The organism is Leclercia sp. GLN_9 (assembly GCF_043105735.1).
GTDB lineage: Bacteria > Pseudomonadota > Gammaproteobacteria > Enterobacterales > Enterobacteriaceae > Enterobacter > Enterobacter adecarboxylatus.
Genome location: NZ_JBICLV010000026.1, coordinates 1 through 399598, shown reverse-complemented (window position 1 = coordinate 399598; position 399598 = coordinate 1). Strand labels below are relative to the sequence as shown.

Genomic DNA, 399598 nt, shown 5'->3' with positions numbered 1-399598 from the left:
GCGGTGACAAGCGGAAAAAGACAATTTTATTTCAACCGCTCACCTTTTGGCCATAACGCCTATTTTTGCTGCTTTTTGATGGTTTCCGGCAGTGCTGCAAGGCTATTAATCACCCAATCCGCTGCATTTTCTGCTTCTGGCGTAACGGGTTTGCCGGTACGCACCAGAATTTTATGACCGACACCTGCTGCGACAGCTGCCTGCATATCTTCCAGTTTGTCGCCCACCATATATGAAGCGCTCATATCTATATGAAGGAACTCTTGTGCCGAGATGAGCATGCCCGGATGCGGTTTACGGCAATCACAGGTCTGACGATATTCGTCCACGGTTCCTTGCGGGTGATGAGGACAATAATAGATACCGTCCAGGTCGACGCCACGATCGGCCAATGACCAGTCCATCCATTCAGTTAATGTCTCAAACTGTGCTTCGGTGAATTTACCGCGCGCGATACCTGACTGGTTGGTGACGACCACCAGCGCAAAACCCATCTCTTTTAATTCACGCATGGCATCAATAACGCCATCGATGAATTCAAATTCGTCTATCTCATGCACGTAGCCATGATCAACATTAATAGTGCCGTCACGATCGAGAAAAATTGCGGGTACTGATTTTGCCACCGGTTTGCTCCTGAAAAGGGATGTCCGGTTAGTATCTCATGAATCACCGCGCAATAAAGTGCTCATCACGCAGAGTTGGATTGATTTAGACGTCTGGATGCCTTAACATCCATTTTGTTGACGGTCATCGCCCGTATAAGGCAGCAGAAAATGCCACGGCTAACTTACATACGATAAAAATAATCTAATGATTAAACTTTCGAATATCACCAAAGTGTTCCAGCAAGGGAACCGAACCATTCAGGCGTTGAACAACGTTAGCCTGCATGTTCCGGCTGGACAGATTTATGGCGTCATTGGTGCCTCCGGTGCAGGTAAAAGTACGCTCATCCGTTGCGTTAACCTGCTCGAACGCCCGACTAAAGGTCAGGTTCAGGTTGATGGCCAGGAGCTGACAACCCTTTCCGAAACGGATTTAACCAAAGCTCGCCGCCAGATTGGCATGATCTTCCAGCACTTTAACCTGCTCTCCTCCCGCACCGTATTTGGTAACGTCGCCTTGCCGCTGGAGCTGGACAATACGCCAAAAGACGAAATCAAACGTCGCGTTACCGAGCTACTGGATCTGGTCGGTCTGAGCGATAAGCATGATATCTACCCTGCCAACTTATCCGGCGGGCAAAAACAGCGCGTGGCCATTGCACGTGCGCTGGCAAGCAATCCAAAAGTGTTGCTCTGTGACGAAGCCACCAGCGCCCTGGATCCTGCAACTACCCGCTCGATTCTGGAACTATTAAAAGACATTAACCGACGCCTGGGACTGACCATCCTCCTTATTACGCATGAGATGGACGTGGTTAAGCGTATTTGCGACTGCGTGGCGGTGATCAGTCAGGGTGAACTGATTGAGCAAGACAGCGTGAGCGAGGTGTTCTCGCATCCAAAAACCCCGCTGGCGCAGCAGTTTATTCAGGCCACATTACATCTGGATATCCCGGAAGATTATCAGGCGCGTTTAAAAAGCTCTCCAACAACCGACAGCGTGCCGATGCTGCGAATGGAATTTACGGGCAAATCAGTGGATGCCCCACTGCTGTCTGAAACCGCCCGTCGTTTCAACGTGAACAACAATATTATTAGCGCGCAGATGGATTACGCCGGTGGCGTGAAGTTCGGCATCATGCTGACCGAAATGCATGGCACGCAACAGGATACCCAGGCCGCTATCGCCTGGCTGCAAGAGCATCATGTAAAAGTAGAGGTACTGGGTTATGTCTGAGGCAATGATGTGGTTGCTGGCACGCGGCGTATGGGAAACGCTGGCGATGACCTTCGTATCCGGCTTTTTCGGCTTTGTCATTGGTCTGCCGGTGGGCGTACTGCTGTATGTCACCCGCCCGGGTCAAATTATCGAGAACGCAAAACTCTATCGCACGCTCTCTGCGCTGGTGAACATCTTCCGTTCTATTCCCTTCATTATTCTGTTGGTGTGGATGATTCCCTTCACCCGCGTTATTGTTGGAACTTCCATCGGCCTGCAGGCGGCTATCGTTCCTCTGACCGTAGGCGCGGCACCTTTTATCGCCCGTATGGTTGAGAACGCATTGTTAGAGATCCCGTCAGGTCTGATTGAAGCGTCACGCGCCATGGGTGCAACGCCGATGCAGATCGTTCGCAAAATCTTACTGCCAGAAGCCCTGCCGGGTCTGGTGAATGCGGCAACCATCACGCTGATTACTCTGGTGGGTTACTCTGCGATGGGCGGCGCTGTCGGTGCAGGCGGTCTGGGTCAGATCGGTTATCAGTACGGCTACATTGGCTACAATGCCACTGTTATGAATACCGTGCTGGTCCTGCTGGTTGTACTGGTTTATCTCATTCAATTCTCAGGCGATCGCATCGTCCGGGCAGTTACGCACAAATAACGTTACACAATACAAACTCGACGAGTTAAGGATAAGAACATGGCGTTTAAATTGAAGACCTTTGCTGCGGTAGGCGCGCTGATCGGTTCTCTGGCACTGGTAGGCTGCGGCCAGGATGAAAAAGATCCAAATCACATCAAAGTGGGCGTTATCGTCGGTGCAGAGCAGCAGGTTGCAGAGACGGCAGCCAAAGTGGCGAAAGAGAAGTATGGCCTCGACGTCGAGCTTGTAACTTTCAACGATTACGTTCTGCCGAACGAAGCGCTGAGCAAAGGCGATATCGACGCTAATGCCTTCCAGCACAAACCGTACCTGGATCAGCAGATCAAAGATCGCGGCTACAAGCTGGTTGCGGCAGGGAATACCTTCGTTTATCCAATCGCGGGCTACTCCAAGAAAATTAAATCGTTAGAAGAGCTGCAGGACGGTTCTCAGGTTGCGGTACCGAACGATCCAACTAACCTCGGTCGTTCCCTGCTGCTGCTGCAGAAAGTGGGCCTGATTACGCTGAAAGACGGTGTTGGCCTGCTGCCGACCGTTCTGGACGTTACCGGCAATCCAAAGAACCTGAAAATTGTTGAGCTGGAAGCACCACAGCTGCCACGTTCTCTGGACGATGCGCAGATTGCCCTGGCGGTTATCAACACGACTTACGCCAGCCAGATCAACCTGACGCCAGCCAAAGACGGTATCTTCGTTGAAGACAAAGATTCCCCGTACGTGAACCTGATCGTAACCCGTGAAGATAATAAAGACGCGGAGAACGTGAAGAAATTCGTACAGGCTTACCAGTCTGATGAAGTTTACCAGGAAGCCAACAAAGTCTTTAACGGCGGAGCAGTTAAAGGCTGGTAATCTGACCTTTGTGTAATATCATTCATGACGGGCGAAAGCCCGTCTTGTCATTTATGCAGGCAACTGATTCAATAACTGACGATTTGATTATTCATAGAGGAAATATTATGCGTGCTTTACCGATCTGTCTTTTAGCACTGATGCTGAGCGGCTGTTCTATGCTAAGCAGATCTCCTGTTGAACCTGTTAAAAGCACAGCAACCCCGCCAAAAGTGGAGCCTGAAAAACCAAAAGCGCCACGCCCTGCGCCAGTCAAAATCTATACCAGCGCTGAAGCGTTAATCGGTAAACCGTTCCGCGATCTGGGTGAAGTCTCCGGCGAATCTTGCCAGGCCAGCAATCAGGACTCTCCGCCGAATATCCCAACGGCACGTAAACGCATGCAGATCAATGCCTCAAAAATGAAGGCCAATGCGGTTCTGCTGCACAGCTGCGAAGTCACCAGCGGCACGCCAGGCTGCTACCGCCAGGCTGTTTGCGTAGGTACTGCTCTTAACGTCTCGGCAAAATGAGTGTGTTCCAGTTCGAGCAGATAGGCGTTATCCGCTCTCCTTATAAAGAGAAGTTTGCCGTACCCCGTCAGCCTGGGCTGGTAAAAAGCGGTGGCGGCGAACTTCACTTGCTCGCGCCGTATAATCAGGCCGATGCCGTGCGCGGACTGGAAGCCTTTAGCCACCTGTGGGTGCTGTTTATCTTTCATCAGACCATGGCTGGCGGCTGGCGGCCAACCGTGCGCCCGCCTCGTCTCGGCGGTAATGCCAGGATGGGGGTATTTGCCACGCGCTCGACCTTCCGCCCAAACCCCGTCGGTATGTCGCTCGTTGAACTGAAAGGCATCCGCTGTCAAAAAGACCAGGTGATCCTCGAACTGGGCAGTCTGGATCTGGTCGACGGCACGCCGGTAGTGGATATCAAACCCTATCTGCCCTTTGCCGAAGCCTTGCCGGATGCGCGTGCCAGCTATGCCCAGCAGGCCCCTCAGGCGGATATGCCGGTGTACTTTACCGACGAGCTGGTTCACACGTTAATCCAACTGGAAAAGCGTTACCCTCGCCTACGGGATTTTATCGTCGAGGTGCTGGCGCAAGATCCTCGCCCAGCCTATCGCAAGGAAGAAGAGGCCGGGAAAAGTTACGCCGTCTTGTTGCTGGACTTCAATGTTCGCTGGCGCGTTACGGCGGCGGGCTTTGAAGTGTTTGCCCTCGAGCCGCAGTAATTTTATTCTCTTCTCTTTTGGCATCATTGCCACACTGGTAAACTAAACCACTTTTTTTGTGTCAGGCTGCCCTGTCAGCCTGTTCCAATCGTCGAAATGGAACCGTAACAACATGCGTACTAGCCAATATCTGCTCTCCACACTGAAGGAGACACCTGCCGACGCCGAAGTTATCAGCCATCAGCTGATGCTGCGCGCCGGGATGATCCGCAAGCTGGCCTCCGGGTTGTATACCTGGCTGCCGACCGGCCTGCGCGTCCTGAGAAAAGTCGAGAACATCGTGCGTGAAGAGATGGATAACGCCGGTGCCATTGAGGTGTCCATGCCCGTGGTTCAGCCCGCAGACCTGTGGGCGGAGAGCGGTCGTTGGGAGCAGTACGGCCCGGAATTACTGCGCTTTGTTGACCGCGGCGAGCGCCCATTTGTTCTGGGTCCAACGCATGAAGAAGTGATCACCGACCTGATCCGTAACGAGCTCAGCTCTTACAAACAGCTGCCGCTGAATTTCTATCAGATCCAGACCAAATTCCGTGACGAAGTACGCCCGCGTTTTGGCGTGATGCGTTCCCGTGAATTCCTGATGAAGGATGCGTACTCCTTCCATACCTCACAGGAATCACTGCAAGAGACCTATGACAAGATGTACGACGCGTACAGCAAAATCTTCACCCGTATGGGTCTGGATTTCCGTGCTGTACAGGCCGATACCGGTTCCATCGGCGGTAGCGCATCCCATGAATTCCAGGTGCTGGCGCAGAGCGGCGAAGATGATGTGATCTTCTCTGACACCTCTGATTACGCGGCTAACATTGAGTTTGCTGAAGCCCTGGCACCCGCTACGCCACGCGCGGCAGCCACTGAAGCGATGACGCTGGTTGATACGCCGAACGCCAAAACCATTGCTGAGCTGGTTGAGCAGTTCAATCTGCCGGTTGAAAAAACCGTTAAGACGCTGCTGGTGAAAGCGGTTGAAGGCAGCAGCTACCCGCTGGTTGCCCTGCTGGTGCGTGGCGATCACGAACTGAACGAAGTTAAGGCAGAAAAACTGCCACAGGTTGCCAGCCCACTGACCTTCGCGACCGAAGCAGAAATCCGCGCGGTGGTGAATGCCGGTCCAGGCTCTCTCGGCCCGGTCAATATGCCGATCCCGGTAGTGATTGACCGTACCGTTGCGGCAATGAGCGATTTCTCTGCCGGTGCCAACGTTGATGGTAAACACTTCTTCGGCATCAACTGGGATCGCGACGTAGCGACCCCGGAAGTGGCTGACATTCGTAATGTGGTCGCAGGCGATCCAAGCCCGGATGGCCAGGGCGTGCTGCAGATCAAACGCGGTATCGAAGTGGGCCACATCTTCCAGCTGGGCAACAAGTATTCCCAGGCACTGAACGCATCCGTACAGGGCGAAGATGGCCGTAACCAGATCCTGACCATGGGTTGCTATGGTATCGGGGTAACGCGCGTGGTTGCCGCTGCAATTGAGCAGAACCACGACGAACGCGGTATCGTCTGGCCGGACAACATTGCACCGTTCCAGGTAGCAATCCTGCCGATGAACATGCATAAGTCTTATCGCGTCCAGGAGTTGGCCGAGAAGCTGTATAGCGAGCTGCGTGCGCAGGGTATCGAAGTGCTGATGGACGATCGTAAAGAGCGTCCGGGCGTGATGTTTGCCGATATGGAACTGATCGGTATTCCACACACTGTGATTATCGGTGATCGTAACCTCGACAATGACGAAATTGAGTACAAATACCGTCGTAACGGCGAGAAACAGATGATCAAGACCGATGAGGTGCTTGATTACCTGGTGAAAGCCATCAAGGCATAAGCCACAAAAAACCCCGCTTCGGCGGGGTTTTTTATTTCAGTTATTTGCTGTCGCAATTCTTACCGGCTTCAAACCTGGCGTCGCGGTCCGGCACCAGCGTTTTGATTTTTTCCCCGCTGTCCGGGTTAGCTTGCAGCGTAAAGTGACCGTCAACCGTGAGCAGCACCGGTTTAGTATCATTCCCACGCGCTGCTGCGTAATCCCGCTCCAGCTGAGCGTTATTTGCCACACTCACCTTTTTGCCGGTGGCACAGTCGGTGAAGATCGCTGCATCAGCCATATAGAAATACATGCCACGCATCGCCATTGGTGTCGCCGGCAGCGCGGCGGTTATGGGTGCCAGCGTGTAGTTAAACTGTGACACGATGGGGTTGCCCTGCATGTCGAGCATCTCCAGCCCTTCGCCTTTGGCACGGAAATAACGCTTTTCGCCCGCCGTATCGGTCAGCACCAGCTTATCGGCAGTTCTGGCCCATGTACCATAGCTGGCAAAGGTGGAAGGGGCTTTGGCGCCCTGATAGTGCTGGTTCATTACCCAGGTGCCATCTTTTTCCAGAAACAGCGAGGTTTCGATACCCTCGCAATCAGCGCAAGGCAAGACACCGCGCCAGCTCTGCTGCATGGGTTTTAACGCCTCTGCCTGTGTCGGTTCCAGCACTTCCATCTCAGCACGGTTATGACACCCCATCAGGACGAACAGCGCGCTTGCTGCCACCACGGAAAATATCGCTGATTTCACTTTTTATTCCTTATCGTATCTCAACTGTCGCCCGTTAATCCTGAGGACGGCGAACTTTGCCACGCAGCGCCTTGACGGATGATTTCTGTGACTTAGACGCCAGGCGGCGCTCTTTCGAGGCGCGGGTCGGACGGGTCGCCCGACGGCTTTTTTGCACTGCCGTGAGTTCCTGAATCACCGCCACCAGCCGGGCCAGCGCCGCTTCCCGGTTCATCTCCTGGCTGCGGTACTCCTGGGCTTTGATAATAATCACCCCTTCACTGGTGATCAGATGGTGGCTGGCGGCCAGCAGACGTTCTTTATAGTACTCTGGCAGGCTGGATGCCCGAATGTCAAAGCGCAGATGAATAGCCGTTGAGGTTTTATTCACATGCTGGCCCCCCGCTCCCTGAGCGCGGATCGCGGTGATCTCAACGTCATTATCAGGGAGGCTGACCGTTCGGGACACAACAATCATGAGCGGGACTGCCAGGCTACAAGATGAATTTCCAGATTATTCTCAGCATCCGATAACCAGATGGCACCATCCTGAATCGTCGCCTGTAGGATCATGGTTCGCCCGGCAAACGCACTCAGCTTAGCCAACTGTTCATCATCCAGATACCAGACAGACAGGTTATTGAATTGCGAGCATTTGTTCTTGTTCTGCTGCCACCAGATCTCCGCGGCGCGGCTGTTATAGGTGAAGAGCGCCACTTCGGCAGACTGGGTACAGGCTTTCTTAATACGGCGCTCGTCCGGCAGGCCAAGCTCAATCCACAGATCGATACCCATATGGTCGTTGCGCAGCCAGGCTTCTGGCTCCTCTTCCGCGCTTAAGCCGCGGGTAAACTGCAGTCGCTCGTTGGCATACTTAATCCATGCCAGCAGACGCAGCATCATGCGCTCCTGAGTTTCAGAGGGATGACGCGCCAGCGTTAATGTCGCATCCAGAAACTGATTGCGGTCTAAATCCGCCACATTGACCGCGGCTTTGTAAATTGTCGCTTTAAGCGCCATGAGAGAACTCCTTTCGAATCAGGTGCGCATTGTAGCGAAATCTCTGCCAAAAGGCTGTTACAGGCTCGCGAATGTCTGCTATATCAACCTGCTGATATTGCTTAAATGAGTATGGTATAGTCACCTTGCTAAACCGGGTTAATGCTCGTAGGCTTAATTGTATCTCACAGTAAAGTCAGTGCGCTGGCAGGAGGGGATGTGAATAATTATTGTGAGCTAATTCGCAAACGGTATGCGGAAATTGCCAGCGGCGATCTGGGGTATGTCCCCGATGCGTTGGGCTGTGTATTGAAAGTTCTGAATGAAATAGCGTCGGATGACACGCTTTCAGAATCGGTCAGAGAAAAGGCAGCCTATGCTGCTGCGAATTTACTGGTGAGCGATTATGTCAATGAATGAAACTTATCAACCCATCAACTGTGATGACTATGACAACCTCGAACTCGCCTGCCAGCATCATTTGGTTCTGACGCTGACGTTAAAAGATGGCGAAGTCCTGAAGGCAAAGGCGAACGATCTGGTATCCCGTAAAAATGTGGAGTACCTGGTGGTCGAGGACGGCGGCGCAACGCGTGAACTCCGTCTCGATAAAATCGCCAGCTTCAGTCATCCCGAAATCGGCACCGTCGTGGTGAGCGAGTCCTGATCCTTTGTAACGGGCAGCCTGCTGTCCGTTACGTATTCCACTCCAGTTGTACACCCTTATCCGTATTCGCCACGCCTTCCCGCGTCACAAACACGCCCGCAGCCGCCACCAGGGTTTCGCCGTAAAACAGCAGCGGTGTGGCATCCCGACGCCAGGGCGCAACATTAAGCTCCTGCCAGATTTTTTTGATCTTACGACCCCCGTTTCGCCCGACAATATGCAACGTTCCGCTGGCCCGGAAGCGCACCGTCACCGGCTCATCAGGCTGCGGCAGGCGCAAGTTACCGCCTGCGTTGAGATGCAGAGTGCCCAGCCCTTCCGGTAGCAACAGAGGCCGATCCAGACAGGGCCAGTCGATAACCCGATCGGCAAGCGATGCGTGGCTTTTTACCCACCACAGTTGCCCCTTAAAGCGCCTGATTTCTCCCTCACCTGAACGCAGCCGCGGTGCCGCATCTTCCCTGGCAAGCGCCACTTCATCCCAGAGCCGGGTAAGCATAGCGCGCGACGGCATTAACGCCCCGTGTGCCGCCAGCCATCTTCGCAGGAGTGCAGCCCGACGTACCGCGCTCATCGCCTCCAGCGGCGCGATCGCCAGCGCCCCGCCGTCAGAAACCAGGGACGACAGCTCATCAGCCAGCAGCTCATCAAGGAGCTGCTCCTGTTCCGCGCACAGCGTGGCGCTACGGGAGGTGGCTTGTGCGAAATGGGGCCAGCGTTGTGTCAACAGGGGCACTACACGCAGACGCAGGAAATTGCGGTCATAGCTGTCGTCCTGGTTACTTTCATCCTCAATCCAGCGAAGACCCCAATGCTGCGCCTCGGCAAGCAGCGATTCTCGCGTCTTGCCGAGCAGGGGACGGATCTGTTCGGTATCGGCAAAACGCGCCCGCACAGGCATGGCCGACAGTCCTGCCGGGCCGCTACCGCGCTTGAGCGCCAGCAAAAAGGTTTCACACTGATCGTCCAGGTGTTGCGCCGTGACCAGCGCTTCCCCGGGTAACAGCGCCTCGTGAAAAGCGGCATATCGCGCCTTGCGTGCCTGCGCTTCCAGTCCCAGCCCCTCTTCCGCCAGCGTCACCCGCGCCACGATCAGGGGAATATCCCATTCATGACAGAGGCGTTGGCAATGCGCCACCCAACTGTCAGCGTGTGGGCTGAGACCGTGGTGAATGTGGATAGCGCGCAGTTCGAGGTCGGGTGCCTGTTCACGCCAGCGCATCAACTGATGCAGCAAAACCGTGGAATCCAGGCCACCGCTAAATCCCACCAGCAGTCGGCGGTATGGGTGGAGGGCGTGCTGAAGATCGGCTGTGGTCATCGTCATCATCTGTGCAGGAAGATGCCCGGCACGTTACCGGGCAATTCCCAGGGAGGCAAGCGTTACTGCTGGTACAGCTCCAGCGGCAGGCCATCAGGATCGGTGAAGAAGGTGAAGCGTTTGCCAGTGAAGGGGTCGATGCGGATGGCTTCACACTTTACGCCATGCGCGTCGAGATGCTGCACGGCCTGGTCGATGTCATCCACGCTAAAGGCGAGATGACGTAAACCGCAGGCTTCCGGCCGGGACGGGCGCGCTGGCGGGAATGGGAACGAAAACAGCTCAATGACGTACTGGCCGTTCAGCGCCAGGTCTCCCTTCCAGGAGTCGCGCTCCTCGCGATAAAACTCACTTTGCAGGGTAAATCCCAGCGTATCGCAGTAAAACGCCTTACTCGCGGCGTAGTCGGTAGCAATAATGGCAATATGGTGAACCTGCTTTAAGCCCAGCATAGTTTCTCCTTTTTAATGTGCCTGAACGTTATATCCGAACCCCCGTGCCGTGCAAGGGGTCACTGCGCTTTTAGGACACGTACCCGATAGTTGCCATCTTCATCCCGTTTGGCACCATGGATATCGGTTTCGAAACCTGGATAATGACGACCAATCGAACAGAGCATAAGCAGGAAATCCAGCACCGCCCTGCTTTGCTCGGTGATCATCTCTCCCGGCATCAACAACGGCACGCCCGGCGGATAGGGCAGGATCATATTGGCCGAGATCCGTCCGACCAGATCCTCCAGATCGACCGTTTCCACCTCCCCTTTCACCTGACGCTGCCAGGCATGATGGGGAGTGAGCTTCATTTCCGGCAGAACGTCAAATGCCTGCAGCATCAGCCGCGGCAGATCGTGCTGGCGGATAAGCTTATGGATCCCCTGGGCCAGATCCTGAATGCGCATGTTGCGGTAAAAGTCAGGATCCTCGGCGTAGAGATCCGGCAGCATATTTTTGACCCGCAGATTCAGATCGTAGGCGCGTTTAAACTCCATCAACCCGCGCAGCAATCCCATCGCCCGGGTTTTATCGATACCAATGCTGAACAGGAACAGCAGGTTATATGGCCCGGTTTTCTCCACCACGACACCGCGCTCATCAAGGAACTTCGCCACCAGCGCAGCCGGGATCCCCTCCTCGCTCATCACGCCCTGCTCATCCATACCCGGTGTGAGAATGGTGACTTTAACCGGATCGAGGAACATATGATCCGCATCGGCATCGCGAAAGCCATGCCAGCTCTCCCCAGGTGCAACCGGCCAGCATTCGGCTTCGTCGATATCGTCCGGCTGCCAGATATCAAAGAACCAGCCGTCGGCTTCATCTTTAAGGCGCTGGACCTCTTTGCGAAAATGCAGGGCGCGTTCAACGGAGCGGTTGATCAGACGCTTACCGGGATTGCCGCGCAGCATTGCCGCCGCGGTTTCAATCGAGGCCACCAGCGGGTAACTCGGCGAGGTGGTGGTATGCATCATGAAGGCTTCGTTGAAGGTCTCTTCGTCGTATTCACCTTTAATGTGGATCAGCGAGGCCTGGGAAAACGCCGCCAGCATCTTATGCGTGGACTGGGTTTCGAAGAACACTTTTCCCGGTACCCGCTCGCCGCTCATCCCGCTTTTACCGGCATAAATCGGGTGGAAATTGGTATAGGGCACCCATGCAGAGTCAAAATGGATCGAGGGCACATCCAGGGTCTGTTTCACCCAGTTGGTGTTGTACAGCAGGCCGTCGTAAGTGGAGTTGGTGATCACCGCATGAACCGGCCAGCTTGCACCCGGAACGGTCGCCACTTTACTCTCAATTGCCGCATGGGAGAATTCCCGGCGCGGGATCCCGCCCAGAATACCCAGCGCGTTACGGGTGGGCGATAGCCAGATCGGCACCACGTCGCTCATCATCAGCAGATGCGCCAGCGATTTGTGGCAGTTGCGGTCAATCAGTAAGGTGCTGCCATCCGGCGCGGCGTACATGCCGACAATTTTGTTCGAGGTGGAAGTGCCGTTAGTCACCATATAGCTCTGCTCGGCACCGAAGGTGCGGGCGATATACTCTTCGGCTTCAAGATGTGGACCGGTATGATCCAGCAGCGATCCCAGCTCCGTCACCGAGATCGACACATCTGCCTTTAGCGTGTTCCCGCCAAAGAAATCATAAAACAGACAGCCCACCGGGCTTTTCTGGTACGCCGTTCCCGCCATATGGCCCGGGGTGCAGAAAGTGTATTTCCCCTCTTTCACATAGGTGAAGAGTGCACGGGTAAACGGCGGGGTGATGGTATCAAGGTACTCACCGGTATATTGCTGGATACGGGCGGCGATATCGTCTGCCACCCCAAGGGAATACTCAAAAAACCACAGCGCCATACGCATTTCTTGCGCGCTGATATCCATCGATGAATGCGTATTAATAAAGGCATACAACGGAAGATATTCATTAAGTTGATTGATATCGCTACACAGCTCGAGGTCGTACTCATCCCAGTCGAAGATAACGCCGCAAATACGCGGATTATGTTCGATAAATTTCAGTAGATCGGCGCTGTTTTGTGGCCAGATAAGTTGAAACCCGCGGGATGTTAACGCCTGCTCCAGCTCCTTGATGGGTTCGTCTTTATAAAAGACGCCGTGCGGCCCCATAATGGCAATGATGTTCACGGTTTACCTCCTTAAAAAACATTCACTAAGCATAGTTGAGGTAAACCGCAGGCATAAAAAAAGCCGCAACGATGTGCGGCTTTTCAGAGTATGGCCTGGCTTACGCGTAACCGTAGCTCATCAGACGCTGGTAACGACGGTTAAGCAAATCTTCTTTGCTCAGCACGTCGAGGTCTGCGAGATCGGCCAGCAGCTGTGCCTTCAGAGAGGCCGCCATCACTTCCGGCTTACGGTGCGCGCCACCCAGAGGTTCCGGGATAACGGTATCGATCAGCTTCAGCTCTTTCAGACGCGGGGCGATAATGCCCATCGCTTCAGCAGCCAGCGGCGCTTTGTCGGCGCTTTTCCACAGAATGGATGCGCAGCCTTCCGGGGAGATAACGGAATAGGTACTGTACTGCAGCATATTCACTTTATCGCCCACGCCAATAGCCAGCGCGCCACCGGAGCCACCTTCACCGATAACGGTACAGATGACTGGCACGGTCAGGCGTGACATTTCGCGCAGGTTGCGGGCAATCGCTTCAGACTGGCCGCGCTCTTCTGCACCGACGCCAGGGTATGCACCCGGGGTGTCGATAAAGGTGATGATCGGCATGTTGAAACGCTCGGCCATCTCCATCAGACGCAGGGCTTTACGGTAACCCTCCGGCGCTGGCATCCCGAAGTTGCGGCGAATTTTTTCTTTCGTTTCGCGCCCTTTCTGGTGGCCAATAATCATCACCGGACGACCGTCGAGGCGTGCGATACCACCAACGATAGCTTTATCGTCGGCATAAGCGCGATCGCCTGCCAGCTCGTCGAATTCATCGAACGCCAGGCGGACATAATCCAGGGTGTACGGACGCTGTGGATGGCGCGCCATCTGGGCTACCTGCCATGCGCCGAGATCGGCAAAGATTTTGCGCGTCAGTTCTACGCTCTTTTCACGCAGACGATGCACTTCTTCGTCGATGTTAATATCCAGTTTTTCATCCTGACGGCCAACGGCGGTCAGAGAATCGATTTTCGCTTCCAGCTCTGCAATCGGCTGTTCGAAATCAAGGAAATTCAGACTCATAGTATTCCTGTATTAGTCAAACTCCAGTTCCACCTGCTCCGAACCAATGAGGCCACGCAGATCGTTGAGTAAACGATCGCTCGGAGAGACACGCCACGACGCACCAAAGCGCAACCGTGCACGCGCATCCGCCCTCTGATAGTAGAGATGTACTGGAATGGTCCCCGAGCGGTGGGGTTCCAGAGACTGACGGAGTCGGTTTAAAAGCTGGTCATCAATTTGCCTGTCCGTCAGCGAGATAGCAAGCCCGCGAGCATATTTTTCCCGGGCTTCGTCAATGTCCATCACTTCGCGGGCGGTCATTTTAAGCCCCCCGCTGAAGTCATCAAAGCTGACCTGTCCGCTGACGATAAGTATGCGGTCTTTTTCCAGCAACTGCTGATATTTATCCAGTGCGTCGGTGAATAACATCACCTCCAGACGCCCGGAACGGTCATCCAGCGTACAGATGCCAATACGATTGCCGCGCTTGGTGACCATAACCCTCGCGGCAATGACGAGCCCCGCAGCCGTGGTAATCTTACCACGTTCTGTCGGATGCATGTCTTTCAGCCGATAGCCTCCGACATAGCGCTCAATTTCTTTAAGATACTGGTTGATCGGGTGCCCGGTCAGGTACAGGCCCAGCGTTTCACGCTCACCATCCAGAACCGTCTGTTCCGGCCACGGCTGACAGCTGGCATAGGATTGTTCAATCTGCTCTGGCTCTTCTGCCAGCACGCCAAACATATCCGCCTGACCAATAGCTTCCGCTTTTGAGTGCTGATCCGCGGCCTTCAGAGCATCGGCCAGCGAGTTCATCAGCGCGGCACGATGCGGCCCGAGACGGTCAAACGCCCCGGACATGATCAGCTTTTCCAGCACCCGGCGATTAAGCTTTTTAATATCGGTACGGGCGCACAGGTCGAACAGCTCGCGGAAATAACCGCCCTGATTACGGGCCTCGATGATCGCTTCGATCGGGCCTTCACCCACGCCTTTAATCGCGCCGATACCGTAAACAATCTCTCCGTCATCGTTAACGTGGAAATGGTACTGACCGGAGTTGATATCCGGCGGCAGGATCTTCAATCCCATTCGCCAGCACTCATCCACCAGGCCCACTACCTTCTCGGTGTTATCCATATCGGCGGTCATTACCGCGGCCATAAACTCTGCCGGGTAGTGCGCTTTGAGCCACAGGGTCTGATAGGAGACCAGCGCGTAGGCAGCGGAGTGCGATTTGTTAAACCCGTATCCGGCAAATTTCTCTACCAGATCGAAGATTTTCATCGCCAGTTCGCCTTCGATGCCGTTCTTTTTCGCCCCATCCTCAAAGACAGAACGCTGCTTGGCCATCTCTTCAGGCTTTTTCTTACCCATTGCACGACGCAGCATGTCCGCGCCGCCGAGGGTATAGCCAGAGAGAACCTGGGCAATCTGCATGACCTGTTCCTGATACAGGATAATGCCGTAGGTAGGCTCCAGCACTGGCTTCAGGCTTTCGTGCTGCCACTGCACATCAGGATAGGAAAGCTCTTCGCGACCGTGCTTACGGTCGATAAAGTTATCTACCATCCCCGACTGGAGCGGCCCCGGACGGAAAAGTGCCACCAGGGCGATCATGTCTTCGAAGCAGTCAGGCTGCAGGCGTTTGATCAGATCTTTCATGCCGCGGGATTCAAGCTGGAACACCGCTGTGGTTTCCGAACGCTGCAGCATGTCGAAGCTTTTCTTATCATCCAGCGGGATCGCGGCGATATCGATCGGCTCCAGGCCCTGTTTGGCCCGGCGCGGGTTGATCATCTTCAGCGCCCAGTCGATGATGGTGAGCGTACGCAAGCCGAGGAAGTCAAACTTCACCAGGCCAGCGTATTCTACGTCGTTCTTATCAAACTGGGTGACCGGGTGCGAACCGGTTTCATCGCAGTAGAGTGGCGCAAAATCGGTAATTTTGGTCGGAGCAATAACCACCCCACCGGCGTGTTTACCGGCGTTACGGGTGACGCCCTCCAGCTTACGCGCCATATCGATCAGCGCTTTGACCTCTTCGTCGGCCTCGTAGATTTCTGGCAGTTGCGGCTCTGCTTCGAAGGCTTTCGCCAGGGTCATGCCCGGATCGGGCGGTACCAGCTTCGAGATACGGTCAACAAAGCCGTACGGATGCCCCAGTACGCGGCCCACGTCGCGGATAACCGCTTTTGCGGCCATGGTACCGAAGGTAATAATCTGTGATACCGCATCGCGGCCGTACATGTCGGCCACGTGGTCGATAACCTGGTCGCGTTTCTCCATGCAGAAGTCGACGTCGAAGTCGGGCATCGAGACACGTTCCGGGTTGAGGAAACGTTCGAACAGCAGGTCAAACTCAAGCGGATCGAGGTCGGTGATTTTCAGCGCATAGGCCACCAGCGATCCGGCACCCGAACCACGGCCCGGCCCTACCGGTACGCCGTTATCCTTCGACCACTGGATAAACTCCATTACGATCAGGAAGTAGCCGGGGAACCCCATCTGGTTGATAACCTGAAGTTCAATATCCAGACGTTCGTCATATTCCGGGCGCTTTTCGGCGCGAACGGCCGGATCCGGGAAGAGAAACTCCAGACGCTCTTCCAGACCTTCTTTCGATTTCAGGACCAGGAAGTCTTCGGTGGTCATGTCGCCGGTCGGGAACTGCGGCAGGAAATACTCGCCCAGGCGAACGGTGACGTTGCAGCGTTTAGCAATCTCTACGCTGTTTTGTAGCGCTTCCGGGATATCGGAAAACAGCTCGCACATCTCCTCTTCGCTGCGCATGTACTGCTGCGGCGAATAGTTACGCGGGCGTTTCGGATCGTCGAGGGTAAACCCATCGTGGATGGCGACGCGAATTTCATGGGCGTCAAAGTCGTCGGCATTGATAAAGCGCACATCGTTGGATGCCACCACTGGCAATCCATGCTCTTCTGCCAGCGCCACCGCGGCGTGCAGATAACTCTCTTCATCAGGACGCCCGGTGCGGATCAGCTCCAGGTAGAAGCGATCCGGGAAATATTCTTTATAAAAATCGACACACTGCTCCACCAGCGCGCCATTGCCGCGCAACAGGCAGCGGCCAACATCGCCCATACGCCCGCCGGAGATCAGCAGCAGCCCTTCATTCAGCTCCGCCAGCCACTCCCGATCGATCCATGGACCCTGCGCGCCGTAGCCACGCTGATAGGCGCGGGAGATCAAAAGCGTCAGGTTCTGATAACCCGTGTTATTCAGCGCCAGCACGGTGATCTGCGTCATTTCATCGGCGAGCAGCTCGCTTTGAACGTGAAAATCGGCACCAATCACCGGCTTCATACCGGCACCGTGCGCCGTTCCGTAGAACTTCACCAGACCGCACAGGTTGGTGAAGTCGGTGATCGCCAGCGCAGGCATGCCAAGCGCGGCCGCCTTTTTCACCAGCGGCCCGGTCTTCGCCAGCCCATCAATCATGGAATAGTCGCTGTGCACCCGCAGGTGTACGAAACGTGGTTCAGCCATCTTCAGATTCCGCGTTACTTATTGGCGTCTTGATTCAGGACATCAGTCCCAGTGCGCGTTTCACCGGCCCAAAACTGCGGCGATGATGTTCAGTTGCGCCGTGTTCAGCCAGTCTTTCCAGATGGAAAGCGGTAGGATACCCCTTATGCTGGGCAAAGCCATACTGGGGAAAAGTGAGATCCAGCGCAGCCATTTCGGCATCGCGGGTGACTTTGGCAATAATCGAGGCGGCGCTGATTTCGGCTACCCGGCTGTCGCCTTTAACGACCGCCAGTGACGGCATGGGTAGCGCCGGACAACGATTCCCGTCGATCAGCACAAATTCGGGCACCACGCTCAGCCCGGCTACCGCACGCTGCATCGCCAACATTGTGGCATGCAGGATGTTCAGTTCGTCGATCTCATGCGGCTCCGCACGCCCCAGACTCCAGGCCAGCGCTTTTTCTTTAATTTCATCGTATAACGCCAGACGGCGCTTTTCGGATAATTTCTTCGAGTCATTCAGACCGATAATCGGACGAGCAGGATCGAGGATCACCGCGGCAGTGACAACGGCCCCCACCAGCGGCCCACGACCCACTTCATCTACACCCGCCACCAGATGGGTGTGAGGGTAAACAAATTCCATCATTGTGCTAACTCCAGCACCGCGTCAGCCGCCTGCTCATCGGCATTACAGCGGATCTGCTGATGCAGCTCCCGGAAGGTATTATGCATTTCATGGCTGGTTTTGCCGTTGGCTAGCAGCGGTAATAGCGCAGCGGCTAACGCCTGTGGCTGGCACTCATCCTGCAGCAACTCTTTCACCAGCTCGCGTCGGGCAAGCAGGTTTGGCAGGGAGACGTAATCGGTTTTCACGAGACGTTTCGCCAACCAAAAGGTGAACGGCTTCATACGATAGCCTACGACCATCGGGCATTTCGCCAGCATACACTCCAGCGCGGCAGTGCCGGATGCCAGCAGCGCGGCATCGCTGGCCACCATCGCCTCACGACCCTTGCCATCTAACAGATGAACATGCAGATCCGGGGCGACCTCGGCCTTAATGCGCTCGAACTGCTCCCGGCGTTTGGCGTTTACCAGCGGCACGACCACTTCGAGATCGGGGTAGGTCTGACGCAGGATCTGCGCCGTTTTAAGGAAATCTGCGCTGAGCATTTCCACTTCTGCCCCACGACTACCCGGCAGCAGGGCCAGACAGTGCACGTCATGCGGAATACCAAGCACGTCGCGCGCCGCATTTTTATCGGGATCCAGCGGCATGGCATCCGCCATCGTGTGACCGATAAAGCGGCAAGGCACGTTGAATTTATCGTAAAACGCTTTTTCGAAAGGCAGGAAGGCCAACACCAGATTCGTCGATCTGCCTATTTTGAAAACGCGTTTCTGTCGCCACGCCCAGACGGACGGACTGACGTAATGAATGGTTTTGATCCCCTGCTTTTTCAGATTCCCTTCGAGGGTAATATTGAAATCAGGCGCATCAATGCCGACGAAAACATCGGGCTGAAGTTCGGTAAAACGGCGTGTTAAATCGGCGCGGATGTGCAGCAAACGGCGCAAGCGCCCCAGCACCTCAACGATGCCCATCACCGCCAGCTCTTCCATCTCGTACCAGGCTTCACATCCTTCAGCCTGCATCAATGGACCGGCAACGCCGACAAAGCGCGCATTGGGAACGCGCGCCTTGAGCGCTCGAATAAGACCAGCACCAAGAATATCGCCGGAGGTTTCTCCGGCGACAAGGGCGATCGTCAGCGGGCGACTATCAACCATTAACGAATCAGACCACGGGTTGAGCGTGCGAAGAATTCCACGAACGCGTTCACCTCAGGGTGCTGTTTCGCCAGTTCAGCGATTTCCGGCTTCGCCTCTTCCAGCGTTTTACCGTTACGGTACAGCTGTTTGTAGGCGTTACGGATAGCCATAATCGCTTCACGGCTGAAGCCGCGGCGCTTGAGGCCTTCGATGTTGACACCAAACGGCGTCGCATGGTTACCCTGCGCAATCACATACGGCGGGACGTCCTGCGCCACGCCGGAGCAGCCGCCTACCATCACGTGCGCACCAATGATGCAGAACTGATGGACAGCGGTCATGCCGCCAATGATGGCATGATCGTCAACTGATACGTGTCCCGCCAGCGTTGCGTTGTTGGCGAGAATACAGCGGTTACCAACGGTACAGTCATGCGCGATGTGCGCGTTGACCATAAACAGGTTATCGCTGCCCACCTTCGTCAATTCACCACCCTGTACTGTGCCACGATGAATGGTTACGCTTTCGCGAATGCGGTTACGATCGCCAATTTCCACACGGGTCGGTTCGCCAGCATATTTCAGATCCTGGTTAACTTCACCGATGGAGGCGAACTGATAGATCACGTTATCGCGGCCAATGGTCGTATGACCATTCACCACAACGTGAGATTTCAGTACGGTACCCTCACCAATTTCAACATGGGGTCCAACAATACAAAATGGACCAATGTGAACGTTAGCACCGATAACGGCGCCTTCTTCCACAATGGCGGTTGGATGAATAAAGGCGGTTTTATCAATCACGTATCAGGCCTCCCGGCTACGCGCACACATCATGGTAGCTTCGCAAACAACTTTGCCGTCAACCAGAGCTACGCCTTTGAAGCGAGTCAGGCCGCGACGCGTTTTTTCAAAAGTCACTTCCATGATCATCTGATCACCAGGTACAACCGGGCGCTTAAAGCGCGCTTCGTCGATACCTGCGAAGTAATACAGCTCACCCGGCTCCAGTTTACCAACGCTTTTAAACGCCAGAATACCGGTAGCCTGAGCCATCGCTTCCAGGATCAATACGCCCGGGAAGATAGGCTTCCCAGGGAAATGCCCCTGGAAGAATGGCTCGTTTACAGAAACATTTTTCACTGCGCGCAGAAAACGACCTTCTTCAAAATCCAGCACACGGTCTACCAGCAAAAACGGGTAGCGGTGAGGCAGAAGTTCTAAAATCTCTTCAATATGCAGAGTATGAGTGTCAGTAGTCAAAATACTCTTCCTGTCAAAATATCTGAATGGCAATAATAACACGGCCTGCCGGTTTATAAGAAAGCCGACAGGCCGGGAAGTATGCGTTTAACGGGTGAACGCTTAGTCTTGTTGATCGATTTTGCGCTCAATGGCCTTGAGGCGCTTACTCATATCATCAATATTCATCACCAGGGCAGCAGTTTTACGCCACACCTTGTTAGGCTGCAACGGAATACCTGAGGAGTAAACGCCCGGTTCAGTGATAGGACGCATAACCATGCCCATCCCTGTAACCGTGACTTTATCGCATATTTCCATATGCCCGTTAATGACGCTGGCACCGCCAATCATACAGTAACGGCCGATCTTCAGGCTGCCCGCCATAATAACGCCACCGGCAACCGCCGTATTGTCGCCAATCACAACGTTATGTGCAATCTGGCACTGGTTATCGATGATAACACCATTACCGATAATCGTGTCATCAAGCGCGCCACGGTCAATAGTGGTGCATGCGCCGATTTCGACACGATCGCCGATGATCACCCGTCCCAGCTGCGGGATCTTGACCCAATTACCACGATCGTTGGCATAACCGAAACCATCTGCGCCAATAACGGTGCTGGAATGGATCAGGCATTGTTCACCAATTTCGATCTCATGATAAACGGAGACATTGGCCCACAGGCGAGAGCCTGCACCAATTTTTGTTTTTTTACCTACGAAGCAACCGGCACCAATGACAACGTTATCGCCCAGCACGACGTCTGATTCGATAACCGCATTTGCACCAATTGATACGTTATTACCCAGCTGCGCCGTCGAATCAATCACCGCACTGGGTGCGATGTTTTGTGCCGGCTGCGGCGTGGTATCCAGAATTTGTGCCATACGGGCGTATGTCAGGTAGGGATTCTTCACTACCAGCGCTGCACCTTTGGCAAACGGCAAATCGTCCTGCGTCAGTACGACAGCAGACGCCTGGCAAAGAGCCAGATGTTCACGGTACTTCGGGCTTACCATGAAGGTGATAGTGCCTGCTTTAGCAGACTGCATGGACGCAACAGCGGTGATGACGATATCGCCATCACCGTGTAATTCTGCATCCAACTGCTGAGCTAAATCAGCGAGTCGAATTGAAGGCATTACTTATTTAACCTGTTTCAGGACATCAGCGGTGATGTCTTTAACATCGCTGCTGTTGAATGCAACAGCGTTGCCATCAACAACCAGATCGATGTTCTGATCGGCGGCAACAGCTTTCACAGCGGACTGGATACGGGTAACCAGCTTGCCACGTTCTTCGTTAGAACGACGTTGACGATCCTGCTCAAAAGCTTGCGCTTTCTGAGAGAAAGTCTGACGCTGAGCCATTACGTCTTTTTCCAGTTTGCTGCGCTCGCTCGCTTTCATGGTAGAACCATCGCGCTGCAGACGCTGCATTTTGGATTGCAGATCTTTTTCCATACCTTGCAGTTCGCTTGCACGGCCTTTGAACTCGTTCTCCAGCGTGGCAGAAACACCCGTTTTCTGCGCAACCTGCTGGAACAAGTTACCCATATTGACGATTGCAATTTTGTCTGCAGCCTGAGCAGAAGTTGCCATCGCTAAACCGAGACCTGCAGCTAATAACCACTTTTTCACAATTAACTCCTTACCATCCCATTGGTACCCGAAGGTACCGTTCTTTGCGTGGCAAGGCGATCCTGCGATCGCCAGTTGTCAGCGCTACACTGCCAACGCATTCCTTTGCAACGGACAATTACCAGGTTTTACCAATGTTAAACTGGAACTGTTCCGCTTTGTCTCCTTCGTATTTCTTAAACGGCTGGGCGTAAGAGAAGACCAACGGCCCCAGCGGTGACATCCATTGTAGTGCGAGACCCGCAGACATACGAATATTGCTCGGATCGCTGTAGTCTGGAATACCGGCAGCCCGGGTCGCACTGGTATTTTCCCAGTTAGTATCCCATACGGTACCCGCGTCCAGGAAGAAGGACGTACGTACGGAATTGGCATACTTATCGCTGATAAACGGCGTAGGGGTAATAAACTCCAGGCTTGCAACACCCATTGCGTTACCGCCTACTGCGTCATCAGAGCTACATACTTCGCTTGATGAAGACTTATTGCAGTTATCTTCGTCATTACCGCCGTAATAGGCTGCTTTCGGACCAATGTTATTGGACTGGAAGCCACGTACGGTGCTTGAACCACCTGCATAGAAGTTCTCGTAGAATGGCAGTTCTTTGCCACCTAAGCCGTCGCCGTAACCCCAGCGCGTACGACCCAGAACCACCCATTTGTGATCTTCGTCGATCGGGAAGTATGACGCGGTATCGAGAGTAACTTTATAAAACTCATTGTCAGAGCCCGGGACCGTAACTTTACCGTTCAGGTTGACGCGTGAGCCTTCGGTCGGGAAGAAACCACGGTCGAGGCGGTTATACGTCCAGCCATAGTTGAAGGTGAAGTCATCTGCGGCAAAGCCGTTATCATCATTGGAGGTGCTTGCAGACTGTCCGATAGAGTCCAGATAACGCCACATGGCCACCTGCGGTTGCATGTTGGACAGGTCGTTATGCACGTAACCTAAGCCAGCACGCAGGGTGTTGTATTCGTTAATTGGGAAACCGAGCGTACCATCAACGCCGTAGCTCTTGTTGGTATACGAGGACAGGTCTGCATCATCCGCTTTAAAGTCGTTATAGAAAATACGACCGCCCAGACTCACACCATCAACGGTGAAGTAAGGGTTAGTAACAGAGAGCTCAGAGTAAGTCTGGTAGTCGTTTTTGGTACCGTTGATACCTACGGAATAGCCAGTACCTAACCAGTTATCCTGCTGCACGCCCACCTGGAAGCTGACGCCACTTTCAGTACCGTAACCGACACCAAAGTTAAAGCTACCGGTGTTACGCTCTTTGACCTTATAGACCACGTCAACCTGATCCGGTCTGCCTGGTACACGCTGGGTGTCTGTATCAACCGTTTCGAAATAGCCCAGACGGTTCAGACGCTCTTTACCCTGGTCAACCAGATCGCTGCCCAACCACGCCCCTTCCATCTGGCGCATTTCGCGGCGCAGTACGGAGTCTTTAGAGGTGTCGTTGCCTTCAAAACGGATCTTACGTACGTAGAAACGATTACCCGCATCGACGTTAACGTGGAGCTTAACGGTTTTATCCGTATCGTTGATTTCAGGCTGAGTTTGTACACGTGGATAAGCATAACCATAACGGCCGAGCAGCTTTTTAATGCCGTCTTCCATTTTGGTCACTTTCGCACCGCTATACAGCTCGCCCGGCTGAAGCTTGGTCAGACTCTCGATTTCAGCAGAGTGCCCTGCCAGGTTGCCACTCACTTCAACACCAGAAAGCTTGTACTGATCGCCTTCGGTAATGTTAACCGTGATGTAGATACCTTTCTTGTCAGGAGTCAGACTGACCTGAGTCGAATCGATGTTGAAGCGCGCATAGCCGCGATCCAGATAGTAGCTGCGCAGGGTCTCGAGATCGCCCGCCAGTTTCTGTTTCTGGTATTTACGGTCGCCCACTACGTTCCACCACGGCACTTCGTCACGCAGCTGGAAGGTTGAGATCAGCTCATCGGTGGTGAAAGCATGGTTACCGACGATGTTAATCTGCTGGATCTTCGCGGAGACGCCTTCCTGGAACACCAGTTTCAGGTCAACACGGTTACGCGGCAGCGGGGTGACAACGGCTTTTACGCTCGCGCTGTATTTACCGACGCTGTAGTAGAAATCTTCCAGCCCTTTCTCGATGTCAGACAGGGTAGTACGATCCAGAGATTCGCCGACACGGACGCCAGAGGCCTCAAGGTTTTGCTTGAGCATGTCGTCTTTCACCGACTTGTTGCCGGAGAAGGTGATGCTGGCAATAGTTGGACGCTCTTTTACCTGCACCAGCAGCGTATCACCATCGCGCAGAACGCGAACGTCCTCGAAGTTGCCAGTGGCAAACAGGGCGCGAATGGTATTACTAATGTCTTCATCATTAACCGTGTCGCCTGGGCGCACTGGCATACTGAGGAGGGCCGCACCAACGGCGACACGCTGAAGGCCTTCGAAATGAATATCTTTCACTACGAACCCGTCAGCACCGTATACGGTCGCGCTGCTAAACAGCAGCGACGCTATGAGCAACTTTTTCATCGCCATCGTTATTATGCGTTCTTCCTAACACTCTCTTACAACCGAGAGAAATCATTGAAAAGTGCAAGCCCCATTAACAGCACCAGTAATATCGAACCAATGCGATAACTAAAGTCTTGAACTCGCTCGGATACCGGCCCGCCTTTTAGCTTCTCGATCGCTAAAAACAGCAGATGACCCCCGTCTAAAACAGGCAGTGGGAACAGATTTATTATCCCGAGGTTCACGCTAATGAGCGCAAGGAACATGAGATAGTAAATCACCCCGAACTCTGCTGACATCCCAGCCCCCTGAGCGATCGAAATCGGCCCACTGAGGTTGTTCAGTTTTACGTCACCGGTAATCAATTTCCCCAGCATCTGCACGGTCAGCTTCATCAGTTGCCATGTTTTATCCGTGGCTTCAAGAATGGCGCTGAACGGCCCATACTGGCGTATTGTCTTGTACTCATCAGGCAGCGGGATGACTTTTGGCACCACGCCTGCAAAACCTTCAGCCTTTCCGCCACCCGGTTTCGTATCCGGGATAAGCGTTAAGGAGAGCGGGCTGCCCTGCCTTTCTATCTCCAGAGCCAGCGGCGTACCTGGATTATCACGCACCAGAGTAACAAAGGTCATCCACTGCGTTAAAGGTTGACCATCGACTTTAACGATCCTGTCGCCCGCTTGCAAACCTGCTTTACGCGCTGCGGAGTCAGACTGCACTTCTGCCAGCACCGGTTCAATCTGTGCGCTGCGTGGGCGAATGCCTAAAGCCGCTACAGGATCTTCTTTATCTGGCTCAAAGGTCCAGTTGCGTAAATTCAGGATTTTATCCTGACGCGTACTGGAACCGAAAGGTGACACGCTGACGGTGGTCTGCTCATCGCCAATTTTGGCAACCAGTTGTAACCGCACGGAATCCCAATCAGGGGTTTCGATACCATCAATCGCTTTAAGTTCCATCCCTGGGTTAATTTGCGCGCTTGCCGCGATGGAGTTGGGTGTTATTTCACCAACAACCGGACGAACGCCAGGGACACCGATGATAAACACCAGCCAGTAAGCAAAGATAGCGAAGATGAAGTTTGCCACCGGACCAGCAGCAATGATGGCGGCGCGCTGGCCGACGGTTTTGTTGTTGAACGCGTAGTGGCGCACTTCAGGCGCCACTGGCTCTACGCGCTCATCCAACATTTTGACGTAGCCGCCGAGCGGGATAAGGGCAATAACAAATTCTGTGCCGTGGCGGTCGTTACGACGCCAGAGCGCTTTCCCAAAACCAATAGAAAAGCGCTCTACACGCACGCCACAGCGCCGAGCAACCCAGAAATGGCCAAATTCATGCACCGTGATAAGCACACCCAGTGCAACAATGAACGCCGCCAGATTCCAGAGAATGCTAAGCATAAAACCTTCCGTTAAATCGTCCCAAATACCAGCAAAAACAGGCAGGCAAACACGGGAACCGCCGCCGTCAGGCTGTCTATACGATCCAGGATACCACCGTGCCCTGGAATAAGATTGCCACTGTCTTTGATCCCTGCTTCACGCTTAAACATACTTTCGGTCAAATCACCCAGCACGGAAGCCAGCGCTGCGACGATAGAACAGACCAGTAGGGTTGCCGGTGCCACCTCAAGGTTGGCCCACACGCCATAACCCCATGAGATAATCGCCGCCGTAAATAACCCGCCGATAAAGCCTTGCCAGGTTTTACCCGGAGAGACCTTTGGCGCCAGTTTATGTTTGCCAAACAGTTTACCAAACATATAGGCGCCAGAGTCAGCCCCCCAGACGAGAATCATGACATAAAGCAGCCATAAGGCGCCGCTGTAAGGATTGTCGTCGTAGTGCCAGGTACGGAGGGCAAGCATTCCCCAGAAGAAAGGAACGATGGTGAACAGCCCAAAGCAGAGACGCAGTAGTTTAGAATTGCGCCATAGCGAAGCAGAGCCGGGATAAAAGAGTACCAGCAGCAGGGCTGCAAGCCACCATCCCAGCGAAAGCCAGAGCGAACCTGCTATGATCGGCTGATGAATATTGTGATGGTACTCTGGCAGCATAAAGAGCATCAGCGCCAGCATCAGGCCGCACAGCACCGCCAGCCATACCCGCTGGGAACGCGAAGTAAAGCCGCTAAGCTGACCCCATTCCCACGCCGCCAGCATGCAAACGACCAGAGTGACAATAGCGAAGCCCACCGGTGGCAGTAAAAACAGCGCCGCGATGACAACAGGTATTAAAACAAACGCAGAAATCAGGCGATACTTCAGCAAAAGCTACCCCCATCAGGCGTTGTCGCCACCAGGCTCGGTACCACCAAAGCGACGCTCTCGATTGGCAAAGGCATGCAGCGCACCTTCAAAGTCTTGTTCATCAAAATCGGGCCAAAGAACATCTGTAAAGTAAAGTTCGGCGTAAGCAATCTGCCACAGCAAAAAGTTACTGATGCGATGTTCTCCCCCTGTCCTAATTACTAAATCCACGGGTGTCAGTTCACTCATGCAGATTTGCTGACTCAGCGCCTCTTCATCAATCTGGTCCGGCTGTAATAGCCCTTCCTGAACCTGTTCAGCCAAATGCCGTACACCCTGGACAATATCCCAACGTCCGCCATAATTCGCCGCGATATTGAGCGTTAAGCCGGTGTTTTTCCCGGTCAACGCTTCCGCTTTACGAATACGTTCCTGTAGACGTGAGTTAAAACGACTGGTATCCCCGATAATACGCAGACGAACGTTGTGGCGGTGCAGGCTTTTTACTTCGCTGTCGAGCGCCCACACAAACAATTCCATCAACGCACTAACTTCCTGCGCAGGTCGATTCCAGTTTTCACTGCTGAAAGCATAGAGCGTTAACGCATCAATGCCGTTATTAGCGGCAAAAGAAACGGCGCGGCGCACAGATTTCGCCCCAGCTTTATGCCCAAAGGCTCGGATCTTCCCTTGTCTTTTCGCCCAGCGGCCATTGCCATCCATGATGATCGCAACATGACGACAGCCATGTGCTGGCAAGTTCTCGCTTATTGGTTGATTCGCAGACAACATAACGCGTTTTTGGTCCCTGAAAGGATTTAACGGTACTCAGGAATACTGAAGCCTTTACGTAAAAAAGCCGTGTCATACCACGGCTTACCTGACCACGTAACGTCAACTACCCGCAATCAGGTGGCGCAGACTATATCACTGAAGCACAACGCTAACAAATAGCATGACCACCCGAGGCTGGATTATCACCAGCTTGCGAGGTGCGTCACCGCTTTTTGCGCCGCGAGCCTGGCTTTCGCATCGACGGTCAGCACATCATCCACACTTTGCGGCTCGCGTAAATCCATTGCCTCAAGAACAGACAGGTTCAGCGCAGCGATATCCGTAAAGCGGATCCGTTGTTCGAGGAAGGCGGCGACAGCAATTTCATTCGCCGCATTAAGGGCAGTTGTCGCTGCTTGCCCCTGCTCGAAGGCTTCCATTGCCAGTTTCAGGCATGGATAGCGCTGATAATCCGGCGCGCTGAACGTCAGCGCACTTAATTTGCAAAAGTCGAGCGGCTTCACGCCGGAGACGACGCGGTTTGGCCACGCCATCGTATGGGCGATAGGCGTACGCATATCTGGCTCGCCTAACTGCGCCACCACGCTGCCATCCCGATAACGGACCATGGAGTGGATCACGGACTGCGGGTGAATCAACACTTCCATCTGCGCTGCCGAGGCGTTAAACAACCAGCGGGCTTCAATGTATTCCAGACCTTTATTCATCATGGTGGCAGAGTCGACCGAGATTTTACGCCCCATCGACCAGTTCGGATGACGGCAGGCCTGATCCGGGGTCATTGAGACCAGGTCAGACAACGGCGTATCACGGAACGGGCCACCAGACCCGGTAAGCAGGATAGAAGAGACGCCATTCTGCTCGAGATCAGCGTACCCCAGGTTTTGCTGAAACGGTTGCGGTAAACTCTGAAAAATAGCGTTATGTTCGCTATCTACCGGCAAAAGACGCGCACCGCGTTGCTTTACCGCCTCCATAAACAGGCGTCCGCAGGTCACCAGCGACTCTTTATTGGCCAGCAACACCGTTTTCCCGGCATCGATCGCCGCCAGCGTCGGCAGCAGGCCCGCAGCTCCCACAATCGCTGCCATCACCTGGTCTACTTCATCCAGGGCCGCCATGTCGCAGGCAGCCTGTTGACCGCTTAATACTTCGGTCCGACTGCCATTTTCGGCCAGCAGCGCTTTTACCTGGCGAGCACTCTCCTCGTCGTCCATAACCGCATAGCGTGGCGAAAACTCAAGACACTGCTCGACCATCCGCTGAACGTTTTTTCCGGCGACAAGCGCGGTCACGGTGTAGTGTTCAGGGTTGTGGCGAACGACGTCGAGCGTGCTGCAACCAATCGAACCGGTTGAGCCGAGGAGTGTTAATTGCTTCATGAATTGTCCAGAAGTAGTGAAACCAGCAAAGCAAAACGCCGCCAGCAAAGCCCATCGGGCCTTCTGTACGGCGTTTTATCAGATTACGTCAGAAATCAGAACTGCATCAGTTCCGCTTCTTTTTCTGCCAGCGCCGCATCAAGCTTCTTGATGGCTGCATCGGTCAGTTTCTGTACGTCGTCCTGAGAGCGGCGATCGTCATCTTCGCTGATCTCTTTGTCTTTCAGCAGTGCTTTCACTTTGTCGTTCGCGTCACGGCGTACGTTACGCACGGCAACACGGCCCTGCTCTGCTTCACCACGTACCACTTTGATCAGATCTTTACGACGCTCTTCGGTCAGCGCTGGCAGTGGAACACGGATATCCGTGCCTGCAGAGCTTGGGTTCAGACCCAGATCGGATGCCATGATGGCTTTCTCAACAGCCGGGCCCATTGAACGATCAAAGACGTTAATTTTCAGCGTACGGGTATCTTCTACCGTAACCTGCGCCAGCTGACGCAGCGGCGTTGGCGTACCGTAGTATTCCACGACGATACCATCCAGCAGGCTTGGAGAAGCACGGCCAGTACGAATTTTGCTGATTTGGGTTTTGAACGCTTCAACGCATTTGTCCATGCGTACTTCAGCATCTTTTCTGATGTCGTTAATCACGTTACGAATCCTTGGAAACTTGTCTCAGGCAGACTATCCACCAGCACTACGCTACAGGTGTGCTAAGTATAGTCGCGTTTAATTCATGACAACGCCAAAGGCGCGTCCAGGTAAGATATCACTACAAAATAAAGCGGAATCTTACCTGTATTTATCGTCGACGGAAATTATTCCGTGATTAAAGTGCCTTCTTTTTCGCCCATCACCACGCGACGCAGCGCACCAGGCTTATTCATGTTGAAGACACGAATCGGCAGTTTGTGGTCGCGAGCAAGCGTAAAGGCGGCAAGATCCATCACTTTCAGCTCTTTATCCAGTACTTCGCTGTAGGTCAGCTGATCGTACATGGTGGCAGCAGGATCTTTTGCCGGATCGGCAGTAAACACGCCGTCCACTTTGGTCGCTTTCAGTACCACGTCGGCTTCGATCTCGATACCGCGCAGGCAGGCCGCGGAATCGGTAGTAAAGAATGGGTTACCCGTACCGGCAGAGAGGATCACCACACGGTTGTTGCGCAGCAGGCTGATAGCTTCGGCCCAGCTGTAGTTATCACAGACGCCATTCAGTGGAATAGCGGACATCAGGCGCGCATTCACATAGGCACGATGCAGTGCATCACGCATAGCCAGGCCATTCATGACCGTTGCCAGCATACCCATGTGGTCGCCCACCACGCGATTCATGCCTGCTTTTGCCAGACCCGCGCCACGGAAAAGGTTACCACCGCCAATGACTACGCCAACCTGGATGCCCAGTTCAACCAGTTCTTTGATTTCCTGCGCCATGCGGTCAAGGATGCTTGCGTCAATACCGAAGCCTTCCGACCCTTGCAGCGCTTCGCCGCTCAGCTTAAGCAGAATGCGTTTGTAAACGGGTTTTGCATTGGTAGCCATATTTCTTTCCTGGGACTGTCAACGATTAAGATGGGGGGTTAATTCTGGCGACATGATATATCGCATCTCAGCACAGAGACTATAGGCACTTGGCTGATTTACACGTAACGTACACAAAAAGAAGCCGCCCTCAGGCGGCTTCTTTTCGCTGATTAAGACTGTTTAGACATTGCAGCAACTTCTGCTGCGAAGTCAGTCTCAACTTTCTCGATGCCTTCGCCCACTTCGAAGCGGATGAAGCCAGTTACGTCAGCGTTGTGCTCTTTCAGCAGCTGAGCAACAGACTTGCTTGGATCCATTACGAAAGGCTGGCCAGTCAGAGAAACTTCGCCGGTGAATTTCTTCATGCGGCCTTCAACCATTTTCTCTGCGATTTCTTTTGGCTTGCCAGACTGCATGGCGATGTCCAGCTGAACCTGGTACTCTTTTTCTACAACTTCAGCAGACACGTCTTCTGGCTTAACGAATTCTGGCTTGCTTGCAGCGATGTGCATTGCCAGCTGCTTAACCAGCTCTTCGTCAGCGCCTTTAGCCGCCACCAGAACACCGATACGCGCACCGTGCTGGTATGAACCCAGAACGTCGCCTTCCAGGGAAGACACGCGACGGATGTTGATGTTCTCACCGATTTTAGCAACCAGCGCAACACGCTCTTCTTCGAACTGTGCTTTCAGAACTTCAACGTCAGTGATTTTGCCAGCAATAGCTGCGTCCAGAACTTTGTTAGCAAATGCCTGGAAACCGCCATCTTTAGCTACGAAGTCAGTCTGGCAGTTAACTTCCAGAATGATGCCGTAGGTGCCGTCGATCTTAGTGATGATCACGCCGTCAGCAGCAACGTTGCCTGCTTTCTTAGCTGCTTTGATCGCACCAGATTTACGCATGTTTTCGATTGCCAGCTCGATGTCGCCGTTCGCTTCAGTCAGCGCTTTTTTGCAATCCATCATGCCTGCGCCAGTACGCTCACGCAGCTCTTTTACCAGGGATGCGGTAATTTCAGCCATTCTTAAATCCTCGGGAGATGTGAACTGCCCGGCCAGAAGCCAAACAGTATAAATTGAAAAAAGGGGCCGATAATTGGCCCCTATTCATACACGGTACTAATAAGGGGTAGAACCTTATTATTCAGCTTCTACGAAGCTTTCTTCCGCCTGAGAAGCCAGATCCTGGGAACGGCCTTCACGAACGGTAGCAGCTACAGCGCTCAGGTACAGGCTAACAGCACGGATTGCATCGTCGTTACCCGGGATAACGAAGTCAACACCGTCCGGATCGGAGTTGGTATCAACGATTGCGAATACTGGGATACCCAGGTTGTTAGCTTCTTTGATTGCGATGTGCTCGTGGTCAGCATCGATAACGAACAGCGCGTCTGGCAGGCCGCCCATATCTTTGATACCGCCCAGGCTGTTTTCCAGCTTGTCCAGCTCACGAGTGCGCATCAGCGCTTCTTTTTTGGTCAGCTTTTCGAAAGTACCGTCCTGAGACTGGGTTTCCAGATCTTTCAGGCGCTTGATAGACTGACGAACGGTTTTCCAGTTGGTCAGCATACCGCCCAGCCAGCGATGGTTCACGAAGAACTGGTCGCAGCTGTTAGCAGCTTCTTTCACAGCTTCGCTTGCAGCGCGCTTAGTACCAACGAACAGAATCTTACCTTTACGGGAAGAGATCTTGTTCAGCTCAGCCAGGGCTTCGTTGAACATTGGTACAGTTTTCTCAAGGTTGATGATGTGAACTTTGTTACGTGCGCCGAAGATGAAAGGCTTCATTTTCGGGTTCCAGTAACGGGTCTGGTGACCGAAGTGAACACCAGCCTTGAGCATGTCGCGCATGGAAACAGTTGCCATGTTTTAAAACCTCTATTTAAAAGTTGGGGTTATGCCTCCACGTATCCCATATTACCGACCCCAAAGGGCACCCCGGAATATGTGCCGATACGTGTGTGTTGTTACACAAAGTGAGATTTGTCGCTCCCGTCCATTCTGTGTATCTGAAATGGATCGGAAGTCCGGCGCGCTTTATACCACAAAATGCTACCCGAAACCAACAATTGTTGGCGGTGTGTGCGGTGAGGGAATCTCAATTTGGCAGCATGTGCGCCAGACTGATACCATTGACAACACTTAGACTAGTATTGTCGAAAAAAACGACACTGATGGACAGATTACATGGCTATCTCTATTAAGAAACCTGAAGAAATTGAAAAGATGCGCGTCGCCGGTCGTCTGGCCGCTGAAGTGCTGGAAATGATCGAGCCGTTCGTAAAACCGGGCGTTAGCACCGGCGAACTGGACCGCATCTGTAATGATTACATCGTGAATGAGCAGCAGGCGGTCTCCGCTTGCCTTGGCTACCACGGCTTCCCGAAATCCGTGTGTATCTCTATTAATGAAGTGGTCTGTCACGGCATCCCGGATGACGAAAAACTGCTGAAAGACGGCGACATCGTTAACATCGACGTGACCGTTATTAAAGACGAGTACCACGGCGACACCTCCAAAATGTTCATCGTCGGCAAACCGACTATTCTGGGCGAGCGTCTGTGTAAAGTGACGCAGGATAGCCTTTATCTGGCGCTGAAGATGGTCAAGCCGGGTATTCGCCTGCGTACCATCGGTGCGGCGATCCAGAAATTTGTTGAAGCACAGGGTTTCTCTGTGGTCCGCGAATACTGCGGTCACGGTATTGGCCGTGTCTTCCATGAAGAGCCACAGGTTCTGCACTATGATGCGGATGACGGCGGCGTAGTGCTGCAGGCGGGCATGACCTTCACCATTGAGCCGATGGTCAACTCGGGTGATTACCGCATCCGTACCATGAAAGATGGCTGGACGGTGAAAACTAAAGACCGGAGCTTGTCTGCCCAGTACGAGCATACTATTGTGGTGACCGACAACGGCTGCGAAATTTTGACGTTACGCAAGGATGACACCATCCCGGCGATACTCTCGCAAGACGCATGATAAGAAGCCGGCAAATGCCGGCTTTTTTAATGGCTATCGTTTTTTCTTATGGGTGGCGCGCAATGAGTAACCTTTTACCCGAACAGTATGCCAATACGGCACTCCCCACCCTGCCTGGCCAGCCGGATAACCCCGGCGTCTGGCCGACGGCCGAGCTGACCTGCGCTGGCATCAAAGCGCATATCGATATCTTCCAGCGCTGGCTGGGGGAGGCCTTTGATAGCGGGATCTCCGCTGAAGCGCTTATTGAGGCGCGCACGGAATTTATCGATCAGCTCCTGCAACGCTTATGGATTGACTACGGTTTTGGTCAGTTGGGCGATGTGGCGCTGGTCGCGGTCGGCGGCTATGGCCGTGGCGAGCTGCACCCTCTTTCGGATATTGACCTTCTGATCCTGAGCCGGAAAAAGCTGCCTGATGAACAGGCGCAAAAAATCGGTGAGCTGCTGACCCTGCTGTGGGATGTCAAACTTGAAATCGGCCACAGCGTGCGAACCCTGGAAGAGTGTCTGCTGGAAGGGTTATCCGATCTCACCGTCGCCACCAACCTGATTGAAACCCGCATGCTGATTGGCGACGTGGCCCTGTTTCTGGAGCTGCAAAAGCACATTTTCAGCGACGGCTTCTGGCCATCAGAGAAGTTCTTCGCCGCGAAGGTCGATGAGCAGCAGGTGCGCCACCAGCGTTACCACGGCACCAGCTACAACCTGGAGCCGGATATCAAAAGCAGCCCGGGTGGCCTGCGCGATATCCATACCCTGCAATGGGTCGCCCGCCGCCATTTCGGCGCCACCTCGCTGGATGAGATGGTCGGGTTTGGTTTCCTCACCGAGGCCGAACGTACCGAGCTGAATGAGTGTCTGCATCTGCTGTGGCGCATCCGTTTCGCCCTGCATCTTGAAGTTACCCGCTACGACAACCGTCTGCTGTTTGACCGCCAGCTAAGCGTCGCCCAGCGCCTGCACTACAGCGGCGAAGGTAACGAACCGGTCGAGCAGATGATGAAGGACTTCTTCCGCGTGACCCGTCGCGTGGGTGAACTGAATCAGATGCTGTTGCAGCTTTTCGATGAGGCGATCCTGGCGCTTACCGCCGATGAAAAGCCGCGTCCAATTGATGATGAATTCCAGCTGCGCGGCACCCTGATCGACCTGCGTGACGAGACGCTGTTTATCCGTAAGCCGGAAGCGATTCTGCGGATGTTCTACACCATGGTGCGGAACAGCACCATCACCGGGATCTACTCCACTACGTTGCGCCACCTGCGTCACGCCCGCCGCCATCTTAACCAGCCGCTGTGCTATATCCCGGAAGCGCGTTCGCTGTTTCTGAGCATGTTGCGCCACCCTGGTGCGGTCAGCCGCGGGCTGCTGCCGATGCACCGTCACAGCGTACTTTGGGCCTATATGCCGCAGTGGTCACATATCGTCGGCCAGATGCAGTTTGACCTTTTCCATGCCTATACCGTTGATGAACACACCATCCGCGTAATGCTGAAGCTGGAAAGCTTCGCCAAAGAAGAGGTGCGCAGCCGCCACCCGCTTTGCGTCGAGCTTTGGCCACGCCTCACCAACCCGGAGCTGATTCTGATTGCCGCCCTGTTTCACGATATCGCCAAAGGGCGCGGCGGCGACCACTCAATACTGGGTGCAGAGGACGTGCTGAAATTCGCCGAGCTGCACGGGCTTAATTCGCGCGAAACCCAACTGGTTGCCTGGCTGGTACGCCATCACCTGCTGATGTCGGTTACCGCCCAGCGGCGCGATATTCAGGATCCCGAGGTGATCAAACAGTTTGCCGAAGAGGTGCAGACCGAGAATCGCCTGCGCTTCCTGGTCTGCCTGACGGTGGCTGACATCTGCGCCACCAACGAGACGCTGTGGAACAGCTGGAAGCAGAGCCTGCTGCGCGAACTCTATTTCGCCACCGAGAAGCAGCTGCGTCGCGGAATGCAGAGCACGCCGGACATGCGCGAACGCGTGCGCCATCACCAGATGCAGGCTCTGGCACTGTTGCGGATGGAGAGTATTAATGAAGAGGCACTGCATCTGATTTGGGCGCGCTGTCGCGCCAACTATTTTGTGCGTCATAGCCCGAATCAGCTGGCCTGGCACGCCCGTCATCTGCTGCAGCACGATCTGTCTAAGCCCCTGATCCTGCTTAGCCCGCAGGCGACCCGCGGGGGAACGGAGATCTTTATCTGGAGCCCCGACCGCGCTTACCTGTTTGCTGCGGTCTGTGCTGAACTCGACCGACGTAACCTCAGCGTTCACGACGCGCAGATCTTCACGACCCGCGACGGCATGGCGATGGATACCTTTATTGTGCTGGAGCCGGACGGAAGTCCGCTGTCGGCCGACCGTCACGAGCCGATTCGCTACGGGCTGGAACAGGCGATCACCCAACATAGCTGGCAGCCACCGCAGCCGCGGAGACAACCGGCCAAACTGCGCCACTTTACCGTCGATACCGAGGTCAATTTCCTGCCGACGCATACCGACCGGAAATCCTTCCTTGAGCTGATCGCGCTCGACCAGCCAGGCCTGCTTGCCAGGGTTGGACAGGTTTTTGCGGATCTGGGAATTTCGCTGCACGGCGCCAGAATTACAACCATTGGCGAGCGAGTAGAAGATTTATTTATAATCGCCACAGCCGACCGTCGTGGGCTTAATAATGCCCTGCAGAAGGAAGTGCAACAACGGTTGACAGCAGCCCTCAATCCAAACGATAAAGGGTGATGTTTTTTTTTTACCTGGAAAGAGTTGAACTATGCAGCAGTTACAGAACGTTATTGAGTCCGCTTTTGAGCGTCGCGCCGAAATTACTCCGGCAAATGTGGATACCGTGACCCGCGAGGCGGTTAATCAGGTTATTTCTCTGCTTGATTCCGGCGCGCTGCGTGTAGCCGAAAAAATCGACGGTCAGTGGGTCACTCATCAGTGGCTGAAGAAAGCGGTACTGCTCTCTTTCCGTATTAACGATAACCAGGTTATCGACGGTGCGGAAAGCCGCTACTTCGATAAAGTGCCAATGAAATTCGCTGATTACGACGAAGCGCGTTTCCAGAAAGAAGGTTTCCGTGTGGTGCCACCGGCGGCGGTTCGCCAGGGTGCATTTATCGCGCGTAACACCGTGCTGATGCCATCCTATGTGAACATTGGCGCATACGTTGATGAAGGCACCATGGTTGATACCTGGGCCACCGTTGGCTCCTGTGCGCAGATCGGTAAAAACGTTCACCTTTCTGGCGGTGTGGGTATCGGTGGTGTTCTGGAGCCACTGCAGGCGAACCCGACCATCATCGAAGACAATTGCTTCATCGGCGCACGCTCCGAAGTGGTTGAAGGCGTGATCGTGGAAGAAGGTTCGGTGATCTCTATGGGCGTTTACATCGGCCAGAGCACCCGTATTTACGATCGCGAAACCGGTGAAGTGCATTACGGTCGCGTACCGGCAGGTTCCGTGGTGGTATCCGGCAACCTGCCATCAAAAGATGGCAAATACAGCCTGTACTGTGCGGTTATCGTCAAAAAAGTCGATGCGAAAACCCGCGGCAAAGTTGGCATCAACGAACTGCTGCGCACCATCGATTAATCAGGTATAACAAAAAGCGGGGGCAACCCCGCTTTTTTTATATCTGAGGGTGGCGAAAATAGATTTTTTCGTGAATTATTCATGGGTTATGTTGAGATCAAGGGTACCGCTATGTACGATAATCTGAAAAGTCTGGGCATTACTAATCCTGATGAAATTGACCGTTACAGCCTCCGTCAGGAAGCCAACAACGATATCCTGAAAATCTATTTCCACAAGGATAAAGGCGAGTTCTTCGCCAAGAGCGTGAAGTTCAAGTACCCACGTCAGCGTAAGACTGTCGTTGCCGATGGCATCGGTCAGGGTTACAAAGAAGTGCAGGAGATCAGCCCTAATCTGCGTTATGTGATTGATGAGCTGGATCAGATTTGCCAGCGCGATCGCACTGAGGTGGATCTGAAGCGGAAGATCCTGGATGACCTGCGTCATCTGGAAAGCGTCGTTGCCCACAAGATCACGGAAATCGAAGCGGATCTTGAGAAGTTGACCCGTAACAAGTAATTCCCGGTGCGGCCTGATGTCCTCACCCGGCGATCTCCCACGTGGAGAGAGTGCAAACACTAAAAACGGCAACCTCTGGTTGCCGTTTTGCGTTTCCGTACAGGCCGGATCACCCGACAAACAACGTCATCTCTGCTCGTCTAACTGCAACGCTACATATAGCAACAGCCGATCGTCAAAATTCCCCAGATCCAGCCCCGTTAACTCTGAAATACGGTTCAGGCGATATTCCAGCGTATTGCGATGAATAAAGAGCGCCTTGGACGTCGCCAGTGGCTGCACGTTATGCCGGAACCAGGCCTGTAACGTGCGCCGCAGCAGGCCGTTGTTATCCATCGCTTTCAAACGTACCAGCGGGCGCGCCAGTTCGTTGGCCTGCCAGCCACCGCGCAGGCTGTCGAGCAGCACCGGCAACATCAGCTCCTGATAAAAATAGCTGCGGTTTTCCGGCATACGCTGCTTACCAACCATCATGGTCGTTCTGGCAGTACGCCAGGAGCGCGCAATACTGCCCGGGCCGGTAAAGTAGTTCCCTAACGCGACCCGAAAACGCAGTTGCCCATTCTCTTTCATCCGGGCAATCAGCTGTTCCACCCGCCGACGGTGATCTTCCGCATCCCACCGACCAAACTGGTTTAATGCCGGTTTGAGCACCACCATCTCGGTTAATGAAACGATCGCCACCAGGTTATTACGCTCTGGTGTCGCCAGCGCGTTTTGCAGCTGCTGCAGCTCGACCATTGCGCTGTCGACGCCCAGTTGGCCGCTGTCGACCTCAATGACCGCCACCACGCGGGGCTGGTTGAGGTCAATGCCCAGACGCTGCGCCCACTCCGTTAACGCCGGGGTATGCTCTTCCGCCTGGATCAGGTTCATCACCAGCTCTTCGCGCAGGCGGCTGTCCTGCGCCAGCAGATGCATCAGGCGGGATTGCTCCAGCATCATCTCTGCCGTCATACAGACCAGCTCGCCATATTTGCGTAAGGATTCCGGCTCACCGGTCAGACCGATAACCCCGACAATCTCGCCTTCCAGACGCAGCGGCAGGTTAATCCCCTGGCGCACGCCATGCAGATGCCGCGCGACCGCGTCATCGATATCTACCACGCGCCCCTGAGAGAGCACCAATAGCGCACCTTCGTGCAATTCCCCAATACGCTCACGATCGCCGCTGCCAATGATTCGGCCACGAGCATCCATTACGTTAATATTGGTGTCGATGATGCGCATTGTTCGCGCCACGATATCCTGCGCCATTTTGGTATCAAGATGCCAGCCAGCCATGTCACCCTCCTCTGAGCATCGCTCAAGCATAAGGAAGATTAATTCGCGCCGCATTGTGCAGATGCACAAACTGACAGGGAGAAGTATGGACTTGTGGAAGGGTTCACAGAAAGGGATGAAAACGCCCCTGTTTCCAGACAGAAACAGGGGCAGAACAACTTACTGCATCAGCAGATAGAGAGAGGTGTCGCCACGCTGGATGTTCAGCGCCAGCACCGATGGTTTGCTGTCGAGGATCTTGCGCAGTTCTTCGACATTTTTAATCGGCTGCTGGTTGGCACCGATAATGACGTCCCCTTTCTTCAGGCCGATACGGGCCGCCGGGCTATTGGCTTTGACATTATCTACCGACACGCCTTTATCCTGGCCCTTATTACTCATATCCGCACCTTCGATACCGCTGAAGACCGCGGTAGCAGTACCCGCCTGATTCTGGCTGCTCTGCTGCAGTTCCAGCGTCACCGTGACCGGTTTCCCTTCACGCAGCAGGCCCAGGGAGACTTTGCTGCCCACCGGCATGGAGCCGACTTCTGCGCGCAATGCCGCGAAGCTGCTCACCGGTTTGCCGTTCAGGGTGGTGATCACGTCACCGGCCTTGATGCCCGCTTTCGCCGCGGAGGAGTTTGGCATCACCTGGCTGACAAAGGCGCCGCGCTGGGCGTCAACCTTCATGGCTTTCGCCAGTTCGGAGTTCAGCTCGGTGCCGAGGATACCCAGCTCGCCGCGTTTCACCTGGCCAAACTCAACCATCTGACCGGTCAGGTTTTTCACCATGTTACTTGGGATCGCAAAGCCGATGCCGATGTTACCGCCGTCCGGGGCGAGGATCGCGGTGTTAATCCCGATCAGCTCCCCGTTCAGGTTGACCAGCGCACCACCGGAGTTACCGCGGTTGATCGCCGCATCGGTCTGGATAAAGTTTTCATAGTTTTCCGCATTCAGGCCGCTACGGCCAAGGGCAGAAACGATACCGGAGGTGACCGTCTCACCCAGACCAAACGGGTTACCGATCGCCACGGTGTAGTCTCCGACGCGCAGCGCGTCTGAGTCAGCCAGCTTAATCGCCGTCAGGTTTTTCGGATCCTGAATCTGAATCAGAGCGATATCAGAGCGCGGATCTTTTCCGACCATTTTGGCGTCAAGCTTACGCCCGTCGCTCAACTGAACTTTGATGCTGCTGGCGTTATCCACCACGTGGTTGTTGGTGACGACATAGCCTTTGGCCGCATCAATGATTACGCCGGAACCCAACGCCATAAACTTCTGCTGCTGGCCGCCGCCGTTGTCATCACCCGCCCCGCCCTGGCAGAACGGTGAGCTCTGGAATGGCGAACCTTCCTGGCAGAACGGCGAGTTGTCACCGAAGAACTGCTGGAAGTTACGCGGCATGCGCGGCGTGTTGACGGTGGTGCTCCCTTCGACATTGATACTCACCACCGAAGGCATCACTTTTTCCAGCATCGGTGCCAGGCTTGGCATCTGTTGCGCAGTGGCTGCGGAAGAGACAGTCTCTGCTGCGCTGGCAGACAGAGGGGATAACGCTAAACCTAAACTCAGAGCCAGTGCACTCATTGCTAAAGTGGTTTTTTTCATGTTTCTTAATCTCGATTTACAGGTCACGCACAATTGCTGTGTATATCAGATTCGTTTCGACGCGCTTAGTTCCGGCATTAAGTTTCTGGAAAAAGTAAAAATTTATTGTCCGTCTTTACAAAACTCAGCCTTATTCCACTGCCATCAACTTGCGGTATTCATCCCAGGCATATAAGTCTGTCATTCCACTGATATAGTCCTGAATCAGGCGGCAGCGATAATAAAACTCCAGCACCGGCCATTCCGGCTGCTGCCGATCAAATTTACTGACCGACTCAACATACGCCAGCCGATGGCGCGGGGAAAGTTTATGGAATAGCCGGGATTCAATCGGTAAGCGGCGGACCCGCTCCTTTTCTACCAGCTCGCTGAACTCCTCCGCGGATAATTGTAGCAGCGGACGGTAGATCTCCAGCAGGCCGGTGATCACCCGATATCCCTGTAATTCCAGCTGCTCGACCTCAGGGTGGCTGAAGACATGGCGCATGGCGACATTTTTATATAACTCAAGCAGTTGACTAAAGCTACTGTCGTCTTCCAGTAGCGCATGATTGAATTCACCGTGATAAATCTGATCGATATTGTCGATAAAACGCTCAGCCGCATAGGGCACCAGTTTATTTAATGTATTGACGCGTAAATACATAAAGAACTGATCCTCAGTGCTGCGACTGAGGGAATTGGAGCGTGATTTCTCCCAGGCATTTTCCACCACCTGGGAAAATAAAGACCCTTTCTCGTGGTTGCCCCAGGCATCATAAAGATGCTGATAAAGCCCCTCGACGCTGAATATTCTTTTCTCTACCGCATCTTCCAGATCGGCCACACAATAGGAAATATCGTCTGCCGCTTCCATAATCCAGGTCAATGGAAAACGGCCATAGGGCGTGAGAGAAAGTTCCTGCCGGAGCCGCTCGATATACGCCTCTTCCGAGAAATAGTAGCCCGGTTTTTTCATTAAGTAATTGTGCGTCTCGGGCGGGTCGCCCTGCCACCAGGCGGGGCGGGTATATTTCAGAATGCACCCCACCTGCGCCCAGGTGAGGTTCATGCGCATCAGAGAGTGCACCAGACGGATACCCTGAGCATTGCCTTCAAAATGACACAGATCCTGACGTACCTTGCGTCGCAATCCGTTCAGCGTCTCTTCGCCTTCACGCAACCGTAGAGCCTGCACACTGCAGCGATCGTCGCTCAGGGGCTGGCTGGCAGCATCGGAGGGGAACAGGCGCTGGCGGAACCAGTCATTGATGGCCGCTTCGCCAAAATGACCGAAGGGGGGATTACCGATATCGTGCATCAGGCACGCCATCTCAACGATGCTTTCAAACGGCCCGGTCAGCTCATCCAGCCCGTAGGCGTCCAGCAGGCGCTGCTCCTTGAGGCGGCTTAAGATCTCTTTGGCGATATAGCGCCCTACCTGCTGCACCTCCAGGGAGTGGGTCAGGCGGGTGCGCACGGCGGCGTTGCGTTCGAGGGGGAAAACCTGCGTTTTTTGCTGCAGGCGGCGGATTGCCGGCGAGTTGACGATGCGCCCGCGGTCACTTTCGAAGATCCGCAGGATCTCATGTTCGCTCTTTTTCCCCTGCGGAGAGCGGTACCGGCGGTGCCAGTTAATTTTGGTGCGAAAGTCGATTGATGCCATGTGCTCCCCCGCGTGAGAATGCGTTTCCCCTGAAGCGCATGATAGACTATGCATCTTAACAAGGCACATCGCGAGTAAATCTATGAAAATCGGTATTATTGGAGCAATGGAAGAAGAAGTTACGCTGCTGCGTGACAAAATTGAGAACCGTCAGACCCTCTCTCTGGGTGGCTGCGAGATCTACACCGGCACGCTGAACGGTACTGAAGTTGCTCTGCTGAAATCGGGTATCGGTAAAGTTTCCGCCGCGCTGGGCGCAACTCTGCTGCTGGAACGCTGCAAGCCAGACGTGATCATTAACACTGGCTCTGCGGGCGGCCTGGCCTCCACCCTGAAAGTGGGCGATATCGTGGTTTCTGACGAAGCGCGCTATCACGACGCCGATGTCACCGCCTTCGGGTACGAATACGGCCAGCTCCCGGGCTGCCCGGCCGGTTTCAAAGCCGATGATAAGCTGATTGCCGCCGCAGAAAGCTGCATCGCAGAATTGAACCTCAACGCCGTGCGTGGCCTGATTGTCAGCGGCGATGCCTTTATCAATGGTTCCGTGAACCTGGCGAAAATCCGCCATAACTTCCCGCAGGCGATTGCCGTTGAGATGGAAGCCACCGCCATTGCCCACGTCTGCCATAACTTCAGCGTACCCTTCGTGGTGGTTCGCGCCATCTCCGACGTCGCGGATCAGCAGTCTCACCTGAGCTTCGACGAGTTCCTCGTGGTCGCTGCCAAACAGTCCAGCCTGATGGTTGAGACGTTGGTGCAGAAACTGGCGCGTGGTTAAGCTGCTCGTCAGGGCGCTTCTGGCGCTATTTCTGCTGGCACCGGCGTGGCTACTGGCCGCGCCGCGTGTTATTACCCTCTCCCCCGCCAATACCGAACTGGCCTTTGCCGCCGGGATCACCCCCATCGGGGTCAGCAGCTTTTCCGATTATCCCCCCGAAGCGGCAAAGATTGAGCAGGTCGCCACCTGGCAAGGCATGAACGTTGAACGTATCGTCGCCCTGAAGCCCGATCTGGTGCTGGCCTGGCGCGGCGGCAACGCGGAACGGCAGGTAAACCAGCTGGCCTCGCTCGGGATAAAAGTACAGTGGATCGATGCCACCAGCATTGAACATATCGCGCAGGCCCTTGGCGATCTTGCGCCCTGGAGTCCGACGCCAGACCAGGCCCGACAGGCCGCACAAAAAATTTTGACCGATTATGCCTCCCTGAAAGCGACCTACGGCACCGTGCCGAAAAAGCGGGTATTTATTCAGTTCGGCCAACAGCCGCTGTTCACGACAAGCCGGGGATCGCTGCAACATCAGGTAGTTGAACTGTGTGGCGGAGAAAATATCTTCGCGTCCAGCCGTGTCCCCTGGCCCCAGGTGAGCCGCGAGCAGGTGCTGGCGCGCCAGCCCCAGGCGATTGTGGTGGCCGGTTCTGCGGGCGATATTCCTAAAATAGAACAATACTGGCACAGCCAACTAAAAATACCGGTGATTGCGCTGAACAGCGACTGGTTTGAGCGCGCAAGCCCGCGTATTATCCTCGCCGCAAAACAACTCTGCTCTGCGCTGTCGCAGAGCCACTAATTTTCTCGAGGATCACGATGCTCGTTTATTGGCTGGATATTCTCGGCACAGCCGTTTTTGCGATCTCCGGCGTTCTGCTGGCCGGTAAATTACGTATGGACCCGTTTGGCGTGCTGGTGTTAGGGGTCGTCACCGCCGTGGGTGGAGGAACGATCCGCGACATGGCGCTCGATCACGGCCCGGTTTTCTGGGTCAAAGATCCTACCGATCTGGTGGTGGCGATGGTCACCTGCATGTTAACCATTATCCTGGTCCGTCAGCCGCGCCGTTTGCCTAAATGGCTGCTACCGGTGCTGGATGCGGTAGGCCTCGCGGTCTTTGTCGGCATTGGGGTTAACAAAGCTTTTATGGCTGGCACCGGCCCGATGGTCGCGATCTGTATGGGGGTGGTCACCGGCGTGGGCGGCGGGATTATCCGCGATATTCTGGCACGCGAAGTGCCGATGATCCTGAGAACCGAGATTTACGCCACCGCCTGTATTCTGGGTGGGATCGTCCACGCCACAGCCTGGTACACATTTCAGGTTCCGCTGGAACAGGCGGCGATGCTGGGGATGGTGGTCACGCTGGGGATCCGGCTGGCGGCCATTCGCTGGCACCTGAAGCTACCCACCTTTGCGCTGGATGATAACGCCAGGTCATAAAAGCAAAACGGCAACCCAGGGTTGCCGTTTTTAATGTTTGCTCTCTCTCCGGTAAGGAGAGGGCCGGGGTGAGGGCACCCGGCCACACACTTTTAAATGCTGAACGACGAGCCACACCCGCAGGTGCTGGTTGCGTTCGGGTTGGTCACCACAAAGCGGGAACCTTCCAGACCTTCGGTGTAGTCCACCGCGCCGCCCACCAGATACTGCAGGCTCATCGGGTCAACGACCAGCGCAACGCCCTGCTTCTCGATGGTCATGTCACCGTCGTTAACCTGATCGTCAAAGGTGAAACCATACTGGAAGCCGCTGCAGCCGCCGCCAGTAATGTAAACACGCAATTTCAGCTCTGGGTTGTCTTCATCGGCAATCAGGTCTTTTACTTTTTTGGCTGCTGCTTCGGTAAACTGCAACGGCAGCGCTACGTCATCACTCATCTTATGCTCCCATGAATACTGCTAGTGGGTAAAAATCACCCAATTCTTGTTGCCATTATCTAATACCCTGGTAATTCATTCAAGTATTCTGCTTCGCCAGGGTACGGGCAAGAATGGTGGAGTATAGCGGTTTTCCGCCGAGGAACTGGGCTAATAGTGTGGCCCCCAGACAGGTAATGATCATTGGCAAAATGAGCTGGTAATTGTCGGTCATCTCCAGCACCAGCACGATCCCGGTCAGTGGCGCGCGCAACGATGCCGCCAGCAGCGCCCCCATTCCGGCGACGGCAAAGGTGCCAGCCTCAAGATGATACGCCGGGAAGCCTGCGGCGGCAGCCATGCCAAAGGCCGTTCCCAGCAACGTACCTAACGCCAGCATCGGGGCAAAAATGCCACCAGGCGCGCCGGAGGAGAAGCAGAGTACGGTGGTGATCACCCGGGAGATAAACATAAACAGCAACAGGCCGATGCTAAAATTACCCGCCGCCGCAATGGGGATCAGGCCAAAGCCACCGCCTGCCGCGTTAGGTTCGATAAAGCCCAGCACGCCGCACACGCCCCCCAGCAGGCCGCCCACCAGCACCCATTTGGTCGTGTTGCCGCCGTGGATCCGCTGGAACATATCCTGAGCGCGAATAATAAGGGCATTAAACAGCGGGCCTACAATGCCAAAAATCATGCCGAGGATCAGATACAACCACAGCGTATTGACCGGCGCGTTGGTCAATTTACCGACCTCAATAACCGCCCCTTCGCCATTGAAAAGCCGGAAGACAATGCTCGACATAATCACGCCGGTAAAGACCGCTTTAATCGAGATCAGGTTATAGCGAAACTGAGCCCGCATCTCTTCGATGATAAACAGGATCCCCGCCAGCGGGGCATTAAACGCGGCGGAAAGCCCCGCGGCGGCACCGGTTGCCAGCAGCGTATGGCGTGCTTCGGCGCTGCGCATCCTGAACAGATCGCTGACCATACGGCCAATATTACCGCCCAACTGTACGGTCGGCCCTTCTCGCCCAAGCACCATCCCCGCACCCAGCGTCCCCATTCCGCCAATAAACTTAACGGGAAGGACGCGCCACCAGCGAACCGGGCGCAGCTCTTCAAGCGCCCCTTCTATCTCAGGGATCCCCGAGCCGCCCGCTTCCGGGGCGAATTTACGCACCAGAAAATAACCGACCATCGCCAACACAGCGGATAAACCAAACGCCAGGATCCAGACCAGCCCTTCACGATCGGCATAACCCGCAACGGTGCCGATACGCCAGTTAAGCACGGCATTGACGGCTTTTTCGAATGCGACGCCTACCAGCCCCGCCAGCGTGCCGACCACCGCTGCGCCCAGCAAAATTGCCAGCGGGGTTTTATCGCGATTGAGCAGCCGCCGGATGCTGATACGGGATCGCGCACGCGCAAACTGTTGTTGTTCAAATGAGGGAGAATCTGCTTTCATGGCCTGTTAGTTTTCGTCATACAAATCGCCACAGGGAGTTTACCAGAGACCGCCCGGCCGTCTTCGGAAAATTGCTTAACAATTGTTAATGCATTAATGGGGCAAAAATTTCATAACCTTCCACGAATCACTTAGAATAGCGGGCTTAATCATTTTATACGAGCCAGGAACCACGCCATGAGCAAGTCTGAAAACCTCTACAGTGCAGCCCGCGAGCTTATCCCTGGCGGTGTTAACTCCCCGGTCCGTGCCTTTACCGGCGTGGGCGGGACACCGCTGTTTATCGAACGTGCCGATGGCGCCTATCTGTACGATGTGGATGGTAAAGCCTATATCGACTATGTCGGCTCATGGGGGCCGATGGTGCTGGGTCACAATCACCCGGCCATCCGCAACGCGGTGATCGAAGCGGCGCAGCGCGGGTTAAGCTTCGGGGCACCTACCGAGATGGAAGTAAAAATGGCGGCGCTGGTAACCGAGCTGGTGCCAACCATGGATATGGTGCGCATGGTGAACTCCGGTACCGAAGCGACCATGAGCGCCATCCGTCTGGCGCGTGGCTTTACTGGCCGCGACAAAATCATCAAATTCGAAGGCTGCTACCACGGCCACGCGGATTGCCTGCTGGTGAAAGCCGGTTCTGGCGCGCTGACCCTCGGCCAGCCGAACTCTCCGGGCGTGCCGGCAGACTTCGCCAAACACACCCTGACCTGCACCTATAACGATCTCGACTCGGTGCGCGCAGCCTTTGAACTGAACCCGCAGGCGATCGCCTGCATTATCGTCGAACCGGTGGCAGGCAACATGAACTGCATTCCACCGCAGCCTGGCTTCCTGCAGGGTCTGCGTGCGCTGTGCGACGAGTTCGGCGCGCTGCTGATTATCGACGAAGTGATGACCGGTTTCCGCGTAGCCCTCGCAGGCGCACAGGCGTACTACGACGTGGTGCCGGACCTGACCTGCCTGGGCAAAATCATCGGCGGCGGCATGCCGGTGGGGGCTTTTGGTGGTCGTAAAGAGGTGATGGACGCGTTGGCGCCAACTGGCCCGGTCTATCAGGCGGGTACGCTCTCCGGTAACCCGATTGCCATGGCGGCCGGTTTCGCCTGCTTAAACGAAGTGGCGCAGCCGGGTATTCATACTACCCTTACCGAGCGTACCACCCAGCTGGCAAACGGCCTGCTGGAGGCGGCTGAAGACGCGGGTATTCCACTGGTGGTGAACCATGTCGGCGGCATGTTCGGCATCTTCTTCACCGACGCGAAAACCGTGACCTGCTATCAGGATGTGGTGAAGTGCGACGTTGAGCGCTTCAAGCGTTTCTTCCATCTGATGCTGGAGGAAGGTGTTTATCTGGCACCATCAGCGTTTGAGGCAGGCTTTATGTCGGTTGCGCACAGCGAAGAGGATATCAATAACACCATCGACGCGGCGCGTCGGGTGTTTGCGAAGCTCTGATAAGGTTTGCGGGGTGCGGCCTGATGCCCTCACCCCACTCTTCTCCCACAGGAAGAGGCAGCAAATCAACCGCAGGCCGGGTGGGCGTTAGCGCCACCCGGCTTTTTTTATCGGCTCTGCTTGCGCAGCAGATAGATAAAGTACGGAGCCCCGATAAAGGTGGACAACAGCCCCGCCGGGATCTGATACGGGAACAACACCATCCGGCCACACCAGTCAGCGAACACCAGCAGTATTCCCCCCGTTAAGGCCGACATCACAATATGCGGCATCGTCCGGCGGAACCCCATCATCCGCGCAATGTGCGGTGCCATCAGCCCGATAAAGCTCAGCGGCCCAATGGTCAAAGTAGCGGTAGCCGTAAGCGACGCCGCCAGCAACAGCAGGCCGATACGCGAGGCGCTCAGCGCCATCCCCACTGAACGCGCAGTGTCGCCCCCCAGCGGCAGTACCGTCAGCCAGCGACGACACAGCGGCACCAGGGCCAGCAGAATAATCATCGCCACCCCCGTGCTCACCACCTGTTCGGTCGTGGCGTTATAGGTTGAACCGGAAATCCAGGTCAGGATCTGCGCCATCCGCGGATCGCCGCTCGCCTGCAGCATCATCAGCAGCATGGTGAAGGCGGTACTCAGCGCCATCCCCGCCAGCAGCATCCGGTGCGGCGAGAAGCCGCCCCTTCCGGCGGCAATCATGATGATCAGCAGCGTGACCGCTGCACCGATACTGCCCGCAGGCATCAGCCAGCCGAAGGCATTACCCGGCACGAAGAAGAGCATCAACACCACGCCGAACGCTGCACCGGAGCTGATCCCCAGCACTTCCGGGCTTGCCATCGGGTTGCCGGTCAAACGCTGGATAATGCAGCCCGCTACCGCCAGCATCACCCCGGCAATCAGCGCGGCGAAAATACGCGGCGCGCGCCACGGCAGCAGCTCATCGAGCATCGCCCCGCTCGCCCAGTGCCAGCCCTGGGCATCACGGCCAAACGCCAGCGCCGCAATCACCGCCAGCATCAGTACTGCGCCACCCGCCAGGGCAAACCACAAGACATGATGACGCTCGGCGCTCACTTTATCGCCCGCGTTCATCGCCGGGGCGCTCATGCTGCGCAGGCGTGGCAGCAGCCACAGCAGCAGCGGCGCGCCAATCAGCGCCGTGACCGAACCGGTCGAGACTTCCATCCATACCCGCGTCAGCCAGAGGATCACCTGGTCAGACAGCCAAAGGATCAGGGCACCAATCAGTGGGGCGAGGATCAGCCGGGAGAGCAAACGGCGCGCGCCGAGCATTTTTGCCAGCAGCGGCGCGAACAGGCCGATAAAACCGATGATGCCGACCGCATTCACCAGCAGGGCGCTGATGACAATCGCCAGCGTCAGCGCCGCCAGACGGGCCAGCGACAGCGCCAGACCGAGGTTGCGCGCCACGCCATCGTCCAGCCCCATCAGGGTAAGCGGACGCAGCAGCAGCAGGGTCAACAGCACGCCGCCGAGCAGCTGCGGCCACAGACGCTGAACGATGCTCCAGTCGGTTTGTGTCAGCGTCCCGGTGCTCCAGAGGAACATACTCTGCAGCTGGTCATGATGGAAGATCACCAGCAGCTGGTTGACCGCGCCGCAGTAGAGGCTCACCACCAGCCCGGCGAGGATCAGCGTCACCGGCGAGAGGCGTTTACCCCAGGCCACGCCAAAGACAATCGCGCCGACGACGCAAGCGCCCACCAGCGCGGCAAACTGCGCCGCCAGTACGCCCGGGAGCGCCCACAGCGTGATGATCGTCATCCCCAGTTGGGCACCCGTCGCCACGCCAAGGGTCGTCGGCTCTGCCAGCGGGTTACGTAATACCTGCTGGAAGAGCACGCCCACCAGCCCAAGCCCTGCGCCCACCAGCAGCGAGATCGCCAGCCGCGGCAGCAGGCTGTAGTGGAACAGCATCTGTTGAATATTGTCGATATCGGGGGCGATTAAGGCACTCCCCCACTGCGCGCGCGGCAGCGCCAGATTCAGGTTCCACCAGGTTAGGCCCAGCGCGACCACCAGTAGCAGCGCCATCAGCAGCGCCGGGAAAAGGGTTATCCGTGACTTCATGCCTGGCCTCCCAGCGCGCTGTCTAGCACACGGGCAAAGTGCATCGCCGACAGGGTAGCGCCGTAGAACCACACCGCGGGCACGCGCTTGACGCGCTGCTGGCGGACAAACGGCATCGCCTGCCACAGCGGCGTCGCCATTAATGTCTGCATCTCGCGCTCATTGCCATGATCGAAGCACAGCACATCCACATCACGGAACATGGCCAGACGGTCGATGCCCACGGTGGTACTGCCCCAGAAGGTCATCTCCCCTTCCCAGGCGTTTTTAATCCCATAGCGATCCAGCACTTCCTGGAACAGGCAGTTGTTGCCAAACACCAGCATATGGCGGGCATCGAGCAGGGTCACCATCAGCAGCGGTCGGTCGCCACGGCCAGCAAAACGCGGTTTGTAGCTGTCGATCACGCTGTCAAAATGATCCAGATGCGATCGGGCAGCCGCTTCCATGTTCAGCAGCTGTGCCATCTCGGTTAAGGATTTGCGGGCGTTGGCCAGGGGTTTTTTACCGTCGCTAAAGGCGAACCCGCGCCCCGGCGCAATCCGCGCCAGCTTCTCTTCTGATGGCCCATACCCTGCCGACCAGACCAGGTACGACGGTTTCATCTGCGTGAGCAGTTCGAGATTGGGTTCGGTACGCAGGCCAATGTCGATCACCGTTTCCGGCAGCCGAGGCTCGTTCACCCACAGGCTGTAGTTGGGAATGTCGGCCACGCCGTAGGGGGTGACGCCAAGCGCCAGCAGCAGCTCGACCGGCAACCACTCGAGGGCCACAATGCGATGAGGATCGACGGCCGCGGCGGCATGCGCCGTGCCCATTTTCCACAGCAGCGGCGAGAGGGCCATGGCCGTCAACAGACGACGACGGCTAATATGTGTTAACTCAGGCATCAATAGACAAAGCTCACCGGTGCCGCTCCGGCAGGATGCGGCAGGATCCCCATTGGGATCCCGTAAATGTGTTCCAGCGTTTCACTGCGCATCAGCTCGGCAGGCGTACCCTGGGCAATCATCTCGCCACCGCGCAGCGCCACCAGATAGTCGCAGTAACGCGCCGCCATGTTGATGTCGTGCAGCACCGCAATCACCGTCAGCCCACGCTGCTGGCTTAAGCGATGCACCAGCGCCAGCACGTCCACCTGATGGGCAATGTCGAGAGCCGAGGTCGGTTCATCCAGCAGTAAACAACGGCTGTCCTGCGCCACCAGCATGGCGATCCACGCGCGCTGGCGTTCGCCGCCGGACAGGCTATCCACCAGACGATGGGCCAGCGGCTTTAATCCTACCAGCGTAATCGCCTCTTCCACTTTCTCGCGGTCGGCCACGCCGAAGCGGCCTAATGCACCGTGCCAGGGATAACGGCCAATCGCCACCAGTTCGCGCACGGTCATACCTTCCGCCTGTGGCAGTTGCTGGGGCAGATAGGCGACCTTGCGGGCAAAGGCTTTGCTGTTCCAGCTCTCCAGCGGCTGTCCGTCGAGCAGAATATCGCCCTCAGACGGCGGCTGATGGCGGCCAAGCATTTTCAGTAAGGTGGATTTGCCGGAGCCGTTATGGCCGATCAGACCCGTCACCTGGCCTGCGGGAAAGGTCAGCGAAAGTGGATGCAGCAGCGTGCGTCCGGGAACGCGAAAGGAGATGCTATCGAGTGCAAAAGTGGTATCAGATTGCGGGTTGTTTTCCTGCATGTTAGCCAACTTAAGTAAAGAAAAGGGCACGAAAATCGTGCCCAAATTTAAAGATCAGAAGCGGAAGGTCGCGGTCGCAACAACCTGGCGCTCTGCACCCCAGTAGCATGCATATTCGCTATAGCAGCTGGAGACGTATTCGCGATCAAAGATGTTGTTCACATTGACACCGACTGATGAACCCGGCAGCCCAAAGCGCGCCAGATCGTATTTCACGGTCGCATCCGCCAGCGCATAGCCCGACACGTTAAATGACTGATACGCTTTTGGAGAGGCGGCGGAATAGTAGGAAACAGTGTTACCGATATAACGCGTACCTGCACCCACAGTCAGACCGCTCAGTGCCGTCTCGTGGAAGGTGTAATCCGCCCACAGAGAAGCCATGTTACGTGGCACTTCCGCCGGACGACGGCCTTCATACCAGGTATCGTGTGTGTATTCTGCATCGGTGTAGCTGTAGGACGCCGTCACATCAACGTTGGCTGATACCGCGGCTTTGGCTTCGAGTTCGAAACCACGTGAGCGGATTTCACCGCCCTGCACGCTAAAGCCACTGGTCGGGTTCGCCGGATCGGCAGTCAGGTTGTTGTTTTTGGTCAGCTGGTACACGGCAGCCGTCACAACAACAGGCAGATCTTTCGGTACGTATTTCACGCCCGCTTCATACTGCTTACCGCGCGCCGGATCGAAAGGCTTGCCGCCCTGCGTTCCGCCGGAGATTGGCTCAAAGGATTCGCTGTAGCTAAAGTACGGCGTGATACCGTTATCGAACAGATAGTTGATCCCACCACGCCAGGTGAACGCCTGATCGTTGATTTCGGCCGTAGTGTTAGAGGAACGTGTCAGCGTGGACGTTTTAGCGAAATCATAGCGTCCGCCGAGAGTCAGAACCCATTTATCCCATTCAGCCTGATCTTGTGCGTACAGGCCCGTTTGTTCCTGACGATTAAGCACGGCATACGGGAAGTTCACATTGATATTCGCGTTGTCATGCTGCGGATTGGTCATGCTGATAGGGTCAGCGGTGCCGTAGTCAGCATCAATGTCGTTACGCATGCGCAGGTAATCAACACCCGTTAACAGAGTATGATCGACGGCACCGGTGGCAAATTTGGACTGAAGCTGGGTATCTACCGTGAACGAGTTCAGATCTTCATCAGAACGTACATAGGCGCGGCTAATTTGTGCCGGGGCGATATATCCGTTGCCGTAGACCGAGCGGTAAAGCGTGTTGATTTTGGTGTAACGCAGGTTTTGACGCAGGGTAAAGGTATCGTCAAATTCATGCGCGAAGCTGTAACCCACCATCTTCTGACGACGGGAGATCTTATTGTCTTCTTCACCTTCGTTAAAATCGGTCGGCAGCTTGTGTGCCTTTCCGTTAGCGTCATAGTAAGGCACTACTGTACCTTCCCGCGGCAGCCAGCCGTAATAGCCCGCATCCGGATCGCTTTGGAAGTTGCTCAGGAAAGTGAAATCGGTTTTGTCGTCAGGACGCCAGCTAAAGGATGGAGCAATAGCGTAACGGGTAGACTTAACCATCTCCTGTTGCGCATTCTCACTGCGGCCCAGCCCGGTGAGGCGGTATGACCACACGCCGTCATCGTCGATCGCATCGCTGAAATCAAACCCGGTTTGCCACAGGTTATCGGTACCCATCTTGAACTGAACTTCTTTCAGCGGCTCGGTGGTCGGACGCTTGCTGACCATGCTTACCACGCCGCCTGGGTGGCTTTTGCCGTACAGGACGGATGTTGGGCCACGCAGTAATTCAACACGTTCAAGGAAATACGGATCCATGGACGCTTCAGAATAGTTATCACCCTGCAGCTTCATCCCATCCAGATACTGGTTAGTATTCACTGTGCTGGAAGTCGTGAAGCCACGAATAGAGACCACGTCGTAGGTCGTGGAGGCACCGCGTGTAGCAAAGACGCTTGGCGTGTAGGCCAGGGCTTGTTTAACCGTGCCCGGCTGCTTCATATCCATCTCTTCACGGGTTACCACTGAAATAGACTGCGGTGTCTTTTCAACAGGCGTATCTGTTTTGGTCGCCGTTGCGGTGCGTTTTGCCGCAATCGTCGGTGACGGACCCCAGGCACTTTCCTGCGCAGCAGGTGCTGCGGTTACGGTGATGGTTTCTTCTTTTTTAGGGGTGTCAGCAGCCTGAGCGTAAGCAGACATGCCGCTAACCGCTGTGGCTACAACGACTGCGATTTTACGCAGCGAAGATTGCATTGGCTGAGCAGTTTTTGAATGCGCCATTGGTATGTCTCTGATGGAAGCGTGAATGATAACGTAAACGAGAATTATTATTATGACCGCAGCATATTATGCGAAACATTCACGGCATAGCAAGTGATATGCGGCCCTACAGGAATTGAGGGTATAAGAATTAAACAATGGAAAATGCAGGGTTAATAAACGAGGGGTTTTACTGTTGAAGGGATGTTGAATTGAGGTGAAAAGTCCCTCTCCCGCAGGAGAGGGACTGATGATTAATTACCGCCGAACATATCCTTGATCCAGCCTGCGACACCGTCGCTGTCTTTCTTCTCATTCTGCTGCTGCGGCTGTTGTTGCTGCTGCTGCTGCGGCTGCTGAGGAGAAGACTGCTCAAACGGGTTGCCCGTCGGCTCCGGTACTGGCGCCTGGCACAGGGAGTCCGGGTTCGCGGTCCAGACCGGAACGCTACGCATTCCGCCACCACACACGAAGTTACCCGACTCATCCACGCCCATGTTCACGATATCTTCCGGTGGCGTCAGGGTTAACGGAACCGGCGACTGGTTAGCCAGATAGCGCTGGTAAATCGACATCGCCCCGCTGGCACCATACAGTTTCGTCGGCTGGTTGTTGTCGCGTCCTACCCAGGTGATCACCACTTCACGCCCGTCGATGCCCGCAAACCAGGTATCGACGTTGTTGTTGGTGGTCCCGGTTTTACCCGCCAGATGCAGACCCGGATACTTCGCGCCAAGCTGGCGACCGGTCCCGCGCTGCACTACCTGCTGCATGGTCCACAGCGTCATATACGCGGCCTGCGCCGGTACGGCACGCTCAGCCTGCGGGAAGCTCTGGTACAGCGGGGTGCCATCTTCGGCAATCACCGAACGCAGCGCAGAGAGCGGTGCACGGTTACCGCCGCTGGCGATGGTCTGGAACGCCTGCGCCACTTCGATCGGCGTCAGGTTCAACGCCCCTAACAGCATGGCCGGAACCGGATGCAGCTGATCTTTCGGCACACCCAGCTTCAGCCAGGTATCGGTAACGGCTGGCAGACCCAGCGCCATCCCGAGGTTGACCGTCGGCACGTTCATGGAACGCGTCAGGGCATCCACCAGCATGACCTGGCCGCTGTACTGTTTGTCGTCGTTCTGCGGCGACCACACCTGTCCGTTTGGCTGGCGCAGGGCAATCGGAGCATCGGCAATCCAGGTGTTCAGACGATACTGGTTCGGCTGGCTTAACGCGGTGAGATAGGTCGCCGGTTTTGCCAGGGAGCCGATCGAACGGCGTGCCTGCATCGCGCGGTTGTAGCCCGCAAACTGCGGCTCTGCCCCACCGACCATGGCCCGCACTTCACCGGTGGTACGATCGACCACCACCATCGCGGTTTCCAGATCGCTCAGCTTACGCTGCTTTTTCAGCGCCGGAATGCCTTCCACCGCCGCTTTCTCTGCAGCGTCCTGCGCCACTGAGTCAAAGGTGGTGAAGATCTTCACGCCGGAGAGATCTTTAACTTTGTCGCCCAGCTTGGTTTGTAGCTCCTGACGCACCATCTGCATAAAGGCAGGCTGCGGGGAGATCACGCCGCCGCGCGGCTGGACGCCTAACGGACGCGCGCTGAGCATGTCGTACAGCTCCTGGTCGATCACCTGCTGCTGTTGCAGCAGACGCAGCACCAGGTTACGACGCTCCAGCGCCAGTTTCGGGTTACGCCACGGGTTGTAGATCGACGCCCCTTTCACCATCCCCACCAGCAGTGCCTGTTGGTCGAGGCTCAGCTCTTCCACCGGACGACCAAAGTAGTAGAGGCTCGCCAGCGGGAAGCCGCGGATTTCATTATCGCCGCTCTGACCGAGGTAAACCTCGTTCATATACAGCTCAAGAATGCGATCTTTGCTGTAGCGGGCATCCATCAGCACCGCCATGTACGCTTCGTTGGCCTTACGCCAGTAGGAGCGTTCGCTGGAGAGGAACAGGTTTTTCACCAGCTGCTGGGTCAGGGTACTTGCCCCCTGCACCGTCCGTCCGGCAGTCAGGTTCGCCAGCACCGCACGGCCAATGGAGTACAGGCTGACACCATCATGTTCATAGAAGTGACGGTCTTCGGTCGCCAGCAGGGTATCCACCAGCAGATCCGGGAAACCGTTACGCGCGACAAACAGACGCTGCTCGCCGTTTGGCGAGGAGAGCATGGTGATCAGTCGCGGATCGAGACGGAAGAAACCGAACTGACGGTTGTTGTCCATGTTCTCGATGGTGTCGATATGATCGCCATCGAAGGTCAGACGCGCGCGCACCTGCCCCTCTTTGCTGTCCGGGAAGTCAAACGGACGGCGGATCATCTCGATGCTTTTCGCCTGCACCGTAAACTCGCCGGGACGCGTCATCTTCGTCACCTGGCGGTACTGGGTGGCCTCCAGCAGCTTGACCATCTCGTTCTTGCTGATGGTCATTTCCGGCTCGAGGTTGACCATCCGGCCATACACCGCCGCTGGCAGCTGCCAGACTTTACCGTCGATACGGCTACGGATCTTCTGGTCCAGATAGACGCCGTAGATCGCCAGCAGAACGATGAAAACAATAAATAGCTTCAGCAGCAGCCAGAACCAGCCGCGTTTGCCGCGAGGTTTACCTTTTTTGCCTTTTCCTTTACGTGGCACGGGCGCCTCATCCTCATACTCATTATCAACGTCGTCATACTCCTCATCACTGAGGCGACGACGGCCTGCTTTTTCTTTCGCCGGACGCGAAGGTTTTCCTTTACGTCCTATTGGCTCGCGGTCATTCCCCGCCATGCTCTCTCTCCGCAACTATCAGGCGCAAGGGCCCGATTCTCAGTTCTTCCCCCTGATGGAGGAAGAAGAAATCTCTCAAAATTTACGCCCTCTCCTTGCAGGAGAAGGCCGGGATGAAGGCCTTAGCGCGCACCCGCGCCGTTACGAATACTTTTTCGTGCGCCGGGTTGGCGCGGTATTCGCCGGATCGTCCGGCCAGACATGCTTCGGATAGCGTCCTTTCATCTCTTTTTGCACCTCGCGGTAGCTTCCAGCCCAGAAAGCCCCCAGATCGCGAGTGATCTGCAGCGGGCGCTGGGCCGGTGACAACAGCTCCAGCACCAGCGGCACACGACCCTGCGCAATGGCAGGCGTGGTCGCCTCGCCAAACATCTCCTGCATCCGTACCGCCAGCGCCGGTGGATTATCTTCATGATAACGAATGGCTATCCGGCTGCCGGTCGGCACAGTGTAATGCCCCGGAAGCTCAGTATCCAGACGCTGACGTAACGACCAGTCGGTTAAGTTCTGTAACGCCACCTTAACATCCAGCGCTTTCAACGCGCGCAGGGAGTGTACGCCATGCATTTGCGGCAGTAACCAGTTTTCAAGATTGGCCAGCAGCGACGCTTCATCTACTGCGGGCCAGTCAAATTCCGGCAGCCACTGCGCCGCGCAGTGCAGGCGGATCCGGTACTGCTCCGCCTCCGGGGTCCAGTTCAGCACGCTTAGCCCTTTATCACGGATGCCGTTGAGCATCGCCTGATGCAACTCCTCTTCCGACGGCTTCGCCAACGGCTTCACGTTCACCGTCAGGCGGCCAATCTGCGCCCGGCGAAAAGCCTTCAGCGTACCCTGGGCATCATCCCACTCGACGGTATCAGACTGCGTCACCAGGCCAGGGGACGAAGTTATCAGGGCATCAATATCCACGGCTAAGCCCAACAAAATGCGGGCGTCCGGCGACTGGCTGCCCTGCAGCAGTGACGGCGCAATCAACCACTCGTGACGGGTCATGGCGTCATCGCTCTGCAGCATGGCCCCCATGCCGTTCGCCAGCTGGTAGCGGCCATCAAGCCCGCGACGGCGGGCAATCCGGTCGGGAAACGCTTTTGCCAGCAGCGCGGGGACGTGGTCGCTGTCCGGGGTGCCGCCGCGGTTGTTGAGGCGCGCATTTAACTGCCGGGCGCGCTGCTGCCACTCCGGCTGATTGCGTGAGAACGCCTGGGCCAGATCGCTGTTGCTGCCTCGCGGCGGCTGTTCAAGGATAGCCGCCAGTTTTGCCGCCGTCGCAATTTCGTCTTCACCCACGGCGCTGGCCAGCATCGCCGCCAGCCGCGGATCGCTACCGAGCTTCGCCATCTTCTGCCCGTGAGCGGTAAGTTGCTCCCCCGCCAGCGCCCCAAGCTGGGTTAACAGGCGGCGGGCCGCAGCAAGGTTAGTCGCAGGCGGCAGATCCAGCCAGCTCAACTGCGCCGGATCCCGGCAACCCCACTGCAGCAACTCCATCAGCAACCCGCTGAGATCGCTTTGCAAAATTTCCGGCGTGCCCTGGGCTGCCGCGCGCTCGGCCTGCTCGAACGGCGTCAGGTGCAGGCAGATGCCCGGTTCCAGTCGCCCGGCACGCCCGGCGCGTTGGGTCATCGACGCCTGGCTGACGCGCTGGGTCACCAGCCGGGTAAGGCCGGTGCGCGGATCGAAATTCGCTACCCGCTCCTGGGCCGAATCCACCACCAGCCGGATGCCTTCAATAGTCAGACTGGTTTCCGCAATGTTGGTCGCCAGCACCACTTTGCGCTGTCCGGCCGGGGCGGGCAGGATCGCCTTACGCTGCTCGGTCAGCGATAGCGCGCCATACAGCGGACAGAGCACCACGTCACTGTCTACACGACGGGCGAGCTGCTCCTGCACGCGCTGGATCTCGCTAACGCCCGGTAAAAAGAGCAGCAGCGAGCCAGGCTCCTGACGCAGCAGCTCGGCGGTCGCCACCGCCACCGCTTCGTCGAAACGCAGCTGCGCCGGTAGCGACTGATAGCGTCGCTCAACGGGAAAGGTGCGCCCTTCAGAAACGAGGGTCGGCGCCTCAGGCAGCAGACGCTGGAGCCGATCGTTATCCAGGGTCGCGGACATGATAAGCAGTTTGAGATCTTCACGCAGCCCCTGCTGGACATCCAGCAGCAGCGCCAGGGCCAGATCCGCCTGCAGGCTGCGCTCGTGGAACTCATCGAGGATCACCAGCCCCACGCCGGTCAGCTCGGGATCGTGCTGCAACATCCGGGTCAGGATCCCCTCGGTGACCACCTCCAGCCGGGTATTCGCCCCCACGCAGGTTTCGGCGCGCATCCGGTAACCCACCGTCTCCCCCGGCTTTTCACCCAACAAATCTGCCAGCCGCTGCGCGACATTACGGGCGGCGATCCGGCGCGGTTCGAGCAGAATAATTTTGCCGTTAATTCCCCCCTGCGCCAGGAGTTGCAGCGGCAGCCACGTCGATTTCCCCGCACCGGTGGGCGCAGTAAGCAGAACCTGGGGGGCGTGTTGTAACGCGAGGAGAAGTTCAGGAAGGACAGCGGCGACCGGCAACAAGGACACGAATGGCTCCAGAGGGTTAACTTTAGACGGCGTACATTGTAGCATCGCCACAATTCATTACCGAGTGCCCCGTATGTCTGAGTCGAAAAGGCTGTTTTTTGCCATTGAAATGCCTGCCGCAATCCAGCGCCAGGTCGTGCGCTGGCGCGCCGACCATTTCGCGCCGGAAGCAGGCCGTCCGGTGGCGGCGGCCAACCTGCACCTGACGCTGGCGTTTTTAGGGGAGGTCAGCGACGAAAAACGTCAGGCGCTGGCGGCCATGGCCGGACGCATCCGCCAGCCGGGGTTTACCCTGACGCTGGACGATGCCGGACAGTGGCTGCGCTCCCGCGTGGTCTGGCTGGGTACGCGCCAGCCGCCGCGGGGATTATTGCAGTTAGCCAATATGCTGCGTGCCCAGGCGGCGCGCAGCGGTTGCTATCAAAGTCCGCAGCCATTTCACCCCCATATCACCCTGCTGCGCGATGCCAGCCACGCGGTTGCCATTCCGCCGCCGGGTTTTCATTGGGCGTTTCCGGTGAAGGAATTTGTCCTCTACGAGAGCCGTTTTGCTGGCGGGCGCACGCGCTATACGCCGCTCCAGCGCTGGACGCTTACCGAATAACAAGGAATCTGCATGCAGTTTACCCCTGCCCTACAACCCGCCACGCTGGTGCAGCGCTACAAGCGTTTTTTGGCCGACGTGGTAACGCCGGAGGGCGTTGCCCTCACCCTGCACTGCCCGAATACCGGGGCAATGACCGGCTGCGCGACCCCCGGGGATACCGTCTGGTACTCCACCTCTCCCAATATCAAACGTAAATATCCTCATACCTGGGAAATAACGCAAACCGCCGGGGGAGAATATATTTGTGTCAATACGCTGCGCGCCAACCAGTTGGTGAAAGAGGCGATTAGTCTGGATTTAATTCCTGAACTGCGCGGCTACAATTCCTTAAAAACTGAAGTGAAATATGGTGCTGAAAACAGCAGAATTGACTTTCTGTTGCAGGCAGAGGATCAACCCGAGTGCTATATTGAAGTGAAATCAGTAACGTTAGCTGACAGGGATAATGGCTACTTTCCGGATGCGGTAACGCTGCGAGGGCAGAAGCATCTCCGGGAGTTGATTAGTGTGGCGGCAGAAGGCAAGCGCGCCGTGCTGTTTTTTGCGGTATTGCACAGCGCAATTGGAAAATTCTCACCTGCCCGCCATATTGACCCTAAGTACGCGCAACTGTTGAATGAGGCACAAAAGCAGGGGGTAGAGGTTTTGGCTTATAAAGCGGAACTTTCTGCCGATAATATAACTCTGAGATCCGCTCTCCCCGTCACGTTATAAAAGGGGTTGAGCGTTGTTTATTAAGTGTTCTGGTCGTGTGCGCAAATACGCTTTTCCTCACAGGCTTGTCAAGTGTTACGTTTAGATAATTGCCTTACGGAAAAGCATCTGCTATTTATAGCGGCCTGATTTTTCCCCCAACACGGGGATCGATAGTGCGTGTTAAGGAGAAGCAACATGCAAGAAGGGCAAAACCGTAAAACATCGTCCCTGAGTATTCTCGCCATCGCTGGGGTGGAGCCGTATCAAGAGAAGCCGGGCGAAGAGTATATGAACGAAGCCCAGCTGTCGCACTTCAAGCGAATCCTTGAAGCATGGCGTAATCAACTTAGGGATGAAGTCGATCGCACCGTTACGCATATGCAGGACGAAGCCGCTAACTTCCCGGACCCGGTAGACCGTGCCGCCCAGGAAGAAGAGTTCAGCCTTGAACTGCGTAACCGTGACCGCGAACGCAAACTGATCAAGAAAATTGAAAAGACGCTGAAAAAAGTCGAAGACGAAGATTTCGGCTTCTGCGAGTCCTGCGGTGTCGAGATCGGCATTCGTCGTCTGGAAGCCCGTCCAACAGCCGACCTGTGTATCGACTGCAAAACGCTGGCAGAAATCCGCGAAAAACAGATGGCCGGTTAATTCCGACCCTGTCATAACGCTATCACAGGCGGGAGTCTTCTCCCGCCTGATTACTTTCTGCGCTGTGTAATTATGCCTGCTGACTATATTGGGCGCTTCGCGCCATCCCCCTCTGGCGAACTGCATTTTGGCTCGCTCATTGCCGCACTTGGCAGTTATCTGCAAGCCCGTGCCCGACTGGGTATCTGGCGTGTACGTATCGAAGATATTGACCCCCCGCGTGAAGTTCCCGGTGCAGCAGAGACTATTTTGCGTCAGCTGGAACATTACGGCCTGCACTGGGACGGCGACGTGCTGTGGCAGTCGCAGCGTCACGATGCCTATCGCGAACGCCTGGCCTGGCTGCACGCCCAGGGACTCTCTTATTACTGCACCTGCACCCGCGCGCGCATTCAGAGCGTCGGCGGCGTCTATGACGGCCATTGCCGCACCCTGCATCACAGCCCGGAAAACGCGGCGGTGCGCGTGGTGCAGCAGCACCCGGTGACCCGGTTTACCGACCAGCTACAGGGCGAACTCCATGCCGATCCCCGGCTGGCGGGCGAGGATTTCATTATCCATCGGCGCGACGGGCTGTTTGCGTATAACCTGGCGGTCGTAGTGGATGACCATTTCCAGGGAGTAAATGAAATTGTTCGCGGTGCCGATCTGATCGAACCCACCGTGCGGCAGATTTCGCTCTACCAGCTATTTGGCTGGCCGGTGCCGGACTATATCCATTTGCCGTTGGTGGTGAATGAAAAAGGGATGAAACTCTCGAAACAGAATCATGCCCCGGCATTACCGACAGGCGATCCTCGCCCTGTTCTTATCAATGCTTTACAATTTCTAAACCAGGATGTAACACATGAGTGGCAGGATCTGCGAACCGAGGAATTACTGGCAAAAGCGGTCTCCCGGTGGTCGCTAAACCGCGTGCCGAAAATCCAGCATTCTCAAATGCGTCTCGCTGAGCTATGATTAGCCGCTATTTTTTGTCCTGAATTCTGAAACACACACTACCGAGGTGTACTATTTTTACCCGAGTCGCTAATTTTTGCCGTAAGGTGCTGAGCCGCGATGAGAGCATGGCGGAAGACGTCATTGTTCAAAATACGATGTCGGTTATTCCGCGCGAGCAGCATGCTATTTCCCGCAAAGATATCAGTGAAAACGCCCTGAAGGTCCTTTATCGCCTGAATAAAGCCGGCTATGAGGCCTATCTTGTTGGTGGCGGGGTGCGTGACTTACTGCTGGGCAAAAAGCCAAAAGATTTTGACGTGACCACCAGCGCCACCCCTGAGCAGGTGCGTAAATTATTCCGTAACTGCCGCCTGGTCGGTCGTCGCTTCCGCCTTGCTCACGTCATGTTTGGCCCAGAAATCATCGAAGTCGCTACTTTCCGTGGTCATCACGAAGGCACCCCATCAGACCGCACGACCTCTCAGCAAGGTCAGAACGGTATGCTGCTGCGTGACAACATCTTTGGCTCTATCGAAGAAGATGCCCAGCGTCGTGATTTCACCATCAACAGCCTCTATTACAGCGTGGCTGACTTTACCGTTCGCGATTTCGTCGGCGGCGTGCCGGACCTGAACGCGGGTCTGATCCGCCTGATCGGCAACCCGGAAACGCGCTACCGTGAAGATCCGGTGCGTATGCTGCGCGCCGTGCGCTTTGCCGCCAAGCTCGATATGCGCATCAGCCCTGAAACCGCCGAGCCGATCCCGCGCCTGGCAACGCTTATCAACGATGTGCCACCGGCGCGTCTGTTTGAAGAGTCGCTGAAGCTGCTGCAGGCGGGCCACGGTTTTGCCACCTATCAGCTGCTGCGCGAATACAGCCTGTTCCAGCCTCTGTTCCCGACCATCACGCGCAACTTCACCGAAAAAGGTGATAGCGCCATGGAACGCATCATCGATCAGGTGCTGAAGAACACCGATAACCGCATTCAGAACGATATGCGCGTTAACCCGGCGTTCCTCTTCGCCGCGATGTTCTGGTATCCGCTGCTGGAAACCGCGCAGAAGATTGCCCAGGAAAGCGGCCTTGCCTATTACGATGCCTTTGCGCTGGCCGCCAACGATGTGCTGGATGAAGCCTGCCGCTCGCTGGCTATCCCGAAACGTATTACCACGCTGGTGCGTGATATCTGGCAGCTTCAGCTGCGGATGTCCCGCCGTCAGGGTAAACGTGCCTGGAAGTTAATGGAGCATCCAAAATTCCGCGCAGCTTACGATCTGATGGCCCTGCGTGCCGAAGCGGAAAACAACCGTGAACTGCAGCTTCTGGTGCAGTGGTGGGGTGAGTTCCAGGTCTCTGCACCACCGGCGCAGAAAGACATGCTGGGCGAGCTGGATGAAGAGCCAGCGCCGCGTCGCCGCCATCGTCGTCCGCGCAAACGCGCTCCACGCCGCGAAGGCGCAGCATGACGCTTGCGTACATCGCTATCGGCAGCAATCTGGCCTCTCCGCTGGAGCAGGTGAATGCTGCCGTTCTGGCGTTGGGCGACATCCCGCACACCCGCGTCGTCGCCCTCTCTTCGTTTTACCGCACTCCCCCGCTAGGCCCGCAGGATCAGCCCGACTACCTGAATGCCGCCATCGCGCTGGAAACCGCACTCAGCGCCGAAGCGCTGCTGGACAACACCCAGCGCATCGAGTTGCAGCAGGGGCGCGTGCGTAAAGAAGAACGCTGGGGACCGCGCACGCTCGACTTAGACATCATGCTGTTTGGTGATGCGCAGATCCACACCGAGCGTCTTACGGTGCCGCATTACGATATGAAACGCCGCGGCTTTATGCTCTGGCCACTGTTTGAAATCGCCCCTGACCTCACCTTTCCCGACGGCGAACATTTAAGCGCCCTGCTGGCGCAGTTGAACGCCGAAAAACCTGCCCACTGGTAACACGAAATTTTTAGTTATTAACCCTGAAATATTTGTGGTTAATCGGTTACCTAAAATCATTGTTCCCTCGAATGTTACTGTTAGAATGCGCAAAGATTCGCTTTGGGCTATCAGGAAACAGTATGAAACCAACCACCATCGCCACCTTGCAGAAATGCAAACAGGACAAGCAGCGCTTCGCCACTATTACCGCCTATGACTACAGCTTCGCCAAACTTTTTGCCGAAGAGGGCATTAACGTCATGCTGGTTGGCGACTCGTTAGGGATGACGGTCCAGGGACATGACTCCACCCTGCCGGTGACGGTAGACGATATTGCTTACCACACCCGGGCGGTGCGCCGCGGAGCGCCCGCCTGCCTGCTGCTCGCCGACCTGCCGTTTATGGCTTATGCCACACCGGAGCAGGCATTTGAAAATGCCGCCACGGTGATGCGCGCCGGGGCCAATATGGTCAAAGTGGAAGGCGGCGCCTGGCTGGTTGAGACCGTACGCATGCTCACCGAGCGCGCGGTGCCGGTCTGCGGCCATCTCGGATTAACCCCGCAGTCGGTGAATATCTTTGGCGGCTATAAGGTGCAGGGGCGCGGCGACGCCGCCCAGACACTGTTTGATGATGCGCTCGCCATCGAAGCTGCGGGAGCACAGCTTCTGGTGCTGGAGTGCGTGCCGGTCGCACTGGCAAAACGTATCACCGACGCGCTGACGATCCCGGTGATCGGCATTGGCGCCGGTAACGTTACCGACGGCCAGATCCTGGTGATGCATGATGCGTTTGGCATCACCGGTGGGCACATCCCGAAATTTGCGAAGAATTTCCTTAGCGGCGCCAGCGACATCCGCGGCGCGGTCAGGCAGTATATTGCCGACGTTGAATCGGGTGTTTACCCGGGTGAAGAACACAGTTTCCAGTAAGGAGTCTTGTCGTGCTAATCATTGAAACCCTGCCGCTGCTGCGCCAGCACATTCGCCGTTTGCGCCAGGAAGGTAAACGTATCGCGCTGGTGCCTACCATGGGCAACCTGCATGACGGCCACATGAAGCTGGTGGACGAAGCCAAAGCCCGCGCCGATGTGGTGGTGGTGAGTATTTTTGTTAACCCGATGCAGTTCGACCGTGCCGACGACCTGGCGCGCTACCCGCGCACGCTGCAGGAAGACTGCGAGAAGCTGAAAAAGCATAAGGTGGATTTCGTCTTCTCCCCGGCCCCGAACGATGTCTATCCGAAAGGCACGGAAGAGACCACTTTTGTCGACGTGCCGGGTATCTCTACCATGCTGGAAGGGGCCAGCCGTCCGGGTCACTTCCGCGGCGTCTCGACCATCGTCAGCAAGCTGTTTAACCTGGTGCAGCCGGATATTGCCTGCTTCGGTGAGAAAGATTTCCAGCAGCTGGCGCTGATCCGCAAAATGGTGGCCGACATGGGCTACGACATTGAGATCGTTGGCGTGCCGATCGTACGGGCCAAAGATGGCCTGGCGCTGAGTTCGCGCAACGGTTACCTCACCGCCGAACAACGTAAAATCGCCCCGGGCCTGTACCAGGTGATGAGCACCATGGCGACCCAGCTGAAAAGCAAAGAACTGAACAGCGAAGAGATCGTGGCTCTGGCGGAACAGGCGCTGAACGATCGGGGCCTTCGGGCTGACGATGTGCAGATCCGCGATGCTGACACCCTGCTGGCGCTCTCGTCTGACAGCAAGCGCGCGGTGATCCTGGTGGCCGCATGGCTCGGCCAGGCGCGCCTGATTGACAACACTGTAGTTGAACTGGCTCAGTAAGCACTGAGCATAACCATGCTAACGGATTAGTTTTCCTCCGCCCCTTCTTCGGGAGGGGATACGATAAAGAGTTAAGGTAACGTCATGATTCGCAAAATGCTGCAAGGTAAGCTTCACCGTGTGAAAGTCACGCAGGCCGATCTGCACTATGAAGGCTCCTGCGCGATCGACCAGGATTTTCTCGACGCAGCGGGTATTCTTGAAAACGAAGCCATTGATATCTGGAACGTGAGTAACGGCAATCGTTTCTCAACCTATGCTATCGCGGCTGAACGTGGTTCTAAAATTATCTCTGTCAACGGTGCAGCAGCGCATTGTGCCAACGTGGGTGATATCGTCATCATCGCCAGCTTTGTCATGATGTCCGATGAAGAAGCACGCCGCTGGCAGCCAAAAGTCGCCTACTTTGAAGGTGATAACGACATGAAACGTACCGCGAAAGCGATTCCGGTTCAGGTCGCCTGATCGTTATCCTTGCGGCTGATTACTGATCAGCCGCGACATCGTCTCTAACGAGTCCGTTCTGAGCACGTATAAGCGCTTCAGCAGGAATGGATTATCCCCCGGTTTCACCTTCCCCTTCACCGTCGTCACCGCCAGATGAAAGCCCGCGTCGTTGGCCGCTTTAACCGCGTTATCGTTATAGCCGCCGAACGGGTACGAGAGATACAGCACGTGCGGGTTGAATTGCGCCAGCGCGCGACGGGAGTGTTTAAAATCCATCAGCACGTTCTGGTAGCTGCGGCTCAGCAGGATAGGATGACGGTAGTTATCCACCCGATGCAGGAAATGGGTGTGTGACTGGACGTCAAACACATCCTGGATCTCGCGCAGCTCGGAAATGCTCATAAACTGCAGCGACCTGGGGTCCCACTTTAGTGGATGGGCTTTGATTCGCGAGGAGATGATAAACGCCGTGGCGTGAAAACCGTACTGCTTCAGGATCGGCCAGGCGTAGCGGCTGACCGACTTCAGGCCGTCGTCAAAGGTGATCACCACCGCGCGAGCCGGCAGGTTCATTTTGTTACGTACATAGCCTTCCAGCTGGTACATCGTCAGGGTGGTGTAACCCTGATCGCGCAGCCAGGCCATCTGGTTATTGAAGGCTCGCACGCTGGTGGTGGTTGAAGTATGGCGAAAACGGGTGTTCTCTTCGTCCCGCAGAATATGGTGATAAGTCAGTACCGGCAGACCGTTATCCTCCTGAGCGTCCAGGCTACTGACCCAGGCCAGGCGGTTGGCGATGCGGATCTGATACCAGGTCTGGTTGAGCCGGTCCTTCAGCTTGCTGAGGATCGGGTAACGCAGATTGTCTGCCAGGGTGCCGAACGGCGCGCTGCCGGCATTGGGCGCGTTATAGACCGGCGTATCCTTCCAGGTGATCAGGTTCTGGTTGCTGAGCGGCTTGTTCAAATCGCCCAGGCTGTCCTCCACGCGCTGTTTGCCCTGCACTTCGCCGAGATGACCTTTATCGATAAAGCCTGTGCCAAAGCCAAAACGGAACTCATAGTAATCCGCCGCGGTCGGCACCACTGCAATGATTTGTCCGGCACGCACGTTGCCGACGGTGACGACAGTGTTGCCCACCTGCGCCCAGATGGCGGCATCTTCGGTGGTTTGCATATAGCGCGGCGGGAGTCCTGGCTGGCTGAGCAGACTGGCATACACGCCGCCGGAAACCAGCAGCAAAAACAGGAGATAAATACGCGAGAACATAGGGGTTTATTCAATACGAAAATCGGACGCCATTGTAACAAAAGCGGCAACAAAACCCATGATTAATATTTCTACAGCTCGTGAAGCAGGACAAAGGGTGGGTTTTTCTGTTGCTGATGCCACAGGCTGCTCACTTCCGGCGCACCCCGGGCCACGATGGTCTCGCGAAAGCCAATGCTGTCGGTGGTCTCCCGCAGAGGGTACATCAACTCCAGCAGCGGATAGCTTATCCCGGAGATCACTTCGCAGTTGGCGTGCTTGTGGCTGAGCAGGGCCGCCGCGCGATAAGGGGCTGCGCCGGAGATATCGGTCAGGAAAATCACCCCGTCACCACTGTCGGCCCGATGCTGGGCATCGCACAGCATTCGGCTGAGCATATTGCAGCTTAATCCGCGCCAGAAATTGACCACCTGGCACTGTTCCAGCGGCCCAAACCGGACGGCGAGTTTATCCGCCATCTCCTGCGCATGTTCATCATGGCACGTGATTACCCAACCCAGCATCGTCACCTCTCATCAGAAAGAGGTAGTCTAACGGAGTCAGGGAAGTACAGGGGTGATAAGCGTCAATAAAGCGGCCCGGCAACAGAGTGCCGCCGGGCCAGAGGATCAGCTGCGCAGGCCGCGTCCGCGCTGGATCAGGTTCCAGCACAGCAGATAGAAGGCCACGATGAAGATCACCAGCACGCCGACGGTGGTTGCCAGCGGTACGTCGGAAATGCCAAGGAAGCCAAAGCGGAAACCGCTGATCATATAGACGATAGGGTTCAGGTGTGACAGCCCCTGCCAGAATGGCGGCAACAGCGTCAGGGAGTAGAACACCCCGCCGAGGTAGGTCAGCGGCGTCAGGACGAAGGTCGGGATCAGGCTGATATCGTCAAAGGTTTTGGCGAATACCGCATTCAGCAGACCGGCCAGCGAGAAGAGCACCGCTGTCAGCAGTAGCGTCAGGCCGACGAAGAGCCAGGAGTGCACCTGGAACGGCACAAAGAACAGCGAAATCGCCGTGACCAGCACGCCGACGCACAGGCCGCGCGCCACCCCACCGCCAACGTAGCCCGCGATGATAACGTGAGTCGGCACCGGTGCCACCAGCAGCTCTTCAATGTTGCGCTGGAACTTGGCGCTGAAGAACGACGAGGCCACGTTGGCGTAGGCGTTGGTGATCACTGCCATCATGATCAGGCCGGGCACGATAAACTGCATATAGGTGAAGCCGTGCATCTCACCGATCCGCGAGCCAATCAGGTTGCCGAAGATAATAAAGTAGAGGGTCATGGTGATCACCGGCGGCACCAGCGTCTGGATCCAGATGCGCATGAAGCGGTTGATCTCTTTGGCCCAAATACTTTTCAGCGCCACCCAGTAAAGCTGCATCATGCCTGATCTCCTTGTTTCTCATGGACCAGCGAGACGAACAGCTCTTCCAGTCGGTTTGCTTTGTTACGCATACTTAATACCTGAATACCCTGCTGGCTCAGTTGGCTAAAGACGCTGTTGATCCCCTGCTCGCGCAGAACTTCCACTTCCAGCGTTGACGTATCAACCAGCCGGTACTGATAGCCTTCCAGCTTCGGCAGCGCGCTTTTCGCCGCCAGATCAAGAATGAAGGTTTCTGATTTCAGCTTGGAGAGCAGGTTTTTCATCGAGGTGTTTTCCACCAGCTCGCCGTGCTGAATGATGCCGATGTTACGGCACAGCATCTCGGCCTCTTCCAGATAGTGGGTAGTGAGAATGATAGTGGTGCCTTTGTCGTTTAAATCCTTCAAAAAGCCCCACATCGAGCGGCGAAGTTCGATATCCACCCCTGCGGTGGGTTCATCGAGGATCAGCAGTTTTGGTTCGTGCATTAACGCACGGGCAATCATCAGACGACGCTTCATACCGCCTGACAGCATCCGCGCGCGTTCGTTGCGTTTTTCCCACAAATCGAGCTGTTTGAGATACTTTTCGCTGCGCTCAACCGCCTCTTTACGCTCCACGCCGTAATAACCCGCCTGGTTCACCACAATCTGCTGAACGGTCTCAAACGGATTGAAGTTGAACTCCTGCGGCACCAGCCCCAGCTGGCGCTTGGCGTTCACCACGTCTTTTTGCAGGTCGTAGCCAAACACGCTCACCCGACCGGAGGTTTTGTTCACCAGCGAGCTGATGATGCCGATGGTGGTGGATTTACCCGCCCCGTTAGGTCCCAGAAGCGCATAAAAATCACCGGCTTCTACTTTGAGATCTATCCCGCGCAGCGCCTGAACGCCGCCCGGGTAGGTTTTTTTAAGTTGCTCAAGCTCAAGTGCAATCGCCATGAATTAGACTACCTATAGTTCTGACACACGTTGTGTGGTTTCATAAAAAGTCGAGTTACCCTATATTAGCGCAACGCAATCACTCGGTTACAGGCCGTTAACCTCCATGAACGACATAGATACACTCATCAGCAATAACGCACTATGGTCAAAGATGCTGCTGGAAGAAGATTCCGGATTTTTTGAGAAACTGTCTCAAGCGCAGAAGCCACGCTTTCTGTGGATTGGATGTTCCGATAGCCGCGTTCCGGCTGAGCGTCTGACGGGCCTCGAACCGGGTGAACTCTTTGTGCACCGTAACGTCGCCAACCTGGTGATCCACACCGACCTGAACTGTCTGTCCGTGGTGCAGTATGCGGTTGATGTGCTGGAAGTCGAACACATCATTATTTGCGGCCACTACGGCTGCGGCGGCGTACAGGCGGCGGTAGAGAACACGGAACTGGGTCTGATCGACAACTGGCTGCTGCACATTCGTGATATCTGGTTCAAACATAGCTCACTGCTGGGGCAAATGCCGCAGGAGCGTCGCCTGGATACCCTGTGTGAACTGAACGTAATGGAACAGGTATACAACCTGGGCCACTCCACCATTATGCAGTCCGCCTGGAAGCGCGGGCAAAAAGTGACGATCCACGGCTGGGCGTACGGTATTCACGATGGCCTGCTGCGCGACCTGGAAGTAACCGCTACCAACCGGGAAACTCTCGAACAGCGCTACCGTCGGGGCATCTGTAACCTGACTCAGAAGCACGAAAACCACAAGTAAGCCTGCAAAAAAGCCGGGCGGTGCCGAGGTAAAAGCAAAACGGCAACCCGGTTGCCGTTTTTTGGCTTTGCTCCCTCTCCCTGTGGGAGAGGGCTGGGGTGAGGGTATCAAGCCGCACCCAACTCGTTTACTCGTCCAGCAACACCACTTTGCCGATATACGGCAGATGACGGTAGCGCTGCGCGTAGTCAATGCCGTAACCCACCACGAATTCGTCCGGGATTGAGAAGCCGACATACTCCACGGGAACCTGAACTTCACGACGGGTCGGTTTGTCCAGCAGGGTACAAATCGCCAGCGATTTAGGGCCACGCAGGCTGAGAATTTCGCGCACCTTCGACAGGGTGTTACCGGAGTCGATGATGTCTTCAACAATCAGAACATCTTTGCCGCGAATATCTTCATCCAGGTCTTTAAGGATTTTCACATCACGAGTCGTCGACATACCGCTGCCATAGCTGGAGGCGGTCATAAAATCGACTTCATGGGAGACCTGCACTTCGCGGCAGAGATCGGCCATAAACATGAAGGAACCGCGTAACAGACCCACCAACACCATCTCGCTGCCGCTGTCTTTATAGTGTTCGGTGATCTGACGACCGAGTTCGGCGATACGCGCTTTGATTTCCGCTTCCGGGATCATCACTTCAACAGTATGTTTCATTTTACTAACCGTATGTTTTTATAACGAATTTCTCAATGCCGATGGCTTCACGTCCGGCATCGCTACATAAGCCCTGAAGTATACCAGCAAATGGATCCGCCTGGCGCATCTGTTCATAAAAGCCAGATTTGTGATTCCGATCACACTTGTTAAGTCCTATAATTAATTGCTATCAAAAAATTAACAAACTTAAAGAGTACTTTTTATGGCGGAAACAAAAGTTCAACCTTCACGGTTACTCGTGAAGCTAACAGCGCTGTTCGCGGCCTTATGCGGGCTTTACCTGCTAATAGGTGGAGTCTGGCTGGTAGCCATTGGGGGTTCCTGGTACTACCCGATTGCTGGCGTAGTGATGCTGGGTGTCGCCCTGATGTTATGGCGCAGTAAACAATCGGCACTGTGGCTTTATGCCGCCCTGCTGCTTGCCACGATGATCTGGGGCGTCTGGGAGGTCGGCTTCGACTTCTGGGCCTTGACCCCGCGTAGCGATATTCTGGTCTTCTTCGGTATCTGGCTGATCCTGCCTTTCGTCTGGCGTCGACTGTTCGTGCGTTCCGGCGGGGCGGTGACTGCTCTGGTCGTGGCGCTGCTGATCAGCGGTGGCATCCTGACCTGGGCGGGTTTCAACGATCCGCAGGAAGTAAAAGGTACACTGAGTGCCGACGCTACCCCGGCGGCAGCCATCTCTGAGGTAGCAGATGGCGACTGGCCTGCCTACGGTCGTAACCAGGAAGGCCAACGTTACTCGCCACTGAAGCAGATCAATGCCGATAACGTACACAAGCTGAAAGAGGCCTGGGTATTCCGTACTGGCGATCTGAAGTTGCCGACCGATCCGGGCGAACTGACCAACGAAGTTACCCCGATTAAAGTCGGCAACATGCTATATCTCTGTACCGCTCACCAACGTCTGTTTGCACTGGATGCGGCTACCGGTAAAGAGAAATGGCACTACGATCCGCAGCTTAAACCTAACTCCTCGTTCCAGCACGTAACCTGTCGTGGCGTCTCTTACCACGAAGCGCGTGCCGATAATGCCAGCCCGGAAGTCATTGCTGATTGTCCGCGCCGCATTATGCTGCCAGTGAACGATGGTCGCCTGATTGCCCTCAACGCTGAGACCGGCAAGCTGTGCGAAACCTTCGCCAACAAAGGTATCCTGAATCTGCAGACCAACATGCCGGATCAAACTCCGGGTCTGTATGAGCCAACTTCTCCGCCGATCATCACCGATAAAACCATCGTGATCGCCGGGTCGGTAACGGATAACTTCTCTACCCGTGAAACCTCCGGTGTAATCCGTGGTTTTGACGTTAACACCGGTAAGCTGCTGTGGGCCTTTGACCCGGGTGCGAAAGATCCAAACTCTATCCCGTCGGATGAGCACACCTTTACCTTCAACTCACCGAACTCCTGGGCGCCAGCCGCCTATGACGCGAAGCTGGACCTGGTCTATCTGCCGATGGGCGTGACCACGCCAGATATCTGGGGCGGTAACCGCACACCGGAACAGGAACGTTATGCCAGCTCCGTACTGGCGCTGAACGCCACCACCGGGAAACTGGCATGGAGCTACCAGACCGTTCACCACGATCTGTGGGATATGGATCTGCCGTCCCAGCCGACGCTGGCTGACATCACCGTTAACGGCCAGACCGTACCGGTGATCTACGCCCCGGCAAAAACCGGTAATATCTTTGTACTGGATCGTCGTAACGGCCAGCTGGTCGTGCCGGCACCGGAAAAACCGGTTCCGCAGGGCGCAGCGAAAGGCGATTACGTTACTAAAACCCAGCCGTTCTCTGATCTGAGCTTCCGTCCGAAGAAAGATCTCAGCGGGGCAGACATGTGGGGTGCCACCATGTTTGACCAGCTGGTGTGCCGCGTGATGTTCCATCAGCTGCGCTATGAAGGCATCTTCACACCACCGTCCGAGCAGGGCACGCTGGTGTTCCCGGGTAACCTGGGGATGTTCGAATGGGGCGGTATCTCGGTGGATCCAAACCGTCAGGTGGCAATTGCTAACCCGATGGCGCTGCCGTTTGTGTCGAAGCTGATCCCACGTGGCCCAGGCAACCCGATGGAGCAGCCTAAAGACGCTCAGGGTACAGGTACAGAGTCCGGTATTCAGCCGCAGTACGGCGTGCCGTATGGCGTGACGCTGAACCCATTCCTCTCTCCGTTTGGCCTGCCGTGTAAACAGCCTGCATGGGGTTATATCGCAGCAACGGATCTGAAGACCAATCAGGTCGTCTGGAAAAAACGTATTGGTACGCCACAGGACAGCATGCCGTTCCCGATGCCGATTCCGGTGCCGTTCAATATGGGTATGCCGATGCTGGGTGGCCCAATCTCCACCGCCGGTAACGTGCTGTTCATTGGCGCGACTGCCGATAACTACCTGCGCGCATACAACATGAGCAACGGTGAGAAACTGTGGCAGGGTCGTCTGCCTGCGGGTGGACAAGCCACGCCAATGACCTATGAGGCCAATGGTAAGCAGTTTGTGGTGATTTCCGCAGGGGGTCACGGTTCGTTTGGTACGAAGATGGGCGACTACATTGTTGCCTACGCCTTGCCTGACGAGAAGTAAAAGCAAAACGGCAACCAGGGTTGCCGTTTAAAAGATCCAGGCCCGGTAGGCGTTAGCGCCACCGGGCTTTTTTATACGGTGAAGCCGAGCATCATCCCCGTATCTTCATGCTCTAACAGATGACAGTGCGCCATATAGGCAAACTCTTTCGGCGCAGCATGATCGAACTTCACTAACACCTCGCTCACTCCGCCCTCAACGCGCACCGTATCCTTCCAGCCCGCACGATGCACCGCTGGCGCTTTGCCGTTTTCTGCCAGGATGCGGAACTGGGTGCCGTGGATATGGAACGGGTGCAACATCATGTCGCCCTCCCCTGAGATCACCCAACGCTCATACTGCCCTTTGGTGGCCGCGAACTGCGGGGTATGCATGTCGAAGGCCTGGCCGTTAATGCGGTTGCCATTATGGAAATCAAACGCATGCATGCTGTGATCCATCCCGCCCATCTTGTCGTGATCCATCTTGCCGTGATCCATCTTGCCGTGGTCCATCTGACCATGCTCCATCTGGCCGTGGTCCATACCTGCCATTGCCTGGTGCCCGTACTTTTTCATTAATGCCTGCATGCCCATCATGTCCAGCATCGGATCCATCGACAGCAGCAGCTTCCGCTGGGTCAGCCCCTCAAGTGATGGCAGAGCCGGCAGGGTGGTCAGCGTATCCGGCAATGTGCCCGATGCGGTCACCAGCAGCGGCTGAATGCGCAGCACCGGGTGCGGTTTATCGAACGGCGCCACGGCCATCCCCATCTGGCTGACCGGCAGAGTCACCAGGTCAAATGCCTTGCCGTCGCTGATATCCACCAGCACCTCAAAACGTTCGCCCATCAGCATCGGCAACTCGGTCACTTTCACCGGCTCCGCCAGCAGCCCTCCGTCACTGGCGACCACATACAGCGGGCGTTTATCGCTGGCGGCAAAGTTAAGCGAGCGGGCGTTACAGCCGTTGAGCAGGCGCAGACGCAGCCAGCCTTTCGGGGCATTGTGCTGCGGGTAAATCGCGCCGTTGGTCAGCAGCGTGTCACCAAACCAGCCCACCGCGGCGCTCATCACATCCAGCTGATAGTCAATCTGCCCGTCGGCAGTAAATTTTTTATCCTGGACAATCACCGGTACATCGTCGATGCCCCACTGCTTTGGCAGACGCAGCAGGCGACTTTCGTCATCCTCAATCAGCACCAGCCCGGCGAGTCCCATCGCCACCTGATGCCCGGTTTTCCCATGCTGATGGGGATGGAACCAGCAGGTTGCCGCTTGCTGGTCCGGGGTAAAGGTCACCGTCCGCTGGCCGCCGGGTTTAATGATGCCATGCGGGCCACCGTCCACCTCGCCCGGCACTTCCAGACCATGCCAGTGGACGGTGGTCTCTTCATTGAGGGTGTTGTGGATAGTTACGGTCAGCGCTTTTCCCTTGTGTAGCTGAATGGCCGGGCCAAGCAGATTGCCGTTGTAGCCCCAGGTGGTGGCGTTGTGCGGACCAAAAGTGGTTTTACCCGCCTGCACCACCAGCTTCACCTGATTACGCGCATCGGGCGTCAGTAAATTGGGGATCGGCAGAACGGGACGCTCGGCCGCAAAAGCGGCGCGACTCCACAGCGGCAGGGCACTGGCGACACCCAGTGCAGCAGAATATTTTAAAAAATCACGGCGTTGCATGTTCATCTCCGTATTCGCAGCATTCGATGAGATGAGCATAAACCCTCCCCTTGCCGGAAGGTCAAGAAAAGCAGAGAGAATAAAGATCGTCGCACCGGCGGGAAGTGTGCTAACGTTGAATTTCCGTGACGTATTGGTAGAAGCAATGAAGACGTTTTTCCGAACAATTCTGTTCAGCACCCTGATGATGAGTTGCGCAAACAGCTATGCGCTGAGTGAAAATGAAGCCGAAGACATGGCGGATTTAACGGCGGTGTTTGTATTCCTGAAAAACGACTGTGGCTACCAGAATTTACCTAACGGCCAGATCCGTCGCGCGCTGGTCTTCTTTGCTCAACAGAACCAGTGGGATCTGAGCAACTACGACAGTTTTGATATGAAAACCCTCGGTGAAGACAGCTACCGCGATCTCAGCGGCATCGGCATTCCTACAGCAAAAAAATGTAAAGCTCTGGCTCGCGATTCACTGAGCCTGCTCGCCTACGTTAAGTAACTCCCCTCCCGATGCCCTTTTGCTGAATTGATGACCGTGCAACCACGGTCATTGTTAGCTATGATGTTGCGCCTGTTTTAAGCGGGTGTTAACAAAGGAGGTATCATCCCATGGCCGAAAAGAAAATGTGGCATGAAACGCTGCATGACCAGTTTGGACAGTACTTTGCCATTGATAACGTGCTCTATCATGAGAAAACCGATCATCAGGATCTGATCATTTTCGAAAACGCGGCTTTTGGCCGGGTGATGGCGCTGGATGGCGTGGTGCAAACCACCGAGCGTGATGAGTTCATCTATCATGAAATGATGACTCACGTACCGCTGCTGGCACACGGCAACGCAAAACATGTGCTGATCATCGGCGGTGGCGACGGCGCCATGCTGCGTGAAGTCTCCCGCCACAAAACCATTGAAAGCATTACCATGGTCGAGATTGACGCTGGCGTCGTCTCTTTCTGTCGCCAGTATCTGCCCAATCACAACGCCGGAAGCTACGACGATCCGCGCTTTACGCTGGTGATTGACGATGGCGTCAATTTTGTTAACCAGACGACGCGCACCTTTGATGTCATCATCTCTGATTGCACCGATCCGATTGGGCCAGGCGAAAGCCTGTTTACCTCGGCGTTCTATGAGGGCTGCAAACGCTGCCTGAACCCCGGCGGGGTCTTCGTCGCCCAGAACGGCGTCTGCTTCCTGCAGCAGGATGAGGCTATCGACAGCCACCGTAAGCTGAGCCATTACTTCACTGACGTCAGCTTCTACCAGGCGGCGATCCCCACCTATTACGGCGGCGTGATGACCTTTGCCTGGGCAACGGATAATGAAGCCCTGCGTCATCTCTCCACCGGTATTATTCAGGCGCGCTTCCAGCACGCAAATCTGACCTGCCGTTATTACAATCCGGCCGTCCATACCGCAGCCTTTGCCTTACCGCAATATTTGCAAGAGGCTCTGAGGGGGTGAATGAATTGAAAAAGCTAAAACTGCATGGCTTTAACAACCTGACCAAAAGCCTGAGTTTTTGTATTTACGATATCTGCTATGTCAAAACGGCGGAAGAGCGCGATGGTTATATCGCCTATATCGATGAACTTTATAACGCCAACCGACTGACCGAGATCCTGTCAGAGACCTGCTCCATCATCGGGGCCAATATCCTGAATATCGCGCGACAGGATTATGAACCCCAGGGTGCCAGCGTCACCATTCTGGTCAGTGAAGAGCCGGTTGACCCGACGCTTATCGACCACAGTGAGCATCCCGGCCCGCTGCCGGAAGCGGTCGTTGCCCATCTCGATAAGAGCCATATCTGCGTACATACCTACCCGGAGAGTCACCCGGAAGGCGGGTTATGTACTTTTCGTGCCGATATTGAAGTATCGACCTGCGGCGTCATCTCCCCACTCAATGCGTTGAACTACCTGATTCATCAGCTTGAGTCGGATATCGTTACCATCGACTATCGCGTGCGCGGCTTTACCCGTGATATCAACGGCATGAAGCACTTTATCGATCATGAAATTAACTCGATTCAGAACTTCATGTCTGAAGATATGAAATCGCTGTACGACATGATGGATGTGAACGTGTATCAGGAAAATATCTTCCATACCAAGATGCTGCTGAAGGAGTTCGACCTGAAGCACTACATGTTCCATACCCGGCCGGAAGATTTAAGCGAAGATGAGCGTAAGGTCATCACGGACCTGCTGTGGAAAGAGATGCGCGAAATTTACTACGGCCGCAACATTGCGACCGTATAAGGCATCGATGGAGCAAGGATGCTCCTGATTTTATTTCTGTTTCAGGAAGTCACGGTAGGCCGCTACCACCTGAAGGAAATCCTCTACGCCGCACAGCGACAGGCTCTCCTCATCGTAGTAGTTCATCCCCTCTTCCATCTCGTCGCCAGAAAACTCCAGCTGGTTGGCGCGAACCATGACCTCTTCGCCGTCCATCCATAACGTGTATTCATGTCCGGCGCGTTGCCAGGATCGTTCACTGCCTTTCACGGTGCGCGCAGCCTGTTCCACTTCATCGAGCAGGCTCAGGTTCTCTTTCACTTCCTCATTGAACCAGTGACCGACCACCTCATGGCCCATCGACATACGCACTTTCACCACACCGGTGATATCACGCAGAAATTCGTAATCCATAGTATTTTCCTCTGCAAAGCCCTTGATGTAATTATCGCAGCACAGGGGAAGAAAAAAAGCGTAACGCGTGAAGGAATGAAAATAAAAAACCCACCGCGGTTGCGATGGGTCTTGCAGGCCCGGTAAGCGTAGCGCCACCGGGCGATTGCGTCTCCAGAGAGACGGTTTTGCGGCTTATACTGCGGTCTGGAAGATCACTCCGTCAGCCTTCTCAGTGTACTGAGAGAGCTGATCGAAGTTCAGATAGCGATAAGTATCTACCGCGGTCTTATCTACCTGCGCCACAAAGGTCTGGTACTCTTCCGGCGTTGGCAGTTTACCAATCAGTGCCGCAACCGCCGCCAGCTCCGCAGAGGCCAGGTAGACGTTAGCACCGGTACCTAAACGATTCGGGAAGTTACGGGTCGAGGTAGACACAACGGTCGCACCGTCAGCCACGCGCGCCTGGTTACCCATACACAGGGAGCAACCCGGGATTTCAATACGCGCCCCGCTCTTACCAAACACGCTGTAGTAGCCCTCTTCGGTCAGCTGTGCCGCATCCATACGGGTTGGCGGAGCCACCCACAGACGGGTCGGCAGCTGGCCTTTGTGGGTATCCAGCAGTTTACCGGCAGCGCGGAAGTGACCGATGTTGGTCATACAGGAGCCGATGAACACTTCGTCGATCTTGTCGCCCTGTACGTCAGAGAGCAGACGTGCGTCATCAGGATCGTTCGGTGCACACAGAATCGGCTCTTTGATGTCGGCCAGATCGATGTCGATCACCGCCGCGTATTCTGCGTCAGCATCGGCTTCCAGCAGCTGTGGATCCGCCAGCCATTTCTCCATGCCCTGAATACGACGTTCCAGAGTACGACGGTCGCCGTAGCCTTCAGCAATCATCCACTTCAGCAGCACGATGTTAGAGGTCAGGTACTCTTCGATTGGCGCCTGGTTCAGCTTAATGGTACAGCCCGCAGCAGAACGCTCAGCGGAAGCATCGGTCAGTTCGAACGCCTGCTCCACTTTCAGATCCGGCAGACCTTCGATCTCGAGGATGCGGCCAGAGAAGATGTTTTTCTTACCTTTCTTCTCAACGGTCAGCAGGCCCTGTTTGATCGCGTACAGCGGGATCGCGTGAACCAGATCGCGCAGGGTGATGCCCGGCTGCATTTTGCCTTTGAAACGCACCAGAACGGATTCCGGCATGTCCAGCGGCATGACGCCGGTCGCAGCGGCAAAGGCCACCAGACCAGAACCCGCCGGGAAGGAGATCCCAATCGGGAAACGGGTATGGGAGTCACCGCCGGTACCGACGGTATCTGGCAGCAACATACGGTTCAGCCAGGAGTGGATCACGCCATCGCCCGGACGCAGGGAGACACCGCCACGGTTCATGATGAAGTCTGGCAGCGTGTGGTGCGTGGTGACATCAACCGGCTTCGGATAGGCCGCGGTGTGGCAGAAGGACTGCATCACCAGGTCAGAAGAGAAGCCCAGGCACGCCAGGTCTTTCAGTTCGTCACGGGTCATTGGACCGGTGGTGTCCTGGGAGCCAACGGAGGTCATCTTCGGCTCGCAGTAGGCACCCGGACGGATACCGGCTACGCCGCATGCACGGCCAACCATTTTCTGCGCCAGAGAGTAACCACGGTCGCTTTCGGCCACGTCTTTCGCCTGACGGAAGACATCGCTGTGCGGCAGGCCCAGGGCTTCACGCGCCTTGGTGGTAAGGCCACGACCGATGATCAGCGGGATACGACCACCAGCACGGACTTCGTCGATCAGTACGTCAGTTTTCAGCTCAAAGCTTGCCAGCAATTCGTTGGTTTCGTGGTTACGGACTTCGCCTTTGAACGGGTAAACGTCGATCACGTCGCCCATGTTCAGGTTGTTCACGTCCACTTCGATTGGCAGTGCGCCAGCATCTTCCATGGTGTTGAAGAAGATAGGGGCAATTTTGCCACCGAGGCACAGGCCGCCGCCGCGCTTGTTCGGCACGTGCGGGATGTCATCGCCCATAAACCACAGCACGGAGTTCGTTGCGGATTTACGGGAAGAACCGGTACCAACCACGTCACCGACGTAAGCCAGCGGGAAACCTTTCTGCTGCAGGGCTTCGATCTGTTTGATCGGGCCGACAACACCCGGCTGATCCGGGACAATACCTTCACGGGCGTTTTTCAGCATCGCCAGCGCGTGCAGTGGGATATCCGGGCGTGACCAGGCATCCGGGGCCGGAGAGAGGTCATCGGTGTTGGTTTCGCCTGTCACCTTAAAGACGGTAACGGTCATTTTTTCCGCCAGCGCAGGGCGGCTCAGGAACCATTCGGCATCTGCCCAGGACTGCATTACCTGCTTCGCGTAGCTGTTGCCCGCTTTCGCTTTCTCTTCTACGTCGTAGAAGTTATCGAACATCAGCAGCGTGTGGGACAGTGCTTTAGCGGCAATGGGGGCCAGCGTGTCGCTGTCCAGCGCATCAATCAGCGGATGAATGTTATAGCCACCCTGCATGGTGCCGAGCAGTTCAATCGCTTTTTCAGGGGTAACCAGTGGGGAGGTTGCTTCGCCTTTGGCAATCGCAGCAAGGAAACCGGCTTTAACGTAGGCGGCTTCATCGACGCCTGGCGGTACACGGTTGATCAACAGATCTAACAGGAATTCTTCTTCGCCTTTAGGCGGATTCTTCAGCAGCTCGACGAGCCCAGCCATTTGGGTAGCATCTAAGGGTTTGGGTACAATTCCCTCGGCGGCACGTTCTGCTACGTGCTTACGGTATTCTTCTAGCACGACGGTTCTCCTCGCTCTCATTGTCATATGCGGCCGGCGTTCTCTTCACGCTCCTGTGAGACAGCAGTTTGTAGGGTAAATGCCCGATACCGCGTCGGGCAGCATAGCAGGATTTTCACACAGTGTTAATCTGTTTACAAAAAAGCAACATTGAATTGTTTGCTGAATCGTTAAGCATGGTATAGCGGTCATTTAAACTCACGCAAACCCGTTAATCCGTTGTTACTGGCGGGGAAGTTTCATCTTTTCGGCACACCAAAGAATCTCCCCGTTGTCTTTTTTATCATCAGATATACTCTGTGTAATAAATACTCACACTCTTTTTCCGGCCATTCGGAACGGTTCCCAGTTTAAGTCAAAAAAGTCACAACCGGGTGCATATACTCGCGGCAACGTAAACGCCTTACGGCCTTGCTCTCCCCGGAGTCTTATTATGAAGTTGCCCATTAAGCCTCATCTGCTTGCTCTTATATGTAGCGCCGGGCTGTTTGCCGCCTCGGGTGTGGTCTACGTTAATAGCCGCACAACCGAGACCCTCACTCAGCCATCGCCCCCCGTGCAGCCCGCCCCGACAGCGCAAACCGCCCCGGCGGCTGTGGCGCAGGCGCCGGTGACCTACACCGCAGCACAAATCGATCAGTGGGTCGCCCCGGTCGCCCTCTACCCGGACGCCTTGCTGTCGCAAGTTTTAATGGCCGCAACCTATCCGGCGAACGTGATACAGGCGGCGCAGTGGTCGCGGGATAACCCCCGTATGCAGGGCGATGCCGCAGTTCAGGCCGTCGCGGGGCAGCCCTGGGATCCGAGCGTTAAATCGCTGGTCGCCTTCCCGCAGCTAATGTCGCTGATGGGGGAAAACCCGCCATGGGTACAGAATCTGGGGGATGCGTTTCTCAACCAGCCGAAGGATGTGATGGACTCTGTCCAGCGCTTACGCCTGCTGGCGCAGCAAACCGGCGCGCTGCAATCGATGCCGCAGCAGACGGTGACCACCGTGCAGAAAACGGCAACGGCGAAACCCGCTTCATCGACTGCGGCCGCCAGCTCAGCCCCGGCCTCAACGCCCGCGCCAACGGTGATCAAGATTGAATCAGCCGATCCGCAGGTCGTGTATGTTCCAACCTACAACCCCAGTACGGTTTATGGCACCTGGCCTAACAGCAGTTACCCGCCGGTCTATCTGCCGCCGCCTCCGGGGGAGCAGTTTACCGACAGCCTGGTCAAAGGGCTTGGCTTCAGCCTCGGGGTAGCCACCACCTACGCCATCTTCAGTAATATCGACTGGGATGATGACGACTGGGATCATCACCACCATGACGGGGATCACCACGATGGCTATTCACGGAACGGCGATAACAACATCAATATCAACGTCAATAACTTCAATAAAATCAGTGGAGAGCGTCTGGATCCCAACCACGGCTGGCAACATAATCCGGCCTATCGCGGCGGCGTGTCCTACGCCAACAGCCAGTTGAACAACCGTTACCAGCAGAACAATACCGCGGAGCGCCGGACCGTCAATCACAGCCTTACTACGCCGCAAGGAACTGTAAACCGCGACGCCCAGCGTCAGGCGGCTATGACGCAGATGGAGCGTTCAACGGGTAAAAACCTCTCCCGGACGGCGCATCCGGCCACCCGTGACGGCCAGCGCCAGGCAGCAAGCCAGCAGTTGAACCAGATCTCGCGGCGCAATAACTACCGGGGATACGACAATGATCGCCCACAAACGGTAAAACGGGCCAGCGATACCCAGCGCGATGCCCAACGTACGGCGGCACATCAACAAACCGTCCACAAGGTGCAGGCCCCGCAACGGGCGACGCAGACGCACCCGCGCGCCAACGCCCTCAGCGGCAACGACAGCCGTTCCGCCAACTGGCAGGCGCAGCAGCAGCGTGGGATGCAAAGCCGTCAGCAGTTGGGCCGCCATCTGGAACAACGCAGCGACGGCAGAGCACAGATATCTGAACGCCTGGGCGGCGGTGAGCACCGTGAATTACGGCATCGTTAAGGGAGAGGACAATGAAAAGTAAATTACTCAGCGGAATGATGTTGTTCATGGTATCGACCGGTGCTTTTGCCCAACACTATTTCAGCACGCCTGAACAGGCGACCGATGCGCTGGCGAAAGCTATCAACGAGCAGAATGACAACGCACTGAGCAACCTGCTCGGAGAGGACTGGCGTACCTTTTTACCGACTGATGGCATTGACCCGAAGGCCGTGGATCGCTTTAAGCGTGACTGGCAGGTGAACCATCAAACGGTGATCGACGGCGACATGGCCTGGCTCACCGTGGGAGAGTACCACTGGCAGTTGCCTGTCCCGGCGGTAAAACGCGCCGGAGGCTGGCAGTTCGACATGCAGGCGGCCAAAGAGGAGATCCTCACCCGCGAAGTGGGCCGTAACGAGCTGGCCGCCATCGAAGCCCTGCACGCCTACGTGGATGCGCAGGATAGCTATTACGCCCTCACCTCGAAGTATGCGCAGAAAATTGTCAGCAGTGAGGGCAAAAAAGATGGGCTTTACTGGCCGGTAAAACCCGGCGAAGCCCCCAGCCCGCTTGGTCCGGCCTTTAGCCCGAAAGCGCCAGGCCAGGGGTATCACGGCTACCATTTCCGTATCCTGCCGGACAGCAAATCAGGCTTTGCAATGATCGCCTGGCCGGTGAGCTACGGCGAAACCGGGGTGATGAGCTTTATGATTAACGGTGAGGATCGGGTCTGGCAGGCCAATCTGGGCGAGCAGTCAGCGGAGGAAGCAAAAGCGATACCGACCTTTAACCCGGACGATCGCTGGCAGCGGGTGGCGCAGTAGGGGTTTGCAGAATAAAAAAAAAGCGGCTCATGAGCCGCTTTTTTATTGCCGGAAGAAAATTACTTCTTCTTCGCTTTCGCGTTTGGCAGGTCGGTAATGCTGCCTTCAAACACTTCTGCCGCCAGGCCAACAGACTCGTGCAGAGTCGGGTGAGCGTGGATGGTCAGCGCGATGTCTTCAGCGTCACAGCCCATTTCGATCGCCAGACCGATCTCACCCAGCAGCTCGCCGCCGTTGGTGCCGACAATCGCACCACCGATCACACGGTGAGTCTCTTTGTCGAAGATCAGTTTGGTCATACCATCTGCGCAGTCGGAAGCGATAGCACGGCCAGAAGCAGCCCACGGGAAGGTGGCGGTTTCGTAGCTGATGCCTTTCTCTTTCGCTTCTTTCTCGGTCAGACCAACCCAGGCAACTTCTGGCTCGGTGTACGCGATAGATGGGATCACTTTCGGGTCGAAGTAGTGCTTCATACCGGCGATAACTTCTGCGGCAACGTGGCCTTCGTGAACACCTTTGTGCGCCAGCATTGGCTGACCGACGATATCGCCGATAGCAAAGATGTGCGGCACGTTGGTGCGCAGCTGCTTGTCAACGCGGATGAAACCACGGTCGTCAACTTCCACGCCCGCTGCACCTGCATCCAGGTTTTTACCGTTCGGTACACGACCGATCGCTACCAGCACCGCGTCGTAACGCTGTGGTTCTGCAGGGGCTTTTTTGCCTTCCATGGAAACGTAAATACCGTCTTCTTTCGCTTCAACGGCAGTCACTTTGGTTTCCAGCATCAGGTTGAATTTCTTGCTGATGCGTTTGGTGAAGACTTTAACGATGTCTTTGTCAGCAGCCGGGATAACCTGGTCGAACATTTCAACCACGTCAATCTGTGAACCCAGCGCATGGTATACGGTGCCCATTTCCAGACCGATGATACCGCCACCCATAACCAGCAGGCGTTCAGGAACGGTTTTCAGCTCCAGCGCATCGGTGGAGTCCCACACGCGTGGATCTTCATGTGGAATGAACGGCAGTTCGATCGGACGGGAACCCGCCGCGATGATTGCGTTGTCGAAGTTGATCACGGTTTTGCCGTTCTCACCTTCCACTTCCAGGGTGTTTGCCCCGGTAAATTTACCCAGACCGTTTACCACTTTCACTTTACGGCCTTTGGCCATACCTGCCAGACCACCGGTCAGCTGAGTGATAACTTTCTCTTTCCAGGTACGAATCTTGTCGATATCGGTTTTCGGCTCGCCGAAGACGATACCGTGTTCAGCCAGCGCTTTGGCTTCTTCGATAACTTTGGCTACGTGCAGCAGCGCTTTTGAAGGGATACAGCCGACGTTCAGACAAACACCACCGAGGGTGTTGTAACGTTCTACGATGACGGTTTCCAGACCTAAATCCGCGGCACGGAATGCTGCGGAATAACCTGCCGGGCCTGCCCCAAGTACTACGACCTGAGTTTTGATTTCTGTGCTCATCATGACCTCTTAATTTATACCCGTCGTCCACCGGGTCGTTCTATCCGCTCGCATTTTACAAAATTGTTAACAATTTTGAAACAACAAACGGCTCACGAATTTTTGCTTTCGCCAATAACCTCACGAACAGCATGAGGTTACCAGAAAAAAGCCGGCCGTCAGGCCGGCTTTTCTATTACATCACCAGGCGGCGAATGTCGCTCAGGGTGTTGTTGATGATGGTAATGAAGCGGGCACCATCAGCACCGTCGATCACGCGGTGGTCGAAGGAGAGAGAAATTGGCATCATCAGACGCGGCATAAACTCTTTACCATTCCACACAGGCTCCATCGCAGACTTGGAGACACCGAGGATCGCCACTTCCGGCGCGTTCACAATCGGCGCGAAGTGGGTAGTACCCAAGCCGCCGATGCTGGAGATAGTGAAGCAGCCGCCCTGCATTTCGCCGGCAGTCAGCTTACCATCACGCGCTTTCTTGGAGATGGTGGTCAGTTCGCGAGACAGCTCAGTGATGCTCTTCTTGTTCACGTCTTTGAAGACAGGAACAACCAGACCATTTGGCGTATCAACCGCAACACCGATGTTGATGTATTTCTTCAGCGTCAGCTTCTGGCCATCTTCAGACAGGGAGCTGTTGAAACGTGGCATCTGCTCAAGCGCAGCAGCAACGGCTTTCATGATGAAGACCACTGGGGTGAATTTCACGTCCAGTTTACGCTTCTCAGCTTCGGCGTTCTGCTGTTTACGGAACGCTTCCAGATCGGTGATATCCGTTTTGTCGAAGTGCGTAACGTGCGGGATCATCACCCAGTTACGGCTCAGGTTCGCACCAGAGATTTTCTGGATACGGCCCAGTTCCACTTCTTCGATTTCACCGAACTTGCTGAAGTCGACTTTCGGCCATGGCAGCATGCCCGGGATACCGCCACCGGTGGCAGCAGCAGGTGCCGCTTCAGCGCGTTTCACCGCGTCTTTCACGTACGCCTGAACGTCTTCGCGCAGGATACGACCTTTACGGCCAGTTCCTTTCACTTTCGCCAGGTTTACACCGAATTCGCGCGCCAGGCGACGAATCAGCGGGGTGGCGTGAACGTAGGCGTCGTTCTCAGCAAACTCAGATTTGCCTTCTGCTTTCGCAGCAGGGGCAGCAGCAGGTTTCGCAGCCTGAGCCGGTGCAGCAGCAGGTGCCGGAGCAGCAGCAGCCGGAGCCGCGGCAGGCGCAGCGCCTTCCACTTCGAAGACCATGATCAGAGAGCCAGTAGACACTTTGTCGCCGGTGCTGATTTTGATCTCTTTAACGGTACCGGCGAATGGCGCAGGAACTTCCATAGAAGCCTTGTCGCCTTCAACGGTGATCAGTGACTGTTCAGCAGCAACTTTGTCGCCCACTTTCACCATCACTTCGGTCACTTCAACTTCGTCACCGCCGATGTCCGGGACGTTAACGTCCTTCGCACCGCCAGCCGCAGCTGGAGCAGCAGCAGGTGCCGGAGCAGCCGCCTGAGCCGGGGCAGCAGCAGGTGCAGCACCCGCCACTTCGAAGACCATGATCAGAGAGCCAGTAGACACTTTGTCACCGGTGTTGATCTTGATCTCTTTAACAGTACCTGCGAACGGTGCCGGGACTTCCATAGAGGCTTTGTCGCCTTCTACGGTGATCAGGGACTGCTCAGCCGCAACGGTATCGCCCACTTTGACCAGGATCTCAGTAACTTCTACTTCGTCACCGCCGATGTCAGGCACGTTCACTTCTTTCGCTGCCGCGGCAGCTGCTGGAGCAGCGGCCGGAGCGGCTTCTTTCTTCTCTTCCTGCGCAGGTGCAGCAGCTGCTGCACCGTCGGCGGAATCGAAAATCATGATCAGTTTGCCAGTCTCGGTTTTATCGCCAACAGAGACTTTGATCTCTTTAACGATGCCAGCCTGAGGAGACGGGACTTCCATAGAGGCTTTGTCGCCCTCTACGGTGATCAGCGACTGTTCAGCTTCAACTTTGTCGCCCACTTTGACCAGGATCTCGGTGATTTCAACTTCATCAGCCCCGATGTCCGGTACATTGATTTCGATAGCCATTATTCTTTTACCTCTTATGCCAGACGCGGGTTAACTTTATCTGCATCGATGTTGAATTTGGTGATTGCTTCCGCCACCACTTTCTTGTCGATTTCGCCACGTTTAGCCAGTTCGCCCAGTGCTGCTACAACCACGTAAGAAGCATCAACTTCGAAGTGGTGACGCAGGTTTTCGCGGCTGTCAGAACGACCGAAGCCGTCAGTACCCAGTACGCGATAATCATCAGCTGGTACGTAAGTACGAACCTGCTCAGCGAACAGTTTCATATAGTCAGTTGAAGCTACAGCTGGCGCGTCGTTCATCACCTGAGCGATGTACGGAACACGTGGGGTTTCCAGCGGGTGCAGCATGTTCCAGCGCTCACAATCCTGGCCATCACGTGCCAGTTCGGTGAAGGAGGTCACGCTGTAGACGTCAGAACCTACGCCGTAGTCGTTCGCCAGGATCTGCGCTGCTTCACGAACGTGACGCAGGATAGAACCGGAGCCCAGCAGCTGAACTTTACCTTTGCTACCTGCAACAGTTTCGAGTTTGTAGATACCTTTACGGATACCTTCCTCGGCACCTGCTGGCATGGCCGGCATGTGGTAGTTTTCGTTCAGGGTGGTGATGTAGTAGTAAATGTTCTCTTGCGCTTCACCGTACATGCGCTGCAGGCCGTCATGCATGATGACTGCCACTTCGTACGCGTAAGACGGGTCATAAGAGATACAGTTAGGGATAGTCAGAGACTGAATGTGGCTGTGACCATCTTCGTGCTGCAGACCTTCACCGTTCAGCGTCGTACGACCGGAAGTACCACCGACCAGGAAGCCGCGAGCCTGTTGGTCGCCAGCCTGCCAGCACAGGTCACCGATACGCTGGAAACCGAACATGGAGTAGTAGATGTAGAACGGGATCATCGGCAGGTTGTTGGTGCTGTAAGAAGTCGCAGCAGCCAGCCAGGATGCGCCTGCGCCCAGCTCGTTAATACCTTCCTGCAGGATCTGACCTTTCTCGTCTTCTTTGTAGTATGCAACCTGCTCGCGGTCCTGCGGGGTGTACTGCTGACCGTTCGGGCTGTAGATACCGATCTGACGGAACAGACCTTCCATACCAAAGGTACGCGCTTCGTCAGCGATGATTGGAACCAGACGATCTTTGATCGACTTGTTCTTCAGCATCACGTTCAGGGCACGCACGAAGGCGATAGTGGTGGAGATCTCTTTGTTCTGCTCTTCCAGCAGCTGAGAGAAGTCTTCCAGCGCTGGCAGTTCCAGTTTCTCAGTGAAGTTCACCTGACGGGACGGCAGGTAGCCGTTCAGTTTCTGACGCTGTGCGTGCAGATAGGTGTGCTCTTCTGAACCTTCCGGGAAGGTGATGTAAGAGAGGTTTTCAACCTGCTCGTCGGTCACTGGAACGTTGAAACGGTCGCGGATGTAACGCACGCCGTCCATGTTCATTTTCTTCACCTGGTGCGCGATGTTTTTACCTTCGGCGGTATCACCCATGCCATAACCTTTAACGGTATGGGCCAGGATTACAGTCGCTTTGCCTTTGGTTTCTTGCGCTTTTTTCAGTGCAGCGTAGACTTTCTTCGGATCGTGACCACCACGGTTCAGTGCCCAGATCTGATCGTCAGTCCAGTCAGCAACCAGGGCTGCAGTCTCAGGATATTTACCGAAGAAGTGCTCACGAACGTAGGCACCATCTTTGGATTTGAAGGTCTGGTAGTCGCCGTCAACGGTTTCCTGCATCAGCTGGAGCAGTTTACCGCTGGTGTCTTTACGCAGCAGCTCATCCCAACGACCGCCCCACATGACTTTAATCACGTTCCAGCCTGCACCTGCGAAGATGCCTTCCAGTTCGTTGATGATCTTGCCGTTACCGGTTACCGGACCATCCAGACGCTGCAGGTTACAGTTGATGATGAAGCACAGGTTGTCCAGCTTCTCACGGGTCGCGATGGTGATCGCACCTTTAGATTCTGGCTCATCCATCTCACCGTCGCCCAGGAAGGCGTAAACGGTCTGCTGAGAGGTGTCTTTCAGGCCACGGTGTTCCAGATATTTCAGGAATTTAGCCTGGTAGATCGCACCGATTGGACCCAGACCCATAGATACGGTCGGGAACTGCCAGAATTCAGGCATCAGTTTCGGGTGCGGGTAAGAAGACAGGCCTTTACCGTGAACTTCCTGACGGAAGTTGTTCATCTGCTCTTCAGTCAGACGACCTTCCAGGAACGCACGTGCGTAAACGCCCGGAGAGATGTGGCCCTGGAAGTACACCAGGTCGCCGCCGTCTTTCTCGGTGCGTGCGCGGAAGAAGTGGTTGAAGCACACTTCATAAACGGTTGCAGAAGACTGGAAGGAAGCCATGTGGCCGCCCAGCTCCAGATCTTTTTTGGATGCGCGCAGAACGGTCATGATGGCGTTCCAGCGAATTGCAGAACGGATGCGGCGTTCCAGATCCAGATTGCCCGGATATTCCGGTTCGTCTTCGACGGCAATCGTGTTTACGTAGTTGTTAGCCCCTGCACCTGCAGCTACTTTCACGCCACCTTTGCGGGCTTCAGAAAGCATCTGTTCAATCAGATACTGAGCGCGCTCAACACCTTCTTCACGGATGACCGATTCGATCGCCTGTTGCCAGTCGCGAGTTTCGATCGGATCCACGTCATTTTGGAGACGTTCTGACATGGGGGTATTCCTTATCTATCTAATACGTTGATTTGTCTGGAACCTGTCCCATTGCACTTTCTTTTCGTTTCGGGCTGTCTCTTTGTTGGCTGTGCTTCTTCACTCCAGTCACAGCGTTAACTGTGCTCCTGGGGATGCGCGCACTTGCCGCCGCGATACAACCCAAACGATGTCGAAAACTAAAAGCGCAATAAGACAGGTTCTGCGTTTAGTTGCCGCGCTCTAAAAAACTGGCGCTTAATCCTTTCGTTGCTGTATGCGGCGAAGTGAACGTTCTCGACGACTCTGTTCACGGCTGCGGTCCAGCAAGATTTCCTCAATGAAAGCCAGGTGACGGTGCGACGCTTCACGCGCCTGCTCCGGCTCCCCGGCCATTATCGCCTCGAATACTCGAGTGCGATGGTTGCTGACCAGCGGGAGCATCTCCCGACGGGCATACAACAATTCAAAATTCTGACGAACGTTCTGGGCAAGCATTGGCTCCATGCAGCGTAGCAGATGGAGGAGCACCACGTTGTGGGCTGCTTCTGTGACGGCAATTTGATACTGGACGACGGCGTCGGACTCGGCGTCGAGATCGCCGGACTGTTGGGCCCGTTCAATGGCCTGATGGAGTTCGCGAATGCGGTCACGATCTTCATCGTTGCTGCGCAGCGCCGCGTAGTAAGCCGCGATGCCTTCAAGCGCGTGACGGGTCTCAAGCAGATCGAACTGGGATTCTGGGTGGTCGGAGAGCAGCTCCACTAACGGGTCGCTGAAGCTCTGCCACAGGCTGTTTTGCACAAAGGTTCCGCCACCCTGGCGACGAAGCAGTAGGCCCTTGGCTTCGAGACGTTGGATCGCCTCACGCAGCGAAGGACGGGAAACGTCGAACTGTTTAGCCAGTTCGCGTTCAGGTGGAAGTTTCTCACCGGGGCGCAGGGTCCCCTCGAGGATCAAAAACTCCAGCTGCTGCTCAATCACATCAGATAATTTTGGTTGGCGAATTTTGCTGTAGGCCATATTCCCTGTCTTACGCCTTTTTGCCCGGAGTCAATTGGTCTTACCAATTTCATGTTCGTATCGCTAAAGTAACAAAGTATTCACCTTCTGTCCATATTGGTTTTGACCGAAATCAGTAAACCCTGCTTATTTTAACAACCTTACAGAAATAACGTTTCAAAAATGTAACTCTGCACAAATGAAATGATTACTCCCAAAGAGGCAGTTTTAACTTTATCGAAACGAAGAAAAGTGCGATCTGAACCGATTTAGCGGAGTAAAAAATGAAAAGCTGCCCACTTATGGAGCATTTTTATTCTATAGGTTGATGAAGGGACATAAACGGAACGATTTACAAATGCTTTCTTTTTATTCGAACTCACTTTCTCCACGCATAAAGCAGGTGCATTCGCCGTCGCTTAACATTATTCTTCCAATTACGGAAGACACTTCCGATATTTTCAGCCAATTGAACCGTAAACTAATAAATACATGAAATGGAATTTCATAATTACACACGCCAGAGCGTGAACATAACAACCACACACGAGGTTTCATAATGGATGGTCAACAGCACGGCGATCAGCTGAAGCGCGGCCTTAAAAACCGCCATATTCAGCTTATCGCTCTCGGTGGCGCTATCGGTACAGGCCTGTTCCTTGGCAGCGCATCGGTTATTCAGTCTGCCGGTCCGGGTATTATTCTGGGTTATGCCATTGCCGGTTTTATCGCCTTTCTTATTATGCGCCAGCTCGGTGAAATGGTGGTCGAAGAGCCGGTAGCCGGTTCCTTTAGCCATTTTGCTTATAAATACTGGGGCAGCTTTGCCGGGTTCGCGTCCGGCTGGAACTACTGGGTGCTGTATGTGCTGGTGGCGATGGCGGAACTGACCGCGGTCGGTAAATATGTCCAGTTCTGGTGGCCTGAGATCCCAACCTGGGTCTCCGCGGCGGTCTTCTTTGTGGTCATCAACGCCATCAACCTGACCAACGTAAAAGTGTTCGGTGAGATGGAGTTCTGGTTCGCCATTATTAAAGTTATCGCGGTTGTGGCGATGATCCTGTTTGGCGGCTGGTTGCTGTTCAGCGGCAACGGCGGCCCGCAGGCAAGCGTGAGCAACCTCTGGGATCAGGGCGGTTTCCTGCCACACGGCATGACCGGTCTGGTGATGATGATGGCGATCATTATGTTCTCCTTCGGTGGGCTTGAGCTGGTGGGTATCACCGCCGCTGAAGCAGACAACCCGGAGCAGAGCATCCCGAAAGCGACCAACCAGGTTATCTACCGCATCCTGATCTTCTATGTAGGCTCGCTGGCCGTGCTGCTTTCCCTGCTGCCGTGGACCCGCGTCACCGCTGACACCAGCCCGTTTGTGCTGATCTTCCACGAGCTGGGCGACACCTTTGTGGCCAACGCCCTGAACGTGGTGGTACTGACCGCCGCGCTGTCGGTCTATAACAGCTGCGTTTACTGCAACAGCCGTATGCTGTTCGGCCTGGCTCAGCAGGGTAACGCCCCGAAAGCGCTGCTCAACGTGGATAAGCGTGGCGTGCCGGTTAACACCATTATCGTGTCGGCGGTTGTGACCGCGCTGTGCGTGCTGATCAACTACCTGGCCCCGGAATCCGCCTTCGGTCTGCTGATGGCGCTGGTGGTCTCCGCTCTGGTGATCAACTGGGCGATGATCAGCCTGGCGCACATGAAGTTCCGTCGTGCGAAACAGCAGCAGGGCGTGAAAACGCGCTTCCCTGCCCTGCTCTATCCGCTGGGTAACTGGGTCTGCCTGCTGTTTATGGCTGCCGTGCTGGTTATCATGCTGATGACGCCGGGTATGGCTATCTCGGTTTACCTGATCCCTGTCTGGATTGTTATCCTCGGGGTGGGTTACGCATGTAAGCAGAAAAATGCTAAAGCAGTAAAAGCGCATTAATCTTCTCCCCTCTGCGTCCCGGCGGATGCAGAGGGTTGTTACCTTCCTCACACTTTCTCGCCAACAGCCATTTTATCCATATCACCGACGGTATACTGCAACGCATATTTTGCTTCGGCAGCGAATAATTCTCTCCATAGTGCAACTCGGAGAATCGTCGATGGATAACAATAAACTTTCAGTAAAAGAAAAGATCGGCTATGGAATGGGGGATGCCGGATGCAACATCATCTTTGGCGCCATCATGCTGTTTGTAAACTATTTTTATACGGATATTTTCGGCCTTGCTCCGGCACTGGTGGGGGTATTACTGCTCTCTGTGCGCGTCATCGATGCCGTAACCGATCCCATTATGGGGGCCATTGCCGATCGTACCCGTAGTAAGTATGGGCGATTTCGTCCATGGCTTTTATGGATCGCCTTCCCCTATGCGCTGTTCAGCATCCTGATGTTTACCACCCCGGACTGGACCTATAACAGCAAAGTTATCTATGCCTTCGTCACCTACTTCCTGCTCTCCCTGACCTATACGGCTATTAACATTCCGTACTGCTCGCTGGGGGGTGTGATCACTAACGATCCTAAAGAGCGCGTGGCCTGTCAGTCTTATCGCTTTGTGATGGTTGGTATCGCCACGCTGCTGCTGTCGCTGACGCTGCTGCCGATGGCCGACTGGTTCGGCGGCGAAGACAAAGCCAAAGGCTACCAGATGGCCATGACCGTGCTGGCGCTGATTGGCACCTGCATGTTCCTGTTCAGCTTCTCTACCGTGCGCGAGCGTGTTCGCCCGGCGGTGCAAACCAATGATGAGCTTAAAAACGATCTGAAAGATGTGTGGAAGAACGACCAGTGGGTACGCATTCTGCTGCTGACGCTCTGCAACGTCTGCCCGGGCTTCATCCGCATGGCGGCAACCATGTATTACGTCACCTGGGTCATGGGTCAGAGCACTCACTTCGCCACCCTGTTTATCAGCCTGGGCGTGGTCGGCATGATGCTTGGCAGCGTGCTGGCAAAAGTGCTGACCGACCGCTGGTGTAAGCTGAAGGTCTTCTTCTGGACCAACATCGTGCTGGCGATTTTCTCCACCGCCTTCTACTTCTTCGATCCAAAAGCCACCGTGACCATTGTGGTGCTCTACTTCCTGTTGAACATCCTGCATCAGATCCCGTCTCCGCTGCACTGGTCGCTGATGGCCGACGTAGATGACTACGGCGAATGGAAAACCGGTAAACGTATCACCGGGATCAGCTTCTCCGGCAATATCTTCTTCCTCAAGCTGGGGCTGGCGATTGCCGGGGCGATGGTGGGCTTCCTGCTCTCCTGGTACGGTTATGATGCTGGTGCTAAAGCGCAAAGCGCGGATGCCATCAACGGGATCGTTCTGCTCTTCACCGTCATTCCAGGCATTGGCTACTTCATTACCGCTGGCGTGGTGCGTCTGCTGAAGGTCGATCGCGAAACCATGAAACAGATTCAGCAAGACCTGGAAAAACGCCGGAACAACTACCGCGAGCTGAATGATTTTCAGGAACTCAAAGCCGCTGAGACAAAATAAGGAAAGCCGAATGCAAACCTGGCCAAACCCGTTTATTGAACAACGCGCTGACCCGTATATTCTTCATCATGAAGGGCAATACTACTTTATTGCCTCGGTGCCGGAGTACGACCGGCTGGAGATCCGCCGTGCCGATTCGCTGGAGGGGCTACGTAGCGCCAATGAAGTGGTAGTCTGGCGCAAGCCCGACACCGGCCCGATGAGTCAGCTGATCTGGGCACCGGAGCTGCACTGGATTGACGGCAAGTGGTACATCTATTTCGCCGCTACGCACACCCAGGCGCTGGATAAACTCGGGATGTTCCAGCACCGGATGTTTGCGCTGGAGTGTTCAGACAATGACCCGCTCACCGGCACCTGGGTTGAGAAAGGGCAGATCCAAACCCCGTTCGACACCTTTGCGCTGGATGCGACCACCTTTATTCACCAGGGAAAACGCTGGTATCTGTGGGCGCAAAAAGCCCCGGATATCACCGGTAACTCGAACCTGTACCTGTGCGAAATGGAGAACCCGTGGACGTTAAAAGGCAAGCCGGTGATGCTCAGCAAACCGGAGTATGACTGGGAGTGCCGCGGGTTCTGGGTCAACGAAGGCCCGGCAGTGTTGTTCCACGGCGATCGGTTGTTTATCAGCTACTCTGCCAGCGCCACCGATGAAAACTACTGCATGGGGCTACTGTGGATCGACCTTAATGCCGACCCACAGAACCCGGCGAACTGGCATAAATCACCGCAGCCGGTATTTACCACCAGCTATGAAAACCGCCAGTACGGGCCGGGGCACAACAGCTTTACCCAAACGCCGGAGGGTGAAGACGTGCTGGTTTACCACGCGCGTAACTACACCGAAATCGAGGGCGATCCGCTGTACGATCCGAACCGCCACACCCGCCTGAAGCTTGTTCGCTGGAATGAAAACGGGATGCCTGATTTTGGCATCCCGTCAGCAGATACAGTGTAAGCCCTGCGGCACGCTGGTTTAGATCAGCGTGCCGTAGATGGTCAGCAGCGCCACAATCACCACCACCGCAAACGACGTTTTCTTGGCCATTGAGACGGCCGCTTTCGGCGTTTCGATCTTATCAGTATGCGGTTCACGCGCCAGCGAGAACTGCGCCAGACGTGTTAACACCAGGTACTGCGAGGTATGGCGATCCCCCAGCGAGGCAAACCATGCCGGCAGGGCTTTCTCGCCGTGCCCGATCAGGGCATAAACCACCCCGAACAGTCGCACCGGCAGCCAGTCCAGCACATGCAGAATGGCATCGATCCCGGACTGTAACCGCTCGTGCGGCGTTAGATAACGTGCGAGCCAGCTCTGCCAGGCGCGTAAAAACGCATAACCCATCATCAGCACCGGCCCCCACGCCCCGCCGACGACAAACCAGAACAACGGCGCCAGATAGAAGCGGAAGTTAATCCACAACAGCGCGTTCTGCAGCTCGCGTAAAAACTCGCGTTCGTCGCACTCCGGCGGGACGCCGTGGATCAGCGTCAGCTCGCTGGCCATCGCGCCGCGGGCATGGGCATCATCGTTGGTTGCCGCCTTCAGATAGGCATGGTAGTGCAGACGCACCTTACCCGCGCCAATACAGAGCACACCGAGCAGGATCCACACCACCAGCAGCGGCACATTGAAGAAGAGACCATACAGCGAACGCAACAGCAGGAACACCACGCCCATCACCGCCGCGGTCATCAGCAGAGTACGGATCATGGAAAAATGGCGGATGCGACGAAACAGCACTTCCATCCGGTGATCCAGATGCCAGTGCTCGCCCAGCTTGAACAAACGCTCAGCAATCATCACCAGCAGCATGGTAAATAACGTCATGTCATCTCCTTATCTGACAGGGCGGTAAGCATAGTGTTAAATCGTTGCCAGTCAAAGGCCGGGCCAGGGTCGGTCTTGCGCTGCGGTGCAATATCGCTGTGTCCGGTCCGGTTCTGGGCAATAGCCGGGTAGAGCTTGATAAGGGCGCGCGTCACCGCGGCCAGTTGTTGATACTGCGCATCGGTGTAGGGCAGTGTATCAGTCCCTTCCAGCTCGATGCCGATAGAAAAGTCATTGCACCGTTCACGCCCCTGATACTGAGAAACGCCCGCATGCCAGGCACGTTTATCAAAGGGAACATACTGGACGATTTCGCCGTCACGACGAATAAGACAATGGGCAGAAACGCGCAGGTGAGCGATCTCCGCAAAAAAGGGGTGAGCATCGGGATCGATTGTCCCGGTGAATAGCGCGTCAATCCACGGACCGCCAAACTCGCCTGGCGGCAGACTGATGTTATGCACCACCAGCAGCGACGGGATCTCATCCTCCGGGCGGCAATCGTGGTGTGGCGACGGAACACGCCGGGCATCTGCCAGCCAGCCATGTTCTAACTGCATGCAGGATCTCCTTATATATGGTGCTGATTCCCGGTTCAGAGTAGCATGTTTCAATCTTATGATTCGTTACCAATTTGGAGTTTTAACATGCCGCCTCGCCGCTACAACCCCGACCACAGACGTAACGTACTGCTGGAACGTATAAATCTTGATATTCCGGTAAGCGTTGCCAATGCGCTGCGCGAAGATCTGGGTGGAGACGTCAATGCTGACAACGACATAACCGCCCAGCTGCTGGCGGAAGATGCCCGTTCCCATGCGGTTGTGATCACTCGTGAAGACGGGGTTTTCTGTGGTAAACGTTGGGTGGAAGAGGTCTTTACCCAGCTGGCCGGTGACGGCGTTAAGGTGACGTGGCATGTTGAAGATGGCGACAGCATTAAAGCGAATCAGCCGCTGTTTGAACTTGAAGGCGCATCACGCGTCCTGCTGACCGGTGAACGCACCGCGCTGAATTTTGTCCAGACGCTTTCCGGTGTCGCCAGCGAAGCTCGCCGCTATGTCGACCTGCTGGAAGGCACTCATACCCAGCTACTGGATACACGTAAAACGCTGCCGGGCCTGCGTACCGCCCTGAAATATGCCGTGCTGTGCGGCGGCGGCGCAAACCACCGTCTGGGTTTATCTGATGCGTTCCTGATAAAAGAAAACCATATTATTGCCTCCGGCTCCGTTCGCCAGGCCGTGGAAAAAGCCTTCTGGCTGCACCCGGATGTGCCGGTTGAAGTGGAAGTGGAAAACCTGCAGGAGCTGGACGATGCCCTGAAAGCGGGTGCCGACATCATCATGCTGGATAACTTCAAAACCGAAGAGATGCGTGAAGCGGTGAAGCGCACCAACGGCCAGGCCCGCCTTGAGGTCTCCGGCAACGTGACATACGAAACCTTGCGCGAATTTGCCGAAACCGGCGTCGATTTCATCTCCGTTGGCGCGCTGACCAAACATATTCGCGCCCTCGACCTGTCGATGCGCTTTCGCTAAGTGACAAAAAGCCCGGCCTGCACAGGCCGGGTACGCCCGATTTACGACCCGCCCCGCAAACCTGCTGCATGGTTTTGTAACACCAGCACATCCCGCTGAATGCTGCTTCACGAATCGATTTTTGCCCCTCGCCCCTGGTCTGCCCCGCTGCCACAGTAATGTGCGTCAACATAAGGAGCGACCCATGGAAAGACAAAAAGGATTTACCCTCATCGAGTTAATGGTGGTCATCGGCATCGTGGCTATCCTCAGCGCGATTGGCATTCCGGCTTACCAGAACTACCTGCGAAAAGCCGCCCTCACCGATATGCTGCAAACCTTTATGCCCTACCGTACCGCAGTCGAACTCTGCGCTCTCGATCATGGCGGGACAGAGAGCTGTAATGCGGGCGTCAACGGTATTCCCTCCCCGTCGACCAGCCGTTATGTCTCCGGGATAAGCATCGACAAAGGCGTTATTACCCTGACTGGCCAGGAGAGCCTGAACGGCCTGGAGGTGACGATGACCCCGCAGTGGGATAATGGCAACGGCATCACTGGCTGGAAGCGCCTGTGCACCGTTGGCGAGGACAGCGCACTGAAGCAGGCCTGCGAAGAGGTGTTCCGCTTCACGGCTGAACAGGAGAGCGGGCAATGAATGCTGAACGCTTAACGGCCCTTTGTCGGCGTCATAACGCCCTGCTGCTGACCTGCGCCCAGGACAGGATCAACATTGCTGTGGTCGGCAACCCATCGCCCGAACTGCTGGAGGCATTACGTTTTGCGACGCAGAAACGAATTGACATTGAATGCTGGACCGCCGAGCGAATGGAAAAGCACCAGCAGACCATGTCGGAAGCGCATTTGCCTGTGGTCACTACATCGACGCGTTCCGCCATCGACATACTTAACCAGACCCTGATGCAGGCTCTGAGCCAGCGGGCGTCGGATATTCATATCGAGCCAGCCGACGAAAGCTGGCAGATACGGTTGCGCATTGACGGCGTGCTCTACCCGCAGCAGCCGCTCCCGGCCGAACTTGGCACAACCCTTATCGCCAGACTGAAGGTGCTGGGCAATCTGGATATCGCCGAGCGTCGCTTACCTCAGGATGGGCAATTTACGGTCGAGCTTTCGGGATCCCCCGTCTCGTTTCGCATTGCCACGCTCCCCTGCCGCAACGGCGAAAAAATCGTTTTGCGGCTTCTGCAGCAAGAGCAACAGGCGCTGCGGCTCGAACAACTGGGCATGAGCGAAACCCAGCAGCGGCTATTTGCCAGCACACTGCACAAATCCCAGGGGCTGATTCTGGTGACCGGCCCCACCGGCAGCGGCAAGACCGTTACCCTCTACAGCGCATTGCAGGCGCGGAACACGCCCGCAGTGAATATCTGCAGTGTAGAAGATCCGGTCGAAATCCCGCTGGAGGGGTTGAATCAAACGCCTATTAATCCCCGGGCAGGGTTAACCTTCCAGAGCGTGCTGCGCGCATTTTTGCGCCAGGATCCCGACATCATTATGGTGGGCGAAATACGCGATGGCGAAACGGCGGAGATCGCCATCAACGCTGCACAGACCGGTCATCTGGTGCTGTCAACGTTGCACACCAACTCGACTGCTGAGACGCTGGTTCGCCTGCAACAAATGGGCGTGGCACGCTGGATGATCTCGTCGGCGCTGTCTCTGGTGATCGCCCAGCGGCTGGTGCGCCGACTCTGCCCACACTGCCGTACCGAGTTGCACCGGGACACGCCCTTGCCCCAGGCGCTATGGCCCCGGCCTTTGCCGCACTGGCAGCCGGTGGGCTGCGACCGCTGCTATCACGGATTTTATGGTCGGGTGGCAATTTTCGAAGTGATGGTGATCACCCGGGAACTGCGCGCCGCCATTGCCGGCGGAGCGCCAGTGGAGGAGATCGAAAAGCTGGCCAGACAGACGGGCATGGTCACGCTGTTTGAACATGGCTGCATGGCGGTAGAGCAAGGTCACACCACGCTCGGGGAGCTGGTTCAGATGCTGGGCGAATCGGATGGCGGATAATCAACTGTGGCGCTGGCGGGCACTTAACCCGCAGGGAGAGCAACAGACTGGCGCGCTCTGGGCTGCCGACAAACAAACGGCGTGGAGCGTCCTGTTGGGCCGGGATCTCTTCCCTCTCGAAATCAAACGCAGCCTGCAGCAGACGCGCTGGCGGGCGCAGCATCGCTATGAGGTGATCCACCAGCTGGCGACGTTACTGCAGGCGGGCTTAACGCTTTCGGCAGGTCTGGCGCTTCTGGCGCAGCAGCATCCCATCCGGCAGTGGCAGGCCCTGCTGCAGAGCGTGGCTGACGATCTCAGTGCGGGTTGCGCCTTTTCAGACGCCCTGAAAAAGTGGCCGCATGTCTTCCCTCCACTCTATGTTTCGATGATGAAAACCGGGGAGCTGACCGGCAAGCTCGATGAATGTTGTCGTCAGCTGGCGCAACAGCAAAAAACACAGCATCAGCTGAGCGCGAAGGTAAAAAAGGCGCTGCGCTATCCGGTGATTATCCTCGCCCTGGCCTTCGCCGTGGTACTGGCGATGGTGACCCTGGTACTGCCGGAATTTGCCGCGATCTACAAAACCTTCAACACGCCCTTACCGGCCCTGACCCGCGCTGTAATGGCGCTGGCAACCATGCTGCAGGAGCGGGGCGCGGGGTTGCTGCTAAGTCTGGTGGTGGCGGCATGTGGCCTGATGTATGTTCGCCGCAACCGGCGATGGCAACGCGCCACGCAGCGTCTGCTGCTGAGCAGCCCGGTGGTTGGGGCGCTCGTGCGCGGGCAAAAGCTCAGCCAGATCTTTACCGTTCTGTCGCTTACGCAGCAGGCAGGCATCGCCTTTATTCAGGGGCTGGAAAGTACAGAAGAGACGCTGACATGCCCCTTCTGGCAGGAGAAATTACAGGCGATACGCCAGCACATCATGCAGGGGGCGCCCATCTGGTCTGCCCTGAATGAAGCGGCGATCTTTACGCCGCTCTGCATTCAACTCGTTCGCACCGGCGAAGCATCGGGCGCGCTGGATACCATGCTGGCTAATCTGGCGCAGCATCATAATGAGCAAACGTTTCAGCAAGCGGATAATCTTGCCTCATTACTGGAGCCGCTGCTGTTAATTATGACGGGGTTAATTATCGGCACGCTGGTGGTCGCGATGTACCTGCCGATTTTTCATCTGGGGGATGCGATGGGGGCGGGATAACGCTGGCGCGAACCGCGCCAGCGAGCGAGCATTACAGGCTATTGAAAACGCGGTTTTCCTGTTCCTGAACGCGGATAAAGGTGGTGCGCTTGGTCAGCTCTTTCAGTCGGGATGCACCCACGTAGGTACAGGCTGAACGCAGGCCACCCAGGATATCACGCGCGGTGTTCTCAACCGGGCCGCGAAGTGGCAGCTTAACGGTTTTACCTTCTGCCGCACGATACTGAGCAACGCCGCCCACGTGACGGTTCATCGCGGATTCAGAACTCATGCCATAGAACAGCATGAATTTTTCACCGTTTTCGTCAACAACGGTACCGCCGCTCTCTTCATGACCTGCCAGCATACCGCCCAGCATCACGAAGTCTGCGCCGCCGCCAAAGGCTTTCGCCACGTCACCCGGCATGGTGCAACCGCCGTCGCTGATGATCTGGCCGCCCAGGCCGTGGGCTGCATCAGCACACTCGATCACCGCAGAGAGCTGCGGATAGCCAACACCGGTTTTTACTCGGGTGGTGCAGACGGAACCCGGGCCAATGCCCACTTTCACGATATCGGCACCAGACAGGATCAGCTCTTCACACATTTCACCGGTAACCACGTTACCTGCAATAATGGTTTTGGTCGGCCAGGCCTGGCGCGCTTTGCTGACGAACTGCACGAAATGTTCCGAATAACCATTCGCGACATCAATACAGATGAAGTTCAGGTTCGGGTTGGCAATAAGGATCTGTTTCGTTTTTTCGAAATCGGCATCGGAGGTGCCGGTAGAAACCATTACGTGCTTGAGAACAGTTTCAGATACGGAGCCTGCAAACGCATTCCACTCTTCAACGCTGTAGTGCTTATGCACGGCGGTGAGGATGTCGAAGGAAGCCAGTGCTTTCGCCATCGCGAACGTCCCAACCGTATCCATATTGGCGGCGATAACAGGCACGCCAGACCAGGTCTGACCGGAATGCTTAAAGGTGAATTGACGTTCGAGTTCAACGTCGGAGCGACTTTTCAGAGTAGAACGTTTAGGGCGGATAAGAACGTCTTTGAAACCTAACTTCAGATCTTCTTCGATACGCATTTGCGGATTCCTGGGGTACTGGGGTAAATGTCGAAAAACGAAACACACAACTCCAGTGACGCTATCATACGCACTAATACCTGTTGCGCAAGACTGCGAAAATCACTTTTTTTACGCTACAATCCTATAAATTTACCTGGTAAAAAGTCCGTAAGCAGAGCTTAACCATTGCTGTTAAAAGATTAAATGTTAAGCAATTGATATCAATAATGAATATTTCCCAGGATTTTAATTAATGGGGTACATCGTTGCATTAACGGGAGGCATTGGCAGTGGCAAAAGCACTGTGGCCGACGCCTTCTCTCGTCTGGGTGTCACGATTATTGATGCCGACATCATTGCCCGCCAGGTGGTAGAGCCAGGTACACCTGCACTGTACGCCATCGCAGAACATTTCGGCCACGATATGATCGCACCCGATGGCACCCTGAACCGCCGGATGCTGCGTGAACGCATTTTCTCGCATCCTGAAGAAAAAGCCTGGCTAAATGCCCTGCTTCATCCGCTGATCCAGCAGGAGACGCAGAGGCAGATGTCGCAGGCAACCTCACCTTATGTCCTCTGGGTTGTACCGCTTCTGGTGGAAAATAAGCTCCACGAAAAAGCTGATCGGGTGCTTGTCGTGGACGTCTCTCCGACAACACAAATTCAGCGCACCATCGCCCGCGATAATGTTGCGCGCGAACATGCCGAACAAATTCTTGCCGCGCAGGCCACGCGTGAAGCACGCCTTGCCGTCGCGGATGATGTTATTGATAATAACGGCGCACCGGATGCCATCAGCTCCGATGTTGCCCGCCTGCATCAGTACTACCTGGCGCAGGCCGTTTCACAGGAAAAAGCATAATGCACACCCACGTTCTGTTTGAGCATCCCCTCAATGAAAAAATGCGTACCTGGCTGCGCATCGAGTTTTTAATCCAGCAGCTTTCAAGCCTTCTTCCGATACAGGATCACACCACGGCGCTGCATTTTTTCCGTAACGTCAGCGACCTGCTGGATGTGTTAGAGCGTGGTGAAGTTCGCACAGAATTACTGAAAGAGCTGGAGCGTCAGCAGCGTAAATTACAGGCCTGGGCCGAAGTGCCTGGCGTGGATAACAGCCGTATCGACAGCCTGCGTCAGCAGTTGAAACACAACAGCACAGTATTGATGGCGGCGCCACGTATCGGCCAGTTTCTGCGGGAAGATCGTCTGGTGGCGCTGGTTCGCCAGCGACTGAGCATTCCTGGCGGCTGCTGTAGTTTCGATTTACCGACCCTGCATATCTGGCTGCACATGCCGCAGGAGCAGCGCGATGTTCAGGTACAAAGCTGGCTCGGCAGCCTTGAGCCGCTGAACCAGGCGCTGTCGCTGATCCTTGATTTGATCCGCAACTCCGCGCCGTTCCGTAAGCAAACCAGCCTGAACGGTTTTTATCAGGATAACGGTGAGGATGCCGATCTGCTGCGCCTGCAGCTGGCCCTTGCCGATCAGCTTTACCCACAAATTTCAGGTCACAAGAGCCGCTTTGCGATTCGTTTCATGCCGCTCGACAGTGAACATGGTCTGGTGCCGGAACGTCTCGACTTTGAGCTGGCGTGTTGTTAAGGAGCCATGATGTCTGATGTTACCACCGTAAACTGCCCCACCTGTGGGAAGCCCGTTATCTGGGGCGAGCAGAGTCCTTTTCGTCCTTTTTGCTGCAAACGTTGCCAGCTGATCGATCTTGGTGAGTGGGCTGCGGAAGAGAAACGCATTCCGAGCGATGGCGATCTCTCTGACAGCGATGACTGGAGCGAAAACCAGCAGTAACTGTAAAAGCCTGCTGGCGCTTCGCTTAGCAGGCTACAACTTCCCCACCAAGCGGGTAATAACAGGTTCGTTTGCCGGTGGGAATTTATCAGCATCACTCGCCTGAAGCGTAACCCAACTCCCCGGCTGTCCCTCTTTGCCCCATGGCTCCCCTTCCCAGTTTTCCACCAGCCAGAACCATAAGGTAATGTGGCGATCGGGGAACTGGTATTCCAGTTTATCGAACAGGGTCGCACCGAGCGGGGTGATCCCCACCTCTTCCTGTAACTCGCGGATCAACGCTTGTTCCGGCGTTTCGCCAGCCTCGATCTTCCCGCCCGGAAATTCCCACTTATTTGCCATGTGCGCATCCGCCGCACGTTGGGTAATAAAGATCTGGTTATCGGAGTTGCGAATGATCCCGACAGCGATTTGCAGTGTTTTCATTGTCCTGATTCCATAAAAAAGGCGCAGATATCTGCGCCTTTTCAGTTGGTTTAATGCTTAGCTCAGACGGCCATGGCACTGTTTGTATTTTTTACCGGAACCACATGGGCACGGATCGTTACGACCTACCTTACGCTCACCGGCCTGCGCGGCAATCGCGGCAGCGGCGGCTTCTTCGTCGTCCTGATGGCTAAGCTGCTGCATCTGGGCCAGACGTTCAGCCTCTTCGCGACGCTGCTGCTCCATCTCTTCAACTTCTTCCGGCATGCGTACCTGCACCTTGCTCAGGGTGCTGATCACTTCGTATTTCAGGGATTCAAGCATTGAAGCAAACATCGCAAAGGATTCGCGTTTGTACTCCTGCTTCGGATCTTTCTGCGCATAGCCACGCAGGTGGATACCCTGACGCAGGTAGTCCATCGCCGCCAGGTGCTCTTTCCACAGGGAGTCCAGCGTTTGCAGCATGACGCCTTTCTCGAAGTGACGCATCATCTCAGCGCCGACCACTTCTTCTTTGCGCTTATAGACTTCAATGGCATTAGCAAAAATACGCTCGCGCAGGGTCTCTTCGTGCAGCTCAGGCTCTTTATCCAGCCATTCCTGGATAGGCAGATCCAGGTCGAAATCGTTCTTCAGGCGTGCCTGCAGGCCTTCGATATCCCACATCTCTTCCAGCGATTGCGGAGGAATGTGTCCATCGATAGTGGCTTTAAAGACGTCTTCACGGATGCTGTTGATGGTTTCGCTCACGTCGGACACGTCCAGCAGCTCGTTACGCTGGGTGTAAATCGCGCGACGCTGGTCGTTGGCTACGTCATCATACTCAAGCAGCTGCTTACGAATATCAAAGTTACGGCTTTCCACTTTACGCTGGGCGTTAGCGATGGCTTTGGTCACCCACGGGTGCTCGATTGCTTCGCCTGGCTTCATGCCCAATTTGCGCATCATGCCCGATACACGGTCAGAGGCGAAAATACGCATCAGCGCATCTTCCATCGACAGGTAGAAGCGGGATGAACCGGCATCACCCTGACGACCTGCACGACCACGCAGCTGGTTGTCGATACGGCGAGATTCATGACGCTCGGTACCGATGATGTGCAGACCGCCCGCGGCCAGTACAGCATCGTGACGAACCTGCCAGTCGGCTTTGATCTGGGCGATCTGTTCCGGGGTTGGGTTTTCCAGTTCGGCTACTTCTGCCTGCCAGCTACCGCCCAGCATGATATCAGTACCACGGCCCGCCATGTTGGTGGCGATTGTTACGGCCCCCGGATAGCCCGCCTGCGCAACGATATCCGCTTCTTTGGCGTGGAATTTGGCGTTCAGTACGTTGTGCTTGATGCCCGCTTTCGTCAGCTCATTGGAAACCACTTCGGATTTTTCAATGGAGATGGTACCCACCAGAACCGGCTGGCCCGCGGCGGTACGGTCGCGAATATCTTCGATGATGGCCTGAATTTTTTCTGCTTCGGTCATGTAGACCAGGTCCGGCATATCTTTACGGATCATCGGACGGTTGGTTGGAACCACCACGGTATCCAGCTTGTAGATTGAGCTGAATTCGAAGGCTTCGGTATCCGCCGTACCGGTCATCCCTGCCAGTTTCTCATACAGACGGAAGTAGTTCTGGAAGGTAATGGATGCCAGGGTCTGGTTCTCGTTCTGGATATCCACGCCTTCTTTAGCTTCCACCGCCTGATGCAGACCATCGGACCAGCGACGCCCCTGCATGGTACGACCGGTGTGCTCATCGACGATGATAACTTCGCCATCTTTAACGATATAGTCAACGTCACGGGTAAACAGTACGTGCGCGCGCAGCGCCGCCGTCACGTGGTGCATCAGCATAATGTTGCCCGGAGAGTAGAGTGACTCGCCTTCATCCATAATGCCCTGCGCAACCAGCAGTTCTTCGATCTGGACCAGACCACGTTCGGTCAGGTTCACCTGACGGGCTTTTTCGTCCACGGAGAAGTGGCCTTCGCCCTGGAAGCTGTCGGAGTCCTCTTTTTCCTGACGGATCAGGTGAGGAATGATTTTGTCGACTTTGCGATACATTTCGGAGCTGTCTTCGGCAGGGCCGGAGATGATCAGCGGCGTACGGGCTTCATCGATCAGAATGGAGTCAACCTCATCCACCAGCGCATAGTGCAGTTTACGCTGAACGCGCTCTTCCGGGCTGAACGCCATGTTATCGCGCAGGTAGTCAAAACCGTATTCGTTGTTGGTGCCGTATGTGATGTCCGCGTTATAGGCTTCACGCTTGGCCGGAGCAGGCAGACCGGACATGTTGATGCCCACGGTCAGGCCCAGGAACTCGAACAGTGGACGGTTGTTTTCGGCGTCACGCTGCGCCAGATAGTCGTTGACGGTTACGACGTGTACGCCTTTACCGGATAAGGCATTAAGGTAAGCAGGCAGGGTCGCAGTCAGGGTTTTACCTTCACCGGTACGCATCTCAGCGATGCAACGGTCGTTCAGCACCATACCGCCCAGCAGCTGCACGTCAAAGTGACGCATGCCAAATACGCGCTTACTCGCTTCGCGAACCACGGCGAAGGCTTCCGGGATCAGACTTTCAACGGTTTCGCCTTTTTCAAGACGGGCGCGGAACTCTACAGTTTTGCCTTTCAGCTCTTCATCAGAGAGTTTTTCCATCGCTGGCTCAAGGCCATTGATGATGCTGACAGCTTTGCGCATACGGCGCAAAGTACGATCGTTACGGCTACCGAAAACTTTTGTTAGTAATTTGATTAACATAATAAATTCTCAAACGCCCCATCATGGGCAGTTAAATTAAGGTATTAAAAAGCGTTAATTTAGCTGAAGCGTTGAGGTCCGGCGCGGATGCCCTGTACCTGGCTAATCCAGGCCGACACGGAGAAAGCGGATGGGGGATAGAATGCAGTAAGCGCGACCTGACGAACAATGACCGGCGGCTCGCTCTGTTGGGTAAGCAGCGTGTTGAGCGTATCCAGCAGCGCCAGATGGTGCGCCTGAACCGGTAGGGACTCTTCAACAGCAGGCAACGCCTGCGGTGCCATGGCGAATGAAAGGTGACGAATAACGGTGCGGATAGCATGCTGATGCCAATAATCCACGGTGTAATTCGGTCGGCGATTCGCTTCCAGCAGGGCAAGGTTAGTGAAGTTAACCCGCGTGTTCAGGTCTTGTGGAGAGGTGGCGGTCTTCGCGGGGTTAGCTGCTTCGGCGTTGCTGCTGAGCGCGGGCAGGCCAAGGCTCGCCGCGACCATCCCCAAAAGGAGATGCGGCCAGAAGTAACGTCTGCCAAATTGTCGCCAGCGCGTCAGAATTCCGCTCAATTGCCCCACCAAAAGTAAGTAAGCCTTCAGGCTCACCGTAAGAATTTTCTATTTAGCGTCCAGATATTACCACCAATGCGACGGCGCAGCAGCAGTAATGAGGCACCGGGGAGGTTAAAAATGGTGATGAAATCAGCAAACGCGCCATTGACTACGGCAATTCGGGAAGGATAAAAACAAAAACGACTGGTCTTGCTGGCCGGAGAGAGTGCCAGGTCAACCAGTCGAATTTAAATAACGGGATCTACCGTTACGCCAGAACTGTGCTCGGTGCTTTGAATGCCAGTGGCAGTTCAGCTTCGTCTTCGAAGGTCACATATTCCCAGGCTTCCTGTTTTGCCAGAACAGCCTGCAACAGTTTGTTGTTCAGCGCATGACCGGATTTATACGCGGTAAATGCACCAATGATATTATGACCACACATGAACAGGTCGCCGATCGCATCCAGCATTTTGTGACGAACGAATTCATCTTCAAAACGCAGGCCGTCTTCGTTCAGTACGCGATAATCGTCAACAACGATGGCACAATCGAAGCTGCCGCCCAGGCACAGGCCGCGGGACTGCAGATATTCGATATCACGCATGAAACCAAAAGTACGCGCACGACTAATCTGACGCATAAACGCATCAGCAGAGAAGTTCATCGCATAGCGCTGGGTGCTGGAATCAATCGCCGGATGGTTGAAGTCGATGGTGAAATCCAACGAAAAACCATTAAACGGCTTGAATTCAGCCCATTTGTCGCCATCCTGGACACGAACGGTCTCTTTGATACGCACAAATTTCTTCGCACAGTTCAGTTCTTCAATGCCGGCATCCAGCAACAGATAAACGAACGGTGCAGCGCTGCCATCCATGATTGGGATTTCTGGCGCATCGACTTCAATAACAATGTTGTCAATACCCAGACCCGCCAGGGCGGCATTCAGGTGCTCTACGGTAGAGATCCGCACGTCATGCTCGTTCACCAGGCAAGTACAGAGCATGGTATCACGCACAGATTTGGCATCAGCCGGGAAATCTACCGGTGGATTCAAGTCGGTGCGACGATAGATGACCCCGGTATTGGCCGGCGCAGGGCGCAACGTCAGTGTGACTTTCTTGCCGGTATGTAAACCGACACCTGTCGCCTGAACGATACGTTTTAATGTCCTTTGTTTGATCATCGTATAATCTCGCCAAGTTACTTATCCAACCGAGAGTGTATATCACTATCGGGCGGCCAGTTTAGCACAAAGAGCGTAAATTCCCTAATTCCAGCTAATTCTTAATCAGCTTGCTTACGCAGGAACGCAGGGATATCCAGATAATCTGGCTCTTTCTGGGTCTGTGTTGTGTTGTCATTAACCACTTTCGCGGCCGGTTTTTGCTCTTGCGTCAACGGCGCCATGCCGTGCGGCTGGTAGCGATCCATAACAGGCTGCTGAGCAGTTTTGTTCGTCACCAGGGTGATCTCAGGACGTTTGTCCATGCCGATACCGGTAGCAACAACAGTTACGCGCAGCTCATCGTTCATCTCTGGATCAAGGGACGTACCGATTACCACAGTGGCGTTGTCAGAGGCGAACGCACGGATGGTGTTACCCACGGTTTCGAACTCATCCAGACGCAGGTCGAAGCCCGCAGTGATGTTGACCAGCACGCCGCGCGCACCAGACAGATCGATATCTTCCAGCAGCGGAGAAGAGATCGCCATTTCAGCGGCTTCTTCTGCACGGTCTTCACCTTTCGCCACGCCAGAGCCCATCATCGCGTAGCCCATCTCGGACATCACGGTGCGCACGTCAGCAAAGTCGACGTTCATCAGGCCCGGACGGGTGATCAGCTCGGCGATACCCTGCACTGCACCTTTCAGTACATCGTTCGCAGCGCCAAAGGCGTCCAGCAGAGAGATGCCACGGCCCAGCACTTTCAGCAGTTTGTCGTTCGGAATAGTGATCAGCGAGTCCACGTGTTTGGACAGCTCGGTGATACCCTGCTCGGCAAACGCCATACGCTTCTTGCCTTCAAAATTGAAAGGCTTAGTCACGACGGCAACCGTCAGGATACCTAAATCTTTAGCAACTTCAGCAACTACTGGCGCAGCACCGGTTCCGGTACCGCCGCCCATGCCCGCGGCGATAAACACCATGTCTGCACCATCAAGCGCAGCACGCAGGGCTTCACGATCTTCTTCTGCAGCATTGCGGCCAACTTCCGGGTTTGCCCCAGCGCCCAGCCCTTTGGTGATGCCGCCACCGATTTGGATCGTCTGGCCAACAGCCGTTTTACGCAGTGCCTGCGCATCGGTGTTCACCGCGAAGAACTCTACACCTTCGATGCGCTCGCGCACCATATGCTCTACAGCATTACCGCCGCCGCCACCGACGCCGATGACTTTAATCACCGCGTCGTTGGTCAGTTCCATAGGTTCAAACATAGTTTCTCTCCGTTTTGTGCCTGTCGCCCGAAACCGTTAATTCTCGCCGGTCTCTTACTAAAATTAAAATTCTTTTCGCAGCCAGGTATTGATTCGTTTAAACCACGAACCTACCGACGCGCGTTTTTCTACTTCTGCTTCGCCACTGAGATGTGTCTCTTTCCCGTAATGAAGCAAGCCCACTGCCGTTGAGTAATACGGCTCCTGAGCATAATCCGTTAAACCGGTGATGTTCAGCGGTGCGCCGATGCGCACCTGCGTATGGAACACGCGCTGAGCACAGGCCGCAAGACCCTCAATTTGCGCCGCACCGCCGGTTAATACAATCCCCGCCGCAAGATGGTGTTTGACACCCTGCTGGCGAAGCTGTTCCTGTAACTGCAAAATCTCTTCGTTGACCAGGTTGAGTAGCTCGGTATAACGCGGCTCAATGACCTCGGCTAACGTCTGGCGCTGTAGGCTGCGCGGTGGACGTCCACCCACGCTCGGCACTTCAACGCTCTCATCTTTGCCCACAATGGAGCCAAGTGCACAACCGTGGCGCACTTTAATCGCCTCTGCATCGCTCGGTGGCGTGCCAAAGGCATAGGCGATATCGCTGGTCACCACGTTCCCCGCATAAGGGATAACTTTCGTGTGGCGCAGCGCCCCGCCGGTATAGACGGCCATGTCCATCGTACCACCACCGATATCCACGACACAGACGCCCAGCTCACGTTCGTCTTCAGTCAATACGGAATAACTTGCCGCAAGACCGGCGAAAATCAGTTGGTCAACTTTAAGACCACAACGTTCAACGGCTTTGACGATGTTCTTCGCCATATCGTTGTGACATGTGATCAAGTGCACTTTTGCCTGCATACGCACGCCGGAAAGGCCTACCGGATTTTTAATACCTTCCTGGTAGTCAATCGCATACTCCTGCGGGATCACATGCAGGACGCGATGTTCATCGCGAACACGCACAGATTTCGCAGTATGCACTACGTTTTCGACGTCTTCCTGCGAGACTTCTTCTTCTGAGATCGGCACCATGCCAATCTCGTTCTGGCAGCTGATATGCTTGCCAGAAAGCGCCAGATACACGGAGGAAATCTGGCAATCTGCCATCAGTTCGGCCTGATCGATGGCGCGCTGTACGCATTTCACCACCGACTCAAGGTCGTTTACCCCACCTTTATCCATACCACGAGACGGGCAACTGCCCACACCAATGATATTGACCATACCGTCGGGCAGAACTTCCCCTACTAAAGCGGCAACCTTCGCAGTGCCAATCTCCAGTCCTACTACCAGTTTTCTGTCCGTCGCCTTGATCATTGTTATTCTGCCTGTACCTGAGCCTGAGTCTGTTGCTGATTAGGTTCCTCAACCGGCGCCGGGATCCACCCGACCGATGCGCCTGAGTCATAGCGCAAATCAACGTAGCTAATCCTTTTGCCTTCAGCCTGCGCCTGCTGCTGTAGAACGGGATAAAGTTCTACAAAACGGTTCAGACGCTTCATCGTGTCACCCCGGCCAAGATTCAGCTTAATATCGTTCGTCAGCGTCAATTGCCAGGAACGACGCGCCGTCATCGCGGCTTGTTTCAGGGTAAAACGATCTTTAGCCAGCACTTGCCCCATGTTACGGAAACCTTCCAGCACTTCGTTTTCGCTGCCTTCAGGACCATACAACATAGGTAAATTTTGCTTGCTGACACGATCGGCCGGGACGCTGAAAGAAATTCCATCTACGTCAACCATATGCTGATCATTCCAACGCGCAATGGGTACATATTCAACCAGATGAATCTTCAATTCATCCGGCCACTGCTTTCTAACGCTCGCCTGTTTAATCCAGGGCAAACGCTCAATCTGGCTCTGGATAATATTCACATCCTGCGTCATGAAGGTGCCGGGCGATCCTAATGCCAGAATCGACTGACGGATATCATCATTACGCGTGTAGTGACGATCACCTGTCACCACCAGTTTCGACAGAGGCAGACGTTGTGCATCTTCCATCCAGCCGAGCACCATCCAGCCGCTGACAAACACCGTACACAGCACGGCGAGCAGGAAGGTAATCCCTGCAAGACGCGTTCCATTACTCCGTCGCGAAGAGGAATACTCTTCTTCTTCGTCACGGTTTCGCGTGTTCAGCGCAGCCTGAGACATATCAGCCCGCCTGGTCCAGAATACGAACCACTAACTGCGAGAAGCTCATTCCCGCCTGGCGCGCCGCCATCGGCACCAGGCTATGACTGGTCATACCCGGTGAGGTGTTGGCTTCCAGCAGATAAAACTGCCCATCGCTATCCTGCATCACGTCGATCCGTCCCCAGCCACGGCAGCCAAGTACATGCCAGGCTTTTAGCACCAAGGCGTTTAAAATGGCTTCACGCTCCGCTTCCAGACCACTTGGGCAGAAATATTGCGTCTCATCAGAGAGATACTTCGCCTCATAATCATAGAAGGTTCCAGCTGGTTGGATACGAATTGATGGTAAAATTTCTTCGCCAAGCATCGCAACGGTAAATTCCGGTCCGCTGAGCCATTTTTCAATCAAAACTTCTTCATCATGTTGAAATGCCAGCGCTAATGCAGATGATATATCGCCAGCTTCATCAACTTTAGACATTCCTACGCTTGAGCCTTCACGGCTGGGTTTCACAATCACCGGCAATCCCAGCGCCGCAATACGTTCAGTGATGCTGGCGTCAAGGCCCTGCTCAAATTCACGACGGGTCATAGCCACCCATGGCGCAACCGGTAAACCGGCCCCCTGCCACAGCAGTTTGCTGCGCAGTTTGTCCATGGAGATGGCCGAGGCCATCACACCGCTGCCGGTATAAGGCAGACCGATGATGTCCAGCAGCCCTTGCAACGTACCATCTTCACCGCCGCGGCCGTGCAGCGCGATAAAGACTTTAGCAAAACCCATCTCTTTCAGGCGCGTCACGTCAGTCTCTTTCGGATCGACCTGATGCGCGTTAACACCGCCTTCGCGAAGCCCTGCCAGCACCGCCGCGCCCGAATTCAGAGAGACTTCGCGTTCTGCAGAAGTGCCGCCAGACAGGACCGCAATCTTATCAGCCATGACGTTCATCCTCCGAAATTTGCGGCTTAAGTTTGATTTCAGCCAGAGTACGGGCGATCTTGCCGATATTTCCCGCACCCTGCACCAGAATCAAATCATTGCCGGTCAACACCGGAGCAAGCATCGCTGCCGCCTGGGCATGATCGGAGACCAGAATCGGGTCGATCTTGCCGCGACCGCGAATGGTGCGGCAAAGAGAGCGACTGTCTGCGCCCGGAATCGCCGCTTCGCCCGCCGCGTAAACTTCCAGCATCAACAGGGTATCAACCTGTGAAAGCACATTCGCGAAATCGTCATAGAGGTCGCGCGTACGGGTATAGCGGTGTGGCTGAAACAGCATGACCAGATTTTTGTCCGGCCAGCCCGCGCGCGCCGCTTTGATCGTGGCGTCCACTTCGGTCGGGTGATGGCCGTAGTCATCAACCAGCATCGCGGTTCCGCTTTTTCCGTTCACGGTTTCAAGCGGGAACTCGCCAAGGAAATCGAAACGACGACCGGTGCCCTGGAAGCTTTCCAGCGCCCGCAAAATGGCCTCGTCATCAATGCCTTCTTCTGTTGCGACCGCAACGGCCGCCGCGGCGTTCAGGGCGTTGTGACGACCCGGCGCATTCAGCGTTACCTGCAGCAGCTCTTTATCCTGACGTGCCAGGGTGAAATGCCCCTGCGCACCAATCTGTTTGTAACTTTCCACCCGAACATCGGCATCTTCGCTGAAACCGTAGGTCGTGATCTGACGGCCCACGCGCGGCAGCAGTTCGCGGATCACCGGGTCGTCTACACACATGACGGCCCGTCCATAAAACGGCAAATTGTGGAGAAAGTTTATAAATGTTTGCTTTAAATTTTCGAAGTCGCCCTGGTAGGTATCCATATGGTCGGCTTCGATGTTGGTCACGATTGCCACCATCGGCTGCAAATGCAGGAAAGAGGCGTCACTTTCATCCGCTTCAGCGATCAGATAACGGCTGTTACCCAGGCGCGCGTGTACGCCCGCGGCTTTGACCAGGCCGCCGTTGACGAAGGTCGGATCGAGGCCCGCTTCAGCATAAATGCTGGAGACCATCGCCGTGGTGGTGGTTTTACCGTGGGTTCCGGCAATGGCGATGCCGTGACGAAAACGCATCAGCTCGGCCAGCATCTCTGCACGGCGGATCACCGGGATACGTGCTTCGTGTGCAGCAACAATTTCCGGGTTGTCGGCAGAGATCGCGCTGGAAACGACCACCACGCTGGCATCAAGGACGTTTTCCGGGCGATGGTTAAAATAGATAGTCGCACCGAGCGACGCCAACTGTTGCGTAACAGGGTTCGGCGCCAGATCGGAACCGCTGATCTGGTAGCCTTCATTCGCCAGCACTTCGGCAATACCGCCCATACCGGCGCCGCCGATGCCAACAAAATGAATGTGCCGGACGCGACGCATCTCGGGCACGATTGAACGCAGTTTCGCCAGTTGTTGTGTATTCATTCTCTAAACGCCATCGACTACTTCAAAAAATTCGTGCAGCGCAACACGCGCTGCGAGGGTTAAACCTGGGCTGCCAGGCTCACTTCTTTTGCCACCCGTTCCGTTGCATCCGGGATCGCTGCGGCACGTGCATGCTGCGCCATCTCCAGTAATGTCTTCCGGTCCCAGCCCGCCAGGGTGGTGGCGACCGCGTCTGCGGTAAACTGCGGCTGTTCAAAAATTTTCGCGGCGCCGGCTTTCTCAAGCGGCAACGCATTCCAGTACTGCTGACGATCTTTGTGCTGGAATGGCACAAACAGCGCCGGTAAGCCTGCGGCGGCAATTTCGCTCACCGTCAGCGCGCCGGAGCGGCAGACCACGACATCGGCCCAAGCATACGCCGCCGCCATGTCGTCGATAAATTCAGTCACTTTATGTTGCGGCTGGCCCGTATCGGCATAGGCCTGCTCGACCGTTTGCTGACCGCCCTTCCCGCTTTGATGCCAGATGGTCACCGCGTCACCAAGCTTGGCCGCAACCTGCGGCAGCGTCTGGTTCAGAATGCGCGCGCCCTGAGAGCCGCCCACCACCAGCACACGCACCGGGCCTTCGCGCCCGACAAGACGCTCCTGCGGCAACGGCAGCGCAAGCACGTCCACACGCACCGGGTTACCCACCACATCCGCTTTCGGAAATGCGCCGGGAAACGCCTGCATCACTTTGCTGGCGATACGGGAGAGCCACTTATTGGTCAGACCGGCAATACCGTTCTGCTCATGCAGCACAACCGGGATCCCCAGCGACCACGCCGCCAGCCCACCAGGACCCGAGACATAACCGCCCATTCCCAACACCACGTCCGGCTTGAAACGCTTCATGATCGCCCGCGCCTGGCGCCAGGCGTTGAAAATGCGCACCGGAGCCAGCAGCAGGGCTTTGATCCCCTTGCCGCGCAAGCCGGAGATATGGATAAAGTCGATCTCAATCCCGTGCTTCGGTACCAGATCGGCCTCCATGCGGTCTGCGGTTCCCAGCCAGCGTACCTGCCAGCCCTGATCCATTAAATGGTGCGCAACCGCCAGTCCCGGGAACACATGCCCGCCGGTACCGCCTGCCATCACCATTAACCGCTTCGGTTGATTCATCGTGAACCTCGTGTAAACGCCTGGGCATTTTCCAGACGCGTTTCATAATCTATGCGTAGCAAAAACATAATGGCGGTCGACATGATCAACAGACTCGAACCACCATAACTGATTAACGGCAGCGTCAGACCTTTGGTTGGCAGCATACCGGCTGCGGCACCTACGTTAACTAAAGCCTGAAAACTGAACCAGATACCGATTGAACAGGCCAGAAAACCTGAGAAACGGTGGTCGATAACCAGTGCTTTCCGGCCGATTGACATCGCACGGAAAGCGACGAAGAATACCATTAAAAGCGCTAATACCACACCGATATAACCCAGTTCTTCCCCAATGATGGAGAAGATGAAGTCGGTATGCGCCTCGGGTAAATACTCCAGTTTTTGCACTGAATTCCCTAACCCCTGACCCCACATTTCACCGCGGCCAAAGGCCATCAATGACTGGGTCAGCTGATAACCGCTGCCGAAGGGATCTTCCCAGGGATTCCAGAAAGAGGTCACACGACGGATACGGTACGGTTCGGCAAGGATCAGCAGTACCACTGCGGAGATCCCCATTCCGATGATGGCGATGAACTGCCAGAGTTTCGCCCCCGCCAGGAACAGCATCGCCAGGGTGGTAACAAACAGTACGACCACGGTCCCGAGGTCAGGCTGGGCCAGCAACAGAACCGCTAGCACCAGGATCACGCCCATCGGTTTTAAGAAGCCGCGCAGGTTGTTACGAACCTCATCCACCTTGCGCACCAGATAGTTGGCGAGATAGCAGAACAGCGACAACTTGGTGAATTCGGCAGGCTGAATACGCAGCGGGCCAAAGGCAATCCAGCGCGAGGCCCCGTTCACCGAGCTACCCACCACCAGTACGATCAGCAGCATGACGATCGAGGCGATCAGCATGGCGGTACTGTGGCGTTGCCAGAAGACCATCGGCAGACGTAAGGTCACCATCGCCAGACAGAACGCCAAAATGATGTACAGCCCGTCACGCTTGGCAAACAGGAAAGGATCGTTAGCCAGACGCTGCCCGACAGGCATTGAGGCTGAGGTCACCATAATAAAGCCAATCGCCGCCAGCCCCAGCGTGAGCCAGAGCAGCATACGGTCGTACATCACCAGGCTATCGGAATCTTTATCCCGTGACCCCATGACCCAGCCTTTGAGCGCCGACGAAATCCACACCAGGATGCTGAATCCCGGCATGCGCGGCATCCTCAGGCGAGGGAGAGAGAAGCGCATTAGCCTAACTCCTTCGCCAGACGGGTAAAGAGATCGCCACGCTGCTCGAAATTCTTAAACTGATCGAGGCTGGCGCAGGCTGGCGAGAGCAGCACCATGTCACCCGGCTTCACGCGCGGGGCAATCAGCCGCATCGCCTGCTCCATGGTATCGGTTTGCTCAGCGATATCCGGGCGCAGCGCCGCCAGTTCTGCCCCGTCACGGCCAAAGCAGTAAAGACGCACGTTGTCGCCGCTGAGGTACTGTTTCAGCGAAGAGAAATCGGCAGCTTTGCCGTCGCCCCCCAGCAGCAGATGCAGGGTACCCTCAACGTGCAGGCCATTCAGCGCCGCTTCGGTGCTGCCAACGTTGGTGGCTTTTGAATCGTTGATCCAGCGAACGCCGTTATGCTCAAGCGCCAGCTGGAAGCGATGCGCCAGACCGCTGAAGGTAGTCAGGGCTTTCAGGCTGGTGGCGCGCGGCAAGCCGGCGGCATCCGCCAGCGCCAGTGCGGCAAGGGCGTTGGTGTAGTTATGCTGGCCCGTCAGGTGCATCTCTTTCACGTTCAGCACCTTTTCACCTTTCACCCGCAGCCAGGTTTCGCCCTGCTGACGGTTCAGGTGATAGTCGCCCATATTAATACCGAAACTCACGCAGCGTTCATCTGCCCCACGCACTGGCATGGTCAGCGCATCATCGGCGTTCACCACGCAGACGCGGGCATTTTCATAGACACGCAGCTTGGCGGCGCGGTACTGCTGCAGACCAAACGGATAGCGATCCATATGATCTTCGGTAACGTTGAGGATGGTAGCAGCGACCGCCTGCAGGCTTGAGGTGGTTTCCAGCTGGAAGCTGGAGAGTTCAAGGATGTACAGCTCGCGGGCTGCATCCAGCAGCATCAATGCTGGCAGGCCGATATTGCCGCCCACACCGGCATTCACGCCCGCCGCTTTCGCCATTTCACCCACCAGGCTGGTGACGGTGCTTTTGCCGTTGGAACCGGTAATGGCCACGATCGGCGCCTGAGCTTCACGGCAGAACAGTTCGATATCACCGACGATCTCGACGCCCGCCTCTGCCGCCGCGCTTAACGCCGGGTGGGCCAGGGCAATGCCCGGGCTGGCGACAATCAGATCGGCGGTGTGAAGCCACGCTTCATTCAGACCACCAAGGTGGCGTTCAACCTGCTCCGGCAACTTATCCAGACCCGGCGGAGAGGTACGCGTATCCATCACGCGAGGCGTAACGCCTCGTGCGAGGAAAAAGTCCACGCAGGAGAGGCCGGTTAAGCCCAACCCGATGATAACGACTTTTTTACCCTGGTAATCTGCCATGATTAACGTACCTTCAGCGTTGCCAGGCCAATCAGCACCAGCATCAGCGAAATAATCCAGAAGCGCACGATGACGCGCGGCTCTGGCCAGCCTTTCAATTCATAGTGGTGATGGATAGGCGCCATACGGAAGATGCGCTGACCGCGCAGCTTGAAGGAGCCAACCTGCAAAATCACCGACAGGGTTTCAACCACAAACACACCGCCCATGATCACCAGCAGGAACTCCTGACGCAGCAGCACGGCGATGATGCCCAGCGCGCCACCGAGTGCCAACGAACCCACGTCGCCCATAAAGACCTGCGCCGGGTAGGTGTTGAACCACAGGAAGCCGAGGCCCGCACCGACAATCGCCGTACAGACGATCACCAGTTCACCGGCGTGTCGCAGATAAGGGATGTGCAGGTAGCTCGCAAAATTCATGTTACCTGTCGCCCACGCCACCAGTGCAAAACCGGCCGCCACGAAGACGGTAGGCATAATTGCCAGACCATCCAGGCCATCGGTCAGGTTTACGGCGTTACCAGTACCGACAATCACAAAGTAGGCCAGCAGGATGTAGAACAGCCCCAGCTGCGGCATCACGTCTTTAAAGAACGGCACCACCAGCTCGGTTGCCGGAGTGTCTTTTCCTGCCAGATAGAGCGCAAAGGCGACGCCCAGCGCGATCACCGACATCCAGAAATACTTCCAGCGGGCGATCAGCCCTTTGGTGTCTTTACGCACGACTTTGCGGTAGTCGTCGACAAAACCGATAATGCCATAGCCCACCAGCACCACCAGCACACACCAGACGTACGGGTTTGACGGGTAAGCCCAGAGCAGCACCGACACCACAATCGCGGTGAGGATCATAATGCCGCCCATGGTCGGCGTACCGCGTTTACTGAAGTGCGACTCAGGGCCGTCGTTACGCACAACCTGACCGAAAGAGAGTTTTTGCAGACGGGCAATCATGCGCGGACCCATCCACAATGAGATGAACAGCGCAGTCAGCAGGCTGACGATGGCGCGAAACGTCAGATAAGAAAAGACGTTAAAGCCGGAATAATATTTGACCAAATGCTCGGCCAGCCAAACTAACATGTCCCATTCTCCTGTAAAGCGTGCACAACCTCTTCCATGGCAGCACTGCGTGAACCTTTCACTAAAACTGTCACAATTTGCTGCTCTTCGACCAGCGTCTTAAGACGGGCAATCAACGCCGCTTTATCGGCAAAATGCTCCCCGACACCACTGGCCTGGCTGATGTTTTTACTGAGATGACCAGCGCTTAACACGCGATCGATACCGGAGGCTTTCGCCGCCTCACCCACCTGGATATGGCAGGCTTCGCTCTCGTCGCCCAACTCGGCCATATCGCCGACCACCATCACGCGGTAACCAGGCATCTCAGACAGCACCTGTACTGCAGCAGTCATAGAGCCGACGTTGGCGTTGTAGGAGTCATCCAGCAGGAGTTTGTTTTCCGCCAGCGGGATAGGGAACAGGCGTCCGGGGACCGCTTTCAGGTTTGCCAGCCCGGCTTTGATGGCCGACAGCGGTGCGCCGACCGCCATTGCCAGGGCGGTGGCCGCCAGGGCATTCGCGATATTGTGACGACCCGGCAGCGGCAACAGCACCTCTACATCCCCTGTTGGAGTCTGCAGGGTAAATTCTGTGCCGTGGGAGGTCACGTGGACGTTGGTGGCGGTGAAGTCGCTATTGGCGGCATTCGGTGAGAAGCGCCAGGTTTTGCGATCCCCGATGACACTTTGCCAGTTCAGCCAGTCGTTGTTGTCGGCATTCATGATGGCGATGCCGTTGACCGGCAGACCGGTGTAGATCTCGCCCTTCGCTTTTGCCACGCCTTCCAGCGAGCCGAAACCTTCAAGGTGCGCCGCGGCGAGGTTGTTTACCAGCGCCGCTTCCGGCTGCGTCAGACTCACGGTCCAGGCGATTTCGCCCTGGTGGTTAGCCCCCAGTTCGATCACCGCATATTCATGCTCACGGGTCAGACGTAGCAGCGTCATCGGCACGCCGATATCGTTATTCAGGTTGCCTGCGGTATAGAGCGTGTTACCGCACTGGCTAAGGATCGCGGCGGTCATCTCCTTAACGGAGGTTTTGCCGGAAGAGCCGGTCAGCGCCACAATACGCGCCGGGACCTGCTGGCGAACCCATGCGGCCAGTTCACCAAACGCCAGACGCGTGTCTTGCACCACCGCCTGCGGCAGGTCGATATCCAGTTTACGGCTCACCAGCAATGCGCCAGCTCCCGCCGCTTTCGCTTGCTCAGCAAAATCGTGCGCATCGAAACGCTCACCCTTCAGCGCCACAAACAGGCAGCCGGGGGTAATTTTACGCGTGTCGGTGGTGACGGCATCGAAGGTCAGCTCGCCGCTGACGTCTGCGCCCAGGATAGTGGCCAGTTGGCTTAGCGTTACGCTAATCATGCCATGACTCCCAGCAGACGCGCCGCGGTGATACGGTCCGAATAGTCCAGACGGTTAGTGCCGACGATCTGGTAATCTTCATGGCCTTTACCGGCCAGCAGCACCACGTCGTTCTCACCGGCCTGCATGATGGTGTTAGTTACCGCTTCGGCGCGGCCTTCCACCACACGAGCACGTCCGGCATCCAGCATGCCAGCCAGAATGTCGTTGATGATGGCGCGCGGCTCTTCGGTACGCGGGTTGTCATCGGTCACTACCGCGATATCCGCGAATTGCTCGGCAATGGCACCCATGAGGGGGCGTTTGCCTTTATCGCGATCGCCGCCGCAGCCAAAGACGCACCATAGTTTACCGGCGCAGTGCAGACGCGCGGCTTCCAGCGCTTTCTCCAGCGCATCCGGGGTATGGGCATAATCCACCACAACAGTAGGTTTACCCGGGGCGGCGAACACTTCCATACGCCCGCAAACCGGCTGCAGACGCGCGGCGGTGCCAAGCAATTCTGCCAGCGGATAACCCAGCGCCAGCAGGGTAGCGAGAGCCAGCAACAGGTTGCTGACGTTGAACGCCCCCATCAGGCGGCTTTCGATTTCGCCTTCACCCCAGCTCGATGCAAAGCGAATGGTCGCGCCGCTATCGTGATAGATCACCTCGGTGGCTTTCAACCAGCGACCGTGGCAGTTCGGGTTGATATGGTCGGCCATGGAGACCGCAACGGCATCCGGCAGCTTAGCCAGCCAGCGGCGCCCCACTTCGTCATCAGCGTTGATAATCGCCTGACCGGCATGGTGCGTGGCATACAGCTGCCATTTTGCCGCTTCGTAGTTTTCCATGTCGCCATGGTAGTCGAGATGGTCCCGGCTCAGGTTAGTGAACACGGAGGCGGCAAATTTCAGTGCCGCAACACGGTACTGAACCAACCCGTGAGAAGAGACTTCCATTGCGGCAAAGGTTGCGCCCTGCCCTGCCAGACCGGCCAGCACATGCTGTACGTCGACGGCAGAGCCGGTGGTGTTTTCCGTTGGGTTCACTTTGCCCAGCAGGCCGTTCCCCACCGTACCCATCACCGCGCTGGTTTCACCCAGCAGCTGCGCCCACTGCGCCATCAGCTGCGTGGTGGTGGTTTTACCGTTGGTGCCGGTTACGCCAACCAGACGCAACTGGTCAGAAGGTTCGTTATAAAAACGCCCCGCCAGCGCGGAGAGTCGTTCGGTTAACTGGCTGAGATAGATGACCGGCACGCCGTGCATTTCACGTATTTCGCCATCAGCGGCTTCATCTTTTGCCTCAGCAATAATGGCAGCTACACCTTGCGCTATCGCCTGCGGGATATACCGACGCCCGTCCGCCTGATGACCGACTACTGCCACAAAAAGATCGCCCGAGGCAGCCACCCGGCTGTCGAGTACCATCTCTCGCAGGACTCGCGCAGGTAAACCTGATACCCACGGAGCAAGAAGGTCGCGCAAATTACGATCTGCCACCTGTTCCCTCGCCTTGATTAATCACAAATTCACTTTTCTCGCCCGTTGTCAGCGCATCCGGCTCGATGTTCATGGTGCGCAGTACGCCGCCCATGATGGCACCAAAGACCGGCGCGGAAACGGCGCCACCGTAGTATTTACCCGCCTGTGGATCGTTGATAACCACCACCAGCGCAAAACGCGGATTACTCGCAGGCGCAACGCCTGCGGTATATGCAATGTATTTATTGATGTAGCGGCCATCCGGCCCGACTTTTTTCGCCGTACCGGTTTTAATCGCGATGCGATAGCCTTTGATCGCCGCTTTCACGCCACCGCCGCCGGGCAGGGCCACGCTTTCCATCATGTGCACGACGGTGCGTACGATCGATTCCGGGAAGATACGCTCACCGGGAACCGGCGGATCAACTTTGGTAATCGACAGCGGGCGATAGACGCCATAGCTGCCAATCGTTGCATAGACACGCGCCAACTGTAACGGCGTTACCATTAGCCCGTAGCCGAAAGAGAAGGTGGCCCTCTCTATGTCAGACCACCGTTGTTTTTGAGGATATAAGCCACTGCGTTCTCCGACCAACCCCAAATTGGTCGCCTTTCCGAGTCCAAAACGCGAGTAAGTTTCTACCAACGCTGAGGACGGCATCGCTAACGCCAGCTTAGAAACGCCGACGTTACTCGACTTCTGTAAAACCCCGGTGAGGGTCAATTCGCTGTAACGCGCCACGTCTTTGATTTCGTGACCGTTGATTCGGTAAGGCACCGTGTTCAGCACGGTATTTTCGTTGACGATGCCGCGCTGCAGCGCTGTCATCACCACCATCGGTTTGACCGTTGAACCTGGCTCGAAGACGTCAGTGATCGAACGGTTACGCATGGCGTCTTTGGCGGTTCCGGCAAAATTATTCGGGTTATAGGATGGGCTGCTGGCCATTGCCAGCACTTCGCCGGTGCTGACATCCACCAGTACCGCACTGCCGGATTCCGCTTTGTTAAAAGCGACGGCGTTGTTCAGTTCACGATACACCAGCGCCTGCAGACGCTCGTCGATGCTCAGCGCCAGGTTGTGCGCCGCCTGGCTGTCGGTGGAAGAGATATCTTCAATGACACGGCCATAACGGTCTTTACGGACCACACGCTCGCCCGGCTGGCCGGTCAGCCACTTATCGAAACTTTTCTCGACGCCTTCAATACCCTGGCTGTCGACGTTGGTAAAGCCAATCAGGTGCGCGGTCACTTCCCCGGATGGGTAGTAACGACGCGACTCTTCACGAAGGTGAATCCCCGGCAGCTTCAGTTTTTTGATGTAGTCGGCCATATCAGGGTTAACCTGACGCGCCAGATAGATAAAGCGCCCTTTCGGGTTCGCATTGACGCGGGCAGCCAGCTGATCGAGCGGCATTTTCAGCGCGTCGGAGAGGGCCTTCCAGCGGTTATCGAGCGAGATCCCACCGGCATCATGCAGTTCTTTGGGATCGGCCCAGATCGCTTTCACCGGCACGCTGACCGCCAGCGGACGGCCGGAACGGTCGGTGATCAGACCACGCGAGGTTGACACTTCCTGCACGCGCAGGGAGCGCATGTCGCCCTGACGTACCAGCATGTCAGGGGCAATGATTTGCAGCCACGCCACGCGTCCCAGCAGGAAACCCAGCGCCAGTAAAATGCAGCCGCAAAGCAACGCAAAACGCCAGCTGATGAAGCTGGCCTGTTCTTCCTGACGTTTTGGTTTTAGCGCCTTCGCCGCGGATTTCATGCGTCGCGTTTTCCCTTATTTTTGTACTACGATATTTTCCTGAGAAGGATCAACATGCTGCATCTGCAGCTTTTCCGTTGCGATCCGTTCAACCCGGCTATGATCGCCGAGCGCATTTTCTTCGAGGATCAAATTTCGCCACTCGATATCCAGCGCATCACGCTCCAGCACCAGCTGTTCGCGCTGCGCCGTTAACAAACGGGTATGGTGAGCGGTGGTCACAACGGTGACCGCCGACACAATGATGCAAATGAACAGACACAGTGGCAGCTTGCCGAAACGCAACAGGTCGTCCCAGATAACACCCGGCAAGGCATGACGCTCGTTGCTGCCTAACGTCTCTTTCACCTTGCTGAGGGTGTCTGCCACTCTGCCGATCATGCATGAGTCCTTTCTGCAATGCGCAGCACTGAACTGCGGGCGCGCGGGTTCTCTTCCACTTCCGCTTCGCCCGGCATTAACTTACCTAAGGCACGTAGCTGGCGGCCGCCCAGTTTTTTGAGCTGCTCTTCCGTCATCGGTAACCCGGCCGGAACCTGCGGGCCACGGCTCTGTTCACGCATAAAGCGCTTCACAATGCGGTCTTCCAGCGAGTGGAAGCTGATTACCGACAAGCGACCGCCCGGAGCCAGCACGCTAAGCGAACTTTTCAGGGCTTGCTCGATTTCATCAAGCTCGCTGTTAACCCAGATACGCACCGCCTGGAAGGTACGGGTAGCCGGGTGCTTGTACTTGTCTTTTACCGGCGTGGCCGCGGCGATCACTTCCGCCAGCTCTTTGGTGCGGGTCATGGGTTCGATACGGTTACGTTCCACGATAGCGCGAGCAATACGTTTGCCAAAACGCTCTTCCCCGAAGGTTTTGATCACCCAGGCGATATCGGCTTCTTCCGCCGTTTGCAGCCACTCGGCGGCAGATTGGCCGCGCGTCGGATCCATACGCATATCCAGCGGGCCATCGCGCATAAAGGAGAAGCCACGTTCAGCATCATCAAGTTGTGGTGAGGAGACGCCAAGATCGAGGAGGATCCCGTCAATTTTGCCGGTTAAATCGCGCTCGCTGACGTAATCAGCCAGCGCGGAGAAAGGTCCATGTACGATGGAAAAGCGAGGGTCATCGATGGTTTTCGCCACGGCGATAGCCTGCGGATCGCGATCGATTGCCAGCAAACGGCCGTCCGCGCCCAGTTGGGAGAGGATCAAACGTGAGTGGCCACCCCGGCCAAAAGTGCCATCAATATAGATGCCATCAGGACGAATATTCAGGCCATTGACGGCTTCATCCAGTAGCACCGTCGTATGTTTATAATTTTCCATCATTTTTTATAGAGACAAATCCTGCAATCGTTCCGACAATGTTGCGGAATCAGACTGCTCAGCGTCGATATCTTCCTTGACCCGTTGATACCAGGTCGTTTCATCCCACAGCTCAAACTTATTGAACTGTCCGACCAGCATCACTTCTTTTGTCAGACCGGCATGCTGCCGCAGCACGGGCGCAATCAATAAACGCCCCGCACTGTCCATCTGACATTCACTGGCATGACCCAATAACAGCCGCTGCACGCGGCGTTCCTGCGGGTTCATGCTCGACAGTCGAGACAGCTTTTGCTCAATGATTTCCCATTCAGGCAAGGGGTAAAGCAGCAGGCAGGCGTGGTTGATGTCAATGGTGCAGACCATTTGACCAGAAGCGCTCTCGTTCAGCTGGTCGCGATATCGGGTTGGTACCGATAAACGCCCTTTGCTGTCGAGATTGACTAACGTCGCTCCACGGAACATGCCAGTCTCACCCCTCCTCACCACTTTAACCCACAAATTCCCACTTAAGGGAGTTTACGGAGCGATGGAAAAGCTTGTCAAGCCAGGACTTCCGCGACATCTGTCTAAATGTCACTGATTTACGAATGGAAGTTCGTCCGGCTATTAACTACCCAACTGGCGCGGCAAAATTAACGTGATGAATAGCTGTGAGAAAAAACGCGAATACGCATATCCGTCTTTAAAATCACGTCTATCATCGCAGGTAAATATATAGTGTCAGTTTGCGACGCGGGCGGCATTTTAAGCCATATTGCGGGGGGATAACAGCGCTAGCTGCGCTGCGGGCGCGAAGCCTGTAGCGGGCAGGCGTAAGCAGGTAACGCCAGGCGAAAAAATGGCTGTTAATTCAGCACTGACTGTCGGTTATGTAACAAAATAATACAATTAAAGGCGCTACTGACAATAAAATAAACATCAAGAGAAGGTTTAAACAATAAAAGGAATTAAAAAGCGTAGCAGGCAAAGGTTTTAAAGGAATTGTCTTAAAAATACTGTGGGAATTAATATGTTGATTCAGGATGAGAATTTCAGGGCAGCTTTCGCTGCCCTGATGTCTTTACGCGCGGCTTAGAATACCGCGACGATAAAGGTTACGACGAATACGGGTCAGTCCCGGTTTCGGCTTACGTGGCTCATCGAGGCTTGCCAGTACAATCTCTAACACCCGCTCGGCCACGTCGCGATGACGCTGCGCTACAGCCAGCACCGGGCACTGCAAGAAATCGAGCAGCTCATGATCGCCAAAGGTCGCAATGGCCAGATCGGATGGCAGCTTGCCTTCACGACGTAAGGTTACGTCCATCACCCCCTGTAACAGTGCAAACGAGGTAGTGAACAGAGCCTGCGGCATCGGATGGGTCTCCAGCCACTTTTCGAACAGCTGGGCCGAGGCCTCGCGTTCATAGCTATTGGCATAGAGGTAATCAACTTTACGGGGATCGTCTTTCCAGGCTGTGCGGAAACCCTGCTCACGCAGGAAGCTCACGGAGAGTTCCGGCAGCGCTCCCAGATAGAGGACATTTTCCGCCGGAAAGGTGCGCAACTCTGCCGCCAGCATTTCAGCATCGTCCTGATCCGCGCCGACCACGCTGGTGAAATGCTCACGATCTAACGCACGGTCGAGGGCGACAATCGGAAACGCATCATTGGCCCAGCGTTGATAGAAAGGATGCTCAGGGGGTAAGGAGGTGGAAACGATAATGGCATCAACCTGGCGCTGCAACAGATGTTCAATACAGCGCATCTCGTTATCGGGCTGATCTTCCGAACAGGCGATCAGCAGTTGATAACCACGCTGACGGGCCTGGCGCTCAAGGTAGTTTGCGATCCGGGTGTAGCTGGTGTTTTCCAGATCCGGGATCACCAGACCGATCGAACGGGTGCGCCCGGCACGTAAACCTGCCGCGACGGCATTCGGATGGTAGTTATGTTCACGAACCACTGCCATGACTTTCTCAACGGTCTTATCGCTGACACGATACTGCTTCGCTTTACCGTTAATCACATAACTTGCCGTTGTTCGCGATACCCCGGCTAGCCTGGCGATTTCATCCAGTTTCACAATTGCCCCTTAAAAAAAAGAAAAGAGTCCATGACCTCGTCAGGGTTATGGCTAAATCTTGTAACATCTAAGCGCAGAATAGCCTGTCCGGCAACCGCTTTTGTCAGTGCAGCGACATCGGTGCACAAAAAAAAGCCCGGTCATTCATACCGGGCAAGCTAGAGGCGAACCTTTTTATCCTTAACGCATCACTTTGTCACCACGGGAAAGTCCCACGACGCCTGAACGCGCCACTTCAACAATTTTGGCGACATCCCGCACCGAGGCGAGGAAGGCGTCCAGTTTATCGCTGGTGCCGGCCAGCTGAACGGTATAGATGGAGGGAGTAACGTCGATGATCTGCCCGCGGAAAATGTCCGCATTACGTTTCACCTCTTCCCGGCCATAACCCGTGGCCTGAATTTTCACCAACATGATCTCACGTTCGACGTAAGCCCCCTGCCCCAGCTCGCTGACGCGTAACACATCAACCAGTTTGTGCAGTTGCTTTTCGATCTGCTCCAGTACCTTTGCATCACCCACCGTCTGGATGGTCATGCGCGAAAGCGTCGGATCGTCCGTTGGGGCAACCGTCAGGCTTTCAATGTTATAGCCGCGCTGTGCGAAAAGCCCAATCACGCGTGATAGCGCCCCGGACTCGTTTTCCAGTAATACAGATAATATCCGGCGCATATCAGGTTCTCTCCGTTTTGCTTAACCACATCTCATCCATACCGCCGCCGCGAATATGCATCGGATAGACATGCTCGGTGCCATCAACCACGACATCGACAAACACCAGGCGGTTATTGTTGACGTGCTCAAGGGCTTCGCTCAGTTTCGTCTCCAGCTCGGCCGGACTGCTGATGCGTATACCGATATGGCCGTAGGCTTCAGCCAGACGAACAAAATCAGGCAGTGACTTCATGTACGACTGCGAATGGCGGCCGGAATAGATCATATCCTGCCACTGCTTCACCATGCCCAGATAGCCGTTGTTCAGGTTAAGGACCAGCACCGGCAGGTCGTACTGCAGGGCAGTGGACAGCTCCTGAATGTTCATCTGAATACTGCCATCGCCGGTCACGCAGACCACCGTTTCATTCGGTAACGCCAGCTTCACGCCCAGCGCGGCAGGCAGGCCAAAGCCCATGGTGCCCAGACCGCCGGAGTTGATCCAGCGACGTGGTTTATCGAACGGGTAATAAAGAGCGGCAAACATCTGGTGCTGCCCCACGTCCGAGGTCACATAAGCCTCGCCTTTTGTCAGTCGCCAGAGGGTTTCAATCACCGCCTGGGGCTTAATGCTCTCGCTTTGCGTGTCGTATTTCAGGCACTGACGCGCGCGCCACTGTTCAATCTGCAGCCACCAGTCGCGGATCTCATCGAGCGGCTGAACGTCGTTTTCCTGCCCAAGCAGTTCCAGCATTTGTTCCAGTACCAGACGGGCATCGCCAACAATGGGCACATCCGCCGGGACGGTTTTGGAAATCGAGGTTGGATCAATATCTATGTGCAGCACGGTCGCGTTGGGGCAGTATTTCGCCAGGTTGTTGGTCGTGCGATCGTCGAAGCGCACCCCTACAGCAAAAATGACGTCGGAATTGTGCATCGTCATGTTGGCTTCGTAGGTGCCATGCATACCCAGCATGCCGAGCGCCTGACGGTGGGTAGCCGGAAACGCGCCTAACCCCATTAATGAAGAGGCCACCGGCAGATTCAACTTTTCGATAAGCGCGCGCAACTGCGATTCACACTTGGCGTTCACCGCCCCGCCGCCAACATACACGACCGGCTTTTTGGCGGTGACAAGGGTCTGCAACGCCCGTTTAATCTGGCCCTTGTGCCCCTGCGTGGTGGGGTTATAAGAGCGCATGCTGACGGATTCCGGCCAGACGTAAGGCAGTTTGTTGGCCGGATTGAGGATATCTTTAGGCAGGTCAACCACGACCGGACCGGGACGCCCGGACGCCGCCAGCCAGAAAGCTTTTTTCAACACGCCGGGGATATCTTCTGTCTGTTTGACCAGGAAACTGTGTTTCACCACGGGTCGGGAGATGCCCACCATGTCGCACTCCTGAAAGGCATCGTAGCCAATCAGCGAGGTCGCCACCTGACCGGAGAGCACCACCATCGGAATGGAGTCCATATAGGCTGTGGCGATACCCGTAATGGCGTTGGTCGCGCCAGGGCCGGATGTCACCAGCACCACGCCAACTTCGCCTGTTGCACGCGCCAGTCCGTCGGCCATATGCACGGCAGCTTGCTCATGACGTACCAGAACATGATCGATACCGCCCACGGTATGTAGCGCATCGTAAATATCGAGGACCGCGCCCCCGGGGTAACCGAACACTTGCTTCACGCCCTGATCGATTAACGATCGGACGACCATTTCGGCGCCAGACAACATCTCCATGATTAGCCTCCAGGCTTATCGTTTCAGACGGACAGGAGAAATATGCACTGCGCCGTCTTTTTTGTCAGGGTTACCCCTGGCGTTTTTTTATTGTGCAGAGTGACAGTTAACATAACCGCTCGCCGGAAGGCAGGCAATTAGCAAACCTGCGCGGAGCCATAAGCACTAAAGAAGAAATATGAGGTATTAATAATTGTTATGGATAAATCAACTACGATAACGAACAGCCGTGAGCATTCATCATTTAAAAAGGGAAAGGTACAGTAATTCATGCAATTTTACTGACCGGAAGCGGCAATGAAAAAAATGGCGACAGAATAAAATTTCACGAACAAAAAGAAAGTCAGGATAAATAACAACAACAGTGCAATTTATCCTGAAGTCGTTTAGCGGCGGCAGACGCTCGCCAGCAGCTCTTCCATCCATTGATGGCCTTTATCGCGTCCGGCAGCTTCATGCCATGAGAGATAACATGTACGCGAGTTCAGGTTCAACGGCAGCGGTAATATCCGCAGATTCAGCGGCCCGGAAAACTCCTCTGCCAGCCAGCGCGGCGCGATAGCAACCAGCTGCGTTTGTGAGACAACATTTAATACGCTGACCATCGCCATGCCCTGATACGCTACGCAGGCCTGTTTATCCGGGGTGTCATACCACGGCTGGCTAAAAGAGGCGTAGCGATCGAGGGCGACAACCGCATGCTCTTCGCTATATATATCGCTCTCCAGCAGCGTACCATGCAGACGTGGATGTGTTTTGCTGGTCACCAGCACCATTTCATCTTTGAATAAAGGTACGCAGGAAAATTCCGGGCGGCGGAACTCTTCATACCCAATCACAAACTCGGTTTCCTGATAACGCAGCTGATGTTCGGTATTCTGGTTAAGCGAAGATTTGAACACCAGGTGAATATTAGGCGCGACCTGCTCAACTTTATTATAAATAAGCGAGGTCATATACGTATCGAGAGGGCTGCAAACGCACAAATGGAAAATACGCTCGCTGCTGGAAGAGTCGAACCCTGACCCAGGCAACTCATTCTGTACAAGCTGCAACGCCTGGCGTACCGATGCAAATAGCTGGAATGCACGCGCAGTAGGCTGGATCCCCCGGCCATAGCGCACAAACAACTCGTCATTAAACATGACTTTGAGTCGGGCAACCGCATTACTGACAGCGGGCTGTGACATCCCCAGCGAATGGGCAGCGCGCGTGATATTTTGCTCCTGCATTACCGCATCAAATACCGTTAGCAGATTCAGATCCACCGTACGGAGCTGTGGTTTTGCCCCCTCGAATGCTGCTGTTTTTTCAACTTTTTCTACAGACATATCCTGCTCCACTGTCACGTTAAACTCCCTTTACTCGTCAGCAACAATCAATTTTGAAAATATGATTTACCACGCATATAAAACAAGAAAAAGGAAAATGTTACAAATTAGGAATATATAAATACCCGTCAACCGTGACAGGGTTGAAAAATAAAACGTGAAAACCTATCCTGACAGGAGGAAACATACTTATAAGTTTATAGGTCGAATGAAAACATAAATTACGCGAATAAACAATATCGCGTTTAGTTAAGGCTTATTTAAGTATTAATGAATTATTAATAGCCTTTTATTTTAAATGATTAACATTTTTTTATCACTACGCCTACCTGTATACGCTTTATAGGTTGAGTATCAAGCTAACATAATGAAAATTAACGCATTCAAAAAACGGCGCCTTTGCATCAAAAGTTTGAACAATTGCAATCAAGTATATGCAAACGATTCTGACTATGTATTCTCCGCGAGCCGCCAGACGAATAAAATTGTTTGAAAGGGAAAAACCAGCACAATAAGCTAATTGTCTGCGATGAAGCTGGCGGGTTGAAAGCGCGTTTTCACCGTGCAGGGGTTGACATCAAACCGCGTATCCAGTACCACTAAAAGCATATCTTATTTATCTGGGGCATGATTCATGATTCACAGCATTCGTTTCACCGGTCTACTACTACTAAACGCATCCACTTTGCGCGGTAGACTGGCGGGCGAAATTCAGCACTGAATCGTTCTCTGGTAAGACAAAAAACCCGCGCCACTGCGCGGGTTTTTTTATGCTCGTAGCAAGGCGCCCAAATTCAGACAAGGACCTAACCCATGAGCCAGCAAGTCATTATTTTCGATACGACCTTACGTGACGGTGAACAGGCATTACAGGCAAGCCTGAGCGTTAAAGAGAAATTGCAGATTGCGCTGGCCCTGGAACGTATGGGTGTAGACGTAATGGAAGTGGGCTTCCCGGTCTCTTCTCCGGGTGATTTTGAATCCGTTCAGACCATTGCCCGTACCATTAAAAACAGCCGCGTGTGCGCCCTGGCGCGTTGCGTCGAAAAAGACATCGATGTGGCGGCTGAGTCGCTGAAAGTGGCTGAAGCCTTCCGAATTCATACCTTTATTGCGACTTCACCAATGCATATCGCCACCAAGCTGCGCAGCACGCTGGATGAGGTGATTGAGCGCTCCATCTATATGGTGAAACATGCCTGTAACTACACCGATGACGTTGAGTTCTCCTGTGAAGATGCAGGCCGTACGCCGATTGACGATCTGGCTCGCGTAGTGGAAGCCGCCATCCGTGCCGGTGCCACTACCATCAACATCCCGGACACCGTCGGCTACACCATGCCGTTCGAATTCTCCAACATCATCACCGGCCTGTATGAGCGTGTGCCGAACATTGATAAAGCAATCATCTCCGTTCACACCCATGACGATTTGGGTCTGGCAGTAGGCAACGCCATCGCCGCGGTTCATGCGGGTGCCCGTCAGGTAGAAGGCGCGATGAACGGTATCGGCGAGCGCGCAGGTAACTGTTCGCTGGAAGAAGTGATCATGGCGATCAAAGTGCGCAAAGACATCATGAATGTGCAGACCCGCATTAATCACCACGAAATCTGGCGCACCAGCCAGACCGTCAGCCAGATCTGCAACATGCCGGTCCCGGCGAATAAAGCGATTGTTGGCACCGGCGCTTTCGCCCACTCCTCCGGTATCCACCAGGACGGCGTGCTGAAGAACCGCGAAAACTACGAAATCATGACCCCGGAATCCATCGGTCTGAACCAGGTCCAGCTGAACCTGACCTCCCGCTCCGGCCGTGCCGCGGTAAAACACCGCATGGAAGAGATGGGTTATAAAGACACCGACTACAACATGGATCACCTGTACGACGCCTTCCTGAAACTGGCCGATAAGAAAGGCCAGGTCTTCGATTACGATCTGGAAGCGCTGGCATTTATCAACAAACAGCAGGAAGAGCCAGAGCATTTCCGTCTGGATTACTTCAGCGTGCAGTCAGGTTCGAGCGATATTGCCACCGCCTCCGTCAAGCTGGCCTGCGGCGATGAGATCAAAGCCGAAGCCGCCAACGGCAACGGGCCTGTCGATGCCATCTATCAGGCCATTAACCGCGTCACCGAGTACGATGTTGAGCTGGTCAAATATGACCTGACGGCCAAAGGCCAGGGTAAAAACGCGCTGGGTCAGGTCGATATCGTGGTCAACTATAACGGCCGCCGCTTCCACGGCGTGGGCCTGGCAACCGATATTGTGGAGTCCTCCGCAAAAGCGATGGTTCACGTCCTGAACAACATCTGGCGTGCCGCCGAAGTGGAAAAAGAGTTGCAACGCAAAGCTCAGAATAAAGAGAACAATAAGGAAACCGTGTAATGTCGAAGAATTACCATATTGCTGTGTTACCGGGCGACGGCATTGGCCCCGAAGTTATGGCACAGGCGCTGAAGGTTCTGGAAGCGATCCGCACCCGTTTTGCGATGAAAATTACCACCAGCCACTATGATGTGGGCGGTATCGCCATCGATAATCACGGCACTCCGTTGCCGCAGGCGACCGTGACCGGCTGTGAGAATGCCGACGCGGTGTTATTTGGCTCCGTGGGTGGCCCGAAATGGGAACACCTGCCACCTGCAGAGCAGCCAGAGCGCGGTGCGCTGCTGCCACTGCGTAAACACTTCAAGCTGTTCAGCAACCTGCGTCCGGCCAAACTGTACCAGGGTCTGGAAGAGTTTTGCCCGCTGCGCGCCGATATCGCAGCTAACGGTTTCGATATTCTTTGCGTTCGCGAGCTGACCGGTGGCATCTACTTTGGTCAGCCAAAAGGCCGCGAAGGCAGCGGCCAGCACGAAAAAGCGTTTGATACCGAGGTGTATCACCGTTTTGAGATCGAACGTATCGCCCGTATCGCGTTCGAATCTGCCCGCAAACGCGGTCATAAAGTGACGTCAATCGATAAAGCCAACGTGCTGCAATCCTCGATCCTGTGGCGTGAAATCGTCAATGAAATCGCTCGTGAATACCCGGACGTGCAGCTGTCGCATATGTATATCGACAACGCCACCATGCAGTTGATTAAAGATCCTTCCCAGTTCGACGTACTGCTGTGCTCCAACCTGTTCGGGGACATTCTCTCTGACGAGTGCGCGATGATCACCGGCTCAATGGGGATGCTGCCGTCTGCCAGCCTGAATGAAGAAGGGTTTGGCCTGTACGAACCGGCAGGCGGCTCAGCACCGGATATCGCGGGCAAGAATATTGCTAACCCAATTGCACAGATCCTGTCTTTAGCGCTGCTGCTGCGCTACAGCCTGGATGCTAACGACGCGGCGACGGCGATTGAAAACGCCATTAACCGTGCACTGGAAGAAGGCATTCGCACCGGTGATTTGGCCCGTGGCGCTGCTGCAGTTACTACCGATGAAATGGGCGACATCATTGCCCGCTATGTCGCTGAAGGGGTGTAATCATGGCGAAGACGTTGTACGAAAAGTTGTTTGATGCGCACGTGGTCTTCGAAGCGCCGAACGAAACCCCGCTGCTCTATATTGACCGCCACCTGGTTCACGAAGTAACTTCGCCGCAGGCGTTTGATGGCCTGCGTGCGCACCATCGTCCGGTGCGTCAGCCTGGCAAAACCTTTGCCACGATGGACCATAACGTCTCGACGCAGACGAAAGACATCAACGCCTCCGGTGAGATGGCGCGTATCCAGATGCAGGAGCTGATCAAGAACTGCAACGAATTCGGCGTGGAACTGTACGACCTGAACCACCCGTATCAGGGCATTGTTCACGTGATGGGGCCAGAACAGGGCATTACCCTGCCAGGCATGACCATCGTCTGCGGGGATTCCCATACCGCCACCCACGGTGCCTTTGGTGCGCTGGCGTTCGGGATCGGTACTTCGGAAGTGGAACACGTTCTGGCGACACAGACCCTGAAACAGGGCCGCGCCAAAACCATGAAGATCGAAGTTACCGGCCAGGCCGCGCCGGGCATTACCGCCAAAGACATCGTGCTGGCGATCATCGGCAAAACCGGTAGCGCAGGCGGCACCGGTCATGTCGTGGAGTTCTGCGGCAGCGCAATCCAGGCCCTGAGCATGGAAGGCCGTATGACCCTGTGCAACATGGCCATTGAAATGGGCGCAAAAGCTGGTCTGGTTGCCCCGGATGAGATCACCTTCGCGTATGTGAAGGATCGTCTGCATGCACCGAAAGGCCAGGATTATGCCGACGCCGTGGCGTACTGGAAGACCCTGAAAACTGACGAGGGCGCGCAGTTTGACACCGTGGTGACACTGCAGGCCGAGGCCATCGCGCCGCAGGTAACCTGGGGAACAAACCCGGGCCAGGTGATCTCCGTTAACGACAGCATTCCTGATCCGGCCTCGTTCGCCGATCCGGTTGAGCGCGCCAGCGCAGAAAAAGCTCTGGCCTATATGGGGCTGAAACCGGGCGTCCCGTTGACCGACGTGGCCATTGATAAAGTGTTTATCGGCTCCTGCACTAACTCGCGTATCGAAGATTTGCGCGCGGCGGCAGAAGTGGCGAAAGGCCGTAAAGTGGCGCCGGGTGTGCAGGCGCTGGTGGTACCAGGCTCCGGCCCGGTAAAAGCGCAGGCGGAAGCCGAAGGCCTGGATAAAATTTTCATTGATGCAGGCTTTGAATGGCGTCTGCCGGGCTGCTCCATGTGCCTGGCCATGAACAACGATCGCCTGAATCCGGGTGAGCGTTGCGCCTCTACCAGTAACCGTAACTTTGAAGGTCGTCAGGGGCGCGGCGGGCGCACACACCTGGTCAGCCCGGCGATGGCCGCGGCAGCCGCAGTGACCGGCCATTTTGCCGATATTCGCAGCCTGAAATAAGGAGACCATCATGGCAGAGAAATTTACCCAACATACTGGCCTGGTGGTCCCTCTGGACGCCGCCAACGTCGATACCGACGCCATTATCCCGAAGCAGTTTTTGCAGAAGGTCACCCGCACCGGTTTTGGCGCCCATCTGTTTAACGACTGGCGTTTCCTGGATGACAAAGGTGAAGTGCCGAACCCGGAGTTCGTGCTGAACTTCCCGGCATTTAAAGGCGCATCGATCCTGCTGGCGCGGGAAAACTTCGGCTGTGGCTCTTCCCGTGAGCATGCGCCCTGGGCCCTGACCGACTACGGTTTCAAAGTCGTGATTGCGCCGAGCTTCGCCGACATCTTCTATGGCAACAGCTTTAACAACCAGCTGCTGCCGGTAACATTAAGCGATGAAGAGGTCGACGAGCTGTTTGCGCTGGTGCAGAGCCAGCCGGGGATAACGTTTGAAGTGGACCTGGAAGCGCAGGAAGTGAAGGCCGGGGATAAAATCTATAGCTTTACTATCGATGCATTCCGTCGCCACTGCATGATCAACGGCCTGGACAGCATCGGGCTGACGCTGCAGCATGAAGATGCAATTGCCGCCTACGAGAACAAACAGCCTGCGTTTATGGGGTGATTTAATGGCCCGCAAAGCGGGCCATTAAAAAAGGTGCCTGAGCCAACCTCAAAGTCTGGAAAGGCGGGGAATTGTCTCCCCCGCCCTTGCCTTAACGTTTCACTTCGTAAGCTAACACTGCCGCCAGCTCTGTCTGTTTCTGTCTGAATCGCAGCTCACACAGCGAGCCGCGAACCATCCAGGTGAAGATCAGTAACGTCATACAGATCATCAACAAACCTAACAGCAGAGTACGTTTTGGCATTCCAGCCTCCTTATTGCTTTCCAGCGATGAAGAGGCTACCCTCACAGGGTTGAGTTGTGTTGGTTGGGTAGCCTCACATTGTACTGACCCCCAAAAGTTGGACAGAATAATCGAGGCATCCCAGAAAGAGTCCATGGAATACATGGGCTCTTTTTTGTTTCCTGCAAAAGTTAAATAAACTCTTCCACAGCAAAATCATCCATTCAACTGCCTCCTACTCCATGCACTTCCTTGTTTCTGCAACCATCTGTACTGCACCAGTTAATTGAGCAAGATCCGATTCTGGTTATTCAGATCTTAGGTGAAGAAAAGATTAATTGAGGTATGTAGAGCATTTTTGCATGCACCGCATTTGCACCTCTATCACTCCGAAGTAGTTATATCTATACATATGCCAAACATCTGCATATACTTAGGATATGCTTTAAGGCTAACCTATCAGGAGAAATACTATGAGAACCGTATCGATATTCAAAAACGGCAACAATCGCGCTATCCGTCTGCCCCGCGACCTGGATTTTGAGGGAGTGAGCGAACTGGAAATCGTCCGGGAAGGTGACAGCATCATCCTTCGTCCCGTTCGTCCAACATGGGGTTCGTTTACTCAGCTCGAAAAAGCCGACTCAGACTTTATGTCCGAACGTGGGGACGTCGTCAGCGATGAAGGACGGTTTGACTTGTGATCAAGACCTATATGCTGGACACCAACATTTGCTCGTTCATCATGCGTGAGCAGCCGGAAGCTGTCATTAAACGGCTGGAGCAGGCAGTGCTGCGGAATCACCGCATCGTGGTTTCGGCCATTACTTATGCAGAGATGCGTTTCGGTGCGATCGGAAAGAAGGCATCTCCCCGCCACGGCCTGCTTGTCGAAGCTTTCTGCGCCCGCCTCGATGCAATCCTCGCCTGGGACCGCGCCGCGGTGGACGCAACCACGGAGATTAAGGCCGCACTGACTGCGGCCGGGACGCCAATCGGTCCGAACGATACGGCGATCGCCGGGCATGCCATCGCCGCCGGCGCAGTGCTGGTAACGAACAATGTACGTGAGTTTGAGCGTGTGCCTGGCCTTGTCCTGGAAGACTGGGCTAACTGACGGCAGAAAGAGTCTTAAAGGTCGGAATGTCCGCTTTGTGCCAGAAGCGGACCTTGCCAGAGACGCATATATTACTTAGTGGGGGGAGATATAAACCAGCCGAAATGACGGCTGTCTGGCATGATGGGGGCAAGTCACCGTCGTCAGGCTACTCCAGCAATGTAAAAATTGCAGGCATCCTCTCTTTTCAGACGCCATTTAACGATGTTGCCTGGGTGAATAGCCCATCACACGTTTAAACGCTTTACCAAATGCACTTTCAGACTCGTAACCCATAGCGTTGGCAATCAGTGCGACGGAGTTACTGGTGTTTTTTAGACGATCGCAGGCCAACAACATGCGCCAGCGGGTAAGGTACTCCATCGGTGAAGTGCCTACTTTTTCTTTGAAATGTCTGGCAAAGCTTGAGCGCGACATACCTATATTTTCAGCCAGCGTTTGCAGCGTCCAGTTATGGCCAGGATCGCTGTGCATCGTGCTAATGGCTGCGCTCAGTTGCTTATCGGCCAGTGCAAAAAGCCAGCCCACACTGGAACGGCTCTCATCACAAAGATGTAAACGCAGCGCCTGTATCAACATGGTGTAAGCCATCTGCTGGATAATCAATGCACTACCGGGTTGCGGGTTAAGCACTTCTTTTGTCATGTGTTCAAGCGACCATCTCATCGCCGTTTTATCAACTTCTTTTTTGATATGCACAATCGGTGGTAGTGCGCCCAACAACATACTGGCGTGATGCCCACTCAGAACAAAATGCCCCCCCACCACGAAACATCCATCGGGCCCGCCGCCATCAGCCGTGTTACCCAATTTCCTTTCCGCGCGAAGAGTACAGAAATCGACAGGCTCAACAGACAGACTGGTTGCGAGGGTAAAGGACGGTCCGGGCGGCAAAAGATAGCAATCACCGGTAGTGAGCAGCAGATTGTCGGCTATTCCTTCAACGGATAACCAGCATTGACCAGACACCACGGAGTAGCACTTTATGCCCTCATGATGAGGCCAGACAATCGCCATGTTTTGTTTCAGTGCAAGTCCGCCCGAAGCGTAGCTCTGGGGTTTAAGTAACGATAGGAGTTCTGAGAGCGGATCCATACAACCTCGGGACGATTGGACGATTGGACGATTAATAGCGACTTTCAAGCATAGCCAGTATTAACGTGGATCCCTATATTGATTGTCAATCGGCGACAAGCCTTTCCTGACATAAGGTAATTACATATGCGTATTTTTCTTACCGGTGCGACCGGATTTATCGGCTCACACATTGCTCGTGAACTCATTGTTCGGGGACATCAGGTGCTTGGTTTAGTCAGAAGCGCTGAAGGGGCAAAACATCTTGCTGCCACAGGCGCTGAGCCCTACTTCGGTAATTTAGACGATCTGGAGAGCCTGCAGCGCGGATCCGCTTTGGCGGATGGCGTGATCCATACGGCCTTTAATCACGATTTCTCTACCTTTGTTGCCAACTGTGAAAATGATCGACGTGTGATTGAAGCACTAGGAGCCGCGCTGGAAGGGACTCAGAAACCCTTAATTATTACCTCGGGCGTTGCAATGGGCGCGACAGGCCATACTACCCTGGCAACAGAAAATAACTTCAATGCCGAAAATCCCAACCCTCGCCGGGCCACGGAATTAGCAGGACTTGCCGTTGCGAAGCGCGGTGTTAGCGTCTCGGTAGTACGCCTGCCGCAGGTTCACGACATAAATAAACAAGGATTAATTACAGAACTGATTAAAATTGCCCGCCAGAAAGGCGTATCCGGGTATGTCGAAGATGGTCAAAACCGATGGTCAGCGGTGCATATCAGCGATGTGGCTGAAGTCTATTTACGCGCACTAGAGAAAAATATTCCTGACAGTCGTTATCACGCGGTAGCCGAAGAAGGGATCCCACTACGCAGTCTGGCTGAGGTTATCGGTTATGCTCTGAAGGTGCCGGTTAAGCGTATCGCAGCTAAAGATGCAAAAGAACATTTTGGCTGGATGAGTTTGCTTATTAACCATGATATGTCGGCTTCCGGTACGCTTACCCAGGAACGTCTGGCATGGAAACCTGTTGGCCCAGGGATGATTGAGGATCTTCTAATGATTCACTCTGCCAGCAATAATCCAACGGAATAAAAAGCGTCACCGTTTTAATGGTCAGTTTATTACGCAGACGTTGCGACCATAACGGATAGTCGCAACGTCGGGGTTGTGCCAAAAGCGGACATTACTCAAGGAAGGGGGAGGATCCAGGAACCCCTGTACCCAAGCAATAGAGGAAATCACCAAAAATGTCACCAAGTGTCATTATGTGCACTAAGTGACTATCCGTGCTGTAATGTAAGTGCCGAACTACATTACGTTAATGGAGACATGATTATGGGTACGAGGGTTTTAGTTTTAGGAGCGACCGGCTCCGTGGGTTCAAAGGTAGTGACAGAATTTGACAAAAACAGCGATGGCGTTGAGGTCATTCTGTCATCCAGCCGACCGGAAACAACCAGAAAATGGCAGAACGAGGGGCGAAATGCGGTAACGCTGGACCTTAACGATCCTGAGACATTTGCTCCTGCTTTAGCAAACGTTGACAGGGTATTTCTGTTAACGGGGTATACGGCGGATATGCTCTATCAGAGCAAAAAATTTGTGGATGCTGCGGTTGATGCGGGCGTAAAACACATTGTCCACTTGGGTGTTTTCACATCCCGCCGGGATATTCAGCCACACTTCGTATGGCATGACTTAATCGAAACCTACATTCAGGCAAGCGGCTTAGCCTGGACTCACCTTCACCCGAACATTATCACAGATACGATACTGGCCCGAACTCCATCAGTTAAAGAAACGGGGTCCTTTATGGGCTATCCTGGTGACGTTCCCGTAGGCTGGGTTTGTACCGCCGATATTGCCGCCGTAGCCGCGGCGGTCTTGCGTGAAGGTCCGAAGAAGCATGGCGGGCAGGATTACCACCTGAGCGTTGAAGTTCTTCGTGGAACAGAAGTGGCAGATATCTTATCCAGACATCTTGGAAAGGAAATAAAATACGAGCCAATTGAGCCGGCAGGCCAGCGGTCTTATCTTTCTTCAATTGAGGATACAGGATCCCGTTACTACATGCAGAGTGCTGCCATTACGATGGAACTGGCGGCCGAAGGACGACTGGCCTATCAGGCTGTGGTTAAAGATGATGTTCAGAAAGTACTGGGTCGGGCGGGCACCAAAATGGATGAATGGGTCCGCCAGAACTTGGGTTAAACGGCTGTGATTTGCCTGAGCCTTTTTACCCTGTAATATCATGGAGTCCACCGGAGAGATTAGGTGGACTCTTTCTTTAACCTGTAGCGCACTGAGCTAACGCTAATCCAGATAAATTAAAAATATGAATACACGCGCTTTGGCCCGAAAGGCCATAAAAGAACAGATTGCTGTTTCTGCATTTGAGCTTTTTCAGCAATACGGCTATGAAAAAACCACGGTAGAAATGATTGCTCATACCGTGGGGATGTCAAAGCGTTCCTACTTCAGGTACTTCCCTACTAAAGAGGACGTGCTTCTGGATTCTGTTCATCTTTTTAAAAGCCGCTTTCTGGAACGATTCAGAGAACTTTTGGCTTCGGAAGACATTTGGGAAGCGCTCAAACACGCGCTTAATGAATTTGCGGTGAACTGTGCTGAACCCGGAGGCGGAGAAATACAGGCCTTTATTCGTAAAACCCCCGCTTTACTGGCGCGACAACTCGAAATCATTGAAATATTGCTTGAAGAAACAACTGAGTTATATCTGACAGAGCGCAACGTCGACACAACATTCAACAGACAGACGGTTAACGCAGTTATCCGCTCGGGTTTCGCCTGCCTGCAGTCCTCACAAAGCGGTGCTTCAGTAAAAGTGTCAGAGAAGGAATTCTCTGATCTCATGACCGCCATGAAGCCTCGTGTCCTGATAAATCCCAGCCCTTCCGGTGTGTAACTTATGTCCGCTGTTCGCTCAGAGCGGACATATTGTTTTCTGAAGACGTCAGCTATCCGGTCTTCAATGCCATGAAGATGACCATCCGGGACTAATAACAGACATTACTGACATCATTTTTTATCGCAACGCACGTTATCTAAAATTACTTTGCTGACTATTCTGCTTTTCATGAGGTAAATCCGGTAAAGGCTGCAACCCGTTGTTAGTCCGAATGATATTGATAAGCTCACGCAGAGCGGGATGGACGTATCGACGAGAACTGTAATACATGTGAAAAGGATCGCCATATGCAGAATGCGTGGGCATGACATTGATAAGAGTCCCCTCTGTAAGCTCTGCCTGAACACGCGATTCCAGCACATAAGCCAGACCAATCCCGGCTTTGGCCGCTGCAATTGTTGTCGCCGTGTCTTTCAGAGTGATAGAACCCGGTACACGCATACTGAAATTTCCTTCAGGCGCATCAAACTCCCAGCGGAAACTGGCATTATTCCCAAGTAACAGCTGTATGCAGTTATGCGCGGATAATTCAGTTGGCCTGTTCGGTGTTCCATAACGATTTACATAATCAGGTGAGCCTACCACTATCCAGCGCTGAGAGCCGGTCAGGGCCACGGCGACCATGTCTTCGGGTACCAGATGCCCATACCGCATACCTGCATCAAATCCTTCGGCGGTGATATCGACAGGCCGGTCTTCTACGACAACAGTCAGCCGGACATCAGGCCACCTTGTCGCAAACTCTTTCAGGGAAGGCGAAATCAATTGCGCAGCAGCGTCGGCAAAGACGTTAATACGCAATACACCAAAGCGTCCACGGCCAGGCGCGTTGACAGTATCCAGCGCAGAAGAAATCGTATCAAATCCGCACGAAAGCTTTTCAGCTATCTCCTGGCCCAGCGCCGTTGCCGATACCGATCGGCTGGTTCTGTTTAGCAGTCTGGCTCCCAGCCGGGTTTCAAGTCGCCTGATGGCATGGCTTACGGCTGAAGATGACAGACCAAGTTCAATGGCGGCGAGTTTAAAACTTCGGCACCGTAAAACAGTCACGAATGCCTGAAGATCAGCGAAATCAATACGCTCCATTTATATGATGAACCTCATTAATCGATTCAGTGAATCTGGCACATCTTTTAGCATAAGAATTCAGTGCCCGTAAACGCTAAGCTTTGTGATTACAGTCATATACGCAGGTGATTAAAGCCGAAGCGTACAGTTCACCCAGTGAGGGATACTCGTGAAAAAAAGAATTCTTGGTAAAACCGGAAAAAGCATATCTGAAATTGGCTTCGGAGCCTGGGCTATTGGTGGGACCTGGGGGGAAGTCAGCCTGGAGGATGCCAGAGGTGCCTTGCATGCAGCACTGGACGCGGGTATGACCTTTATCGATACCGCTGACGTTTACGGTGACGGGCGTTCTGAAAAAATCATTGCCGAGGTATTGAAAGAGCGGGGCGGCGAACGTCCTTTTGTTGCGACTAAAATTGGCCGCCGTCTTTCCCCCCATGTAGCCTCGGGTTACACAGAAAAAAATCTCAACGAGTTTGTCGATCGCTCCCGCGATAATTTGCAAACAGAAACGCTGGACCTGGTTCAGCTGCACTGTCCGCCAACCGAAATTTATTACACGCCTGAAGTTTTCGCCGTTATGGATGAAATGATGAAGGCAGGAAAAATTCGCAGCTATGGGGTTTCTGTTGAAAAAGTGGAAGAGGGGCTTAAGGCACTTGAGTACCCGAACGTTTCATCCATTCAACTGATTTACAACATTTTCAGGCAGCGTCCTGCTGAGTTGCTGCTGCGTGAGGCCAGGCGTCGGGAGGTGGGGATCATTGCTCGCGTCCCGCTGGCTTCAGGCCTGCTGACCGGCAAAATGAAAACGGACACAGTATTCTCAGCCGATGACCATCGATCTTTTAATCGTAATGGAGAGCAGTTTGATAAGGGGGAAACCTTTGCCGGTGTGCCTTTCGACGTTGCGCTCGATGCCGTGGAGGAAATACGACGCCTTGTACCGGGTGATATCACAATGGCCGCCTTCGCCCTGCGCTGGATTCTCATGAATGAGGATGTTTCTGTCGTGATCCCTGGTGCCAAAAACAAGGCTCAGTCAGAGGCTAATGCGCAGGCAGGGAGTATCAATGCTCTTTCAGAGGAAGTGATGACCGCCCTGCAAAAGATTTACCAGCAAAAAATATCCCCATGGGTTCATCAGCGCTGGTAGATACCTATTTAAAATTTATACCGAAAACAGAAAGTTCAGCTGAGTGGTGTATGCGGATGCAATACGTCACGGCCTGTTTTACGCTGAGCAAAAAATTGATCTGTCCCGGCTGAAACCTCTGTAGCTACAGGTCGCCACCGGACTTTGTGAAAAATTCAGCCCACAGGACGGGACGCGATAGCCTGTTGGATCTATTGACAGGCATTTATGAATAAGAAAAAGGTAACGGACTGGCGTGAGCTCATGAAGGACTGGGCGGTGCTCCGGGAAATTGTCATAGCCATAATGGCGATGATCCACGAGCTGACTTACCCTTTTCTTTTTCTGCGGTTGCGCTAACCTGTGCGGCTCGCTTTTATATGGATGCTGTCACGCACGATGCAAAAATTCACGCTTCTTTTACTCAGCCTGGTGCTTCTGGGTCCGCTGGGCATTGATCTCTACCTGCCTACCCTGCCAGACATTGCGCTGGGGCTGAACACGCCTGTGACCACGATCCAGACAACCATTCCCCTGTTTTTGCTGGTAATGGGTTTAGGTCAGATTGTTGCGGGTCCGTTGGTTGATAATTTTGGCCGTAAACCTGTAGCCATAACCGGGATCCTGCTTTATCTGCTGGGCAGTATTCTGGCTGCCACTGCAACCGGCTGGCCGCAGTTCCTTAGCGCGCGTATTGTTCAGGGTTGCGCGGTTTGCTGTACCGCCGTGGTGGCGTTCAGCGGCGTGAGGGATCGCCTTGAGGGCGAGGAAGCGGCACGAGCCTACGGTTTTCTTAACGGTGCCCTGAATATTGTTCCGGCACTGGCACCGATGCTGGGTGGTTTCCTGGCCGGTGCGTTTGGCTGGCGTGCCCCCTTCTGGTTTCTTGCCAGTTATGTGCTGGTCATTGGCCTGATGATCCTGCGTTTCCTGCCTGAAACACGTCCGGCCGGAACGCTGGCAGTCAAGGCACTTCCGCTTGTCCAGTACGCCAGAATCCTACGTGAACCCCGCTTCCTTGCTTTTACGTTTGCTAATGCGGGTGCAATGGGCATGGTGCTGACCTACGTGTCGCTGGCTCCGCAGGTGCTGATGACCGAAGGAAAACTCTCTGCCCTGCAGTTTTCCATAGCCTTTGGCGCTAATGGCTTCTGGATTATGCTGGGCAGCGTGCTGGTAAATAAAATCATCCGCAAACTGGGCCGGTCCATCTGTCTGGCTTTTGGTAGTCTGGCAATGGCCTGTGGTGCTGTGACGATGCTGGCAGGCATGGCCATCTTCCCGGCAGAGATGCAAACCAGCTGGGCGTTGTATATGTTCCCGGTGGCTATTTCGGTAGCCGGTCTGGCCTTTACGGTCGGCCCGGCAACCAGCTTTGCACTGGAACCTTATAAACAGCAGGCTGGCGTGGCTTCGGCCCTGGCGGGATTTATTCAGATGGCGGGCGGCTCCTCTGCCGGTTTACTGGCGATGGCTCTGCCGGTAAACGAGAAGCTTGCGCTGAGTGCGATGATGATTATGGGTGCCGTACTGGCAGCGCTGGCGTGGAAATGCAGCAGGAATGTGCACGGTACGCTTACCGCGCTGAAAACCAAATAACCCCGACCGGTACCCGCGGAGCAAGCGCACACGTCAGCTCATTACCAACGGTACCGGCAGCGTACGCATCATCATTAATCAGGACCTTTTTACCCCACAATTTCACCCTGTTGCCGATACCTGCCTGCTGGTAAGGGATCAAATCCACAGTAATTATATCCACTGAAACTGCCCCAGCCACCTGCGTTCCGGCCCCATCAGTCCAGACCGGAGGGACCTGTGGGCGCGTAGCGGGTATTCCTGCCAGAACAACCGATTCTTCGCTTTTTCTTCATCGCGGACATAATCCTCAAGGCAGGCCCGCTTTGTGCCAGAAACAAACTGAGAAAAACTCAGGTACGTCCTGAACATCTGACCGCACAACTTCACTATTCAAAGTGGGTCAGGATCTGCTTTAATATATACAGTTAAACTGTATATATGGGGGTTTTCATGTCTGAGCAAAATAAAATTGTCGTGCAACGCTTCAATCAGTACGTTATTGCCGAAGGCAGCCGCGAGGCATTTGACGTATTAGTGGCTGACCGTTTTATCAATCGATCCGCGCCGGAAGGCACTGCCGGCGATCGTGAAAGTCTGTGGCGTACCTTTGACCAGATCCTTCGCCCCGCGCTTACAGATTTGCAGGTCAATATAGAAGATCAGATTGCCGAACGAGACTGGGTCACCACGCGTAAAACGATAACGGGCAGGCATACAGGTGAACTGATGGGGGTCGCTCCAACCGGTAAAGCTGTCAACATTTCAGTGATAGATATGGTCCGGATTGCTGAAGGAAAATACGTAGAGCACTGGGGGCTAAACACACTGGCACAGGTGTTGAGTCAGCTAAAGCAGAACTAAAGGAGTTTGTGCAGTGCTGCCAGACCTTTCTGCAGATCCCCGCGTTCGGCTTCACTGAGCCGGGTATCTAACCGTGCCGCAATCCACTCAACTCGCTTTGCACGTGCGTCGGCCAGTAGGGCACGTGCATTTTCACTTAGTACAATCAGTTGTGCCCGCGCATCCTGCGGATTTTTTTGCCGCTGCACCAGACCCTGAAGCTCAAGTTCATTGATTACCAGACGCATGCTTTGATGTTTTACACCCCGCAGGCTGGCAAGTTCAGCGATAGAAAGCGCATGGTGCGTATCGAGCAGATCCAGGGTTTCATACTGGGATGTGCGAATTGTGCCGGTTGATATGCGTACATTTCGAATAAACGCGCTCACTATCTCGCGCAGTTCTTCGGCCAGTACTTCCGCTTCACTTGTCAAAGGAGGTTTTTCGTTCATTACGGGAGGTTAACCTACATTTAATTGGCATACAGGGGCATCTTAAAAAGGTGTGAAAGTTGGTTTAACGGACAGGCGGGGCTGTCATTTTGTGCCAGCAACGTGCATGTATTATCGTTATGCCAGGCTCCGGTATCGGCCGATAATTCAGCCCTGGTTAGCCTGGCGCCACCTTCATTTTCTCCCGTAGACAGGAAGTCAAAACTTCAGTTGAAGCGTATCGGCAAACTGGCGGTAATACAGCTCGATGAGTTTCTGTCCATTGTCCGGGGAGAACAGGTACAGGCGCATGAGGCCTTCAAAAACAAGGGACAGGCGCTCTGTCACTGCATGCGGATCGAGTCCGGCAGATATCTGGCCGCTGCTCTGGGCCGCGCGTATCCTGCTATGGACGCTGTCAATCAGGCCAGCTTCTGAATCACGAAGGAGTTCCGCAACATGTGTGTTACGCGCACCTTCACTGGCGATTTCAGCACGTAAAACCGCCACCGCGTGCCCCTCGGGTGTGAGGAAAATCTCTGCCAGCAACTCTTCAATCGCCTTGCGACTGAAATCAGTACTCCAGAAACGGCTTATCAGATTGTGATGCCGCTGCAGGTCGAGTTCAATAAGCGCCGTGATGAGGACGTCCTTGCTCGGAAAGTACTGGTAAATGTTCGCAACGCTGACCCCTGCAGCCGCACCAATCTCGGAAATAGATGAGGCGTGAAACCCGCGTTGTATAAAGCAGGTTCGGGCCCCGTTGAGGATCTGGGTCATGCGTTCTTCACGCGCATGCTCATTCACGGGACGCCCGCGCAGGGGCTTGTCTGCATCAGTTTTCATTTTCACATTTTATTCCATTCAGGTAACACAAGGACGACACCGGAGTAGTGTCGTCCTCAGTTTGCAGGTCAGGTCAGCCGCGCAGTGGACGAACTGGCGATACGAGGCGATAAACGTCAGAGTGACGCCGGCGTAGCCTCAACGCTCGCATAGACCTTGATTTCCTGAAACTGCTCAATCGCACGTGGCCCGCAGAGGACGCCGATACCACTTTGCTTGAAGCCGCTCTGTTCGAAGTGCTCGGACATAACGCCCCAGCAGTTTAGCCAGATATGACCGGCTTGAACAGACTTGCCAACTCTCCGGCCACGCGCCGTGTCGTCTGAGAACACCGACGCGGCGAGACCGAATTCGGTAGCGTTTGCGCGCATGATTGCATCAGCTTCGTCATCAAAAATCTCGAAAGTCTGGACCGGCCCGAAGACTTCAGACTGGATGACATCGGTGCTCAGGTCCTGTACTTCGATCAGGGTGGGGCGGTAGAACGCGCCTGAGGCCAGAGGGCCTTCATTTACGGGGCCGCCGCGCACCAGAATGTTTGCATACGATCCTGCAGCCGCGACCACGGCGTCAACGCGCTGAACACTGGCCTTGTCGATCAACGGGCCAAGCTGCGCCTGCGGGTCTTCGCTTTCGCCGAGCCGGACATTCTGATAAGCCTCGATCAGTGCAGCGCGCAACCGGTCGGCGATGCCACGCTGGGCCAGTACCCGTGAACCGGTACAGCAGAACTGACCATTCATCGCGACCAGTGCCATGACGATCTGCGGCACCACCACATCAAGGTTTGCATCATCAAATACGATCAGCGGCGCTTTGCCGCCCAGTTCCAGATTCAGACGTTTGAGCGTTCTGGCGCCGTTGGCGGCAATGAGGCGGCCTACTTTAGTGCTGCCGGTATAGCTGATCATGTTCACCAGAGGGGAGTCGACCAGCATGGAAGCGCCTGTACTCCCGGTTTCGGTGATCACATTCAGTACACCCGGTGGCAGCGATTTGACTGCAGCGATTGCCCGGGAAAACAGGGCATTGGTAAGCGCGGTCTGGTGCGGCAGTTTCAGCACCACAGTACATCCGGCAGCCAGGGCGGGAGCGACAGCGCGCACTGACAGTATGATTGGTGAGTTCCATGGCGAAATAACGCCCACAACGCCAAGAGGTTCGGGATCGGAATGGAAATGCATTCCCGGAGCGGCTTCAAGGGCGCGCCCGCCGGTCTGCAGCAGTGCCGTGGCGGCACCATAACGCAGCCACTCCACCGTTAATGCCAGCTCCCACTGAGTCTGCGCCAGCAGCTTGCCCCCTTCGCGTGCCAGCTGGATTGCTATCTCGTCCACCCGTTTTGCGACCTCGTCGGCCAGTTCAAACAGGGCACGTGAGCGCAGGGAGCGATCTCTGGACCAGCTTGTCGTGTCAAAGGCAGTACGGGCGGCTTCGATCGCCTGACGTGCTTCGTCAGTGCCGATGTCCAGGTAGTTTCCCAGTGGCTGGCCTGTTGAAGGGCTTATCGCCTGTCTTATCGTGCCTCCGTTGTTCCAGTTACCGTTGATCCAGTTTCCTGCAGCTTCAGTCATATTCGGGTGTTCCATGATATTTCCTTTCCGGGTATCCCGCGGATTGAACGATGCAGACACGGTGCGGGTAATCCCTTGTCTGCCTAGTTGACGCCGAAGCTAAAAGCTGCCCGTTTGCGTCGCGACAAATATAAAAGTAAGTGATCATTTATATAAATGCAACGTTATTTTACAGCGCTCAGATATTATGGGATTAACACTGCTGGCGTGGACGGGACTCGTCCTGGCGAGGATAGATGGTCATGGAACGAATACGCATCGCCCTGGGGCGGCAGCTCAAATCTTTTGCCGCCCGGTACAGATGGGCTGTAACTGCCCCAAATGTGAATCTTTGAGTAAGCGAAATTTTTACTAGGTTCAAACGAGGAAATCATGCTCAAAAAGAGCATGCATTCTGCGAGTACAAGGCTTAAATCCGGCCGGGGATCCCGAATTTCCGTCCCATTCATGACGGGGAATCAGGATGCATCCTTCACCCCGCCGCTCATAACATTTTTGACACTGCTCCGGCCATCGCTGTTGCTCTGCGTCAGAGCAATTCCCTCCGGGAAAAATGGACGGCTGCCGCAATCTTCTGGTGTACCGCTGAATTGCCGGACTGTGCTTCCCGTCCATGCCACACCGGCACTAAGCCTTACAAGTCTTTCAGCAGACTAGCCGACAGTTGCCGAAGCAGATTTAACTCTTCATCGTTCATCTGCATGGTACATCTCATCTTACCAGGCAGATCCAGCAGAGCCTCTTTCATCTCATTCGCCTTTTCAGTAAGAACGACATTTTTCATCCTTTCATCTCCGGCGACAGCCATCCTTTTCAGAAACCCCTTCGCCTCAAGTTTTTGTACAAGCGGCGTCAGCGTTCCCGAGTCAAATAATGTCTTCTGGCCAAGCGCCCGTAACGGGATATTGTCCTGCTCGTAAAGGGCCATAAGCACGACAAACTGTGGGTAGGTCAGGTCAAACTCTTTCAGCAAGGGCCGATACTGGCGGATTAGCGCGTTTGTTACCGAATACAAAGAAAAGCATAGCTTTTCCTCTAAGATGCTGTTTTTTTGCATTTAATTTTCTCCATGCAAACACACCAGAATTGTTTAAATAATATTTGCTATAAAGAATATTGCATGCAAGTTAAATTCGCAAAAGTTAAATGCCGGTAACAAGGCGATGCGCATAATTTTACCAAGACCGGTCATAAAAGCCGGGTCAGGTGTCCTGAATTTTGCCTTATTTGCATTCTCCCTGTGGCATTTTCCGAACAACCGGTTTGTTTTCTGCTCAGCAGCGAGGGCCGGGCATTTCTTTGAATACCGTGATTATCTCATGCTTACTGACCCCTTCTCATGAACGCCAGCGACGTCATTCACATAACACCCGAAAAAAGCACATAAAAAATCATTGTATTTATATAAGTGATCGTTTACTTTTATATTCAACGTAAACGAGAGACCACTCGCTCAGACGTCAGCCAGGCAGACAAGGGATTACCTGCCCCGGGTCTGTGTCGGTTAATACGCCACATGTTTTGAGGAGAGATAGCAAGGAACGTCGGGATTCCAACGAAACTGCGCAGAACCGTATTGACGGTGGTCAGCCCCAGGTCCGGCCAGCCGCAGGGCAGTTAGCAGAACACTGGCTGTGGCCGGAGACGGCTGGCAGAGCATATCAGTAGCTGAATCCAGTGATCAGAATGGATTCTCTTCTAATCAACTGTTTTAAAAGACTTAAATAATGCAAAGCCAGAATGTCCAGAAAAGATGAACAAATAAAGTTTGACTGAAAGAATATTGCGTGCAAGCATTATGCATACAAGATTAATGCCGGAACAACCGGCGCCCAACTGAATAATACAATCAACACACATCTAAAGAGGCTTAATCATGAAAACCGTATCAGCTGTCCTGACTTCTGCTCTTTTCGCATCCGCCACCGCTGTGGCGTCCGAAAAACCAGTCAACCTCCCTGCCCCCACAGCCGGCGTGCAGGCATTTCTCAACGTGCTGAACTCCGGTGACGGGAAGCCCATGGAACAAATGACCCCGCAGGAGGCCCGTCAGGTACTGATCGGGGCACAGAAGGGCGTTACGCTGCCATCTGCGCAGGTTGCAGAAAAAATCATCACGGTAAACGGGCAATCCATAAAACTGAAAATCGTGAAACCGGACAACGCGACCGGCACCCTTCCTGTATTCATGTTCTTCCATGGCGGCGGCTGGGTGCTGGGAGATTTCCCGACCCATGAACGTCTGATCCGCGACCTGGTTCGTTCATCCGGCGCTGCGGCGGTATATGTGGACTACACGCCGTCACCGGAGGCCCACTTCCCTGTCGCGATTAACCAGGCGTATGAAGCAACCAAATGGGTGGCTGAACACGGTCAGGAAATTGGCGTCGATGGCAGCCGTCTGGGCCTGGTCGGTAACAGCGTAGGGGGAAATATGGTGGCCTCTGTGGCGCTGCAGGCTAAACAGTTTAACGGGCCGAAGATCCGTTATAACGTGATGCTGTGGCCGGTAACGGATGCGAATTTTGACAGCACATCCTATAACCAGTATGAAAACGGCTATTTCCTGACGAAAAACATGATGAAATGGTTCTGGGATAACTACACCACTAACGTGTCAGACCGTAATAATATTCTTGCCTCGCCACTGCGTGCCACCACTGAACAGCTGAAAGGTTTCCCGCAAACCTTAATCCAGACAGCAGAACTGGATGTTCTGCGTGACGAAGGTGAAGCGTTCGGTCGCAAGCTGGATGCCGCCGGCGTGCCTGTGACCGTGACACGCTATAACGGCATGATCCACGACTACGGGCTGCTGAACCCGTTAAGTCAGGAGCCCACCGTCAGAACCGCGCTGGAGCAGGCGGGCGCAGCGCTGCAGAACCACCTGAAATAATATCCGCATAAGGTATAAACAGCGCGGCCAGAGGCCGTGCTGTTTTGTATGAACCTGGCGCCTGTCTTCGCTAATTCCGGCTGAAAAACCGCTACCGGGCAAACCCGGTTACGCAGCCATGTTATCTTTGCTTTAAGTCCCCGCCTCCATCTTGATATCTGAATTCTGCTTTTCGCTCATAGTCGACCTGTAACACCGTGAATATGTCCGCCTGGTGCCAGTAGCGGACGTTACTGGTATTAATTCCCCGCAGGCTAAAGTGAAGCCTGCAGGGATATAACTTACGGTGTCACGATATTGAACCAGAACTCAAATTTATCCATATATCCCAGCATGGCATCAAGTTTTGTCCCGTCACCGGTCACTTTCACCGCGCCGTTCTCCTCGGCCTGTTTCAGTGTGGTTTCCTTGAGGATGATTTTGTTCAGGGTGTCGCGATTCAGGGTAATGGTGGCGTCAGCATCGGTCGCTTCGGCGTTGGCGGTGTGGTTCAGCACTCCGTTTTCCAGCTCAAGCTTGTACTTACCGCCGTCGCTGCCAAGATCGATGTTAAACACCGATTTCGCCGTCCCGGCCTTCTCGCCGTTGCTGTGCACCGCCAGATAGTCGAAGAACATCTCTGGAGTCATCGCCCGCACCGTATCCGGGCTGGCGGTGTTAGGGGTCGGGCCTTTCACCACGCCGTTACGCAGTTCCTGTGCGCCGGTGAGGTAGAAGTTACGCCACGGGCCCGATTCGGCCTGATAACCCAGTTGCTCCAGCGCGTCCGCCTCCAGGTTGCGGGCCGCCTGGTTGTTTGGATCGGCAAACACCACTTTGCTCACCACCTGCGCCACCCAGCGATAGTTACCCTGGTCGAAGTCGGTTTTGGCCTTCTGCAGAATGGCGTCCGCGCCGCCCATGTAGTCAACGAATTTCTTCGCGGCCTCTTCCGGCGGCAGTTCATCCAGGGTGGCCGGGTTGCCGTCAAACCAGCCGAGATACAGCACGTAGGTGGCTTTCACGTCGTGGCTCACCGAGCCGTAGTAACCCCGGTTGGCCCAGGTGTGCGCCAGCGAATCCGGCAGTTTAAAGTTGGCGGCGATTTCGTCCCGGGTCAGGCCCTGGTTCGCCATGCGCAGGGTCTGGTCGTTGATGTAACGGTACAGGTCGCGCTGGCTCTTCAGCAGTTTATTGACGTTTTCATTGCCCCAGGTCGGCCAGTGGTGCTGGGCCATCAGGATCTCGGCTTTATCACCCCAGCGCACAATGGCTTCGTTGATGTATTTCGACCACGGCAGCGGCTCGCGGATTTTGGCACCGCGCAGGGAGTAGGTGTTATGCAGGGTATGGGTCACGTCCTCGGCGGATTCAATCAGTTTTTTCTCTTCGATATACCAGAGCATTTCAGAGGGCGCTTCTGAGCCTGGTGCCAACATAAAGTCATAGGTCAGACCGTCGATGGTCTCTTTTTGACCATCCTTTTCGATGATATTGGTTGGGGCAAGCAGGGTAACGGTCCCGGCGGAGGTGGTGGTACCCAGCCCGGCACCGACCAGGCCTTTGGCATCCGGTTTCAGAAGGTTGCCGTACATATAGCTCGCGCGACGGCTCATCACGTTCCCGGCCATAATGTTTTCTGCCACCGCTGCTTCCATAAAGCCGGCCGGGGCATAGATTTTCACCTTACCGGCCTTGACGTCGGCCTCATTCACCACGCCGCGCACGCCGCCGTAGTGGTCAACGTGGCTGTGGGTGTAGATCACCGCCACCACCGGTTTCTGGCCGCGGTTTTTAAAGTAGAGATCCATCCCGACTTTTGCCGTTTCCGCCGAGACCAGCGGGTCGACCACGGTCACGCCGGTGGCGCCTTCAATAATGGTCATGTTCGACAGGTCGAGGTTACGGATCTGATACACCCCGTCCGTCACCTCAAACAGGCCGCTGATATTAATCAACTGCGCCTGCCGCCATAAGCTGGGGTTGACGGTATCCGGCGCTTTATCGCCCTCTTTAATAAAAGCGTACTGCTGCGGATCCCAGACTACGTTGCCCTGTTCGCCTTTGATTACCTCTGCGGGGAGTGCGGCGATAAAGCCTTTGTGGGCATCGGTAAAGTCGGTGTTATCGGAGAAAGGCAGCTGGCTGAACAGGGCGTTATTGGCCTGTTGTGTGGCGGCGGCAGCCTCTTTCGGTGCTTCTGCTGCGAGTGCGCTGGCTGAAAAAATTTCAAGAAATAGAATTAACGGCGGGGAACATGAATAAATATAACCAGGCAAGCATATTCAGCAAGTGAGCAAATAAAACAACCAATTGAATTTTAAGAGGCATAGTTTTGCAAAATCAATGCCCTGTAATGTTTGCAAGTAACATTTAACCTTCTGATGAGCAGAGTCGGCCATCGCTCACAGCATATCTCTAACACCAGGCGGATTTCCGCTTGTCGCTCATAGCGGACCTATACCCTATTCATTTCAGATATTGAGCAGGCTTGATAACTGGATGATATCCTTAACACTATCATCAAAAATGTAAAAATCCTGCGCAAGCTGATTACGCCTTATCATAATTTTATTTATGATGCTTCCTTGATGAAAATCACCATATCAAATTCGTAGCGGATAGGTTTTCAGGCGATATTCAACCGGGCTGAGGCCGTTAAATTTAAGGCTGATTCGCCGGGTGTTGTAGTAATGAATGTACTCCTCAAGAACGATCTTCAGTTCGTCAACATCGTTGAATTTACGGGTGTAAAAGCATTCAGATTTTAAGGTCCCGAAAAAGCATTCTGCACAGGCATTATCCAGACAGTTTCCTTTACGGGACATGCTTTGCAAAACCCCAAACTCACGCAACTGATACTGATACCATCGATGCCGGTATTGCCAGCCCTGATCTGAATGAAGTACTGGTTTGCTGTTTGCCTCCATTCTGGCAAATGCCTTAATCAACATGTCGTCAATCATCGGCATGGTTGGGCGTTCCGAAATACTGTATGAAATGACTTCGTTATTGAAGAGATCGATGATCGGAGAAAGATAGAGTTTCCGGCCATTGACAGCAAACTCGATGACGTCTGTGACCCATTTTTCATTAGGCCGGCTGGCTTTGAAGTTTCGTTGCATGATATTGGCAGCAGCACTTCCCCGTTCGCCACGCCATGAGGTGTAACGCTTTACTTTGATAGCTGCTTTAAGGTCAAGAGCATTCATCAGGCGCTGGACCGCTTTGTGGTTGATCACGCCCCCCTCTCTTCTGAGCGCCAGCGTTATCCGTCGATAACCATATCGACCCTGGTTTTCATCATATATCTCACTGATTCGACGATTTATTGCATCGTATTTTCCAGGAGACTTAAGTGCCTTAAGATGATAGTAAAACGTGCTTCTGGGTATCCGGGCAATACTCAGCAGCTGGTCAAGCGGATAATGCTGCCTTAGTTCGTCAACAACGAGAACCTTATCTCTTACCGAACTAAGGCTTTCAGCTTTTGTAGATAAACTATCCGTAATTCCAGACGTTTGACCTTCCTTTCCAGCTCATGAATCCGTTGCTCTTTTGATCGTTCCTCTGCGGCTTCAATAAGTTCAGGGTGTTCAGCCATGTAAGATACCCTTTTTGTGCCTACCTTGAGTGCTCGAAGCCCTTCTTCACCATGCTCATTGAACACTTTTACCCATTTGGCGACAGATGATGCACCAGCAACATTGAATTTAGTCGCGGCCTGGGTAAGGGAGATCTGTCCGGAAAGCACGGCTTTCACAGCTTCAATTCTGATTTCAGGATCGATGGATACGCCCTTATCTCTGGGCTTTAATCCCTCTTCACCATAAGCATCATAGGCTGCAACCCAGATTCTTACCTGGGTTCTGGGAACGTTGAAACGGGCTGAAGTTAACCGATAGCCTTCATCGCCAGCAAGATAGTGCATAACGACTGCAAGGCGTTCTTCGAGGGTATATTTACGTCCGGGCATAGGACTCTCCAGTTTGAGAGTCCAACTAAATGGGTGCAGTGCATGCACATCAACGTTATGTTGAGTGGGGCTTTCTTCTGTTTACCCTTCCAGCAATGCTTCAGGCAAACAGCCTCAAGCACCCGCGTGAACTCTATTCGTATTCCGTCCTGCTGTCAGAATCGGCCGTCATTTCGTGAAGCCGCCTTCCAGAATTTCACTCTCTTTTACCCGCCAGGTCAGCACCAGCGCCACCAGCGAGATGGCTGCAATCACCCAGTACACCACGGCATGACCATAGCTTTGCACCAGCGCCCCCTGAATAATCCCCGCAAGAATCACGCCGGTTGAAATACTGTTGGTAAACAGCGTAGTGGCTGAACCTGCCCGCCCCGGCATTAGATCCTGGAACCAGAGCATGCCAATCCCGGCGACGATGCCGATAAAGACCGCGTTAAACAGCTGCAGGGCAAGTAACGCTTCATGGCTGTGAAAGAGGATCAGCCCAAAGTAGAACAGCACGCCCGCCGCCACCGCAATCACCATCATCCGCCGCTTACCAAAGTATTTGACGTAATAGCCAGCAAGGATCATTGCCGGGATCTCCAGCCCGGCGGCGGTACCCATTAAGATCCCGGCCAGCTTATCCGGTAAGCCCAGATCGCTGCTGATCCACAGGGGCATGTCGATGATATACATGGTGTTGCAGGTCCACATCAGGGTAGAGGCGATAAACAGCCGGCGGACGTTTTTGTCTTTCCAGCCGCTGATCTGCGTCACCGGTACGGCACTTGCTGATTCCACCCGGGAAACCGACGGCAGTGCGAAAGCGATTAGCCCCAGGCTGATAGCAAAAATGGCCGCCGCAATAGAGAACATGACGGTAAAGCCATAGTTAAGCGCCAGCATAAAGGCCAGCGGCGGGCCGATAACCCACGCCAGCGACAGCTGGGCACGCATTACCGAGCTGAACATCACCACTTCACGCGCCGAGCTGTCGGCATATTCCCGCGCGAGGGCAAACAGCTGCGGCATGGCGGTATTGGCCAGCGAAGCCAGCAGCACGCCGCAGGTCAATAAGGTCAGGTAGTGACGGTTAAAGGCAAACAGCAGCGCGTTACAAATCGCCATCGCGCAGCAAAAGAGGATCAGCTTGCGGCGATCGCCCTGGCTGTCCGATCGTTTCGCCAGCCACAGACTGACCAGGATCCCGGCGACGGCATTGACGGTGTAAAAAATCCCTACCCAGAATGGCTGGGCACCCACCTCACGGCTCAGGAACAGGCTCAGGGTCGGGGCTTGTAGCGCACCGGCGATGCCCATCATAAAAGCCACCACTAAAAAGGCGGCATAAACACCGTTCAGACGGCGTCCCATCGTCATTAACCAGAGCATTAACTGTTCCCTTTAGCGCAAGTGAAAACGAAAAAAGCCAGCAGATAATACCTGCTGGCGTGGTGATTCGCACCAATACTCAGTCACACATGATCGAAGCCATTCAGCGTTCCGAGGTCGACGGTGTCACCTCCCACTGCATCAGATCTTCCAGTATTTTCAGCTGCTGTTCTGCACACCGGCGGGCCAGCCAGGACACTCCCTTTGTCGCTGAGAAGTACTGTCGGTAAAACTGACTCGTGGTAGACCTCTTCATATTCACCTCCTCGCTTCATCGAAGTGAATTATTGGCTTAATATAGGGATTAATAAATTGCTGATTTTTTGTCAGGAGTTCCCCTTTTATGCCCTCTGGTCGTCTGCAACAACAATTCATTCGCCTGTGGCAGTGCTGTGACGGCCAGGCTCAGGTCACCACGCTCAGCGAGCTGGCCGAGTTACTCAGCTGTTCGCGCCGCCATATGCGCACCCTGCTGAATACCATGCAGCAACAGGGTTGGCTGAGCTGGGAAGCCGAAGCCGGGCGTGGCAAGCGTTCCCGACTCACCTTTCTCTACACTGGCCTCGCACTGCAGCAGCAGCGGGCAGAAGATTTGCTGGAGCAGGATCGTATCGATCAGCTGGTGCAGCTGGTAGGTGATAAGGCTGCGGTACGCCAGATGCTGGTCTCCCATCTGGGCCGCAGCTTCCGCCAGGGCAGACACATCCTGCGGGTACTCTATTATCGTCCGATGAAAAACTTGTTGCCGGGCAGCGCATTACGACGCTCCGAAACCCATATGGCACGCCAGATCTTCAGCGGGCTGATGCGCATAAATGAGGAAAATGGGGAACTCGAAGCCGATATTGCCCACCACTGGCAGCAACTTTCCCCGTTGCACTGGCGCTTTTTCTTGCGGCCGGGTATCCATTTTCACCATGGACGTGAGCTGGAGATGGCCGACGTCATTGCCACTTTGCAGCGCGCCCGCGAGCTACCCCTCTATTCACACATTACCCGGGTCGAATCCCCTACCGCCTGGACCCTGGATATCCATCTCTCGCAGCCTGACCGCTGGCTTCCCTGGCTGTTGGGGTATGTGCCGTCGATGATCCTGCCGCGCGAGTGGGAATCGATGCACAACTTTGCCAGCCTGCCGGTGGGTACCGGGCCGTATGCCGTATCGCGTAATAATAATAACCAGTTGAAGATCCGCGCCTTCGATGACTACTTTGGTTACCGGGCGCTGATTGACGAGGTGAACGTCTGGGTCTTGCCGGATATCAACGAAGAGCTGAGCGTCGGCCTGACGCTGGAGGGCCCGACCGAGGGAGAAAAGGCAGTAGAAAGTCGGCTCGAAGAGGGCTGTTACTATCTGCTGTTCGACGCCCGCTCCCATCGCGGCGCCAGCGCAGAGGTGCGTCAGTGGGTAAGCCAGATCCTCTCACCGGCCAATCTGATCTATAAGGCCGAGGAGGTCTATCAGTCCTACTGGTTCCCGGCCTATGGCCTGCTGCCACGCTGGCATCACGCGCGCCCGGGGCGCGGTGACAAACCGGCCGGACTGGAGAGCCTCACCCTCACCTTCTACCGCGAGCATATTGAACATCGGGTGATCGCCAGAATGATGAGTGAACTGCTGGCCGCCGAGCAGGTGACGCTGAATATTCAGGAGGTCAGCTATGAAGAGTGGCATCGCGGCGAGGCGGTGAGCGACATCTGGCTCAACAGCGTCAATTTCACCCTGCCGCTCGACTTCTCGCTGTTCTCGCATCTGTATGAAGTCCCGCTCCTGCAACACTGCATTCCCCGCGACTGGCAGCAGGACGCCGCCCAGTGGCGCGCAGGCGAGATGAACCTTGCCGCCTGGTGCCAGCAGTTGCTGTCCCAGCAGGCGATTGTCCCGCTGATCCACCACTGGCTGATGATCCAGGGGCAGCGCAGTATGCGCGGCTTACGCATGAATACCCTGGGCTGGTTTGACTTTAAATCCGCGTGGTTTGCCCCACCGGAACCATAATACTTTCGTAATATTCACCAAATCATTACAATACCGCCGTTCTCAACGGGGTGCTACGTGCAAGCGTGTGCTGAGAAAATACCCGTCGAACCTGATCCGGATAACGCCGGCTAAGGGATTTGAGGCTGTCGCTCAAAATCCTTTGCCACTCTCAAATACAGAGGTGCAAAGTGTTCAAAACTGTTCTTTCCCTGCTGACGCTGATGGCGCTGCCTGCCGTTGCCAGCCCTGTCCTGACGGTCTATACCTACGACTCCTTCGCCGCCGACTGGGGCCCAGGCCCGGCGGTCAAAAAAGCCTTTGAAGCCGACTGCAATTGCGAGCTGAAATTCGTGGCGCTGGAAGATGGCGTCTCGCTGCTGAATCGCCTGCGTATGGAAGGTAAGAACAGCAAAGCCGACGTGGTGCTGGGTCTCGATAACAACCTGCTGGAAGCGGCAACGCAAACCGGGTTGTTCGCCAAAAGCGGCGTGGCGACCGATGCGGTTAACATCCCTGGCGGCTGGAAGAACGACACCTTTGTGCCTTTCGATTACGGCTACTTCGCCTTCGTGTATGACAAAAACAAGCTGAAAAACCCGCCGAAGAGCCTGAAAGAGCTGGTGGAAAGCGATCAGAAATGGCGTGTGATCTACGAAGATCCACGCACCAGCACGCCGGGGCTGGGTCTGCTGCTGTGGATGCAAAAAGTGTACGGCGATAAGACTCCGGAAGCCTGGCAAAAGCTGGCCGCCAAAACCGTCACCGTCACCAAAGGCTGGAGCGAAGCCTATGGCCTGTTCCTGAAAGGGGAAAGCGACCTGGTGCTGAGCTACACCACCTCTCCGGCGTATCACATTATTTCGGAGAAAAAAGAGAACTACGCTGCTGCCGATTTTGCTGAAGGCCACTACCTGCAGGTGGAAGTTGCCGCCCGCACCGCCGCCAGCAAACAGCCGGAACTGGCAAGCAAGTTCCTGAAATTTATGGTCTCGCCGTCGTTCCAGAATGCGATCCCGACCGGCAACTGGATGTACCCGGTAACTGACGTCGCCTTACCGGCCGGTTTCAACACGCTGGTGAAACCGCAAACCGCGCTGGAATACTCCCCGCAGGAAGTGGCCGGGAAACGTGCCGCCTGGGTCAGTGAATGGCAACGCGCCGTCAGCCGCTGATCGCCGGCTGGTTACTCCCGGGGCTGATGGCCGCCATCTTAATGGTCGCCGTCGCCCTGGGCGCATTTCTGGCGCTGTGGTTTAACGCGCCAGCCACCGACGTGACGGCGCTGCTGCACGATAGCTATCTGTGGCACGTCATCCGCTTCTCTTTCTGGCAGGCGTTTCTTTCTGCCCTGCTCTCCGTCGTGCCCGCCATATTTCTTGCTCGCGCCCTCTACCGCCGTCGCTTCCCCGGACGGCAGGTGCTGCTGCGCCTGTGCGCCATGACGCTGATCCTGCCGGTGCTGGTGGCGATATTTGGCATTCTTAGCGTCTATGGCCGTCAGGGCTGGCTTGCCGCCCTCTGCCAGGCGCTCGGGCTGGAGTGGACCTTCTCGCCTTATGGCCTACAGGGCATCCTGCTGGCGCACGTCTTTTTCAACATGCCAATGGCGACGCGGCTGCTCCTGCAGGCGCTGGAGAATATCCCGGGCGAGCAGCGTCAGCTCGCCGCCCAGCTCGGGATGCGCGGCTGGTTCTTTTTCCGCTTCGTTGAATGGCCGTGGCTGCGCCGACAAATTCCGCCGGTGGCCGCGCTGATTTTTATGCTCTGCTTTGCCAGCTTTGCCACGGTGCTTTCGCTGGGCGGCGGGCCGCAGGCCACCACCATTGAGCTTGCCATCTATCAGGCGTTGAGCTACGACTACGATCCTGGCCGCGCGGCGCTGCTGGCGATGGTGCAGATGATCTGCTGCCTGGGGCTGGTGATGCTGAGTCAGCGGCTGGGTAAAGCTATCGCCGTGGGCAGTAACCAGTTGGCAGGCTGGCGCGATCCGCAGGACAGCCTGCGCAGCCGCCTGACCGATGGCTTGCTTATCACTCTGGCCCTGCTGCTGTTGCTCCCGCCGCTGCTGGCGGTGGTAGTGGACGGCCTGAATCTAAACCTGCTGTCGGTGCTGCAACAGCCGGTGCTGTGGCAGGCGCTCGGCACCTCGCTGCGTATTGCGCTTGGGGCCGGTCTACTCTGCGTGCTATTAACCATGATGCTGCTGTGGACCAGCCGCGAGCTGTATGCCCGTCAGGCCACAGTAGCCGGACAGGCGTTGGATCTCAGCGGAATGCTGATCCTGGCGATGCCCGGTATCGTGCTGGCGAGCGGCTTCTTCCTGCTGTTTAACAGCACGGTCGGCCTGCCCGAGTCGGCGGATGGTATCGTTATTTTTACCAACGCATTAATGGCCATTCCGTATGCGCTGAAGGTGCTGGAAAACCCGATGCGGGATCTCGCCGCCCGCTATACCCTGCTCTGCGACTCGCTGGGAATGCACGGCTGGCAGCGGCTGAAGGTGGTTGAGTTGCGCGCCCTGAAACGCCCGCTGGCGCAAGCGCTGGCCTTTGCCTGCGTGCTGTCGATTGGTGATTTTGGCGTGGTGGCGCTGTTTGGCAATGATGATTTCCGCACCCTGCCATTCTGGCTGTACCAGCAGATCGGCTCGTATCGCAGCCAGGACGGTGCCGTCACGGCGCTGCTGCTGCTGTTACTGTGCTTTGCGTTATTTACCGTTATTGAGAAACTTCCGGGGCGTGATGCTAACACTCACTGATGTCACCTGGCTTTATCAACACCTGCCGATGCGTTTCACCCTGTCCGTGCGCCAGGGCGAACTGATTGCCGTGCTCGGCCCCAGCGGCGCAGGGAAAAGCACGCTCCTCAATCTGGTGGCCGGTTTTCTGCAACCGGCGAATGGCCGTATCACCATTGAGGGTCAGGACCATACCCATACGCCGCCCGCTGCGCGCCCGGTGTCGATGCTGTTTCAGGAAAACAATCTTTTCACTCATCTGACCGTGCGCCAGAACATCGGCCTCGGCACGCATCCGGGACTCAGGCTGAACGCCGGACAGCAGCAGAAGCTGAGTGATATCGCAGCGCAAATGGGGATTGGCGATCTGCTGGCACGGCTACCGGGCGAACTATCGGGAGGCCAACGTCAGCGCGTCGCCCTTGCCCGCTGCCTGGTACGTGAGCAGCCCATCCTGCTGCTGGATGAGCCCTTTTCCGCGCTCGACCCGGCGTTACGCCAGGAGATGCTGCTGCTGGTCAAAGAGGTGTGTGAACGCCAGGGCCTGACGATGCTGATGGTGTCGCACAGCGTGGAAGATGCGGTCAGAATCGCTCCGCGGTCTGTGGTGATTGCCGATGGCCGTATCGCCTGGGATGGCGATACGGAACAGTTAGCGAGCGGAAAAGCCAGCGCGTCGCGCCTGCTGGGGATCCACTGACGGCGGTCAGCGGCTCACCACCTTCAATAAGATCTCGCCGTAAACCGGCATCAGCGGGTGGCGGATCAGCATCACAAGCGCCGCCACAGCGATACCCAGGGTGACGGGGGCCAGCCAGAACAAGCGCCCACGCGGCAGGTAATGGCTCAGACGATCGGCAGACGCTTTTTTGCTGCGCCACAGCCGCCAGCAGAGCCATGCGGCCAGCCACAGCAGCAGCGCGGTCGCCAGCAGCAGCCACTTAAAGCCGCCGCTCTGCATCCCGGCAGGAATATCAATGGCCGCCCCGGCAAGAATACCCGGCAGAAAATAGATTGGCGGCCAGAACAGGCAACCCAGCAGATTCGGGATAATGAACTTGGCGACCGGCAGATCCAGCATTCCCGCCACCATCGGCACCAGCGGACGCGTCGGCCCGACAAAGCGCCCGACCAGAATGGTAAACATGCTGTGCTGGTGCAGGGCATGCTCGGTTTTATCGAGCAGCGCTTTGTTCTTCTTCATGAACGACCAGCGGTGGAGCGGTTTTTTAAAGCGCCAGCCCAGCCAGAATGAGATCCAGTCCCCGAGCAGACAGCCGACGATCCCCGCCAGCCACGCCTGCCAGAAGTTCACCTCGCCGCTGCCGATCAGGGCACCCAGCCCACTCATCATCACCGTGCCGGGTAAAATCAGTCCGACCAGCGCCAGAGATTCAAGAAAAGCCACTAACGCCACAGCGATGAGCGAATAAGTAACGGACTGGGTAATGAAATGTTCCAGCAATGCCTGCATAACAGTTCCGGTCAGGTGACGAAGCAGGGATTCTGCGAAGAGAGGCCTGCTTCGTCAAGACAACAATTGTCTGAATAGTTTACCGGGTGTGAACGACATTCAGCGAATATGTTTAGTTTTATTTACCTTCTATTCACAGCCTGCACGGAATTCGCTCGGGCTGGCACCGGTGCATTTCTTGAACACGCGAGAAAAATAGAGCTGATCCTCAAAGCCCACATTGCGCCCGACGGTGGCAATGGGCATCCGGGTGGTACTGAGCAGCAGCTTGGCCTGGCTGATGCGCTGATCTTCTCTCCAGCTCAGCACGCTCACCCCTAACTGCTGGCGAAACAGGTGCGAGAGACGCGAAGGCGACAGGCAGACATGCTGGGCTACGCTTGCGATATCAAACTGGCTATCTGCCAGATGATCGCTGATGTACTGGCAGGCTTCGCGCACCCGGTGATCCAGCGGCGGGTTAAGCGATTCGTTGATCGCCTCCATCCGGCGCAGCAGAAGCTGCTCCAGCAGGTTGATTGCCAGCAGCTCGGCGTAGCGTCCTCCGGCCTGCCCAGCCTCGATGATCTGGGCAAAGAGCTCACGAAACTGTGGCTGATGGACCTCATCAGGACGATAAAAACCGGTATGGGCAAACATGGATGGCCAGGCCAGCCACTCATGCCAGTAGGCGCGGGGGCGGAAATAGACCCACTGGTGATACCATTCGCGGGCATCGGGATGGCGGCCATAGTGATGAATTTCGCCCGGTGGGAAGAGCAAAATATCCCCCGGACGGCAGACGAAGGTCTGATCGTTATTCTTGATCACCCCTTCCCCGCGTACGGTCAGGTTGAGGATATACCCCTTCATCCCCAGCGGTCGGTCAACGTAAAAATCGAGATAACCGTCCGCCTCAATGGGCGTCAGCCCCGCCACCAGATGGGCGTTAAATGAGTAGCCCGGCAGCAGGGGATCACTTTGTGTCTCAGCCATATTTTCAGTACTCCTGACGGTCCTGAAGGAAACCATTTGTCCATATCAACAAAAGCGGCATAAAAACCGGCCATCCAAAGCACAAAAAGGTATCAGGCTGCTTTTATGTCCACCATCATAACGCTTCCGTTGCGATTTAACCGTAACATCGAGCGGGTCGGCAGTAACAAAAGTGTCTATAACTACGGCAGAAATGTCCACATCCATTATTTGCACGGCGTCACACTTTCCCATGCCACAGCAAAATCATCCATAAGATTAGCGGATCCTGCCTGACGATTTTCCCCCTCACTCTCTAATGTTCATTCATATCTGTTTTTTGATGGAGCAACACCATGGCAATTGCGATTGGCCTCGATTTTGGCAGTGACTCAGTACGCGCCCTGGCAGTGGAGTGCACAACGGGTCAGGAGATAGCGACCAGCGTTGAGTGGTATCCGCGCTGGCAAGAGGGGCGCTTCTGTGATGCGCCGAACAATCAGTTCCGCCACCACCCGCGCGACTATATCGAGTCGATGGAAGCGGCGATCAAAACCGTGTTGGCTGAATTAAGCGAGGCACAGCGCAGCCAGATTGTTGGCATTGGCGTAGACAGCACCGGTTCTACCCCGGCCCCCATTGACGCCGACGGCCATGTGCTGGCGCTGCGCCCGGAGTTTGCCGACAACCCGAACGCCATGTTCGTGCTGTGGAAAGACCATACCGCGGTGGAAGAAGCCGAGGCCATCACCCGTTTGTGCCATCAGCCGGGCAAAAGCGACTACTCCCGCTATATCGGCGGCATTTATTCCAGCGAATGGTTCTGGGCGAAGATCCTGCACGTCACCCGTCAGGATCAGCGCGTTGCCGAGGCGGCGGTGTCGTGGATTGAGCTGTGCGACTGGGTTCCGGCCCTGCTCTCCGGCACGACGCGCCCGCAGGATATCCGTCGCGGCCGCTGCAGCGCCGGGCATAAATCCCTCTGGCATGAGAGCTGGGGCGGTCTGCCGCCTGCCGCCTTCTTTGACGAACTCGATCCAATCATTAACCAGAATCTCGACTACCCGCTGTTTACCGATACCTGGACTGCCGACATCCCGGTGGGCACCCTCTGCGCCGAGTGGGCGGAACGCCTGGGCCTGCCGCAGCGCGTAGCCATCTCCGGCGGTGCCTTTGACTGCCATATGGGTGCGGTCGGTGCTGGTGCCCAGCCGAATACGCTGGTGAAAGTGATCGGCACCTCCACCTGCGACATTCTGACGGCAGATAAAGCCAGCGTCGGCGACCGCGCCGTGAAAGGTATCTGCGGACAGGTGGACGGTAGCGTAGTGCCTGACTTTATCGGCCTCGAAGCAGGTCAGTCTGCCTTCGGGGATATTTACGCCTGGTTTGGCCGCGTGCTGGGCTGGCCGCTGGATCAGCTGGCGGCTGCGCATCCCGAGCTGAAAACCCAGATCGACGCCAGCAAGAAACAACTCCTGCCACAGTTGACTGACGCCTGGGCCAAAAACCCGTCGCTCGACCATCTTCCGGTGGTGCTCGACTGGTTTAACGGTCGCCGTACGCCGAATGCCAACCAGCGTCTGAAAGGAGTCATTACCGATCTGAACCTCGCCACCGACGCCCCGGCGCTGTTTGGCGGGCTGGTGGCGGCCACCGCTTTTGGCGCACGCGCCATTATGGAGTGCTTCACCGAACAGGGGATTGCCGTCAACGAGGTGATGGCGCTGGGCGGTATCGCCCGTAAGAACCCGGTGATCATGCAGGCCTGTTGTGACGTATTGAATCGTCCGCTGCAGATTGTCGCCTCCGATCAGTGCTGCGCGCTGGGCGCGGCAATCTTCGCAGCGGTAGCCGCGGGGGTACATGCGGATATCCCGACGGCGCAGCAGTACATGGCGAGCCAGGTAGAAAGCACCCTGCAGCCGCGCCCACAGCAGGCGCAACGTTTTGAACAACTTTATCAGCGCTATCAGCAGTGGGCGAAGAGCGCTGAACAGCACTATCTCCCTGTCGCCGCCCCGGTTAAGAACATCCCGGAATCTACGGCAACCCTGACACATTAAGGACACGATAATGACGATTTTTAATAATTATGAAGTGTGGTTTGTGATTGGTAGTCAGCATCTTTACGGGCCGGAAGCCCTGCGCCAGGTGACTCAGCATGCAGAACATGTCGTTAACGCCCTGAATGCGGAAGCAAAACTGCCGTGCAAACTGGTGCTGAAGCCGCTGGGTACCTCGCCGGATGAAATTACCCATATCTGCCGCGACGCCAACTACGACGACAAATGCGCCGGGCTGGTGGTGTGGCTGCATACCTTCTCCCCGGCCAAGATGTGGATCAACGGCCTCGCGATCCTCAACAAACCGCTGCTGCAGTTCCATACCCAGTTCAACGCGGCGCTGCCATGGGACAGCATCGACATGGACTTTATGAACCTGAACCAGACCGCGCACGGCGGCCGCGAGTTCGGCTTTATCGGTGCACGTATGCGCCAGCAACATGCCGTCGTAACCGGCCACTGGCAGGACAAACAAGCCCACCAGCGCATTGGCTCGTGGATGCGCCAGGCGGTATCGAAGCAGGATACCCGCCAGCTGAAAGTGGCACGCTTCGGTGACAACATGCGCGAAGTGGCCGTCACCGACGGCGACAAAGTGGCCGCGCAGATTAAATTTGGTTTCTCCGTCAATACCTGGGCCGTGGGCGACCTGGTGCAAGTTGTCAACGACGTCAGCGAGGGCGACGTCAATGCGCTGGTGGATGAATATGAAAGCAGCTACCGCCTGACGGCGGCGGCGCAGGTGAATGGTGATAAACGCCAGAACGTGCTGGATGCGGCCCGTATTGAGCTGGGTATGAAGCGCTTCCTGGAACAGGGCGGCTTCCATGCCTTTACCACCACCTTTGAAGACCTTCACGGCCTGAAGCAGTTGCCGGGCCTGGCGGTACAACGTCTGATGCAGCAGGGCTACGGCTTTGCCGGCGAAGGCGACTGGAAAACTGCCGCTCTGCTACGCATCATGAAAGTGATGTCGACCGGTCTGCAGGGCGGCACCTCCTTTATGGAGGATTACACCTACCACTTCGAAAACGGAAACGATCTGGTGCTGGGTTCCCACATGCTGGAAGTCTGCCCGTCGATCGCGGTGGATGAAAAACCGATCCTCGACGTTCAGCACCTCGGCATCGGTGGCAAAGCCGATCCGGCGCGTCTGATCTTCAACACACGTACCGGCCCGGCGATTAACGCCAGCCTGATCGATCTGGGGGATCGTTTCCGCCTGCTGGTCAACTGCGTTGACGCTGTGGAAACGCCGCACTCCCTGCCAAAACTGCCGGTGGCTAACGCCCTGTGGAAAGCCCAGCCGGATCTGGCGACAGCATCCGAAGCCTGGATTGTGGCGGGTGGCGCGCACCATACCGTCTTCAGCCATGCGCTGGATCTGAACGATATGCGTCAGTTCGCGGAACTGCATGATATCGAGCTGGCCGTCATTGATAACGACACCCGCATGCCGGCGTTCAAAGACACCCTGCGCTGGAACGAAGTCTATTACGGTTCAAAACGTTAACAGGGGAACCTTTGGCCTGCCGCAGGGCGGGCCTTTTTTCCTGGAGGATACATGCTGGAAGATCTCAAACGTCAGGTGCTTGAAGCCAACCTGGCCCTGCCGGAACATAATCTTGTCACCCTGACCTGGGGTAACGTCAGCGCGGTTGACCGTGAAGCTGGCGTGTTTGTCATTAAACCGTCCGGCGTCGATTACCGGGTCATGACCGCTGACGATATGGTGGTGGTGAGCATCGCCACCGGCGAAGTGGTGGAAGGGAAGAAAAAGCCCTCCTCCGATACGCCGACCCACCGTCTGCTGTATCAGGCTTTCCCGTCGATTGGCGGCATCGTTCATACCCACTCCCGTCACGCGACCATCTGGGCGCAGGCTGGACAGCCCATCCCGGCAACCGGCACCACTCACGCCGACTATTTCTATGGCACCATCCCTTGCACCCGCAAGATGACCGATGCCGAAATCAACGGTGAATATGAGTGGGAAACCGGCAATGTGATTGTCGAAACCTTTGAGAAACAGGGTATCGACGCGGCGCAAATGCCAGGGGTGCTGGTTCACTCTCACGGCCCGTTTGCGTGGGGCAAAAATGCCGAAGATGCCGTGCATAATGCCATCGTGCTGGAAGAGGTGGCCTATATGGGCATCTTCTGCCGCCAGCTGGCACCGCAACTGCCTGATATGCAGCAAACCCTGCTGGATAAACACTACCTGCGTAAGCACGGCGCGAAAGCGTATTACGGGCAGTAAAAGATCCCCCTTCGCCCTCTCCCCTTTGGGAGACGGTGAAGGAACGCCTGTATAAAACCCCAGCAAAACACCCGCAACCAGGCTATACTCACGCCTGGTTTTGTTTTATGAGAAAACGGCGTGGCGCAGGCGCAACAAGGCTTTTTACTGACCCGACACTGGCGGGATACCCCACAGGGTACCGAAGTGGAATTCTGGCTGGCGACTGACAATGGCCCGCTGCACATCACCCTGCCGCCGCAGGAGTCCGTTGCCTTTATCCCTGAGCCAGACGTCGAAAAAACCCGGCAGCTGCTGCGCGATGAAAGCGGCTGGCGCCTGACGCCCCTTGAACTGAAAGATTTTCAGCGTCGTCCTGTCTACGGTCTTTACTGCCGCGCCCATCGCCAGCTGATGCGCTATGAAAAACTGCTGCGCGACGCAGGCGTCACCCTGTATGAAGCCGATGTCCGCCCCCCGGAACGCTTTCTGATGGAGCGCTTTATTACCGCCCCGGTCTGGGTGGACGGTACACCTGTGGGCGATCGGCTGATCAATGCCCGCCTCAAGCCTAACCCGCACTATCGCCCGCCGCTGAAATGGGCGTCGGTGGATATTGAAACCACCCGCCACGGCGAGCTGTACTGCATCGGCATTGAGGGCTGCGGCCAGCGTGTTGTCTATATGCTCGGCCCGGCAAATGGCGATGCCGCCACGCTCGATTTTGATCTTATCTACGTGAACAGCCGTCCCCAACTGCTCGAGAAGCTCAATGCGTGGTTTGCACAGCACGACCCGGACGTGATCATCGGCTGGAACGTCGTGCAGTTTGACCTGCGGGTGCTGCAAAAACACGCCGAGCGCTACCGCATTCCGCTGTTGCTCGGGCGCGGGAACAGCGAGCTGGAGTGGCGCGAGCACGGCTTTAAAAACGGCGTTTTCTTCGCCCAGGCGAACGGACGCCTGATTATCGACGGTATTGAGGCGTTGAAATCGGCGTTCTGGAGTTTTCCGTCGTTTTCGCTGGAGTCGGTATCACAGGAGCTGCTCGGCGAGGGCAAATCCATCGACAATCCGTGGGACAGGATGGACGAGATCGACCGCCGCTTCGCCGAAAATAAACCGGCGCTGGCCACCTATAACCTGAAAGATTGCGAGCTGGTCACGCGCATTTTTCACAAAACCGACATCATGCCGTTCCTGCTGGAGCGCGCCACGGTCAATGGCCTTGCCGTTGACCGGCACGGCGGCTCGGTAGCCGCTTTCAGCCACCTCTATTTTCCGCGCATGCACCGGGCGGGCTATGTCGCCCCGAACCTGGGTGACGTGCCGCCCCAGGCCAGCCCCGGCGGCTATGTGATGGACTCCCGCCCCGGCCTCTACGATTCGGTGCTGGTGCTGGATTACAAAAGCCTCTATCCGTCGATCATCCGTACCTTTCTTATCGATCCGGTCGGGCTGGTGGAAGGCCTGGCGCAGCCGGATGATGAGCACAGCACTGAAGGCTTCCTCGGGGCGCGCTTTTCCCGGGAAAAACACTGCCTGCCGGAGATTGTCAGCCAGATCTGGCACGGTCGCGAAGAGGCCAAACGCCACGGCAACAAGCCTCTCTCCCAGGCGCTAAAGATCATCATGAATGCCTTTTACGGCGTGCTGGGCACCAGCGCGTGCCGCTTCTTCGACCCGCGTCTGGCGTCATCGATCACCATGCGCGGCCACGAAATCATGCGCCAGACCAAAGTGTTGGTAGAGTCGCGGGGCTATGACGTGATTTATGGCGATACCGATTCAACCTTTGTCTGGCTTAAGGGCGCGCACAGCGAACACGAGGCGGCCGCCATCGGCCAGTCGCTGGTGGCGTACGTTAATGAGTGGTGGCAGGCCCATCTGCAGCAGGCTGGCTTAACCAGCGCCCTTGAACTGGAGTATGAGACCCACTTCTGCCGCTTTTTAATGCCCACCATTCGGGGCACCGATCAGGGCAGTAAAAAGCGCTATGCCGGGCTTATCCAGGAGGGGGAAACGCAGCGGATGGTGTTCAAAGGGCTGGAAACAGTACGTACCGACTGGACCCCGCTGGCGCAGCACTTCCAGCAGGCACTTTATCTGAAAATCTTCCGTCGCGAGCCTTATCAGGAGTTTGTACGCGAGACCATTGCCAGCCTGATGGCGGGTGAACTGGATGACCAGCTGGTGTACCGCAAACGCCTGCGCCGCCCGCTGGCGGAGTATCAGCGCAACGTGCCGCCGCACGTCCGTGCCGCCCGGCTTGCCGATGAAGAGAACGTCCGTCTTGGGCGGGCGCCGCAGTACCAGAACCGCGGCACAATCAAATATGTCTGGACCACCAGCGGCCCGGAGCCAGTGGATTATCAGCGCGCTCCGCTTGACTATGAGCACTACCTGACACGGCAACTGCAGCCCGTGGCAGACGGAATTTTACCTTTCATGGACGACGACTTTGCTACACTGATGACAGGTCAGTTGGGGCTATTTTGACAGGTGACGAAATCGCTGCCATCCAGTACCATAGCGCCCTTTCCATTCCCGGACCCATTATTCAATTGCCGTCATTTATGATCGGTGGTTGAACTATTGCCTGCAATTAAAGATTAGAGCCGAACAAATATGCCTTTTACACTTGGTCAACGCTGGATCAGCGACACAGAAAGCGAACTTGGGTTAGGAACTGTGGTTGCGCTGGATGCGCGTATGGTGACTCTCCTTTTCCCCGCCACCGGTGAAAACCGTCTGTATGCTCGCAATGATTCCCCTGTTACCCGCGTGATGTTCAACCCGGGCGACACCGTTACCAGCCATGAGGGCTGGCAGCTGAAGATTGAAGACGTAAAAGAAGAGAATGGACTGCTCGCCTATATCGGCACTCGCCTCGATACCGAAGAGGCCGATGTCATGCTGCGCGAAGTGCTGCTCGACAGCAAACTGGTATTTAGCAAGCCACAGGATCGCCTGTTCGCCGGTCAGATTGACCGTATGGATCGCTTCTCGCTGCGCTACCGCGCGCGTAAGTTCCAGAGCGAACAGTACCGTATGCCGTGGAGCGGCCTGCGCGGCCAGCGTACCAGCCTGATCCCCCATCAGTTAAACATTGCCCATGATGTCGGCCGCCGCTATGCGCCGCGCGTCCTGCTGGCCGATGAGGTGGGGTTAGGTAAAACCATCGAAGCGGGCATGATTTTGCATCAGCAGCTGCTCTCCGGCGCAGCCGAGCGCGTGCTGATTGTGGTGCCGGAAACCCTGCAACACCAATGGCTGGTGGAGATGCTGCGCCGCTTTAACCTGCGTTTCTCCCTGTTTGACGATGAGCGCTACGCCGAAGCCCAGCACGATGCCGATAACCCGTTCGAAACCGAACAGCTGGTGATCTGCTCCCTGGATTTTGTTCGCCGTAGCAAGCAGCGCCTGGAGCATCTGTGCGACGCCGAGTGGGACATCATGGTGGTCGACGAAGCCCATCACCTGGTCTGGAGCGAAGATGCGCCGAGCCGTGAGTACATGGCGATTGAACAGCTGGCCGAGCGCGTACCGGGTGTGTTGCTGCTGACCGCTACCCCGGAACAGCTGGGTCTGGAGAGCCACTTTGCGCGTCTGCGTCTGCTGGATCCAAACCGCTTCCATGATTTCGCGCTCTTTGTCGAAGAGCAGAACAATTACCGCCCGGTAGCCGACGCCGTTGCCCTGCTGCTGGCGGGCAAGCACCTCTCCAACGAGGAGCTGAACACCCTGGGCGAGCTGATTGGCGAACAGGATATCGAGCCGTTGTTGCAGGCTGCCAACAGCGATCGTGAGGGTGCTGAAGCCGCGCGTCAGGAGCTGGTCTCCATGCTGATGGATCGCCACGGCACCAGCCGCGTCCTGTTCCGTAACACCCGTAACGGGGTGAAAGGCTTCCCTAAACGCGAGCTGCATACTATTCGCCTGCCGCTGCCGACCCAGTACCAGACGGCGATTAAGGTGTCAGGCATCATGGGTGCGCGCAAAACGGCAGAAGAGCGTGCCCGGGACATGCTCTACCCGGAACAGATTTATCAGGAATTTGAAGGCGACAGTGGCACCTGGTGGAACTTCGATCCCCGCGTTGAGTGGCTGATGGGCTATCTGACCGCCAACCGCTCGCAAAAGGTGCTGGTGATCTGCGCCAAAGCGACCACTGCGCTCCAGCTTGAGCAGGTTCTGCGCGAGCGGGAGGGTATCCGCGCGGCTGTGTTCCATGAAGGCATGTCGATTATTGAACGTGACCGTGCGGCGGCGTGGTTCTCCGAAGAGGACAGCGGCGCACAGGTGCTGCTCTGCTCCGAAATCGGCTCCGAAGGGCGCAACTTCCAGTTCGCCAGCCGTCTGGTGATGTTCGATCTTCCCTTCAACCCGGATCTGCTGGAGCAGCGTATCGGTCGTCTGGATCGTATTGGCCAGGCACACGACATTCAGATCCACGTCCCGTATCTGGAAAAAACTGCCCAGTCAGTACTGGTGCGCTGGTTCCACGAAGGGCTGGATGCGTTTGAACATACCTGCCCGACCGGCCGTACCATTTATGACAACGTGCACAGCGAGCTGACCGGGTATCTGGCAGCGCCGGAAAACACGGACGGTTTCGACGATCTGATCAAAACCTGCCGCGAGCAGCATGAAGCCCTGAAAGCGCAGCTGGAACAGGGCCGTGACCGTCTGCTGGAGATCCACTCCAACGGCGGCGAAAAGGCCCAGGCGCTGGCCGAGAGCATCGAAGAGCAGGATGACGATACCAGCCTGATCAGCTTCGCCATGAACCTGTTTGATATCGTCGGTATCAACCAGGACGATCGCGGCGAGAACATGATTGTGCTGACGCCGTCCGATCATATGCTGGTCCCTGATTTCCCGGGTCTGCCGGAAGATGGCTGCACTATCACCTTTGAACGTGATGTGGCGCTCTCCCGCGAGGATGCCCAGTTCATTACCTGGGAGCATCCGCTGATCCGTAACGGCCTGGATCTGATCCTCTCCGGCGATACCGGCAGCAGTACCATTTCGCTGCTGAAGAACAAGGCGCTGCCGGTGGGGACACTGCTGCTGGAGCTGATCTACGTGGTTGAAGCCCAGGCACCGAAACAGCTGCAGCTCAGCCGCTTCCTGCCTGCCACGCCGGTGCGTCTGCTGCTGGATAAGAATGGCACCAACCTGGCGGCGCAGGTGGAGTTTGAGAGCTTTAACCGTCAGCTGAGTGCGGTGAACCGCCACACCGGCAGCAAGCTGGTGAACGCGGTGCAGCAGGACGTCTATACCATCCTGCAGCAGGGTGAGCCGCAGATCGAGAAAGCGGCGCGAGCATTGATTGACGCGGCACGCAGCGAAGCGGATGAAAAACTGTCGGCGGAGCTGTCGCGTCTGGAAGCCCTGCGCGCGGTCAATCCGAACATTCGTGACGATGAACTGGCGGCGATTGAGAGCAATCGTCAGCAGGTACTTGAAAGCCTGAATCAGGCGGGATGGCGCCTGGATGCGCTGCGTCTCATCGTTGTGACGCATCAGTAAGCGGAGCGCAAAATGTTGATGGAACCCTACAATCCGCCGCAGGATCCGTGGCTGGTCATTCTGTATCAGGATGAGCACATTATGGTGGTCAACAAGCCGAGCGGCTTGTTGTCCGTACCGGGCAGGCTGGACGATCACAAAGACAGCGTGATGACGCGCGTTCAACGCGACTATCCGCAGGCAGAGTCTGTGCATCGTCTGGACATGGCCACCAGCGGTGTGATTGTGGTCGCGCTGACCAAGGCGGCAGAGCGTGAACTGAAGCGGCAGTTTCGTGAGCGCGAGCCGAAGAAGCAGTACCTTGCGCGCGTCTGGGGACATCCAAAACCGGCGGAAGGGCTGATTGACCTGCCGCTGATCTGCGACTGGCCGAATCGTCCGATGCAGAAGGTCTGCTACGAGACCGGCAAAGCGGCGCAAACCGAGTATGAAGTTCTGGAGTACGCGGCGGATAACAGCGCTCGCGTGCTGTTAAAACCGATTACCGGCCGCTCGCATCAGCTGCGTGTGCATATGCTGGCACTGGGTCATCCTATTCTGGGTGACCGCTTCTATGCCACGCCAGAAGCCCGGGCCATGGCGCCGCGGCTACAGCTGCATGCAGAGATGCTGACCATCACCCACCCGGAATACGGTACGCCGATGACCTTTAAGGCCCCGGCGGATTTCTGATGTCTTGCCCGGCGGCGCTACGCTTGCCGGGCCTATAGCCTTACTTAAAGCCCTTCTGCTCTTTGATGAGTTCGTACGCTTTTTGAATTTCCTGCGCTTTTTGCTTCGCCATCTCCATCATTTCCGGCGGTAAACCTTTTGCCACCAGCTTGTCTGGATGGTGCTCACTCATCAGCTTGCGATAGGCGCGCTTAATGGTCGTTGGCTCATCGGTGGGCTTCACGCCCAGCACGTTACAGGCATCTTCCAGGGTAGGCCCGCGCTGTGCCTGCTGCCAGCCACCACCGCCCGCCTGCTGCTGTTGATAGCCGTCGCCAAACTGCGCGCCGCCCTGCATCATGCGCAGGAACTGATCAAACTGCGTGCGGGAGATCCCCAGCTCTTCAGCAATCACATACAGCACCGCACGTTCGTTCGGGTGAAGCGAGCCATCGGCGAACGCCGCCTGGATCTGGATCTCCAGAAACATCCGAATTAAATCGAAGCGCCCAAAGCAAATACTGCGAAACTGACGCATTTTTTCACGCAGGGGATAGTTATCCGCCTTGCCGATACGAAATGCGTGTTGTGCCGCCGCGCGGGAGTCGCCGTGCAGGTTCATACGGTCCATAAACAGGCTGGCAATATGGATGTCGGCCTCGGTCACCCGCCCTTTCGATTTGGTCAGATGCCCCATGACCTCAAACGTCGTCGCAAAAAAAAGTGCCTGACGTTCACGCTGGTTGGCAAACCAGGCCATCTTACGACTTCGAGCTTTATCAAACATATGGCCGATAATCAGGCCCAGAACGATACCCCAGAAGCCCGCGCCCATTAGTAAAGCGAACGCTACGCCGATAATTTTTCCCCAATACTGCATATACTCCCCAAATGGTGATGTATTTGATCCCGCGAACGCCATCATTCCGGTGGCCGGGCCACGGTCAATTGAAGGACATCGCCTATAATTTGCATTATCATACTCGTCATTCAATAACGAGCCTATCACCACGGCTTGTTTACGGGCAGGATTAACGCTGGCACTGTGATGATGAGTAAGATAGTCTCTGACCGTTTGCCAGCGATAAGCCACTGATGACGGAACAATAAATAAAACGTATGAAAAAACGTATCCCCACCCTTCTGGCCACGATGATAGCGAGTGCTTTGTACAGTCAACAGGGTCTCGCAGCCGATCTCGCCTCGCAATGTAAGCTGGGTGTGCCCAGCTATGATCGCCCGCTGGTACAGGGTGATACGAACACGCTACCGGTCACCATCACGGCTGACAATGCAAAAGGGAATTATCCTGACGACGCCGTGTTTAGCGGCAATGTGGATATTAACCAGGGCAACAGCCGTTTGCAGGCCGATGAAGTTCAGTTGCACCAGAAACAGCCAGAAGGCGCGGCAGAACCAGTACGAACCGTGGATGCGCTGGGTAATGTGCACTATGACGATAATCAGGTCATCCTGAAAGGTCCGAAAGCTTGGTCGAACCTGAATACCAAAGATACCAACGTCTGGGAAGGTGACTATCAGATGGTGGGCCGTCAGGGGCGCGGTAAAGCCGACCTGATGAAACAGCGCGGTGAAAACCGCTATACCATTCTTGAAAACGGGACCTTTACCTCCTGTCTGCCGGGCTCTGATACCTGGAGCGTAGTCGGTAGCGAAGTGATCCACGACCGCGAAGAGCAGGTTGCGGAGATCTGGAATGCCCGCTTTAAGCTCGGTCCGGTACCGGTCTTCTATAGCCCGTATCTGCAGCTGCCCGTGGGCGACAAACGTCGTTCAGGCTTCCTGATCCCGAACGCTCAGTACAGCACCAACAACTATTTCGAATTCTACCTGCCGTACTACTGGAACATCGCGCCCAACATGGACGCCACGATCACGCCGCACTATATCCATAAGCGCGGCAACATCATGTGGGAAAACGAGTTCCGTTATCTGACGCACGCGGGTGAAGGTCTGATGGAGCTGGACTATCTGCCATCGGATAAAGTCTTTGAAGACGAGCACCCCACCGAGGGTGATCGCCACCGCTGGTTGTACTACTGGCAACATGGTGGGGTAATGGATCAGGTATGGCGCTTTAACGTCAACTATACCAAAGTCAGCGATCCGTACTATTTCAACGACTTTACAACAAAATACGGTTCCAGTACCGACGGTTACGCCACGCAGATCTTTAGCGCAGGCTACGCGGTGAAAAACTTTGACGCCACCGTGTCCACCCGTCAGTTCCAGGTGTTCAGCAGCCAGAACGCCAGCACCTACGGGGCTGAACCGCAGCTTGACGTCAACTGGTACCAGAATGATGTCGGCCCGTTTGATACTCGTATCTACGGCCAGGCCGTGCATTTCGTGAATACCAATTCGGACATGCCAGAAGCCACCCGTATTCACCTTGAGCCGACGATCAACCTGCCGGTATCTAACGACTGGGCAAGCCTGGATACCGAAGTGAAGCTGATGGCAACCCACTATCAGCAGGATAATCTGGAAACGTACAACGCCACTAACGGTACTCATCTGGAAGAGACCGTTAACCGTACGCTGCCGCAGTTTAAAATGGACGGCAAGCTGGTCTTCGAGCGTGACATGAACTGGAGCGAGGGGTATACCCAGACCCTGGAGCCGCGCGCGCAGTACCTGTACGTGCCGTATCGCGATCAGAGCAAAATCAATAACTACGACTCTTCACTGCTGCAATCCGACTATAGCGGTCTGTTCCGCGACCGTACCTACGGTGGTCTGGACCGTATTGCCTCGGCCAACCAGGTGACGACCGGCGTCACAACCCGCGTTTATGATGATGCTTCCGTTGAACGTTTTAATGCTTCTGTGGGTCAAATCTACTACTTCACAGAATCGCGTACCGGCGATGACAACATCAACTGGGAGAAAAACAACAAAACGGGTTCACTGGTCTGGGCGGGCGATACCTACTGGCGCATGACCGATCGCTGGGGACTGCGTGGCGGTCTGCAGTACGATACGCGTCTGGATAACGTTGCTACCAGCAATGCCGCCATTGAGTATCGCCGTGATGAAGACCGCATGGTTCAGCTTAGCTACCGTTACGCCAGCCCGGAATATATCCAGGCAACGCTGCCTAACTTCTCGACGGCGGATCAGTACAAAGAGGGCATTTCGCAAGTGGGGGGTACCGCCAGTTGGCCGATTGCCGATCGCTGGTCAATCGTCGGGGCGTATTACTTTGATACCAATCAGAGTAAGTCGGCCGATCAGATGCTGGGTGTGCAGTACAGCTCCTGCTGCTACGCGATCCGCGTCGGGTACGAACGTAAGCTGAATGGCTGGGATCCTGACAAAGGTCAGAGCGAGTACGATAACGTCATCGGCTTTAACATCGAATTGCGTGGCCTGAGTTCCAACTATGGCCTGGGCACTCAGCAGATGCTGCGCTCACCGATTCTGCCGTACCGTAGTTCCTTATAATGTGCTTGATTTACAACGTAATCCGCATTGCGGTTAATTGATATGGAAAAAGTATGAAGAACTGGAAAACGCTGCTGCTCGGTATCGCTATGGTCGCGAATACCAGCTTCGCGGCCCCACAGGTTGTCGACAAAGTCGCTGCCGTTGTGAACAACGGTGTGGTACTTGAGAGCGACGTTGATGGTTTAATGCAGTCTGTGAAGCTCAACGCGGGTCAGGCAGGTCAGCAACTTCCGGATGATTCCACACTGCGTCATCAGATCCTTGAACGTCTGATCATGGATCAGATCGTTCTGCAGATGGGCCAGAAGATGGGTGTGAAGATCTCTGATGAGCAGCTCGATCAGGCTATCGCTAACATTGCGAAGCAAAACAACATGTCAGCCGACCAGATGCGCAGCCGTCTGGCCTATGACGGCATCAGCTATTCGACCTACCGTAATCAGATCCGTAAAGAGATGCTGATTTCAGAAGTGCGCAACAACGAAGTGCGTCGTCGTGTGACTATTCTGCCGCAGGAAGTGGACGCGCTGGCAAAACAGGTGGGTAACCAGAATGATGCCAGCACCGAACTGAACCTGAGCCACATCCTGATCCCGCTGCCAGAAAACCCGTCTTCCGACCAGGTTGCTGAGGCGGAAAGCCAGGCACGCTCGATCGTCGATCAGGCGCGTAATGGTGGTGATTTCGGTAAACTGGCGATCACCTACTCGGCTGACCAGCAGGCACTGAAAGGCGGCCAGATGGGCTGGGGTCGTATTCAGGAACTGCCGTCTATCTTCGCTCAGGCGCTGAGCACGGCGAAGAAAGGCGATATCATCGGTCCAATTCGTTCCGGCGTTGGCTTCCACATTCTGAAAGTGAACGACCTGCGCGGCCAAAGCAAGAGCATCTCCGTCACCGAAGTGCATGCCCGTCACATTCTGCTCAAGCCATCCCCACTGATGAATGACGATCAGGCGCGGGCTAAGCTGCAGCAGATTGCCGCCGATATCCGCAGCGGTAAAACCTCCTTCGCTAACGCCGCGAAAGAGTTCTCTCAGGATCCAGGCTCTGCAAATCAGGGCGGCGATCTGGGCTGGGCGGCAGCGGATATTTACGATCCCGCTTTCCGCGATGCGCTGATGCGAATGACCAAAGGTCAGCTGAGCGAACCGGTTCACTCCACCTTCGGCTGGCACTTGATTGAGCTGCTGGACACCCGTAACGTGGATAAAACCGACGCAGCCCAGAAAGACCGTGCGTACCGCATGCTGTTCAACCGTAAGTTCTCTGAAGAAGCGGCAACCTGGATGCAGGAACAACGCGCCAGCGCTTACGTCAAAGTTCTGAGCAACTAATGAAACACCATCGTGTTGTTATCACTCCCGGCGAACCTGCCGGGATTGGTCCCGATTTGGTCGTCCAGCTTGCCCAGCGCAGCTGGCCGGTCGAGCTGGTGATCTGCGCCGATGCCAGCGTGCTTGAGGCGCGAGCAAAAACCCTTAATCTGCCGCTGACGCTCCTGCCGTATCAGGCAGAAAATGCGCCTCTCCCCCAGCAAGCAGGCACCCTGACGCTGTTGCCTGTCCCGCTGCGTACCCCCGTTGTTCCCGGACAACTCAGTACCGAAAACGGTCATTATGTGGTGGAAACGCTGGCACGCGCCTGTGATGGCTGCCTGAGCGGCGAATTTACCGCGCTGATCACCGGGCCGGTGCATAAAGGGGTGATTAATGATGCGGGGGTGGCTTTTACCGGCCATACCGAGTTTTTTGAAGCGCGCTCGCACAGCGCAAAAGTGGTGATGATGCTGGCCACCGAGGAGCTGCGCGTTGCGCTGGCGACTACGCATCTGCCGATCAAAGCGGTTTCCGATGCCATTACGCCGGAACTGCTGCGCGAGGTGATTGCCATTCTGCACCATGATTTACGCACCAAATTCGGTATCGCCGATCCGCACGTACTGGTGTGTGGCCTGAACCCGCACGCGGGTGAAGGCGGCCATATGGGCACGGAAGAGATCGACACCATTATTCCGGTGCTGGACGAGATGCGTGCCCAGGGGATGAATCTCAGCGGGCCGCTGCCTGCGGATACCCTGTTTCAACCAAAATATCTCGATCATGCAGATGCCGTGCTGGCGATGTACCACGATCAGGGCCTTCCCGTGCTAAAATACCAGGGATTTGGCCGCGGCGTGAATATCACCCTCGGTTTACCCTTTATTCGCACTTCTGTTGACCATGGCACTGCGCTTGACTTAGCGGGCCAGGGAAAAGCAGATGTCGGCAGTTTTATTACGGCGCTTAATCTCGCCATCAAAATGATTGTTAATACTCAATGAATAATCGCGTCCACCAGGGCCATTTAGCCCGTAAACGTTTCGGGCAAAACTTCCTCAACGATCAGTTCGTGATCGAAAGTATTGTTTCGGCTATCAATCCACAAAAAGGCCAGGCGATGGTCGAGATCGGCCCGGGTCTGGCCGCACTGACCGAGCCGGTTGGCGAGCGTCTGGATGAACTGACCGTCATCGAACTGGACCGCGATCTGGCAGCCCGTCTGCAGACGCACCCGTTCCTTGGGCCGAAACTGACTATTTATCAGCAAGATGCCATGACCATGAACTTCGGTGAACTGTCGGAGAAGCTTGGTCAGCCGCTGCGCGTGTTCGGCAACCTGCCGTATAACATCTCCACGCCGCTGATGTTCCACCTGTTTAGCTATACTGATGCCATTGCCGACATGCACTTCATGTTGCAAAAAGAGGTCGTTAACCGACTGGTTGCAGGGCCAAACAGTAAAGCGTATGGTCGTTTAAGCGTGATGGCGCAATATTTCTGCAACGTGATCCCGGTACTCGAAGTGCCGCCATCCGCGTTCACGCCGCCGCCAAAAGTGGATTCTGCGGTTGTACGCCTTGTGCCGCATAAAACCAAGCCGTACCCGGTCAAAGAGCTGCGTGTCCTGAGCCGTATTACTACTGAAGCCTTTAACCAGCGTCGTAAAACGATTCGTAACAGCCTTGGCAATACGTTTACCGTTGAAGTGTTGGCTGAGCTGGGTATTGATCCGGCAATGCGTGCAGAGAACATCTCTGTAGAACAGTACTGCAAGCTGGCTAATTACATCAGCGAAAATGCGCCGCCGAAGGAGAGCTAAGCTATGATTGATTCGCCCCGCGTATGTGTTCACGTACAAAGCATCTATATTGAGTCACAGTCCACCCCGGATGAAGAGCGCTTTGTCTTTGCTTATACGGTCACCATTCGCAACCTGGGGCGGACGCCTGTGCAACTGCTTGGGCGTTACTGGCTTATCACCAACGGCAACGGTCGTGAAATTGAAGTGCAGGGCGAAGGCGTGGTGGGTGAACAACCGCACATTGATCCCGGCGAAGAGTATCAGTACACCAGCGGTGCGGTAATCGAAACACCGCTGGGTACCATGCAGGGCCATTATGAAATGGTCGATGCCGACGGCAACGCATTCCGCGTTGCCATTCCTGTTTTCCGTCTGGCTGTTCCAACACTCATTCACTAAACATGTCTACATATCTCATTGGTGACGTTCATGGTTGCTACGATGAACTGATCGCATTATTAAAGCAGGTGGAGTTTACCCCCGGTACGGACACGCTATGGCTCACCGGCGATCTCGTTGCGCGCGGGCCTGGCTCGCTGGAAGTGCTGCGTTATGTGAAATCGCTGGGTGACAGCGTGCGGCTCGTCCTTGGCAATCACGATCTGCATCTGCTGGCGGTTTACGCCGGGATCAGCCGTAATAAACCGAAAGACCGGCTCAACCCGCTGTTGGATGCACCTGACGCCGATGACTTAATTAACTGGCTGCGTCGCCAGCCACTGCTACAGGTCGATGAAGAGAAGCAGCTGGTGATGGCGCACGCGGGTATTACCCCGCAGTGGGATCTGCAAACCGCGAAAGAGTGCGCACGCGACGTCGAAGCCGTGCTCTCCAGCGACTCTTACCCCTTCTTCCTTGATGCCATGTATGGCGACATGCCCAACAACTGGAGTATGGAGCTTAGCGGCGTAGCACGCCTGCGTTTTATCACCAACGCCTTCACCCGCATGCGCTACTGCTTCCCGAACGGTCAGTTGGACATGTACTGCAAGGATGTGCCGGAAAACGCACCGACCCCGCTCAAACCCTGGTTTGCGATCCCCGGCCCGGTGACGGACCATTACAACGTGATCTTTGGTCACTGGGCGTCGCTGGAGGGCAAAGGCACGCCTGAGGGTATTTACGGGCTGGATACCGGCTGCTGCTGGGGTGGAGAACTCACCTGCCTGCGCTGGGAAGATAAAGCGTACTTTGTTCAGCCGTCGAACCGGCATCTGGATTTAGGCGAGAATGAAGCGGTAGCGTCGTAGCAGAGAGCTGCACCTCTCCCGTGGGGAAAGGTGCAGTAAAACATTAGCGGCGTTCAAGGATCTCGAAGCAATAGCTGTGCGAATTTTGCGCATCCGCGTCGTGGAATTCGCTGAATACCGATTCCCACTCGTCAGGATCGTAGTCCGGGAAATGGGTATCCCCTTCCACTTCAGCATCAATGTGTGTCAGATATAATTTCTGCGCTTTCGGCAGGAATTGCTCATACACACGGCCTCCACCAATCACCATTACCTCTTCGGCATCACCGCAGGCAGCAATGGCTTCGTCAACGGATTTGACCCACTCAACACGATCATCCGTGCCGGGCTGGCTGCTTATAACGATGTTTTTACGGCCCGGCAATGGACGCCCGATTGACTCCCAGGTCAGGCGACCCATTACTACCGGCTTGTTCAACGTAGTGCGTTTAAACCACGCGAGATCGGCAGGCAGATTCCACGGCATGGCATTTTCCATACCGATCACGCGATCTACCGCAAGCGCCGCAATCAGACTGATCATTGATTATTTCCCGGATGCAAAAAATTGCCGCCACTATACGGAAAGCTTAATCTTTCGTCGACTGGCGGCAGAGTAAAGAACAGGAAATTTTTTATATTTGCTGGCAACCCCTCTTCACGCCAGTGGTTTACTTTCCGGCTCGTCTCCCGGATCGCCGGTATGCTTACCCTCTTCCGTTCCTTGCCAGCCGTGACGCTGCGTCAGCGAGAGATGATTGCGATCTTCATTGATGATATCCATCAGCATAGCGCTGGTACGTTTAACCACCGCCGCGCGTGACTTCGCATCATTCTCGGCCATTTCAGCCATCTCTTCGACCATCTCAGTATTAAACCGGCGGAACAGATCGGCTCGCTCCCGGGCTTCATATGCCCCGAGTCCGAGACTCTCCAGCGCCAGCCGACCCGATTTCAGCGCCCCTTCAAAGGTTTCACGCTCCGGCGCATCGACACCTGCCTGACGCAGTTTGATGTAATGCTCGATATCACGCGCCCGGGAGATAATTTTCAGGTGCGGGAAATGGGTCTTCGCCAGCTCGACCAGCTGCAGGCTATTTTTCGGATCGTCTATCGCGTTGATCAACACTTCGGCTTTGTGCGCTCCGGCAGACTCCAGCAGATCCACGCGCGTGGCATCACCGTAAAAAACCTTCATGTCGAACTTACGCAGGGTTTCAATATGATCGGGATCGTGATCGAGGATAACCATCTTAACGCCGCTGGAGAGCAACAAACGGCCGGTGATCTGGCCGAAGCGACCAAACCCGGCAATGATCACCCGCGGCTGTTCCTCGTCAATTTCATCTGCCTCACGCTCCTGACCGCTGTCGGCCGCTTCCAGACGGGTCAACACGACCAGCAGCAGTGGCGTGACCGCCATTGAGAGCGCGACCGCCAGCGTCAGCGCCTTGGCCCATTCTGGATCGAGCACGTTTGCCATATTGGCCGCGCCGAAGACCACAAATGCGAATTCACTTCCCTGCCCCAGCAGCACGGCAAACCAGCGGCGCTGTTTTCCGGGCACCTTTAGCGGACGAGCCACCAGCCAGAGCATCGTCATTTTAATGACCAGGAAACCTACCAGCAGGATGGCGATGCGCAGCGGATGCGTCACTAACGTTCCGAAGTCGACCGACATCCCCACGCCGATGAAAAACAGCCCCAGCAGCAGCCCTTTAAACGGCTCGATATCGCTTTCCAGCGCGTGACGATATTCCGAACTCGCCAGCAGAACACCCGCCAGAAACGCCCCCATCGCCATGGACAGCCCCGCCTCTTCCAGCATCAGGCCAAAGCCGAAGACCAGGAATAAGGCCACGGCACTGAACACTTCCCGCAGGCCGGAACGGGCGACAAAGCGCAGCAGCGGTCGGCTGACGTACCGCCCGAGCAGGACGACCAGGGTCAGCGCTCCGACGACCTTTAATGCCGACAGCGCAAAAGCGCCAAGCGTGGTCGACGCTCCGGATACAGCCAGCAGCGGGATCATCGCCACCAGCGGAATAGCCGCGATATCCTGGAATAGCAGCACCGAGAAGGCGCTGCGCCCCATACGGGAAACCGTCAGGTTACGTTCGTTCATGGCCTGCATGGCGATGGCCGTTGAGGAGAGCGCCAGCGTCATGCCGATCAGCCCTGCCACCTTCCAGTCCATGCCCAGCAGGATACAGAACCCGCCCAGCAGTAGACCGCAGGCCAGCATCTGCAATGCCCCGCCGCCAAACACCGACGCGCGCAGCTTCCACAGACGACGCGGATCCAGCTCAAGGCCGATGACAAACAGCATCAGCACCACACCGATTTCGGCAAAGTGCAGAATCGACTCGGCGTCAGTAACCAGCCGGAATCCCCACGGCCCAATCACGCAGCCGGCAATCAGATACCCCAGTACTGATCCTAACCCGAGGCGTACCGCAACCGGCACAATCAAAGCCGCAGCGCCTAAATAGATCAGCGCCTGAATCAGCGTATGGCTATCCATGGTGCGTCTCCTGCCAGTCGAGTAAACGTTGTTTATAGTGGCGCGCCTGCGCCTGGAGCGTTTCGTCGTCGCAGACGAAGGTGCAGTGCATGGCAAACGGCGGGAGCCAGTTCAGGCCGCAATACAGCGCCGTTGCCTGTAGCGGTTGCGCCAGTACCTCAAAGCCGGGGAAGGAGCCGATGTCAAAATGGCTTTCACCGCCGCCGGTGGTCACTGCCCACAGCAGACTTTTCCCCCTGAGCGCATTGCCGTTATGACCATATGCCCAGCCATGCGAGAACACTTTGTCGATCCACAGTTTCAGCAACGGGGGCGTACTGTACCACTGCATCGGGTGTTGCCAGACAATCAAATCGGCCCTGGCGATCGCTTCCTGTTCGGCAGCGATATCTATATTGAAATCGGGGTAGAGCTGGTAGAGCGAACGGATCTCTACGCCCTCCAGCGTCTTGACTTGATCAAGCATCCGTTTGTTCGCATGGGAATGATGCGGATAAGGATGGGCGTAAATAATGAGTATCATGATTAACCTGGTTGAACTGCTTTCTTGTTGTAGCAGTCAGTGTAGACAGGAACGGCGGGCGTTTGAAGGGGTCTGCGCCTGTGCCTGGCTTAACCGCAAGGATTGGCAAATCCCGTCGCGGCAAAAGATATATATCGCAAATAATAAATCACCAGAAGATATAATATTATAATCACAGATCGATTAATTGTTAACAATAAGAAATATGAAGCATTTAACTCATGGTTAATTAAAAATTTAAAATAAATTGATATACAGAATTGATTTTGAAATTAATAATTTAAATTTCAACCCCTCAAATTACCCTGTAAAAACATATATTTACAATAATTTTTATCGCCATTAAAATATCCATTCATTTTTAATCACAAATGGACGTGGCAATGAAAAGAAAAACCCCGCAATTAAATAAAATAACAAAATCAATGAGCAGAATATTCCCTGCTTTACTTATGTTTGCTCCATTAATGGCACCAGCGGCCATCATTGAGGATTCTACGACGGAGGCTCAGACTTTTTCCATCGACCCGTCATACACAATTAATGAAAATGTACTCATATCTACGGGTTCAAACACTGCGGCTGTTACGATAGCAGGCGATCAGTTACTTACTGTTGATAACGAGGGAAAAATTACCAATACCGGAGATGCTGTCTATATTAATACCGGTACGCAGGAACCTGTCATTAACAACACACAATCTGGTGTGATTTCATCGAGCACTGGAAATGCCATTACTGTTCACTCAATGACAGGCACCATTAAAAACGCGGGTAACGTGACGGGTGCAGAAAGCGGCATCCAAATTGAAGAAGATTCGTCGATGCTCAGGATTGAGAATGCTTCAACTGGCCATATCGAAGGCAAAACAGGGATTGCCAGTAAGATCGGAATAATTCTAATTAACAATGGTGAAATAAAAGGTAATTTAAATAATGGTGTCGAACTCTCCGGCGTCACCAGCAATAGTAAAATTACTAATAACGGCACGATTGAAGGGATTGAGCATGGTATTCACACCTCTGGTATCACAAGAGTTGAAGTGACTAATGCTGGAATCATCAAAGGCGGCGAAAGTGCTATTTCATTTACCAGCGAAAAAAACAACGTTCTTACTCTGACGACCGGCTCCCGGTTGGAAGGGGATGTTATTTCAACCAATTCAACTACCAATACTTTACGACTAACAGGCACAGGAACTGAAGACAGCAATTTCATTGGCCTGAATGAAGGCGACGGTTTCGCCTCTCTCACCATGTTAGGCACCGATTGGGAGCTGACCGGTAATGTGGATATCATCGGCACGGATGATTCAATCAAGGTTGATACCGGCAAGCTCACCTTCGCAGGCAACGTCAGCAACGCTGGTAATACCCTCATCGCAGAAGGCGCTACCCTGCAACTGGGTACTGGCGAAAAAACCGGCACCTTAAGTGGGAAGCTGACCAACAACGGCACGCTGGAATTTAATCAGGCTGCTGATTTCAACTTTGCCACTGGCATCACGGGCAGCGGTACTGTTATCAAAACAGATGCCCATACCCTGACGCTGACCGGCAACAACAGCTATACAGGCGACACGCAGTTGAACAGCGGCACGATGCTGGTAGCCGAAGGCGCAACGCTGGGAAGTGCAGGCAATTCCGCCACCGTCACGATTCAGGACGGGGCTACCTTCGCCAGTGCAGGTACGGTAAACAATAACGTCAATATTCTCGGCGGCGGCGTTCTGGCCTCATGGAATGCGGTTCAGGGAAATACGCTGTCCAGTGCTTCTACCGCCGATACCATCAACGGCAACGTCACCAACAGCGGTACGCTGCAAATCAGCGGTCTGAACGACAGTGTGGGGAATGATTTCACCATCAACGGTGATTACACCGGCATGAGCGGCAGTTTGATCGCCATGAACAGCGTGCTGGGGGATGACAATGCGTTGACCGACCATCTTACCATCACCGGTAACAGTGCAGGTGTATCGGATATCCGTATCAGCAATATCGGTGGGGCGGGCGCGAAGACCGTCAACGGTATGCAGATCGTGAGCGTGGGTGGCGATTCCAGGGCTGCGTTTAGCCTCTCCAGACCGGTCGTCGTTGGCGCGTGGGAATACAGTCTGAACCAGCACAGCGATGGCAACTGGTACCTGGAGTCTGCAGACACTACCCCGGTTCCTGACAAAGACGATAACACCGACGGCAACACCGACGACGGCAACGGCGGTAACACCGACGGCGGTAACGGCGGTAACACCGACGGCGGTAACGGCGGCAACACCGACGGCGGTAACGGCGGCAACACCGACGGCGGTAACGGCGGTAACACCGACGGCGGTAACGGCGGCAACACCGACGGTGATAACAGTGGTAACAACGACGGCGGCAACAGCGGCGGCTATACCCCACCAGAGATGAGCAATCTTGCTCCTGAGGTCGGTGCCTATTTAGGTAACTACCTGGCTGCCCAGGACATGTTCCTGCACAAACGCGACGATCGCGATCAGCTGACGCTGCGCAATGAAGAAGATCTCAACACCTGGATGTATGTCAAAGGCCGCTACCACGAAAACGATGTGGCGGGCGGTAAAGTAAACTATGACACCACCCAGTACGTGATGCAGGTCGGCAGTGATTTCATCAGCAAGAAGATGGACACGGGTGTACTGCATAGCGGGGTGATGTTCGGTGCCGGTCAGGCAAAAACTGACTCCACGTCCACAGGCAGTAAACGTTCAGCGCAGGGTAAAGTCGATGGGGTGAATGTCGGCGTATACGCCGCCTGGCAGGAAGACCAACAGTTGCGTAAAGGCAGCTATATCGACAGCTGGGCCTCTTTCGGCTGGTATCACAACTCGCTCACCAGTGACGGTCGCAGCGACGAGTCTTACGACAGCCACGGCTTTGCTGTATCACTGGAAGCAGGTCACGCCTGGATCGTTGACTCAGAAAACGAAAGAACCTTGAAAATCGAACCGCAGATCCAGGCCATCTATAGCTATCTTGATCAGGAAAACCATACAGACGCCGACGGCGTACGTATCTCTACCCCTGATAATGACGGCATTCTGGGACGCGTAGGTGTGAAAACCAGCTACTTCGATCAGAAAGATGTGCAGGCATGGCAGCCTTACGTAGCAGTCAACTGGCTGAAAGGTGCCGGACAGAATGATATCGCCTTCAACGGCGAAGCGTTCAGTAACGATACCCCGGACGACCGCGGTCAACTGGAGCTGGGCATTACCGGCAAACTGAATGAAACCACGCTGATCTCGTTACGCGCCAGCGGCGAGTGGGGTGAAAACGGTTATGACGCGTATGGCGGTCATATCCTGCTGAACCACCGCTGGTAATCACATAATCAGATCGAATAATGCAGTGGTTCAGGCCACTGCATTTTTTTATCAGTTATCCAGTTCACCCATGGATTTAACCTGATCGCGGTTAATCTGCTCGGTTTGCCCGGTTTCTGCATTCTCATAGGACACCAGCCCGGTATCATCATCTACCTGCGGTTTACCGTCGGTAACGATGGTTTTGCCGTCCGTCGTTTTCACCGCCTGATTAGACGAACATCCCGTCACGGTAAACAGCGTTGCAGCCGCAAAGACAGAGGCCATCAGTAGTTTGCTTTGCATAGTATTCTCCCTGTTGGTCGTCATTGTTATCATCAGGCTAAACTGTAGCGTAATACGCTACGGTCAGGGAAAAATGCAGAACACTCTGAAGGTTAGCTTTTCTGCGGGAAGCCATCTTTGTAGATCACTGTCTGTACCACTTTTCCGCCAGCGTCATAGGTTTTCGCTTCGCCGTTCGCCACGCTCGCTTTGAAGGTGATGGTCGAGCGCAGCTTCCCGTCCTGGGTATAACCCTGAGACAGCCCTTCCGCCTGACAGTTAACCAGCGGCGTATGGCTCCGCAGGACGCCGTTCGGGTAATAGACGTCGATATAGTCGTTAAAGCAGCGGTTCTTGATGACAGTCTCAAACTTCTTATTGCCATTGTCATACTTCTCGACGAGCTTGCCCTCAGGCACGCTATCCGCCACCTTCACCACCGGTGTGGTTAACTTTTTCTGCGGCTCCAGATCGTCCTTTAAGCCTTTTGCATAGTCGGGAGTCATTCCCATTCCATCAATGGTATTGGTCACCGACGAGGCAAAATCTGCACAGCCAGCAAGCAGTATTACCAGGGGTATCAACGTAAGGGCCTGTTTCACAATAAACTCCTTTTTTCAGGTATTGCCCTACAGTGCGTTGAAAAGGGAGGAGGCACAACCGCCAAAAATGGTCGGAAAGACATAAAAAAAACCCGCCGAAGCGGGTTTTGAGAGCAATCTGAAGCGATTACTTCGTGATCTGCGCGTGCATCTCTTGCACCGAAATGACCTTCTCGGTGGCATCCGCGTTCAGCGCCATGGCTGTTGCAAAACCGCCGTTCAGGGTGGTGTCGTAGTGCACTTTGTACTGCAGCGCGCTGCGGCGAATCAGCTTGGAGTCTTCAATCGCCTGACGCCCTTCAGTGGTGTTGATGATGTAGGTGTACTCGCCATTCTTGATACGGTCCTGAATGTGCGGACGACCTTCATGCACCTTGTTCACCAGACGCGGGTTGATACCCGCTTCGCCCAGTACAATCGCAGTACCGTGAGTGGCATCCAGTTCGAAGCCCTGTTTCAGCAGCTTCGCCGCCAGGTCCACTACGCGCTCTTTATCCCCTTCACGCACGGACAGCAACGCACGGCCCTGTTTCTTCATGGTGGAGTTACTGCCGAGCTGCGCTTTCGCGAATGCTTCAGCGAAAGTGCGGCCCACGCCCATCACTTCCCCGGTAGAGCGCATTTCTGGCCCTAACAGCGGGTCAACGCCCGGGAATTTGTTGAACGGCAGCACGACCTCTTTCACCGAGTAGTACGGCGGGATGATCTCTTTGGTCACGCCCTGCTGTGCCAAAGTCTGGCCAGCCATCACGCGCGCCGCCACTTTCGCCAGCGGAATGCCGGTTGCTTTGGAGACGAACGGTACGGTACGCGCCGCACGCGGGTTAACTTCAATCAGGTAAACTTCGTTGTCTTTCACCGCGAACTGCACGTTCATCAGACCGCGCACCTGCAACTCGAAGGCCAGCTTCTGCACCTGGTCACGCATCACGTCCTGAATCTCTTTGCTCAGCGTATAAGCCGGCAGAGAACAGGCTGAGTCACCGGAGTGAACGCCCGCCTGCTCGATATGCTCCATGATGCCGCCAATCAGCACCATTTCGCCATCGCAGATAGCATCAACGTCCACTTCAACTGCGTCATCCAGGAAGCGGTCCAGCAGTACTGGCGCATCGTTAGAGACGCTGACCGCGGTCTGGAAGTAACGACGCAGGTCGGCTTCGTCGTAGACGATTTCCATTGCGCGGCCGCCCAGCACGTAGGATGGACGCACCACCAGTGGATAGGTGATCTCTTTGGCCTTCTCAACCGCCTGCTCAATCGCGGTCACAGTGGCGTTAGCCGGTTGTTTCAGCTTCAGGCGATCAACCGCCTTCTGGAAACGCTCACGGTCTTCGGCACGGTCAATCGCGTCCGGGCTGGTGCCGATAACCGGTACACCTGCGGCTTCCAGGTCACGCGCCAGCTTCAGCGGAGTCTGGCCGCCGTACTGCACGATAACGCCTTTTGGCTTCTCGATACGCACGATTTCCAGTACGTCTTCCAGCGTAACCGGCTCGAAGTAGAGACGGTCGGAGGTGTCGTAGTCGGTAGAGACAGTTTCCGGGTTACAGTTAACCATGATGGTCTCGTAACCGTCTTCGCGCAGCGCCAGTGAGGCGTGTACACAGCAGTAGTCGAACTCGATGCCCTGGCCGATACGGTTTGGACCGCCGCCCAGAACCATGATTTTGTCACGGTCAACCGATGGGTTCGCTTCGCACTCCTCTTCATAGGTGGAGTACATATAGGCAGTGTCGGTCGCAAATTCTGCCGCACAGGTGTCCACGCGCTTGTAAACCGGGTGCAGGTTGTACTGGTCACGCAGCTTGCGGATTTCTGCTTCGCGTACGCCCGCCAGTTTTGCCAGACGCGCATCGGCAAAGCCTTTACGCTTCAGCATACGCAGGAAGTCAGCGTCGAGGCCGTTGATGCCCAGATCCGCAACTTTCTCTTCCAGACGCACCAGCTCTTCAATCTGCACCAGGAACCAGCGGTCGATATTGGTCAGGTTGAAGACACCATCAACGGACAGGCCAGCACGGAAGGCATCGGCGATGTACCAGATACGCTCGGCACCTGCATCTTTCAGCTCACGGCGGATTTTCGTCAGGGCTTCCGGATCATCCAGGCTTACTTTCGGGTCGAAACCGGTCGCGCCCACTTCCAGGCCGCGCAGCGCTTTCTGCAGGGATTCCTGCTGGGTGCGGCCAATCGCCATCACTTCACCAACGGACTTCATCTGCGTGGTCAGACGGTCGTTCGCACCGGCAAATTTCTCGAAGTTGAAGCGAGGAATTTTGGTCACAACGTAGTCGATAGACGGCTCAAACGATGCCGGGGTACGGCCACCGGTGATGTCGTTCATCAGCTCGTCAAGGGTATAACCCACGGCCAGTTTCGCTGCCACTTTAGCAATCGGGAAGCCGGTGGCTTTCGATGCCAGCGCAGAAGAGCGGGATACACGCGGGTTCATCTCGATAACAATCAGGCGACCGTTCTTTGGGTTTACCGAGAACTGAACGTTAGAACCGCCGGTTTCGACGCCAATCTCACGCAGTACCGCCATCGAGGCGTTACGCATGATTTGGTACTCTTTATCGGTCAGCGTCTGGGCGGGTGCCACGGTAATGGAGTCACCGGTGTGGATGCCCATGGCATCGAAGTTCTCGATAGAGCAGACGATGATGCAATTGTCGTTTTTATCACGCACCACTTCCATTTCGTACTCTTTCCAGCCAATCAGCGACTCGTCAATCAGTAGCTCTTTGGTTGGGGAGAGATCCAGACCGCGTTCGCAAATCTCTTCGAACTCTTCACGGTTATACGCAATACCGCCGCCGGTGCCGCCCATGGTGAAGGACGGACGGATGATGCACGGATAACCCACGTCAGCGGCAACCGCCAGCGCTTCTTCCATGTTGTGAGCGATACCGGAGCGTGCAGTGTCGAGGCCGATTTTCTTCATCGCCACGTCGAAACGACGACGGTCTTCTGCTTTATCAATCGCGTCGGCAGTCGCGCCAATCATGGTCACGCCGAACTCAGCCAGTACGCCCTGACGTTCCAGCTCCAGCGCGCAGTTCAGCGCTGTCTGGCCGCCCATGGTCGGCAGCACCGCATCCGGACGCTCTTTTTCGATGATTTTACGTACCACTTCCCAGTGAATTGGCTCGATGTAGGTCGCATCGGCCATTTCAGGGTCGGTCATGATGGTCGCCGGGTTAGAGTTCACCAGGATAACGCGGTAACCCTCTTCGCGCAGGGCTTTACACGCCTGTGCGCCGGAGTAGTCGAATTCGCAGGCCTGGCCGATCACAATCGGGCCAGCGCCAAGAATCAGGATGCTTTTTATGTCTGTACGTTTTGGCATAGCTTCTTTCTCCGGAGAACCTGTTTATGCGCGTCGCGAGCGACTGGCAGACAAATTTTTGACGCCGTCTGCCTGAGCGCAGCAAGGCATAAACAGATTCTGATTATTTAGCGGTCTTACGGTACTGCTCAATGAGTTCGATGAAGTGATCGAACAGCGGCGCGGCATCGTGCGGGCCTGGGCTGGCTTCCGGGTGGCCCTGGAAGCTGAACGCCGGTTTGTCGGTACGATGAATCCCCTGCAGGGTGCCGTCGAACAGCGACTTGTGCGTTACGCGCAGCGTGGCAGGCATGGAGGCTTCGTCCACCGCAAAACCGTGGTTCTGCGCGGTAATCATCACCGTGTTGTTATCAATATCTTTCACCGGGTGGTTACCACCGTGGTGGCCGAACTTCATTTTCACGGTTTTTGCACCGCTCGCCAGCGCCAGCAGCTGATGGCCGAGGCAGATACCGAATACCGGAATATCGGTTTCAAGGAAGCTCTTAATCGCGTCGATTGCGTAGTCGCATGGCGCCGGGTCACCCGGGCCGTTGGAGAGGAAGATCCCGTCCGGGTTCATCTTCAGCACGTCCTCTGCCGGGGTTTTCGCCGGCACAACGGTCAGACGGCAGCCGCGATCCACCAGCATACGCAGGATGTTGCGCTTGGCACCGTAGTCGTAGGCCACGACGTGGAACGGCAGTTCCTCTTCTTTTTTGGCTTCTGGCAGTTCGCCTGCCAGCGTCCAGCTCCCCTGAGTCCAGCTGTAGGCCTCAGCGGTGGTTACTTCTTTTGCCAGATCCATGCCGTTCAGCCCCGGGAAGGCTTTGGCTTTTTCCTGCGCCAGAGCTACATCCAGGTTATCGCCAGCGATGATGCAGCCGTTCTGGGCACCTTTTTCACGCAGCAGACGCGTCAACTTACGGGTATCGATATCGGCAATCGCCACGATGTTATGGCGCTTGAGGTAGGAAGAGAGGTCTTCGGTATTGCGGTAGTTGCTGGCAATCAGCGGCAGGTCGCGAATAATCAGACCTTGTGCATGTACCTGGGAAGACTCTTCATCAGCGGCGTTAGTGCCGACATTGCCGATATGGGGATAAGTTAGAGTGACGATTTGGCGGGAATAGGAAGGATCAGTGAGGATTTCTTGATAACCGGTCATTGAAGTATTGAAAACGACTTCCCCAACCGCCGAACCTGTTGCCCCAATGGCCCGACCGATAAACTGGGTTCCGTCTTCCAGAACCAATAGCGCTGACTTAATCAAAACACCCTCCAGAGAATATTCACTCACTTTATTTGCATATTAATGCATACCCATAGTATGAATCAATGCAAATCTGCTGCCAGTGGATTTTCGGCAAACGGCGGCATTCTGGAGATTTGGCAGGGGAAAGTCAACTTAAAAAGTGGGTTTTGTTTGTTGTTTTTGCGCCACTGATGAGCTGGAAAGTAATTAACGGGCAAAAAGATCAACTAAATCACGTAAGAAAACGCTTGCGACTCAGTTTTAATAGCAAGTGCTCATCTCAAGTCCAAAAAAGTGGACCATTTGGTCAAAATTCACATTTTTGAAACAAAAATAGTGAGGATAAAGTTGGTTTATGAGAGTTTAATAAAGAAATTATATCAAAACATTCAAAATTAAAGGGCAATAAAATATTGCCCTGTGCAATCAATTGATTATGACTGCAATAACCACATCACGAAGGGTAATCATGATTACAAATTATTAAGATCAAGCACATCTCGCATGTCAAAGAGACCATCTTTCTTGCCTTTCAACCACATTGCGGAACGAACTGCCCCATTTGCAAAAGTCATACGACTGGAGGCTTTATGGGTAATCTCAACACGCTCACCGATATCAGCAAACATCGCGGTATGTTCACCGACGATGTCGCCAGCACGGACGGTTGCAAACCCAATGGTGCCAGGCACACGTTCACCGGTATAACCCTCCCGGGTATAGACCGCACACTCTTTCAGATCTTTATCCATCGCCTGAGCGATCGCCTCGCCCATCGCCAGCGCGGTGCCAGACGGGGCATCGACTTTATAACGGTGGTGCGCTTCGATAATTTCGATGTCAGTGTAATCCCCCATCACTTTCGCCGCCTTCTCCAGCAGCTTCAGCATGACGTTAACGCCTACACTGAAGTTCGCGGCGAAAACAATCGCAATCTCGTTTGATGCAGCCTGAATGGCTTGTTTACCGGCATCATCAAAACCCGTGGTGCCAATAACCATTCCTTTCCCATGCTGACGGCAAAAAGCCAGGTGGTCGAGCGTGCCTTCAGGACGGGTGAAATCGATGAAAACGTCAAAGTCATCTTTAACGGCATCCAGGCTGCTCTGCACGGTCACGCCCGTTTTCGCCACGCCTGCTAATTCACCTGCGTCGGCTCCCAGAAGAGATGAACCTTCACGCTCCAGCGCCGCGCCAAGGGCCACGCCGTCCATCTGTAGTGCCGCCTGAATAAGCTGACGGCCCATACGTCCGCCCGCGCCCGCAATGGCGACACGGATCTCTGCATCATGCATAGTTATTCTCTTACGTTAAAATGATGTAAACCGCTTTCAGATTAACCAGCCCTGACGAAGGCTGCCACAGAAAACGCCGATAATTAGAATTTAATGATAAACAGGGAGAGATATCAGTTAAAGACATGATCGCCAGGATATGGCCCGCTTCCGGTCATAGAAAAAAGTACGTGGCGTTTCGCGAGCCGCACACAGCAGCCCAGGTTATGGTTCATCAATGTAACGTTCAACATGCAGTGTTGAGGATCGCCGCTGAGCCTGGCATTGTTTTCAAAAGAAATACCAGGCCACCCGCGATGTCGGGTTAATCACACCCCTGTTAATCGAGGCTATAGGTGACGATCAACTGTCCTTTTTTGATTTTCAGCCCGAGGATTTGCATTGCCCCCACATCCGCCAGCTGTTTAACGTGCGTTCCACCGCAAAGGTAGGGCGGGAGATCGCCAAAGCGAACCTTGCGTCTGCCCGTTTCAATTTCAGTATGGCGAAGCAGGTTATCGGCTTTCCAGCCGTCAATAATGGCCATCAGGGCGCTGGCATCTGGCAGGGGATCCTGACCCTCGCCAGGCGTAAAGGTAATCCGCCCTTCACCAGGCCAGTGGTGGGCTTTTACCGGCTTCCAGCCAAACTGCTCCCCAGCATAGCCGATCAAGTGACCTGCGCTGTGCCAGCGGGAGTGACGTTCTCTCACATCTTTATCGACTTGCATCTCCACCTCGCCTGGCGTAAGCGCTGCGGGCAGAATGTGGACGACATGCTCCCCACGCGGGGATACCGCTTCTACCGCTATCCCGGCGATCCATCCTCGATCCGCTGGCTGTCCACCGCCCTGCGGATGGAAAAGGGTCTGATTAAGTTCAATGGCGTAGCGGCCGTCAGGCTCCTCAGTGCAACGGATCACCTGTGCACGCCCTTCTGTCGCGTCACTGGTGTAATAAAGTCGTTCTGTCATGGTTGTTCTCCTCTGTACCCTGACAGTATATTCATCACTTAAGTGTCGATAATCGGCCGCTCAGACATTGCACTCTTGCCTGGTATGCACAAATGAAACCTTCTTTGCTTCCCGATCTCGCCACTTTCGTCACCATCGTAGAACATGGCAATTTTTCAACCGCAGCCCGCCTCACTGGCGCCACGCCCTCTGCGATCAGCCGCTGTGTTTCACGTCTGGAAAAAGAGATGGGATGTAAATTGCTGCACCGCACTACACGTAAGCTGGCGCTTACCGTGACCGGAAAAGCGGTTTATGAGCATGCGCTGGATATGCTGGACGCGGCACAGCAGGCGATGGATTCAGGCAGTAGTCTGCAGACCGTTGCGCAGGGAAAACTCACCATGAGCGTGCCGAAAGCCGTGGGACGCTTTGTGATCCATCCTTTAATCCCGGCATTCCTTGAGCGCTATCCGCAGATTGATGTCTGCCTGCGCCTGGAAGATCGTTACATGGATTTGATCGACGACGGTGTCGATCTGGCGCTACGGATCACTAATACCCCCTCTCCTGGCCTGTACGGTAAACCGCTGATGCCGGTCACCCATGTCATCTGCGCCACCCCAGAGTACCTTCGTCGCACGGGCATACCGCAGCATCCGCACGATCTCCGGCAACATAGCTGTATTTCGCTCGGTGAAACGCCGGCCGATTCACGCTGGAAGTTTGCATTGAATGGAAAAACGGAAACGGTACAAACTCATGGACGTTATGCCGCTAACCACACGGGTGTGAGGCTGGATGCGGTAAAGCGCGGCCTGGGTATCGGGAGTTTACCGCTGTTCACGGCGCGTGAGACGCTGGAAAGTGGGGAGATTGTGCAGGTCTTACCGGAGTGGGAGTTTATCAGTAGCTATACGGGCGATCTCTGGCTGCTGTGGACGCGCAATAAACATATGCCGGCCAGAATGCGGGCCATGATCGACTACCTGAATGAAAAAATGCCAGTCATTCAGTGACTGGCATTTTTTAAACCTTACTCGACTTCGCGGGCATCAATGCGTAGCTCTTTCGGGACTTCAAAGACGATGTTCTCTTCGCGTCCTTCCAGCGGCACCGCTTCACCGCCACCCAGCTCCTGCAGGCGGACAATGACGTTCTGCACCAGAATATCGGGGGCGGAAGCGCCCGCAGTTACGCCAACACAGGCGGCATTCTTAACCCACGCTTCCTGAATGTCCGTCGCATCGTCAATCAAAAACGCCGCTTTCCCCATCCGCTGCGCCAGCTCGGCCAGACGGTTGGAGTTCGAGGAGTTTTTGGAGCCGACAACCAGCACCACATCTGCTTGCTCAGCAAGCGCACGCACAGCTTCCTGGCGGTTTGTCGTGGCGTAGCAGATATCGTCCTTACGCGGCCCGACAATTTTCGGGAAGCGCTGGCGCAACGCATCAATAACGTCTGACGTATCGTCTACGGAGAGCGTTGTCTGGGTCATAAAGGACAGACGCGCTTCGTTTTTCACGTTCAGCGTAAGCACATCTTCCGGCGACTCGACCAGGTACATCCCCCCTTCCGGGTTGCTGTACTGCCCCATGGTGCCTTCCACTTCCGGGTGACCGGCGTGGCCAATCAGGATCGACTCTTCACCACGGCGGCTGGCTCTCGCCACTTCCATATGCACTTTGGTGACCAGCGGACAGGTAGCATCGAAAACGGTGAGATCGCGGCTTTTCGCTTCGTTACGTACGGCCTGAGAGACGCCGTGGGCAGAGAAAATCAGGATCGCGCCATCAGGCACTTCACTGATCTGCTCGATAAAGATCGCCCCACGCTCGCGCAGGCTATCGACCACGTAACGGTTGTGCACCACTTCGTGGCGCACGTAAATTGGCGCGCCGTAAATTTCCAGCGCGTTTTCAACAATGCTGATAGCGCGGTCTACACCGGCGCAGAAACCGCGCGGGTTAGCCAACAGGATCTGCATTTCAGGCCTCCAGCGCTGGGTCAATTTCCAGCACTTCAACATCAAAATGGACGGTACGCCCGGCAAGCGGATGGTTGAAGTCGACGGTGATGGAGTCCCCGTTGATTTCCCGAATCACGCCAGGCATTTCGCTGCCGTCCATAGCGGTAAAGAGCATAATCGCCCCGATTTCAGGCTCACCCGCGTCCATAAATTCACGACGCGAGAAGTACTGGATCAGGTCCGGGCTGGGCACGCCAAACGCAGCATCCGGCTCCAGAGAGAAGGCTTTTTTCTCTCCCTCTTTCAGCCCCAGCAGTTGCTGCTCAAGACCTTCGGACAGGGAGGTATCGCCCAAGCGAAACAGCGCCGGTTTGCCGTTATTGCGGGTGGATTCTGCGGTAGAGCCATCATCCAGTTTCAGCGTGAAGTGAACGAGGATCGCGCTGTTGCTCTGTACGGATTTAGACATAAACATTGCTCTTTAATATTGCCTCGCAGTTTGCCAGGTGGCGCTTCGCTTACCCGGCAAACTGGCGTTGGCATATTCGGTAGGCCGGGATCGCTGCGCGTCACCCGGCGTTGATGCTTAAGCCTGTTTCTTCGCGGCTGCGTTCGGCAGGAAGCCTTCCAGCACGATTAACGCCGCACCAATACAAATTGCAGTATCGGCCAGGTTAAAGGTGGCGAAGTGCCAGTTGCCGACATAGAAGTCGATCATATCGACCACAAAGCCGTGCCACAGACGGTCAAACAGGTTACCCAGCGCACCGCCAATGATCAGTGCGTAGGCGATGTTGTTCAGCTTTTGCGTGGCTTTCCCGCGGTACATCAGCACTGCCAGCACAACGCAGATACCGAGAGCGATACCTGCGAAGAACCAGCGCTGCCAGCCGCCGCTGTCAGCCAGGAAGCTAAACGCCGCGCCGTAGTTGCGCGCATAGTGCAGATTAAGCGACGGGAACAGCGAAACCGTATCCCCCAGAGCAAAGTTCTGGAGGATCAGGTATTTGCTGCCCAAATCAATAATCAGCACGACTACCACCAGCCACAGCCAGCGCAGCCCTGTTGAAGAGAGTGATTTACTCATCAGGCAAACTTACGTTTTTCGCCATCACCGGCGATGTTGCTGACACAGCGTCCGCAGATCTCTGCGTGTTCCGCCACCTTGCCGACATCGGTCGTGTAATGCCAGCAGCGCGAGCACTTCTCACCTTCGGCTTTCACCAGCGCCACTTTCAACCCTTTGAGCAGTTCGCTCTGCTGGGCATCAGCGCTCGCGTCGGCATAATCCGCAACATTCGCACCGGAGGTCAACAGGACAAATCGTAATTCATCGCCCAGCGCCGTCAGCTTCGCAGCCAGCTCAGGTTCCGCGTACAGGGTCACTGCCGCTTCCAGGGAGCCGCCCACTTTCTTGTCGGCACGCGCCTGCTCGATCACTTTGTTCACTTCGCCGCGCACTTTCAGCAGCTCGTCCCAGAAGCTGTCGTTCATGGCTTCGGTCCCGGACAGGCCAAACAGACCTTCGTACCACTCGCCAGTGAAGACATACTTCTCACGATCCCCTGGCAGGTAGCCCCAAATCTCATCCGCGGTGAAGGACATGATCGGTGCCATCCAGCGCACCAGCGCTTCTGCGATATGGAACAGTGCGGTCTGGCAGCTGCGACGCGCCACGCTGTCGGCTTTCGCGGTGTACTGACGGTCTTTGATGATGTCGAGGTAGAACGAACCCATTTCGATGGAGCAGAAGCGCATCAGGCGCTGCACCACTTCGTGGAAGTCGTAAGACTCGTAAGCTTTCAGGATATCTTCCTGTGCCGCTTTCGCGCAGCCCACGGCCCAGCGATCCAGAACGACCATCTCTTCCGGTTTCACCATGTCTTTTGCCGGATCGAACCCGTTCAGGTTCGCCAGCAGGAAGCGCGCGGTGTTACGGATACGACGATAGCTGTCGGCAGCACGTTTCAGGATCTCGTCAGACACCGCCATTTCGCCGGTGTAGTCAGTTGATGCCACCCACAGACGCAGAATGTCGGCGCCCAGTTTGTTCATCACGTCCTGCGGAGAAACGGTGTTACCGATAGATTTGGACATCTTACGACCCTGACCATCCACGGTGAAACCGTGAGTCAGTACCTGACGGTAAGGTGCTTTACCCTTCATGGCGGTGGAAATCATCAGGGATGACATGAACCAGCCACGGTGTTGGTCAGAACCCTCCAGATACATGTCGGCAGCGTGGCCGGCAAACTCTGGACGCACGTCAACAACAGAGGCGTGCGTTGAACCGGAGTCGAACCACACGTCCAGGGTATCTGGCACTTTCTCGTAGTTATCCGCGTCCGCGCCCAGGATGTCGCGGGCGTCGAGATCCCACCACGCCTGAATGCCGTCCACTTCAACGCGCTTCGCCACTTCTTCCATCAGTTCCAGGGTATTCGGGTGCAATTCCTGGGTCTCTTTATGGACGAACAGAGACATCGGTACGCCCCAGGTACGCTGACGGGAGATACACCAGTCAGGGCGGTTCGCAACCATAGATTCGATGCGCGCCTGGCCCCAGTCCGGGATCCACTGCACGCCTTTGATCTCTTTCAGAGACTGCGCGCGCAGGCCTTTCTGATCCATGCTGACAAACCACTGTGGGGTCGCGCGGAAGATGATTGGTGTCTTATGACGCCAGCAGCACGGATAGCTGTGCTGCATTTTCTCAACATGCAGCAGCGAGCCGTTGTCGCGCAGCATGTTGACGATGATGTCGTTAGCTTTAAAGACGTTCACGCCGTCCAGGGCCGGATAGGTGCCTGGCAGGTAAGCGCCGTCCGGGCCAACCGGGTTGGCGATTTCCAGACCGTATTTCAAACTGATGCTGTAGTCGTCCGGGCCGTGGCCACCGGCGGTATGCACCGCACCGGTACCCGCTTCGAGGGTGACGTGTTCACCCAGAATCGCTGGCACATCGAAATCGAGGAACGGATGCTTGAAGCGCAGATGCTCCAGCTCGGCACCTTTAACCGTACCCAGAATGCTGTACTCGGTGATGTTCGCGCGCTTCAGCACGCTCTCCACCAGGTCTTTCGCCAGGATCAGCGCACGGCCTTCAACCTGTACCAGCGCGTAGTCGAACTCCGCAGAGAGGGAGATCGCACGGTTGGCAGGCAGGGTCCATGGCGTGGTGGTCCAGATCACCAGCGAGATTGGGCCTTCGACGCCTGGCAGACCAAATTTGCCCTGCAGCGCTTCCTGATCGACGCCTTCGAAGGCCACATCGATGGATGGAGAGGTTTTGTCGTAATACTCAACTTCCGCCTCAGCCAGCGCAGAACGGCAGTCCACGCACCAGTGCACCGGCTTGGCGCCTTTGTGCAGATGGCCGTTACCGATGATTTTACCCAGCGCACGAATGATGTTGGCTTCGGTTTTGAAGTCCATGGTCAGGTACGGATGCGACCAGTCGCCCAGCACGCCCAGACGGATAAAGTCTTCACGCTGACCGTCAACCTGGGTGGCAGCGTATTCGCGGCATTTCGCGCGGAATTCAGCTGCGGTGAACTTCTCGCCTGGCTTACCGAACTCTTGCTCTACTTTCAGCTCAATTGGCAGACCGTGACAGTCCCAGCCTGGAACGTAAGGCGAGTCAAAGCCCATGAGGCCTTTGGACTTCACAATAATGTCTTTCAGAATCTTGTTTACAGAGTGACCAATATGAATGCTGCCATTCGCATAAGGAGGGCCATCATGCAGAATGAAGGTTTTTTTGCCTTTTTTGGCTGCACGGATGATGCCGTACAGGTCATCATCGGTCCAACGCGCCAGCATTCCCGGTTCACGCTTGGCGAGGTCGCCGCGCATCGGGAACCCTGTTTCCGGCAAATTCAGGGTTGATTTATAGTCACTCATCAGATTCTCGGTTCCGTATTTATATCTCAGGCATTAAGCCGGGTTTGAAAGCCCAAAAATTTCGCGGGCTGTTAATTCATCTCTCGCTATTTGCGCTTTCAGCTCATCGAGCGAGGCGAATCGCTGCTCATTGCGTATTTTTTTACGCAGGATTACATCTATATGGCGACCATAAAGGTCCATTACAACGTCCAGCAAATGCACTTCGAGTTGCTGACGTACACCAGCCACTGTCGGACGGGTACCAATATTGGCAACGCCGGGCAGAGGCTTATCGCCCAGCCCCGTTACCTCTACCGCAAAGACCCCTTTTACCGGGGAAACCTGACGGCGCAGCGGTAAGTTCGCCGTAGGGAAACCAATGGTGCGACCCAGTTCATCGCCATGCACCACGCGCCCGGAGATGGAGAACGGGCGGCCGAGCAGCGTTGCGGCGGCATCCAGGTCGTCATCAGCCAGCGCCTGGCGTACTGCCGTGCTGCTGATGCGAACGCCGCCTTCGCAAAAGGTCTGGGTGCTGGTGACGTCAAAGCCATACTCCAGGCCAGCCTTCTGTAATAGCAAGAAATCCCCCTGACGACCAGCGCCAAAGCGGAAATCATCACCCACGGCCAGAAAGCGCACCCCGAGGCGATCAACCAACAGGTCGCTGACAAAATTTTGTGCCGTCAGCGCGGCGAAGCGCCGATCAAAACGGACGCACAGGACGTAGTCCACGCCGCACTGGGCCAGGTAACGTAATTTTTCACGCAGGCGGGTCAGGCGCGCAGGCGCCTTCTCGCTGGCAAAAAGCTCCAGCGGCTGCGGCTCAAAAATCATGACTACTACCGGCAGACCTCGTGCCCGCCCCTCTTCACGTAACCCCTGCAACAGCACCTGATGTCCACGATGCACGCCGTCGAAATTACCAATAGTCAGCACACACCCGTGCGGGGCCTGACTGAGATTATGTATGCCGCGTATCAGCTTCATGACTGGCTCAAAACAGTGAAAATCGCCAAAGTATACCTTGTACAGCGGTTAAGGTTAACCGGCGATTGTTCACGCAAAACAGAAAGCCGTAATGATTTCATCAGGGTTGCCTTTCACAGCGAAAAAATCTGTCTGCGGATGAGGATTTTTATGTCGAAAAGCTGTATTCAGGAGCGACAAGCTGGTAGAATCCTGCGCCATCACTACGTAACGTAGCGTCGCTAATTAACGGCGCTTATTTGCACAAATCCATTGACAAAAGAAGGCAGAGAGGGCATATTCCTCGGCCTTTGAATTGTCCACATAGATCATATTTGGGAGTTGGACTTGGCTAATATCAAATCAGCTAAGAAACGTGCCGTTCAGTCTGAAAAGGCTCGTAAGCACAACGCAAGCCGTCGCTCTATGATGCGTACTTTCATCAAGAAAGTATACGCAGCAATCGAAGCTGGCGACAAAGCTGCAGCGCAGAACGCATTTAACGAAATGCAACCAATCGTGGATCGTCAGGCTGCTAAAGGTCTGATCCACAAAAACAAAGCAGCGCGTCATAAAGCAAACCTGATCGCGCAGATCAACAAACTGGCTTAATCGTCACTTGTTGTTGCTTGTTTAAAGAACCCGCTTAACGCGGGTTTTTTTATGCCTTCAGATTGCCGGTGGCGTAAACAGCGCCGAGTAGTCACGGTTACAAATACGCTGCACCGCCGGATGCTGAATCATTCTTTCGGCGAATATCGCGTGATACTCCTCCATCACGTTATCCACCCTGCCAATCTCCGTAATCCTGATGTCCGTATAGAGGTCCTGCGCGTAAAGCGTCGGGGCAACGAAGATCGCGTTGTGCGCTTCGCCAAAGGCTTTCATTAGCGCCGCATCATCAAACTCACCCAGAATCTCCACGTTCAGCCCCTGCGAGTTAAACCAGTTCAGCAGCTTGCGGCCGAGCATTGAACGCCGCCCTGGCACCAGTAAACGTCGCTCTTCCAGACAGGCAGGGAAGGTTTTTTTCGGCGGGGGATTGATACACCAGAAGCTCACGCCACATTCGCCAATTTTCACCGAAAACAGCCCTTCCTGCTGGGTAGAATCGATCGGGCAATCCGAGATAATCATATCTAGCTTATGCTGGCTTAGCTGCTCAAGGAGCATCTCGTGGGTGGATTCAAAACAGCGCAGGTGGATTTGTTCATCTTCAACCACCGCCGCATCCAGCACGCCGCTGACCAGCCTTTTTGACAGCGCATCCGCCACGCCCACGTCAAAGAGCAGGTTCGACTCCTTGCGATAATTGACGATATCGAGCATCTCCTGGCTCAGGGTGAACATTTTGTCGGCGTAGCGAAACACCAGCTCACCAAGCTCGCTGGGTTCGATGCCACGTCCCTTGCGCTTGAAGAGCTTCCCCTGCAGGCGCTCTTCCAGGGCTTTGATCTGCCCGGTAATGGTCTGTGGCGTCAGGTAGAGCGCTTCTGCAGCGCCGACAACCGACCCTTCTTTATAGACATGCCAGAAGTAGTACAGGTGGTTGTAATTAAGATGAGACATACGTTCCTCGCTCCCTGATAGTGTTTACGGGAGGGCGGCCTGCCCTCCCGATGTCCCGTTATGCCGGATGCACCTGCCCCGACAATTTCATTTTCAGTAAGGCATAACCAACAAACGCCGCCAGCAGTGACCCGGTCAGAATACCCAGTTTAGCCCAGACGATAAGCTCCGGGGCATGTGCGCCAAATGCCAGCGTCGAGATAAAGATCGACATCGTAAAGCCAATCCCGCACAGCACGCCAACGGCCATGATCTGCCGACAGGTGGTGCCGTGTGGCAACGAGGCCAGTTTCAGTTTCAGCGCCAGCCAGCAGAAGAGGCTAATCCCCAGCGGCTTGCCGATAAACAGTCCGGCAATGATCCCCAGCGGCAACATTGATGTCAGTCCAGCGAAGGTCACCCCTTGAAGGGAGACTCCCGCATTCGCAAAGGCAAACAGCGGCAGGATCAGAAAAGCGACCCATGGATGCAGTACATGCTCCAGCTGTTTCGCCGGCGATTTGCCCTCCTGCGACTTCAGCGGGACGAAGAAGCCGATAATCACCCCGGCCAGGGTGGCATGCACGCCCGATTTCAGTACCGCCGTCCACAGAACCATCCCCACCAGCACATAGATGCCAATCCGACGAACGTTGAAGATATTCAGCAGCGCCAGTGCCGCAATGGCCGCCGCTGCGACACCCAGCGACAACATCGACAGTTCGCTGGTATAGAACAGGGCAATGATGATAATTGCGCCCAAATCGTCAATGATAGCCAGCGCCATCAGAAAGATTTTTAGCGCCATTGGCACGCGGTTGCCCAGCAGAGCCAGAACGCCCAGCGCAAAGGCGATGTCCGTTGCTGCGGGGATTGCCCAGCCCTGGCGGGCAAGAGGGTCCTGGTAGTTAAACGCCAGGTAGATCAGCGCGGGTACCACCATCCCGCCGATAGCGGCAATCACCGGGAACGCAGCGCGCTGGCGACTGGCGAGTGAGCCTTGTACCAGCTCACGCTTCACCTCAAGGCCTACCAGCAGGAAAAAGACCGCCATCAGTGCATCGTTGATCCACAGCAGCATGTTCTTATTGATTTCGAGCACGCCGACCCGTAGTTCGACAGGCGTTTCCAGAAAAGAATGATAGAGGTCGCGGGTACCGCCCATATTAGCCAGCAGCATTGCCAGCGCGGCCGCCAGAATAAGTATGATGCCGCCGGCGGCCTCATTACTGAAAAAACGGTGCAGAAGTTTCACTTTTACTCTCTCTTTTTACGGAAATTCTTCGTTAAAACCATCATACTCGTGGATATTCATCGGTAAAAGCAGGTTAATATTGAGTATGCACTCAGTTTTTCCGAGCTATGTTTTTCAGCCATAAAAAAAGCCCGGAATCGCTTCCGGGCTTTGAGAAAAACGTCAGCTCACCGATTAGCGAGTCAAATCGTCAAAGAATTTTTTCACGCCATCAAAGAAGCTTTTGGAGCGCGGGCTGTTATTCTCACCCGTCGGGCCGCCAAAGCTCTCCTGCAACTCTCTCAGCAGCTGCTTCTGTTTCTCGTTCAGGCCAACCGGTGTCTCAACCACCACACGACACAGCAGGTCGCCCTGTGCGCCGCCACGCACCGATTTCACGCCTTTCCCGCGCATGCGGAACAGCTTGCCGGTCTGCGTTTCGCCAGGCACTTTCAGGTTTACGCGACCGTCGAGGGTTGGCACTTCAATTTCGCCGCCCATCGCCGCCATCGCAAAGTTGATCGGCACTTCGCAGTAGAGGTTGTTGCCTTCACGTTCGAAAATCGCGTGCTGCTTCACCTGCACCTGAACGTACAGATCGCCCGCTGGTGCACCATGTTCACCCGCTTCGCCTTCGCCAGACAGACGAATACGATCGCCGGTATCCACGCCTGCCGGGATTTTAACGGACAGGGTTTTGGTCTTCTCAACGCGACCATGACCGTGACACTTGTTGCACGGATCCTTGATCAGCGTACCGCGCCCCTGACAGTGTGGACAGCTCTGCTGAACGGCAAAGAAGCCCTGGCGCATCTGTACCTGGCCGGAACCGTGACAGGTTGGACAGGTCTGCGGCTTGGTACCCACTTTCGCGCCGCTGCCGTGGCAGATGTCACACTCTTCCAGGGTCGGAATGCGGATCTCTTTCGTTACGCCGCGTACCGCTTCTTCCAGCGACAGTTCCATGTTGTAGCGCAGGTCTGCGCCACGGGCCGCACGCTGACGACCGCGACCGCCGCCGAAGATGTCACCAAAGACGTCACCAAAAATATCGCTGAAATCTGCGCCGCCGCCACCAAATCCGCCGCCGCCGCCCATGCCGCCCTGTTCAAACGCAGCATGACCGTACTGATCGTATGCCGCACGTTTCTGGGCATCGGTCAGGACTTCGTAGGCTTCTTTGATCTCTTTAAACTTGGCTTCGGCCTCTTTGTCACCCTGGTTGCGGTCCGGGTGAAATTTCATGGCCAGGCGCTTATACGCCTTTTTGATTTCACGCTCTTCCGCTGTTTTGGAAACGCCTAAAATCTCGTAATAGTCTTGCTTAGCCATCTTGTTTTATCTGCCCCTAACATGCGTGCACGGGCGGAGAGGAAACCTCTTCGCCCGTGCCAGTGTATTACCCGTTCAAAGGGCGATTATTTTTTGTCTTTCACTTCTTCAAACTCTGCGTCGACAACATCGTCATCTTTCGCGTTGTTTGCAGAAGCGTCAGCACCTGCACCAGCCTGCTGCTGTGCGTGTTGCTGCTGCGCGATCTCCATCAGCTTCTCAGAAGCCTGGGCCAGCGCCTGCATTTTCGCTTCGATATCAGCTTTGTCTTCGCCTTTCAGGGACGCTTCCAGCGCGCTCAGTGCAGACTCGATAGCAGTTTTGTCGTCAGCTGGCAGTTTATCGCCGGCTTCTTCAACCTGCTTACGGGTGCTGTGCAGCAGATGGTCACCCTGGTTGCGGGTCTGAACCAGTTCTTCGAACTTACGGTCAGACTCGGCGTTAGCTTCCGCTTCGCGAACCATTTTCTGGATCTCTTCTTCGTTCAGACCGGAAGAGGCCTTAATGGTGATCTTCTGCTCTTTACCGCTGTTTTTGTCCTTCGCGGAAACGTGCAGGATACCGTCGGCATCGATGTCGAAGGTCACTTCGATCTGCGGCATACCGCGCGGTGCCGGGCTGATACCATCGAGGTTAAACTGACCCAGATCTTTGTTATCTGCGGCGCGTTTACGCTCACCCTGCAGCACATGGATGGTTACCGCAGACTGGTTGTCTTCAGCGGTAGAGAACACCTGGCTGTGCTTGGTTGGGATGGTGGTGTTTTTGGCAATCAGCGCCGTCATCACACCGCCCATGGTTTCGATACCCAGAGACAGCGGGGTAACGTCCAGCAGCAGTACGTCTTTAACTTCACCGGTCAGAACGCCGCCCTGAACCGCTGCACCGATGGCAACAGCTTCATCCGGGTTAACGTCTTTACGTGGCTCTTTACCAAAGAATTCAGCCACTTTCTTCTGAACCATTGGCATACGTGTCTGACCACCCACCAGAATAACGTCCTGGATTTCGGATACGGACAGACCCGCGTCCTGCAGAGCAACTTTCAGCGGCTCGATGGAACGGTTAACCAGGTCTTCAACCAGGCTTTCCAGTTTCGCGCGAGTCACTTTGATGTTCATGTGTTTTGGACCGGTCGCGTCTGCAGTAATGTACGGCAGGTTCACGTCGGTCTGCTGTGCAGAAGAAAGCTCGATCTTCGCTTTTTCTGCGGCTTCTTTCAGACGCTGCATCGCCAGCGGGTCATTACGCAGGTCAATGCCCTGGTCTTTCTTAAACTCGTCAACAAGGTAGTTGATCATACGGCTGTCGAAGTCTTCACCACCCAGGTGGGTATCACCGTTGGTTGCCAGAACTTCAAAGGTTTTTTCGCCGTCAACTTCGTCGATTTCGATAATAGAGATATCGAAAGTACCACCACCGAGGTCGTAAACCGCGATAGTACGGTTGCCAACTTCTTTATCCAGACCGTAGGCCAGTGCCGCTGCGGTTGGTTCGTTGATGATACGTTTGACTTCCAGACCTGCGATACGACCGGCGTCTTTGGTTGCCTGACGCTGAGCATCGTTGAAGTAAGCAGGTACGGTGATAACTGCTTCAGTTACCGCTTCGCCCAGGTAATCTTCAGCCGTTTTCTTCATTTTCTTCAGCACTTCAGCAGAGATCTGCGGCGGTGCCATTTTCTGACCTTTAACGTCAATCCATGCGTCGCCGTTCTCAGCGCCGATGATTTTGTACGGCATGATGGCTTCATCACGCTGAACTTCTTCGTCCTGGAAGCGACGGCCAATCAGGCGTTTAATCGCAAACAGGGTATTTTGCGGGTTTGTCACTGCCTGACGTTTAGCCGGCTGACCAACCAGAGTTTCACCATCCTGGGTATAAGCAATGATAGAAGGCGTGGTGCGATCGCCCTCGGCGTTCTCCAGCACACGTGCAGTGGTGCCATCCATAATCGCTACACAAGAGTTGGTAGTACCCAGGTCGATACCAATAATTTTACCCATCTAAACGTCTCCACTAAAAATTCAGTCAACATGTGGTTGTGTACCTGTAATAAGGGCAGAAGGTGCTTTTTCAACTGTCCAGATTTGAATTTTTTCAGGTCCACACACTGCGGTTGACTACAAGATGGGGTCGCAACGGCATCCATCAAGGGGGGAGGATAAAAAAATTTTTAATTTCACCCTGATTAGATCATAGACGGCGCTGATGCCGCCCATTATGATGCCGCGCCCCGCCAGGGAGAATTGGCGTGGGATTCACCATTTCACCATATTAATGATGATTTTTTTGAGGACTTATGGGCAACACTAAGTTGGCTAATCCGGCTCCGCTGGGCCTGATGGGTTTTGGCATGACCACCATTCTGCTGAACCTGCACAATATCGGGATGTTCCCGATGGACGGCATTATCCTGGCGATGGGCATTTTTTACGGCGGTATCGCACAGATCTTTGCGGGCCTGCTGGAATATAAGAAAGGCAATACCTTCGGTTTAACCGCATTCACCTCTTACGGCTCTTTCTGGCTGACCCTGGTCGCCATTCTGCTGATGCCGAAAATGGGTCTGGCCGATGCGGCGAATGCACAATTCCTGGGCGTCTATCTGGGCCTGTGGGGTGTCTTCACCCTGTTCATGTTCTTCGGTACGCTGCAAGGTAACCGTGCGCTGCAGTTTGTGTTCCTGAGCCTGACCGTACTGTTTGCACTGCTGGCTGTAGGTCATCTGGTGGAAAACGGCGAATCTATTATTCACGTAGCGGGCTGGATTGGCCTGGTCTGCGGCGCCAGCGCCATCTACCTGGCAATGGGTGAAGTCCTGAACGAACAGTTCGGTCGCGCCGTTCTGCCGATTGGTGAAAAACACTGATCCCCCTTCGTGCCCGCCCTGCGGGCACGATATCGCCTCCTCCGTGCATACCCTCTCTTGTTTCACTCCGCTCAATTTTCAGTCACAACAGAAACGATGATTAAACGGGATGGCAATAATCACCTCATACAATTGATAAGCATTATCATTGCGATTAGTGTGACCCGGCGCATCCCGGAGAATGGATATCAGGTAGCACCCGAAATGGAACCCAAGGGGATGAAATGATTCTGTTGTGTTGCATAAGGTTAACTGATGAATTCCAGCCTTGCTGCCAGCGATCACACTGGCGAATCCATTATCGCGTCACAATACCGTAAGGTTCTTGTCAGGCGCTTTGCCCTGGCAGGGGCGCTATTCTTCTTTATTATTTGCTCCCTGTTACTCGACTTCACGCTCGGCCCGTCAGGCATTTCCGTTTCCACCCTCTGGCATACCTTAATCAACGCCGCCGCGGCCGACGCCGGGACCCGGGTGATCGTCTGGGAACTGCGGTTACCGTTCGCGCTGATGGCCGTTGCCGTCGGCATGGCACTCGGGCTGGCCGGGGCGGAGATGCAAACCATCCTCAATAATCCGCTCGCCAGCCCGTTTACGTTGGGCGTGTCGTCTGCGGCCTCTTTCGGCGCCGCGCTGGCGATTGTGCTCGGTTTAGGCATTCCCGGCATTGCCGACAAGTGGTTCATTCCGGCAAACGCCTTTGTTTTTGCGCTGCTGGCCTGCTTTATTCTGGATGGCATCAGCCGCTGGACCCGTGTGGCCACCTCCGGCGTGGTGCTGTTTGGTATCGCGCTGGTCTTTACCTTTAACGCGCTGATTTCCATCCTGCAATTTGTGGCCAGCGAAGACACGCTACAGGGGCTGGTCTTCTGGACGATGGGCAGCCTGGCGAGAGCCTCGTGGGATAAGCTGGCGATCCTGGCCGTGGCGCTGCTGATTATCGTGCCGCTGTCGTTGAAAAATGCCTGGAAGCTTACGGCGCTGCGTCTGGGTGAAGATCGTGCCGTCAGTTTTGGCATTAACGTGAAAAAGCTGCGTCTGGCGACGCTGTTACGCATCAGTATTATCTCGGCCCTGACGGTCGCCTTTGTCGGCCCCGTTGGCTTTATCGGCCTGGTGGCCCCGCATATCGCCCGCATGATGTTTGGCGAAGATCACCGGTTTTATCTGCCGGGCAGTATGCTGATTGGCGCGCTGGTGCTGTCGCTGGCCTCGGTATTTTCCAAGAACATCGTTCCCGGCGTCATTATTCCTGTGGGCATTGTCACCTCGCTGGTGGGCGTGCCGTTCTTCCTCAGCATCATTATTCGCAACCGGGGGAACGTATGACCGAAGGCCTGCGCGTCTGCGATCTGCACACCGGCTATCGCAAGAAAAAGATTATCAGTGGGCTGAACACCCCGCTTCTCCCTCGCGGGCAGATCACCGCCCTGCTGGGGCCAAATGGCTCGGGCAAATCCACCCTGCTGCGCGCTCTGGCTGACCTGAACCCCGCTCAAGGGGCATTGCTGCTTAACGGCGAAGATCTGATGACCCTTCCCTCTGCTACGCGGGCGCAAAAAGTGGTTTATCTGCCGCAATCCCTGCCGCAGGGCGTGCATCTGCACACGCTGGAATCGATTATCGTCGCCCGCCGGGCGAGTGGCGGCACTTCGGGTCTGGATGTCGAACACGAAGCCTGGTCCATTCTGGACAAACTGGGTGTTTCCCATCTGGCGATGAGCTTTCTCGATCAGCTCTCCGGCGGGCAAAAACAGCTTATTGGCCTTGCCCAGTCCCTTATCCGCGAACCGGATCTGCTGTTGCTGGATGAACCCCTAAGCGCACTCGATCTTAACTACCAGTTCCATGTGATGGATATCGTTGCCCGCGAAACGCGTCTGCGCAATATCGTCACCGTCGTGGTGATCCACGACATCAACATTGCCCTGCGCCATGCGGATTTTGCACTGATGCTGAAAGGTGGAGAACTGATTGCCAGCGGCCTGCCGGGTGAGGTTGTTACTCCAGCCAACCTGGCAACGGTGTACGGCGTGGATGGCCGGGTTGAATACTGTTCCCGTGGGCTGCCGCATGTGGTGGTCGATGGGTTAACACCATAAGAAAAAGACGGGGAAAACATGACGCTGAAAAAACTCATTGCCGCCGCAGGCGGCCTGGCATTGCTACTTTCACCTTTGCTCGCCCAGGCGCAGAGCTGGCCGGTAACGGTTAAGGATCTGGATAACCGCACGGTCACCGTTGAACACGAACCGCAGCGTATCATCCTGCAGGACGGACGCGACATCTTCGCCCTGGCGCTGCTGGAGCGCGATAACCCGTTCGCTAAAGTGGTGGCGTGGAACAATCTGCCGAAAAAACAGGACACCGAAACCTGGAACGTGCTGAAGCGTAAATGGCCGGAAGCGGAGAAGATCCTCGACATGAAGTTTTCCGACCAGGGCAATGTCGATCTTGAAACGGTAATCTCCCGTCAGCCCGACCTGATGATTGCCCAGCTACGCGCTAAGCCGTCCCTGGTGCAGACCGGCGTACTGGCGAAGCTCGACGCCCTGCATATTCCGGTTATCTTCGTGGATTACGAACTGCACCCGGTGGAGAACACCCTGCCGAGTATTGCCCTGTTAGGTAAGGTGATGGGACAAACCGCGCGTGCGCAGGCCTACATTGATTTCTATCAGCAGCGGCTGGATAGGATCCACCAGCGTCTGGCAACGACCAGTAAAAAACCGCTGGTCTTTATCGAACCTATTGCTGGCGTCGGCGGGCTGGATAATGGCTGCTGCTTTACCCACGCGCGTAACGGCTGGGGTGGACTGGTCGAAGCGGCAGGCGGCACCAACATCGGCTCGCAGCTGCTGCCGGGGGCAACCGGGAATATCGCGGTAGAGAAAATTATCTCGCTGAACCCGGATTATTACCTGATGACCGGCTCCAGACGACCAGGTAAAGGTACGGCGATTATCCCGTTTGGCTACAACGTTCCGGCGGAGGATGTCACCGCCGCGTTCAACGCCCTGCTGTCGCGTCAGGGTGTCAGCAGTATTCCGGCCGTCGCACAAGGCCACACCGGCGCGCTCTATCACCACTTCTATAACAATCCGTACAACATCGTCGCCATTGAGACACTGAGCAAAATTTTCTACCCGACGCTGTTTAACGATGTAGATCCGGTCGCGGATTACCATCGCATTATCAAAGACTTTACTCAGATCCCGGATGACAACATCATCCTGAGCTATACCCCATCGCACTAACGACAAGGCCGGGGGGCTTCGCCTCCCCGGCCAAAGCGTTAACCGGCCAGGACAGGCACTTCTACGGGCTTCTGGCGCAGCCAGAGACCTAATGCCAGCCCCATCAGCGAGAGCGCCAGCACGTACCAGGCAGGAGCCATTGGCGATACGCCCATCAGCAAGGTGACGGCAATCGGCGTCAGCCCACCAAAGATGGCGTAAGAAACGTTATACGAGAAGGAGATACCAGTGAAGCGCACTTCCGGCGGGAAGGCGCGCACCATGACGTACGGCACGGCCCCTACTACGCCAACACACAGCCCGACCATGCCGTACAGCAGGAACAGCTGTTCCGGGTGGCTGCCCACCAGGTGATAGAACGCCCAGCTCGCCCCGGCCAGCAGCAGGCTACCGATGATAAAGGTCAGGCTGGAACCGATACGATCCACCACCAGCCCGGCAATCAGGCAACCAAAGCAGAGCATGATGGTCGCGATACTGTTGGCCTGCAAGGTTACCGCCGGGGCAAAGCCGTATTGTTTTTGCAGCCAGACCGGCGACATCAAAATCACCACCACGATGCCCGCCGACAGCAGCCAGGTGAGCAGCATCGACACCACCACCGCTTTTTTGTGCCGCACTACCACCGCCTTGACCGGCAGCTCCTGCGCCAGCGCCTTGCGCTGCTGCATCTCGAGGAAGATTGGCGTCTCCTGCAACCAGCGACGCAGATACATCGCCACCAGCCCGAAAGCGCCGCCCAGCAGGAACGGAATACGCCAGCCCCAGTCGAGCACCGCCTGTTGGGTCATGCTGGTGTTCACCAACGTCGCCACCACCGAACCGAGCAGAATACCAACCGTCAGCCCTGCGGTAAGCGTCCCGCAGGCAATACCGATCCGCCGGGCCGGAACATGCTCCGCCACAAACACCCAGGCACCGGGCACTTCCCCGCCGATTGCCGCGCCCTGCAAAATGCGCATCAACAACAGCAATACCGGGGCGATAATCCCCATCGAGGCATAGGTAGGCAGCAGGCCGATAGCCAGCGTCGGTACGGCCATCAGCAGGATGCTGAGGGTGAACATCTTTTTGCGTCCCACCAGATCGCCGAAGTGCGCCATGATGATGCCCCCCAGCGGACGAGCCAGATACCCGGCGGCAAAAATGCCAAAAGTCTGAACCTGACGCAGCCATTCGGGGATGTCAGCCGGGAAGAACAACGCCCCGACGACCGCCGCAAAAAAGACGAAAATGATGAAGTCATAAAACTCCAGCGCGCCGCCGAGAGCGGCAAGCGTGAGGGTTTTATAATCCTGACGATTGAGAGGCCGGTTGTAATGTGACATAGCGAACCATTTTGGGCTAAGTTGTTGAGTTATATTTACAGCGATCGTAAAGAAAAAATTACTATACCGTAAATCAATTAGCACGCCACTGCCGTTACAGCTTATGTCACATTATTGTTAATTTCAGGAGATTATTTCACGCCTCGCGCTTTTCGGGCGAAAAGCTGCTACCACCTGCGGGTCCGTTTCAACGTAAGGCCCCTCAAGGAGCTGTACACAATAAGGTACACTTGCAAAGATACCCGCCACGACCACCTTACCGTCAGCCTCTTTCACCCCTTCCAGCGTCTCTTTAATCGACTTAGGTTGGCCCGGTAAATTGAGGATCAGCGCCTGCTTGCGGATCACCCCTACCTGGCGGGAGAGGATCGCCGTTGGCACAAAGTGTAGGCTGATCTGGCGCATCTGTTCGCCAAAGCCCGGCATTTCACGATCGGCAATGGCGAGGGTCGCATCCGGCGTCACGTCGCGACGCGCTGGCCCTGTGCCGCCTGTGGTCAGCACCAGGTGGCAGCTCATTTCATCAACCAGTTCACATAAGGTTTGCTCGATGATGGCCTGTTCATCCGGGATCAGGCGGGTTAGCACTTCAAAGGGGGTGGTCAGGGCAGACGCCAGCCAGGCTTCCAGTGCGGGGATGCCTTTATCTTCATAAACACCGCTGGAGGCGCGATCGGAGACGGAAACTAAGCCAATGCGTAAGGTATTCATATTCATTCCATTCAAACAATACAGATTGAGGGAATGATACACGCAGGCGGGGGATTCAGACAGGGAGCAAGCGAAGTCGCGTGACCGGAAGCCCGGTCACGCGGGAATGATTACAGCAGTTCGCCGATCATTTTTTCCAGTTTTTCCTGGTCGATAGCAAACTTACGGATACCGTCCGCCAGTTTGTCTACGGCCATTGGATCCTGGTTGTGCTGCCACAGGAATTCGGATTCAGTGATACGCTCAGGACGGGCTTTCACCTCGCCGCTGAAGCTCAGCTTACGCTCGATCGCGCCTTCGCTTTCTGCCAGCTCTTTCAGCAGCGCAGGTGCGATGGTCAGACGGTCACAGCCAGCCAGTTCCAGGATTTCGCCAACGTTACGGAAGCTTGCGCCCATCACCACGGTTTCATAGCCGTGCTGTTTGTAGTACTCGTAGATTTCGGTAACGGAAACCACGCCCGGATCTTCAGACGCTGCGTACTCTTTCTTGTCGGTATTGGCTTTGTACCAATCCAGAATACGGCCCACGAACGGAGAGATCAGGAACACGCCCGCTTCTGCACAAGCACGCGCCTGGGCAAAGGAGAACAGCAGGGTCAGGTTACAGTTGATGCCTTCTTTTTCCAGCTGCTCTGCAGCACGGATGCCCTGCCAGGTAGAGGCCAGTTTGATCAGGATACGGTCGTTGCTGATGCCAGCATCGTTGTACAGTTTGATCAGGCGTTTGGCTTTCGCGATAGACGCTTCGGTGTCGTAAGACAGACGCGCATCGACTTCAGTCGAGATACGGCCCGGAACCAGCTTCAGAATTTCCAGACCAATGTTAACAGCCAGTTTATCCGAGGCATCAACAATCTGCTGCTCGCGTGAGCTGCTCTGGGTTTTCGCCCAGGCAACGGCGTCGTCGATCAGTTTGCGGTATTCAGGGATCTGTGCAGCGTTAAGGATCAGAGAAGGGTTCGTTGTGGCATCCTGCGGCTGGTACAACTTCATTGCCGCGATATCTCCGGTGTCAGCGACAACAGTCGTGAACTGACGAAGGGAGGTTAATTTATCCGTCATGATAGTGTTTCTCTTTAACTTGCCCTGGATAATTCGCGTTACCAGCTGAAGGCCAGAAACGGAAAAATGACAGGTTTACTTGTTAGGGGGATGTAACCGGTCTGCCCTGATGATAACACGACGGAAGGTCAGCGCAACCGCAGACAATGCGCTGAAAGATACTGTGATAAACTTGGCAAAACTCCACCCTGCTCATAATCTGTTTGCTCACTCACTGGAAGCGATTACCTATGCACTTTGGCATCAACAAGAGGGACGTTAATGCCTGATTTTCTGTCATTTATTAATGAAATTCTGTGGGGTTCGGTGATGATTTACCTGCTGTTTGCGGCAGGTATCTGGTTCACTTTTCGCTGCGGTTTTATTCAGTTTCGCGCCTTTCGCCAGCTGCACAATAATCTGAAAAATAGCCTAAGCCCTCTGCCGGGAGGCCTAACGTCGTTCCAGGCGCTCTGTACCAGCCTGGCGGCCCGGGTGGGCAGCGGTAACTTAGCCGGGGTCGCGCTGGCGATCTCGGCGGGCGGCCCGGGGGCCATCTTCTGGATGTGGATGACCGCCCTCATCGGCATGGCGACCTCGTTTGCCGAGTGCTCGCTGGCCCAGTTGTATAAAGAAGCGGATAAACAGGGACAATTTCGCGGCGGCCCGGCCTGGTATATGGCCCGCGGCCTGGGCATGCGCTGGATGGGTGTGCTGTTTTCGCTCTTTTTACTCGTCGCCTACGGCCTGATTTTCAATACCGTTCAGGCCCACTCAGTCTCCCACGCGCTGCGTTTCGCCTTCGACTGCCCGGAAATTGTTACCGGCAGCGTGATGGCGCTGTTCACCCTGGGAGTGATCATCACCGGTATAAAAGGCGTTGCCCGGCTGATGCAGTGGATGGTACCGGTGATGGCCCTGCTGTGGGTGAGCGCCAGTCTGCTGGTCTGCGTCTGGCATGCCGACCAGCTGCCCGCCGTCTTTACGCTGATCGTTAAAAGTGCTTTTGGCTGGCACGAAGCCGCCGCGGGTGCGCTGGGCTATACCCTGAGCCAGGCCCTGACGGCCGGTTTTCAGCGCGGTATGTTTTCCAACGAAGCGGGCCTGGGGTCAACGCCGAATGCCGCAGCGGCTGCTGCCTCCTGGCCCCCTCACCCGGCCTCCCAGGGGATCGTGCAGATGATTGGCGTCTTCGTGGATACCATTATTATCTGTACTGCCAGCGCGATGATTGTGCTGCTGGCAGGCCCAGTGGACCTCCCGGCCAATACCACAGGCGTGCAGCTGATGCAGCAGGCGCTGGTCAATCTTACCGGGGACTGGGGTGCCGATTTCGCGGCTTTTATTATCGTGTTGTTCGCCTTTAGCTCCATCGTGATGAACTACATCTACGCTGAAAACAACCTGATCTTTTTGCACGCTGATGCCCACAAATCCCGCTGGCTGTTAAGGGGTGGCGCGGTGCTGATGGTGCTGCTCGGCTCCCTGTTAAGCCTGCCGATGGTCTGGCAACTGGCAGATATTATTATGGCGCTGATGGCGATCACCAACCTGACGGCAATCCTGCTCCTCTCCCCCGTGGTTACCCTGATTGCGCGGGATTATCTGCGTCAGCGAAAACTGGGGGTTCGGCCTGTGTTTGATGTCGCGCGTTACCCCGAGATTGAAGCGCAACTTGCGCCAGGCGCCTGGGATGATTTGCCGCGTCAATAACAGCCATCGATCAATACAGGCGGTTTTTTTGTTAAAGTCGCCCTAAATCTCCTGCAAGGACTGGATATGCTGATTCTGATTTCACCCGCTAAAACGCTCGACTACCAGAGCGCCCTCGCCACCGAGCGTTATACCCAGCCTGAACTGCTGGATCACTCGCAACAGCTGATCCGCGAGGCACGCAAACTTTCGGCACCGCAAATTGCCAGCCTGATGGGGATCAGCGATAAGCTGGCGGATCTTAATGCCACTCGTTTCCACGACTGGCACCCGGACTTCACCCCGGCCAACGCCCGCCAGGCAATTCTGGCCTTCAAAGGTGACGTCTATACCGGCCTGCAGGCAGAAACCTTTAGCGAAGCCGACTTTGATTTTGCCCAGCAGCATTTACGCATGCTCTCCGGTCTGTACGGTGTGCTGCGTCCGCTGGATCTGATGCAACCTTACCGTCTGGAGATGGGGATCCGTCTGGAGAACGCAAAAGGCAAAGATCTGTATCAGTTCTGGGGCGAGACCATCACTGACACCCTGAACGATGCGCTGAAGGCGCAGGGCGACAATATCCTGATTAACCTGGCGTCGGACGAGTACTACAAATCGGTCAAACCGAAAAAGCTGAACGCGGAGATCGTCAAGCCGGTGTTCCTCGATGAGAAGAACGGCAAGTTTAAAGTCATCAGCTTCTACGCCAAAAAAGCGCGCGGGCTGATGAGCCGTTACATCATTGAAAACCGCCTGACGCAGCCAGAGCAGCTGACCGCATTCAACAGCGACGACTATTTCTTTGACGAAGAAGCGTCAGGGAAAGGTGAACTGGTGTTTAAGCGCCACGAGCAGTAATGCAAAACCCCGCCAGCTGGCGGGGTGAGTTTAATGGTGTTTCCAGTCCGGTCCCGGACGGTGATCGTCATGACGATCGTGATGGCGATTATCATGATGCTCGCCATGCGGATGCCAGCGATTGTCACGCCACTCGTAATGAGACTTCCACCAGTCATGGTCGCGCCAGCGGCCGCCATCCCAGTAGTGTCCCTGCCTGTCCTGATCGCCGATGTGCAGTTTAACCGCCGGTAACAGCGTGATTTCAGAGGCCTGAGCCGCCATCGGAGCCACCAGCATCAGCGAAAGTGCGATAAGCACAGGTTTCAGTGTAGACATAGGTTACTCCTTATTGATCTTGCCCGTTATGGGCCGATGTGAGGAGATTACGTGAGGGGCGGGAAGGATGTTATTCTCTGCAATCCTATTCTGTAAGTTACCGCATTTATTGGGAATTTCTGCTTTTTCCCTGCTATTTTTCTCCTTAATTTCTCCATAAAAAAAGCCGGGTGGCGGCTTCGCCTTACCCGGCCTCAAACACGGTACTTGGGTTAGCCGGGTATGCGCAGCGCTACCCGGCAACAAACAGGCTTACCCGCGCGTCATCATCAACTTACGCAGCGCCGCAAAATCAGCCGGGAGGTTGTGCGATAGCAGCGGCAGATCGGCACGCTCGGCCAGCTCTTTCGGCAGCGGCAGCGACTCACCGAGGATCGCGTCCACGCTTTCTTTAAACTTCGCCGGATGGGCCGTGCCGAGGAACAGGCCGTACTCGCCCGGGTTCAGTTGATCGCGCAGGGCGCGATACGCCACCGCCGCGTGCGGCTCGGAGGTGTAGCCCACCTGCTTCAGCTCGCGCATGGTCTCTTTGGTGGTGTCGTCAGTCACCGCAGCATAACCCAGCTCATTGAGACGCCAGATTTTACGGCGGAACAGCTCTTCCACACGCGGCCAGTTGTTAGGCTGGGACACATCCATCGCGTTGGACAGAGTGGCCTGCGTGGTGTTTGGCGTCCACTTGCCCTCTTTCAGGAAACGCGGCACCGTGTCGTTGGCGTTGGTGGCGGCGATAAAGCGTTTCACAGGCAGGCCGAGAGACTTCGCCAGCAGGCCCGCAGTCAGGTCGCCAAAGTTGCCGCTCGGCACTGAGATCACCAGCTGGTTACGCGCTTCCTGCGGCAGCTGAGCGACCGCTTCGAAGTAGTAACAAATCTGCGCCAGCAGGCGGCTGATGTTGATGGAGTTCGCGGAGTTCAGACCCAGCGCGACCTTCAGCTCTTCGTCGTCGAAGGCCTGCTTAACCAGCGCCTGACAGGCATCGAAATCGCCGTCGATGGCGACAGTCTCAATGTTGCCCCCGAGGGTACAGAACAGTTTTTCCTGCAGCGGGCTGATTTTGCCCTGCGGATAGAGGATCACCACGCGCACGTTTTTCAGGCCATAGAAGGCATGCGCAACCGCCGCGCCGGTATCGCCGGACGTCGCGGTCAGAATGGTGACCGGCTTATCGCCGCTGATGTGAGTCAGCATCTGCGCCATAAAGCGGCCGCCGAAGTCTTTAAATGCCAGCGTCGGGCCATGGAATAGCTCCAGGCAACCGACGTCAGGCTCCACCTGGCTTACCGGTGCCGGGAAAGCAAAGGCAGCGCGGACGCGCTCTTCCAGCAGTTCCTGCGGGATCTCATCCCCGATAAAGGCAGAGAGAATTTTGGTGCTACGGGTGACGAAATCCTGTTTCAGCATCTCGTCGATTTCGGTCAGACCAAATTCTGGCAGGTCGTGCGGGAAGAACAGCCCCTGGTTTTTGCCGAGGCCCTGTGTGACGGCCTGTGCAAAGCTCACCTGCTCGTTATGATCTTTAAGATTGTAGAGTTTCATCGTTTATCCCAGTACTCGTGCGCCGGCCGTATCCAGACGGCAAATATGAACAAAGCCTTCCTGATTTTGCAGGTAATTTTTTCCCAGCCACTCAGCGACCCGCTGTGCCGTATCCGGCTTGTCGCACAGGGCAAACAGCGTCGGACCCGAACCGGAAATGCCGCAGGCCAGGGCGCCGATATCCAGCGCCGCACTGCGCGCTTCGTTGAAGCCCGGCAGCAGTTTGGTGCGGTATGGTTCGGCAATAACATCTTTCATCAGTTTTGCAGCCAGAGCTGGCTGGCGGGTGTAACAGGCGTGAATAAAGCCCGCCAGATGACGACCGTGTGCAATGCAGTCCTGACGACGGTACTGCGCTGGCAGAATGGCGCGCGCTTCCGCGGTGGACACTTTGATGCCCGGATAGGCCAGCACCCACAACCACTCGTCAAAGCCTGGCACCTGCTGGCTAATGATGCCGTTCTCTTCGATCATCAGCTGCATGCCGCCCAGGAAACAGGGGGCGACGTTATCGTAATGAATACTGCCGGAGATGCGCCCTTCCAGCTCACCCATCAGGGCCAGCAGGCGGGTATTATTCAGCGGCTTGCCGCAGTGTTCGTTCATCGCTACCAGCGCGGCCACGACCGAACAGGCGCTCGATCCCAGCCCGGAGCCGATCGGCATACTCTTTTCCAGGGTCATTGCGACCGGCACGTTTTTACCGATCTCCTGACAGAAACGCTCCCAGCACTGATAAACGATATTCTCACGCGGATCGGTCGGCAGCTTGCTGGCGAAACGCCCGACGTTGCTCAGGCTAAAACTGTCTGCGGCCTCTACCGTGACCGTATCCCCCAGCGATGAACCATCCACCGGCGTCACCGCCGCACCCAGCACATCAAACCCGACGCTCATATTGGCGCTGGAAGCCGGGGCATAAACTTTGACCATGTTAAACTCCTAACTTCCATGACAGGGTACGCAGCAGATCAGCAAAGACGCCCGCCGCCGTCACATCGTTTCCTGCGCCATAGCCGCGAAGGACCAACGGCAGTGGCTGATAATAGTGGCTGTAAAACGCGAGGGCGTTTTCGCCATTTTTCACTTTGTACAGCGGATCGTTACCGTCTACTGCCGCCATCTTCACCCGGCAAACGCCGTCTTCTTCGATGTTGCCAACATAGCGCAATACTTTCCCTTCATCACGGGCTTTTGCAACGCGCGCGGCGAAGGCATCGTCCAGCTGCGGCAGCCTGGACATAAAGGTCGCCACATCGCCGGAGTCATCAAAACTTTCCGGCAGAACCGGTTCGATCACGATATCCGACAACTCCAGCTCACGTCCCGTTTCACGGGCAAGGATCAGCAGCTTGCGCGCTACGTCGGTGCCCGAAAGGTCATCACGCGGATCTGGCTCGGTGTAGCCCAGTTCGCGCGCCACTTTGGTCGCTTCCGACAGGCTCATGCCTTCGTCGAGTTTGCCGAAGATAAAGGAGAGCGAGCCGGACAGGATCCCGGAGAAACGCTGTAGTTCATCACCGGCATTGAGCAGGTTTTGCAGGTTTTCGATAACCGGCAGCCCTGCGCCAACGTTGGTGTCGTAGAGGAACTTACGGCGAGATTTCGCCGCTGCGTGGCGCATCTGATGGTAGTAATCCATCGACGATGTGTTGGCCTTTTTATTCGGCGTCACCACGTGGAAGCCTTCGCGCAGGAAGTCTGCGTACTGATCGGCCACCGCCTGGTGCGAAGTACAGTCAACAATCACCGGGTTCAACAGATGGTACTCTTTCACCAGACGGATCAGGCGGCCCAGATTAAACGGCTCTTTTGCTTCTGCCAGCTCTGACTGCCAGTTCTCCAGGTTCAGCCCGTGGACGTTGGTCAGCAGCGCTTTGGAGTTTGCGATGCCGCAGACACGCAGATCGATATGCTTTTTCTTGAGCCACTCCTGTTGACGCTTAAGCTGCTCCAGTAATGCACCACCCACACCGCCCACGCCAATCAGGAACACTTCAATCACCTGATCGGTATTGAACAGCATCTGATGGGTCACGCGCACGCCAGTAGTGGCATCGTCGTTATTCACCACCACGGAGATGGAACGCTCGGAAGACCCCTGGGCAATGGCAACAATATTGATGTTTGCCCGCGCCAGCGCGGCAAAGAATTTCGCGGAGATACCGCGCAGGGTGCGCATGCCATCACCGACGACAGAGATAATCGCCAGATGCTCCTGGATGGCCATCGGCTCCAGCAACTCTTCTTTCAGCTCGAGGTAGAACTCCTCCTCCAGCGCCCGGCGGGCGCGCAGGCAGTCCACCTGCGGTACGCAGAAGCTGATGCTGTATTCGGAAGAGGACTGGGTGATCAGCACCACGGAAATGCCGTTGCGCGACATGGCCGCGAACACGCGTGCCGCCATGCCCACCATGCCTTTCATCCCCGGACCAGAGACGTTGAACATCGCCATGTTGTTGAGGTTAGAGATACCTTTAACCGGCAGGCCATCGTCGTCGTTGCTGGCCCCAATCAGCGTGCCTGGCGCCTGTGGATTGCCGGTGTTTTTAATCAGGCATGGGATCTGGAACTGGGCGATAGGGGCAATGGTACGCGGGTGAAGCACTTTGGCGCCGAAGTAGGAAAGCTCCATCGCCTCCTGATACGACATCGACTTCAGCAGGCGGGCATCCGGCACCTGACGCGGGTCACAGGTATACACACCGTCCACGTCAGTCCAGATCTCGCAACAGTCGGCACGCAAACAGGCGGCCAGTACGGCGGCAGAGTAGTCAGAGCCGTTACGGCCCAGCACCACCAGCTCCCCTTTTTCATTCCCGGCGGTGAAACCCGCCATCAGGATCATATGATCAGCAGGGATTTTGCTTGCGGCAATGCGGCGGGTAGATTCGGCAATATCTACGGTGGATTCGAGGTAATGACCAACAGCGAGCAGTTTTTCGACAGGATCGATCACCGTGACGTTATGGCCACGAGCTTCCAGCAGACCCGCCATAATGGCGATAGAGAGTTTTTCACCGCGGCAGATCAGTGCCGCGTTAATGCTGTCCGGGCACTGCCCCAACAGACTGATACCATGCAAAACGTGTTTAATCTGGGCAAATTCTTGCTCAACAAAAGCCTTCAACTGAGCATGCGGAAAGCCGGGTTGGGCGTCCGCCAGGCCCTGCAGCAGGTTAGAGAAGATCTGCTCTGCGTCGCTGATGTTCACCAGTGCATCCTGCCCCCCGATGGTTTTTTCAATCATTGCCACCAGATGGTTGGTAATTTTAGCCGGGGCAGAGAGTACCGTCGCCACCTGCCCCTGCCTGGCATTGCTCTCCAGGATGTCGGCAACACGCAGAAATCGTTCTGCATTTGCCACTGATGTACCGCCGAACTTCAACACTCGCATGGTTGTTACCTCGTGATCTTTAGCCGAAAAAAAAGCCCGCACTGTTCAGGTGCGGGCTTTTTTCTTTCTTTCCTGTACGCGTCAGCCCGCACCGTTACCTGTGGTAATGATGATGGTTGTGGTAATGGTGGTGATGCTGATGCGTTTCATGGATGTTGTGTACTCTGTCATTATTATCTGTCTGTGCTGTCTACCTCTATTGGTTAAAGCATACGTGCCGCTAAGTCAACGAATTTCTCATTTAAGCGGCTTTCCCGGCCCTGTGACGTCTTGCTGCCTGAGATTTTATTTCTTCTCGGATCGGGCCGTATGCAACCTCTATTCTGGAATATTTAACCATAATAAAAATTTATGACAGACGTTTACTCTGCCAGCTTTTTTTCGATATCGTGCAGTAATCGGTGCAACATCGCCGTGTCTCGCTGAGCTAACAGACCCAGCCGCTGCTGTAGCCACTCCGCCATTTTTTGATCGTCAGCAACATTCAACGCGGTCAGCAGACGATCGGTGCGCGCACGTAAAGCGGCAAGCTGGTTTTCATCAACTTCCGCCACCGGGGCAGCCGGCATTTGCATCAGAGAGGCTAATTGATAGCAATACACCATGACTGCCTGGCCTAAATTCAGCGACGGGTAATCCGCCACCATCGGCACGCCGGTCAACACATCTGCCAGGGCGAGTTCATCGTTAGTCAGGCCGGAATCTTCGCGGCCAAATACCAGCGCCATCTTCGGCAACCACTGACTTTTCTCAGCCATTAGCGGCACCAGTTCCGCTGGCGTGGCGTAGTAATGGAATTTCGAACGACCGCGTGCAGTGGTCGCGACCGTAAAAGAAATGTCGTGCAGCGCGTCCGCGAGCGTTTCGTAAGTGGTTAAATTATCGAGAATATCTCCCGATCCATGGGCCACACGCCGCGCCGCCGGATCGTTATGTGCGTCACTGGCAACGATACGTAAATCAGTAAACCCCATGGTCTTCATGGCACGTGCGGCGGCACCGATGTTTTCTGCTCTTGCGGGGGATACCAGTACAATTGACAAATGCATTTATGCTCTCTTTTTAGGCAGTTAGCCGCAAATAATGTGATGGACATCATCATATTACGCGGCGCGAATTTACAAAATTGCAACACAAATCACCGAAATCGTGTTTCAGTACAAATTAAAATTACTAAACTATTTCATGCATGAACTTTACGCGATAATGTTAAAGAATAGCACTTATCCCTATGTTTAATAATGATAATGCTTTCTTGTGTTGGTTATTGACATTGGATTCACCCTGTTTATTAATCAATGAACGCAACTGGTTGGTTTATTGAAAAAATGTGACAAAAGCTAGCAATCCGCTACGATGATTTCATCAAACTGTTAACGTGCTACAATTGAATTTGATATATGTCAACGAAGCGTAGTTTTATTGGGTGTCCGGTGCCTCTTAACCTGTTATGTTGCTGTTAAAATGGTTAGGATGACAGCCGTTTTTGACACTGTCGGGTCCAGAGGGAAAGTACCCACGACCAAGCTAATGATGTTGTTGACGTTGATGGAAAGTGCATCAAGAACGCAATTACGTACTTTAGTCACGTTACGCCGGTCATGTTAATTTATGGCATGTATCAGGCAGGTCAGGGACTTTTGTACTTCCTGTTTCGATTTAGTTGGCAATTTAGGTAGCAAACATGCAGACCCCGCACATTCTTATCGTTGAAGACGAGTTGGTAACACGCAACACGTTAAAGAGCATTTTCGAAGCAGAAGGCTACGATGTCTTTGAAGCGACCGATGGCGCAGAGATGCATCAGATCCTTTCTGAAAATGATATCAACCTGGTCATCATGGACATTAACCTGCCGGGTAAAAACGGCCTTCTGCTGGCGCGCGAGCTGCGTGAGCAGGCGAACGTTGCGTTAATGTTCCTGACTGGCCGCGACAATGAAGTTGATAAAATTCTTGGCCTGGAAATCGGTGCGGATGACTATATCACCAAACCGTTTAACCCACGCGAGTTAACCATTCGTGCACGCAATCTGCTGTCCCGTACCATGAACCTGGGCACCGTCAGCGAAGAGCGTCGTAGCGTAGATAGCTACAAATTCAACGGCTGGGAACTTGATATTAATAGCCGTTCACTGGTAAGCCCCCAGGGCGACCAGTACAAACTGCCGCGCAGTGAATTCCGCGCCATGCTGCACTTCTGCGAAAACCCGGGCAAGATCCAGTCCCGTGCAGAACTGCTGAAAAAAATGACCGGCCGTGAGCTGAAGCCGCACGACCGTACCGTTGACGTAACCATCCGTCGTATTCGTAAACACTTCGAATCCACACCGGACACCCCAGAAATCATCGCCACCATCCACGGTGAAGGCTATCGTTTCTGCGGCGACCTGCAGGAGTAATCCTCACGTCAGCAATTAAAAACGGCGCATTTGCGCCGTTTTTTTTATGCCTTTTTAATGCCACGGCATAATCGGTACGGCGCTGAGCGCATTCTTTGGCGACCCTTCCACCACCTTATCCGAGTAGGCCAGGTATGCCAGCGCGTTACGCTTCGCATCATAGAAACGCACGACCTGAAGTTTTTTGAACACCAGCGAGGTGCGCTTCTGGAACACGACTTCGCCCTGCGACTTGCCGTTTTTGATCTTATCGCTCAATTCAACCGGCCCCACCTGCTGGCAGGAAATGGCCGCATCGGAGGTGTCTTCCGCCAGCCCCAGCCCGCCTTTAATCCCGCCGGTTTTCGCCCGGCTGATATAGCAGGTCACGTTTTTCACATCGGGATCGTCAAAAGCTTCAACAACGATTTTATGGTCTGGCCCGAAAACCTTAAATACGGTATCAACGGAACCAATTTCTTCTGCCTGCGCCGCATTACCGGCTAAAAACAGCAGCGTTGTGAGGATCAATGTCTTGTATTTCATATTGTTACCATATTTAAATATTACACTGAGTCATTATTCAACAATCATGTGAAAAGCGTAGCAAGATCACAGGATTAGAATATATTCCGGCGCAATGCCGGGCAAAGCGCATTTAAGCGCAACAAAAACACTGAATGCTAAAACATCAAAAAATGCTATTATCCGCTAACCTGTTTAGCAGGGTCTCTGCTGTATTAAGGATGAGGATAGTATATGGATCAGGCTGGAATTATTCGCGATCTTCTTACCTGGCTGGAAGGCCATCTGGACCAGCCTTTGTCACTCGACAACGTGGCGGCAAAAGCGGGATATTCTAAGTGGCATTTACAACGGATGTTCAAGGATGTCACCGGTCATGCCATCGGCGCCTATATCCGCGCGCGTCGTCTTTCCAAATCCGCTGTGGCGCTTCGCCTGACTGCGCGTCCGATTCTGGATATCGCATTACAGTATCGCTTTGATTCGCAGCAGACCTTTACCCGTGCGTTTAAAAAACAGTTCTCATTGACCCCTGCGCTCTATCGCCGCTCGCCAGACTGGAGTTCGTTCGGGATGCGCCCGCCCCTGCGTCTGGGCGAATTCGAGATGCCGAAGCACGAGATGGTTACCCTGCCGGAGACACATCTGGTCGGCACCACCCAAAGTTACTCCTGCTCGCTGGAGCAGATCTCCGAATTCCGTCACCAGATGCGTGTCCAGTTCTGGCGTGATTTCCTCAGCCACGCACCGGCTATTCCGCCGTTGCTGTATGGCCTGAACGAGACGCGTCCAAGTCTGGAAAAAGATGACGAGCAGGAGGTCTTCTACACCACGGCATTAACGCCTGAGATGGCCAACGGCTATATCCAGGGTTCGAAGCCGGTGGTGGTCGAAGGCGGCGAATACGTGATGTTCACCTATGAAGGGCTGGGCACCGGGGTACAGGATTTTATCATGACGGTATACGGTACCTGCATGCCGATGCTGAACCTGAACCGCAGAAAGGGGCAGGATATTGAGCGTTACTATCCGTCAACGGATGTTAAACCGGACGAACGCCCAATTGATTTGCGCTGCGAATACCTGATTCCCGTACGCCGTTAACGCTGTAGCTCATCTAATGCAGGGGCATCGAGATGCGAAATGTCCCCTGCCATCTCCACAATCCAGCCTGATGCCAGCCACGGACTCTGCTGATAATCAATGCGGGAAAGCGAGCAGTTGCGCAGACGCAGGCGACGCTCAGCCCATGCTGGCAGACCGAGGATGGTACTGACCAGGCAACCTAACGCCATACCGTGACTCACCAGCAGCGGTCGACTCCCCTCAGGCAGATCCAGACAGGCCGCCAGCGCCGCGTGCATACGCTCGCTCAACTCCAGCATGGATTCGCCTTCCGGGATACGGCCCGCTTCGGTGCCATTAACCAGCGTGCGACGCCATGCTTCTTCTTCTTCGGTCAGGGTATCGATAAGACGCTTTTCCAGCACTCCCATATCCAGCTCGCGCAGGCGGGCGTCCACAGTGACATCGCAGCCGCAGGCCTGGGCGATAATCTCTGCTGTGCGTCGCGTACGACCTAAATCGCTGGCGATGATATGGGTGATGCCCAGCGTTCTGGCGCGTTCGCCAACCTGACGGGCCTGTTCCTCGCCCTTGGCAGTAAGTGGACTGTCTGACTGGCCTTGAATACGTCGCTCGGCGTTCCACTGCGTTTCACCGTGGCGAACAAGGTATACCTGTAACATACTTTTTTTCCGTTATACTGCGATGATATTTTTAGAGTTAGGCTTAATTATGCACCAGGTTATCTCTGCTACCACTAATCCTGCCAAAATTCAGGCAATTCTAAGGGCATTTGACGAGATTTACGGCGAAGGATCCTGCCACATTGAGTCCGTCAACGTCGAGAGCGGCGTCCCGGAACAGCCATTCGGCAGCGAAGAAACACGGGCTGGCGCCCGAAACCGCGTGGCTAACGCCCGTGCAGCCCGTCCTGACGCGGATTTTTGGGTGGCGATTGAAGCGGGAATTGACGAAGGCGCGACCTTTAGCTGGGTGGTTATCGAGAGCCGCGAACAGCGCGGCGAAGCGCGTTCTGCCACCCTGCCACTGCCGGAGGTCATTCTGGATAAAGTGCGCGAAGGCGAAGCCCTCGGCCCGGTGATGTCACACTACACGGGCATTGATGAGATTGGCCGTAAAGAGGGGGCGATTGGGGTCTTTACCGCCGGGGCGCTGACGCGTTCAAGCGTTTACCACCAGGCGGTGATTCTGGCGTTAAGTCCGTTTCATAACGCCATTTACCGCTAATTGCCGGATGGCGGCTTCACCTTATCCGGCCTGGGGTAAACACTGTCAGTTGCAGGCCTGATAAGCGCAGCGCCATCAGGCGTTTTTCAACAGGATATTTTCAAGCCACTGGCGCAGTTCAACCGGCGCTGATTTCAGGCTGTTCGATCCGCGAGTGATGGTGGCGATCCCCGCCCCCAGCTCGCTTTTCAGCTCGCGCTGGCTCATCTCGCCGCGCAGCAACTCCTCGATAATCCGCACCCGCGTGCCCAGCGCCTCGCGCTCGTCGGGCGTGAGCATCAGCTGCAGCAGCGGCAAATGCAGATCCTGTTCATAAGACTGGCGAAGCAGCTCCACAAAACGAAGCCACTCCTGATGACGTTGTTCGGCCATAGCCGATGAATAAGGGGAATGCTGGGTCATGTTATGCCGCCTGTCGTACTCTTAAACGAGTACAAGCATAACATAACCCACACCGATCAGTAACGTCGCTGCCACTCACTGTCGCTCATCAGGGCATCTTTCTCTCCCATGAAATAGCGATAGTAAGCATCATACGCCAGCACGTTCTTCACATAGCCGCGTGTTTCCGAGAACGGAATGCTCTCAACAAAGGCCACGGCATCAATGCGTCCGGCGCTGTTGCCAAGCCAGGTACGCACGCGACCCGGGCCAGCGTTGTAGGCCGCCGAAGCGAAGATACGGTTGTCCCCGAACTGGTTGTAGACACTCTGCAGATAGGTGGTGCCGATGTTGATGTTGGTCTCGGGATCCAGAAGCTGCGACGGACTGCTGTAGCCTGGAATATTAAACTTCTTCACCGTATGAGCGGCCGTGGCAGGCATCACCTGCATCAGACCGCTGGCCCCCACCGGCGAGCGCACTTTCGGGTTCCAGGCGCTCTCCTGACGGGCAATCGCCATCGCGTAGCTCTGCGGAATGTCTTTCCCGCTGGTGTAGCGTTCAAACAGATCCTTATAGGCCAGCGGGAAACGCTCTTCAAGATGATCCCACAGCTTGCCGGCGATCGTCGCCTGCACGCTCAGATCCCACCAGCGGTTATCGAAGGCGTAGCGCGCCAGCTGCGCTTTCTCTTCCACGGTACGGCTGGTCACCAGATTCGCCCATTCACTGCGGGCGGTGTTATCCAGATTCCAGTACATCAACTCACGCACCCGGGCCATCTCCGGCCCATTCACCAGCGCCGCGTTGACGCCAGTCGGCGCTTTATCAATCTTGAGATTGTACTCTTCGCCCAGCCGCTGGGCCGCGGCCATCGGATAGAATCCGCGCTGCTGCATCAGGGTATGCAGAATGGTTTTCGCTTCGTCATCGCGGCCTCGCTCCAGCAGGAGATCGGCCTGCCAGTAGCGCCATTCATCCTTCTCTTTGGCCTCCATCGGCAGACGCGCCAGCCAGGTGTTCAGGCCGCGGCGATCGCCGTTGCCCAGCGCCATACGCACGCGGCGCTCTACCAGCGAGGTAGACTGCGAGCGCATAATCGCGTCGTCGCGCCAGCGGGCCTGTTCGTCGGTGAGGTCATTGCCCATCAGTCGCCACGCCACGATATCGCGCAACTCCTGAGTCTGATCGTCATTCAACTGCTGTGCCTGGGCAAGAGAGGGGATCATCAACCGCGCGTTTTCCACGTCATCCCGTGCCACGCTGGTAAAGGCCACCGCCGCCATTTGACGCGTAAAATCGGTAGCGCCGGTATTGCGGGCAAAGTCCATCACCGTCTTCGGATCGTTTGCCAGCTGGATCAGGGCGCTGGAGATGGTCTGGTACTCCGGCGGCATCTGCCCGGCGAGGGTGGTCACCAGACGGGTGTTACCCGCTTTCATCGCCAGACGGATGCGCTCAAGATAGGCCAGCGGATCCTGCTTGCCGGACGCGCGCCAGGCGCCAAACAGCGAGTCGCAGGCGTTCGGCTGGCTTTTCCCGGTGAGCCACAAGGCTTTGGCACCGTCCCAGGCTTCCTCTTGCTGACCGGTCGCCCACTTCGCGTAGTAGTAGTTACACTGCGCTTCGGTGGTGCCAGGCTTCTCCGGGCTAAAGGCCAGCAGGCCGCGCCAGTCTTCGCGACGCGCCAGTTCGTTCACAAAACGCGACTGCAACGTGCGCGCAGGCGGCAACGTCGGGTTGGCCTGAATAAAGTTTTTGACGGTGATCGTCGGTTGGTTCATCAGATCGTCAGTCAGCTGACGGTATTCCAGATAAGGATACAGCGGATAGTTTTTAAGCGTCGGCATCAGGGCCTGCACCGTCTCCATCTGTCGCTGATCCCACGCCTGTTTGATCTGGGCATAACGGTTACGTTGTTCATCCAGTGAATCGGCTCGCGCTGCGCTGCTGATGGTCAGCACACATACGCTGGCAGCCAGTACTCGCCAGGCCACCTGTTTGGCTTTTACCACACGCTCGTCCTCTGTTAATCGTCGTTAAATGCAGCGTCTTGCCGCGCAAAAGCGTCTTTAACTTATGCTAACCAGGCATCGCTTAACGCGCCACGTCATGGACACATTTTTACCTTTCTTGCGCGCTTTAACACTCCCGGCGTCGATGGCTGGGATTAGAGAGGGAAAAAGGCTACACTTCGCCACTATTCTCATCACGATAAAAGAGGCGAAGTCCAACGTGGCTCAATTCGTTTATACCATGCATCGTGTCGGCAAAGTGGTCCCGCCGAAACGTCATATTCTTAAAAATATCTCGCTGAGCTTTTTCCCGGGCGCAAAAATTGGTGTGCTGGGTCTCAACGGTGCCGGTAAGTCCACCTTGCTGCGCATCATGGCGGGCATCGATACAGACATCGAAGGTGAAGCCCGTCCGCAGCCTGGCCTGAAAATCGGTTACCTGCCGCAGGAACCGAAGCTGAACCCGGAACACACTGTTCGCGAATCCGTCGAAGAAGCCGTTTCTGAAGTGGTTAACGCGCTGAAAGGCCTGGACGAGGTCTACGCGAAGTACGCCGAACCGGATGCCGACTTCGACAAGCTCGCCGCCCAGCAAGGCAAATTTGAAGAGATTATCCAGGCACATGACGGTCACAACCTGAACGTGCAGCTGGAGCGCGCGGCCGATGCCCTGCGTCTGCCAGACTGGGATGCAAAAATTGAAAAACTGTCCGGTGGTGAACGCCGCCGCGTCGCGCTGTGCCGTCTGCTGCTGGAAAAACCAGACATGCTGCTGCTCGACGAACCAACGAACCACCTGGATGCGGAATCCGTAGCCTGGCTGGAACGCTTCCTGCACGACTTCGAAGGTACCGTTGTGGCGATCACCCACGACCGTTACTTCCTCGATAACGTTGCCGGTTGGATCCTGGAGCTGGACCGCGGTGAAGGTATTCCGTGGGAAGGTAACTACTCCTCCTGGCTGGAGCAGAAAGATCAACGTCTGGCGCAGGAAGCTTCTCAGGAAGCGGCGCGTCGTAAGTCGATTGAGAAAGAGCTGGAGTGGGTTCGTCAGGGCGCGAAAGGCCGTCAGTCTAAGGGTAAAGCCCGTCTGGCACGCTTCGAAGAGCTGAACAACGCCGAATACCAGAAACGTAACGAAACCAACGAACTGTTCATTCCGCCTGGAGCACGTCTGGGTGACAAAGTGGTGGAAGTCAGCAACCTGCGTAAGTCTTATGGCGACCGCGTGCTGATCGACGATCTGAGCTTCTCGGTACCGAAAGGCGCGATCGTGGGTATCATCGGCCCGAACGGCGCGGGTAAATCAACCCTGTTCCGTATGATGTCCGGTCAGGAAGCCCCTGACAGTGGCACCATCACCCTGGGTGAGACCGTGAAGCTGGCCTCCGTTGACCAGTTCCGTGACGCCATGGATAACAGCAAAACCGTCTGGGAAGAAGTGTCCGGCGGGCAGGATATCATGCGTATCGGCAACACCGAGATGCCAAGCCGCGCTTATGTAGGCCGCTTTAACTTCAAAGGTGTTGATCAGGGTAAACGTGTGGGCGAGCTGTCCGGTGGTGAGCGTGGCCGTCTACACCTGGCCAAACTGCTGCAGGTTGGCGGTAACGTCTTGCTGCTCGATGAACCAACCAACGACCTGGACATCGAAACCCTGCGTGCGCTGGAAAACGCCATGCTGGAGTTCCCGGGCTGCGCGATGGTTATCTCGCACGACCGTTGGTTCCTTGACCGTATCGCGACCCACATTCTGGACTACCAGGATGAAGGTAAAGTGGAGTTCTTCGAAGGTAACTTCACCGAATACGAAGAGTACAAGAAACGCACGCTGGGCGCCGACGCGCTGGAGCCGAAGCGTATCAAGTACAAGCGTATCTCGAAATAAAAGCAAAACGGCAACCTACAGGTTGCCGTTTTTTTATGCCTGCGCCCTCCCCTTGTGGAAAAGGGTTGGCGTAAGGGGGTTACCCCTTCTCCCCCATCATCTCTTTCACCAGCTCCACGCAACGCAGGAAACGGCCGTCATAATCTGCCTCTTCCACATGCACAAAGTCGATATTGTTCGCTTCCAGCATCTCCACCAGCATGGTCTGGAACTCTTTCCGGTCCACCGAGCTGCCCAGGCTGCGCATCCCATCCGCTACCCACGGCGTGTTGTTCTCCAGCAGGATCACCAGGTCAAAGCGGTATTCGTCGATCAGGGCCTGCACAAACGGGTGCTCGCGCCCTTCGTACTTCTTACAGAACGCCTGAGTAGTGACGAAATCGGTGTCAATGAACGCCACTTTATTGGCGTATTTAACCGCAAAATCAATGTATTGCGCATGGCCCAGCGCGATTTTATCGTAGTCGGAATACTGCAACGCCATCTCATCCCCGCCAAGGTGTGAGAAGACATAATCCCGGCCATACTCCCAGGCGCTGGTGGTGTTAAAGATGTTCGCCAGCTTGTTGACCAGCGTGGATTTACCGCTGGACTCCCCGCCGAGGATCGCCACGGTGCGCACAAAGAACGGCTTCACTTCGGTGGGAATGTACTCCCAATAGCGGAACGGGTTTTCGCGGATCTGCGCTCCGCTGATGTTCATAAAGGTACGTTTGGGGTCAATCAGCACCGTCTCCGTTCCCAGGTGTTCCGGGTATTGCGAGGCATCGGACTCTTCAGAGGTGTAGATCCAGTTAGGCTGGATCCCTTTCTCTTCCATAAAGGCTTTTATGCCATTGCTCCACACGTCCCAGCCGTGGGGATACGGCTCCATGCCCTCTTCGTTAAAGGCATGAATACGAATGTTTTTCTGGTATTTAAAGGTTTGCAGCAACCAGCGCAGGCGATCGGATACGGTAGGTTGCTGGGACATGGCGCTGGCTTCGAACAGCTCCCGGTCGCGCTTATCATCGTAGCCCATGATGATATGCAGTTCGTCCACCTGGCTACAGGCGCGCTGGATGAGGTAGACATGCCCGGTATGCAGCGGATAAAACTTGCCGAACACCACGCCGATGTTCTTTTGCATGCGCGGAAATTCAAGCCCCAAAAAGCGATGCAGCGCTTCCAGCTTCTGCGCGCTGGGGCTTTTGATTTTGGCATTCAGCAGTTGGCTTAAATAGCCCTTGGTCATACCGCTGGCTTCCGCCACCTGCTGCAAGGTGCAGCCCTTCTGGCGGATAGCGGTCTTGATATAGTCAAATGACGACATAAATTACGGTGCCTCCTGCAACATCGAAGAGGTAATTATAAGTCGTCAAAGACGTTTAACGCATCTGCGAGTTTTTTCACCCCGAAGACCTGCATCCCTTCCGGTAATTTTTTGGGCACGTTCGCGGCAGGCACAATCGCCCGGCGGAAGCCGTGTTTTGCCGCCTCGGAGATACGCTCCTGGCCGCTCGGCACCGGACGGATCTCCCCTGCCAGCCCGACTTCGCCAAAGACCACCAGATCCTGCGGTAGTGGACGGTCGCGTAGGCTGGAGACCATCGCCAGCAGCAGGGCCAGGTCGGCACTGGTTTCGGTGACTTTTACCCCACCGACCACGTTCACAAACACATCCTGATCGGCCATCTGCAGGCCGCCATGGCGGTGCAGCACCGCCAGCAAAATCGCCAGACGGTTTTGTTCCAGGCCCACCGCAACGCGACGCGGGTTGCCCATCATCGAATGATCGACCAGCGCCTGAATCTCCACCAGCAGCGGGCGCGTCCCTTCCCAGACCACCATCACCGAGCTACCGGAGGTGACTTCATCACCACGGCTTAAGAAGATGGCCGACGGGTTACTGACTTCACGCAGCCCCTGCTCGGTCATGGCAAACACGCCCAGCTCATTCACCGCACCGAAGCGGTTTTTATGGCTGCGCAGAGTACGGAAACGGGTATCGACATCGCCATCCAGCATCACCGAGCAGTCGATACAGTGTTCAAGCACCTTCGGACCGGCCAGAGCGCCATCTTTGGTGACATGGCCGACCATAATGATCGCCACGCCGCGGGTTTTGGCGAAGCGCGTCAGGTAGGCCGCGGTCTCACGCACCTGGGCGACGCTGCCCGGCGAGGACTGCACATCGGCCATGTGCATCACCTGGATGGAGTCGATCACCATCAGCTTCGGCTGCTCTTCCTCAGCAATCATGCAGATCTGCTCGATGCTGGTCTCGGAGAGCATATTCAGATCGTTGGTGGGCAAAGAGAGCCGGTGCGCGCGCATCGCCACCTGCTGTAATGACTCTTCACCGGTGACGTACAGGGTTTTCATCTGCGACGCGAGCTTACACAGGGTTTGCAGCAGCAGGGTCGATTTCCCCGCGCCCGGGCTACCCCCAATCAGAATGGCGCTCCCCGGTACGACGCCGCCGCCCAGCACCCGGTCAAACTCTTTAAACCCGGTGGAGAAGCGCGGCAGGGCTTCCAGGCTGATGTCGGAGAGCTTCTGAACCTTCGATACACCCGCGTTGCCCGCATAACCGCTGAGACGCTCGTTACGGGCAACGGTTGGCGAAGCGGCAACCCCGCGCACTTCGGTGATGGTATTCCAGGCATGGCAGGCACTGCACTGCCCCTGCCAGCGCGGATAATCCGCACCACATTCATTACAGACAAATGCGCGTTTTGGAGCTTTCGCCACGTTTTACCTCTTTATTTCTGGTTCACGCTGCCGGAGAGAATGCAGAACACCCCCATCAGGTCAGCATGACGGATAATCACTTCCGTCTTTTCGTTCACGGTCGGTTTAGCATGGTAAGCAATGCCAAGCCCGGCCACTTTAATCATCGGCAGGTCGTTCGCGCCGTCGCCAATCGCCACCGTCTGGGCGACCGGGATATCATACTTTTCCGCCAGACGGGTCAGGGTGCTGGCTTTAAACTGGGCATCGACAATCTGGCCCACCACGTTTCCGGTCAGCTTACCGTCAAGGATCTCCAGTTCGTTGGCGACCACGGCATCCAGACGCAGCTTGTCGCGCAGATACTCGGCAAAGAAGGTAAACCCGCCGGAGGCGATCGCCACTTTCCAGCCCAGCGTCTCCAGCTTCAGTACCAGCTGCACCAGCCCAGGCATCAGCGGCAGCTTTTCGCGGACCTGGAGCAGAATATTGGCATCGGCATCCTTCAGGGTCGCCACGCGCTGTTTCAGGCTGGCGGTGAAGTCCAGTTCGCCGCGCATCGCGCGCTCGGTCACTTCGGCCACCATCTCGCCGGTACCGGCCAGTTTGGCGATCTCGTCGATGCACTCGATCTGAATGGCGGTAGAGTCCATGTCCATTACCAGCAGCCCCGGGGTTTTCAGATGCGGGATTTTACCGAGCGGAGCCACATCCAGCCCGGCGTCGTGCGCCAGACGAGTAGCGCGCTGGGTCAGGGAACCGGCCAGACGAATGACCTGGTAATCTTCCACGCACCAGGCGGCGACGATCACCATTGCGGCACCCAGCTTGCTCTGATACTGGGTCAGCTGCTGTTTATCCAGGCCGCGGCCATACAGCAGCCAGCCGCTACGGCCAGCATGGTAGTCCAGCGGCATTACCTCATCGCCACTTAATGAGAGCGGCAATCCTGGCCATAAAGAGACATCATTGGGCAGGTCGCACCAGGTAATGTTTGGCATTAAAGCTCCTGTAAAATCGTTCGCGCCGGGAATCATCCAGGGGGTGAAAATAACGCATGAGGCTACCTTGTAACCATCACTTCTGGCAACATTAACCCCGAAAATTTTCAGCAGGTGGAATATGGCTCGTGCAAAACTAAAATTCCGGCTTCATCGAGCCGTGATTGTCCTCTCCTGTCTGGCCCTGTTAGTGGCGCTGATGCAGGGCGCATCCTGGTTCAGCCAGAATCATCAACGACAGCGTAACCCACAGCTTGAAGAGCTGGCGCACACGCTGGCGCGTCAGGTGTCGCTTAACGTCGCCCCGCTGATGCGTACCGAAACGCCAGATGAAAAGCGCATTGGGCAGGTGCTGCGTCTGCTGACTTACGAGAGCCGCATTCTGGATGCCAGCGTGTATGACAACGAAGGCGCGCTAATTGCCCGGGCGGGGGAACATGTCGAGGTGCGCGACAGGCTGGCGCTGGATGGTAAAAAAGCCGGCGGCTACTTTAACCAGCAGCTGGTGGAGCCGATTCAGGGCAAAAATGGCCCGCTCGGCTACCTGCGTCTTACTCTCGACACCCATACCTTAGCCACAGAGGCCAAGCAGGTGGATAACACCACCAATATCCTGCGCCTGATGCTGCTGCTGTCGCTGGCGATTGGCGTGGTGCTGACCCGCACATTGTTACAGGGCAAACGCACCCGCTGGCAGCAGTCGCCATTCCTGCTCACCGCCAGCAAGTCGGTACCCGAAGAGGAAGAGAGCGAGAAGAAGGAATAGTGTTAAAGTAACCAAACGATTCAGAAAAGGAACTTTGCCATGACGACGTTACGCCTGCTTATCTCTGACTCTTACGATCCCTGGTTTAATCTCGCCGTAGAAGAGTGCATCTTCCGCCAGATGCCCGCCACGCAGCGGGTGCTGTTCCTGTGGCGCAACGCCGATACGGTGGTCATTGGCCGGGCGCAAAACCCGTGGAAAGAGTGCAACACGCGACGCATGGAAGAGGACAACGTGCGTCTGGCGCGTCGTAGCAGCGGCGGCGGCGCGGTGTTCCACGATCTCGGGAATACCTGCTTTACCTTTATGGCCGGCAAGCCGGAGTACGACAAAACCATCTCCACCAACATCGTGCTGAGCGCATTACAGGCGCTGGGTGCGACCGCGGAAGCGTCCGGGCGCAACGATCTGGTGGTCAAGACCGCCGAGGGCGATCGTAAGGTCTCGGGATCGGCCTATCGTGAAACGATGGACCGCGGTTTTCACCACGGCACCCTGCTGCTGAATGCCGATCTCAGCCGCCTGGCAAACTACCTCAATCCCGACCAGAAGAAGCTGCAGGCCAAAGGTATCACCTCCGTGCGTGGCCGGGTTGCGAATCTGGTGGATCTGCTGCCCGGCGTGACTCACGAACAGATCTGCGACGCGATCCGTGAGGCCTTTTTCGCCCATTATGGCGAGCGCGTAGACGCTGAAGTGATCTCCCCGGATAAGACGCCGGATTTGCCAAACTTTGCCGAGACCTTTGCCCGCCAGAGCAGTTGGGAGTGGAACTTCGGCCAGGCCCCTGCCTTCTCGCACCTGCTGGATGAGCGGTTTACCTGGGGCGGCGTGGAGCTGCACTTCGACGTCGAGAAGGGCCACATCTCGCGCACGCAGGTCTTTACCGATAGCCTGAACCCGGCGCCGTTAGAGGCTCTCGCAGCGCGTTTGCAGGGCTGTTTGTATCGGGCAGATATGCTGCAGCAGGCGTGTGACGCCCTGATTGGCGATTTCCCGGAGCAGGAGAGAGAGTTGCAGGAGCTGTCGGCGTGGATTGCGCGGGCGGTACGTTAACGAACGGTCTTGCTTCCTCCCTCCCCCAAAGGGAGAGGGAGGAGGAGATAATTACTCTTTATCGCCCAGCAGAACGGATTCCAGCGCGATTTTGATCATGTCGTTGAAGGTGGTCTGACGTTCAGCGGCAGTGGTCTGCTCGTGAGTACGGATATGGTCAGACACTGTGCAGATGGTCAGGGCTTTCGCGCCGAACTCTGCTGCCACGCCGTAGATACCTGCCGCTTCCATTTCCACGCCCAGGATGCCGTACTTCTCCATCACGTCGAACATTTCGCCGTCCGGGGAGTAGAACAGGTCAGCAGAGAAGATGTTGCCCACGCGTGCGTCAACGCCCAGGTTTTTCGCCGCGTCTACCGCGTTACGCACCATGTCGAAGTCTGCGATGGCGGCAAAGTCGTGATCCTTAAAGCGAATACGGTTCACTTTGGAATCGGTGCAAGCACCCATGCCGATAACGATATCGCGCAGCTTAACGTCCATGCGCACTGCGCCACAGGAGCCGACACGGATGATTTTCTTCACGCCAAAATCGGTGATCAGCTCTTTGGTGTAGATGGAGCAGGATGGGATACCCATGCCGTGACCCATTACGGAAATTTTGCGGCCTTTGTACGTACCGGTGAAGCCCAGCATGCCGCGAACGTTGTTCACTTCACGCACGTCTTCGAGGAAAGTTTCAGCGATATGCTTCGCGCGCAGCGGGTCGCCCGGCATCAAAACGACGTCAGCGAAATCACCCATCTCTGCATTAATGTGAGGAGTTGCCATCTTCAGTTCCTTTTACATTGTTGTTTTTGCCGGGTGGCGACTGCGCCTTACCGGGCCTACATGCTGTTCTCCCTCTCCCTGTGGCAGAGGGCTGGGGTGAGGGCATCAGGCCGCCCCCACCGTGACATCAGAACATAGCCTTGCCATATTCCATGTCGGACGTACCAAAGTATTTCGCAATGGTCTGGCCGATGTCCGCAAAGGTTTCACGGTGTCCCAGCGAGCCTGGTTTGACTTTCGGGCCGTACACCAGCACTGGAATGTGCTCGCGGGTGTGGTCGGTACCGGTCCAGGTCGGGTCGCAGCCGTGGTCGGCGGTCAGGATCAGAATGTCATCTTCCCCCACCAGCTCCATCAGCTCCGGCAGACGGCGGTCGAACAGTTCCAGACCCGCAGCATAGCCTGCGACGTCACGACGGTGGCCCCAGGAGGAGTCGAAATCAACGAAGTTGGTAAAGACGATCGTCTTGTCGCCCGCTTCTTTCATCTCTTTCACGGTCGCGTCGAACAGCGCGTCCAGACCGGTGGCTTTCACTTTTTTGGTGATACCGCAGTTGGCATAGATATCCGCGATTTTACCGACGGAGACCACCTGGCCATCTTTCTCATCAACCAGTTTTTGCAGCACGGTAGGTGCTGGCGGCTCCACAGCCAGGTCGTGACGGTTGCCGGTACGCTGGAAGTTACCCGGCTTGTCGCCAACAAACGGACGCGCGATCACGCGGCCAATGTTGTAGCCACCTTCGGTCAGCTCTTCACGGGCGATTTCGCACAGCTCGTACAGGCGATCCAGGCCAAAGGTCTCTTCATGGCAGGCAATCTGGAACACGGAGTCAGCGGAGGTATAGAAAATCGGTTTGCCGGTTTTCATGTGCTCTTCGCCAAGCTGGTCCAGAATTACGGTCCCGGAAGAGTGGCAGTTGCCGAGATAGCCCGGCAGGTTAGCGCGCTCAACCAGCTTATCCAGCAACTCCTGCGGGAAGCTGTTTTCATGATCGGAGAAATAGCCCCAGTCGAACAGAACCGGTACACCAGCGATTTCCCAGTGACCTGACGGGGTGTCTTTCCCGGAAGAAAGCTCGTGCGCCCAGGCGTATGCGCCCACCACTTCCGCGTTGCCATCCATACCCGCGGCAACGTGGCCGGTAGAGCCTTCGTGGGCTTTTACCAGACCCAGGCGGGTCAGGTTTGGCAGATTCAGCGGGCCTTGACGCCCGTTGTTTGCTTCGCCTTTAGCACAGGCTTCAGCGATGTGACCCATGGTATCTGCACCGGTGTCACCAAAGCGATCTGCATCTTCTGTAGCGCCGATGCCGAAAGAGTCCAGCACCATAATAAATGCACGTTTCATATGTTCTCCGTACTCAGTGCTTATAAAAAAGCGATCAGATCAGTATACCGCTATTCGGTAATGCGACGATAGACGGTTAGTGTGCTTTCTGGAGCTTTATCTGCCAGGGTGATGGCGGCCTTCACTGCTTTCGCCGCATCCTGCCAGCTGTTTTCATCTTTCGCGTGGATCACAGCCAGCGGACGTTGGCCGTCAACGCTGTCGCCCAGACGGGCCATATCGGTAAAGCCGACGCTGTAATCAATGCTGTCCGATGCCTGACGACGACCGCCACCCATCGATACTACCGCCATGCCCAGCGCGCGAGTGTCCATGGCAGAGACAAAACCTTCCGTATCTGCGTAAACCGCTTTGCTCAGCATCGCCGTTGGCAGGTATTTGGCATAGTTTTCCACGAAGTCGGTCGGGCCTTTCTGCGCAGCAACCATCCGGCCAAAGATTTCGGCCGCTTTGCCGTTATCCAGCACCGCCTGCAGTTTGGCACGGGCCTCGGCGTCGTCTTTGGCGAGGTTACCGGAGATCAGCATCTCGACGCACAGCGCCATGGTCACGTCGAACAGGCGCGGGTTGCGGTATTCGCCAGTCAGGAACTGGACTGCTTCACGCACTTCGACCGCATTACCGGCGCTGGAAGCCAGCACCTGGTTCATGTCAGTGAGCAGCGCGGTGGTGCGCACGCCTGCGCCGTTGGAGACGCCAACGATCGCTTCGGCCAGCGCAGCGGAGAGTTCATAGGTCGGCATAAAGGCGCCGCTGCCCACTTTCACGTCCATCACCAGCGCATCCAGCCCTTCAGCCAGTTTTTTGGCGAGGATAGAGGCGGTGATCAGCGGGATGGAGTCAACGGTCGCGGTAATGTCACGCGTGGCGTAAAAACGCTTATCCGCCGGGGCAAGAGAGCTGGTCTGGCCGATAATCGCCACACCAACGTCTTTAATAATGTCACGGAAGCGACTGTCATCCGGGAAGATATCGAAGCCCGGGATGGCTTCCAGTTTATCGAGCGTGCCGCCAGTATGGCCGAGGCCGCGCCCGGAGATCATTGGGATATAGCCGCCGCAGGCAGCGACCATTGGCCCCAGCATCAGCGAGGTCACATCACCCACGCCGCCGGTGGAGTGTTTATCCACGATCGGGCCATTAAGGTTAAGGCTCTTCCAGTCCAGAACGGTTCCTGAATCCCGCATCGCCATGGTCAGCGACACGCGCTCCGGCATCGCCATATCGTGGAAGAAAATGGTCATCGCCAGGGCGGCAATCTGCCCTTCAGAAATGGTATTGTCGCGAATGCCGTTGATAAAGAAACGGATCTCTTCGTCGCTTAAAGCATGACCATCACGTTTTTTACGAATAATTTCTTGTGCGAGAAACACGGTAACCTCCCGAAAGTAGGCCGGGTAAGCGTAGCGCCACCCGGCAAATCAAATCTTAATAGCTGCTTGCGCTCTTACCGTCGCCATGACCCAGCGCTTTCAGCAGGCTGGCCAGCAGGCTGGAGGCACCGAAGCGGTAGTGACGGGCGTCGGCCCAGTCGGCACCGAACAGCTCGTCGGCAATCGCCAGGAACTGCTGCGCGTCTTCCGCGGTACGCACGCCGCCTGCCGGTTTAAAGCCCACGCTTTTTTCCACGCCCATGTCGCGGATCACTTCCATCATGATGCGTGCGCTTTCCGGGGTGGCATTCACAGGGACTTTACCGGTAGAGGTTTTGATGAAATCGGCACCCGCTTTGATGGAGATTTCAGACGCTTTACGAATCAGCGCTTCTTCTTTCAGTTCGCCGGTTTCGATGATCACTTTCAGCAGCACGTTTGCCGCAGCGCAAGCTTCTTTACAGGCTTTAACCAGATCGAAACCAACCTGCTCGTTACCGGCGATTAGCGCACGGTACGGGAAGACCACGTCAACTTCGTCAGCACCGTAAGCGATAGCGGCGCGGGTCTCAGCCAGCGCGATCTCGATATCGTCGTTACCGTGCGGGAAGTTGGTGACGGTAGCGATGCGCACGTCCGGCGTACCCTGCTCTTTCAGGGTCTTGCGGGCGATCGGAATGAAACGCGGGTAGATACAGACAGCAGCGGTATTGCCCACGGCCGTTTTTGCCTGATGACACAGAGCGATCACTTTCTCGTTGGTGTCGTCGTCATTCAGGGTTGTCAGATCCATTAGTTTCAGGGCGCGCAGGCTGCTTGCGGTTAAATCGGTCATAACATTCTCCCGGCGTATAGCCGTAAAATTTTACCTTGCGGGTCTGTGAGTATTCTAACATCCACCCGCATTCTCACTTCGACATTCATCACAGTTAATGAAATATGCGTACAAATTTGCATAACAGTAATGAGATCAACTTCAAATAATTTAGCTACAACTGCTGATTAAAGCGTCAGGTACACGCCCGGGATCAAAGGCAGTGGTCGGGACTCTTTTTACAATCCTTCCCCATCATGCAGAAGAAAAAGGAAGCGAACATGCCCCCCGATGCCCTGCAACAACGTTGCCAGCAAATTGTGACAAGCCCGGTGTTAAGCCCCGAACAAAAACGCCATTTTCTGGCGCTGGAGGCAGAAAACAACCTCCCCTACCCGACGTTAGCCCCTGAAGCGCGCCAGGCGCTGGAGGCGGGGTTTATCTGCGATATGTTTGAGGGCCATGCGCCGTACAAGCCACGCTATGTGTTACCCGCCTATGCGATGTTCCTGAAACAGGGCTCGGAATGGCTGGAGCTGGAAGGTGCAAAGGATCTGGACGATGCTCTGTCGCTGTTAACCATCCTTTACCACCATGTTCCGTCCGTTACCGGCATGCCGGTGTACCTCGGCCATCTCGATACGCTGCTGCAGCCGTATGTTAGAATTCTAACACAACAAGAAATCGATATTCGAATAAAACGTTTCTGGCGCTATCTCGACCGTACCCTGCCGGATGCCTTCACCCACGTCAATATCGGCCCGGCAGACGGCCCTGTGACACGCGCCATTTTACGCGCAGATGCAGAGCTTAAGCAGGTTTCACCGAATCTGACCTTTATTTATGATCCTGAGATCACCCCGGATGATCTGCTGCTGGAGGTGGCCAGCAACATCTGCGAATGCAGCAAACCGCACATCGCCAACGGGCCGGTAAATGATAAAATTTTCACAAAAAAAGGCTTTGGCGTCGTCAGCTGTTACAACTCCCTGCCGCTGGCGGGCGGCGGCAGTACCCTGGTACGTCTCAACCTGAAAGCCATCGCGGAACAGAGCGAAACGCCTGAGGCGTTCTTTACCCGCACGCTGCCTTACTATTGTCAGCAGCAGATCGCCATCATCAATGCGCGCTGCGACTTCCTGTATCAACAATCCGGCTTCTTTGAGAATAGCTTCCTGGTAAAAGAAGGGCTGATCGATCCCGACCGTTTTGTGCCGATGTTCGGCATGTATGGCCTGGCCGAAGCGGTGAATGTGCTGTGCGAGAAAGCCGGGATTACGGGGCGCTACGGTAAAGATCAGCAGGCCAACGCTCTGGGGTATCGCATCAGCGAACAATTAGCGACCTTTGTGGAAAATACCCCGGTCAGGTACGGCTGGAAGCAACGCGCCCTGCTGCATGCCCAGTCGGGGATCAGCTCTGACGTTGGCACCACGCCGGGCGCGCGTCTGCCTTATGGTGAAGAGCCCGATCCGATCAGCCATCTGCTGGCGGTTGCGCCGCATCATCAGCACTATCACGCCGGGATCAGCGATATCCTGACTCTGGATGAAACCATCAAGAGCAATCCGCAGGCGGTGGTGGAACTCTGTTTGGGTGCCTTCCGCGCCGGGATGCGCGAGTTCAGCGCCAATATTTCGGGTAACGATCTGGTGCGCGTCACTGGCTATATGGTGCGGCTTTCCGATCTGGAGAAATACCGCGCCGAAGGCTCGCGTACCAACACCACCTGGCTGGGTGAAGAGGCCGCCCGTAACACCCGTATTCTGGAGCGCCAGCCGCGCGTGATAAGCCATGAACAACAGATGCGCTTTAGTCAGTAAGATTATCCCGTTCTCCTGCGTTGACGGGCCCGGCAGCCGCCTGGCCCTGTTTCTGCAAGGGTGCAACCTGCGCTGCAAAACCTGCCACAACCCGTGGACGATAGGCCGCTGCAACGACTGCGCGTCGTGCGTGCCGCACTGCCCGCATGACGCGCTGAACATTCAGGCTGGACGGGTCTGGTGGGATGATGCCCGCTGCCAGCAGTGCGACACCTGTCTGCAGATGTGCCCGCAGCAGGCGACGCCCATGGCGCTGCGTTTAAGCGTGGAGGAGGTGGTGGCGCAGATCCGCAACGTGTCACCCTTTATCTCCGGCATCACCGTCAGCGGCGGAGAAGCCACTACACAGCTGCCGTTTCTGGTGGCGCTGTTTTCAGCCCTGAAGGCCGATCCGCAGCTGCAACATTTGACCTGTCTGGTGGACAGTAACGGTCTGTTAAGTGAAACCGGCTGGCAAAAACTGCTCCCGGTGTTTGACGGTGCGATGCTGGATCTTAAAGCCTGGAACGCGGCGCACCATTGCTATCTGACCGGGCGCGACAACGTGCTTATCAAGCGCAGCATCCACTGGCTGGCCGCGCACCACCGGCTGAGCGAGCTGCGTCTGCTGGTGATCCCGGATCGCTGCGATTACCTGACGCACCGCCGGGAGCTGGTCGAGTTTATTCGCCAGTTAGGGGATGTGCCCGTCAGGATCAACGCCTTCCATGCGCACGGCGTCTATGGCGAAGCCCGACACTGGCGTAGCGCCACGGCAGAGGATGTCGAACCACTGGCCGGGATGCTGGAGCATGAGCGGATCAGGGTGATCCGCCCGGCGCTCTATTTATAGCGGCAGGTCGAACAGCGTGCGGGTGTTGTTCAGCAATGCCGCGGCGATCTCATCCGCAGGCTCGTCACGCAGTTCACACAGAGTCGAAAACACCCGCGCCGCCTGCTCCGGGCGGTTCGGCTGGCCCTGAAAACCGTTGAGCGGCATGTCGGGGGCATCGGTTTCCAGCAGCAGAGCGGAGAGCGGTAATTGCGCCATTACATCGCGCGTTTTACTGGCCCGTGGATAGGTGATCGTGCCGCCGACGCCAATTTTATAGCCCATCTCGACAAAGCGCTGCGCCTGCTGCAGGCTGCCAGCAAAACCATGGACCATGCCGGTACGCGGCAGATCCTGCCGTTTAAGGTGCATCGCCAGTTTGTCGTGGGTACGCCGGGAGTGGAGGATCACCGGTAAATCGTAGCGTTTCGCCAGCTTCAGCTGTGCGTCGAGGATCGCCTCCTGACGATCAAAGTGCGGATCCTCCCGATAAAGATCGAGGCCGATCTCCCCTACCGCCACCAGTCTTTCCGGGCGCGCCGCCAGCGCCGCTTCCAGTTGATCCAGATGTGCATCCTGGTGGGATTCGATCACAATCGGATGCAGGCCCAGCGCCATATACAGCGTCGGATAGCGCGCCCCGAGGCGCAGGACGCGATCGATGCTCGCCACATCAATCGATGGCACCACAATCGCCATCACTCCCGCATCGGCGGCACGCTGGAGGCTGGCTGGCTCATCGTCAGTAAAAGGCGGGAAATCAAAGTGGCAATGGGTATCGATAAAGCGGTAAGTCACGCCAGATCCTCGTTATCAAACAGGGTGTCATTGGCCTCAGGGGCCATCACCAGCGGCGTGGTGACAGCATCGTTGGCCACGCTTGCCGGGGAAACCACCACCGGAGCAGGGGCAATAATATGCTGATGGCGGCGCAGCGGTGGACGTTCAGCTAACAGCTTGCCCACCGTGGCCAGGAAATAACGCCCGCACAGGCGCCCGGTTTTGTAGTCGTCCCGCAGGGCGGGCACGCGGCTGCCCAGCGCCATGCTGTTAAGCGGACGCGGGGGATAGATTTCAAAGATGCGCAGCTTACCCGGCGGCTTCTCGATAAAACGCTGGATGGTGTGATAGCTGGCCTCATGATGTGAAACCAGATTCAGCATCGGTTGCAGGCTGCTGGTGCCCAGCCAACGTTCCATCCGCTTAAACCACTGCGGCGTGTAGTACATCTGCGACGGCACGGTGCGGATCACCACGATGGTCTGGGCACCGCGTCGGGCCGCCTCCTGCACCGGGATCGCGTCGCTGACGCCACCGTCCAGATAGGCAATGCCGTCCAGCGCTGCGCCGGTGCGGTAGAAACCAGGGATGGCACTGGAGGCGCGAAGAATATCCAGCCAGTTCTCTTTTTGCGGGGAGAAGTAGCTGGCCGAGTAGTCATCGCCGCGACAGGCGCACATCCAGAAAGCTTTTCCGGTATCGAACAGGCGCGAAGCGGTATCCATTGCCAGCGGCATTTGGCTGGCAGTGGCCTCCAGAAGCCAGTCGAGGTCGATAAGATTCCCGCCGCGTACAAAGCGCAGTGGATCGAAAAATTCGCGGGAGGTGGTGTAACGCATGATCACTTTCCGGGCATAGCCCGGCTGATGACAGACGTAGGCCGAGAGATTTTGCGCCCCGGCGGAGGTGCCAAGGTAGAGATCAAACGGGTTAAACTGCGCGCGCATAAATTCGTCCAGCACGCCAGCCGTGAAGATCCCTCGCTGTCCGCCGCCCTCACACACCAGGGCCATCTGGCCTGGTCGAAAGGGTTTCAGCGCCAGCGGCGCAATGTTGCCGAGCGTAACCGGAATTCGCTGTCCCACCTCTGCTGTCCTGTTTTTTATTTGTTTTGTTATTACACAGTAGCGTACACCCGGCGTATTACTCAAATCGGATGCCGACAAACGCCAGCCATAAAAAAGGCTCATGCAGAGCATGAGCCTTTTTCGTCAACTAACCCATAACCTGAGCTATGGACGACGGCGTCCGGTGAACAGGCTAACCAGGAACAGGATAATACCGACGACGAAGACAATTTTCGCCGCACCCGCCGCGGTACCCGCCAGACCACCAAAACCCAGAGCGGCGGCAATTAACGCGATAACCAGAAAAATGATACCCCAACGAAACATAAGACTCTCCTTTACCATAGTTAATGTCGACCGCATGGTGAGCGCTCAGGTTGCTCACGGCGATACTAAGGTTTAATTCTTATCTCGCCTTCTGGCCTCAGCCAGAAGGACGATTGTGGTGTTTTATTTAACCTTCAGGTCGTTTTTAACGCTTTTCACGCCATCAATGGCTTTTGCGATGCTCTCGGCACGATCGCTCTGTGCTTTTGAATCCACAGTACCGCTCAGTTGAACAACACCGTCGGTGGTTTCAACTTTCACTTTACGTGATGGCACGATGTCATCAGCTAACAGTTTAGCTTTGATTTCGCTGGTAGTTGCAGTATCGCCGGCATAGCCTTTGGCAGACTGCTCTTTACCGTCACGCACATGCAGTTTGTCGCTGACAGAGGTCACACCCTCTACCTTCTTCGCCACGGCAACCGCTTTTTCAGCCTGCGCCTGACTCTCGACAAAGCCACTCAGCGTGACCACATTTTTCTCGGTTTCTACGGAGATGTCGGTGCTCTTAATATCATCAGCATCCACCAGCGCCGCTTTTACTTTCGCTGTGATAGAGCTGTCATCCATGAAGTTACCGACTTTATTCATAGAGTTATCGATTTTTTCCCCAGCGGTGTTTGCTGTGGATTGCGCTTTATCAGTGGCGGTGGTTTCTGCCATTGCAGAACCGCATACCAGAGCGCTACCCATCATTACCGCCAACAGAGTTTTCGAAATCTTCAGTTTTTTAGTATTCATCGATGTATTCCTGTGGTTTGCTCCGAATTCGAGCGTAAATCATCATGTGTAAGTAGTCTTTCATCCTACTAATCAACACTCGGGCGAGATGAGAACCTTATCAACACGCATTGAGTGGAGCTTTCATCTGCGCCCGGTGTTAAACACTGAGTTAAATATAGATCACTCTCGCAGCGCTGCTTTCAGAATTGACTAATAAATGAGCAATAAGTAACAAAAGATGATGAATTAAGAACATTCCGCAAGGGATTAATAAGGCAGGGATTTAAGCAGAGCACGGCGGCTGCCGTGCTCTGAGAAGGGATTAGTGCTCGCGGGTTTTACGGAACTGAATATCCGGGTAACGATCGTGCGCCAGGTTCAGGTTAACCATGGTTGGGGCGATATACGTGAGGTTATCACCGCCATCCAGCGCCAGCTGGACTTCGTTCTTACGCTTAAATTCTTCGAATTTCTTCACGTCAGAACACTCAACCCAGCGCGCCGTCGCCACGTTGACCGATTCGTAAATCGCTTCAACGTTGTATTCGCTCTTCAGGCGGGCAACAACCACGTCGAACTGCAGCACACCGACGGCGCCGACAATCAGATCGTTATTGGAAATAGGACGGAACACCTGCACCGCACCCTCTTCCGATAGCTGAACCAGCCCTTTCAGCAGCTGTTTCTGTTTCAGCGGATCCCGCAGGCGGATACGACGGAACAGTTCCGGCGCGAAGTTCGGAATACCGGTGAACTTCATCATCTCGCCCTGGGTAAAGGTGTCACCGATCTGGATGGTGCCGTGGTTATGCAGACCGATGATGTCGCCCGGATACGCCTCTTCCACGTGGGAACGGTCGCCGGCCATAAAGGTCAGTGCATCGGAGATCACCACGTCTTTACCGGTACGCACCTGACGCAGCTTCATGCCCTTTTCATATTTACCGGACACCACACGCATAAAGGCCACGCGGTCGCGGTGTTTCGGGTCCATGTTGGCCTGAATTTTAAACACGAAACCGGTGAACTTCTCTTCGCTGGCAACCACTTCACGGGTGTCGGTGTTGCGCGGCATTGGCTGCGGCGCCCACTCCACCAGGCCGTCCAGCATATGGTCAACGCCGAAGTTACCCAACGCGGTACCGAAGAAGACCGGGGTGATTTCACCGCTCAGGAACAGCTCCTGGTCGAACTCGTGGGAAGCACCTTTGACCAGCTCCAGCTCGTCACGCAGCTGCTCTGCCAGCTCATCGCCCACTGCCGCGTTCAGCTCAGGGTTATCCAGCCCTTTAACGACGCGCACTTCCTGGATGGTGTGACCTTTACCGGTCTGATACAGGTAAGTTTCGTCTTTATAGAGGTGGTAAACCCCTTTAAACAGCTTGCCGCAGCCAATAGGCCAGGTGATTGGCGCACAGGCGATCTTCAGCTCGCGTTCCACTTCGTCCATCACTTCCATCGGATCGCGGATGTCACGGTCGAGTTTGTTCATAAAGGTGAGGATCGGCGTATCGCGCAGACGGGTAACTTCCATCAGCTTACGGGTACGGTCTTCTACACCTTTTGCGGCATCGATCACCATCAGACAGCAGTCCACCGCCGTCAGGGTACGGTAGGTATCTTCGGAGAAGTCTTCGTGCCCCGGGGTATCAAGCAGGTTCACCAGGCAGTCGTGATACGGGAACTGCATCACGGAGGTGGTGATCGAGATACCACGCTGCTTTTCCATCTCCATCCAGTCAGATTTTGCATGCTGGCTGGAGCCACGGCCTTTTACCGTACCGGCGGTCTGGATCGCCTGTCCGAACAGCAACACCTTTTCGGTGATGGTGGTTTTACCGGCATCCGGGTGAGAGATAATGGCAAAAGTACGGCGCTTCGCCACCTCTTGCAGATAAGGAGACAACGTCATAATAGAATCTTCTATAAAAAGCGCGGCAGCAGGCCACGCATCATGAATACGAAAATGCGGCTATTTTACCCATCAATGGGGGGCAGGCAATCAATGTTTACACAGGAGTTGCTCCAGTACGCTCAGGGAGGCCACGGTCCAGGTCGGGTTGATTCCTTCCGGCAGGGGGCGATTGTGCGCATTCAGCCAGCAGGTGGACAGCCCGGCGTTCATCCCGCCGAGGATATCGGACTCGGCCGTATCCCCCACCATCAGCACCTTTGACCGATCAGGGTTTCCGGCCTGGTCCAGCGCATAATCGAAAATTTTGGCTGCCGGTTTGGCCACACCCACCTGTTCGGAGATCACTAATAAATCAAAGTAGTCACGAAAACCGGTGCGCTCAAGGCGGACCTGCTGTAACGCGGTAAAGCCGTTGGTGATGATCCCAAGCTTCGCCTTTCCTTTCAGGGAGGCGAGCAGCGACGCGGCGCCCGGCAGGGGGGCGCAGATCTCTGCCATCGCGTTCAGGAACGCATAATTCAGATCGCCCGCCGGGACGTTCAGGCGCTCAGACCATCCCTGAAAACGTTGATGCTGCAGCTGTAACGCGGTGATCGCCCCGTTCTGGTAATCGACCCACAGCGGTTTATTCACCGTCTGGTAATCCTGGAAATCTTCAGCGGTAAAGGTCACGCTGTAGTAGAGAAACATCCGCTGTAAGCCACCAAACGCATCGAAGGTAAACAGCGTTTCGTCAGCATCAAAGAAAATCCAGTCCCAGTTCATCGTTACAACCTTTTTAGTTATCCAAGCGGCAGAGCCATGATGATGGCGTCTTCACGTCCTTCTGCGGTGGGGTAATAGTTACGGCGGATCGTCGCCTCGTTGAAGCCCAGGCTTTCATAGAGTGCGATGGCGGCGGCGTTCGAGGCCCGTACTTCCAGCCACAGCGTGAACACGTCTCGTGCTTCCAGCTCGCGAATTAAATGTTCCAGCAGTTCTCTGCCCAGCCCACGGCGCTGGAAAGCAGGATCTACGGCGATGTTAAACAGCGTCGCCTCATCCAGAACGACCTGCGTAATGGCGAAAGCCGCCAGGGTATTATCGACATCCAGTCGATAGTTGAGGTAACGCTCGCCCTGGTTGCTGGCAAACGTTTTTTCACTCCACGGAAAGGCGTGGGCGCGTTTTTCGATCTCAAAAGCCTGCGCTAAATCAGTCGTCGTGAGGGAAGAAATTGTGTTCATGTTCGCAGATTTGTTGCCACAGCGCGCGACGTGCCGCCGGGTTCGCGTTAAGTTCGTCCAATGCCGGGGTGGCCAGGTTGCCGCCCTCCAGCGCTATTTCTTCCATCACGCCAAGCTGCCAGCTGTTACAGCGACCGTCTGGCGGTAGCATGGCCACGCGATCGGGCGTGAGCTGGAGCACCTGGTCGGCACCCAGCTTCAGGGCGCGCAGCACGTCGGCAATCAGCGGCTCGTTCAGCGCGGGCAGGCTCTGCGCCACCATCACCAGACGAATGTGCGCCGGAAGCGAGATGGCGATTTCGCCCTGCAAGGCCGCCGGGCGGCGCAGCGCCCACTGGGTGATACCCAGTTGCTGTAATTGCCTGTCTCGTCGGGATGCCATTGCGAAAACTCCTGTCTGTCAGGCGCGCAAATATACCAAATGTGTCGAATCTGCGCCATCTACCTACTATAATCCCCGCCTGAGTTTATTGAGGAACAATTCATGTCTGCATTTACCCCGGCAAGTGAAGTCTTGCTGCGCCACAGTGATGATTTCGAACAAAGCCGTATTCTGTTTGCCGGAGATATGCAGGATGACCTGCCTGCCCGTTTCGAGTGCGCTGCGAGCCGCGCGCACACCCAGCAGTATCACCACTGGCAGGTACTGAGCCGCCAGATGGGCGAGCGCGTTCGCTTTAGCCTGGTGGCTGAGCAGAGCGACATCGCGGATTGCGATACGCTGATCTACTACTGGCCGAAGAACAAACCTGAAGCCCAGTTCCAGCTGATGAACCTGCTCTCCCTGCTGCCGGTGGGCTGCGATATTTTCGTGGTCGGTGAAAACCGCAGCGGCGTGCGTAGCGCCGAGCAGATGCTGGCCGATTACACTACCCTGAACAAAGTTGACAGCGCTCGCCGCTGCGGCCTGTACCATGGCCGTTTGGACAAAAAACCAACCTTCGACGCGGAAAAATACTGGGGCGAATATCAGCTGGATGGCCTGACCATCAAAACGCTGCCGGGCGTATTCAGCCGTGATGGTCTGGACGTTGGCAGCCAGTTGCTGCTCTCCACCTTTACGCCGCACACCAAAGGCAAAGTGCTGGATGTCGGCTGTGGCGCAGGCGTGCTCTCCGCCGTACTCGCCAGCCACTCACCGAAGGTGCGTTTGACCCTCACCGATGTCGGCGCATCCGCCATTGAAGCCAGCCGTGCGACCCTGGCCGCTAACGGCATTGAGGGCGAGGTATTTGCCTCCAACGTGCTCTCCGACGTGACCGGTCGTTTCGATATGATTATCTCCAACCCGCCGTTCCATGATGGGGTAGAAACCACCCTCGAGGCCGCGCAGACGCTGATCCGCACTGCGGTACGCCATCTGAATAGCGGTGGTGAGCTGCGTATCGTGGCTAACGCCTTCCTGCCGTATCCAAAAGTGCTGGACGAAGTCTTCGGCTTCCACGAAGTGCTGGCGCAAACGGGCCGCTTTAAGATCTACCGTGCGATCATGACCCGTCAGGCGAAGAAGTAACGTCTCCCTCCGGCCTGATCTGCGCGATCAGGCCATTTTTGCAACGATCAAAACATCCGGCACAATTATCTATTGACGAATAGCTGAAAACATCTAGAATGCGCCTCCGTGGTTACGATACTTTTTTTGTATCGATGGTATGCGAAGGTGGCGGAATTGGTAGACGCGCTAGCTTCAGGTGTTAGTGTCCTTAGGATGTGGGGGTTCGAGTCCCCCCCCTCGCACCAATAACCATGATTGATATTGCTCGCACTGGGCGAAGGTGGCGGAATTGGTAGACGCGCTAGCTTCAGGTGTTAGTGTCCTTAGGATGTGGGGGTTCGAGTCCCCCCCCTCGCACCAACGAGGCGATATCAATACAATAAGATGACTGTGCGAAGGTGGCGGAATTGGTAGACGCGCTAGCTTCAGGTGTTAGTGTCCTTAGGATGTGGGGGTTCGAGTCCCCCCCCTCGCACCAATTATCTTATCTCTCCTGATTTTCTCTCTTGTTACCCTTTCAGTTCAGATTCATCACCAGAACCCACATTCCCGCAATAAGCGCAACACATGATGGCAGCAGCACAAAGTGCCGCAGTTGTTTATGCCAGATCATGGCGGATGACATGAGTAATCCCGACACGATAATCACTTTCCAGACCGCCAGCGACAGATCGGTAAATGCCAGCCCGGCAATCATCGCCCCCGGCAATATCACTCCCCATCCACTCCCTAACGCTCTGCTCAACATGATCTGTCCCCCAACCCGATAATGATAACCAATATCATATGACATAATTTCTCATTTGTCAGCGTGGGCTTATGTGAGACTTAATTATATAAAACATCTTGCGCCCGGTTTTATCTATAGTTAGGATTGGCAATCATTATCATTTAGATTTTTATCCAGCCCAATTATGGCCATACGCTCTGCACACGTCATTGAGAATGTCATCTGGCAAACCCGCCTTCCGGCCGGGCCTTCAGGGCTTGCGGATACGGTGCGTGACGCCATTGCCGAGACGCGTGCGCATATGCTGGATGTCATCAAGCTGGATGAAACGCCTCCGCACCATGCCCTGACGCTGGCACAGTGGCAACGCCCTGCCGAGTTGCAGTCATTGCTGGCCACCTACTCCGATCATATCTACCGCAACCAACCTACTCTGGCGCGCGAAAACAAGCCGCTGCTGTCGCTTTGGGCGCAATGGTATATCGGGCTAATGGTACCGCCGATGATGCTGGCTCTGCTTACCCAGGAGGTGGCGCTGGATCTCTCCCCTGAACACTTCCACGTTGAGTTTCATGAAACCGGGCGTGCCGCCTGCTTCTGGATCGACGTTCAGGAAGACAGCCAGACCACCTCGCTTTCTGCACAGCAACGAATGGAAGTGCTGATTACCCGGGCGCTGATCCCGGTGGTTGAGGCGCTGGAAGAGACAGGTGAGATCAACGGCAAACTTATCTGGAGCAATACCGGATACTTAATTCACTGGTATCTGACCGAAATGAAAACCCTGCTGGGTGATGAGAAGGTGGACACATTGCGTCAGGCCATTTTCTTTGCCCGCCAGCTGTCGGATGGGCGTGATAACCCGCTTTACCGCACCGTGGTGCCGCGCGACGGGCTGCTGGTGCGTCGTACCTGCTGCCAGCGTTATCGCCTGCCGGATGTTCAGCAATGTGGGGACTGCACGCTTAAATAAACGAGTGCGGCCTGATGCCCTCACCCTCTCCCAACAAATACTAAAAACGGCGACCTCTGGTCGCCGTTTTGCTTTTACCTATGCCACCTGCTGACTTTCTTCGTCGGCACGTTGGGCCTCTTCGGCTTCCTGCGCCAGCAACTGCTTCTCGTACACTTTAAAGAACGGGTAGTAGATGATGGCAGAGACGAGGGCTAACAGCAGCACCAGTACCGCCGCACGGAAGTCCCAGCCCAGCGCCCATGCGGCACCCACAGGCGCAGGCGCCGTCCACGGCACTACGGAAATCACCCGGCCAATCAGATCCAGCTTCATCGCCGCCCACGCCAGTACCGCATTCACCATCGGTGCCAACAGGAATGGAATGAAGAACACCGGGTTCATGACGATCGGCGTACCAAAGATCACCGGCTCGTTGATGTTGAAAATACTTGGCACCACGCTCAAACGGCCAATCGACCGCAGGTGCGCCGAGCGGCTGCGCAGGTAGCAGAACACCAGCCCCATCGTCGCCCCGGAACCCCCAATCACAATGAAGAAGGTCCAGAACGCCTCCATAAAGATGTGCGGCAGCGGCGCGCTCTGCGCCAGCGCGGTCTGGTTCATCCCCAGGTTGGTCAGCCAGAACATCTGCAGCATCCCGGAGACAATCGCCGCCCCGTGGATCCCCGCAAACCACAGCAGATGGCCGATCAGCACCGCCAGCAGGATCGCAGGCAGCGAATCCGCAGCAGACACCAGCGGTTTAAAGATGGCCATAATTGCCTGCGGGATCAGCATGCCAAATTCCGACTGGATAAACAGGCTCAGCGGATAGAGGGTTAACACCACCACCAGCACCGGGATCAGCAGATCGAAGGAGTTTTTGATCATCGGCGGCACCTGATCGGGCAGGCGGATACCGATGTTGTGCGCTTTCAGGAAACGCATCATCTCCACGCAGTAGATCGCCACCAGAATGGCGGTAAAAATCCCCGTCCCACCGAGGCTATCCACCGGCAGCGCACCTTTGGTTTTTGGCGCCGCAATCAGCAGGAAGGCCATCAGCGACAGCATCGCGCACATGAAAGGATCGAGCTGGTGCGACTTCACGTAGTGCTTGCCGAGGTTGTAGGCGATAGCCGCGCAAATATAAAGAGACATCACCCCCATCGTCATATCGAACGGGGTCAGAATCTGGCCTTCAAACTGTTTCGCCATATCCAGCCAGGCGCGGGCAAAGCCCCAGGTGGTATCCGGTGAAAACGGCGGATAGGCAAACACTAATAAGAACGAGCCGACAATCATAAACGGCATGGCGGAGATAAAGCCGTCGCGGATCGCCATTACGTGACGCTGGGAAGAGATGCGTCCGGCAATGGGGCTGACATAGTTTTCAACAAAGCGGAATATCAGGTTAAACGCAGCATGGTTGGCAGACATAACGGCTCTCCTGTCAGACGATCGTTTCGGGCGCAGTTACGCCGCTCGGTGTTCCATATACCACTTTCACCACCTTGCTGGTTCGCTTACCAGCGGTACTGCTCAAACGGATAGGTTTCATAATCGACTCTTATTATTTATTGGATACAGGGGAAATGACGTAATCAGTATTAATCTCCGCTTCCCGGTCTGCAACCGGTTACTGTAACCGGTTTCCGTGATTGTGAAGAGGATCCAGAAATCGCTGATGTTGGAGTTTTGTTACTTAGGGAATATTTACAGAGCATAATTTCTTATGACAGATTACACAGCGTATTTTTCTGGAGGAAACAATGAGTTTGCAGTCTGTGCGTCAGTTTTTTGCTGACCATGCTCCCGACGTAGAAGTTATCGAGCTGGGTCAAAGTACCGCTACCGTTGCGCTGGCTGCCGAGGCGCACAATGTCGCGCCAGGGCAAATAGCGAAAACGCTGTCCCTGAAAATTAAAGATGAGGTGATCCTGGTCGTCGCCAAAGGTGATGCGCGCCTGGATAATAAAAAGCTGAAGCAGACCTTTGGCGCAAAAGCCCGGATGCTGAGCAGCGATGAGGTGGTGACGGTAACCGGGCACCCCGTCGGCGGCGTATGCCCTTTCGGGCTGGAAAACCCGCTGGCGGTCTACTGCGATATTTCGCTCAGGCAGTATGCCGAAGTCCTGCCTGCTGCTGGTGCCATTCACAGCGCGGTGCGCATTTCACCGGAACGCATGGCCGAGCTAACCAAAGCCACCTGGGTGGACGTTTGCCTGTAACCCCTGCGCCAGATGTGACTCTGGCGCAGACAGGTTATTACGCGTCAGGAATGGAGCGGAGAGAGGAAGTGCAGCGCGCGGTGGTCGGGTATGGGAAACAGCGTCAGAATATCTGCCGCATCCAGTAACCCCACATCGGAGTGCACGCCGAGCTTCATCATGGCATTAAATTTATGCGCCCGAATGGTTTTGATATTGCGCTCCAGCTGGGTGGCAATTTGCGCGAGGGAATAGCCACACGACATATACTGCAAAATGGCGCGCTCGGATGGGCTTAGCAACCGTCCACGATGAATATTCCAGTGATGCAGCTTGCTGTCGTTCGCCCGCCGGGTCTCGCTCAACATTTTGCTGAGCTGCTCCTGCAGCGTGGCCAGCGAATGAGATTTCAGAAGAATTCCGTGCAAACGTGACGGCGAAAGCTGGTTTATCAGGCTTGCTTCTTTTTCGTCTGACGCCAGGACAATGCGCTGAATCATGCCGTGGGTAGCAGTCAACTCCTTGATGCACAGCAGACAATTTCGTCGCTCTTCACGCTCATCGGAGAGGGAATAAATCAACGTTGAATACGGAACAGAATTAAGGGTGGATTGAAAACTGGCGATGTTATTAAAAAGGTGTACTTCGTAAGCATTCAGTGATGGGCTGGCAAAAAGGTGTTTCAGCCCCATAGCACTCATCATGCACTTTTCGACGATAGCGATATGTCTTTTCGCGGCACTCTTTTCCATTCGTCTTGCTCTCCATAGGCTGAGAATAAATTCAGCTCTTTCATTCCCTTGGTGCTGTTAATCCACGCGTACATTTCGGCATTACTGGTTAAAGAGAGTCGCCTCATGGCGCTATTCTTTTGCGCGCTTACCGTTTTATTACTTTTCTTCAGTAATGTAGCGATCTGATTAATTCCCCATCCTTTGCCGAGCAGGCGCAGTACTTTGCGCTCTGAAAAGGTCAACATGACGTCACCCTGAGCATCATGAAACTCTTCCGCCGCGGGTTTTAACAACGTCTGACTAATTCGTTCAGCGCGTTCACTCCCGGAACGAATCGCATTAACCACAACGTCAATGGACTCCATATCGGAAAGTAAGGTACTTTCTGGCCGCATTAAGAGCTCGACAGCGAAGGGATAAATGGCGCGCGGAACCAGATAAATCCAGTGAATATCCCGATACTGGTTTTGTAGCTTGTAAAACTGTTCACAGAGGCTGCGCGCATTGCGCGGGTCGCCAGACAGATCCGCAATGACAACAAAGGCACGGCGTAACTGAAGAAGCGTCAGCTCCTCCTGAGACCGGCTAAACGCGTGTTCGCAGTCTGGAAAATAACGAGACATAATGCTGCCGAGACCGGTTTGCATTATGGGTGATTTACTGATGATTATTGCGCTTTTACAATTTATAGATGACATTGGCGCTCCGAATCCATTCATAAAGTCATTTCACGTCTTTCATCCAGTTGAAATACCCGCTTCTTTTACAGGGCGACGTAAAAATGTAATGTTTTTCCTTTTTCATTAGCTGAGCGAAATGAGAATGCGAAAAGAATCCGCATCACAAATTTATACACCGCCAAAATCGGCATTAATGTCGCGGAATCCGCACGAAATGTTAAGTCTCTGGTCATAATATTATCCTAAATAGGATATTAGTTATTCTAAATATAAAAATTATAAATATAGATATATTAAACCCATAGAAAATAATAATTAGTTACCCTGCATTTCCGAAAACCTTAGGTCGCTAATCGGCTTAAACCTTGATCTAACCCAGAGTAAGCCTCACCGGGTTGTGTGCTACAAGTAACCCTTCTGACCATCCAACCGTCACTCTCTCCTCAGGGCAACAGATGCAGGCAGATCAGTCATCACAACGCACCGCCACGCGACTGTGTATTCAGTGCGGCCTTTTTTTATTGCAGCATGGCGCAGAGAGCGCCCTGGTCGAGGAGCTGTCCACACGCCTGGGGCTGGCGCTGGGGATGGACAGCGTGGAGAGTTCCATCTCGTCGAATGCCATTGTGCTGACCACCCTTAAAGCAGGCCAATGCCTGACCTCCACGCGCAAAAACCAGGATCGCGGGATCAACATGCACGTTGTCACCGAGGTGCAGCACATCGTCATCATGGCGGAACATAAGCTGCTGGATGCGCAGGGGATCGAAAAACGCTTCAGCCAAATCAAGCCGCTGCGCTATCCGCGCTGGCTGGTGGTGATGATGGTCGGCCTCTCCTGCGCCTGCTTCTGCAAGCTCAATAATGGCGGCTGGGACGGTGCCTTTATCACGTTAATTGCCAGCACCCTCGCCATGTACGTGCGTCAGGTGCTGACCCACCGGCATCTGCACCCGCAAATTAACTTCTGCATTACCGCCTTTGTCGCCACCACGGTGTCTGGTTTACTGCTGCGGATCCCGGCATTCGCCACCACGCCCACTATCGCCATGGCCGCCAGCGTGTTGTTGTTGGTGCCGGGATTTCCACTGATTAATGCCGTGGCCGACATGTTTAAAGGGCATATTAATACCGGCCTGGCGCGCTGGGCGATCGCCAGTTTGCTGACCCTGGCCACCTGTATCGGGGTGGTGATGGCCATGACGTTGTGGGATCTTCGCGGATGGGCGTAATCGAATTTATAGGGGCACTGGCCCAGGACATGCTGCTGTCGGCTATTCCGGCGGTGGGTTTTGCCATGGTGTTTAACGTTCCCCGCCGCGCCCTGCCGTGGTGTGCGCTGCTGGGGGCGATAGGGCATGGCTCGCGGATGGCGATGATGACCGCCGGGCTGAATATCGAATGGTCAACCTTTATGGCCTCGATGCTGGTTGGCAGCATTGGGATCCAGTGGTCGCGCTGGTATCTGGCCCACCCGAAAGTCTTTACCGTCGCGGCGGTCATCCCGATGTTTCCGGGCATTTCGGCCTATACCGCCATGATTTCAGCGGTGAAAATTAGCCATTTTGGCTACAGCGAAGCGCAGATGATCCTGCTGCTGACCAACTTCCTGAAAGCCTCGTCGATTGTCGGCGCGCTTTCGATCGGGCTGTCGATCCCCGGGCTGTGGCTCTATCGCAAGCGCCCCCGGGTCTGAGAGTTGTGTTCTCCCGCTGCCGTGGCGATAATCCTGTGTTCTCATGTGGCTAAGTAAGGAACGGATGTGTCTCACCCTGACAGCGAACACGCAGAAAACAGCGACGGATCCCGCCTGAAAGACAAAATTTTTCTGAGCGCCCTCTCGCTGTTTGCCGAGTACGGACTGAACGGCGCGCGCATGGAGCAAATTGCCGAGAAAGCAGGCACCACTAAACGCATGGTGGTGTATCACTTCAAAACCAAAGAAAACCTGTATCTGCTGGTGCTGGAGTATGTCTACACCCAGATCCGCGCCAGTGAAAAGCAGCTCAGTCTGGATGCCCTGCCGCCGGTCGAGGCGCTGGTGCAGCTGGTCGAAACCACCTTTGATTATCATGCTGACCACCCGGACTACATCCGCATTATCTGCATGGAGAACATGCAGCGCGGACGGTATATGCAGCAGTCGGCGCTGCTGCGCCAGGTGAACCGCAGTGCGCTGGATCTGCTGGAAACCATCCTTGAGCGTGGCAAAGCGAAGCAGCTGTTTAACCTGACGGTAAACGCCCGCGATCTGCACCGCCTGATCAGCAGCTTCAGCTTTCATTATGTGGCTAATAGCTACACCTTTACCCTGCTGTTTGAAGACGGGGCTGACGAGCAGGCCCAACGTCAGCACTACCGAAAGATGGCGGTTCAGGTTGCCTTGCGTTATACCTGTCCATAGCTTGCACACAACCCAGAGATAAGGATCCCAACATGTCTTTAGAGAAAGTTGTCTATACCGCCAGAGCCAAAGCCACCGGAGGCCGTGATGGCCGCGCCACTTCGTCTGACGGAGTGCTGGATGTCAAACTGGGCGTTCCCAAAGAGATGGGCGGCGCGGGCGGTGAAGTGACCAACCCGGAACAGCTGTTTGCCGCGGGCTATTCGGCCTGTTTCCTCGGTGCGATGAAGTTTGTGGCTAACCGCGACAAAATCACCATGCCGAAGGACGCTTTTATCGAAGGGGAAGTGGGTATCGGCCCACTGCCAACCGGGTTTGGTATTGAAGCGAAACTGAATATTCACCTGCCAGGGATGGACGCCGCCGAGGCGAAAAAACTGGTCGATGCGGCGCACATTGTCTGCCCGTACTCCAACGCCACCCGCAACAACATTGATGTGACGCTGAACATTATTTCCTGATTTTTCAGGGGGGCAGGAAGTGGCTATCAGACCCCTGCCTGCCCCCCTCCTCTCTGTGCTACCATAAGCCCATATCACGTCCGCAGTAATCCAGTAGAGAAGTATTATGTCTTCCAGAATCCTGACCACCAGCGTCACTGGCATTGATGCCTTTATGCACGATCCCCGCGGCGTGCTGGCCAATGCTGAAGGCGGTACCGTCGCCATTTTTGCCGATAACGCCCCGGCTTTTTATGCGATAACGCCACAGCGTCTGGCTCAACTGCTGGAGCTGGAAGCGCGCCTGTCGCGCCCGACCAGCGATGTCACTCTGGATAATCAATTTTTCGACGAACCCACCAGCGCCCCGATTGCGGTGCCGATGGGCAAATTCGCCATGTATAACGGCTGGCAGCCTGACCCCGACTTTCAACGCCAGGCGGCGCTGTGGGGCATTGCCCTCACCCAGCCCGTCGCCCCGGAAGAGCTGGCCGCCTTCACTGCTTACTGGCAGGCGGAAGGGAAAGTCTTCCATCATATTCAGTGGCAGCAAAAGCTGGCCCGCAGCGTACAGATCAACCGGGCCAGCAACGGCGCACAGTCAAAACGCGACGTGAATGCCTTTTCAGAACCGGATAAACAGATCCCCCACGGATTCCGAGGTGCCAAATGAAAGAGTTCGGCGAACTGATGAAGCGTCTGCAAAAGATCATGCCGGCCAACGTCAAACCGGCTTTTACCACCGGTGAAGAGCTGCTGGCGTGGCAGAAAGAGCAAGGTGAGATCCGCGCCGCGGCGCTGGCCCGTGAGAACCGCGCCATGAAGATGCAGCGCACCTTTAACCGCTCCGGTATTCGTCCCTTGCACCAGAACTGCTCCTTCGACAACTACAACGTGGAGAGCCAGGGGCAGCTAAAAGCCCTGCAACAGGCGCGCCAGTACGTCGAAGAGTTTGACGGCAACATCGCCAGCTTTATCTTCAGCGGCAAGCCGGGCACCGGCAAAAACCACCTTGCGGCGGCCATCTGCAACGAGCTGCTGCTGCGGGGCAAATCGGTGCTGATTATCACCGTAGCCGACATTATGTCGGCGATGAAAGACACCTTCAGCAACCGGGAAACCAGCGAAGAGCAGTTGCTGAACGATCTGAGCAATGTCGATCTGCTGGTTATCGATGAGATCGGCGTGCAGACCGAATCACGCTATGAAAAGGTGATCATCAACCAGATCGTCGATCGTCGCTCCTCCTCGAAGCGCCCCACCGGCATGCTCACCAACCACAACGTGGATGAGATGACCCGCCTGCTCGGCGAGCGAGTGATGGACCGCATGAAGCTCGGCAACAGCCTGTATGTCATTTTTGACTGGGAAAGCTATCGCAGCCGCGTTACCGGTAAAGAGTATTAGGATATTTTCCCGGGAACTCCGGTGCCGCGGGGGTTTATACTGCCTGCCACTCCGCCCCGGCGGGCAACCGACAGAGTAGCCTTTTATGAAAACACATTTTCTTCTCAGCGCCGCAGTAAGCGCACTGCTGGTCACCGGTGCGGCACAGGCGGCGGCACCTTCCTGGCAGGATTCGCTTAACAGCGCCGCCAGCCAGCTCGGTGCGGGCAACAGCACTACCACCACCCAGAACGGCGGTCTCTCCCTCTCCTCCCTGACTGGCCTGCTCAACAACGGCAGCCAGTCGCTCAGCGCCAGCAACATGAATAACGCGGCCGGGATCCTCGAATACTGCGCCAAAGAGAAGCTGGCCTCGATGACCGATGCCACCAATATTAAAAATCAGGTGCTGGGGAAATTAGGGCTGGAAACCCCGGAAGAGCAGCAGCAGGACACTAACTATCTGGAAGGAATTCAGGGTCTGCTGAACGCCAATAACGGCCAGCAACTGAATCTGGAAACCATCGGCAACACGCCGCTGGCGAAAAAGGTTAAAGCCCAGGCCTGTGATTTTGTCCTGAAACAGGGACTCAGCTTTATCTCCTGATCCTCTCGCGCCGCGACAAGCGTTGCGGCGTGTATTCCCCTGCATAAAGCGACGCCCGTCAAACATTGCATTTTCTAAACCAAATCCTAACAACAGCACAATTCCGTGACACTACAATTGCAGCTAAATGGCATCGCCATTACATTGTATAACCCAAAAATTATACAGTTAGTCCGCTAATCAGCGGCTGTCTTTGTTGAGGATAAGCTGTTGTCAGAGTTTATTTCTATTGCCCTGTTTATTGCCTCGGTGGTGATTTACGCTCGTAAAGCGGGACGTAATACCTGGTGGTTTGCCGTCACGCTTCTGGTGCTGGGGCTTTTTGTCGTTTTAAACATTACCCTCTATGCCAGCGACTATTTTACCGGGGACGGGATTAACGATGCCGTTCTTTATACTCTGACCAACAGCCTGACCGGCGCCGGGGTTAGTAAGTACATACTTCCTGGCGTGGGCGTGGTGGTTGCGCTGGTCGGCGTGTTTGCTCTGCTGGGCTGGATCCTGCGCCGCCGCCGTCACCATCCGCACCATCTCGGCTACAGCCTGCTGGCGCTGGTACTCGCGCTCGCCTCGGTGGATGCCAGCCCGGCGTTTCATCAGATCACCGAGCTGGTGAAATCCCAGTCGCGCGACGGCGATCCCGACTTTGCGGCCTATTACAAAGAGCCGGGTAAAACGATTCCGAATCCGAAGCTGAACCTCGTCTACATCTACGGCGAAAGTCTTGAGCGCACCTATTTTGATAACAACGCCTTCCCTGATCTCGCCCCTGAACTGGGGGCCATCAAGAACGAAGGGATCGATTTCAGCCACACCGCGCAGCTGCCGGGCACGGACTACACCATCGCCGGGATGGTCGCCTCTCAGTGCGGTATCCCGCTGTTCGCGCCCTTTGAAGGCAACGCTTCGGCCTCGGTCTCCAGCTTCTTCCCGAAAAATATCTGCCTTGGCGATATCCTGAAAAACTCCGGTTATCAGAACTATTTCGTGCAGGGTGCCAACCTGCGTTTTGCCGGAAAAGACGTCTTCCTGCAATCCCACGGCTTTGACCATCTGTACGGCGCAGAAGAGTTAAAAACCACCGTTGCTGACCCCTCTTACCGCAACGACTGGGGTTTTTACGACGACACGGTGCTGGATGAAACCTGGAAAAAATTCGAGGAGCTGTCGCAGTCTGGCAAGCGCTTCTCGCTGTTTGCCCTGACGGTAGATACCCACCACCCGGACGGCTTTATCTCCCGCACCTGCCAGCGCAAGAGCTACGCGATTAACGGCAAACCGAATCAGTCGTTCAGCGCGGTGGGCTGTAGCCAGGAGCATATCGCGGCGCTGATCGAAAAAATCAAAACCTCGCCGTACTTCAAAAACACGGTGATCGTGGTCTCTTCCGACCATCTGGCGATGAAAAATAGCGCCTGGGATGAGCTGAACAAGCAGGATCGCAGCAACCTGTTCTTTATCCTGCGAGGCGACAAACCCCAGCAGGAAGTGATGGCCGTGAAGCGCAACACCATGGATAACGGCGCAACGGTGCTGGATATTCTCGGCGGGGATAACTTTATCGGCCTTGGCCGCAGCAGCCTCTCCGGGCAGTCGCTGTCAGAGGTGTTCCTCAACATGAAGGACAAAATGCTGGCGTGGAAACCGGACGTTATCCGCCTGTGGAATTTCCCGAAAGAGCTGAAAGATTTCACCATCGACAGCCAGAAAAATATGATGGCCTTCTCCGGGAGCCACTTCCGTCTGCCGCTGCTGTTGCGCGTTTCTGATAAGCGTGTCGAACCGATGCCGGAAAGCGAATACTCGACCCCGCTGCGCTACCAGCTGGCCGACTTCGCCCCGCGGGATAACTTCGTCTGGGTCGACCGCTGCTACAAAATGGGCCAACTGTGGTCGCAGCCGCTGGCTCTCTCCACCGACTGGTGTGTTTCCCAGGGTCAGCTGGGCGGCGAACAGACCGTGCAGCGTGTCGATAAAGCGCAGTGGAAGGGCAAAACGGTCTTTAAAGAGACCGTTATCAACACCGACCGGTATCAGCACAACGTTGATACGTTGAGAGTGTCCGATAACGATATTCGCTACAAGGCGGATAGCTTCATCTTCAACGTGGCCGGTGCCCCGGAAGAGGTCAAGCAGTTCAGCGGCATTTCGCGCCCGGAAACCTGGGGACGCTGGTCGAACGCGCAGCTGGGGGATGAGGTGAAGATCGAATACAACCAGCCCCTGCCAGCGAAGTTTGATCTGGTGATCACCGCTAAAGCCTGGGGGGAAAATGCCAATAAACCGATTCCGGTGCGGATTGGGGATAAAGAGCAGACGTTAACGCTCGGTAAGGATGTCACCACCACCACGCTGCACTTCGACAATCCGTCGCGCAGCAGCACCCTGGTGATTGTCCCGCCTGCGCCGGAATCCACTAACGAGGGGAATATCCTCGGCCACTCCCCGCGCCAGTTGGGGATCGGCATGGTGGAGCTTAAAGTGGTTAATGCTGAAGGCTGATTGACTCAAAAACAGCGCCCGGACTCACCCCGGGCGCTGCGTTCGTACGAAGCATGTTGGTCAGGTTCCCCGGAATCATTCGGCGGCACTGCATACGCGTGGGCATGTTGGTAAGGTTCTCGGGAATTGGCCGGCAACGCTGCACTTGCGGAGAACTGTTGGTAAGGCTCTGAGGAATTGCCAGGTGGCGCGACGTTCGCGCGGGTCTACTCGTAAGGTTCTCAAGAATTGTCCAGCGGCGATGCGCTTATGCGGGCATGTGGAGAAAGGTTTTGAAGGCCGGGTAAGCGTAGCGCTACCCGGCCATCTCCAGCGCCCTGCCTGAACAGGGCGCTGTGCTACATCAGAAGGTTTCCCAGTTATCACCGCTGTCAGCAACGACCGCTTTACGCGTCGTCACAGGCGTTGCAGCGGTTTTCACCGCCGCGTTTGCGCGGGCTTTCTGCTGATCCTGCTGAATACGGAACACCGCCACGGCCTGAGTCAGGCGGCTCGCCTGCTCTTCCAGTGCCGCCGCCGCAGCTGCAGATTCCTGCACCAGGGAGGCGTTCTGCTGGGTTACGCGATCCATCTCGGCGACCGCCAGACCCACCTGGTCGATACCGCGGCTCTGCTCATCGGAAGCAGAAGCGATTTCGCCCATGATGTCAGTCACGCGGGTAACCGCGCTGACGATCTCGCCCATGGTTTCACCGGCGCTCTCTACCAGAGTAGAACCCAGCTCAACGCGACCTACGGAGTCTTCAATCAGGCTCTTAATTTCGCGTGCAGCCTGGGCGCTGCGCTGTGCCAGGTTACGCACTTCACCGGCAACAACCGCAAAGCCACGACCCTGCTCACCGGCACGCGCTGCTTCAACCGCGGCGTTCAGTGCCAGGATGTTGGTCTGGAAGGCAATGCCGTCGATCACGCTGATGATGTCAGCAATTTTCTGCGAGCTACCGGCGATGTCACGCATGGTTTGCACCACGTTATCCACCACTTTGCCGCCCTTCTGCGCCGTCTCGGACGCGCTCAGCGCCAGATGGCTTGCCTGACGGGCGTTCTCGGCGTTCTGCTTCACGGTCGCGGTCAGCTCTTCCATGCTGGCTGCGGTCTCTTCCAGCGAGGCCGCCTGCTGCTCGGTACGGGAGGAGAGATCGTTGTTGCCCATGGAGATTTCGCTCGCGCCGCTGTAAATGGCGTTGGCGCCATTACGCACGTCACCCACGGTACGCATCAGTTCAGCCTGCATATGGCGCAGCGTATCGGCCAGCTGGCCCATCTCGTTAGAACCGTCCACCTCGATGCGCTTCACCAGGTCGCCGCTGGCGATATGGCGAATACTGTCAGTCAGGCGATTCAGCGGGGAGATCAGGGCGTGACGGATACCGACCCAAACGCCGACAATCACCACCAGCACCAGGATCAGCACGCTTAACAGGATCCAGATCGCCTGGCTGTAGGAGCTGTTGCTGTCATCGACGGCGGTCTGATACAGATGATCGTTCTGCTGCAGATAGTTAACGTACTGCTTCTCAAAGCCGTCCTGATAGCCCTGGGTCGGCTGATCGAAGAATTCATTGATCTTGCCTGCACCCAGCAGTTGGATCAGCTCGGCCAGCGCGCCGTGATAGATATCGTAGTTACGTTTGATTTCTAGCGCGGCACCTTCGCTCTGACGCGGGTCACGCGGCAGGGCTTCGTATTCCGCCCAGCTTTTTTCCGCCTGCTTCAGGGAAGCAGAAGCAATCTGCATCAGATCGTTCACGGTCGCGCCGCTACCGATGTTGTTCTGATCCATCATGTAGCGGATGCCCGCGCGGTTCAGGGTGTTACGGGTTTGCAGCAACGCTACCCAGCTGCTGTTAAGCGTGGATTGTTGCTGACGAATGGTTTGCAGGACGGTGAAGTTTTCTTTGTCATGCTTCAGGGCATTAAAGAAAAGACCACCGGATGTGAGTTGTAAAAGGCCAAAAATAACCAAAACCAGCAATAAGCTGGTAACAATCTTGATACGATTTAACATGATTTCTCATTCCACCAGACAGGTACAGAATTTTCGGCCTGGGAAGCAAAAACTTTACGGAAATCATCCTGGAATTTGTGGCTACTCCTCTTCTTCCTGCGTTATGACGTGCCGGTTTCCAAGTTCGATAAACTCCTGCAGCAGCGCGGTCAGCTGCTTCATCTTCTCGGGCGAATATTCCATTTCAATGCGCTGATAGGCCTCTTCCACCTGCGCCTGAGCCAGCTCATACAGCGCGTTGCCCTCTTTGGTGAGGGACACATACAGCTTGCGCTGGTCGTTGAGCGGCTTTAAGCGCAGCACCAGCCCGTCGCGCTCCATGCGCGTGAGGATCCCGGTCAGGCTCGGGCGCAAAATGCAGGTGCGAAAAGCCAGATCGTGAAAATCCATCGACGGATGTTCTGCCAGCACACGTACGATCCGCCACTGCTGCTCCGTCAGATTGTGCTGCTTGATAATCGGGCGAAAAAAGGTCATCGCGGTTTCCCGCGCCTGGAGTAGTGCAATAGTTAACGAATCGTGCATGGCGCTCCCACCTCAATATCATTAATAACGAAACAATCAATGCCTCACGCGGCTTTACAGTGCCAGCGGCGCGGGTAAAAAGTCTAACAGATATCACATTAAAATTTTAGCTTATTGATTTATATAAAAACAAACAAATACATGTAAATTTATTGTTATTGATATCACAAATTATTTACTTCTGTTTGCCAAACGCACAGCGAGGGTCTAAAACCTATTCATTAACATATTAATGAACTCAAAACCCGCCAGCCGGGTCCGAGGAGAAAGGAATGAAAGGTACTGTTTTTGCGGTGGCACTCAATCACCGCAGCCAGCTCGACGCCTGGCGCGACGCATTTCATCAGCCCCCTTACAACACGCCGCCAAAAACCGCCGTCTGGTTTATTAAACCGCGCAATACCCTGATCCGCTCCGGCGATGCCATCCCGCATCCCGAAGGCGAACAGGTGATGAGCGGCGCGACGGTGGCGCTGATTGTTGGCAAGACCGCCACTCACGTCAGCCCGGAAGAGGCCACCGACTACATTGCCGGTTACGCGCTGGCGAACGAGGTAAGCCTGCCGGAAGAGAGCTTCTACCGCCCGGCGATCAAAGCCAAATGCCGGGACGGTTTTTGCCCTGTGGGTGAGCGCGCGTCGATCGCGAATATTGATAACCTGACCATCATCACCGAGATCAACGGTCAGGAAGTGGATCGCTGGAACACCGCCGACCTGCAACGCAACGCCGCCACCCTGCTGAGCGAACTGAGCGCCTTCGCCACCCTCAACCCGGGCGACGCCATTCTGCTGGGCACCCCGCAGTCCCGCGTGGCCCTGCATCCGGGCGACCAGGTGCGTGTACTGGCTGAAGGGTTACCGACGCTGGAAAACAGCGTGATCAACGCTCGCGAGCTGCCCACGAACCACACCTTCGCCTGGCCGCTCTCCACCAGTGGCACGCTGTTTGCCCTGGGGCTGAACTACGCCGATCACGCCAGCGAGCTGGACTTTAAACCGCCCACCGAGCCGCTGGTGTTTATCAAAGCGCCGAACACTTTTAACGCACATAACCAGTCCTCGGTGCGCCCGGACAACGTTGAATACATGCACTACGAAGCCGAGCTGGTGGTGGTGATCGGCAAAACCGCGCGCAACGTCGCCGAAGCCGACGCCATGGAATATGTGGCGGGCTACACGGTGTGTAACGACTACGCGATCCGCGACTACCTGGAAAACTACTACCGCCCTAACCTGCGGGTGAAGAGCCGTGATGGCCTGACCCCGATTGGCCCGTGGATCGTGGATAAATCGGCGATTGCCGATCCGCACAATCTGACTCTGCGCACCTGGATAAATGGCGAGCTACGCCAGCAGGGCAGCACCGCCGATCTGATCTTCAGCATCCCGTTCCTGATCGCATATTTGAGTGAATTTATGACGCTGCAGCCGGGCGACATGATCGCCACCGGCACGCCAAAAGGGCTGGCTGACGTGCGTCCGGGCGATGAAGTAGTCGTGGAAGTGGAAGGCGTTGGCCGTCTGGTCAACCGGATTGTGAGTGAGGAGACGGCAAAATGAAAAAGATTAACCACTGGATCAACGGCAAAAACGTGGCGGGTAATGAGTACTTCCACACCACTAACCCCGCCACTGGTGAGGTGCTGGCTGAAGTAGCCTCGGGCGGTGAAGCCGAGATCGGCCAGGCAGTTGAGGCCGCGAAAGCGGCGTTCCCGAAATGGGCCAACCTGCCGATGAAAGAGCGCGCGCGCCTGATGCGTCGTCTGGGCGATCTGATCGACCAGAACGTGCCGGAGATCGCCGCGATGGAGACCGCCGACACCGGCCTGCCGATCCACCAGACCAAAAACGTGCTGATCCCGCGTGCGTCGCACAACTTCGAGTTCTTTGCCGAAGTGTGCCAGCAGATGAACGGCAAGACCTACCCGGTCGACGACAAGATGCTCAACTACACCCTGGTGCAGCCGGTAGGGGTATGTGCCCTGGTCTCGCCGTGGAACGTACCCTTTATGACCGCCACCTGGAAGGTCGCGCCCTGCCTGGCGCTGGGCAACACCGCGGTCTTAAAGATGTCTGAGCTGTCGCCGCTGACCGCCGATCGTCTTGGCGAACTGGCGCTGGAAGCGGGTATTCCGGCAGGCGTGCTGAACGTGGTGCAGGGCTATGGTGCCACGGCAGGTGACGCGCTGGTGCGCCATCAGGACGTGCGCGCCGTCTCCTTTACCGGCGGCACCGCCACCGGACGCCGGATTATGCAGACCGCTGGCCTGAAAAAATACTCCATGGAGCTTGGCGGTAAATCGCCGGTACTGGTGTTTGAGGACGCCGACATCGAACGCGCCCTGGATGCCGCCCTGTTCACCATTTTCTCGATCAACGGCGAACGCTGCACCGCCGGCTCACGCATCTTTATCCAGCAGAGCATCTACCCGGAATTCGTAAAACGTTTTGCCGAACGCGCCAACCGCCTGCGTGTAGGCGACCCAACCGATCCAAACACCCAGATCGGGGCGCTGATCAGCCAGCAGCACTGGGAGAAAGTCTCCGGCTATATCCGCCTCGGCATTGAAGAGGGTACCACCCTGCTGGCGGGCGGGCCGGACAAACCGACCGATCTGCCTGCACACCTTCGCGGCGGCAACTTCCTGCGCCCGACCGTGCTGGCGGACGTCGATAACCGCATGCGCGTGGCGCAGGAGGAGATCTTCGGGCCGGTGGCCTGCCTGCTGCCGTTCAAGGACGAAGCGGAAGGGCTGCGTCTGGCAAACGATGTGGAGTACGGCCTGGCGTCCTATATCTGGACCCAGGACGTCGGCAAGGTGCTGCGCCTGGCGCGCAACATCGAGGCGGGCATGGTGTTCGTCAACACCCAGAACGTGCGCGACCTGCGCCAGCCGTTCGGCGGCGTGAAGGCCTCTGGCACCGGGCGTGAGGGTGGCGAGTACAGTTTTGAGGTGTTCGCGGAGATGAAGAACGTCTGTATCTCCATGGGCGACCACCCGATTCCGAAGTGGGGAGTGTGATATGGGCAAGCTAGCGTTAGCCGCAAAAATTACCCATGTGCCGTCGATGTACCTCTCTGAGATACCGGGCAAAAACTTTGGCTGCCGTCAGGGAGCCATCGACGGGCATAAAGAGATCAGCAGACGCTGCCGTGAGCTGGGGGTCGATACCATTATTGTCTTCGACACCCACTGGCTGGTGAACAGCGCCTACCACATCAACTGTGCGGATCATTTTGCCGGGGTCTACACCAGCAACGAGCTGCCGCACTTTATCCGCGACATGACCTATGACTACAACGGCAACCCCGAGCTGGGCCAGTTGATCGCCGACGAAGCCGTGGCTAAGGGCGTGCGCGCCAAAGCGCACAACATCCCGAGTCTGAAGCTGGAGTACGGCACCCTGGTGCCGATGCGTTACATGAATGCGGATAAGCATTTCAAAGTGGTCTCTATCTCGGCGTTCTGCACCGTGCATGACTTTGCCGACAGCCGCAGGCTGGGAGAGGCCATTGTCAGCGCCATCGAAAAATATGACGGCACCGTGGCGGTGCTGGCCAGCGGTTCGCTGTCGCACCGTTTCATTGACGACCAGCGGGCAGAAGAAGGGATGAACAGCTACACCCGCGAGTTCGACCGCCAGATGGACGAGCGGGTAGTGAAGCTGTGGCGCGAAGGCCAGTTCAAAGAGTTTTGCAACATGCTGCCGGAGTACGCCGACTACTGCTACGGCGAAGGTAATATGCACGACACGGTGATGCTGCTGGGCGTGCTCGGCTGGGACAAATACGACGGTAAGGTGGAGTTTCTCACCGAGCTGTTCCCCAGCTCCGGCACCGGCCAGGTTAACGCCGTCTTCCCTCTGCCCGCATAAGGACGCCCCATGCCGCACTTTATTGTCGAATGTACCGAAAACATCCGTGAGCAGGCCGATCTCCCGGGTCTGTTCGCCACCGTCAACGAGGCGCTGGCCGCCACCGGCATTTTCCCCCTCGGCGGCATTCGCAGCCGCGCGCACTGGGTGGACACCTGGCAGATGGCCGACGGTAAGCACGATTACGCCTTTGTGCATATGACGCTGAAGATCGGCACCGGGCGCAGCCTGGAGAGCCGCCAGCAGGTGGGTGAGATGTTGTTTACGTTGATCAAAAGCCATTTCGCCGGGCTGATGGCGGCGCGCTATCTGGCGTTGTCGTTTGAAATTGAAGAGCTGCATCCGACGCTCAATTACAAACAGAACAACGTGCACGCCTTGTTTAAGTAGTACCGGCACGGTCTGTCCCCTTCTCCTTTATTGGGAAGAAGGAGAAAACCGCACCGCGCACAGTCTGTCCCCTCTCCCCTTTGGGGAGAGGGTTAGGGTGAGGGGAAATCGCTGCGGCCGGATGCCCTCACCCCGGCCCTCTCCCACCAGGAGAGTGAGAAAACAAACACGACGCCTCACCCGGCAAAAACAGGAAACCGCCATGCTCGATAAACATACCCATACCCTGATTGCCCATCGCCTGCATCAGGCGGAACAGACCCGGGAGCAGATCCGTCAGATCTCCCTCGATTACCCGACGATCACCCTCGACGATGCCTACGCCGTGCAGCGAGAATGGGTGAGCCTGAAAATCGCCGAAGGCCGCACATTGAAAGGCCACAAAATCGGCCTGACCTCCAAAGCAATGCAGGCCAGCTCGCAGATCAGCGAACCGGACTACGGCGCGCTGCTGGACGACATGTTTTTCCACGACGGCAGCGACATCCCGACCGACCGCTTTATCGTTCCGCGCATCGAAGTGGAGCTGGCCTTTGTGCTGGCGAAGCCGCTGCGTGGCCCGAACTGCACGATGTTCGACGTCTATAACGCCACGGACTACGTGATCCCGGCCCTGGAGCTGATCGACGCCCGCTGCCACAACATCGATCCCGAAACCCAGCGTCCGCGCAAAGTGTTCGACACCATCTCCGATAACGCCGCCAACGCCGGGGTGATCCTCGGTGGCCGCCCGATCCGCCCGGACGAGCTTGATCTGCGCTGGATCTCCGCCCTGCTCTACCGCAACGGCGTGATCGAAGAGACCGGCGTCGCCGCGGGCGTGCTTAACCACCCGGCCAACGGCGTGGCGTGGCTGGCGAACAAGCTGGCACCCTATGACGTACAGCTGGAGCCGGGACAGATCATCCTCGGCGGTTCCTTCACCCGCCCGGTAACCGCCAGCAAGGGCGACACCTTCCACGTCGATTACGGCAATATGGGCTGCATCAGCTGCCGCTTTGTGTAGGAGACCACCATGCAAAATGCATTCAAAGCGGCGCTGAAAGCCGGCACACCGCAAATCGGCTTATGGCTGGGGCTGACCAGTAGCTACAGCGCCGAACTGCTGGCCGGGGCAGGCTTCGACTGGCTGCTGATCGATGGCGAGCACGCCCCCAACAACGTGCAAACCGTCCTGACCCAGCTTCAGGCTATCGCCCCCTACCCCAGCCAGCCAGTGGTTCGTCCGTCGTGGAACGATCCGGTGTAGATCAAACAGCTGCTGGACGTGGGGGCGCAGACCCTGCTGATCCCGATGGTGCAAAACGCCGACGAAGCGCGGCTGGCAGTACGCTCGACCCGTTATCCGCCTGCGGGTATTCGCGGCGTCGGCAGCGCGCTGGCGCGGGCATCACGCTGGAACCGTATTCCTGATTACCTGCATCAGGCCAACGACGCCATGTGCGTGCTGGTGCAGATTGAGACCCGCGAGGCACTGAAAAACCTGCCGCAGATCCTGGATGTAGACGGGGTGGACGGCGTGTTTATCGGTCCGGCGGATCTCAGCGCCGACATGGGCTTGGCCGGTAATCCTCAGCACCCGGAGGTGCAGGCCGCTATCGAACAGGCCATCGCGCAGATCCTGAGCGCGGGGAAAGCCCCCGGCATCCTGATGGCGAACGAACAGCTGGCCCGACGCTATCTCGAACGCGGCGCGCTGTTTGTCGCCGTCGGCGTGGATACCACCCTGCTCGCCCGCGGCGCCGAAGCGCTGGCAGCACGTTTTATCGATAAACCCGTTAGCTCTGACAACAATAAATCCGTCTACTAAAAGACTGTCTTATCAGACGAAATTTTCGCAGCCAGTTTGAACCCGAACAGCGCGCAGCAACCGGAACGTACACACAGTACGAAAGGATTGCGAGCACTGCCCAGGTACAAACTGGCAAGTTAACTCGCCTGATGAGCCAGGCTCTAACGTATGATGTGGAGCGCACTATGACGATTTCTACCCTGCAAGATAATAAAGCCGTTGAACATCGCGTTATTAATAAGCTGTTTCGTCGTTTGATCGTGTTTCTCTTTATTCTGTTTGTCTTCTCGTTCCTTGACCGCATCAATATCGGCTTTGCCGGGCTGACGATGGGCAAAGATCTGGGCCTCACCTCGACGATGTTTGGCCTGGCCGCCACGCTGTTTTACGTCACCTATGTGCTGTGCGGGATCCCCAGCAACATCATGCTGGCGAAGATCGGCGCGCGGCGCTGGATCGCCGGGATCATGGTGGTATGGGTCATCGCCTCAACCTGCACCATGTTTGCCGCCAGCCCGCAGACGCTCTACATCCTGCGCATGTTGGTGGGTATTGCCGAGGCCGGTTTCCTGCCGGGGATCCTGGTCTATCTCACCTGGTGGTTCCCCTCTTATCATCGCGCCCGCGCCAACGCGCTCTTTATGATCGCCATGCCGGTGACCATGATGCTCGGCTCGATCCTCTCGGGTTATATCCTGGCGCTGGACGGGCTGTGGAACCTGAAGGGCTGGCAATGGCTGTTCCTGCTGGAGGGACTGCCGTCGGTGGTGCTGGGCGTGGTGACCTGGTTCTTCCTGAACGACACGCCGGATCAGGCCACCTGGCTGGACGACGAAGAGAAGCAGACCCTGAAAACGATGATCGCCCGTGAGCAGGAGAACGCCGTGGCGCACGCCGCTACGCCGCGCTCGACGCTACGCGAAGTGCTGACCCCGGCGGTGCTGCTCTATACCCTGGCGTATTTCTGCCTGACCAACACCCTGAGCGCCATTAACATCTGGACGCCGCAGATCCTGCAAAGCTTCAACACCGGCAGCAGCAATATCGTGATTGGCCTGCTGGCGGCGATCCCGCAGTTTTGCACCATTCTCGGGATGCTGTGGTGGAGCCGCCGCTCGGACAGGCTGAAAGAACGAAAAAAGCACACCATCCTGCCGTACCTGTTTGCGGCGGCGGGATGGCTGCTGGCGTCCGCGAGCGATCACAGCCTGATCCAACTGCTTGGCATCATCATGGCCTCAACCGGATCGTTTACCGCCATGGCGATCTTCTGGACCACCCCGGATCAGGTTATTAGCCTGCAATCCCGGGCGGTGGCGCTGGCGGTGATCAACGCCATCGGTAACGTTGGATCCGCCGTCAGCCCGCTATTGATCGGTATTCTGCGCGACGCAACCGGCAGCTTCAGCTCCGGGCTGTGGTTTGTGGCCGGGCTGCTGGTATTGGGTGCGCTGGTGCTGACGCGGATCCCGATGACGCGGCAGGAGAGCCGTGAAAGTGCGCCGGGGATGGCGGCGCAGAAGATCCACTGAGGAGCAGTTATGTGCCAGAGCCCGATTGCCAATATCGATGTCAGTAAAGAGTACGACGAGAGTCTGGGGACGGACGATGTGCATTATCAGTCCTTTGGCCGGATGGCGGCCTTTTTTGGCCGCGATATGCAGGCCCATCGCCACGACCACTATTTTCAGATGCACTTTCTCGATACCGGGCAGATCGAACTGCAGTTGGACGATCACCGCTACTCGGTGCAGGCACCGCTGTTTGTTCTCACCCCGCCTTCGGTGCCGCACGCATTCTTTACCGAATCGGACAGCGACGGTCATGTGCTGACGGTGCATGAGGATCTGATCTGGCCGCTGCTTGAGGTACTTTACCCCGGCACCCGGGAGACCTTCGGGCTGCCGGAGATCTGCCTGTCGCTCGCTGACAAACCGGACGAGCTGGCGGCGCTCTCTTATTACTGGCGGCTGATTGAACGTGAGTCCACCGCCCAGCTTGCCGGGCGGGAACATACTCTGGTGCTGCTGGCGCAGGCCGTATTCACCCTGCTGCTGCGTAACGCCAGGCTTGACGATCACGCCGCGAACGGCATGCGCGGCGAGCTGAAACTGTTTCAGCGTTTCAACCAGATGGTCGACGGCCACTTCCACCAGCACTGGACGGTGCCCGATTACGCCCGCGAACTGCACCTCACCGAATCGCGCCTGACCGACATCTGTCGCCGCTTCGCCAACCGCCCGCCAAAACGGCTGATCTTCGACCGCCAGCTTCGCGAGGCCAGGCGGCTGCTGCTCTTCTCCGACAACACGGTCAGTGAAATTGCCTGGCAACTGGGGTTTAAAGATCCGGCCTATTTCGCCCGATTTTTTAACCGGCTGGTGGGATGCTCGCCGAGCAGGTATCGGGCGCAGAAGGTGCCGGTGTCTTAATTTTTACTCCCCTGAAATAGCCAGATTCGCTCTTTTCAAGATGGCGCTATGCTTACCGAAGCTATGGAAATATTGATTTACGCGCACTCTTTCAGATACTGCTCTGCAGAGGGATCTGACGTGATTTTGCATGCTGGGCAGGGATAAGGTCGATAGTAATCCCGCTTACTGAAAGGGTGCTCTTGGTAACGAGATGTACCCTGGGTATTAATCGTAATTAGTGAGTCTACAGGATTCTAACAAATAAAATTCAGCTGCTTGCCGTAGGAAACCTTGCGGTTAGTTATAAAGAGTCTTTCGCTCATGCAGACTAATATTTGAAAACAGCTTTCTCCAAAAAGAAATAGATAACTTTCGCCTCGTTCATGATGCTTTACCTCTTAACAGAAGTTCACTTTGCATCAATGTGGTAGGGATTAGATAAGTAGAAGCTTCTCTCACATCATTTTATTCAGCATTGGCTGCGACTTATCAGCGTGAAAACATATATACAGTCTGTCTTAGTGATTTGTAAGTATCCTTATAATTAAGTTATTTGCTATTGAAGCTAGCTCAAAAATCGGCAGTTGAACGCTAATCAGGAAGGTAAAATCACATATATTAACACGTTCTTTTCAGTTATACTCATTGATAACAGTATATTGAATGCTATTATGCTCACTAGTATCCTTTAACAGATATCAGCCCACCGAAACTAAAGACTTTCGATCGTGCTGTCTTGGCCTCCCTCTGCGAGATTTATCGGGTGTTGTGCTGAATCTGCTAAGAACTCCATCAGGCTTTTGCTCTGTCTTTGCCATATAGCTGAGAATATATTTCATGGCATTCACACCCGATTCGTCATCATATTCAGTCATCTCTTCACTCCTGACTTTATAATGGCGCTGGGGGATACATCGATGGGCATACCCTTCATCTTCAGTAATGCTCCTCCAATGTTTCTCTATTTCACGGAATATCGGCCATGCTTTGGCACGTTGCTGTCCATTGATAAATATTGCACAGTGAGCATGATAACGGTGGCCGGTTCCATATTCAGCCACCCAATTATAACCGGCAATACCGTTGATATCGTCTAGCCGGGTTTCCAACTGAACCATATCGGCGCACAGGCCATAAACATCCTGATGAGTGAATTCAGGCAAGTGACGCAGATAAGCAAAATCAACTCTCAGAAGAATAAGCTTTGAATATCTTCGGAAGAGATTATCAACATGACGGTGTAACTGAGATTCCAGCTCAGGATAAGTCGGGTGATTAGGGTTTGTGATGCGGTGTGTACTCATGGTGCATTCCCCATTATATCGTTTCATGAACATGTGAGGATGGCGTAATTTTTAATCTGATTACTGTTGGTGACGGTTTTAATGGGTTTGTTTGTGTGGATTGATATTCATAGCGGGACAGATATTATTCAGAATAACAGTAATAACCTTATTTAATCCTAACCGCCTCACACTTTGGGTTACGGTATCCAATACATCTTTTTACGCCTCTGTTTATCAAGCTCCAACGGCAGAAAAGCTCCCACCGCAGACTCGTAAAACTGTGTGGTTAAATCGTAATTTTTACCCTCATTGAGACTGGTTCATAGCAGTGATGATACTGCTCAGGTGTTCAAGTAAGTCACGCTGAATCCTTGGTAAAATCGCTATAATTTTGTGATAAAACAACCATAAAGTCACTCGAATTTATGATAAAATCACGGTGTGAATTTGTTTGAATGGGTGAGTACTAATGGATCGTGATTATGTTTCAGAAAAAGATGTCAGAAAATGCCAGTTTTATGTTCGCTACATTGAACAGGTTAATAATGCAAAAATAAAGATTAAAACTAACTTTAACTGGAATGATAAATCCGGGAATGCTGATGAAACATGCTACTGGATTAATAACGTTCTTAATTCTTCCTTTAGGGGGGATGAAAGAGATATAAACGAGTTCGTGAAAAGAATGGAGTCCTTCTGCAAAGATGAAATTTTACCACTAACAGAATTTGACTGGATTAAAAATAACAAAAGGATTTGTTTATGGTTATGGCATCAAACTATTCGTTATAGTTACAGACGTGGTGATGCATTTCCAGAACACAGGGGGAGATTCGAAGCTCTGGTAGAATATTTTGATTCCCTGAATGAATCAGGCAACCGAAAAAGAGAATTAATCAACAACTTCAGAGGTGACTGGCAAAGAAAGGGAAATACATCCGACCCATTTATTAGTGAAAGTGCAGATGTAATAAATTATCTGTGGCGTTACTCAATAAAACTGCATGATAATATCACCAGACACTTCTCCCCGATTAGTGATGAAGACAGGAAGATATGCCTCACCGGTTTTTATGATTGCATTCTGGATACACCAGAGAAAAAAGAGTTGTTTCTGCGAAAGATAAAAAGCGCACTGTCCTCGCATAAACACCGGAAAAAGGCGGGCAAGGGCAATATTAATAAGAATTTTTTACTATCCCTGAACAACAATGAAAAAATGAATGAGATGATTATGCTCGCTGGTATCAAACGTGATGATTTTATGAATCGCCTGATTGCTGAGGAATATGAAAGGCGTAAAAATACAAGCGGACAATCTTAAATAATTTTCAGTTATATATTACTCCAGTGAATCCGTGAGGGATACGTAAGTATTCCTCTTCTTTTAGCTATTCACAAAGGTGATATCTATGGACGAAAAGTCTGCACTTAAGCTGTTACACTCCCCCCTTGAAATCCTGCCCTCAACTGTAGCCCGGGGGATTATCCAGCGTCTGGACAGTGTCATTAATTACCAGCCAGTGATTGGTATTATGGGCAAAACGGGGGCGGGAAAATCCAGCCTGTGTAATGCCCTGTTTCAGAAGCCGGTATCAGCAGTTGGTCATTCCCGGGCCTGTACTCGTGAACCCCAGCGTTTTCACTTAAAGGCGGGTAACCGCATTGTGACGCTTATTGATCTGCCTGGTGTGGGAGAAAGTCAGGAATATGATGAAGAATATCGTGCACTGTATCAGTCAGTATTGCCTGAGCTGGATTTGATACTCTGGCTGATTAAGGCAGATGACCGGGCGCTGTCGGTTGATGGGGAGTTCTGGCATAATGTCTTACGACCCGGCACACAACATAGCGATAAGGTTCTGGTTATCGTTTCGCAGGGAGACAAAACAGAACCCTGTCGTGAATGGGATGGTACGTTGAATACGCCTTCAGCTGCTCAATTAGTTCACATGCAGGATAAAACTGACGTTATTCGCCGCTTATTCCGTGCCCCGTCACTCCCTGTCGTGGCAGTCTCTGCGGACACTGGCTGGCAAATGCAGGCGCTGGTAGAAACAATGTTTAACTCTCTTCCCGCCCGCTCCAGCAGTGCGGTCAGTTCCCTGGTTAACCCGCTTTACCGTAACGAAACCGTATTAAAAAAAGCCCGTCAGGATTTCGGTGATGTGCTCGATGAAACGCTGAGCGCCTGCGTTGACGAGTTTTCGCTTCCCCGCGCGGTCACCCATGTTGTCCGCAAAGTCATTGATACCGTAGTCAGCACAGCCCGCAGCATCTGGAATTTCTTCTTTTGACTCCCTTACGGCTTCTGCCTGTTGGCAGAAGCCGTGAGCCCATTATGACCCGATTAGCATCCCGCTTTGGTGCGGTGAATCTCGTTCGCCGTGACCGTCCGTTAACCCATGAGGAACTTATTCATTATGTACCGAGTGTGTTCAGCGAAGAAAAACATGAATCCCGCAGCGCACGTTACACGTACATTCCCACGATCACACTGCTGGATAACCTGAAGAATGAAGGCTTCCAGCCCTTCTTTGCCTGCCAGACCCGTGTCCGGAATCCGGATAAACGTGAGCATACCAAACATATGCTTCGCCTGCGTCGTGAAGGACATATCACCGGTAAACAAGTTCCGGAGATCATTTTGCTGAACAGCCATGATGGCTCCAGCTTCTATCAGATGCTGCCGGGTTTATTCAGATCAGTTTGTCAGAATGGTTTGATTTGCGGAGAGAGTTTTGGCGAGGTGCGCGTGCCTCACAAAGGCAACGTGGTGGAGAAAGTCATTGAGGGGGCGTACGAAGTGCTGGGCATCTTTGACCGTGTGGAAGAGAAACGCGATGCCATGGAATCCCTGCTGTTACCTCCACCCGCCATGCAGGCGTTAGCACAAGCGGCATTAACCTGGCGTTTTGGGGAATAGCATCAGCCGGTGACTGAATCACAAATCCTTTCCCCGCGACGCTGGCAGGATGAAAGCAACGATTTGTGGACGACTTACCAGCGCATTCAGGAAAACCTGATTAAGGGTGGATTACCGGGGCGTACAGATACAGGTGGCCGCACTCATACCCGGGCAGTTAAAGGCATTGAGGGAGACGTGAAGCTCAATCGCGCCCTGTGGGTGATGGCCGAGAATATGTTGCAACTGGCTTCCTGAAGTGCAAATAGTGATTGACTGCGCCAATCAATAACTGAAAACCGGTCAACGGCAACGCCCTAGCTACCTTCTGCACATCATTAGCGTTGTTGTGACTTCAACACGGCAATTTATCGCCATCCTGCTACTTAACACATTTAATCCTGAAATTAAGGATATGAAAAATTAAACCGCTTCATTGCACGTATTATCGGGCATTATTCTGGTTACAGGATCATTATTAATACCTGTTGCCGGTCACGCCGGAAATTACGGTGATTATATTCCATACAGACTCATTAATCATTGCAGTGATGCAGCGAACCTGGGCTTACGCGTCTGCACCTACCAAAGCCTGTTAAATAAGTAGATCGTTGATCTGTCTGGCCAATATGCACGCTGGGATGCAGCTTTTCAGAGCCTTATTGACGAAAAGCGCTACGACCACATTTCATGATTCTTTCTTCCCTTATACAGGCCGCTGTTGCACGCAACAGCGGCTTTTTTAATTAAAGGAGCTGCTATGTCTCAACTGAATTTCGTATCGAATCTGCCAATCAATGAACAACGCCTTATCCATCGCGCGCTGCGTCTGCTGGAGAAATACCGGCGCCAACCGGGGCAGTCATTTACTTCCGCCAGCATGACTAAAGCCTGGCTGCAATTAAAAATGGTCAGCCAGGAGCGGGAAGTTTTTATCGTGATGTATCTCGATAACCGGCATTGCTTGCTGGAGCAGGAAACGCTTTTTGCGGGCACACTCAGCCATACCGAAGTGCATCCCCGAGAAGTCGTTAAAGCAGCCCTGCGCCATAATGCGGCGGCAGTTATTCTGGCGCACAATCATCCTTCGGGAACGACCGACATCAGCCCGGCTGACCGGCATATCACTCAGCGGTTAGTGAAGGCGCTTGCTCTGGTGGATGTACGGGTACTGGATCACATCGTCGTGGGGAGTGACGTTGTGTCTTTTGCCGAACAAGGCTGGTTATAAGCATACCAATGTATAAATGGTGGGGGTGATTATGTCGTTTTCTATCTTTGAGGAATGGGGGCTGCAAAGTGCTCCCATCCCGCACTTTGGGGTAAGGCTGGCTCAGGCAGGAAACCGGCTGCATTACCTGGCTGACAGGGCTGGTTTAATGGGAAGTTGTAACCCGGAGCAACTTCAAAAACTTGACCAGACTTTTCCGCTGTTCATAGAAAAGCTGGAAGCGTGCTGTTTTCCGGTGAGTTAAATCCACGCCAACAGCATCAGGTGGCGATTCATTTGCCCGGGCTGACCTGCATAGCGGATACTCAAGCCAGTTACGGCTACGTTTATATCGCTATTTATCCTCAGCCTTCAGACTATTGAGGCAGAAATGATTCTTACTGATGCGGTGTATTGCATGACTGAACGCTAAGAACAGGTTGGCAATGATTTCAATGGATTCACCAGGCAGGAACAAGCTCTGTTAATGGCGCTCGCCGATGTCCTCAGTGCCACGCGAGCGAGTGGATTAATAACTAGTTAAATATTTCAAGCCCCTTCTCTGACTTTTACCTCAGCGTCTTTCTCTCTTTTTCTTCCTTGCCTATCGCGCCTGCCACTTCTGGGAGCTTTTTTGTAGTGTTTAACTAAAACGGAACTACCACCGCAGCGACATAATCCTTCCCTTAGCCTCCTGGCCGCGAATGTCTCTTCGTGCTAACCATCTCTCAAAGGAATAAATGATAAAAATTCAGACCAGTGTCTCCGGCATAACCCACCTCGTTCACAAAACCCGCACCCGCCTGAAAAGTACCCGCCGTTGACCCATTCGTACCTTCACAATCCGCCTCTCTCACGCTTCAATTAAACAACAAAAATAAAACATAAATTTAACAACCCCATTCCGATACGAGGTCCCTATGAAACCTGAAGATTTCCGCGCTAGCACCACCCGCCCGTTAACCGGAGAAGAGTATCTGAAGAGCCTGCAGGATGGCCGGGAGATCTACATCTACGGCGAGCGCGTGAAAGATGTGACCACCCATCCGGCGTTTCGCAATGCGGCGGCCTCGGTCGCGCAACTGTACGACGCGCTGCACAAGCCGGACATGCAGGATGCCCTGTGCTGGAACACCGATACCAGCAACGGCGGCTACACCCATAAGTTCTTCCGCGTGGCGAAAAGTGCCAATGACCTGCGTCAGCAGCGCGATGCCATCGCCGAGTGGTCACGTCTGAGCTATGGCTGGATGGGGCGCACCCCGGATTACAAAGCAGCCTTTGGCTGTGCACTGGGTGCCAACCCGACTTTTTATGGTCAGTTCGAGCAGAACGCCCGCAACTGGTACACCCGCATTCAGGAGAGCGGCCTCTACTTCAACCACGCCATTGTCAACCCGCCGATCGACCGCCATAAACCGGCCGATGAGGTGAAAGACGTCTACATCAAGCTGGAAAAAGAGACCGACGCCGGGATCATCGTCAGCGGCGCAAAAGTGGTCGCCACCAACTCGGAGCTGACCCACTACAACATGATCGGCTTTGGTTCGGCGCAGGTGATGGGCGATAACCCGGACTTCGCCCTGATGTTTGTCGCCCCGATGGATGCCGAAGGGGTGAAGCTGATCTCCCGCGCCTCCTATGAACTGGTGGCAGGCGCGACCGGCTCACCTTACGACTACCCGCTCACCAGCCGCTTCGACGAGAACGATGCCATCCTGGTGATGGATAATGTGCTCATCCCGTGGGAGAACGTCCTTATTTACCGCGATTTCGACCGCTGCCGTCGCTGGACCATGGAAGGCGGTTTCGCCCGCATGTATCCGCTACAGGCGTGCGTGCGTCTGGCGGTGAAGCTCGACTTCATCACTGCCCTGCTCAAGAAATCGCTGGAATGTACCGGCACCGCTGAGTTCCGCGGGGTGCAAGCCGACCTCGGGGAAGTGGTGGCCTGGCGCAATATGTTCTGGGCGCTGAGCGATTCGATGTGTTCGGAAGCGACGCCATGGGTAAATGGCGCGTACCTGCCGGACCACGCGGCGCTACAGACCTACCGTGTGATGGCCCCGATGGTCTACGCGAAGATCAAAAACATCATCGAGCGCAACGTCACCAGCGGCCTGATCTACCTGCCGTCCAGCGCCCGGGATCTGAACAACCCGCAGATCGACAAATACCTGGCGAAATACGTGCGCGGCTCCAACGGCATGGATCATGTGGAACGCATCAAGATCCTGAAACTGATGTGGGATGCCATCGGCAGCGAGTTCGGCGGCCGCCACGAGCTGTATGAGATTAACTACTCCGGTAGCCAGGACGAAATCCGCCTGCAGTGCCTGCGCCAGGCGCAGACCTCCGGCAACATGGACAAGATGATGGCGATGGTTGACCGCTGCCTGTCTGAGTACGACCAGAACGGCTGGACGGTTCCACACCTGCATAACAACACCGATATCAACCTGCTGGACAAGCTGCTGAAATAACGCAGCGGGAGGTCAAAATGCAACCTGATGAACAACGCCTGCGTTTTCGCGACGCGATGGCCAGCCTCTCTGCGGCGGTCAATGTGATCACTACCGACGGCGACGCCGGACGCTGCGGTATTACCGCCACCGCGGTCTGCTCGGTAACCGATACCCCACCGTCGGTGATGGTATGCCTGAACGCCAACAGCGCTATGAACCCGGTTTTTCAGGGCAACGGCAAGCTGTGTATCAACGTGCTCAATCACGAGCAGGAGTTAATGGCGCGCCATTTTGCCGGAATGACCGGCATGGCCATGGAAGAGCGGTTTACCCTTTCTTGCTGGCAAAAAGGCCTGTTGGCTCAGCCGGTGTTAAAAGAGGCGCTGGCCAGCCTGGAAGGTGAGATAAGCCAGGTGCAGACCATCGGCACCCATCTGGTCTACCTGGTGGCGATCAAATATATTCACCTGAGCCAGGAGGGGCACGGGCTGATTTACTTTAAGCGCAGATTTCATCCGGTGTTAATTGAACAAGAAACAACCGTTTAATGCCCTTCGCCAGCCGGAATATCGGCTGGCGCTTATTATTCCTCCCCCTCATTTAAATACGAAACAATTACCATCAGAAACTACTCTTCAATATAAGTATTTGGTCAACCCACCAAAATTAATAGCCTTTCGGAATTTTCCCCTTTTTTCGGGCACTTTTCTTAAATTTGAAATGACACAAACTTCAAAGTTAGGTAATCTGCGGCACACAAAAAAACACTTCTATGAATAATAAAAATAAACTTATTTGTTTACTGAATTGTTTTTTTATGGCTACCCTTAAAGCAAATTGAGCGCTTTTTAACCGGAATGGTCATTTTCCGTGCGGTAGCCTACCCTTTTTTTGGTAGCCCTTGCTCTACTTCTGCGTTTTTTGCTTTTCCTGCACTTGCATGACATCTCAACTGTTTTTCTTATTAAAAACAGCTGATCACCGTCGACATCTTACATCGCATTCCAGTTACTAAATTGTTGGAAAATATTGATCTATGAAGAACGCAACTCGCTTTCTGGTGATTTCGCTCGCCCTCATGCTGAGTGGCTGTGCATATTCTCCGAAGCAGGTTGAAGCCTCCCGACCGCTTGTCAATCCGGCTGCTTCTACCACACTCCAGACCATGTCAGCCAACCTGCAACAACCACTGAACACCCTGCCGCAGGGCGCTGCACTTAGCGCCAATGGCAATACCTATATCCTGGGCCAACGTTATGTCTCTGCCCTGGGTCTGGAATGCATTGAACTGCTGCGTAACCGTAACTACAACCAATCGCAGCATGGCGTGACCTGCAAGAGCGGTGACACCTGGTACCTGGTGCCGCAACTGGAACAGGCATCCGCCAGCAATCTGCTTGCCGTGCAATAATTTAGAAGAGAAAAGTTGTGAAGATAACGAAACTTCGGCAATTGAGTGCCATTCTGTTGCTGGCCTGTGCTTCTTGCGCTGCCTTTGCTGCACCTTCTAAAGAAGATGCCCAGGCATTTGGGATGAACGCTCCCGCAGATACCGGTGATGGCCGACTGCAGCTCGGCGGTGAACAAGCGATGAGCGGCCAGGCGAACACCTCCTCCACCACAGGGACCTTTGCACAGCAAAACCGCCAGGGCATGCTCCTGCCGGGCGAGTCCGATGTACGTAAATTACTGCCACAGTCCGAGTCCGGCCTGCCCCCACCTTACGGCGCTAACCTGTTTGCCGGTGGCTATGAAACCGAGCGCAGCGACGGCTTAAATGATAATTATCTGATCGCTCCCGGCGACAAGCTGAATATTTGGATCTGGGGCGCTGTCAATTTTTCCAACGTGGTCACGGTTGACAACCAGGGAAATATTTTTATCCCTGATGTCGGACCAATTAACGTAATAAATGTGGCGGCAAGTAAAGTCAATAACTTAGTGACCAGCCACATCAGCGAAGTATTTACCAACAACGTTAATGTTTACGTAAATTTACTTACCGCGACTCCGGTCAGCGTATTTGTCACTGGCCCGGTGATCCGTCCAGGGCAATATGCCGGACAATCTTCCGATAGCGTTTTATATTTTCTGAAACGCGCAGGCGGCATCGACTCCGATCGCGGCAGCTACCGTCATATTAAAGTTTTACGTCAGAACCGGGTTATTCAGCAGATCGACCTGTACGAGTTTATGCAGCAGGGCAAAATGCCGAAGCTGTCGCTGAAGGATCAGGATGTGATCCTGGTGGAACCGCAGGGGCCGATGATCAACGTGGCCGGTAAAGTGCGTAACCCGTTCCGCTTCGAGTTGAAAAACAGCACCGCGCTCGGCTCTGAGCTGATCGATTACGCCCTGCCGCTCGCCAAGGTGAGCCACGTGGGCGTGATTGGGGATCGTTCCAGCGGCCCATTCTCGGTCTATATGCCGTATAAGGATTTTGACCGCATTCAGCTGAGCGACGGCGACAAAGTGCTGTTTAACGACGATATGCATGCTCAGGTTTACGACGTGCAGGTGATGGGCAGCTACCGTGGCCCGTCTTACTTCACCGTGCGTAAAGAGACCCGTCTGCACGATCTGCTGAACCATATTCCGATTGACCCGAACATGGCAGATTACGGCTCGATCTACATCATGCGTAAGAGCGTGGCCGCGCGGCAGAAAGAGATGCTGGAAGACTCCCTCAACCGCCTGGAGCGCAGCGTGTTCACCGCGCCAGCCAGTTCCGACGGTGAGGCCTCTATTCGCACCAAAGAGGCCGAACTGGTGATGCGCTTCGTGGAAAAAGCCCGCAAGGTCCAGCCGCTGGGTAAAGTGGTGGTGTCAGATAAAGGCGTGATTGCCAACATCCTGCTGGAACAGGGCGACCAGATTGTGATCCCGAACAAGACCGACCTGATTCAGGTGGGTGGCGAAGTGATGATGCCGCAGGCGGTGGTCTTCAACAAAAGCGCCAGTCTGGAAGACTATGTGGCCTGGGCTGGTGGCTTTACCGACCGTGCGAACGACAAGCGTATTGCGGTGGTCCATGCCAACGGGCTGATGGAGTTTAAAGACGGTGGTGATGTGATGCCGGGCGATCAGATTTTGGTCATGCCGAAAGTGGACAGCAAAATGATGCAGTCCATCAAAGACATTACCCAGGTCATCTATCAGGTTGCCGTGGCGGCCAACGTGGTCCTGAATTAACCCTCAAAACGGGCTTGCTGAAAAGCTGGCCCGTTCTGTTATATCGGCCTTCTCATGCTTAAACCTGTTCTCAATCAAACGCCCCGCAGCTCGTTCCAGGTGCTGCGCGATGTAACGTTTGGCCTGCTTATCCGTGAACTGAAAACACGATTTGGGAGTTACCGACTGGGGTATGCCTGGGCGCTGCTGGATCCGTTGTTGATGATTAGCCTGTTTAGCGCCATTTTTGGGATGCGTAGCCAGAGCGGTTTCGGTGGCGTGCCTGTACAGGTATTCATAACTGCAGGCTATTTGCCATTCATGTTTTTTAATAAAGTGGTTAGCCAGTTAAAATCAGCAGTTAACGCCAATATGGGATTGTTCTGCTATCGGCAAGTTACACCTTTTGCAACCTTCGTCGCCCGTTTTATTCTCGAATCCATCATAGGACTGGTGGTCGGTGTCATATTAGTATTGGGGTTAATGTGGTTTGGTTTTGATGCTATACCTAACGATCCGTTAGAAGTTGTGCTTATCTACTCTTTATTAATGATCTTTTCATTCTCGTTAGGCATCGTTTTTTGTGTGCTGGGAAGTTTATTCAAAGAAGCAGATAAATTCCTTAGCCTAATGATGATGCCATTGATGTTTATCTCTTGCGTCATGTATCCCCTGGCAACGGTACCATCGCAGTTTCAACATTGGTTCTTATGGAACCCACTGGTACATGCTATTGAGTTGATTCGCTCAGGATGGATTGCGGGCTATACCAGCCCGAATGTCAGTTGGGTGTATTTGTCTAGTGTCACATTGGTGCTGCTGACATTCGCGATGAGTTGTTATCGTCTGAGCCATCGTCGTCTTATTGCCAGCTAAAGCGAATAAAAATGATCCTTTTAGACAACGTTTCTAAGTATTACCCCACCAAGTTCGGTCGTAATTATGTGCTAAGAGATGTGAACATTACTCTTCCGCGTGATCGCAATATTGGTATCTTGGGTGCCAACGGCGCGGGTAAATCGACTCTGTTACGCCTGTTAGGTGGAATGGATACTCCCAGTAAAGGGAAAGTTACTCGCCACTGTCGCGTTTCATGGCCCCTTGCTCTTGGTGGTGGATTTCAGGGAAGCATGACAGGACGGGAAAATACACGTTTTGTCTGTCGAATTCATGGGGTTCGCGATACCCGAGCGACTGAGGAATGGGTGAAAGAATTCTCAGAAATCGGCCAGCATTTCGAATTACCTATTAAAGCCTACTCCAGCGGGATGAAATCAAAATTCTCTTTTGCTGTCAGTATGGCATTTGATTTTGATATCTATCTGACCGATGAAATTATGTCAGTAGGTGATGCCCGCTTTAAACAGAAATGTATTGATACTTTTAATCTTAAGCGCGAGACCGCTAGCCTGATTATGGTTTCGCACGACATGAAGAACTTACGTCAACAGTGCGATATGGGAATTTTGCTGCGTAACAGCACGCTTGAGATATTTGACAATATCGATGACGCCATCCGTATTTATCAGAACTTATAACAAGCCAAAAAATCATGACTCAGCCAATCCGCCTTAACAAATCTTCTGGTTTGATGCGCAAGCTGCACAAATTAAAAACCAAACCAAAACATTTTATTATAGATTCCAGCGGTTACAAACTTGCCCACCGCTCATGGAAAAAAAGTCTCAAACTCGGCAGTTTTCAGTGGGTAGTGGCTTGCTTTGCTATCGCTGTTATCTATTTCGGATTCATTGCCTCCGATCGCTATGTGAGTCGGGCAGAGTTAGTGGTCAAGCAAGCAGACCAGATTAAAATGCTGCCCGATGCTCTTTCCATGCTGGGACTAGGTGGAAATAATCATCAGGATGTGCTGCTCATTCAAGACTATCTCAAGTCTGCTGATTTGCTTAACAAGCTGGATAAAGAACTGGGGCTGAAAGCCCATTACCAGAGCCATAAAGTAGATTACTTCTCTCGCCTGCCTGACAGTGTCAGTCGCGAGGAATTTCTAAAGTATTATCGGGAACACCTCACATTACGCATGGATGACATCTCCGGTGTGCTGACGATTGAATTGCAGGCGTTTGATCCTGCCTATGGTCAGAAAGTGGTAGGAGTGATGTTGAAAGAGTCTGAAGGCTTTATTAATAAACTGGGACACCAGGTCGCGCTCGAACAACTGGCCTTTGTCGAAAAAGAAGTTGATCACGCCTACCAGCGATTACAGGCCGAAAAAGCCAAAGTGCTGGAGTTTCAAAATACCCATCACCTTATTAGTCCAGAATCGACCAGCACGGCTCGTATGGGTGTCGTAAGCCAGATTGAAGGGCAGCTGGCCCAGCAACAGGCACAATTAAAACAACTGCAAAGCTACATGAAAGCTACCGCACCTGCTGTTGTTTCTGTTCAAGCCCGAGTTGATGCTTTGACCGAGCAACTGGCGCAGGAACAATCCAGACTTACCGGCGCGGATAAAAATTCGATGAACGAAGTGACCGCCAGCTATATGGATGTACAAACTCAGGCCACACTCGCGGCAGACCTTTACAAAACTGGCCTGATCAGCCTGGAACAAGCCAGAATTGAGGCGTATCGCAAACTTAAGCATCTGCTAATTATTAGTCAGCCGACACTTGCAGAAGATGCTGAGTATCCACGACGTTTATATAATCTTGCTACCGTGGGCGTTTTACTATGTCTTATATACGGGTTAATCGTAATGGGCTTAGCTACTTTAAGAGAACATCAGGATTAACAAGACAGTTAGTCAAAAATTTTAGATTAGGTATATTTCAATATTTAATTTCTTACGTGCAATGATAATAAATAAATTGAATTATAGAATCAATCCGATGAAATTTATTTTCTATTGCATTTAATGAAATCAACCAAATCTCGTTTCTCATCAGCATTTGCAATTTAGTTTAAGGAAAAATGGAATGACATCCTAAAGCTCACCTCTTAAATAAACACAGCGAATTATGTGTTTTGTTTGTTTATTTATCATCTCTTAAAAGTTTATTCTACACACAATAATGTCTAATGATTCATCTAACGGCATTACTATTTTTAGCATTGAGGCAAAATATGATAACCGTTGATTTCTTTAAAAAATTGAAATATAAAAAGAACAAAAAAAACAAATCAGTATTAAGCCCCACCGAAATAATAAATCTGACAACAGTAAAAGAAAATCATTTAGTAAATCTTTCTTATGAACAACTGTATGCCCTCATTAAACAATCAGGGTTATTTGACACTGAGTTTTACGAAAGGAAATATAAAGATGTCTCTCAGAGGAAATTAGATCCAATTCGTCATTATATTCGCCATGGGTATAAGGAAGGCCGTTGGCCAAATGAATTTTTTGACCCGATTTTTTATAAAAAAGTCTATAATATCGAAGATGGTATAATTCCACTAATCCATTATATTCAAACACCTCAAGCAATACTAAACCGTACCTCAGAGACCTTTGATGGCTCGTATTATTATTTTTTACATGATGATGTAAGGAAGGCAGGCATTAATCCTTTATATCATTATTTAAAATATGGTAAGAATGAAAAAAGAGCTATAGAAAAAAAAGTTAAAGAAACCACAAAAAATTCTTTAATTAATATTCCTTCAAAACTATCAAAGTTAAACATCACTATTATAGTACCGGTTTATAATGCAATAAATGAAGTGATGGATTGTCTAGATAGTGTTATTCAAAATACCCAACTAGGTAAAAACATCAAGCTTTTAGTAATTAATGATGCTAGTCCGGATAAAACCGTACAGAAAACGCTTGATATATACAAAAGCATACACGGTGTAAAAATAATACATAACAAGAATAATATTGGATATACCAACAATGTTAATTATGGAATTTCATTATGCGGAAACGATGATATTGTGCTCCTTAATAGCGATACGGTTGTATCCAGAAATTGGTTAAGACAATTATCAATTGCTGCATATCAGAATGATGATATAGGAACTGTAACGGCCGTATCTAACGGAGCAGGTGCATTTTCCGTTCCAAAATCTGGTTGGAATGATTTGCCAGAGCATCTTTCAATTAAACAAATTGCTCGCATAGTATCATCGTCTGTAGATTCAACATTTGTAACAACACCAACAGGAAATGGTTTCTGTATTTTTATTAAGCGAGCTTTGATTGATGATATAGGAGTATTTGATAAACAAAAATTCCCTCGTGGTTATGGTGAGGAAAATGATTTCTGCATGAGAGCAGTATCTAATGGATGGGTAAATATTGTTGATCTCAAGACCTATATTTACCACAAACGCTCAGCCTCATTTAAAGGAGAAAAACAAAATCTTATTGAACAAGGTATCTCGCAAGTAAAAAATGATCATCCTTATTACTCTGGGGCAATAAAAGCTATAGGTAAATCTTCGGCATTCACAAAAGCACGCAATATCATTGAAAATAGATTAAATAGAACATCTCAAAATGAAGATATTGTTAAGCCAAAGATTTTATTTGTGATATCAACCCGAACTGGTGGTACACCTAAAACAAACTATGATTTAATGCGCTCATTGAGAGACATTTATGATTGCTATGTGCTTGCATCTAATTCAAAATTAATTGAGATTATGCGAGCAGATGAAAAAGATTATAAAGTAATTGAAAAATACCACCTTAGCGAACCAGTTACTTTTTCGACCCACCGCTCTTTTGAATATGAACAAATTGTCCGAAGTATTATTTATAAATACAGCATCGATCTTTTACATATTAGGCATATTGCATGGCACAGTCTTAAACTGCCACAGATAGCAAAAGAGATGAACGTACCAGTAATAAATTCATTTCACGATTTTTATGCCATTTGCCCATCTGTAAACCTCGTGAATGAACATGGGGAACTCTTTATTGATGGTTTAGATCATGGAATCAACAATCCCTTGTGGAAAGATGAAACTGTAAGTCCTATGACACCATCTATGCTGCAGGCTTGGAAAGAGAGAATGTCAGATGCATTATTGCATTGTGACCATTTTATTACTACGTGTGATAGTGCAAAAGAAATCATTCTCAAAAATTTGCCAAATATAAAAAACTCTTCTTTTACAGTTATACCTCATGGTCGTGACTTTAGTACGTTTCTTGCCCCTAAAGATAAGTATCCTCAAAATAGTATTAACGTCCTCATTCCTGGAAATATAACACTCACGAAAGGAAAACATTTAATCCAAAAAATAAAAGAACTTGATAAAAACGATCAAATTAATTTTCATGTGCTGGGGACATGTGATAAGGATTTAATGGACATTGTTACTTATCATGGTAAATATAATAGAAATGACTTTGGGGATAAAGTTAAATTAATTAATCCCGATATTTCTGCTGTTTTTTCAATATGGCCTGAAACCTATTGCCATACACTAACCGAAAGTTGGGCATCAGGTTTACCTGTAATTGGACTTTCTTACGGTGCCGTTGAAAAACGGATTAAACAACATGGTGCTGGTTGGTTAGTGCAAAATGATGCTGAAAAGTGCTACAAGAGACTGATATCATTATGTAACAACCCTAAAGAAATCAAAGAAAAAAATGACCTGGTAACGAAATGGCAATCTGGTTACGGCTCAAATAATACCGTTAGCAGAATGACGGAAAAATATATTTTAATCTACCAAAATGCATTGAAGGTAAATTTACCCAAGAAACGAACGCTTGGTATTGTTATGAAGGGATACTTCCCTAATGTTCCTCCAACAGCGTACGTACGTCTGATAGATTGGAAACATGATTTTGCAGCTCAAACAAACTTGAATGTAGAGTTTATCTCTTGGCAGGATTTATTAACAGATACAGTTAATCACTTAAATCATGTAATAATACAAAGAGATGCAATACCAAGTGAAGCTGTAAACTGGTGTCTTGAGTCTTTAAAAAATAATAACATCAACTATGATTATGAAATAGATGATGATTTATTAAACGTACCAGAATCTATTGACATCGATGAAACTTATAAAAAATACAAGCCTTATTTTAAAAAGCTTTTACAAAATGCTAAATGTGTGCATGTAACTAATAAATATTTAGCCGAAGTTGTATCCAAATACAATACTAATGTTATTATAAGACCAAACAAAATATTCCCCCACAGATGGAATATTCAAGTACCAACTGATGAAAGAATTGATCTAAATAATAACAAACACAAGAAAATTATTTATTTTGGTTCAAGAACACATCAGGTGGATTTGGACTTTATTGTGTCAGTAGTTAACATGGTAAATATTAAAGAAAAATTGGTGCATTTATATGTTGTCGGTTGTGGAGAATTTTCAGAAAACGAAAATATAACACGACTCACACCGCCAAGTTCTCGATATGATATTTTTGTAAACTGGATGCTTAAACTTAAACATAACTTTGATCTTGGCGTTGCACCTTTGATTGACCAAGAGTTTGCAGAAAAGAAAAGCCCATTAAAAGTTTTGGAATTAACAGCATTAGGCATACCTGTTGTATGTAGTAACATTACTCCTTACTCAGATGTGGAATCTATTGATGACTCTAAGTTATTTAAGGTCGATAATGATATTACTTGTTGGACTTCATGTATAAACAAGATCATACAATAGTATTATAGATGTCTGGTATTATAGATTAAAAATTCACTTCACCTCTGTTTATTAGAGCATAATCTGCAGACTCTAAGAGGTGAAGAAATTTGACTTAAACAAGACCTAACCTAAATATATAATTTTTTCTTTACAACCATTCAGAATGAATGCAAAGTGGGGCAGAGTAGTTTTTTATCAAACTTCCACTCATTGAGAACGATTTAAGTGTATAATCATTATAAAAAGATTTATGAGACCTTAAACTTATTTCCATAAATTGATACTGATAGGACTCCATAAGAACCTCTGACAGGATTTGCAACGTTGAAGTACATTTTACTTTATTAATGTATCTATAAACATAGTATTCATTGAGTCGTACATTTTCCTATTTAATTTCACATGTATTTCTACGTTATTTATTACCATTTTAAAAGGTTGTTTAATGATTAAAAGCATCGACTCCCAAGCCGGCATTGAAATGGTTCTTGCTGAAGAGATAGAGTGCAATCTGATCACTTTGCACAATAATAGTTTTACAAATAAAAAGCCAACAATATACAATGAGCATCTTATTCCTGAAAGAATACGAAGGGCGATGTCAACTGCATGGGACTCTACTGAGATATTAGGCAGAGACATTAGGATTATTGAGCTTCACAATGTTATTGTAGGAGAACAAGGTCTTGTTATAGATTCAAATTTCAGAGTAATCAAAGAGACTATAACGCAACACTCACCTACTGAAATTGAGGGATTTGTAAAAAGAGCAAAAGAAGCATCTGATATTGAGTATGTTAGAGGTAAGTTCTTAAATTTGAGAAAGAGAGGAGAACAAAACTACGGCCACTGGCTTATTGAGTGCCTTCCAAAAATTAATTATCTTAAAAAGCTTGAAGATGGTTTTGGGGTACTTGTCCCAAATGTCAGTAGCCAAATGAATCTCGTGATTGATACCTCTTTAAGATCATCTGGTGCCTCTCAGGACCTAATGATATTGAAAATGGGGAAAAATGAGATAAAACGTTTCGAGTCCCTCGTAATTATTGACGGTTTAACTCATCACGGAACCTATATGGCTCCGCAAGCAGTTGAGTTTAATAATAAATTACGAGATAGTGTTAATGGCGCTGGCTTAAAAAAAGTCCTTTTATTAAGAGATTCCAATAATAGACGTATCAGCAATATTGAGCATTTGACCTCAACTCTGAGAGAGTTCGGCTTTACAGCTGTTAACCCAGGAAAGCTTACCTTTAGTGAACAGATTTCAGTAATCAAAGACGCTGATTCGGTAATTGGGGTGATGGGCGCAGAAATGACAAACATAGTCTATGCTAATAATTGTGCTAATATTCTTAATATTGCGCCAGCATCTATGCCAGACACATTTTTCCACTTTCTTTCGGTACATAAAAACCACTCCTATAATGAATTTCGTTGTGAAACCCAGAGCCCTGATCAGGATAGAAATGGTTCAATGCAAGTTGATGTGGAAATGATTTGTGACATTGTCCGGGATTTAGCTTTTTAATATTTACAAGATGCTTTTTATGCTGGGTTATAGGTTATATTAATCAATGTCGTTTCAGGAAATATTAATACCGATAATTTATTTTCTATAACCCTCATTATTCACATTATAACTTTTGACATATCTACCTCTATTTAAATATATTAATTGGATGCTTGGCTTATAACTTTTATTACTATTATTGATTGCAAAACTCTTAATCAATTAACAAATGTGAGTGGTTTTTAAATACATGAAATTTTGATGGCATTATTTTCCAATTAAATGCCTTAGGCTTTTATGTTGTATGGATAAGCATATTTGGCATCAGCCAATATTTTACACCCTAATTATTCTTTAAAAACTTTCATAAATACACCCTTATAAATGAATCGCTACTTTGCTGGATAAACTACTAACAATCTAAATATTCCCATCATAGTAACTATATTGACAGCGATATCTGAATGAGTAATTCTATGCAAATAACTATAACTGGAACGGGTTATGTCGGCCTTTCAAATGCCGTATTACTATCTCAACATCATCAAGTGATTGCTCTTGATGTGGTTCCTGAAAAAATCGAACAAATTAACCAACGCCAATCCCCCATCGCAGATCAAGAGCTTGAAGACTACTTAGCCAACAAGCCTCTTAATCTTCGGGCTACGCTGGATAAAGTCGAAGCCTACCAGGATGCCGAGTTTGTCATTATCGCCACGCCGACCGATTACGATCCAAAGACTAACTACTTTAATACCAGCACCGTCGAAGCCGTTATTCGCGATGTGATGAGTATTAACCCGCAGGCAGTTATGGTCATCAAGTCCACCATTCCGGTGGGCTTTACCGAGCGCATGCGTCAGGAATTTGGTACGGATAATCTGATTTTCTCTCCCGAGTTCCTGCGTGAAGGCCGTGCGCTGTATGACAATCTTCATCCGTCACGTATCGTAGTGGGTGAGTGCAGCGAGCGGGCGCAGCGTTTTGCCGATCTGCTGAAAGAAGGTGCCATTAAACAGGATGTACAGGTGCTGTTAACCGGCAGTACCGAAGCCGAAGCCATAAAGCTGTTTGCTAATACTTATCTCGCTATGCGTGTTGCGTATTTCAACGAGTTGGACACCTACGCTCAGTCTCATGGGTTGGACAGCCGTCAGATTATCGAAGGTATCGGTCTGGATCCGCGTATTGGTACGCACTACAACAACCCTTCGTTTGGCTATGGCGGATACTGCCTGCCGAAAGATACCAAACAGCTGCTGGCGAACTATCAGGAAGTGCCGAACAACCTGATTCGCGCAATTGTCGATGCTAATACGACCCGTAAGGATTTTATTGCCGACAACGTGATCGCCCGTAAGCCTAAGGTTGTTGGGATCCACCGTCTGGTTATGAAAGCGGGTTCCGATAACTTCCGCTCCTCTGCCATTCAGGGCATTATGAAGCGGATAAAAGCCAAAGGGATCGAGGTCGTCGTCTTTGAGCCAACCATCAAAGAAAACACGTTCTTTAATTCCCGGGTTATTCGCGACCCTGAAGAATTTAAATCCATCAGCGATGTGATTCTCTGTAACCGAATGGCTCGTGAACTGACGGATGTGGCCGATAAGGTTTATACCCGCGATCTTTTTGGCTCAGATTGAAATGCACAAGTATAGAGGGGTTATTCCCCTCTTTATTCACAATGGACACGGGTAATATTGTCTCCCGTTATTTGACAGAGAATGCATTTTGAAATTATTTGTTGCCGCAATTATTAAAAACGAAATGGATGCCCTGCTTGAGTGGATTGCATACCACAGGGTTGTAGGGGTGAACGGATTTATTATTGCGGATAACGGCAGTAATGATGGTTCACGTGCGTTCCTTACCGGGCTGGAGAAACTCGGCATAGTAACTGTACTGGACTTTCCTGATGTCGAAGGCCAAAAGCCGCAACTTCCCGCTTACGAACGTATTTTACGCAGTTGCAGCGAAGACATCGACTTGCTGGCTTTTATTGATGCCGACGAGTTCTTAGTGCCACTTGATCCTGAGCAGAGCATTGCAACTCATCTCAACGAATGGTTTAGCGATCCCTCTGTCAGTGCAGTTGCCCTGAATTGGGCTAACTTCGGTTCAAACGGCGAACTGTTTGCCGAAGAGGGGCTAGTGACCGAGCGCTTTACCCAACGCGCCCCTCAACAATTTAATGCGAATAAGAATTTCAAAAGCATTCTCAGACCTAAGTGCGCAAATTACTTTAACAATCCTCATCATGCCGATCTGCGCTATGGCCGCTACATCGATGCACTGGGCAACGATCTGGTTTCCCACCCAAAACACGGCAACGGCGTTAGTGAAGAAGTGGTCTGGAACGGGGTGCGGGTTAACCACTATGTGGTCAAATCGCTGGAAGAATTTTTACTCGGTAAACACCTGCGCGGCAGTGCCGCCACGGCCAAGCGCGTAAAACACAAAGCCTATTTCAAAGCGCACGATCGCAATGACGAAACCTGCCTGCTGGCGGCCGCGCTGGCCCCTAAAGTCAAAGCAGAAATGGCAGCGTTGCAGGCGCAGCTGGATGCCTTGCCAGAAGAAGAGAGCCCCCAGAAGAGCGATTCCTGGCTGGCGACCCGCGTTAAAAAGTTAATCGGCTAAAAGACATTTTCCCCTTATTCGACAGGAGTCAGAAGTGGCCTTCCCCACTTCCGGGTAGTGAATCCTCTAATGCATAGCGATTATCACTGGCACCCTCTGGCGCTGCCAGACACCTCTTTAACCCGTGCGGGCTGGTTCCTGATCCAAGGCACCCTGCATGCCCGCCAGCCGCGGGGTGAAACCCGCCTGCGCTGGCAGTGCAGCGAAGGGATCTGGCATGAACAGGTTCTCCCCATTACCCGTCGCGGCACCCTACAGGAGCTGGTCTGGCTGCCGGTGGGTGCTTGCCAGGTGGGGCTGCTCGCCAGCAGCGAAGGGGCAGAGTGTGAGCTGAATATTACCCGCTTTGCGCAGGTGTCTGCGGGCAAGAGCCTCTGGCGTCGTTTACGCCGGGTGTGGCCTTTTTATCAGCGTCTGAATGCGCAAAAGCGCAAACGTCTGGGGCTGTCGTGGCATCTGTGGTTTACCGATTTACAGCAGGCTTACGACCTGGTGGGCAAGATCCGCGATGACAGGCCGCTGCACGCCTACGAACACTGGCTGGCGAATTTTGACATCGTCCAGCCCGGTGAGCGCAGGTTGATCGAGCGTCTGCTGACCCGCTGGGGCAACCTGCCCCGCGTCTGTCTGCATCTGGTGAACGGCGGCGATGAGGCGGCACGCCAGCGCACGCTGGCCAGTATCGCGGCGCTCTGTTATCCGACAACCCATATCACCGTGCTGGAACAGCCCCCTGCCGCAGGCAGGCCTGCGGGTGAATGGCAATGGGCCATTCCTGTGGGCGCTGAACTCGCCCCGGCTGCGTTAGTGTGGCTGGCACACCAGTTGCGCCAGACCCCGGAAGCAAAATGGATCTATGGCGATCACGATCTGCTGGATGAGAAAGGCAAGCGCCACTCGCCAGCCTTCAAGCCAGACTGGAACGAAACGCTGCTGCACAGTCAGAACTATATCGGCTGGTGCGGCCTCTGGCGGGAACAGGGTACCGCCGCTATCCCGCAGGATGGGGCTGACAGTTATCGCGGATGGTTGCAGCTGGCCCACCAGCTTGCACCGCAGGATATCGCCCACATCCCTGCCCTGTTGATGCATGTCCCGGACACGCTCCCGCAGCAGGATGGCTACGAAACGCTGGCAAGCCTGCTGCAGGACCTGCCCGTCGGGGTAACACTGGAGTCTGCTCCACATGGGATCTGCCGCTGGCGCTGGCCGCTTCCGGCAGAGCTGCCACGGGTGTCGGTGATTATTCCCACCCGCAATGGTCTGGCGCATCTCAGGCCGTGCATTGAAAGCCTGGTGCAGCACACCCGTTATCCGAATATCGAAATCATAGTGATGGATAACCAGAGCGACGATCCTGAGACACTGGCTTATTTTGCCCGTATTACCCGTGATTACGGGGTCCGGGTTATCGCCTGGGATCATCCGTTCAACTACTCCGCCATCAACAATGCCGGGGTGCGCGAGGCCACAGGCGAGCTTATCTGCCTGCTAAATAACGACACCGAGGTGATCAACCCTCTGTGGCTGGATGAGATGGTCTCGCACCTGCTGCGTCCGGGCGTGGGAATTGTCGGGGCGAGGCTCTTTTATGGCGATGGCCGGGTGCAGCATGCGGGCGACGCCGTCGGGCCGGGTGGGTGCGCCGATCACTTTCACAGTGGGCTGGCCGCCGATGAACCCGGTTACCAACGCAGGGCGGTGAGCGCTCAGGAGCTGTCGGCCGTGACGGCGGCCTGCCTGCTTACCCCTCGCCAGCTCTTTTTATCCCTGAACGGCTTAGATGAGGTCAATCTGCCGGTCGCCTTCAACGACGTGGATTATTGTCTGCGGGTGGGTGAGGCAGGCTGGCGGATCGTCTGGACCCCCTTTGCCGAGCTGTACCATCATGAGTCGGTCTCCCGCGGCAAAGATGTCACGCCAGAACAGCTGGCGCGTTCCCAGGGAGAACTGCGCTACATGAAAAAACGCTGGGCGCAGCGGCTCCAGCACGATCCCGCATACAATCCCAACCTGAGCTATGACCGTCCCGATTTCTCGTTAAGTCATACTCCTAATGTGGTGCTGCCATGGACGAACTGATCAGAAAGGCACTCTTTAAACCATATCTGAAGTTGAATAAGCAAAGCAGTGAGACGCAGCCGGACAGCTGGCCCGAGTGCCGTTCATTGTTGATCCTGCATGAGGGGAACTCACCGACGCTGGCCTATTTTGAAGCGGCGATCAGAAGCCGTTTTCCCGGCGCTGTCTGTCAGCTGGTGGATACCTTAACCACGTCGGCTATCGAAGTGGATAAAGGGGCCGCCATCGTGGTCATTCGTTTTATCTCCTCGCAGTGGCAACGCGAAATTGCGCGCAACATGGATGACCTCTCCCAGGTGGTCTATTTTATGGATGACGATCTGTTCGATCCATCAGCCCTAACGGCGTTACCTAAAGCCTACCGGACGAAAATCATCCGGCGCTCTGCGGCCCAGCACCGCTGGATCACCACCCATTGCGATAGCATCTGGGTCTCGACGCCCTATCTGGCCAATAAATATGCCCACCTTAACCCTGATGTGGTGCCTGCCCAGCCGACACCGCGTCTGCTGGCCGTAACCCGACCGGTCAAGATTGCCTATCACGGCTCCAGCTCGCACCAGGCAGAAAAGTACTGGCTGCGGGAAGTGGTCGAAGGCGTGTTGAACCAGTGCCCGCAAGCCAGCTTCGAAATTTTTGGCGAGCACGAAATTTATAAACTGTACCGCGACCTGCCGCGCGTGACGGTATTACACCCGATGAGCTGGCAGAACTATCTGGACTACACGCAACATCACCGGGTTGATATTGGCCTGGCCCCGTTACTGGAATCAGAATTTAATATGGCGCGCGGGCCGGTAAAATTTTATGATTTCGTGCGTATGGGCGCGGTGGGGGTCTACAGTAATTGCGCCCCGTACAGCGACTTTATCGAGCAAAATATCAATGGCGTACTGCTGAACAACGATCCGCAAAAGTGGATCGACACCTTATCGCTGCTGGTAAATTCCGGGCAAAAACGTCAAACGCTGGCGAATAATGCGAAGGAATACACGTACTCGTTAATGAGTTAAAACAGAACAGCACGGGAATACCGTATTCCCAACCTGCATCAGGCCTTGTTTCCTCATGTGCCTGCCGCTAAAACACAGCCTGAACGGATAGCAGAGGCTGTGTTTTAGTGAACATTTCATCCAATAGAAAAAGTAAAAACGCTTATGAAAATCCTTGTAACCGGTGGAGCCGGTTTTATCGGTTCTGCTGTTGTTCGCCATATCATCCGTGATACCCAGGATGCGGTGATCAACCTTGATAAGCTCACCTATGCGGGCAACCTCGAATCGCTGGCTGACGTAGCCGCAAGTGACCGCTACGCCTTTGAGCAGGTGGATATCTGTAATCGCGCGGAGCTGGATCGGGTCTTCGCCACCCACCAGCCGGATGCGGTGATGCATCTGGCCGCTGAAAGCCACGTGGATCGCTCCATTACCGGCCCGGCCGATTTTATCGAAACCAATATCGTCGGTACCTATACGCTGCTCGAAGCGGCCCGCGCATACTGGAGCGAGCTGGATGAAGCCCGCAAGCAGGCGTTCCGTTTCCACCACATCTCCACCGACGAAGTGTATGGCGATCTGCCGCACCCGGATGAAGTGAGCGCAGGTACGGCGTTACCGCTGTTTACCGAAACCACCCCGTACGCGCCAAGCAGCCCGTACTCGGCGTCAAAAGCCTCCAGCGATCACCTGGTGCGTGCATGGCGTCGTACCTATGGCCTGCCGACCATCGTCACCAACTGCTCTAACAACTACGGCCCGTATCACTTCCCTGAGAAGCTGATCCCGCTGGTGATCCTCAACGCGCTGGATGGCAAAGCGCTGCCGATCTACGGCAAAGGCGATCAGATCCGCGACTGGCTCTACGTTGAAGATCACGCCCGTGCGCTCTACACCGTAGTGACCACCGGCGTGGTGGGCGAGACCTACAACATCGGCGGCCACAACGAGAAGCAGAACCTGGACGTGGTGCACACCATCTGCGACCTGCTCGACGAGATGGTGCCGAAAACCGGTTCTTACCGCGACCAGATCACCTACGTGACTGACCGCCCGGGCCACGACCGCCGCTACGCCATCGATGCCAGCAAAATGAGCCACGAGCTGAACTGGCAGCCGCAGGAGACATTCGAGTCCGGCATCCGTAAAACCGTGCAGTGGTATCTGGATAACCAGCAGTGGGTCAACAACGTGAAAAGCGGCAGTTATCAGGACTGGATCGCGAAGAACTATCAGGAGCGTAACTGATGCATATTCTGCTGTTCGGCAAAAATGGCCAGGTAGGCTGGGAACTGCAGCGCGCGCTGCTGCCGCTGGGTCGTATTACGGCGGTGGATTTTGACTCTACCGATTACTGCGGTGACTTCAGCAACCCGGAAGGCGTGGCCGAGACCGTGCGTCTGCTGAAGCCGGACGTGATCGTCAACGCCGCCGCGCATACCGCAGTGGATAAAGCCGAGAGCGAGCGTGACTTCGCCGAGCTGCTCAACGCCACCAGCGTTGCCGCCATCGCTAAAGAAGCCGAGGCGCTGGGCGCCTGGCTGGTGCACTACTCCACCGACTATGTCTTCAACGGCAGCGGTGAAAAACCCTGGGTAGAGACAGACCAGACCGCGCCGCTGAACGTCTACGGCGAAACCAAGCTGGCGGGCGAACAGGCAGCCGCGCTCTGCTCCCGTCATCTGATCTTCCGCACCAGCTGGGTCTATGCTGCCCGTGGCGCCAACTTCGCCAAAACCATGCTGCGTTTTGGTAAAGAGCGTAGCGAGATGTCGGTCATCAACGATCAGTTTGGTGCACCGACCGGCGCAGAGCTGCTGGCCGACTGCACGGCCCATGCGATCCGTATCGCGCAGGATAAACCCGACGTTGCCGGGCTTTATCACCTGATCGCCTCAGGCACCACCACCTGGTTCGACTATGCCCAGCGGGTATTCGCGACCGCTCGTGCGGCGGGCGTTGAGCTGGCTGTCACCCTGGTGAACGCGGTTCCGACCAGCGCCTTCCCGACCCCGGCTAAGCGTCCACATAACTCACGCCTCGATACCAGCAAGTTCCAGCGCACCTTCGGGATGACGCTGCCGGACTGGACGATCGGCGTTGATCGCATGCTGGCTGAAATTCTTGGAAAGTAAACGCATCAAGGTATGCTATGCGTGCCTTGTTTTTGCGACACGGACCTTTGTCAGGGAGCGGCTTTTTTAGCTTCCCTTTACAGCAATCAAACAGATGGTAGTGAGGGCGTTGCGCCCCTCTACAGCAAAACAGAAGAATTGAAGGATTATGAACAAGCGTAAAGGTATTATTCTGGCCGGTGGGTCAGGGACTCGTCTCTATCCGGTCACCATGGCGGTGAGCAAACAGCTGCTGCCAATCTACGACAAACCGATGATCTACTACCCGCTGAGCACCCTGATGCTGGCCGGTATCCGCGATATCCTGATCATCAGCACCCCGCAGGATACGCCGCGCTTCGAGCAACTGCTGGGCGACGGTAGCCAGTGGGGCCTGAATCTGCAGTATAAAGTGCAGCCAAGCCCGGACGGTCTGGCCCAGGCCTTTATCCTCGGCGAAGAGTTTATCGGCGGCGACGATTGCGCGCTGGTGCTGGGCGATAACATCTTCTACGGCCACGATCTGCAGAAACAACTGGAAGCCGCCGCAGCCAAACCTGCGGGCGCCACCGTCTTTGCCTATCATGTACACGATCCTGAGCGTTATGGCGTGGTGGAATTTGACCATGAAGGCACCGCCATCTCTCTGGAAGAGAAGCCGCTGGAACCGAAGAGCAACTATGCGGTAACCGGCCTCTACTTCTATGACAACCGCGTGGTTGAGATTGCCAAAAGCCTGAAGCCGTCGCCGCGCGGCGAGCTGGAAATCACCGACGTGAACCGTATTTACCTTGAGCAAGGCGATCTGTCCGTCGCCATGATGGGCCGTGGTTATGCCTGGCTTGATACCGGCACCCATGAAAGCCTGATTGAGGCCAGCAACTTCATCCAGACCATTGAAACCCGTCAGGGGCTGAAAGTGGCCTGTCCTGAAGAGATTGCCTACCGTCTGAAGTTTATCGATGCCGACCAGGTGCGCAAATTAGCCGCGCCGCTGGCGAAGAATGCTTACGGGCAATATCTGCTGAAAATGCTCAAGTAGTCATCATTAACTCCTGGGGCGTTAAGCCCCATTTATGAATCAGGCCGTAATCATGAACGTAATTCAGACCGCCATTCCAGACGTCTTCATCTTTGAGCCAAAAGTGTTTGGCGATGACCGTGGTTTCTTCTTCGAAAGCTTTAACCACCAGCAGTTCGAAGCAGCCATTGGCCGCAGCGTAAACTTCGTCCAGGACAACCACTCCAAGTCCTCTAAGGGCGTATTACGTGGCCTGCACTACCAGCTGGCACCCCATGCGCAGGGCAAACTGGTGCGTTGCGTGGCCGGTGAAGTGTTCGACGTGGCGGTAGATATCCGTAAAAGCTCCCCGACCTTTGGTCAGTGGGTGGGCGTGCACCTGTCTGGCGAAAACAAGCGCCAGCTGTGGATCCCGGAAGGTTTCGCCCACGGCTTTATGACCCTGAGCGACACCGCAGAATTCCTGTACAAAACCACCAACTACTATGCGCCAGAGAGCGATCGCGGTATCCGCTGGAACGATGAGACCATCGGTATTACCTGGCCTACCATCGACACCGAAATCCTCACCTCTGCCAAAGACAGCGTTGCCAAATCCTTCCCTGACGCAGAGTACTTCTGAGTCCCACGCCCCGCAGTGACGCGGGGCGTTTTCTGATGCACAGAGCGCTAATGAAATTTTACACAGGTTCAGCCGGGATCCTGGCCCGAAAAGCACAGATCGAGCCGATGCTTGGTCGCCCGTTACACACCTTCAGGGCCAGCATGCAGCTGGCGCAGGACGATGTCCTGGTCGGCTGGGGCCAGAAAGCCAATACCCGACAGATCAAACAGAAGGCCCATGAACGCGGGCTGCCGTACTGGCAACTGGAAGATGGCTTTATCGGGTATATCGGCCACCCCGCCAGAGGGGGCAAGGCCGTATCCCTGATCGCCGATCCTGTGGGAATTTACTACGACGCTCGCCAGCCCAGCCGCCTTGAGCAGCTAATCGCTACGCCCTGCGATGCAAAAATGGTGGCGCGGGCGGAAGCGCTGACCCGCGAACTGCTGCGCCTGGGCATCACCAAGTACAACTGTTATGCCGCAGACAGCGGTTTACCCGATGCGCTGGCAGCCCGCCTGCACAACGATCCTCGCCCTAAGGTGCTGCTCATTGACCAAGTGGCGGGGGATCTCTCCATTCCCGGCGCGCTCGCAGCCACTGAGGATTTTGAGGCGATGGTCGCGGCGGCGCGGCGTAACCACCCTGGCGCCCGCCTGCTGCTGCGCACCCACCCGGACACCCGGCTGGGCAAGAAGCGCGGCGTGCTGGCGCAGATGCAGCTGGACGACGTGGAGCGGGTCACCGATCACTGCCATCCCCACGCCCTGCTGAATGAAGTGGAAGCGGTCTATACCGTCTCCTCGCAGATGGGGTTTGAAGCCCTGCTGCTGGGCAAAGCGGTCTACTGCTTCGGCATGCCGTTTTACGCTGGCTGGGGGCTGACCCATGACAGCAAACAATGTGAACGCCGCCAGACGCAGGTGAGCCTGCCGCAGCTGGTGGCAGCGGCGCTAATTCTCTATCCCCGCTATCTGGACCCGGTTCTGGGCCAGCGCTGCGAAGTGGAGCAGGTGCTGCAGATTATTGCGGGTCAGCTGACCCCGGCCCCGCGCTATCGCCGTCTCTATATGGTGGGCTTCTCGCTGTGGAAACGCGCCTTTATGCGCGCCTTCTGCCAGCCGCTGGCCACCGAGCTGCACTTTGTGCGCACCCCGCCTGCCCAGCTGGCAGACGACGAGCAGGTGCTGGTCTGGGGCAGCCGCTACCCTGAACTGGCGAACCCGATCCGCGTGGAAGATGGCTTTATCCGCTCCCGGGGGCTGGGTTCGAATCTTTGCCGTCCTTCCTCGCTCTCCATCGACCCGGTGGGGATCTATTTTGACAGCCGCCGTCCGAGCGGGCTGGAGCAGTTGCTTAATCAGCAGCCGCTCAGCGAGCAGGAGCTGGAACGCGGTGCCGCGCTGGTGGATCTGCTCCGCCAGCATAGAGTCAGCAAATATAATGTCGGTACGGTGCAGCCCTTCACGCCGCCAGGCGACGGGCGTGCGCTGTTGCTGGTAGTGGGCCAGGTGGATGGCGATGCCTCGATCCTGACCGGCAGCCCGGTGATCCGCAGCAACGAGCAGCTGCTGTGGGCGGTGCGCGCCGCCCGGCCGGACGCGCATATCCTGTTTAAACCGCACCCCGACGTGGTGGCGGGCAACCGGGCCGGGGCTATCTCGGCCGAATGCCTGGCACGCTGCGTTGACAGCCAGGTGCTGGATCTCGGCCTGACCAGTCTCTATCCCCATGTCGATGAGCTGCACACCATGACCTCCCTCAGCGGGTTTGAAGCGCTGGTTCAGGGGGTGAAGGTCACCACCTGGGGCCAGCCGTTCTACAGCGGCTGGGGGCTGACCGAAGATATCCATCCTGCTGAACGCCGTCAGCGCACCCTGCCGCTGGCCGCGCTGGTCTATCTGACGCTGGTCGCCTATCCGCGCTACATCGACTGGCAGAGCGGCCTGTGGATGAGCCCTGAACAGCTGATCCGCCAGCTGGCGGTACAGGGAAACTCATCCTCGCAGAAAGCCAGCCGCTGGCAGCGCTGGCAACTCAAACTGAGCTATCTGGCTCAGACGCTTCGCTAGAAAACGAGTTATCCCGATTTATTAAAGAAAAGCGGTCATCAAGTCGCTAACAAACATGTCTCATCAACGGAACCGATCTGGGAAAAACAATGGAAGAGCAAGCTATCCGCCACCTGCTGAATGGCCGTCGGTATCTTTTACTGCAAGGACCGATGGGTCCCTGCTTTTCACGTCTGGCGAGCTGGTTGCAGAGCAGCCACCGCGAAGTGAAGCAGGTCTGCTTTAATGCCGGAGACGCCTGGTATGCCGCGAAAGAGACCGCGCTGCACTACACCGGCTCCGTGAAGAATTTTGCCTTCTGGCTGCGCGAACTGCATAAAACCTACGCCTTCGACACCATCGTCTGTTTTGGCGATTGCCGCCCGATGCACATCGAAGCGAAGAAGTGGGCGCGCAGCAAATCCATCGATTTCCTCGCGTTTGAAGAGGGCTATTTCCGCCCGTACTATATCACCCTGGAAAAAGGGGGGGTGAACGCCTTCTCTTCGATGCCCATCGATGCGAAGTATTATCGCGAGCAACCGCTGCCGGAGGTGAAAACCCCGACGCCGTGGAAACCCAGCGCCTTTAACCGCGCCTCCCATGCCATGCTCTACTACGCGGCAGGCTGGTTTGGTCGCCATCGCTACCGGGGCTATCGCCACCACAAGTCGTTCTCGCCGTGGTACGAGATGCGCTGCTGGTTCCGCGCCGGACGCCGCAAGCTGTGGTATCGCTGGAAGCAGCGCCACATGCTGAGCCATATCACCGGCACGCTGGATAACGAATACTACCTGGCGATTTTGCAGGTCTATAACGACAGCCAGATTATCCACCACAGTCCGTATAAAGACGTGCGTGACTATATCGAAACCGTGATCCGCTCCTTTGCCCGCCATGCGTCAAAAGAGCACCATCTGGTGTTCAAGCATCACCCGATGGATCGTGGTCACCGCTATTACGGCACCCTGATTAACACGCTGATTGAAAAGTACGGCATTCCTGGCCGGGTGATCTATATCCACGATCTCTCCCTGCCCGCCCTGCTGACCCACACCCGCGGGGTGATCACCGTTAACAGCACCGCAGGGCTGTCGGCGCTGATCCATAACAAGCCGCTCAAGGTGATGGGCAAAGCGCTGTACGACATCGAAGGATTAACCTGGCAGGGGCCGCTGAACCAGTTCTGGCAGGCGGACTTCGCGCCCGATAAAAAGCTGTTCCAGCGTTTTCGTACCCACCTGCTCTATCAAACGCAGATCAACGCCGTCTTTTACGGCAAGTCTGACTGGCTCAACATCCCGACCGAAGTCCCTCTGCCGGCACCGCTTGCCGATTCCGAACTCGAACGTTAATTCATCCCCACGCCGGGGAAATTACCCCGGCGGATCCGATCCACACCGCGCTTTTATCCCTCCGTTGTAAAAATCACTAATGTTTATCCCCTTCCTGGCCGTTATAACCTAAGACAAATTTTGATGCCGAATTTTGCACTGACATATTTTGTCAGTCGCACCGGCATAATTCACAGCACTGGCTAAAATAACAGGAAAGCTAATATGACAATTCCGACCAGGAGTCGCTCGGCTGAAAGGTTGGTAGATATTCTGCTGGAGCTTCATTTACACGGCGTGGTGAGCCGCCAGGCATTGATGCATAAATTTAATATTACTGAGCGCACGGTTTATCGCGATCTTAATGCACTTTCGCCCATTGTGGAGCGCTGCGGAGACGGGCAGTACCGGCTTATTCATGCCCGCCCGGGCCATGCAGAACCGGGGTTACATCATGTCATTGCTAACTTTCTGAATGTGGATGACTTTTTCCCGGCAACAGGCCGCGACTTCTGGGACAAGCTGGAGTCACGGGTCGAAGATAACCATATCATGATCTTCGGCAACGATGCCGAGCGTACAGGGCCAAAAGATATTCACAGCCTGTTAGCAGGCTTTGAAAAGGCGATTAAGGGCCAGCAGGTTTGCCATATCCTGTATAAAGGAAAATCGCGACAGATTAACCCCTATAAAGTAATTAACAAAAAGAACATATGGTATTTACAAGCCACCGAAGAAGAGCGTTTGAAATCGTTTTCTTTAAGCCTGGTGCAGTGGCTGGATATTCGCAGCGAAACCTTCACGCCGGATAATGACATCCTCGAACTGCTGGAAAAAAATCGCGATCCCTGGGTTAGCGAAGAGACGTTCGAAGTCGAGGTATTTATTCCCACCCACATTGCGCACTATTTCAAACGCCGCGATCTGCTGCCCGGCCAGGAAATTCTGGCGGAAGATAAGCAGGGCATCACCCTGCGCTGCCATGCCGCCCATGAGAACCAAATCCTGCCGCTGCTCTTCTACTGGCTGCCCAACATTCAGGTGCTGGAACCGGACTGGATTAAGCAGAGATTTGTCGGCACGTTAGAAAACTATCTGGCGAGCGCGGAGTGACTCGCACCTGACAGCGTGATCCCCTTCACACAATTTTACCCCCTGCTGGCGAGCCTCAACCACTCGCCCGCTTCTTTGACCGCTCATCCCGCCATATAACCACTCACCAATTTACTGTCCTTTACGCGCGTAAGGCTCTGGCAAGATCGCCTCAGCATTACTCACTTTCTCTCACAGCGAACCCTGATCCTTTTTCATCTAAAAAACCAGGTTTTATTATGGACATTAAAAAACTACTTAAGCACGTTCCCTGGCTGCTGCTCGGGATCCTCGGTGCCTGTTGTCTTGCCGTGGTCGCCCTGCGCCGCGGCGAGCACATCAGTGCCCTGTGGATCGTCGTGGCCTCGGTGTCGGTCTATCTGGTGGCGTACCGCTACTACAGTCTCTATATCGCGCAGAAGGTTATGAAGCTCGACCCGACGCGTGCCACCCCGGCGGTCATTAACAATGACGGCCTGAACTACGTGCCAACCAACCGCTACGTGCTGTTTGGTCACCACTTTGCCGCCATCGCAGGCGCTGGCCCGCTGGTCGGCCCGGTGCTGGCTGCGCAGATGGGCTACCTGCCGGGTACGCTGTGGCTGCTGGCGGGCGTGGTACTGGCGGGTGCGGTGCAGGACTTTATGGTGCTGTTTATCTCTTCCCGCCGTAACGGCGCGTCTCTGGGTGAGATGATCAAAGAAGAGATGGGCCGCGTGCCAGGCACCATCGCCCTGTTCGGCTGCTTCCTGATTATGATCATCATCCTGGCGGTGCTGGCCCTGATCGTGGTGAAAGCGCTGGCGGAAAGCCCATGGGGCGTGTTCACCGTCTGCTCCACCGTGCCGATTGCGCTGTTCATGGGGATCTACATGCGATTCCTGCGTCCGGGCCGCGTGGGTGAAGTCTCTGTAATCGGTATTGTGCTGCTGGTGGCCTCCATTTACTTCGGCGGCGTGATTGCTCACGACCCGTACTGGGGCCCGGCGCTGACCTTCAAAGACACCACCATCACCTTCGTGCTGGTTGGCTATGCCTTTGTCTCTGCCCTGCTGCCGGTATGGCTGATTCTGGCGCCACGTGACTACCTGGCTACCTTCCTGAAAATCGGCGTGATCGTCGGACTGGCGATCGGCATTGTGATCATCAACCCAGAGCTGAAAATGCCTGCGGTGACCCAGTACGTTGACGGTACCGGTCCGCTGTGGAAAGGCGCCCTGTTCCCGTTCCTGTTTATTACTATCGCCTGTGGCGCGGTCTCTGGCTTCCATGCCCTGATTGCGTCCGGTACCACACCGAAGCTGCTGGCGAACGAAAACGACGCCCGTCTGATCGGTTATGGCGCAATGCTGATGGAGTCCTTCGTGGCGATCATGGCGCTGGTAGCGGCATCCATCATCGAGCCAGGTCTCTATTTCGCGATGAACACCCCACCGGCAGGCCTGGGCATTACCATGCCAAACCTGCATGAGATGGGCGGTGACAACGCGGCGCTGATCATGGCGCAGTTGAAAGATGCAAGCGCCCACGCGGCAGCAACCGTCAGCTCCTGGGGCTTTGTGATCTCCCCTGAGCAGATCATGCAGACCGCGAAAGACATCGGCGAACCGTCGGTTCTGAACCGTGCCGGTGGCGCACCAACCCTGGCGGTAGGTATCGCCCACGTGTTCCACAAAGTGCTGCCGTGGGCAGACATGGGCTTCTGGTACCACTTCGGTATTCTGTTCGAAGCGCTGTTCATCCTCACCGCGCTGGACGCCGGTACGCGTGCAGGCCGCTTTATGCTCCAGGACTTGCTGGGTAACTTCGTGCCGTTCCTGAAGAAAACCGACTCGCTGGTGGCCGGTATTCTGGGTACGGCGGGCTGCGTCGGTCTGTGGGGCTACCTGCTGTATCAGGGCGTGGTCGATCCGCTGGGCGGCGTGAAGAGCCTGTGGCCGCTGTTCGGTATCTCTAACCAGATGCTGGCGGCCGTTGCCCTGGTGCTCGGCACCGTGGTGCTGGTGAAGATGAAGCGTACCAAATACATCTGGGTGACCGTGGTGCCTGCCCTGTGGCTGCTGCTCTGCACCACCTGGGCGCTGGGCCTGAAACTGTTCAGCACCAACCCGCAGCTGGAAGGCTTCTTCTTTATGGCTAACCAGTATAAAGAGAAGATTGCCGCAGGCGGCGGTGACCTGACCGCGCAGCAGATTGCCAACATGAACCATATCGTGGTGAACAACTACACCAACGCGGGTCTGAGCATTCTGTTCCTGGTAGTGGTCTACAGCATCATCTTCTACGGCATTAAAACCTGGATGAAAGTGCGTAACGCCGACGGTCGTACGGATAAAGAGACCCCGTATGTGCCCGTACCGGAAGGCGGCGTGAAGACCTCTTCACACCACTAATCCACAAACAACCCCTCACCCCAGCCCTCTTCCCAAAAGGGAGAGGGTGTCAATATTCCCTCTCCCCTTGGGGAGAGGATCAGGGTGAGGGGCTTTTCCTGTCTGGAACCCGCAATGTTTGGTAACTTAGGCGAAGCAAAAAAATACCTCGGTCAGGCGGCGAAAATGCTGATTGGCATCCCGGACTATGACAACTACGTTGAACATATGAAGACCAACCACCCGGATAAGCCGTACATGACCTACAACGAATTCTTCCGCGAGCGTCAGGAAGCGCGCTACGGCGGAGGAGGAGAAGGCGGCGTACGCTGCTGCTAAAGGAGAGACCATGACACCGATTGCCGTTACCCTGCTCACCGGCTTTCTTGGCGCGGGCAAAACCACCCTGCTGCGCCACATCCTCAACGAACAACACGGCTTTAAAATCGCGGTTATCGAAAATGAGTTCGGGGAAGTCTCCGTTGATGACCAGCTGATTGGCGATCGCGCTACCCAGATCAAAACCCTGACCAACGGTTGCATCTGCTGCACCCGCTCGAATGAACTCGAAGACGCCCTGCTCGACCTGCTCGACAGCCGCGACCGCGGTGAGATCGACTTCGACCGTCTGGTGATTGAGTGCACTGGCATGGCCGATCCCGGCCCGATTATTCAGACCTTCTTCTCCCACGAGATCCTCTGCCAGCGCTACCTGCTGGACGGCGTGATTGCCCTGGTTGACGCAGTACACGCCGACGACCAGATGAACCAGTTCACCATCGCCCAGTCGCAGGTAGGCTACGCCGACCGCATCCTGCTGACCAAAACCGACGTGGCGGGTGAGAGCGAGAAGCTGCGCGAGCGGCTGACGCGCATCAACTCACGCGCCCCGATTTACACCGTGACGCATGGCGATATCGATCTCGCCCAACTGTTTAACACCAACGGCTTTATGCTGGAAGAGAATGTCACCGCGAAGCCGCGCTTCCACTTCATGGCCGATAAGCAAAATGACGTCTCGTCGATTGTGGTTGAACTGGATTACCCGGTGGATATCAGCGAAGTCTCCCGCGTGATGGAGAACCTGCTGCTGTCGTTTGCCGACAAGCTGCTGCGCTACAAAGGGATGCTGTGGATCGACGGCGAACCCAACCGCCTGCTGTTCCAGGGCGTGCAGCGCCTCTACAGCGCCGACTGGGATCGCCCGTGGGGCGACGAGCCGCCGCACAGCGTGATGGTGTTTATTGGCCTGGAACTGCCGGAAGATGAAATTCGGGCGGCCTTTGCGGGCTTGAAAAAATAAATGCTGCACTCCCTTTAATAACCAAAGGGAGTGCCTGTTTTATAACCAAATAACCATGAGTCAATGTAAATAAAGGTTATAAACTGTAAAACTAAAAATAGATGGCGTAATGATAGTAGTGATTATTAATTCGTTTCTGGCTGTTATTAACGCGCTATTCAGTGTCTGTTTAGGCAATAAACTAAATCGATCTTAAACACGGCAAAATCAATGATTGACCCCGCCGCAAATTCACCATTGCGCAACAATATCCCCGAAACAAATTTACACAATCAGCATAAAACCGCGGCCCCCGTCACATTTGCAGTCATAAACATCGCTTGTTAAGGTGCCCTCAGATTAATTTGATGACGAGGCATAAAACATGAAAAAACTGAATATTCTTCTTCTTTCTGCTCTGACCGCTGTATCGGGTTCCGCACTGGCAATGGGCGGTAGCATTGAGCAGGGTAAAAACTTTACCAACCTGAATCTGGAAATGGGGAAATCCTCATCTGGCCTGTATGCAGAGAGCAACTGGCTGAAGAACACCGATGACGGTACCCAGACCGGCGGCGTTGGCGCAGGTTACAACCTGGAAGTTGGCCCGGTGATGCTGAACGCAGGCGCAAAAGCGATCTACATCGGCCCGAAAAAAGGCGATAACGGCGTGGCCTTCCCAATCGGCGGTGGCGTGAACGTTGCGCTGACCGACAGCATCCACGTATACGGTGAAGGGTATGTTGCACCAGACGGCCTGAACAACAGCGTTAAAAACTACGTTGAAGCAAACGGCGGCGTAAGCTGGACGCCTGTTAAACCTGTAACGCTGAAAGTGGGTTACCGCCACGTGAGCGTTGACGGCAAAGACGGTCGTCCAAACCACACGCTGATTGACGGTGCCTATGTTGGCGGCGGTGTGACCTTCTAAGGTTCCGTACAGCCTTTGTTGCCGGGTGGCGCTACGCTACCCGGCCGACAAAACCCAGGCCCGTGCAGGCGCAGCGCCGCCGGGCAACATTGCCCGGTCGCGCTTAGTCAGGGCAAACCACCTCCACGCTTACCGCTGCACCTGTAAAATCTCCTGCGACTCCTGATGCGCTGCCACCTCCTGCGGAGTTAACCACAAGGGTTTACGCCCAAAGGTTTCATACAGTTTCTGCTGATCGCGATAATGTTTATCCGGCGTGCCGTCCGGGGCGATAAAACCACTCTGACCCGGTGCCATCACATCCCACGCCAGCACCGGCGCTTCCTGCGATGTCGGCGAGAAAACAATCATGTCGTTTTCTGTACCGCGATTCTGGTACTCCGCCTGATGTACGGCCTCTTCCGGTGCCGCCTGGGGAACACCAAAGAAGTTATTGGCGCGGAAGGTCAACGCCATCGCCGGGGTTTTCCACTGCGCGATATCAGTGCCGTACTGCTGCGACAGCGTCTGCCAGGTCTGCTGCAGGGCATCAAGGATCACCTCCTGTTGCGGCCTGCCGCCAAACATATCCACCGCCTGCGGGATTGGGGATTTATCACCCTGCAACGCCTCATACAGCAGTTTCGCCCCCACGCTGATATTCAGTGACCCGGTCGGCCCGTCCTGCGTGGTTTCGTAGCCGCTGGCGCTATACCATTTATCGAACGGCTGCGGCACGGCCGCTGCCACGGTCTTTTTCAGCATGCTGGTCAGCCAGACGTTTAAAATCGCCGAACCCGACTGTTGCAGGGTTTTGCCATCATTGTTGAGATGATTCACGCCATCCCAGTCGCTAAGCGATTTCAGCAGCTGCTGGCGCGGATCGCTGGCAGAGAGTTGCGCAGTGGCGTTTTGCAGGGCGGGCAAGAACAGCCGACGGGTGAGATCCTGACGGCTGGTCTGCCGGATCAGATCCCAGGCCTGCTCGTAGGTAAAGGTCGGTTGTTTATCGATAAGCCGGGCGATCTCGGTGACGCGATCCGCTCCGCCCCATAAAAAGGCAAACAGATCTGACGCCGGATACCCCTGCTGGGGCGAGTTGTTCCAGTTGGCGATATAGCCCGATTTCGGGTTATAGACCTTAGGATTGAGATCAAACGGCAGCAGCCCCTGCCAGTCCCACTTCCCGGTTCCCGGCACCGGCAGACGCGGATCGTGTCCCGGCTGGCGCTGCGGGTAAGCCCCGCCATGCACATACCCGATGTTGCCGTCGATATCGGCGTAGTACCAGTTGATGGTCAGCGCCTGCTTCGCCGCCTGCCGGGTCCACTCCTGCCAGTTTTTGGCCTTCATCTGGTGGGTCCAGGCCAGCAGGGATGCCACCTCTTTGCCATCCCAGGCGCGGGCTTTGGCATAGGCCGTCTGGGTGGCGGTGTCGGTTTTGATCACGTTGCCATGCACGGTGCGATAGACGGTAAACGTCTCCGGCTGCCCGTCTTTGACGGCAATGGTTTCCTCCCGGCTGAGCATGCTGACCCACTCGCCGTTATGCAGGTAATACCCCGGTTTATCGGCAGAGAGCTGTTCTGCAAAAATGTCGACATCATCGCCGAAACCGGCCGTTGAACCCCAGGAAATCGTGCCATTGTGGCCGAATACCAGCCCCGGATACGCGAACGGTGTATTGCCGGTAACATCATAACCCGCGCCGTGCAGCCCAATGCCGTAGGTGTAGGCCGGGGCATACCAGCCGAACTGCGGACCGTTGACCATGATCGCTTTCGCATCCTGGGTTTTGCCCTTACCCAGCACCCACATATTGCTGGTGGTGGGATACCCTGCCAGGCCATTGGCACCGCCGTGAGCAAACTGCGCCATGATGGTCTCGCGATTTTGCGCCGACGTCAGCGCGAGCAGGCCGCCGTCATCACCTTTGGCCGGTCGATCCAGCATCGGCGGTGACATATCGTAACGCGGCAACAGGGCGGCGGTTTGCGTGGTGTTGAGATCGAACTTAACCGGATACTGGCTCTCCTGCGGGGCGATGGTGGTGGGCGCCGCCGGATTCACCAGCCATTTCAGCTGGTTAAAGACCGCCATCCCTTTCTCACCGTATTTATCTTTTAGCGCAGTCAGCAGGGCAAGGTTATCGATTTCGCTGGTGGCATCTGAAAAACGGTTCGCCATGGTGCCAACGAAGACCATCGCCACATCAAAGGCTTCCCAGTGTTTCGGCGTGAAGCCAAAGGTCGTGAACTGCTTTGGCAGCAGTTTGTCAGGGTCGCGGTTTACCCGATCGATCCAGGCGTTCATCCCGTCGGCATAGCCCTGCAGAATGGCTTTGTCCTCTGCGCTGAGCGCGGCGATTTGCTGGCGGATTGAATCAGGCCAGTAGTTCTGACGGATATCCTTGTCGAATTTAACAAAGGTCTTGCCGAGGACTTCTGCGACTTGTCCCTGGGTGCTGCGCCGTGCCATCTCCATCTGGAACAGACGATCCTGCGCCACGACATAGCCGTAGCCATAAAAAAGACGGTAGGTATCATCGGCGTAAATATGGGGCATACCGTACTCATCACGTACGATTTTTACTGCGGTTGAGGCGCTTTCCGCCTGCGTTGTCAGAGTCCATGAACAGGCCAGGGAAGCCACAATACAGTTCACGATCATACGGTTTCTGTTTATCATTGTATCCTCTTGCAGGTGTATGATTAGCGAATTCATACTAGCAACAGGCCAATGGTTAGCCAGAATGGCGGGATGGTTTGTCTGCGAACTGTGAGGTGGCTAGCTAATTTACGACACAATTATTACGCCATATCACATTTATGCGAATCACTTATAAAGGGCGGCAGGCGTGTTCCCTCTCCCCTGTGGGGAGAGGGTGAGGGGAAGGGAGAATACCTAGCGGCGGATCACCACCAGCTTCTGGTTCACAAACTCTTTAATCCCCAGATCCGACAGCTCACGCCCGTAGCCGGAGCGCTTCACGCCGCCAAACGGCAGCTCTGGTGCGGTATCGGTAAGCCAGTTGATCCACACCATCCCGGTCTCGATTCTCGAGGCCATTTTTTTGGCGCGATCGATATCTTTACTGAACACCGCGCCGCCCAGACCATAGTGGGAGTCGTTGGCGAGTTTCACCGCCTCGTCATCGTTTTTGACCACGTAGACCTGCGCCACCGGCCCAAAGAACTCTTCAAAATAGGCCGGGTTATCGCGGGTAATGTTAGTCAGAATGGTCGGCTCAAAGAAGCTGCCCTCGCGCTGCACCGGCTTGCCGCCGTAATGCAGCGTCGCGCCATTTTTCACTGCTTCATCCACCTGTTTCGTCAGGGTCTCAAGCGCCTCTTTCGAGGACAGCGGCCCCAGGCGGGTGTTCTCATCAAGCGGATCGCCGATGGTAATCGCGCGGAATGCCTCGGTGTATTTCGTCAGGAACTGCTCCGCCACCTTCTCATGCACGATAAAGCGCTTGGCGGCTGTACAGACCTGTCCGGCATTGGCCAGGCGCGCGTTGACGCCGATCTTCACCGCTTTCTCCAGATCCGCATCGTCCAGCACCACGAACACGTCGTTGCCGCCCAGTTCGAGGGTCGATTTTTTGATGTGCTTCGCTGCCTGCGCAGCCACGATGCTACCCGCCTTCTCCGACCCGGTCAGGGCTGCACCCTGCACGCGATCGTCGGCAATGATGTTCGCCACCTGATCGGAAGAGATAAACAGGTTGGTCCATGCCCCGTCCGGCGCACCGGCTTCACGCACCAGATGGGCGAAGGTCTCCGCACAGTGTGGAACGATGCTGGCATGTTTGGCGAGCACAGGGTTACCTGCCGCCAGGTTCGGGGCCAGCACGCGCATCAGCTGGTAATAAGGGAAGTTCCACGGTTCCACGGCCATCACCACGCCGATGGGGTGATGCTCTACCCAGGCTTCGCCCATCTCAGATGGGTATTTCACCGGGGCGAGAAATTGTTTGGCGTTATCCGCATAGTAGCGAGCGATCTGCGCGCAGAGTTTAACCTCGCCGCGGCTCTGGGCAATCAGTTTACCCATCTCCACGCTGGCGATTTTAGCCAGCTCTTCGGTACGGGAATCAATCAGATCTGCCAGCTTGTGCAGCACCGCCAGGCGTTTGTCGATGCTGCCCTTCGACCAGTCGGAGTGGTAGAGCGCATCGGCGGTGCTCAGCGCCGCCTCGACATCAGCATCGGTATGAGAAGAGTATTCTTTGATGAGTTTGTTGTTGGCAGGATTCATTGTCTGATAGGCCATTGTTGCCTCCTTTTTTACCGCGTTGGGTATTAAGGGTAGTCAAAATGGCTGGGTTCGCAGGTAAAGTTAGGTATATAGAGTGCGCCACCTGGAGAATGGTACCGATTATTTTTTGCTAAGTTTATGCCGCATGGCTTCACGCAAATTAGCATTCAGACGCGCTTAATATCCTTCCCTCACATGTTCGAGCCACCCCATAGCATCGCCATCAATACACGCCCAAGCCGGGTAACGAAGAGGGGAATCGTCGCTGCCATCGTGCTATAACTCTGTTACCCCTCCGTTCGGTATTCGCCATGACCTACACACGCCACGTTAATCAGACCTTTCTTCGCCAGCCCGGCGTTGAACTGCGTAGCACCTGGCAAAGCACGCAGGCCTACAAGCGTCATAGCCATGCGCAGCTCTCCATTGGCGCTATTCTGGAGGGGCAGACCTGCTGCACCTGCAACGGCGAACCGTTCACCCTTTATCCGGGCGATCTGATCGTCATACCCGCGCATATGCCGCACAGCTGTAACCCGGTAGCAGGACAGCCGCGCAGCTACCATATGCTGTATCTGGAGACCGACCATCAGCCCGCCCTACAGGTGATCCGCAGCGAGGCGCTGTTTCGCCAGTATCTGACGGTCGTGGAGACACTCTCGGCGACGGACATCGACAGGTTTCTCGCCCTGCTGACCACCCGGCCAATGCCGCCCGTTCCGTTGCGGCCCACCAGCCTTGCGCTTCAGCAGACGTTACGTCACAGCCTGCAAACCCCGCCGTCGTTGGACGTCTTTGCCCAGCGCTTTTCGCTGCGCAAAGAGACGCTTATCAGAACCTTTAAGCAGGATACAGGCCTGACGCCCGGCACTTTCCTGAACGTTACCCGGATAGAGTTCGCTAAAGCACGTCTGCGCGCCGGGGATGATATTGCTGATGTCAGCTATCAGAGCGGCTTTGCCGATCAGAGCCACTTCCATAAAACCTTTGTCAGCTATACGGCCGCTACACCGCGCCAGTACGCCACCGGGCGATCAATATCCGACAATAATTAGCGCTCGCGTCAGCGTAGCCTGACCTCAGTTTTGCTGATGAGGTCACTATGGAACTGCTTACCACTCTCTTCCCGCCCGCATTTTTGGCTCTCGCGCTGGCGCATTTTGTCGCCCTGCTCAGCCCCGGCCCGGATTTCTTTCTGCTGATGGGGTTCGCCGCCCGCCATCGCCTGCGCGGCAGTGCCGGGTTATGCGTGGGGATCGCCGCAGGCAACGGGCTGTACATCCTGCTGGTCATCGTTGGCTCAAGTGCGCTGCGCCAGTTCACGCCGCTTTTTAGCGTCATTGAACTCCTGGGCGCACTATATCTGCTGTGGATTGGCTGGCATCTGGTGCGCAGCCAGCCTGGAACGCTTGCTCTCAACCACACCGAATCTGCCTCTCCTGGCTGGCGCAGACAGTTTCTCCTCGGGCTGGGTTCCGCGGCGTTAAACCCGAAAAACGCACTGTTTTATCTGGCGCTGATGACCGCGCTGCTCGGGCCGGACGTGACGCTGCTTCAGCAATCGGTCAGCGGGATCTGGATGGTCACGGTGGTGCTGGTGTGGGATCTGGCGGTGGTAATGTTTATCGCCCTGCCCAGCGTACAACGGCGGTTGAGCAACAACATCTGGAAAATCGAGCGCCTGGCGGGCGTCGTGCTGATGGTGTTTGGTGCAGGGATCCTGTGGCGATTTTTCACCTCAGTCTGATGCGGGGACAACGCCGGGTGGCGGCTTCGCCTGATCTGGGAAACATACATCGTAGCCCCGGTAAGCACAGCGCCACCGGGGCAAAATGCCCGTCCCCTTGCCCCTTCGCCTTTTCTCCCTCTATTCTTAACCCTATGGAAAAACTCGCTGAACTCAAACGCGCCAAGCTTCTGGCGCTGTCGCTGCTGCTGATTGCCGCCGCGACCTTTATCGCCACTCTCTTCCTGCCGCAGACCTTCTGGGTGCGGGGGGTAAAGGCCATTGCCGAAGCGGCCATGGTCGGTGCACTGGCAGACTGGTTTGCCGTGGTGGCCCTGTTCCGCCGGGTGCCGATCCCGTTCATTTCACGGCATACGGCGATTATCCCGCGCAATAAAGACCGGATTGGCGACAATCTCGGCCAGTTCGTGCAGGAAAAATTCCTTGATACCCAGTCGCTGGTGGCGCTCATCCGCCAGCACGAACCGGCATTGCTCATCGGCAACTGGTTCAGCAAGCCGGATAACGCCCAGCGCGTCGGGCAGCACATCATGCAGGTGATGAGCGGTTTCCTCGAGCTGACCGATGACGGGCGCATTCAACGCATGCTTAAACGGGCGGTGCATAAGGCGCTGGATAAGGTCGATTTCAGTGAAACCAGCGCTGCCATGCTGGAGAGCATGACCAAAAACGACCGTCACCAGGTGCTGCTGGACGCGGTGATTAATCGCCTGATCACGCTCCTGCAGCGCGACAGCACCCGCGACTTTATCGCCGCGCAAATCGTTCAATGGTTGAAGACCGAACACCCGCGCAAGGCGATGATTTTGCCCACCGAGTGGCTGGGGGATCAGAGCGCCGAGCTGGTCTCGAATGCGGTGAATGCCATTCTGGATGACGTCAGCCACGACCGCACCCACCAGATCCGTCAGGCCTTCGATCGCGCGGTGCTGAAGCTGGTGGATAATCTGAAAAACGATCCGGAAACCGCGGCCAAAGCCGAGAACATTAAAGAATATCTGAAGAACGACGAGGCCTTTAACCGCTATCTGGGCGAAATGTGGGGCGACCTGCGTCAGTGGCTGAAAGCGGACATGCAGAGCGACGACTCCCGCGTCAAACAGCGCCTCGCCAACGCCGGGCTGTGGTTTGGTGAGACCCTGGTGGCGGATACCAACCTGCGTGCCTCGCTGAATGAACACCTGGAGCAGGCCGCCCATCGGGTGGCACCGGATTTTGCCCGGTTCCTCACCCGTCACATTAGCGACACGGTTAAAGGCTGGGATGCCAAAGATATGTCCCGGCAGATTGAGCTGAACATCGGCAAGGATCTGCAGTTTATCCGCGTTAACGGCACCCTGGTGGGCGGCACCATCGGGCTGATTCTGTTCCTGCTCTCACAATTGCCCGATGTGCTGCCACTGCTTACCCGTTAATAGAATCAGGTATTGCGGATCACGTAGCGAGTCGGCGCAAAGCAGTTGAGGAACATGTGCATCAGGAACACCACCGTCAGGGTCGCCACCAGCGCCACCGTCACCGAAACGATGCGGTAGAGATCGCTGAACACCAGGTCGCCGTCGGGGTGCATATTCTGGCCGAACATGATCCCGATGGTGGTGATGCTGGCAAACCCGACGCCGGCACCCACCTTCTCCATCACGTGCAGACGCGCGCCAAACGCCAGCCCAAGGCCAATCAGCGGCATCATCAACAGCATGTGGCTGCTGTGATCGTACAGCACCAGCTGCACCAGCAGGATGTACAGGCAGCCGATCACCACCCCGACCACGCGCCACAGGGAGCTCATCACTGCCCCGCGATAATGCATCGGGAAGAGGATCAGGATCCCCGCCATTAGCGCCGACAGCGAATCGCTGAGATCGCTTATCTGGAACACGACAAAAATCAGCGTCGCCACCGTCCCGGAGAGCAGCGACTCATGGCGCACACGGGCGGCATCTTTCTCCAGACGCGGCGGCGGCGTGCGCGGCTCGACGTCTGGCAGCAGATAGTGCATCAGCGCGCTCAGGCACACCGCCATCACGCTGGCTTCAAGGTTCGAGAACAACAGCGTATGCCAGTTGGTGGTGGGATAGCTCATAAAGTTGAGCATGGTGCTTTGACACACGACCCCCATTGAGCCAAACAGAAACAGCGGCCCCTGACTCATAAAGCGAAAACGCATCACATACAGGCCAAACACCACCAGCGTCATGATCACCGGCCACTGCGCCAGATAGCCGATAATAAACACCATTTCGATGCAGTTCAGGGCAGAACTGAATACAAACTGTTTTGCGACATGACGGTTAAATACCGGCACCAGCGACAGCAGCATGATCGGGTAGATCACGAAGAAGACGCCGTAACTGGTGCTGTAAAAACTCGACACGCTCAGGGCAATCATCCCGGCAAACACGATGCGCAACGTCTGGCGAAAGTCGTTGGCGGTGTAGACGATGTTGCCGTGCGGGGTAAAGACCCGCGCCAGGGTATTAATAGACATGATGATCAATAGACATAGTGCAGCAGGCTGACGAGGTGGATCTGCATCCCGGAGAAGAAGCGGGCAAACGGACCTTCGCTGTTATAGAGCTGTACGGTAGCGCGCGCGCCCGTCGGGAGGTGCTTCGGCAGGGGTTCATCCAGCGCCACATGAATGCGCATACGTTGCGCGTCACGCACCCAGCGGTTGGAGGTTTCCGGCTCCGAGAGTTGGCCGTTGACCGCCTCCTGTCCCGCTAAAATACCGGCATCGCTGCTGGTGACATGGGCGCGGAACACGCGGCCCGGGAAGGCGTCAAACACGACCGCGGCATCGGTGTTCTGGTGGGTATGGCGCAGGCTCTTTTCGCGGAAATCGGCGACGATATCGCTCTGATTGTTCACCAGCGCCAGCGCCGCCGAGCCGGAGGCGGCATAAAAACCGGGGCTAAGCTGGACGTTGCTGACCGTGCCGTCGGCTTCGGCGTAGATCTTCGTCCAGCCGAGATTGAGTTCAGCCTCATCCAGCGCGTTGCGGTATTTTTGCAGGGTCACGTTACGCTTTTCATCCCGCTCGCCGCGCTCAATGCGCAGCTGGTGGATGCTGGCAGTCAGATTGGCGACGTTCTGCTCGCTGCTCTGCCAGGTGGTGCGAACTTTATCCAGATCCGCCCGCGAGACGTTTTGCAGGGTGCTGAGTTTCTGATAGCGATCGAAAGTCACTTTGTCGTTGCGGGCGGTGAGTTCGGCGGTTTTCAGGCTGGCCTGGGCCGCCACGATCTGCGCATCCAGCTGCTCATTAGCGAGCCGCGCCTGTTGCAGGGCAATCTCTGCGGCTTCTACTTTATTGCGAAACGGCGTAGGGTCGAGTTCAAACAGCAGATCGCCCTTCTTCACCTGACTGTTGTTGTGCACATGCACCGCCGCCACATAGCCGGAGACGCGCGCCGAAACGGGCGTCACCACGCGCATCACCGTGGCATCCGGCGTCAGCGGGATCCAGATATCCGCGACAATAAAATAGACAAACATTAGCAGGAAAGAGGCAATACTCACCCTTACCCAGCGGGCAAACTTTTGTTCAGGGGTCATGATTATTTGATCTTGTTATCTTCTTCGCGGATTGTCCGCAAATTGCAGGCGATTTGATTAAGTGTGGCGCTGAAAATCTCGAGATGGTCCGGGGCGATATTCTGCGATACCCGTTCCTGGAACGTTTCGATAACCTGGGTCAGCGTTTTCAGCACCGCGTTCCCCTCGGGTGTGAGCCTCAGCAGCCGGATGCGCTTGTCGTAAGGCGAAGTAGTGCGCAGCAGATAGCCCTGCTTTTCCAGCTGTGAAAGGGTGCGCATTAGCGGCGGCAGTTCAATACCCTGCACCTCCGCCAGTTCGCTTACCGAGACGTTATCCCCCAACTGTTTCAGCTGCATCATCACCGTCCAGCTTGACTGGGTTAACCCGGTCTCAAGGATGGCGTCGTCAATCACCGCGCGCCACTGGCGCACAATCATTGCCATTCGCATGCCCATGGGCCGACGGCAGAACAGATCTTCTTCACGCATGGGGGATCCTCGCTTCACACGCTGCGAAGATAATAGTTATCAGGGTAAGTATCAAGAAACGAGGAGGTTAAGAGCAGGAATTGCGAAAGCGGGCCAGCGAGGCCTCGCCTGTCTTACCTAACTGTAAATGTGCTGCTGGCTGCGGAGATAATTTTCAATGGCGATCCATTCCGTCAGGCGTTTATAGAGAAGCAGCATCGCCATCGGGAGCAGGCTGTGGAGCTCCTGATGGGCATTGAGTTCCACTAGCGACGTGCCGGGGTTAGTGAACGGCACATTGGCCAGCCGTAACAGATCGAAGTAATCCATGCGCAAAAGCTTAGGAAAACTCTCCTGGGTGATGGTGCACAGACATTCCTGGTAGATCCGGCGCTGCTTCTCTTCGTTATCGTCATTCTCGATCAGGATTAAGAGCGCTTTTTCCAGGCTCTTTTGTGCAGCGATCATTTTTTCCATACAGTTCTCTGACAGCATCAAACGCGTTGATCAAATTTTTTATACAACCCGGTCAGATTGGTCACGGCGAACTTGCGGTAAATATTACGCCGATGATGGCTGACGGTTTTTCCGGTCACATCCAGGTAGCGGGTGATCTCTTTATTCTTTTTCCCCGAAACAATATACGGCAGCAGCATGGTCTCCATGCGGGTGAGCCGCTGTTCTTTTTCAAGATGATGCCAGCGCGCGTTTTTAAAAATCGTGACCGGCTGATCTTCCTGTGCCAGATGGACAAGACAGGCGCGTAATTTGGTTACGGCGCTTTTACAATCAATGGTGTAATCGGCGATGGTATTAATCAAAATATTTTCAATCGTGCTTTCGTAGCACACATCCCGGGTAATAAAAATAAAATAACGTTGTTCATAGCGATTTTTAATATCCAGCAACGTATTTAATACCTTGATATCAGACTCACCATAATCGACAACAATGGCTTTTGTACGGACAAGATCCTCTTTTGTCGCTTTTTTAATGTCATCAAGATATAGCACCCGCTGAAAGGATGGCGCCTCCGTCATTAACTGTTCAACCAGCACGGCAAAGCCCTGCTGAAAATATCTACAGGATGTTAATACTATAATCATGCCTATATCCTTATCATCACTGTGGATTCATTCATAATCATCGAGAATGTATAAATTTTCAATTAACAGTTTTCCGGGGGATTGTAGGAATATTCTCAGGCCATGAGGGACACTTTGTGCGGTTGCTCGCAAAAACGCATATTTGAAGGCATTATTCGCCCGTTATTACAGTGAGATATCCCACCCGATAAGATTTATCCAATCGAAGGAAGATTAATCTGACCTTCGCGTTTATTTTCTTTTGATATGCTGCGAAATGTAACCAAGGATTAAACGGTGTATGCGTTTTTATATTCGTCACTGCGAAATAAAATCATTACGCACTATAGAAGGATTTTTATATGAACAATTCTTTTCGATTGACGCGCCTGGCTGCCAGTATGAGCTTACTTTTTGGCAGCGGCTTAATATTGTCACCGGCGACACCGATCAGACAATGAGCGCCACCTGGTCGCTTAACTTCTAGAACAAATAAGCCGCATACGCTGTATGCGGCTTTCTTTCTGGCAGGACGGTAATTAATTTATCATGCCCTGCGAATGACTCCCGGTTCCGTTTTTCCCTTCATAAAATAATAAACGGACGTTCCCTCAGCGGCTAAAGTGCTGGCAAATGGCACGTCTGCCTGACGCAGTCACCACCACGTCGCGGAATCCCGCCACCCGCTGGATCCAGCCTTTGGTATCCATATGCACCAGCAGCGCCGCACCTGCCTCACCGCCCAGATGAAACCGCCGCTCGCTCCAGTCCAGACAGGCGCAGCAGGCTTTTCGTCGGGTCCTGGCATTCAACACGATCCCCAGAGACAGAAACGCCTCGCGCCCGCTCAGGGTGAGGGCCGAGCCATCTGCCACCAGCCAGCCCTCCGCCTGCATAAAGTCATATATCTGTACCGCGACCGTGCCCGCCAGATGGTCATAGCAGGTGCGGGCGTGGCGCATCGATTCCGGTGCCGTCGTCTCCGGCGGGGTGATGCGCCCCCAGGACATCCCCATCATCTGCTCCACCAGCTCCGCAACTTCATGCCCTGCCAGCCGATAGTAGCGATGCCTGCCCTGAGACAGGCAGGTGATCAGCCGCCCCTCCATCAGCCGGGTAAGATGCCCGCTGGCGGTAGAGGGCGCCACATCCGCCACGGCGCTGAGTTCTGTGGCGGTCCACGCCCGGCCGTCCATCATGGCGCAGAGCATTTTCACCCGGGAAGGATCGGCCATCGTTGCGGCGACTGCCGCCACGGCCAGCTCCAGCGCGGTGGTGTTATCAGGAGGTAAACGGGTCTTTAGCATAGGCTGCCCACGGCTCAGTGATCTCTGCCGCCAGCTTATCATTATCCGTCAGCAGAATAAGGTGGTTCGCATGATCGCTGTATTGGGTCAGGATGGACACCCCCTGCGCGGCCAGCGCGGCGGCAATCTCCCCCAGCTCGCCGGGACGTTCCTGTTTCAACTTACGGATAAGCGGTTTACGCACCGCCAGCACGTTAAACCCGCCATCCAGCAACACGGTCCGGGCTTTATCGCCCTCCTCCACCAGAAAATGCGCCTCCACGCCAAAGACGCCGCCGCCCTCCAGCCCCACGCCATGCTGCCCCAGCAGCTGACCAAAGCGCGCCAGCTCGCCGGGCGTAGGGTTGAACATCACATGAACGTCATACATGGGCCTCTCCTCCGGTTTCTGAAGCGTATTCCCGCACCACCTGCGCGACCCGAATACGGTAGCAGGCAAATATCGACGCCCGCCCTTCGGCCTGCGCGGCCTGGTGAAACACGTTTTGCTTCCAGCGCTGAACTGCCTCCTCATCCCGCCACCACGAGAGGGAGAGGATTTTGCCCTCGGTGGTCAGGCTCTGAAAACGTTCGATATCGATAAAGCCGTCGATGTCCGCCAGCAGCGGTTTTAGCTCAGCGGCCAGTTGCAGATAACGCGCCTGATGCGCAGGCTGCGCTTTGGCTTCAAACAGGACTGCAATCATGAGGATCTCTCCGTTGTGAGGTTACGGAGAGCATGAAGGAAACAAAAACGTGATGCTTCGGTGAGGAGCGAAATATGGGGTGACGTTTGAACGACGTGCCCGGCAGTACGCCGGGCGGTTTTAGCCAAGGAGCGACTTCGGCTCCATAAACGCCCTTATCCCCCACGCGCCCATCTCGCGCCCTACGCCGGAGTGTTTGAACCCGCCAAAAGGGGCTTGCGGCTCATGGGCGAGGGTGTTGACCAGCACGCGGCCAGACTGGATCTGCTGCGCCACCCGCCGGGCGCGTTCCGCGTCACCGCCCAGCACCAGCGCACTCAGGCCGTAATCGGTGTCGTTGGCAATGGCAATGGCCTCTGCCTCGTCGCGGTAGGGGATCACGCACAGTACTGGACCAAAAATCTCGTCCCGGGCGATCGCCATCTGGTTATGCACATTGGTAAACAGCGTCGGACGGACAAACCAGCCGTCCCGGGTTCCCTCTGGCCGGCCTTCGCCCCCCGCCAGCAGACGAGCCCCCTCCTCCTGCCCTTTGCGGATATAGCCCTGCACCCGCTGCCACTGTTTTTCGCTTACCATCGGGCCAACCTCGGTGGTGCGGTCACGCGGATCGCCGGATTTCACCGCCGCGATGGCCCGGGCCAGCGCCTGTTCCATTTCAGCCTGACGCGACAGCGGCACCAGGATGCGCGTACCGGCCACGCACGCCTGCCCGCTGTTCATCAACCCGGCCTGCACCGCCAGCGAAACGGCCTGGTCGAGATCGGCATCGTCAAGAATGAGGGTTGGGGATTTACCGCCCAGCTCCAGGGTGACGCGGGTAAAGTTCTCCGCGGCGTTGCGCAGGATCGCTTTGCCGGTCTGCGTGGAACCGGTAAAGGATATTTTGGCCACGTCAGGGTGACGGCTGATGGTCTCGCCTATCCTGTCGCCGCGCCCGGTGACGATATTAAACACCCCCGGCGGCAGGTCTGCGGCATGCAAAGCCTCGGTCACAATCTGCGTCTGCAAAGCGCTCATCTCGCTGGGCTTGATCACCGCCGTGCAGCCTGCCGCCAGCGCTGCCGCCAGTTTGCCGCAGATAAAACCCGCGTCGCTGTTCCATGGGGTAATAAGTCCGGCGACACCCAGCGGGGTCATCTCGACCCTGGCCGCACCGGCGACGGTGGTAAATTCAAAGGTCTCCAGCGCCGTGATGGCCTGGGCAATCACCTCTGTCGGATAGCTTGCCATCCACGCCGAGCGCGACGCGGGCGCGCCGTACTCTTCAATTACCGCCTCCAGCAGATCGTCATGACGGGCCGCCACCGCAGCCTGCATCCGTCGCAGGGCAGCTATACGCTCCTGCTTCGTGGTTCTGGCCCACGCCGGAAACGCCGCTTTGGCGGCAGCAATGGCGCGCTCTGCATCGACTTCATCAGCAAGACGCACCTGTCCTGTCACCCGGGCCGTCGCCGGGTTATAGAGATCAAAACGCTCGGTGCCGTGTGGGGTGACAAATTCACCGTTGATAGAGATCTGTTCGATATAGTGCATAAAAACCTCCTCAGGCTGCATGAACCCAGTCTGGCATACCTTCTGCGTTGCGATAATCCACGCTATGCTGCAAAGGTTGTTTCGATTTTCAGGATAATCTATGCACCGTTCAGGACTGATCGAGCTGGAAGTGGTGATGGCCGTGGTACGTCGCGGCAGCTTTCGCGCCGCCGCCCAGGAGCTGGGGATGTCGGCCACCGCCGTGAGCAACGCCGTTGCCGGACTGGAAAGCCGTCTGCAAACCCGCCTGTTTAACCGCACCACCCGCAGCGTGGGGCTTACCGACGCCGGGCAACGCTATGTGGCGCGGATCGGCCCGGCGTTGCAGGAAATTCGTCAGGCCGATGAAGAGATCCACAGCGATACCGATGAGCCTGCTGGCACCCTGCGCCTGAACGTTCCCAACAATGTCGGCACCCTGTTCCTGGATGCGCTGTTGATCGACTACATGATCCGCTACCCGAAAATGCGCGTCGAAGCGGTAAGCGAAGCGCGGATGATCGATATCGTGGCAGAGGGTTACGACGCGGGCGTTCGCCTGGCGGAATCCGTCCCGCAGGACATGATCGCCGTGCCGCTGACCCCCGATATTCGTCAGGTCGTCACCGCCACGCCGGACTATTTTGCCCGTTACGGCATACCGCAAACCCCGGACGATCTGCTGCATCACCAGGGGATCGGCATGCGGATGGCCCACGGCGGGATCTATCGCTGGGAGCTGGCACGACGTGGGGAGCAGGTAGCCCTGGCGGTGCCGCCGCGCTTTGCCACCTCGGATCTGTTCGCCTCGATCCGGGCGGTGAAAGCGGGTCTGGGGGTAGGATTTTTACCGGAACTCTATATTCAGCAGGAGCTGCAAAGCGGGGAGCTGGTGAGCGTACTGGAGGAGTGGTCGCAGCCCTTTGCCGGGCTGCGCCTCTACTATCCCGGGCATCGCCACGTCCCGCCGGGGTTACGGGCGCTGGTGGCGATGATCCGCGAGCGCGGTCTTACTCGAGATTAGCTTTGTTCAGGCCGTAGGCGCTATCCAGCGAGCCGGGTGCCATGCGGGAGGTGATCCCCAGACGGTTCCAGGCGTTGATCGCCACGATCGCAAAGTTCAGCTCGGAGATCTCAATGTCCGAATAGTGTTCCGCCACGCTGCGGTAGAGCACGTCGCTGACGCCGTGCGGCCCGATCTGGGTCAGCGCTTCGGTGAAGGCCAGCGCCGCTTTTTCACGGGCGCTGAACATCGGTGACTCACGCCATGCGGCCAGATGGTACAGGCGCAGCTCGCGTTCCCCGGCAATTTTGGCCTCTTTCGAATGCATATCCAGACAGAAGGTGCAGCCGTTGAGCTGGGAGACACGGATGTCGATCAGGTGCTTGAGCGCCGGGTCGATGGAGGTCTGGCCCACCGCCATGCTCAGGTCGGACAGAGCTTTAGCGAGGGCAGGTGTGGCTTTATGGTGGTTAACGCGAGTGCTCATTGTCTTTCCTCTTGATGTGCGGCATATGAAATGCGATGGGGCAAATTTACGCCGTTCATGACATAGTAAAAAGATACAAAAAGCGCGAAACGAGGTAGGACATGAAGCCGGGCTATCACCAGATTTATACCCGCTACCGGGACAACATTACCCGTGGCATCCTCAAGCCCGGCGACAAGGTGCCCGCCATCCGCGTGCTGGCGGAAGAGTTGAAGGTGGCGCGCAAAACGGTGGAAACCGCCTATGCCATTCTCACCGGCGAAGGCTATCTGGTGAGCCAGGGCGCGCGCGGCACGCGGGTGAACCCGGATTTGACCCTCCCCGTCTCGCCACCGCCCCCTGCCGACCCGCTGACCGGTGCATTGCCTGAATCGCTGGTCAGCCAGCGTGAACACAGCGGTTTTTTGCGCCCCGGCATCCCGGCGCTGGACAGTTTCCCGTACAAGAAGTGGCTGCTGCTGGCGGGCCAGGCGGTGCGTGCCATGCGTCAGGAGGAGATGCTCAGTCCGCCGGTGATGGGCTGGACACCCCTGCGTCAGGCCATCGCCAGCTACCTGAATATTTCCCGCGGGTTGTCCTGCACCCCGGATCAGGTGCTGATCACCAGCGGCTACAGCGGCAGCTTGCGGCTGATCCTCGATACCCTTGCCAGCCGCAACGATAAGGTGGTGTTTGAAGATCCGGGCTATTTTATGGGCCAGCAATTGCTCCGGCGTATCGTTCCGCGCCTGCACACCGTGCCGGTGGATCGTTCAGGCATGGACACCGACTATCTGCTGCACCACCACCCCGACGCCCGTTTCGTTATCGTCACCCCCTCACACCAAAGCCCGCTGGCGGTGACGCTGTCGTTACCCCGCAGGCAGCAACTGCTCGACTGGGCCGGGCAGAATGACGCCTGGATCATCGAGGATGATTACGACGGCGAATTTCACTACACCCGCAAGGTGCTGCCGTCGCTGAAAAGCCTCGATCGCCAAGATCGGGTGATCTACATGGGCACCTTCAGCAAAACCGTGATGCCGTCGTTGCGTCTCGGCTACGTGGTGATGCCCGCCAGCACGGTGTCAGCCTTTAACGATACCGCCGATCTGCTCGCCAGCGGCCAGCCGGTGCTGACGCAAAAGATCCTGACCGCCTTCATCAACGACGGCCACTTCTTCCGCCATCTGAAAAAGATGCGCGCCCTTTACCAGCAGCGGCGCGACTGGATGATCGCCGCCCTGCATGAGGTCTACGGGGAGCGGTTCTTCACCGAGCAGAACGACGGCGGGATGCATATTGTGGCGTTTTTAACCAAAGGCAGCTGCGACCGGGAGATTGCCCACTGCTGGCAACAGCAGCAGTTGCAGGTGAATGCCCTGTCGGCGTGGTACAGCGGGTCGGGCAAACGCTACGGGCTGGTGATGGGGTATAACAACGTGCGCAGCTACGACGAGGCCGTTGCGCTACTCACGAGGCCAAAAAGCCAAACCTGCGATCTCCTGAAATAGCAACCCCCTGATTTTGCACCATAAAAAGCCGTTTTCAGACAATCATTAAGGTATGAATTACCGCCACGGTCTTTATAATCGACGCGCTAAATTACATGTTTAAGGACAAAAAAATGAAATCACTTCTGGGATTCGATTATCTGTTAACACCGCGCGTACTGGTCTTCTTCTACTGGATCGTCATGCTGTTTATTCTGCTCGGCGGCATCTACTCCATGTTTACCGAGCATCTTATTGCCGGCTTTTTCGGCATGCTGTGCAGCCTGATCGGCACCCGCGTGATGTTCGAGCTGATCATGGTCGCGTTTAAAAATAACGAATATCTGCGCCGTATTGCCGAGAACACCGGGAAATCCACCGTAGAGTAACGCCAGAGCACACTCTGTAGGCCCGGTAGCGTAGCGCCACTGGGCAATCCGCTACATATCAAATCGTGACAGCCCGACATCCTTCAGCTGCTCATCGCTCATCTGGCGTAAAATGCGGCGCGTGCGGTTGATGCGATACCATCTTTTCACTGCCCGACCCATCCAGATAAACACCGCAAACGGCCTTTTTGCCCGGTTTTCATAAAATTCCATGATGCGCTCCTCACCTTGTCAGTGGGGTTATCATCATGGAGATCGGGGTGGACAATACAGATTCAAAAACAACTTTTGTTTAACATACAGATCCGCTAAAACAGTATCTGAATGCCGTTTTTTGCGGCAATCTGTACTGGTTTTTAAATCTGTATGGCGACAACCAAGGATACAGCATGACGCGTTACCAACATCTGGCCAATCTCCTGGCACAACGCATTGAACAAGGGCTGTATCGCAGTGGGGAGCGTTTGCCTTCAGTGCGCGCCCTGAGCCAGGAGCATGGCGTTAGCATCAGCACCATACAGCAGGCCTATCAGATCCTCGAAAACCTCCAGCTGATCACCCCCCAGCCGCGCTCCGGCTATTTTGTCTCTTCACGCAAAGCACAGCCGCCCGTTCCGGCGATGACCCGCCCGGTCCAGCGTCCGGTAGAGGTGACCCAGTGGGATGAGGTGATGATGCTCCTCGATGCCCGCGCCGATAAAGAAATGATCTCTTTTGGCGGCGGTTCGCCGGATCTGAACCAGCCGAGCCTGAAACCCTTGTGGCGCGAGATGAGCCGCATCGCCCAGCACCATCCCGGAGAAATGCTGAGCTACGACGTGCTGGAGGGACGGCAGGAGCTGCGCGAGCAGATTGCCCGCCTGATGCTGGACGGCGGCTCGACGGTGGCGGCAAACGAGATTGTGATCACCAACGGCTGTCACGGGGCGCTGTCGCTGGCGCTGCTGTCGGTGTGCCAGCCGGGGGATATTGTGGCGGTGGAGTCGCCGTCGTTCCACGGCACCATGCAGATGCTGCGCGGGTTTAATATCAAGGCGATTGAGATCCCCACCGATCCGCAGACCGGGATCAGCATCGAAGCGCTGGAGCTGGCCCTGGAGCAGTGGCCGATTAAAGCGGTGATCCTGGTGCCCAATTGCAATAACCCGCTCGGGTTTATCATGCCGGAGGCGCGTAAACGCCAGGTGCTGGCCCTGGCCCAGCGCCACGATATTGTCATCGTCGAGGATGATATTTATGGCGAGCTGGCGGCGGACTACCCGCGCCCGCGCACCATCCACTCGTTTGATATCGACGGCCGCGTGCTGCTGTGCAGCTCCTTCACCAAAACCGTGGCCCCCGGGCTGCGCGTCGGCTGGATTGTGCCGGGCCGTTATTACGACCGGGTGATGCACATGAAATATGCCGCGGGTGGGTTTAACGTGCCGGGGACGCAGATGGCGGTCGCCGCGTTTATTCGGGATGGTCATTACCATCGCCACGTGCGCCGTATGCGCCAGATTTATCAGCAAAATATGGAGCGCTACACGTGCTGGGTGCGGCAGTATTTTCCGGCAGAGATCTGCGTTACGCGCCCGCAGGGCAGTTTTTTGCTATGGGTAGAGCTACCGGAGAAGGTGGACATGGTATGCGTCAGCAAGCAGCTGAGTCGCCTGAAGATCCAGGCCGCGGCGGGATCGCTGTTTTCGGCCTCGGGGAAGTATCGCAACTGTCTGCGGATTAACGTGGCTTTGCCGCCGAACGAGAAGAACCGCGAGGCGTTAAAGAAGATGGGCGAGGCGATTCATATTGCGATGGAGGCGTAGTGCGGTATCGTGCGGCCTGATGCCCTCTCCCACAGGGAGAGGGAAAAACCCAGGCCCGGCCAGCGTCGCGCCACCGGGCAATGTCAGCTTAAAACTTCCAGGACACGCTGCCGACGATGCTGCGCTCGGCACCAAAATAGCAGTATGAGAGCGAGTTACAGGCCGCCACGTAGCTTTCGTCCGTCAGGTTGTTGACGTTCAGTTGCGCGCTTACCCCTGTCAGCCCGACCTTCGACAGATCATAGCCTACCGCCAGATCCACCAGCGTGTATGACGGCAGCGTATGGGTGTTCATGCGGTCGCTGGTCACGCCATTGACGTAACGCACGCCCGATCCCACCGTCAGGCCATCAAGCGGCCCGGTTTTGACGTCATAGCTGAGCCAGCCGCTGGCCATATTGCGCGGCGCATAGACCGCACGCTTGCCCTCTTCCTCCGGGCTGCTCTTCTTGTAGCGGATGTCGGTATAGGTATAGGCCGCCTGCAGACGCAGGTTGTCGGTCAGTTGCCCCACCGCTTCCAGCTCGACCCCTTCAGACTCGATCTCTCCGATAGAGCGGTACGGATCGGTCGGCTCCTCTTTGGTGGCGATATTTTTCTGGTTGATGCGGAACACCGAGGCGCTGAACTGGCTGTTCATCCCCTCCGGCTCAAACTTCACGCCCGCTTCCCACTGCTTGCCTTTCATTGGATCCAGCAGATCGCCATTGGCATCGGCAAAGCTGGTCGGGGTAAAGGCGGTGGAGTAGCTGATGTACGGCGCGATACCGTTATCAAACAGGTATAACAGCGCCGCACGGCTGCTGAAGTTGTTCTTGTCCAGATCGCTGCGGGTATCGTTCAGCTTGTCGATGTTCGAGACCTTCACCTGATCGTAGCGACCGCCCAGGGTCAGACGCCAGCGATCCAGCGAGAGCTGATCCTGCAGGTAGTAGCCCGTCTGGCGCAGCTTGTGCTTCTCCTGGCTGTACATGGTGATGTAATCCGGCTTCGCGCCGTACACCGGGTGGAAGGCGTCGATAGGCGGGAAGCCGCCATAGTAGCCGGTAGTGTCGTTGCTGCGATCCTGATAATCGAGGCCGATCAGCACCCGGTGGTTCACCGCCCAGGTATCGAAGCTGCCGTCGATCTGGTTATCAAGGGTGATGGCATCCATCTTCTCGTCAGAGCCGGAATACCCGCGGTTAAGCTCGGTTTCGTTCAGCCAGCCAGCGGCATAGACCTGATTCAGCTCCACTTTGGTATGCAGATAGCGCAGCTTCTGGCGCACGGACCAGCCGCTGTCAAACATATGCTCAATGTTGTAGCCGACCATATTCTCGCGACGATCGTACTTATCGTAATCGTCCTCGCCTTCAAAGAAGGTATTAGAGATCATTTTGCCGTCGTGTGGCACTACGGTGCCGTCGTACGGCAGGCCGGAGTGGCTACCGCCCTCGGGATCGCGGTGCAGATAGGCCATCAGATCCAGACGGGTGTTATCGGTGATGCGCCAGGTCAGGCTCGGCATCAGCGCGTAACGCTCTTCCTTCAGCGGATCAAACTGGGAATCGGCATAGCGGGTCATACCGCTCAGACGCGCCGCCACGCGGTCGTTGTCGTCCAGCGCACCGGTAACATCAAACATCGCCCCGCGCTGATCGTTATTCCCGGCGAACAGCTTGATCTCGCCGCCCGGATCGAACGACGGTTTACGCGAGGTGAGCGCCACAATCCCGCCCGGTGAGGAACGGCCATACAGCACCGACGCCGGGCCGCGCACCACTTCGATATTCTCCAGGAACCACGGGTCAACCACCAGCGAGCTGTGAGAGTTGGTGTCCCCCATCATCTTCAGCCCGTCGAGATAGACGTTATCCAGACTGCCGTCCGAGAAGCCGCGCAGCACAATGTAGTCAAAGCGGTTTGAAGCGCCGATCTGGTTGCTGTAAACCCCTGGCGTGTAGCTCACCGCCTGACGCACGCTGGTGGCGCCCTGCTCTTCGAACTGCTCGCGGGTGACGATAGACACCGCCTGCGGGGTCTCGATATCCGGGGTCGCCAGCTTGGTGGCACCACTCTGCATCTGCGAGGTCACCACCACGGTTTCGGTTTTCGGCGTCTCCTGCGCCATCAGGGGGAGTGCGACGCTCCCGGTAACCCATCCCACCAGCAGTGCCAGCCGCGTTTTAGCGAACATGAAAATCTCCAAAGGCATTTCTAATTGTTAATAAGAATTATTACCTTTTTCATTTCGAAGATAGCTATGCGCGCCGCCAGAGTACGTATGCGCAATGCCAAACCGCACAAAAGGCGTTGGCGAATGGGGAAAAGCGGATTAACGGTCGCTGCGCACCGCGCCGGGACAGACGCCGTAGCGACGACGAAAGGCAGTGGCAAAGTTAGTGGCATGCTGATAGCCCGACATCCACGCCGCCTGCTGCACGCTGTGGCCTTCCAGCAGATAGCGGCGCGCCAGACTAAGACGGCAGTCGCGCAGATAGTCGAACACCGTACAGCCGTAGGCCTGGCGGAACTTGCTGCGCAGGCTGCTGGGGCTCATCGCCGCCCGGGCGGCCAGCTGAGCGAGGGTGTAGTCCTGCTCCGGGGACTGTGCCAGCAGATGACGGATCTGTTCCAGGCGGGCGTGCTCGCCGCCGGTGGTGCCAGGCAGCGCCGTACCCTGCTGCTCACGCAGGTGCAGGCCATGGCCCAGCAGCTGATACATCACCCCTTCCAGTAACAGTTGGCGCGACAGACTGCTGCGCTCGCGCTGCCGGGCATGCTGAATACCGGCCAGCACAAAATCCGGTACCTGCCAGACAAAGGTGGGCGCATTGAGCTTCTCCCACTGCTCCAGCAGCGAGGCGAGCAGGGTTTCACGGCGGGCATCGTCGGGGTAAACGCCAAAGGAGAGGGTTTTCAGGGCGATATCGGCATCATGACGGGCAGACATGGCCTGCTGTTCACTGAGCCTGGCGCTAAACGCCATGCCGGGCCGCACCGAGTAGACTTCGCCGCTGAGGGTCAGAGTTACACAGCCTTCCAGCACCACCAGTACATACAGCGGGCTGCTGTGGCGGGAGGTCGTTTCATAGGGTTGCAGCACGCGCACGTCGGAATGGGTTAACGAGATGCCGGACGGCAGGATCATCTCTTCGACATCGCCGTGCAGAACGGGGCTGGTGTTGGCACTGGTATCCGTTAGCAGAGGGAAGCGATAGTCGATACCGTAGCGCTCGCCAAACACCTTAAAATCTGCCACGGAAAAGGTTTTTTTCGTTGCAGCGGTGGGGTTATGGAGCGTTGTGTTGGACATACCTGCGCCTGGAGGAAGCTATTAAAAATAAAACAGTATCATTCCTTTAACGCAGCGGCAATGCGGGTATATTCCGCTTCGCTTAAAACGTATTTAAACGCTGGCATAACACCAGCGTTTAAATATTATTTTATGGCAATGCTGTTAATCACGCCTCTTGCCAGGCGGCAAAGGTTTCTTCGTGATTTTTATTCAGCACGACTTTATTGCCGTCAATTTTATCGACCCACTCCAGCGGAATATAATGGTGTTTGCCGCCAGACTCGGAATCGTTTTTTGCCAGCTTAATACGCTCGCCGTCAAGATGGTCAACTGTACCGACGTGGTGACCGCAGCTTGCAACAACCGGAGCATGTTCCTTGATTTCACTCTTGTTTACCATAATTAATTCTCCTCATCAGGTTTCTACGGGTTGTGTCACGAAACTAACTGTAGACCATAAATAATTTATTTACCGCCTCATTAGCATTTCGAAACATATTTCCCGACACGTTTAAAGAACAAGCGAAATATATAAGAATGCGCCTATAAATATTCCAGCAACGTTATTATGCGGCATAATTACTGTCACGCACTCAACATGGAGGCATATATGGTAGAAGCCAATCGTACCGAAATATCCCTGGCTCTTGGTGAAGCGGTTTTAGACGTTGTACAAAAAGGCCAGGAAGTGTCGAGAGAGAATCTTGCCCGGGCCATGAAAACGAAAGCCGAGCGAGAAAACGATGATGACCGCCTGCTTGATTACTGGAAGGCCTGTCATATCCTCGCGGCTTAGCGATAGCGGCGTGGGGCCTGCGCCCCGCGCCGTCTTAACGATCACTCGTTAACGTTACTCGTCAAAGAACCAGTAACCCTGGTTAATCAGCCCGGTCAGCTCTTCCACAAACGCCGGATTTTGCAGCGCAGTGCCCAGCTCCGCCTGGCCCAGCTCGGTATAGCGGCACAGCGCATCCGCCGCCGTTGCGTCTACCGTCTCCAGCTTCTCGCTGTTGATGAAGAAGCTCCCGCCGATATTCAGCACCCGCAGCCCGCTCAGGCGAGTTAAGGTTTCGCCGCCCAGCAGCGCGTCGAGCACCTCTTCCATGGTGTATTCCGGCTCAGCAGGGGCGATATCCAGCTCGTGACGCGGAGTGGAGATAAAGCTGCCAAACCAGTCTCTGAAGTCGTCCGGCTGGCTGATCATCGCGATCATCATCTGACGCAGGCGCTCAAGTTCGTACTCTTCCACCCGGCCCGGGTGCTCGCGGCAGGTCAGATCGGGATCGCTGTAGTGCTCGCCGCCCAGATCGTTTTCCAGGGCGTAATCAGCAAAGCTGCTGATCAGATCCCGGCCGTTCGGACCACGGAAGCCCACCGAATAGTTAAGTGCCGTCTCGTGGGTGAAGCCGTCATGCGGGAATCCAGGTGGGATGTAGAGGATATCTCCCGGGGCCAGATCTTCGTCGATGATGGGCTCAAAGGGATCGACATGCAGCAGCGCCGGATGTGGACAGAACTGACGCATCGGCAGCTTGTCCCCTACGCGCCAACGTCGGCTGCCCATCCCCTGAATGATAAACACATCGTACTGGTCGATATGCGGCCCCACGCCGCCGCCCGGGACGGAGAAGGAGATCATCAGGTCATCGAGACGCCAGTCCGGCAGCACGCGGAACGGGCGTACCAGCTCCGCAGCCGGTGCGTGCCAGTGGTTGACCGCCTGCGCCAGCAGCGACCAGCCGGTATCGCCTAAGCCGTCGAAGTGCTCGAACGGACCGTTGCTGGCATGCCATTTACCCTCTTTATGGCTGACCAGGCGACTGTCCACTTCCGGCTCCATCGCCAGCCCTGCCAGCTCATCCGGGCTGATAGGATCGATAAAGTTGGGCAGGGCGTTCTTTAAAACGACAGGTTTCTTTTGCCAGTATTTTTCTAAAAATTCCGGCCAGTTCAGGTTGAGTTGATACGCCATGGTGAGCACCAGTGAAAAGATAAACGGGTCTGATTATAGGAAGGGGCCGGGGCTGGCTGCTTTGTCATGGGTCAAGCGGGGGTGAAATCTGTCTCATTCAGCCTTTCGCATGACACAGACTGACAGTTTCACGCTTTATCGTGAGCGCGAGATAGAGAGCGACTTATATCGTTAATGACAAAGAGTGTGCCGTCATGAGAGCTACCATGAGCCAGTTTACCGAATATCCCGTTACCGCCCAGGTAAAGACCCTGATGGAAGTCTATACGCGCAAAGAGCACCCGTCGGTGTTCTCGCCTGTGGCCAGTGAGCTGCCTGCGGGGAGCCGTATCCGCGTGCAGGCGGCGGTAGTTGGCGATGCAGTGCAGGGCAATCCGCACTGGTACAGGATTGATGAGGACACCTTTATCTGGTCCGGCGCCTGTACCCGTATCGACCCCTGCCCCGCGTTTCCGCCCTACACCAAAGTTAACTGGACGGCGGTGGTGTTTGAGGTACGTTAGGCACTGATCACCCGCACATCCTGCGCCGCTAAGGCCGCCACCGCCTCATTATCCAGGCTCGCCTCCACCACCAGCACGTCGATATCACGGCTTTTCGCCACCACAAAGCGCGCCACACCGGGGATTTTATCGGTGGTGAGCGCCACGATGGTCTGGCTGCTCTGGGCGATCACGGCTTTTTTAAACTCGCAGTCGGCAAAGTCGAACCCGGTCAGCCCCATCCCCGGATCCATCGCGCAGCCGCCGATAAACGCCTGATCGAAAATAATCCCCTGGATCTGGCTGGTCGCTGTGGCCCCCACCGCACCGCCGGAGGTACGCTGGATCTGGCCGCCAGTGATGATCACCTCGCATAAGGGGTGATGCAGCAGTTCCGCGGCAATGGCCGGGGAGTTGGTTACCACCGTGATCGCCAGATCCGGCGGCAGGGCCTTCGCCAGCGCGAGGTTGGTGGTGCCGGTGTCAATAAAAATGCAGCTTCCTGCTTTGATCAGGGTTGCCGCTTTCTGCGCGATCGTGGCTTTTTTTGCGTGATTTTTTTGCTCACGGCTGTGAAAGTTTCCGGCATCCGCTAGCTGCAGCACTGCCCCGCCATAGACCTTCTTACAGATCCCCTCTTTACTAAGCTCCTGTAAATCACGGCGAATGGTATGTTCCGACACCTGCATCCGGGTCGCCAGTTCGGCGCAGACCACTCGGCCATTTTCCTGCAGGATCTGGCGGATCAGATCTTGTCGTTGTTCCGGGAAAGCTGCATAATCGAGCATAAATTATCTTCTATGGATTTGAATCGAGCAACAATGCGCATAATGTTGCATGTCGGCGCGCTCTGTCAATCCACCAGGCCCGAAACCGGAGCGTCACGATGAAATACTATGATGATTACCGTCAGCAGGTGCCCGCCACCCACCCTTATGACGGCTTCCTGTTTAAGCCTGAGACTGCAAATTCGCGCCCAGGGGAGAAGGTGCAACACAAAACACCCGCCCCTCCCATACTGAAACCTTATAAGGATATAAAATGACCCATCAGACCACCGGAGCCGTCCATCGGCTTGCCACCCGGATCGTCTTTTTTATTGCCGGATACGTGACCGCCACCTGGGCGGTGCTGGTGCCCTACGCCAAAGCCAATACCGGGGTTAACGAGGCCACGCTTGGCTCGCTGCTGCTCTGCCTGGGGATGGGGGCATTGATTGCGATGCCGCTCACCGGGATGCTGACCAGCCGCTACGGCTGCCGTCGGGTGATCGTCACGGCACTGGCGATTGTCATGCTCACCACGCCGCTGCTGGCCATCATCCCTGACCCGCGCCTGCTGGCCGCCGCGCTGCTGCTGTTCGGCGTGGGCGTAGGGGTGACGGACTGCGCCATGAACATTCAGGCGATCATCGTCGAGCGCGACTCCCCTCAGCCGGTGATGTCCGGTTTTCACGGCATGTACAGCGTCGGCGGCATCGCGGGGGCCGGGGCGATGACCCTGCTACTGACCCTGGGTGCCAGCGCCGTTGTCGCCTGCCTGATCATCATCCTGAGCGTTATCCTGATGCTCGCCGCCAGCCTGAAAGGGCTGCTGCCGTGGTCCAACCCCGCCACCGGCCCGGCGTTTGCCGTGCCGCGCGGCGTGGTGCTGTTGATTGGTGCTATCTGCTTTGCGGTGTTCCTCGCCGAAGGGACAGTGCTGGACTGGAGTGCGGTGTTCCTCACCGAAGTGCGCGGCGTACCGGAGTCGCTGGGCGGGCTGGGCTTCACCTGCTTTGCGGTGGCAATGACGATTTTCCGCTTAACCGGCGACCGGCTTATCGCCCGCACGGGCGCTCTGCGCGCGGTGGTGGGTGGCGCGATCGTGGCCGCAGTCGGCTTTGCGCTGGTGACCTTTGTTCCGCAGTGGCAGCTGTCGCTGGTGGGCTATGTGCTGGTGGGTGCCGGCTGCGCCAATATCGTGCCGGTGATGTTCTCCGCCGTTGGCCGTCAGACCCGCATGCCGCAGGCGGTCGCCGTCCCGGCAATTACCACGATGGGCTACCTCGGCGTGCTCGCCGGGCCTGCCATTATCGGTTATATGGCGCATGCCACCTCTTTAACCCAGGCGTTTATGGTCATTATGCTGCTGATGCTGATTGTCGCCATGCTCTCCGTGACCGTTACCGCCAACCAACCCGCCCGCAGCGAGGGATGATATGAATATTGCACATGTCGCACTCTGGACCCGCAACCTGGACGCCCAAGTAGACTTCTGGGAGTCGGTATTTGGCGCACGCCGCAACGAACGCTACCTGAGTAAAAATCGCCCGGGGTTTGCGTCCCACTTTATGACCCTTAGCGACGGGCCGACCATCGAGCTGATGACCGTCCCGGATCTGGCCGATACGCCGTCGCATGCGGAATTTGTCGGCTGGGCGCATATCGCCCTGAACGTCGGCAGCAAAGCGGATGTGGATCGGATGGCGGAGCAGGCGCGGGCAACCCACACGCTGTTGAGCGCCCCTCGTATGACCGGAGACGGCTATTATGAAGCCGTGATTGCGGATCCCGATGGAAACCATATTGAGCTGGTGGGTGAGTAATCCCCTCACCCTAACCCTCTCCCCAAAGGGGAGAGGGGATCGCCCGTGCATCTGGCAAACACCCGCTTCATAAAACTGGCGTTTCCCCCCTCCTGATTGAATTGCGGATCCCGATGGAAACCGTATTGAGCTGGTGGGGGAGTAATCCCCTCACCCTGACCCTCTCCCCAAAGGAGAGAGGGGATCGTCCGTGCATCTGGCAAACACCCGCTTCATAAAATTGGCGTTTCCCCCCTCTCAATTGACGACAATTTGACCATTCCTGGCCTACGCTTATCCAATATGAAAAGCGGTTTTGATATCTTATCCGTCGCTTTCATACAGTTATCATATTGTTAAATGATAATGATAATTAATGTGTTAAAGTTGCTGCGTTCATAAAACTGCCGCCATAACCGCTTGAACACCCGGGAGGTAGTTTTCACGCTGAGCGAAAATCCTCTCATCTCTGTCAGGCTGAAACATTGGGGCTATTAATGGAACACATTGTCTATGTCGTTGATGATGATCACGCTGTCAGGCGGTCCGTTGTCGGGCTGCTGGAGTCTGCCGGGCTGAACGCCCTCGACTTTTCTTCGGCAGAATCTTTTCTGCAACACAGGTTTGAAGATGTGCCCTCCTGCGTGATCCTCGATATGCAGATGCCCACCATCAGCGGGTTTGAGGTGGCGGATACGCTAAAGGCCAGCGGGCGTGAGATCCCGATTATCTATCTCACCGGATATGGCACCATTCCCATGTCGGTGAAGGCGATAAAAGGCGGCGCATACGAGTTTCTCACTAAGCCGGTGGCGTCGAACGATCTGATCGACTCGATTAGCGCGGCGCTTAAGCAGGCGGAAGAGAATGCCCTGCACCTGCGCGAGCAGTACTCCCTTAAGCAGCGCCACCTCTCGCTGACGCCCCGTGAACAACAGGTGTTACAGCTGGCGATCAGCGGGCTGCTGAATAAGCAGATCGCCGCCGAGCTGGGGGTAAGCGAAATCACGGTGAAAGTCCATCGCCGCCGGGTGATGGATAAAATGCAGGCCCGCTCGCTGGCGGATCTGGTCAGGGCCGCAGAGCGCCTGGCCTGAAATCCGCCGTCAGTGCAGGGAGAAGCGAAATCACGGTGAACGTGCATCGCCGCCGGGTGATGGATAAGATGCAGGCCCGCTCGCTGGCGGATCGGGTCAGGGCCACAGAACGCCTGGCCTGAAATCCGCCGTCAGAGCCGGGAGAAGTGAAATTACGGTGAAAGTCCATAGCCGACGGTTGATGGATACAATGCAGGCCCGCTCGCTGGCGGATCGGGTCAGAGACGCAGAGCGCCTGACCTGAAGTCCGCCATTAGAATCACGCCATGCTGGCTGCCAGCGGCAGCGTAAAGGCGAAAACGCAGCCATGCGGCTCGCGATTGCGGGCCGTCAGCTTGCCCCGGTGGCGCTCGATAATGCTGTAGCTAATGGTCAGCCCCACTCCCATCCCCTGGGCTTTGGTGGAGTAGAACGAGTCAAAAATACGCTCGGTTAACCCCGGTTCGATGCCGGTGCCGCTGTCGGCCATTTCAAATGTGATCCCCCCGCCTTCAGGATTCGACGTCGAGAGCACCAGCGTGCCTGGGCGATCCGCGATCTCGGCCATCGCCTCTATCGCGTTCATCACCAGGTTCAGCAACACCTGCTGGATCTGTACGCTATCCCCCACGATAAAGCTGTCTTCTGCCGCCAGGGCATAGTTGACGCTGATGCGTCGCTGCTCCAGCTCGCTGCGCGACAGGGTGATGATGTGCCGCACCAGATGGTGCAGATCGATGCGGGCAAAGACCGGATCCTGCTTGCGGGTAAGGGATTGCAGGCTGCGGATGATCTCCCCTGCCCGCTCGCCCTCTGAAACAATCTCCTCCAGCCCGAGGCGGGCTTTATCCAGCCGGGCTGGATCGCGGTTGAGCCAGCGCAGGCTTGCCCCGGCATTGGCGACAATCGACATCAGCGGCTGGTTGATCTCATGCGCGATGGACGAGGTTAACTGCCCGACGGTCGTGGCGCGCGAAACGCGGGCCAGCTCTGCCTGGGCGACACGCATGGCGTCTTCGGCCCTGCGCTGGGTGGTGATGTCGGTGATGATGCCGTAATACTCGTTCACCTCGCTGCCCACCCCCACTGGATCGCCAATCCCCAGAATGGTGCGGGTGGCGCCATCAGCGCGGATAATGCGGAACTCGGCGCGCATGGTCAGGCCGTCGCGCACGCTCTCGGTCACCAGGGTGCTGATGCGCGAATAATCATCCTGATGCACAAAGGTCAGAAACTCGGCCATGGAGATCATCTTCTGTTTCTCCGGCAGCCCCAGAATACGGGCGTACTCTTCCGACATAAACATCAGATCTTGCTCCAGCTCCCAGCGCCAGCTGCCGGTGTGGCTGATCTGCTCCCCCAGCATCAGCGAGGTCTGGCTGGCCCGCAGCTCTTTCTCGACCCGGCGGCGCTGGAGGTTCTCTTCCAGCAGTTCGGCGTACAGGCGGGCGGTTTCAAGAGAGATGGCGGCATGCGCCCCCAGCAGGCTCACCACCCGGGAGTGTTCGACGGTGAAGACTTCCGGCATCAGGCGGTTCTCCAGATAGAGCACCCCTACCAGCCGCGCCTGCTTGAACATCGGGACGCACATCACCGCCGCGCCGGAGGTCACCAGATAGGGATCCTGGCTGAAGGGATGAAACTCTTCGGGTTTGCCGGTGTGGATCTCCTGCCCGGTGCGGATCACCGCCGCCAGCACCGTCAGCGGCATGTCGGTGGCCATCGGCACCTCTTTGCGGATCTGCACCCGCACTCCGTCGGTGGTGGTGCTGGCGCTGGCCTCGATCTCCGGGATGTTGTTGTCATTTACCCGAATCAAGAGGCCACGCTGCGCCCCGGCCCGCTCCAGCAGGATGGTCATCAAGGTTTCGATCAGCCGCTCAAGATTGATCTCCTCCGAGAGAGCACGCGAGGCCTTGATCACGCTCTGCAGATCGCGGATCTCTTCGTTGCGGGCAAAGGCCACCGTGTCCCAGGCGTTGGCCTGGCCGGGGGAGAGCAGGTACGGGAAATCCCGCTCCAGCTGGCGCACCTTAGACTGCGCCCCGGCCCGTCCCCAGGCGGTCATCGCCCCGCGGAAATGGGCATCGGCGGCGGTGGTGTAGCCGCAGGCATGGGCGAAGCGCCCCGCCAGCTCGTGCGCCAGGGCGTTGAACGCGTTAAAGCCCCCTTCCCGCGACAGGCGCACCGCCTTCTCGTACTGCTCAAGGGCGATGCTGTTCATCCCGTCCAGCCGCACGATCTCGGCGTAGATCAGCGCCTCTTTATCGGCAAAAGTGCCCGGATTGATCCGCGCCCAGAGGACGATTTTGTCGTAGTGAAGGTGGATCTGGCGGCGCAGATCGGCGGAAAAGGTCTCCGGGGTCAGTTGCTGCGAAAGCGTAAGCGCGCTGTAGAGATGGTAATCCAGCAGATGAATATGACCGGGGGCAGACCAGGCAAAGCGCCCGGCCTGCGCAAGATTATCTGCCGCCTGCGGGAATTCGCCGCAGGCGAAGTGGGCCATGCCACGATAGAGCCAGAACCAGAACAGCATGGTGGAGGTCTGCTCCGTAGCCTGCTCCGGCGCGGCGGGCAGCAGGGACTCTGGCAGCACATCGCTGGCGCTCCAGTGGCCGCTCACCGGCGTGCGCAGGTGCTCCACGTAATGGCGCTGGATGAGCAGGATCGCCTCGACATCCTGGAAATGGCTTTTGCGCACAAAGGCCAGCCCGCGCTCGATGCTGGTCAGCACCCCATCGAGATGATCGCCCCGGGTGAGGAAGTTGATCACCTGGTGGCAGGCGGCAAAGCAGGCCATCGTCATGTCCCCGTGCGTCACGGCGGAGGTGAAGCAGGCTTTGGCGCACTCGATGGTGAAGGAGAGCGGCTGGGTCCAGACGCTGAGCTGATCCAGCGGCAGCAGGGTTTTGGCTTCGAAAGCGTCGTAGCCGTGGCGGCTAACCAGCTCCCGCGCCAGAGTGCCGTACTGGAAGCCGAGACGATACTCGGCATAACGGTGGCCAATCAGTACCCCAAACCACGCAATCGCCGGGGCAGACGCGCCGGTAATACCGTGATCCAGCGTCAGGTGTAGCATCCGACACAGCAGAACGAAATGCAGGCGCGAGCTGGTAAAGCTGGCGAACACGCAGGCGCTGTTGAGCAGGTTCATCACCGCTTCGGTGTCACCGTCGTTCATCCGCAGCAGCGCAGCAAAATGGCCCTGCGGGTTATCGCCGACGCGGTTGCACAGGCTGTGCCAGGCCTCGTCGCACTCGGCGGTCTCCGGGTAGCGGCTGACGTGAATGCCAAACACCGCCAGCCAGCTCAGCGCCGCCTCCAGCGCCAGCCGGTTGTCGGACTGGCGCATATAGACTTCCGTTAGCAGGTTGGCCGCCAGCGCTTTTTCCGCCAGCCCGCCAGCGGAGCTAAGAATGCGGTCGCACAGCCGACGGGTACCGTCGAGATTGCCCAGCGCGAACTGGCACCCGGCCTCTTCGCTGTCCAGCGTGAAGTCGCTGGCGCTCTCCGGCAGCGAACCGGCGTTGCCCAGCGCGCGGGCGGTCTGAATGTAGCTCAGGGCCGACAGGTAATCCCCCGAACGCCGGGCGCGGCGGGCCGCCAGCAGGCTCAGCTCGCGGAACATCTGGCGCTGGGGCGCAGGCTGAATGCAGTCCAGCGCCGCCGTGACGTGATGCACGGCGCGGAACAGGATCTCGTTGCCCGCCGCCTGGCGGGCCGACTCTGCCAGCAGGCTGGCGGTGGTCAAGTGCAGGCGGCTGCGCTCGGCGTTATCCAGCAGGGCGAAGGCCGCTTCCTGCACCCGGTCGTGGGTAAAGGCATAGCCCTCGTCGCTGAGGGCGATCAGCTGCGCCGTCACCGCCGGGTGCAGGGCATAGCGGATCTCCGCCGTGGACATCGACACGACCCGGCAGACCATCTCCAGCTCGCCGCTACCGCCCAGGCAGGCGATGCTGCCCAGCAGCCGCCGGGTGTCGTCCGGCATCTCCTCCAGCTGCTGTAGCACCAGGGTGACCACGTTTTCGGTGTAGTGCCGGGTGCGGATGGCGTGCAGATCGTAGTGCCATTTATCCTGATATTTATTATGTGCTACCAGCCCGTCATCGACGATCCGGCGGAAAAACTCATGGACGAACAGCGGGTTGCCGCCGGTTTTCTCATGGATCAGCCCGGCCAGATCGAGGGTGCTGGCCGAGCGGGTATGAAAGATATTCGCCAGCCAGAGCGACACCGCCTTCACCGACAGCGGCTCCGGGCGCAGCTCGGTGGTATTACGCGAGGCGAGGTGCAGATTCGCCAGCTGATGATGCAGGGCGCTGTCCGGCAGCGAGCAGGCATCCCGGTGCGCCACCACCATCAGCAGCGGCACGGTGCTGGCGTGGATCAGCAGATACTCCAGGATTTGCAGGCTGGCGGCGTCGATCCAGTGGATGTCGTCCAGCAGCAGCACCAGCGGGCAGCCCGCGCTGGCGAAGGCTTTCACCAGCGCCAGCACCATATGGCTGAAACGCGCCCGGGTGTCGATGGAGAAGGTGTCGCTGGTAAAGCGCGGCTTGTTATCCAGCAGCAGCCGCAGCTCCGGCACCAGGCTGACGGCTAAGGCTTCGTAGCCCTCCAGCTCGCGCGACAGGCGCACCTTCCACTGGGCCACCTCCTCCGCCGACAGCCCCAGCAGGTGCAGCACCAGGGTACGAAACGCCGAGGTTAGCGCCGCATAGGGCAGCGTGGGGGAAAACTGATCCACCTTGCCCACCGCCAGCAGCACACTGCGGTGTTGCAGGGCCTTCAGCCCGGAGGCGATCAGCGAGGATTTTCCGATCCCCGACGGGCCGCTGATCGCCACGAATCCGGCGAGGTTATCGCGGCTGACCCGATCGAAGGCGTGAATAAGATCCGCCGCCTGCGGATGGGCGGTGTAAAGGGTGTCGGTAAGATAAAACGCGGGGGAGCGATCCTGCAGGCCAGGGGTAAAGGCGGCAATGTCCCCGTCGCCACTCAGGGTGGCCTGGCAGCGGCGCAGGTCGGCGATCAGGCCGTCAACGGTCTGGTAGCGGTTCTCCGGTTTTTTTGCCAGCAGCTTGAGGACGATGGCCGACAGCATGGGAGGCACACCGGGGCACACCACGCCGGGGGCGCGCGGCTCGGAGGCGATATGGTAGTGCGCCCATTTGCCCTGATCCTGGCTTCCCGGTTCAAACGGCAGGCTGCCAGTGAGCAGTTCGTAAAGCACAACGCCCAGGCTGTAGAGATCGCTGCGGCTGTCCACCGCGCGTTGGGTGCGGGTGGTGTGTTCCGGCGACATATAGGCCGGCGTGCCGCCGATGATTGCCAGCCGCGCCTGCTGTAGCTCTTGCGAGGTGCCGGACGACAGGCCAAAGCCCCCCAGCCGACAGCTGGTGTCATCGTGAATAAAAATATTGCCGGGCTTGATATCCCCGTGTACCAGGTTGCGCAGGTGCATCAGGCGCAGCGGCAGGCTGATGCGGATCGCCAGATCGAGGAAGCTCTGGATACAGGCTATCGGCGCGCCAACAATCCTTGTTAACAGCACAAACGAAAAGGGGGCATAAACCAGTGCAAAGCGCCCGTGGTACTGCGTGCTGGCGACCGGGCGGATGGCCCAGTCGTCGCTCAGGTATTCCCGCAGGGCAAACTCGTTGCGCAGCAGGCGCGTTGCGCTGGCCTCTTCTTCATCGCTCACCCCGGTGGCGATAATAAACGACCCGCCGGAACTGGGCAGACGGGCATTCAGCCAGCAGAGGCTCCCCTCCTGCCCCAGTGGGGTAAAAATAACGTCTTCTTTAAGCACAAAAGCCCGCCCTTCGGACAAATTTCCGGGGGCGGGCCAGCGAGCAGGCAGCGATGAGTTGTTCATCCACGTTCCTTATTGTTCTTCATTAATGGTTCTCGTGGGGAGGTTTGTCGCGGTTGTCAGGCTGTGAGCGCGCGCTGAATGTGCGCCAGCAATACCTCGACATTAATCGGCTTGCGCAAAAAAGCAACGGCGCCGTGATCAACAGCGTAGCGTTGCATATTGTCATCCGCATGACCGGAAATAAAAATAAGTGGGGGTGGCGAGGTGGCGATGAGACGAAGTTTGTCGAGCATTTCGAGTCCGGTCATTCCCCGCAGGCGGATATCGGCAATCACCAGCGCCGCGTCTGCCAGCGCGGTGGGGTGGCTGAGAAACCCCTCCGCCGAGTCGAAGGCTTCTGTGGCGTACCCCTCCGACTGCAGCAGGTTGCTTAACCCGCTGCGAACAGACCGTTCATCATCAATGATGGCTATGCGCTGCGGCATGCTCTCTTTCCTCAAACGAAAACGTGATTAACCCTCGCGACCGTCGCCGGGACCGGGTGGAGGCGCAGTGCCGCTAATTTTGGGAACGCATTCGTGGCGAAACCAGGTCATCGTCAGCTGACGGCTGAACAGACGGCGTCCAATCGGGATCAGCTGTTCACCCACCAGCATTCCAAACAGCCCCATCAGCGCGACGACCGGGGGTGCGGGCGAGTGTACATCAATTGCGGCATAAATCACCCCTGCCAGAATTCCACAGCTCAGCGAAACAACCCAGGCTTTCATGACGAGGCTCCTGTGGAGAGGGTGACGGGCGCTTTTTGCGCGGTGTCGTCAGCATGCAAAAAATGACGGGTGGCCTGTTCACCGGCCAGCATCCCCAGCAGGCCAATCAGCGCCAGCGCAGGCGGGGCCGGAGAGCGCACTTTCAGCAGCGCGTACAGCAGGCCAATCAACACGCCTGCCGCGAGGGAAATTAACCCAGTACTCATGATGAACTCCAGAGAGATCAACGGCAGGCCGGATGAGGGCCCAGCCTGCCGCGACACACTTAGCGGACCGGGGCAGGAACCGGGGCCAGGGTTTCGTGCTCGCTCTTCTGGCGAGACGGCGCGTTGTGCACCATGGTTTAAGCGTAATCAACGCCCATGCCGTAGGCACCGGAGTGCTCACGCACGATATCCATCACCGCGTTGTAGGTCTCTTTACGCGCCCAGTCACGCTGCCACTCCAGCATCACCTGCTGCCAGGTTACCGGGATCACGCCAGCCTGGATCATGCGCTGCATCGCGAAGTCATGGGCGTCTTTCGAGGTGCCGCCAGAAGCGTCAGCCACCATGTAGATCTCGTAGTCGCCTTCCAGCATCGCGCACAGGGCGAAGGTGTTGTTGCACACTTCGGTCCACAGACCGGATACCACCACTTTCTTCTTGCCGTTGGCTTTCAGGGCGTCACGCACTTTCTGGTCATCCCAGGAGTTCATGGAAGTACGTTCCAGAATGTCTTTACCCGGGAACACATCCAGCAGTTCCGGGAAAGTGTTACCCGAGAAGCTTTCGGTCTCAACGGTGGTGATAATGGTCGGGATGTTGAACACTTTGGCCGATTTCGCCAGCGCCACCACGTTGTTTTTCAGCACCTGACGATCGATAGACTGCACGCCAAACGCCATCTGCGGCTGCTGGTCGATAAAGATCATCTGACAGTTATCAGGGGTTAACACTTCGAGTTTTGAGTTAGACATAATGGTATCCAGTGAGGTTAACAGGTGAAACCCGCCGCAGGACACTGCGACGATGCGTTGCCTGCATCCTATGTCTCCCTTACGCCCGGCGTAATTATCTCTTTGTATAATTAACCTTTCGTATAGTTATACGGAGGTATAGTTATACTTTGGTATACCTATCCCATTGTATAACTGGTTTTTTTAGGTAACCGGTTCCAATAATCCTGACATTTCCCCTCTCAGTCAGGAGCAGTTATGACTTCCTCTGCTAAAGCAGATTTGATTCTGGTAAACGGCCAGTTTCATACCGTCGATCGTGAAAATCCCCTCGCCGAAGCGGTTGCCGTGCGCGACGGCAAATTCCTTGCCGTGGGCACAGTTGCGGAAGTGATGCAATACCACGACGACGCCACCAAAGTGGTGGATCTGAAAGGTCACACCGCCATCCCGGGCCTGAACGACTCGCACCTGCACCTGATTCGTGGCGGGCTGAACTATAACCTCGAACTGCGCTGGGAAGGCGTGCCGTCACTGGCCGATGCCCTGCGGATGTTGAAAGAGCAGGCGCTGCGCACCCCGTCGCCACAGTGGGTACGCGTGGTGGGCGGCTGGAACGAGTTCCAGTTTGCCGAGCGCCGGATGCCAACCCTGGACGAGATCAACGAAGCCGCGCCGGATACGCCGGTCTTTATCCTGCACCTGTACGACCGCGCCCTGCTCAACCGCGCGGCGCTTAAGGTGGTCGGCTATACCAAAGATACGCCGAACCCACCGGGCGGTGAGATCCAGCGCGACGCCAACGGCAACCCGACCGGGATGCTGATCGCCCGTCCGAACGCCATGATCCTCTACGCGACCCTCGCCAAAGGGCCAAAACTGCCGCTGGAACAGCAGGTGAACTCCACCCGCCAGTTTATGCGCGAGCTGAACCGTCTGGGCTTAACCAGCGCCATCGACGCGGGCGGCGGTTTCCAGAACTACCCGGAAGACTACGAAGTGATCGCCGAACTGCATGAGAAAAAGCAGATGACGATCCGTATCGCCTACAACCTGTTTACCCAGCGTCCCGGCCACGAGCTGGAAGATTTCGAGAAGTGGACCGATATGCTCAAGCCGGGCCAGGGCACCGACTTCTTCCGCCATAACGGCGCAGGCGAGATGCTGGTCTTCTCGGCGGCTGACTTCGAAGATTTCCTCGAGCCGCGCCCGGATCTGGCGCCTGGCATGGAAGACGAACTCGAGCGCGTGGTGCGTCATCTGGTGGAGCACCGCTGGCCGTTCCGTCTGCACGCCACCTACGATGAGTCCATCAGCCGGATGCTGGACGTCTTCGAGAAAGTGAACCGCGAGATCCCCTTTGATGGCCTGCACTGGTTCTTCGACCACGCCGAGACCGTTACCCAACGCAACATCGACCGTATCAAGGCGCTGGGCGGCGGCATTGCCGTGCAGCACCGCATGGCCTTCCAGGGCGAGTACTTCGCCGAGCGTTACGGGATGGAAGCGGTGCGCCACACGCCGCCAGTCACCCGCATGCTGGAGACCGGCGTGCCGGTGGGTCTGGGCACCGACGCCACCCGCGTGGCGAGCTATAACCCGTGGACCGCGCTCTACTGGCTGGTCTCAGGCCGCACCGTCGGCGGGATGCAGATGTACGATCACAGCGCCCGTCTGGATCGCGACACCGCCCTGATGCTCTGGACCCAGGGCAGCGCGTGGTTCTCCAACGAGCAGAACCAGAAAGGCCAGATCAAAAAGGGCCAGCTCGCCGACCTGGCGGTACTGAGCAAAGACTTCTTCCGCGTGCCGGAAGAGGAAATCAAAGGTATCGAATCGGTACTGACGGTGGTGGATGGCAATATCGTCTACGCCGCAGGCAGCTTTGGCCCACTGGCTCCTCCTGCGATCCCGGTCCTGCCGGATTGGTCGCCGGTGGTGAAAGTGCCGGGTCACTACCGCAGCGCACCGCCGCAGGCCACCCGCGTGGGAATGCAGGCTGTTCACCACTGCAGCGGCCCGTGCGGTGTACACAACCACGCGCATGACTTTGCCCGCACGGCTGAGATGCCGGTGGCCGACGATAACGCCTTCTGGGGAGCGCTGGGCTGCAGCTGCTTTGCGTTTTAATCATGATGAACTCAACTTCACATCAGACCCTGCCCCGGATTGACCTGGGGCTGTTCTTCCTGCGTATCACCGGCAGCCTGCTGCTGCTGTACGTGCATGGCCTGCCGAAGGTGCTGCATTTCAGTGAAGAACTGACGCGGATCGAAGATCCCTTTGGCTTCGGGCCGTACTTCAGCCTGATCCCGGCGATCGTCGCCGAAGTGATCTGCCCGATCCTGATCTTGTTCGGCGTGGCGACCCGTCTGGCCTGCGTACCGATCATCGCCGTATTGCTGGTGGCGATGCTGGTGGTGCATCCGGGCTGGTCGATTGCTGAAGGTCAGTTTGGCTGGCTGCTGCTGATCATCTTCACCACGCTGGCGATCACCGGCCCTGGCGCGTGGCGGGTACGTTCGCGTGTTACGGAGAGATTCGCATGACCCAGATTACCGACTCGCACGTGGAGCATCCGCCTGTCCCGGCGATGTCCACCTGGCAGCCGCTGCATCAGCGGGTGTTCCGTATGCTGTGGATCGCCACGGTGGTCTCGAACGTCGGCTCATGGATGAGCGACGTGGGGGTCAACTGGAGCATGCTGACCCTGAGCGCCGATCCGCTGGATATCGCCCTGGTGCAGGCGGCAAGCAGCTTGCCGATGTTTCTCTTCGCCCTGCCCTCCGGGGTGATGGCGGATATCGTCGACCGGCGTAAGTACCTGCTCTTCTCCCAGCTGTGGATGTTTATTGCCGCAGCGGGGCTGGCGATCCTCTCGTTCACCGGGCATGTGACACCGACGGTGCTGCTGGCCGCGGCGTTTCTGTTGAGCGTTGGCAGCGCCATGAGTTCGCCGCCGTTCCAGGCGGTGGTGCCGGATCTGGTGAGCAAAGCCGAACTGGGTCCGGCGGTGGCGCTGAACTCCCTCGGGGTTAACATCAGTCGTGCCATCGGCCCGGCGCTGGGGGGCTTTTTGCTCTCGCTGGCCGGGCCGTGGATGGTGTTCATGCTCAATGCCCTGTCGGTGCTGGGCGTGGCCTGGGTGCTGTGGCGCTGGAAGCCTGCGGCCTCGGTGCAGCGCCTGCCGCCGGAGCACTTTTTCTCGGCGGTGCGCGCCGGCGTGCGCTACGTTCATGCTGCCTCGGTGCTGCGTAACGTGTTGATTCGCACCGTGGCGTTCTTCGTGTTCGCCAGTGCGGGCTGGGCGTTGCTGCCGCTGGTGGCGCGTCGGGAGCTGGGTCTCGGTCCGGCAGGGTACGGCATTATGCTGGCCTGCATCGGACTGGGAGCGATTGCCGGGGCGGTGCTGCTGCCGCGTCTTCGCCAGCGTCTGAACGCCGATCAACTGATGGTGGCGGCGAGCCTGGTCTTTGCTCTCACCATGCTGGCTCTGGCCTTCGTGCGCCACTTCTGGCTGCTGAACCTGTTTGAGTTCTTCACCGGCTTTGCGTGGATTGCCGTGCTCTCCACCCTCAACCTGGGGGCGCAACGCAGCGCCGCACGCTGGGTGAAAGCCCGGGCGCTGGCGGTCTATCTGACGGTCTTCTTCGGCTCGATGACCGCAGGCAGCGCCATCTGGGGACAGATTGCCTCGCACGTGAACACCGCCACGTCACTCTGCGTGGCGACCATCGGGATGCTGCTCGCCAGCGCCACGGTGCTGCGCTGGAAGCTGGAGAAAGATCCTAACCTGAACCTCGATACCAGCGGCCTGATTGCCGATGACGCGCGGGAGAGCATCCCCAACGAGCGCGGCCCGGTGCTGGTCTCCTGCGAGTATCAAATTGATCCTGAAGCGGTAAGCGAGTTCCTGAAGGCCGTCCACGAGCTGCGCCGGGTGCGCCGCCGTGCGGGAGCCATCAGCTGGGCGGTGTATGAAGATATCGACCAGCCGGGTCTTTATATCGAGACCTTCCTGATGGGATCCTGGGTGGAACACCTGCGCCTGCAGGAGCGCCACACCATGAATGACCACCTGCTGCAAAGCCGCGTGCTGGCTTTTCATCAGGGCGATGCACCTCCGGCGACCCGCTACCTGGTGGCGCCGGTTTAGAACCTACAACAACACTTTGAGGAAGACACTATGGCGACGATTAAAGCGAAAGATGGCACGCAGATTTACTACAAAGACTGGGGTGCAGGTAAACCGGTTCTGTTCAGCCACGGCTGGCCGCTGGATGCCGACATGTGGGACAGCCAGCTCAACTATCTGGCCGAACGCGGTTTCCGCGCTATCGCCTTCGACCGCCGCGGCTTTGGCCGTTCGGATCAGCCGTGGAATGGCTATGACTACGATACCTTTGCCTCTGACATCAATGACCTGATCACCGCGCTGGATCTGCGCGACGTGACGCTGGTGGGCTTCTCGATGGGCGGCGGCGACGTGAGCCGTTATATCGGCACCTACGGCACCGATCGCGTGGCTGGCCTGGCGCTGCTGGGTGCGGTAACACCGATCTTCGGTAAGTCTGACTCCTACCCGCAGGGTGTGGATCAGTCGGTCTTCGCGGGTATTCGCGACGGGCTGCTGAAAGATCGCGCACAGTTCATCAGTGATTTCGCTACGCCGTTCTACGGCACCAATGCCGGGCAGACGGTTTCCGAAGGCGCGCTGACCCAGACCCTGAACATCGCCCTGCTGGCATCGCTGAAAGGCACCCTCGACTGCGTAACCGCCTTTGCCGAAACCGACTTCCGCCCGGATATGGCGAAAGTTGATGTGCCGACGCTGGTGATCCACGGCAGCAACGACCAGATCGTGCCGTTCGAAACCACCGGTAAAGTGGCGGCAGAGTTGATCGGCAACGCGGAACTGAAAGTGTATGACAATGCGCCGCACGGCTTTGCGCTGACCCATCAGGACCAGCTGAACGAAGACCTGCTGACGTTTGTGAAGTCGCTGTAAGGGTTGAATGCCGGGTGGCGCTGCGCTTACCCGGCCTACTTTTCCTTTGTCGGCCCCCGCCTCCCGTTACGCTTCATCTGACGTAAAAACCATTCCCGCGTAAGGCTTCTCCCGACACGCGGCCAGACGCGCGGCAAGATCGCCCACATGCAGTTCCAGTTTGTGCCCGTCCGGGTCGAGAAAATAGAACGACGCCCCTTCGCTTTTGTTCTCTTTCCAGACCGTTACGCCAGCGTCTTGCAGCTTTTGCGCGACGGCCTCGAATTGTTCCGGTTCAACAGAGAAGGCGTAGTGGGTGTAATCGCTGTTCTGCGGCGGAATGAATTGTCGCGTCTCGTCATAAGAGAGGCAGAGCCAGAGATCGCCGCAGGTAAGGTAAGCTCCGGTGTGCCATTCGGCGTGCAGGCGCAGGCCGAGAAGATCGCGCCAGAATGCGATGCTGGCAGGCAAGTTGCTGACGGCAAGGGTCAGATGGTTAAGGGCGTTAAGCATGAGGTTCAGTCCTGGATAGAGGTTAGCCTCACTTCTTTAGCATGTTTATCAACGTATAAATAGAAGCGATCCCTGCACTCTTTTTTGGGCTGGCACCACACTTCCATTCCACGCTTTCTTCGCCTTTCTTTGATATACCCTAAATTGATGAGGTAGACACGAAGCGGCTCAGCATTAGTCGTGTCTTTAAAAATAATGTCATTCGAAGGGGGATATCCGTCGCCAGGATGAGATTCAAAGTAGTAATGTTGGGAAATTCTCGGCGCGTTTTGAATTTCATTATAGGTGAGAGTGTAATAACGGTAGCGGTCGGTTTCTTTGTAAACCGTCATCTCGTTTATGTTAGATGCGGTGATGTAGATAAATGTTCCGCACAGGATTAATGCGGCGATAAATATAGCAGTGAGAGATCTCATAAAAATAAACATCATCCCTGATATCTTATTGTGAACTCAGAATTTATATTTTTTAAAATGACTGGCCTGATGGTATGGACTCTTTTCCATCGCTGTCTATATAACCGCATGTTATTAGGATTTTAGCCCGATACTCCGTCACCCTTTAAACCGGGTGGCGCTGCGCTTACTCGGCCTGTTAAACCGCAGGCCATGCAAGCGCAGCGCTGCCGGGCAACGACTGCTACCTTCTTTTAGCCCAGGCGGCACGCATAACGGGAATAAATATCGGCGGGATGACGCCCATTTTCGGCAACGGCGTAGCGATCTCCACGCCTGGTGCCACCGCAAACCACTCGGTATTAAAAGGCAATTTTTGCAGGCGATTAAGGTCAAACTTTGTCGGCCAGCTTAACCCTGCCGTATCCAGCTGATCGTCGATGACAAACTCGCCCTGATAGACGTGGTCCGTCCGTGAGGTTCCATAGACAATCAGGACGGCATGCAGCTCCGGGAAGAAGTTCAGAATCAGTCCGGGACGCGCTTTCGGCCCCGGATGGCCCAGATCCTCATGTTGAGGAAATTTACACCAGATAATGTCACCGATTGCGGGTAACGGGTTGTAATTATTAGCCATAAGCATCCTGCTTATTTGAATAATGGAGAGTCCAGATCGTCCTCTGAAATATCGAGGCCTGACACTTTTCTGATCGCTTTATGTTGTGCGTCGGTCAACGGGCCATCGTCCTGTTCGTATGAGGGCAGCACCTCTTTAGCAAGGTTGCGTAACGCCTTGTGGACTAACTCGGTCTGGTTCAGGGACAACTCCGCCATTAGCCGGGCAAAGGTGTCTTCGCTGACACCAAATTCGTTATCAACAGAACGGAGCTGGAAAAGGAATTTTTTAGGCGCAGTGCGTGTTGGGGTGGGCATGATAACCTCTCTTCTTTAACGCTATATGCAAAGTATATAGAGGGACGGGGAAATGGTCCATATAGAATGCATATATCCCTTATGTGATCCCTGTTTTGGGTAGTTAGGCATTGCGTCCTAAGATCCCGTAAAATTCCGACAACAGAATGATAAATACCGAAAAATTTTACTGGAGAGAATATGAACGCGGCTGAACACGATACCAGATTTGCGTGGGCAACTTTTTATCAGGCTTTTGCCAGCAAATTACTGACCTGGCGAAATCGTAGAGAGGAGCTAGTCGAAGGTATCCATCGGATTGCCGCTGACGTTGGCGGGATGTCACACCTGCAGGACAAACCTGCTCAGGGCGAACCTCATCCGTTAAAAGACATTTGCCCGTTTACAACGATGGGATTGTTCAATCGCAGCCTTACCGATGCGAATCGCAAAGTGATTGCCGCCAGGCTGGCGGACCTACTGGGTGTGAACGAACCTGTACCCGATTCTTTTGATGGCATCCCTCTGCTCAACAACCAAAAATCCTGGTTTTTTGCTTACGAGAAGACCCGCACCGACAATGACATTGAGTTTCTCTGGGAGATGTTTACCCAGGCAATCAGATTCGCGGATGATCCGGATGTCGACCCTGGCGCTTTTTCTATAGTTTATGATGTCACTTCAAACGTACACAATGTCGGTTGGAACCTGACCATGGGGCTGTACTGGATCCGTCCGTGGTTTTACCCCACCTTAGATAGCCAGTCGCAATATTACATCCAGAAAGTCCTGAACATTAAGATCCTGAAAAATGGTGTGAAAGGCCGCTGCAGCGGGCAAAGCTACCTAAGTCTTATGCAGGCTCTCAAACAGGCTTTTACCCAGCCAAACTTCCCTGTCCATAGTTTTCCAGAACTCTCGCTGACGGCGTGGAATACAGATGTCGCCCAGTCAAAAGATGAGGTGGAAAATCGAACATGGAAAGTTTATCTGCTGAATAAAATTAAAGCCTTATGCCTGCAAAAAGAGAGTCCTTATTTCACTTCTCAGGAACTGAAAGAAAACTACCTGGACGAAATTAAAGCAGATCATCCGAATAACAATACGGTTGAAAATTCAATCTATTATTACCTGCAGATATTGCGTAAGGATGATGAGTTAAGGTTCCTCAATGCTGGTAACTATGAATACCTGAACTTTGATAAAAGCGAAGTACAGAGCGTTACTGAAGAATCGGTCGAAGAGAGTGCGCCACCAGCCAAAAATGCTCATAAACCTTACTTCATCAGCAATCTGCTCGACGAGGGCTGCTTCCTTGATGAAGATAAAATTAAGCTCACCCTCCAACGACTTAAAGACAAGAAAAACCTGATCCTGCAAGGCCCTCCCGGCACGGGTAAAACCTGGCTAGCACGCCGTCTGGCATACTGTTTGATGGGTGAGCAAGCCCCTGAGCGAATCAGCGCGGTTCAGTTCCATCCAAATCTCTCTTATGAAGATTTTATTCGCGGCTGGCGCCCGGGGAAAGAGGGACGGCTGGAACTGATCGATGGGCCATTCGTTAATGCCATCAATAAAGCGCTTAATAACCCTGCTGCAAAATATGTAGTGATTATTGAGGAGATCAATCGCGGTAATCCGGCACAAATTTTCGGCGAAACTCTCACCCTGATGGAAGCCGATAAACGCACTCCGAATGAGGCGCTGGAACTCTCCTATCGCACGGATCCGGATGAGAAAATCTATATTCCCGAGAATTTATATATCATCGGCACCATGAACATTGCCGACCGTTCTCTGGCACTCCTCGACTTAGCCTTGCGTCGCCGTTTTGCGTTTATCGACCTGAAGCCCGTATTTAACGAGGCGTGGAAAAGCTGGGTGAACCAAAAGTTTGCCGTCGAGCTGGACGTCTTAACCTTAATCGAATCACGACTGACGACATTGAATGAAATGCTGGCGAATGATGTCACTCTGGGACCGCAATTCTGTATCGGACACAGCTATGTTACCCCGGCAACCGGCCAGAAGATTGGCGAAGCCGTAGCCTGGTATGAACAAGTCGTCGAGACGGAGATTTGCCCTTTACTCGCCGAATACTGGTTCGATGCCCCGAAAAAAGTTAACGACGCTAGAAAAGTGTTATTAGCACAATGACTTCCGAGAGCGAGCAACATAAGACGGCACGCATTCCCGTGCGCAATCTCTGGCTACTGATGCTATACGCTTCCGACTTGTTTCGGGAACTTGGGCGACGCAATGTAGCTGTGGAAGATAACCCAGATGAAATCCCCGATCTGGTGGCGAAGATCCTTCTACATGAAATTGCGCTGCGCCGCCGCCGTAATTTAAGCATGGGCTATCAAACCCGGCATGCCTCTCTGAATCGGGTTCGAGGACGCATTGATATTCTGCATACGGCCAGCCATCAGCTATTAGATCGCGGCCGGGTTGCCTGTCAGTTCCAGGAGATGACCCTCGATACACCACGAAATCGCTACGTTCGCTGTGCGTTAGAACGGCTTACCCCGCTCATCACCAAACCTGCACTGGCCGCAGATTGCCGCTTTGCGGCAATGGCGTTGCGTCGGGAAGGTATAAACGGTGAGTACCCTGACAACCGCGAACTGCCCTCGGTGACGCGCTTTGGTCGCCATGACGCGGCCGATAAACCGATGGTGGATGCCGCACAGCTGGCCTATCAGTTGCTGTTACCCACCGAGGATCAGGGTCACCACCTTTTACCCTCCCCTTCAAATAACGAGGCCTGGATGAGAAAGTTATTTGAGAAAGGTATCGCGGGCTTTTATCGGGTCCATCTTGAAAAAGACATCTGGCATGTCGCGGCCGGAAAAGAGCTGAAATGGGCATTGAGCGATCAAAGTGCTGGGAGTGCTGATATCTTCCCGACGATGAAGTCAGATATCGTTCTTGAACACAGGGTTAATAAGAAACGCATCATTGTTGATACCAAATTTAATGCGATCCTTACGAAGGGCTGGCACCGAGATACCACGTTGCGCAGTGGCTATATTTATCAGCTGTATACCTATCTGCGCACTCAGGAGAACAATGACGATCCGTTATCCCTTAACGCTTCAGGCATGCTGTTGCACCCTGCCGTTGGGTATATGCTGAATGAATTTATCGTCACGCAAGGACATAAGATTCATTTTGCGACAGTTGATATGGCGGCAGATGCACAATCGATAAAAAACCAATTACTGGATTTGGTTAGTGGTTGCGCGCAGTCATGACATTTACGCCCGGTGGCGCTGCGCTTACCCGGCCTGTTAAACCGCAGGCCATGCAAGCGAAGCGCCGCCAGGCAGTGCCGTTAGTGCTTCACCATCACATGCCTTACCACGGTGTAATCCTCCAGTCCGTACATCGACATATCCTTGCCGTAGCCGGACAGCTTCTGGCCGCCGTGCGGCATTTCGCTTACCAGCATAAAGTGCGTGTTCACCCAGGTGCAGCCGTATTGCAGGCGGGCGCTCATGCGGTGCGCGCGGCCCACATCTTTGGTCCAGACCGATGAGGCCAGGCCGTACTGTGAGTCATTGGCCCACTCCAGCACCTGCTCTTCGTCGTCGAACAGGCTGACGCTGACCACCGGGCCGAAGACTTCGCGCTGGATGATCTCATCCTCCTGCTTCGCCCCAGCCAGCAGGGTCGGCTGGAAATAGTACCCGCTGCCGCCCGCCACGTTACCGCCGGTGACCACGTGGATGTGCGGCAGGGCTTTTGCGCGGTCCACCGCTTCGCTGACGCGGGCCAGATGAGCGGCAGAGCTGACTGGCCCCAGCTCGGTGGTTTCATCCTCCGGGGCGCCCATTTTCAGGCTGGCCACGGCGACGCCCAGCTTCTCCACCAGCGCGTTATAGACCTCTTTTTGCGCATAGATACGACAGGCCGCGGTGCAGTCCTGTCCGGCATTGTAAAAACCAAAGGTGCGTACGCCCTCAACCACCGCATCGATGTCGGCGTCGTTAAAGACGATGACCGGCGCTTTGCCGCCCAGCTCCATATGGGTGCGCTTAATCGAGGACGCGGTGTGGCCCAGAATATGCTCGCCCGTGGCGATGGAACCCGTCAGCGACACCATGCGCACTTTATCGTGGCCGGTTAGCGGGTCGCCGACGGTTTTACCCCGGCCAAACAGGACGTTGATCACCCCGGCCGGGAAGATATCTTTGGCCAGCTCGGCCAGCTTCAGGGCGGTGAGCGGGGTGATCTCTGACGGCTTAAGCACCACGCAGTTCCCCGCCGCCAGCGCCGGGCCGAGCTTCCACGCCGCCATCATCAGCGGGTAGTTCCACGGGGCGATGGAGGCCACCACGCCCACCGGATCGCGGCGGATCATGGAGGTGTGCCCTTCCATGTACTCCCCGGCGGCGAGGCCGTTCAGGCAGCGGGTGGCCCCCGCAAAGAAGCGGAATACATCGACAATGGCCGGGATTTCATCATTCAGCACGCAGTGCAGCGGTTTGCCGCAGTTCAGCGACTCCAGTCTGGCGAAGGTGTCGGCGTTCTGTTCGATGACGTCCGCCAGCTTCAGGAGACACTCGGCACGGGCTTTGGGCGTGGTCTGCCCCCACTGCCGGAAGGCGCGATCGGCGGCCTGTACCGCGGCATCTACCTGCTCCGGACTGGCTTCGGCAATCTCCAGAAGCACCTCGCCGGTGGCCGGGTTATAGACGGGCTGCTTCTCACCTGAACCGGCAATCAGTTCGCCATTGATCAATAAGTTGTGTTGCATAGCCGACTCCATTGTTTTTATGTTCGGGAAATTACAGAGGTTGTCCTGCGTTCAGCCGTTTTGCATGCTCGATCGCATCGTTTTCCGGCGCATTTGAGCGCCCGAACGGACGGGCCAGCACCATGTACACCAGGCCAGAGATCACCACCACCGCCAGCCCCACCAGTACCGTCCAGCGGTCCATAAAGTCGCTGCTTTCAGCCGGTTGTGCCAGTAGCCAGATCCCACACAGGCCATAGGCCAGCGCCAGGATGTTAACCAGCATTCCCCAGCCGCCCACGCTCCACTCCCCGGCCGGTTTCCAGCCTTTCAGACGCTGACGCAGCGCCGCCAGGACCACCATCTGGAACGAAATGTAGATGCCGATAACCGCAAAGGCGGTGATGCGCGCCAGGTTGTCCGGCTGGAAGTAGACCCACACGCAGATGAGCACCGGCAGCAGGCAGCTGACGATCATTGCGTTATCTGGGACGCTGTTTTTCGACAGCTTCGACATCCAGGCGCTACCCGGCAGCATCTGGTCACGGGAGAAGGAGAAGATCAGGCGGCTTAACGCGGCCTGCAGGGACAGAATGCACGACAGCATGGCGATCACCGCGATGATGATAAACACCGTGGCGCCGGTCTCGCCGAGGGCTTCGTTGAGGATCGCCGGGATGGGATCGGCGATCTGGCCGTTAACGATATTCATCAGATTTGGCGAGGCCAGCAGGTAGCCGAGGATAGAGATGATCGCCGAGATCGCGCCAAACACGATACTCAGGATCATCGCCACCGGGATCTTTTTGCTCGGATTTTTGACCTCTTCCGCCACGTTGCCGCAGGCTTCAAAGCCGAAGAACATAAACAGGCCGATCAGCGCCGCCGCCATAAAGGCCGGCTGGTAGCTGCCGTCTTTGGCGATAACGCCCATCGAGTCGAAGACCACCGAGAAAGGCTGCGCGCGATGGAACAGCAGCAGGTAGATCCCGAGCGCAATCACGCTGACGATTTCACACCAGAAGCCAATCCTGGCGACCCGGGCGAGGTTTTTGGTGCCCGACATGTTTATCGCCATCATCATCAGGAGCAGGACCACCGAGGTGATCAACATATTGCCCGCCGAGATGTCAAAGCCGAACAGCGACCCCACGAAGGTCGCGGTGTATTCCGCCACCGAGGTGATGGTCACCACCAGCGCCCACAGGTAGATCCAGGCGGCGATCCACGCATATTTACGCCCCCACAGGCGGCGCGCCCACGGGTACAAACCGCCGGTAATCGGGTACTGCGATGCCACTTCGCCAAACACCAGCGCCACCAGCAGCTGCCCGCAGGCCACGATCGGGATCCACCAGATCGCTGGCGGCCCTGCCAGCGTCACCGCCAGCGCAAACAGGGAGTAGACCGCCGTCAGCGGCGAGAGGTAGGTGAACCCAAGCGAAAAGTTAGAGATAAGGCCGATGGAGCGGTTGAAATGCTGTGTAGTATCACTATGAATTGCTTCACTTTTCTTGCCAGAAGTCTGTTCCATACGTTTATTCTCTGTGTTGAGGTTGAGTCGCAGGTAACACGAATCAAGGTATAGAAGAGCCCCACAACGCCGTACAGCACCCCCGCCACGATTTGTTAAGTTTTGTATGGATATGTCACGTTTTTGTTAAGGACAACCCGCCTTTTCCGTGAGGGCGATCACCTTGCCTCAGCCCGTTCGCCGCCTGGTGGCGCATTTTCCCGTCATTTCGCCTGTTTTTCTCGCATCCATCACAAAATCCAAACATTCACGCCAGGCCAGGCCCATTTCGCCAGAATGTAGATATTTTTAATTTATGGCTACGAAATGCACAGCCCTGTTTCCTGAATACTTTCTGAGAGGATTGATTCGATGAATGCACTTACCGCCGTACAACAGCCCGACGAGGCGTTAGCCCGCACCATCTCCGGTTTTAGCATCGCGACATCCGTGCAGTCTCCGCGTCTGCTGGAACTGACGTTCTCCGCAGAGGTGACGCAGCAGTTCCTGCGGGAGGTAGAGCAGTGGCCCATTCAGGCCCTGGAGTACAAATCGTTTCTGCGTTTTCGGGTGGCGAAGATCCTCGATGACCTGTGCGGCAACCAGCTCCAGCCGCTGCTGCTGAACACCCTGCTCAGCCGTGACCAGGGCGCGATGCTGATTTCTGCCGAGGGGGTGGATAACGTCACCCAGGCCGACGAGATGGTGAAGATCGCCACCGCCGTCGCGCACCTGATAGGCCGCTCCAACTATGACGCCATGAGCGGCCAGTACTACGCCCGCTTTACGGTGAAAAATGTCGATAACTCAGACAGCTACCTGCGCCAGCCCCACCGCGTGCTGGAGCTGCACAACGACGGCACCTTTGTTGATGAAGTGACCGACTACGTGCTGATGATGAAAATCGATGAGCAGAATATGCAGGGCGGCAACTCCCTGCTGCTGCACCTCGACGACTGGGAGGCGCTGGATAAATTCTTTAGTCATCCCCTCGCCCGCCGCCCGCTGCGCTGGACGGCACCCCCGAGCAAAAACGTGGCGGCCGATGTGTTCCACCCGGTGTTTGACGTTGACCAGCAGGGCCGCCCGGTGATGCGCTATATCGACCAGTTCGTCCAGCCGAAAGATTTTGAAGAGGGCGTCTGGCTGAGCGAACTTTCTGACGCGCTGGAGAGCAGCAAAAGCATCGTCTCCATTCCCGTACCGGTGGGTAAATTCCTGCTGATTAACAATATGTTCTGGCTGCATGGCCGGGATCGCTTTACCCCGCACCCGGATCTGCGCCGGGAGTTGATGCGCCAGCGCGGGTATATCAGCTACGCCACTCGCCACTATCAGACCCATCAGTAGGAATTGAGCGGATGTATGATTTCGTGATTATCGGCGGCGGCATTATCGGTATGTCGACCGCCATGCAGCTGATTGAATGCTACCCGGACGCCCGCATCGCGCTGCTGGAGAAGGAGGCTGGCCCCGCCTGCCATCAGACCGGGCACAACAGCGGGGTGATCCATGCCGGGGTTTACTACACCCCCGGCAGCCTGAAGGCGCAGTTCTGCCTGGCGGGCAATCGGGCGACCAAAGCCTTCTGCGATGAGAACAATATCCGCTACGACACCTGCGGCAAGATGCTGGTTGCTACATCGGCGCTGGAGATGGCGCGGATGCAGGCCCTGTGGGATCGCACCGCCGCCAACGGCATCGAGCGCGAATGGCTGAGCGGCGCGGAACTGCGCGAGCGCGAGCCTAATATCACCGGGCTGGGCGGGATTTTTGTCCCCTCCAGCGGGATCGTCAGCTATCGCGAGGTGGCGGCGGCAATGGCAAAACGCTTCCAGGCGAAAGGCGGGGAAGTGGTGTATCGCGCCGAAGTCTGCGCCCTGAAAGAACACGCAGACGGCGTGGTGATCCACACCCATGACGGACGCGAGTTTGAAGCCAGCACCTTAATCAGCTGCTCCGGGCTGATGGCCGACCGACTGGTGAAGATGCTCGGCATCGACCCCGGCTTTATTATCTGCCCGTTCCGCGGGGAGTATTTCCGCCTGGCGCCGGAGCACAATCAGATCGTCAACCACCTTATCTACCCGATCCCGGATCCGGCCATGCCGTTTCTGGGCGTGCATCTCACCCGCATGATCGACGGCAGCGTCACGGTGGGGCCAAACGCGGTGCTGGCCTTTAAGCGCGAGGGCTACCGCAAGGGCGATTTCTCCTTATCCGATATGCTGGAAATTATGGGCTCGTCCGGGATTCGCCGGGTGCTGCAGAACAATTTGCGCTCGGGCTTAGGCGAGATGAAAAACTCGCTGTGCAAAAGCGGCTATCTGAAACAGGTGCAGAAGTATTGCCCGAGCCTGACGGTGAAGGATCTGCACCCCTGGCCTGCAGGTGTGAGGGCGCAAGCAGTTTCGCCAGACGGTAAGCTGATCGACGATTTTTTATTTGTCACCACGCCGCGCACCATCCATACCTGTAATGCCCCCTCACCGGCTGCGACCTCGGCAATCCCGATTGGCGCGCATATTGTGAGCAAGGTTCAGACCTTGATTGCCAGTCAGCACAACCCTGGGCGGTCCTTGCAGAGCCCTGGTGTGGAGACATTACATGCCGCGTTTACCCGTTAATCATTCTGAGACAGGAAGCCATCATGCAACTCAACGATCCCAGCTTATTCCGCCAGCAGGCTTATATAGAAGGTGAGTGGTGCGACGCCCACAGCGGTGACACCCTCGCCGTGACCAACCCGGCGAACGGCCAGACCCTGGGCAGCGTGCCGAAAATGGGCACCGATGAGACCCGCGAAGCGATTGAGGCCGCGAACCGCGCCCTGCCCGCCTGGCGAGCGCTCACGGCCAAAGAGCGCGCCACCATTCTGCGCCGCTGGTTCGACTTGATGATGGCTAACCAGGACGATCTGGCCCGGCTGATGACCCTTGAGCAGGGCAAACCGCTGGCAGAAGCCAAAGGCGAGATCAGCTATGCCGCCTCCTTTATAGAGTGGTTCGCCGAAGAGGGGAAACGGGTCTACGGCGACACCATTCCTGGCCATCAGGCGGATAAGCGTTTGATTGTGATTAAGCAGCCGATCGGCGTGACGGCTGCCATCACCCCGTGGAACTTCCCGGCGGCGATGATCACCCGCAAGGCCGGGCCAGCCCTGGCGGCAGGCTGCACCATGGTGCTCAAACCCGCCAGCCAGACGCCCTACTCCGCGCTGGCGCTGGCCGAACTGGCGAGCCGGGCCGGGATCCCCGCCGGGGTGTTTAACGTGGTCACCGGTTCGGCGTCGGACATCGGCAACGAGCTGACCGGCAACCCGCTGGTGCGCAAACTCTCCTTTACCGGCTCGACCGAGATTGGCCGCCAGCTGATGGCCCAGTGCGCGAAAGACATCAAAAAAGTGTCGCTGGAGCTGGGAGGCAACGCGCCCTTTATCGTCTTTGACGATGCCGATCTTGATAAAGCCGTGGAAGGGGCGCTGGCCTCGAAGTTCCGCAACGCCGGGCAGACCTGCGTTTGCGCCAACCGTTTGTACGTGCAGGACGGCGTTTACGATCGCTTTGCCGAAAAACTCCAGCAGGCGGTGGATAAGATGCAGATCGGCGATGGCCTGACCCAGGGCGTGACCATCGGGCCGCTGATCGACAGCAAGGCGGTTGATAAAGTGGAAGAACACATTGCCGACGCCGTGGCGAAAGGCGCACGCGTGGTGACCGGCGGGTCACTGCATAAATTAGGCGGCAACTTCTTCCAGCCGACTATTCTGGTAGATGTACCCGGTGATGCGAAAGTGGCAAAAGAGGAGACGTTTGGCCCGCTGGCACCGCTGTTCCGTTTCAACGATGAAGCCGACGTTATCGCCATGGCCAACGATACCGAGTTTGGCCTCGCAGCCTATTTCTATGCCCGCGACCTGAGCCGCGTGTTCCGCGTGGGCGAGGCGCTGGAGTACGGCATCGTCGGGATCAACACCGGTATTATCTCTAACGAAGTGGCCCCGTTCGGCGGCATTAAAGCCTCTGGCCTGGGTCGGGAAGGTTCTAAATACGGTATCGAAGATTACTTAGAAATCAAATATATGTGCATCGGCCTTTAATTCAGGAGCATCCAATGAGCACCAACAAAGAGTTAATGCAGCGTCGTAGCAATGCCGTACCCCGTGGCGTGGGGCAGATCCACCCTATCTTTGCCGCCCGCGCCGAGAACTGCCGGGTGTGGGATGTCGAAGGCCGTGAATATCTTGATTTCGCCGGGGGCATTGCGGTGCTGAACACCGGGCATCTCCATCCTGACGTGGTCAGCGCCGTGGAAGAGCAGTTGAAAAAGCTGTCGCACACCTGCTTCCAGGTGCTGGCCTATGAACCCTATCTGGAGCTTTGCGAAACTCTGAACCAGAAAGTGCCGGGGGATTTCCCGAAAAAGACCCTGCTGGTGACCACCGGCTCCGAAGCCGTCGAGAACGCGGTGAAAATTGCCCGCGCGGCGACGAAGCGCAACGGCACTATCGCCTTTACCGGGGCCTATCATGGCCGCACCCACTACACCCTCTCCCTGACCGGGAAAGTGAACCCTTACTCAGCTGGCATGGGGCTGATGCCGGGCCACGTCTATCGCGCGTTATATCCGTGCGCCCTGCACGGCATCAGCGATGACGACGCCATCGCCAGCATCCATCGCATCTTCAAGAACGATGCCGCGCCGGAAGATATCGCCGCCATCGTGATCGAACCCGTCCAGGGTGAAGGCGGGTTCTATGCCACCTCCCCGGCCTTTATGCAGCGCCTGCGCGACCTGTGCGACGAGCACGGCATCATGCTTATTGCCGATGAAGTGCAGAGCGGCGCGGGCCGCACCGGCACCTTCTTCGCCATGGAGCAGATGGGCGTGGCGGCGGATATCACCACCTTCGCTAAATCCATTGCTGGCGGCTTCCCGCTGGCGGGCGTCACCGGACGTGCCGAGGTGATGGACGCCATCGCCCCGGGCGGGCTGGGCGGCACGTACGCCGGTAGCCCTATCGCGTGTGCCGCCGCGCTGGCGGTGATGAAGGTGTTCGAGCAGGAAGATCTGCTGGGCAAAGCCAATAAACTGGGCAATACCTTGCGCGAAGGCCTGCTGGCTATCGCTGAAAAACATCCTGAGATCGGCGACGTTCGCGGTCTGGGGGCGATGATCGCCATCGAACTGTTTGAAGCGGGCGATCACCATAAGCCGGACGCCGCCCTGACGGCGCAGATTGTCGCCCGGGCGCGGGATAAAGGGCTGATCCTGCTCTCCTGCGGCCCGTACCACAACGTGCTGCGCATCCTGGTGCCGCTCACCGTTGAGGAAGAACAGCTCCAGCAGGGGCTGGCGATTATCGCCGCGTGTTTTGACGAGGCGAAGCAGGACTAATCTTTACGCCCGGTGCAAGCCGGGCCGTATTAAAGGAGCACGACCATGACCATTATTTCCCAGGCGACGGCCATCGACGGCTACCGCTGGCTGAAGAACGACATTATCCGCGGCGTGTATCACCCGGATGAGAAGCTGCGGATGAGCCTGCTGACCTCCCGGTATGAACTGGGCGTCGGCCCGCTGCGCGAAGCGCTGTCGCAGCTGGTTGCCGAGGGGCTGGTCACGGTCATTAACCAGAAAGGCTACCGGGTGGCCCCCATGTCCGAACAGGAGCTGCTCGACATCTTTGATGCCCGCGCCAATATGGAGGCGATGCTGGTGCGCCTCGCCATCGAACGCGGCGGTGAAGAGTGGGAAGCCGACCTCCTCGCCCGGATGCATCTGCTGAACAAGCTGGAATCCCGCGACGCCAGCGAGACCATGCTGGACGAGTGGGACCAGCGCCATCAGGCGTTTCATACGGCGATTGTGGCCGGGTGTGGGTCGCGGTATTTGTTGCAGATGCGGGAACGGCTTTTTGAGCTGGCGGCGCGGTATCGGTATGTGTGGTTGAGAAAGACGGTGCTGTCGGTAGCGATGTTAGAGGAGAAGCATGGAGAGCACCAGCGGCTGCTGGATGCCGTGCTGGCGCGGGATGCGGATAAGGCGGGGGAGCTGATGTATCAGCATTTATTGACGCCGATTCCGATTATAAGGGGGGCAATGGGGGTGGGCCTGGCGACCTGAAGAGGAAAATACACCTTAAAACAGGCACTATTCATTTAGTGCCTGTTTTAAGGTGTCATGTCTGCATATTTATTACGAAACCTTTAATATCCCCGACTGCAGTTAAGCCATATGAATTAATTAAAAAGTTCATTTATATTCATCATTATTAATATTTTAAAAGCGCTCTAAACGCGCTTATTACGTTTTATATTAATCTGGACTTACTTTTATTTACTGGGTAAATTTACAGGTGTTATTTAACGCAATACGGGCATGCGCCAACATGCCCGTATTGCTCATCACAATCACTATTTAACGAGAATAGTAACCATGACTGATATCGATTGTATTGCAGAATCACTGCAACCAGAAGTATTTGAATCTACCGACCGCGTATTTACCGTGAGTTATGCGACGCGGTTTGGAGATTATACCCGCATTCCTGCGTTTATCATGAAAGGCCTGTGGCTCAATGAAGCCGGGTTCAGCACCGGAACGAAAGTGGATGTGAAGGTGATGAAGGGCTGCATAATCCTGACATCCCGACAGGGAGAGCCGGAGATAGAGACGCTGATGCGTGAGGTGAGTCAACTGTCGGACCAGAAGCAGCAGCAGGTGATGGACTTTGTTGGGGTGATATCCGGGAAGCTTCGAAAAGCTTGAGATTGCGATGGAATGAGAAAGGCGCCGTTGGGCGCCTTTTTTGTTGGTTGCGAAAGGCTCCCTGAAAAATACCGGGAGCCCTGGTCGTATTATCTCAGGGACTGAGCAACCCAGCGAAGTAATTCAATTAAGGAATACTGCCCAAAGAGTTCCCCCTCATTTGTCACCCAGATCGGGAAAAAGAGTAACAGGGACGTCGTGAGCAGGCTGGTCAGAAGAAGGCTCTTGAACCAACCGCTACGTAAAATCTTCTCGTTAACTGCCCACTTAGACAGATGCTGACCCATTCGCCAGCGGACCCAGCCCCTGCGCCATAAATACCCCAGGAACGAGATAACAACGGCAGCGATGACAATAAACAAGCCACAGTAACGCGCCAGCACCTCCAGGGAAGCGAGTAAATTATGCTGACTATCCCAGCGCAGGAACGGCGTAAGATAAACCCGTCCTGTCGTAATGTCGCTGATCCAGATGTCGCCATAAGCGGTGTACAGAGGCATAAAAAGATAGATGATGACAGCGCTGAAGATTGCCCACTTCACCACCGACCAGTTTTGCACAGCCTGGGTAATGGCTTTCAGGCTGGTCAGGGCTTCATCAATATAGGTCGTAGTAACCCCACGATTCATCGCTTCGCGAAGCATCTCCCCGGATTTACCCGCGCGGTTCGCATCCAGCATGTCCTGATGGGCTTCCGATTCCATAAATGTGGCCACCGTTTTACGGCTACACGCCGCAACAAGCGGATTGAGCAGTTTCCCTCTGGTGCTTCGATAAACAAGCTCATTGAGATCGTTTTTTAACATCAATTCAACGACATGTCCTGCATCCAGTATTTGCGGACGACGCCCGTAAACAATCCAGTTAACAGGCTGTGCTGCAAGCTGAGCCTGGCGCAGCTGACTCGTAAATCTGGCAAAGGGTACGCTGGCGTTGTAGATAAAATTAACGTTACGCAACCCCTCATCAATACCGGAATCGGCCAGCTCAACGGCGCCATAACTCGCCAGTTCCGGGATGCCCGCTTTGTAGAGGCCATCTTTAATGAACGTCGGCACATCCTCACGATGGTAGATCAACTGGTACTGAGGCACGGCAACGCTGGAAAGCCGGGTAATGCGGGTTGTTTCGCCTGTTCCGTCACAGGGGGAACAGCGCTGGTTTCCCGAGCCGCTACAGTGGTTGCAGTTCACCTTACCGCCTGAGCAGGTGTAGCACATCCGATAGTGGCTCTCCGTGCGGTACTGATTGGTGTAGTGATCGAAATGGCTTCGCTGTTCCAGTACCTGCCCACTTCCCCCGCAGGTGGTGCAGCTCACGCGACCAGTACCATAGCACCAGGAGCAATTGACCTGCCCGCGTCCATTACAGTTCGTGCAGTCTTCAGTTAAACAGAGGCGTGTTGGATGGGCGTAGATTTCGTGATCTTTTTTAAGTGCACCGTAAGGATGGGAAAGGACCAGCGCCTGAGCTTCACGAAGGGTTTCTGCACGGGATAAGACAGCGCTGGTTTCAGCCTGGAGAGCCTCGGCGTACTGGAAAGTACTGGTAAAAACGCGCGTGCCGTTCCCGGCGCTGATTCTTCCCACCTGAGTGTGGTCTGTCGTCTCAACACGAAAATGCAGACTTAGGTTAATCTGGTAGTCAAAATCGATTTTTTCGACCAATTCCAGATCAAGATTATCTGGCTGTAGCCTCGTAGAGCGTTCCACGAAGTCCTGGATGGTTGTAGAGCACGTATCCAGCCACGCGTCTTTCATCTTCATTCCCTAAATTGAGATTTGTTATCGGCAGAATGATATGGCTTTGCATAGGTTAGGCAACTACTAATAAACGGAGTTTGGGGGTTAAATGCGGGGGGATTATGCGTATATAGAGTGCGATGGAATGAAACTGAGGTAATTAGTTGTTTAGTGTTGATGGTTAATATTTTTATTTAGTGCAGTGTTTGGATAGGTTAAAAACGCCTCGTAAGTTAAATGTTATTCCTGATTCCTTGCTACTCCGGTTATTTAGCACGGGAAGGACTGTCGGAGTGAAGATGATGAAGGGCTACATGATATGACGTTACTGAAAGCACCGATGATCACCATTGAGTGATGTCAGTCAACCAGCGCACTACTTTTCAATTGCAACCGATCACAAATTCATCAAATCCATTGATTCACGGTTTACATCACCTTTCATTTGTTATGTGATCCTGTTACAGGTTTCGGTAGTTCGCTACCTCCCCCACCGTAACAGGATTTCATTGATGGAATTTTACCAGGCTGACCCTACGCTGGAGAACTACTGGCGCGGGGTGATTCTTTTTGGAAAGAACGTCGCATCTTACAAGTTCGCGCTTGCCCATGCCCTGTATGAGATCGATAAGACGGGCAGCGACATCATCACCCTCGACGAACTCGCCGTGCCGTTCAGCCGCCATCTTTGCGAACATCTGAAACATGCTCCGAAGCAGATCACCTCGAGCCGCAGCCAGTTTCTGGAAACCTGCGCGCAGTTTAATAACGAAGAGGTTTCTCATAACCAGCTGATTGAGACCACGGTGCGGCGTGGTTTTGCCAACGTGATTGATGCCTTTCACAATGTGAATGGCGGCGAGATCGAAAAACGCTTTTTCATCGATGAGCGCAAGACCCATAACGGCATCCGCCTGACGGATAACTTCTATCATCTGGGGGAGCGCCAGCAATATCAGAACCTGGCTTTTGAGACTACTGCGCGCTGGAATCTCGTCGAACAGGCCTGGGCGATGGGCGTGTCCCGCAACCTTGTTGGCGTTGAGTTCGACGAGGATAACCAGCTGCTGTTTAGCCATGTGAATGCGCGCCGGGTGAATATCACCAGCTGTCGCGACAGTTTAAACGGCTACCAGAAAGGACGCTGCTTCTACTGCTTCAAACCCATCAGCCTGACGCCAGGCGATCCTGAGTTGGCAGATGTTGACCACTTTATTCCGTGGGCAGCACGCGATAAAGTCGCCAATATCAATGGCGTATGGAATCTGGTGCTGGCCTGCCAGTGCTGCAATCGTGGTGCTGAAGGGAAGTTCGCGCGCCTGCCCGGGCAAGCACTCCTGGAACGGTTAAATGTCCGCAACGAGTATTTTATTCAGAGCAAACTTCCGCTGCATGAGACCATTATCCAACAGACCGGAAAACAGCCCGCCGCGCGGAAAAACTTTCTTGAAAATAACTGGAACGCTGCCAAAGTGAGGCTATTCCATACCTGGGAACCGAAAGCCGAAGGCGAGGCCACATTCTAATGACGCTCAAATACTATCAGGACAATGCGCAGATCTTCTTCGACGGGACGGTGAATGTCGATATGTCCTCACTGTACGAGGCCTTTACCCAACATCTTGCACCTGGGGCGCGGGTGCTGGATGCGGGCTGCGGTTCAGGACGCGATGCAAAGGCGTTTCAGGAGATGGGTTATCAGGTAGAGGCGTTTGATGCGTCCCCAGCGATGGTTGAGTTGGCACGGGAGCATACCGGGTTGCCTGTGAAGGTGATGTCCTTTGCGGAGGTAGACTGGAAGGAAGAGTTTGACGGGATTTGGTGCTGTGCTTCGTTGTTGCATGTTCCGGCGGTGGAGTTGCCGGGTGTGATGCGGAGGTTAGCGGATGCGCTTAAGCCGGGTGGGGTGTGGTATGTGTCGTTTAAGTATGGGGATGGTGAACGGGAGGTTGATGGAAGAAGGTTTACGGATATGGATAAGGAGCGGTTAGAGGCGTTGGTGGCGGCTATCGCGGGGATTGAGATGGTTGAGATGTGGATAACTCGGGATAAGCGTCCGGGAAGGGATGAGAGTTGGGTAAATGGGATGCTGCGGAAGGTATAGATCTATTTGTATAACAGGTTCGACTACTAGAGCAGACTTAGTACTCATATGTTTGTTCGTGTTCAGAAAAGTAGCGCCAATTCATAAGGTGAGAGTCATAATGCTTTTACCACATATCATAGGAGCAAAGGATGCATTCAATCCAATCTTGGCTAGAAAAATTTATCGAACAAGCAGATTCAAAGAGTTCGCAATCCACTAAAGAGTATCCGGTTAAATACAACGGCCTCCGTGTAAAGGTCAGTTTCGGCTTTGGTAATTTCAGTTCGATTCCGTGGATAGCTTTCCTTGCTGATGGAGAGGAGGTTTCACACGGTATATACCCCGTCATTCTTTACTACAAAGACTATGATGAATTAATTTTAGCTTACGGTATTAGCGACACAAATACACCGCAACATCATTGGAATTTTAGTTCGCCGTCCCCAATTACAATTAGAGAATATCTTCACACCTCCGTTGGAATATATACAAAAAAATACGGTCAGTCTTATTACGCATTTTCACAGAAGGTCTCGCAAGGGATTGATTATGCGCAGTTCGATAAAGAACTTGAAAAAGTAATAAATAATTACATAAAACTCTTTTCCAACGTAACTCTAAAATCACCGATTAATCCGGCGACAATAAAACCCGTCAAAAAGATTTATGAACTTAGCGATGCGTTAAATGATCTATTTATTCCCAAAACTAAAGTCGAATCAATCATCAAGCGTTTGTTGGTGAAAAAAAATGTCATCCTACAAGGCCCTCCTGGCGTAGGAAAAACCTTTGCAGCGCGACGTCTGGCTTACCTGCTAATGGGTGAGAGAGACTCACACAGAATAGGAATGGTGCAGTTCCACCAGTCTTACAGTTACGAAGATTTCGTACAAGGTTATCGACCGAACGGCCATGGCTTTCAACGTAAAGATGGAATTTTTTATACTTTTTGCAAACAAGCCCAACAGCAGCCAGATAAAAAACACGTGTTTATTATTGATGAAATAAATCGTGCTAATCTTAGCAAAGTATTTGGCGAAATCATGATGCTTATTGAACATGACAAGCGAGGTGATAACTGGGCTATTCCACTTTCTTATTCGGAAAATAATGAAGATAAGTTTTATATTCCAGCAAATATATATGTTATTGGATTGATGAATACAGCGGATCGGTCTCTGGCTGTCGTCGATTATGCACTTCGCCGTCGTTTTTCCTTTATTGATATCGACCCAAGCTTTGATACTGATAAATTTCGTTCCTTTTTATTGGAAAATAAAGCAGAACCATCTTTCATTGATTCCTTATGTTTAAAAATGACACAACTGAATACACAAATTACTAAGGAATCAGATATTCTTGGTAAGGGATTCCGGATTGGCCATAGCTATTTTTGTACAGGTCTCGACGATAATACCCTTCCCGATATGGATTGGTTTAGCAACATTATACATTCCGATATCGCACCATTACTTGAAGAATATTGGTTTGATGACCCGGAAAAGCAACAAAACTGGATAGACGTTTTGCTAAGTGAGATATCATGACACAGCCTGTAATACCAATACGCAATATCTATTTCATGCTGACTTACGCCTGGAATCATTTGCAGGATGCAAAGTTAGTTAACCTTGACGCAGTGCCCGGCAATAGTCTTCTCAACATCTTAGGTCATGTGCTGAATAAAAGCGTATTGTACCTTTCCAGAAGGGGTTTTGAACTTGGATATTGTCATCATACTGAGATTATATCCGGAATAAAAGGTCGTGTTAATTTCGCACAGTCGCTGCATGGTTTCCATTTAATGAAAGGGAAAACCGTTAGCACTTTTGATGAATTAACTCCGAACACTCTAGCAAATAAAATAATTAAAACTACATTAACAACACTAGTTAAACAAAATAATCTGGATCAAAGAATAAGAGAAGAAGCTCGTTCGATTCGTGCAAGAATGTTGGATATCAACGAAATTGTTTTATCCCCTCGTTATTTCGACCAGGTCCAAACCTTATCAAATAATCGCTATTATAAATTTATTATTAGCATATGCAAACTAATCAATGAAAATACCATTATAAATCAAAAAGATGGGAGCTACCGTTTTTATGATTTCGAAAGAGATGAACGAAAGATGTCTCTTCTTTATCAAGATTTTCTGTACAGGTTTTGCAAAAATGAATTGCAAAATGTAAAAACTAAGCGCTCATATCTTGAGTGGAATGCTTATAGCGAATCTGATCCTTCTTTATCATTCTTACCGAGAATGGAAACAGACATTACACTATGTCACAACAATAAATGTTTAATTGTTGACGCGAAATATTATAAAAGCATTTTCGCTAATCGTAAAAGCACTCATAAATTCCATTCTGCCAATTTATATCAACTCATGAGTTATCTAATGACTTATAATCCAAAGTATGATGTAAAAACAAGCGGCTTACTTCTTTACCCCCAAGTTGGAACTGCGGTAAAACATCGATATAATATCAACGGTTTTGATATTGGTTTATACACTATAGATTTGGATCAAGAATGGGAGGATATTCATCAAGACTTATTAACTTTGCTACGCGAGTGTTTGGAATAAATTTCACTGAACATATACAAATCGTTCGGAGTTGAATTCTATATGTCAAAGCGCGGCCTGTTTGTTTAACGAATATATATAGCGAAACTTATCGCCATATATTGATTGAATATCAATCACAAAATCTAATTTATGTGGCGCCTGAGATGCCCATTTTAAAAGAAGCCTATCTTTTGCACATTGACTACCAGTTTCCCTATCTTCAATATGGAAGATCTCCTCCCCTACTTTAAAAGAGTCATTGGGGCGGGGCCCGCCAATAACAAAACAATTATAGTCCAAGCCTAACGCTTTAACTGCACCAACAAAAACATTATCATTAACAGCTTCTACCTCTTGTCCGTCAACCGTCACTGAAATTTTTTTTATAAAAGCCGTCCCCATTCCATTATTAATAATGTAAATTCCCCACTGATTTTTACGAGTATCGTTTGAAAAATAGGCATTCATGCGTGGTTCGACCGAGATATGATTATGCCGGATCTGTTCTTTCCCTTGCCAAATAGTAAAGACAAGCGAGATAATTGCGATAAAAATCCCGATTATAGTAAGAATCACATCACGGTTATGGGTTATAAAATTACGCATAAAAATCACCTCCTTGTTTGGTCTTCCACAATATTTATACACTCCCTATAATGCTTAAACTAGCTCAATTAAGGAATGAAGGATATTTAATAGATAAGCATTTTTTGTAATACTAAAGCTTTTATACCTTAAAAAACATCCTTCCTTTTAATACAAATAAAATTTAAGCCCCTTTTAACATATCAAATACCACCCGCGCAAAGCCCTTCGCCAGTTCAGGGTTAGAGAGGTATTGCACCATCATCTCCTGCTGGGCGTCGTTGCTGTCCATCACGGCATCATCAATGGCTTTCGGGAAATCGCCCAGCATCGCCTGCTCGCGCGTATTGTTGGCGATCTGGGTCATCACTGCCTGGTTTTCTGACAGCTTGTCGCGCACTGCAAAAGCATAATTGATCATGTCTTTATCGGTCAGATTATCGGTGACAAAAAGCTCATTCAGACGCGCCAGGATATTTGAAAGAAACTCCTCTTTCTTGTCCTTGGGCTTCGCCGTACCGACATCATTACCCGGCTTGATTTTGTATTCTTCAGCATCCTCTTGCAGCTTAAGATGCTGTTCGTGGAGCTTCGACAAGCGGTAATGGCTCATCTCCACGTTGCTTAAATCAATCTCATCTTCTTCGATGCGCTGTTCGTGCAGCAACGGGCGCAGGTGACGGGCAAAGAGGCTCAGCTTTTCCAGGTTCTTGTCGTCGTAATCGACGATTTGCGACATAAACTCGTAAAAGCGGACAAAGCTGCCGAGATCTTTCTTGAAGATATCGAGCTTACTTTTTTCTTTCTCGCAGTCCTTAAAGGTGTTTTCCGCATTGGTGATCAGCACAATATCGCCGGTCTTTTTGGTGCGTTCAAACATCTCTTTCGCCAGCACATAGGCGTCAATCGCCGAGGTGTAGCGATGCTTCCAGCGTTCCATTGCTGGTTTGCAGATATTACTAATGGCCGCGTTGGATTTGTTTTTACTGAAGAACGCCTCACAGAACTGCTCAACTTCGTTCCATAAGAAAATACCGCTAGCCCGCAGCTTTTCATAAAGCTCAAAGACCAACTGTGGATCGCTAACATCCGTCAGTTCCGCTGTCTGGTAGTACGGCTGGAAAGCGCCCAAAATCTCGTCGGGTTCGTTCCAGAAATCGAGCACAAAGGTACCGGACTGCGCCTTTCCAGGATAGGTACGGTTCAGGCGCGACAGCGTCTGTACACACTCCACGCCGCCCAGCTTTTTATCCACATACATGGCGCACAGCTTGGGTTGATCAAAACCAGTCTGGAATTTGTTGGCCACCAGCATCACCTGGTAATCGTCGGTATCAAACGCTTTACGCATATCCCGGCCTTTCAGACCTGGGTTCATATTGATTTCGGTAAACTTCTGATTAAGCAGCGCAAGGCTGTTGTGGTCATCTTCATGGAATTCCACTTCCCCGGAGAACGCCACCATTGCGCTGATCTTGTCGTACTTTTGCTCGGCGATGTATTTATCGAACGCCAGCTTATAGCGCACCGCAGCCTTACGCGAACTGGTCACCACCATCGCTTTCGCCTGGCCGGCCAGCAAGTGCATCACATGCTTGCGGAAGTGCTCAACAATCACCTTCACTTTCTGCGACACGTTATGATCGTGCAGCGAAACCCACTGGTTCAGTTTGATCTTCGCTTTTTTGCTGTCTACCTCCCGGTCAGGATCGTCCAGCTTTTGCAGCAGCTTGTACGCCACTTTATAGTTGGTGTAGTTCTTCAGCACATCGAGAATAAAACCTTCTTCGATGGCCTGGCGCATGGAGTAAACGTGGAATGCTTCCGGTTTGTTCGTTTTCGACGCCGGTTCCTGTGGATTAGGACGACGGCCAAACAGCTCCAGCGTTTTGGCTTTCGGTGTGGCGGTAAAGGCGTAATAGTTGAGGTTGTTGCTGCCTTTACGCGCGGCGACGGTGACATCCAGAATATCTTCTGAAGACATCTCCACATCGTCATCCGTTTCTTCGGTCATCAGCACTTCTTTCAGCTGACGCGCCGTAGAGCCACTCTGCGAGGAGTGCGCTTCATCGGCAATCACCGCGTATTTGCGCTGTTTGAGGCTGACGCTGTTTTCAATGGCCTTCAGCACAAACGGGAAGGTCTGAATGGTGACGATAATAATCGGCTGCGAGTTTTCCAGCGCGCTCGCCAGCTTTTCCGATTTAGAGCCGTCGCCTTCTTTGTTATTGATACGCCCGACCACACCATCCTGATGTTCAAACTGATAGATGGTGTCCTGCAGCTGATCGTCCAGCACGGTGCGGTCCGTCACCACAATCACCGAGTGGAACTGCTTCTCGCCGTTTTCATCGTACAGGCGGGAAAGCTGATGGGCCGTCCAGGCGATAGAGTTCGATTTGCCCGACCCAGCGCTGTGCTGAATCAGGTATTTATTGCCGGTGCCTTCCACTGTGGCGGCAGTGATCAGTTTGTTCACCACGTCCCACTGGTGATAGCGTGGGAAAATCAGGCTCTCGCTTTTGTACTTCAGGCCAATGGCGTTTTCTTTTTCGACGATTTGCAGATGCACAAAACTGGCGAGAATTTTCAGCAGATTGCCCGGCAGCAGCACCTCATTCCACAGGTAGCTGGTGGCGTAATCGTTGGCATCTTCCGGGATATCGTTTCCCGCGCCGCCGTCATGGGTGCCTTTGTTAAACGGCAGAAAGAAGGTTTTATCGCCATCGAGTTTGGTCGCCATAAACACTTCGTACTGGCTGACGGCAAAGTGCACCAGTGCGCCGCGTTTAAAAGTCAGCAGCGGCTCGGGTTTATTGGTGCCTGGATCTTTCGGCAAACGCGTTTTCTTATATTGCGTAATGGCGTTTTGTACCGTCTGCTTAAATTCAGACTTCAGTTCCAGCGTCGCTACCGGCAGGCCATTGATGAACAATACCAGGTCGATACGCCATTTCTTTGCCTTGGTACCCGTTTCTTTAAATGCGGCGTTCGACGCATGCGGGCTGTAAACCAGCTCCGGCACGATGCGGCAGATATTCTGTTTATAGCGAGTCAGGGTTTCCGGATTGAGGTTATGTTCCGGCTTAAACTGGCACAGGGAAAAACGCGCGTTATGGCTTTTGATACCGTGACGCAGCACGCCAAGCGTGCCGTAAGTACGAGACAACATATCGGTGGCGTTGATATCCGCTTTTTTCAGCTGCGCCACCAGCGCATCGAGGAAATGACGCTCGGTATCCGAAGGATAAATTTTGGTAAACTTCTCCCACTCCTGCGGCTGCGTGGTTTGCACGAAGGTCAGGGCATCCTGCGAGTACAGCGCACGTTCGCGATCGTAGCCGTCGGTTTTGCCACGAACCCAACCTCGATCGATCATCTGAGCGATTATCTCATCCTGAAAAATCAACTCTTTGGTGCTGTCCATGCTCATACGGTGGCCTCCTGTGGCTCCTCAACGTCCTGCGTGCTAGGTGCAACCCAATCGCGAACGTCGATTTTTCCGGTGACGGCGGCGGAGATCAGGGCGGAGCGGCGCTCTTGTAGCAACTCTATCTGTTTGAAAGCTTTCTGAGTTAAATCATCAAATTTGTTCAACGTTTTTTGGACGAAATCAGCTATATCATTCTGCTCATTTATCGGAGGTACAGGAAAAACAAATTCAATAGCGTCCGATACGTTAAACTGCTTTTGTGCTGCACCATAAGAAGCAAGATCAACTTGTTGTCTTCCAACCCAGACATTCATTGCAGCACATAGCCAGTCAGAGTTGTAACTGCCTCTTCTGATGATGATAATTGACGCGCAATTAGAGCCCTCTAAATCATCGGTAACCACTGACGTGATTCCAGGATATCCAACACGTACTGAGACTAAATCTCTACTATTTAATCTTGAAGGAAGTAGTTTATTGCTATCTTGAGGTGAAATTCGTCTTGTTTTAGTTAAGTCGAATCCAAACTCTTTAACATCACCACCAAATATAAAATAGACACCTTCATCTTTAGTATATGTAGAAGGATTAATAACGAGCCCAACACCAACTTTAGGAGAGATATGTTTTAACCGTTTGATAACCCAATGCTCCGGCACTTCTCCCAACCACTTAACACCAGAATCTTTCATCGGCACATCAGGGTTTAGCCCTTTGGTGACGGCATGACTAATCACTGCCTGACGTTTTTCTTTCAGTAGTTCAATCAGTCGTTGTTGCTTCTCAATTAGGTTGTCGATTTTTGCGGTTTCGTGATCGAGGAAAGCTGCGATTACATTTTGTTCCTGAACCGAAGATAATGGTAGGCTGAGAGCACTGAACTGCTCATAGTTAATTGATTTTCCATCTCTTAAGCTATCCGTCGATGATTGTAATGCAGCAATAAAAGGCATGCATTTCAAAAGATAACGATAATAACAATAGCTGATCGGTTTAGAATTTTTCAATACAGTATATGCGGGCGATACACAGCCAGTGTACTGGCTATATTCAATACCGCCCTCAAAGCTACGTAAACTTATAACAAAATTATTAGCTTCTACATGTCTGAATGATTCCGTTCCTTTTAATGCAAGCATCACTTTTGATTCATTTAATTGCATCATTAAGGACTGGGGAATTACACCATACTTTTGGCTTGCTGCGAGCTGCTCATCACTTTTATATGCCGGTGTACGCACGCTTTGAAACATGCGTTTTGCAGATAAGATTTCCCAATGGCTGGGGACCTCACCCAACCATTCAATCCCAGAGTCCTTATACTCCGGATACGCCTTATATTTAGCCATCAGGAATGTACCTCCTGCAGCAGTTTCATAATCTCGGCGCTGACCGCATCCAGATCGGCATCAATTTCCTCCAGCGGGCGCGGTGGCTGGTAGACATAGAAATGGCGGTTAAACGGAATTTCATAACCGACAATCCCCACCTCATTATCTTTCGCGTCGCGCTTATCGGCATTGATCCACGCGTCATTCACATGCGGCAGCACTTCTGCTTTGAAGTAGTTTTCAATCAAATCGCTGGTAGATAATGTCGGGTTCAGCGGCACGTTTTCGTTATCACGCAGCTCGCCGTCCTGCTCAAACTCAACAACCTTGCCTTTGTATTCAAACGCACCGTACAGCGGCTGAGCAGCTTCTTTCAGTACCTTTTTCACCACCGGCTCGGCATCCGGGTTTCTCGTAGTGATAGCATCGATAAACTGCTTGTTTTCTTTCGCATCCAGCTTCACGCCAGCTGTTTTGATGGCCCCTTTCAGGGTCAACTGGAACTGGTTGAAGTCATTGCTCACCAGCGTTTTACCACCCGCCTGCGTACCCAGAGCAGTCTGAATCTGCTGCGCTTTTTCCATCAAAGCGCGCTGCGCCAGCCACAGTTTGCTGTCGAGCAGGTCTTTAATCTGTTTCTCTTTCAGCTCGGCAAATTCAGCTTTAATGATGGCGCGCGCTTCGGCTTCCAGTTCAGAGAAATCACCATAGGTGTCCTCCTGCCACTGGGATGCGAACTCTTCATACAGCCGTTCCATTGGCGCGTTAAACGGCTTCGGCGCAAAGCGCAGAGTCACAATCGCCTCATCCGTCAACTGAGCAGATAAACGCAGCGGGCGCTCAATGGTCAGGCGGCGATAGCCAAAGTCGGTGCTGTTAAAGATTTTGCTGGCAAAGGTTTTCGGCGCTTCGGTTTTGGCAGTGGCAGGCTGACGGCCACGGCTGGATTTTTGCTCGGTGGCTTTTTCCAGGCCAAGTTCTTCCAGAGTTGTGGAATCCACCACCTCAAAATCACCAAAGGTCCGCGTGATCAACTTGATATCGTCTTCACCCATCAGGTTGCGCTTGGAACCCAGTGATTTACGCATCTTGCCGCACAGATTAGTGCCATCAATCAGCTGTACTTTGCCTTTACGCTCAGGTGCTTTCTTGTTGGAGAGGATCCAGACGTAGGTGGCAATGCCGGTGTTGTAGAACATGTCCGTTGGCAGCGCGACAATGCCTTCCAGCAAATCGGCTTCCAGAATGTAGCGACGGATCTCGCTCTCACCGCTGCCTGCCCCGCCAGTAAACAGTGGCGAACCGTTAAGGATAATCCCGATACGCCCGCCGTTGCTCACGGTGCCATCCACATTGTGGTTGTCGCGCATTTTGCTGATCAGGTGCATCAGGAACAGCAACGAGCCGTCGGATACACGCGGCAGGCCCGGTCCAAATCGACCGTTAAAGCCTTTCTGCGTATGTTCGTCGTTAATCTCGCCCTCAATCTTCTTCCAGTCCACACCAAACGGCGGGTTAGAGAGCATGTAGTCGAACTGGTCCTGCGGTAACTGGTCGTTAGAGAGGGTGTTACCCAGTTTAATCCGGCTGACGTCCTGACCTTTGATCAGCATATCGGCTTTACAGATAGCGTAAGATTCCGGGTTAAGCTCCTGACCAAAGGCACGCATCACCGCGTTAGGGTTCAGCTCATGCACATATTCCATGCCTGAAGAGAGGAAGCCGCCGGTCCCGGCCGTCGGGTCATAAATGGTGCGGATGATACCGTCCTGCGTCAGCGCTTCATCATCTTCCATAAACACCAGCGAGGTGGTCAGGCGCACGATATCGCGTGGGGTGAAGTGCTCACCGGCTGTCTCGTTAGAGCTTTCCGCAAAACGACGGATAAGCTCTTCAAACACCAGGCCCATTTCATAGTTGGAAATGGCTTTCGGGCTAAGGTCGGTAGTGGCGAATTTCTTCACCACTTTAAACAGCAGATTGGCATCTTCCAGCAGGCCGACAAACTCGCTGAATTTGAAGTGCTCAAAGATTTCACGTGCGTCTGGGGAGAACGCCTGTACGTAGCTTTCCAGGTTGGCTTTGATGTCGTTCTGCCCCATCTTGCCCAGATCCATCTTCGAGGTGTTGAAGAAGGAGAACGTACTGGCGCGCAGCAGAAACTTCTCTTTGGCATCTTCCGGCAGTGGGCTGGTTTTTAATTCATCATATTTAGCCACAACTGCGTCTTTAGTCTCCGCCAGCACGCACTCAAGGCGGCGCAGCAGCGTAAATGGCAGGATCACGCGCCCGTACTGGGACTGTTTGAAGTCACCGCGCAGCAGATCAGCCACCGACCAGATAAACGCAGCCGTTTGAGAAAAGTTAGTGTTAGTCATGAAACCCTCGGGGAGATCGCAGCCATACTGCAATATGCAGAGGCAAGAATTCAGTTGTGGAATGCAATGCGCAAAATGATACCTGCTATGCGGACTATCGCAAACGATACAGGACAAAGAAATGAGTGCTGCTATCGAGAAAACAGTTGAGGAGAGTGGTATCTGTGTCAGGTTATCGGAATTGGAGAAAGACAAGATCCGTGCGATGCTGACGGCATGCAGAACCGGGTGTGAGTATGTCAATGCGCTAAAACATGTGCTCACCACTTATTCAGGCAGCGAATGGAAACAGGTGTTACCATCATTAGCCGATTTAGAGAACCTGTATAAGTCACCTGTGGAGTATTCATTTACATACTTCTATTACTTTCATGTTAAGGGTATAGCATTATGAATCTATCCCGTAGATAATGAACATCATTCACACGGACTAAACGCCAATTTAACTTAAGTGAGAAAGTGAATGATTAAAGGTATCGGGCTACAAAATTTCAGAAGTTTTGTGAATAAAACGTTTATTGAATTAAAACCAATAACTGTTTTTGTGGGTAAAAATAGTAGCGGCAAAAGCTCTTTATTACGCACATTTCCTCTATTTCGTCAGTCTATAGAAGAAAATACAACAGGCCCGATACTATGGTACGGCCGTTACATTGATTTTGGTGATTTTACGGACGTACTTTCTAAAAACTCAGAAAGTAAAGAAATAACATTCAGCTTTTCCTTTTCGATCGCACCTGAGCTGGCTCTGCGATATTCATATTATCGTTTTAAAGAACTTTCAGACAAAGACACAAATGTTGACATCGAGCTAACAGTCTATTCAAAAGATAAAAAAACCAAAACAAAAAACATAAAAGTAATATTTGATGACTCGACCATAAACTTTATGCTAGATGATAACAATAATGTAAAATTACAAATAGAATCTGAAGGTAAAACATTAGAACGTGAAAATATAATAGCAAAAAATCTCGGTCAGTTCATTCCAAACATTCATTTAAAAGGAAAGGATGATGCCCCTATAACACCAAATTCTTTTTATTTAATGGGGACAAGACGAGATAGAGCTTTAGAATCCTCATTTATTGACTCTGCATCAAAATTTATAAAGCAATATTTTCATGTCAAATCAGACATTAAGCAGGTTTTCCAATCCTTTACTAGAATAAATTTCATACCAAAGGAGCACGCCGGGAGACTTGTAGAGTTTCTTTTCAAGGAGCAAAAAACATTTACTAAGAACTTTGAATCTCATCGCGATGAGATTATGAATGAGTTGTATCCGTTTGTCATTGGTTGGAACATTAATAATATAATAGATATCATTAATACGTCTTTATCTAGCATATTCGGAAATGTGAAATATATTGCCCCCCTTAGAGCCACATCTGAGAGATTTTACAGATTTCAAGACCTTCAGGTAAATGAAATAGACCATACAGGTTCAAACTTAGCAATGCTTTTGAATTCTCTGAAACAAACCGACAAATTGAGATTTGAAGAATGGACAAAGTCTAATTTTGATTTCATTATTAAGGTCGAACAAACGGGCTCCCACTTTGCAATATTGATTAATACCGGTGAAAATAGTGAAAACTATAACATCAGTGATATGGGCTTTGGTTACTCACAAGTTTTGCCCATAGTGACAGCGATTTGGCTTGAAACCGATAGAAGAACTGCCTCACCCAAAAAACCAATTACATTTATTATTGAACAGCCTGAACTGCATTTGCACCCTGCGTATCAGCACAACCTCGCAAAAGTATTTGCCAAAGTAATAATTAAAGCAAAAGAAAATAATGTTGATCTTAAAATAATTTTTGAAACCCATAGCCAAACGATGATAGAAGCTCTTGGTGAGTGTATAGAGGATAACATCGGTCTTGCCGAAAGTGACGTATCTATATTAGTATTTGAAAAGAACGAACAACAACAAACAATAGTCAAGACGTCCTACTTTGATGAAGAAGGTTTTATCCAAAACTGGCCAATTGGTTTCTTTTCAGGTAGAAAATGATGCTGATAAAAATAAATGAGTTCAAAAAAGAAGATATTATTAATGATAAATTCACGATTTCAATTGAAAATCTTTTGCGTTCATTTGCTGAAAATAAGCATATATTAATCGCACATAGAGACTTCTTTAATTGCATTATTGAAGAACAAAGCGGGATTTATAGCGCATCGTCGAAACACTTCGCATCAGAAGCGCTTTCACGCTCCAGAGAATATAATTCCATTATCTCAAAGATTTCGTTCTATGTGGTCGTCGATTTCAACATACTCGATAACTCGTTTAATTGGGTAGACTTAGGTGAAACTATAAAGTTTGTTTGTGGCCCTTTATATTTTAATGACTCCTCTCAGCTACAAAAAACAAAGATTGTTTGTGAAAATCCCTTAGATTCTGATTTCTTTAAAGTCATCGCCACATTTTATGCAAATAATGAAGACCTAATGCGTTGTACTATTAACTTCAATGCACTCAATGGAGGCGGGGGTAGCACTAAAGATGTGTTTGAACGTACAATTAGCAATAATGAAATTGCCTTCTGTATTGTTGATAATGACAAGGCACACCCTCGAGCTCCTTTCGGTGGAACAAGTTCTCATTTTTTAGGATCAAGGACTACCAAGTCAGGATTTATAGAAATATTAGATGTCCATGAAGTTGAATCCTTAGTGCCTTTAGATACCATTGAGAGCGTTTTAATAAGTCTTAATCTGATGTTAAAAAAAGAAAAGTCATTAGCTTTTTTTAAAGATCTTTGTTCAATTGATGAGTCGGTAAAATTTTACATTGATCATAAAAAAGGATTTAATCTCAAAACCGCACTGGAACTGGATAACTCTCATGGAGATTTCTGGCGAACTATCTTACAGAAATTAAAGAAAGAATATTCCTGTGATTGTTTAAATGAGATAAATTGTACATGTGAGCCATCATGTTTAAAATATGATGGGTTTGGAGATAATTTATTACACAACACATTAAAATATATAAGTGAAGGTAGTTTAAAGTCATACAGACCTAATTTAACTCCTAAGCTTAACGAGAAATGGCATAGCCTAGGAAAGAGCTTCTTTAGCTGGAGTTGTGGACCTTATAAAAAGTCAAGAGTCAGTTAAAAATGCAAACTTAAAATAAACAATAATATCTCTAAAAATAAAACCGTTAGGTTTATCTCGCGGTTTTATTTATTACGCATCTATTTTTTAGTACATAAAAACCATTCAAGTGTTCTTATCAGTATAGTCATAGGGTGTAATCTTTTCGGAAAGATTAGCATTGATAAAATCAGTCCACCACTGAACCATCAAACGACGCTCATCCAAATGTTCGGATGTATGGATATATGCAGCCTTAATATTATTACGTTCTGTATGGCTTAACCGGCGCTGTATCGCGTCATCGCTCCACAATTCTGATTCCCCCATTGCCTCATGCGCCATTGTTTTAAAACCGTGCCCACATACTTCTCTTTTGGTGTCATAACCCATGGCACGCAACGCACTATTTACTGTGTTTTCACTCATAACCTTAGTTGCGTCGTGATCCCCCGGGAACAGCAACTCTTATCACCACTAATCTGCTTAAGCTGCTCTAACAAAACCATCGCCTGCAGACTAAGCGGAACGATATGCTCCTCCTTCATTTTCATGCCACGGTACGAGTAACGCACACCCTTAATTTCCTCTCGTTTTGCAGGTACGCGCCAAAGGGCTTTATCGAAGTCGAACTCATCTCAACGCGCGTAACGTAACTCACTAGAACGCACAAAAGTCAGTAAGGAAAGCTAGACCGCGATCCGTGTCATTACACGGCCACGATATGCAGCAAGACGTGCAAGAAACTCAGGGAATCGGCTTGAGGATAAAGCGGGGTAATGTCGTGCTTTGGTTGTCGATTGCGCACCGGCCATATCACTGGCTGGATTAGAGTCGATGTAATCATTCTGTACGACATATCGCATAATAGCTGTCACGCGCTGCTGCAGGCGATGAGCAACGTCGTGTTTACCACTGGCATCAACTTTTTTAATTGGGGCTAAAAGACGGCTGGTTTTGAGCTGGTGAAGGTCGCACGAACCAATATGAAGGAAGATATAAAGCTCAAGATAGCCTAGAACGCGCGATCTATGGTCTTCACTCCTACGCTTGTGACTGGCATGCCATTCACGAGCGATAGTTTCTAAAGTATATGCCCCCGACTTCTCGGCCTGAGTTTCTTTCTGTTCGGCTTTAGGGTCAATTCCCTGCATTAACAACTTTTTAGCTTCGTCGCGCTTTGCTCTTGCCTGAGCAAGCGTCACAGTAGGCCAAACACCAAAAGCAAGACGATCCTCTTTTTTGTCAGAGGGGCGTCGGTACTTCATATACCAGTATTTAGAACCCTTGACCGAAACCTCTAGATATAAACTTCCGCCATCGGCCATTTTCTAGGTTTGTCTTTTGGCTTTGCGGTCTCAACCTGCCTGCCGTTAAGCTTCATTTAGGGGCACATTTCTAATCGAAGTTAAGATGCCCTCAATGACATCCGGATTTCAACAAACTATCTCGGACAATCAGGACGCAAAAACCGCTGCAAGCATTAATTTTAAAAGGTTTGGTGGAATTTGTCGGATGGCCTTGGAAGGACTTATGGTGCGAAGGCCGGACTCGAATTTAACACCCAACAGACTGATATCAATGTAGTTTAAAATCAGGAATAAATGACTGTACCCGCACTTGTACCCACAAGTTAAAATCCGTACAAAAAACAGACATCGCGAGTGGGTATAAAGCCATACCAGTAGAACACTGATATGGCTGTTGAAGCAAGACTCAGGCAGGCAGGAACGTTTTCTTCAGAGGCACCAAAAGTTTAGTCTCGATATCAACTTGTTCGTAGTTCTCAATAAGCGCACGGACGAGATCATCAAGTGTCCAGAGCGTCAGTGGTATTGTCGAACGGTCGGCTTCATATCGAGCATCTTTCGTAAAACCCCCTGTACTGACATAAAGCCCGCGATCGTCTTTATGGCGACCGCCGATAAAGCTGCGTATCTGTTGGCTTCCCATCTGTTCCCTGCGGTGCTTTACTTCAACGATGATACGCGGATTTTCAAAACCGAACCCATCAGGTGAAGCAATGATGTCTTTACCCCGATCGGCTCCCGCAGGTGAGACCTGCGTTTTATAGCCCATACTGCGTAAAACTCCGGCAACAAGATTTTGCATCTCATCCCAGTCAAGAGAGTTGATACGATCTTTGATACCCTCAAACGCCAGCATTTCCATATCGCGAAGCGGATCAGAAACAACCTCATCTTCATCCATCGCAATTGGATTCTGAGTAATTACATCTGCAGTGGGTTTCTTATCCTGCAAAAGCTCTTCTAGCGCATATTCTGGAAGCTGGAAAACCGTCAGCGTAGAACCCAATGTGTTTTTGGTAGCAACAGACAGTCTATCGCGGTCGATTTCTTGAGTATTCCATTTAACCTGCCGAGCGATACCCATCCCCTCTTCCACCCATTCAGGATGATACTGGAAGTCTGAAGTAACTTTGCCTAGCAAATAAGTACGGTTGGCTGGCGAATAGGTAATAACCCAATCACCCTTTTGGATCTCATTCACAAAACGCCAGACCTGCGATGCGCCAGAACGGGCTGTTCCGAGCTTTGTTAAGGGATCAGCCTCCTGGTATAAGGCGAGTAACTGGGCTCGGGATAGGCCGGGTTTGACTAATGGAGCCAGCTGAGACCAACCGATGCCTACAATTTGCTTATCGCGAAAATCGTCATAGAGCTTGCCGCCGTCACCGCGGATCATCCACATTCTGTTGCCCATACCAGTCCCTTCATGAGGAAAAGAAATTGTGCTGGATCATAAGCTTGTTCGTAGTATGCGTCAAAACCATCAACAACGACGGCCCAGCATTCCCGGATTGTGCTTGCGATAATGTGCCCAGTTAAAATTACAGCTTCAATTTGCATGATATTTCGTCCATATAAGTAAAAGCACCAACCAGCATCGGCAGGTGCTTTTTGGAATGAGTAAATTGAATAAGTAAGGAAAGCTACAGTGTGAATCAGGAAGGCTATTCCCAATGTTCACCGTGCCGCGCTTTCAATAAACCTGTTGCCTGTCGCGCCCGCAGAATATCGACTGCCCGCAGATATGGGGACTGTTCTTGCCAGTCGAATCCCCTGCGATCAATACGAACCAGCCCGTACTTTTCCACCAGAAAATTAACGGCATCGGCCAAAGATATACCGGCATCGATATGTTCCTGAATTACCGTTTCATCACTGAATGGCGTGTCGTTGAGTGTCAGGCCATAATGTTGTTCCAGCAGGCGTGCAAGCAGCATTTGCCAGACAGCCACGGGCGACAGACATAGCTTCGCCGCCTGCGGATTTGTTGCAGGTAGAGTTTTCATATTTGCTCTTGTGAAAGTAGTTAACGATGGGTGGAGTAAACGGCGATGTATACGTAGCCGCAACTGCCAAGGGTATCGGCTTCGCAGGTGAAACCATTGTGGTACAGGGTGACACAGTGGGCATGGCGAGGATTCATTTCACCAGTAGTCAGCATCGATTCCATCTGGCTAATAAAATGCGGGAATGCCACATCCAACTTAAGACATTCTGCTTCGCTGAACTTACCAGTGATACTGGCCCGGTCAGCCAGATAGTGCAGCCGGTTTCCCTCCTGTACTAGACGAGCGCCAAAGCAAGGTGTCACATTACGATTCAGACCCCACTTGAGAAATGAATCGTTCTCTGAGTCAGTAGATTTCATTGAAGTGCCCTCATATCCAGCCTCGCTCTGCAAACGACACAATTCCATCTGAACCGATAACCAGATGATCGAGAGTGTTCACATCAACCAGTGCCAGCGCTTCTTTAAGCCTGCCCGTAATGTTGCGGTCACATTGGCTGGGCTCCGGATCACCGGATGGATGGTTATGCGCCAGCACAACAGCAGCAGCATTGAAGCGAAGCGCTGACTTCACCACCTCACGGGGATGGACCTGTACATGGTTAACCGAACCGGCAAATAGCGTTTCACTCTCCAGTAAACGGTGCTGGTTATCGAGATAGAGCACCATAAACACTTCCCGTTCTTGTCCTGCCAGCTGTAACCGAAGCCAGTCACGGGCAGCCGTGCTTGAGGTAAAGGACATGCCGGGCTGGCGCAGATATTTATCCAGCAGGTTGATAGCACGTCGAATGGTCCGTTGGGCATAAGGTGTCAATCCGGAGGTCGCGGGGAGCAGGCAACTATGCTGGGCCATAACCGCCAGCGGAAAGAGTTCAGGCTGCGATGATACCGGGGATAATGCGATATTCATGTCAGGTATTCCTCAGTCGATTAGATACATAATGGCGCTGCATTCCGGATGGTTTAGCGCGTAGTCACGTAAGCGATAATAGTGCTCAGTCATCGCGTCACATTCGGTGCGACAAGCGTGGTGGCTGTATGCCATCAGGCAGGCCGCTATACCGGCAGCCTCTCCGCTCATCTCTGCATCGTTTCCATTCATCGGGTTGAACAACGTCCACTTCTCACCGTCGGGCTCCGGAGCCATAAATGCGCCGCCGTTGCTGAGTGTGTAAAAGCTCCAGACGCCGCCGCTGTAATCAGCGCACAGCCGATCCATCCAAGCGAAAATGCGAGGTTCAAGGGTTATCCATTGTGGGATGGAGCCAAAGTGCTGCGGCCAGAAGCCGATGCGTAACTCGTCCGGGACCACTGAGGCAGTAATTGCGGAATGCTCCGCGAACTGATGATTTTGTGTATTCATTAAACTATCTCCTTATGCCGGAACTGTTGTTTAACGCCCGAAAAAATCGAGCATGTTTTCTGCCATTACCCACAGGGCACGATTGAGCTTCACATCGCCATCAATACCGGTAACAGCACGAGTGCGGCTGCTTTTCCCCTGAGCGGTTCGCCCTGACAATCCACCTTTCATCAGGTTCTCCTGCACGCGCTGGTAGACGGTCCACAGGTCATCGCTGTAGTCCTCACGGCGACGTGGGGTCAGCAACTGCGATACCGTGACCGGCTGGTGCTCCTCACCAAATCGATACTTCAGTGCGGCATTTGCCAGCGCGTGACGGGCCGGGGCTGGCAGCGCCAGCGACTGCATTGCATCGCGTTTCTCATCCACCCGGTCAAAGACCCCGAGCACTTCGTAAGCCCCTTCAATTACCTTCTCGACGACATTGCCTTTATGCGGTACCCGCACTTCGCCGAATGACTGACCGCAGACCAGACCATTAGTACAGACGCCACGAAATAGCCCCGGCAGCATCTGGTAGCTTGATGAGCCGTCATGGCTGTTAAGAAGAATGATTTCCGGCACCTGATGGCCGGTCAGTTGTCCGGCACGACGCAGGCGAAGCATGTGTTTGGTGTGCTCCCGCTTGCTCTGGTCCCGAACCTTTGTCTGGCAGGCAAAAAACGGCTCAAAGCCTTCACGCTTCAGGCTTTCGAGGATGGTGATAGTCGGGATATAGGTGTAACGGTCTGAACGAGATTCATGCTTGTCACTCCCGAACACGCTGGGGACATGACTCATCAGCTCTTCGTTGGTCAAAGGCCGGTCACGGCGTATCTGATTTATACGGCCAAAGCGGCTGGCTAATCGCATGGATAACTCCTTATGAAGTGGGTAAAAATACAAAAGGCCACACTTCCCGAAGGAGGTGTGGCCTGACTTTGTTTATAACGATGATGCGCTGGTGATGATTATGCAGGGAATTTGCGGATGCCATGACGAGCGATATACCTGTTCAGCCAGTAACCGGCATCCTGCTCAAAGTTCCAGGCTCGCCAGACCATGCAACGCTCATGATAGATAACCAGACGGAAATGTGTCCCCAGGTCGTCCTCTATAGCAACGTTGGAATATTCAGACGCAACCGCCTCTGCCTGCTGGCGAGTAAACGGTCCAACAGGCAATTCAATGAGCTCATGCACTCAGCCTCCTTAAAACAAAAAGCCCCTGCGGCATAAGCGACAGGGGCTGAATCAAACAGATGGCAAATCGGCTAAGATGCCTTACCACCGACAACCGTGACTTGTACAGGTCGGTAGTACTGCGGGTCGAAAACGGAAAGTGGCAGGTCAATCTGGTAACCATTACGCTCTTCTGTTGCCTTCATGATTTCGACGGAGCTAACGTTTTCCACGCATTCGTTCTCCAGCGAGGCTTCCTGAGAGCGAGTGGCATCGCTGTCGCCAAATGCAGCCACTGCCATATTCCCCATGGCCAGCGTGTTCCCCCCTTTATCTTTCAGACGCAGGGAAAGTGTCAAAGGCCCGAATCCTTCACCACTTCCGCCGTTGTCCAGGCGAAACTGCCAGACGCAGACATTGCCTGGCACCCAGACCATGTCTGTGTTGCGGATACTGATGTAACGCTGTTCTTCGGCCTGAGCCGGTGACAGCAGACAAAGGCTCAGAGCGAAAACTGAGATAACGCCTTTCAGCTTCTTCATGGATTTTTCTCCTGATTCTCCGGCAGATAGAGTTTTCCCATTTCCTTGCCATCGTGCGAATACACCACCGATTTTTCTCCCGTATAGCTGTCGGTTTCAATTCTGAAGCTCAGAGTGATATTGTCCGCAAGGCACAGGGCTGCCATCAGTGGCTGCACCGTTTTCTGCTGCATATCAGCAATGTAGTAATAATTGCCTGACTCACATCCTTCCGGTGACTGGCGGGTTTTAATCACCGTATATTGCGGTGTACCGAAGGCATCCTTTTTTACCCATTCCTGGGCAATATCGGATTTATGCGAGACAACCTTGCTGAATGGTGGTGGAGTCAGGTCTTTAAACCTGGCTATCGCTTTCACGCCAGCATCTTCCTTGCTGTCGCAGCCAGAGGCACTCATTGCACCGATAACTGTCAGAACGGCAAGCACAGGTGGATACAATTTCTTCATGGTGCAGATTCCTTATTATTCGTCCGTTCCGTTGCTTCAGCAGTTGCCAGTTCGTCGGCACAACTCAGCCAGACTCTGTTGGGCTACCCACTGCTGCAATTTCTGCTCTGAGGCAGAACGCTTCGCCGCCAGGGCAGCCTGCTGCTGTTTGTTGACACAGTTTTCCGGGAATGCAGCAAGCACCTGGTTGCTGTGAGGTTCGTCAGCCAGTTCCAGCTGATACTGGGTGTCGATGATAGTGAAGTAACACCCTTTCCCCTGGTCTTCGCCCTGATAGACCGATGTCAGGTCGGAGTAATAACCGCTGGCGGGTTTCAGATTCAGCTTGCGCACGGTATGCGTTTTCTTGTCGGCGAGAAAATAAGCACCACCACCACGCTGACGCAGCAGGAATTGCCTGGTCCAGGAATAATTGCCAATGACACTGGCCTGATAGAGCGTGTTGTTCAGCGTGTCGTTATCCATGCCATCGGCCGATTTCCAGCCATCCGCCTGCATGTACTGCCAGAATTTGACGGTACCCACGACAGTTTCGGCAGACGCCGGAAAGACAGCGCCAGCGCAGAGACTGACGGCCAGCGCCGTTGTGGTCAGTAATTTCTTCATCATGATTCCTTATGAGGTAAAAGACCGTCGCCGGTTCTGGCGAGCAGTGAGTGAAAAACGTGAAAATGGGGAAGGGCTCTGAGTAATTCCGGTTCGGCGAGAACGTTACGAATCTGAAGGTCGGGCACGAACAGTTCCGGGTGCAAGGTAACCGCATGGATATCTTTCAGCGGAAACACCGCCACGCGATGATGATGCTCTCCAGTCAGATACCAGTGCCCGCCGCAGAGTACGAGGCGGTATGGTGCAAGCCCTGAGCAACGACAACCTTCAGCCAGCAGCGTCACGCGACGATGCTCTGATATGGCCCTGACAAGGCGTGTAAATATGCCTGCCCTGGACGGCGACAATGACTCCGATTCTGCCCATATGAGGCACGGAGACTCACCGGGCCCACTCAGCAGTGAGCTGACCATGTGGTTATCCATGTCAGGAAACAAGGCCTCCACACCTGACTGACGAGCAAAAGTCAGCACCGCCAGTTCGCGCTGATGGCTACCTGAAAGCAGACGACAGGTGCCGTCGCGATATTCCAGGTCCAGGTACATCAGTCGCTCACGAAAATCGCGGCGGAGGGTACGGAGCGATACACCAAACTCTGCGGCAAGAAGACCCATATCCAGTGTTTCACCAGCAACAAGGCGGCTGATAATGAGGGACAGCCGAACCGCCAGCCGCTCATGGCGACGCTCAGTCTGGGACATTAGATTTTCTCCATCCTGTTAACAGGCTGAAAATTAAGTGATTAGTGTAACGAAGAGGTCGGACAGGATATGGACATGGGAAGGCGTATTTTTTCAGTATGTGGATTTCAGCCATGATGCGGCTTTGCGCCTGATTGATGGATTGGCTGCTCATTAATTGAGCACAGCAAGGACAGGGAGTGTCCGCCATAAGCGGTTTGTCAGAAGAAAATCCAGTCCCAGACGGCACGGGCTACAGTCACCACTGCTTCCCGTACGGTTCGAATCACAGCCCTTACAGGCTCTGGCAGAAAAGATGATGACTCCACAGTGCCAATCATTTCATCCACTGCATTACCAAAGCGCTCGCGTGCCTGCTTTTTTACTGGCTCTGTGCAGAGCCTGCCATGCAGTTGTGTCGTCAATGGGCTGGTGGCCCGGTCAGGCAGGCTATTCATCATTGTATTTACCAGAGATTCAATACCCCACCCGGTTCGTGCTGACACCACACAAACAAGGTGATGCGGCAGAAACTGCTGTTGTACGGCATTTCGCTTCGCCTTAATCGTCGACATCTGAGCCGGGGAAGGCAGGTTATCGACAACACTCCACTGATGGCAGGGCTCGGCCTTGTCAGCCTGATTAACAACAAACAGCACCCGGCGCTGATACGCCAGCATCACTTTGTGATAAAAGTGTTCATCCACTGACAGTGCCCGATCATCAGCTTTGATGACCCATAACACCAAATCCAGCTCGGGTAGGATGCGACGATACAGTGCGGTGTATTCTTCGTCACGTTGCTCGCTTTCACCAACACCAGGTAAATCAACAATCATCAGGCTGTGATTGCCATTGCGAAACCGGAAGCGCAGCACATCGCGGGTGCAGGCCGCCACATCGCTGACAGGCGTGACTTCGCCCTGGAACAGGGCATTGCAGAGAGACGATTTACCTGACCCACTTTTGCCCATAATGCCAATAACCGGCTCGTACTGTGTGAGACTACGAAGACGTTTAAGAATAAGACTGCGAAGAGTAGGAGGCAGTGAAGCCAGAGGCTTCTCAATGGCCAGAAGGCCGTCAATTTTTTGCATACGGAGATCTCAATGTGAAAAATAAAAAGACCCGCGATCCTGTAAAGGATGCGGGGGATTCACTGAGATAATATCTGTCTGAAATTATTTGGAGTGAATGCTATTTATCTTCTGCATATCTGGCATCGTGCCAGGCATTCATAATGATAACTTCCAGCTCTTCGTTAATTTTTCGACCATTTTTCTTTGCAAGCATATCGAGCTTTTCTTTAATGTCCTTCTGGACATAGGTGTTAATCACTTTTTTGTCAGCAATCTTTTCCCGGAATACATTCTGATTGTATGTTTTTTTCATCCGTTGAATCATCAGACGCCGAGTGTCAGGGTGAGCAGGCCAGGAATACAATACTGCCGTGAGAAAAGTAATCACTTGTTGTTGTCTGATTTCAGTCATAAATGAAGGCATGTAATCGGGTTTGATATGCTCCATAACATATTTAAATGCCCATGCACATTGTTTATGGTTTTTAAGGTCAATCCATTTAAATGGTTCTGGTAACTCTCGATTTCGCTGAATCCAGATATTTTTTAATGATGAGAGTGTTTTGATCTTAAAGAATAAATCGACATCCCAGCTATCAAAACAGGTGTAGAGTACTGAAAGGGCATCCTTATACGTTTCCGGAATAACAGGCAATAAGTTATGCTGAATGACCGGAGGCCGTTCACGGTAAAAATCAACCTCTAGTGGATTAATTTCCTTAGGGCCCATGGTTGAAAGGATATTCCATGCAAAATAAGCGGAGCTATAGTCCTTTATCCATTCAAAATTTGTCTCCGGGATGATGCTGGAAAATAATCCATTTTTCATTTCCCGTACGAACTTATTGTACTCATGAGTATTTTTAAATTCATTATTAAGGTCTTTCAGGATCATATCCATAACCTCCTGATTTTTATAATCAGTTATGAGGATTAGCGGAGTGCGCTCCCGGTACCCTTCGATGTTTTTCTTCATATATTC

Annotated in this window: 356 protein-coding genes, 3 tRNA genes, 6 pseudogenes, 1 riboswitch and 1 other annotated feature; of the genes and pseudogenes, 173 read left to right on the top strand and 192 right to left on the bottom strand. The window is 54.7% G+C overall.

Annotated elements, in window-relative coordinates; genetic code table 11:
• Positions 1-59: 59 nt before the first annotated feature.
• Positions 60-626, bottom strand: a complete 567-nt coding sequence (gmhB, locus tag ACF8PE_RS18615) for a D-glycero-beta-D-manno-heptose 1,7-bisphosphate 7-phosphatase (RefSeq protein WP_032616648.1) — start codon at positions 624-626, stop codon at positions 60-62.
• Between the two features lie 187 nt (positions 627-813).
• On the opposite strand from gmhB, the gene metN reads away from it, so the two are divergent.
• The 6 genes from metN to proS all read left to right on the top strand — a co-directional run bounded on the left by metN (position 814) and on the right by proS (position 6393).
• On the top strand, positions 814-1845 hold the full coding sequence (metN, locus tag ACF8PE_RS18610) for a methionine ABC transporter ATP-binding protein MetN (protein ID WP_059308690.1): 1032 nt from the start codon (positions 814-816) through the stop codon (positions 1843-1845).
• Positions 1838-2491, top strand: coding sequence for a methionine ABC transporter permease MetI (locus ACF8PE_RS18605; protein WP_032616645.1), 654 nt, complete (start codon positions 1838-1840; stop codon positions 2489-2491). Before metN ends, ACF8PE_RS18605 begins: the two co-directional genes overlap by 8 nt.
• A gap of 39 nt (positions 2492-2530) precedes the next feature.
• Positions 2531-3346: a methionine ABC transporter substrate-binding lipoprotein MetQ gene (gene metQ / locus ACF8PE_RS18600; protein WP_032616644.1), complete on the top strand. Its 816-nt coding sequence runs from the start codon at positions 2531-2533 to the stop codon at positions 3344-3346.
• Positions 3347-3453: 107 nt separating this feature from the next.
• Positions 3454-3858 carry an Rcs stress response system protein RcsF gene (gene rcsF, locus ACF8PE_RS18595; RefSeq protein ID WP_032616643.1) on the top strand — a complete coding sequence of 135 codons (405 nt, stop codon included), beginning with the start codon at positions 3454-3456 and terminating at the stop codon, positions 3856-3858.
• A complete protein-coding gene (gene tsaA, locus ACF8PE_RS18590; protein WP_059308691.1) occupies positions 3855-4562 on the top strand; it encodes a tRNA (N6-threonylcarbamoyladenosine(37)-N6)-methyltransferase TrmO in 708 nt (235 codons plus the stop codon). The genes rcsF and tsaA overlap by 4 nt, the downstream gene beginning before the upstream one ends.
• Positions 4563-4674: 112 nt before the next feature.
• Complete coding sequence (gene proS / locus ACF8PE_RS18585) at positions 4675-6393, top strand: proline--tRNA ligase (protein WP_392495159.1); 1719 nt, start codon at positions 4675-4677, stop codon at positions 6391-6393.
• Between the two features lie 40 nt (positions 6394-6433).
• On the opposite strand, the gene nlpE is transcribed toward proS, so the two are convergent.
• From nlpE to ACF8PE_RS18570, 3 genes are read right to left on the bottom strand one after another with little or no spacing between them, the layout of a single operon-like run.
• On the bottom strand, positions 6434-7132 hold the full coding sequence (gene nlpE / locus ACF8PE_RS18580) for an envelope stress response activation lipoprotein NlpE (protein WP_032616640.1): 699 nt from the start codon (positions 7130-7132) through the stop codon (positions 6434-6436).
• A 34-nt stretch (positions 7133-7166) separates the two neighbouring features.
• Positions 7167-7589, bottom strand: a complete 423-nt coding sequence (gene arfB, locus ACF8PE_RS18575) for an alternative ribosome rescue aminoacyl-tRNA hydrolase ArfB (protein ID WP_077227187.1) — start codon at positions 7587-7589, stop codon at positions 7167-7169.
• Positions 7586-8131, bottom strand: a complete 546-nt coding sequence (locus ACF8PE_RS18570) for a YaeQ family protein (protein WP_032616636.1) — start codon at positions 8129-8131, stop codon at positions 7586-7588. The genes arfB and ACF8PE_RS18570 overlap by 4 nt, the downstream gene beginning before the upstream one ends.
• 198 nt (positions 8132-8329) lie before the next feature.
• On the opposite strand from ACF8PE_RS18570, the gene ACF8PE_RS18565 reads away from it, so the two are divergent.
• Both ACF8PE_RS18565 and rof read left to right on the top strand, forming a co-directional pair.
• Complete coding sequence (locus tag ACF8PE_RS18565) at positions 8330-8530, top strand: YaeP family protein (protein ID WP_032616635.1); 201 nt, start codon at positions 8330-8332, stop codon at positions 8528-8530.
• Positions 8517-8777, top strand: coding sequence for a Rho-binding antiterminator (gene rof, locus ACF8PE_RS18560; protein ID WP_032616633.1), 261 nt, complete (start codon positions 8517-8519; stop codon positions 8775-8777). Before ACF8PE_RS18565 ends, rof begins: the two co-directional genes overlap by 14 nt.
• A 28-nt stretch (positions 8778-8805) precedes the next feature.
• On the opposite strand, the gene tilS is transcribed toward rof, so the two are convergent.
• The 20 genes from tilS to rpsB form a co-directional block, all read right to left on the bottom strand.
• Positions 8806-10098: a tRNA lysidine(34) synthetase TilS gene (gene tilS / locus ACF8PE_RS18555; RefSeq protein WP_392495158.1), complete on the bottom strand. Its 1293-nt coding sequence runs from the start codon at positions 10096-10098 to the stop codon at positions 8806-8808.
• Between the two features lie 62 nt (positions 10099-10160).
• On the bottom strand, positions 10161-10550 hold the full coding sequence (locus tag ACF8PE_RS18550; protein ID WP_059308695.1) for a VOC family protein: 390 nt from the start codon (positions 10548-10550) through the stop codon (positions 10161-10163).
• Positions 10551-10609: 59 nt separating this feature from the next.
• On the bottom strand, positions 10610-12748 hold the full coding sequence (locus tag ACF8PE_RS18545) for a lysine decarboxylase LdcC (RefSeq protein WP_155166343.1): 2139 nt from the start codon (positions 12746-12748) through the stop codon (positions 10610-10612).
• Between the two features lie 100 nt (positions 12749-12848).
• Entirely contained in the window at positions 12849-13808 is a 960-nt protein-coding gene (gene accA, locus ACF8PE_RS18540) for an acetyl-CoA carboxylase carboxyl transferase subunit alpha (protein ID WP_032616629.1), read from the bottom strand.
• 12 nt (positions 13809-13820) lie between these two features.
• The gene (gene dnaE, locus ACF8PE_RS18535) at positions 13821-17303 is read right to left on the bottom strand and encodes a DNA polymerase III subunit alpha (protein WP_392495157.1); all 3483 of its coding nucleotides are present in this window, start codon (positions 17301-17303) and stop codon (positions 13821-13823) included.
• A 34-nt stretch (positions 17304-17337) separates the two neighbouring features.
• A complete protein-coding gene (rnhB, locus tag ACF8PE_RS18530; protein WP_032616627.1) occupies positions 17338-17934 on the bottom strand; it encodes a ribonuclease HII in 597 nt (198 codons plus the stop codon).
• Positions 17931-19079 carry a lipid-A-disaccharide synthase gene (gene lpxB, locus ACF8PE_RS18525; protein ID WP_392495156.1) on the bottom strand — a complete coding sequence of 383 codons (1149 nt, stop codon included), beginning with the start codon at positions 19077-19079 and terminating at the stop codon, positions 17931-17933. The genes rnhB and lpxB overlap by 4 nt, the downstream gene beginning before the upstream one ends.
• Positions 19079-19867 carry an acyl-ACP--UDP-N-acetylglucosamine O-acyltransferase gene (lpxA, locus tag ACF8PE_RS18520; protein WP_032616625.1) on the bottom strand — a complete coding sequence of 263 codons (789 nt, stop codon included), beginning with the start codon at positions 19865-19867 and terminating at the stop codon, positions 19079-19081. The genes lpxB and lpxA overlap by 1 nt, the downstream gene beginning before the upstream one ends.
• A 3-nt stretch (positions 19868-19870) precedes the next feature.
• Complete coding sequence (gene fabZ / locus ACF8PE_RS18515) at positions 19871-20326, bottom strand: 3-hydroxyacyl-ACP dehydratase FabZ (RefSeq protein WP_007373234.1); 456 nt, start codon at positions 20324-20326, stop codon at positions 19871-19873.
• 102 nt (positions 20327-20428) lie between these two features.
• A complete protein-coding gene (gene lpxD / locus ACF8PE_RS18510) occupies positions 20429-21454 on the bottom strand; it encodes a UDP-3-O-(3-hydroxymyristoyl)glucosamine N-acyltransferase (protein WP_059308698.1) in 1026 nt (341 codons plus the stop codon).
• Between the two features lie 3 nt (positions 21455-21457).
• On the bottom strand, positions 21458-21952 hold the full coding sequence (skp, locus tag ACF8PE_RS18505; protein WP_032616621.1) for a molecular chaperone Skp: 495 nt from the start codon (positions 21950-21952) through the stop codon (positions 21458-21460).
• Positions 21953-22070: 118 nt separating this feature from the next.
• Positions 22071-24488, bottom strand: coding sequence for an outer membrane protein assembly factor BamA (bamA, locus tag ACF8PE_RS18500; RefSeq protein WP_032616619.1), 2418 nt, complete (start codon positions 24486-24488; stop codon positions 22071-22073).
• A 29-nt stretch (positions 24489-24517) separates the two neighbouring features.
• The gene (gene rseP, locus ACF8PE_RS18495) at positions 24518-25870 is read right to left on the bottom strand and encodes a sigma E protease regulator RseP (RefSeq protein WP_032616618.1); all 1353 of its coding nucleotides are present in this window, start codon (positions 25868-25870) and stop codon (positions 24518-24520) included.
• An 11-nt stretch (positions 25871-25881) separates the two neighbouring features.
• On the bottom strand, positions 25882-26739 hold the full coding sequence (cdsA, locus tag ACF8PE_RS18490) for a phosphatidate cytidylyltransferase (RefSeq protein WP_032616617.1): 858 nt from the start codon (positions 26737-26739) through the stop codon (positions 25882-25884).
• 12 nt (positions 26740-26751) lie between these two features.
• Positions 26752-27510 (bottom strand): (2E,6E)-farnesyl-diphosphate-specific ditrans,polycis-undecaprenyl-diphosphate synthase, encoded by a 759-nt coding sequence (gene ispU / locus ACF8PE_RS18485; RefSeq protein WP_032616616.1) that lies wholly within the window; start codon positions 27508-27510, stop codon positions 26752-26754.
• 185 nt (positions 27511-27695) lie between these two features.
• Entirely contained in the window at positions 27696-28895 is a 1200-nt protein-coding gene (gene ispC, locus ACF8PE_RS18480) for a 1-deoxy-D-xylulose-5-phosphate reductoisomerase (RefSeq protein WP_151583618.1), read from the bottom strand.
• Between the two features lie 95 nt (positions 28896-28990).
• On the bottom strand, positions 28991-29548 hold the full coding sequence (gene frr / locus ACF8PE_RS18475; protein ID WP_032616614.1) for a ribosome recycling factor: 558 nt from the start codon (positions 29546-29548) through the stop codon (positions 28991-28993).
• A 167-nt stretch (positions 29549-29715) separates the two neighbouring features.
• Positions 29716-30441, bottom strand: coding sequence for a UMP kinase (gene pyrH, locus ACF8PE_RS18470; protein ID WP_032616613.1), 726 nt, complete (start codon positions 30439-30441; stop codon positions 29716-29718).
• A gap of 152 nt (positions 30442-30593) precedes the next feature.
• The gene (gene tsf, locus ACF8PE_RS18465) at positions 30594-31445 is read right to left on the bottom strand and encodes a translation elongation factor Ts (protein ID WP_032616612.1); all 852 of its coding nucleotides are present in this window, start codon (positions 31443-31445) and stop codon (positions 30594-30596) included.
• A gap of 117 nt (positions 31446-31562) precedes the next feature.
• The gene (gene rpsB, locus ACF8PE_RS18460) at positions 31563-32288 is read right to left on the bottom strand and encodes a 30S ribosomal protein S2 (RefSeq protein ID WP_032616611.1); all 726 of its coding nucleotides are present in this window, start codon (positions 32286-32288) and stop codon (positions 31563-31565) included.
• A 321-nt stretch (positions 32289-32609) separates the two neighbouring features.
• Between rpsB and map the strand changes: the two genes are divergently transcribed.
• The 4 genes from map to ACF8PE_RS18440 all read left to right on the top strand — a co-directional run bounded on the left by map (position 32610) and on the right by ACF8PE_RS18440 (position 37499).
• Positions 32610-33404 (top strand): type I methionyl aminopeptidase, encoded by a 795-nt coding sequence (map, locus tag ACF8PE_RS18455; RefSeq protein WP_392495155.1) that lies wholly within the window; start codon positions 32610-32612, stop codon positions 33402-33404.
• Positions 33405-33466: 62 nt separating this feature from the next.
• Positions 33467-36142, top strand: a complete 2676-nt coding sequence (gene glnD / locus ACF8PE_RS18450; protein ID WP_392495154.1) for a bifunctional uridylyltransferase/uridylyl-removing protein GlnD — start codon at positions 33467-33469, stop codon at positions 36140-36142.
• Between the two features lie 31 nt (positions 36143-36173).
• Positions 36174-36998: a 2,3,4,5-tetrahydropyridine-2,6-dicarboxylate N-succinyltransferase gene (dapD, locus tag ACF8PE_RS18445; RefSeq protein ID WP_008501915.1), complete on the top strand. Its 825-nt coding sequence runs from the start codon at positions 36174-36176 to the stop codon at positions 36996-36998.
• A gap of 111 nt (positions 36999-37109) precedes the next feature.
• Positions 37110-37499 (top strand): DUF3461 family protein, encoded by a 390-nt coding sequence (locus ACF8PE_RS18440; RefSeq protein WP_032616607.1) that lies wholly within the window; start codon positions 37110-37112, stop codon positions 37497-37499.
• Positions 37500-37625: 126 nt separating this feature from the next.
• Here ACF8PE_RS18440 and cdaR read toward each other — a convergent pair whose 3' ends face one another.
• The 3 genes from cdaR to dgt all read right to left on the bottom strand — a co-directional run bounded on the left by cdaR (position 37626) and on the right by dgt (position 42021).
• Positions 37626-38783, bottom strand: coding sequence for a DNA-binding transcriptional regulator CdaR (cdaR, locus tag ACF8PE_RS18435; RefSeq protein WP_317519107.1), 1158 nt, complete (start codon positions 38781-38783; stop codon positions 37626-37628).
• 159 nt (positions 38784-38942) lie between these two features.
• Positions 38943-40376, bottom strand: a complete 1434-nt coding sequence (gene degP, locus ACF8PE_RS18430) for a serine endoprotease DegP (RefSeq protein WP_032616603.1) — start codon at positions 40374-40376, stop codon at positions 38943-38945.
• A 130-nt stretch (positions 40377-40506) separates the two neighbouring features.
• The gene (gene dgt, locus ACF8PE_RS18425) at positions 40507-42021 is read right to left on the bottom strand and encodes a dGTPase (RefSeq protein ID WP_392495153.1); all 1515 of its coding nucleotides are present in this window, start codon (positions 42019-42021) and stop codon (positions 40507-40509) included.
• 82 nt (positions 42022-42103) lie between these two features.
• On the opposite strand from dgt, the gene mtnN reads away from it, so the two are divergent.
• From mtnN to ACF8PE_RS18410, 3 genes are read left to right on the top strand one after another with little or no spacing between them, the layout of a single operon-like run.
• A complete protein-coding gene (mtnN, locus tag ACF8PE_RS18420) occupies positions 42104-42802 on the top strand; it encodes a 5'-methylthioadenosine/S-adenosylhomocysteine nucleosidase (protein ID WP_032616601.1) in 699 nt (232 codons plus the stop codon).
• Entirely contained in the window at positions 42795-43595 is an 801-nt protein-coding gene (gene btuF / locus ACF8PE_RS18415; RefSeq protein WP_317519105.1) for a vitamin B12 ABC transporter substrate-binding protein BtuF, read from the top strand. Before mtnN ends, btuF begins: the two co-directional genes overlap by 8 nt.
• A gap of 17 nt (positions 43596-43612) precedes the next feature.
• Positions 43613-44239, top strand: coding sequence for a TRIC cation channel family protein (locus tag ACF8PE_RS18410; RefSeq protein ID WP_032616598.1), 627 nt, complete (start codon positions 43613-43615; stop codon positions 44237-44239).
• 92 nt (positions 44240-44331) lie between these two features.
• On the opposite strand, the gene erpA is transcribed toward ACF8PE_RS18410, so the two are convergent.
• Entirely contained in the window at positions 44332-44676 is a 345-nt protein-coding gene (erpA, locus tag ACF8PE_RS18405; protein WP_032616597.1) for an iron-sulfur cluster insertion protein ErpA, read from the bottom strand.
• 79 nt (positions 44677-44755) lie between these two features.
• Entirely contained in the window at positions 44756-46132 is a 1377-nt protein-coding gene (gene clcA / locus ACF8PE_RS18400) for a H(+)/Cl(-) exchange transporter ClcA (RefSeq protein ID WP_032616596.1), read from the bottom strand.
• Between the two features lie 177 nt (positions 46133-46309).
• Here clcA and hemL point away from each other — a divergent pair, with 177 nt between their 5' ends.
• Entirely contained in the window at positions 46310-47590 is a 1281-nt protein-coding gene (gene hemL / locus ACF8PE_RS18395) for a glutamate-1-semialdehyde 2,1-aminomutase (protein ID WP_059308702.1), read from the top strand.
• Between the two features lie 107 nt (positions 47591-47697).
• On the opposite strand, the gene fhuB is transcribed toward hemL, so the two are convergent.
• The 6 genes from fhuB to hrpB all read right to left on the bottom strand — a co-directional run bounded on the left by fhuB (position 47698) and on the right by hrpB (position 58962).
• A complete protein-coding gene (gene fhuB / locus ACF8PE_RS18390) occupies positions 47698-49680 on the bottom strand; it encodes a Fe(3+)-hydroxamate ABC transporter permease FhuB (protein ID WP_392495152.1) in 1983 nt (660 codons plus the stop codon).
• Positions 49677-50570, bottom strand: coding sequence for a Fe(3+)-hydroxamate ABC transporter substrate-binding protein FhuD (gene fhuD, locus ACF8PE_RS18385; protein WP_059308704.1), 894 nt, complete (start codon positions 50568-50570; stop codon positions 49677-49679). Before fhuD ends, fhuB begins: the two co-directional genes overlap by 4 nt.
• Positions 50570-51367: a Fe3+-hydroxamate ABC transporter ATP-binding protein FhuC gene (gene fhuC / locus ACF8PE_RS18380; protein ID WP_032616591.1), complete on the bottom strand. Its 798-nt coding sequence runs from the start codon at positions 51365-51367 to the stop codon at positions 50570-50572. The genes fhuD and fhuC overlap by 1 nt, the downstream gene beginning before the upstream one ends.
• Positions 51368-51421: 54 nt before the next feature.
• Positions 51422-53632, bottom strand: coding sequence for a ferrichrome porin FhuA (gene fhuA / locus ACF8PE_RS18375; protein ID WP_164539887.1), 2211 nt, complete (start codon positions 53630-53632; stop codon positions 51422-51424).
• Positions 53633-53865: 233 nt separating this feature from the next.
• Positions 53866-56391, bottom strand: coding sequence for a bifunctional glycosyl transferase/transpeptidase (gene mrcB / locus ACF8PE_RS18370; protein ID WP_117386219.1), 2526 nt, complete (start codon positions 56389-56391; stop codon positions 53866-53868).
• Positions 56392-56532: 141 nt separating this feature from the next.
• Positions 56533-58962: an ATP-dependent helicase HrpB gene (gene hrpB / locus ACF8PE_RS18365; protein WP_392495151.1), complete on the bottom strand. Its 2430-nt coding sequence runs from the start codon at positions 58960-58962 to the stop codon at positions 56533-56535.
• A gap of 73 nt (positions 58963-59035) precedes the next feature.
• Here hrpB and thpR point away from each other — a divergent pair, with 73 nt between their 5' ends.
• From thpR to panD, 9 genes are all read left to right on the top strand, one after another.
• Positions 59036-59566: an RNA 2',3'-cyclic phosphodiesterase gene (gene thpR / locus ACF8PE_RS18360; protein WP_032616586.1), complete on the top strand. Its 531-nt coding sequence runs from the start codon at positions 59036-59038 to the stop codon at positions 59564-59566.
• A gap of 12 nt (positions 59567-59578) precedes the next feature.
• Positions 59579-60283 (top strand): DNA/RNA nuclease SfsA, encoded by a 705-nt coding sequence (sfsA, locus tag ACF8PE_RS18355; protein WP_392495150.1) that lies wholly within the window; start codon positions 59579-59581, stop codon positions 60281-60283.
• 177 nt (positions 60284-60460) lie between these two features.
• Positions 60461-60916 carry an RNA polymerase-binding protein DksA gene (gene dksA, locus ACF8PE_RS18350; protein WP_012016093.1) on the top strand — a complete coding sequence of 152 codons (456 nt, stop codon included), beginning with the start codon at positions 60461-60463 and terminating at the stop codon, positions 60914-60916.
• A gap of 69 nt (positions 60917-60985) precedes the next feature.
• Positions 60986-61876, top strand: a complete 891-nt coding sequence (gluQRS, locus tag ACF8PE_RS18345; RefSeq protein ID WP_392495161.1) for a tRNA glutamyl-Q(34) synthetase GluQRS — start codon at positions 60986-60988, stop codon at positions 61874-61876.
• 53 nt (positions 61877-61929) lie between these two features.
• Positions 61930-63327, top strand: a complete 1398-nt coding sequence (gene pcnB, locus ACF8PE_RS18340) for a polynucleotide adenylyltransferase PcnB (protein WP_204231584.1) — start codon at positions 61930-61932, stop codon at positions 63325-63327.
• A complete protein-coding gene (gene folK, locus ACF8PE_RS18335) occupies positions 63324-63803 on the top strand; it encodes a 2-amino-4-hydroxy-6-hydroxymethyldihydropteridine diphosphokinase (protein WP_144838913.1) in 480 nt (159 codons plus the stop codon). Before pcnB ends, folK begins: the two co-directional genes overlap by 4 nt.
• A 122-nt stretch (positions 63804-63925) precedes the next feature.
• Positions 63926-64717: a 3-methyl-2-oxobutanoate hydroxymethyltransferase gene (panB, locus tag ACF8PE_RS18330; protein WP_059308711.1), complete on the top strand. Its 792-nt coding sequence runs from the start codon at positions 63926-63928 to the stop codon at positions 64715-64717.
• Between the two features lie 11 nt (positions 64718-64728).
• Entirely contained in the window at positions 64729-65583 is an 855-nt protein-coding gene (gene panC, locus ACF8PE_RS18325; protein WP_059308712.1) for a pantoate--beta-alanine ligase, read from the top strand.
• An 84-nt stretch (positions 65584-65667) separates the two neighbouring features.
• Positions 65668-66048 carry an aspartate 1-decarboxylase gene (gene panD, locus ACF8PE_RS18320; RefSeq protein ID WP_032616579.1) on the top strand — a complete coding sequence of 127 codons (381 nt, stop codon included), beginning with the start codon at positions 65668-65670 and terminating at the stop codon, positions 66046-66048.
• Positions 66049-66051: 3 nt separating this feature from the next.
• On the opposite strand, the gene ACF8PE_RS18315 is transcribed toward panD, so the two are convergent.
• From ACF8PE_RS18315 to ACF8PE_RS18300, 4 genes are all read right to left on the bottom strand, one after another.
• A complete protein-coding gene (locus ACF8PE_RS18315) occupies positions 66052-67299 on the bottom strand; it encodes a polysaccharide deacetylase family protein (protein ID WP_392495149.1) in 1248 nt (415 codons plus the stop codon).
• Between the two features lie 71 nt (positions 67300-67370).
• Positions 67371-67802: a PTS sugar transporter subunit IIA gene (locus ACF8PE_RS18310; RefSeq protein WP_155166337.1), complete on the bottom strand. Its 432-nt coding sequence runs from the start codon at positions 67800-67802 to the stop codon at positions 67371-67373.
• 105 nt (positions 67803-67907) lie between these two features.
• Positions 67908-68678 (bottom strand): ABC transporter permease, encoded by a 771-nt coding sequence (locus ACF8PE_RS18305; protein ID WP_032616576.1) that lies wholly within the window; start codon positions 68676-68678, stop codon positions 67908-67910.
• Entirely contained in the window at positions 68675-69601 is a 927-nt protein-coding gene (locus ACF8PE_RS18300) for an ABC transporter ATP-binding protein (RefSeq protein WP_155166336.1), read from the bottom strand. The genes ACF8PE_RS18305 and ACF8PE_RS18300 overlap by 4 nt, the downstream gene beginning before the upstream one ends.
• 106 nt (positions 69602-69707) lie before the next feature.
• Here ACF8PE_RS18300 and can point away from each other — a divergent pair, with 106 nt between their 5' ends.
• A complete protein-coding gene (can, locus tag ACF8PE_RS18295) occupies positions 69708-70370 on the top strand; it encodes a carbonate dehydratase (protein ID WP_032616574.1) in 663 nt (220 codons plus the stop codon).
• Between the two features lie 127 nt (positions 70371-70497).
• Here the strand turns inward: can and hpt are convergent, their stop codons facing one another.
• Positions 70498-71034: a hypoxanthine phosphoribosyltransferase gene (hpt, locus tag ACF8PE_RS18290; protein WP_059308714.1), complete on the bottom strand. Its 537-nt coding sequence runs from the start codon at positions 71032-71034 to the stop codon at positions 70498-70500.
• A 205-nt stretch (positions 71035-71239) separates the two neighbouring features.
• Here hpt and ACF8PE_RS18285 point away from each other — a divergent pair, with 205 nt between their 5' ends.
• The gene (locus ACF8PE_RS18285; RefSeq protein ID WP_032616572.1) at positions 71240-73627 is read left to right on the top strand and encodes a glucose/quinate/shikimate family membrane-bound PQQ-dependent dehydrogenase; all 2388 of its coding nucleotides are present in this window, start codon (positions 71240-71242) and stop codon (positions 73625-73627) included.
• 71 nt (positions 73628-73698) lie between these two features.
• Here the strand turns inward: ACF8PE_RS18285 and cueO are convergent, their stop codons facing one another.
• Complete coding sequence (gene cueO / locus ACF8PE_RS18280) at positions 73699-75285, bottom strand: multicopper oxidase CueO (RefSeq protein ID WP_392495148.1); 1587 nt, start codon at positions 75283-75285, stop codon at positions 73699-73701.
• A gap of 145 nt (positions 75286-75430) precedes the next feature.
• Here cueO and ACF8PE_RS18275 point away from each other — a divergent pair, with 145 nt between their 5' ends.
• The 3 genes from ACF8PE_RS18275 (at position 75431) to speD (ending at position 77546) form a co-directional block, all read left to right on the top strand.
• Positions 75431-75778, top strand: a complete 348-nt coding sequence (locus ACF8PE_RS18275) for a YacC family pilotin-like protein (protein WP_032616571.1) — start codon at positions 75431-75433, stop codon at positions 75776-75778.
• Positions 75779-75888: 110 nt separating this feature from the next.
• Positions 75889-76746, top strand: coding sequence for a polyamine aminopropyltransferase (gene speE / locus ACF8PE_RS18270; RefSeq protein WP_032616570.1), 858 nt, complete (start codon positions 75889-75891; stop codon positions 76744-76746).
• Between the two features lie 5 nt (positions 76747-76751).
• Positions 76752-77546: an adenosylmethionine decarboxylase gene (gene speD, locus ACF8PE_RS18265; protein ID WP_032616651.1), complete on the top strand. Its 795-nt coding sequence runs from the start codon at positions 76752-76754 to the stop codon at positions 77544-77546.
• Between the two features lie 30 nt (positions 77547-77576).
• Here the strand turns inward: speD and yacL are convergent, their stop codons facing one another.
• Positions 77577-77939 (bottom strand): protein YacL, encoded by a 363-nt coding sequence (gene yacL, locus ACF8PE_RS18260; RefSeq protein ID WP_032616569.1) that lies wholly within the window; start codon positions 77937-77939, stop codon positions 77577-77579.
• 174 nt (positions 77940-78113) lie between these two features.
• Entirely contained in the window at positions 78114-80711 is a 2598-nt protein-coding gene (gene acnB / locus ACF8PE_RS18255) for a bifunctional aconitate hydratase 2/2-methylisocitrate dehydratase (protein ID WP_071886488.1), read from the bottom strand.
• 433 nt (positions 80712-81144) lie between these two features.
• On the opposite strand from acnB, the gene ACF8PE_RS18250 reads away from it, so the two are divergent.
• Both ACF8PE_RS18250 and ACF8PE_RS18245 read left to right on the top strand, forming a co-directional pair.
• Positions 81145-82728, top strand: coding sequence for a DUF3300 domain-containing protein (locus ACF8PE_RS18250; RefSeq protein ID WP_392495147.1), 1584 nt, complete (start codon positions 81145-81147; stop codon positions 82726-82728).
• Between the two features lie 11 nt (positions 82729-82739).
• Entirely contained in the window at positions 82740-83534 is a 795-nt protein-coding gene (locus tag ACF8PE_RS18245) for a DUF2950 family protein (protein ID WP_392495146.1), read from the top strand.
• 59 nt (positions 83535-83593) lie between these two features.
• Here the strand turns inward: ACF8PE_RS18245 and lpdA are convergent, their stop codons facing one another.
• From lpdA to pdhR, 4 genes are all read right to left on the bottom strand, one after another.
• Positions 83594-85018 carry a dihydrolipoyl dehydrogenase gene (lpdA, locus tag ACF8PE_RS18240; RefSeq protein WP_032616565.1) on the bottom strand — a complete coding sequence of 475 codons (1425 nt, stop codon included), beginning with the start codon at positions 85016-85018 and terminating at the stop codon, positions 83594-83596.
• Positions 85019-85193: 175 nt separating this feature from the next.
• Complete coding sequence (gene aceF / locus ACF8PE_RS18235) at positions 85194-87089, bottom strand: pyruvate dehydrogenase complex dihydrolipoyllysine-residue acetyltransferase (RefSeq protein ID WP_032616564.1); 1896 nt, start codon at positions 87087-87089, stop codon at positions 85194-85196.
• A 14-nt stretch (positions 87090-87103) separates the two neighbouring features.
• Positions 87104-89767, bottom strand: coding sequence for a pyruvate dehydrogenase (acetyl-transferring), homodimeric type (gene aceE, locus ACF8PE_RS18230; protein WP_032616563.1), 2664 nt, complete (start codon positions 89765-89767; stop codon positions 87104-87106).
• Between the two features lie 237 nt (positions 89768-90004).
• Positions 90005-90769, bottom strand: a complete 765-nt coding sequence (pdhR, locus tag ACF8PE_RS18225) for a pyruvate dehydrogenase complex transcriptional repressor PdhR (protein ID WP_032616562.1) — start codon at positions 90767-90769, stop codon at positions 90005-90007.
• 538 nt (positions 90770-91307) lie between these two features.
• Between pdhR and aroP the strand changes: the two genes are divergently transcribed.
• The 3 genes from aroP to ACF8PE_RS18210 all read left to right on the top strand — a co-directional run bounded on the left by aroP (position 91308) and on the right by ACF8PE_RS18210 (position 95197).
• On the top strand, positions 91308-92678 hold the full coding sequence (gene aroP / locus ACF8PE_RS18220; RefSeq protein ID WP_032616561.1) for an aromatic amino acid transporter AroP: 1371 nt from the start codon (positions 91308-91310) through the stop codon (positions 92676-92678).
• Between the two features lie 160 nt (positions 92679-92838).
• Positions 92839-94236, top strand: a complete 1398-nt coding sequence (locus ACF8PE_RS18215; protein ID WP_279868207.1) for an MFS transporter — start codon at positions 92839-92841, stop codon at positions 94234-94236.
• Between the two features lie 10 nt (positions 94237-94246).
• On the top strand, positions 94247-95197 hold the full coding sequence (locus ACF8PE_RS18210; protein ID WP_144838927.1) for a family 43 glycosylhydrolase: 951 nt from the start codon (positions 94247-94249) through the stop codon (positions 95195-95197).
• A gap of 18 nt (positions 95198-95215) precedes the next feature.
• Here ACF8PE_RS18210 and ampE read toward each other — a convergent pair whose 3' ends face one another.
• The gene (ampE, locus tag ACF8PE_RS18205) at positions 95216-96070 is read right to left on the bottom strand and encodes a beta-lactamase regulator AmpE (RefSeq protein WP_032616558.1); all 855 of its coding nucleotides are present in this window, start codon (positions 96068-96070) and stop codon (positions 95216-95218) included.
• Positions 96067-96630, bottom strand: coding sequence for a 1,6-anhydro-N-acetylmuramyl-L-alanine amidase AmpD (gene ampD, locus ACF8PE_RS18200; RefSeq protein WP_032616557.1), 564 nt, complete (start codon positions 96628-96630; stop codon positions 96067-96069). Before ampD ends, ampE begins: the two co-directional genes overlap by 4 nt.
• An 87-nt stretch (positions 96631-96717) precedes the next feature.
• On the opposite strand from ampD, the gene nadC reads away from it, so the two are divergent.
• From nadC to hofC, 4 genes are all read left to right on the top strand, one after another.
• On the top strand, positions 96718-97611 hold the full coding sequence (gene nadC, locus ACF8PE_RS18195; RefSeq protein WP_059308719.1) for a carboxylating nicotinate-nucleotide diphosphorylase: 894 nt from the start codon (positions 96718-96720) through the stop codon (positions 97609-97611).
• Between the two features lie 184 nt (positions 97612-97795).
• Positions 97796-98248, top strand: coding sequence for a prepilin peptidase-dependent pilin (gene ppdD / locus ACF8PE_RS18190; RefSeq protein ID WP_032616555.1), 453 nt, complete (start codon positions 97796-97798; stop codon positions 98246-98248).
• Positions 98245-99630, top strand: coding sequence for a type II secretion system protein GspE (gene gspE / locus ACF8PE_RS18185; RefSeq protein ID WP_032616554.1), 1386 nt, complete (start codon positions 98245-98247; stop codon positions 99628-99630). The genes ppdD and gspE overlap by 4 nt, the downstream gene beginning before the upstream one ends.
• Positions 99620-100816, top strand: coding sequence for a protein transport protein HofC (gene hofC, locus ACF8PE_RS18180; RefSeq protein ID WP_032616553.1), 1197 nt, complete (start codon positions 99620-99622; stop codon positions 100814-100816). Before gspE ends, hofC begins: the two co-directional genes overlap by 11 nt.
• 31 nt (positions 100817-100847) lie before the next feature.
• Here the strand turns inward: hofC and ACF8PE_RS18175 are convergent, their stop codons facing one another.
• Positions 100848-101891, bottom strand: a complete 1044-nt coding sequence (locus tag ACF8PE_RS18175) for a GMP reductase (protein ID WP_032616552.1) — start codon at positions 101889-101891, stop codon at positions 100848-100850.
• Positions 101892-102126: 235 nt separating this feature from the next.
• On the opposite strand from ACF8PE_RS18175, the gene coaE reads away from it, so the two are divergent.
• Genes coaE through yacG form a run of 3 tightly spaced genes read left to right on the top strand, consistent with a single transcriptional unit; the run spans position 102127 to position 103685 of the window.
• A complete protein-coding gene (coaE, locus tag ACF8PE_RS18170; RefSeq protein WP_032616551.1) occupies positions 102127-102738 on the top strand; it encodes a dephospho-CoA kinase in 612 nt (203 codons plus the stop codon).
• Entirely contained in the window at positions 102738-103481 is a 744-nt protein-coding gene (zapD, locus tag ACF8PE_RS18165; RefSeq protein WP_077227162.1) for a cell division protein ZapD, read from the top strand. The genes coaE and zapD overlap by 1 nt, the downstream gene beginning before the upstream one ends.
• 9 nt (positions 103482-103490) lie before the next feature.
• Positions 103491-103685 carry a DNA gyrase inhibitor YacG gene (yacG, locus tag ACF8PE_RS18160; RefSeq protein WP_032616548.1) on the top strand — a complete coding sequence of 65 codons (195 nt, stop codon included), beginning with the start codon at positions 103491-103493 and terminating at the stop codon, positions 103683-103685.
• A 33-nt stretch (positions 103686-103718) separates the two neighbouring features.
• On the opposite strand, the gene mutT is transcribed toward yacG, so the two are convergent.
• The 23 genes from mutT to leuO all read right to left on the bottom strand — a co-directional run bounded on the left by mutT (position 103719) and on the right by leuO (position 130872).
• Positions 103719-104111, bottom strand: coding sequence for an 8-oxo-dGTP diphosphatase MutT (mutT, locus tag ACF8PE_RS18155; protein WP_032616547.1), 393 nt, complete (start codon positions 104109-104111; stop codon positions 103719-103721).
• A 57-nt stretch (positions 104112-104168) separates the two neighbouring features.
• Complete coding sequence (secA, locus tag ACF8PE_RS18150; RefSeq protein WP_032616546.1) at positions 104169-106874, bottom strand: preprotein translocase subunit SecA; 2706 nt, start codon at positions 106872-106874, stop codon at positions 104169-104171.
• A gap of 59 nt (positions 106875-106933) precedes the next feature.
• On the bottom strand, positions 106934-107437 hold the full coding sequence (gene secM, locus ACF8PE_RS18145) for a secA translation cis-regulator SecM (protein WP_072250876.1): 504 nt from the start codon (positions 107435-107437) through the stop codon (positions 106934-106936).
• Between the two features lie 250 nt (positions 107438-107687).
• Positions 107688-108605, bottom strand: a complete 918-nt coding sequence (lpxC, locus tag ACF8PE_RS18140) for a UDP-3-O-acyl-N-acetylglucosamine deacetylase (protein ID WP_032616545.1) — start codon at positions 108603-108605, stop codon at positions 107688-107690.
• Positions 108606-108706: 101 nt separating this feature from the next.
• Positions 108707-109858 (bottom strand): cell division protein FtsZ, encoded by a 1152-nt coding sequence (gene ftsZ / locus ACF8PE_RS18135; protein WP_032616544.1) that lies wholly within the window; start codon positions 109856-109858, stop codon positions 108707-108709.
• Between the two features lie 63 nt (positions 109859-109921).
• The gene (gene ftsA / locus ACF8PE_RS18130) at positions 109922-111178 is read right to left on the bottom strand and encodes a cell division protein FtsA (RefSeq protein WP_032616543.1); all 1257 of its coding nucleotides are present in this window, start codon (positions 111176-111178) and stop codon (positions 109922-109924) included.
• A gap of 2 nt (positions 111179-111180) precedes the next feature.
• Positions 111181-112017 (bottom strand): cell division protein FtsQ, encoded by an 837-nt coding sequence (gene ftsQ / locus ACF8PE_RS18125; RefSeq protein ID WP_032616542.1) that lies wholly within the window; start codon positions 112015-112017, stop codon positions 111181-111183.
• A 1-nt stretch (position 112018) separates the two neighbouring features.
• Complete coding sequence (locus ACF8PE_RS18120) at positions 112019-112939, bottom strand: D-alanine--D-alanine ligase (RefSeq protein ID WP_392495145.1); 921 nt, start codon at positions 112937-112939, stop codon at positions 112019-112021.
• On the bottom strand, positions 112932-114407 hold the full coding sequence (gene murC / locus ACF8PE_RS18115) for a UDP-N-acetylmuramate--L-alanine ligase (protein ID WP_144883781.1): 1476 nt from the start codon (positions 114405-114407) through the stop codon (positions 112932-112934). The genes ACF8PE_RS18120 and murC overlap by 8 nt, the downstream gene beginning before the upstream one ends.
• A gap of 59 nt (positions 114408-114466) precedes the next feature.
• Positions 114467-115531: an undecaprenyldiphospho-muramoylpentapeptide beta-N-acetylglucosaminyltransferase gene (gene murG / locus ACF8PE_RS18110; protein WP_392495144.1), complete on the bottom strand. Its 1065-nt coding sequence runs from the start codon at positions 115529-115531 to the stop codon at positions 114467-114469.
• Entirely contained in the window at positions 115528-116772 is a 1245-nt protein-coding gene (gene ftsW, locus ACF8PE_RS18105; protein ID WP_392495143.1) for a cell division protein FtsW, read from the bottom strand. The genes murG and ftsW overlap by 4 nt, the downstream gene beginning before the upstream one ends.
• Positions 116772-118088 (bottom strand): UDP-N-acetylmuramoyl-L-alanine--D-glutamate ligase, encoded by a 1317-nt coding sequence (murD, locus tag ACF8PE_RS18100; RefSeq protein ID WP_392495142.1) that lies wholly within the window; start codon positions 118086-118088, stop codon positions 116772-116774. The genes ftsW and murD overlap by 1 nt, the downstream gene beginning before the upstream one ends.
• A 2-nt stretch (positions 118089-118090) precedes the next feature.
• On the bottom strand, positions 118091-119173 hold the full coding sequence (mraY, locus tag ACF8PE_RS18095; protein WP_032616534.1) for a phospho-N-acetylmuramoyl-pentapeptide-transferase: 1083 nt from the start codon (positions 119171-119173) through the stop codon (positions 118091-118093).
• The gene (gene murF, locus ACF8PE_RS18090; RefSeq protein ID WP_059308727.1) at positions 119167-120522 is read right to left on the bottom strand and encodes a UDP-N-acetylmuramoyl-tripeptide--D-alanyl-D-alanine ligase; all 1356 of its coding nucleotides are present in this window, start codon (positions 120520-120522) and stop codon (positions 119167-119169) included. Before murF ends, mraY begins: the two co-directional genes overlap by 7 nt.
• Positions 120519-122006 (bottom strand): UDP-N-acetylmuramoyl-L-alanyl-D-glutamate--2,6-diaminopimelate ligase, encoded by a 1488-nt coding sequence (murE, locus tag ACF8PE_RS18085; RefSeq protein ID WP_279868189.1) that lies wholly within the window; start codon positions 122004-122006, stop codon positions 120519-120521. Before murE ends, murF begins: the two co-directional genes overlap by 4 nt.
• Positions 121993-123759: a peptidoglycan glycosyltransferase FtsI gene (locus ACF8PE_RS18080; RefSeq protein ID WP_032616530.1), complete on the bottom strand. Its 1767-nt coding sequence runs from the start codon at positions 123757-123759 to the stop codon at positions 121993-121995. Before ACF8PE_RS18080 ends, murE begins: the two co-directional genes overlap by 14 nt.
• Before the next feature lie 15 nt (positions 123760-123774).
• Positions 123775-124140: a cell division protein FtsL gene (gene ftsL / locus ACF8PE_RS18075; protein WP_032616529.1), complete on the bottom strand. Its 366-nt coding sequence runs from the start codon at positions 124138-124140 to the stop codon at positions 123775-123777.
• Positions 124137-125078 (bottom strand): 16S rRNA (cytosine(1402)-N(4))-methyltransferase RsmH, encoded by a 942-nt coding sequence (gene rsmH / locus ACF8PE_RS18070; protein ID WP_032616528.1) that lies wholly within the window; start codon positions 125076-125078, stop codon positions 124137-124139. The genes ftsL and rsmH overlap by 4 nt, the downstream gene beginning before the upstream one ends.
• A 3-nt stretch (positions 125079-125081) precedes the next feature.
• Positions 125082-125540, bottom strand: coding sequence for a division/cell wall cluster transcriptional repressor MraZ (gene mraZ / locus ACF8PE_RS18065; protein WP_032616527.1), 459 nt, complete (start codon positions 125538-125540; stop codon positions 125082-125084).
• 598 nt (positions 125541-126138) lie between these two features.
• Positions 126139-127143 (bottom strand): catabolite repressor/activator, encoded by a 1005-nt coding sequence (gene cra, locus ACF8PE_RS18060; RefSeq protein ID WP_032616526.1) that lies wholly within the window; start codon positions 127141-127143, stop codon positions 126139-126141.
• A 180-nt stretch (positions 127144-127323) separates the two neighbouring features.
• Complete coding sequence (gene ilvN, locus ACF8PE_RS18055; RefSeq protein ID WP_032616525.1) at positions 127324-127815, bottom strand: acetolactate synthase small subunit; 492 nt, start codon at positions 127813-127815, stop codon at positions 127324-127326.
• Position 127816: 1 nt separating this feature from the next.
• Positions 127817-129541, bottom strand: a complete 1725-nt coding sequence (gene ilvI, locus ACF8PE_RS18050; RefSeq protein ID WP_032616524.1) for an acetolactate synthase 3 large subunit — start codon at positions 129539-129541, stop codon at positions 127817-127819.
• 386 nt (positions 129542-129927) lie between these two features.
• Complete coding sequence (gene leuO / locus ACF8PE_RS18045) at positions 129928-130872, bottom strand: transcriptional regulator LeuO (protein ID WP_032616522.1); 945 nt, start codon at positions 130870-130872, stop codon at positions 129928-129930.
• 634 nt (positions 130873-131506) lie between these two features.
• Between leuO and leuL the strand changes: the two genes are divergently transcribed.
• The 5 genes from leuL (at position 131507) to leuD (ending at position 136367) form a co-directional block, all read left to right on the top strand.
• A complete protein-coding gene (gene leuL, locus ACF8PE_RS18040) occupies positions 131507-131593 on the top strand; it encodes a leu operon leader peptide (protein WP_071886489.1) in 87 nt (28 codons plus the stop codon).
• A 92-nt stretch (positions 131594-131685) separates the two neighbouring features.
• Positions 131686-133257, top strand: coding sequence for a 2-isopropylmalate synthase (gene leuA, locus ACF8PE_RS18035; protein ID WP_392495141.1), 1572 nt, complete (start codon positions 131686-131688; stop codon positions 133255-133257).
• Entirely contained in the window at positions 133257-134348 is a 1092-nt protein-coding gene (leuB, locus tag ACF8PE_RS18030; RefSeq protein ID WP_059308730.1) for a 3-isopropylmalate dehydrogenase, read from the top strand. Before leuA ends, leuB begins: the two co-directional genes overlap by 1 nt.
• 2 nt (positions 134349-134350) lie before the next feature.
• Positions 134351-135751, top strand: coding sequence for a 3-isopropylmalate dehydratase large subunit (gene leuC / locus ACF8PE_RS18025; RefSeq protein ID WP_032616519.1), 1401 nt, complete (start codon positions 134351-134353; stop codon positions 135749-135751).
• Positions 135752-135761: 10 nt separating this feature from the next.
• Positions 135762-136367: a 3-isopropylmalate dehydratase small subunit gene (gene leuD / locus ACF8PE_RS18020; protein WP_032616518.1), complete on the top strand. Its 606-nt coding sequence runs from the start codon at positions 135762-135764 to the stop codon at positions 136365-136367.
• Positions 136368-136458: 91 nt separating this feature from the next.
• Here the strand turns inward: leuD and ACF8PE_RS18015 are convergent, their stop codons facing one another.
• Positions 136459-136611 (bottom strand): Hok/Gef family protein, encoded by a 153-nt coding sequence (locus ACF8PE_RS18015; RefSeq protein WP_059308732.1) that lies wholly within the window; start codon positions 136609-136611, stop codon positions 136459-136461.
• A gap of 452 nt (positions 136612-137063) precedes the next feature.
• On the opposite strand from ACF8PE_RS18015, the gene vapB reads away from it, so the two are divergent.
• Together vapB and ACF8PE_RS18005 are read left to right on the top strand one after the other, a co-directional pair.
• Positions 137064-137294 carry a type II toxin-antitoxin system VapB family antitoxin gene (vapB, locus tag ACF8PE_RS18010; protein WP_032616516.1) on the top strand — a complete coding sequence of 77 codons (231 nt, stop codon included), beginning with the start codon at positions 137064-137066 and terminating at the stop codon, positions 137292-137294.
• On the top strand, positions 137291-137707 hold the full coding sequence (locus ACF8PE_RS18005) for a type II toxin-antitoxin system VapC family toxin (RefSeq protein ID WP_015387203.1): 417 nt from the start codon (positions 137291-137293) through the stop codon (positions 137705-137707). Before vapB ends, ACF8PE_RS18005 begins: the two co-directional genes overlap by 4 nt.
• A gap of 198 nt (positions 137708-137905) precedes the next feature.
• Here the strand turns inward: ACF8PE_RS18005 and ACF8PE_RS18000 are convergent, their stop codons facing one another.
• Positions 137906-138802, bottom strand: a complete 897-nt coding sequence (locus ACF8PE_RS18000) for an AraC family transcriptional regulator (protein WP_059308733.1) — start codon at positions 138800-138802, stop codon at positions 137906-137908.
• A 126-nt stretch (positions 138803-138928) separates the two neighbouring features.
• Here ACF8PE_RS18000 and ACF8PE_RS17995 point away from each other — a divergent pair, with 126 nt between their 5' ends.
• The 3 genes from ACF8PE_RS17995 (at position 138929) to ACF8PE_RS17985 (ending at position 141668) form a co-directional block, all read left to right on the top strand.
• Positions 138929-139834, top strand: a complete 906-nt coding sequence (locus ACF8PE_RS17995) for an SDR family oxidoreductase (protein WP_059308734.1) — start codon at positions 138929-138931, stop codon at positions 139832-139834.
• A gap of 237 nt (positions 139835-140071) precedes the next feature.
• A complete protein-coding gene (locus ACF8PE_RS17990) occupies positions 140072-140953 on the top strand; it encodes an NmrA family NAD(P)-binding protein (RefSeq protein WP_071886490.1) in 882 nt (293 codons plus the stop codon).
• 124 nt (positions 140954-141077) lie between these two features.
• A complete protein-coding gene (locus ACF8PE_RS17985) occupies positions 141078-141668 on the top strand; it encodes a TetR/AcrR family transcriptional regulator (RefSeq protein ID WP_059308736.1) in 591 nt (196 codons plus the stop codon).
• A 135-nt stretch (positions 141669-141803) separates the two neighbouring features.
• On the opposite strand, the gene ACF8PE_RS17980 is transcribed toward ACF8PE_RS17985, so the two are convergent.
• On the bottom strand, positions 141804-142757 hold the full coding sequence (locus ACF8PE_RS17980) for a LysR family transcriptional regulator (RefSeq protein WP_191153149.1): 954 nt from the start codon (positions 142755-142757) through the stop codon (positions 141804-141806).
• A 151-nt stretch (positions 142758-142908) separates the two neighbouring features.
• Here ACF8PE_RS17980 and ACF8PE_RS17975 point away from each other — a divergent pair, with 151 nt between their 5' ends.
• A complete protein-coding gene (locus ACF8PE_RS17975; protein ID WP_151583593.1) occupies positions 142909-143895 on the top strand; it encodes an aldo/keto reductase in 987 nt (328 codons plus the stop codon).
• A 378-nt stretch (positions 143896-144273) separates the two neighbouring features.
• A complete protein-coding gene (locus ACF8PE_RS17970; protein WP_191153150.1) occupies positions 144274-145473 on the top strand; it encodes a multidrug effflux MFS transporter in 1200 nt (399 codons plus the stop codon).
• Here ACF8PE_RS17970 and ACF8PE_RS17965 read toward each other — a convergent pair.
• Entirely contained in the window at positions 145451-145711 is a 261-nt protein-coding gene (locus tag ACF8PE_RS17965) for an alanine racemase C-terminal domain-containing protein (protein ID WP_392495160.1), read from the bottom strand. The genes ACF8PE_RS17970 and ACF8PE_RS17965 overlap by 23 nt on opposite strands.
• 194 nt (positions 145712-145905) lie before the next feature.
• Here ACF8PE_RS17965 and ACF8PE_RS17960 point away from each other — a divergent pair, with 194 nt between their 5' ends.
• On the top strand, positions 145906-146316 hold the full coding sequence (locus tag ACF8PE_RS17960; RefSeq protein ID WP_117386323.1) for an ester cyclase: 411 nt from the start codon (positions 145906-145908) through the stop codon (positions 146314-146316).
• Here ACF8PE_RS17960 and ACF8PE_RS17955 read toward each other — a convergent pair.
• The 4 genes from ACF8PE_RS17955 to ACF8PE_RS17940 form a co-directional block, all read right to left on the bottom strand.
• A complete protein-coding gene (locus tag ACF8PE_RS17955) occupies positions 146313-146747 on the bottom strand; it encodes a MarR family winged helix-turn-helix transcriptional regulator (protein ID WP_117386235.1) in 435 nt (144 codons plus the stop codon). The two genes, ACF8PE_RS17960 and ACF8PE_RS17955, sit on opposite strands and share 4 nt — an antisense overlap.
• Before the next feature lie 198 nt (positions 146748-146945).
• Positions 146946-147572, bottom strand: a complete 627-nt coding sequence (locus ACF8PE_RS17950; protein WP_223263938.1) for a TetR/AcrR family transcriptional regulator — start codon at positions 147570-147572, stop codon at positions 146946-146948.
• A 116-nt stretch (positions 147573-147688) separates the two neighbouring features.
• Entirely contained in the window at positions 147689-149161 is a 1473-nt protein-coding gene (locus ACF8PE_RS17945) for an aldehyde dehydrogenase family protein (RefSeq protein WP_200142211.1), read from the bottom strand.
• A 619-nt stretch (positions 149162-149780) separates the two neighbouring features.
• Positions 149781-150203, bottom strand: coding sequence for a MarR family winged helix-turn-helix transcriptional regulator (locus ACF8PE_RS17940; protein ID WP_032616499.1), 423 nt, complete (start codon positions 150201-150203; stop codon positions 149781-149783).
• A gap of 819 nt (positions 150204-151022) precedes the next feature.
• On the opposite strand from ACF8PE_RS17940, the gene ACF8PE_RS17935 reads away from it, so the two are divergent.
• Positions 151023-152042, top strand: a complete 1020-nt coding sequence (locus tag ACF8PE_RS17935; RefSeq protein WP_117386236.1) for an alpha/beta hydrolase — start codon at positions 151023-151025, stop codon at positions 152040-152042.
• A 281-nt stretch (positions 152043-152323) separates the two neighbouring features.
• Here the strand turns inward: ACF8PE_RS17935 and ACF8PE_RS17930 are convergent, their stop codons facing one another.
• The 4 genes from ACF8PE_RS17930 to sgrT all read right to left on the bottom strand — a co-directional run bounded on the left by ACF8PE_RS17930 (position 152324) and on the right by sgrT (position 157627).
• Positions 152324-154288 (bottom strand): alkyl/aryl-sulfatase, encoded by a 1965-nt coding sequence (locus ACF8PE_RS17930; protein WP_117386324.1) that lies wholly within the window; start codon positions 154286-154288, stop codon positions 152324-152326.
• Positions 154289-154627: 339 nt separating this feature from the next.
• Positions 154628-155997 (bottom strand): IS3 family transposase gene (locus tag ACF8PE_RS17925; RefSeq protein ID WP_098946224.1). Its coding sequence is split into 2 segments (ribosomal slippage): positions 154628-155514 and positions 155514-155997, totalling 1371 coding nucleotides; the frame shifts between segments, so codons are not numbered across the junction.
• A gap of 168 nt (positions 155998-156165) precedes the next feature.
• Entirely contained in the window at positions 156166-157371 is a 1206-nt protein-coding gene (locus tag ACF8PE_RS17920) for a sugar efflux transporter (protein WP_032616494.1), read from the bottom strand.
• Positions 157372-157474: 103 nt separating this feature from the next.
• A complete protein-coding gene (gene sgrT / locus ACF8PE_RS17915) occupies positions 157475-157627 on the bottom strand; it encodes a glucose uptake inhibitor SgrT (protein WP_032616493.1) in 153 nt (50 codons plus the stop codon).
• An 87-nt stretch (positions 157628-157714) separates the two neighbouring features.
• On the opposite strand from sgrT, the gene sgrR reads away from it, so the two are divergent.
• The 4 genes from sgrR (at position 157715) to thiQ (ending at position 162789) form a co-directional block, all read left to right on the top strand.
• Positions 157715-159370, top strand: a complete 1656-nt coding sequence (gene sgrR / locus ACF8PE_RS17910; RefSeq protein WP_032616492.1) for an HTH-type transcriptional regulator SgrR — start codon at positions 157715-157717, stop codon at positions 159368-159370.
• A gap of 36 nt (positions 159371-159406) precedes the next feature.
• Positions 159407-159506, top strand: a riboswitch (TPP riboswitch).
• A 67-nt stretch (positions 159507-159573) separates the two neighbouring features.
• Positions 159574-160524 (top strand): thiamine ABC transporter substrate binding subunit, encoded by a 951-nt coding sequence (thiB, locus tag ACF8PE_RS17905; RefSeq protein WP_222949758.1) that lies wholly within the window; start codon positions 159574-159576, stop codon positions 160522-160524.
• On the top strand, positions 160500-162110 hold the full coding sequence (gene thiP, locus ACF8PE_RS17900) for a thiamine/thiamine pyrophosphate ABC transporter permease ThiP (protein WP_117386237.1): 1611 nt from the start codon (positions 160500-160502) through the stop codon (positions 162108-162110). Before thiB ends, thiP begins: the two co-directional genes overlap by 25 nt.
• Positions 162094-162789: a thiamine ABC transporter ATP-binding protein ThiQ gene (gene thiQ, locus ACF8PE_RS17895; RefSeq protein WP_234548854.1), complete on the top strand. Its 696-nt coding sequence runs from the start codon at positions 162094-162096 to the stop codon at positions 162787-162789. The genes thiP and thiQ overlap by 17 nt, the downstream gene beginning before the upstream one ends.
• Before the next feature lie 6 nt (positions 162790-162795).
• On the opposite strand, the gene ACF8PE_RS17890 is transcribed toward thiQ, so the two are convergent.
• Together ACF8PE_RS17890 and araC are read right to left on the bottom strand one after the other, a co-directional pair.
• Positions 162796-163563, bottom strand: a complete 768-nt coding sequence (locus ACF8PE_RS17890) for a DedA family protein (RefSeq protein ID WP_280713734.1) — start codon at positions 163561-163563, stop codon at positions 162796-162798.
• 129 nt (positions 163564-163692) lie between these two features.
• A complete protein-coding gene (gene araC / locus ACF8PE_RS17885) occupies positions 163693-164538 on the bottom strand; it encodes an arabinose operon transcriptional regulator AraC (RefSeq protein ID WP_032616486.1) in 846 nt (281 codons plus the stop codon).
• Between the two features lie 335 nt (positions 164539-164873).
• Between araC and araB the strand changes: the two genes are divergently transcribed.
• From araB to rluA, 6 genes are all read left to right on the top strand, one after another.
• A complete protein-coding gene (araB, locus tag ACF8PE_RS17880; RefSeq protein WP_392495140.1) occupies positions 164874-166583 on the top strand; it encodes a ribulokinase in 1710 nt (569 codons plus the stop codon).
• A 10-nt stretch (positions 166584-166593) separates the two neighbouring features.
• On the top strand, positions 166594-168096 hold the full coding sequence (gene araA / locus ACF8PE_RS17875; protein ID WP_234548851.1) for an L-arabinose isomerase: 1503 nt from the start codon (positions 166594-166596) through the stop codon (positions 168094-168096).
• A 51-nt stretch (positions 168097-168147) separates the two neighbouring features.
• Entirely contained in the window at positions 168148-168843 is a 696-nt protein-coding gene (gene araD / locus ACF8PE_RS17870; protein ID WP_032616482.1) for an L-ribulose-5-phosphate 4-epimerase, read from the top strand.
• Between the two features lie 120 nt (positions 168844-168963).
• Entirely contained in the window at positions 168964-171321 is a 2358-nt protein-coding gene (gene polB, locus ACF8PE_RS17865; protein WP_392495139.1) for a DNA polymerase II, read from the top strand.
• A 129-nt stretch (positions 171322-171450) separates the two neighbouring features.
• The gene (gene rapA, locus ACF8PE_RS17860; protein WP_077227142.1) at positions 171451-174357 is read left to right on the top strand and encodes an RNA polymerase-associated protein RapA; all 2907 of its coding nucleotides are present in this window, start codon (positions 171451-171453) and stop codon (positions 174355-174357) included.
• 12 nt (positions 174358-174369) lie between these two features.
• Positions 174370-175029 (top strand): bifunctional tRNA pseudouridine(32) synthase/23S rRNA pseudouridine(746) synthase RluA, encoded by a 660-nt coding sequence (gene rluA, locus ACF8PE_RS17855; protein ID WP_032616479.1) that lies wholly within the window; start codon positions 174370-174372, stop codon positions 175027-175029.
• Between the two features lie 40 nt (positions 175030-175069).
• On the opposite strand, the gene djlA is transcribed toward rluA, so the two are convergent.
• Positions 175070-175888 carry a co-chaperone DjlA gene (gene djlA, locus ACF8PE_RS17850; RefSeq protein ID WP_032616478.1) on the bottom strand — a complete coding sequence of 273 codons (819 nt, stop codon included), beginning with the start codon at positions 175886-175888 and terminating at the stop codon, positions 175070-175072.
• Positions 175889-176127: 239 nt separating this feature from the next.
• Here djlA and lptD point away from each other — a divergent pair, with 239 nt between their 5' ends.
• The 6 genes from lptD to apaH are packed head-to-tail and all read left to right on the top strand — an operon-like array spanning position 176128 to position 182852.
• The gene (lptD, locus tag ACF8PE_RS17845) at positions 176128-178476 is read left to right on the top strand and encodes an LPS assembly protein LptD (protein ID WP_032616477.1); all 2349 of its coding nucleotides are present in this window, start codon (positions 176128-176130) and stop codon (positions 178474-178476) included.
• 53 nt (positions 178477-178529) lie between these two features.
• Positions 178530-179816, top strand: coding sequence for a peptidylprolyl isomerase SurA (surA, locus tag ACF8PE_RS17840; protein WP_059308746.1), 1287 nt, complete (start codon positions 178530-178532; stop codon positions 179814-179816).
• Positions 179816-180802 carry a 4-hydroxythreonine-4-phosphate dehydrogenase PdxA gene (gene pdxA, locus ACF8PE_RS17835; protein ID WP_392495138.1) on the top strand — a complete coding sequence of 329 codons (987 nt, stop codon included), beginning with the start codon at positions 179816-179818 and terminating at the stop codon, positions 180800-180802. Before surA ends, pdxA begins: the two co-directional genes overlap by 1 nt.
• On the top strand, positions 180799-181620 hold the full coding sequence (gene rsmA, locus ACF8PE_RS17830) for a 16S rRNA (adenine(1518)-N(6)/adenine(1519)-N(6))-dimethyltransferase RsmA (RefSeq protein WP_077227139.1): 822 nt from the start codon (positions 180799-180801) through the stop codon (positions 181618-181620). The genes pdxA and rsmA overlap by 4 nt, the downstream gene beginning before the upstream one ends.
• 3 nt (positions 181621-181623) lie before the next feature.
• Positions 181624-182001: a Co2+/Mg2+ efflux protein ApaG gene (apaG, locus tag ACF8PE_RS17825; RefSeq protein WP_032616473.1), complete on the top strand. Its 378-nt coding sequence runs from the start codon at positions 181624-181626 to the stop codon at positions 181999-182001.
• Between the two features lie 2 nt (positions 182002-182003).
• Positions 182004-182852 (top strand): bis(5'-nucleosyl)-tetraphosphatase (symmetrical) ApaH, encoded by an 849-nt coding sequence (gene apaH, locus ACF8PE_RS17820; RefSeq protein ID WP_077227138.1) that lies wholly within the window; start codon positions 182004-182006, stop codon positions 182850-182852.
• A 43-nt stretch (positions 182853-182895) separates the two neighbouring features.
• Here the strand turns inward: apaH and folA are convergent, their stop codons facing one another.
• From folA to kefF, 3 genes are all read right to left on the bottom strand, one after another.
• Positions 182896-183375: a type 3 dihydrofolate reductase gene (folA, locus tag ACF8PE_RS17815; RefSeq protein ID WP_032616470.1), complete on the bottom strand. Its 480-nt coding sequence runs from the start codon at positions 183373-183375 to the stop codon at positions 182896-182898.
• A gap of 114 nt (positions 183376-183489) precedes the next feature.
• The gene (gene kefC / locus ACF8PE_RS17810; RefSeq protein ID WP_032616469.1) at positions 183490-185355 is read right to left on the bottom strand and encodes a glutathione-regulated potassium-efflux system protein KefC; all 1866 of its coding nucleotides are present in this window, start codon (positions 185353-185355) and stop codon (positions 183490-183492) included.
• Complete coding sequence (gene kefF / locus ACF8PE_RS17805; RefSeq protein WP_032616468.1) at positions 185348-185878, bottom strand: glutathione-regulated potassium-efflux system oxidoreductase KefF; 531 nt, start codon at positions 185876-185878, stop codon at positions 185348-185350. Before kefF ends, kefC begins: the two co-directional genes overlap by 8 nt.
• A gap of 749 nt (positions 185879-186627) precedes the next feature.
• Between kefF and ACF8PE_RS17800 the strand changes: the two genes are divergently transcribed.
• Positions 186628-189228 carry an autotransporter outer membrane beta-barrel domain-containing protein gene (locus ACF8PE_RS17800; RefSeq protein ID WP_392495137.1) on the top strand — a complete coding sequence of 867 codons (2601 nt, stop codon included), beginning with the start codon at positions 186628-186630 and terminating at the stop codon, positions 189226-189228.
• A 51-nt stretch (positions 189229-189279) separates the two neighbouring features.
• Here ACF8PE_RS17800 and ACF8PE_RS17795 read toward each other — a convergent pair whose 3' ends face one another.
• The 6 genes from ACF8PE_RS17795 to ACF8PE_RS17770 all read right to left on the bottom strand — a co-directional run bounded on the left by ACF8PE_RS17795 (position 189280) and on the right by ACF8PE_RS17770 (position 196927).
• Positions 189280-189513 (bottom strand): YgdI/YgdR family lipoprotein, encoded by a 234-nt coding sequence (locus ACF8PE_RS17795; protein WP_032616466.1) that lies wholly within the window; start codon positions 189511-189513, stop codon positions 189280-189282.
• A gap of 92 nt (positions 189514-189605) precedes the next feature.
• The gene (locus tag ACF8PE_RS17790) at positions 189606-190094 is read right to left on the bottom strand and encodes a toxin-antitoxin system YwqK family antitoxin (protein ID WP_032616464.1); all 489 of its coding nucleotides are present in this window, start codon (positions 190092-190094) and stop codon (positions 189606-189608) included.
• A 127-nt stretch (positions 190095-190221) separates the two neighbouring features.
• Positions 190222-193446 (bottom strand): carbamoyl-phosphate synthase large subunit, encoded by a 3225-nt coding sequence (carB, locus tag ACF8PE_RS17785; RefSeq protein ID WP_032616462.1) that lies wholly within the window; start codon positions 193444-193446, stop codon positions 190222-190224.
• 103 nt (positions 193447-193549) lie between these two features.
• The gene (gene carA / locus ACF8PE_RS17780; protein WP_103792719.1) at positions 193550-194698 is read right to left on the bottom strand and encodes a glutamine-hydrolyzing carbamoyl-phosphate synthase small subunit; all 1149 of its coding nucleotides are present in this window, start codon (positions 194696-194698) and stop codon (positions 193550-193552) included.
• A 455-nt stretch (positions 194699-195153) separates the two neighbouring features.
• Positions 195154-195975 carry a 4-hydroxy-tetrahydrodipicolinate reductase gene (gene dapB / locus ACF8PE_RS17775; RefSeq protein ID WP_032616459.1) on the bottom strand — a complete coding sequence of 274 codons (822 nt, stop codon included), beginning with the start codon at positions 195973-195975 and terminating at the stop codon, positions 195154-195156.
• A 319-nt stretch (positions 195976-196294) separates the two neighbouring features.
• The gene (locus ACF8PE_RS17770) at positions 196295-196927 is read right to left on the bottom strand and encodes an alanyl-tRNA editing protein (protein WP_392495136.1); all 633 of its coding nucleotides are present in this window, start codon (positions 196925-196927) and stop codon (positions 196295-196297) included.
• A 92-nt stretch (positions 196928-197019) separates the two neighbouring features.
• Here ACF8PE_RS17770 and ACF8PE_RS17765 point away from each other — a divergent pair, with 92 nt between their 5' ends.
• Positions 197020-197925 (top strand): LysR family transcriptional regulator, encoded by a 906-nt coding sequence (locus tag ACF8PE_RS17765; RefSeq protein WP_392495135.1) that lies wholly within the window; start codon positions 197020-197022, stop codon positions 197923-197925.
• Between the two features lie 17 nt (positions 197926-197942).
• Here the strand turns inward: ACF8PE_RS17765 and ispH are convergent, their stop codons facing one another.
• The 6 genes and pseudogenes from ispH to ACF8PE_RS17735 form a co-directional block, all read right to left on the bottom strand.
• Positions 197943-198893: a 4-hydroxy-3-methylbut-2-enyl diphosphate reductase gene (ispH, locus tag ACF8PE_RS17760; RefSeq protein WP_014882496.1), complete on the bottom strand. Its 951-nt coding sequence runs from the start codon at positions 198891-198893 to the stop codon at positions 197943-197945.
• A gap of 1 nt (position 198894) precedes the next feature.
• Positions 198895-199344, bottom strand: coding sequence for an FKBP-type peptidyl-prolyl cis-trans isomerase (fkpB, locus tag ACF8PE_RS17755; RefSeq protein WP_032616512.1), 450 nt, complete (start codon positions 199342-199344; stop codon positions 198895-198897).
• A gap of 117 nt (positions 199345-199461) precedes the next feature.
• Complete coding sequence (gene lspA / locus ACF8PE_RS17750) at positions 199462-199962, bottom strand: signal peptidase II (protein ID WP_032616454.1); 501 nt, start codon at positions 199960-199962, stop codon at positions 199462-199464.
• Positions 199962-202778: an isoleucine--tRNA ligase gene (gene ileS, locus ACF8PE_RS17745; RefSeq protein ID WP_155166314.1), complete on the bottom strand. Its 2817-nt coding sequence runs from the start codon at positions 202776-202778 to the stop codon at positions 199962-199964. The genes lspA and ileS overlap by 1 nt, the downstream gene beginning before the upstream one ends.
• Before the next feature lie 33 nt (positions 202779-202811).
• A complete protein-coding gene (gene ribF, locus ACF8PE_RS17740) occupies positions 202812-203750 on the bottom strand; it encodes a bifunctional riboflavin kinase/FAD synthetase (RefSeq protein WP_032616452.1) in 939 nt (312 codons plus the stop codon).
• 7 nt (positions 203751-203757) lie between these two features.
• Positions 203758-203976: pseudogene (locus ACF8PE_RS17735) on the bottom strand (DUF2575 domain-containing protein).
• A 101-nt stretch (positions 203977-204077) separates the two neighbouring features.
• On the opposite strand from ACF8PE_RS17735, the gene rpsT reads away from it, so the two are divergent.
• Complete coding sequence (rpsT, locus tag ACF8PE_RS17730) at positions 204078-204341, top strand: 30S ribosomal protein S20 (protein ID WP_032616451.1); 264 nt, start codon at positions 204078-204080, stop codon at positions 204339-204341.
• 57 nt (positions 204342-204398) lie between these two features.
• On the opposite strand, the gene nhaR is transcribed toward rpsT, so the two are convergent.
• The 4 genes from nhaR to dnaK all read right to left on the bottom strand — a co-directional run bounded on the left by nhaR (position 204399) and on the right by dnaK (position 209849).
• Entirely contained in the window at positions 204399-205298 is a 900-nt protein-coding gene (gene nhaR, locus ACF8PE_RS17725; protein WP_059308757.1) for a transcriptional activator NhaR, read from the bottom strand.
• A 58-nt stretch (positions 205299-205356) separates the two neighbouring features.
• On the bottom strand, positions 205357-206532 hold the full coding sequence (nhaA, locus tag ACF8PE_RS17720; RefSeq protein WP_032616448.1) for a Na+/H+ antiporter NhaA: 1176 nt from the start codon (positions 206530-206532) through the stop codon (positions 205357-205359).
• Positions 206533-206706: 174 nt separating this feature from the next.
• Positions 206707-207843 (bottom strand): molecular chaperone DnaJ, encoded by a 1137-nt coding sequence (gene dnaJ, locus ACF8PE_RS17715; protein WP_032616447.1) that lies wholly within the window; start codon positions 207841-207843, stop codon positions 206707-206709.
• 86 nt (positions 207844-207929) lie between these two features.
• On the bottom strand, positions 207930-209849 hold the full coding sequence (gene dnaK, locus ACF8PE_RS17710; RefSeq protein WP_032616446.1) for a molecular chaperone DnaK: 1920 nt from the start codon (positions 209847-209849) through the stop codon (positions 207930-207932).
• A 296-nt stretch (positions 209850-210145) separates the two neighbouring features.
• Here dnaK and satP point away from each other — a divergent pair, with 296 nt between their 5' ends.
• The 4 genes from satP (at position 210146) to ACF8PE_RS17690 (ending at position 213972) form a co-directional block, all read left to right on the top strand.
• On the top strand, positions 210146-210715 hold the full coding sequence (gene satP / locus ACF8PE_RS17705; RefSeq protein ID WP_234548969.1) for an acetate uptake transporter: 570 nt from the start codon (positions 210146-210148) through the stop codon (positions 210713-210715).
• A gap of 255 nt (positions 210716-210970) precedes the next feature.
• Entirely contained in the window at positions 210971-212044 is a 1074-nt protein-coding gene (locus ACF8PE_RS17700; RefSeq protein ID WP_032616443.1) for an iron ABC transporter permease, read from the top strand.
• Entirely contained in the window at positions 212041-212817 is a 777-nt protein-coding gene (locus ACF8PE_RS17695; protein WP_032616441.1) for an ABC transporter ATP-binding protein, read from the top strand. The genes ACF8PE_RS17700 and ACF8PE_RS17695 overlap by 4 nt, the downstream gene beginning before the upstream one ends.
• 18 nt (positions 212818-212835) lie before the next feature.
• A complete protein-coding gene (locus tag ACF8PE_RS17690; protein ID WP_200142201.1) occupies positions 212836-213972 on the top strand; it encodes an ABC transporter substrate-binding protein in 1137 nt (378 codons plus the stop codon).
• 38 nt (positions 213973-214010) lie between these two features.
• Here ACF8PE_RS17690 and ACF8PE_RS17685 read toward each other — a convergent pair whose 3' ends face one another.
• From ACF8PE_RS17685 to tal, 3 genes are all read right to left on the bottom strand, one after another.
• Positions 214011-215300 (bottom strand): MFS transporter, encoded by a 1290-nt coding sequence (locus ACF8PE_RS17685; protein ID WP_032616439.1) that lies wholly within the window; start codon positions 215298-215300, stop codon positions 214011-214013.
• 123 nt (positions 215301-215423) lie between these two features.
• Entirely contained in the window at positions 215424-216011 is a 588-nt protein-coding gene (mog, locus tag ACF8PE_RS17680) for a molybdopterin adenylyltransferase (RefSeq protein ID WP_032616437.1), read from the bottom strand.
• 110 nt (positions 216012-216121) lie between these two features.
• Entirely contained in the window at positions 216122-217075 is a 954-nt protein-coding gene (gene tal, locus ACF8PE_RS17675; RefSeq protein ID WP_032616436.1) for a transaldolase, read from the bottom strand.
• 261 nt (positions 217076-217336) lie between these two features.
• On the opposite strand from tal, the gene ACF8PE_RS17670 reads away from it, so the two are divergent.
• Both ACF8PE_RS17670 and yaaA read left to right on the top strand, forming a co-directional pair.
• Positions 217337-218767: a sodium:alanine symporter family protein gene (locus ACF8PE_RS17670; RefSeq protein WP_234548968.1), complete on the top strand. Its 1431-nt coding sequence runs from the start codon at positions 217337-217339 to the stop codon at positions 218765-218767.
• Between the two features lie 66 nt (positions 218768-218833).
• Positions 218834-219607, top strand: coding sequence for a peroxide stress protein YaaA (yaaA, locus tag ACF8PE_RS17665; RefSeq protein ID WP_032616433.1), 774 nt, complete (start codon positions 218834-218836; stop codon positions 219605-219607).
• A gap of 30 nt (positions 219608-219637) precedes the next feature.
• Here yaaA and ACF8PE_RS17660 read toward each other — a convergent pair whose 3' ends face one another.
• The 7 genes from ACF8PE_RS17660 to yjjY form a co-directional block, all read right to left on the bottom strand.
• A complete protein-coding gene (locus ACF8PE_RS17660) occupies positions 219638-219925 on the bottom strand; it encodes a DUF2502 domain-containing protein (protein WP_032616432.1) in 288 nt (95 codons plus the stop codon).
• 252 nt (positions 219926-220177) lie between these two features.
• Positions 220178-221464 (bottom strand): threonine synthase, encoded by a 1287-nt coding sequence (thrC, locus tag ACF8PE_RS17655; protein WP_032616431.1) that lies wholly within the window; start codon positions 221462-221464, stop codon positions 220178-220180.
• A gap of 3 nt (positions 221465-221467) precedes the next feature.
• A complete protein-coding gene (thrB, locus tag ACF8PE_RS17650; RefSeq protein ID WP_077227122.1) occupies positions 221468-222397 on the bottom strand; it encodes a homoserine kinase in 930 nt (309 codons plus the stop codon).
• A gap of 1 nt (position 222398) precedes the next feature.
• On the bottom strand, positions 222399-224861 hold the full coding sequence (thrA, locus tag ACF8PE_RS17645; RefSeq protein ID WP_392495134.1) for a bifunctional aspartate kinase/homoserine dehydrogenase I: 2463 nt from the start codon (positions 224859-224861) through the stop codon (positions 222399-222401).
• Between the two features lie 25 nt (positions 224862-224886).
• Positions 224887-225004 (bottom strand) — a sequence feature (Thr leader region).
• Positions 224943-225011: a thr operon leader peptide gene (gene thrL / locus ACF8PE_RS17640; protein ID WP_103181027.1), complete on the bottom strand. Its 69-nt coding sequence runs from the start codon at positions 225009-225011 to the stop codon at positions 224943-224945. It overlaps the preceding feature by 62 nt.
• A gap of 212 nt (positions 225012-225223) precedes the next feature.
• A complete protein-coding gene (locus ACF8PE_RS17635; RefSeq protein WP_032616428.1) occupies positions 225224-225910 on the bottom strand; it encodes a tRNA/rRNA methyltransferase in 687 nt (228 codons plus the stop codon).
• A 399-nt stretch (positions 225911-226309) separates the two neighbouring features.
• The gene (gene yjjY, locus ACF8PE_RS17630) at positions 226310-226450 is read right to left on the bottom strand and encodes a protein YjjY (protein WP_001541509.1); all 141 of its coding nucleotides are present in this window, start codon (positions 226448-226450) and stop codon (positions 226310-226312) included.
• Positions 226451-226545: 95 nt separating this feature from the next.
• Here yjjY and arcA point away from each other — a divergent pair, with 95 nt between their 5' ends.
• A complete protein-coding gene (gene arcA, locus ACF8PE_RS17625; RefSeq protein WP_032616427.1) occupies positions 226546-227262 on the top strand; it encodes a two-component system response regulator ArcA in 717 nt (238 codons plus the stop codon).
• Positions 227263-227316: 54 nt separating this feature from the next.
• On the opposite strand, the gene creA is transcribed toward arcA, so the two are convergent.
• Entirely contained in the window at positions 227317-227787 is a 471-nt protein-coding gene (creA, locus tag ACF8PE_RS17620) for a protein CreA (RefSeq protein ID WP_032616426.1), read from the bottom strand.
• Positions 227788-228000: 213 nt separating this feature from the next.
• Here creA and robA point away from each other — a divergent pair, with 213 nt between their 5' ends.
• Positions 228001-228870 (top strand): MDR efflux pump AcrAB transcriptional activator RobA, encoded by an 870-nt coding sequence (gene robA / locus ACF8PE_RS17615; RefSeq protein WP_032616425.1) that lies wholly within the window; start codon positions 228001-228003, stop codon positions 228868-228870.
• Here robA and gpmB read toward each other — a convergent pair.
• Complete coding sequence (gpmB, locus tag ACF8PE_RS17610; RefSeq protein WP_032616424.1) at positions 228867-229514, bottom strand: 2,3-diphosphoglycerate-dependent phosphoglycerate mutase GpmB; 648 nt, start codon at positions 229512-229514, stop codon at positions 228867-228869. The two genes, robA and gpmB, sit on opposite strands and share 4 nt — an antisense overlap.
• 49 nt (positions 229515-229563) lie before the next feature.
• Here gpmB and yjjX point away from each other — a divergent pair, with 49 nt between their 5' ends.
• Positions 229564-230079 (top strand): inosine/xanthosine triphosphatase, encoded by a 516-nt coding sequence (gene yjjX / locus ACF8PE_RS17605; protein WP_032616510.1) that lies wholly within the window; start codon positions 229564-229566, stop codon positions 230077-230079.
• A 75-nt stretch (positions 230080-230154) separates the two neighbouring features.
• Here the strand turns inward: yjjX and trpR are convergent, their stop codons facing one another.
• Together trpR and sltY are read right to left on the bottom strand one after the other, a co-directional pair.
• Positions 230155-230481, bottom strand: a complete 327-nt coding sequence (gene trpR / locus ACF8PE_RS17600; protein ID WP_032616423.1) for a trp operon repressor — start codon at positions 230479-230481, stop codon at positions 230155-230157.
• A gap of 56 nt (positions 230482-230537) precedes the next feature.
• On the bottom strand, positions 230538-232475 hold the full coding sequence (gene sltY / locus ACF8PE_RS17595) for a murein transglycosylase (protein WP_077227120.1): 1938 nt from the start codon (positions 232473-232475) through the stop codon (positions 230538-230540).
• Positions 232476-232695: 220 nt separating this feature from the next.
• On the opposite strand from sltY, the gene ettA reads away from it, so the two are divergent.
• The gene (gene ettA / locus ACF8PE_RS17590) at positions 232696-234363 is read left to right on the top strand and encodes an energy-dependent translational throttle protein EttA (protein ID WP_032616421.1); all 1668 of its coding nucleotides are present in this window, start codon (positions 232696-232698) and stop codon (positions 234361-234363) included.
• 79 nt (positions 234364-234442) lie between these two features.
• Here the strand turns inward: ettA and nadR are convergent, their stop codons facing one another.
• Genes nadR through serB form a run of 3 tightly spaced genes read right to left on the bottom strand, consistent with a single transcriptional unit; the run spans position 234443 to position 238076 of the window.
• Entirely contained in the window at positions 234443-235675 is a 1233-nt protein-coding gene (gene nadR / locus ACF8PE_RS17585) for a multifunctional transcriptional regulator/nicotinamide-nucleotide adenylyltransferase/ribosylnicotinamide kinase NadR (RefSeq protein WP_059308766.1), read from the bottom strand.
• A gap of 35 nt (positions 235676-235710) precedes the next feature.
• Positions 235711-237096: a DNA repair protein RadA gene (radA, locus tag ACF8PE_RS17580; protein ID WP_392495133.1), complete on the bottom strand. Its 1386-nt coding sequence runs from the start codon at positions 237094-237096 to the stop codon at positions 235711-235713.
• Between the two features lie 11 nt (positions 237097-237107).
• Positions 237108-238076 carry a phosphoserine phosphatase gene (serB, locus tag ACF8PE_RS17575; RefSeq protein WP_059308767.1) on the bottom strand — a complete coding sequence of 323 codons (969 nt, stop codon included), beginning with the start codon at positions 238074-238076 and terminating at the stop codon, positions 237108-237110.
• Positions 238077-238197: 121 nt separating this feature from the next.
• On the opposite strand from serB, the gene ACF8PE_RS17570 reads away from it, so the two are divergent.
• Positions 238198-238842: a YtjB family periplasmic protein gene (locus tag ACF8PE_RS17570; RefSeq protein ID WP_392495132.1), complete on the top strand. Its 645-nt coding sequence runs from the start codon at positions 238198-238200 to the stop codon at positions 238840-238842.
• A 39-nt stretch (positions 238843-238881) separates the two neighbouring features.
• Positions 238882-239898 (top strand): lipoate--protein ligase LplA, encoded by a 1017-nt coding sequence (lplA, locus tag ACF8PE_RS17565; RefSeq protein WP_306738061.1) that lies wholly within the window; start codon positions 238882-238884, stop codon positions 239896-239898.
• A gap of 51 nt (positions 239899-239949) precedes the next feature.
• On the opposite strand, the gene deoD is transcribed toward lplA, so the two are convergent.
• From deoD to deoC, 4 genes are all read right to left on the bottom strand, one after another.
• The gene (gene deoD, locus ACF8PE_RS17560) at positions 239950-240669 is read right to left on the bottom strand and encodes a purine-nucleoside phosphorylase (RefSeq protein ID WP_006174049.1); all 720 of its coding nucleotides are present in this window, start codon (positions 240667-240669) and stop codon (positions 239950-239952) included.
• A 127-nt stretch (positions 240670-240796) separates the two neighbouring features.
• Positions 240797-242020: a phosphopentomutase gene (deoB, locus tag ACF8PE_RS17555; protein ID WP_059308768.1), complete on the bottom strand. Its 1224-nt coding sequence runs from the start codon at positions 242018-242020 to the stop codon at positions 240797-240799.
• Positions 242021-242070: 50 nt separating this feature from the next.
• Positions 242071-243393 (bottom strand): thymidine phosphorylase, encoded by a 1323-nt coding sequence (deoA, locus tag ACF8PE_RS17550; protein ID WP_392495131.1) that lies wholly within the window; start codon positions 243391-243393, stop codon positions 242071-242073.
• A gap of 55 nt (positions 243394-243448) precedes the next feature.
• The gene (gene deoC / locus ACF8PE_RS17545; RefSeq protein ID WP_059308769.1) at positions 243449-244228 is read right to left on the bottom strand and encodes a deoxyribose-phosphate aldolase; all 780 of its coding nucleotides are present in this window, start codon (positions 244226-244228) and stop codon (positions 243449-243451) included.
• Positions 244229-244488: 260 nt separating this feature from the next.
• On the opposite strand from deoC, the gene ACF8PE_RS17540 reads away from it, so the two are divergent.
• Together ACF8PE_RS17540 and ACF8PE_RS17535 are read left to right on the top strand one after the other, a co-directional pair.
• Positions 244489-246030 (top strand): YjjI family glycine radical enzyme, encoded by a 1542-nt coding sequence (locus tag ACF8PE_RS17540; protein ID WP_392495130.1) that lies wholly within the window; start codon positions 244489-244491, stop codon positions 246028-246030.
• Positions 246002-246862: a YjjW family glycine radical enzyme activase gene (locus ACF8PE_RS17535; RefSeq protein ID WP_392495129.1), complete on the top strand. Its 861-nt coding sequence runs from the start codon at positions 246002-246004 to the stop codon at positions 246860-246862. Before ACF8PE_RS17540 ends, ACF8PE_RS17535 begins: the two co-directional genes overlap by 29 nt.
• Here ACF8PE_RS17535 and ACF8PE_RS17530 read toward each other — a convergent pair.
• The 8 genes from ACF8PE_RS17530 to ACF8PE_RS17495 all read right to left on the bottom strand — a co-directional run bounded on the left by ACF8PE_RS17530 (position 246857) and on the right by ACF8PE_RS17495 (position 253261).
• The gene (locus tag ACF8PE_RS17530) at positions 246857-247639 is read right to left on the bottom strand and encodes a TatD family hydrolase (protein ID WP_392495128.1); all 783 of its coding nucleotides are present in this window, start codon (positions 247637-247639) and stop codon (positions 246857-246859) included. The genes ACF8PE_RS17535 and ACF8PE_RS17530 overlap by 6 nt on opposite strands.
• Positions 247636-248706, bottom strand: coding sequence for a patatin family protein (locus ACF8PE_RS17525; RefSeq protein ID WP_392495127.1), 1071 nt, complete (start codon positions 248704-248706; stop codon positions 247636-247638). Before ACF8PE_RS17525 ends, ACF8PE_RS17530 begins: the two co-directional genes overlap by 4 nt.
• A gap of 147 nt (positions 248707-248853) precedes the next feature.
• Positions 248854-249015 (bottom strand): DUF1328 domain-containing protein, encoded by a 162-nt coding sequence (locus tag ACF8PE_RS17520; RefSeq protein WP_002887716.1) that lies wholly within the window; start codon positions 249013-249015, stop codon positions 248854-248856.
• 123 nt (positions 249016-249138) lie between these two features.
• A complete protein-coding gene (osmY, locus tag ACF8PE_RS17515; protein ID WP_032616406.1) occupies positions 249139-249756 on the bottom strand; it encodes a molecular chaperone OsmY in 618 nt (205 codons plus the stop codon).
• A 304-nt stretch (positions 249757-250060) separates the two neighbouring features.
• Entirely contained in the window at positions 250061-251650 is a 1590-nt protein-coding gene (gene prfC / locus ACF8PE_RS17510; RefSeq protein ID WP_032616405.1) for a peptide chain release factor 3, read from the bottom strand.
• 90 nt (positions 251651-251740) lie between these two features.
• Positions 251741-252418 (bottom strand): pyrimidine 5'-nucleotidase, encoded by a 678-nt coding sequence (gene yjjG / locus ACF8PE_RS17505; RefSeq protein ID WP_392495126.1) that lies wholly within the window; start codon positions 252416-252418, stop codon positions 251741-251743.
• Between the two features lie 17 nt (positions 252419-252435).
• Positions 252436-252879, bottom strand: coding sequence for a ribosomal protein S18-alanine N-acetyltransferase (gene rimI, locus ACF8PE_RS17500; protein WP_032616403.1), 444 nt, complete (start codon positions 252877-252879; stop codon positions 252436-252438).
• On the bottom strand, positions 252848-253261 hold the full coding sequence (locus tag ACF8PE_RS17495; protein ID WP_032616402.1) for a DNA polymerase III subunit psi: 414 nt from the start codon (positions 253259-253261) through the stop codon (positions 252848-252850). The genes rimI and ACF8PE_RS17495 overlap by 32 nt, the downstream gene beginning before the upstream one ends.
• 102 nt (positions 253262-253363) lie before the next feature.
• On the opposite strand from ACF8PE_RS17495, the gene rsmC reads away from it, so the two are divergent.
• The 4 genes from rsmC to ACF8PE_RS17475 all read left to right on the top strand — a co-directional run bounded on the left by rsmC (position 253364) and on the right by ACF8PE_RS17475 (position 254852).
• Positions 253364-254392, top strand: a complete 1029-nt coding sequence (rsmC, locus tag ACF8PE_RS17490) for a 16S rRNA (guanine(1207)-N(2))-methyltransferase RsmC (protein WP_077227117.1) — start codon at positions 253364-253366, stop codon at positions 254390-254392.
• A 141-nt stretch (positions 254393-254533) separates the two neighbouring features.
• Positions 254534-254619: transfer RNA gene (locus tag ACF8PE_RS17485), tRNA-Leu, on the top strand.
• Positions 254620-254648: 29 nt separating this feature from the next.
• Positions 254649-254734, top strand: a tRNA-Leu gene (locus tag ACF8PE_RS17480).
• 32 nt (positions 254735-254766) lie between these two features.
• Positions 254767-254852 (top strand) — tRNA-Leu (locus ACF8PE_RS17475).
• Positions 254853-254891: 39 nt separating this feature from the next.
• Here ACF8PE_RS17475 and ACF8PE_RS17470 read toward each other — a convergent pair.
• Positions 254892-255122 carry a DUF1435 domain-containing protein gene (locus ACF8PE_RS17470; protein ID WP_151583570.1) on the bottom strand — a complete coding sequence of 77 codons (231 nt, stop codon included), beginning with the start codon at positions 255120-255122 and terminating at the stop codon, positions 254892-254894.
• A gap of 166 nt (positions 255123-255288) precedes the next feature.
• Here ACF8PE_RS17470 and fhuF point away from each other — a divergent pair, with 166 nt between their 5' ends.
• Positions 255289-256077, top strand: coding sequence for a siderophore-iron reductase FhuF (fhuF, locus tag ACF8PE_RS17465; protein ID WP_392495125.1), 789 nt, complete (start codon positions 255289-255291; stop codon positions 256075-256077).
• A 78-nt stretch (positions 256078-256155) separates the two neighbouring features.
• On the opposite strand, the gene ACF8PE_RS17460 is transcribed toward fhuF, so the two are convergent.
• Positions 256156-257499 (bottom strand): PTS sugar transporter subunit IIC, encoded by a 1344-nt coding sequence (locus ACF8PE_RS17460; protein ID WP_032616396.1) that lies wholly within the window; start codon positions 257497-257499, stop codon positions 256156-256158.
• Positions 257500-257831: 332 nt separating this feature from the next.
• Here ACF8PE_RS17460 and ACF8PE_RS17455 point away from each other — a divergent pair, with 332 nt between their 5' ends.
• Entirely contained in the window at positions 257832-258290 is a 459-nt protein-coding gene (locus ACF8PE_RS17455; RefSeq protein ID WP_032616395.1) for a YbaK/EbsC family protein, read from the top strand.
• A 44-nt stretch (positions 258291-258334) separates the two neighbouring features.
• On the opposite strand, the gene bglJ is transcribed toward ACF8PE_RS17455, so the two are convergent.
• Together bglJ and ACF8PE_RS17445 are read right to left on the bottom strand one after the other, a co-directional pair.
• Positions 258335-258970: a DNA-binding transcriptional activator BglJ gene (bglJ, locus tag ACF8PE_RS17450; RefSeq protein WP_032616399.1), complete on the bottom strand. Its 636-nt coding sequence runs from the start codon at positions 258968-258970 to the stop codon at positions 258335-258337.
• Complete coding sequence (locus ACF8PE_RS17445) at positions 258970-259701, bottom strand: LuxR C-terminal-related transcriptional regulator (protein ID WP_392495124.1); 732 nt, start codon at positions 259699-259701, stop codon at positions 258970-258972. The genes bglJ and ACF8PE_RS17445 overlap by 1 nt, the downstream gene beginning before the upstream one ends.
• A gap of 437 nt (positions 259702-260138) precedes the next feature.
• On the opposite strand from ACF8PE_RS17445, the gene ACF8PE_RS17440 reads away from it, so the two are divergent.
• The 8 genes from ACF8PE_RS17440 (at position 260139) to opgB (ending at position 267022) form a co-directional block, all read left to right on the top strand.
• Complete coding sequence (locus ACF8PE_RS17440) at positions 260139-260915, top strand: threonine/serine exporter ThrE family protein (protein ID WP_032616393.1); 777 nt, start codon at positions 260139-260141, stop codon at positions 260913-260915.
• Positions 260906-261379, top strand: a complete 474-nt coding sequence (locus ACF8PE_RS17435; RefSeq protein ID WP_032616392.1) for a threonine/serine exporter — start codon at positions 260906-260908, stop codon at positions 261377-261379. The genes ACF8PE_RS17440 and ACF8PE_RS17435 overlap by 10 nt, the downstream gene beginning before the upstream one ends.
• A 66-nt stretch (positions 261380-261445) precedes the next feature.
• A complete protein-coding gene (locus ACF8PE_RS17430; protein WP_032616391.1) occupies positions 261446-262087 on the top strand; it encodes a TetR family transcriptional regulator in 642 nt (213 codons plus the stop codon).
• Positions 262088-262119: 32 nt separating this feature from the next.
• A complete protein-coding gene (locus ACF8PE_RS17425) occupies positions 262120-262548 on the top strand; it encodes an organic hydroperoxide resistance protein (protein ID WP_032616390.1) in 429 nt (142 codons plus the stop codon).
• Positions 262549-262654: 106 nt separating this feature from the next.
• On the top strand, positions 262655-263200 hold the full coding sequence (gene dnaT / locus ACF8PE_RS17420; protein WP_077227113.1) for a primosomal protein DnaT: 546 nt from the start codon (positions 262655-262657) through the stop codon (positions 263198-263200).
• Positions 263197-263934, top strand: a complete 738-nt coding sequence (gene dnaC / locus ACF8PE_RS17415; RefSeq protein ID WP_032616388.1) for a DNA replication protein DnaC — start codon at positions 263197-263199, stop codon at positions 263932-263934. The genes dnaT and dnaC overlap by 4 nt, the downstream gene beginning before the upstream one ends.
• 85 nt (positions 263935-264019) lie before the next feature.
• Complete coding sequence (locus ACF8PE_RS17410) at positions 264020-264520, top strand: DUF2501 domain-containing protein (protein ID WP_392495123.1); 501 nt, start codon at positions 264020-264022, stop codon at positions 264518-264520.
• A 210-nt stretch (positions 264521-264730) separates the two neighbouring features.
• A complete protein-coding gene (opgB, locus tag ACF8PE_RS17405; protein ID WP_392495122.1) occupies positions 264731-267022 on the top strand; it encodes a phosphatidylglycerol--membrane-oligosaccharide glycerophosphotransferase in 2292 nt (763 codons plus the stop codon).
• Between the two features lie 343 nt (positions 267023-267365).
• Here opgB and tsr read toward each other — a convergent pair whose 3' ends face one another.
• Complete coding sequence (gene tsr / locus ACF8PE_RS17400; RefSeq protein ID WP_032616384.1) at positions 267366-269030, bottom strand: methyl-accepting chemotaxis protein; 1665 nt, start codon at positions 269028-269030, stop codon at positions 267366-267368.
• An 81-nt stretch (positions 269031-269111) separates the two neighbouring features.
• Complete coding sequence (gene hpaR / locus ACF8PE_RS17395; RefSeq protein ID WP_032616383.1) at positions 269112-269555, bottom strand: homoprotocatechuate degradation operon regulator HpaR; 444 nt, start codon at positions 269553-269555, stop codon at positions 269112-269114.
• 272 nt (positions 269556-269827) lie between these two features.
• On the opposite strand from hpaR, the gene hpaG reads away from it, so the two are divergent.
• The 8 genes and pseudogenes from hpaG to hpaA all read left to right on the top strand — a co-directional run bounded on the left by hpaG (position 269828) and on the right by hpaA (position 278047).
• The gene (gene hpaG / locus ACF8PE_RS17390) at positions 269828-271117 is read left to right on the top strand and encodes a 4-hydroxyphenylacetate degradation bifunctional isomerase/decarboxylase (protein WP_392495121.1); all 1290 of its coding nucleotides are present in this window, start codon (positions 269828-269830) and stop codon (positions 271115-271117) included.
• Positions 271114-272580: a 5-carboxymethyl-2-hydroxymuconate semialdehyde dehydrogenase gene (hpaE, locus tag ACF8PE_RS17385; protein ID WP_392495120.1), complete on the top strand. Its 1467-nt coding sequence runs from the start codon at positions 271114-271116 to the stop codon at positions 272578-272580. The genes hpaG and hpaE overlap by 4 nt, the downstream gene beginning before the upstream one ends.
• A gap of 1 nt (position 272581) precedes the next feature.
• Positions 272582-273433, top strand: coding sequence for a 3,4-dihydroxyphenylacetate 2,3-dioxygenase (hpaD, locus tag ACF8PE_RS17380; RefSeq protein ID WP_032616380.1), 852 nt, complete (start codon positions 272582-272584; stop codon positions 273431-273433).
• A gap of 9 nt (positions 273434-273442) precedes the next feature.
• Complete coding sequence (locus ACF8PE_RS17375) at positions 273443-273823, top strand: 5-carboxymethyl-2-hydroxymuconate Delta-isomerase (RefSeq protein WP_103792691.1); 381 nt, start codon at positions 273443-273445, stop codon at positions 273821-273823.
• Between the two features lie 202 nt (positions 273824-274025).
• Positions 274026-274829, top strand: a complete 804-nt coding sequence (gene hpaH / locus ACF8PE_RS17370; protein ID WP_392495119.1) for a 2-oxo-hept-4-ene-1,7-dioate hydratase — start codon at positions 274026-274028, stop codon at positions 274827-274829.
• A 9-nt stretch (positions 274830-274838) separates the two neighbouring features.
• Positions 274839-275633, top strand: a pseudogene (hpaI, locus tag ACF8PE_RS17365) (4-hydroxy-2-oxoheptanedioate aldolase).
• Positions 275634-275800: 167 nt separating this feature from the next.
• Complete coding sequence (gene hpaX / locus ACF8PE_RS17360) at positions 275801-277147, top strand: 4-hydroxyphenylacetate permease (protein ID WP_392495118.1); 1347 nt, start codon at positions 275801-275803, stop codon at positions 277145-277147.
• 9 nt (positions 277148-277156) lie between these two features.
• The gene (gene hpaA / locus ACF8PE_RS17355) at positions 277157-278047 is read left to right on the top strand and encodes a 4-hydroxyphenylacetate catabolism regulatory protein HpaA (protein ID WP_392495117.1); all 891 of its coding nucleotides are present in this window, start codon (positions 277157-277159) and stop codon (positions 278045-278047) included.
• A 680-nt stretch (positions 278048-278727) separates the two neighbouring features.
• On the opposite strand, the gene ACF8PE_RS17350 is transcribed toward hpaA, so the two are convergent.
• Positions 278728-279333 (bottom strand): hypothetical protein, encoded by a 606-nt coding sequence (locus tag ACF8PE_RS17350; protein ID WP_392495116.1) that lies wholly within the window; start codon positions 279331-279333, stop codon positions 278728-278730.
• Positions 279334-279784: 451 nt separating this feature from the next.
• Between ACF8PE_RS17350 and ACF8PE_RS17345 the strand changes: the two genes are divergently transcribed.
• The 29 genes and pseudogenes from ACF8PE_RS17345 to ACF8PE_RS17205 all read left to right on the top strand — a co-directional run bounded on the left by ACF8PE_RS17345 (position 279785) and on the right by ACF8PE_RS17205 (position 315697).
• Positions 279785-280639 carry a hypothetical protein gene (locus ACF8PE_RS17345; RefSeq protein WP_392495115.1) on the top strand — a complete coding sequence of 285 codons (855 nt, stop codon included), beginning with the start codon at positions 279785-279787 and terminating at the stop codon, positions 280637-280639.
• 88 nt (positions 280640-280727) lie between these two features.
• Positions 280728-281612: a GTPase family protein gene (locus tag ACF8PE_RS17340; RefSeq protein ID WP_155166291.1), complete on the top strand. Its 885-nt coding sequence runs from the start codon at positions 280728-280730 to the stop codon at positions 281610-281612.
• 44 nt (positions 281613-281656) lie between these two features.
• Positions 281657-282478: pseudogene (locus ACF8PE_RS17335) on the top strand (DUF932 domain-containing protein).
• Positions 282479-282980: 502 nt separating this feature from the next.
• On the top strand, positions 282981-283451 hold the full coding sequence (gene radC, locus ACF8PE_RS17330) for a DNA repair protein RadC (protein WP_155166289.1): 471 nt from the start codon (positions 282981-282983) through the stop codon (positions 283449-283451).
• 31 nt (positions 283452-283482) lie between these two features.
• Positions 283483-283814, top strand: a pseudogene (locus ACF8PE_RS17325) (type IV toxin-antitoxin system YeeU family antitoxin).
• 536 nt (positions 283815-284350) lie between these two features.
• Positions 284351-285913 (top strand): 4-hydroxyphenylacetate 3-monooxygenase, oxygenase component, encoded by a 1563-nt coding sequence (hpaB, locus tag ACF8PE_RS17320; RefSeq protein WP_392495114.1) that lies wholly within the window; start codon positions 284351-284353, stop codon positions 285911-285913.
• Between the two features lie 17 nt (positions 285914-285930).
• Positions 285931-286443: a 4-hydroxyphenylacetate 3-monooxygenase reductase subunit gene (locus tag ACF8PE_RS17315; protein WP_155166287.1), complete on the top strand. Its 513-nt coding sequence runs from the start codon at positions 285931-285933 to the stop codon at positions 286441-286443.
• Positions 286444-286931: 488 nt separating this feature from the next.
• Positions 286932-287306, top strand: coding sequence for a hypothetical protein (locus tag ACF8PE_RS17310; protein WP_032616361.1), 375 nt, complete (start codon positions 286932-286934; stop codon positions 287304-287306).
• Positions 287307-287323: 17 nt separating this feature from the next.
• The gene (locus ACF8PE_RS17305; protein WP_392495113.1) at positions 287324-289087 is read left to right on the top strand and encodes a polysaccharide biosynthesis/export family protein; all 1764 of its coding nucleotides are present in this window, start codon (positions 287324-287326) and stop codon (positions 289085-289087) included.
• Positions 289088-289141: 54 nt separating this feature from the next.
• Positions 289142-289942, top strand: coding sequence for an ABC transporter permease (locus ACF8PE_RS17300; RefSeq protein WP_119312300.1), 801 nt, complete (start codon positions 289142-289144; stop codon positions 289940-289942).
• An 11-nt stretch (positions 289943-289953) separates the two neighbouring features.
• Positions 289954-290604 carry an ABC transporter ATP-binding protein gene (locus tag ACF8PE_RS17295; RefSeq protein ID WP_032616358.1) on the top strand — a complete coding sequence of 217 codons (651 nt, stop codon included), beginning with the start codon at positions 289954-289956 and terminating at the stop codon, positions 290602-290604.
• A 14-nt stretch (positions 290605-290618) separates the two neighbouring features.
• The gene (locus ACF8PE_RS17290) at positions 290619-291821 is read left to right on the top strand and encodes a sugar transporter (RefSeq protein ID WP_119312299.1); all 1203 of its coding nucleotides are present in this window, start codon (positions 290619-290621) and stop codon (positions 291819-291821) included.
• A gap of 332 nt (positions 291822-292153) precedes the next feature.
• A complete protein-coding gene (locus ACF8PE_RS17285; RefSeq protein ID WP_185949904.1) occupies positions 292154-295684 on the top strand; it encodes a glycosyltransferase in 3531 nt (1176 codons plus the stop codon).
• 427 nt (positions 295685-296111) lie between these two features.
• Positions 296112-297197 carry a DUF563 domain-containing protein gene (locus tag ACF8PE_RS17280; protein ID WP_032175048.1) on the top strand — a complete coding sequence of 362 codons (1086 nt, stop codon included), beginning with the start codon at positions 296112-296114 and terminating at the stop codon, positions 297195-297197.
• Between the two features lie 458 nt (positions 297198-297655).
• On the top strand, positions 297656-298822 hold the full coding sequence (locus ACF8PE_RS17275) for a nucleotide sugar dehydrogenase (protein WP_032175050.1): 1167 nt from the start codon (positions 297656-297658) through the stop codon (positions 298820-298822).
• A gap of 88 nt (positions 298823-298910) precedes the next feature.
• On the top strand, positions 298911-299819 hold the full coding sequence (locus ACF8PE_RS17270; protein WP_204231276.1) for a glycosyltransferase family 2 protein: 909 nt from the start codon (positions 298911-298913) through the stop codon (positions 299817-299819).
• Positions 299820-299888: 69 nt separating this feature from the next.
• Positions 299889-301901, top strand: a complete 2013-nt coding sequence (locus tag ACF8PE_RS17265) for a glycosyltransferase (RefSeq protein WP_392495112.1) — start codon at positions 299889-299891, stop codon at positions 301899-301901.
• Positions 301889-302914, top strand: a complete 1026-nt coding sequence (locus ACF8PE_RS17260; protein WP_181545576.1) for a glycosyltransferase family 1 protein — start codon at positions 301889-301891, stop codon at positions 302912-302914. Before ACF8PE_RS17265 ends, ACF8PE_RS17260 begins: the two co-directional genes overlap by 13 nt.
• Before the next feature lie 144 nt (positions 302915-303058).
• The gene (rfbB, locus tag ACF8PE_RS17255) at positions 303059-304144 is read left to right on the top strand and encodes a dTDP-glucose 4,6-dehydratase (protein ID WP_016236890.1); all 1086 of its coding nucleotides are present in this window, start codon (positions 303059-303061) and stop codon (positions 304142-304144) included.
• A complete protein-coding gene (gene rfbD / locus ACF8PE_RS17250) occupies positions 304144-305031 on the top strand; it encodes a dTDP-4-dehydrorhamnose reductase (protein ID WP_392495111.1) in 888 nt (295 codons plus the stop codon). Before rfbB ends, rfbD begins: the two co-directional genes overlap by 1 nt.
• 148 nt (positions 305032-305179) lie before the next feature.
• Entirely contained in the window at positions 305180-306052 is an 873-nt protein-coding gene (gene rfbA, locus ACF8PE_RS17245; protein WP_059308801.1) for a glucose-1-phosphate thymidylyltransferase RfbA, read from the top strand.
• A gap of 52 nt (positions 306053-306104) precedes the next feature.
• Positions 306105-306653 carry a dTDP-4-dehydrorhamnose 3,5-epimerase gene (rfbC, locus tag ACF8PE_RS17240; protein WP_059309150.1) on the top strand — a complete coding sequence of 183 codons (549 nt, stop codon included), beginning with the start codon at positions 306105-306107 and terminating at the stop codon, positions 306651-306653.
• A gap of 50 nt (positions 306654-306703) precedes the next feature.
• On the top strand, positions 306704-308707 hold the full coding sequence (locus tag ACF8PE_RS17235) for a capsular polysaccharide biosynthesis protein (protein WP_392495110.1): 2004 nt from the start codon (positions 306704-306706) through the stop codon (positions 308705-308707).
• Positions 308708-308796: 89 nt separating this feature from the next.
• Complete coding sequence (locus ACF8PE_RS17230; RefSeq protein WP_163603634.1) at positions 308797-310041, top strand: capsule biosynthesis protein; 1245 nt, start codon at positions 308797-308799, stop codon at positions 310039-310041.
• 204 nt (positions 310042-310245) lie between these two features.
• Positions 310246-311133, top strand: a complete 888-nt coding sequence (locus ACF8PE_RS17225; RefSeq protein ID WP_151583552.1) for a YafY family protein — start codon at positions 310246-310248, stop codon at positions 311131-311133.
• A 218-nt stretch (positions 311134-311351) separates the two neighbouring features.
• A complete protein-coding gene (locus ACF8PE_RS17220) occupies positions 311352-313505 on the top strand; it encodes a carbon starvation CstA family protein (RefSeq protein ID WP_032616355.1) in 2154 nt (717 codons plus the stop codon).
• 114 nt (positions 313506-313619) lie between these two features.
• Positions 313620-313823, top strand: a complete 204-nt coding sequence (locus ACF8PE_RS17215) for a YbdD/YjiX family protein (RefSeq protein ID WP_032616354.1) — start codon at positions 313620-313622, stop codon at positions 313821-313823.
• 10 nt (positions 313824-313833) lie between these two features.
• Positions 313834-314787 carry a GTPase gene (gene yjiA / locus ACF8PE_RS17210; protein WP_117386272.1) on the top strand — a complete coding sequence of 318 codons (954 nt, stop codon included), beginning with the start codon at positions 313834-313836 and terminating at the stop codon, positions 314785-314787.
• Between the two features lie 364 nt (positions 314788-315151).
• Positions 315152-315697, top strand: coding sequence for a YfaZ family outer membrane protein (locus tag ACF8PE_RS17205; RefSeq protein WP_059308809.1), 546 nt, complete (start codon positions 315152-315154; stop codon positions 315695-315697).
• A 129-nt stretch (positions 315698-315826) separates the two neighbouring features.
• On the opposite strand, the gene ACF8PE_RS17200 is transcribed toward ACF8PE_RS17205, so the two are convergent.
• A complete protein-coding gene (locus ACF8PE_RS17200) occupies positions 315827-318364 on the bottom strand; it encodes a penicillin G acylase (RefSeq protein WP_392495109.1) in 2538 nt (845 codons plus the stop codon).
• Between the two features lie 216 nt (positions 318365-318580).
• On the bottom strand, positions 318581-319951 hold the full coding sequence (locus tag ACF8PE_RS17195; RefSeq protein ID WP_103792667.1) for an NAD-dependent succinate-semialdehyde dehydrogenase: 1371 nt from the start codon (positions 319949-319951) through the stop codon (positions 318581-318583).
• Positions 319952-320247: 296 nt separating this feature from the next.
• Between ACF8PE_RS17195 and ACF8PE_RS17190 the strand changes: the two genes are divergently transcribed.
• From ACF8PE_RS17190 to ACF8PE_RS17180, 3 genes are all read left to right on the top strand, one after another.
• Positions 320248-320991: an AraC family transcriptional regulator gene (locus tag ACF8PE_RS17190; protein ID WP_392495108.1), complete on the top strand. Its 744-nt coding sequence runs from the start codon at positions 320248-320250 to the stop codon at positions 320989-320991.
• Positions 320992-321038: 47 nt separating this feature from the next.
• Positions 321039-321683 carry a LysE family translocator gene (locus ACF8PE_RS17185; RefSeq protein ID WP_392495107.1) on the top strand — a complete coding sequence of 215 codons (645 nt, stop codon included), beginning with the start codon at positions 321039-321041 and terminating at the stop codon, positions 321681-321683.
• A gap of 134 nt (positions 321684-321817) precedes the next feature.
• Positions 321818-323098, top strand: coding sequence for a DUF445 domain-containing protein (locus ACF8PE_RS17180; RefSeq protein WP_059308816.1), 1281 nt, complete (start codon positions 321818-321820; stop codon positions 323096-323098).
• 5 nt (positions 323099-323103) lie between these two features.
• Here ACF8PE_RS17180 and ACF8PE_RS17175 read toward each other — a convergent pair whose 3' ends face one another.
• The 9 genes from ACF8PE_RS17175 to ACF8PE_RS17135 form a co-directional block, all read right to left on the bottom strand.
• Complete coding sequence (locus tag ACF8PE_RS17175; RefSeq protein ID WP_059308817.1) at positions 323104-324171, bottom strand: DUF2955 domain-containing protein; 1068 nt, start codon at positions 324169-324171, stop codon at positions 323104-323106.
• A 5-nt stretch (positions 324172-324176) separates the two neighbouring features.
• Positions 324177-325244 carry an HlyD family secretion protein gene (locus ACF8PE_RS17170; RefSeq protein WP_117386279.1) on the bottom strand — a complete coding sequence of 356 codons (1068 nt, stop codon included), beginning with the start codon at positions 325242-325244 and terminating at the stop codon, positions 324177-324179.
• Positions 325244-325711, bottom strand: coding sequence for a MarR family winged helix-turn-helix transcriptional regulator (locus ACF8PE_RS17165; protein ID WP_077226537.1), 468 nt, complete (start codon positions 325709-325711; stop codon positions 325244-325246). The genes ACF8PE_RS17170 and ACF8PE_RS17165 overlap by 1 nt, the downstream gene beginning before the upstream one ends.
• 117 nt (positions 325712-325828) lie before the next feature.
• Positions 325829-326167 carry a hypothetical protein gene (locus ACF8PE_RS17160; RefSeq protein ID WP_151583544.1) on the bottom strand — a complete coding sequence of 113 codons (339 nt, stop codon included), beginning with the start codon at positions 326165-326167 and terminating at the stop codon, positions 325829-325831.
• Positions 326168-326184: 17 nt separating this feature from the next.
• On the bottom strand, positions 326185-326796 hold the full coding sequence (locus tag ACF8PE_RS17155) for a LuxR C-terminal-related transcriptional regulator (RefSeq protein WP_130587894.1): 612 nt from the start codon (positions 326794-326796) through the stop codon (positions 326185-326187).
• A 590-nt stretch (positions 326797-327386) separates the two neighbouring features.
• Positions 327387-328082: a helix-turn-helix transcriptional regulator gene (locus ACF8PE_RS17150; RefSeq protein ID WP_117386282.1), complete on the bottom strand. Its 696-nt coding sequence runs from the start codon at positions 328080-328082 to the stop codon at positions 327387-327389.
• The gene (locus ACF8PE_RS17145) at positions 328057-328452 is read right to left on the bottom strand and encodes an amino acid-binding protein (RefSeq protein WP_117386283.1); all 396 of its coding nucleotides are present in this window, start codon (positions 328450-328452) and stop codon (positions 328057-328059) included. The genes ACF8PE_RS17150 and ACF8PE_RS17145 overlap by 26 nt, the downstream gene beginning before the upstream one ends.
• The gene (locus ACF8PE_RS17140; RefSeq protein WP_032616338.1) at positions 328445-328768 is read right to left on the bottom strand and encodes an antibiotic biosynthesis monooxygenase; all 324 of its coding nucleotides are present in this window, start codon (positions 328766-328768) and stop codon (positions 328445-328447) included. Before ACF8PE_RS17140 ends, ACF8PE_RS17145 begins: the two co-directional genes overlap by 8 nt.
• Before the next feature lie 120 nt (positions 328769-328888).
• Positions 328889-330304, bottom strand: a complete 1416-nt coding sequence (locus ACF8PE_RS17135) for an aldehyde dehydrogenase family protein (RefSeq protein WP_392495106.1) — start codon at positions 330302-330304, stop codon at positions 328889-328891.
• A gap of 100 nt (positions 330305-330404) precedes the next feature.
• Here ACF8PE_RS17135 and ACF8PE_RS17130 point away from each other — a divergent pair, with 100 nt between their 5' ends.
• Positions 330405-331307: a LysR family transcriptional regulator gene (locus ACF8PE_RS17130; RefSeq protein ID WP_059308826.1), complete on the top strand. Its 903-nt coding sequence runs from the start codon at positions 330405-330407 to the stop codon at positions 331305-331307.
• On the opposite strand, the gene ACF8PE_RS17125 is transcribed toward ACF8PE_RS17130, so the two are convergent.
• Positions 331294-331773, bottom strand: a complete 480-nt coding sequence (locus ACF8PE_RS17125; protein WP_059308827.1) for a carboxymuconolactone decarboxylase family protein — start codon at positions 331771-331773, stop codon at positions 331294-331296. The genes ACF8PE_RS17130 and ACF8PE_RS17125 overlap by 14 nt on opposite strands.
• 101 nt (positions 331774-331874) lie before the next feature.
• Between ACF8PE_RS17125 and ACF8PE_RS17120 the strand changes: the two genes are divergently transcribed.
• Positions 331875-333266, top strand: coding sequence for a PLP-dependent aminotransferase family protein (locus tag ACF8PE_RS17120; protein ID WP_392495105.1), 1392 nt, complete (start codon positions 331875-331877; stop codon positions 333264-333266).
• A 113-nt stretch (positions 333267-333379) separates the two neighbouring features.
• The gene (locus ACF8PE_RS17115; RefSeq protein ID WP_059308829.1) at positions 333380-333634 is read left to right on the top strand and encodes a DUF4282 domain-containing protein; all 255 of its coding nucleotides are present in this window, start codon (positions 333380-333382) and stop codon (positions 333632-333634) included.
• Positions 333635-333685: 51 nt separating this feature from the next.
• Here ACF8PE_RS17115 and ACF8PE_RS17110 read toward each other — a convergent pair whose 3' ends face one another.
• The gene (locus tag ACF8PE_RS17110; RefSeq protein ID WP_032616332.1) at positions 333686-333847 is read right to left on the bottom strand and encodes a DUF1127 domain-containing protein; all 162 of its coding nucleotides are present in this window, start codon (positions 333845-333847) and stop codon (positions 333686-333688) included.
• A gap of 176 nt (positions 333848-334023) precedes the next feature.
• On the opposite strand from ACF8PE_RS17110, the gene ACF8PE_RS17105 reads away from it, so the two are divergent.
• Entirely contained in the window at positions 334024-335439 is a 1416-nt protein-coding gene (locus tag ACF8PE_RS17105) for a PLP-dependent aminotransferase family protein (protein WP_059308830.1), read from the top strand.
• An 88-nt stretch (positions 335440-335527) separates the two neighbouring features.
• Here ACF8PE_RS17105 and foxA read toward each other — a convergent pair whose 3' ends face one another.
• The 3 genes from foxA to ACF8PE_RS17090 all read right to left on the bottom strand — a co-directional run bounded on the left by foxA (position 335528) and on the right by ACF8PE_RS17090 (position 339119).
• Positions 335528-337636, bottom strand: coding sequence for a ferrioxamine B receptor FoxA (gene foxA, locus ACF8PE_RS17100; RefSeq protein ID WP_098946220.1), 2109 nt, complete (start codon positions 337634-337636; stop codon positions 335528-335530).
• Between the two features lie 120 nt (positions 337637-337756).
• Positions 337757-338737 (bottom strand): helix-turn-helix domain-containing protein, encoded by a 981-nt coding sequence (locus ACF8PE_RS17095; RefSeq protein WP_163603623.1) that lies wholly within the window; start codon positions 338735-338737, stop codon positions 337757-337759.
• A gap of 148 nt (positions 338738-338885) precedes the next feature.
• Entirely contained in the window at positions 338886-339119 is a 234-nt protein-coding gene (locus ACF8PE_RS17090) for a DUF2171 domain-containing protein (protein ID WP_032616329.1), read from the bottom strand.
• A gap of 210 nt (positions 339120-339329) precedes the next feature.
• Between ACF8PE_RS17090 and ACF8PE_RS17085 the strand changes: the two genes are divergently transcribed.
• Positions 339330-339515 carry a DUF2767 family protein gene (locus tag ACF8PE_RS17085; RefSeq protein WP_098946219.1) on the top strand — a complete coding sequence of 62 codons (186 nt, stop codon included), beginning with the start codon at positions 339330-339332 and terminating at the stop codon, positions 339513-339515.
• 54 nt (positions 339516-339569) lie between these two features.
• On the opposite strand, the gene ACF8PE_RS17080 is transcribed toward ACF8PE_RS17085, so the two are convergent.
• The gene (locus ACF8PE_RS17080; RefSeq protein ID WP_392495104.1) at positions 339570-340691 is read right to left on the bottom strand and encodes a JmjC domain-containing protein; all 1122 of its coding nucleotides are present in this window, start codon (positions 340689-340691) and stop codon (positions 339570-339572) included.
• A 206-nt stretch (positions 340692-340897) separates the two neighbouring features.
• Between ACF8PE_RS17080 and ACF8PE_RS17075 the strand changes: the two genes are divergently transcribed.
• Positions 340898-341194, top strand: a complete 297-nt coding sequence (locus ACF8PE_RS17075; RefSeq protein ID WP_032616326.1) for a hypothetical protein — start codon at positions 340898-340900, stop codon at positions 341192-341194.
• On the opposite strand, the gene ACF8PE_RS17070 is transcribed toward ACF8PE_RS17075, so the two are convergent.
• Positions 341191-341961 carry a DeoR/GlpR family DNA-binding transcription regulator gene (locus ACF8PE_RS17070; RefSeq protein WP_392495103.1) on the bottom strand — a complete coding sequence of 257 codons (771 nt, stop codon included), beginning with the start codon at positions 341959-341961 and terminating at the stop codon, positions 341191-341193. The two genes, ACF8PE_RS17075 and ACF8PE_RS17070, sit on opposite strands and share 4 nt — an antisense overlap.
• Before the next feature lie 98 nt (positions 341962-342059).
• On the opposite strand from ACF8PE_RS17070, the gene ACF8PE_RS17065 reads away from it, so the two are divergent.
• From ACF8PE_RS17065 to ACF8PE_RS17045, 5 genes are all read left to right on the top strand, one after another.
• Positions 342060-342218, top strand: coding sequence for a hypothetical protein (locus ACF8PE_RS17065; protein WP_155166262.1), 159 nt, complete (start codon positions 342060-342062; stop codon positions 342216-342218).
• Positions 342215-343372, top strand: coding sequence for an MFS transporter (locus ACF8PE_RS17060; protein ID WP_392495102.1), 1158 nt, complete (start codon positions 342215-342217; stop codon positions 343370-343372). Before ACF8PE_RS17065 ends, ACF8PE_RS17060 begins: the two co-directional genes overlap by 4 nt.
• Position 343373: 1 nt before the next feature.
• Positions 343374-343760, top strand: a complete 387-nt coding sequence (locus ACF8PE_RS17055) for a VOC family protein (protein WP_285126904.1) — start codon at positions 343374-343376, stop codon at positions 343758-343760.
• 476 nt (positions 343761-344236) lie between these two features.
• Entirely contained in the window at positions 344237-344836 is a 600-nt protein-coding gene (locus ACF8PE_RS17050) for a response regulator transcription factor (RefSeq protein ID WP_032616315.1), read from the top strand.
• 35 nt (positions 344837-344871) lie between these two features.
• Positions 344872-344958: a hypothetical protein gene (locus ACF8PE_RS17045; RefSeq protein ID WP_373880304.1), complete on the top strand. Its 87-nt coding sequence runs from the start codon at positions 344872-344874 to the stop codon at positions 344956-344958.
• Positions 344959-345095: 137 nt separating this feature from the next.
• On the opposite strand, the gene ACF8PE_RS17040 is transcribed toward ACF8PE_RS17045, so the two are convergent.
• From ACF8PE_RS17040 to ACF8PE_RS17020, 5 genes and pseudogenes are all read right to left on the bottom strand, one after another.
• Entirely contained in the window at positions 345096-350693 is a 5598-nt protein-coding gene (locus ACF8PE_RS17040; protein ID WP_392495101.1) for an AAA family ATPase, read from the bottom strand.
• 56 nt (positions 350694-350749) lie between these two features.
• Positions 350750-351118, bottom strand: a complete 369-nt coding sequence (locus ACF8PE_RS17035) for a response regulator (RefSeq protein WP_032616313.1) — start codon at positions 351116-351118, stop codon at positions 350750-350752.
• A gap of 27 nt (positions 351119-351145) precedes the next feature.
• Entirely contained in the window at positions 351146-351403 is a 258-nt protein-coding gene (locus ACF8PE_RS17030) for a DUF1427 family protein (protein WP_032616312.1), read from the bottom strand.
• Complete coding sequence (locus ACF8PE_RS17025; protein ID WP_032616311.1) at positions 351400-351609, bottom strand: DUF1427 family protein; 210 nt, start codon at positions 351607-351609, stop codon at positions 351400-351402. Before ACF8PE_RS17025 ends, ACF8PE_RS17030 begins: the two co-directional genes overlap by 4 nt.
• Positions 351610-351668: 59 nt before the next feature.
• Positions 351669-352361 (bottom strand): annotated as a pseudogene (locus ACF8PE_RS17020) (hydrolase).
• A gap of 237 nt (positions 352362-352598) precedes the next feature.
• Here ACF8PE_RS17020 and ACF8PE_RS17015 point away from each other — a divergent pair.
• From ACF8PE_RS17015 to ACF8PE_RS17000, 4 genes are read left to right on the top strand one after another with little or no spacing between them, the layout of a single operon-like run.
• Positions 352599-354470 carry an amidohydrolase gene (locus ACF8PE_RS17015; RefSeq protein WP_151583532.1) on the top strand — a complete coding sequence of 624 codons (1872 nt, stop codon included), beginning with the start codon at positions 352599-352601 and terminating at the stop codon, positions 354468-354470.
• 5 nt (positions 354471-354475) lie between these two features.
• Positions 354476-354889 (top strand): DoxX family protein, encoded by a 414-nt coding sequence (locus tag ACF8PE_RS17010; RefSeq protein ID WP_098946283.1) that lies wholly within the window; start codon positions 354476-354478, stop codon positions 354887-354889.
• Positions 354886-356496, top strand: coding sequence for an MFS transporter (locus tag ACF8PE_RS17005; RefSeq protein ID WP_392495100.1), 1611 nt, complete (start codon positions 354886-354888; stop codon positions 356494-356496). Before ACF8PE_RS17010 ends, ACF8PE_RS17005 begins: the two co-directional genes overlap by 4 nt.
• 30 nt (positions 356497-356526) lie before the next feature.
• Positions 356527-357348, top strand: coding sequence for an alpha/beta fold hydrolase (locus ACF8PE_RS17000; protein ID WP_032616306.1), 822 nt, complete (start codon positions 356527-356529; stop codon positions 357346-357348).
• A gap of 66 nt (positions 357349-357414) precedes the next feature.
• Here the strand turns inward: ACF8PE_RS17000 and ACF8PE_RS16995 are convergent, their stop codons facing one another.
• From ACF8PE_RS16995 to ACF8PE_RS16980, 4 genes are all read right to left on the bottom strand, one after another.
• A complete protein-coding gene (locus ACF8PE_RS16995; RefSeq protein WP_103792645.1) occupies positions 357415-357840 on the bottom strand; it encodes a FosA8 family fosfomycin resistance glutathione transferase in 426 nt (141 codons plus the stop codon).
• Positions 357841-357845: 5 nt separating this feature from the next.
• Positions 357846-358271, bottom strand: a complete 426-nt coding sequence (locus ACF8PE_RS16990) for a hypothetical protein (RefSeq protein ID WP_225321534.1) — start codon at positions 358269-358271, stop codon at positions 357846-357848.
• A 208-nt stretch (positions 358272-358479) separates the two neighbouring features.
• Positions 358480-358872 (bottom strand): hypothetical protein, encoded by a 393-nt coding sequence (locus ACF8PE_RS16985; RefSeq protein ID WP_103792644.1) that lies wholly within the window; start codon positions 358870-358872, stop codon positions 358480-358482.
• 11 nt (positions 358873-358883) lie between these two features.
• Positions 358884-359168, bottom strand: coding sequence for a hypothetical protein (locus ACF8PE_RS16980; RefSeq protein ID WP_032616303.1), 285 nt, complete (start codon positions 359166-359168; stop codon positions 358884-358886).
• Positions 359169-359348: 180 nt separating this feature from the next.
• Between ACF8PE_RS16980 and ACF8PE_RS16975 the strand changes: the two genes are divergently transcribed.
• Positions 359349-361304 carry an AAA family ATPase gene (locus ACF8PE_RS16975; RefSeq protein WP_392495099.1) on the top strand — a complete coding sequence of 652 codons (1956 nt, stop codon included), beginning with the start codon at positions 359349-359351 and terminating at the stop codon, positions 361302-361304.
• Positions 361301-362404, top strand: a complete 1104-nt coding sequence (gene mcrC / locus ACF8PE_RS16970; protein WP_103792642.1) for a 5-methylcytosine-specific restriction endonuclease system specificity protein McrC — start codon at positions 361301-361303, stop codon at positions 362402-362404. Before ACF8PE_RS16975 ends, mcrC (ACF8PE_RS16970) begins: the two co-directional genes overlap by 4 nt.
• A gap of 80 nt (positions 362405-362484) precedes the next feature.
• On the opposite strand, the gene patD is transcribed toward mcrC (ACF8PE_RS16970), so the two are convergent.
• Positions 362485-363909, bottom strand: a complete 1425-nt coding sequence (gene patD / locus ACF8PE_RS16965; RefSeq protein WP_151583528.1) for an aminobutyraldehyde dehydrogenase — start codon at positions 363907-363909, stop codon at positions 362485-362487.
• A gap of 31 nt (positions 363910-363940) precedes the next feature.
• The gene (locus tag ACF8PE_RS16960) at positions 363941-365422 is read right to left on the bottom strand and encodes an APC family permease (protein WP_103792640.1); all 1482 of its coding nucleotides are present in this window, start codon (positions 365420-365422) and stop codon (positions 363941-363943) included.
• A 351-nt stretch (positions 365423-365773) separates the two neighbouring features.
• Here ACF8PE_RS16960 and glaH point away from each other — a divergent pair, with 351 nt between their 5' ends.
• From glaH to symE, 6 genes are all read left to right on the top strand, one after another.
• Positions 365774-366751: a glutarate dioxygenase GlaH gene (gene glaH / locus ACF8PE_RS16955; protein ID WP_032616300.1), complete on the top strand. Its 978-nt coding sequence runs from the start codon at positions 365774-365776 to the stop codon at positions 366749-366751.
• An 11-nt stretch (positions 366752-366762) separates the two neighbouring features.
• A complete protein-coding gene (lhgO, locus tag ACF8PE_RS16950) occupies positions 366763-368028 on the top strand; it encodes an L-2-hydroxyglutarate oxidase (RefSeq protein ID WP_312806357.1) in 1266 nt (421 codons plus the stop codon).
• A 23-nt stretch (positions 368029-368051) separates the two neighbouring features.
• Positions 368052-369500 carry an NADP-dependent succinate-semialdehyde dehydrogenase gene (gene gabD, locus ACF8PE_RS16945; protein WP_200142863.1) on the top strand — a complete coding sequence of 483 codons (1449 nt, stop codon included), beginning with the start codon at positions 368052-368054 and terminating at the stop codon, positions 369498-369500.
• A 14-nt stretch (positions 369501-369514) separates the two neighbouring features.
• Positions 369515-370798: a 4-aminobutyrate--2-oxoglutarate transaminase gene (gabT, locus tag ACF8PE_RS16940; RefSeq protein ID WP_077226565.1), complete on the top strand. Its 1284-nt coding sequence runs from the start codon at positions 369515-369517 to the stop codon at positions 370796-370798.
• 45 nt (positions 370799-370843) lie between these two features.
• A complete protein-coding gene (gene csiR, locus ACF8PE_RS16935) occupies positions 370844-371527 on the top strand; it encodes a DNA-binding transcriptional regulator CsiR (protein WP_392495098.1) in 684 nt (227 codons plus the stop codon).
• Positions 371528-371839: 312 nt separating this feature from the next.
• On the top strand, positions 371840-372172 hold the full coding sequence (symE, locus tag ACF8PE_RS16930; RefSeq protein ID WP_392495097.1) for an endoribonuclease SymE: 333 nt from the start codon (positions 371840-371842) through the stop codon (positions 372170-372172).
• 89 nt (positions 372173-372261) lie between these two features.
• Here the strand turns inward: symE and ACF8PE_RS16925 are convergent, their stop codons facing one another.
• Positions 372262-373932 carry a hypothetical protein gene (locus tag ACF8PE_RS16925; protein WP_392495096.1) on the bottom strand — a complete coding sequence of 557 codons (1671 nt, stop codon included), beginning with the start codon at positions 373930-373932 and terminating at the stop codon, positions 372262-372264.
• A 494-nt stretch (positions 373933-374426) separates the two neighbouring features.
• On the opposite strand from ACF8PE_RS16925, the gene ACF8PE_RS16920 reads away from it, so the two are divergent.
• From ACF8PE_RS16920 to mcrC (ACF8PE_RS16905), 4 genes are all read left to right on the top strand, one after another.
• On the top strand, positions 374427-375440 hold the full coding sequence (locus ACF8PE_RS16920; protein WP_392495095.1) for an HNH endonuclease: 1014 nt from the start codon (positions 374427-374429) through the stop codon (positions 375438-375440).
• Positions 375440-376018: a class I SAM-dependent methyltransferase gene (locus ACF8PE_RS16915; protein ID WP_392495094.1), complete on the top strand. Its 579-nt coding sequence runs from the start codon at positions 375440-375442 to the stop codon at positions 376016-376018. Before ACF8PE_RS16920 ends, ACF8PE_RS16915 begins: the two co-directional genes overlap by 1 nt.
• Before the next feature lie 131 nt (positions 376019-376149).
• Positions 376150-377547, top strand: coding sequence for an MrcB family domain-containing protein (locus ACF8PE_RS16910; RefSeq protein ID WP_392495093.1), 1398 nt, complete (start codon positions 376150-376152; stop codon positions 377545-377547).
• Positions 377544-378590, top strand: coding sequence for a 5-methylcytosine-specific restriction endonuclease system specificity protein McrC (gene mcrC / locus ACF8PE_RS16905; RefSeq protein WP_392495092.1), 1047 nt, complete (start codon positions 377544-377546; stop codon positions 378588-378590). The genes ACF8PE_RS16910 and mcrC (ACF8PE_RS16905) overlap by 4 nt, the downstream gene beginning before the upstream one ends.
• A gap of 45 nt (positions 378591-378635) precedes the next feature.
• Here mcrC (ACF8PE_RS16905) and ACF8PE_RS16900 read toward each other — a convergent pair whose 3' ends face one another.
• The 4 genes from ACF8PE_RS16900 to ACF8PE_RS16885 form a co-directional block, all read right to left on the bottom strand.
• Positions 378636-379178, bottom strand: coding sequence for a hypothetical protein (locus tag ACF8PE_RS16900; RefSeq protein ID WP_392495091.1), 543 nt, complete (start codon positions 379176-379178; stop codon positions 378636-378638).
• 163 nt (positions 379179-379341) lie between these two features.
• Positions 379342-382590, bottom strand: a complete 3249-nt coding sequence (locus tag ACF8PE_RS16895; RefSeq protein WP_392495090.1) for a type I restriction endonuclease subunit R — start codon at positions 382588-382590, stop codon at positions 379342-379344.
• A complete protein-coding gene (locus tag ACF8PE_RS16890) occupies positions 382587-383939 on the bottom strand; it encodes a restriction endonuclease subunit S (protein ID WP_392495089.1) in 1353 nt (450 codons plus the stop codon). The genes ACF8PE_RS16895 and ACF8PE_RS16890 overlap by 4 nt, the downstream gene beginning before the upstream one ends.
• Complete coding sequence (locus ACF8PE_RS16885) at positions 383939-386299, bottom strand: N-6 DNA methylase (RefSeq protein ID WP_392495088.1); 2361 nt, start codon at positions 386297-386299, stop codon at positions 383939-383941. Before ACF8PE_RS16885 ends, ACF8PE_RS16890 begins: the two co-directional genes overlap by 1 nt.
• Positions 386300-386420: 121 nt before the next feature.
• Between ACF8PE_RS16885 and ACF8PE_RS16880 the strand changes: the two genes are divergently transcribed.
• The 3 genes from ACF8PE_RS16880 (at position 386421) to ACF8PE_RS16870 (ending at position 389434) form a co-directional block, all read left to right on the top strand.
• The gene (locus ACF8PE_RS16880) at positions 386421-386693 is read left to right on the top strand and encodes a hypothetical protein (protein ID WP_392495087.1); all 273 of its coding nucleotides are present in this window, start codon (positions 386421-386423) and stop codon (positions 386691-386693) included.
• A gap of 69 nt (positions 386694-386762) precedes the next feature.
• Positions 386763-388322, top strand: a complete 1560-nt coding sequence (locus tag ACF8PE_RS16875) for a DUF3696 domain-containing protein (RefSeq protein ID WP_392495086.1) — start codon at positions 386763-386765, stop codon at positions 388320-388322.
• Positions 388319-389434, top strand: coding sequence for a hypothetical protein (locus ACF8PE_RS16870; protein WP_392495085.1), 1116 nt, complete (start codon positions 388319-388321; stop codon positions 389432-389434). Before ACF8PE_RS16875 ends, ACF8PE_RS16870 begins: the two co-directional genes overlap by 4 nt.
• Before the next feature lie 105 nt (positions 389435-389539).
• On the opposite strand, the pseudogene ACF8PE_RS16865 reads toward ACF8PE_RS16870, so the two are convergent.
• The 15 genes and pseudogenes from ACF8PE_RS16865 to ACF8PE_RS16795 all read right to left on the bottom strand — a co-directional run.
• A pseudogene (locus ACF8PE_RS16865) lies at positions 389540-390797 on the bottom strand (tyrosine-type recombinase/integrase).
• A 332-nt stretch (positions 390798-391129) separates the two neighbouring features.
• Positions 391130-392137 (bottom strand): restriction endonuclease, encoded by a 1008-nt coding sequence (locus tag ACF8PE_RS16860; protein ID WP_004108748.1) that lies wholly within the window; start codon positions 392135-392137, stop codon positions 391130-391132.
• Positions 392116-392283 (bottom strand): hypothetical protein, encoded by a 168-nt coding sequence (locus tag ACF8PE_RS16855; RefSeq protein ID WP_392495084.1) that lies wholly within the window; start codon positions 392281-392283, stop codon positions 392116-392118. Before ACF8PE_RS16855 ends, ACF8PE_RS16860 begins: the two co-directional genes overlap by 22 nt.
• A 104-nt stretch (positions 392284-392387) precedes the next feature.
• Positions 392388-392729 carry a TA system toxin CbtA family protein gene (locus ACF8PE_RS16850; RefSeq protein ID WP_021530985.1) on the bottom strand — a complete coding sequence of 114 codons (342 nt, stop codon included), beginning with the start codon at positions 392727-392729 and terminating at the stop codon, positions 392388-392390.
• A gap of 20 nt (positions 392730-392749) precedes the next feature.
• Positions 392750-393091: a type IV toxin-antitoxin system YeeU family antitoxin gene (locus ACF8PE_RS16845; protein WP_021530984.1), complete on the bottom strand. Its 342-nt coding sequence runs from the start codon at positions 393089-393091 to the stop codon at positions 392750-392752.
• A gap of 10 nt (positions 393092-393101) precedes the next feature.
• Positions 393102-393644 carry a DNA repair protein RadC gene (radC, locus tag ACF8PE_RS16840; protein WP_001757893.1) on the bottom strand — a complete coding sequence of 181 codons (543 nt, stop codon included), beginning with the start codon at positions 393642-393644 and terminating at the stop codon, positions 393102-393104.
• Between the two features lie 12 nt (positions 393645-393656).
• The gene (locus ACF8PE_RS16835) at positions 393657-394097 is read right to left on the bottom strand and encodes an antirestriction protein (RefSeq protein WP_392495083.1); all 441 of its coding nucleotides are present in this window, start codon (positions 394095-394097) and stop codon (positions 393657-393659) included.
• A gap of 30 nt (positions 394098-394127) precedes the next feature.
• On the bottom strand, positions 394128-394949 hold the full coding sequence (locus ACF8PE_RS16830; protein WP_392495082.1) for a DUF932 domain-containing protein: 822 nt from the start codon (positions 394947-394949) through the stop codon (positions 394128-394130).
• A gap of 98 nt (positions 394950-395047) precedes the next feature.
• A complete protein-coding gene (locus ACF8PE_RS16825) occupies positions 395048-395278 on the bottom strand; it encodes a DUF905 domain-containing protein (protein ID WP_392495081.1) in 231 nt (76 codons plus the stop codon).
• Positions 395279-395349: 71 nt separating this feature from the next.
• Positions 395350-395799 carry an IrmA family protein gene (locus ACF8PE_RS16820; RefSeq protein ID WP_014226752.1) on the bottom strand — a complete coding sequence of 150 codons (450 nt, stop codon included), beginning with the start codon at positions 395797-395799 and terminating at the stop codon, positions 395350-395352.
• Positions 395796-396248 carry a YfjS/YafY family lipoprotein gene (locus ACF8PE_RS16815; protein ID WP_335274659.1) on the bottom strand — a complete coding sequence of 151 codons (453 nt, stop codon included), beginning with the start codon at positions 396246-396248 and terminating at the stop codon, positions 395796-395798. Before ACF8PE_RS16815 ends, ACF8PE_RS16820 begins: the two co-directional genes overlap by 4 nt.
• 36 nt (positions 396249-396284) lie before the next feature.
• Positions 396285-396854, bottom strand: coding sequence for a hypothetical protein (locus tag ACF8PE_RS16810; RefSeq protein WP_392495080.1), 570 nt, complete (start codon positions 396852-396854; stop codon positions 396285-396287).
• A complete protein-coding gene (locus tag ACF8PE_RS16805) occupies positions 396854-397558 on the bottom strand; it encodes a WYL domain-containing protein (protein WP_392495079.1) in 705 nt (234 codons plus the stop codon). The genes ACF8PE_RS16810 and ACF8PE_RS16805 overlap by 1 nt, the downstream gene beginning before the upstream one ends.
• Before the next feature lie 200 nt (positions 397559-397758).
• Positions 397759-398634, bottom strand: coding sequence for a GTPase family protein (locus ACF8PE_RS16800; RefSeq protein WP_324693507.1), 876 nt, complete (start codon positions 398632-398634; stop codon positions 397759-397761).
• A 100-nt stretch (positions 398635-398734) separates the two neighbouring features.
• Positions 398735-399598: hypothetical protein (locus ACF8PE_RS16795; protein ID WP_392495078.1), on the bottom strand; the 864-nt coding region annotated here is incomplete at its 5' end.

Bases quoted from the DNA above. Each gene is read 5' to 3' on its own strand.
- metN (WP_059308690.1), top strand. From the start codon at position 814: ATGATTAAACTTTCGAATATCACCAAAGTGTTCCAGCAAGGGAACCGA.
- ACF8PE_RS18605 (WP_032616645.1), top strand. From the start codon at position 1,838: ATGTCTGAGGCAATGATGTGGTTGCTGGCACGCGGCGTATGGGAAACG.
- metQ (WP_032616644.1), top strand. From the start codon at position 2,531: ATGGCGTTTAAATTGAAGACCTTTGCTGCGGTAGGCGCGCTGATCGGT.
- rcsF (WP_032616643.1), top strand. From the start codon at position 3,454: ATGCGTGCTTTACCGATCTGTCTTTTAGCACTGATGCTGAGCGGCTGT.
- tsaA (WP_059308691.1), top strand. From the start codon at position 3,855: ATGAGTGTGTTCCAGTTCGAGCAGATAGGCGTTATCCGCTCTCCTTAT.
- proS (WP_392495159.1), top strand. From the start codon at position 4,675: ATGCGTACTAGCCAATATCTGCTCTCCACACTGAAGGAGACACCTGCC.
- arfB (WP_077227187.1), bottom strand. From the start codon at position 7,589: ATGATTGTTGTGTCCCGAACGGTCAGCCTCCCTGATAATGACGTTGAG.
- ACF8PE_RS18570 (WP_032616636.1), bottom strand. From the start codon at position 8,131: ATGGCGCTTAAAGCGACAATTTACAAAGCCGCGGTCAATGTGGCGGAT.
- rof (WP_032616633.1), top strand. From the start codon at position 8,517: ATGTCAATGAATGAAACTTATCAACCCATCAACTGTGATGACTATGAC.
- tilS (WP_392495158.1), bottom strand. From the start codon at position 10,098: ATGACCACAGCCGATCTTCAGCACGCCCTCCACCCATACCGCCGACTG.
- ACF8PE_RS18550 (WP_059308695.1), bottom strand. From the start codon at position 10,550: ATGCTGGGCTTAAAGCAGGTTCACCATATTGCCATTATTGCTACCGAC.
- accA (WP_032616629.1), bottom strand. From the start codon at position 13,808: ATGAGTCTGAATTTCCTTGATTTCGAACAGCCGATTGCAGAGCTGGAA.
- dnaE (WP_392495157.1), bottom strand. From the start codon at position 17,303: ATGGCTGAACCACGTTTCGTACACCTGCGGGTGCACAGCGACTATTCC.
- rnhB (WP_032616627.1), bottom strand. From the start codon at position 17,934: ATGATGGAATTTGTTTACCCTCACACCCATCTGGTGGCGGGTGTAGAT.
- lpxB (WP_392495156.1), bottom strand. From the start codon at position 19,079: ATGGTTGATAGTCGCCCGCTGACGATCGCCCTTGTCGCCGGAGAAACC.
- lpxD (WP_059308698.1), bottom strand. From the start codon at position 21,454: ATGCCTTCAATTCGACTCGCTGATTTAGCTCAGCAGTTGGATGCAGAA.
- bamA (WP_032616619.1), bottom strand. From the start codon at position 24,488: ATGGCGATGAAAAAGTTGCTCATAGCGTCGCTGCTGTTTAGCAGCGCG.
- rseP (WP_032616618.1), bottom strand. From the start codon at position 25,870: ATGCTTAGCATTCTCTGGAATCTGGCGGCGTTCATTGTTGCACTGGGT.
- ispU (WP_032616616.1), bottom strand. From the start codon at position 27,510: ATGTTGTCTGCGAATCAACCAATAAGCGAGAACTTGCCAGCACATGGC.
- ispC (WP_151583618.1), bottom strand. From the start codon at position 28,895: ATGAAGCAATTAACACTCCTCGGCTCAACCGGTTCGATTGGTTGCAGC.
- pyrH (WP_032616613.1), bottom strand. From the start codon at position 30,441: ATGGCTACCAATGCAAAACCCGTTTACAAACGCATTCTGCTTAAGCTG.
- tsf (WP_032616612.1), bottom strand. From the start codon at position 31,445: ATGGCTGAAATTACCGCATCCCTGGTAAAAGAGCTGCGTGAGCGTACT.
- rpsB (WP_032616611.1), bottom strand. From the start codon at position 32,288: ATGGCAACTGTTTCCATGCGCGACATGCTCAAGGCTGGTGTTCACTTC.
- map (WP_392495155.1), top strand. From the start codon at position 32,610: ATGGCTATCTCTATTAAGAAACCTGAAGAAATTGAAAAGATGCGCGTC.
- glnD (WP_392495154.1), top strand. From the start codon at position 33,467: ATGAGTAACCTTTTACCCGAACAGTATGCCAATACGGCACTCCCCACC.
- dapD (WP_008501915.1), top strand. From the start codon at position 36,174: ATGCAGCAGTTACAGAACGTTATTGAGTCCGCTTTTGAGCGTCGCGCC.
- ACF8PE_RS18440 (WP_032616607.1), top strand. From the start codon at position 37,110: ATGTACGATAATCTGAAAAGTCTGGGCATTACTAATCCTGATGAAATT.
- cdaR (WP_317519107.1), bottom strand. From the start codon at position 38,783: ATGGCTGGCTGGCATCTTGATACCAAAATGGCGCAGGATATCGTGGCG.
- degP (WP_032616603.1), bottom strand. From the start codon at position 40,376: ATGAAAAAAACCACTTTAGCAATGAGTGCACTGGCTCTGAGTTTAGGT.
- dgt (WP_392495153.1), bottom strand. From the start codon at position 42,021: ATGGCATCAATCGACTTTCGCACCAAAATTAACTGGCACCGCCGGTAC.
- mtnN (WP_032616601.1), top strand. From the start codon at position 42,104: ATGAAAATCGGTATTATTGGAGCAATGGAAGAAGAAGTTACGCTGCTG.
- ACF8PE_RS18410 (WP_032616598.1), top strand. From the start codon at position 43,613: ATGCTCGTTTATTGGCTGGATATTCTCGGCACAGCCGTTTTTGCGATC.
- erpA (WP_032616597.1), bottom strand. From the start codon at position 44,676: ATGAGTGATGACGTAGCGCTGCCGTTGCAGTTTACCGAAGCAGCAGCC.
- clcA (WP_032616596.1), bottom strand. From the start codon at position 46,132: ATGAAAGCAGATTCTCCCTCATTTGAACAACAACAGTTTGCGCGTGCG.
- hemL (WP_059308702.1), top strand. From the start codon at position 46,310: ATGAGCAAGTCTGAAAACCTCTACAGTGCAGCCCGCGAGCTTATCCCT.
- fhuB (WP_392495152.1), bottom strand. From the start codon at position 49,680: ATGAAGTCACGGATAACCCTTTTCCCGGCGCTGCTGATGGCGCTGCTA.
- fhuD (WP_059308704.1), bottom strand. From the start codon at position 50,570: ATGCCTGAGTTAACACATATTAGCCGTCGTCGTCTGTTGACGGCCATG.
- fhuC (WP_032616591.1), bottom strand. From the start codon at position 51,367: ATGCAGGAAAACAACCCGCAATCTGATACCACTTTTGCACTCGATAGC.
- fhuA (WP_164539887.1), bottom strand. From the start codon at position 53,632: ATGGCGCATTCAAAAACTGCTCAGCCAATGCAATCTTCGCTGCGTAAA.
- mrcB (WP_117386219.1), bottom strand. From the start codon at position 56,391: ATGGCGGGGAATGACCGCGAGCCAATAGGACGTAAAGGAAAACCTTCG.
- thpR (WP_032616586.1), top strand. From the start codon at position 59,036: ATGTCTGAGTCGAAAAGGCTGTTTTTTGCCATTGAAATGCCTGCCGCA.
- sfsA (WP_392495150.1), top strand. From the start codon at position 59,579: ATGCAGTTTACCCCTGCCCTACAACCCGCCACGCTGGTGCAGCGCTAC.
- dksA (WP_012016093.1), top strand. From the start codon at position 60,461: ATGCAAGAAGGGCAAAACCGTAAAACATCGTCCCTGAGTATTCTCGCC.
- folK (WP_144838913.1), top strand. From the start codon at position 63,324: ATGACGCTTGCGTACATCGCTATCGGCAGCAATCTGGCCTCTCCGCTG.
- panB (WP_059308711.1), top strand. From the start codon at position 63,926: ATGAAACCAACCACCATCGCCACCTTGCAGAAATGCAAACAGGACAAG.
- panD (WP_032616579.1), top strand. From the start codon at position 65,668: ATGATTCGCAAAATGCTGCAAGGTAAGCTTCACCGTGTGAAAGTCACG.
- ACF8PE_RS18315 (WP_392495149.1), bottom strand. From the start codon at position 67,299: ATGTTCTCGCGTATTTATCTCCTGTTTTTGCTGCTGGTTTCCGGCGGC.
- ACF8PE_RS18310 (WP_155166337.1), bottom strand. From the start codon at position 67,802: ATGCTGGGTTGGGTAATCACGTGCCATGATGAACATGCGCAGGAGATG.
- ACF8PE_RS18305 (WP_032616576.1), bottom strand. From the start codon at position 68,678: ATGATGCAGCTTTACTGGGTGGCGCTGAAAAGTATTTGGGCCAAAGAG.
- ACF8PE_RS18300 (WP_155166336.1), bottom strand. From the start codon at position 69,601: ATGGCGATTGCACTTGAGCTTGAGCAACTTAAAAAAACCTACCCGGGC.
- can (WP_032616574.1), top strand. From the start codon at position 69,708: ATGAACGACATAGATACACTCATCAGCAATAACGCACTATGGTCAAAG.
- hpt (WP_059308714.1), bottom strand. From the start codon at position 71,034: ATGAAACATACTGTTGAAGTGATGATCCCGGAAGCGGAAATCAAAGCG.
- ACF8PE_RS18285 (WP_032616572.1), top strand. From the start codon at position 71,240: ATGGCGGAAACAAAAGTTCAACCTTCACGGTTACTCGTGAAGCTAACA.
- cueO (WP_392495148.1), bottom strand. From the start codon at position 75,285: ATGCAACGCCGTGATTTTTTAAAATATTCTGCTGCACTGGGTGTCGCC.
- ACF8PE_RS18275 (WP_032616571.1), top strand. From the start codon at position 75,431: ATGAAGACGTTTTTCCGAACAATTCTGTTCAGCACCCTGATGATGAGT.
- speE (WP_032616570.1), top strand. From the start codon at position 75,889: ATGGCCGAAAAGAAAATGTGGCATGAAACGCTGCATGACCAGTTTGGA.
- yacL (WP_032616569.1), bottom strand. From the start codon at position 77,939: ATGGATTACGAATTTCTGCGTGATATCACCGGTGTGGTGAAAGTGCGT.
- ACF8PE_RS18250 (WP_392495147.1), top strand. From the start codon at position 81,145: ATGAAGTTGCCCATTAAGCCTCATCTGCTTGCTCTTATATGTAGCGCC.
- ACF8PE_RS18245 (WP_392495146.1), top strand. From the start codon at position 82,740: ATGAAAAGTAAATTACTCAGCGGAATGATGTTGTTCATGGTATCGACC.
- lpdA (WP_032616565.1), bottom strand. From the start codon at position 85,018: ATGAGCACAGAAATCAAAACTCAGGTCGTAGTACTTGGGGCAGGCCCG.
- aceF (WP_032616564.1), bottom strand. From the start codon at position 87,089: ATGGCTATCGAAATCAATGTACCGGACATCGGGGCTGATGAAGTTGAA.
- aceE (WP_032616563.1), bottom strand. From the start codon at position 89,767: ATGTCAGAACGTCTCCAAAATGACGTGGATCCGATCGAAACTCGCGAC.
- pdhR (WP_032616562.1), bottom strand. From the start codon at position 90,769: ATGGCCTACAGCAAAATTCGCCAACCAAAATTATCTGATGTGATTGAG.
- aroP (WP_032616561.1), top strand. From the start codon at position 91,308: ATGGATGGTCAACAGCACGGCGATCAGCTGAAGCGCGGCCTTAAAAAC.
- ACF8PE_RS18215 (WP_279868207.1), top strand. From the start codon at position 92,839: ATGGATAACAATAAACTTTCAGTAAAAGAAAAGATCGGCTATGGAATG.
- ACF8PE_RS18210 (WP_144838927.1), top strand. From the start codon at position 94,247: ATGCAAACCTGGCCAAACCCGTTTATTGAACAACGCGCTGACCCGTAT.
- ampE (WP_032616558.1), bottom strand. From the start codon at position 96,070: ATGACGTTATTTACCATGCTGCTGGTGATGATTGCTGAGCGTTTGTTC.
- ampD (WP_032616557.1), bottom strand. From the start codon at position 96,630: ATGCAGTTAGAACATGGCTGGCTGGCAGATGCCCGGCGTGTTCCGTCG.
- nadC (WP_059308719.1), top strand. From the start codon at position 96,718: ATGCCGCCTCGCCGCTACAACCCCGACCACAGACGTAACGTACTGCTG.
- ppdD (WP_032616555.1), top strand. From the start codon at position 97,796: ATGGAAAGACAAAAAGGATTTACCCTCATCGAGTTAATGGTGGTCATC.
- gspE (WP_032616554.1), top strand. From the start codon at position 98,245: ATGAATGCTGAACGCTTAACGGCCCTTTGTCGGCGTCATAACGCCCTG.
- hofC (WP_032616553.1), top strand. From the start codon at position 99,620: ATGGCGGATAATCAACTGTGGCGCTGGCGGGCACTTAACCCGCAGGGA.
- ACF8PE_RS18175 (WP_032616552.1), bottom strand. From the start codon at position 101,891: ATGCGTATCGAAGAAGATCTGAAGTTAGGTTTCAAAGACGTTCTTATC.
- coaE (WP_032616551.1), top strand. From the start codon at position 102,127: ATGGGGTACATCGTTGCATTAACGGGAGGCATTGGCAGTGGCAAAAGC.
- zapD (WP_077227162.1), top strand. From the start codon at position 102,738: ATGCACACCCACGTTCTGTTTGAGCATCCCCTCAATGAAAAAATGCGT.
- yacG (WP_032616548.1), top strand. From the start codon at position 103,491: ATGTCTGATGTTACCACCGTAAACTGCCCCACCTGTGGGAAGCCCGTT.
- mutT (WP_032616547.1), bottom strand. From the start codon at position 104,111: ATGAAAACACTGCAAATCGCTGTCGGGATCATTCGCAACTCCGATAAC.
- secA (WP_032616546.1), bottom strand. From the start codon at position 106,874: ATGTTAATCAAATTACTAACAAAAGTTTTCGGTAGCCGTAACGATCGT.
- lpxC (WP_032616545.1), bottom strand. From the start codon at position 108,605: ATGATCAAACAAAGGACATTAAAACGTATCGTTCAGGCGACAGGTGTC.
- ftsZ (WP_032616544.1), bottom strand. From the start codon at position 109,858: ATGTTTGAACCTATGGAACTGACCAACGACGCGGTGATTAAAGTCATC.
- ftsA (WP_032616543.1), bottom strand. From the start codon at position 111,178: ATGATCAAGGCGACGGACAGAAAACTGGTAGTAGGACTGGAGATTGGC.
- ftsQ (WP_032616542.1), bottom strand. From the start codon at position 112,017: ATGTCTCAGGCTGCGCTGAACACGCGAAACCGTGACGAAGAAGAAGAG.
- ACF8PE_RS18120 (WP_392495145.1), bottom strand. From the start codon at position 112,939: ATGGCTGATAAGATTGCGGTCCTGTCTGGCGGCACTTCTGCAGAACGC.
- murC (WP_144883781.1), bottom strand. From the start codon at position 114,407: ATGAATACACAACAACTGGCGAAACTGCGTTCAATCGTGCCCGAGATG.
- murG (WP_392495144.1), bottom strand. From the start codon at position 115,531: ATGAATCAACCGAAGCGGTTAATGGTGATGGCAGGCGGTACCGGCGGG.
- ftsW (WP_392495143.1), bottom strand. From the start codon at position 116,772: ATGCGCTTCTCTCTCCCTCGCCTGAGGATGCCGCGCATGCCGGGATTC.
- murD (WP_392495142.1), bottom strand. From the start codon at position 118,088: ATGGCAGATTACCAGGGTAAAAAAGTCGTTATCATCGGGTTGGGCTTA.
- mraY (WP_032616534.1), bottom strand. From the start codon at position 119,173: ATGTTAGTTTGGCTGGCCGAGCATTTGGTCAAATATTATTCCGGCTTT.
- murF (WP_059308727.1), bottom strand. From the start codon at position 120,522: ATGATTAGCGTAACGCTAAGCCAACTGGCCACTATCCTGGGCGCAGAC.
- ACF8PE_RS18080 (WP_032616530.1), bottom strand. From the start codon at position 123,759: ATGAAATCCGCGGCGAAGGCGCTAAAACCAAAACGTCAGGAAGAACAG.
- ftsL (WP_032616529.1), bottom strand. From the start codon at position 124,140: ATGATCGGCAGAGTGGCAGACACCCTCAGCAAGGTGAAAGAGACGTTA.
- rsmH (WP_032616528.1), bottom strand. From the start codon at position 125,078: ATGATGGAAAATTATAAACATACGACGGTGCTACTGGATGAAGCCGTC.
- mraZ (WP_032616527.1), bottom strand. From the start codon at position 125,540: ATGTTCCGTGGAGCGACGTTAGTCAATCTCGACAGCAAAGGGCGTTTA.
- ilvN (WP_032616525.1), bottom strand. From the start codon at position 127,815: ATGCGCCGGATATTATCTGTATTACTGGAAAACGAGTCCGGGGCGCTA.
- ilvI (WP_032616524.1), bottom strand. From the start codon at position 129,541: ATGGAGATGTTGTCTGGCGCCGAAATGGTCGTCCGATCGTTAATCGAT.
- leuO (WP_032616522.1), bottom strand. From the start codon at position 130,872: ATGTCTGTAGAAAAAGTTGAAAAAACAGCAGCATTCGAGGGGGCAAAA.
- leuL (WP_071886489.1), top strand. From the start codon at position 131,507: ATGATTCACAGCATTCGTTTCACCGGTCTACTACTACTAAACGCATCC.
- leuA (WP_392495141.1), top strand. From the start codon at position 131,686: ATGAGCCAGCAAGTCATTATTTTCGATACGACCTTACGTGACGGTGAA.
- leuB (WP_059308730.1), top strand. From the start codon at position 133,257: ATGTCGAAGAATTACCATATTGCTGTGTTACCGGGCGACGGCATTGGC.
- leuC (WP_032616519.1), top strand. From the start codon at position 134,351: ATGGCGAAGACGTTGTACGAAAAGTTGTTTGATGCGCACGTGGTCTTC.
- leuD (WP_032616518.1), top strand. From the start codon at position 135,762: ATGGCAGAGAAATTTACCCAACATACTGGCCTGGTGGTCCCTCTGGAC.
- ACF8PE_RS18015 (WP_059308732.1), bottom strand. From the start codon at position 136,611: ATGCCAAAACGTACTCTGCTGTTAGGTTTGTTGATGATCTGTATGACG.
- vapB (WP_032616516.1), top strand. From the start codon at position 137,064: ATGAGAACCGTATCGATATTCAAAAACGGCAACAATCGCGCTATCCGT.
- ACF8PE_RS18000 (WP_059308733.1), bottom strand. From the start codon at position 138,802: ATGGATCCGCTCTCAGAACTCCTATCGTTACTTAAACCCCAGAGCTAC.
- ACF8PE_RS17995 (WP_059308734.1), top strand. From the start codon at position 138,929: ATGCGTATTTTTCTTACCGGTGCGACCGGATTTATCGGCTCACACATT.
- ACF8PE_RS17990 (WP_071886490.1), top strand. From the start codon at position 140,072: ATGATTATGGGTACGAGGGTTTTAGTTTTAGGAGCGACCGGCTCCGTG.
- ACF8PE_RS17985 (WP_059308736.1), top strand. From the start codon at position 141,078: ATGAATACACGCGCTTTGGCCCGAAAGGCCATAAAAGAACAGATTGCT.
- ACF8PE_RS17980 (WP_191153149.1), bottom strand. From the start codon at position 142,757: ATGGAGCGTATTGATTTCGCTGATCTTCAGGCATTCGTGACTGTTTTA.
- ACF8PE_RS17970 (WP_191153150.1), top strand. From the start codon at position 144,274: ATGCAAAAATTCACGCTTCTTTTACTCAGCCTGGTGCTTCTGGGTCCG.
- ACF8PE_RS17960 (WP_117386323.1), top strand. From the start codon at position 145,906: ATGTCTGAGCAAAATAAAATTGTCGTGCAACGCTTCAATCAGTACGTT.
- ACF8PE_RS17955 (WP_117386235.1), bottom strand. From the start codon at position 146,747: ATGAACGAAAAACCTCCTTTGACAAGTGAAGCGGAAGTACTGGCCGAA.
- ACF8PE_RS17950 (WP_223263938.1), bottom strand. From the start codon at position 147,572: ATGAAAACTGATGCAGACAAGCCCCTGCGCGGGCGTCCCGTGAATGAG.
- ACF8PE_RS17945 (WP_200142211.1), bottom strand. From the start codon at position 149,161: ATGGAACACCCGAATATGACTGAAGCTGCAGGAAACTGGATCAACGGT.
- ACF8PE_RS17940 (WP_032616499.1), bottom strand. From the start codon at position 150,203: ATGCAAAAAAACAGCATCTTAGAGGAAAAGCTATGCTTTTCTTTGTAT.
- ACF8PE_RS17935 (WP_117386236.1), top strand. From the start codon at position 151,023: ATGAAAACCGTATCAGCTGTCCTGACTTCTGCTCTTTTCGCATCCGCC.
- ACF8PE_RS17920 (WP_032616494.1), bottom strand. From the start codon at position 157,371: ATGCTCTGGTTAATGACGATGGGACGCCGTCTGAACGGTGTTTATGCC.
- sgrT (WP_032616493.1), bottom strand. From the start codon at position 157,627: ATGAAGAGGTCTACCACGAGTCAGTTTTACCGACAGTACTTCTCAGCG.
- sgrR (WP_032616492.1), top strand. From the start codon at position 157,715: ATGCCCTCTGGTCGTCTGCAACAACAATTCATTCGCCTGTGGCAGTGC.
- thiB (WP_222949758.1), top strand. From the start codon at position 159,574: ATGGCGCTGCCTGCCGTTGCCAGCCCTGTCCTGACGGTCTATACCTAC.
- thiP (WP_117386237.1), top strand. From the start codon at position 160,500: ATGGCAACGCGCCGTCAGCCGCTGATCGCCGGCTGGTTACTCCCGGGG.
- thiQ (WP_234548854.1), top strand. From the start codon at position 162,094: ATGCTAACACTCACTGATGTCACCTGGCTTTATCAACACCTGCCGATG.
- ACF8PE_RS17890 (WP_280713734.1), bottom strand. From the start codon at position 163,563: ATGCAGGCATTGCTGGAACATTTCATTACCCAGTCCGTTACTTATTCG.
- araC (WP_032616486.1), bottom strand. From the start codon at position 164,538: ATGGCTGAGACACAAAGTGATCCCCTGCTGCCGGGCTACTCATTTAAC.
- araB (WP_392495140.1), top strand. From the start codon at position 164,874: ATGGCAATTGCGATTGGCCTCGATTTTGGCAGTGACTCAGTACGCGCC.
- araA (WP_234548851.1), top strand. From the start codon at position 166,594: ATGACGATTTTTAATAATTATGAAGTGTGGTTTGTGATTGGTAGTCAG.
- araD (WP_032616482.1), top strand. From the start codon at position 168,148: ATGCTGGAAGATCTCAAACGTCAGGTGCTTGAAGCCAACCTGGCCCTG.
- rapA (WP_077227142.1), top strand. From the start codon at position 171,451: ATGCCTTTTACACTTGGTCAACGCTGGATCAGCGACACAGAAAGCGAA.
- rluA (WP_032616479.1), top strand. From the start codon at position 174,370: ATGTTGATGGAACCCTACAATCCGCCGCAGGATCCGTGGCTGGTCATT.
- djlA (WP_032616478.1), bottom strand. From the start codon at position 175,888: ATGCAGTATTGGGGAAAAATTATCGGCGTAGCGTTCGCTTTACTAATG.
- lptD (WP_032616477.1), top strand. From the start codon at position 176,128: ATGAAAAAACGTATCCCCACCCTTCTGGCCACGATGATAGCGAGTGCT.
- surA (WP_059308746.1), top strand. From the start codon at position 178,530: ATGAAGAACTGGAAAACGCTGCTGCTCGGTATCGCTATGGTCGCGAAT.
- pdxA (WP_392495138.1), top strand. From the start codon at position 179,816: ATGAAACACCATCGTGTTGTTATCACTCCCGGCGAACCTGCCGGGATT.
- rsmA (WP_077227139.1), top strand. From the start codon at position 180,799: ATGAATAATCGCGTCCACCAGGGCCATTTAGCCCGTAAACGTTTCGGG.
- apaG (WP_032616473.1), top strand. From the start codon at position 181,624: ATGATTGATTCGCCCCGCGTATGTGTTCACGTACAAAGCATCTATATT.
- apaH (WP_077227138.1), top strand. From the start codon at position 182,004: ATGTCTACATATCTCATTGGTGACGTTCATGGTTGCTACGATGAACTG.
- folA (WP_032616470.1), bottom strand. From the start codon at position 183,375: ATGATCAGTCTGATTGCGGCGCTTGCGGTAGATCGCGTGATCGGTATG.
- kefC (WP_032616469.1), bottom strand. From the start codon at position 185,355: ATGGATAGCCATACGCTGATTCAGGCGCTGATCTATTTAGGCGCTGCG.
- kefF (WP_032616468.1), bottom strand. From the start codon at position 185,878: ATGATACTCATTATTTACGCCCATCCTTATCCGCATCATTCCCATGCG.
- ACF8PE_RS17800 (WP_392495137.1), top strand. From the start codon at position 186,628: ATGACAGGCACCATTAAAAACGCGGGTAACGTGACGGGTGCAGAAAGC.
- ACF8PE_RS17795 (WP_032616466.1), bottom strand. From the start codon at position 189,513: ATGCAAAGCAAACTACTGATGGCCTCTGTCTTTGCGGCTGCAACGCTG.
- carB (WP_032616462.1), bottom strand. From the start codon at position 193,446: ATGCCAAAACGTACAGACATAAAAAGCATCCTGATTCTTGGCGCTGGC.
- dapB (WP_032616459.1), bottom strand. From the start codon at position 195,975: ATGCATGATGCAGAGATCCGTGTCGCCATTGCGGGCGCGGGCGGACGT.
- ACF8PE_RS17770 (WP_392495136.1), bottom strand. From the start codon at position 196,927: ATGACAGAACGACTTTATTACACCAGTGACGCGACAGAAGGGCGTGCA.
- ACF8PE_RS17765 (WP_392495135.1), top strand. From the start codon at position 197,020: ATGAAACCTTCTTTGCTTCCCGATCTCGCCACTTTCGTCACCATCGTA.
- ispH (WP_014882496.1), bottom strand. From the start codon at position 198,893: ATGCAGATCCTGTTGGCTAACCCGCGCGGTTTCTGCGCCGGTGTAGAC.
- fkpB (WP_032616512.1), bottom strand. From the start codon at position 199,344: ATGTCTAAATCCGTACAGAGCAACAGCGCGATCCTCGTTCACTTCACG.
- lspA (WP_032616454.1), bottom strand. From the start codon at position 199,962: ATGAGTAAATCACTCTCTTCAACAGGGCTGCGCTGGCTGTGGCTGGTG.
- ileS (WP_155166314.1), bottom strand. From the start codon at position 202,778: ATGAGTGACTATAAATCAACCCTGAATTTGCCGGAAACAGGGTTCCCG.
- ribF (WP_032616452.1), bottom strand. From the start codon at position 203,750: ATGAAGCTGATACGCGGCATACATAATCTCAGTCAGGCCCCGCACGGG.
- nhaR (WP_059308757.1), bottom strand. From the start codon at position 205,298: ATGTCTCATCTTAATTACAACCACCTGTACTACTTCTGGCATGTCTAT.
- dnaJ (WP_032616447.1), bottom strand. From the start codon at position 207,843: ATGGCTAAGCAAGACTATTACGAGATTTTAGGCGTTTCCAAAACAGCG.
- dnaK (WP_032616446.1), bottom strand. From the start codon at position 209,849: ATGGGTAAAATTATTGGTATCGACCTGGGTACTACCAACTCTTGTGTA.
- satP (WP_234548969.1), top strand. From the start codon at position 210,146: ATGGGCAACACTAAGTTGGCTAATCCGGCTCCGCTGGGCCTGATGGGT.
- ACF8PE_RS17700 (WP_032616443.1), top strand. From the start codon at position 210,971: ATGAATTCCAGCCTTGCTGCCAGCGATCACACTGGCGAATCCATTATC.
- ACF8PE_RS17695 (WP_032616441.1), top strand. From the start codon at position 212,041: ATGACCGAAGGCCTGCGCGTCTGCGATCTGCACACCGGCTATCGCAAG.
- ACF8PE_RS17690 (WP_200142201.1), top strand. From the start codon at position 212,836: ATGACGCTGAAAAAACTCATTGCCGCCGCAGGCGGCCTGGCATTGCTA.
- ACF8PE_RS17685 (WP_032616439.1), bottom strand. From the start codon at position 215,300: ATGTCACATTACAACCGGCCTCTCAATCGTCAGGATTATAAAACCCTC.
- mog (WP_032616437.1), bottom strand. From the start codon at position 216,011: ATGAATACCTTACGCATTGGCTTAGTTTCCGTCTCCGATCGCGCCTCC.
- tal (WP_032616436.1), bottom strand. From the start codon at position 217,075: ATGACGGATAAATTAACCTCCCTTCGTCAGTTCACGACTGTTGTCGCT.
- ACF8PE_RS17670 (WP_234548968.1), top strand. From the start codon at position 217,337: ATGCCTGATTTTCTGTCATTTATTAATGAAATTCTGTGGGGTTCGGTG.
- yaaA (WP_032616433.1), top strand. From the start codon at position 218,834: ATGCTGATTCTGATTTCACCCGCTAAAACGCTCGACTACCAGAGCGCC.
- ACF8PE_RS17660 (WP_032616432.1), bottom strand. From the start codon at position 219,925: ATGTCTACACTGAAACCTGTGCTTATCGCACTTTCGCTGATGCTGGTG.
- thrC (WP_032616431.1), bottom strand. From the start codon at position 221,464: ATGAAACTCTACAATCTTAAAGATCATAACGAGCAGGTGAGCTTTGCA.
- thrB (WP_077227122.1), bottom strand. From the start codon at position 222,397: ATGGTCAAAGTTTATGCCCCGGCTTCCAGCGCCAATATGAGCGTCGGG.
- thrA (WP_392495134.1), bottom strand. From the start codon at position 224,861: ATGCGAGTGTTGAAGTTCGGCGGTACATCAGTGGCAAATGCAGAACGA.
- ACF8PE_RS17635 (WP_032616428.1), bottom strand. From the start codon at position 225,910: ATGCATTTGTCAATTGTACTGGTATCCCCCGCAAGAGCAGAAAACATC.
- arcA (WP_032616427.1), top strand. From the start codon at position 226,546: ATGCAGACCCCGCACATTCTTATCGTTGAAGACGAGTTGGTAACACGC.
- creA (WP_032616426.1), bottom strand. From the start codon at position 227,787: ATGAAATACAAGACATTGATCCTCACAACGCTGCTGTTTTTAGCCGGT.
- robA (WP_032616425.1), top strand. From the start codon at position 228,001: ATGGATCAGGCTGGAATTATTCGCGATCTTCTTACCTGGCTGGAAGGC.
- gpmB (WP_032616424.1), bottom strand. From the start codon at position 229,514: ATGTTACAGGTATACCTTGTTCGCCACGGTGAAACGCAGTGGAACGCC.
- yjjX (WP_032616510.1), top strand. From the start codon at position 229,564: ATGCACCAGGTTATCTCTGCTACCACTAATCCTGCCAAAATTCAGGCA.
- trpR (WP_032616423.1), bottom strand. From the start codon at position 230,481: ATGACCCAGCATTCCCCTTATTCATCGGCTATGGCCGAACAACGTCAT.
- nadR (WP_059308766.1), bottom strand. From the start codon at position 235,675: ATGTCGTCATTTGACTATATCAAGACCGCTATCCGCCAGAAGGGCTGC.
- serB (WP_059308767.1), bottom strand. From the start codon at position 238,076: ATGCCAAACATTACCTGGTGCGACCTGCCCAATGATGTCTCTTTATGG.
- ACF8PE_RS17570 (WP_392495132.1), top strand. From the start codon at position 238,198: ATGGCTCGTGCAAAACTAAAATTCCGGCTTCATCGAGCCGTGATTGTC.
- lplA (WP_306738061.1), top strand. From the start codon at position 238,882: ATGACGACGTTACGCCTGCTTATCTCTGACTCTTACGATCCCTGGTTT.
- deoD (WP_006174049.1), bottom strand. From the start codon at position 240,669: ATGGCAACTCCTCACATTAATGCAGAGATGGGTGATTTCGCTGACGTC.
- deoB (WP_059308768.1), bottom strand. From the start codon at position 242,020: ATGAAACGTGCATTTATTATGGTGCTGGACTCTTTCGGCATCGGCGCT.
- deoC (WP_059308769.1), bottom strand. From the start codon at position 244,228: ATGACCGATTTAACCGCAAGCAGCCTGCGCGCCCTGAAACTAATGGAT.
- ACF8PE_RS17540 (WP_392495130.1), top strand. From the start codon at position 244,489: ATGCCCCCCGATGCCCTGCAACAACGTTGCCAGCAAATTGTGACAAGC.
- ACF8PE_RS17535 (WP_392495129.1), top strand. From the start codon at position 246,002: ATGAACAACAGATGCGCTTTAGTCAGTAAGATTATCCCGTTCTCCTGC.
- ACF8PE_RS17520 (WP_002887716.1), bottom strand. From the start codon at position 249,015: ATGTTTCGTTGGGGTATCATTTTTCTGGTTATCGCGTTAATTGCCGCC.
- osmY (WP_032616406.1), bottom strand. From the start codon at position 249,756: ATGAATACTAAAAAACTGAAGATTTCGAAAACTCTGTTGGCGGTAATG.
- prfC (WP_032616405.1), bottom strand. From the start codon at position 251,650: ATGACGTTGTCTCCTTATCTGCAAGAGGTGGCGAAGCGCCGTACTTTT.
- yjjG (WP_392495126.1), bottom strand. From the start codon at position 252,418: ATGAACTGGGACTGGATTTTCTTTGATGCTGACGAAACGCTGTTTACC.
- rimI (WP_032616403.1), bottom strand. From the start codon at position 252,879: ATGAACACAATTTCTTCCCTCACGACGACTGATTTAGCGCAGGCTTTT.
- ACF8PE_RS17495 (WP_032616402.1), bottom strand. From the start codon at position 253,261: ATGGCATCCCGACGAGACAGGCAATTACAGCAACTGGGTATCACCCAG.
- rsmC (WP_077227117.1), top strand. From the start codon at position 253,364: ATGTCTGCATTTACCCCGGCAAGTGAAGTCTTGCTGCGCCACAGTGAT.
- ACF8PE_RS17470 (WP_151583570.1), bottom strand. From the start codon at position 255,122: ATGTTGAGCAGAGCGTTAGGGAGTGGATGGGGAGTGATATTGCCGGGG.
- fhuF (WP_392495125.1), top strand. From the start codon at position 255,289: ATGGCCATACGCTCTGCACACGTCATTGAGAATGTCATCTGGCAAACC.
- ACF8PE_RS17460 (WP_032616396.1), bottom strand. From the start codon at position 257,499: ATGTCTGCCAACCATGCTGCGTTTAACCTGATATTCCGCTTTGTTGAA.
- ACF8PE_RS17455 (WP_032616395.1), top strand. From the start codon at position 257,832: ATGAGTTTGCAGTCTGTGCGTCAGTTTTTTGCTGACCATGCTCCCGAC.
- bglJ (WP_032616399.1), bottom strand. From the start codon at position 258,970: ATGAGTGCTATGGGGCTGAAACACCTTTTTGCCAGCCCATCACTGAAT.
- ACF8PE_RS17445 (WP_392495124.1), bottom strand. From the start codon at position 259,701: ATGTCATCTATAAATTGTAAAAGCGCAATAATCATCAGTAAATCACCC.
- ACF8PE_RS17440 (WP_032616393.1), top strand. From the start codon at position 260,139: ATGCAGGCAGATCAGTCATCACAACGCACCGCCACGCGACTGTGTATT.
- ACF8PE_RS17435 (WP_032616392.1), top strand. From the start codon at position 260,906: ATGGGCGTAATCGAATTTATAGGGGCACTGGCCCAGGACATGCTGCTG.
- ACF8PE_RS17425 (WP_032616390.1), top strand. From the start codon at position 262,120: ATGTCTTTAGAGAAAGTTGTCTATACCGCCAGAGCCAAAGCCACCGGA.
- dnaT (WP_077227113.1), top strand. From the start codon at position 262,655: ATGTCTTCCAGAATCCTGACCACCAGCGTCACTGGCATTGATGCCTTT.
- dnaC (WP_032616388.1), top strand. From the start codon at position 263,197: ATGAAAGAGTTCGGCGAACTGATGAAGCGTCTGCAAAAGATCATGCCG.
- ACF8PE_RS17410 (WP_392495123.1), top strand. From the start codon at position 264,020: ATGAAAACACATTTTCTTCTCAGCGCCGCAGTAAGCGCACTGCTGGTC.
- tsr (WP_032616384.1), bottom strand. From the start codon at position 269,030: ATGTTAAATCGTATCAAGATTGTTACCAGCTTATTGCTGGTTTTGGTT.
- hpaR (WP_032616383.1), bottom strand. From the start codon at position 269,555: ATGCACGATTCGTTAACTATTGCACTACTCCAGGCGCGGGAAACCGCG.
- hpaG (WP_392495121.1), top strand. From the start codon at position 269,828: ATGAAAGGTACTGTTTTTGCGGTGGCACTCAATCACCGCAGCCAGCTC.
- hpaE (WP_392495120.1), top strand. From the start codon at position 271,114: ATGAAAAAGATTAACCACTGGATCAACGGCAAAAACGTGGCGGGTAAT.
- hpaD (WP_032616380.1), top strand. From the start codon at position 272,582: ATGGGCAAGCTAGCGTTAGCCGCAAAAATTACCCATGTGCCGTCGATG.
- ACF8PE_RS17375 (WP_103792691.1), top strand. From the start codon at position 273,443: ATGCCGCACTTTATTGTCGAATGTACCGAAAACATCCGTGAGCAGGCC.
- hpaH (WP_392495119.1), top strand. From the start codon at position 274,026: ATGCTCGATAAACATACCCATACCCTGATTGCCCATCGCCTGCATCAG.
- hpaX (WP_392495118.1), top strand. From the start codon at position 275,801: ATGACGATTTCTACCCTGCAAGATAATAAAGCCGTTGAACATCGCGTT.
- hpaA (WP_392495117.1), top strand. From the start codon at position 277,157: ATGTGCCAGAGCCCGATTGCCAATATCGATGTCAGTAAAGAGTACGAC.
- ACF8PE_RS17350 (WP_392495116.1), bottom strand. From the start codon at position 279,333: ATGAGTACACACCGCATCACAAACCCTAATCACCCGACTTATCCTGAG.
- ACF8PE_RS17345 (WP_392495115.1), top strand. From the start codon at position 279,785: ATGGATCGTGATTATGTTTCAGAAAAAGATGTCAGAAAATGCCAGTTT.
- ACF8PE_RS17340 (WP_155166291.1), top strand. From the start codon at position 280,728: ATGGACGAAAAGTCTGCACTTAAGCTGTTACACTCCCCCCTTGAAATC.
- radC (WP_155166289.1), top strand. From the start codon at position 282,981: ATGTCTCAACTGAATTTCGTATCGAATCTGCCAATCAATGAACAACGC.
- hpaB (WP_392495114.1), top strand. From the start codon at position 284,351: ATGAAACCTGAAGATTTCCGCGCTAGCACCACCCGCCCGTTAACCGGA.
- ACF8PE_RS17315 (WP_155166287.1), top strand. From the start codon at position 285,931: ATGCAACCTGATGAACAACGCCTGCGTTTTCGCGACGCGATGGCCAGC.
- ACF8PE_RS17310 (WP_032616361.1), top strand. From the start codon at position 286,932: ATGAAGAACGCAACTCGCTTTCTGGTGATTTCGCTCGCCCTCATGCTG.
- ACF8PE_RS17300 (WP_119312300.1), top strand. From the start codon at position 289,142: ATGCTTAAACCTGTTCTCAATCAAACGCCCCGCAGCTCGTTCCAGGTG.
- ACF8PE_RS17295 (WP_032616358.1), top strand. From the start codon at position 289,954: ATGATCCTTTTAGACAACGTTTCTAAGTATTACCCCACCAAGTTCGGT.
- ACF8PE_RS17290 (WP_119312299.1), top strand. From the start codon at position 290,619: ATGACTCAGCCAATCCGCCTTAACAAATCTTCTGGTTTGATGCGCAAG.
- ACF8PE_RS17285 (WP_185949904.1), top strand. From the start codon at position 292,154: ATGATAACCGTTGATTTCTTTAAAAAATTGAAATATAAAAAGAACAAA.
- ACF8PE_RS17280 (WP_032175048.1), top strand. From the start codon at position 296,112: ATGATTAAAAGCATCGACTCCCAAGCCGGCATTGAAATGGTTCTTGCT.
- ACF8PE_RS17275 (WP_032175050.1), top strand. From the start codon at position 297,656: ATGCAAATAACTATAACTGGAACGGGTTATGTCGGCCTTTCAAATGCC.
- ACF8PE_RS17265 (WP_392495112.1), top strand. From the start codon at position 299,889: ATGCATAGCGATTATCACTGGCACCCTCTGGCGCTGCCAGACACCTCT.
- ACF8PE_RS17260 (WP_181545576.1), top strand. From the start codon at position 301,889: ATGGACGAACTGATCAGAAAGGCACTCTTTAAACCATATCTGAAGTTG.
- rfbB (WP_016236890.1), top strand. From the start codon at position 303,059: ATGAAAATCCTTGTAACCGGTGGAGCCGGTTTTATCGGTTCTGCTGTT.
- rfbD (WP_392495111.1), top strand. From the start codon at position 304,144: ATGCATATTCTGCTGTTCGGCAAAAATGGCCAGGTAGGCTGGGAACTG.
- rfbA (WP_059308801.1), top strand. From the start codon at position 305,180: ATGAACAAGCGTAAAGGTATTATTCTGGCCGGTGGGTCAGGGACTCGT.
- rfbC (WP_059309150.1), top strand. From the start codon at position 306,105: ATGAACGTAATTCAGACCGCCATTCCAGACGTCTTCATCTTTGAGCCA.
- ACF8PE_RS17235 (WP_392495110.1), top strand. From the start codon at position 306,704: ATGAAATTTTACACAGGTTCAGCCGGGATCCTGGCCCGAAAAGCACAG.
- ACF8PE_RS17230 (WP_163603634.1), top strand. From the start codon at position 308,797: ATGGAAGAGCAAGCTATCCGCCACCTGCTGAATGGCCGTCGGTATCTT.
- ACF8PE_RS17225 (WP_151583552.1), top strand. From the start codon at position 310,246: ATGACAATTCCGACCAGGAGTCGCTCGGCTGAAAGGTTGGTAGATATT.
- ACF8PE_RS17220 (WP_032616355.1), top strand. From the start codon at position 311,352: ATGGACATTAAAAAACTACTTAAGCACGTTCCCTGGCTGCTGCTCGGG.
- ACF8PE_RS17215 (WP_032616354.1), top strand. From the start codon at position 313,620: ATGTTTGGTAACTTAGGCGAAGCAAAAAAATACCTCGGTCAGGCGGCG.
- yjiA (WP_117386272.1), top strand. From the start codon at position 313,834: ATGACACCGATTGCCGTTACCCTGCTCACCGGCTTTCTTGGCGCGGGC.
- ACF8PE_RS17205 (WP_059308809.1), top strand. From the start codon at position 315,152: ATGAAAAAACTGAATATTCTTCTTCTTTCTGCTCTGACCGCTGTATCG.
- ACF8PE_RS17200 (WP_392495109.1), bottom strand. From the start codon at position 318,364: ATGATAAACAGAAACCGTATGATCGTGAACTGTATTGTGGCTTCCCTG.
- ACF8PE_RS17195 (WP_103792667.1), bottom strand. From the start codon at position 319,951: ATGGCCTATCAGACAATGAATCCTGCCAACAACAAACTCATCAAAGAA.
- ACF8PE_RS17190 (WP_392495108.1), top strand. From the start codon at position 320,248: ATGACCTACACACGCCACGTTAATCAGACCTTTCTTCGCCAGCCCGGC.
- ACF8PE_RS17185 (WP_392495107.1), top strand. From the start codon at position 321,039: ATGGAACTGCTTACCACTCTCTTCCCGCCCGCATTTTTGGCTCTCGCG.
- ACF8PE_RS17180 (WP_059308816.1), top strand. From the start codon at position 321,818: ATGGAAAAACTCGCTGAACTCAAACGCGCCAAGCTTCTGGCGCTGTCG.
- ACF8PE_RS17175 (WP_059308817.1), bottom strand. From the start codon at position 324,171: ATGTCTATTAATACCCTGGCGCGGGTCTTTACCCCGCACGGCAACATC.
- ACF8PE_RS17165 (WP_077226537.1), bottom strand. From the start codon at position 325,711: ATGCGTGAAGAAGATCTGTTCTGCCGTCGGCCCATGGGCATGCGAATG.
- ACF8PE_RS17160 (WP_151583544.1), bottom strand. From the start codon at position 326,167: ATGGAAAAAATGATCGCTGCACAAAAGAGCCTGGAAAAAGCGCTCTTA.
- ACF8PE_RS17155 (WP_130587894.1), bottom strand. From the start codon at position 326,796: ATGATTATAGTATTAACATCCTGTAGATATTTTCAGCAGGGCTTTGCC.
- ACF8PE_RS17150 (WP_117386282.1), bottom strand. From the start codon at position 328,082: ATGCTAAAGACCCGTTTACCTCCTGATAACACCACCGCGCTGGAGCTG.
- ACF8PE_RS17145 (WP_117386283.1), bottom strand. From the start codon at position 328,452: ATGTATGACGTTCATGTGATGTTCAACCCTACGCCCGGCGAGCTGGCG.
- ACF8PE_RS17140 (WP_032616338.1), bottom strand. From the start codon at position 328,768: ATGATTGCAGTCCTGTTTGAAGCCAAAGCGCAGCCTGCGCATCAGGCG.
- ACF8PE_RS17135 (WP_392495106.1), bottom strand. From the start codon at position 330,304: ATGCACTATATCGAACAGATCTCTATCAACGGTGAATTTGTCACCCCA.
- ACF8PE_RS17130 (WP_059308826.1), top strand. From the start codon at position 330,405: ATGCACCGTTCAGGACTGATCGAGCTGGAAGTGGTGATGGCCGTGGTA.
- ACF8PE_RS17125 (WP_059308827.1), bottom strand. From the start codon at position 331,773: ATGAGCACTCGCGTTAACCACCATAAAGCCACACCTGCCCTCGCTAAA.
- ACF8PE_RS17120 (WP_392495105.1), top strand. From the start codon at position 331,875: ATGAAGCCGGGCTATCACCAGATTTATACCCGCTACCGGGACAACATT.
- ACF8PE_RS17115 (WP_059308829.1), top strand. From the start codon at position 333,380: ATGAAATCACTTCTGGGATTCGATTATCTGTTAACACCGCGCGTACTG.
- ACF8PE_RS17110 (WP_032616332.1), bottom strand. From the start codon at position 333,847: ATGGAATTTTATGAAAACCGGGCAAAAAGGCCGTTTGCGGTGTTTATC.
- ACF8PE_RS17105 (WP_059308830.1), top strand. From the start codon at position 334,024: ATGACGCGTTACCAACATCTGGCCAATCTCCTGGCACAACGCATTGAA.
- foxA (WP_098946220.1), bottom strand. From the start codon at position 337,636: ATGCCTTTGGAGATTTTCATGTTCGCTAAAACGCGGCTGGCACTGCTG.
- ACF8PE_RS17095 (WP_163603623.1), bottom strand. From the start codon at position 338,737: ATGTCCAACACAACGCTCCATAACCCCACCGCTGCAACGAAAAAAACC.
- ACF8PE_RS17090 (WP_032616329.1), bottom strand. From the start codon at position 339,119: ATGGTAAACAAGAGTGAAATCAAGGAACATGCTCCGGTTGTTGCAAGC.
- ACF8PE_RS17085 (WP_098946219.1), top strand. From the start codon at position 339,330: ATGGTAGAAGCCAATCGTACCGAAATATCCCTGGCTCTTGGTGAAGCG.
- ACF8PE_RS17080 (WP_392495104.1), bottom strand. From the start codon at position 340,691: ATGGCGTATCAACTCAACCTGAACTGGCCGGAATTTTTAGAAAAATAC.
- ACF8PE_RS17075 (WP_032616326.1), top strand. From the start codon at position 340,898: ATGAGCCAGTTTACCGAATATCCCGTTACCGCCCAGGTAAAGACCCTG.
- ACF8PE_RS17070 (WP_392495103.1), bottom strand. From the start codon at position 341,961: ATGCTCGATTATGCAGCTTTCCCGGAACAACGACAAGATCTGATCCGC.
- ACF8PE_RS17065 (WP_155166262.1), top strand. From the start codon at position 342,060: ATGAAATACTATGATGATTACCGTCAGCAGGTGCCCGCCACCCACCCT.
- ACF8PE_RS17060 (WP_392495102.1), top strand. From the start codon at position 342,215: ATGACCCATCAGACCACCGGAGCCGTCCATCGGCTTGCCACCCGGATC.
- ACF8PE_RS17055 (WP_285126904.1), top strand. From the start codon at position 343,374: ATGAATATTGCACATGTCGCACTCTGGACCCGCAACCTGGACGCCCAA.
- ACF8PE_RS17050 (WP_032616315.1), top strand. From the start codon at position 344,237: ATGGAACACATTGTCTATGTCGTTGATGATGATCACGCTGTCAGGCGG.
- ACF8PE_RS17040 (WP_392495101.1), bottom strand. From the start codon at position 350,693: ATGAACAACTCATCGCTGCCTGCTCGCTGGCCCGCCCCCGGAAATTTG.
- ACF8PE_RS17035 (WP_032616313.1), bottom strand. From the start codon at position 351,118: ATGCCGCAGCGCATAGCCATCATTGATGATGAACGGTCTGTTCGCAGC.
- ACF8PE_RS17030 (WP_032616312.1), bottom strand. From the start codon at position 351,403: ATGAAAGCCTGGGTTGTTTCGCTGAGCTGTGGAATTCTGGCAGGGGTG.
- ACF8PE_RS17025 (WP_032616311.1), bottom strand. From the start codon at position 351,609: ATGAGTACTGGGTTAATTTCCCTCGCGGCAGGCGTGTTGATTGGCCTG.
- ACF8PE_RS17015 (WP_151583532.1), top strand. From the start codon at position 352,599: ATGACTTCCTCTGCTAAAGCAGATTTGATTCTGGTAAACGGCCAGTTT.
- ACF8PE_RS17010 (WP_098946283.1), top strand. From the start codon at position 354,476: ATGAACTCAACTTCACATCAGACCCTGCCCCGGATTGACCTGGGGCTG.
- ACF8PE_RS17005 (WP_392495100.1), top strand. From the start codon at position 354,886: ATGACCCAGATTACCGACTCGCACGTGGAGCATCCGCCTGTCCCGGCG.
- ACF8PE_RS17000 (WP_032616306.1), top strand. From the start codon at position 356,527: ATGGCGACGATTAAAGCGAAAGATGGCACGCAGATTTACTACAAAGAC.
- ACF8PE_RS16995 (WP_103792645.1), bottom strand. From the start codon at position 357,840: ATGCTTAACGCCCTTAACCATCTGACCCTTGCCGTCAGCAACTTGCCT.
- ACF8PE_RS16990 (WP_225321534.1), bottom strand. From the start codon at position 358,271: ATGATGTTTATTTTTATGAGATCTCTCACTGCTATATTTATCGCCGCA.
- ACF8PE_RS16985 (WP_103792644.1), bottom strand. From the start codon at position 358,872: ATGGCTAATAATTACAACCCGTTACCCGCAATCGGTGACATTATCTGG.
- ACF8PE_RS16980 (WP_032616303.1), bottom strand. From the start codon at position 359,168: ATGCCCACCCCAACACGCACTGCGCCTAAAAAATTCCTTTTCCAGCTC.
- ACF8PE_RS16975 (WP_392495099.1), top strand. From the start codon at position 359,349: ATGAACGCGGCTGAACACGATACCAGATTTGCGTGGGCAACTTTTTAT.
- mcrC (WP_103792642.1), top strand. From the start codon at position 361,301: ATGACTTCCGAGAGCGAGCAACATAAGACGGCACGCATTCCCGTGCGC.
- patD (WP_151583528.1), bottom strand. From the start codon at position 363,909: ATGCAACACAACTTATTGATCAATGGCGAACTGATTGCCGGTTCAGGT.
- ACF8PE_RS16960 (WP_103792640.1), bottom strand. From the start codon at position 365,422: ATGGAACAGACTTCTGGCAAGAAAAGTGAAGCAATTCATAGTGATACT.
- glaH (WP_032616300.1), top strand. From the start codon at position 365,774: ATGAATGCACTTACCGCCGTACAACAGCCCGACGAGGCGTTAGCCCGC.
- lhgO (WP_312806357.1), top strand. From the start codon at position 366,763: ATGTATGATTTCGTGATTATCGGCGGCGGCATTATCGGTATGTCGACC.
- gabD (WP_200142863.1), top strand. From the start codon at position 368,052: ATGCAACTCAACGATCCCAGCTTATTCCGCCAGCAGGCTTATATAGAA.
- gabT (WP_077226565.1), top strand. From the start codon at position 369,515: ATGAGCACCAACAAAGAGTTAATGCAGCGTCGTAGCAATGCCGTACCC.
- csiR (WP_392495098.1), top strand. From the start codon at position 370,844: ATGACCATTATTTCCCAGGCGACGGCCATCGACGGCTACCGCTGGCTG.
- symE (WP_392495097.1), top strand. From the start codon at position 371,840: ATGACTGATATCGATTGTATTGCAGAATCACTGCAACCAGAAGTATTT.
- ACF8PE_RS16925 (WP_392495096.1), bottom strand. From the start codon at position 373,932: ATGAAAGACGCGTGGCTGGATACGTGCTCTACAACCATCCAGGACTTC.
- ACF8PE_RS16920 (WP_392495095.1), top strand. From the start codon at position 374,427: ATGGAATTTTACCAGGCTGACCCTACGCTGGAGAACTACTGGCGCGGG.
- ACF8PE_RS16915 (WP_392495094.1), top strand. From the start codon at position 375,440: ATGACGCTCAAATACTATCAGGACAATGCGCAGATCTTCTTCGACGGG.
- ACF8PE_RS16910 (WP_392495093.1), top strand. From the start codon at position 376,150: ATGCATTCAATCCAATCTTGGCTAGAAAAATTTATCGAACAAGCAGAT.
- mcrC (WP_392495092.1), top strand. From the start codon at position 377,544: ATGACACAGCCTGTAATACCAATACGCAATATCTATTTCATGCTGACT.
- ACF8PE_RS16900 (WP_392495091.1), bottom strand. From the start codon at position 379,178: ATGCGTAATTTTATAACCCATAACCGTGATGTGATTCTTACTATAATC.
- ACF8PE_RS16895 (WP_392495090.1), bottom strand. From the start codon at position 382,590: ATGAGCATGGACAGCACCAAAGAGTTGATTTTTCAGGATGAGATAATC.
- ACF8PE_RS16890 (WP_392495089.1), bottom strand. From the start codon at position 383,939: ATGGCTAAATATAAGGCGTATCCGGAGTATAAGGACTCTGGGATTGAA.
- ACF8PE_RS16885 (WP_392495088.1), bottom strand. From the start codon at position 386,299: ATGACTAACACTAACTTTTCTCAAACGGCTGCGTTTATCTGGTCGGTG.
- ACF8PE_RS16880 (WP_392495087.1), top strand. From the start codon at position 386,421: ATGAGTGCTGCTATCGAGAAAACAGTTGAGGAGAGTGGTATCTGTGTC.
- ACF8PE_RS16875 (WP_392495086.1), top strand. From the start codon at position 386,763: ATGATTAAAGGTATCGGGCTACAAAATTTCAGAAGTTTTGTGAATAAA.
- ACF8PE_RS16870 (WP_392495085.1), top strand. From the start codon at position 388,319: ATGATGCTGATAAAAATAAATGAGTTCAAAAAAGAAGATATTATTAAT.
- ACF8PE_RS16860 (WP_004108748.1), bottom strand. From the start codon at position 392,137: ATGGGCAACAGAATGTGGATGATCCGCGGTGACGGCGGCAAGCTCTAT.
- ACF8PE_RS16855 (WP_392495084.1), bottom strand. From the start codon at position 392,283: ATGCAAATTGAAGCTGTAATTTTAACTGGGCACATTATCGCAAGCACA.
- ACF8PE_RS16850 (WP_021530985.1), bottom strand. From the start codon at position 392,729: ATGAAAACTCTACCTGCAACAAATCCGCAGGCGGCGAAGCTATGTCTG.
- ACF8PE_RS16845 (WP_021530984.1), bottom strand. From the start codon at position 393,091: ATGAAATCTACTGACTCAGAGAACGATTCATTTCTCAAGTGGGGTCTG.
- radC (WP_001757893.1), bottom strand. From the start codon at position 393,644: ATGAATATCGCATTATCCCCGGTATCATCGCAGCCTGAACTCTTTCCG.
- ACF8PE_RS16835 (WP_392495083.1), bottom strand. From the start codon at position 394,097: ATGAATACACAAAATCATCAGTTCGCGGAGCATTCCGCAATTACTGCC.
- ACF8PE_RS16830 (WP_392495082.1), bottom strand. From the start codon at position 394,949: ATGCGATTAGCCAGCCGCTTTGGCCGTATAAATCAGATACGCCGTGAC.
- ACF8PE_RS16820 (WP_014226752.1), bottom strand. From the start codon at position 395,799: ATGAAGAAGCTGAAAGGCGTTATCTCAGTTTTCGCTCTGAGCCTTTGT.
- ACF8PE_RS16815 (WP_335274659.1), bottom strand. From the start codon at position 396,248: ATGAAGAAATTGTATCCACCTGTGCTTGCCGTTCTGACAGTTATCGGT.
- ACF8PE_RS16810 (WP_392495080.1), bottom strand. From the start codon at position 396,854: ATGAAGAAATTACTGACCACAACGGCGCTGGCCGTCAGTCTCTGCGCT.
- ACF8PE_RS16805 (WP_392495079.1), bottom strand. From the start codon at position 397,558: ATGTCCCAGACTGAGCGTCGCCATGAGCGGCTGGCGGTTCGGCTGTCC.
- ACF8PE_RS16800 (WP_324693507.1), bottom strand. From the start codon at position 398,634: ATGCAAAAAATTGACGGCCTTCTGGCCATTGAGAAGCCTCTGGCTTCA.